The sequence below is a fragment of the Methylocaldum sp. MU1018 genome, assembly GCF_053646775.1.
This window is the reverse complement of the sequence record NZ_CM132195.1, coordinates 3596465-4054014: the sequence shown is the minus strand read 5'-3', so window position 1 is coordinate 4054014 and position 457550 is coordinate 3596465. Positions and strand designations below refer to the sequence as shown.

At 60.6% G+C, this 457550-nt stretch carries 431 protein-coding genes, 8 tRNA genes, 1 other RNA gene, 4 pseudogenes and 1 riboswitch (2 of these 445 running past the window's edge); of the genes and pseudogenes, 278 read left to right on the top strand and 166 right to left on the bottom strand.

The annotated features are described in order from the left end of the window. The 12 genes from mnmE to ACWJKU_RS18615 form a co-directional block, all read left to right on the top strand. A protein-coding gene (gene mnmE / locus ACWJKU_RS18670; RefSeq protein WP_454144810.1) for a tRNA uridine-5-carboxymethylaminomethyl(34) synthesis GTPase MnmE crosses the window boundary here: on the top strand, window positions 1–581 show its final stretch. It extends 766 nt beyond the left edge of the window; the window shows 581 of its 1347 coding nt (coding positions 767–1347); its start codon lies off the left edge, out of view; its stop codon occupies window positions 579–581. A 345-nt stretch (window positions 582–926) separates the two neighbouring features. After that, window positions 927–2255, top strand: a complete 1329-nt coding sequence (locus ACWJKU_RS18665; RefSeq protein ID WP_454144808.1) for a tyrosine-type recombinase/integrase — start codon at window positions 927–929, stop codon at window positions 2253–2255. A 401-nt stretch (window positions 2256–2656) separates the two neighbouring features. After that, entirely contained in the window at window positions 2657–3106 is a 450-nt protein-coding gene (locus ACWJKU_RS18660; protein WP_454144806.1) for a hypothetical protein, read from the top strand. 114 nt (window positions 3107–3220) lie between these two features. Continuing rightward, window positions 3221–3457, top strand: a complete 237-nt coding sequence (locus tag ACWJKU_RS18655) for a helix-turn-helix transcriptional regulator (RefSeq protein WP_454144804.1) — start codon at window positions 3221–3223, stop codon at window positions 3455–3457. Between the two features lie 333 nt (window positions 3458–3790). Beyond that, window positions 3791–4183 (top strand): hypothetical protein, encoded by a 393-nt coding sequence (locus tag ACWJKU_RS18650; protein WP_454144802.1) that lies wholly within the window; start codon window positions 3791–3793, stop codon window positions 4181–4183. Continuing rightward, the gene (locus ACWJKU_RS18645; protein WP_454144800.1) at window positions 4144–5826 is read left to right on the top strand and encodes an AAA family ATPase; all 1683 of its coding nucleotides are present in this window, start codon (window positions 4144–4146) and stop codon (window positions 5824–5826) included. The genes ACWJKU_RS18650 and ACWJKU_RS18645 overlap by 40 nt, the downstream gene beginning before the upstream one ends. Then, the gene (locus tag ACWJKU_RS18640; RefSeq protein ID WP_454144798.1) at window positions 5823–6383 is read left to right on the top strand and encodes a hypothetical protein; all 561 of its coding nucleotides are present in this window, start codon (window positions 5823–5825) and stop codon (window positions 6381–6383) included. The genes ACWJKU_RS18645 and ACWJKU_RS18640 overlap by 4 nt, the downstream gene beginning before the upstream one ends. Further along, window positions 6380–7198 carry a hypothetical protein gene (locus ACWJKU_RS18635; protein ID WP_454144796.1) on the top strand — a complete coding sequence of 273 codons (819 nt, stop codon included), beginning with the start codon at window positions 6380–6382 and terminating at the stop codon, window positions 7196–7198. Before ACWJKU_RS18640 ends, ACWJKU_RS18635 begins: the two co-directional genes overlap by 4 nt. Before the next feature lie 117 nt (window positions 7199–7315). Continuing rightward, window positions 7316–7963, top strand: coding sequence for a hypothetical protein (locus ACWJKU_RS18630; protein ID WP_454144794.1), 648 nt, complete (start codon window positions 7316–7318; stop codon window positions 7961–7963). A 1097-nt stretch (window positions 7964–9060) separates the two neighbouring features. Next, a complete protein-coding gene (gene zwf, locus ACWJKU_RS18625) occupies window positions 9061–10536 on the top strand; it encodes a glucose-6-phosphate dehydrogenase (RefSeq protein WP_454144792.1) in 1476 nt (491 codons plus the stop codon). A gap of 853 nt (window positions 10537–11389) precedes the next feature. Next, window positions 11390–12658, top strand: a complete 1269-nt coding sequence (locus ACWJKU_RS18620) for an MFS transporter (protein ID WP_454144790.1) — start codon at window positions 11390–11392, stop codon at window positions 12656–12658. Window positions 12659–12857: 199 nt separating this feature from the next. Then, window positions 12858–15773, top strand: coding sequence for a bifunctional diguanylate cyclase/phosphodiesterase (locus ACWJKU_RS18615; RefSeq protein WP_454144788.1), 2916 nt, complete (start codon window positions 12858–12860; stop codon window positions 15771–15773). Window positions 15774–15898: 125 nt separating this feature from the next. Here the strand turns inward: ACWJKU_RS18615 and ACWJKU_RS18610 are convergent, their stop codons facing one another. Continuing rightward, window positions 15899–16228 carry an exosortase system-associated protein, TIGR04073 family gene (locus tag ACWJKU_RS18610; RefSeq protein ID WP_454144786.1) on the bottom strand — a complete coding sequence of 110 codons (330 nt, stop codon included), beginning with the start codon at window positions 16226–16228 and terminating at the stop codon, window positions 15899–15901. 418 nt (window positions 16229–16646) lie between these two features. Between ACWJKU_RS18610 and ACWJKU_RS18605 the strand changes: the two genes are divergently transcribed. After that, window positions 16647–16958 (top strand): RNA recognition motif domain-containing protein, encoded by a 312-nt coding sequence (locus tag ACWJKU_RS18605; RefSeq protein WP_454144784.1) that lies wholly within the window; start codon window positions 16647–16649, stop codon window positions 16956–16958. A 728-nt stretch (window positions 16959–17686) separates the two neighbouring features. Here the strand turns inward: ACWJKU_RS18605 and ACWJKU_RS18600 are convergent. Further along, on the bottom strand, window positions 17687–18343 hold the full coding sequence (locus tag ACWJKU_RS18600) for a hypothetical protein (RefSeq protein WP_454144782.1): 657 nt from the start codon (window positions 18341–18343) through the stop codon (window positions 17687–17689). Window positions 18344–18521: 178 nt separating this feature from the next. Between ACWJKU_RS18600 and ACWJKU_RS18595 the strand changes: the two genes are divergently transcribed. Beyond that, window positions 18522–19976 carry an amidohydrolase family protein gene (locus ACWJKU_RS18595; RefSeq protein ID WP_454144780.1) on the top strand — a complete coding sequence of 485 codons (1455 nt, stop codon included), beginning with the start codon at window positions 18522–18524 and terminating at the stop codon, window positions 19974–19976. 14 nt (window positions 19977–19990) lie between these two features. Here ACWJKU_RS18595 and ACWJKU_RS18590 read toward each other — a convergent pair whose 3' ends face one another. The 3 genes from ACWJKU_RS18590 to ACWJKU_RS18580 all read right to left on the bottom strand — a co-directional run bounded on the left by ACWJKU_RS18590 (window position 19991) and on the right by ACWJKU_RS18580 (window position 21273). Continuing rightward, window positions 19991–20134, bottom strand: coding sequence for a DUF3309 family protein (locus ACWJKU_RS18590; protein ID WP_454144778.1), 144 nt, complete (start codon window positions 20132–20134; stop codon window positions 19991–19993). Window positions 20135–20229: 95 nt separating this feature from the next. Then, window positions 20230–20604, bottom strand: coding sequence for a 3D domain-containing protein (locus tag ACWJKU_RS18585; protein WP_454144776.1), 375 nt, complete (start codon window positions 20602–20604; stop codon window positions 20230–20232). A gap of 117 nt (window positions 20605–20721) precedes the next feature. After that, a complete protein-coding gene (locus ACWJKU_RS18580; RefSeq protein ID WP_454144774.1) occupies window positions 20722–21273 on the bottom strand; it encodes an rRNA large subunit pseudouridine synthase E in 552 nt (183 codons plus the stop codon). A 72-nt stretch (window positions 21274–21345) separates the two neighbouring features. Here ACWJKU_RS18580 and ACWJKU_RS18575 point away from each other — a divergent pair, with 72 nt between their 5' ends. Together ACWJKU_RS18575 and ACWJKU_RS18570 are read left to right on the top strand one after the other, a co-directional pair. Continuing rightward, window positions 21346–22272, top strand: coding sequence for a TrmH family RNA methyltransferase (locus ACWJKU_RS18575; protein WP_454144772.1), 927 nt, complete (start codon window positions 21346–21348; stop codon window positions 22270–22272). A 38-nt stretch (window positions 22273–22310) separates the two neighbouring features. After that, window positions 22311–22520 (top strand): annotated as a pseudogene (locus ACWJKU_RS18570) (GDCCVxC domain-containing (seleno)protein); the annotation flags it as partial. Between the two features lie 86 nt (window positions 22521–22606). Here ACWJKU_RS18570 and ACWJKU_RS18565 read toward each other — a convergent pair. The 9 genes from ACWJKU_RS18565 to ACWJKU_RS18525 form a co-directional block, all read right to left on the bottom strand. Beyond that, window positions 22607–23662, bottom strand: coding sequence for a cytochrome-c peroxidase (locus ACWJKU_RS18565; protein ID WP_454144770.1), 1056 nt, complete (start codon window positions 23660–23662; stop codon window positions 22607–22609). A 129-nt stretch (window positions 23663–23791) separates the two neighbouring features. Then, a complete protein-coding gene (locus ACWJKU_RS18560; RefSeq protein ID WP_454144768.1) occupies window positions 23792–24448 on the bottom strand; it encodes a c-type cytochrome in 657 nt (218 codons plus the stop codon). A 1-nt stretch (window position 24449) separates the two neighbouring features. Beyond that, window positions 24450–26078: a b(o/a)3-type cytochrome-c oxidase subunit 1 gene (locus ACWJKU_RS18555; protein ID WP_454144766.1), complete on the bottom strand. Its 1629-nt coding sequence runs from the start codon at window positions 26076–26078 to the stop codon at window positions 24450–24452. Between the two features lie 4 nt (window positions 26079–26082). Next, complete coding sequence (locus ACWJKU_RS18550) at window positions 26083–26604, bottom strand: cupredoxin domain-containing protein (protein WP_454144764.1); 522 nt, start codon at window positions 26602–26604, stop codon at window positions 26083–26085. A gap of 8 nt (window positions 26605–26612) precedes the next feature. After that, complete coding sequence (locus ACWJKU_RS18545) at window positions 26613–26765, bottom strand: hypothetical protein (RefSeq protein WP_454144762.1); 153 nt, start codon at window positions 26763–26765, stop codon at window positions 26613–26615. 184 nt (window positions 26766–26949) lie between these two features. Then, window positions 26950–27576 (bottom strand): FMN-binding negative transcriptional regulator, encoded by a 627-nt coding sequence (locus ACWJKU_RS18540; protein WP_454144760.1) that lies wholly within the window; start codon window positions 27574–27576, stop codon window positions 26950–26952. Window positions 27577–27799: 223 nt separating this feature from the next. Continuing rightward, a complete protein-coding gene (locus ACWJKU_RS18535) occupies window positions 27800–28267 on the bottom strand; it encodes a GNAT family N-acetyltransferase (RefSeq protein WP_454144758.1) in 468 nt (155 codons plus the stop codon). A gap of 77 nt (window positions 28268–28344) precedes the next feature. Next, the gene (locus tag ACWJKU_RS18530) at window positions 28345–28758 is read right to left on the bottom strand and encodes a hypothetical protein (protein WP_454144756.1); all 414 of its coding nucleotides are present in this window, start codon (window positions 28756–28758) and stop codon (window positions 28345–28347) included. 203 nt (window positions 28759–28961) lie between these two features. Further along, window positions 28962–29381, bottom strand: a complete 420-nt coding sequence (locus tag ACWJKU_RS18525; RefSeq protein ID WP_454144754.1) for a CBS domain-containing protein — start codon at window positions 29379–29381, stop codon at window positions 28962–28964. 838 nt (window positions 29382–30219) lie between these two features. Between ACWJKU_RS18525 and ACWJKU_RS18520 the strand changes: the two genes are divergently transcribed. After that, complete coding sequence (locus ACWJKU_RS18520; protein WP_454144752.1) at window positions 30220–30672, top strand: hypothetical protein; 453 nt, start codon at window positions 30220–30222, stop codon at window positions 30670–30672. A gap of 154 nt (window positions 30673–30826) precedes the next feature. On the opposite strand, the gene ACWJKU_RS18515 is transcribed toward ACWJKU_RS18520, so the two are convergent. Further along, the gene (locus tag ACWJKU_RS18515; RefSeq protein WP_454144750.1) at window positions 30827–31333 is read right to left on the bottom strand and encodes a DUF1269 domain-containing protein; all 507 of its coding nucleotides are present in this window, start codon (window positions 31331–31333) and stop codon (window positions 30827–30829) included. 512 nt (window positions 31334–31845) lie between these two features. Here ACWJKU_RS18515 and ACWJKU_RS18510 point away from each other — a divergent pair. From ACWJKU_RS18510 to ACWJKU_RS18445, 14 genes are all read left to right on the top strand, one after another. After that, window positions 31846–33291, top strand: coding sequence for a DUF3375 domain-containing protein (locus tag ACWJKU_RS18510; RefSeq protein WP_454144748.1), 1446 nt, complete (start codon window positions 31846–31848; stop codon window positions 33289–33291). Window positions 33292–33293: 2 nt separating this feature from the next. After that, a complete protein-coding gene (locus ACWJKU_RS18505; protein ID WP_454144746.1) occupies window positions 33294–33935 on the top strand; it encodes a DUF4194 domain-containing protein in 642 nt (213 codons plus the stop codon). Next, window positions 33928–34278, top strand: a complete 351-nt coding sequence (locus tag ACWJKU_RS18500; protein WP_454144744.1) for a hypothetical protein — start codon at window positions 33928–33930, stop codon at window positions 34276–34278. The genes ACWJKU_RS18505 and ACWJKU_RS18500 overlap by 8 nt, the downstream gene beginning before the upstream one ends. Beyond that, window positions 34268–34516 carry a hypothetical protein gene (locus tag ACWJKU_RS18495; RefSeq protein WP_454144743.1) on the top strand — a complete coding sequence of 83 codons (249 nt, stop codon included), beginning with the start codon at window positions 34268–34270 and terminating at the stop codon, window positions 34514–34516. The genes ACWJKU_RS18500 and ACWJKU_RS18495 overlap by 11 nt, the downstream gene beginning before the upstream one ends. A gap of 5 nt (window positions 34517–34521) precedes the next feature. After that, on the top strand, window positions 34522–37887 hold the full coding sequence (locus ACWJKU_RS18490) for an ATP-binding protein (RefSeq protein ID WP_454144742.1): 3366 nt from the start codon (window positions 34522–34524) through the stop codon (window positions 37885–37887). A 312-nt stretch (window positions 37888–38199) separates the two neighbouring features. Continuing rightward, the gene (locus ACWJKU_RS18485; protein ID WP_454144741.1) at window positions 38200–39408 is read left to right on the top strand and encodes a DUF3322 domain-containing protein; all 1209 of its coding nucleotides are present in this window, start codon (window positions 38200–38202) and stop codon (window positions 39406–39408) included. Between the two features lie 506 nt (window positions 39409–39914). Beyond that, the gene (locus tag ACWJKU_RS18480; protein ID WP_454144740.1) at window positions 39915–41543 is read left to right on the top strand and encodes a site-specific DNA-methyltransferase; all 1629 of its coding nucleotides are present in this window, start codon (window positions 39915–39917) and stop codon (window positions 41541–41543) included. A gap of 1 nt (window position 41544) precedes the next feature. Then, entirely contained in the window at window positions 41545–41802 is a 258-nt protein-coding gene (locus ACWJKU_RS18475; protein WP_454144738.1) for a DUF4160 domain-containing protein, read from the top strand. A gap of 5 nt (window positions 41803–41807) precedes the next feature. After that, entirely contained in the window at window positions 41808–42101 is a 294-nt protein-coding gene (locus ACWJKU_RS18470) for a DUF2442 domain-containing protein (RefSeq protein WP_454144736.1), read from the top strand. Window positions 42102–42106: 5 nt separating this feature from the next. Beyond that, window positions 42107–44797, top strand: a complete 2691-nt coding sequence (locus ACWJKU_RS18465; RefSeq protein ID WP_454144734.1) for a DEAD/DEAH box helicase — start codon at window positions 42107–42109, stop codon at window positions 44795–44797. A gap of 309 nt (window positions 44798–45106) precedes the next feature. Continuing rightward, a complete protein-coding gene (locus ACWJKU_RS18460; RefSeq protein ID WP_454144732.1) occupies window positions 45107–45571 on the top strand; it encodes a virulence RhuM family protein in 465 nt (154 codons plus the stop codon). A gap of 36 nt (window positions 45572–45607) precedes the next feature. Further along, window positions 45608–46015, top strand: coding sequence for an ACT domain-containing protein (locus tag ACWJKU_RS18455; RefSeq protein WP_454144730.1), 408 nt, complete (start codon window positions 45608–45610; stop codon window positions 46013–46015). A gap of 3 nt (window positions 46016–46018) precedes the next feature. Beyond that, window positions 46019–47203 (top strand): hypothetical protein, encoded by a 1185-nt coding sequence (locus ACWJKU_RS18450; protein ID WP_454144728.1) that lies wholly within the window; start codon window positions 46019–46021, stop codon window positions 47201–47203. A gap of 23 nt (window positions 47204–47226) precedes the next feature. Beyond that, entirely contained in the window at window positions 47227–48177 is a 951-nt protein-coding gene (locus tag ACWJKU_RS18445) for an acetylxylan esterase (RefSeq protein ID WP_454144726.1), read from the top strand. A 174-nt stretch (window positions 48178–48351) separates the two neighbouring features. Here the strand turns inward: ACWJKU_RS18445 and rpmG are convergent, their stop codons facing one another. Next, window positions 48352–48507 carry a 50S ribosomal protein L33 gene (rpmG, locus tag ACWJKU_RS18440; RefSeq protein ID WP_454144724.1) on the bottom strand — a complete coding sequence of 52 codons (156 nt, stop codon included), beginning with the start codon at window positions 48505–48507 and terminating at the stop codon, window positions 48352–48354. A 14-nt stretch (window positions 48508–48521) separates the two neighbouring features. Next, complete coding sequence (gene rpmB / locus ACWJKU_RS18435; RefSeq protein ID WP_454144722.1) at window positions 48522–48758, bottom strand: 50S ribosomal protein L28; 237 nt, start codon at window positions 48756–48758, stop codon at window positions 48522–48524. 102 nt (window positions 48759–48860) lie between these two features. On the opposite strand from rpmB, the gene gshB reads away from it, so the two are divergent. The 14 genes from gshB (at window position 48861) to ACWJKU_RS18365 (ending at window position 59668) form a co-directional block, all read left to right on the top strand. Continuing rightward, entirely contained in the window at window positions 48861–49811 is a 951-nt protein-coding gene (gene gshB, locus ACWJKU_RS18430; RefSeq protein WP_454144720.1) for a glutathione synthase, read from the top strand. 12 nt (window positions 49812–49823) lie between these two features. Then, the gene (locus ACWJKU_RS18425; RefSeq protein ID WP_454144718.1) at window positions 49824–50675 is read left to right on the top strand and encodes an energy transducer TonB; all 852 of its coding nucleotides are present in this window, start codon (window positions 49824–49826) and stop codon (window positions 50673–50675) included. A gap of 293 nt (window positions 50676–50968) precedes the next feature. Continuing rightward, entirely contained in the window at window positions 50969–51574 is a 606-nt protein-coding gene (locus tag ACWJKU_RS18420) for a type IV pilus assembly protein FimV (RefSeq protein WP_454144716.1), read from the top strand. Then, a complete protein-coding gene (locus ACWJKU_RS18415; protein WP_454144714.1) occupies window positions 51571–52761 on the top strand; it encodes a hypothetical protein in 1191 nt (396 codons plus the stop codon). The genes ACWJKU_RS18420 and ACWJKU_RS18415 overlap by 4 nt, the downstream gene beginning before the upstream one ends. Window positions 52762–52779: 18 nt before the next feature. Then, window positions 52780–53322, top strand: coding sequence for a GTP-binding protein (locus ACWJKU_RS18410; RefSeq protein ID WP_454144712.1), 543 nt, complete (start codon window positions 52780–52782; stop codon window positions 53320–53322). After that, window positions 53319–53963 (top strand): hypothetical protein, encoded by a 645-nt coding sequence (locus tag ACWJKU_RS18405; RefSeq protein WP_454144711.1) that lies wholly within the window; start codon window positions 53319–53321, stop codon window positions 53961–53963. Before ACWJKU_RS18410 ends, ACWJKU_RS18405 begins: the two co-directional genes overlap by 4 nt. A gap of 62 nt (window positions 53964–54025) precedes the next feature. Then, window positions 54026–54388, top strand: a complete 363-nt coding sequence (locus ACWJKU_RS18400) for a roadblock/LC7 domain-containing protein (protein ID WP_454144709.1) — start codon at window positions 54026–54028, stop codon at window positions 54386–54388. Between the two features lie 40 nt (window positions 54389–54428). Continuing rightward, window positions 54429–54902: a PAS domain-containing protein gene (locus tag ACWJKU_RS18395; RefSeq protein WP_454144707.1), complete on the top strand. Its 474-nt coding sequence runs from the start codon at window positions 54429–54431 to the stop codon at window positions 54900–54902. Between the two features lie 28 nt (window positions 54903–54930). Beyond that, a complete protein-coding gene (locus ACWJKU_RS18390; protein ID WP_454144705.1) occupies window positions 54931–55677 on the top strand; it encodes a phosphate/phosphite/phosphonate ABC transporter substrate-binding protein in 747 nt (248 codons plus the stop codon). Window positions 55678–55832: 155 nt separating this feature from the next. Further along, the gene (locus ACWJKU_RS18385) at window positions 55833–56399 is read left to right on the top strand and encodes a YqgE/AlgH family protein (RefSeq protein WP_454144703.1); all 567 of its coding nucleotides are present in this window, start codon (window positions 55833–55835) and stop codon (window positions 56397–56399) included. 3 nt (window positions 56400–56402) lie between these two features. Beyond that, window positions 56403–56873, top strand: coding sequence for a Holliday junction resolvase RuvX (gene ruvX, locus ACWJKU_RS18380; RefSeq protein ID WP_454144701.1), 471 nt, complete (start codon window positions 56403–56405; stop codon window positions 56871–56873). Next, window positions 56866–57384, top strand: a complete 519-nt coding sequence (pyrR, locus tag ACWJKU_RS18375; protein WP_454144699.1) for a bifunctional pyr operon transcriptional regulator/uracil phosphoribosyltransferase PyrR — start codon at window positions 56866–56868, stop codon at window positions 57382–57384. Before ruvX ends, pyrR begins: the two co-directional genes overlap by 8 nt. Beyond that, window positions 57381–58376 carry an aspartate carbamoyltransferase catalytic subunit gene (locus ACWJKU_RS18370; protein WP_454144697.1) on the top strand — a complete coding sequence of 332 codons (996 nt, stop codon included), beginning with the start codon at window positions 57381–57383 and terminating at the stop codon, window positions 58374–58376. The genes pyrR and ACWJKU_RS18370 overlap by 4 nt, the downstream gene beginning before the upstream one ends. Then, the gene (locus ACWJKU_RS18365) at window positions 58373–59668 is read left to right on the top strand and encodes a dihydroorotase (RefSeq protein ID WP_454144695.1); all 1296 of its coding nucleotides are present in this window, start codon (window positions 58373–58375) and stop codon (window positions 59666–59668) included. The genes ACWJKU_RS18370 and ACWJKU_RS18365 overlap by 4 nt, the downstream gene beginning before the upstream one ends. Before the next feature lie 175 nt (window positions 59669–59843). Here the strand turns inward: ACWJKU_RS18365 and ACWJKU_RS18360 are convergent, their stop codons facing one another. Continuing rightward, a complete protein-coding gene (locus ACWJKU_RS18360) occupies window positions 59844–60353 on the bottom strand; it encodes a superoxide dismutase family protein (RefSeq protein ID WP_454144693.1) in 510 nt (169 codons plus the stop codon). Between the two features lie 197 nt (window positions 60354–60550). Here ACWJKU_RS18360 and arsS point away from each other — a divergent pair, with 197 nt between their 5' ends. The 4 genes from arsS (at window position 60551) to rpoH (ending at window position 64184) form a co-directional block, all read left to right on the top strand. Beyond that, window positions 60551–61516 carry an arsenosugar biosynthesis radical SAM (seleno)protein ArsS gene (arsS, locus tag ACWJKU_RS18355; protein ID WP_454144691.1) on the top strand — a complete coding sequence of 322 codons (966 nt, stop codon included), beginning with the start codon at window positions 60551–60553 and terminating at the stop codon, window positions 61514–61516. 59 nt (window positions 61517–61575) lie between these two features. After that, window positions 61576–62235: a cell division ATP-binding protein FtsE gene (ftsE, locus tag ACWJKU_RS18350; protein WP_454144689.1), complete on the top strand. Its 660-nt coding sequence runs from the start codon at window positions 61576–61578 to the stop codon at window positions 62233–62235. A gap of 9 nt (window positions 62236–62244) precedes the next feature. Beyond that, window positions 62245–63246, top strand: a complete 1002-nt coding sequence (ftsX, locus tag ACWJKU_RS18345; protein WP_454144687.1) for a permease-like cell division protein FtsX — start codon at window positions 62245–62247, stop codon at window positions 63244–63246. Window positions 63247–63329: 83 nt separating this feature from the next. Continuing rightward, a complete protein-coding gene (gene rpoH, locus ACWJKU_RS18340; protein ID WP_454144685.1) occupies window positions 63330–64184 on the top strand; it encodes an RNA polymerase sigma factor RpoH in 855 nt (284 codons plus the stop codon). 104 nt (window positions 64185–64288) lie between these two features. Here the strand turns inward: rpoH and ACWJKU_RS18335 are convergent, their stop codons facing one another. After that, entirely contained in the window at window positions 64289–64924 is a 636-nt protein-coding gene (locus ACWJKU_RS18335) for a class I SAM-dependent methyltransferase (protein WP_454144681.1), read from the bottom strand. A 441-nt stretch (window positions 64925–65365) separates the two neighbouring features. Between ACWJKU_RS18335 and ACWJKU_RS18330 the strand changes: the two genes are divergently transcribed. Then, window positions 65366–65611, top strand: a complete 246-nt coding sequence (locus ACWJKU_RS18330; RefSeq protein ID WP_454144679.1) for a hypothetical protein — start codon at window positions 65366–65368, stop codon at window positions 65609–65611. Between the two features lie 61 nt (window positions 65612–65672). Here ACWJKU_RS18330 and ACWJKU_RS18325 read toward each other — a convergent pair whose 3' ends face one another. Next, a complete protein-coding gene (locus ACWJKU_RS18325) occupies window positions 65673–66755 on the bottom strand; it encodes a tryptophan 2,3-dioxygenase family protein (protein WP_454144677.1) in 1083 nt (360 codons plus the stop codon). A gap of 523 nt (window positions 66756–67278) precedes the next feature. Here ACWJKU_RS18325 and ubiD point away from each other — a divergent pair. After that, window positions 67279–68742, top strand: coding sequence for a 4-hydroxy-3-polyprenylbenzoate decarboxylase (ubiD, locus tag ACWJKU_RS18320; protein WP_454144675.1), 1464 nt, complete (start codon window positions 67279–67281; stop codon window positions 68740–68742). Window positions 68743–68809: 67 nt separating this feature from the next. Beyond that, window positions 68810–71233 carry a DUF3772 domain-containing protein gene (locus ACWJKU_RS18315; protein WP_454144673.1) on the top strand — a complete coding sequence of 808 codons (2424 nt, stop codon included), beginning with the start codon at window positions 68810–68812 and terminating at the stop codon, window positions 71231–71233. A gap of 7 nt (window positions 71234–71240) precedes the next feature. Here the strand turns inward: ACWJKU_RS18315 and ACWJKU_RS18310 are convergent, their stop codons facing one another. After that, complete coding sequence (locus tag ACWJKU_RS18310; protein WP_454144671.1) at window positions 71241–72074, bottom strand: inositol monophosphatase family protein; 834 nt, start codon at window positions 72072–72074, stop codon at window positions 71241–71243. An 88-nt stretch (window positions 72075–72162) separates the two neighbouring features. Here ACWJKU_RS18310 and ACWJKU_RS18305 point away from each other — a divergent pair, with 88 nt between their 5' ends. Further along, entirely contained in the window at window positions 72163–72888 is a 726-nt protein-coding gene (locus ACWJKU_RS18305) for an RNA methyltransferase (RefSeq protein ID WP_454144669.1), read from the top strand. Between the two features lie 5 nt (window positions 72889–72893). Further along, complete coding sequence (cysE, locus tag ACWJKU_RS18300) at window positions 72894–73652, top strand: serine O-acetyltransferase (protein WP_454148188.1); 759 nt, start codon at window positions 72894–72896, stop codon at window positions 73650–73652. 42 nt (window positions 73653–73694) lie between these two features. Here the strand turns inward: cysE and ACWJKU_RS18295 are convergent, their stop codons facing one another. Next, window positions 73695–74903, bottom strand: coding sequence for an EAL and HDOD domain-containing protein (locus ACWJKU_RS18295; RefSeq protein WP_454144667.1), 1209 nt, complete (start codon window positions 74901–74903; stop codon window positions 73695–73697). 275 nt (window positions 74904–75178) lie between these two features. On the opposite strand from ACWJKU_RS18295, the gene ACWJKU_RS18290 reads away from it, so the two are divergent. After that, window positions 75179–75994: a tetratricopeptide repeat protein gene (locus tag ACWJKU_RS18290; protein WP_454144665.1), complete on the top strand. Its 816-nt coding sequence runs from the start codon at window positions 75179–75181 to the stop codon at window positions 75992–75994. Between the two features lie 17 nt (window positions 75995–76011). On the opposite strand, the gene ACWJKU_RS18285 is transcribed toward ACWJKU_RS18290, so the two are convergent. After that, a complete protein-coding gene (locus ACWJKU_RS18285) occupies window positions 76012–76536 on the bottom strand; it encodes a hypothetical protein (RefSeq protein WP_454144663.1) in 525 nt (174 codons plus the stop codon). A gap of 807 nt (window positions 76537–77343) precedes the next feature. Between ACWJKU_RS18285 and ACWJKU_RS18280 the strand changes: the two genes are divergently transcribed. Together ACWJKU_RS18280 and ACWJKU_RS18275 are read left to right on the top strand one after the other, a co-directional pair. After that, window positions 77344–78267: an SPFH domain-containing protein gene (locus ACWJKU_RS18280; RefSeq protein WP_454144661.1), complete on the top strand. Its 924-nt coding sequence runs from the start codon at window positions 77344–77346 to the stop codon at window positions 78265–78267. Then, window positions 78267–78707: an NfeD family protein gene (locus ACWJKU_RS18275; RefSeq protein ID WP_454144659.1), complete on the top strand. Its 441-nt coding sequence runs from the start codon at window positions 78267–78269 to the stop codon at window positions 78705–78707. Before ACWJKU_RS18280 ends, ACWJKU_RS18275 begins: the two co-directional genes overlap by 1 nt. Before the next feature lie 13 nt (window positions 78708–78720). Here the strand turns inward: ACWJKU_RS18275 and ACWJKU_RS18270 are convergent, their stop codons facing one another. From ACWJKU_RS18270 to ACWJKU_RS18260, 3 genes are all read right to left on the bottom strand, one after another. Beyond that, window positions 78721–80703 carry a transglutaminase TgpA family protein gene (locus tag ACWJKU_RS18270; protein ID WP_454144657.1) on the bottom strand — a complete coding sequence of 661 codons (1983 nt, stop codon included), beginning with the start codon at window positions 80701–80703 and terminating at the stop codon, window positions 78721–78723. Window positions 80704–80801: 98 nt separating this feature from the next. Beyond that, window positions 80802–81833, bottom strand: a complete 1032-nt coding sequence (locus tag ACWJKU_RS18265) for a DUF58 domain-containing protein (RefSeq protein ID WP_454144655.1) — start codon at window positions 81831–81833, stop codon at window positions 80802–80804. Between the two features lies 1 nt (window position 81834). After that, a complete protein-coding gene (locus ACWJKU_RS18260) occupies window positions 81835–82749 on the bottom strand; it encodes an AAA family ATPase (RefSeq protein WP_454144653.1) in 915 nt (304 codons plus the stop codon). A gap of 164 nt (window positions 82750–82913) precedes the next feature. Between ACWJKU_RS18260 and mnmG the strand changes: the two genes are divergently transcribed. The 25 genes from mnmG to ACWJKU_RS18135 all read left to right on the top strand — a co-directional run bounded on the left by mnmG (window position 82914) and on the right by ACWJKU_RS18135 (window position 105900). Continuing rightward, the gene (gene mnmG, locus ACWJKU_RS18255; protein WP_454144651.1) at window positions 82914–84788 is read left to right on the top strand and encodes a tRNA uridine-5-carboxymethylaminomethyl(34) synthesis enzyme MnmG; all 1875 of its coding nucleotides are present in this window, start codon (window positions 82914–82916) and stop codon (window positions 84786–84788) included. A gap of 5 nt (window positions 84789–84793) precedes the next feature. Beyond that, the gene (gene rsmG / locus ACWJKU_RS18250; protein WP_454144649.1) at window positions 84794–85414 is read left to right on the top strand and encodes a 16S rRNA (guanine(527)-N(7))-methyltransferase RsmG; all 621 of its coding nucleotides are present in this window, start codon (window positions 84794–84796) and stop codon (window positions 85412–85414) included. A gap of 7 nt (window positions 85415–85421) precedes the next feature. Further along, on the top strand, window positions 85422–86204 hold the full coding sequence (locus ACWJKU_RS18245) for a ParA family protein (protein WP_454144647.1): 783 nt from the start codon (window positions 85422–85424) through the stop codon (window positions 86202–86204). A gap of 21 nt (window positions 86205–86225) precedes the next feature. Next, window positions 86226–87074, top strand: coding sequence for a ParB/RepB/Spo0J family partition protein (locus ACWJKU_RS18240; protein ID WP_454144645.1), 849 nt, complete (start codon window positions 86226–86228; stop codon window positions 87072–87074). Window positions 87075–87141: 67 nt separating this feature from the next. Further along, the gene (locus ACWJKU_RS18235; RefSeq protein WP_454144643.1) at window positions 87142–87519 is read left to right on the top strand and encodes an ATP synthase subunit I; all 378 of its coding nucleotides are present in this window, start codon (window positions 87142–87144) and stop codon (window positions 87517–87519) included. A gap of 11 nt (window positions 87520–87530) precedes the next feature. Next, on the top strand, window positions 87531–88310 hold the full coding sequence (atpB, locus tag ACWJKU_RS18230) for a F0F1 ATP synthase subunit A (RefSeq protein WP_454144641.1): 780 nt from the start codon (window positions 87531–87533) through the stop codon (window positions 88308–88310). 41 nt (window positions 88311–88351) lie between these two features. Next, window positions 88352–88615 (top strand): F0F1 ATP synthase subunit C, encoded by a 264-nt coding sequence (atpE, locus tag ACWJKU_RS18225; RefSeq protein WP_454144639.1) that lies wholly within the window; start codon window positions 88352–88354, stop codon window positions 88613–88615. A 54-nt stretch (window positions 88616–88669) separates the two neighbouring features. Further along, entirely contained in the window at window positions 88670–89149 is a 480-nt protein-coding gene (locus tag ACWJKU_RS18220) for a F0F1 ATP synthase subunit B (protein WP_454144637.1), read from the top strand. After that, window positions 89149–89685, top strand: a complete 537-nt coding sequence (locus ACWJKU_RS18215; protein WP_454144635.1) for a F0F1 ATP synthase subunit delta — start codon at window positions 89149–89151, stop codon at window positions 89683–89685. The genes ACWJKU_RS18220 and ACWJKU_RS18215 overlap by 1 nt, the downstream gene beginning before the upstream one ends. Window positions 89686–89698: 13 nt before the next feature. Next, window positions 89699–91240: a F0F1 ATP synthase subunit alpha gene (gene atpA, locus ACWJKU_RS18210; protein WP_454144633.1), complete on the top strand. Its 1542-nt coding sequence runs from the start codon at window positions 89699–89701 to the stop codon at window positions 91238–91240. 10 nt (window positions 91241–91250) lie between these two features. Further along, a complete protein-coding gene (atpG, locus tag ACWJKU_RS18205; protein WP_454144631.1) occupies window positions 91251–92114 on the top strand; it encodes a F0F1 ATP synthase subunit gamma in 864 nt (287 codons plus the stop codon). 45 nt (window positions 92115–92159) lie between these two features. Further along, window positions 92160–93542 carry a F0F1 ATP synthase subunit beta gene (gene atpD, locus ACWJKU_RS18200; protein WP_454144629.1) on the top strand — a complete coding sequence of 461 codons (1383 nt, stop codon included), beginning with the start codon at window positions 92160–92162 and terminating at the stop codon, window positions 93540–93542. Between the two features lie 18 nt (window positions 93543–93560). Next, window positions 93561–93983, top strand: a complete 423-nt coding sequence (locus ACWJKU_RS18195) for a F0F1 ATP synthase subunit epsilon (RefSeq protein ID WP_454144627.1) — start codon at window positions 93561–93563, stop codon at window positions 93981–93983. Between the two features lie 171 nt (window positions 93984–94154). Further along, complete coding sequence (glmU, locus tag ACWJKU_RS18190; protein WP_454144625.1) at window positions 94155–95525, top strand: bifunctional UDP-N-acetylglucosamine diphosphorylase/glucosamine-1-phosphate N-acetyltransferase GlmU; 1371 nt, start codon at window positions 94155–94157, stop codon at window positions 95523–95525. A gap of 4 nt (window positions 95526–95529) precedes the next feature. Then, window positions 95530–97362 (top strand): glutamine--fructose-6-phosphate transaminase (isomerizing), encoded by a 1833-nt coding sequence (gene glmS, locus ACWJKU_RS18185; protein ID WP_454144623.1) that lies wholly within the window; start codon window positions 95530–95532, stop codon window positions 97360–97362. A 192-nt stretch (window positions 97363–97554) separates the two neighbouring features. Next, window positions 97555–98133: a TerD family protein gene (locus ACWJKU_RS18180; protein ID WP_454144621.1), complete on the top strand. Its 579-nt coding sequence runs from the start codon at window positions 97555–97557 to the stop codon at window positions 98131–98133. 43 nt (window positions 98134–98176) lie between these two features. Next, the gene (locus ACWJKU_RS18175; protein WP_454144619.1) at window positions 98177–98875 is read left to right on the top strand and encodes a TIGR00266 family protein; all 699 of its coding nucleotides are present in this window, start codon (window positions 98177–98179) and stop codon (window positions 98873–98875) included. 28 nt (window positions 98876–98903) lie between these two features. Next, a complete protein-coding gene (locus ACWJKU_RS18170) occupies window positions 98904–99503 on the top strand; it encodes a TerD family protein (protein ID WP_454144617.1) in 600 nt (199 codons plus the stop codon). A gap of 140 nt (window positions 99504–99643) precedes the next feature. Next, a complete protein-coding gene (locus tag ACWJKU_RS18165) occupies window positions 99644–100801 on the top strand; it encodes a phosphoribosyltransferase domain-containing protein (RefSeq protein WP_454144615.1) in 1158 nt (385 codons plus the stop codon). Window positions 100802–100841: 40 nt separating this feature from the next. After that, window positions 100842–101420 carry a TerD family protein gene (locus tag ACWJKU_RS18160; protein WP_454144613.1) on the top strand — a complete coding sequence of 193 codons (579 nt, stop codon included), beginning with the start codon at window positions 100842–100844 and terminating at the stop codon, window positions 101418–101420. Window positions 101421–101459: 39 nt separating this feature from the next. Then, window positions 101460–101915: a tellurite resistance TerB family protein gene (locus tag ACWJKU_RS18155; protein ID WP_454144611.1), complete on the top strand. Its 456-nt coding sequence runs from the start codon at window positions 101460–101462 to the stop codon at window positions 101913–101915. Window positions 101916–101917: 2 nt separating this feature from the next. Next, the gene (locus tag ACWJKU_RS18150) at window positions 101918–102679 is read left to right on the top strand and encodes a hydrolase (RefSeq protein WP_454144609.1); all 762 of its coding nucleotides are present in this window, start codon (window positions 101918–101920) and stop codon (window positions 102677–102679) included. 23 nt (window positions 102680–102702) lie between these two features. Next, window positions 102703–103839, top strand: coding sequence for a cysteine protease StiP family protein (locus ACWJKU_RS18145; RefSeq protein ID WP_454144607.1), 1137 nt, complete (start codon window positions 102703–102705; stop codon window positions 103837–103839). Then, window positions 103832–104701 carry an HpcH/HpaI aldolase/citrate lyase family protein gene (locus ACWJKU_RS18140; RefSeq protein ID WP_454144605.1) on the top strand — a complete coding sequence of 290 codons (870 nt, stop codon included), beginning with the start codon at window positions 103832–103834 and terminating at the stop codon, window positions 104699–104701. Before ACWJKU_RS18145 ends, ACWJKU_RS18140 begins: the two co-directional genes overlap by 8 nt. 125 nt (window positions 104702–104826) lie before the next feature. Then, window positions 104827–105900: a DUF475 domain-containing protein gene (locus ACWJKU_RS18135; RefSeq protein ID WP_454144603.1), complete on the top strand. Its 1074-nt coding sequence runs from the start codon at window positions 104827–104829 to the stop codon at window positions 105898–105900. Here ACWJKU_RS18135 and ACWJKU_RS18130 read toward each other — a convergent pair. From ACWJKU_RS18130 to ACWJKU_RS18100, 7 genes are all read right to left on the bottom strand, one after another. Continuing rightward, window positions 105897–106355 carry a hypothetical protein gene (locus ACWJKU_RS18130; protein ID WP_454144601.1) on the bottom strand — a complete coding sequence of 153 codons (459 nt, stop codon included), beginning with the start codon at window positions 106353–106355 and terminating at the stop codon, window positions 105897–105899. The genes ACWJKU_RS18135 and ACWJKU_RS18130 overlap by 4 nt on opposite strands. Window positions 106356–106479: 124 nt before the next feature. Beyond that, window positions 106480–107595, bottom strand: a complete 1116-nt coding sequence (locus tag ACWJKU_RS18125) for a YkgJ family cysteine cluster protein (RefSeq protein WP_454144599.1) — start codon at window positions 107593–107595, stop codon at window positions 106480–106482. Window positions 107596–107929: 334 nt separating this feature from the next. Continuing rightward, the gene (locus tag ACWJKU_RS18120; protein ID WP_454144597.1) at window positions 107930–108742 is read right to left on the bottom strand and encodes a M48 family metallopeptidase; all 813 of its coding nucleotides are present in this window, start codon (window positions 108740–108742) and stop codon (window positions 107930–107932) included. Window positions 108743–108820: 78 nt separating this feature from the next. Then, window positions 108821–109528, bottom strand: a complete 708-nt coding sequence (locus ACWJKU_RS18115; RefSeq protein ID WP_454144595.1) for an HAD family hydrolase — start codon at window positions 109526–109528, stop codon at window positions 108821–108823. Continuing rightward, a complete protein-coding gene (locus ACWJKU_RS18110; protein ID WP_454144593.1) occupies window positions 109525–109803 on the bottom strand; it encodes a hypothetical protein in 279 nt (92 codons plus the stop codon). Before ACWJKU_RS18110 ends, ACWJKU_RS18115 begins: the two co-directional genes overlap by 4 nt. A gap of 81 nt (window positions 109804–109884) precedes the next feature. Beyond that, a complete protein-coding gene (locus tag ACWJKU_RS18105) occupies window positions 109885–110829 on the bottom strand; it encodes a nucleotidyltransferase domain-containing protein (RefSeq protein WP_454144591.1) in 945 nt (314 codons plus the stop codon). Window positions 110830–110891: 62 nt separating this feature from the next. Then, entirely contained in the window at window positions 110892–112151 is a 1260-nt protein-coding gene (locus ACWJKU_RS18100; RefSeq protein ID WP_454144589.1) for a multifunctional CCA addition/repair protein, read from the bottom strand. 68 nt (window positions 112152–112219) lie between these two features. On the opposite strand from ACWJKU_RS18100, the gene ACWJKU_RS18095 reads away from it, so the two are divergent. Further along, window positions 112220–113041 carry a sulfite exporter TauE/SafE family protein gene (locus tag ACWJKU_RS18095; protein ID WP_454144587.1) on the top strand — a complete coding sequence of 274 codons (822 nt, stop codon included), beginning with the start codon at window positions 112220–112222 and terminating at the stop codon, window positions 113039–113041. 92 nt (window positions 113042–113133) lie between these two features. On the opposite strand, the gene ACWJKU_RS18090 is transcribed toward ACWJKU_RS18095, so the two are convergent. The 7 genes from ACWJKU_RS18090 to ACWJKU_RS18060 form a co-directional block, all read right to left on the bottom strand. Next, window positions 113134–113610: a type IV pilin protein gene (locus ACWJKU_RS18090; RefSeq protein WP_454144585.1), complete on the bottom strand. Its 477-nt coding sequence runs from the start codon at window positions 113608–113610 to the stop codon at window positions 113134–113136. A gap of 11 nt (window positions 113611–113621) precedes the next feature. Further along, complete coding sequence (locus tag ACWJKU_RS18085; protein WP_454144583.1) at window positions 113622–117299, bottom strand: pilus assembly protein; 3678 nt, start codon at window positions 117297–117299, stop codon at window positions 113622–113624. A 10-nt stretch (window positions 117300–117309) separates the two neighbouring features. Further along, window positions 117310–117909 (bottom strand): pilus assembly PilX family protein, encoded by a 600-nt coding sequence (locus ACWJKU_RS18080; protein WP_454144581.1) that lies wholly within the window; start codon window positions 117907–117909, stop codon window positions 117310–117312. Window positions 117910–117911: 2 nt separating this feature from the next. After that, window positions 117912–118997, bottom strand: a complete 1086-nt coding sequence (locus tag ACWJKU_RS18075) for a PilW family protein (protein WP_454144579.1) — start codon at window positions 118995–118997, stop codon at window positions 117912–117914. Then, window positions 118994–119416 (bottom strand): type IV pilus modification protein PilV, encoded by a 423-nt coding sequence (pilV, locus tag ACWJKU_RS18070; protein WP_454144577.1) that lies wholly within the window; start codon window positions 119414–119416, stop codon window positions 118994–118996. The genes ACWJKU_RS18075 and pilV overlap by 4 nt, the downstream gene beginning before the upstream one ends. Then, on the bottom strand, window positions 119410–119949 hold the full coding sequence (locus ACWJKU_RS18065) for a GspH/FimT family pseudopilin (RefSeq protein WP_454144575.1): 540 nt from the start codon (window positions 119947–119949) through the stop codon (window positions 119410–119412). Before ACWJKU_RS18065 ends, pilV begins: the two co-directional genes overlap by 7 nt. A 209-nt stretch (window positions 119950–120158) precedes the next feature. Continuing rightward, window positions 120159–120494, bottom strand: a complete 336-nt coding sequence (locus ACWJKU_RS18060) for a hypothetical protein (RefSeq protein ID WP_454144573.1) — start codon at window positions 120492–120494, stop codon at window positions 120159–120161. Window positions 120495–120691: 197 nt separating this feature from the next. On the opposite strand from ACWJKU_RS18060, the gene ACWJKU_RS18055 reads away from it, so the two are divergent. Together ACWJKU_RS18055 and ACWJKU_RS18050 are read left to right on the top strand one after the other, a co-directional pair. Next, window positions 120692–120892 carry a hypothetical protein gene (locus tag ACWJKU_RS18055; protein WP_454144571.1) on the top strand — a complete coding sequence of 67 codons (201 nt, stop codon included), beginning with the start codon at window positions 120692–120694 and terminating at the stop codon, window positions 120890–120892. Window positions 120893–121005: 113 nt separating this feature from the next. Further along, on the top strand, window positions 121006–121236 hold the full coding sequence (locus ACWJKU_RS18050; protein ID WP_454144570.1) for an acetyltransferase: 231 nt from the start codon (window positions 121006–121008) through the stop codon (window positions 121234–121236). Window positions 121237–121367: 131 nt separating this feature from the next. Here the strand turns inward: ACWJKU_RS18050 and nfi are convergent, their stop codons facing one another. From nfi to ACWJKU_RS18010, 8 genes are all read right to left on the bottom strand, one after another. Continuing rightward, on the bottom strand, window positions 121368–122072 hold the full coding sequence (nfi, locus tag ACWJKU_RS18045) for a deoxyribonuclease V (RefSeq protein ID WP_454144568.1): 705 nt from the start codon (window positions 122070–122072) through the stop codon (window positions 121368–121370). 66 nt (window positions 122073–122138) lie between these two features. After that, window positions 122139–122933 carry a nucleoside triphosphate pyrophosphohydrolase gene (gene mazG / locus ACWJKU_RS18040; RefSeq protein WP_454148186.1) on the bottom strand — a complete coding sequence of 265 codons (795 nt, stop codon included), beginning with the start codon at window positions 122931–122933 and terminating at the stop codon, window positions 122139–122141. Between the two features lie 5 nt (window positions 122934–122938). Beyond that, window positions 122939–123871 (bottom strand): carbohydrate kinase family protein, encoded by a 933-nt coding sequence (locus tag ACWJKU_RS18035; RefSeq protein WP_454144566.1) that lies wholly within the window; start codon window positions 123869–123871, stop codon window positions 122939–122941. Between the two features lie 21 nt (window positions 123872–123892). Further along, the gene (locus ACWJKU_RS18030; RefSeq protein ID WP_454144564.1) at window positions 123893–124255 is read right to left on the bottom strand and encodes a diacylglycerol kinase; all 363 of its coding nucleotides are present in this window, start codon (window positions 124253–124255) and stop codon (window positions 123893–123895) included. 8 nt (window positions 124256–124263) lie between these two features. Continuing rightward, window positions 124264–125712, bottom strand: coding sequence for an aminomethyl-transferring glycine dehydrogenase subunit GcvPB (gene gcvPB, locus ACWJKU_RS18025; RefSeq protein WP_454144562.1), 1449 nt, complete (start codon window positions 125710–125712; stop codon window positions 124264–124266). 19 nt (window positions 125713–125731) lie between these two features. Beyond that, the gene (gene gcvPA, locus ACWJKU_RS18020; RefSeq protein WP_454144560.1) at window positions 125732–127093 is read right to left on the bottom strand and encodes an aminomethyl-transferring glycine dehydrogenase subunit GcvPA; all 1362 of its coding nucleotides are present in this window, start codon (window positions 127091–127093) and stop codon (window positions 125732–125734) included. Window positions 127094–127190: 97 nt separating this feature from the next. Further along, window positions 127191–127577 (bottom strand): glycine cleavage system protein GcvH, encoded by a 387-nt coding sequence (gene gcvH, locus ACWJKU_RS18015; protein ID WP_454144558.1) that lies wholly within the window; start codon window positions 127575–127577, stop codon window positions 127191–127193. A gap of 170 nt (window positions 127578–127747) precedes the next feature. After that, window positions 127748–128119, bottom strand: a complete 372-nt coding sequence (locus ACWJKU_RS18010; RefSeq protein ID WP_454144556.1) for a hypothetical protein — start codon at window positions 128117–128119, stop codon at window positions 127748–127750. Window positions 128120–128486: 367 nt separating this feature from the next. On the opposite strand from ACWJKU_RS18010, the gene ACWJKU_RS18005 reads away from it, so the two are divergent. From ACWJKU_RS18005 to ACWJKU_RS17990, 4 genes are all read left to right on the top strand, one after another. Beyond that, window positions 128487–129155 carry an MlaC/ttg2D family ABC transporter substrate-binding protein gene (locus ACWJKU_RS18005; RefSeq protein WP_454144554.1) on the top strand — a complete coding sequence of 223 codons (669 nt, stop codon included), beginning with the start codon at window positions 128487–128489 and terminating at the stop codon, window positions 129153–129155. A 393-nt stretch (window positions 129156–129548) separates the two neighbouring features. Continuing rightward, entirely contained in the window at window positions 129549–129737 is a 189-nt protein-coding gene (locus ACWJKU_RS18000) for a hypothetical protein (RefSeq protein WP_454144552.1), read from the top strand. A gap of 317 nt (window positions 129738–130054) precedes the next feature. Continuing rightward, window positions 130055–130627, top strand: coding sequence for a hypothetical protein (locus tag ACWJKU_RS17995; protein ID WP_454144551.1), 573 nt, complete (start codon window positions 130055–130057; stop codon window positions 130625–130627). 1009 nt (window positions 130628–131636) lie between these two features. Further along, window positions 131637–133484, top strand: a complete 1848-nt coding sequence (locus ACWJKU_RS17990) for a sulfatase-like hydrolase/transferase (RefSeq protein WP_454144549.1) — start codon at window positions 131637–131639, stop codon at window positions 133482–133484. Window positions 133485–133820: 336 nt separating this feature from the next. Here the strand turns inward: ACWJKU_RS17990 and ACWJKU_RS17985 are convergent. Then, window positions 133821–133896, bottom strand: a tRNA-Glu gene (locus ACWJKU_RS17985). 187 nt (window positions 133897–134083) lie between these two features. Beyond that, window positions 134084–135109 carry an isocitrate/isopropylmalate dehydrogenase family protein gene (locus tag ACWJKU_RS17980; RefSeq protein WP_454144547.1) on the bottom strand — a complete coding sequence of 342 codons (1026 nt, stop codon included), beginning with the start codon at window positions 135107–135109 and terminating at the stop codon, window positions 134084–134086. 228 nt (window positions 135110–135337) lie between these two features. Here ACWJKU_RS17980 and grxD point away from each other — a divergent pair, with 228 nt between their 5' ends. Further along, a complete protein-coding gene (gene grxD, locus ACWJKU_RS17975) occupies window positions 135338–135673 on the top strand; it encodes a Grx4 family monothiol glutaredoxin (RefSeq protein ID WP_454144545.1) in 336 nt (111 codons plus the stop codon). Here the strand turns inward: grxD and rnt are convergent. Next, window positions 135662–136312, bottom strand: a complete 651-nt coding sequence (rnt, locus tag ACWJKU_RS17970) for a ribonuclease T (protein ID WP_454144543.1) — start codon at window positions 136310–136312, stop codon at window positions 135662–135664. The two genes, grxD and rnt, sit on opposite strands and share 12 nt — an antisense overlap. Window positions 136313–136463: 151 nt before the next feature. Here rnt and ACWJKU_RS17965 point away from each other — a divergent pair, with 151 nt between their 5' ends. Further along, the gene (locus tag ACWJKU_RS17965) at window positions 136464–137270 is read left to right on the top strand and encodes an MlaA family lipoprotein (RefSeq protein ID WP_454144541.1); all 807 of its coding nucleotides are present in this window, start codon (window positions 136464–136466) and stop codon (window positions 137268–137270) included. A gap of 181 nt (window positions 137271–137451) precedes the next feature. Here the strand turns inward: ACWJKU_RS17965 and ACWJKU_RS17960 are convergent, their stop codons facing one another. The 3 genes from ACWJKU_RS17960 to ACWJKU_RS17950 all read right to left on the bottom strand — a co-directional run bounded on the left by ACWJKU_RS17960 (window position 137452) and on the right by ACWJKU_RS17950 (window position 139947). Continuing rightward, window positions 137452–138612: an alkaline phosphatase family protein gene (locus ACWJKU_RS17960; RefSeq protein ID WP_454144539.1), complete on the bottom strand. Its 1161-nt coding sequence runs from the start codon at window positions 138610–138612 to the stop codon at window positions 137452–137454. Between the two features lie 64 nt (window positions 138613–138676). Next, on the bottom strand, window positions 138677–139081 hold the full coding sequence (locus ACWJKU_RS17955) for an EamA family transporter (protein ID WP_454144537.1): 405 nt from the start codon (window positions 139079–139081) through the stop codon (window positions 138677–138679). Further along, entirely contained in the window at window positions 139078–139947 is an 870-nt protein-coding gene (locus tag ACWJKU_RS17950) for an aldo/keto reductase (RefSeq protein ID WP_454144535.1), read from the bottom strand. Before ACWJKU_RS17950 ends, ACWJKU_RS17955 begins: the two co-directional genes overlap by 4 nt. Before the next feature lie 311 nt (window positions 139948–140258). Here ACWJKU_RS17950 and minC point away from each other — a divergent pair, with 311 nt between their 5' ends. The 4 genes from minC to ACWJKU_RS17930 all read left to right on the top strand — a co-directional run bounded on the left by minC (window position 140259) and on the right by ACWJKU_RS17930 (window position 144185). Then, window positions 140259–140999 carry a septum site-determining protein MinC gene (minC, locus tag ACWJKU_RS17945; protein WP_454144533.1) on the top strand — a complete coding sequence of 247 codons (741 nt, stop codon included), beginning with the start codon at window positions 140259–140261 and terminating at the stop codon, window positions 140997–140999. Between the two features lie 25 nt (window positions 141000–141024). Beyond that, window positions 141025–141834: a septum site-determining protein MinD gene (gene minD / locus ACWJKU_RS17940; RefSeq protein WP_454144531.1), complete on the top strand. Its 810-nt coding sequence runs from the start codon at window positions 141025–141027 to the stop codon at window positions 141832–141834. A 2-nt stretch (window positions 141835–141836) separates the two neighbouring features. Then, a complete protein-coding gene (gene minE, locus ACWJKU_RS17935; RefSeq protein WP_454144529.1) occupies window positions 141837–142115 on the top strand; it encodes a cell division topological specificity factor MinE in 279 nt (92 codons plus the stop codon). Between the two features lie 381 nt (window positions 142116–142496). Then, window positions 142497–144185, top strand: a complete 1689-nt coding sequence (locus ACWJKU_RS17930; protein WP_454144527.1) for an ABC1 kinase family protein — start codon at window positions 142497–142499, stop codon at window positions 144183–144185. Window positions 144186–144278: 93 nt separating this feature from the next. Here ACWJKU_RS17930 and ACWJKU_RS17925 read toward each other — a convergent pair whose 3' ends face one another. From ACWJKU_RS17925 to thiC, 4 genes are all read right to left on the bottom strand, one after another. Further along, complete coding sequence (locus tag ACWJKU_RS17925) at window positions 144279–144668, bottom strand: hypothetical protein (RefSeq protein WP_454144525.1); 390 nt, start codon at window positions 144666–144668, stop codon at window positions 144279–144281. 116 nt (window positions 144669–144784) lie between these two features. Then, complete coding sequence (locus ACWJKU_RS17920; RefSeq protein WP_454144523.1) at window positions 144785–145384, bottom strand: plasmid pRiA4b ORF-3 family protein; 600 nt, start codon at window positions 145382–145384, stop codon at window positions 144785–144787. A 29-nt stretch (window positions 145385–145413) separates the two neighbouring features. After that, window positions 145414–146040, bottom strand: coding sequence for a hypothetical protein (locus ACWJKU_RS17915; protein ID WP_454144521.1), 627 nt, complete (start codon window positions 146038–146040; stop codon window positions 145414–145416). 311 nt (window positions 146041–146351) lie between these two features. Further along, window positions 146352–148226 (bottom strand): phosphomethylpyrimidine synthase ThiC, encoded by a 1875-nt coding sequence (gene thiC, locus ACWJKU_RS17910; protein WP_454144519.1) that lies wholly within the window; start codon window positions 148224–148226, stop codon window positions 146352–146354. Between the two features lie 55 nt (window positions 148227–148281). Next, window positions 148282–148427: riboswitch (TPP riboswitch) on the bottom strand. A gap of 141 nt (window positions 148428–148568) precedes the next feature. Here thiC and ACWJKU_RS17905 point away from each other — a divergent pair. Beyond that, window positions 148569–148748: a hypothetical protein gene (locus tag ACWJKU_RS17905; RefSeq protein ID WP_454144517.1), complete on the top strand. Its 180-nt coding sequence runs from the start codon at window positions 148569–148571 to the stop codon at window positions 148746–148748. A 24-nt stretch (window positions 148749–148772) separates the two neighbouring features. Here the strand turns inward: ACWJKU_RS17905 and ACWJKU_RS17900 are convergent, their stop codons facing one another. After that, window positions 148773–149198, bottom strand: coding sequence for a hypothetical protein (locus ACWJKU_RS17900; protein WP_454144515.1), 426 nt, complete (start codon window positions 149196–149198; stop codon window positions 148773–148775). A 287-nt stretch (window positions 149199–149485) separates the two neighbouring features. Between ACWJKU_RS17900 and ACWJKU_RS17895 the strand changes: the two genes are divergently transcribed. From ACWJKU_RS17895 to ACWJKU_RS17880, 4 genes are all read left to right on the top strand, one after another. Beyond that, window positions 149486–151732: a CHASE2 domain-containing protein gene (locus tag ACWJKU_RS17895; protein ID WP_454144513.1), complete on the top strand. Its 2247-nt coding sequence runs from the start codon at window positions 149486–149488 to the stop codon at window positions 151730–151732. A gap of 210 nt (window positions 151733–151942) precedes the next feature. Continuing rightward, entirely contained in the window at window positions 151943–155284 is a 3342-nt protein-coding gene (locus ACWJKU_RS17890) for a tetratricopeptide repeat protein (RefSeq protein WP_454144511.1), read from the top strand. A 584-nt stretch (window positions 155285–155868) separates the two neighbouring features. Then, window positions 155869–156120: a hypothetical protein gene (locus tag ACWJKU_RS17885; RefSeq protein WP_454144509.1), complete on the top strand. Its 252-nt coding sequence runs from the start codon at window positions 155869–155871 to the stop codon at window positions 156118–156120. Window positions 156121–156291: 171 nt separating this feature from the next. After that, entirely contained in the window at window positions 156292–156957 is a 666-nt protein-coding gene (locus ACWJKU_RS17880) for a Crp/Fnr family transcriptional regulator (RefSeq protein WP_454144507.1), read from the top strand. A 63-nt stretch (window positions 156958–157020) separates the two neighbouring features. Here ACWJKU_RS17880 and ACWJKU_RS17875 read toward each other — a convergent pair whose 3' ends face one another. From ACWJKU_RS17875 to nhaD (ACWJKU_RS17865), 3 genes are all read right to left on the bottom strand, one after another. Further along, entirely contained in the window at window positions 157021–158052 is a 1032-nt protein-coding gene (locus tag ACWJKU_RS17875) for a VCBS repeat-containing protein (RefSeq protein ID WP_454144505.1), read from the bottom strand. A gap of 241 nt (window positions 158053–158293) precedes the next feature. After that, a complete protein-coding gene (locus ACWJKU_RS17870; protein ID WP_454144503.1) occupies window positions 158294–158551 on the bottom strand; it encodes a hypothetical protein in 258 nt (85 codons plus the stop codon). A gap of 33 nt (window positions 158552–158584) precedes the next feature. Further along, on the bottom strand, window positions 158585–160024 hold the full coding sequence (gene nhaD / locus ACWJKU_RS17865; protein WP_454144501.1) for a sodium:proton antiporter NhaD: 1440 nt from the start codon (window positions 160022–160024) through the stop codon (window positions 158585–158587). 182 nt (window positions 160025–160206) lie between these two features. Between nhaD (ACWJKU_RS17865) and nhaD (ACWJKU_RS17860) the strand changes: the two genes are divergently transcribed. Further along, window positions 160207–161640 (top strand): sodium:proton antiporter NhaD, encoded by a 1434-nt coding sequence (gene nhaD / locus ACWJKU_RS17860; RefSeq protein ID WP_454144499.1) that lies wholly within the window; start codon window positions 160207–160209, stop codon window positions 161638–161640. Window positions 161641–161668: 28 nt separating this feature from the next. On the opposite strand, the gene ACWJKU_RS17855 is transcribed toward nhaD (ACWJKU_RS17860), so the two are convergent. Beyond that, on the bottom strand, window positions 161669–162037 hold the full coding sequence (locus ACWJKU_RS17855) for a hypothetical protein (protein WP_454144497.1): 369 nt from the start codon (window positions 162035–162037) through the stop codon (window positions 161669–161671). A gap of 325 nt (window positions 162038–162362) precedes the next feature. Next, window positions 162363–162671 (bottom strand): hypothetical protein, encoded by a 309-nt coding sequence (locus ACWJKU_RS17850; RefSeq protein WP_454144495.1) that lies wholly within the window; start codon window positions 162669–162671, stop codon window positions 162363–162365. Window positions 162672–163229: 558 nt separating this feature from the next. On the opposite strand from ACWJKU_RS17850, the gene ACWJKU_RS17845 reads away from it, so the two are divergent. From ACWJKU_RS17845 to ACWJKU_RS17800, 10 genes are all read left to right on the top strand, one after another. Further along, window positions 163230–163607 (top strand): cupin domain-containing protein, encoded by a 378-nt coding sequence (locus ACWJKU_RS17845; protein ID WP_454144493.1) that lies wholly within the window; start codon window positions 163230–163232, stop codon window positions 163605–163607. A gap of 17 nt (window positions 163608–163624) precedes the next feature. After that, window positions 163625–163900: a cupin domain-containing protein gene (locus tag ACWJKU_RS17840; RefSeq protein ID WP_454144491.1), complete on the top strand. Its 276-nt coding sequence runs from the start codon at window positions 163625–163627 to the stop codon at window positions 163898–163900. 84 nt (window positions 163901–163984) lie between these two features. After that, on the top strand, window positions 163985–164143 hold the full coding sequence (locus ACWJKU_RS17835) for a DUF7230 family protein (RefSeq protein ID WP_454144489.1): 159 nt from the start codon (window positions 163985–163987) through the stop codon (window positions 164141–164143). 532 nt (window positions 164144–164675) lie between these two features. Then, complete coding sequence (locus ACWJKU_RS17830) at window positions 164676–166091, top strand: L-serine ammonia-lyase (RefSeq protein WP_454144487.1); 1416 nt, start codon at window positions 164676–164678, stop codon at window positions 166089–166091. A gap of 163 nt (window positions 166092–166254) precedes the next feature. Continuing rightward, complete coding sequence (locus tag ACWJKU_RS17825; protein ID WP_454144485.1) at window positions 166255–167388, top strand: aminotransferase class V-fold PLP-dependent enzyme; 1134 nt, start codon at window positions 166255–166257, stop codon at window positions 167386–167388. A 794-nt stretch (window positions 167389–168182) separates the two neighbouring features. Continuing rightward, a complete protein-coding gene (locus ACWJKU_RS17820; RefSeq protein WP_454144483.1) occupies window positions 168183–170225 on the top strand; it encodes a multicopper oxidase family protein in 2043 nt (680 codons plus the stop codon). Window positions 170226–170302: 77 nt separating this feature from the next. After that, on the top strand, window positions 170303–172411 hold the full coding sequence (locus ACWJKU_RS17815) for a tyrosinase family protein (protein WP_454144481.1): 2109 nt from the start codon (window positions 170303–170305) through the stop codon (window positions 172409–172411). Between the two features lie 17 nt (window positions 172412–172428). Next, complete coding sequence (locus ACWJKU_RS17810) at window positions 172429–174834, top strand: LodA/GoxA family CTQ-dependent oxidase (RefSeq protein WP_454144479.1); 2406 nt, start codon at window positions 172429–172431, stop codon at window positions 174832–174834. 2 nt (window positions 174835–174836) lie between these two features. Then, complete coding sequence (locus ACWJKU_RS17805) at window positions 174837–175253, top strand: hypothetical protein (protein ID WP_454144477.1); 417 nt, start codon at window positions 174837–174839, stop codon at window positions 175251–175253. A gap of 5 nt (window positions 175254–175258) precedes the next feature. After that, a complete protein-coding gene (locus tag ACWJKU_RS17800; protein ID WP_454144475.1) occupies window positions 175259–176353 on the top strand; it encodes a tryptophan 7-halogenase in 1095 nt (364 codons plus the stop codon). 154 nt (window positions 176354–176507) lie between these two features. Here ACWJKU_RS17800 and ACWJKU_RS17795 read toward each other — a convergent pair. After that, window positions 176508–176582: transfer RNA gene (locus ACWJKU_RS17795), tRNA-Val, on the bottom strand. Window positions 176583–176724: 142 nt separating this feature from the next. On the opposite strand from ACWJKU_RS17795, the gene ACWJKU_RS17790 reads away from it, so the two are divergent. Continuing rightward, window positions 176725–177519 (top strand): DNA/RNA non-specific endonuclease, encoded by a 795-nt coding sequence (locus ACWJKU_RS17790; RefSeq protein ID WP_454144473.1) that lies wholly within the window; start codon window positions 176725–176727, stop codon window positions 177517–177519. On the opposite strand, the gene ACWJKU_RS17785 is transcribed toward ACWJKU_RS17790, so the two are convergent. Both ACWJKU_RS17785 and ACWJKU_RS17780 read right to left on the bottom strand, forming a co-directional pair. Continuing rightward, window positions 177520–178992, bottom strand: coding sequence for an acyl-CoA dehydrogenase family protein (locus ACWJKU_RS17785; protein ID WP_454144471.1), 1473 nt, complete (start codon window positions 178990–178992; stop codon window positions 177520–177522). It abuts the gene before it with no gap. Between the two features lie 152 nt (window positions 178993–179144). Continuing rightward, window positions 179145–179999: a cyclase family protein gene (locus ACWJKU_RS17780; RefSeq protein WP_454144469.1), complete on the bottom strand. Its 855-nt coding sequence runs from the start codon at window positions 179997–179999 to the stop codon at window positions 179145–179147. A 160-nt stretch (window positions 180000–180159) separates the two neighbouring features. Here ACWJKU_RS17780 and ACWJKU_RS17775 point away from each other — a divergent pair, with 160 nt between their 5' ends. Further along, window positions 180160–181212 carry a phytanoyl-CoA dioxygenase family protein gene (locus tag ACWJKU_RS17775; protein WP_454144468.1) on the top strand — a complete coding sequence of 351 codons (1053 nt, stop codon included), beginning with the start codon at window positions 180160–180162 and terminating at the stop codon, window positions 181210–181212. After that, window positions 181209–182495, top strand: a complete 1287-nt coding sequence (locus ACWJKU_RS17770; protein ID WP_454144466.1) for a GNAT family N-acetyltransferase — start codon at window positions 181209–181211, stop codon at window positions 182493–182495. Before ACWJKU_RS17775 ends, ACWJKU_RS17770 begins: the two co-directional genes overlap by 4 nt. Before the next feature lie 137 nt (window positions 182496–182632). On the opposite strand, the gene ACWJKU_RS17765 is transcribed toward ACWJKU_RS17770, so the two are convergent. From ACWJKU_RS17765 to ACWJKU_RS17735, 7 genes are all read right to left on the bottom strand, one after another. Beyond that, complete coding sequence (locus tag ACWJKU_RS17765) at window positions 182633–183070, bottom strand: nucleoside deaminase (protein WP_454144464.1); 438 nt, start codon at window positions 183068–183070, stop codon at window positions 182633–182635. Window positions 183071–183123: 53 nt separating this feature from the next. Beyond that, on the bottom strand, window positions 183124–184044 hold the full coding sequence (locus ACWJKU_RS17760) for a methane monooxygenase/ammonia monooxygenase subunit C (RefSeq protein ID WP_454144462.1): 921 nt from the start codon (window positions 184042–184044) through the stop codon (window positions 183124–183126). 37 nt (window positions 184045–184081) lie between these two features. Continuing rightward, the gene (locus tag ACWJKU_RS17755) at window positions 184082–186502 is read right to left on the bottom strand and encodes a PAS domain S-box protein (protein ID WP_454144460.1); all 2421 of its coding nucleotides are present in this window, start codon (window positions 186500–186502) and stop codon (window positions 184082–184084) included. Window positions 186503–186770: 268 nt separating this feature from the next. After that, window positions 186771–187172: an anti-sigma regulatory factor gene (locus tag ACWJKU_RS17750; RefSeq protein WP_454144459.1), complete on the bottom strand. Its 402-nt coding sequence runs from the start codon at window positions 187170–187172 to the stop codon at window positions 186771–186773. A gap of 160 nt (window positions 187173–187332) precedes the next feature. Beyond that, window positions 187333–187734, bottom strand: coding sequence for a hypothetical protein (locus ACWJKU_RS17745; RefSeq protein WP_454144457.1), 402 nt, complete (start codon window positions 187732–187734; stop codon window positions 187333–187335). Window positions 187735–188626: 892 nt separating this feature from the next. Continuing rightward, window positions 188627–191392, bottom strand: coding sequence for an XrtA/PEP-CTERM system TPR-repeat protein PrsT (prsT, locus tag ACWJKU_RS17740; protein WP_454144455.1), 2766 nt, complete (start codon window positions 191390–191392; stop codon window positions 188627–188629). A gap of 191 nt (window positions 191393–191583) precedes the next feature. Continuing rightward, window positions 191584–192333 carry a PEP-CTERM sorting domain-containing protein gene (locus ACWJKU_RS17735; RefSeq protein WP_454144453.1) on the bottom strand — a complete coding sequence of 250 codons (750 nt, stop codon included), beginning with the start codon at window positions 192331–192333 and terminating at the stop codon, window positions 191584–191586. A gap of 287 nt (window positions 192334–192620) precedes the next feature. Between ACWJKU_RS17735 and ACWJKU_RS17730 the strand changes: the two genes are divergently transcribed. Beyond that, window positions 192621–193295 carry a ribonuclease H family protein gene (locus tag ACWJKU_RS17730; protein WP_454144451.1) on the top strand — a complete coding sequence of 225 codons (675 nt, stop codon included), beginning with the start codon at window positions 192621–192623 and terminating at the stop codon, window positions 193293–193295. Window positions 193296–193397: 102 nt separating this feature from the next. Further along, entirely contained in the window at window positions 193398–193628 is a 231-nt protein-coding gene (locus ACWJKU_RS17725) for a hypothetical protein (protein WP_454144449.1), read from the top strand. A gap of 66 nt (window positions 193629–193694) precedes the next feature. Here the strand turns inward: ACWJKU_RS17725 and ACWJKU_RS17720 are convergent, their stop codons facing one another. The 6 genes from ACWJKU_RS17720 to ACWJKU_RS17695 form a co-directional block, all read right to left on the bottom strand. Then, window positions 193695–194678 carry a ribose-phosphate diphosphokinase gene (locus ACWJKU_RS17720; protein ID WP_454144447.1) on the bottom strand — a complete coding sequence of 328 codons (984 nt, stop codon included), beginning with the start codon at window positions 194676–194678 and terminating at the stop codon, window positions 193695–193697. After that, window positions 194675–195340, bottom strand: a complete 666-nt coding sequence (locus ACWJKU_RS17715) for a dienelactone hydrolase family protein (protein ID WP_454144445.1) — start codon at window positions 195338–195340, stop codon at window positions 194675–194677. The genes ACWJKU_RS17720 and ACWJKU_RS17715 overlap by 4 nt, the downstream gene beginning before the upstream one ends. 428 nt (window positions 195341–195768) lie before the next feature. Next, on the bottom strand, window positions 195769–196425 hold the full coding sequence (locus ACWJKU_RS17710) for a phosphoribosyltransferase (protein WP_454144443.1): 657 nt from the start codon (window positions 196423–196425) through the stop codon (window positions 195769–195771). A gap of 148 nt (window positions 196426–196573) precedes the next feature. Next, the gene (locus tag ACWJKU_RS17705) at window positions 196574–196768 is read right to left on the bottom strand and encodes a hypothetical protein (RefSeq protein ID WP_454144441.1); all 195 of its coding nucleotides are present in this window, start codon (window positions 196766–196768) and stop codon (window positions 196574–196576) included. 24 nt (window positions 196769–196792) lie between these two features. Then, a complete protein-coding gene (locus tag ACWJKU_RS17700; protein ID WP_454144439.1) occupies window positions 196793–197311 on the bottom strand; it encodes a type 1 glutamine amidotransferase domain-containing protein in 519 nt (172 codons plus the stop codon). Window positions 197312–197329: 18 nt separating this feature from the next. Further along, window positions 197330–198073, bottom strand: coding sequence for a BON domain-containing protein (locus ACWJKU_RS17695; protein ID WP_454144437.1), 744 nt, complete (start codon window positions 198071–198073; stop codon window positions 197330–197332). A 380-nt stretch (window positions 198074–198453) separates the two neighbouring features. Here ACWJKU_RS17695 and ACWJKU_RS17690 point away from each other — a divergent pair, with 380 nt between their 5' ends. Then, window positions 198454–199992, top strand: coding sequence for a cytochrome B6 (locus ACWJKU_RS17690; protein ID WP_454144435.1), 1539 nt, complete (start codon window positions 198454–198456; stop codon window positions 199990–199992). 49 nt (window positions 199993–200041) lie between these two features. Here ACWJKU_RS17690 and ACWJKU_RS17685 read toward each other — a convergent pair whose 3' ends face one another. Further along, on the bottom strand, window positions 200042–200773 hold the full coding sequence (locus tag ACWJKU_RS17685; protein ID WP_454144433.1) for a dihydrodipicolinate synthase family protein: 732 nt from the start codon (window positions 200771–200773) through the stop codon (window positions 200042–200044). Window positions 200774–200888: 115 nt separating this feature from the next. On the opposite strand from ACWJKU_RS17685, the gene ACWJKU_RS17680 reads away from it, so the two are divergent. Continuing rightward, window positions 200889–201260, top strand: coding sequence for a thiol-disulfide oxidoreductase DCC family protein (locus ACWJKU_RS17680; protein ID WP_454144431.1), 372 nt, complete (start codon window positions 200889–200891; stop codon window positions 201258–201260). Window positions 201261–201373: 113 nt separating this feature from the next. Here ACWJKU_RS17680 and ACWJKU_RS17675 read toward each other — a convergent pair whose 3' ends face one another. The 3 genes from ACWJKU_RS17675 to ACWJKU_RS17665 form a co-directional block, all read right to left on the bottom strand. Next, complete coding sequence (locus ACWJKU_RS17675; protein WP_454144429.1) at window positions 201374–201982, bottom strand: hypothetical protein; 609 nt, start codon at window positions 201980–201982, stop codon at window positions 201374–201376. A gap of 170 nt (window positions 201983–202152) precedes the next feature. Next, a complete protein-coding gene (locus ACWJKU_RS17670; protein ID WP_454144427.1) occupies window positions 202153–203706 on the bottom strand; it encodes a hypothetical protein in 1554 nt (517 codons plus the stop codon). Between the two features lie 256 nt (window positions 203707–203962). Next, complete coding sequence (locus tag ACWJKU_RS17665; protein ID WP_454144426.1) at window positions 203963–205924, bottom strand: heparinase II/III domain-containing protein; 1962 nt, start codon at window positions 205922–205924, stop codon at window positions 203963–203965. Between the two features lie 580 nt (window positions 205925–206504). Here ACWJKU_RS17665 and ampD point away from each other — a divergent pair. Further along, a complete protein-coding gene (gene ampD, locus ACWJKU_RS17660) occupies window positions 206505–207080 on the top strand; it encodes a 1,6-anhydro-N-acetylmuramyl-L-alanine amidase AmpD (protein ID WP_454144424.1) in 576 nt (191 codons plus the stop codon). Between the two features lie 1105 nt (window positions 207081–208185). Here ampD and lspA read toward each other — a convergent pair. Genes lspA through murJ form a run of 4 tightly spaced genes read right to left on the bottom strand, consistent with a single transcriptional unit; the run spans window position 208186 to window position 214002 of the window. Continuing rightward, complete coding sequence (gene lspA / locus ACWJKU_RS17655; protein ID WP_454144422.1) at window positions 208186–208665, bottom strand: signal peptidase II; 480 nt, start codon at window positions 208663–208665, stop codon at window positions 208186–208188. A gap of 5 nt (window positions 208666–208670) precedes the next feature. Next, entirely contained in the window at window positions 208671–211490 is a 2820-nt protein-coding gene (gene ileS, locus ACWJKU_RS17650) for an isoleucine--tRNA ligase (RefSeq protein WP_454144420.1), read from the bottom strand. After that, window positions 211487–212443: a bifunctional riboflavin kinase/FAD synthetase gene (gene ribF, locus ACWJKU_RS17645; protein ID WP_454144418.1), complete on the bottom strand. Its 957-nt coding sequence runs from the start codon at window positions 212441–212443 to the stop codon at window positions 211487–211489. The genes ileS and ribF overlap by 4 nt, the downstream gene beginning before the upstream one ends. A gap of 17 nt (window positions 212444–212460) precedes the next feature. Then, window positions 212461–214002 carry a murein biosynthesis integral membrane protein MurJ gene (gene murJ / locus ACWJKU_RS17640; RefSeq protein ID WP_454148184.1) on the bottom strand — a complete coding sequence of 514 codons (1542 nt, stop codon included), beginning with the start codon at window positions 214000–214002 and terminating at the stop codon, window positions 212461–212463. Window positions 214003–214239: 237 nt separating this feature from the next. Between murJ and rpsT the strand changes: the two genes are divergently transcribed. Then, complete coding sequence (gene rpsT / locus ACWJKU_RS17635) at window positions 214240–214518, top strand: 30S ribosomal protein S20 (RefSeq protein ID WP_454144416.1); 279 nt, start codon at window positions 214240–214242, stop codon at window positions 214516–214518. 42 nt (window positions 214519–214560) lie between these two features. Here rpsT and proB read toward each other — a convergent pair whose 3' ends face one another. The 8 genes from proB to ACWJKU_RS17595 all read right to left on the bottom strand — a co-directional run bounded on the left by proB (window position 214561) and on the right by ACWJKU_RS17595 (window position 222855). Continuing rightward, window positions 214561–215685, bottom strand: coding sequence for a glutamate 5-kinase (proB, locus tag ACWJKU_RS17630; protein WP_454144414.1), 1125 nt, complete (start codon window positions 215683–215685; stop codon window positions 214561–214563). Beyond that, window positions 215669–216703, bottom strand: a complete 1035-nt coding sequence (gene cgtA, locus ACWJKU_RS17625; protein WP_454144412.1) for an Obg family GTPase CgtA — start codon at window positions 216701–216703, stop codon at window positions 215669–215671. Before cgtA ends, proB begins: the two co-directional genes overlap by 17 nt. A gap of 81 nt (window positions 216704–216784) precedes the next feature. Continuing rightward, on the bottom strand, window positions 216785–217048 hold the full coding sequence (rpmA, locus tag ACWJKU_RS17620) for a 50S ribosomal protein L27 (RefSeq protein WP_454144410.1): 264 nt from the start codon (window positions 217046–217048) through the stop codon (window positions 216785–216787). A gap of 20 nt (window positions 217049–217068) precedes the next feature. Next, the gene (gene rplU / locus ACWJKU_RS17615; RefSeq protein WP_454144408.1) at window positions 217069–217380 is read right to left on the bottom strand and encodes a 50S ribosomal protein L21; all 312 of its coding nucleotides are present in this window, start codon (window positions 217378–217380) and stop codon (window positions 217069–217071) included. Between the two features lie 138 nt (window positions 217381–217518). Further along, the gene (locus tag ACWJKU_RS17610) at window positions 217519–218331 is read right to left on the bottom strand and encodes a formylmethanofuran dehydrogenase subunit C (protein ID WP_454144406.1); all 813 of its coding nucleotides are present in this window, start codon (window positions 218329–218331) and stop codon (window positions 217519–217521) included. After that, window positions 218328–219224 (bottom strand): formylmethanofuran--tetrahydromethanopterin N-formyltransferase, encoded by an 897-nt coding sequence (fhcD, locus tag ACWJKU_RS17605; protein WP_454144404.1) that lies wholly within the window; start codon window positions 219222–219224, stop codon window positions 218328–218330. Before fhcD ends, ACWJKU_RS17610 begins: the two co-directional genes overlap by 4 nt. Before the next feature lie 171 nt (window positions 219225–219395). Next, window positions 219396–221066, bottom strand: coding sequence for a formylmethanofuran dehydrogenase subunit A (locus ACWJKU_RS17600; protein ID WP_454144402.1), 1671 nt, complete (start codon window positions 221064–221066; stop codon window positions 219396–219398). Window positions 221067–221571: 505 nt separating this feature from the next. Further along, on the bottom strand, window positions 221572–222855 hold the full coding sequence (locus tag ACWJKU_RS17595; protein WP_454144400.1) for a formylmethanofuran dehydrogenase subunit B: 1284 nt from the start codon (window positions 222853–222855) through the stop codon (window positions 221572–221574). 579 nt (window positions 222856–223434) lie between these two features. On the opposite strand from ACWJKU_RS17595, the gene ACWJKU_RS17590 reads away from it, so the two are divergent. The 8 genes from ACWJKU_RS17590 to fae all read left to right on the top strand — a co-directional run bounded on the left by ACWJKU_RS17590 (window position 223435) and on the right by fae (window position 231493). Beyond that, window positions 223435–224643, top strand: coding sequence for an OmpA family protein (locus ACWJKU_RS17590; RefSeq protein WP_454144398.1), 1209 nt, complete (start codon window positions 223435–223437; stop codon window positions 224641–224643). Window positions 224644–225106: 463 nt separating this feature from the next. Beyond that, a complete protein-coding gene (locus ACWJKU_RS17585; RefSeq protein WP_454144396.1) occupies window positions 225107–225625 on the top strand; it encodes a hypothetical protein in 519 nt (172 codons plus the stop codon). Window positions 225626–225845: 220 nt separating this feature from the next. Beyond that, window positions 225846–226859 carry a beta-ribofuranosylaminobenzene 5'-phosphate synthase family protein gene (locus tag ACWJKU_RS17580; protein WP_454144394.1) on the top strand — a complete coding sequence of 338 codons (1014 nt, stop codon included), beginning with the start codon at window positions 225846–225848 and terminating at the stop codon, window positions 226857–226859. A gap of 24 nt (window positions 226860–226883) precedes the next feature. Beyond that, window positions 226884–228020, top strand: a complete 1137-nt coding sequence (locus ACWJKU_RS17575) for an ATP-grasp domain-containing protein (protein WP_454144392.1) — start codon at window positions 226884–226886, stop codon at window positions 228018–228020. 41 nt (window positions 228021–228061) lie between these two features. Beyond that, window positions 228062–229057 (top strand): methenyltetrahydromethanopterin cyclohydrolase, encoded by a 996-nt coding sequence (mch, locus tag ACWJKU_RS17570; protein ID WP_454144390.1) that lies wholly within the window; start codon window positions 228062–228064, stop codon window positions 229055–229057. Further along, entirely contained in the window at window positions 229047–229973 is a 927-nt protein-coding gene (locus ACWJKU_RS17565; protein ID WP_454144388.1) for an ATP-grasp domain-containing protein, read from the top strand. The genes mch and ACWJKU_RS17565 overlap by 11 nt, the downstream gene beginning before the upstream one ends. Before the next feature lie 5 nt (window positions 229974–229978). Continuing rightward, window positions 229979–230893 carry a triphosphoribosyl-dephospho-CoA synthase gene (locus tag ACWJKU_RS17560; protein WP_454144386.1) on the top strand — a complete coding sequence of 305 codons (915 nt, stop codon included), beginning with the start codon at window positions 229979–229981 and terminating at the stop codon, window positions 230891–230893. 87 nt (window positions 230894–230980) lie between these two features. Continuing rightward, window positions 230981–231493 (top strand): formaldehyde-activating enzyme, encoded by a 513-nt coding sequence (gene fae / locus ACWJKU_RS17555; RefSeq protein WP_077732049.1) that lies wholly within the window; start codon window positions 230981–230983, stop codon window positions 231491–231493. 79 nt (window positions 231494–231572) lie between these two features. Here fae and ACWJKU_RS17550 read toward each other — a convergent pair whose 3' ends face one another. Beyond that, window positions 231573–232280, bottom strand: a complete 708-nt coding sequence (locus ACWJKU_RS17550) for a HisA/HisF-related TIM barrel protein (protein ID WP_454144384.1) — start codon at window positions 232278–232280, stop codon at window positions 231573–231575. 11 nt (window positions 232281–232291) lie between these two features. On the opposite strand from ACWJKU_RS17550, the gene ACWJKU_RS17545 reads away from it, so the two are divergent. The 6 genes from ACWJKU_RS17545 (at window position 232292) to ACWJKU_RS17520 (ending at window position 237204) form a co-directional block, all read left to right on the top strand. After that, complete coding sequence (locus ACWJKU_RS17545) at window positions 232292–233302, top strand: ATP-grasp domain-containing protein (RefSeq protein WP_454144382.1); 1011 nt, start codon at window positions 232292–232294, stop codon at window positions 233300–233302. Continuing rightward, window positions 233292–234350 carry a hydantoinase/oxoprolinase family protein gene (locus tag ACWJKU_RS17540; protein WP_454144380.1) on the top strand — a complete coding sequence of 353 codons (1059 nt, stop codon included), beginning with the start codon at window positions 233292–233294 and terminating at the stop codon, window positions 234348–234350. The genes ACWJKU_RS17545 and ACWJKU_RS17540 overlap by 11 nt, the downstream gene beginning before the upstream one ends. Continuing rightward, complete coding sequence (pabB, locus tag ACWJKU_RS17535; protein WP_454144378.1) at window positions 234347–235753, top strand: aminodeoxychorismate synthase component I; 1407 nt, start codon at window positions 234347–234349, stop codon at window positions 235751–235753. Before ACWJKU_RS17540 ends, pabB begins: the two co-directional genes overlap by 4 nt. Continuing rightward, window positions 235731–236348, top strand: a complete 618-nt coding sequence (locus tag ACWJKU_RS17530) for an amino acid kinase family protein (RefSeq protein WP_454144376.1) — start codon at window positions 235731–235733, stop codon at window positions 236346–236348. The genes pabB and ACWJKU_RS17530 overlap by 23 nt, the downstream gene beginning before the upstream one ends. 180 nt (window positions 236349–236528) lie before the next feature. Beyond that, window positions 236529–236762 carry a MoaD/ThiS family protein gene (locus ACWJKU_RS17525; RefSeq protein WP_454144374.1) on the top strand — a complete coding sequence of 78 codons (234 nt, stop codon included), beginning with the start codon at window positions 236529–236531 and terminating at the stop codon, window positions 236760–236762. A gap of 4 nt (window positions 236763–236766) precedes the next feature. Next, window positions 236767–237204: a molybdenum cofactor biosynthesis protein MoaE gene (locus ACWJKU_RS17520; protein WP_454144372.1), complete on the top strand. Its 438-nt coding sequence runs from the start codon at window positions 236767–236769 to the stop codon at window positions 237202–237204. Between the two features lie 69 nt (window positions 237205–237273). Here the strand turns inward: ACWJKU_RS17520 and ACWJKU_RS17515 are convergent, their stop codons facing one another. After that, entirely contained in the window at window positions 237274–237798 is a 525-nt protein-coding gene (locus ACWJKU_RS17515) for a CAP domain-containing protein (protein ID WP_454144370.1), read from the bottom strand. 299 nt (window positions 237799–238097) lie between these two features. Between ACWJKU_RS17515 and ACWJKU_RS17510 the strand changes: the two genes are divergently transcribed. The 9 genes from ACWJKU_RS17510 (at window position 238098) to nadC (ending at window position 245938) form a co-directional block, all read left to right on the top strand. Further along, window positions 238098–238307: a dodecin gene (locus tag ACWJKU_RS17510; protein WP_454144368.1), complete on the top strand. Its 210-nt coding sequence runs from the start codon at window positions 238098–238100 to the stop codon at window positions 238305–238307. 73 nt (window positions 238308–238380) lie between these two features. Then, entirely contained in the window at window positions 238381–238923 is a 543-nt protein-coding gene (locus tag ACWJKU_RS17505) for a disulfide bond formation protein B (RefSeq protein WP_454144366.1), read from the top strand. A gap of 124 nt (window positions 238924–239047) precedes the next feature. Next, window positions 239048–239740 carry a phosphate regulon transcriptional regulator PhoB gene (gene phoB / locus ACWJKU_RS17500; protein ID WP_454144364.1) on the top strand — a complete coding sequence of 231 codons (693 nt, stop codon included), beginning with the start codon at window positions 239048–239050 and terminating at the stop codon, window positions 239738–239740. A gap of 121 nt (window positions 239741–239861) precedes the next feature. Further along, entirely contained in the window at window positions 239862–241187 is a 1326-nt protein-coding gene (gene phoR, locus ACWJKU_RS17495) for a phosphate regulon sensor histidine kinase PhoR (protein WP_454144362.1), read from the top strand. 16 nt (window positions 241188–241203) lie between these two features. Further along, entirely contained in the window at window positions 241204–242223 is a 1020-nt protein-coding gene (locus ACWJKU_RS17490) for a PstS family phosphate ABC transporter substrate-binding protein (protein ID WP_454144360.1), read from the top strand. A 133-nt stretch (window positions 242224–242356) separates the two neighbouring features. Next, window positions 242357–243385, top strand: a complete 1029-nt coding sequence (locus tag ACWJKU_RS17485) for an OmpA family protein (RefSeq protein WP_454144358.1) — start codon at window positions 242357–242359, stop codon at window positions 243383–243385. A gap of 121 nt (window positions 243386–243506) precedes the next feature. Then, the gene (locus ACWJKU_RS17480) at window positions 243507–244658 is read left to right on the top strand and encodes a substrate-binding domain-containing protein (protein WP_454144356.1); all 1152 of its coding nucleotides are present in this window, start codon (window positions 243507–243509) and stop codon (window positions 244656–244658) included. Beyond that, window positions 244600–245079: a DUF1499 domain-containing protein gene (locus tag ACWJKU_RS17475; protein WP_454144354.1), complete on the top strand. Its 480-nt coding sequence runs from the start codon at window positions 244600–244602 to the stop codon at window positions 245077–245079. The genes ACWJKU_RS17480 and ACWJKU_RS17475 overlap by 59 nt, the downstream gene beginning before the upstream one ends. Before the next feature lie 28 nt (window positions 245080–245107). Next, window positions 245108–245938, top strand: coding sequence for a carboxylating nicotinate-nucleotide diphosphorylase (nadC, locus tag ACWJKU_RS17470; protein ID WP_454144352.1), 831 nt, complete (start codon window positions 245108–245110; stop codon window positions 245936–245938). Window positions 245939–245948: 10 nt separating this feature from the next. On the opposite strand, the gene ACWJKU_RS17465 is transcribed toward nadC, so the two are convergent. The 4 genes from ACWJKU_RS17465 to ACWJKU_RS17450 form a co-directional block, all read right to left on the bottom strand. Continuing rightward, entirely contained in the window at window positions 245949–247337 is a 1389-nt protein-coding gene (locus ACWJKU_RS17465) for an FAD-binding oxidoreductase (RefSeq protein WP_454144350.1), read from the bottom strand. A gap of 4 nt (window positions 247338–247341) precedes the next feature. Continuing rightward, window positions 247342–247929 carry a phosphoheptose isomerase gene (locus ACWJKU_RS17460; RefSeq protein WP_454144348.1) on the bottom strand — a complete coding sequence of 196 codons (588 nt, stop codon included), beginning with the start codon at window positions 247927–247929 and terminating at the stop codon, window positions 247342–247344. A 265-nt stretch (window positions 247930–248194) separates the two neighbouring features. Continuing rightward, complete coding sequence (locus ACWJKU_RS17455; RefSeq protein WP_454144346.1) at window positions 248195–248557, bottom strand: YraN family protein; 363 nt, start codon at window positions 248555–248557, stop codon at window positions 248195–248197. After that, complete coding sequence (locus ACWJKU_RS17450; protein WP_454144344.1) at window positions 248554–250464, bottom strand: penicillin-binding protein activator; 1911 nt, start codon at window positions 250462–250464, stop codon at window positions 248554–248556. Before ACWJKU_RS17450 ends, ACWJKU_RS17455 begins: the two co-directional genes overlap by 4 nt. A 37-nt stretch (window positions 250465–250501) precedes the next feature. Here ACWJKU_RS17450 and rsmI point away from each other — a divergent pair, with 37 nt between their 5' ends. Then, entirely contained in the window at window positions 250502–251371 is an 870-nt protein-coding gene (gene rsmI, locus ACWJKU_RS17445) for a 16S rRNA (cytidine(1402)-2'-O)-methyltransferase (protein ID WP_454144342.1), read from the top strand. Between the two features lie 51 nt (window positions 251372–251422). Here the strand turns inward: rsmI and ACWJKU_RS17440 are convergent, their stop codons facing one another. Then, entirely contained in the window at window positions 251423–251866 is a 444-nt protein-coding gene (locus ACWJKU_RS17440; RefSeq protein WP_454144340.1) for a hypothetical protein, read from the bottom strand. A 142-nt stretch (window positions 251867–252008) separates the two neighbouring features. Here ACWJKU_RS17440 and ACWJKU_RS17435 point away from each other — a divergent pair, with 142 nt between their 5' ends. Next, window positions 252009–252410: a hypothetical protein gene (locus ACWJKU_RS17435; protein WP_454144338.1), complete on the top strand. Its 402-nt coding sequence runs from the start codon at window positions 252009–252011 to the stop codon at window positions 252408–252410. Between the two features lie 13 nt (window positions 252411–252423). Here ACWJKU_RS17435 and ubiH read toward each other — a convergent pair whose 3' ends face one another. Genes ubiH through ACWJKU_RS17420 form a run of 3 tightly spaced genes read right to left on the bottom strand, consistent with a single transcriptional unit; the run spans window position 252424 to window position 255477 of the window. Next, window positions 252424–253614, bottom strand: a complete 1191-nt coding sequence (gene ubiH / locus ACWJKU_RS17430; protein ID WP_454144336.1) for a 2-octaprenyl-6-methoxyphenyl hydroxylase — start codon at window positions 253612–253614, stop codon at window positions 252424–252426. Continuing rightward, window positions 253611–254927, bottom strand: a complete 1317-nt coding sequence (gene pepP / locus ACWJKU_RS17425) for a Xaa-Pro aminopeptidase (protein WP_454144334.1) — start codon at window positions 254925–254927, stop codon at window positions 253611–253613. Before pepP ends, ubiH begins: the two co-directional genes overlap by 4 nt. A 13-nt stretch (window positions 254928–254940) precedes the next feature. Next, complete coding sequence (locus tag ACWJKU_RS17420; protein ID WP_454144332.1) at window positions 254941–255477, bottom strand: UPF0149 family protein; 537 nt, start codon at window positions 255475–255477, stop codon at window positions 254941–254943. 327 nt (window positions 255478–255804) lie between these two features. On the opposite strand from ACWJKU_RS17420, the gene ACWJKU_RS17415 reads away from it, so the two are divergent. The 4 genes from ACWJKU_RS17415 to ACWJKU_RS17400 all read left to right on the top strand — a co-directional run bounded on the left by ACWJKU_RS17415 (window position 255805) and on the right by ACWJKU_RS17400 (window position 257492). Then, window positions 255805–256104 (top strand): cell division protein ZapA, encoded by a 300-nt coding sequence (locus tag ACWJKU_RS17415; RefSeq protein ID WP_454144330.1) that lies wholly within the window; start codon window positions 255805–255807, stop codon window positions 256102–256104. Window positions 256105–256165: 61 nt separating this feature from the next. Next, window positions 256166–256351, top strand: a non-coding RNA gene (ssrS, locus tag ACWJKU_RS17410) — 6S RNA. A 77-nt stretch (window positions 256352–256428) separates the two neighbouring features. After that, window positions 256429–257037, top strand: a complete 609-nt coding sequence (locus ACWJKU_RS17405) for a 5-formyltetrahydrofolate cyclo-ligase (protein WP_454144328.1) — start codon at window positions 256429–256431, stop codon at window positions 257035–257037. After that, window positions 257034–257492 (top strand): EVE domain-containing protein, encoded by a 459-nt coding sequence (locus ACWJKU_RS17400; protein ID WP_454144326.1) that lies wholly within the window; start codon window positions 257034–257036, stop codon window positions 257490–257492. Before ACWJKU_RS17405 ends, ACWJKU_RS17400 begins: the two co-directional genes overlap by 4 nt. 1 nt (window position 257493) lies before the next feature. On the opposite strand, the gene ilvA is transcribed toward ACWJKU_RS17400, so the two are convergent. Then, window positions 257494–259023, bottom strand: coding sequence for a threonine ammonia-lyase, biosynthetic (ilvA, locus tag ACWJKU_RS17395; protein ID WP_454144324.1), 1530 nt, complete (start codon window positions 259021–259023; stop codon window positions 257494–257496). A gap of 121 nt (window positions 259024–259144) precedes the next feature. On the opposite strand from ilvA, the gene rpiA reads away from it, so the two are divergent. Next, window positions 259145–259801, top strand: a complete 657-nt coding sequence (gene rpiA / locus ACWJKU_RS17390; protein ID WP_454144322.1) for a ribose-5-phosphate isomerase RpiA — start codon at window positions 259145–259147, stop codon at window positions 259799–259801. A 49-nt stretch (window positions 259802–259850) separates the two neighbouring features. Here the strand turns inward: rpiA and ACWJKU_RS17385 are convergent, their stop codons facing one another. The 15 genes from ACWJKU_RS17385 to ACWJKU_RS17315 all read right to left on the bottom strand — a co-directional run bounded on the left by ACWJKU_RS17385 (window position 259851) and on the right by ACWJKU_RS17315 (window position 274780). Next, on the bottom strand, window positions 259851–260846 hold the full coding sequence (locus ACWJKU_RS17385; protein ID WP_454144320.1) for a zinc-dependent alcohol dehydrogenase family protein: 996 nt from the start codon (window positions 260844–260846) through the stop codon (window positions 259851–259853). Between the two features lie 43 nt (window positions 260847–260889). Then, window positions 260890–261417 (bottom strand): C40 family peptidase, encoded by a 528-nt coding sequence (locus ACWJKU_RS17380; protein ID WP_454144318.1) that lies wholly within the window; start codon window positions 261415–261417, stop codon window positions 260890–260892. Window positions 261418–261515: 98 nt separating this feature from the next. After that, entirely contained in the window at window positions 261516–262730 is a 1215-nt protein-coding gene (locus ACWJKU_RS17375) for a carboxynorspermidine decarboxylase (protein WP_454144316.1), read from the bottom strand. Between the two features lie 13 nt (window positions 262731–262743). Next, window positions 262744–263727 (bottom strand): lipoyl synthase, encoded by a 984-nt coding sequence (gene lipA / locus ACWJKU_RS17370; protein WP_454148182.1) that lies wholly within the window; start codon window positions 263725–263727, stop codon window positions 262744–262746. Beyond that, on the bottom strand, window positions 263711–264361 hold the full coding sequence (lipB, locus tag ACWJKU_RS17365) for a lipoyl(octanoyl) transferase LipB (RefSeq protein ID WP_454144314.1): 651 nt from the start codon (window positions 264359–264361) through the stop codon (window positions 263711–263713). Before lipB ends, lipA begins: the two co-directional genes overlap by 17 nt. 11 nt (window positions 264362–264372) lie before the next feature. Next, window positions 264373–265815: a magnesium transporter gene (mgtE, locus tag ACWJKU_RS17360; protein WP_454144313.1), complete on the bottom strand. Its 1443-nt coding sequence runs from the start codon at window positions 265813–265815 to the stop codon at window positions 264373–264375. A 133-nt stretch (window positions 265816–265948) separates the two neighbouring features. Then, complete coding sequence (locus ACWJKU_RS17355) at window positions 265949–266212, bottom strand: YbeD family protein (protein ID WP_454144311.1); 264 nt, start codon at window positions 266210–266212, stop codon at window positions 265949–265951. Next, the gene (locus ACWJKU_RS17350; protein ID WP_454144309.1) at window positions 266209–267057 is read right to left on the bottom strand and encodes a D-amino acid aminotransferase; all 849 of its coding nucleotides are present in this window, start codon (window positions 267055–267057) and stop codon (window positions 266209–266211) included. The genes ACWJKU_RS17355 and ACWJKU_RS17350 overlap by 4 nt, the downstream gene beginning before the upstream one ends. An 18-nt stretch (window positions 267058–267075) precedes the next feature. Beyond that, a complete protein-coding gene (locus tag ACWJKU_RS17345; RefSeq protein ID WP_454144307.1) occupies window positions 267076–268221 on the bottom strand; it encodes a D-alanyl-D-alanine carboxypeptidase family protein in 1146 nt (381 codons plus the stop codon). A 99-nt stretch (window positions 268222–268320) separates the two neighbouring features. After that, on the bottom strand, window positions 268321–269319 hold the full coding sequence (gene mltB / locus ACWJKU_RS17340; RefSeq protein WP_454144305.1) for a lytic murein transglycosylase B: 999 nt from the start codon (window positions 269317–269319) through the stop codon (window positions 268321–268323). Between the two features lie 2 nt (window positions 269320–269321). Next, window positions 269322–270455, bottom strand: coding sequence for a rod shape-determining protein RodA (rodA, locus tag ACWJKU_RS17335; protein ID WP_454144303.1), 1134 nt, complete (start codon window positions 270453–270455; stop codon window positions 269322–269324). Then, window positions 270452–272296, bottom strand: coding sequence for a penicillin-binding protein 2 (gene mrdA, locus ACWJKU_RS17330; protein WP_454144301.1), 1845 nt, complete (start codon window positions 272294–272296; stop codon window positions 270452–270454). Before mrdA ends, rodA begins: the two co-directional genes overlap by 4 nt. Before the next feature lie 27 nt (window positions 272297–272323). Beyond that, window positions 272324–272818, bottom strand: coding sequence for a rod shape-determining protein MreD (gene mreD / locus ACWJKU_RS17325; protein ID WP_454144299.1), 495 nt, complete (start codon window positions 272816–272818; stop codon window positions 272324–272326). Beyond that, window positions 272805–273680 carry a rod shape-determining protein MreC gene (mreC, locus tag ACWJKU_RS17320; RefSeq protein WP_454148181.1) on the bottom strand — a complete coding sequence of 292 codons (876 nt, stop codon included), beginning with the start codon at window positions 273678–273680 and terminating at the stop codon, window positions 272805–272807. Before mreC ends, mreD begins: the two co-directional genes overlap by 14 nt. 53 nt (window positions 273681–273733) lie before the next feature. After that, on the bottom strand, window positions 273734–274780 hold the full coding sequence (locus tag ACWJKU_RS17315) for a rod shape-determining protein (RefSeq protein WP_454144297.1): 1047 nt from the start codon (window positions 274778–274780) through the stop codon (window positions 273734–273736). Window positions 274781–274885: 105 nt separating this feature from the next. Between ACWJKU_RS17315 and gatC the strand changes: the two genes are divergently transcribed. The 5 genes from gatC to ACWJKU_RS17290 all read left to right on the top strand — a co-directional run bounded on the left by gatC (window position 274886) and on the right by ACWJKU_RS17290 (window position 282431). After that, window positions 274886–275173, top strand: a complete 288-nt coding sequence (gene gatC, locus ACWJKU_RS17310; protein WP_454144295.1) for an Asp-tRNA(Asn)/Glu-tRNA(Gln) amidotransferase subunit GatC — start codon at window positions 274886–274888, stop codon at window positions 275171–275173. Between the two features lie 69 nt (window positions 275174–275242). Next, on the top strand, window positions 275243–276697 hold the full coding sequence (gatA, locus tag ACWJKU_RS17305) for an Asp-tRNA(Asn)/Glu-tRNA(Gln) amidotransferase subunit GatA (protein WP_454144293.1): 1455 nt from the start codon (window positions 275243–275245) through the stop codon (window positions 276695–276697). A 9-nt stretch (window positions 276698–276706) separates the two neighbouring features. After that, window positions 276707–278140, top strand: coding sequence for an Asp-tRNA(Asn)/Glu-tRNA(Gln) amidotransferase subunit GatB (gene gatB / locus ACWJKU_RS17300; protein ID WP_454144291.1), 1434 nt, complete (start codon window positions 276707–276709; stop codon window positions 278138–278140). 201 nt (window positions 278141–278341) lie between these two features. Continuing rightward, window positions 278342–281716, top strand: coding sequence for a PAQR family membrane homeostasis protein TrhA (trhA, locus tag ACWJKU_RS17295; protein ID WP_454144289.1), 3375 nt, complete (start codon window positions 278342–278344; stop codon window positions 281714–281716). Window positions 281717–281813: 97 nt separating this feature from the next. Then, window positions 281814–282431, top strand: coding sequence for a DUF502 domain-containing protein (locus tag ACWJKU_RS17290; protein ID WP_454144287.1), 618 nt, complete (start codon window positions 281814–281816; stop codon window positions 282429–282431). Window positions 282432–282448: 17 nt separating this feature from the next. Here ACWJKU_RS17290 and ACWJKU_RS17285 read toward each other — a convergent pair whose 3' ends face one another. From ACWJKU_RS17285 to hemA, 4 genes are read right to left on the bottom strand one after another with little or no spacing between them, the layout of a single operon-like run. Then, a complete protein-coding gene (locus ACWJKU_RS17285) occupies window positions 282449–282862 on the bottom strand; it encodes a M67 family metallopeptidase (RefSeq protein ID WP_454144285.1) in 414 nt (137 codons plus the stop codon). A 22-nt stretch (window positions 282863–282884) separates the two neighbouring features. After that, on the bottom strand, window positions 282885–283775 hold the full coding sequence (gene prmC / locus ACWJKU_RS17280) for a peptide chain release factor N(5)-glutamine methyltransferase (protein ID WP_454144283.1): 891 nt from the start codon (window positions 283773–283775) through the stop codon (window positions 282885–282887). 4 nt (window positions 283776–283779) lie between these two features. Continuing rightward, complete coding sequence (gene prfA / locus ACWJKU_RS17275; protein WP_454144281.1) at window positions 283780–284862, bottom strand: peptide chain release factor 1; 1083 nt, start codon at window positions 284860–284862, stop codon at window positions 283780–283782. 3 nt (window positions 284863–284865) lie between these two features. Then, complete coding sequence (gene hemA, locus ACWJKU_RS17270) at window positions 284866–286125, bottom strand: glutamyl-tRNA reductase (protein ID WP_454144279.1); 1260 nt, start codon at window positions 286123–286125, stop codon at window positions 284866–284868. A gap of 314 nt (window positions 286126–286439) precedes the next feature. Between hemA and ACWJKU_RS17265 the strand changes: the two genes are divergently transcribed. The 29 genes from ACWJKU_RS17265 (at window position 286440) to ACWJKU_RS17125 (ending at window position 316592) form a co-directional block, all read left to right on the top strand. Beyond that, window positions 286440–288101: a tetratricopeptide repeat protein gene (locus ACWJKU_RS17265; protein WP_454144277.1), complete on the top strand. Its 1662-nt coding sequence runs from the start codon at window positions 286440–286442 to the stop codon at window positions 288099–288101. A gap of 20 nt (window positions 288102–288121) precedes the next feature. Further along, window positions 288122–288700, top strand: coding sequence for a lipoprotein insertase outer membrane protein LolB (gene lolB / locus ACWJKU_RS17260; RefSeq protein WP_454144275.1), 579 nt, complete (start codon window positions 288122–288124; stop codon window positions 288698–288700). 3 nt (window positions 288701–288703) lie between these two features. Then, on the top strand, window positions 288704–289555 hold the full coding sequence (gene ispE, locus ACWJKU_RS17255; RefSeq protein ID WP_454144273.1) for a 4-(cytidine 5'-diphospho)-2-C-methyl-D-erythritol kinase: 852 nt from the start codon (window positions 288704–288706) through the stop codon (window positions 289553–289555). Between the two features lie 23 nt (window positions 289556–289578). Then, window positions 289579–289653, top strand: a tRNA-Gln gene (locus ACWJKU_RS17250). 41 nt (window positions 289654–289694) lie between these two features. After that, the gene (locus ACWJKU_RS17245) at window positions 289695–290648 is read left to right on the top strand and encodes a ribose-phosphate diphosphokinase (RefSeq protein WP_454144271.1); all 954 of its coding nucleotides are present in this window, start codon (window positions 289695–289697) and stop codon (window positions 290646–290648) included. A 45-nt stretch (window positions 290649–290693) separates the two neighbouring features. Beyond that, window positions 290694–291290, top strand: a complete 597-nt coding sequence (locus ACWJKU_RS17240) for a 50S ribosomal protein L25/general stress protein Ctc (protein ID WP_454148179.1) — start codon at window positions 290694–290696, stop codon at window positions 291288–291290. 35 nt (window positions 291291–291325) lie between these two features. Next, entirely contained in the window at window positions 291326–291922 is a 597-nt protein-coding gene (gene pth / locus ACWJKU_RS17235) for an aminoacyl-tRNA hydrolase (protein ID WP_454144269.1), read from the top strand. A 48-nt stretch (window positions 291923–291970) separates the two neighbouring features. Continuing rightward, a tRNA-Tyr gene (locus tag ACWJKU_RS17230) sits at window positions 291971–292055 on the top strand. Window positions 292056–292076: 21 nt separating this feature from the next. Beyond that, window positions 292077–292150, top strand: a tRNA-Gly gene (locus ACWJKU_RS17225). A 22-nt stretch (window positions 292151–292172) separates the two neighbouring features. Further along, a tRNA-Thr gene (locus ACWJKU_RS17220) sits at window positions 292173–292248 on the top strand. A gap of 42 nt (window positions 292249–292290) precedes the next feature. Continuing rightward, the gene (gene tuf, locus ACWJKU_RS17215; protein WP_454144267.1) at window positions 292291–293481 is read left to right on the top strand and encodes an elongation factor Tu; all 1191 of its coding nucleotides are present in this window, start codon (window positions 292291–292293) and stop codon (window positions 293479–293481) included. A 52-nt stretch (window positions 293482–293533) separates the two neighbouring features. Then, window positions 293534–293609: transfer RNA gene (locus tag ACWJKU_RS17210), tRNA-Trp, on the top strand. 42 nt (window positions 293610–293651) lie between these two features. Next, complete coding sequence (gene secE, locus ACWJKU_RS17205) at window positions 293652–294029, top strand: preprotein translocase subunit SecE (protein ID WP_454144265.1); 378 nt, start codon at window positions 293652–293654, stop codon at window positions 294027–294029. A gap of 2 nt (window positions 294030–294031) precedes the next feature. Continuing rightward, a complete protein-coding gene (gene nusG / locus ACWJKU_RS17200) occupies window positions 294032–294565 on the top strand; it encodes a transcription termination/antitermination protein NusG (RefSeq protein WP_454144263.1) in 534 nt (177 codons plus the stop codon). An 84-nt stretch (window positions 294566–294649) separates the two neighbouring features. Beyond that, window positions 294650–295081 carry a 50S ribosomal protein L11 gene (gene rplK, locus ACWJKU_RS17195; RefSeq protein ID WP_454144261.1) on the top strand — a complete coding sequence of 144 codons (432 nt, stop codon included), beginning with the start codon at window positions 294650–294652 and terminating at the stop codon, window positions 295079–295081. Further along, a complete protein-coding gene (rplA, locus tag ACWJKU_RS17190; protein ID WP_454144259.1) occupies window positions 295081–295776 on the top strand; it encodes a 50S ribosomal protein L1 in 696 nt (231 codons plus the stop codon). The genes rplK and rplA overlap by 1 nt, the downstream gene beginning before the upstream one ends. 205 nt (window positions 295777–295981) lie before the next feature. Next, the gene (rplJ, locus tag ACWJKU_RS17185) at window positions 295982–296509 is read left to right on the top strand and encodes a 50S ribosomal protein L10 (RefSeq protein WP_454144257.1); all 528 of its coding nucleotides are present in this window, start codon (window positions 295982–295984) and stop codon (window positions 296507–296509) included. 33 nt (window positions 296510–296542) lie between these two features. Beyond that, window positions 296543–296917 (top strand): 50S ribosomal protein L7/L12, encoded by a 375-nt coding sequence (gene rplL / locus ACWJKU_RS17180; RefSeq protein WP_454144255.1) that lies wholly within the window; start codon window positions 296543–296545, stop codon window positions 296915–296917. A gap of 261 nt (window positions 296918–297178) precedes the next feature. Further along, window positions 297179–301255 carry a DNA-directed RNA polymerase subunit beta gene (gene rpoB / locus ACWJKU_RS17175; RefSeq protein WP_454144253.1) on the top strand — a complete coding sequence of 1359 codons (4077 nt, stop codon included), beginning with the start codon at window positions 297179–297181 and terminating at the stop codon, window positions 301253–301255. Between the two features lie 80 nt (window positions 301256–301335). Next, a complete protein-coding gene (gene rpoC, locus ACWJKU_RS17170; RefSeq protein WP_454148177.1) occupies window positions 301336–305529 on the top strand; it encodes a DNA-directed RNA polymerase subunit beta' in 4194 nt (1397 codons plus the stop codon). 231 nt (window positions 305530–305760) lie between these two features. Then, window positions 305761–306375: a c-type cytochrome gene (locus ACWJKU_RS17165; RefSeq protein ID WP_454144251.1), complete on the top strand. Its 615-nt coding sequence runs from the start codon at window positions 305761–305763 to the stop codon at window positions 306373–306375. Between the two features lie 277 nt (window positions 306376–306652). Further along, complete coding sequence (locus tag ACWJKU_RS17160) at window positions 306653–307102, top strand: ATP-dependent zinc protease family protein (RefSeq protein WP_454144249.1); 450 nt, start codon at window positions 306653–306655, stop codon at window positions 307100–307102. Between the two features lie 50 nt (window positions 307103–307152). Further along, a complete protein-coding gene (locus tag ACWJKU_RS17155) occupies window positions 307153–308673 on the top strand; it encodes a UUP1 family membrane protein (RefSeq protein ID WP_454144247.1) in 1521 nt (506 codons plus the stop codon). Window positions 308674–308677: 4 nt separating this feature from the next. Beyond that, a complete protein-coding gene (locus ACWJKU_RS17150; protein WP_454144245.1) occupies window positions 308678–309640 on the top strand; it encodes an alpha-L-glutamate ligase-like protein in 963 nt (320 codons plus the stop codon). A gap of 180 nt (window positions 309641–309820) precedes the next feature. After that, window positions 309821–310876, top strand: coding sequence for a PstS family phosphate ABC transporter substrate-binding protein (locus ACWJKU_RS17145; protein WP_454144244.1), 1056 nt, complete (start codon window positions 309821–309823; stop codon window positions 310874–310876). A gap of 78 nt (window positions 310877–310954) precedes the next feature. Then, window positions 310955–312334: a phosphate ABC transporter permease subunit PstC gene (gene pstC / locus ACWJKU_RS17140; RefSeq protein WP_454144242.1), complete on the top strand. Its 1380-nt coding sequence runs from the start codon at window positions 310955–310957 to the stop codon at window positions 312332–312334. Then, window positions 312327–313637: a phosphate ABC transporter permease PstA gene (gene pstA, locus ACWJKU_RS17135; RefSeq protein ID WP_454144240.1), complete on the top strand. Its 1311-nt coding sequence runs from the start codon at window positions 312327–312329 to the stop codon at window positions 313635–313637. The genes pstC and pstA overlap by 8 nt, the downstream gene beginning before the upstream one ends. A gap of 95 nt (window positions 313638–313732) precedes the next feature. Then, the gene (pstB, locus tag ACWJKU_RS17130; RefSeq protein WP_454144238.1) at window positions 313733–314566 is read left to right on the top strand and encodes a phosphate ABC transporter ATP-binding protein PstB; all 834 of its coding nucleotides are present in this window, start codon (window positions 313733–313735) and stop codon (window positions 314564–314566) included. A gap of 313 nt (window positions 314567–314879) precedes the next feature. Continuing rightward, window positions 314880–316592: a hypothetical protein gene (locus tag ACWJKU_RS17125; protein WP_454144236.1), complete on the top strand. Its 1713-nt coding sequence runs from the start codon at window positions 314880–314882 to the stop codon at window positions 316590–316592. Window positions 316593–316784: 192 nt separating this feature from the next. Here ACWJKU_RS17125 and ACWJKU_RS17120 read toward each other — a convergent pair whose 3' ends face one another. The 3 genes from ACWJKU_RS17120 to ACWJKU_RS17110 form a co-directional block, all read right to left on the bottom strand. Further along, on the bottom strand, window positions 316785–317072 hold the full coding sequence (locus ACWJKU_RS17120) for an RNA recognition motif domain-containing protein (protein WP_454144234.1): 288 nt from the start codon (window positions 317070–317072) through the stop codon (window positions 316785–316787). Between the two features lie 214 nt (window positions 317073–317286). Beyond that, window positions 317287–318210: a carbohydrate kinase family protein gene (locus ACWJKU_RS17115; RefSeq protein ID WP_454144232.1), complete on the bottom strand. Its 924-nt coding sequence runs from the start codon at window positions 318208–318210 to the stop codon at window positions 317287–317289. A gap of 40 nt (window positions 318211–318250) precedes the next feature. After that, entirely contained in the window at window positions 318251–319096 is an 846-nt protein-coding gene (locus ACWJKU_RS17110) for an outer membrane protein assembly factor BamD (RefSeq protein ID WP_454144230.1), read from the bottom strand. Between the two features lie 57 nt (window positions 319097–319153). Between ACWJKU_RS17110 and rluD the strand changes: the two genes are divergently transcribed. The 3 genes from rluD to ACWJKU_RS17095 are packed head-to-tail and all read left to right on the top strand — an operon-like array spanning window position 319154 to window position 321669. Further along, on the top strand, window positions 319154–320101 hold the full coding sequence (gene rluD, locus ACWJKU_RS17105; protein WP_454144228.1) for a 23S rRNA pseudouridine(1911/1915/1917) synthase RluD: 948 nt from the start codon (window positions 319154–319156) through the stop codon (window positions 320099–320101). Beyond that, the gene (gene pgeF / locus ACWJKU_RS17100) at window positions 320038–320823 is read left to right on the top strand and encodes a peptidoglycan editing factor PgeF (protein WP_454144226.1); all 786 of its coding nucleotides are present in this window, start codon (window positions 320038–320040) and stop codon (window positions 320821–320823) included. Before rluD ends, pgeF begins: the two co-directional genes overlap by 64 nt. A gap of 12 nt (window positions 320824–320835) precedes the next feature. Further along, window positions 320836–321669, top strand: a complete 834-nt coding sequence (locus tag ACWJKU_RS17095) for a ZIP family metal transporter (RefSeq protein WP_454144224.1) — start codon at window positions 320836–320838, stop codon at window positions 321667–321669. Window positions 321670–321883: 214 nt separating this feature from the next. On the opposite strand, the gene rdgB is transcribed toward ACWJKU_RS17095, so the two are convergent. Further along, window positions 321884–322480 carry an RdgB/HAM1 family non-canonical purine NTP pyrophosphatase gene (gene rdgB / locus ACWJKU_RS17090; RefSeq protein ID WP_454144222.1) on the bottom strand — a complete coding sequence of 199 codons (597 nt, stop codon included), beginning with the start codon at window positions 322478–322480 and terminating at the stop codon, window positions 321884–321886. Window positions 322481–322582: 102 nt separating this feature from the next. Between rdgB and ACWJKU_RS17085 the strand changes: the two genes are divergently transcribed. Next, window positions 322583–323161 (top strand): beta-class carbonic anhydrase, encoded by a 579-nt coding sequence (locus ACWJKU_RS17085; RefSeq protein ID WP_454144220.1) that lies wholly within the window; start codon window positions 322583–322585, stop codon window positions 323159–323161. 34 nt (window positions 323162–323195) lie between these two features. On the opposite strand, the gene rph is transcribed toward ACWJKU_RS17085, so the two are convergent. Beyond that, window positions 323196–323924 (bottom strand): ribonuclease PH, encoded by a 729-nt coding sequence (gene rph, locus ACWJKU_RS17080; protein WP_454148175.1) that lies wholly within the window; start codon window positions 323922–323924, stop codon window positions 323196–323198. A gap of 97 nt (window positions 323925–324021) precedes the next feature. Between rph and ACWJKU_RS17075 the strand changes: the two genes are divergently transcribed. Together ACWJKU_RS17075 and ACWJKU_RS17070 are read left to right on the top strand one after the other, a co-directional pair. Then, a complete protein-coding gene (locus ACWJKU_RS17075) occupies window positions 324022–326391 on the top strand; it encodes a penicillin acylase family protein (protein ID WP_454144218.1) in 2370 nt (789 codons plus the stop codon). A gap of 21 nt (window positions 326392–326412) precedes the next feature. Beyond that, entirely contained in the window at window positions 326413–327105 is a 693-nt protein-coding gene (locus ACWJKU_RS17070) for an MgtC/SapB family protein (protein WP_454144216.1), read from the top strand. 184 nt (window positions 327106–327289) lie between these two features. Here ACWJKU_RS17070 and ACWJKU_RS17065 read toward each other — a convergent pair whose 3' ends face one another. The 3 genes from ACWJKU_RS17065 to corA all read right to left on the bottom strand — a co-directional run bounded on the left by ACWJKU_RS17065 (window position 327290) and on the right by corA (window position 332646). After that, window positions 327290–328675 carry a sigma-54-dependent transcriptional regulator gene (locus tag ACWJKU_RS17065; RefSeq protein WP_454144214.1) on the bottom strand — a complete coding sequence of 462 codons (1386 nt, stop codon included), beginning with the start codon at window positions 328673–328675 and terminating at the stop codon, window positions 327290–327292. Between the two features lie 275 nt (window positions 328676–328950). Further along, window positions 328951–331530, bottom strand: coding sequence for an ATP-dependent chaperone ClpB (clpB, locus tag ACWJKU_RS17060; protein ID WP_454144212.1), 2580 nt, complete (start codon window positions 331528–331530; stop codon window positions 328951–328953). Between the two features lie 150 nt (window positions 331531–331680). Further along, window positions 331681–332646 carry a magnesium/cobalt transporter CorA gene (gene corA, locus ACWJKU_RS17055; protein WP_454144210.1) on the bottom strand — a complete coding sequence of 322 codons (966 nt, stop codon included), beginning with the start codon at window positions 332644–332646 and terminating at the stop codon, window positions 331681–331683. 238 nt (window positions 332647–332884) lie between these two features. On the opposite strand from corA, the gene ACWJKU_RS17050 reads away from it, so the two are divergent. From ACWJKU_RS17050 to ACWJKU_RS17015, 8 genes are all read left to right on the top strand, one after another. Then, complete coding sequence (locus ACWJKU_RS17050; protein ID WP_454144208.1) at window positions 332885–333616, top strand: TVP38/TMEM64 family protein; 732 nt, start codon at window positions 332885–332887, stop codon at window positions 333614–333616. A gap of 172 nt (window positions 333617–333788) precedes the next feature. After that, window positions 333789–334907, top strand: a complete 1119-nt coding sequence (locus ACWJKU_RS17045; protein WP_454148173.1) for a glycosyltransferase — start codon at window positions 333789–333791, stop codon at window positions 334905–334907. Beyond that, a complete protein-coding gene (locus ACWJKU_RS17040; protein WP_454144206.1) occupies window positions 334904–336025 on the top strand; it encodes a glycosyltransferase in 1122 nt (373 codons plus the stop codon). The genes ACWJKU_RS17045 and ACWJKU_RS17040 overlap by 4 nt, the downstream gene beginning before the upstream one ends. Further along, window positions 336025–337137 (top strand): glycosyltransferase, encoded by a 1113-nt coding sequence (locus ACWJKU_RS17035; protein ID WP_454144204.1) that lies wholly within the window; start codon window positions 336025–336027, stop codon window positions 337135–337137. The genes ACWJKU_RS17040 and ACWJKU_RS17035 overlap by 1 nt, the downstream gene beginning before the upstream one ends. Window positions 337138–337227: 90 nt before the next feature. Next, on the top strand, window positions 337228–337911 hold the full coding sequence (locus ACWJKU_RS17030) for a sulfotransferase family 2 domain-containing protein (protein WP_454144202.1): 684 nt from the start codon (window positions 337228–337230) through the stop codon (window positions 337909–337911). Window position 337912: 1 nt separating this feature from the next. Then, a complete protein-coding gene (locus ACWJKU_RS17025; RefSeq protein WP_454144200.1) occupies window positions 337913–338995 on the top strand; it encodes a glycosyltransferase in 1083 nt (360 codons plus the stop codon). A 3-nt stretch (window positions 338996–338998) separates the two neighbouring features. Beyond that, window positions 338999–340069, top strand: coding sequence for a glycosyltransferase family 9 protein (locus ACWJKU_RS17020; protein ID WP_454144198.1), 1071 nt, complete (start codon window positions 338999–339001; stop codon window positions 340067–340069). A 134-nt stretch (window positions 340070–340203) separates the two neighbouring features. Next, window positions 340204–341301 carry a glycosyltransferase gene (locus tag ACWJKU_RS17015; RefSeq protein ID WP_454144196.1) on the top strand — a complete coding sequence of 366 codons (1098 nt, stop codon included), beginning with the start codon at window positions 340204–340206 and terminating at the stop codon, window positions 341299–341301. A gap of 6 nt (window positions 341302–341307) precedes the next feature. On the opposite strand, the gene ACWJKU_RS17010 is transcribed toward ACWJKU_RS17015, so the two are convergent. Together ACWJKU_RS17010 and ACWJKU_RS17005 are read right to left on the bottom strand one after the other, a co-directional pair. Next, window positions 341308–342390, bottom strand: coding sequence for a glycosyltransferase family 4 protein (locus tag ACWJKU_RS17010; protein WP_454144194.1), 1083 nt, complete (start codon window positions 342388–342390; stop codon window positions 341308–341310). Next, window positions 342383–343702 carry an O-antigen ligase family protein gene (locus ACWJKU_RS17005; protein ID WP_454144192.1) on the bottom strand — a complete coding sequence of 440 codons (1320 nt, stop codon included), beginning with the start codon at window positions 343700–343702 and terminating at the stop codon, window positions 342383–342385. Before ACWJKU_RS17005 ends, ACWJKU_RS17010 begins: the two co-directional genes overlap by 8 nt. Window positions 343703–343808: 106 nt before the next feature. Between ACWJKU_RS17005 and msbA the strand changes: the two genes are divergently transcribed. After that, the gene (msbA, locus tag ACWJKU_RS17000; protein WP_454144190.1) at window positions 343809–345608 is read left to right on the top strand and encodes a lipid A export permease/ATP-binding protein MsbA; all 1800 of its coding nucleotides are present in this window, start codon (window positions 343809–343811) and stop codon (window positions 345606–345608) included. Window positions 345609–345767: 159 nt separating this feature from the next. After that, window positions 345768–346163 (top strand): hypothetical protein, encoded by a 396-nt coding sequence (locus ACWJKU_RS16995; protein ID WP_454144188.1) that lies wholly within the window; start codon window positions 345768–345770, stop codon window positions 346161–346163. A 99-nt stretch (window positions 346164–346262) separates the two neighbouring features. Here ACWJKU_RS16995 and ACWJKU_RS16990 read toward each other — a convergent pair whose 3' ends face one another. Both ACWJKU_RS16990 and ACWJKU_RS16985 read right to left on the bottom strand, forming a co-directional pair. Continuing rightward, window positions 346263–347609, bottom strand: coding sequence for a sigma-54-dependent transcriptional regulator (locus tag ACWJKU_RS16990; protein ID WP_454144186.1), 1347 nt, complete (start codon window positions 347607–347609; stop codon window positions 346263–346265). Further along, complete coding sequence (locus ACWJKU_RS16985) at window positions 347606–349225, bottom strand: sensor histidine kinase (protein ID WP_454144184.1); 1620 nt, start codon at window positions 349223–349225, stop codon at window positions 347606–347608. The genes ACWJKU_RS16990 and ACWJKU_RS16985 overlap by 4 nt, the downstream gene beginning before the upstream one ends. A 249-nt stretch (window positions 349226–349474) precedes the next feature. Here ACWJKU_RS16985 and sucC point away from each other — a divergent pair, with 249 nt between their 5' ends. Both sucC and sucD read left to right on the top strand, forming a co-directional pair. After that, window positions 349475–350635 carry an ADP-forming succinate--CoA ligase subunit beta gene (gene sucC / locus ACWJKU_RS16980; RefSeq protein ID WP_454144182.1) on the top strand — a complete coding sequence of 387 codons (1161 nt, stop codon included), beginning with the start codon at window positions 349475–349477 and terminating at the stop codon, window positions 350633–350635. Beyond that, window positions 350632–351501, top strand: coding sequence for a succinate--CoA ligase subunit alpha (gene sucD, locus ACWJKU_RS16975; protein ID WP_454144180.1), 870 nt, complete (start codon window positions 350632–350634; stop codon window positions 351499–351501). The genes sucC and sucD overlap by 4 nt, the downstream gene beginning before the upstream one ends. 15 nt (window positions 351502–351516) lie before the next feature. On the opposite strand, the gene ACWJKU_RS16970 is transcribed toward sucD, so the two are convergent. From ACWJKU_RS16970 to ACWJKU_RS16960, 3 genes are all read right to left on the bottom strand, one after another. Continuing rightward, on the bottom strand, window positions 351517–352071 hold the full coding sequence (locus tag ACWJKU_RS16970) for an NUDIX hydrolase (RefSeq protein ID WP_454144178.1): 555 nt from the start codon (window positions 352069–352071) through the stop codon (window positions 351517–351519). A 56-nt stretch (window positions 352072–352127) separates the two neighbouring features. Beyond that, on the bottom strand, window positions 352128–352568 hold the full coding sequence (locus ACWJKU_RS16965; RefSeq protein WP_454144176.1) for a sigma D regulator: 441 nt from the start codon (window positions 352566–352568) through the stop codon (window positions 352128–352130). 146 nt (window positions 352569–352714) lie between these two features. Continuing rightward, complete coding sequence (locus ACWJKU_RS16960) at window positions 352715–353641, bottom strand: serine/threonine protein kinase (RefSeq protein WP_454144174.1); 927 nt, start codon at window positions 353639–353641, stop codon at window positions 352715–352717. A 64-nt stretch (window positions 353642–353705) separates the two neighbouring features. On the opposite strand from ACWJKU_RS16960, the gene ACWJKU_RS16955 reads away from it, so the two are divergent. After that, entirely contained in the window at window positions 353706–354575 is an 870-nt protein-coding gene (locus ACWJKU_RS16955; RefSeq protein WP_454144172.1) for a YicC/YloC family endoribonuclease, read from the top strand. Window positions 354576–355074: 499 nt separating this feature from the next. Here ACWJKU_RS16955 and ACWJKU_RS16950 read toward each other — a convergent pair whose 3' ends face one another. Beyond that, on the bottom strand, window positions 355075–355215 hold the full coding sequence (locus ACWJKU_RS16950) for a hypothetical protein (RefSeq protein ID WP_454144170.1): 141 nt from the start codon (window positions 355213–355215) through the stop codon (window positions 355075–355077). A 136-nt stretch (window positions 355216–355351) separates the two neighbouring features. Here ACWJKU_RS16950 and ACWJKU_RS16945 point away from each other — a divergent pair, with 136 nt between their 5' ends. The 6 genes from ACWJKU_RS16945 (at window position 355352) to gmk (ending at window position 361124) form a co-directional block, all read left to right on the top strand. Beyond that, a complete protein-coding gene (locus ACWJKU_RS16945; RefSeq protein ID WP_454144168.1) occupies window positions 355352–355567 on the top strand; it encodes a hypothetical protein in 216 nt (71 codons plus the stop codon). Between the two features lie 294 nt (window positions 355568–355861). Continuing rightward, window positions 355862–356272 (top strand): hypothetical protein, encoded by a 411-nt coding sequence (locus tag ACWJKU_RS16940; RefSeq protein WP_454144166.1) that lies wholly within the window; start codon window positions 355862–355864, stop codon window positions 356270–356272. A gap of 875 nt (window positions 356273–357147) precedes the next feature. After that, complete coding sequence (locus ACWJKU_RS16935) at window positions 357148–357372, top strand: hypothetical protein (RefSeq protein WP_454144165.1); 225 nt, start codon at window positions 357148–357150, stop codon at window positions 357370–357372. A gap of 162 nt (window positions 357373–357534) precedes the next feature. After that, window positions 357535–359391, top strand: a complete 1857-nt coding sequence (locus ACWJKU_RS16930; protein ID WP_454144163.1) for a methanol/ethanol family PQQ-dependent dehydrogenase — start codon at window positions 357535–357537, stop codon at window positions 359389–359391. Next, window positions 359372–360235 carry a substrate-binding domain-containing protein gene (locus tag ACWJKU_RS16925; protein WP_454144161.1) on the top strand — a complete coding sequence of 288 codons (864 nt, stop codon included), beginning with the start codon at window positions 359372–359374 and terminating at the stop codon, window positions 360233–360235. The genes ACWJKU_RS16930 and ACWJKU_RS16925 overlap by 20 nt, the downstream gene beginning before the upstream one ends. A gap of 274 nt (window positions 360236–360509) precedes the next feature. After that, window positions 360510–361124 carry a guanylate kinase gene (gmk, locus tag ACWJKU_RS16920; protein ID WP_454144160.1) on the top strand — a complete coding sequence of 205 codons (615 nt, stop codon included), beginning with the start codon at window positions 360510–360512 and terminating at the stop codon, window positions 361122–361124. A gap of 5 nt (window positions 361125–361129) precedes the next feature. Here the strand turns inward: gmk and ACWJKU_RS16915 are convergent, their stop codons facing one another. Beyond that, window positions 361130–362563: a dihydrolipoyl dehydrogenase family protein gene (locus ACWJKU_RS16915; RefSeq protein ID WP_454144158.1), complete on the bottom strand. Its 1434-nt coding sequence runs from the start codon at window positions 362561–362563 to the stop codon at window positions 361130–361132. Between the two features lie 279 nt (window positions 362564–362842). Between ACWJKU_RS16915 and iscR the strand changes: the two genes are divergently transcribed. The 3 genes from iscR to ACWJKU_RS16900 all read left to right on the top strand — a co-directional run bounded on the left by iscR (window position 362843) and on the right by ACWJKU_RS16900 (window position 364965). Further along, window positions 362843–363331 carry a Fe-S cluster assembly transcriptional regulator IscR gene (gene iscR, locus ACWJKU_RS16910; protein WP_454144156.1) on the top strand — a complete coding sequence of 163 codons (489 nt, stop codon included), beginning with the start codon at window positions 362843–362845 and terminating at the stop codon, window positions 363329–363331. Between the two features lie 10 nt (window positions 363332–363341). Beyond that, the gene (locus tag ACWJKU_RS16905) at window positions 363342–364499 is read left to right on the top strand and encodes a cysteine desulfurase family protein (RefSeq protein WP_454144154.1); all 1158 of its coding nucleotides are present in this window, start codon (window positions 363342–363344) and stop codon (window positions 364497–364499) included. A gap of 142 nt (window positions 364500–364641) precedes the next feature. Next, window positions 364642–364965: a HesB/IscA family protein gene (locus ACWJKU_RS16900; protein ID WP_454144152.1), complete on the top strand. Its 324-nt coding sequence runs from the start codon at window positions 364642–364644 to the stop codon at window positions 364963–364965. A 60-nt stretch (window positions 364966–365025) separates the two neighbouring features. Here ACWJKU_RS16900 and ACWJKU_RS16895 read toward each other — a convergent pair whose 3' ends face one another. Next, window positions 365026–365319: a GYD domain-containing protein gene (locus ACWJKU_RS16895; RefSeq protein ID WP_454144150.1), complete on the bottom strand. Its 294-nt coding sequence runs from the start codon at window positions 365317–365319 to the stop codon at window positions 365026–365028. Window positions 365320–365812: 493 nt separating this feature from the next. On the opposite strand from ACWJKU_RS16895, the gene ndk reads away from it, so the two are divergent. Genes ndk through der form a run of 7 tightly spaced genes read left to right on the top strand, consistent with a single transcriptional unit; the run spans window position 365813 to window position 372681 of the window. Next, window positions 365813–366244 (top strand): nucleoside-diphosphate kinase, encoded by a 432-nt coding sequence (ndk, locus tag ACWJKU_RS16890; protein ID WP_454144148.1) that lies wholly within the window; start codon window positions 365813–365815, stop codon window positions 366242–366244. After that, entirely contained in the window at window positions 366219–367319 is a 1101-nt protein-coding gene (gene rlmN, locus ACWJKU_RS16885) for a 23S rRNA (adenine(2503)-C(2))-methyltransferase RlmN (RefSeq protein ID WP_454144146.1), read from the top strand. Before ndk ends, rlmN begins: the two co-directional genes overlap by 26 nt. After that, window positions 367316–368086, top strand: a complete 771-nt coding sequence (gene pilW / locus ACWJKU_RS16880; RefSeq protein WP_454144144.1) for a type IV pilus biogenesis/stability protein PilW — start codon at window positions 367316–367318, stop codon at window positions 368084–368086. Before rlmN ends, pilW begins: the two co-directional genes overlap by 4 nt. A 36-nt stretch (window positions 368087–368122) precedes the next feature. After that, complete coding sequence (gene hisS, locus ACWJKU_RS16875; protein ID WP_454148171.1) at window positions 368123–369394, top strand: histidine--tRNA ligase; 1272 nt, start codon at window positions 368123–368125, stop codon at window positions 369392–369394. A gap of 15 nt (window positions 369395–369409) precedes the next feature. Beyond that, window positions 369410–370057, top strand: coding sequence for a YfgM family protein (locus ACWJKU_RS16870; RefSeq protein WP_454144142.1), 648 nt, complete (start codon window positions 369410–369412; stop codon window positions 370055–370057). Then, the gene (gene bamB, locus ACWJKU_RS16865) at window positions 370057–371274 is read left to right on the top strand and encodes an outer membrane protein assembly factor BamB (protein ID WP_454144140.1); all 1218 of its coding nucleotides are present in this window, start codon (window positions 370057–370059) and stop codon (window positions 371272–371274) included. The genes ACWJKU_RS16870 and bamB overlap by 1 nt, the downstream gene beginning before the upstream one ends. A gap of 15 nt (window positions 371275–371289) precedes the next feature. Beyond that, entirely contained in the window at window positions 371290–372681 is a 1392-nt protein-coding gene (gene der, locus ACWJKU_RS16860; RefSeq protein ID WP_454144138.1) for a ribosome biogenesis GTPase Der, read from the top strand. A 43-nt stretch (window positions 372682–372724) separates the two neighbouring features. Here the strand turns inward: der and ACWJKU_RS16855 are convergent, their stop codons facing one another. Next, window positions 372725–375163 (bottom strand): AMP-binding protein, encoded by a 2439-nt coding sequence (locus ACWJKU_RS16855; RefSeq protein ID WP_454144136.1) that lies wholly within the window; start codon window positions 375161–375163, stop codon window positions 372725–372727. A gap of 517 nt (window positions 375164–375680) precedes the next feature. On the opposite strand from ACWJKU_RS16855, the gene ACWJKU_RS16850 reads away from it, so the two are divergent. The 11 genes and pseudogenes from ACWJKU_RS16850 (at window position 375681) to ACWJKU_RS16800 (ending at window position 389323) form a co-directional block, all read left to right on the top strand. Beyond that, window positions 375681–376019, top strand: coding sequence for an MbcA/ParS/Xre antitoxin family protein (locus tag ACWJKU_RS16850; RefSeq protein WP_454144134.1), 339 nt, complete (start codon window positions 375681–375683; stop codon window positions 376017–376019). Continuing rightward, on the top strand, window positions 375979–376707 hold the full coding sequence (locus ACWJKU_RS16845; protein ID WP_454144132.1) for an RES family NAD+ phosphorylase: 729 nt from the start codon (window positions 375979–375981) through the stop codon (window positions 376705–376707). The genes ACWJKU_RS16850 and ACWJKU_RS16845 overlap by 41 nt, the downstream gene beginning before the upstream one ends. Window positions 376708–376835: 128 nt before the next feature. Further along, window positions 376836–379886 (top strand): annotated as a pseudogene (fdnG, locus tag ACWJKU_RS16840) (formate dehydrogenase-N subunit alpha); the annotation flags it as partial. 149 nt (window positions 379887–380035) lie between these two features. Then, the gene (gene fdxH / locus ACWJKU_RS16835) at window positions 380036–380920 is read left to right on the top strand and encodes a formate dehydrogenase subunit beta (RefSeq protein ID WP_454144130.1); all 885 of its coding nucleotides are present in this window, start codon (window positions 380036–380038) and stop codon (window positions 380918–380920) included. Beyond that, entirely contained in the window at window positions 380917–381558 is a 642-nt protein-coding gene (locus ACWJKU_RS16830; protein ID WP_454144128.1) for a formate dehydrogenase subunit gamma, read from the top strand. The genes fdxH and ACWJKU_RS16830 overlap by 4 nt, the downstream gene beginning before the upstream one ends. Beyond that, a complete protein-coding gene (gene fdhE / locus ACWJKU_RS16825) occupies window positions 381555–382463 on the top strand; it encodes a formate dehydrogenase accessory protein FdhE (RefSeq protein WP_454144126.1) in 909 nt (302 codons plus the stop codon). The genes ACWJKU_RS16830 and fdhE overlap by 4 nt, the downstream gene beginning before the upstream one ends. Before the next feature lie 386 nt (window positions 382464–382849). After that, complete coding sequence (gene selA / locus ACWJKU_RS16820) at window positions 382850–384250, top strand: L-seryl-tRNA(Sec) selenium transferase (protein ID WP_454144124.1); 1401 nt, start codon at window positions 382850–382852, stop codon at window positions 384248–384250. A 214-nt stretch (window positions 384251–384464) separates the two neighbouring features. Further along, complete coding sequence (gene selB / locus ACWJKU_RS16815; protein ID WP_454144122.1) at window positions 384465–386369, top strand: selenocysteine-specific translation elongation factor; 1905 nt, start codon at window positions 384465–384467, stop codon at window positions 386367–386369. A 394-nt stretch (window positions 386370–386763) separates the two neighbouring features. Further along, window positions 386764–386874 (top strand): hypothetical protein, encoded by a 111-nt coding sequence (locus ACWJKU_RS16810; protein ID WP_454144120.1) that lies wholly within the window; start codon window positions 386764–386766, stop codon window positions 386872–386874. Window positions 386875–387152: 278 nt separating this feature from the next. After that, complete coding sequence (locus ACWJKU_RS16805; RefSeq protein ID WP_454144118.1) at window positions 387153–388928, top strand: ABC transporter ATP-binding protein/permease; 1776 nt, start codon at window positions 387153–387155, stop codon at window positions 388926–388928. Beyond that, complete coding sequence (locus ACWJKU_RS16800) at window positions 388928–389323, top strand: chlororespiratory reduction 6 domain-containing protein (protein ID WP_454144116.1); 396 nt, start codon at window positions 388928–388930, stop codon at window positions 389321–389323. Before ACWJKU_RS16805 ends, ACWJKU_RS16800 begins: the two co-directional genes overlap by 1 nt. Before the next feature lie 38 nt (window positions 389324–389361). Here ACWJKU_RS16800 and ACWJKU_RS16795 read toward each other — a convergent pair whose 3' ends face one another. Then, on the bottom strand, window positions 389362–389940 hold the full coding sequence (locus tag ACWJKU_RS16795; protein ID WP_454144114.1) for a hypothetical protein: 579 nt from the start codon (window positions 389938–389940) through the stop codon (window positions 389362–389364). Between the two features lie 712 nt (window positions 389941–390652). Between ACWJKU_RS16795 and ACWJKU_RS16790 the strand changes: the two genes are divergently transcribed. The 5 genes from ACWJKU_RS16790 (at window position 390653) to selD (ending at window position 395547) form a co-directional block, all read left to right on the top strand. After that, window positions 390653–390748, top strand: a tRNA-Sec gene (locus ACWJKU_RS16790). A gap of 558 nt (window positions 390749–391306) precedes the next feature. Continuing rightward, entirely contained in the window at window positions 391307–392422 is a 1116-nt protein-coding gene (locus ACWJKU_RS16785) for an acyl-CoA dehydrogenase family protein (protein ID WP_454144112.1), read from the top strand. A 9-nt stretch (window positions 392423–392431) separates the two neighbouring features. Continuing rightward, window positions 392432–393289 (top strand): phosphate/phosphite/phosphonate ABC transporter substrate-binding protein, encoded by an 858-nt coding sequence (locus ACWJKU_RS16780; RefSeq protein ID WP_454144110.1) that lies wholly within the window; start codon window positions 392432–392434, stop codon window positions 393287–393289. Continuing rightward, window positions 393246–394463 carry a hypothetical protein gene (locus tag ACWJKU_RS16775; RefSeq protein ID WP_454144108.1) on the top strand — a complete coding sequence of 406 codons (1218 nt, stop codon included), beginning with the start codon at window positions 393246–393248 and terminating at the stop codon, window positions 394461–394463. The genes ACWJKU_RS16780 and ACWJKU_RS16775 overlap by 44 nt, the downstream gene beginning before the upstream one ends. 40 nt (window positions 394464–394503) lie before the next feature. Continuing rightward, window positions 394504–395547 (top strand): selenide, water dikinase SelD, encoded by a 1044-nt coding sequence (gene selD, locus ACWJKU_RS16770; protein WP_454144106.1) that lies wholly within the window; start codon window positions 394504–394506, stop codon window positions 395545–395547. Window positions 395548–395588: 41 nt separating this feature from the next. On the opposite strand, the gene fdxA is transcribed toward selD, so the two are convergent. Both fdxA and ACWJKU_RS16760 read right to left on the bottom strand, forming a co-directional pair. Beyond that, window positions 395589–395912 carry a ferredoxin FdxA gene (gene fdxA / locus ACWJKU_RS16765; protein ID WP_454144104.1) on the bottom strand — a complete coding sequence of 108 codons (324 nt, stop codon included), beginning with the start codon at window positions 395910–395912 and terminating at the stop codon, window positions 395589–395591. Between the two features lie 12 nt (window positions 395913–395924). Beyond that, on the bottom strand, window positions 395925–396260 hold the full coding sequence (locus tag ACWJKU_RS16760; RefSeq protein WP_454144102.1) for a carboxymuconolactone decarboxylase family protein: 336 nt from the start codon (window positions 396258–396260) through the stop codon (window positions 395925–395927). A 210-nt stretch (window positions 396261–396470) separates the two neighbouring features. On the opposite strand from ACWJKU_RS16760, the gene aceE reads away from it, so the two are divergent. Next, a complete protein-coding gene (gene aceE, locus ACWJKU_RS16755) occupies window positions 396471–399149 on the top strand; it encodes a pyruvate dehydrogenase (acetyl-transferring), homodimeric type (RefSeq protein ID WP_454144100.1) in 2679 nt (892 codons plus the stop codon). Window positions 399150–399209: 60 nt separating this feature from the next. Here aceE and ACWJKU_RS16750 read toward each other — a convergent pair whose 3' ends face one another. The 5 genes from ACWJKU_RS16750 to ACWJKU_RS16730 form a co-directional block, all read right to left on the bottom strand. Then, window positions 399210–399776, bottom strand: a complete 567-nt coding sequence (locus ACWJKU_RS16750) for a DUF488 domain-containing protein (protein ID WP_454144098.1) — start codon at window positions 399774–399776, stop codon at window positions 399210–399212. Continuing rightward, on the bottom strand, window positions 399764–400687 hold the full coding sequence (locus ACWJKU_RS16745) for a DNA-3-methyladenine glycosylase family protein (RefSeq protein ID WP_454144096.1): 924 nt from the start codon (window positions 400685–400687) through the stop codon (window positions 399764–399766). Before ACWJKU_RS16745 ends, ACWJKU_RS16750 begins: the two co-directional genes overlap by 13 nt. A gap of 51 nt (window positions 400688–400738) precedes the next feature. After that, the gene (gene purN, locus ACWJKU_RS16740; RefSeq protein ID WP_454144094.1) at window positions 400739–401383 is read right to left on the bottom strand and encodes a phosphoribosylglycinamide formyltransferase; all 645 of its coding nucleotides are present in this window, start codon (window positions 401381–401383) and stop codon (window positions 400739–400741) included. Window positions 401384–401761: 378 nt separating this feature from the next. After that, a complete protein-coding gene (locus tag ACWJKU_RS16735; RefSeq protein WP_454144093.1) occupies window positions 401762–403759 on the bottom strand; it encodes a CHAT domain-containing protein in 1998 nt (665 codons plus the stop codon). Between the two features lies 1 nt (window position 403760). After that, window positions 403761–405260, bottom strand: a complete 1500-nt coding sequence (locus ACWJKU_RS16730) for a metallophosphoesterase (protein ID WP_454144091.1) — start codon at window positions 405258–405260, stop codon at window positions 403761–403763. Window positions 405261–405521: 261 nt separating this feature from the next. Between ACWJKU_RS16730 and ACWJKU_RS16725 the strand changes: the two genes are divergently transcribed. Next, complete coding sequence (locus ACWJKU_RS16725; protein ID WP_454144089.1) at window positions 405522–406382, top strand: pirin family protein; 861 nt, start codon at window positions 405522–405524, stop codon at window positions 406380–406382. A 296-nt stretch (window positions 406383–406678) separates the two neighbouring features. Continuing rightward, window positions 406679–407098, top strand: coding sequence for a hypothetical protein (locus ACWJKU_RS16720; RefSeq protein ID WP_454144087.1), 420 nt, complete (start codon window positions 406679–406681; stop codon window positions 407096–407098). A gap of 84 nt (window positions 407099–407182) precedes the next feature. On the opposite strand, the gene ACWJKU_RS16715 is transcribed toward ACWJKU_RS16720, so the two are convergent. Together ACWJKU_RS16715 and ACWJKU_RS16710 are read right to left on the bottom strand one after the other, a co-directional pair. Next, on the bottom strand, window positions 407183–408442 hold the full coding sequence (locus ACWJKU_RS16715; RefSeq protein ID WP_454144085.1) for an HD-GYP domain-containing protein: 1260 nt from the start codon (window positions 408440–408442) through the stop codon (window positions 407183–407185). A gap of 344 nt (window positions 408443–408786) precedes the next feature. After that, window positions 408787–409800, bottom strand: coding sequence for a Gfo/Idh/MocA family protein (locus tag ACWJKU_RS16710; protein WP_454144083.1), 1014 nt, complete (start codon window positions 409798–409800; stop codon window positions 408787–408789). 270 nt (window positions 409801–410070) lie between these two features. Here ACWJKU_RS16710 and ACWJKU_RS16705 point away from each other — a divergent pair, with 270 nt between their 5' ends. From ACWJKU_RS16705 to rpiB, 4 genes are all read left to right on the top strand, one after another. Then, entirely contained in the window at window positions 410071–411120 is a 1050-nt protein-coding gene (locus ACWJKU_RS16705; protein WP_454144081.1) for a transaldolase family protein, read from the top strand. A 45-nt stretch (window positions 411121–411165) separates the two neighbouring features. Continuing rightward, window positions 411166–411672: a redoxin family protein gene (locus ACWJKU_RS16700; RefSeq protein ID WP_454144079.1), complete on the top strand. Its 507-nt coding sequence runs from the start codon at window positions 411166–411168 to the stop codon at window positions 411670–411672. A 108-nt stretch (window positions 411673–411780) separates the two neighbouring features. After that, the gene (locus ACWJKU_RS16695; protein ID WP_454144077.1) at window positions 411781–412620 is read left to right on the top strand and encodes an inositol monophosphatase family protein; all 840 of its coding nucleotides are present in this window, start codon (window positions 411781–411783) and stop codon (window positions 412618–412620) included. Window positions 412621–412709: 89 nt separating this feature from the next. Then, window positions 412710–413138 carry a ribose 5-phosphate isomerase B gene (rpiB, locus tag ACWJKU_RS16690; protein ID WP_454144075.1) on the top strand — a complete coding sequence of 143 codons (429 nt, stop codon included), beginning with the start codon at window positions 412710–412712 and terminating at the stop codon, window positions 413136–413138. Window positions 413139–413352: 214 nt separating this feature from the next. On the opposite strand, the gene ACWJKU_RS16685 is transcribed toward rpiB, so the two are convergent. Both ACWJKU_RS16685 and edd read right to left on the bottom strand, forming a co-directional pair. Next, window positions 413353–413976, bottom strand: coding sequence for a bifunctional 4-hydroxy-2-oxoglutarate aldolase/2-dehydro-3-deoxy-phosphogluconate aldolase (locus tag ACWJKU_RS16685; protein WP_454144073.1), 624 nt, complete (start codon window positions 413974–413976; stop codon window positions 413353–413355). 47 nt (window positions 413977–414023) lie between these two features. Beyond that, a complete protein-coding gene (gene edd, locus ACWJKU_RS16680) occupies window positions 414024–415844 on the bottom strand; it encodes a phosphogluconate dehydratase (protein WP_454144071.1) in 1821 nt (606 codons plus the stop codon). A gap of 271 nt (window positions 415845–416115) precedes the next feature. On the opposite strand from edd, the gene zwf (ACWJKU_RS16675) reads away from it, so the two are divergent. Both zwf (ACWJKU_RS16675) and pgl read left to right on the top strand, forming a co-directional pair. Further along, window positions 416116–417591: a glucose-6-phosphate dehydrogenase gene (gene zwf, locus ACWJKU_RS16675; protein ID WP_454144069.1), complete on the top strand. Its 1476-nt coding sequence runs from the start codon at window positions 416116–416118 to the stop codon at window positions 417589–417591. Between the two features lie 3 nt (window positions 417592–417594). After that, window positions 417595–418302, top strand: a complete 708-nt coding sequence (gene pgl, locus ACWJKU_RS16670; protein ID WP_454144067.1) for a 6-phosphogluconolactonase — start codon at window positions 417595–417597, stop codon at window positions 418300–418302. 67 nt (window positions 418303–418369) lie between these two features. Here the strand turns inward: pgl and ACWJKU_RS16665 are convergent, their stop codons facing one another. Continuing rightward, entirely contained in the window at window positions 418370–419152 is a 783-nt protein-coding gene (locus ACWJKU_RS16665; RefSeq protein ID WP_454144065.1) for a CHRD domain-containing protein, read from the bottom strand. A gap of 322 nt (window positions 419153–419474) precedes the next feature. Here ACWJKU_RS16665 and ACWJKU_RS16660 point away from each other — a divergent pair, with 322 nt between their 5' ends. The 4 genes from ACWJKU_RS16660 to purD all read left to right on the top strand — a co-directional run bounded on the left by ACWJKU_RS16660 (window position 419475) and on the right by purD (window position 422763). Further along, window positions 419475–419909 (top strand): glutaredoxin domain-containing protein, encoded by a 435-nt coding sequence (locus tag ACWJKU_RS16660; RefSeq protein ID WP_454144063.1) that lies wholly within the window; start codon window positions 419475–419477, stop codon window positions 419907–419909. A gap of 128 nt (window positions 419910–420037) precedes the next feature. Further along, entirely contained in the window at window positions 420038–420559 is a 522-nt protein-coding gene (locus tag ACWJKU_RS16655) for a hypothetical protein (RefSeq protein WP_454144061.1), read from the top strand. A gap of 129 nt (window positions 420560–420688) precedes the next feature. Beyond that, window positions 420689–421333 (top strand): MarC family protein, encoded by a 645-nt coding sequence (locus tag ACWJKU_RS16650; RefSeq protein ID WP_454144059.1) that lies wholly within the window; start codon window positions 420689–420691, stop codon window positions 421331–421333. A 152-nt stretch (window positions 421334–421485) separates the two neighbouring features. Further along, a complete protein-coding gene (gene purD / locus ACWJKU_RS16645; protein ID WP_454144057.1) occupies window positions 421486–422763 on the top strand; it encodes a phosphoribosylamine--glycine ligase in 1278 nt (425 codons plus the stop codon). Here purD and ACWJKU_RS16640 read toward each other — a convergent pair. Further along, window positions 422742–423530: a hypothetical protein gene (locus ACWJKU_RS16640; protein WP_454144055.1), complete on the bottom strand. Its 789-nt coding sequence runs from the start codon at window positions 423528–423530 to the stop codon at window positions 422742–422744. The genes purD and ACWJKU_RS16640 overlap by 22 nt on opposite strands. Window positions 423531–423647: 117 nt before the next feature. Here ACWJKU_RS16640 and ACWJKU_RS16635 point away from each other — a divergent pair, with 117 nt between their 5' ends. The 3 genes from ACWJKU_RS16635 (at window position 423648) to ACWJKU_RS16625 (ending at window position 426446) form a co-directional block, all read left to right on the top strand. Then, window positions 423648–424652: an AAA family ATPase gene (locus ACWJKU_RS16635; RefSeq protein ID WP_454144053.1), complete on the top strand. Its 1005-nt coding sequence runs from the start codon at window positions 423648–423650 to the stop codon at window positions 424650–424652. A 139-nt stretch (window positions 424653–424791) separates the two neighbouring features. Continuing rightward, a complete protein-coding gene (gene pyrE, locus ACWJKU_RS16630; protein ID WP_454144051.1) occupies window positions 424792–425433 on the top strand; it encodes an orotate phosphoribosyltransferase in 642 nt (213 codons plus the stop codon). Further along, complete coding sequence (locus tag ACWJKU_RS16625; protein ID WP_454144049.1) at window positions 425430–426446, top strand: DUF4124 domain-containing protein; 1017 nt, start codon at window positions 425430–425432, stop codon at window positions 426444–426446. The genes pyrE and ACWJKU_RS16625 overlap by 4 nt, the downstream gene beginning before the upstream one ends. Window positions 426447–426522: 76 nt before the next feature. Here the strand turns inward: ACWJKU_RS16625 and argB are convergent, their stop codons facing one another. The 3 genes from argB to coaBC are packed head-to-tail and all read right to left on the bottom strand — an operon-like array spanning window position 426523 to window position 429131. Next, window positions 426523–427431, bottom strand: coding sequence for an acetylglutamate kinase (gene argB / locus ACWJKU_RS16620; protein WP_454144047.1), 909 nt, complete (start codon window positions 427429–427431; stop codon window positions 426523–426525). A 55-nt stretch (window positions 427432–427486) separates the two neighbouring features. After that, window positions 427487–427942 (bottom strand): dUTP diphosphatase, encoded by a 456-nt coding sequence (dut, locus tag ACWJKU_RS16615; protein ID WP_454144045.1) that lies wholly within the window; start codon window positions 427940–427942, stop codon window positions 427487–427489. Then, a complete protein-coding gene (gene coaBC, locus ACWJKU_RS16610; protein ID WP_454144043.1) occupies window positions 427911–429131 on the bottom strand; it encodes a bifunctional phosphopantothenoylcysteine decarboxylase/phosphopantothenate--cysteine ligase CoaBC in 1221 nt (406 codons plus the stop codon). The genes dut and coaBC overlap by 32 nt, the downstream gene beginning before the upstream one ends. Before the next feature lie 112 nt (window positions 429132–429243). Between coaBC and radC the strand changes: the two genes are divergently transcribed. The 16 genes from radC (at window position 429244) to ACWJKU_RS16530 (ending at window position 442364) form a co-directional block, all read left to right on the top strand. Next, a complete protein-coding gene (gene radC, locus ACWJKU_RS16605) occupies window positions 429244–429813 on the top strand; it encodes a RadC family protein (RefSeq protein WP_454144041.1) in 570 nt (189 codons plus the stop codon). Between the two features lie 109 nt (window positions 429814–429922). Then, on the top strand, window positions 429923–431101 hold the full coding sequence (locus ACWJKU_RS16600; RefSeq protein ID WP_454144039.1) for a tyrosine-type recombinase/integrase: 1179 nt from the start codon (window positions 429923–429925) through the stop codon (window positions 431099–431101). A gap of 163 nt (window positions 431102–431264) precedes the next feature. Then, a complete protein-coding gene (locus ACWJKU_RS16595; RefSeq protein ID WP_454144037.1) occupies window positions 431265–431531 on the top strand; it encodes a helix-turn-helix transcriptional regulator in 267 nt (88 codons plus the stop codon). Between the two features lie 399 nt (window positions 431532–431930). Then, window positions 431931–432125, top strand: a complete 195-nt coding sequence (locus ACWJKU_RS16590; RefSeq protein ID WP_454142643.1) for a helix-turn-helix transcriptional regulator — start codon at window positions 431931–431933, stop codon at window positions 432123–432125. Window positions 432126–432176: 51 nt separating this feature from the next. Next, window positions 432177–435344: a DUF927 domain-containing protein gene (locus tag ACWJKU_RS16585; RefSeq protein WP_454144035.1), complete on the top strand. Its 3168-nt coding sequence runs from the start codon at window positions 432177–432179 to the stop codon at window positions 435342–435344. 442 nt (window positions 435345–435786) lie between these two features. Continuing rightward, window positions 435787–436089 carry a hypothetical protein gene (locus ACWJKU_RS16580; protein WP_454144033.1) on the top strand — a complete coding sequence of 101 codons (303 nt, stop codon included), beginning with the start codon at window positions 435787–435789 and terminating at the stop codon, window positions 436087–436089. Between the two features lie 598 nt (window positions 436090–436687). After that, the gene (locus ACWJKU_RS16575) at window positions 436688–437125 is read left to right on the top strand and encodes a hypothetical protein (protein ID WP_454144031.1); all 438 of its coding nucleotides are present in this window, start codon (window positions 436688–436690) and stop codon (window positions 437123–437125) included. 5 nt (window positions 437126–437130) lie between these two features. Further along, on the top strand, window positions 437131–437493 hold the full coding sequence (locus tag ACWJKU_RS16570; protein WP_454144029.1) for a hypothetical protein: 363 nt from the start codon (window positions 437131–437133) through the stop codon (window positions 437491–437493). Window positions 437494–437511: 18 nt separating this feature from the next. Then, the gene (locus ACWJKU_RS16565; RefSeq protein ID WP_454144027.1) at window positions 437512–437697 is read left to right on the top strand and encodes a hypothetical protein; all 186 of its coding nucleotides are present in this window, start codon (window positions 437512–437514) and stop codon (window positions 437695–437697) included. A gap of 75 nt (window positions 437698–437772) precedes the next feature. Next, on the top strand, window positions 437773–438048 hold the full coding sequence (locus tag ACWJKU_RS16560) for a hypothetical protein (protein ID WP_454144025.1): 276 nt from the start codon (window positions 437773–437775) through the stop codon (window positions 438046–438048). Window positions 438049–438050: 2 nt separating this feature from the next. Next, window positions 438051–438446: a hypothetical protein gene (locus ACWJKU_RS16555; RefSeq protein ID WP_454144023.1), complete on the top strand. Its 396-nt coding sequence runs from the start codon at window positions 438051–438053 to the stop codon at window positions 438444–438446. A 15-nt stretch (window positions 438447–438461) separates the two neighbouring features. After that, window positions 438462–438758 (top strand): hypothetical protein, encoded by a 297-nt coding sequence (locus ACWJKU_RS16550; RefSeq protein WP_454144021.1) that lies wholly within the window; start codon window positions 438462–438464, stop codon window positions 438756–438758. Window positions 438759–439037: 279 nt separating this feature from the next. Continuing rightward, window positions 439038–439364 carry a hypothetical protein gene (locus tag ACWJKU_RS16545; RefSeq protein ID WP_454144019.1) on the top strand — a complete coding sequence of 109 codons (327 nt, stop codon included), beginning with the start codon at window positions 439038–439040 and terminating at the stop codon, window positions 439362–439364. Next, window positions 439361–439579, top strand: a complete 219-nt coding sequence (locus ACWJKU_RS16540; protein ID WP_454144017.1) for a hypothetical protein — start codon at window positions 439361–439363, stop codon at window positions 439577–439579. Before ACWJKU_RS16545 ends, ACWJKU_RS16540 begins: the two co-directional genes overlap by 4 nt. 527 nt (window positions 439580–440106) lie before the next feature. Next, a complete protein-coding gene (locus tag ACWJKU_RS16535; protein WP_454144015.1) occupies window positions 440107–441633 on the top strand; it encodes a hypothetical protein in 1527 nt (508 codons plus the stop codon). Between the two features lie 62 nt (window positions 441634–441695). Beyond that, the gene (locus ACWJKU_RS16530; protein WP_454144013.1) at window positions 441696–442364 is read left to right on the top strand and encodes a hypothetical protein; all 669 of its coding nucleotides are present in this window, start codon (window positions 441696–441698) and stop codon (window positions 442362–442364) included. Between the two features lie 51 nt (window positions 442365–442415). Here the strand turns inward: ACWJKU_RS16530 and ACWJKU_RS16525 are convergent, their stop codons facing one another. Next, entirely contained in the window at window positions 442416–445091 is a 2676-nt protein-coding gene (locus tag ACWJKU_RS16525; RefSeq protein ID WP_454144011.1) for a lytic transglycosylase domain-containing protein, read from the bottom strand. Window positions 445092–445521: 430 nt separating this feature from the next. Here ACWJKU_RS16525 and ACWJKU_RS16520 point away from each other — a divergent pair, with 430 nt between their 5' ends. From ACWJKU_RS16520 to ACWJKU_RS16485, 8 genes and pseudogenes are all read left to right on the top strand, one after another. After that, window positions 445522–445950, top strand: a complete 429-nt coding sequence (locus ACWJKU_RS16520) for a hypothetical protein (RefSeq protein WP_454144009.1) — start codon at window positions 445522–445524, stop codon at window positions 445948–445950. A 20-nt stretch (window positions 445951–445970) separates the two neighbouring features. Then, on the top strand, window positions 445971–446510 hold the full coding sequence (locus tag ACWJKU_RS16515) for a hypothetical protein (protein WP_454144007.1): 540 nt from the start codon (window positions 445971–445973) through the stop codon (window positions 446508–446510). Then, window positions 446510–446953, top strand: coding sequence for a DUF5681 domain-containing protein (locus ACWJKU_RS16510; RefSeq protein WP_454144005.1), 444 nt, complete (start codon window positions 446510–446512; stop codon window positions 446951–446953). The genes ACWJKU_RS16515 and ACWJKU_RS16510 overlap by 1 nt, the downstream gene beginning before the upstream one ends. Next, complete coding sequence (locus ACWJKU_RS16505) at window positions 446946–447599, top strand: hypothetical protein (RefSeq protein ID WP_454144003.1); 654 nt, start codon at window positions 446946–446948, stop codon at window positions 447597–447599. Before ACWJKU_RS16510 ends, ACWJKU_RS16505 begins: the two co-directional genes overlap by 8 nt. 447 nt (window positions 447600–448046) lie before the next feature. Further along, window positions 448047–448217 (top strand): annotated as a pseudogene (locus tag ACWJKU_RS16500) (JAB domain-containing protein); the annotation flags it as partial. Between the two features lie 35 nt (window positions 448218–448252). Then, complete coding sequence (locus ACWJKU_RS16495) at window positions 448253–448921, top strand: class I SAM-dependent methyltransferase (protein ID WP_454144001.1); 669 nt, start codon at window positions 448253–448255, stop codon at window positions 448919–448921. A 580-nt stretch (window positions 448922–449501) separates the two neighbouring features. After that, window positions 449502–450032 carry a DUF6531 domain-containing protein gene (locus tag ACWJKU_RS16490; RefSeq protein ID WP_454148169.1) on the top strand — a complete coding sequence of 177 codons (531 nt, stop codon included), beginning with the start codon at window positions 449502–449504 and terminating at the stop codon, window positions 450030–450032. Beyond that, window positions 450025–450417: pseudogene (locus tag ACWJKU_RS16485) on the top strand (IS3 family transposase); the annotation flags it as partial. The gene ACWJKU_RS16490 and the pseudogene ACWJKU_RS16485, both read left to right, overlap by 8 nt. 201 nt (window positions 450418–450618) lie before the next feature. On the opposite strand, the gene ACWJKU_RS16480 reads toward ACWJKU_RS16485, so the two are convergent. The 3 genes from ACWJKU_RS16480 to ACWJKU_RS16470 are packed head-to-tail and all read right to left on the bottom strand — an operon-like array spanning window position 450619 to window position 453055. Further along, window positions 450619–452100 carry a cbb3-type cytochrome c oxidase subunit I gene (locus ACWJKU_RS16480; protein WP_454143999.1) on the bottom strand — a complete coding sequence of 494 codons (1482 nt, stop codon included), beginning with the start codon at window positions 452098–452100 and terminating at the stop codon, window positions 450619–450621. Further along, window positions 452097–452702 (bottom strand): c-type cytochrome, encoded by a 606-nt coding sequence (locus tag ACWJKU_RS16475; protein ID WP_454143998.1) that lies wholly within the window; start codon window positions 452700–452702, stop codon window positions 452097–452099. Before ACWJKU_RS16475 ends, ACWJKU_RS16480 begins: the two co-directional genes overlap by 4 nt. Further along, a complete protein-coding gene (locus tag ACWJKU_RS16470) occupies window positions 452699–453055 on the bottom strand; it encodes a hypothetical protein (protein WP_454143996.1) in 357 nt (118 codons plus the stop codon). The genes ACWJKU_RS16475 and ACWJKU_RS16470 overlap by 4 nt, the downstream gene beginning before the upstream one ends. A 367-nt stretch (window positions 453056–453422) precedes the next feature. Here ACWJKU_RS16470 and ACWJKU_RS16465 point away from each other — a divergent pair, with 367 nt between their 5' ends. The 3 genes from ACWJKU_RS16465 to ACWJKU_RS16455 all read left to right on the top strand — a co-directional run. After that, on the top strand, window positions 453423–454118 hold the full coding sequence (locus ACWJKU_RS16465) for an SDR family oxidoreductase (protein WP_454143994.1): 696 nt from the start codon (window positions 453423–453425) through the stop codon (window positions 454116–454118). Between the two features lie 281 nt (window positions 454119–454399). Beyond that, window positions 454400–454720, top strand: a complete 321-nt coding sequence (locus tag ACWJKU_RS16460; protein WP_454143992.1) for an exosortase system-associated protein, TIGR04073 family — start codon at window positions 454400–454402, stop codon at window positions 454718–454720. A gap of 417 nt (window positions 454721–455137) precedes the next feature. Further along, window positions 455138–457550: the 5' portion of a PAS domain S-box protein gene (locus ACWJKU_RS16455; RefSeq protein WP_454143990.1), read on the top strand. It continues 185 nt past the right edge of the window; only the first 2413 of its 2598 coding nucleotides appear in the window; the start codon lies at window positions 455138–455140; its stop codon lies off the right edge, out of view.

Here is a 457550-nt window from a genome sequence, read left to right as displayed (position 1 = left end):
TGCGCGAACACATTCAAATCGACGGCATGCCCCTGCATGTGGTGGACACCGCCGGCCTCCGCGAAAGCGAGGATGTGGTCGAACGCGAGGGCATACGCCGGGCGCAAACCGAGATCGGCAAGGCCGACCGCCTCCTGCTCCTGATCGACGACCGCACGCCGGAAGACGGGGAAGCCCTGCTTCGAACCCTGCCCGCCGATATCCCGGTCACCCGCGTCTACAACAAGATCGATCTTACCGGAAAACCGGCTGGCTTCATCGAAGACCGCGAAGGTGCCGCGGTGTATCTGTCCGCCAAAACCGGCGAAGGCCTGGACCATCTCCGGCAGCACCTCAAATCCGCCATAGGCTACGACAGCGAGGCGAGCGACGTTTTCATCGCCCGCCGGCGCCATCTCGACGCGCTAAGCCGCGCCCGGAATTTTGTCGAGAGCGCCGAGACGCAATGCCGGACCCGCGCCGCCGAACTCCTCGCCGAAGACCTCCGCGAAGCCCAGCACGCGCTATCGGAAATCACGGGCGAATTCACCTCCGAGGACCTTTTGGGCCGGATATTCTCCCGTTTTTGCATCGGAAAATAGCGAGCCTTCCGGCGTAGTCCGAAGCCTTCCGCAAAACACCCATAAGCCCGCGTAACTGCGGGCTTTTTGTTCCTTAATAGGCTTGCGTGTTCCGCACAAATCCGCTTAAATGTGTGCCCATATGTGTGCCCAAGATGAAAAGCGGTGTGCCCATGTGAATGTGCTGGTGTGCCCTAGACCCCTGTTTAGGGGGCGGAGAAATCACTTTTTCATGGGCACACAAGGCGGCAAACCCGGCTGAATTCCGCACCAGGCAAGGGTTTCAGGCGGTGTGCCCAAGGCGAAATGGTGTGCCCAAGATGATGCTGGTTTTCATGGGCACACGCACTGCGGAAGGGGTGAATCATGGTGCTGTCAGATACCAAGCTGCGAAGCCTGAAACCGGCTGGCAAGGCATATCAGGAAGCAGACGAGGGCGGACTATTCTTGGAAGTCATGCCCGGCGGTGCAAAGGTTTGGCGGATGCGCTACCGCATCGGCGGGCGTGGAGCCAAGCAAGAAAAAATCACGTTGGGCGAGTATCCGGCCTATTCACTGGCTGAAGCCCGGACGTGGCGGGACGATTGCAAGGCGCTGGCCGGGCGCGGCTTATCCCCGATGGCCTTGAAGCGTGGCGATCCGATCCCCGGCGATGCCGCCCCCGCCGTAAAGGAATTGGCACAAGCTTTCATTCGCAACTGGTGCATGAAGGCTGTCGAGAGGGTGAAAGCCAAGGAAGCCGAGGCTAAAGCCGCCGACACCGTGGAAGCCTTTTCCCGGCGCTGGTATGCCGAGATTGTGGAGCCTGCGAACAGTAGCCCCCGGAATATCAAGCGGGTATTGGATAAGGACGTGATCCCGGCGATTGGCAGCAAGCAAATTGCCGACGTGACCGTGACCGACATTCTGGCGATTACCGACAAGATCAAGAATCGCGGGGCCGATCAAATGGCACTGCAAACCCGCAACGTGATGAAGCGGCTGTTCGCTTATGCCATTGCGCGGGAGAAAACCCAATTCAACCCGGCGGCGGCAATCGAGGCGAAATTCATTGCCCAAGCCAAGAGCCGCGACGTAGCCCTAACCCCGGAGGAAATCGGGAAGCTGCTGCGGGCAATCTACCAATCCAGCATGAAGCGGGCGCACAAGCTGGCGCTGCATCTGCTGATTCTGTGCATGGTGCGGAAATCGGAACTGATCGAAGCCAAATGGGAAGAGCTTGACCTTGAGAAAGCGGAATGGGCGATCCCCGGCGAGCGCATGAAGAAAGACAAGCCGCACCTTGTTCCACTGTCCCGGCAAGCGGTGGCGATGTTCGAGGAATTGAAGGGGCTGGCGAGCGGCTCCGAGTGGGTATTCCCGAGCCGTGGGAGCCTGAAGCAACCCATAGCGAAAAGCACCCTGAATGTCGCGGTGCGGGCGCTGGAAATCGACGTGCGGGACTTCGTGATTCACGACTTCCGGCGGACGGCATCGACGCACCTGCATGAAGCGGGCTTCAATTCGGACTGGATCGAGAAATGCCTGGCCCACGAAACCAAGGGCGTCCGTGGCGTCTATAACCGGGCGCAGTATGCCGACCAGCGGCGGGAAATGTTGCAATGGTGGGCGGACTTCGTGGATAGCCAGATTCAGGACGGACGCGGCAAGGTCATCATCGGGCCGTTCGGGAAGGCTTATCAGGCTGCGTCATAACGAGTTTGCCGCACCTACTCCGACAGGAGGAAAACCGGGAAACCCTTGCCCGGCTGGTGCGGCACCCAATCAAGGGAAGCGTGAAAGGGCGCGATGATGGATGGATACAACGCAAAGAGCTGCAATGCACTGGAAAAGCCTTTTTATCGACCTGTTGAGGCGGCATTGCGCTGGTGCGGGTTGATAGCCCATGAATCAGCGATCCTCTCTTGCGTAGGCGATGGAATACCGAAAACCGGACAATTCCCCTATGGCCTTGCCTGCAAGCGAACACAGAAAAAATCCTCGATGCCATCAGGCACAACAATATTCCGTATGGCCGCGACGGGCGAACGGTGGCGGCTGGCGAACATGTGGCGCAGGGGCGTCTAACCGTGAGGCATACCGACTTGCGCGAATGGATGGCAAAGCACTACCCCGACCAAAAGCCCGCATTCCTGTTTGACGAAATCGAGCGCAATACCCATGCGGCAATCAATGCCGATACTTTCCTGGCCTTGCAAGCTGACCGGGATGCAATGCGGGCGGAACTGGAAAAGGTGAAGGCAAGGGAGGCGGACACTATCCGCGAAATGGACGCCATGCGCGGCGAACGCGATTCACTGCGGGCGGAACTGGAAAAGATGAAGGCTCCCGGCGAGCGAGAGGAGACAACCTATCTGAACATCATCGGGGCTATGCTGGCGCTGATGCTGAGCAAATCGCCAGCGGGCAACCGGCAATCCATTTTCGACAACCAAGCCGCGATCATTGACGCGCTACTCGGACACTATGAAGGCAAACCTGGTATATCGCAGCGAACACTGGAAAAAAAGTTTGCAGCGGCAAACCGAAGCCTGGGCGCGACCTGATCCATTACCGCAACTGCGGTAACGTCTTCCGCAACTGCGGTTACTTGGGAAGCCGCGATGTATTGAATGCGAGCCATGCCGGTATGTCCCGGCGAATGCTTAGGAGTGGCGAGCATGGCCGCACAAACCCAATCCCCGCTGACCATCCTTCGGCGCAAGCAAGTAGAAGCCCGCACCGGGCTTTCCCGTTCCAGTATCTATGCCCGCATGCGGCATAACCCAAAGAGGCCGGGCGACTATGACCCGACCTTCCCCAAGCCTATTTCCGTCGGCGCCAAAGCTGTAGGCTGGATCGAGGCGGAAATTGACGCATGGCTGGCTGCCCAAGTTGAAAAGAGCCGCAAGGCATAAGGGGGCGGCCATGACTACAAAAACAAAGGGCCGGAGCGGTGGCGACCGTCCGACCCAAAACATTCCCAGCACCATTGATTTTACCAAAGCGGCGGCAAATCCAGCGGGCAATGAAAAAGAAAGGAGGCTTGAAATGAGCCGCCCAATTGCCATGGTGGATCATTGCCGCGCTGATATATCGGAAGTGTATCAAGTCACATTCGATACGCTGGCCGACTGGTTCGCGAAACCGGAGATCGGCGGCAAAGATGGCCCTGCATGGTTGCCTGCCGATATTGGACACGGGCCGCGCAAAGGTGATCGCGTCAAGTCAGTATCGTTTCTGGTACTGACGTGGAAGCCGCTGCTGAGCCGGTCAAGGATGAAAACGGCGAACACGTCAAAGACAAGCACGGCGACATCGTCAAGCGCGTTACCGGGCCGGAACCGATAACACCCGATGAAATGCTGGCGGAGCTGTCTTTGCGTGGCTGGCGTGGGTTCGTGCATACCAGTTACAGCCACGGCGGGGCCATCTTGCCCGAAGGGGGAGCGCACCCGCGCTATCGGTTGGTGCTGGACATATCCCGCCCATTGCTGCCCGATGAGCTCAAACCCTTTGGCCTGCATGTTGCCGCGCTGCTGGGGATTGCCGATTGCTTCGATTCGGCTTGCCTTGAACCGGCGCGGCTGTTCTATACCCCAAGATGCAGGAGGAACGTGTTGGGTTATATCAGCGTGGGATAACAGTCGGCGAGCCGCTCGATGTCGATGCCCTGCTGTCTGAGGCGAGAAAGATCGAGGCCGCGCAAAAGGCGGCGCTGACAAGGCGGAGTGGCGAGCAGTCCGGCAGCGTGATCCGGGCATTCAACGATGCGAACGACATTGGAGCCATCCTCGAGCGAAACGGTTACATCGGCAAAGGCCGTAACCGCTGGCTTTATCCGGGTAGCACGTCGGGCCTGCCTGGGGTGCGGATGTTGCCTGATTCAATACCAAAGCGCGTCTATTCCAGTCATGACGGCGATCCGCTGAATGATGGGAATGCCCATGATGCCTTTGATTGCTGGCGCATCTTGGAACATGGCGGCGACATGACGCGAGCAGTCAAAGAAGCGGCGCGACTGATGGGCATGGATGGGCGCAAGGCGAGCGCAACGACACCGGCAAGGGGTGAGCATCAACCCGGCGACGATGACGCGCCAGCGGGCGAATATGCGCGGGACGTGAGTCTGATTCGAGCCAGTGACGTGACCCCCGAAGCGATTGCATGGCTTTGGAATGGCTGGCTGGCGGCGGGCAAGATGCACGTCTTTGGCGGCGCACCAGGCACCGGCAAGACGACAATCAGCATGGCATTGGCAGCGACCGTGACAACCGGTGGGCGCTGGCCGGATGGCACCCGATCCATTGCCGGGAACGTGGTGATCTGGAGCGGCGAGGATGATCCTGCCGACACACTGATTCCACGGCTGGCCCTATCGGGGGCCGATCTATCCCGCGTCTATTTCATTGCTGACATTCGGGAGGGCAACGAGCGGCGATCTTTCGACCCTGCCCGCGACATGGAACCGCTGCGGCGCAAGCTGGCAGAAATCGGCGGCGTGAAATTACTGATCGTTGATCCCGTGGTTTCCGCGATTGCCGGAGACAGTCACAAAAATGCGGAGGTGCGGCGCGGGCTGCAACCGCTGGTTGATCTGGCTGGCGCGATGCGCTGCGCCCTGTTGGGTATCACGCACTTTTCCAAGGGAACCGGCGGGCGTGATCCGGTAGAGCGATTGACCGGAAGCCTGGCCTTCGGTGCACTTGCCCGCGTGGTATTGGTGGCGGCGAAGCACCAGGAGGAAGGCGAGGACGGGCGCACCGTCCGGCTTTTCTGCCGGGCAAAGTCCAACATCGGGCCAGATGACGGCGGCTTTGAATACGACTTGCACCAGGCCGAATTGAAAACGCATCCGGGCATCTTCGCATCGTCCGTGCTGTGGGGTGATGCGGTGGAAGGCGCGGCGCGGGAATTGCTGGCGACGGCGGACGCGACCGGCGACGATGGCGGGGGCGGCACCCTGGCCGATGCCAAGCGCTTTCTTGCCGACCTGCTGGCGGATGGGCCGTTACCCGGGAAAACCATCAAGGCGGATGCCGATGGCGCGGGGTATTCCTGGGCGACGATCAGGAGGGCGCAAAAGGCACTTGGAATCGAGGCCGTGAAGGAAGGGATGAAAGGTGGATGGGTATGGCGAATGCCCGGACAGGAAGCGGCAAAAGCGATCCTAGAAAACGCGAAGATGCTCAAAAATGCCGAAGATGCCCAACAAAAAAAGGTGAGCACCTTCGGGGAAATTGAGCACCTTCGGGGTAATCCGGGCGCGGTGGAGGTGGAGATATGACCCCGGCGACCATCATCCGCGAGGCGCAAGCGGAAGGGGTGAGGCTGGCACTTTCCACGGCTGGAACCATCAAGGCAAGCGGCGACGGCGCGGCGGTGAATCGGTGGCTGGCCGTGATCCGCGAACACAAGACGGAAATTCTCGAAGTCCTGAAAGCCAGCACCAGCGACACGGCACCCCTGACCGACACCGAAGAAACGTCGATCCGGGCATGGCTGGCGCTGATCGAAAAAACCGACCCGGCGACCATTGCCGAAGTGATAGTGCAGTGCCAGCAGGATGCGGATGCAGGAGACTACTTCACCGGGCGGGCGGCGGCGGAACTGCCGAGGCCTGGCCCCTTCCCTGATGACCGGCGCACCTGCGACCAATGCGCGAACCTGATAGCCCGGCGATGCCAAGCGGCGAAGCGCGGCGAGATTGCGGCGAGCCGGAACTATGAGCCGATCCGCGACCTACCCCGGCGCTGCGAAGGCTATGCGCCTGGCGCGGCTGACACCGACCGGCGACCGGGCCGCGAACGCTGGCCGGGGCTGATTCAGAAAGAGGACGAATGATGACGACCATTGAAGCGGAAACGATCAACCAGGCGACCGTGATGACCCGCGACGATGCGGCACCCGTAGCGCGGGCGGGCAACTATGAGGCTGTGCGGTTCAATGCCTTGAAGCACGGCATTCTTTCCAAGCTGGCGGTATTGGCGCATGAAGATCATGCCGAGTTTAACGGCCTGCTGGCGGCGCTGATCGAGGAACACCGACCGGCGGGCATGACTGAGCGGCACCTGGTCGAAGAGCTTGCCACGATCATTTGGCGCAAGCGGCGGGTGTTGCTGGCCGAAGGCGCCAAGATCAACGAGGGATTGAAAGGTGCGGTGAGTAGCGCGGCATCGGTTATCAAGTCGGCGGCACCTTTCCAGCGTGGCATGGGTGTCGAGAATGCCGACCTGCGGGAATTCATGGATGCGACCCCGGAAGATACTGCCGAGCGCCAGCGGTATGCGGCGCTTGACCTGGCGGCAACGCAAAAGGCGGCGGCGATACTTCGCAAGGGCGGGCCGAATGCCTATGCCAAAGCACGCCGGGCACTGACGCAAGAGTCCCGCGACTGGTGGGATGAGCATATCGAGGATGAGGAACACCCGGCAACTGCCGAAGGTCTGGCCGAATTCATCCGCGACTCGCTGGAACCGCTCTGCTATCGCATGGCGAAGGAAGCCGAATACACCCCTGCAATCAAGGCGCAAACCTTGGGCGAAGGGCTGCAAGCGCACCGATTGAAAAATCTGAACAGCTACGAAACGCACCTTGACCGCAAATTTGAGCGGGCATTGGCTATGCTTTTGAAGCTGAAAGACCTTCGCGGCGCATGAAACCGGACATCATCAAAACCGGCGCAATGCCAGCAACGGCAAGGGATCCGGCAAGAATCGGAGGAAACGATACCGCCAACTTGCCAAATGATTTAGGCAAAATCGGAGCGTGAAGAAATGGGCGGCATCGGAAGCGGGCGGCGATACCAAAGAGGCAAAGACACGACAAGCAACATGCTATCGTTGGATATTCGCAAGCTGCAACGCGATGGCCTGCTGACACCGGGCCGGGCCTTCGGCCGGGAATGGACGGTCAACGGCGAAGAGGTGGCATCAATCCGGATGCGAACGGAAGTTGACCGCGTGATTCTCAGCTACCGAAGCCGGAGCAACGCCGGCGAGTGGCAACCGATGGAATACCCCGTCTATCTGGAATGGACGGGCCTGCATTTCGGCGGGCAGCGGGCGTGGTTCCTTTGCCCGGCGAGAGGATGCGGGCGGCGTGTGGCAATCCTCTTCGGCGGGTCAATCTTTGCCTGTCGGCACTGTCACAAGCTGGCCTATGAGTGCCAGCGGGAAACGGATGATGCTCGAGCGATGCGACGGGCAGACACGATCCGGCAGCGGCTTGGATGGGGAGCCGGGATAGCGAACCCGGAAGGCGGCAAGCCCAAGGGGATGCACTGGCGCACCTTTGAACGGCTGAAAGCCGAGTATGCCGCTTTCGCCAATGCGTCATGGGCAGGCATGGCCGAACGGCTTGGGCTGATGAATCGGCGGCTGGAAAGCTTGGGCCTTGAACCGCTTGATGACCTGGGCCGCTGAATCTGTTTCGCAAAATCGGGAAAAATGGGGGGTAACTTCCATTGGTGTGCCCAAATGTGTGCCCATGATGGCCGAGCGCAAAATACAAACCAAGTAACGGCGCGGCTTTTCTCGGGTTTGCTAGCTTCTGCATCGGCTCGAAATAGAAGGGAGCAGTTTATCCACTTAACCGACTGTTCAAATTTCTGAGGCCGCCTCTCTCTCGGGAATAGCAAGATTGTCGATCTGGAACCGCTCCGGAATGATTGACCGCGCCGGATTCGCCGCGAGCGGGCATTCGATCGGCAAAGCGCGGCTGACCGTAGTGGGGTCTTACTTTCGGTTCGACTCCGAAAAAGCGGTCATTTGTGAACGGCCGATATTAGTCAGGGTGAAGTGACCGGAATGGCCGAACTGCCAAAGCTCACTCCGCCGGCCTGCCCCTCTAATGGGCACCTCGAAAAACCGTGCACTTCGACCCACTCGGTGCGGACGGTTCCCATCGGATCGATCGGTTCCGCTCGTGCCGAGCCTGTCGAAGCCTGAACGGAGTCGGTTTTTCGAGATGCCCTAATGAGGACACTGGGCTCCCGATCGAGTTACGGCAGCCATCTAACCGATAGAAGAGTATTCCGGTCTTTTTTGTACTTGGCGAAATGTTTTGTTGGCGCAGGCAACCGCCCGGTTCGCCGAAGGGAGTGGGCATCATTGAGGGGACAACCTTCGCGTAACTCCGCTTCGCCACGGCCAGACCGGGATACCGTCGAAGGCAGAGCTAGAGGCGGTGTCTTCCCACCTCCTAAGATCGGACAAATTGTTGACAACAACTACCGACAATCGCATTGACATCCCTGGTAAGGCCCCCTTACCATCGGTCCGAACGCCACATTAAACGGCTGAGTTTCTTGGGATTTCTTGCCGGCGCTGTCCGCTAGGGAGCGGCTTTATATGCGGCAGACTCATTGCATCCGGCACAAGATCGCGAAAGCGCATTTTTGCCGTCGCTCGTAGGTTAAGTCGCATAAGGGACCCTGTTCCGGCGAAAACAGGGCGGCGTTTTATACGCTACTTTTCGTGACCCTCTTGCAACCCTAATCCGGCCTACGAGGATATAAACAATGAGTCAGCTCCCTTTTCCCTCATCCTTCAACTTGGTTTTTTTCGGCGGTACCGGCGATCTGGTGATGCGCAAGTTATTGCCGGCGATGTACCAGAGTCATAAAAACGGCCAACTGGGAGAGGCCGGCCACCTCTACTGTCTCGGGCGGCGCGATTACACTTTGGAAGAATATTGGGCCATTGCCGAGGAGAGGGCCCGCCAATTTCTGCCGAAGGCCGACTGGGACGATGAAATCTGGGCGGCTTTCCGCCAGCGTGTGATCTACGAAAAGATCGACGCCGAGAATCCGGAGCAATATGCCATTTTGAAGGCCCGGCTCGAAAAAACCCCGGCCGAGGTGAACGTCTTTTTCCTCTCGGTGGCGCCGTCCTTGTTCACCATGATCTGTGAAAGCCTGGCCCGGCAAGGCCTCACCGGGCCGAATTGTCGGGTGGTGCTGGAAAAACCCCTGGGACACGACCTCGCGTCCAGCAATGCCATCACCGAGGCAGTCGGCCGCCATTACCAGGAAAAGCAGATCTACCGCATCGACCATTACCTCGGCAAGGAATCGGTACAGAACCTGATGGCGCTGCGCTTCGGCAACGCCTTGTTCGAACCGTTGTGGCGCCGGCAATGGATCACCAATGTCCAGATCACGATTGCGGAGGAGGTCGGGATCGGCAGTCGCGCCGGCTTCTACGACGGCACCGGAGCATTGCGCGACATGGTGCAGAACCATCTGCTTCAACTGCTCTGCTTCGTGGCGATGGAACCGCCCTCCAGCCTCGATTCCGACGCGATCCGCAACGAAAAGCTCAAGGTGTTGGAATGTCTGGCCCCCTTCACTTCGGAGGGCGTTCATACCAATACGGTGCGCGGCCAATACCGCGCCGGAATCTGCGGCGGCAAACCGGTGCCCGGCTATCTCGAAGAAAGCGGCGTCCCTGCCGGCAGCAAGACTGAAACCTTCGTCGCCATTAAAGCGGAAATCGCCAACTGGCGCTGGGCCGGAGTGCCGTTTTACCTGTTCACCGGCAAACGCTTGCCGACGCGCCTCGCCGACATCGTGATCTATTTCCACGACGTGCCGCACCACATTTTCCCGCTGCCCAGCAACGGCTCCCGAGCCCCGGCGAAGCTGGTCATCCGCCTGCAGCCGGACGAATCGATCCGCCTTTATCTGAATGCGAAACGGCCGGGCCATTCCATGCAACTCCGGCCGGTCTCCCTGGACCTCGATTTCACCAGTAAATTCAGCGAGCGCCGGCAAGAGGCCTATGAACGTCTCTTACTGGACATCATCTGCGGCAACCAGTCGCTGTTCGTGCGCCAGGACGAACTGGAGATGGCCTGGCGCTGGGTCGAACCGATCCTCAACACCTGGGCCGCCGATCCCAAAGGCCCGGAATCCTACAAAGCCGGAACCTGGGGCCCCTCCGCCTCTGCCGAACTGTTGTCGCGCAGCGGCCATCGCTGGCACGAGGACGATTGAGCCCAAACGATTGCATCGCCAATTTTTGCGAACCCTTTTGGGACATCTCGCTCACCCAAAGGAGTAAATTGCGGCGACGAGCGATTGCCTTCGGCCCCCGACTGCCGCTCGTCTCGTCCGGACCCAAAAGCGGTCCGGACTCGCTTAAATCCAGAAACGGCAGTTGGGCGTGCTTGAGTGTGCGGCGGGCGGATCGGCTGGCAGGCCTGTCCTGAGCGAAGTCGAAGAGGCGCGACGACGCCGCGGGGTAGTCTCCGGCAAGAAGGAGCAACGCCGCCACGTAGCCCGCTCGCCGTGCAGTCGGGTGCCTAGCGGCTTCACCCAAAAGGTGAAATCGACGCAAGGCAGGACGTTTCGGACTCATCAGGCTTTTTCTAGGGCATCCAAGTGGTCAACCGCCGTTTCTAGGTTTATAGGTGCCTTTGAGCGGAGTGACTCTTTGGACGCGGGTTCCTCTATCCAAACGGAGGCCGGATTAAGCGTAGCGTTTCATGCAGCACATCCTTGGGCTGCGCTCTATGGGCGCTGGCGTGCGCCAGTTCGCCCGGAGCGAACTGGAACGTATGAAGCATGGCCCGAAGGGCGAGCCTCAGGGATGAGGCGAGTAAAAACGAATCCGGAATTTTTTCAAAGAATGATTCCGCTATTCCTGCCGAATCAATAAACTCTGCTTACACCTTCTTTATCTGCGCGGCTCCTGTACGCCATTGACCGGAACGATGAAGTCGAGCATTTCAAGCCTGACGCGGAATGGGGCTCGCGTTCCGAAGCTTTCGATGAAGGTTCCGCTACCGGGCAGGACAAGAATTCCATCCCGGTAATTCAGGCGCACTGACAAATACCCGCGAAATACATGTCTTTATCCACGACCAAAGCTTCCGCGCTTCGCCATCGCGACTTCACCCTTTACCTGTGCGCCCGCTTCCTCGGCACCGTTGCCGTGCAAATGCAAAGCGTCGCCATCGGCTGGCAAGTCTATGCGCTGACCGGCGATGCACTCGATCTCGGGCTGATCGGGCTTGCCCAATTCGCGCCCTTCGTACCGCTAGTGTTGATCGCCGGCCAGATGGCGGACCGCTTCGACCGCCGCCGCATCATCATGCTTTGTTTCGCGGTGGAAATGCTGTGCGGCCTGTTGCTCCTGGGATTTACCCTGACCGGCCTGAAAGTCGTGTGGCCGGTATTTGCCGTATTGGCGCTTTACGGATCGGCCCGCGCGTTCATGATGCCGTCCAGCCAGGCCATCGTGATCAATCTGGTGCCCGCCGAAAGCTTCGGCAATGCCGTCGCGCTCAGTTCATCGAGCTTTCAACTGGCAGTGATCGCGGGTCCCGCGCTCGGCGGCGCGCTCTACCTCGCCGGTCCCATGACGGTTTACACGACGGTATCCGTATTGCTCGCCCTCTCGGTGATCCTGATGCTGCCGATGCGCCGCCTTCCCTGGAAAAACGGCGACCGCGAACCGATGAGCTGGCATACCGTGCTGGAGGGATTGCGCTTCGTGCGCTCGCGGCCCGCCGTATTCGGCGCCATTTCGCTCGATCTGTTCGCCGTTCTGTTCGGCGGCGCCACGGCGCTGCTGCCGGCCTATGCCAGCGACATTCTCCACGTGGGCCCGACCGGGCTCGGCCTGTTGCGCACCGCGCCGGGAGCCGGCGCCGCGCTGACTGCGCTGATTCTCGCCTTCGCCCCCATCTCCCGCCACGTCGGACACTGGATGTTCGGCGGCGTCATCCTGTTCGGATCCGCCATCATCGCGGTCGGCCTGTCGACCAGCTTTCCGCTGTCCTTGGCAGCGCTCTTTTTATTGGGCGCCGGCGACATGGTCAGCGTTTACATCCGCCACATGCTGGTCCAACTCGAAACGCCCGATGCGATTCGCGGGCGGGTGAGCGCCGTCAACTCGGTGTTCATCGGCGCCTCGAACGAACTGGGCGAGTTCGAATCCGGCCTGACGGCCGCCTGGTTCGGCCTGGCCCCCGCGATCATCATAGGCGGAACGGTAACCCTGGCCGTCGCCTTGATCTGGATGTGCGGCTTTCCCGCCTTGCGTACGATGAACCGTTTTCCACAGCGCGCCTCCGAGTCGCCGCCTGCTGCAGGCAAACGGCGACGCCGCTGAAATCTCGCAGCGGACGCAGCCATCGCTTCAGGCAATACGAACTTCTACTTATCGTGCGTTATCCTTAGCGTTTTCCGCGATAACTTCGCCTCAGGCCCGTTCAGCACCACATCCATTCAAACGCGCAGCGATGGTATCCGTCTCTCAATCCACATTTAAGAGCGGGCGGCTTGCTTATCCGCTAGGTTTAGTCCTTTTCGTGGTCGCTTATTTCGCGGCGGCCAAACTCAGCCTGTTGCTGGCAACCGTCCACGTCAAGATTACGCCGATTTGGCCGCCGACCGGCCTCGCCCTGGCCGTTTGCCTCGCTTTCGGCCGGCGCTGGTGGCCCGGGGTTTTTCTCGGAGCCCTAGCGGCCAATCTCACGACCGGCCCGGTATCGCTCTCCGCCTTCGCTATCGCCGCCGGCAACACCCTCGAGGCCGTCGCCGGAGCGGCCTGGATGATCCGATTCATGAGCATCGACCGGATCTTTTGTACGGTCCGGAACGTCTTGCGGTTTTTGCTTCTGGGCGTACTGGCCGCTCCCCTGATCAGCGCCACCGTCGGAACTCTGAGCGTGATGCTGCTGGAGCCGAGCACATCCCTTTCGGTGTTCGATCTCTGGTGGACCTGGTGGCTCGGCGATGCGGGCGGCGCGCTGGTGGCGACCCCGCTTTTCCTGGCGCTGGCCGGCAAGCCGAAGATCGCCGGGCCGAGCGCGGAACAAGTACTCCACGCGCTGCTGACCACGCTGGTCTCGCTCTACGCCTTCGGCGGCTGGCTGCACCCGCACACGGATCATTATCCACTGGCCTTTCTCACCATCCCCGCATTGATCTGGGCGGCTTTCCGCTTCGACCCGCTCGGCATCGCGATTACCCTGGCCATCAACGTCTTGATCGCGACGGCAAGCACGGTCAACGGAATCGGACCCTTTTCCCGGTATCCGACAAACGCCTCTTTTCTGCTGCTCGATGCGCTCACCCTGATCGTCGGCGGCGCCACATACGTCATGTCGGCTCTCGTGGCCGAACAAAAAGCCGTTCAGGCGCTGCTGCGCGACCGGGTCGAAGCATCGGTGCGCCAGCTCGAAGAAGGCCGCGAGCGTTTCGAAAGCATCCTGACGAACATGCGCGACGCCGTTTGGAGCGTTTCCCCGGACACCGGCGAGGTGCTGTTCGTCAATAAGGTCGTCGAGGACATTTACGGCTATAAACCGGAAGAGTTCTACACCGGCCCGGAACTCCGGATGAACGCCGTTCACCCCGACGACCGCGCGCGGGTATATGAGGGGTTCGCCAATCTCCCGAAAGGAACCGGCTTCGACGCGGTGTACCGGATCGTCCGCCGCGACGGGGAAGTGCGCTGGATCCACGACATCGGTTATGCGGTCCACGACGCGGCCGGGCGCCACACCCGACTCGACGGCATCACCCGCGACGTGACCGCCGAAAAACTGATCGAAGCCGAGCTCCGGCTCGCGCAGGCGGCATTCGAGAACACTGCCGAAGGAATCGTCATTACCGATGCCGAAACCCGAATCATTGCGGTCAACAAGGCCTTCACCGCAATTACCGGCTATTCCGAATCCGATCTGCTCGGCAAGACGCCTCGCCTGTGGCAGTCCAAACGCCACAATGCCGCGATTTACAAAGAACTGTGGGCCGCGATCAGGACGACCGGCCAATGGCGAGGCGAGCTCTGGAACCGGCGCAAAAATGGCGAAATCTTCCCGGCGATCGAAAACGTCAGCGCGATTCGCGACCGGGACGGCCAAATTCTGAACTATGTCGCCATAGTGTCCGATATCAGCGGCGTCAAGCAATTCGAAAAACAGCTGTTCCAGCTCGCGCATCACGACGCGCTCACCCAATTGCCCAACCGACTGCTGTTCACGGATCGGCTGGATCATGCCGTGTCGCATGCGCATCGCGAGGGGCATCGGCTGGCCGTCCTGTTCATCGATCTCGATCGCTTCAAGAACATCAACGATAGCCTGGGCCATGCCGTGGGCGATCGATTGCTGTGCGAGGTCGCGTCTCGATTGACCGCCGCCGTGCGCGAGGACGATACGGTGGCCCGATTGGGCGGCGACGAATTCGTCGTCGCGCTGGAGCGTATCGACAGCCCCGAAGCCACGGCGGTATTCGCCGAAGCCTTGGTCGGCGCGCTCGGCGAACCGGTCCGGGTCGACGAGCACGAGCTGTTTATCACGCCCAGCATCGGCATCAGCCTTTATCCGGACGACGCGAAAAACACCGAGGATCTGATCCGGCACGCCGATGCCGCGATGTATCACGCCAAGCGGCTGGGGCGGAATCGGTTCCAGTTCTATAGCGAATCGCTAGCCCAGGAGATCCTGGAAAAAGTACATTTGGAAACCCGGTTGCGCCAGGCGCTCAAACGGAGCGAGCTCGAAGTCTATTATCAGCCCCAAATCGATCTGCTCGCGGGTTCGGTATCGGGAGCCGAGGCGCTGGTGCGCTGGCGCCATCCGGAAATCGGCCTGGTGTCGCCCACCAAATTCATCCCGCTTGCCGAAGAAAGCGGCATCATCTGCCAAATCGGCGAGTTCGTGCTTCGCCAGGCCTGCCGGCAGGCCAAAATCTGGCTCGATCGGAAACTTCCGCTCAAGCGCATCGCGGTCAACGTATCCGGTCAGCAAATGCTCGACACGGACCTGGTCGAGCTAGTGTCGAGCGCGCTGGCCGAAGCCGGTCTCGAACCGCGATACCTGGAAGTCGAAATAACCGAAACCATCGCCATGCAGCAGACCGAGAAAACCCTCAGCACGCTGCAAGGCTTGCGCGCGCTCGGCGTGAATCTCGCCGTCGACGACTTCGGCACCGGCTATTCGAGCCTCGGCTATCTGAAGCAATTACCCGTGCACCGGCTCAAGATCGACCGGTCTTTCGTCATGGATGTCCCGCACGATCACAATGACGCGATCATCCGGGCGATTGTCGCAATGGCCCGTTCGCTCCGTCTGGAGTTGATTGCGGAAGGCGTGGAAACGGCAGCGCAACAAGCTTTTCTCGCTGCCGAAGGATGCCAAATGGGCCAGGGATATCGTTTCGGCAAGCCTGTACCGCCCGCAGATTTCAGTTTCGAACCCCGCCAGGTGCCGAAGTAGCGTACGGACTGCCATGCACCGAGAACATGATCGGCCTACGCCCCGAATCGGCGAGACCTCGACCTTCCATCGTTTGCCTCAGACGCAGCAGAGGAGATCAAAGGCGCCGATCTCGCCGCCCCGGTCTATTCGAAATAGTCCCAGGGGTATTCCGGACGCAGAATCGGCCTAAAACCCGCGGGTATGGGGAAAGGCGCCGTCAAGAACTCGTAAACTCCCACCAGTTCGCGCGTCACGATCATGCCGACCCCGTAAGCCAAACCGATGGGAACGCCGATCGCGCCTTGTCTTCGCGTCTCCTTCACGATGTTGCCCGGCAGCTCCAGAAAGCCGGTAGTCATGCCGGCCAGACCCCGGCCGAATTTCTGCGCGGCGGTCTGCGCCTGGGCATCGGGAGCGGTCAGCGAGACCAGAGCGAGAGAAGCCGCCAGGATCAACGAGCGAGCTTTTTTCATTGTTTTTCTCCTGAGATTTTGGTCTCGGGGATAGAACATCCCCGCAGTCACGGTCGGGACGATTGTCATCTTTTGCCGGGTTTGCGGCAAGCGACGGCGGCCATCTCCACCGCCTTTCGTCCCTGAGCCGCTCCATGGAGGGGGAACTCTCGCGTCCGGTTCCTGGAAGGCGGAGCCGGCGCGGCATCCGTAGAAATACCCATAGGCAAAGCCATATCGTCATGCTAGAGTTCGATTGCCTGACATGTTCCTTCCGTGGCATTTGGTAACTCCTTCCCGGACCCGGCGTCGTTCTCGCTCCGCTCCCGAAGTCCTCGCCTCATACCTCAAGAAGTAACTCGCTAGGTTTGTCCTCGGCCTTGGAGGCCGGTTTGTTTGTTGACGTTCCGGCACGCGTCGGAACTGGAGTTATTTTCAAATGAAGAATATTTACGTAGGCAATTTGTCGTTCCAAACCACGGAAGAAGAGCTTCGCGGGCTGTTCGCCCAGTACGGCGAGGTTCAGTCGGTCAATCTGATCACCGATCGTTTTACCGGACAATCCAAAGGCTTCGGCTTTGTCGTGATGGATAGCCCCGGCGGACAGGAGGCCATCGACAAGTTGAATCAAACCCAGTTTGGCGGCCGCTCCATTACCGTCAACGAAGCGCGTCCCCGCGAAAACAACGATCGCGGCGGCTCTGCCCAGCGCCGCGGCGGCGGCTTCGGCGGTCAGCGTCGCGGTTACTGACCGGCAGCCGGAAAACGACTTGCGGAGCAGGCGGCCTCGAGCTTGCCTGCTCCTTAACGCCGGTGGGCCGGTTTTCAGTCGGCGATGGCGCCCGGATTGCGGGCGGAATGTTTTTGCGATTTGGCGCGATGAGATCCGCACGACTTTCGGCCGCTGCACGGGATCTGGCGGCGTGTCGTCGGTTTATTCCGGGGGAGACGGTCGCAGGAACTTGGCCGCGCCGGCAGTATCGAAAAGATAGACTTGTTTTTGAGCAATCGAGCCGTAGGCGAACATCCCTGTTCAAGGCCGACATCCGCTGTCACCGAGGCTTGAGCTTGGTCCGCTGAAGAATTCCGGATCAGAATGCCCCGACTCCCTTCGAGACACCCCGAATCCGTTCGGAAAATCCCTTTCCTGGTGCGATATCCCTTAGTCCGTTCGCGTTCCAAATCCTGCACGGAATATCCCTATTCCGTTCGGAACATCCTGTTCCTTGCGACGTCCCTAATTCCCTTCGCAATATCCTAATCCTTACCGGAACGTCCTGTTCCAGACCCGAAACCGGAATCTTGCGGCTCCCGGTTTCAGGTGGCTTCATTAAACGCGCATATCGGCCCGAGACAAATACGTACGCCTTCGTATGTACGCGGCGTTGACACGAACAAGGCCAAAAATCCGATTCGAAGGCCCGTCTTTCATTCTTTCTTTTTTCGGGAACGCCGTGAAAACCCGCGATTTTCCCGACCTCAAATCGTCTGAGGCCTGTTTCGCGGCTTCGTTTCGAGTGCCCGCAGTTTGTCCTCGAGTTCCTCAAGCTGCTGTTGCAGCTTCGGCAGCCAATCCTTTCTGACCGATTCTTCGGTGGCCGCCTGCGCTCTTTGTATTTCGTCCAATAACCGGGCCCATTCGTCCCGCAGTTTTTGCGCATCCTTCGATTCCGGCATCCGCCGCATGTCGGACCCGAAACGCTCCACCTGATCGCGGAGAATGCCCAGCCCCTGGCTAAAACCGCGTAAGATTTCGTCCAGCGGAAAAAGCGATGTCTGTTTTACCGAACCCCGGACCGTAGCGCCGTCCGTCAAAGGCCTATCGCCTGCCTTCCCCGGCAGAATCTCGACGCGGCGACGGTCGGGCCGGTCGGGATCTTCGTCGACCACGAAGCGGGCGCTCTGCGTGGCCTCCGAAGCAAACTCCGGCTCGATGGCGATTGCCGCGAGATAGCCGTTTTGCCCGGCCGACTCCATCGCGATAACCGTCCCCACCGGCCGATTCTCGAGTACCACGGCGTCGCCCGCCTGCAAACCGCCCGAAGCATCGAGCTGCAATTTCAGATTGAGCTGGTCGCGGACGCAGCCCAAGAGAAGCAGAATCAACGCGACGATAAAAATGTGCCTGATGGGCATGACGATATCTCCCGGAGGTGGTGGACATTCGGCCTGAAAAAGGTCTCGGCCGGGCCCCGCATGATAAAGCAAAGCTCGCAAGCCGGGCCGAAAATCGCCTATCGCCGAACAAAGCGTTTCGTCGCAAGTCTCATGGGTAGTGTCGGAATCGCGAACAGGTTCGCGCAAGGAGAACGTCATGGCTCATATCGATCCGGAAGGCAGGCGCCTGCCGATCAAACTGGATACCGCCACCAATGGCGAGTACCTGCCGATGCCGCTGACCGAGCCCGTCCACGTGGCGAAGCGGCTGGCTCACGAGGAAGTTTCGAAGGTTTCCCGACGGCTCGGCATGAGCCGGCGCGCTTTTCTGAAATCGGTATCCGGCGCCGCGACGACGCTGCTGGCCATGAATCAGGCTTTCGCGGTCTTTGGCCGGACCGGCGGCCGCTTCGAAATTCCTCCCGCAGCGGTTTACGAACCGGCGCTGGCCGAAGCCGCTCTGGGCGGAAAAGGATTCATCTTCGACGTGCAGGGCCACCACGTTAACCCCAACGGCCAATGGCGGCGGCCGACCAACCGCTGGACCTACAGTCTTCGCTTCTTTCCGCAGGCCGATTGCGGCGACGGCGCCATAGAATGCTTCTCGGCGGAGCATTTCATCCGTGAGGTATTCCTCGACAGCGATACCACTATGGCCGTGCTCTCCGCCGTTCCGGCGGCGCCCGGCGACGATCCCTTGTCCACCGAGGAAGCCGCCGCCACCCGCGCCACGGTAGAGGCCCTGCACGACTCGCATCGGCTGCTGATTCACGGGCTGGTCCGTCCCAACCTGCCGGGCGAGATCGATGCGATGTCGATGCAAAAGGAAAAATACGGCGTCGCCGCCTGGAAAACCTACACTCAGTGGGGCCCCTCGGGAAAAGGCTACTGGCTCGACGATCCCGACGTCGGCATTCCCTTCATCGAGAAAGCGCGGAGCCTTGGGGTGAAAGTCATCTGCATCCACAAAGGGCTGCCCCTGTTCGGGCTCGACCACGCCCATTCCACCTGCCGCGATATCGGCGTGGTGGCCAAACGCTTTCCGGACGTCGCCTTCATCGTCTATCACTCCGGCTACGAGCCCAAACGCAAGGAAGGCCCCTACGATCCCGCCAATGCCGCGGCCGGCGTGGATTCGCTCGTCAAAACCGTCCGAGACAACGGCATTCCGCCGAACGGCAATGTCTACGCCGAGCTCGGCAGCACCTGGAAGCTCCTGATGCGGGACCCCGACCAGGCCGCCCATGTGCTCGGCAAGCTCTTCAAATACGTGGGCGAAGACAATGTGCTGTGGGGCACCGATTCGATCTGGTACGGCAGCCCGCAAGACCAGATCCAGGCGTTCCGCGCGTTCCGGATCGCCGAACCTCTCCGGGAGCGCTACGGCTATCCGGAGATCACGCCCGAATTACGCGCCAAGGTGTTCGGCCTCAACGCCGCCAAACCCTACAACGTTTCACCGGAAGAAATACGCATGCGCACCCAGGCCGACCGCGTCGCCGGCATCCGCCAATCTTATCTGGAAGATCCCGAACCGAGCTTCGTCAGCTACGGCCCCAAGACGCGGCGGGAGTTTTTCGACCTGCTCCGGATGAAGGGCGGACCGCTGTAGCGCTTCCGGGAAAGCTACAACAGAATCGCCAGCAAAATAACGATCAAAACGATGGCCAAAGTTCCGCTCGGGTAATAACCCCATCCGCCGCTATAAGGCCACGCCGGCAGAAGGCCGACTATCAATAGGACCAGGACGATCAAAAGTATCGTTTCCATCGAAAAGGCTCCTCACAAAGCCCGTGCATCGAATTCCCGGCCGCAGCCCACGAGCGGGCCGGTTTCCGTCGCGAGGGAAAACGACGGCCTGCGGCCTACCACGAGATTCTGACTTTCCTCTCGCCCCACGCCAGAGCTTTTCCGACTTTTTTGCCCATATGAATATCGATGCGCTTTCTCCACCTGTCGTCCATCTTGTCCAGAACGACGAACACGCCCACGCCGTGGATTTTGACCTTCGTTCCGCAATCCAGCCCTATCTCGAACAGATCGCGGGAAACCGCGACGATTTTATTGCGGGATTCCATAGGCTCGTTGCAGGCGCCGATGTGCGGCGTGCTGTCGGTTTGCGCGACGATGGAATTGTAAGCGGTGGCGGTCACGGTCATCGACCTGGCTTGCAAGGGATCGGCCAGCCATAACGTCACGGCCAGCAGGAAAGCGCCAAACGAGGTACGCTTCGCATCCATACCCGTTACCTTCGGTTGGATCTTCCGGACCCGTTTTTCGGGTCATAATCCGATAGACACCGGCTCTCGCTCCGGGTTCGCCGCCCTCGACCGGTTCAACTCGGCGTACGGCCGCGCCTAGCGGGGCGGTTCGACGTCGCGCCATTCTCCCGGCTTCAGATCGCCGAGTGTCCAAGGCCCGATCGCCCAGCGAATCAGGCGCAAGGTCGGAAATCCCACCGCGGCGGTCATGCGCCGGACCTGGCGATTGCGGCCTTCCCGCAAAACCAGCTCGATCCACGCAGTCGGAATGGCGGCGCGATAGCGAATCGGCGGATGGCGCGGCCAAAGCCCCGTCGGCTCGTCGATGAGACGCGCCTTGGCCGGCCGGGTCGGACCGTCTTTCAACACGACCCCGCGCCGCAACCGTTCCAGGGCCGCCTCGTCGGGAAGGCCCTCCACTTGCGCCCAGTAGACCTTCGGCAACTTGTGGCGCGGATCGGCGATGCGCGCCTGCAAGCGGCCATCGTCGGTCAGCAAGAGCAGCCCTTCGCTGTCGCGATCCAGCCGACCGGCCGGATAGACGCCCTTGAGCGGTATGTAATCGGCCAGCGTCGCGCGGTCGTGGCCGCGATCGGTGAATTGCGACAACACGTCGAAGGGCTTGTTGAACAGTATCAGGCGGGACACGGTCTTGGTTCGCCTCGGGCGGCGCGGAATGGGTAGAATGGAAAACCGTAAAACTACTATGCGATGCCTTCCGTGTCCAAACCGAAAGCACCCCGAACGCCGGAGCGTCCGTCTCGGCAAGTACGAGCCCCGAAACGCCCACAGCCCCCCTCGGAGACATCGCCCGGCCACTCGCCCGAGCGCACCGTCAAAATCGCCGGGCTGCCCGCCGTCACGGCCTTGTTCAAGCGCGATCCCGATCGGGTTCTGCGGTTTTTTTATGAAGAACGCATGGTGCCGCTGGTGGGAGATTTCTGTGCGTGCATGGCTCGGCTCCGCCGCCCCTACCGCAGGGTGGACGCCGGCGAACTGGCGCGCATCGCCGGCACCGTGCTGCACGGCGGCATCGTCGCGGTCGCCGAGCCGCGGCCCATTCCGCCGCTCGATCTCGGCGAAGCCCATCGCTGGGCCCGAAGCGGGCAGCCCCTGTTCATCCTCGACGGCATCGGCAATTCCCACAACCTCGGCGCGATCGCCCGCACGCTGGCATTTTTCGGGTTTCGGAATCTGGTGATTTCCGATCATCCGGCCCAGGCCGGACTTTCCGAATCGGCCTATCGCGTGGCGGAAGGCGGACTCGAATACCTGCAAATCCACCGGGCGACGGCCTTGCCCGAAACATTGCGAAATCTGCGGCGAGACTACCGCGTCGTGGGCACGGCCTTGGGTCGCGGCGTTCCCTTGGAAATGCTGCCGTCGGATTCTCGCCCGGTGGCCTTGGTTCTCGGCAACGAGGAAGAGGGGCTTTCCGCCGCGACGCTTGCGGCCTGCGAGGCCGTCGTGAACCTGCCGGGTTCCGGTCAGGTACAGTCCCTCAACGTGTCGGCGACCGCGGCGATCCTGGCTTACGCCTTGCGATCGCGTCCGCATCCCGATACGACACGGCCTCCGCGCCGGACGAGTCCGCCTCGAGGAAAGCCGAGGGACGGCGGCATTCCGAAAAAACACCCAAGGAAATAGTTTCGGCTCAATGCCTTGATCGATTACCGCGAAGAGCTATGACAACATCGCCCAAGACTACATCGACGCTCATCTGTCCAGCATGCGGGTCCTCACGGGAGGAACGAATGCCTATCGATGCATGCGTGTGGTTCTACGAGTGCATAGGCTGCGGAGAGCTTCTCAAGCCCAAACCCGGACATTGCTGCGTCTTTTGCTCCTATGGCACCGTACCATGCCCGCCGGTACAGGTCACCGGTTCCGGTTGTTGCTCCACAATTTCTGACGAGAGCTTGCCGGAACCACTGCCGTCCCCCCGCTGTTGCAGCGGGGGGACGAGGCGGCACGATGCGGATTAATGCTTTACCGTCCCTTCGGGGGTAATCTCCACAATCGGCAAAGGCGTGTCCTTCGTGTGAGGCGGCAGCGCCGTCAACTCGATTTTCGGCTGATCGCCGGTCAGAGTCTTCAGAAAAGCGACGACCGAATCGATTTCCGGGTCGGTCAGCTTGGCGCCCAGTTGCGCCGAGCCCATGATCGCCACGGCCTGCCGTAGCTCCCATACCTGGCCGGAGTGGAAATAAGGCGGCGTCAACACGATATTCCGCAAGGAAGGCACTTTGAAGACGTACTCGTCGCTTGCGGTATGGGTGACGGTAAAGCGGCCCTTGTCTTTCAGCGGCAGGATTTCCGCGCCCGGCTTCTCGACGACGCCGAAGGGGAAATAGCCGTTGCCGCCGACATTGATTCCATTATGGCAATTCGAGCAGCCCTTGTTCATGAACAGCGCCAGGCCCTGTTTTTCGGCATCGTCAAGCGCTTTTTCGTCACCTTTGAGATAGCGATCGAACGGCGAATTCGGGGTGATCAGGGTGGCTTCGAAACTCTCGATGGCTTTCGCCAAATTATCGAAACCGACCGGATCGGACTCGTTCGGGAAGGCTTTCTTGAAGCGGTCGACGTATCCGGGAATGGTGGCCAGGGTTTTTTCGAGTCGCTCGGGCGTGTTGTTCATTTCCACGCTCGCCTGCAAAGGCCCCTTGGCTTGCGCCTGAAGGTCCGCCGCTCGCCCGTCCCAGAACTGGGCGATGTTGAACACGGAGTTCAGCACCGTCGGCGCGTTGCGGGGGCCTTTCTGCCATCCGTGACCGATCGAGGTCTGCTCCAGGTCGACGCCGCCCAAGGCGAGGTTGTGGCAGCTATTGCAACTGATCAGCCAGCTTCTCGAAAGGCGCGGATCGAAGAACAGCATCTTGCCGAGTTCGACCCTTTCCGGCGTTACGGCGGTGTTACGGATGGGAGGCGGCTCGGTCGGGATGGGCTTGAACAGAGCTTGCGCCTTTTGCATAAGCTCATCGGCCGCCCATGCGTTTCCTACCGTTAACAGCAGGCATAACAGTAATCTTTTCATTCTTGCTCTCCTTGCAAAATTCGAGTCGCCAGCGCAAAGCCCGGTGAAGCATTATCGGGTCGCCTTTCGCCGGCTCAAATGCGTTTTCTCAATCGGAACGCGAATGGCTCCGCGCCGCGGATTCGTTCGTCACCGACTCAAACCGCCGTAATACCGGGCCAATTGCCGGATCTCCTCGTCGCTGAGCTGCTGCGCGATCAAGCGCATGCGCTGGTAGATGTCGTTGTGCCGCGCGCCGGATTTGTATGCCAGCATCGTTTGTTCGAGATAGACGGCCTTTTGACCGGCGAGGGCCGGCATGTCCACGGCTTTGCCTTCTCCGGCGGAGCCGTGACAAACGGCACAGGGTGCGACGATGCGCTTCCCGTCGCCCCGGCTTACGATCTCGCGAACGGCGTCGGAAACTCCGCCCGTATCCCTTCCGGGAACCGCGGGCTGACGGCTATACCAGGCCGAGACGTCGGCCATGTCCTGGTCCGACAGGCCGGCGGTGATGCCGACCATGATTTCGTTCGAGCGGCTGCCGCTCTTGTAATCCTGAAGTTGCTTGTAGAGATAGGTCGCCGATTGTCCCTGAAGATACGGGAATTCGCTTTCGGCGTTTTCCGGCGTCGCGGCATGGCAGCCTTCGCAAGCCTGCGCGAGTTCCCGGCCCTTTCCGGGATCGCCGTTTTTGACGAAGTTCAGGACTTCCGGCGTCCAGGCCAGATGGGTCGAAGGCTCCGCGAAAATCCGGCCGTTGGCCGCCGCCAGCACGATCCAGGCGAGTACAAGCCGCTTTTTCATGTCAGTACCCCCACGGAACCGAGCCAAAGGTTTTGATCAGAAAAAATTGGACGATCGGGTAACCGAAGTTCGCCAGCATGAGCATGACTATCGCGATATTCCAGACGCGGAAGCCGTTCAACAGCGGATGCACCCGGATCACCGGATCCAGGGATTCGGCGTATTCGATCGTGTAAGTCTCCGCGGTTCCGGCCTCTTTCCGGCGATACGATTTTGCCAGAATGTAGACGAACAGCAGGGCCGAAGCCGTCAGTACGGTTCCCCCGACGACCATGATCAGCGCATAGGGATCCCACGCGAACGTGAGAGGGCTGTTGTAGACCACGGTCGAAATCCGGCGCGGCTCGCCGAGCAGCCCGAGAACATGCCAGGCCGTGGTCAGAATGACGAAGCCCCAAAACCACGACCACAGTTGCACGAGGACCATCTTGTGCGAATAAACCGGCTTGCCGGTCACGAAGGGCCAGAGGTAATAGGCGATGGCCATGTACATGATGATGGTGGTCCCGCCGAAGATGAGGTGGAAATGGCCGGCCACCCAGGCCGTGTTATGGACCATGGCGTTCAGTGCGTAACTGGCATTGACGATCCCGCCGAAACCGCCCAGCCCCAGCATCGCTCCTGCCAGAATGCCCGCCAGCACCATCGGGTTGCGCCAGGGCAGCGCCCCGATCCAGCCGAACAAGCCGGTGCCGCCCCTGATGCGGCCGGCCAGTTCCAGCGAGGCGATCACGGTGAATCCGGTCAGCAAGGTCGGCACGACCACAAGGAACGTGAGTATACCGTGAGACAGCTTGAAACCGGCGCTCTGTTCCGGATCCATGTAGAGATGATGGAAGCCGATCGGCAGGCTGAGCACCAACAGCATGACGAAAGCCGCGCGCCCCAGTTCATGGCTGAACAACTTGCCGCCCGCGGCCCTGGGGACGAAGCTGTAAAGCGCGATATAGGCCGGAATCAGCCAGAAATAGACGATCGGGTGCAGGGTCCAGGCGAACAGCGTTCGGGCGAGCCCGGGGTCGACCGTATCCGCCAGCCCCAGGGACCAGGGAATGAGTTGGAACACCACCTCCGCCGCCACGCCCGCGCTGGTCCAAAGCCACAGAATCGCATTGGCGGTGGTGGCGAACATCGGCAACGGGACCGGTTCGCCCGGATGGGCTTTTTTCCATTGCCCGTGCATGACGATCATGATCGCGCACCAAACCCACGATCCCGCCAGCAGCAGGGTCGCGCCGATGTAAAACAGCGCGTGGGCCTGCACCGGCGGATAAAAGGTGTACAGCACCGAGGCCCGACCCAGCAGCAAGGGAATCGCGGCCAAGCTGGTTCCGACCGTGCTGACCCAAAACCCGATCCAGGCCCATTTCAGATTCCATAACGGCATTTTCAGGCTGGACACGGCCGTGACATAGCCGAATCCCATGATGAAGAAGGTGGTCAACACATAAGCCATCAACACGCCATGCGTGCTGACGGAAGCGAAGTACACGCCGGGCGACTGAATCGCCGGAATCAGGCCGCTGCGCTCCAGCACCTGATAGAACCCCATGACCGCCGCCACACCGAAGGCGCCGAAAGCGACCGCGAAATGGCTCAGCGCGAGCTTTCTGATTTCGATATCCGCCATAAGCTTATCTCCCGATCGGTTGCGCATTGAGCGCGGTGGGCCAGCTTTCCTTGGCCACCACCGTCACCTTGCTCCACATATGATCGTGCCCGAGCCCGCAGTATTCGTTGCAGAGCATGGGATATTCGCCGGGCTTCGGAAAGGTCGTGGTGATCTCGGAAACGTAGCCGGGAACCACCATGGTGGCCATATTGGTCATCGGAATATGGATGCCGTGCAACACATCGGCGCTGGCGATGCGAAACGTGACCCGGGTTTCGGTGGGGATCTGAATATGGCGGGGATAGAATCCGTAGCGGGCGGCGACCAGGACGACTTTGATGGTCCCGTCCGGCTGGGTCCAGACGCCCAGCTTATCCTCGGCGAATTCGGCGCTGAGGTGAAGGCTGGCGGGATCGATGGTTTCGAGGTGACTGGGCGGGTGGATGTTTCGCGCGATCGCCGTGTAGAAAATGGCCGCCAGGAAGATGCCGATGACCGCCAGAACCAGATAAATCCATTTTCTCTCGAGCGGGTGGATGTGCATGGCTCACCTCACTGCACGCCGCCGCGCGGCAGAAACACGCCGAAATAAAGGAAAAGCCAGGCGACCGCCATGCCGGCGACGACCAGGCAGAGCAGCGTCCAAGTGCCGATCGGCGTGAACTTCGAGGGATCGAAACTTTCTTCATTATTTCTTGTGTCCATGTTTGTCCCCTTGACAAAATCGGCCGTGCGCAAACACTCGGGGAGTGTGCTCCGCCTGATTGTCAGACGCAAGCCTTATCCGGTTACGATTTGCCGCAAAACGACAGGTTCCGCCGGCTGTGCGATACAGGAGCTGACTGGAGGCGGGCGAAGCCTGCTGTAAGCCGCTCCGCCCGACCGCAACTCAGGACTCAGCATGAATCGACGCTGACATGAGCTTTGCAACCGCGGCCCCGGTTTGGTTGTTCGACTGTTTCAACGCCTCAATTACGCGCTGCCGGTCTTCGGTCGGGCGGTTCTGGCCGAGCTTGAATTTTCCCTGAACGTCCGCGATTTCGATTTCGAAGCCCACGATCATGTCGAGAAGTTTTGAACGCCGCTCGCCCGTAAGATTTGGTTTCCACGGATTTGGCATGTAGGACTCATGGATTTGGGTTAGCCGTCCAAGCAAGGCTTCAAGCTCGCACTCGTCTTCAATGAGCCGGGGCTTCCCGCGCAGGTGAACCACCGCGTAATTCCACGTTGGGACACCGGGCGATGAATACCATGAAGGGGATACATAAGCGTGCGGCCCTTGAAAAACAACCAAGACTCCACTGCTTGCCGCAAAGTGCCGCCACTGTGGATTTGCCCGTGCCATATGGCCGAGCAGCTTTCCTTGCGAATCGGCGGAGTGTTCAAAAAGGAAGGGCAGATGACTGACAAAAGGTACGCCCTCGGGAGCCGTGACCAACATCCCAAATGGATAATCTTCGATGAGTGCCAAAATACGCTCTGAATCTGTTTCCTTGAAATGTTCCGGGATGTACATGGCCGATGAGTTCTAAAGAGGCTGTAGAAAAACCTGTTTTTTCAGTCTCGCATACTCCGCACCGAGATTATTTCGTTCGGGATACCCGAGCCCGCATGCGGAATAGCGTACCTGCGATTCCAATCGCAAACGGTCATCCGGAGAAGGGGCTGGCCGGCACTTCCGCCGCATGGAAACGCTCCGTTCGGCGCATTACGCCGAAGCTGATGCGCCCGACGACGGGCTAAGAGGCGCGCCCTTCTTTAGGGGCGATGCGAAAACTAAAGCCGTGACGTTCGAAATCCAGCGACTCGTAAAAAGCGTGCGCGCGATTGCGTTTTAGGTTCGATGATAGCACAGCCTTATAGCAACCGCTCTTGGCGGCAAGCTGAATTGCATGGCGCATCATGTCCTTCCCGATGCCTTGCCCCTGAAGCGCGGGATCGACTGCGACATCTTCGATGATTGCCGACGGAGCGCCCAAGTGTCCCAAGTTGTCCATAATGAGAAGCGCGAATGTGCCTACGACGCGGTCGCCTTTGACTGCGATATAAATTTTATAGTCAGGGTAGCGCGCCATGCGCTCGAAGATGCGCTCCGCTTCCGATACAGTAAGTACTTTTCCATCGTCCAGATCAGGCTGAGCGTAGAGTTGCAGCAGATCGGGCAAATCTGACTTCAACGCTTCGCGAAAATGGAGCGCGCTATTCATTTCTTGTCTCCTGAGACGCCCAACGTGGAGTCGAGGGGTGCGCCGCCGAGAGGCGGAGCGTCCCCTTGAACGAAAGGTCAGGGTACATATGGCGCGTGAAATACGCCTTGATTTCGGAGGCTGGCGAGGACACCGGAAAAGTCTTTCTTGTAGTGCGGGCCAAGCCATACGACGTTGGACACGATGCCGTCCGTGACGTAATGCCCGACATATAGGACAACGCCAGTCTTGATGACGGCACCGGAACCTCCAATGATGTTTCTGACTCGATCAGTCAAGCCGAGTACGCCATAGGCGGCTTTACCCGTTGGGTGAATGAATATGGAATATGCCCTCGTATCTTTGATGTAAATCCATTTCTCGAATTCGAGGCTGCGTATGGCAGATACGACTTCGTCGGGCACCGACACCGATGTTGCTTTCAACACGGCCAGCGCTTTATCGAGCAACGAACGATCCGACATGTATTTTTCACGCGCAGCGGCCAGCACTTCCAGGAGCTTCGTTTTTGGTGCTTGGCAGGGAGCGCCGCATAAATCTCTACCATGAGCGGCGTGTACCCACGGATAAATGCTGAGGCGTCCTGCTCGGCTATGATCATTGGTAATGCACCCTTAATGTCAAAGCTTGGGGACGCGCCGCTTGCGGCGCGTCTCTAGAGGGCTCCGTGTTAGCCCTGCCCATCACACTTGGGTCACGGTGTGGGCGTGCCGCCTCCGCGGACGATCTCGATCAGCGCATTCAAGGCGTCGGTGACAGTGAAAATGCCCAGAAACCGGCCATCTTCATCCTCGACGATCACGCTGCCGATCTTTTTTTCGGACATGGCGTACGCCACTTCATCCAGGGGCGCGGTAGCGCTCACGGTCACGGGATCGGCCGTCATAATGTCGGCCGCTCGCGCTTGGAGTTTCTCCGCGAAACTCAAACCCGAGACGACGCGCACATCCCGGTCGCTGATCACCCCAACTACAGTATCGCCGCGGACGACGGGGAGGTGGCGGACGTCGTGTTCCTTCATCAGGCGCTGCAGATCGTCGATCGTCATATCTTCGTTCGCGGTAACGGGGTCGAGGGTGGTGAACTCATCCACCGGCACATTTATGGGCAACATGGCAGGTCTCCTGTAATCGTTCGTAGGAAGCGAATGTGACTAGCTGTGATGTTTCAATAGATTAACCGTCGTCAATAGAGTTGTTAACAGTTAACGGCTAACGTCTATGCATTTATCCGTCGTGCGTAGGCGAAATACCCTGGTGTGACTGGCTCTGGCATCGGTGCGCATGATGGATAAATGTCTCCGCGACAACGCCGAGGTCGCCGGGTATCAGAAGGAATTGACGGAAGCTGGAACACAGGAAAAGGCCGGGCTTGGATGTGCCGGTTGAACGCCCCAGGAGTTCTGTGGGGTTTTCGGAAGGAAGCTGTGGGCCGTTTTCGCGCGTATTGGACGTGATTCCGGCAACAGGGCGAGCACGTTCGCAGGCCGCCTCGGGCCTGTCGCAAATTCCTCTTTATGGATGCTGACGAGTGGGGCGGTTTCAGCCGTCAGCCTCCTTCAAAGCGACCGGGAACCAGGATGGCGATAACCCGCAGTCGTAGCACCGGGTCAGCATCATGCAATGTCCGGCAAGCGCCGCCCGGCAGGGAACGCTCGGTAGCCAGATACTCGAAATAACGGAATCATCGTTCGTCTCCTCGAAGAAGCCCTCATCGGGCTGATCCGAGTGTGAACGATGCGGCTACGAAGGCAGGCCTAAGAGAGGCCCCGCGGAGCGGCTTAGTTCAACGCCTGGCTTTGCGTCAACCTTGATGCCTAATCCGTAAGGCCAAATAATCCGAACTGAATTTTTTCTTGAGTTAGCTATGCGGCGCCCACACGGGCTACGAGATTCAAGCCACGGCTCCGACGAGCGGCATACAATTGGAGATACGTATAAAGGAGGCGTGCCATGCGCGGAATCGGCTCTATCGTAGCCTTCATGATCCTGGCCTTTGCTGCTCATGCGGACGTTTTCCGCTGCGAAACCGGCGGCAAGACGGAGTACACCGACCAGCCGTCCGACGGCTGTAGCCCCGTGGCCATCCGCCACGAAGCTCCGAATCCGGAAGCACTGGCCCGACTCCAGCAAAACCGGGAAGCGTATCAGCAAAGCATGGCTCAGTGGCGCGAGCAGCGGGCCGCGGCGCTACAGGCCGAGGCACAACGTCCGATCATCTTCTACACCCCGAAATCTGAGCCGACGTATCCGCTGCCTTATTCGGCCTATCCGCTCTATCCGTTTTACTCGGCTTATCCGTTTCTGCCGGTTTTGAATCCCGCTCCGATGCCGGAGCACGCACCGGTTCATCGGGGCCCGGCTCGTATCGAGCTGACCAATGGCATTCCGGGAAGAAAGCGCTGAAGAAGCACGGAACCACGCGGTATAGCTCGCGTCGAATGGAACATTGTTCCCATGCGGCCTGGCACGACGATGCGGCCGGCGGATCCGAGTCTCTATCGCCGGAATTCCGCCGATCCCGCCCCGACCGCCGCGGCGCGACAGACTCTCTCCGTACTCACGGGAACGGCGGGATGGTCGGTTCGGTGCCTTCGCATTCCGCTTCGGGATGATGCTTTTTGACCAGTTCCTCGACCTCTTCCACCCGCTCCTTCGGCACGTCGACCATGACCAGCAACTCGCCCCGCCCGATGGCATCCTCGTAATCCTTCAACTGCCGGTTGCCGGTACTCGCGCCGATCATGCTCGAAGCCCAGGCGCCGAATCCCGCGCCCAGCAGCGAAATCGCCAGGACCGCTCCGCCGCCGAGAACCAGTCCGGTCGGCAAGGCCACGGCGACCAGCCCGGCCAGCATGCCGGTCATTCCGCCGACGGCGATGCCCTGCTCCAGGGCGGGAATGAAATCGGTCTTTTGCAGAAACGTCGCCTCCGGCAAATCTTCGAGCGGCGTTCCGCGTTTTGCCAGAACATGAATATGCCGCTCCTCCACCCGAGCCAAAAGCAGGCCGTCCACGATTTTCCTGGTCGTTTCGATATCGGGCACCAAAAAATAAATTCTCTTCATGACCTTACTCCTGAGCGTCATCTCCAGGCCGTTTCCCGAAACTCCGCGGCCGACCGGCTCGCCAGCCCCGCTATCCGTTGGGTAGCGGCATGCCTCGCCTTCGAACATCGCCCTGCGCGGCCCCTTCGGAATCATTCATCGCGTTGCGCCAGCCCGCTGCCCGAGGGCGCAACGCCGGTTCCCGGAGGCGGGAGGTGTTGTCCGGGCGCTTGCGTCCGATCGGCCGTCCCGCCGAATCATCGAACACCGTTTGTTAGACAGCGCCGCTACCGACGGGGTTCTTGGTCGCATCGATGCTGCCGGCGGATGGTCCGTGCGCTTTTTTCTGCCCGGAAAGCGGCGAAACAGGCAAATAAAAAATCGACGACGTGCCGATATGACTCGTTTCTCTTTAAAATTAAAAACCTCTTCGCACCTGGATCGTTTCGCCGCCGGCAAGCGAAACGGGCGAAGACACCCGTAAACGGTTCGGTTTCAGAAGCAGACGAACAAGCACAGCGACCGCAAATCGCATGAACCTCGATTTCACCACCCTCGACCTCCTCCGCCAGAACCATCCGGCCTGGCGCTTGCTGCGCTCGGATCACGCGCCGCTGGTGGCGAGTTTTCTGCATCGCGTGTTCGTCGCGCCCAACGTGCGGACGATGGCGCAGTCGGATCTGGCGGAAGCGCTGGAGGACGAGCTGTTCGGACTGCGCGAGCGGCTGGGGGAGGAGGCATTCCCCAAGCCTGCGCTCGAATACCTGAACGACTGGGCCGGCAACGACAAGGCCTGGCTGCGGAAGTTCTACGTGCAAGGCTCGGACGAACCGCACTTCGATCTGACGCCTTCCACCGAAAAGGCGATCGCCTGGCTGGGCACGCTGACCGAACGGGCTTTCGTCGGCACCGAATCGCGGCTGCTCACCTTGTTCGAACTGCTCAAGCAGATGAGCGAAGGCTCCGAGACCGACCCCGAGGCGCGCATCGCAGAACTCCACAAGCGCCGCGACGAGATCGACGCCGAAATCGCGCGCATCCTGGGGGGCGACATCCCCCTGCTGGACGACACGGCGCTGAAGGACCGGTTCCAGCAGTTCATGGCCCTGGCCCGCGAACTCCTCACCGATTTCCGCGAAGTCGAGCACAATTTCCGCGCGCTGGACCGTCGGGTGCGGGAGCGCATCGCGCTGTGGGACGGCGGCAAGGGCGCGCTGCTGGAAGAGATCATGGGCGAGCGCGACGCCATCGCCGACTCGGATCAGGGCCGGAGCTTCCGCGCCTTCTGGGACTTCCTCATGTCCAGCCGCCGCCAGGAGGAACTGACGGAACTGCTGGATCGGGTGCTGAGCTTGCCGCCGGTGGCCGAACTCCGGCCGGACGCCCGCACTCGCCGCATTCACTACGACTGGCTGGAAGCGGGCGAGCACACCCAGCGCACGGTCGCCCAGCTTTCGCAGCAGTTGCGGCGCTTCCTGGACGACAAGGCCTGGCTCGAGAATCGCCGTATCATGGATATCCTTCGCAGCATCGAGACCAAGGCGCTGGAGCTGCGCGACGCGCCGCCCGCGGGCGAGATCATGAGCGTCGCCGACACCGCCGCGACCATCGAGCTGCCCATGGAAAGGCCTCTCTACGTCCCGCCGATCAAGCCGCGCATCGCCGACCTGGCACTGGAAACGGGCGACGCCGAGGTGGACGCCGCCGCGCTGTTCTCCCAGGTGGTCGTCGACAAAACGGCGCTGTCGCGCCACATCCGCCATGCCTTGCAGGAACGCTCGCAAATCACTCTGCGCGAACTGTGCGAGAAGCGCCCCTTGAAGCAGGGACTTGCCGAACTGGTCGCCTACTTGCAACTGGCGGGCGAAACCTTCAAGTCCGTGGTGGACGAAGAGATCACCGAGATCATTGTCTGGCGCTACGGCGACGACGGACGCCTGAAACAAGCCCGGTTGCCGCGGGTGATCTTCGTGAGATAACGATGGCGGAACAAGACATCGAAACGCCGAACAACGCCGCGCCCGAGTTGTCGGCCCTGGTGGTGCCGCTGCTGAAAGGCGTGATCTACCGGGAAAGCGATCCCGCGCTGTGGAACGCGCTGCTCACTCTCCAGGGCCGCGTGCGCGACTACGTGGCCGTGCTCGGGCTGGAGCTGATGCTGGACGAAGCCGAAGGCTACGCTTTCCTGCGCTCGCGCGCCGGCGACGAGGACGACGCCGCGGCCAAGGCTCCGCGTCTGGTGGCCCGGCGTCCGCTTTCGTTCCCGGTCAGCCTGCTGCTGGCGCTGCTGCGCAAGAAGCTGGCCGAATTCGACGCGAGCGGCGGCGACACCCGCCTGGTGCTCTCGCGCGGCGAGGCGGTCGAGTTGATCCGGGTGTTCCTGCCCGAGGGCAGCAACGAGGCCAGGCTGATCGACCAGGTCGACGCCCATCTCAACAAGATCGTGGAGCTCGGCTTTCTGCGCCGCCTGAAGCCGGCCGCCGGGCAAGAGGCCACGTTCGAGGTGCGGCGCATCCTCAAGGCCTTCATCGACGCGCAATGGCTGGCGGAATTCGATCAGCGGCTGGACGCCTACAAGTCGCTGTTGCTCGAAAACCGGCAGGATTATCAAGGCGATGAATGAAACCACATTTGGTGACGAAAAAGCGGCTACGGACACCGCCACCGTGGCCCTGGTGAACAAGTCTTATCAAGAAGCAAAAGCGGGAAAGAAGCACGCCGGCTTGCTGAAGCGCTACAGAAACGATCCCGATCATCTCATAGAGCGAGCGATTCGGACGTACAATAAACGCATCGAGGAGCACCGCGCCTGGATCATCGATCCAACGCTGAAGGTCAGCGACGAACTGAGCGATATCGAAATCGATTATCTCGTGAAGCGGAAGTGGCCGGCCGATATTCTCCGGCTGGAACAGGAGCGGGACATCATGATCGGAATCTTGGAGGAACGCAGACGTGGCAAATAGAATCGACTTGCAAGTGATACTCGAGGAAATCGTGAACGCCGCCAAAGAACACGGTGCCGAAGCTGCTCGCGGCGAGCGGGAGTTCGACAAAGGCTTGGCCATGGCGTACTACGATGTCTTAAACATCGCCAAGGAGCATGCCGAGTTGCTAGGAGTCGATCCGGCCGAAATCGGATTGGCGGATATCGACCTGGAAAAACAATTGCTGCGGCCTAGGCGGAAGGAAGCGACGGCCTGACGGTTTTGGAAACGCTGAGCCTGGATTTCACCGGGGACGACACGCTCACCGGCTATCGCCTGCACCGCCTGGAAGTGTTCAACTGGGGCACCTTCGACGGCCGGGTCTGGACGCTGCATCTCGACGGCAAGAACGCCTTGCTCACCGGCGACATCGGCTCCGGCAAATCCACCCTGGTCGACGCCGTGACCACGCTCCTGGTGCCGGCCCACCGCATCGCCTACAACAAGGCGGCCGGAGCCGACGCCAGGGAGCGCACCCTGCGCTCCTACGTGCTGGGCCATTACAAGTCCGAGCGCAGCGACGCCACCGGCTCCGCCAAGCCGGTCGCCCTGCGCGACCACAACAGCTACTCGGTGATCCTCGGCGTGTTCCACAACGCCGGCTACGATCAGACCGTGACCCTGGCCCAGGTGTTCTGGACGAAGGAACCGCAGGGGCAGCCCGCCCGTTTCTTCGTCGGCGCCGAACGCGCGTCGTCCATCGCCCAGGATTTCGCTCATTTCGGCTCGGACATCGGCGCCTTGCGCAAACGGCTGCGCAACTCGGGCGCCGAAATCTTCGACAGCTTCCCGCCTTACGGCGCCTGGTTCCGCCGCCGCTTCGGCATCGACAACGAACAGGCGCTGGAACTGTTTCACCAGACGGTCTCGATGAAATCGGTGGGCAACCTGACCGACTTCGTGCGCAGCCACATGCTGGAGCCTTTCGACGTCGCCCCGCGCATTACCGCCCTGATCGCCCACTTCGACGATCTCAACCGCGCCCATGAAGCGGTGCTCAAGGCCAAGCGCCAGGTGGAGCTGCTCACGCCGCTGGTGGCCGATTGCGACCGGCATACGGAAATCGGCGCCCGCTGCGACGAACTGCGGGCCTGCCGCGAGGCGCTCAAGCCTTATTTCGCGCGTCTGAAACTCGGCCTGCTGGAAAAGCGCATCGCTACGCTCGACGACGAACTGGCGCGGCTCGATACGCTGGTGGCGCGACTCGAAGAACGGAAGCAAGGGCAGCAGGCCGAGGAGCGGGAACTTCGGCGCAGCATCGCCGAAAACGGCGGCGACCGCATCGAGCGGATCGGCGAGGAAATCCGCCAGAAAGAGGAAGAACAAGCGCGGCGGCGCAAGAAAGCCGCGGACTACGCCGAATTGGTGCGATCCCTGGATCTCGCTCCGCCCGAAGACGACGACGCCTTTCTCGCCCAGCGGCGCGAATTCGCCGCCCTGCAGGAGCAGGCCGACGCCCGCGAAGCGGAGCTCCAGAACGAGCAAAACGAAGTGCGCTTCGCCTTCGCCCAGGGCCGGGAGGAACACAAGGCGCTGACGGACGAGATCGAGAGCCTGAAGGCCCGCCGCAGCAATATCGACGCCCAGCAGATCGCCATGCGCGCCGCCCTGTGCCGGGCGCTGAACCTGTCCGAGGACGACATGCCTTTCGCCGGCGAGTTGATCCAGGTGCGCGAGGACGAGCGCGAATGGGAAGGCGCGGCGGAACGCCTGCTGCGCAATTTCGGCCTGTCCATGCTGGTGCCGGATGTCCATTACGCCCGGGTCGCGGAGTGGGTGGACCGCACCCATCTCAAGGGGCGGCTAGTCTATTTCCGGGTGCGGGAAGGCCAGCGCGGCGAGCTGCCCAGCCTCGACCGCGACTCGCTGGCGCACAAGCTCGCCGTCAAGCCCGATTCGGCCTTTTACGACTGGCTGGAACGGGAGCTCGCCCACCGCTTCGACTACGCTTGCTGCGCCATGCAGGAGCAATTCCGCCGCGAACCCAAGGCCATCACCCGCGCCGGCCAGATCAAGGCGCTTGGCGAGCGCCACGAAAAGGACGACCGGCACCGCCTGGACGACCGCAGCCGCTACGTGCTCGGCTGGTCCAACGCCGCCAAGATCGCCACCCTCGAATCCCGGGCGCGGCAGCTCGAAACCCGGCTGGGCGAACTGGGCAGCCGCCTCGCCGCCCTCGACGCCGAACAAAAGGCGATCCGAGTCCGGCTCACGACGCTGTCCAAGCTCGACGTCTACCGCGACTTCCGCGAACTCGACTGGCGCCCGCTGGCGAGCGAAGCGGCTCGGCTGCACGAAGAAAAACGCCGGCTCGAAGCCGCCTCGGACGTGCTCAAGCAACTCGGCGAGCGGCTGAACGCCGTGGTGCTCGCCCTGGAAGAAACCGAACGCCGGCTCGTCGACCGCAGGGACGATCGATCGCGGGCCGTGCAGAGGAGAAATGATGCCGACGCCTTGCGCGTGCAAGCCCAGGCCGTGCTCGACGACCCGGCCAATGCCGTCCACGCGGCCCGCTTCGCCTCGCTGGACGCGATGCGGGCGGAAGCTTTGGGCGAACATCGCCTCGAAGTCGAAAACTGCGACCCGCGCGAACAGGACATGCGCAAGTGGCTGCAGGGGCGCATCGACGCGGAGGACGCCAAGCTCGGCCGTCTGCGCGACAAGATCATCAAAGCCATGGCCGAATACAAGGATACCTACAAGCTGGAAACCCAGGACGTGGACGTCAGCATCGAAGCCGCCCACGAATACCGCGAGATGCTCGCGAAACTGGAGGCCGACGACCTGCCCCGTTTCGAGGCGCGCTTCAAGGAACTGCTCAACGAAAACACCATCCGCGAGGTCGCCAATTTCCAGTCGCAACTGAACCGCGAGCGGGAGACCATCAAGGAGCGGATCGCCCAGATCAACGCTTCGCTCAATCAGATCGACTACAACCCCGGCCGCTACATCGTGCTGGAAGCGCAGCTCTCCCCGGACAACGACCTGCGCGACTTCCAGTCTGCCTTGCGCAAATGCACCGAAGGCGCGTTGACGGGTTCGGACGACGCCCAATACTCCGAAGAGAAATTCCTCCAAGTGAAGGACATCATCGAGCGTTTCCGCGGACGCGAAGGACAGGCCGACATGGATCGGCGCTGGACGGCGCGGGTCACCGACGTGCGCAACTGGTTCACCTTCGCCGCCTCCGAGCGCTGGCGCGCCGACGGAACCGAACACGAGCACTACTCCGACTCGGGCGGCAAATCGGGCGGACAAAAGGAAAAACTCGCCTACACCATCCTCGCGGCCAGCCTGGCCTACCAGTTCGGCCTGGAATGGGGCGCGGTGCGCTCCCGTTCCTTCCGCTTCGTGGTCATCGACGAAGCCTTCGGCCGCGGCTCGGACGAATCGGCCCAGTACGGATTGAAACTGTTTCAGCAGCTCAACCTGCAACTTCTCATCGTCACGCCGCTGCAGAAAATCCACATCATCGAACCCTTCGTCGCCAGCGTCGGCTTCGTCCACAACGAGGAAGGCCGCGCCTCCAAGCTGCGCAACCTCACCATCGAGGACTACCGCGCCGAAAAGGCGAGGGCCAGGGCGTGACGTCGTTCCATTGGATCGGGAAAGCCCCGAAAGCTCCTTACAATCGCAAACGCGCACTTGGTCTTGTAGGTCGGGAATCCTTTCCCGACGTTAACGGGTTGACGACCGGCGTTGTCGGCAAAGGATTGCCGACCTACAACTACAAAAGCCCTCTCCTTCCAGGAACGGTTGTAATAGGCCTTCTCCCGTTGAAGGGCGGCGCAAAAGCTCCCTCTCCCTCTGGGAGAGGGCTGGGGTGAGGGAGATGAAAAGGGCAAGTGCCTGTTTTATCAGCCATCATCATGTCCTTCTCCCAGAGAACGTAGTCGAGGCATGACCTGGACCACCCCCACCGACCTCCGCGCCCAGGTGCAAAAACTGTGGGACAAAGGCCTGATCCTGGCCAGCCTGGCCGGCGGCGAGACCGTGTTCCCGCGCCGACTGACGCTCAAGGGACCTTCCTCGTCCGAACTCGCGGATCGGTTCGATCAAGTGCGGACGTGGATCGCGAATCTCAGGCGGGGCGCACACTACCGGGTCGTGACGCGCGACGTGCGGCACCGCATCCTCGGCGCGAACCGGATTCCCGACGAAATCTGGATCGACACGCTCGACGACGCGCTGGCCCTGATCGGAAAACGCCGCGACGCCGAGCGCTTCGCCCAACTCGCGGCGACCACCCGGAACCGCCGGCCTTCGGCGCTCCCCTGGCTGGCCAGGTATCCGCTGAAAGCCCTGGAACTGGCCGATCGCTGGCCGCTGCTGCTCGACATCATCGACTGGATAGAGGCCCACCCGCGCCCCGGCGTCTATCTCCGGCAAATCGACATTCCGGGCGTCCATACCAAGTTCATCGAAACCCATCGCGCGGTGCTGTCGGAACTTTTGGACCTCAGCCTGCCGCCCGATGCGATCGATGCCGACGCCGTCGGCCTCGGCCAATTCTGCCGCCGCTACGGATTCCGCGACAAGCCGGTCCGAATCCGTTTCCGCATCCTCGATCCCGAACTAGCTTTGCTGCCGGGCGGCACCGACCAGGACATCACCCTGGACCACGACACCTTCGCCCTGCTGGACGCCAAAGTCGACCGGGTATTCGTCACCGAAAACGAAATCAACTTCCTCGCCTTCCCGAACCTGCCCCGCAGCATGGTCGTGTTCGGCGCCGGGTACGGATTTGACCGGCTGGCTCAAGCCTCATGGCTGCACCGCTGCGCCGTCCACTACTGGGGCGACATCGACACCCACGGCTTCGCCATCCTGGACCAACTGCGCGCCCATCTTCCCCATGCCGAATCCTTCCTGATGGACCGCGAAACCCTGATGGCCCATCCCTCTCAATGGATGACCGAACCCCAACCGGTCCGCCGCGACCTCCTCCGCCTCACCCCCGAGGAACGGGCGCTTTACGACGACCTCCGCGACAACCGCATCCGCCCGGCCCTCCGCCTCGAACAGGAACGGATCGGTTTCGGCTGGATCGGGGCAGCATTGGAGCGGCTGAGGCTCGGATATAACGCTCGAGCTTGCCGTTTGAGCTAAGCCTTGCGGATCAGCGGTTTAGCTGCATTCGCGGTTCGCGGGAACTTTCCTTTTTGTTTGTTTATTGCACCGTATACGTGACAATAATTAAGACTATGGCCGAAAACAACGTTCCGATTCATGTTTCTGGTGTAGGGCGGGTTAGGTGCGCATCGGACGGACCCTGCAACGTTCCTTCGGTGTCGCCGCGCGCCGTAACCCACCAGGCAAGCCGCGGAATCGGTGGGTTACGGCGCACTCGCAGCGCAGTGTTCAATGACTGGCCGGTGCTGGAGTGCGCCTAACCCACCCTACGGCTATATCGCTGCGCAAGGACAGCGAAATCGACGGCATCGCCGCCGAGACCGTCGATTTCAAACACTCCTTCGCCACTCGCGCCCGGACTCTACGTTTTCAACTGCTGGCATGGCAAGCAAGGCCGTGGCGTCGGTCTGATGGCCGAGATCGGTGCATCGTTAATCCCTTCGAATCAGCACTAACCAAAAGACTAAAGATCAGGATCGCGGATGCCCACTCTGAACTGGATCGGCAAAGAAGCCGTCGTCAAACATCATAAAGAAGTGCCGTTCCGGCTCTTGGAGCCGGTGCCGGATCTTTCCTGCCCGCCTCTCTCGTCGAAAGAGGAGCCGGGGGTGCAGGAAAGCGGCAACTTGATCGTCCAGGGCGACAATCTGCACGCGCTCAAGGCCCTGCTGCCGCGCTACGCCGGTCAGGTCAAGTGCATCTACATCGATCCGCCGTACAACACCGGCAACGAGAGCTGGGTTTACAACGACAACGTCAACAGTCCGGAAATCCGTCGCTGGCTGGGCGAGGTCGTCGGCAAGGAAGGCGAGACCCTGGACCGGCACGACCGTTGGCTGTGCATGATGTATCCGCGGCTAGTGTTGCTGAAGCAGTTTTTGCGGGAGGATGGGGCGATATTCGTGTCTATCGACGACAACGAAGTAGCGACGCTGCGATTGTTGATGGATGAAATTTTCGGAGCGAAAAACGTCATTGCAACGGTGCTGTGGCAAAAGATCTTTTCGCCGAAGAACTCCGCTCGTCATTTCTCCGAAGATCACGATTACATTGTGGTTTACGCACTCAACGCCGATGTATGGAACCCAAACCTTTTGCCACGCAACGAAGGTGTTGATGCACGTTATAAAGACACTGGTGATCCACGAGGGCCATGGACTTCCAGCGATCTTACCGCCCGTAACTACTACAGCTTGGGAACGTATTCGGTCATTTCACCGTCTGGCCGGATTATCGAGGGACCGCCACAAGGGCGTTACTGGACTATTTCCAAGGAATCTTTCGATGCACTGGATCGAGAAGGCCGCATTTGGTGGGGGGAAAAGGGGAATAACATGCCTCGTTTGAAACGCTATCTCAGCGACGTAAAGGAAGGCATCGTTCCTCAAACCATGTGGTTCTACAAAGATGTCGGCCACACTCAGGAAGCGAAAAAGGAACTGCTGGAACTGGTCGAGTTCGAAAGCTCAGACAACGTATTCATTACCCCCAAACCCACCCGCCTCATCCAGCGCATCCTACAAATCGCCACCGACAAGGATTCGCTCGTTCTCGACTCCTTCGCCGGGTCCGGCACTACCGGCCATGCCGTACTCAAGCAAAACGCGGCGGACGGCGGCAATCGCCGTTTCATCCTCGTGGAAATGGACGATGGCATCGCCCGGAACGTGACCGCGGAAAGGATCAAGCGCGTCGCATCCGGCTATACCAGCGCCAAAGGCAACAAGGCCGAGGGACTCCGCGGCGGATTCCAGTTCTGCCGCCTTTCCGCCGAACCCCTGTTCGCCGCCGACGGCCAGATCCGCTCCGACGTCGCGTTCGCCCAGCTCGCCGAATTCGTCTGGTTCGCCGAAACCGGCAGCGGCTACGCCGGCCAAGCCGATTCGCCCTTGCTGGGCGTGCACGAGGGCCGGGCAATCTATCTGCTCTACAACGGCATTCTCAAGGACAAATCGGCGACGGGCGGCAACGTGCTGACCGGCCCGGTGTTCGACCTCTTGCCCCGATTCGGCGGCCCCAAGGTAATCTATGCCGCCGCCAACCGGATGGGAGCGCGTACCATGCGCGAAGGCATCGTTTTCAAGCAAACTCCTTATGCGCTGGAGGTGTGAAATGCCGGTAATCAGCCGTTTTCTGGGCATTGTCATCACCATGTTGTGGAACGACCATGCTCTGCCGCATTTTCATGCCAAATACGGAGAATATGAAATCACGGTGGATATTCTTACCGGCGTCGTGCGCGGGGCGTTTCCAAAGCGCGCTTTGCGTCTGGTTTTGGAATGGTATGAGTTGCATCGTGATGAGTTACTGATTGATTGGGAATTGTGCCGTCGCGCGGAAATGCCCAATCCGATCGATCCGCTGGAGTAAATGCCATGTTCTTGCACGTAACGAAAGTCGAATATCTGCACGACTATGCCATTCGCGTCACCTTCAACGACGGACGCCGGGGAGAGGCCGACCTCGAGGACGCGCTTCGCGGACCGGTATTCGAGCCCTTGAAAGACAAGATCTTGTTTTCGCAAGTATCGGTCGATCCCGAGCTGGAAACCGTCGTTTGGCCCAACGGCGCGGACCTTGCGCCCGAATTTCTTTATTTCAAGGCTTTTCACGATGACCCCGCCTTGGCCAAGCAATTCGAGGAGTGGGGATATAGCGCGGGCGACTAAACGCAATGACGGCTTTTTCTTCCAAAACTTATCAGTCGCAGGTGCTCGAAAGCGTCGAGGCGTATTTCAGAGCCTGCCACGAACTCCCCAGCCCTTCGGTGGCGTTCAACGCCGTCACGGAAAGACTCTGGGGCCGAGGCCTGGCCTACAACCCGCTGTCGGGCTTTCCGCCGGACATGCCCTATTTCTGTCTGCGCGTGCCGACCGGCGGCGGCAAGACCTGGCTGGCGGCCAAAAGCGTGCAACGGGTCAATACCCATCTGCTGCGCGTCGAGCACAGCGTGATTCTGTGGCTGGTGCCGTCCAAGCCGATCCGCGAACAGACGTTGCGCGCCCTGAAGGCCCGCAAGCACCCCTACCATGCCGCGCTGAGGGAAGCCGGCCCAGTCACGGTGATGGACCTCGAGGAAGCCAAGAGCGTAACCCGCGCCACGCTGGATACCTCGACGGCGGTGATCGTCGCCACCCGCCAGGCCTTCCAGGTGGAGGCGGAAGAATGCCGCAAGGTGTATCAGTCCAGCGGAGCGCTGATGCATCACTTCGACAATCTTTCGCCGGTGCAGCGGGACGAGCTTCTGAGAGAGGGCCAGGGAACCGAGCAAACCGTGCCCTATTCGCTGGCCAACGTGCTGCGCCTGCGCCGTCCTTTCGTCATCGTCGACGAAGCCCACAACAGCCGCACCGAACTGGCTTTCGACATGCTGGCGCGGTTTCGGCCCAGCGGGGTGATGGAGCTGACGGCCACGCCCGATACCGAGCGGACGCCGTCCAACGTACTGCACAGCGTTTCCGCCGCCGAGCTGAAAGCGGAGGAAATGATCAAGCTGCCGGTAGTGCTGGAAACCGAGCCCAACTGGCAACAGTGCCTGGCGGACGCTATCGGCCGCCGCGACGCATTGCACAAACTGGCCGACGACGAGCGCCGAACCGGTGCCGATTACCTTCGACCGATCGTGCTGATTCAGGCCGAACCCCGCCGCAGCGGCGTGGAGACGCTGGACGTGGAGCGGGTGCGCCATGAACTGATCGCCAATCACCGGATTCCGGCCGACGAAATCGCGGTCGCCACCGGGGAGGAGAAAGGTCTGGAGAAGATCGAAGCGGAACATAAGCTCGGTATCGCCGATCCCGCTTGCCCGGTGAAGTTCGTCATCACCCAGAAGGCGCTGGCCGAAGGCTGGGATTGCCCGTTCGCCTATATTCTGGTGAGCATGGCTTCGCTCCATTCGGCTACAGCGGTAGAACAGTTGCTGGGGCGGGTGCTTCGCCAACCCGGAGCCAGCCATCGGCAGAATCGATTGCTCAACCAGTCCTATGCCTTCGTGGTATCGCGCAATTTCGCCGAGACGGCCGCCGCATTGCGGGACCGGCTGGTAACCGGGGCCGGCTTCGAGCGGCGCGAAGTCGCTGAGTTCGTCACCGCGGCGAAACCCGAACAGGCGCGGCTCGACCTGGATGGGCACTCCGGACGTATCGTAGTCCGGCCCGTCGCGATCACTTTGCCCGAAAAACCCGATCTCAAGAGCGTACCCAAGCCGGTGCGGGACAAGGTGAGTTGGGATGGCCGGCTCAACACTCTGACCATCAAGACCCCGCTGACCGAGGCAGAAACCGAAGACCTGAAAGCGGCAGTCACAACGGAAACCGCCGTGGCCGCCATCGAGCAGGCCGCCGAAACGAGCCGCACCACCGCCGTGGAATTTTTCCAGACTCCGGCCGAGCTGGGGGAGCGCTTTCGCGTGCCGCAACTGGCCTTATGGGTCCAAGGCGAGCTGCAACTGTTCGACGATCCCGAGGTGCTGGAGTATCCGTGGGACCTGGCGACTTACGATGCCGCGCCGACCGCCGAGGATATCGCTGCACTCGGGGCTGGCCTCCAGGTCTCGGAAGGCGGCGAGATCGATATCGATGAAACCTCGGGTCGGGTAGTCTCCCGCTTCTTGCCGGAATTACAGCGCGATCTGGGCCTGGTCTATCAGCCGGAACACTGGGATGAAGTGCGGTTGGCCACGTGGCTGTGCAATAACCTGCCCGAGCCGTCGCTGACGCATGCCAGCAAACAGGCTTTCGTCGCGGCTTGGATCACGAAGTTGCTGGAACGCGAAGGTTTTACGCTGGCTCGCGCCAACTTACAAAAGTATTTGATCCGAGACCTGATCGAAGCGCGCATTCGCCGTTTGCGTACCAAAGCTATCGGCAGCGCCTACCAACAAACTTTGTTCGGCGAAAACCAAGCCGAGCGCGTGGTCGTAAGCGATCAGTACGCCTTCGAATTTCACCCGCAAGCCTACACACCGAGCCGAGACTACGACGGACGTTTCGGCTACTTCGAATTCCGCAGGCACTTCTACGGCCGGATCGGCGATTTCGACAGCAAGGAAGAGTTCGAGTGCGCCTGCTGGCTCGACACTCAGGCGCAAAAAGAACGAATTCGGTACTGGGTGCGCAATCTGGTGAGACGAGAGGGATGTTCGTTCTTTCTGCAGAAGGCCGATGGCCGGTTTTATCCGGACTTTCTCTGCCGATTGCCGAACGACGTCGTGCTCGCGGTGGAATACAAAGGCGCAGACCGCTGGCCGAGTGCCGAGGACGACCGGCTGATCGGCGGGCTCTGGGCTTCGCTCTCGGATAGCCGGTGCCGTTTCGTGATGGTCAAAGACAAACGTTGGGATTGGATCGAAAACCGGCTGCAATGATTGCGCCTCGCATAATTTATTGCACGAATTCGCTTGCCGTACCCGTCGCACGCGCGGCTTCTTCAGTAGCGGGGTAGTGCCGGAACTAGTGTTTGAGCAGACCGGGCATGCTAGACAGCGTGCGATAGGCCGTGGCTCAAACTTTGGAGTGCACGAAGCGCATTAGGACGATATGCCGTTTCTGGCATCACAACACCGCGATTGCGGTGGGCGATGATGCCCCCAAGTCGTTGCAGCCCAAGACCAAGTGAAGAAGTAAAAGGGCTCGTGCTTTTTTCAAAACGACCCTCAACTCGCGAGATTGGTGCCATGACTCAGCCGGAGATATCTGTCGGCGAATTCCCCCTCTACGAAACCGAGGACGGCCGTACCCGCGTCGAATGCCGCTTCGCCGACGACACGCTGTGGCTGACTCAAGCTCTGATGGCGGAGTTGTTTCAGGTCAAGGCTCCAACGATCAACGAACATTTGAAGACGCTTTATGCCGAAGGGGAATTGTTGCCGGAGGCAACTATTAGGAAATTCCTAATAGTTCGCCAGGAAGGCAACCGCACGGTCAGCCGCAACCTCGACGCCATTCTTGCCGTGGGCTGCCGGGTGCGCTCGGTGCGCGGCACGCCGTTCCGCCGCTGGGCGACGGAACGGCTGCGGGAATATTTAGTGAAGGGCTTCACGCTGGATGACGAGCGGCTGAAGAATCTACCCGTCGCGGGTTGTGGCCGGTTCTTTCCGCTCCCGAAACTTCGACCCACGTGGAGTACTCCGGAAAGCTGATATGCTTCGTTTAACGCCTTTCCATCGGAACGAGTCATGGACTTCACCATTCAGCGTCAACTCTCCATAGCGATCGAGAACAAGCCCGGCCGCCTCGCCGCCGTCGGCCGCCTGATGGCGGGGCACGGGATCAACATCAAGGACATTTGCGTGGTGGACAACGTCGAGCAGGGCATGATCCGCCTGATCACCAGCGATCCTTCCGGCTGCAAGGCGCTGTTGTCGAGCGAAGGCCATGTCGCGGTGGAGGCCGATGTATTGGTGCTGATACTGAAGGATCGGCCGGGCCAGTTGGAAGCCGTTTGCAGCGCGCTGAACGAAGCCGGAATCAACATCGATTACGCCTACGGCAGCGACGATGCCCGCGAGGAGGAGATGCGGCTGATCATCAAGGTGTCCAATCTCAAGAAAGCAGCCGAAGTCATCTCGAATTTGGAGGGATGAGACATGGCGTCAGCAAAGGCCGGCCGCGCGGGCATTCTGCCGGCCGGCGCCCTCGGGGTGAGTTTTTTCTACCACCTCACGCAGCGAGCCCGGAAGATCGACGGCGACGTTTATTTTCTGGAACGCGCCGGCTCGGCCAGCGCGAAGGCGCTGAGGCAGCGCGGGGAGATTTCGATTGCCGACGAGGAAGGCCTGCACCGTGTTCCGACGGCCGGAATCCTGAAGCCCGATCTTCTGGCCTGCTATGAAGAAAACAGTCTGCCCGACGTTCTTCTGGTCTGCCTGAATCCCGATCAACTGACCGGCGTGATGGGCAATTTGGTGGAGCTTCTGGAGCACATTCACCAAAAACGACGGTTGGACACCGCGGCCTTGCCGTTTCCGCTGGTGATGCTCTGCTCGAACGGCATTTATTATCAGCGGCTGCGTTCGTGGTTCGTCGAAAAACTCGAGGAATCGGTTTTGTTCGGCCGGCTTCCCGAGCTTTGGCCCGATCTCATGGCCGTGATCGTGGGCCGCCTGCTCCGCGGAGTGACTTTGCAAACCGGCGTACGGGACGGGTCCGGCGCTACCACCGTGTATCGGCCCGGACCGCCCGCCGTCACTTATGTGAGCGGCGGGAACGAAGCGATCCGCCGGCGCTGCTGCCGGATTCTGCAGAAACATGGCGGCAGGTTCGAACAAACGGTCCACGGCTCGGCCACCCGGCTGGAATTCGACAAGGCCATGCTCAATCTCGCCACCAACTCGCTGGGCCAGCTCTATGCCATCGACGACCGCGGCCGCTTCGCGGCCTTGGCCATCGGGGACATGATCGGCCCGGAACGCCGGGCGGCGATTCGCGAGCTTTTTTGGCATGTATTCCAGACCGGCCTGGCGCTAAAGGTATATGGGGCGGAGGAGAGCTTCGAGGATATCTACGCACAGCGCATGGAAAATCTCCGCCTGCACGAGACGCACGTTCCCTCGAGCCTGCAATGGGTCGCGCTGAGATACCGGCAAGGCGCTTTGGAACCCAAGTTGTCGCCCACCGAAGCCTGGCTTCTGGATCCTCTCGTTCGCTTCGCCCGCGGCGCGGGTCTGGACGATGCGGCGCATTATTTCGAGGATCTCAAGAAGAGATTGCTGCGCAAGCTCGAACTCGCCGCGGACGCCTGCCGCAATCGGGACGGCCGGACCGCCCGCTGATTCGGGATTATTCTGGAGAACCGGTGATTTCCGCCAAACTTCCGTTCGACCCCGGCTACGGCTACACCCTGGAATCGCTGCTCCGCGTCGGCTGGCCGGAAGAGCCCGGCGATTTCGTCGAATTTTGGGAGTCCCGTTACCGGAACACGCTCGGAATCGACCCGAATCCCGAACTGAGCCGTTGCAAGGACAGTCATCCGGACTTCGATGTCCACGATGTCCGCTATCGATCGACCGACGATTTCATCATAGGAGGCTGGCTGCTGAGCCCCAGGCGCGGACCGGTTCGGCGCGCACTGGTGGTGGGCCACGGCTACGGCGGCCGGGACGCTCCGGATTTCGACCTTCCGGTCGACGAGGCCGCGGTTTTGTTTCCCTGCTTCCGCGGCCTTTCCTCGAGCCGCGATCCGCGCGTTCCGGACAATCCCGCCCGCCATGTGCTGCACGGCATCGACCGGCGCGATCGTTACATCCTAGGCGGTTGCGTCGAGGATTTGTGGCTGGCGGTCTCGACGCTGCTGAGCGTCTTTCCGCAAATCGAGGGCCATATCGGCTACTCAGGGATCAGCTTCGGCGGCGGCATCGGCGCTCTGGCCCTGTCGTGGGACCCGCGCATCCGCATCGCCCATCTGAACGTTCCGACCTTCGGCCATCATCCTCTGCGGCTTGCCCTGCCGACGCTGGGAAGCGGGGAAGCCGTCCGGCGATATGAACGCCGTCACGGATCCGTGCTGGAAACCTTGCGCTATTACGACGCCGCCTGTGCCGCGCGGCACATCCGGATTCCCGTCCACGTCGCGGCGGCCTTGTCCGACCCGTTCGTCGCGCCGCCCGGCCAGTTCGCCATCTACAACGCGCTGGCGGGACCGAAACGCTTGTTCGTGCTTCGAGCCGGGCATTCCGATTATCCGGAACGGCTCGAAGAAGAGCGGGCGTTGCTGATGGATCTGGAGGCTTTTTTCGAACCACTCTGAGCGAGAATGCCGCCCGGGGCGAAGCGTGGGCTCGGTTTATTCCGCCGAGCGGATGGAGGAGCTCGAGTTAAGCCGAATCGGGGGAGCGGGTCGGCGGCCTCGGCTTATCGGATGGCCGGGCGATGAGCCGGATCACGGATATCGTTCGGGTCCGCGACCCGGGCAAATCACGGATTATTTGATTTTCGCTTCCTTGTACAGAACATGCTTGCGGACGACGGGATCGTATTTTTTGATCTCCATCTTTTCCGGCATATTCCGCTTGTTCTTGGTGGTCGTATAGAAATGGCCGGTGCCGGCGCTCGATACCAATTTGATTTTGTCGCGCATGGTTCAGACCTCGATTAGACTTTTTCGCCGCGCTTGCGGATATCCGCCAAAACGGCATCGATACCTTTCTTGTCGATGATGCGCATTCCCTGGCTGGAAACGCGAAGGCTTACCCAACGGTTCTCGCTTTCGACCCAAAAACGATGGTCGTGCAAATTCGGATTGAACAGGCGCTTCGTCTTGTTATTAGCGTGCGAGACGTTATGGCCTACAATACGGCGCTTGCCCGTCACCTGGCATACTCTGGACATGGTTAACCTCTAACTCGCCTAGCTGGAACGGAAAACTACGCTTTATAAATGATTCGCGGTTTTTAAGTCAAGCCGCGCTTGTTCTATCACGGAAAAAACGCTATGAGTCTAAAGCTCGGGATCGTCATGGATCCCATCGGCAAAATCAAAATCCACAAGGACACCAGTTTCGCCATGTTGCTGGAGGCCCAGTCGCGAGGCTACGAACTCTTTTACATGGAGCTCAACGATCTTTACTTGCGGGACGGGCGCACCTACGCGCGGATGCGGCATTTGAGCGTGGAGCGCAACGAGTTGTCCTGGTTCGGCTTTCACGGCGAGACGGAAGCGCCGCTGGACTCCCTGGACGTGGTACTGATGCGCAAAGACCCGCCTTTCGACCAGGAATACATCTACGCCACCTATCTCCTGGAATGCGCGGAAAACCAGGGGCTTTACGTCGTCAACAAGCCGCGTTCCCTGCGCGACGCCAACGAAAAGCTCTTTACCGCCTGGTTTCCGCAATGCTGCCCGCCGACCCTGGTGGCCCGGGAAGGACATAAGATCCGTGAATTCCTGCGCGAACAGGGCGAAATCATCCTGAAACCCCTGGACGGCATGGGCGGCGCCTCGATCTTCCGCATCGCGGAAAACGATCCCAACCTGAGCGTCATCCTGGAAACCATGACCCGGCACGACTCGCGCTTCGTCATGGCGCAGCGCTATCTGCCAGAGATCGTCGACGGCGACAAGCGCATCCTGGTGGTCAACGGCGAGGCGGTTCCTTACGCTCTGGCCCGTATCCCGGCACTGGGCGAGAGCCGCGGGAATCTCGCCGCCGGAGGGCGCGCCGAGGGACGCGAACTGACGCAAAGGGACCGCTGGATCGCGGAGCAGGTGGGCCCGACGCTTCGGGAAAGAGGATTGGTCTTCGTGGGTCTGGACGTGATCGGTAACTATCTGACCGAAGTGAACGTGACCAGCCCGACCTGCGTGCAGGAACTGGATACGCTGTTCGGCTTGAACATCAGCGCGTTGCTGATGAATCATATCGAGTCCGTTGTTCGGGCCTAGTGAAGGCGACTCATGAGTACCGATAGGTTTTTTTCCGACCGTTTCCTGCTATCCCTGGTTCTCGCCGGCATCGCGCACGCCGTTCTCATTCTGGGCGTCAGTTTCCAAATGCCCAAACAGCCCGAAATCAAGAAATCCTTGACCATCGCCCTGGTGCGAAATCCTTCTCGGACAGCGCCGGAAAAAGCCGATTTTCTCGCTCCGGACAACCAGATCGGCAGCGGCACCCACACCGAAAAGGCGATTCCGAGGAGCGAACCCGCGCCGCAGGAAGGCCCGGGCCGGCAAACCGAACATGCGCCCAATCCCGCGCATGTCCGGGAAGCCAAGCTCAAACACGTGCTGACACAGCAAAAATCCGAAAAGAAGATCGTCGTCGACCAGGGCGCGGAGATACAGCCGGAACCGCAGCCGGTAAAGCTCACGGCCGCGGCGCTCAGCCAGCAGATTGCCGAATTGAGCGCCGAACTGAACAAATCCCGGGAAGAATACGCCCGCCGCCCCAAACTGGTTTACATCAACTCGGTGAACGCCCACAAATACAAGGCGGCCGCTTACGAGAAAGCCTGGCAGGAAAAGATCGAACGCATCGGCAACCTCAACTACCCCGACGAGGCCCGCCGCCGAAATCTGTCCGGCAGCCTGCTCCTGAGCGTCGGCATCAAGCCGGACGGGACCGTATACAGCGTGAAAGTCCGATACTCGTCCGGTCATCAGGTTTTGGACGACGCCGCGATGAACATCATACGGCTTGCGGCTCCGTTCGCGCCTTTCCCCCCGGAACTGAAACAAGAAGCGGACGTTTTGATCATTACGCGCACCTGGCGGTTCGAAAACAACCACCGTCTGGAAACGGGTCCCTGACTCCCGCTCGCACCTTCGCAACCTCCCCGGCCGCAGCCTGGCCTTCCTTGAAAAACCAACTATTCTTGATGAGGCATCCAGCCGGTTCGCCTGGGTCCGCCGGCTTTATCCAGTATCAGCCGTTTCATCAAAAAGCATTGATGGCCGATTATCTCTCCCAAGATCAGCGACCGGCTTCGCCGCATTGCGACGAGACGGCGCACGGCCTTGAGCCAAAACACTTTACCGAACCGACTTTTCTGATCGAGAACTCTCCGGCACTCGCCCCGCAATGCCCCGGCATGGAAAACGAAATGGCAGATTATTTAGCCCACGCCGTCGCAGCCGCACCCGGCAACTTGCTGCGCCACACTCAGCGGGTATTCCACCACTACGGTCAAAACGACCAGGACGGCTTGTACGCCGCGCTGCTGGATCTCTTCATCGCCCTGGGACACAAGGGCTCCGTCCTCCGCAGGCGACTACTGAACGGTGCGCGGAACCGGCTGCGGAAAGATTGCCATACCCGCCTGGGCCGGTGGCTCAATTCCGGATGCGCGCCCGCCTGGGCCGAATTGCCTCCGATCCGGCAATCGGTGCTCTCGCCCGGGATTACCGGTTCATTGAATCTGGTCCGGGTGTCGGTCAAGCCTCGGCTCGAAAGGCGAGACCCGCTTCTGGAAGCCAGGGAATACATCGAGTACAGCCAGCTCGACCAGGCACGAGCGGCGTTGGAAGAAGCCTTGTCCCGACAGCCGGAGCGGGCCGAGTTGCATGAGGAGCTCCTGCATCTGTACCGGGCGACGGAGGATCTCGACGGTTTCTTGAGCACTCGCGAAAAGCTTCAACAGGTCGTGGACTCCCTGCCGGCGATTTGGGACGACTGCGAACGATATCTGCGAAAGGAACGTACCCCATGACCGATTTAGCCATGGCGCCATTACGATTGGCGGTTCTAGGCATGGACGAGCGAACCGTGAAGCTGTTCAAAATGTTTTTGCACGGCCCCGGCCGGGAGCAGGCCGTTCTCGTCGATGACGAAGAAGAGGCGGAGGCCTGCGTCATCGATATGGATACGCAAAGAGCGGCCGAGCTGTTCGACAGGGAACGGCGAACCCGCCCGGACCGGGTGCTCATCCTCCTTTCCCTGGCCGATCGCTCCTCTTCATCCGAAACGATCCTGGTAAAAAAGCCCGTTCAGGGCCAAAGCCTGCTGCAGGCGATCCGGCACGCCCGGCAACTTCTGGAAAAGCGCCGATCCCGAGACACCGGAGAACGGAACGCGGAAGCCCCCCCGCCCCTAAAAACCGTGGCCGCGCCTGAAAAATCCGATGGCGCGGTGGCCAAGGTGGCCGCCTTGCTGGATGAACAGAGCTTCATGAGTTATCTGGGCGTCCGCGACGACATCGATCCGGCCGATCCCAAACAGGCCGAGACCGTCCGTTACAATCCCGGGGACTTTCTACAGGGCAGCTTCCAATCGGCGTGCGCGCTCGCGCTCTCGCGCCAGCAGGCCCTGCGGGTGGAAACGCCGTGGAAGCCGATCGTCGTGTTCCCGCAAACCCGGCGCATATGGATCGATGCCGACGAGGCGCAACTGCGCGCCGCTTGCGCGATTCCCATGAACCATCTGGCTCACATGGAAATCGGCGGATCGCGCGGGTCGGCGGCCGCCGATATGAAAGTAACGCCGATCGAGGTCCGGGAAGCCCGCCTCGATCCGGATCGGCTGATCCCGCTGGATGCGTTTCTCTGGAAAATGGCCATTTGGACGTCGAAAGGCAAGATTCCTGCCGACCTATCGCTCGAACACGAGGTGATTCTCAAATACTGGCCCAATCTGACCCGCTTCCTGCTGATCCCCCACGCGATGCGGATCGCCGCGCTGCTGCATCACGCCCCCCATACCGCATGCGGGGCGGCGCAAACCCTGGGCATACGGCAGCAGTACGTTTTCGCCTTCATCAGCGCCGCCCATGCCCTCGGACTGATCGAACAACGGCCGAAACGGCAGATTGCCCGAGCGGACGTTCAGCCGCCGGCCAAGCCGGAGCCGGAGCGTACATCCTTTCTCGGAAAAATTTTGAAACACTTGAAATTGTCTTGACGGGAGCTGGACCGAATCGTGATTCAGTACAACAAAATCATTTTCACCGGCCCCGTAGGCGCCGGGAAAACGACCGCCATAGCCTCGCTCAGCGACGTGCCGCCGGTCAAAACGGACGAACTGGCCCGCGACATGACCAAAAGCCGGAAACCCTCGACCACGGTCGCGCTCGACTACGGGATGATGACCCTGCCTGGCGGCGAGAAGATTCATTTGTACGGAACGCCGGGCCAGGAACGGTTCGACTTCATGTGGGACATCCTGACCACCGGCGGAATCGGCCTAGTGCTGTTGCTGGACAACACCCGCGCCGACCCGTTCCAGGATCTGCGCTTCTTCTTGAGCAAATTCGGCAACTTCATCGAATCCACGAGTCTGGTCATAGGCGTCACCCAGACCGATATCCGCGCGACGCCGCTCCTGTCGGACTACCACCGCCAACTGGAGGGAATCGGCCTGAATCCCCCGATCTTCGAGGTGGACGCCCGGCGCAAAAAGGATGTCTCCCTGCTGGTGCAGGCGCTGCTCTACTCCATCGATCCCGAACTGGAAGATCCATGAAGGAGTACGCGCTCGCGGAGCATCTCTATCTCCATCCCACCCCGGGCGGTGCCTACCATGCGGTCACGACCCGGGCGAACACCCCCGCCATGCAGATCATCAGAAACTTGCTGCAGATGGAGTCCAGCCCCGCGCTCACCCTCGCCGGCCTGATGGATTGGTCGAATCTCGACGATACCGAAAAGGCTTATGAGGCGCTCCATCACGCACAACAGGCGAAATGGCTGCAAGGCCTGGAAGCGCCGCTGAAATGCCCGAATCAGCCTCTTTCCGAAATTCTGCCCGAACTCCTCGGCCAGTTGAGCAGTCAGGCCAAGGTTCTGCTGGCCGACGGCCAAGGATTTTATCTCGCGACCCACGGTTTTCCCCACGAGGTCGCCGAGGAACTCTCGGCGCTCAGCGCCGATCTGGCCAATCTGCATGAGCGCCGCTCCGGACTGCTGCTCCACAATCTCGGACTCAATTCGAGCGCCTGGTCGGTGGTGGACTCGGCGGGCAACAGCAGGGTGGGATTTTGGCCGCTGTATCTGGGACACGAGCGGTTCGTGCTGGTCGCCGCCGGAATGCCGCGGTTCAACCACCCGGATTTCGTCAAGCTGATCTGGATGCTGTCCCGCCGCTACGCCGGCATGGGCGCCTGATGCAGGCAAATCAGAAATGTACTCGAATCAATCCAATCCGAAATCGCTAGCGAGGTTCAGTTATGCGCGCAAAAATGTTGACTACCATCCTCAGTGAGTTGAACGGCACATCGCCCGATATCGAGGCTTCCGGCGTCATTTCGACGGACGGCTTGATGATGGCGGCGGTATTGCCCCAAAACCTGGACGAAGATCGGGTCGGCGCCATGAGCGCGGCCATGCTGTCTCTGGGCGACCGGACCGCCCAGGAACTGTCTCGCGGCACTCTCGAACAGGTGCTCATCAAAGGCGACAGGGGATACGTGCTGATGACCTATGCCGGCAAGGAAGCGGTGCTGACCGTGATGGCCAAACCCAACGCCAAACTGGGCCTGATCTTTCTCGACGTAAAACGGGCCGCCGAAAGCGTGGCCGACCTGATCTGATCCGCGCCCGCCCGATCAACCGCTTTTTCAGGAGGCCGTCATGCAAGACATGAAGCCTGAAGACATCGTAGGAGCCTATCGCGAGCACACTCTCGTCCACTTCGACGGGACTCGCCGGAAAGTTCTGGTCACCGATATCGAATCGCCCTATCCGGACGGGCGTTTGATCGTTTCGCGCACCGATCCGGCCGGCATCATCACCCATGTCAACCAGTCCTTCGTCGAAATGGCGGGTTATCCCCGAGAAGAATTGGTCGGTGCGCCACACTGCATTCTGCGGCACCCCGACATGCCGCCGGCGGCTTTCAAGGATCTGTGGGAAACCGTACGACGCGGCGAAAAATGGCAGGGCTATGTCAAAAATCTGCGCAAGGACGGCGGTTTCTACTGGGTCAAGGCCACCGTCATCCCGAACATCCGGAACGCCCAGGTGATCGGGTACACCTCGGTCCGGCGCAAGCCGTCCCGACAGAAAATCGCCGAATGCATGCGACTCTATCCCACACTGTTTTAGCCGTCCCGGCTCCGCGAGGACCACCGCCATGCCCCATACCTTCACCGTAAGCCCGGATTTCACCCCCGAACACCTGTCCGGCTGGTTCATTTTCAATACCTGGCTGCAAAAAGCCCTGGACGAAGCGTTCCATTTGCAGCTTTACGACGATTTCCACAGTCAGCGCGAAGCGATCGAGTCCGACCGGATCGACCTGATCTACGCCAACCCTTACGACGCTGCGATGCTGGTGCGGGAAAAAGGCTTCAAGCCCCTGGTCAAACCCGAAGGCAAGGCGGACGAGACGATCATCGCGGTGAGCGCCGAACGGCCTTTTCATCGGGTGGAAGACCTGCCGGGTTCGATCAAGCTGGCGACCACCGAAGACCCCGACGTACACATGATGGGCATGATCATGCTGGAACCGGCCGACCTCGATGCATCGTCGATCGAGACCGAAATCTGCGACTCGTACGTCTTGGTCGCCAAGGAACTGCTCAAAGGCCACTGCGATGCCGGCATTTTTCTCGCGGAAGCGTTCAACGATCTGTCCTCGGTCATACGCAAACAGCTCAGAGCGCTGGTCAGCAGCCAGATTCAGGTCATCCATCACGCGCTGATGATAAGCCCGAGACTTGCGGACCGCCGCGAGCGGTTGCTCGATGCGCTGCTGGCCATGTCCGAAAACGACAAAGGCAAGAGCGTTCTCGCGGCGCTGAAAATATCCCGCTGGGAAAAAGTCGAGGACGAAGAAATGGAATTCATGATCGATCTGATGGACACTTTTGCGACCTGATCCCGGAGCCGTTGGCCGCGCCGCCGGCCCGGCCGGATTCCCGAACGGCGCCGCTCCGCCCGATCGCGCAAGCCTCTGATCCGCACACTGCAAGAAATTCGGGTTTTTCCGTGAACCGACTTGCAGCCCCGCCGGTCTACCCGGATACTATGATCATGATTGAAGCGATCGCGAACCTCACCAACAACTTTCTGATCGCCATGCCCGGGATGACGGACCCCTTTTTCGCCCGCACCGTCACCTACCTGTGCCAGCACAGCCCGGAAGGGGCATTGGGCATCATCATCAACCGCCCGTCCGAACTGACCCTGGGCGACGTGATGCAGCAAATGGACATCGACATCCGCGAGTCCTCCATAAGCCAAATTCCGGTCTACTTCGGCGGTCCGGTGCAAGCCGAGCGCGGCTTCGTTCTGCACGAAGCGGGCGGCAACTGGAATTCCACTCTGCGCGTGTCGAACTCCATCTCCCTCACCACATCCCGCGACATCCTGGAAGCCCTCAGCATCGGCGAGGGTCCGCAAAAAATCCTGGTGGCGCTCGGCTATGCCGGTTGGGGAAAGGGACAACTGGAACGGGAAATCGTCGAGAACTCCTGGCTGAACGCCCCGGCCGACGATTCCATCCTGTTCGATCATGCACCGGCCCATCGCTGGAAAGCCGCCGCCGAACTGATGGGCGTGGATATTTCACTTCTGACCTCCCAAGCGGGGCACGGCTAGTTCATGAATTTCGACCCGGTGCGGCAAGAGACGAACGAATCCACTTATCTCGGCTTCGATTTCGGAGAGAAAAACATCGGCGTAGCCATAGGACAACGCGTCACCGGCACCGCCACGGCTCTCGAAACGATCCGTGTGACCAGCCGGAAAGCCGTGTGGGACGCGGTGTCGCGCCTGGTTCAGACCTGGCGGCCGTCGGGCTTCGTGGTGGGTTTTCCTTACAACCCGGAGGGCGAAGAAAATCCAATCGTTCAGCCCATTTTGAATTTCTGCCGCCAATTGGAAAATCGTTATCATCTGCCGGTCCATACGATGGACGAAACCTTATCGACCCGGGAATCGCGCGAGATTTTTTACCGCAAGCGCCCCAAGCGATCGACGCACTTCGCCGACGTCAAGGACGAAATGGCCGCCCAGTTGATTCTCCAGACATGGCTGGCGCACACGACGGAACGGAACGTTGGGAATGCCTGATACCGTTGTGCCCGTGGACCCGCTGCTCGACCGTCTGGAAGCCGCCTTGCGCGAGGAAATGGCGCGGCGCGACTTCTCCGATCCCGCGATGATCGGCATTCACACCGGCGGGGCCTGGATCGCCGACCGCCTGCACGCCCGGCTCGGCCTGACCGATCCTTTGGGACTCCTGAACATCTCGTTTTATCGCGACGACTTTTCACAGACCGGCATGCATCCCCAGGTCAATCCGAGCATGCTGCCGTTCCGCGTCGAGGGCCGGAACATACTGCTGATCGACGACGTGTTCTACACCGGCCGAACCGTTCGCGCCGCACTCAACGAGATCTTCGACTACGGCCGGCCCGCCCAGGTCTTGCTGGGCGTCCTGATCGAGCGCGACGGGCGGCAAATTCCGATTCGGCCGGATTGCACGGGAAGCCGCATCACCCTTGCCGCCGATCAGCGCATCACGCTCAGCGGGCCGAGCCCGTTGGAGCTGCGTATCCATTCCCTTTCTCCACAACCATGAATCCGACTCGGGCCGACAATCTTCAACTGGACGCCGCCGGACGGCTGAAGCACTTTCTGACGATAGAGGGTTTGAGCCGCGACTTGCTGGTCAAGATCATGGACACGGCGGAATCCTTCGCCAGCGTGACCGAGCAAACCGTCAAGAAAGTGCCGCTGCTGCGCGGCAAGACCGTGGTCAATCTGTTCTTCGAAAACAGCACGCGCACGCGCACGACTTTCGAGCTGGCCGCCAAACGGCTGTCGGCCGACGTGCTCAATCTGAACATCGCCACGTCCGCCACATCCAAGGGCGAAAGCCTGCTGGACACGATCCGCAACTTGGAGGCCATGCACGTCGACATGTTCGTGGTGCGGCACGCGGAAAGCGGCGCGGCCCATTTCATCGCCCGCCACGTAGCACCCCACATCAGCGTCATCAACGGCGGAGACGGCCGGCACGCCCATCCGACCCAGGCCATGCTGGACGTATTCACCATCCGCAAGCACAAAAGCGATTTCGCCAACCTGAAAGTGGCGATCGTCGGCGACATCCTGCATTCCCGCGTCGCCCGCTCCGAGATTCGCGCGCTGAACACCCTGGGCGCCGCGGAAGTCCGCGTGATCGGCCCCAAGACCCTGCTGCCGGCGGCGGTCGAGACTTTGGGCGTCGCCACCTTCCATGATCTGGAAGAAGGACTGGAAGACGTCGACGTCGTCATCATGCTGCGCCTACAGAAGGAACGCATGAGCGGGGCGTTCATCCCGAGCGAACACGAATATTTCGCCCGCTTCGGACTCACCGAAAAACGGCTGGCGCGCGCCAAGCCGGACGTCATCGTGATGCATCCGGGTCCCATCAACCGGGGCGTGGAAATCGATTCGCAAGTGGCCGACGGGCCGCATTCCGTCATACTCCAACAAGTTGACCACGGGATTGCCGTTCGCATGGCGATTCTATCGATGGCGATGCGCCCCGATCTCGAAACTTCGCCCGGAGAAAGAACAGCATGACCGAGCGCATCGCCATCCGTGGCGGACATGTCATCGATCCGTCGAACGGCATCGACGGGAAACACGACCTTTACCTGGCCGAAGGGCGTGTGGCGTCGCTGGGCGCGGCGCCGGACGGATTCACGCCGGATCGGGTGATTTCTGCCGAAGGACGGATCGTATGTCCGGGATTGGTCGATCTTTGCGCGCGTTTACGAGAACCCGGCTACGAGCATAAAGCGACTATCGCCGGCGAAAGCGCCGCCGCTGCCGCCGCCGGCATCACCACCTTGTGCTGCCCGCCCGATACCGATCCGGTCATCGACACGCCCGCCGTGGCCAACCTGATCCGGGAAAAAGCCCACCGCATCGGCAAGGCTCGGGTTTTGCCCATAGGCGCCCTGACGCGCGGCCTGAAAGGAAAGGACTTGAGCGAAATGAGCGCATTGAAGCGCGCCGGCTGCGTCGCGGTCAGCAATGCCCATGCGCCGATGGCGAATACTCTGGTGTTGCGCCGCGCGCTCGAATACGCGGCGAGTCACGATCTCCTCGTCGTCATCCGCCCGGAAGATCCCTGGCTCGCCGACCGGGGCTGCGTCCATGAAGGGCCGACCGCTACCCGGCTCGGCCTGCCGGGCATACCGGACTCGGCCGAAACGGTGGCCATCGCGCAGGTTTTGGCGTTGATCGAACATACCGAGGCTCGAGTTCATTTCGCGCAGTTGAGCTGCGCCCGCGCCGCACGGATGATTGCCAGGGCTCGGGAAAAAGGCGCGCTCGTAAGCGCCGATGTCGCGGTTCACCAACTGCATCTGACCGAAACGGATATCGAGGGATTCGACGCGACGTGCCACGTTAGGCCTCCGCTACGCAGCTCCGCCGACCGGGACGCCTTGCGTGCGGCGCTCGAAAGCGGCGTGATCGCGGCGATTTGTTCGGATCACCAACCGCACGAACCCGATGCCAAGCTGAACGCCTTTCCGTCCACCGAACCCGGCATGGCTTCGTTGGAAATGCTGCTGCCCTTGACTCTGGATCTGGTCGATCAGGGCATCCTTTCCCTGCAACAGGCCATCGCTCTGCTGACCCGAGGCCCCGTGGCCGTCATGGGCATCGAAGCCGGCACCCTGAGCGTCGGCGCGCCGGCCGATATCTGCATCTTCGATCCGGCGTCGACCTGGACGGTCGACCGCTCGACCTGGCAAAGCAGCGGCCGGAATACCCCTTACTGGGGAAAAACCGTCAAAGGCCGCGTAACCCATACGCTTTTGGGCGGCCGGACGGTTTTCGAACTCCGCTCGACTGCACGTTGAGGCGCGGCGCCGGCTTCGTTGAGGAAGCTCTGGTTAAGTCCTTCGACAGGCTCAGGACGAACGGTAGCGTATCGATTCCGTTCATGGTGAGCCCTTCGACTCGGCTCAGAACAGGCCTGTCGAATCATGGGCGGAATCCATTTGTTCAGAGCTTCCTTAAACCGTAAAGAACCCTTTACTTCACCACGCCGCACGCTATGCGGGCGCCGCCCGGCTTATCGGCGTAGTTATCGTTCTCCGCGTGAATCATCAGCGAACGTCCCCGCAGATCGGCCACGCGCAAGCGGTCGGTAACGACGGCCTGCCCGGCCGTTCCGTCGGGAGCCACGTTCAAGACCGGCAAGTCTCCGGCATGGCCGTCGCCGGCCGGGCCCGCGTGCTTTCCGGTGCCGTTCGGATCGAAATGGTTGCCGGCGGCCAATCCCGCGACCGGTTTCCCGTCTTTCGCCTTGGTGCCGCAGTCGGGAAATTCGTGGACATGAAAGCCGTGCGGCCCGGGAGACAGGCCTTTCAGATCCGGCGCAAGCGTCAATCCGGCTGCCGCATCCGTTGCGACGATAACGCCGAGGGGCTCCGCGATTCCGGTCTGATCGATTTTATTGATCTCCACCTTGATCTCTTCGGCATGCGCCGAGACGCCAAACAACATCGCCGCGCCGGCGGCCAGCCATCCGAATCTGTGCATCGGGACCTCCCGTATTTTTTGCTTGAAATTTTATCGGCCGGCAGATTGTAAGCCGAAGTTCGCCGGCGCCGTAACCCGGCGTCATCATTTGACATAATTCAAAGCGATCTTTTCCGGCCTTTGCCAAGCCGCGGCCGAAAGCGGTACTCTCCCGAGGATCGACCGGCGTATGCCGATTACAGAACGCACTTTGAGCCATGCACGACACGTTATCCTTGCTGCTCGATACCGATTTTCCCCGCATCGTCCGGAAACGCCTGGAGACGCTCCAGGTCAATCTGGGCTATCGCTGCAACCAGCAATGCTTGCACTGCCATGTCAACGCCAGCCCGAAACGCACCGAGGCGATGGACGCCGAGACGGCGCGCCTGGTCGTCGAGTTCGTTCGGGCATCCGGCGTAACCGCGCTCGATCTGACCGGCGGAGCGCCCGAGATGAATTCGCACTTCCGGTATTTGGTGGAGTCCGCCGGCAAGCTGGGGATCAAGGTCATCGACCGCTGCAACCTGACGATCCTGGAAGAACCCGGCTATGAGGACCTGGCCGGATTTCTCGCCGAGCACCGTGTCGAAGTCGTTGCTTCTCTGCCGTGTTACCTCGAAGAGAATGTGGACGCCCAACGCGGCAAAGGCGTATTCGACGCGAGCCTCAGGGCTTTACGCGGACTGAATCGTCTCGGATATGGCCGGCCCGATTCGGGTCTGATTCTGAATCTGGTCTACAATCCTCAAGGGCCGACTTTGCCGCCGCCGCAAATCGAGTTGGAAAATGCCTATAAGCTCGAGCTGAAGAACCGCTACGGCATTCTTTTCAACCGACTGTATACCCTTGCCAACATGCCCGTCCGGCGTTTCGGCAGCACACTCATGACTCAGGGGAGGTTCGACGAGTATATGACTTTGTTGAGAAACGGCCACAATTCGAAGAACCTTGAAGAGGTCATGTGCCGGAGCCTGATCAGCGTCGATTGGCAAGGTTACGTGTACGATTGCGATTTCAACCAGATGCTCGGCCTGCCGCTGGGCGCCGGCGTGAAGCCGCGCCTCCACTTGCGCGAAGCCCTGTCCCTGCCCCTGGAGGGACGGCCGATCGCCGTGGCCGATCATTGCTATGGCTGTACCGCGGGGGCCGGCAGCAGTTGCGGCGGAGCGTTACGATCGTGAGCAGACGCCTTCGCCTGCCTTTCCGCGGGATCGCCCTGTCTTAATCCGCCCGTTCTCCCATGCTGCAATTCATCAACGTCAGCAAACGCTATTCGGATAGCGGAGAAGTCTTGTCGGACATCTGCTTTCGGCTGGAGAAGGGCGAGATGGCCTTCCTGACCGGACACTCGGGGGCCGGGAAGAGCACCTTGCTCAAGCTGGTCCCGGTTATCGAACGGCCGAACCGCGGGCAGATTCATTTCGACGGGAAGCCGATAAACCGGATTTCGAAGCGCGATGTGCCTTATCTGCGCCGCAAGCTTGGGTTGATTTTCCAGGATTACCGCTTGCTGCACGACCGCACCGTCTTCGACAACGTGGCCCTGCCCCTGCTCATTGCCGGCTACAGCCAGCAGGAAACCGCGCGTCGGGTTCGCGCGGCTCTCGACAAGGTCGGTCTGCTTCGCAAGGAAAAGCGATATCCTCTGGCATTGTCCGGGGGCGAACAGCAGCGGGTCGGCATCGCCCGAGCCATCGTGCACAAACCCGCCTTGATCCTGGCCGACGAACCCACCGGCAATTTGGACCCCGGCTTGTCGGCTGAGATCATGGATTTATTCAAGGAATTCAACCAGGTCGGCGTCACGCTCTTGATCGCGAGCCATAATCTCGACCTGATTTCGCAGTTCGGCTGCCGAACGCTCAAGCTACACCAAGGCCAATTGGTCGAAGGCGGCTGAAACGTGCCGATGACAAGAACCAGTCGGAAATCCCGGCGGAGACGCGGCACGAACGCGGTTCATGCCAGGCGCGCCGCCAGCGGGCCCGCAAACTGGCTGCGATCCTACGTCGACTTGCAAGTCGAAACCCTCAAATCCAGCTTCGTTCGCCTGCGCCGAACCCCTCTCGCCAGCATCATGACGGTGCTGGTGATCGCCATCGCCCTGACCATACCGGCAAGTTTTCACGTTTTCATCAAGAATGCCCGGCAGGCCAGCTCGACCCTTGAAGCGACGAACCAGATTTCCCTGTTCCTGAAACCGGATTTAACCAATGAAACCGGCGGCAAGGTTGCGGAAAAACTCAAAAAACATCCGCAGATCGCGGTAGCCGAACTGATTACCAAGGAAGCGGGATTACAGGAACTGAGAACCTACAGCGGATTCGGCGATGCGCTTCGGGCGCTGGATTTCAATCCCCTGCCGGCGGTCGTCGGCATCAAACCGAAGGACTCGCTGACCCGTCCCGAGGATGTGGAAAAACTGCTCGCCGAATTGCGATCGCTGCCGGAGACCGATTTCGTTCAGCTCGACACCGAATGGATGTACAAGCTGCACGCCATCCTGACGATCGCCCAACGTAGCGTGGCCGTGTTCAGCGTGCTGTTGAGCCTTGGCGTGTTGTTCATCGTCGGCAATACTATCCGCCTCGAACTGCAAAATCGCCGCGAGGAAATCGTGGTGGCCAAACTCATCGGCGCCACCGACCGCTTCATCCGCCGTCCTTTCCTGTATGCCGGCTTCTGGTACGGTTTCTTGGGCGGATCTCTCGCCTGGCTGCTGGTCGGCTTCTTCCTGCTCTTTCTCCGCGGCCCCTCCAGGCGCCTGGCGGAGCTCTACGGCAGCCCGTATACCCTCTCGTTTCTCAGTCTGTCGGAAACCGAACTCCTGATTGGAGCGTCAGTCTTATTGGGAATAGTCGGAGCCTGGATAGTCGTTTCCTATCATTTACGAGAACTCGATCCCACTTGATCGCGGCGTTTTTCCAGACATACTATTAGCACTCTCCATTATTGAGTGCTAACCTAGAACAGGTATTAAAACCGAGGACACTTATGAGCAACGCATTAACGCTGCCGGTTAATCTCTCGCTCGGCTCCATCGAAGAATATGTCTCTGCGGTAAACGTGATGCCGCGTTATAGCGCCGATGAAGAGCGCGCGCTGGCCGTACGCTTTCGGGAGCATAACGACCTGGAAGCGGCTCGACAGTTGGTGCTCGGCAATCTGCGTTTCGTCGTCCACATCGCCCGGGGATATCTGGGCTACGGTTTGCCGCTGCCCGATCTGATCCAGGAAGGAAACATCGGCCTCATGAAAGCCGTAAAGCGTTACGATCCCGCCGTGGGCGTCCGGCTGGTTTCCTTTGCGGTTTATTGGATCAGGGCGGAAATCCACGAATTCATCATTCAAAACTGGCGCATCGTTAAAATCGCCACCACCAAGGCACAGCGCAAATTATTCTTCAATCTGCGCAAATTCAAGAACCACCTGGGATGGCTGAGCCGCGATGAGGCGCATATTCTGGCCAACGAACTGGGCGTGGATGTCGCCGCCGTTTATGAAATGGAAAACCGTTTGAACAACCCGGATGTCGCGTTCGAACCCGCCGATAGCGACGGCGACGAAAAAGAAACGTCGGCGCCGATCCATTACCTCCGGCAAGAAAACGCCGACCCGGCGGATTTACTGGAAGACAACGACTGGGGACAGCACAAGCAGCAACGGCTGGTCGCCGCCATCGAGCAACTGGACGAGCGCAGCCGCGACATCGTCACGAGCCGCTGGCTGAGCGAAGAAAAGCTCACCTTGCACGATCTGGCCGCGCGCTATCAGGTATCTGCCGAGCGGATCCGCCAACTGGAAAATACCGCCATGAAAAAGCTGAGAAACTCTCTGGCCGAAACTTGAGCGTCGGCCGGTTTTCGAGCTTGCCGAAGCCACAAAAAAAGGTGACCCAAAGTCACCTTTTTTATATCGCCGCTCCGTTCGCCGGAGCAAACGGCTCCGGTGTCTCATTGCAGCATCTGATCGGGGTCTTTCCGAAGATGCAGCATGGTGAACATGCCGAGCGGCGGTAGCGTGTGCCGCTTGACCTCGCGCAGGGAGGTATTTCCTAGAATCTCCTGAACCGGCATGTCGGGACGCCAGCCCAATTTGTTGGACAGCGGCGCCAGGAACTTTTCGATATTCCGCCTGAAGCCCTTTTCCGCCGCAAAATGATTCACGATGATCACATCACCGCCGGGTTTGCAGACCCGCTCGATTTCCCGGATCACTTTTTCCGGATTGGGAACCACCGACATCACATAGGCCGCCACCACGGCATCGAAGGCATCGTCGGAAAATTCCAGCTCTCGGGCATCCATGATGCGAAGACTGGAAACGTGGGTAAGCTTCCCTCTCGCAACCCGTTGCTGGGCCCTCTCCAGCATGTCGGGAGAAATGTCGATACCATGCACTTCGTGCTCCTTGCGATAGTAGGAAAGGCTGATCCCCGTGCCGACGCCGACTTCCAGTATCTTGCCGGGCCGTTTGTTGGTGACGCCGGCCGCCATCGAACGGCCGCGGAAACTCAGCATCCAACCAAACGTCTGATCGTAAACCGGCGCATAGCGTGCGTATGATTTCAGGATATATTCCAACTGCATTGTGTTTCTTCTCCTCCCGTCCGATAGCGTTATTGACGAGACTTCTTATTGTCATTCCAGAAAGTTTTCGCCCGGCACCCCACAGTTGATGCAGGATTGAAACTTCAACATCACTCTCTGCGTCAATGTGATGATAAAGGTTAACCCGGAACATGGGAATCCGATCGATTTTGAGGTGGCTCCATCGATCGCCGCTTCGCGGCAAGGCTCGTGCCGGGCTCTGCGAGTTCATCAGAACACCTTGCTGGTCTTAACCTCCCTCTTCAGGGGGAATTGCCGAATCTGGACGACGATGGGGTGCATCGTTATCCTTCCGGTCGCCTCCGTTCACGGGGAGGTCGATCCGCCGGCGGATTCTCGTCCGACCGATGAGGCCGGCCGCGGATTGAAACATTTAATATCGCCTTCTGAAATTTCATTGCAGCGTGGAACGATCCAATCATGAGCAAACTCGTACAGGTCAAGTTAAACCAATCGGCAAACGAGATCGTTGCCAGGGCAAAAGAAGCGGCGCGCGACAACGGCGTTCATTTCATCGGCAATGAAGAGGAGGGACGCTTTGCCGGCAAGGGAATCGAGGGCCATTACCAGATCAGCGGCGACACATTGTGTATCCGGATTTCCAAAAAACCGTTCATCATGCCGTGGAACCTGATCGAAGCCGCCGTACGCAGCTACTTCGCTTAGCTTCGAATTTCTTTTAGGAAACGAACGAGAGCACTTCAGTCGGCGGCCGTCGCTATCCGATTTATCGGCGGTTCAAATGCGCATCGAGGCTTTGTTTAAGTTTTTGCGGCAATACCGGCAAAGACGAACGCGGCACCAGAAACGTCACGAGCGTGGACAAGTCCTTGAAAATTCTTTTCTCTTCCATCATTTCACAGACATGATCGGAGCCGATACGGCTTCCGGGCCCGACTTTGCTTCCCAACATGCGTTGTTCGAACAAGGCCTGTTCGATACGCCAAGCGATCAATTGCTCGTCGACATCCATCAACCGCTTGACGATGCGAAAAGGAACTTGCAGGACAGGTTCGTCCCGATAAAGCAGGAAGAACAGGGCCGCTAGCACGGCCGTCTGGCGGAACTGGAACAATCCCTCGTCCCGCAACAATTCATATTCTTCCGGCTTGAACAAAGCATCGAACCGGTAACGGGCATTCTCCAGCTTGGCGAGCCGGCCTTGACGTTCCCATCCGGACAGCCGACGGCTGCTCTGCACCCATCGATAGTCCTTTTGCAGCATGTCGTGAACGATGAGGCGATAGCTCGGCCAAAACTCGGAGGCCTCGGCGCTTCGGAAAGGCATGCCCGCAAGCCAGTCATCGACCGCCTCGAACAAACTTTTTTCTTCGGCTGCCTTGCGAAGAGCTTCGCCTTCTTCGGGGCGAAAGCGATTGAACGATTCCGGAGGAACCCGCGCAGCCAGACCAAGACGAAGCTCAATCTCGCGAAACTGGCGGCTCCTGAATAGCGAGCCGGAAAACAGATCGTCGCGGAAGTCGAGAAAATCGAGCGGCGAGATCGTTTCGAGCACCTCGGCCTGGCGATTGACGCTTTTCTGAATTGCGATCAGGCGGCCGAGACGGGTGGCGATCAGGCCGATTTTCTGCCCTTCCAGGGGAAGCGACGAGAACAACTCGAGCACAGATTTCAGCTCATGCAGGATTTCCTTGAACCACAGTTCGCGAACCTGATGCGCGATGATGAACAAAGTCTCGTCATGGACTTCTCGATCATTCCGCCTGCTTTCCGGAAATTGGGCATTAAGAAGCGCATCGAGCCGCAAATAATCGGAATAATGGAACTCGTCCGTAGGTTCTCGCATCATGAAACACCTTCCCTGGAATCTTGATTGGAACCAACTCGTCGCTCGCCAGTCGGCGACCCGTTTGTTTCAGCCGTCGATATCCGGACCTTCGGAGATGGCCGCGAGGCGTCTTCGAAGCCGCAAGCCAGTATTGATCCTAAAAAAATCTCCGGTCTATGCGTGAAATTACGGGCACCTGTCGTTTTCCGCGTTTCGCGAATTCCCCCGCGCTTACTGTAAACAGGTAAAAATTTTTCTTTGAATTAGTAACAAGCCGGGTGCATGTGTTGAAATACCGTTTTTTCCATTTATGAAACAATGGATTAAAGAATAATTCCCTGTGGATGAAAGTCAGCGCCGGACGTGGCGGAACCTGTGGATAAATCGGTGTTCCCCGATGTTCGATCGATTCGTTACAGTTTGCACACAGACTTTTTGATAGGTTCTGCACAACGGGTGCCGGCGAATGCGGCCGAAAAAAGTCCGGCCGAATCTTCGCACTCCGGTACAATACCCCGTCTTACCAGGTCCGAACCGCCGTTTCATGAAGTACCGCGATCTCCGCGAATTCATCGCCCATTTAGAGGCCATCGACGAGCTTAAACGCATAGCCGTCGAAATCGACCCGAATCTCGAAATGACCGAAGTCTGCGACCGGACCCTCAAGGCCGGCGGTCCCGCCTTGTTGTTCGAACGACCGACGGGATCGGATATCCGGGTGCTCGCCAATCTGTTCGGAACGCCCCGGCGCGTTGCCTTGGGGATGGGACAAGAGTCGGTCGAAGCGCTTCGCGAAGTCGGGAAGCTCTTGGCTTTTCTCAAAGAGCCGGAACCGCCCAAAGGCATGCGCGACATGTTCGACAAACTGCCGCTGTACAAGCAGGTCATGAACATGCCGGCCAAGGAGGTGAAAGATGCGCCGTGCCAGGACATCGTGTATGCCGGATCGGATATCGATCTCGGCCGTTATCCCATTCAAACCTGCTGGCCGGACGATGCGGGACCCTTGATCACCTGGGCGCTGGTCGTGACCCGGGGGCCGCACAAGGAACGGCAGAATCTGGGAATTTACCGCCAGCAGGTCATCGGCAAGAACAAGGTCATCATGCGCTGGCTGGCGCACCGGGGCGGCGCGCTGGATTTCAAGGACTGGCAGGAAACTCATCCGGGTCAGCCGTTTCCGGTCGCCGTCGCTTTAGGCGCGGATCCCGCCACCATTCTCGGCGCCGTGACGCCGGTTCCGGATTCGCTTTCGGAGTATGCCTTCGCAGGGCTCTTGCGCGGTGCCAAAACCGAGGTGGCCAATTGTCTTTTGAGCGATCTGCAAGTGCCGGCCAGCGCCGAAATCGTCCTCGAAGGTTTCATCTATCCCGGCGAAACCGCGCCGGAGGGCCCGTTCGGCGACCACACCGGCTATTACAACGAGGTCGAGGAATTTCCCGTGTTCACCATCGAGCGCATCACGCAGCGGGAAAATCCCATTTATCACAGCACGTACACGGGGCGGCCGCCGGACGAACCGGCCGTTCTGGGCGTCGCGCTGAACGAAGTCTTCGTGCCGATCCTGCAAAAGCAGTTTCCGGAAATCGTCGACTTTTATCTGCCGCCGGAAGGCTGCTCGTATCGCCTCGCCGTGGTGAGCATGAAGAAACAATATCCGGGCCATGCGAAAAGGGTCATGTTCGGAGTGTGGTCGTTCCTGCGGCAGTTCATGTACACCAAGTTTGTGATCGTGGTGGACGACGACGTCGATGCGCGCAATTGGCAGGACGTGATCTGGGCGATGACGACCCGCATGGACCCGGTGCGCGATATCGCGCTCATTGAAAATACGCCGATCGATTACCTGGATTTCGCCTCGCCGGTTTCGGGCCTGGGCTCGAAAGTCGGGTTCGACGCAACGAACAAATGGCCCGGCGAAACCGTCCGGGAATGGGGCCAACCCATCAGGATGACCGAAGCCGTTCGGCGCAAGATCGATCAACTCTGGAGTAGCCTGGGGATTTAAGCCAAGCCCCGGCGGACAGTAAACCGGCGACGCCGAAGGCGTCGCCGCCGGATCTCGACATTTCAAGATGACCAAGCATTCTTCCATACCGCGCTTCCTTTGGCCGGTGATGCTCTTCGTGGTGCTGACGCTCCAATTCGGCACCGCCCGGCCGGCCGATTCCGGGCAGGCACGCCCATTGAACGAATTGGTAAAGGATTGGCAAAAAACCCTGGACGCGACCGAAAAAGAGCTGACCAGGCCCGACATCGCGGACAGCCGGCTTGCGACTCTGCGCGACGAGCTGATGACCATTCAGCTCGATGCCCGCACGGTCTCGAACGAAGCTCTGCCCGAAGTGCAAGCGATTCGGGACGAACTCGCCGCACTGGGACCGCCGCCGGCCGAAGGCGCGCCGCCCGAAGCGCCGCCCGTGGCGGCCAAGCGCAAGACTATCAATGAACGGCTGGCCGCCGCGGAAGGCACGATAAAAGAAGCCGATCTCATCATCGCGCGTGCCGAACGCCTCGTGAGCGACGTCAAGACGCTGCGGCGCACCCGTTTCACCGAGCATATCTTGAAGCGGGGCGTGTCGCCGCTGTCGCCGCCGGCCTGGCGGAAAGCCTGGTCCGAGTTGAGTAACGGATTTACGGTCATCGGGCAAAATCTTCAAACGTGGCGATCCAGCGATACGTTCAGGCAAGGTGCCCGTACCGTGGGCTGGCGCCTGGCTTCGGGCATCGGCGCGGCGATTCTTCTGGCGTTTCCCTTGCGGAGGGCATTGATCCGAAGATTCGGCTACGTCGAGGTCGAGGTCGAGCCGACTCACGGCCAACGCCTGAGAACGGCATTGTTCACCGGATTTATCCGGGCGCTATTGCCCTCCGCCGCCGTTTTGGCGCTCTTCCTGAGCCTGACTTACGCCGAGCTGCTGACGGAACCCCTGCTTGCCGTCGCCCGAACCGCTTTGCTGTCGCTGGTCCTGCTGTTTTTCGTGGCCGGCTTTTGCCGGGCGGCGCTGGCCCCGTTCGAACCGGAATGGCGACTGGTGCGGATCCACGACGAAGGTGCGCGGGCCATCAGCCGCACCGTGAACGGCCTGGCCTTCGTGTTTGCCTTCGATCGGGTATTGAGCGAGATCGGAACCCAGTTCAACGCTTCGGTCGAATCGACGCTCCTGCAAAAATTCATATTCGGTCTGCTCATCGCGGCCCTGCTGCTGAACTTGCTCCGCCGCAAAATCTGGTTTTCCGCCGATGGATCGCCGCTCAGCCCGAGCTGGCAGCGCCTCCGCTTCGTGCTGACGGTCTTCGTTTATGCGATTCCGTTATCGGGGTTGCTCGGCTATGTCGTGTTGTCCCGTCTTCTGGCCACCCAATTGGTGTTGACCGTAGGGCTCTATGTGTCGGTCGGCCTGCTGCGCAAAATCAGCTCCGAGCTCATCGACGACAGCTTGAGCAAGACCTCCGCCCTCGGAGCGAAGATTCGCAGCAGCCTGGCCCTGAGCGACGACGGCGCCGAGATGCTCAAGTTCTGGCTCGGCGGAACCGCGGACCTGCTCATCCTGTCGGGCGGCCTGGTCGTGCTGCTGACATTGTGGGGCGCCGCGGGCAAAGACCTCACGGCATGGCTTCACAGCGTGTTTTTCGGCTTTAGGGTGGGCAACATAACCCTGTCCTTGGCCGATGCCCTGCTGGCCTTGGTGCTTTTCGCCGGACTGCTCGCGGTCACCCGGATGATTCAGAAGGCGCTGGATCACCGCATCTTCCCGAGGACGCGGCTGGACGTCGGCATCCGGCATTCGATCCGTTCGGCAACCGGCTATGTGGGATTTACCATCGCGGCCATGCTGGCCATTTCCACCTTGGGCATCGATCTGTCCAACCTGGCCATCATTGCGGGCGCATTGTCCGTGGGCATCGGCTTCGGCCTGCAGAACATCGTCAACAATTTCGTGTCCGGGCTGATTCTGCTGATCGAGCGCCCGATCAAAGCCGGCGATTGGGTCGTGGTGGGCGACCACCAAGGCTATGTCAAGAAAATCAGCGTACGCGCGACGGAAATCACGACCTTCGATCGCGCTTCGGTATTCATCCCGAATTCGACTCTGATTTCCGGCGCGCTGACGAACCGGACCTATGCCGACAAAGCGGTGGGACGCATCGTGCTGCCGATCGGCCTATCCCACGATACGGATGCCAAGCGAGTGCGGGACCTTCTGCTGAAAATCGCGCTTGATCATCCGGAAATCCGCCGCACACCGGCGCCGACCGTTCTGTTCAAAGGGTTTGCCGAAAATACCTTCAACTTCGAACTGATAGCGTCTCTCCACGATGCCGACAAAGTCGGCTCGGTCACCAGCGATCTCTGTTTTGAAATCGACGCGACATTCCGCAAGGAGGGGATTCCGATTCCGGTGCCGGCCCGAGACTTGAATCTGAATCTCAACGACGATCAATTGAGGCAGATCCTGGCGGCGGCGCGGGGGGAAAAAACGCCGCCGCAGTTCTGAGACACGTTTACTCGGACTGATCGCTCGCAGGATCGCCCGAATAGCGCAGCGCTTCGGTCAGGTGGGGCTCGATGACGCTCGCCATGATCTGGTGCAGCTTGGGATTCGCCGTCAGGACGTTGCCGGATTCGAAATATTTGTCCTTTCCTTCCAGATCGGTGACGATACCGCCCGCTTCTTGAATCATGAGCAGGCCCGCGGCCATATCCCATTTTTTCAGGCCGATTTCCCAAAAACCATCCAGCCGGCCCGCCGCCACGTAAGCGAGGTCGAGAGCCGCCGAGCCCGCCCGGCGGATCCCGGCCGTGTCTTTCATGAGATCGCGCAGCATGGCGAGATAGGCATCGACGTGGCGCAGATCCTTGAACGGAAATCCAGTGCCCAGTAAGGCCGCTCTCAGGCCGGTTTGTTTGCTTACCCGAATGCGCCGGTTGTTCAGCGATGCTCCGGCGCCCCGGGCGGCCGTGAACAATTCCTGGCGCAGCGGATCGTAGATCACGCCCTTTTCGATTCGTCCACGGTGGAGCAGCGCGATGGACACGCAGAACTGGGGAAAGCCGTGCAGAAAATTGGTGGTTCCGTCCAGAGGATCGATGACCCAGACGAAATCGGTCTTGGCCGGACCTTGCCGGCCGCTTTCCTCTCCCAGAAAAGCATGCGTGGGATAAGCCTTCTGCAAGGTATAAATGATTTCGCGTTCGGCTTGGCGATCCACTTCGCTGACGAAGTCGTTGCGTCCTTTGGGCGTAATGGTGAGAAGGTTCACCCGGTCCATGGAGCGAACGATGATATCGCCCGCCGTCCGAGCCGCGCGAACCGCGATAGTGAGCATGGGATCCATATTGAATCGGCGCTGGTTAAAAAGCGGTTAAGAGTATCAAATTTCTGATAGTATTTTATCCTTTTTGGTCGATGTCCCTCGCTGAAGCATGAATCGGTTGTCGCATGTCAGGATCGTGCTCGTCGGAACCACGCATCCGGGCAATATCGGCGCAGCGGCGCGCGCCATGAAGAACATGGGGCTGCGCGACCTAGCCCTGGTCGCGCCCAAGGTCTTCCCTAGCGGAGAAGCGACCGCGAGGGCGTCCGGCGCCGACGATATTCTGGCCGAGGCGCGGGTTTGCCGGGACTTGCAGGACGCCATCCACGATTGTGCCCTGGTCGTCGGCGCCAGCGCGCGGCTCCGCACGATTTCCTGGCCGCAGCTCGATCCCCGCGCATGCGCGGAACGAATCGCCGCGGGCGGCGCGAAGACCGCGATTCTATTCGGGCGCGAACATTCGGGTTTGACCAACGAGGAGCTGGAACGGTGCCATTACCTGCTGCACATTCCCTGCGATCCCGGATTCAGCTCGCTGAATGTCGCCGCCGCGGTTCAAGTCGTGGCCTACGAACTTTTCCTCGCCGCCCGGCAACGATCGCACGGCGGCGATAGCGAGCCGGCTTTGGCGACAGCCGCTGAAATGGAATCTTTCTACGGACACCTGGAACGCACTTTGTACGACCTGCGATTTCTCCACGAAACAAAGGCGGGGCCTTCGGTGATGCGCCGGCTCAGACGAATCTTCAACCGTTCCGTGCTGGAGAAAAAGGAAATCCATCTCTTGCGCGGCATACTGACGGCCGTCCAGCTCAGGACACGGCCCCAGGCATGATCGCTATGTGGCAACGACTGAAAGAAGAATTCGGCTGCATTTTCGAGCGTGACCCGGCGGCGCAGTCTTATTTCGAAATCCTGACCACCTACCCCGGCGTTCATGCCATATTGGCCCACCGGTTCAGCCATCGGTTGTGGAATCTTCGTCTGAAATGGCTGGCGCGCTTCATTTCGACCCTGGCCCGCTGGTGGACGGGCATCGAAATTCACCCGGGCGCACGGATTGGACGGCGTTTTTTCATCGATCACGGCATGGGCGTCGTCATCGGCGAAACGGCAGTGATCGGCGACGATTGCACCTTGTATCACGGCGTGACGCTCGGCGGAACATCGTGGAAAAAGGGAAAAAGGCACCCGACGCTGGGTAATGGCGTGGTCATCGGCGCCGGCGCGAAAATACTCGGTCCGATCACGATAGCCGACGGCGCCCGCATCGGTTCCAATTCGGTGGTGCTCAAGAACGTTCCGGCCGGGGCCACCGTGGTCGGAATTCCAGGCCATGTGGTGAGTACCGATCGCCAGGCCCAGGAAGCACGCCGCCAGGCCATCGCCAGCAAGCTGCGTTTCGACGCTTACGGCTTGACGCCCGATATGCCCGATCCGGTCGCTCATGCGGTCAACCACATGCTCGATCACATACAGGCGCTGGACGAACAGATCGAGGCGCTAAAGCGAGCGCTCAAACAGCAGGGCATCGACGTTTCGGAATCGCCGCTGCCGGAACTGGAGCATTGCGAGCTGAAACAGGGCGAGGAAAAATAAACGGATTCGACCCCGCCGCCGGTTCCGGGCCCGGCAAGACGGCTACTTTTCCAGCACCCGGCAAACCTTGTTTGCCCAACAGACGCTTTCGAGATGAATCTTGCCCACTTCGGGCAAATCGAGGTTCTCGAAGTGCACCGCGTTCAATTTCCAGCGTTCGTAATTGATGGCGCAGTCCAAGGCCTCCCCGGCCAATCCCGCATGGGACACCAGGGCGTTTTTCACTTCACGCGAGAGCGGCAAGCTGGCGACGGCGTCGTCCAAGGGAATTTCCAGCAACTGGTCGATGGTGGACATCAGGCCCACGAGGAAGAATTGCTCGGTACTCGGCAACTTGAGGGATGCGGCGAGGGATTCGCACATTCTCGCTCGAATCAATGCGGTTTTGACGACCTCTATCGATCGGCCGGAAAAACTCGCGAGGCTGATCAGGGACGCCCAACGCTGGATTTCGCGGATGCCCAGATAGGTAATGGCGAATTTCAGCGAATCGATTTTTCTCGGCAAAGCGAAGAACGCCGAGTTGATGTAGCGCAGAAGCTTGTAGCTGAGCCCCACGTCCATCGAAATCGTGTGCGCCAGCTCGGGTATCGAGACGTTCGGCCGGTTGACCTTCGCCATCAACTGCAAAACCGTATGCTGGCTGGTTTCCAGCCGTTTCCCCCGCACCACGCTCGGCCGGCTGAAAAAGAATCCTTGAAAATACTCGCAGCCCAGCGCCTGATATTCGAGATATTGCTCCTGCGTTTCCACCTTTTCCGCCAGAAAGCGCACGGGCAATGTCTTGAACCGCTTGATCATCGATCCGCTGGCGGCCGGCGTGATCTTTTGGATGTCGAGCTTGATGATGTGGGCGATCTCGACCAGCGGCAGCCAACCCTCTTCAAATACGAAATCGTCGAGCGCAATCCTGTAACCCTGTTGCACCAGGGTTTGCAGAGCCCGAATCAAAGCCTCGTCGACGCGGATATCCTCCAGTACCTCGATGACGACCTTGTCTTTGGGGAGCAGAAACGGGGTTTCGGAAAGCAGGTTTTCCCGGGTGAGATTAATGAAAGCCAACTGCTTCCCGACGATTTGATCCAATCCGTATTCGAGCAGGCTGTCCACGATGACTTGATTGCTGGCGGCGGTCGGCCCAAATGCGGCTGCCGTACTTCCGTTGATGTCGCGGAACAACAATTCATAGGCGAAAACACATAAATCGCGATCGAAGATTTGCTGTCGTCCGATGAGAAAATCGTTCCTCACGATGAGCGGGCCTTTATCTGGGGTTTGAGATGGCGGGATATTGCGTTTTATTGCATTACGAGTTTGCGCTCGACGTACCGGCGATGGCATCGAATGGGCAAAGGAGTCTTGAAAGTTTAGCCAAGGCTGAGAAAGATATTCGTCGAATCGGGCAACTCGCCCGGCGAAAAGGAGATTTGATACGCTTCCGTCGTTCGGCTCGATCCGGCCGAAGAATAGTTCGACTCAGCGAAAATCGAGATCGGCAAACGTCATTCATCCCAAGCGAAAAGATTATGTCCGACACGATTCCAGATTTTGATACCGACGTTCTTCATCGCAGTCACGCCATACCCGTTCTGGTCGATTTCTGGGCGCCCTGGTGCGCGCCTTGTCGCGCCTTGGGCCCGGTTCTGGAGCGGCTCGCTCGGAGCAACCCGGGACGTTTCGTGCTGGTCAAGATCAACACCGAGGAACTGCCGGACGTCGGCGCCCGCTATCAGGTGCGCAGCATCCCCAACGTGAAGCTTTTCGTCGACGGGCGGGTCGTCGATGAATTCACCGGCGCGTTGCCGGAAGCCGTGATCCGGGACTGGCTGAATCGCATCCTGCCGAGCCCGTTTCGGGACCGCATCAAGCAGGCGGAGGCCGAAGCTCTTGGCGGCCGTTCCGACAAGGCCGTTGCGATTCTGGAGGAAGTGCTGGCCGCGGAGCCTGATAACGACCACGCCGCCGTCATGCTGGCCCGCCTGCTGCTTTCCTCGGATCACCGGAAGGCGGCGGCGGCCGTAGAGCGGGTCGGCCCGGCTTCGGATGCTTATCCGCTGGCTGAAAGCATCCGTGCCTTTTCCCGTTTGTTCGAGCATGCCGAACGACCCGGCGGCTTGCCGGAAGCGCCCATGAAGCCGGCCTATTTATCGGCCATCGGGCACTTGAAAAACGCCGACTTCGAAAAAGCGTTATCGGCCTTTATCGAAGTGGTTCGGGGCGAGCGACATTACGACGACGACGGCGCCAGGAAAGCCTGTCTCGCCATTTTCAAATTTCTCGGCGACGATCACGCGCTTACCCGGGAGTATCGCGGACGTCTCGCCAGCGCCCTGTACGTTTGATCCGGCGGCTTGAACGCTCATTTATGAATTTTGATCCGGAAATATTCCGGATCGGCGTCGTCGGTCAACTCGACCTTCGACGAGAAAGAACGAACCTCGCCCCGCTCCAGCATGTCCAGATTCGGCGTGCCGTCCGGATGAAACCCTATCCTGGACAACCCGACTTGAATGCCCACGCGATCGAAGAACAGGATATCAACCTCCGGATGGATGAGCGACAAGCCTGGATTATGCATGACGATCTTATATTCGTAGCGCTTATCCGAATCCTTGCCGGCAACGGTGAAGACGATGTTCTTCACATAACCTAAATCGAGCGGGATCACCTGGTCGAATTCGAGCTTGGCCAGATTCGGCAGTCGCTCAACGGTCAGCGCGGCGATGTCGGCTCGCAGCTTTTCGACTTCGGGCTTCAATGCCTCGAGTTCCTGAGCCTGTTTTTTCTCCGCGACGGTCAAATCCAAGTTTTCCTGTTCGCTCAGAGTCAACTGGATAAACAAGACCAAGAGCAGCGCCGTTTCGATGACCAAACCAACGGACAATAAAAAAATGAGCCGCGTCCGAGACGAGCGGCGCTGCTTGCCCTGATGCGAATAATATTTGTATCCCGCGTTATCCCTTGCATCCGCTAAACCATTGTCTTGTAACCGGTACATTTTTTCCCCTTAGGCAACGGCCTTTTCGGTATTGGCTAACCTGTTCGCGCTTCACCTTTCCGACAGAACGCTCCGGTGTGGCATCGAAGATTCCGAATCCCCCGGCCCGGCTCCCCGATCTCGACAATGCTTCCGATGCCCGGTCATGCTCTCGCCGAGCAGAGGCTCAAAAAGGTGGCGAGGCGTTTTCTTATCATCAGCTCATGGACTTTGAACCGTGCTTTGAAATTCTTGTAAAGCCTGTGGATAGGAGGTGCTGGATCGATGCGACAAAATCCGAGGCAAAATTATCCACAACTCGGACACAGGCGTACACTATTTTCAACACAGCTTTACATATTTCGTAGGCCATTGTTTCTATTTGAGATTTAGTGGCAGTTAACAAGTTTTGAGGAGCGCTATAACTAAATTCAGAAAATTTCTTAACTTGTTTACATTTAGTGATGTGGCCAAAGAGGCCTGAATTTCGCTTTGACGACTACGGGCACCCTGAAAAACCGCGCACTTCGACCCGCGCGGTGCGAACGGTTCCCATCGGATCAACCGGTTCCATTCGTGCCGAGCCTGTCGAAGCCCGAACCGGGCAGGTTTTTCGAGGTGCCCTAAGCTTTAACCGGCGCGGAAATGAAAAATCCCGTGCCGCAACGTTCGGTTTTGCAAAGCAATGCATTCCATAAATCGATAGGGGGAAAAATGTCCGCATTCGGCGTGTTCGTATTGTTTCTCTTGGTGTTGTCCATCATTTTGGTGGTTTTGAGCGTCAAATTCGTTCCGCAAGGTTCCGAATTCACGGTGCAGCGGTTTGGAAAATACACCGCGACACTCAGACCCGGACTCAACGTCATCATGCCGGTCATCGACCAGATCGGCGCCCGGATCAACATGATGGAACAAGTCCTGGACGTTCCTTCTCAGGAGGTCATCACCAAGGACAATGCGATGGTCAAAGTGGACGGCGTCGTGTTCTTTCAAGTCGTGGACGCTGCCAAAGCGGCCTACGAGGTCAGCAATCTGCAACTTGCCATCATGCAGCTCACCATGACCAATATCCGCACCGTGATGGGTTCTATGGATCTCGACGAGCTCTTGTCGAAGCGGGATGAAATCAACGCCCGCCTGCTCGCGGTGGTGGACGACGCCACCACGCCCTGGGGCGTCAAGGTGACGCGCATCGAAATCAAGGACATCACGCCGCCGCAGGATCTGGTCGATTCCATGGCGCGTCAGATGAAGGCCGAACGGGACAAGCGCGCCGCCGTCCTCGAAGCCGAAGGCTTGAAACAGGCGGCGATCCTGCGCGCCGACGGCGAAAAGCAAGCGGCGATTCTGGAAGCCGAGGGCCGCAAGGAAGCCGCCTTCCGCGAGGCCGAAGCGCGGGAACGCCTGGCCCAGGCGGAGGCGCGAGCCACCCTGATGGTGTCCGAAGCCATCGGCAAAGGAGATGTTCAGGCGATCAACTACTTCGTCGCGCAAAAATACGTCGAAGCCTTGCAAAATCTGGCGGCGGCCGAAAACAACAAGATCATCCTCATGCCCTTGGAAGCCTCGAGCGTCATCGGCGCGCTGAGCGGCATCGGCGAAATCACCCAACAAGCGTTTTCCAAAAAGGCAGGCTGATGGCATTCGAGATCGTTTTTTGGCACTGGTGGGCGTTCGGCGTATTTCTCCTCATCGTCGAACTCCTCGCGCCGGGGATGTACTTTCTGTGGATGGCCGAGTCGGCGTTCGTCGTCGGCGTGATCAAGCTGATCGTGCCGACGCTCGATTGGGAGTATCAGCTGATATCGTTCTCGGTGCTGTCGATCGTCAGCATCGCGCTGTTTCGGCTGTTTCTCAAAAAACATCCCATCGAGACCGACCAGCCTCTACTGAACCAGCGGGCGGCGCAGTACGTGGGGCGGCTGTTTACCCTGGAACACCCGATCGTCGACGGCCAGGGACGGATTCGCGTGGACGATTCGATCTGGAAGGTGCAAGGGGAGGATTGCGAGACGGGAAGCAAAGTTCGGGTCGTGGCGGCCGAAGGCGTGATTCTCAAAGTGGAAAAAGCCGGGTGAAGGCCGGGTGCGGTCAGATTCTGAACGATTTCACCTGCCGCCGCAGCCGCTCGACATCGCGCGGATCCGCCTGCCGGCCGTAGCGAACCCGCAAGAACAGCGCGGTAATGGCGCCGATGGCTTCTTTGGCCTCCGGCCGTTCGGCCGCGGCGCGCAAAGCGAAATCTCGGGGCCCTTCGCCGGTCCGCCTGATCAGCCCCGCTCTCGCCAATTTTTTGAGAAAGCGATCGTACGCCGCCATCGCGGGGTCGGTGCGGAGCCGCCGGCGCGGCCGCAGCCAGAGTCCGACCAGGGCGCCGCAGAGGGTTAGCAGCGCGGTCAGCCAGGTGATCACCCCCGGCCAATCGACGATGCCCAAAGCTTCCAAGAAGCGTTTTTGGTTTCTCGGGTCGTAACTCAAGACCCATTGGTTCCAGCCGTGATCGATGCTGGCCCAGACCAGGCGGGCCTGGTGGTACCAATCGCGGAAATCGAAGGCGGCATCGGTCAGCGCCCGTTCCACCGGATTGAAATTGACCTCGCCGTCGGCCAGTTGCCGATCCAGATTGATCCCCTGCTCGATGCGGTGCGGCGCCACCGCAGCGGTCGGGTCGATTCGTGTCCAGCCTTTCTCGGGCAGCCACACTTCGGCCCAGGCATGGGCATCGGCCTGCCGGACTTCGAGAAATTTTCCGACCGGGTTCCATAGTCCTCCCTGGTAGCCCGTGACCACCCGCGCCGGAATCGCCGCTACGCGCATCAGATAAACGAAAGCCGTGGCGTAATGCTCGCAGAAACCCTTGCGGGTCTCGAAAAGAAAGGTGTCCACCAACTTATCGCGGATCGGCGGCGGATTGAGCGTGTAGACGAAAGGTTCCTCCCGGAAATGGAGCAACGCCTTGTTCACGATGTCTTGCGGGTCCGACGCCGACTGCCGCCAGCGCTCGACCAGCCGGAGCACGCGCGCCGACGGTCTTTCGGCCAGTTGCAGACCTTGCTCGCGCTCGATGGTGCCGAGTTCGCCGGTCCGGTAGTTCGGATAGGAGGTAATCGGGTATTGCCGGCGCTCGCTGATGTTTTGCGGCGCCAGCAACAGGTATTCCGGCGTTTGATCAAGGTCGCCCGGAAAAATCTTGGGCAGATCCAGAGCGAAAACCCATTCTTTTTGGTGCGGTTCCAAAGTTATCGTGTAACGATAAGCCGGTCCCGAAAATTGCGGCGGCCGAAGACCGTTCCGCCCTTGCTCCGGCGGCAGGGTCCAGCGTTTGCCGTCGGTGTGCCAGAACACGGGGCCCCGCCAATAACGCTCGGCGGGCGGCGGAGGCTCGCCTTCGAAATCGGCTCGAAAAGCCGGCTCCGGCGACAAGGCGAGACGGCTCACGCTGCCCGGCTCGATGGTGTCGCTGAGCCCTGTCTTCGCGCCGACCGGCTCGTCCGGGAGTTTCCACAAGGGTCCCGCGATGCGCGGGAAGAATAGAAACAGGACCAGCATGATCGGCAGGGCCTGCGCCACCAGCGACGCCGCCATCTTGAACTGGGTCCTGAGCGGCAGGATCGGGCCGGCGTTCAGCCTGATCAGTACGGAGACCAGCAAGCCGACGGCTACCAGCGTATAGGCGGCCAGCGGAATGCTTTGGGAGAACAGATACTGAGTCAGCGCCACGAAGAACGCGAGATAAACCACCAGGTATACATCGCGCCGGCTCCGCATCTCCATCAGCTTCAGCCCGAGGCCGACGAGAAAAAGGCTGGCTCCGGCTTCGCGTCCGTAAAAGCGATGATAATCGACATAAACCAGGGCCGCGCCGGAAAAAGTCAGAAGAAACAGCAGCAGGCGACCGGGTTGCAGGGCGGGGCGATAGCCCAGCGCGAATCGCCAGGCCGCCATCAGGGAAAAATAAAGAACGACGCCCAGACCTAAATTGAGAAAATGCGGCGCGGCGACAAAGAAAACGCTGAACAAGAGCAGGTTTTCCTGCATTCTGTCCGGCATGAATGAAGTAGTGGCGGGCTTCATCAGAACACCTTATTGGCCTTAAACCTCCCTCTTCAGGGGGAATTGCCGAATCTGGACGACGATGGGGTGCATCGTTATCCTTCCGGTCACCGCCCCGTTCACGGGGAGGGTCGATCCGCCGGCCTCCATCCGCGGGCGGGTTCTCGTCCGGCCGGTGAGGCCGGGCGCGGATTGAAACATGGGTCGAAAAGCGCTAACGCCTCGAGGCATTTTCGGCAATGCGAGGCTCCCCGGCCGGGGGCTATGGCCGTTCCGGGCAGGCCGAGCGAGTAACGCATTCCGGCCTGTTCGGCATCCAATACCCAGCGGCAAAGCCGACTCAGGCATTCTTCCGCGCTTCTTCCCTTCGTCTCCGTCCAGTTCAGGTGAAGCACCTCCGCTTCTCCGCCGGCATATTGCTTGACCAGCGGACCGCGCCCCTTGGCCAAACTTTTCCAATGAATGTGCTTGAACGGATCGCCGGGTCGATAAACCCGAAGTCCTTGGAACTCGTCGGAAGAATCCTGCGGCCGGGCCGCGGCGCGCTCTCCTGCGGAGAGCGGGAAAGGCAGCCGTTCCCGAGCCGGCCTTGGATAGACCAGAACCCGGTGTTTCAGGTTGATCGGCGACCAGGCGTAGAAGATTCCCAAAGGAAACGCAGTGCTGATGGTGACCGTGTCGAGTTCGAGCCAGCCGCGCCTTTCGGCTCGGACGCGAAGGATGGCCGGAACGCTTCTCTCGGCCGGTATATCCAGCCGTACCGGCTCGGCGCCTTTGAGCTTCAGATCGATGGCGTAGCGCGGCAAGGCCGCCGGGTTGCTCAGTCGCAACTCGAAACACGCCTGATCGCCGGCGAAGACGGGGCTCGTTTTTCCCACGCCGATGCTCAATCCGGAAAGATTGCGGTAGCTGTACAGCATCGAGGACATGGCCGCGGCGGCCAACAGGAAGGTGAGGATGAACGCCAGGTTGTTGCCGTAGTTGATGGCGGTCAGCCACTGGACCAGCAGCAGCAGCGCGAGGGCGAAGCCGGACCGGCTGGGCAGAATGAAAATCCGCCGATGGGACAAGGCGATCGGGCCGGCGGTCGCTTTTTCGCCGCGGAAGAAGCGCCGGAGATTCAGCCGTTCCCGGAGCGGGAGCGCAGCCATGTCAAACCGCTGCCACCTGTTCCAGCATCGGCGCCACGACGACGTCGGCGTTCGTGGCGCCGCTCGATGCGGGATGCAGCCGGTGCCCGCAAACCGGGGCCAATACGGCCTGCACATCCTCGGGCAGGACCGCATCGCGCCCTTCGACGAAGCTCCAGGCGCGGGCCGCGTTCAACAGGGCGAGCCCGGCGCGGGGCGACAATCCGCATTCGTAATGGCCCGATTCGCGGCTGAATCGGATCAGAGCTTGCAGATAATCCAGGAGCGCGTCGGAGACATGGATGTTCTTGACCGCCTTCTGTAAGGCTTGCAACTCGTCGGTGGGCAGGCAGACCGGGAGCTTTTCGAGCAGAGCGGAGCGTTCTTCGCCCTTGAGCAGAGCGCGCTCGGACCGGCTATCCGGATAACCCAGGGTAATTCGCATCAGGAAGCGGTCCAGTTGGGACTCGGGTAAGGGAAACGTCCCGATCTGGCATGCCGGATTTTGGGTGGCGATGACGAAAAACGGCTCCGGCAGCGCCCGGGTTTCTCCCTCGACCGTGACCTGGTGTTCCTCCATCGCTTCCAAAAGCGCGCTCTGGGCTCTGGGCGTGGCGCGGTTGATCTCGTCGGCGAGAATCATTTGGTGAAAGATCGGCCCCGGCTGGAAGTGAAAGCTGTGGGTTTTGCCGTCGAAGATAGAGGAACCCACGATATCGGCCGGCAAAAGATCGCTGGTGAACTGAATGCGCTGATATTTGAACCCCAGCAGATTGGCCAGGGTGTGCGCCAAAGTCGTTTTGCCGACGCCGGGCACGTCCTCGATCAGCAAATGCCCTCGCGCCAGCAGGCAGCAAATCGCGAGGCGGATCTGGCGCGGCTTGCCGAGTATCACGGTATTGGCCGTCCGGAGCAGGGCGTTTAGGGAGTTGCGCATGGAGAGCCTGGAAAGTTGCGATCGCATCAAGTATAGCCCCGGCGCAGTCCGCCGGCTGCGTCTAGGCGCAAACACTCCGCCAATTTTGGTCTTCGATGTAGTAAGCTATGGATTCGCTTCGATGAAGCGAAAAACCGATCTGACTCCCTGAATCTTCAATTCTCATGGATTTTTCCACCGAATTCGACGTCATCGTGGTCGGTGGCGGACACGCGGGCACCGAAGCGGCTTTGGCCGCCGCGCGGACCGGCTCGAAGACGCTGCTGTTGACCCAGAACATCGAAACCCTCGGCCAGATGAGCTGCAACCCCGCCATCGGAGGGATCGGCAAAGGCCATCTGGTTAAAGAGATCGATGCCTTGGGCGGCCTGATGGCGCACGCCGCGGACCGCGCCGGCATTCAGTTCCGCGTGCTCAATGCCAGCAAAGGCCCGGCGGTGCGGGCGACTCGGGTCCAGGCGGACCGCGCGCTTTACAAAATGGCCGTGCGTAGCGCGCTGGAAACTCAGCCGAATCTGACCCTGTTCCAGCAATCGGTTTCCGATCTGATCGTGGAAAACGGCCGCGCAGCCGGCGTGGTCACGCAGATGGGGCTCAAATTCAGGGCGCGTGCGGTCGTGCTCACGGTGGGCACCTTCCTGGCCGGCCGGATTCATATCGGTCTCGAAAATTACGAAGGCGGGAGAGCGGGCGACCCGCCCTCCAATGCCTTGGCGGCGCGCCTGCGCGAACTGCCGCTCCGGGTCGGCCGGCTCAAGACCGGCACGCCGCCCCGAATCGACGGGCGGAGCATCGATTATGCGGCCATGCTGGAGCAGCCGGGTGACGAACCGGTTCCGGTATTTTCCTTCCTCGGCAAGCGGGAGGAACACCCTCGCCAGGTGCCCTGCTTCATCACCCGCACCAACGACCGGACGCACGACATCATCCGCTCCGGCCTCGACCGTTCGCCGATGTATGCCGGCGTCATCGAAGGCATCGGACCGCGCTATTGTCCGTCCATCGAGGACAAGGTGGTGCGTTTTGCGGAACGGGACTCGCACCAGATCTTCGTCGAGCCGGAAGGTCTCGACACGCATGAAATTTATCCGAACGGCATTTCGACCAGCCTCCCTTTCGACGTGCAGTACGAACTGGTGAGATCGATACGCGGCTTCGAAAACGCCCATATCACGCGTCCGGGCTATGCCATCGAATACGATTTCTTCGACCCGCGCGACTTGAAATCCTCGCTCGAGACCAAGCACCTGGAAAACTTGTTCTTCGCGGGACAAATCAACGGCACGACGGGATACGAGGAAGCCGCGGCGCAAGGCTTGATCGCCGGGCTCAACGCCGCGCGCAAGGCGAACGATCTGGAACCCTGGTCGCCCACGCGCGACGAGGCTTACATCGGGGTTCTGATCGACGATCTGATCACCCGCGGCACCAGCGAGCCGTACCGCATGTTCACCAGCCGGGCGGAATATCGCTTGCTGCTTCGCGAGGACAACGCCGATCTTCGGCTGACCGGCAAAGGCCGCGAACTGGGCCTGGTGAGCGACGCGCGCTGGCGTGCGTTCGAAGCGAAACGGCGGGCGATCGCGGAAATCCAGACCGACCTCGCGAAACATTATGTCAAACCGAATACGCCGGAAGCCGAAGCCGTAAGCCGGTTCCTGAGCGCGCCGCTGTTGCGCGATTCGTCTTTGGTCGAACTGCTGCGGCGGCCGGAAATTCGCATCGAGCATCTGCGAGCAATATCCGCGAGGTTGGCCGAAGAAGAAAACGAGCAAGCCCTCGACCAGATCGAAATTCAGGCGAAGTACCAGGGCTATATCGATCGGCAACAGGCGGAGATCGAACGGTCGCGCCGTTACGATCACTGGCGCTTGCCGGAAAATCTCGATTATCGGAACGTCATCGGGCTGTCCAACGAAGTCCGTGAAAAGCTCAAGCAACAACGTCCCGAAACCATCGGGCAGGCGGCGCGAATTCCGGGCATCACGCCGGCGGCGATTTCATTGCTGTTGGTTCATCTCAAGAAGAAGAGCGCCTGATCCAAGTGGACGAACTCGGCAGACGGCTGGCGGACGGAATCACCGCGTTAAAGATACCTTTCACCCCGGAACAACATGAAAAACTTGTGGCCTTTCTGCGCTTGATCCAGAAATGGAACCGGGTATACAACCTGACGGCCATCCGCGACCTTCGGACCGGGGTGGACTTGCATCTGCTCGACAGCCTCACCGTCTGGCCGTATCTCCGGGGCGAAAGGATACTCGACGTCGGAACCGGCGCCGGTCTGCCCGGCATTCCCTTGGCCGTGATGAGCGAAGGCAGGCATTTCGTTCTGTTGGACAGCAACGCGAAAAAGACGCGGTTCGTTCAACAGGCCGTGATCGAATTGGGCTTATCGAACGTGGAGGTGGTCACGGCGCGGGTGGAAAATTACCGCCCGGAACCCGGCTTCGATACGGTGTTGGCGCGGGCCTATGCGAACCTCGGCGATCTGGTGGCCGCCGTACGGAGAATGTTGGCTCCACATGGCGTGATATTGGCCCAGAAGGGGCAGTTGCCCGAAAAAGAAATTCAAGCCCTGAAAGACTGTGCGGTTAAGACGCATATGTTGAATATCCCGGGGCTCGACGTTGAACGTCATTTGATCGAAATAGCTGTCGGTTGAGGAAACCATGGGCAAAATTATCGCAGTAGCCAATCAAAAGGGGGGCGTGGGCAAAACGACCACCAGCATCAACTTGGCGGCATCTCTGGCGGCGGCCAGGTATCGCGTTCTGCTTGCGGATCTGGATCCGCAAGGCAACGCGACCATGGGATGCGGCATCGACAAGAAAAATCTCAAAATCTCGTCTTACGACGTCCTGACCCGCCGAACTGCGGTGCGTGAGGCCGTTCAATCATTGCCGGAGATCGGCCTCGATCTTCTGCCGGGCAACGCCGACCTCACCGCCGTTCAGGTCGAACTGATGCGGCAGACGGGCAAAGAACGCGCGCTCGCCGAGGCGCTCAAGAGTTGCCGCGACGATTACCACTTCATCCTCATCGACTGTCCGCCGTCGCTCAACGTGCTGACGCTCAACGCCCTGGTCGCTGCGGACAGCGTCCTGATTCCCATGCAGTGCGAGTATTATGCCCTGGAAGGGCTTTCGGATTTGATGGATACGCTGGGAAATATCCGCGACTCGGTCAATCCCGATCTGCAAATCGAGGGCCTGCTGCGTACGATGTACGATACCCGCAGCCGGCTCGCGAACGACGTGTCAGCGCAATTGATCGATCATTTTGGCGATAAAGTCTTCCGCACCATCATCCCGCGCAATATTCGGCTGGCCGAAGCGCCGAGCCACGGGTTGCCTGTGATGAAGTACGACAAGTCCTCGCGGGGAGCCCTCGCCTATCTGGCCTTGGCCGGCGAAATCGTGCGACGCAATCAGAAATCGCTGAGAACCGCTTAACTTTCTTCAAACATTCGAACCATGACGGCAAAAAGACGAGGACTCGGCCGCGGCCTCGATGCCCTGCTGGGCGGCGCCAAGCTGGAACCCGAAAGCGAAAAAAAGCTGAGAACGCTTTCCATAGACCAACTCAGGCCGAGTCGTTTCCAGCCGCGCAAGGACATCGATCCGGCGCGGCTTCAGGAACTGGCCGATTCGATCAGCGCACAAGGCGTGGTTCAACCCGTGGTGGTCAGGCCGACGGGCGACGGCCCTTATGAAATCATCGCCGGCGAAAGACGCTGGCGGGCGGCTCAGTTGGCCGGATTGCACGATTTGCCGGTGGTCGTGCGCGAGGTTACCGATCAGGTCGCCCTGGCGATCGCCCTGATCGAAAATATCCAGCGGGAAGATTTGAATCCTCTGGAGGAGGCGGAAGCCCTCAAGCGCCTGCTCGAAGAGTTCGAAATGACCCACCAGCAGATCGCGGACGCCGTCGGCAAGTCCCGTGCCACCGTCAGCAATTTGCTGCGCCTAAACGAACTTCATCCGGAAGTCAAGCATCTGCTGCTCACCGGTGCCCTGGAGATGGGGCACGCGCGAGCGATACTCGCGCTGGAGTTTCAGCTACAGGCCGAGGTCGCGCGCAAGGTCGCCGCGGCAAAGTTGAGCGTTCGCGCCACGGAGCTGCTGATTCAAAATCTACGGGACGGAACGAAGGCGCGGAAACCGGAATCGAAAGATCCCGACATCCGTCGCCTGGAAGAGCGAATCGCCACGCGAATCGGTGCCCCGGTGCTGATCAAGCACGGCAAAAAAGGCGCCGGACAACTGGTCATCCATTACGACAGCCTCGATCAACTGGAGGGCGTTCTCGATCGGCTGAAATAAACAGGTAGCGTTGATCTTCGGCATTTTGGTTGTTATCATTCCGAGGCATTTTTTTGGGGGGCCCTCTGTGGGTGCGAAAAAACTGTTTTTCGCCGTCAAGCGGGTTCTGTTGATGCAACTTATTGCGATTGCGCTGATTGCCGGCTCCATGCTGGCCTTCTTCGGTTGGCCGGAAGCGAGATCGGCGCTGTTCGGCGGGCTGGCGGCTTTTCTGCCGAACGCCTATTTCGCCGCAAAGTTCGGATTTTCCGATAAAACAAGAGCGGCGAAGAATGTCGTAAGAGCGTTTTATATCGGCGAAACCATAAAAATAATCATAACCGCCGGTTTATTTATTTTAATTTTCCAACTGCCTAACATTTTATTCCTGCCGTTATTTGCCGGTTTCGCGTCGGCATTGATGGTGTTTTGGTTTGCGCTTTTGATGCGCGATATCGAACGGTAACGAGAGAGAATATGGCGACAGAAGAACATGGCTCCGGCGGGGCAACGGGATATATCGTTCACCACCTGACCCCTTTATCGACCGGCGAAGGATTCTGGACATTCCATCTGGATACCCTGTTTTTCTCCGTATTTCTGGGTGGGCTGTTCCTGATCATATTTCGCAAGGCCGCGGAAAAAGCGACTTCGGGCGTGCCGGGCCCGTTGCAGAATTTTGCGGAAATGCTCATCGAATTCGTGGACACCCAGGTGAAGGACAGCTTCCACGGGCGTAGCGCGCTGATCGCGCCCTTGGCGCTGAGCATCTTCGTCTGGGTGTTTTTGATGAACGCGATGGACCTGCTTCCGGTCGATCTGTTGCCGGACATCGCCAAGGCGATCGGCCTCGACTATCTCCGCGTCGTTCCCAGTACCGATCTGAACGCCACTTTCGCGATGTCGATTTCGGTGTTCTTTCTGATCCTGTTCTACAGCTTCAAGGTGAAAGGACCGATCGGCTTCGGAAAAGAAATGATTCTGACTCCTTTCCACAGCGTCTGGATGATTCCTTTCAATCTAATCCTGAAGCTCGTCGAGGAGTTGGCAAAGCCCGTATCGCTCGGTCTTCGTCTCTTCGGAAACATGTATGCCGGAGAGCTCATTTTCATCCTGATCGCGCTGCTGCCTTGGTATGTGCAGCCCGTGCTGAGCTTCCCCTGGGCGGTCTTTCACATTCTGATCATTACCTTGCAGGCTTTTATCTTCATGGTTCTGACCATCGTATACCTGAGTCTGGCCCACGAAGATCATTAAACCTTTCAACCAACCTTAACGTTCGATAATTCGGAGGAACAATGGAAATCGCATCTGTATCTGGCATGACCGCAATCGCCGTAGGCATCATCCTGGGTCTCGGCGCCATGGGAACCGCTATCGGTTTCGGCTTGTTGGGCGGCAAATTTCTGGAAGGCGCCGCGCGTCAGCCCGAGATGGTTCCGATGCTTCAGGTCAAAATGTTCATCGTGGCCGGTCTGCTCGACGCCGTAACCATGATCGGCGTTGGTCTTGCTTTGTTCTTCACCTTCGCCAATCCGTTCCTGTCGGCGATCAAGGGCTGATGAAGCCGCGATTGGCGACGCTGATAACGGCAAATAACCAAAGAGGAAAGCGCTGTGAGTATTAACGCCACTCTGATCGGCCAAATGATCACATTTGCGCTTCTGGTGTGGTTCACCATGAAGTACGTGTGGCCGCCTTTGATGCAAGCCCTCGAGGAGCGCAAGAAGAAGATTGCTGACGGTCTCGCTTCGGCTGAAAAAGGCAAGCACGAGATGGAGTTGGCTGAGAAGCGCGCGACTGCGCTGTTGCGGGAAGCGAAAGACCAGGCCGCGGAAATCGTGAATCTCGCGCAAAAGCGCGCAAACGAAGCGGTCGAAGAGTCCAAGCAAGCGGCGAAGGAGGAAGGCGAGCGGATCGTCGCGGCCGCCAAAGCCGAGATCGAGCGCGAGTTGCAACAGGCGAAAGAAGGTTTGCGCCAACAAGTAGCGGTGCTGGCGATTTCTGCGGCCGAGCAGATCCTGCAGAAAGAAGTGGACCAGAAAAAGCATCGGGAAATCATCGACAATCTCGGTAAGCAGTTGGGTCAAGCATAATGAGCGAGTTAACGACGTTGGCGAGACCTTATGCCGTTGCGGTTTACAAGAGGGCCAAGGAAACGGGAGCGGCTGATAAGTGGAGCGAGGCGCTCGCTTTCGTCACGATGCTCATGGAAGACGATCAGTTGGCGAGAGCCGCGGCTAACCCGAAGGCTGACCGCGAACAATTCTCGACGGCTTTTCTCGGCCTCTGCAAAGACTATCTGGATAGCGAAGCACAAAATTTCGTCCGGCTGTTGATTCAGAATCGCCGGCTTGATCTGGTTAAGTACATCGCCGCGCTTTTCAACCAGTATAAGGCCGAGGATGAGGGTTACGTCGAAGTCGATGTCAGCACGGCGTTTCCTTTGAAAAACGTCGAGGAAGCCCGGTTGGCTTCCGTGCTCGAGCGTATTTTGCAAAAGAAAGCACGCTTGCGCGTCAATGTCGAACCATCCCTGATCGGCGGCGTCTACGTCAAGGCGGGAGACCGGGTGATAGACGCATCCATCCGCGGCCAGGTTGAACGACTAGCAAAGACACTCAGGAATTAGAGCGAGAAGAATCATGCAGCTGAACCCATCTGAAATCAGTGAACTCATTAAGAAGCGGATCGAGCAGTTCGATATCGGTGCCGAGGCTCGTACCGAGGGAACGATCGTCAGCGTGACCGACGGCATCGTCCGCATCCACGGTTTGACCGATGTGATGCAGGGCGAAATGATCGAGTTCAAGGGAAATACCTTTGGTATGGCTCTGAACCTGGAGCGCGACTCGGTCGGCGCGGTGGTGCTTGGCGCCTATGAGCACCTGGCTGAAGGCGATACCGCGAAATGTACCGGACGCATTCTCGATGTGCCCGTGGGCGAAGCCCTGCTCGGGCGGGTCGTGGATTCCCTGGGCCGGCCGATAGACGGCAAAGGTCCCATCGAAACCCAGGAACGTTCGCCCATCGAAAAAATCGCGCCCGGGGTTATCGCCCGACAATCGGTCAGTCAACCGCTACAAACCGGCCTTAAATCCATCGACTCGATGATCCCGATCGGTCGCGGTCAGCGCGAATTGATCATCGGCGACCGCCAAACCGGGAAATCGGCCATCGCCATCGATACGATCATCAATCAGAAAGGCACCGGCGTTAAGTGTATTTACGTCGCGATAGGACAAAAACAGTCCTCGATCGCCAACGTGGTCCGCAAGCTCGAGGAGCACGGCGCGATGGCTCATACCATCATCGTGGCCGCCTCCGCTTCCGAATCCGCCGCCCTGCAGTTCATCGCGCCCTATGCCGGATGCGCCATGGGCGAATTCTTCCGGGATCGCGGCGAGGACGCCTTGATCATCTATGACGATTTGACCAAGCAGGCTTGGGCCTACCGCCAGATTTCCCTGCTGCTGCGCCGCCCGCCGGGACGCGAAGCTTATCCGGGCGATGTTTTCTATCTCCATTCGCGTCTTCTGGAGCGTGCCTCGCGAATCAATGCCGATGAAGTCGAAAAGCTGACCGGGGGCAAGGTCAAGGGCAAAACCGGCTCGCTGACTGCGTTGCCGATCATCGAGACCCAGGCGGGAGACGTATCGGCTTTCGTTCCCACCAACGTCATCTCGATCACCGACGGCCAGATTTATCTCGAGACCAACCTGTTCAACGCGGGTGTGCGTCCAGCCGTGAACGCCGGTCTTTCCGTGTCACGCGTCGGTGGTGCGGCTCAGACCAAGATCATTAGAAAGTTAGGTGGCGGTGTACGTCTCGACTTGGCTCAGTTCCGTGAACTGGCGGCCTTCGCGCAGTTCGCGTCGGATCTCGATGAAGCCACGCGGAAACAGATCGAGCGCGGTCAGCGTGTTACCGAAATTTTGAAACAGAGTCAGTACTCGCCGCTCAGCGTCGCGCAGATGGCCGTGTCCTTGTTCGCTGTCAACGAAGGCTTTTTGGACGACCTTCAGGTCAACAAGGTGAGGGATTTCGAAGACGGTCTGCAAAATTACATGAAATCGGAGCACGCCGATCTGATGGAAAGGATCAATGCGACCGGCGACTACAATGACGAGATTCAGTCGGCATTGCACGCGGCTGTTACGAAATACAAAGAAACCCACACTTGGTAGGGATTGATCGATGGCCGTCGGAAAAGAAATCCGTCTGAAGATCACGAGTATCAAGAATACTCAGAAGATCACGCGAGCCATGGAAATGGTGGCTGCCAGCAAGATGCGTAAGACTCAGGAGAGAATGCAGGCGACCCGCCCGTATTCTCGGAAAATTGCGCAAATCATCAAGCATTTGGCGCACGCCAACCCGGAATACAAACACCCGTTCACGGTCGAACGGCCGGTAAGCCGGGTCGGCGTCATACTGATCTCGTCCGACCGGGGACTGTGCGGCGGCCTGAACGCCAACCTGTTTCGATTGGCCTTGCGCAGAATGCGAGGATGGGACGAAGAAAACAAGGCTGTGACCCTCAGCACGATCGGCCAAAAGGGCACCGCGTTTTTCGGCGCGATCGGCGCGGACGTGGTTGCGCAGGTTACGAAACTCGGTGACCAGCCTCATTTGCAGGATATCATCGGCGTCATAAAGACGATGATCGATGAATATACCGAAGGCAAGATCGACGAGTTGTATGTTCTTTACAACGAGTTTCTTAACACGATGACGCAGAAGCCGCGGCTCGTCCAACTGCTTCCCGTCCGACCGGAAGACATCGGCGAGGAACGGAAAGGACATTGGGACTACATTTACGAACCCGATGCAAAGGAAGTGCTCGATCAATTGTTGGTCCGGTACGTGGAGTCGATCGTTTTCCAGGGCTTGGTCGAGAACAATGCCTGTGAACAGGCGGCGCGCATGGTCGCCATGAAAAGCGCTTCCGACAATGCCGGAAAGCTGATCAAAGAGCTACAGCTGATTTACAACAAGGCGCGGCAGGCGGCCATTACCCAAGAGATCGCGGAAATCGTCGGCGGTGCGGCTGCGGTCTAAGCGAATCGTTAGAGAATAAACTCAAGAGTTTTTACGAGGACAGTCATGAGTTCGGGCAAAATCGTTCAGATTATCGGCGCCGTGGTCGACGTGGAGTTCCCGCGGGAGACCCTTCCTAAAGTATACGATGCACTGAAAGTCGATGATAAAGACTTGGTGCTTGAAGTTCAGCAACAGCTCGGGGACGGCGTTGTCAGAACGATCGCCATGGGCAGCACCGACGGCTTGATGCGCGGTTTGAAGGTGACGAATACTGGAGCCCCGATTTCCGTACCCGTCGGCAAGGAAACTCTGGGCCGCATCATGAACGTCTTGGGCGATCCGATCGACGAGAAGGGCGCCATCGGCGAGAAGGAACGCTGGGCCATTCACCGGAAAGCTCCGAGCTTCCAGGATCAGGCGGCAGCCAACGAGCTGCTGGAAACCGGCATCAAGGTCATCGACTTGGTCTGTCCGTTCGCCAAAGGCGGCAAGGTCGGCCTCTTCGGTGGCGCCGGCGTCGGCAAGACCGTGAACATGATGGAACTGATCCGCAACATCGCGATCGAGCACAGCGGCTATTCGGTGTTCGCGGGCGTCGGCGAACGGACCCGCGAAGGGAACGACTTTTATCACGAAATGAGTGAAAGCAACGTTCTCGACAAAGTGTCGCTCGTATACGGCCAGATGAACGAACCGCCGGGCAACCGTCTGCGCGTGGCGCTGACCGGCCTGACCATGGCCGAGTATTTCCGTGACGAAGGTCGCGACGTATTGCTGTTCATCGACAATATCTACCGCTACACGCTGGCGGGCACCGAAGTATCGGCCTTGCTCGGTCGCATGCCTTCGGCAGTGGGTTACCAGCCCAACCTGGCGGAAGAAATGGGCGTGCTCCAGGAGCGGATCACCTCGACGAAGGTGGGGTCCATCACCTCGATTCAGGCCGTGTACGTTCCGGCCGACGACTTGACCGACCCGTCTCCGGCGACCACCTTCGCCCACTTGGACGCCACCGTGGTTCTGTCGCGGCAGATCGCCGAGCTGGGCATCTACCCGGCCGTAGACCCGCTCGATTCCACCAGCCGTCAGTTGGATCCGCTGGTCGTCGGCCAGGATCATTATCAGGTGGCCCGCAAGGTACAAAGTACTTTGCAGCGCTACAAGGAGCTACGCGACATCATCGCGATTCTCGGCATGGACGAGCTTTCGGAAGAGGACAAACTCACCGTTTCGAGGGCGCGCAAGGTACAGCGCTTCCTGTCGCAGCCTTTCTTCGTCGCCGAAGTGTTCACCGGTTCGCCGGGCAAATACGTCCCGCTGAAAGATACCATCGCAGGATTCAAGGGGATCGTCGAAGGAGAGTTCGACGACGTTCCCGAGCAGGCTTTCTACATGGTCGGCAGCATCGACGAAGCCTTGGAAAAAGCGAAGCGGCTCGCCGCGTAATTCAAAGAGAAAAGTAGTATGGCTATGACGATCCACGTTGATATCGTGAGTGCGGAAGCGGAGATTTATTCCGGACTCGCGGAATTGCTGGTGGCGCCGGCCGAAATGGGCGAAGTGGGTATCGCCGCACGGCACGCACCGTTCCTCACCCGGTTGAAGCCGGGCGAGGTTCGGGTAAAGGTCAACGACCAGGAAGTCCATCCGTTTTTCATTTCGGGCGGCATGCTCGAGGTTCAGCCTCACGTCGTGACCATACTCGCCGACACCGCCGTTCGCGCCAAGGACATCGACGAGGCGGCGGCGCTGGAAGCCAAGCAACGCGCGGAAGAAATGCTGTCGGACCGGTCCGGCAAAATCGATTACGCTCTGGCGCAGGCACAGCTCGCCGAGGCCGTCATGCAACTCCGGACTCTGGAGAAATACCGGAAAGGCCGCGCGTAGTCGTAGTCTCCGGAGTTCGCCTAACCCAGCAAAGCATCGGGCACCCGCTCTAGGTATTTTGCTGGGTTTTTGTGTTTTTCAGGCTAATATAAACGCGGAGGTCCGGCCGTCGATGACGACGGGACCGCGCGAATCTTTATTTTCCGCTTCTTCAATAAGGAAAAACGGAAGATGCCTTTGGAAATCGTCATTCTGGCCGCGGGCCAGGGAACGCGAATGCGTTCGTCCCTTCCCAAAATTCTCCACAAAATCGGCGATCGAACGTTACTCGAACATGTGCATGCCTCGGCCGCCCGGCTGCGCCCCGATAAAATCACCGTGGTTTATGGGCACGGAGGCGAAGAGGTTCTCAAGACTCTCGAACACCTGAACGTCATCTGGGTCGAGCAGCGGGAACGACTCGGTACCGGCCATGCGGTCATGCAAGTTGCGGACGAAATTGATGACGAGCGCACGGTTCTGATCCTTTACGGCGATGTGCCCCTGCTCGGCGACGAGACGGTGGAAAAGCTGATTCCGCTGGCTCAGGCCAACCAAATGGGGCTGCTCACCGTCGATCTTGCCGATCCCCGCGGCTATGGCCGCATCGTTCGGGACGGCGCGGGCCGGGTGGTCAAAATCGTGGAAGAAAAAGACGCCACGCCGGAGGAGCGCGACATCACGGAAGTCAATACCGGCATACTCGCGATCAAGGGCAGGCATCTGAAGGCATGGCTGGGCCGGTTGGAAAACAACAATGCTCAACGGGAGTATTACCTCACGGATGTCATCGCCCTAGCGGTCGCGGATGACGTTCGGGTGGAGACGGTTCAGCCGCACGATCCGGACGAAGTCCTCGGCGTTAACAATCGCGAGCAGCTCGCTCATCTGGAAAGGGTTTTCCAGAGAAAACTCGCGGAAGACCTGATGCGCAACGGAGTCACCTTGCGCGACCCGTCTCGTTTCGACGTGAGAGGACAAATCGAGTCGATCGGACGCGACGTCGAGATCGACATCAATGTCGTTCTGGAAGGCCGGATCAGATTGGGCGACAACGTCCGCATCGGCGCCAATTGCGTGATCAAGGACAGCGACATCGGCGACGATGTGGAAATTCTTCCGAACTGCATCGTCGAAGATGCCGCTATCGGCCAGGGCTGCCGCATCGGCCCCTTTGCCCGCATCCGCCCGGAGACGCGGATCGAAGACCAGGTCCACATCGGCAACTTCGTGGAAATCAAGAAATCCGCGATAGCCAGTCGTTCCAAGGTCAATCATCTCAGCTACATCGGCGACACGATCATCGGCCGGGATGTGAATGTCGGCGCCGGCACGATCACCTGCAACTATGACGGCGCCAACAAGCATCAAACCGTCATCGAAGACGGCGCGTTCATCGGTTCGGACACCCAGTTGGTCGCACCGGTCCGAGTCGGCAAGAACGCCACCATCGGCGCCGGGGCGACCGTCACGAGAGATGCGCCCGAAAACGCCTTGACCCTCAGCCGGGCGAAACAAGTTACCGTCGAGGGTTGGCAGCGACCCACCAAGAAAAGGAGTTGAAATCATGTGTGGCATTGTTGGCGCCATCGCACACAGAGTCATTACCCCGGTCCTGTTGGAGGGACTTCGCCGGTTGGAATATCGCGGTTACGATTCGGCCGGGCTTGCCGTGCTGGACGACGCCGCGCAGCTTCAGCGCGTGCGCAGGAAAGGAAAGATCAAGGAGCTGGAAAACGCATTACAAGTCTCTTTGGTCGAAGGCAAGATCGGCATTGCCCATACCCGCTGGGCGACTCACGGCGTTCCCTCGGAGCACAACGCCCATCCTCACGTCTGTCGCGAAACCGTCGCCGTGGTTCACAACGGCATCATCGAAAATCATGAAGATCTCAGAAGGCGGCTCCGGCAAAAGGGATACGACTTCGAGTCGGAAACGGATACCGAGGTCATCGTCCACCAGATCCATGAATTTTTGGAAGAAGGTCTGAGCCTCTTCGAAGCCGTCAAGGAAACCTGCAAGATTTTGGACGGCGCTTATGCCATCGGCGTCGTCAGCATCAACGAGCCGAAGCGGCTGATCGCCGCGCGCCACGGCAGCCCGTTGGTCGTGGGCCTGGGCGAGAGCGAAAACTTCATCGCGTCCGACGTGTTCGCGCTGGTCGGCGAAACGCAGCGTTTCATCTTCCTCGAAGACGGCGACATCGCCGATTTGTCCACCGAAGCGGTCAGCATCTACGACAAGCACGGAAACGCGGTACAGCGGCCGGTTCATGAAACGAAACTGGCGGCCGACGCCGTCGAGCGCGGCGAATACCGCCACTACATGCAAAAGGAAATTCACGAGCAGCCGGTGGCGATCGAAAAGACGCTGGATGGCCGGATACGGGCGGGAAAAGTGCTCGATGCGGCTTTCGGGCCGTATGCCGAAAAAGCGTTCGACCACATCAAATCCGTGCAGATCGTCGCCTGCGGCACCAGCTATCACGCCGGCATGGTGGCGCGCTACTGGATGGAATCGATCGCCGGAGTCCCGTGCAGCGTGGAAGTGGCGAGCGAATTCCGTTACCGCAAGAACGTCGTCCGTCCGGGCACCCTGTTCGTCAGCATTTCGCAATCCGGCGAAACGGCCGATACTCTGGCGGCCTTGAAGGAAGCCAAGACGCTCGGCTATGCGCATACGCTCGCGATCTGCAACGTGCCGGAAAGCTCGATCGTCCGGGAGTCGGAATCGAGCCTGATGACCCGGGCCGGCCCCGAAGTCGGCGTCGCTTCTACCAAGGCGTTTACGACCCAGTTGACCGCCCTGCTCCTTCTGGTCGTCGCCTTGGGCAAGCGCAACGGACTTCCGCCCGAGCAGGAGGCGCGAATCATCAAGGAGCTTGAAAGCCTGCCGGAGCAGATTTCCCGCGTATTGCTCCTGGAAGATGAAATCCAGCAATGGGCGGAGCGTTTCGGAGAAAAACGGCACGCGCTCTATTTGGGGCGCGGCGCCCACTATCCGGTGGCGATGGAAGGCGCGCTGAAATTGAAGGAAATTTCCTATATTCACGCCGAGGCCTATCCGTCCGGCGAGCTCAAACACGGCCCGCTTGCGCTCATCGACGCCGAGATGCCGGTCGTGGCCGTGGCTCCGAACAACGAACTTCTGGAAAAGCTCAAATCGAATCTGCAAGAAGTGCAGGCGCGGGGCGGCGAACTCTATGTCTTCGCTGACGTGCGCGTGCCCCTGGAGAGCGCGCCGAGCGTCAACTTGTTGCGCGTCGCGGAAACCGATGAAGCGGTCGCGCCCATCGTCTACACGATACCCTTGCAGATGCTCGCGTATCACGTTGCCCTGATCAAAGGCACCGACGTGGATCAGCCGCGTAACTTGGCCAAATCCGTCACCGTGGAGTGAAGCCGGGGCCAGAGGAATCCTGACCGAAAAAATTTTATCGATGACAGTTTCTTGCGGCAAAGGGCTTTCGCCGACACCACAAAGCGATAGAGCCGGCCGTCTTTTCTGCGGCCGGTCTTGAAATAATGAAGTTAATCGCCGACAGTAGTCCGTTCTGTCGTTTTTGACACTTTCATCTGTGGGGAAATTAAAATGGCCATTAGCTTGCAGAAGGGCGGCAACGTCAGTCTTACCAAAACCGATCCGGGTCTCGCCAACGCTTTGGTCGGGCTGGGATGGGACGCTCGTTCCACCGATGGCGCGGCATTCGATCTGGATGCCAGCGTGTTTCTGGTGGGGGAATTGGGCAAAGTGCTGTCCGATGCGCATTTCGTCTTCTACAACCAAAAAACCTCGCCCGACGGAGCGGTCGTTCATTCGGGAGACAATACCACCGGAGCCGGGGAAGGCGACGACGAGCAGATTTCCATCAACCTGCCGCAAGTCGACTCCAACATTCAGCGCATCGTATTTGCCGTGACCATTCACGAGGCCGAAAGCCGCAAGCAGAATTTCGGCATGGTGCGCAACGCCTTCATGCGCGTCCTCAATAAGGACAACAACAACGAGATTGCCCGTTTCGACCTGTCCGAAGACTATTCCACGGAAACCGCCATGATCTTCGGCGAGATTTACCGGCATGGCTCGGAATGGAAGTTCAAGGCCGTGGGACAAGGGTTTGCCGGCGGACTCAAAGCGTTGGCGACCGATCATGGGGTCAATGTCGGCTGACCGATGTCGGCCGTAACATCCATCGTTTCCTGATACGAAAAGCATGCCGCTCTTCACCGTTACCGGGGAGGTCGATCCCTTTTTGCACGTCAATCTCAGAAAGGGCGAAAAAATCTTCTGCGAATCCGACGCTCTGGTGATGATGGAGGATACGCTGCGGATCAAGGGCAAGATGCGGGGCGGATTGGGGCAGGCGCTGTTGCGCCGGTTCGCGAACGACGAATCGATCTTTCAGCAGGAAATCGAGGCGGTGGATGGCGACGGCGATTGTCTTCTGTCGCCCGCGCTGCCCGGTGGCATCGAAATTCTGGAGATTTCCGAAAGCGCGGCGTACACGCTGGCCGACGGCAGTTTCGTGGCGGCCGAATCTTCCGTGGACATCAGGTCGCGGTTGAACAATCTCGGAGGCGCGCTGTTCGGCGGCACCGGCGGCTTCATGGTCATGGAAGCGATGGGACGGGGCAAACTGGCGGTATCGGGCTTCGGGTCCATTTTCAGGCTCGAAGTCGCACCGGGACGGGACGTGGTCATCGACAACAATCACGCCGTGGCCTGGTCCTCGACGCTACAGTACGAAGTGGGTGTCGCGCGTTCCGGCGGCGGTTTATTCGGTGCGCTGGTCAATTCCGTCACTTCCGGCGAAGGCTTGGTGCTCAAATTTCGTGGCCGGGGCACGGTCGTGGTGTGTTCGCGCAACCGCGAGCTTTTCCGCGCCCAGGCGCAGAAAGCCGCTTCCGCTTAACAACAAGTCTGATAACGAGGTACTGAAGATGGGCGTCAATTTGCAAAAAGGGCAAAAAATCTCTTTGGAAAAAGAGGCCAACGGTAGTTTGAGCCGCATCGTCATGGGCTTGGGCTGGGACGCGGCCAAGACAAAGGGTGCGGGGCTTCTGGGCGGGATATTCGGCGGCGGCGCCGGCGGCGGAAACATCGATCTGGATGCTTCCTGCCTGTTGTTCGACGAACAGGGCAATCTCCTGGATTCGGTCTGGTTCCGCCAGTTGCGCAGCCGCGACGGCAGCATCCAGCACACCGGCGACAATCTGACCGGCGAGGGCGACGGCGACGACGAGCAGATCGTGGTCGATTTACCCAAGGTTCCGGCCGACGTGAAGAGCCTGGTTTTCACCGTGAACAACTACACCGGCCAGGATTTCTCCCGCGTCCAAAACGCCTTCTGCCGCATCGCCAACGGCGCAAACGGCAAAGAGATCGCGCGCTACGACCTGAGCTGCCAGGGCAGCCACACCGCCATGATCATGGCGAAGGTGTATCGCCACAACAATGAATGGAAAATGCACGCCATCGGCGAAACCGGCCAAGGCCGGACATTCGAACAGTTGCTGCCGCAAATTCGTCCCCATCTGTAATCCGCGGCGGTCATGGCCCGCGTTCGGTTCGATAAGACCTTTGCAAGGATTCGCGTCGCATCGGGATGGACCCGGTCGAGCGAGATGGCCGGCGAGTTTCGAACCGACATTCCTCGTGCCGGCAGTATGAAGGGGCCGGCATGAGAAACGTGCGGCGGGTCGAACTCGAAACCGGCGCGCTCACGGTGGAGGTGCGAGAAGCCGCTTTTCCGCTGGAGGAACTTTGCGGTTTCGCCGCGCGCAGCAACCGAAAGCGCGGCTTTCTGTTCTTGAGCAAGGTGCTGGGCAAGCACTGGCCGGTCGCTCCCTCGGCGATGCGGCGCATACACGAGCATCTGGCCTCGAAGCTCGACCTGGGGGCCGGTCCGTGGGTTTTCATTGCCCTGGCGGAAACCGCGACCGGCTTGGGGCAAGGCGTCTTCGAAGCGGTTCTGGATCCGCGAACCGGCGGCGAAGCCCTGTTCCTGCACTCCACCCGCTATCGGATACCGGGACGCCGGTTCCTGGCGTTCGAGGAAAGCCATTGCCATGCCCCCGACCAATACCTGTACGAACCGCTAAACGCGGAGCACCGGAATTTATTCCGAACGGCGCGCGAACTGATCATCGTGGACGATGAAATCAGTACCGGTTCCACCTTGTGTAACTTGGTCGAAGCATATCGCGTCCATAATCCGCGACTCGAGCGGGTGCATTTCGTTGCGATCACCAATTTCAGCGGAGAACGGTGCGCGGAACGGTTTTCCGCGCGGCTGGGCCTGCCGGTGCGTTGCCCGGCAGCCCTCTACGGCGGCTTTTCTTTTCAGCCAGCGCCGGCGCAGGCCGAGAGCGCTGCGCCGGCGGTCGGCGACAACCGGTGTAAACCGGGATTCGTGGCGGACCGGCTGGGCCGTTTCGGCATCGACCGGCGCCTTCGGGTTCCTGCTGCGGAGATCCGTACGCTCGGGGCCGGACTCGAAACCGGCGAGCGCGTGCTGGTCCTCGGAACCGGAGAATTCATGCACGCCGCTTTCCGGGTCGGCCTCGAACTGGAAGCCTCCGGATTCGACGTGGCGGTGCAAGCCACGACACGCTCGCCGATTCTGCCGGGCGCCGATATCGGCCGGCGTCTGATGTTTGGCGACAACTACGGCGAAGGTATCCCGAATTACCTGTACAACGTCGATCCCGACGATTACGCGCGCATCGTCGTATGCCATGAAACACCGCCGGACGGTTTGACCGACCTCGCCCGGCACCTCGGACCGGCTTGTCTACCTTACCGGTATTCGAAGCCGACAGGATTCCCTTTTCCATAGGGGAATATTCGTTTCGCTCACAACCTCAAGGGGAAACCGTATGGGCATCACTCTTCAAAAAGGCGGCAACGTAAACTTGAGCAAGGAAGCGCCCAACCTCGAAAACGTTCTGGTGGGACTCGGCTGGGACGCGCGTGCGACGGACGGACAGGCGTTCGATCTCGACGCAAGCGTCTTTCTGGTCAAAGAGGACGGCAAGGTGCCGAGCGATGCTTATTTCATTTTCTATAATCAAAAGACCTCGCCGGAAGGTTCGGTCGAGCATACCGGCGACAACCTGACCGGCGAAGGAGACGGCGACGACGAGTCCGTCAAAGTAACGCTCTCCAAGGTTCCGCCCGAGGTGCAAAGACTGGTCGTCGTCGTCACCATCCACGACGCCGAGGCGCGCCGGCAAAATTTCGGGCAGGTCCGCAACGCCTTCGTTCGCATCGTCAATCGCGACGGCAACCAGGAAGTGGTTCGTTTCGATCTGTCCGAAGACTATTCGACCGAAACCGCGATGATCTTCGGCGAAATTTACCGGCACGGCGGTGACTGGAAGTTCAAGGCCGTGGGGCAGGGCTATTCCGGAGGACTCAGAGCCTTGGCCTTGCAGCACGGTGTCAATGTCGGCTGAGCCGGCATCGATCTTCTACACAACGAGGAAACAACAAAAATGAGCTTCCAAGACTTCTTCAACACCCTGAAGCAGAAAGCCGGCGAACTCAAAACCGAGGCGCTGAAATTCAAGAACCGCGATTTTCTGACCGCGGCCGTCAGCGGCTCGGTGCTGGTTTCGATGGCGGATGGCGTGATTTCATCGGAAGAAAAGCAAAAAATGATGCGCTTCATCGAGAATTACGAAGCGTTGTCCGTATTCTCCAGCAAGGAACTGATCGATACCTTTCAGAATGCCGTAAGCCAGATCGAATTCGACAAGGATCTGGGCGAAGCCAAAGCTTACGAGGCCTTGCGGAAAATGAAGAACAATGACGCCGCCGCCCGCCTGATCATGCGCCTCATCATTTGCATCGCCGGTGCGGACGGCCATTTCGACGACAACGAAAAACGCATCGCCCGCAAGATCGCCATGGAACTGGGTCTCAATCCGGCCGATTTCGAACTGGCCTGATCGTGCAGTCGTTCGTTTTCCTCGATCTGGACGACACGCTGTTCCAAAGCCGGGCCAAATGCCCGGCCGGGGAAGCTCTACGCGCTGCCGCCTTCCTGCGCGACGGCAGCGCGCACTCGTTCATGACGGCGAAGCAGCAGGCACTTTGGCGGCTCCTGGCCACCAACACGACCGTGATTCCGACCACGGCGCGGGATTTGGAAGCGTACCGCCGGGTGGAACTGCCGTTTCGGAGTTGGAGCATTCTCGACTACGGCGGCGTCATCGCCGACGCATCCGGGAATCCCGACGAAGACTGGCTCGAACGGATGCGCCCGGCGGCGCGGGAAGCTCTCGACGGACTCGGCCATGTCCTCGAAGCGGCCCGGGCTTTCGCAACGGCGCGAGGACTCGCCGTCCATGTCCGGCTCATCGAAGATTTCGGCCTCCCGTTCTATCTGGTGGCTAAATATCGAAACGGCCGCGAATCGGACTTGGATCTTTTGCAGCGGGAATCGATAGAACCCTGGGTGGAAGCCCAGGCCGGAGCTTACCGCCTGCACCGCAACGGCAACAATCTGGCCGTGCTGCCGCGGACGCTCGGCAAGGAACACGCCGTGCGGCATCTGATCGGGCGCCTGCGCCGGGAGCATGACGACATCCTGACGTTCGGCTTCGGAGACAGCCAGATCGACAGCGCGTTCATGGCCGAATGCGATTACCTCCTGACGCCCCGAATGTCGCAGTTGTTCGAACGAGCGTTCGGCAGGGCCGCCGTTCCTTAACGATTGAAGGGTATTTCAAATCCATGTCGCACGGGAGTTTTCGCCGAACGGCCGCCGACACGGCGTCATCCGCTTTTTTTTCCGGCAGCTACCGCCTCGAAGACGTGAAAATTCTGCTGAAACCGATCAGCGTCGAGCCGATCGGCATCGCGGAAAAGGAACGTCTGATCCAGAGCGGGCGGCGTCACTACAGCGAAATGCTCAGCCCCGAGAATTTGCCGTCGCCGCGTTACATGGAAATTTTCCGGGAAGCGTTTGCCGTCAACCGGCGGCGCATGGCTCTGGACCTGCTCCACCTGGCAGCCATTATCGGGGCGCGCCGGAGCGGCGAGATCACCTTGGTTTCGCTGGCGCGGGCCGGCACCCCGATCGGCGTGGCGCTCAAGCACATCTTGCAGCGGTTTTTCGGCCGGGAGGCCGCGCATTATTCCATTTCCATCATCCGCGACCGCGGCCTGGACGCCAATGCGCTCCGCTTCATACTCGGTGACGAAGCGAGGTCCGAAACCGGCATCGTGTTCGTGGATGGCTGGACCGGCAAAGGGGTGATCGCCCGCGAACTGGACAAATGCGTGCGCGATTTCAATTCCATCCACCGCACGCGGCTGGATTCCGGCCTGTTCGTGCTGACCGACCTTGCCGGCGTGGGCATCGCTCCGACCGACGACGACTACCTGATTCCGTCGAGCATTCTGAATGCGACGATTTCGGGTTTGATCAGCCGGTCCGTTCTGAACCGGCGAATCGGTCCCGGCGACTTCCACGGCTGCGTCTATTACCGCGAATTCGAGCCGCACGATCTGTCGGCATGGTTCATCGAGGAAATCCTGAAGGAGGCTTGCGAATGGCTCGAAGAAGGTTGCGCGCCTTCCCCGATGCCGGTCGATCCTGCCCGGGCGCGCAGCCGCTCGCAGCGACTGCTCGAAGAAATGACGGCGGGTTTCGGCATCGCCGACGAAAACCTTATCAAGCCCGGTATCGGCGAGGCGACGCGGGTTCTCTTGCGGCGTGTTCCCGAGCGGGTCATCGTTCGCGACGGGCAGGATCCTGCGGTGGCTCATCTTCTCCAGCTCGCCCGTGAGAAAGGGGTCGTTTGGACGACGGAAACGGCCCTGCCCTACCGGGCCGTCTCTCTGATAAAAGGAATATCCGATGCCTAACGCACATCGATTGGGCGCTTCCTTGTACGTGCCCGCGAATCACCGGGATTTGCCGGATATCGCCGATGGCCGTAAATGGCCGGAACTGCGTTCCGTCATTTTCTGCACCGAGGATGCGATCGCTCCCGGAGCGCTCGAACACGCCCTTCGCAACCTGGGCGACTGCCTCCGGCAAATGTCGTCCGCCTGCCGGCTGTTGCGTTTCGTTCGGGTCCGCAATCCCGACATCCTCGAGCGCATCTTGTCCATGCCCGGCGTGGACAAACTTGACGGCTTCGTCTTTCCCAAGGTGGATCGGCGTACGGTGGACCGCTACATGGCGCCGGTGCAGGGCACGCCGTATCTGACCATGCCGACGCTCGAAACCAGGGATGCTTTCGACGCCCGAAAGATGGCCGCCTTTCGGGATCATCTGCTGGAGCAGGGCTTCGAGAAACGCATTCTGGCCTTGCGCATCGGCGGTAACGACCTGTTGTCGATCCTGGGCATTCGGCGTCCCCGCGACATGACGGTCTACCGGACGCCGCTCGGGCATACCATCGCCCAGATCGTCACGGTGTTCAAACCCTACGGTTTCGAGCTTACCGCGCCGGTATTCGAGCACATCGACTGCCCGGAAATCCTGCAAGCCGAGGTGCGCGAGGACATCGCCCACGGTCTGTGCGGAAAAACCGCGATTCATCCCAGCCAGATTCCGCTGATCGAGGCCGGCTATCGTATCTCCCCGGGCGATCTGGAAGCGGCCCGCCGCATCTTGCAGAGCGACCGGGCCGTGTTCAACTTCGGGGGCTCCATGTGCGAAGTGGCGACGCACAGCGCATGGGCGCGCCATGTCATCGAGCGATCCGATGCCTATTCTTGATGAACTCTCCGATCCAAGCCTATGACCGACATCGCTATTCGAACCGAAAGGCCCTCCCGGAGAGAGGGCTTTTTCAGAGTTTCCTTGAAATCTTCCGACGAAAACCACGCCTGAAAAAGACATTTATGAAAGATTTTCGCTATTCGATTTTAGTCACGATTTTCTGCCTGACCGGCGCCTTTTTCTGGGGCATGCGCCTTCCGGGAGCCGGTCCGATGGACGCCGGTTTATCGGCTGTTTTGCTGGCCCTTATCCTGGGAGTCATGGAAGTCAGCCTGTCGTTCGACAATGCGGTGGTCAATGCTTCCGTGCTGAAAGACATGGATGCCAAATGGCAGCGGCTTTTTCTGACCGTCGGCATTCTGATCGCGGTATTCGGGATGCGCTTGTTTTTTCCGATTCTCATCGTGTCGATAGCCAGCGGACAGGGAATCGGGGATGTTTCACTGATGGCGCTGAACCGCCCCGAAGAATACGCCAGGTATCTGGAGGCGAGTCACGCCGGCATTGCCGCATTCGGCGGCATGTTCCTGCTGCTGGTATTTTTCTCCTACATGATGGATGAAGCCAAGGAGGTGCACTGGATCGCCGTCGTCGAGGAAAAACTGGCCTCGTTCGGCAAGCTCGATTCGGTGGAGGTCATGTGCGCGCTGATCGTCCTGTTTCTATTGCAGCGTTATCTGCCGATCGACGAGAGTGTACGTTCGACCGTATTGGCCGCGGGCGTGGCGGGCGTGATCCTGTATGTCGCGGTCAGCAGTCTGGATCGCCTTTTCGAGAGCGAGGAAGAAGGCGAAGCCGCGGTAAAAAGCGCTAAACGCACCGGAATCGCAGGATTTCTGTACCTTGAAGTATTGGACGCTTCTTTTTCTTTCGACGGCGTCATCGGGGCTTTCGCCATTACCCGGGATATCGTGATCATCATGCTGGGCTTGACCATCGGCGCCATGTTCGTGCGCTCCCTGACCGTATTTCTGGTCAACAAGGGCACCCTCGACGAATACGTATTTTTGGAGCATGGCGCTCACTGGGCCATCGGCGCCTTGGCCGCAATCATGCTCGGCAGCATTTATTACCAAGTGTCGGAAATCGTTACCGGCCTGATCGGCGTCACTTTTATCGCATTGGCCGTGGTATCGTCGGTGCGATATCAAGGGTCTCATGCCGATGAATCCGCGAAACAGAGGGATAGGGTCTAAGTCTGCCGCCTTCGAGCGGACAGCCGCCTGAAGAACCAGGCGGTGCCGAGTCCCCAGGCGCCGTTGATCAGGACTGCCGTCGCGAGCAAAGAAGGGTGCCAGCCGCCGCCCAAGGGCCGGCCCTTGAGCGGAAGCACCACCAAAAGCGCCACCAGCGACGGCAGAACCGCGCCGAACAGAAACGCCGCCGTCCAGTAGCGGGGAGCCGGCGGAAACCGGTATTCGACCGAGGCAAACAAAATACCCCAGACCCCGCCCCAGAATGCCAGGGAGAACACGGCCGGGATGCCGAACGGAGAAGTCGGAGCCAGGGAAAACGGCGCGAACGGTGCCAGGCCGATGCCCCACAGTAGCGCCAGCGCGAGTTGATGAAAAATCAGCGTGGCTAAAAACCCGGCGAGAAAACCGAACAATCCCCGCGTCGCGGGTTCGATGGCCGTGTTGCGATCGTCCATAACCGAGTTCCTCCTGAATTCCGGTTGCTGCCGGGGCGCCGTGAACCGCGCCCGATTTCCTCATTCCGTGTGAATTGAGACCTCTACCGTTGCGGCGGGTTTCGGATCGGGCGCGGCCAATCGTCTATAGCGAAAGGCCGACCCGCCGGCGCGCGTCGAGGCAGTTGCCGCTGCCGCGGGCGAATTCGCGGCAGGTCCTTGGCCGGTCGTGGTAGATGGCGCAGGCATAGGTTTCGGTGGGCGTGCGGCCTCCGGACAGCGCGGCGCAGCGAGTGCCATCCCTGCGCAACTTGCGCCGGGTATCGTGGACGACGAGGGCCGGATGGCGCTTGATCACCGGTTCGCGTCCGGAAATTTCGACCGCGTCGTAAGCCTCGCGGCAACACGCGCCGCAGCTCAGGCAATCGAGCTCGTCGGCCGGTTCGAAGCGCGAGCACGCCGGCGCATCGCTCGGCAGCCGGACGCCGGGCGCGTGCCGGCAGCGCAGTCCGCGGCGCTCGATAAACGCCCAGGCGCAGCCGGCGCAGCCGCGGCCGGCATGGTACGCTGCGACCGGCGCATGCCCTGCCGGGTGCCGTGCGGGCGGCGCGGCCACCGTCGTCCACAGCGAAGGCAGCGCGCCGTGCTCGATCAGGCCGTTTTCGGCACCGCTTTCCGATTCGACTGCGCTCTTGCGATGCGCCCGGGGCACTAACGCCGCAATCGCCGCGCTAGTGGCGAGCGCCTGCTCGAGGTGCGGCGCCCAACGACGCTGCGATGCCCGCCAAGCGGCCAAGCGCGCGGCTACGCAACTGCGCTCGCGGCGGCCGCCCTCTTCCGGCGGCGCCGTGAACGGATCGGCGGGCAGCGAATTCCAAAAACTCACGCGAAAATCGGTGGTCGGCGCGAAAAAATCCCGCAGACCCACGCTGTCGGTCAGATAAGCTTGCAGGCGCAAACAGGCGTGCTCGCGCCACGGACTGGGGCCGCCGCTGGCGCCGAGGCCCCAGTCCGCCCGTCTTTCGCCGGTCTCGCCCTCGACCAGGGCGTGGCATAGCTCGTGAAGAACCATCTGCGCGAGCGAGTCGTCGGGATCGAGGATTTCGTCGGTGCCGATGAAGATCGTGCCGTGGCCGTCGGTGGAGGCATATGCGTGCGGCGTGCGTTCGATGCGAAAGCCGACGCGCTCGGCGCAGGCGATCCATACGAGCGCGAGCGGGTCGTCGTAACGGTGATTGGGGCGGCGGAGGAACTCGGTCATATTCGGTAGGGTTAGAATCCGGCCGCAGATGTTAGCAGGTGAAGCCTCGTCCGTCCCTATGGCGAGACCGTGCATCCGTTCGTGCGCCGCAGAAAGGTATCGTTCCCGGTGCGGTCCGGCATCGTCGGAATGGGAAACGGGGCGAAGGCCGGCCGTGCGCCGCAGGCCCTCATCCCAACCCCGCTCCCGGCCTTCAAAACGCCCGCTCCCTTTGGGAGAGGGTCTTGGGAGAAGGGCCGGGGATGAGGGCTTTTCAGGCCGTTTCCAACGGCCGGATTCAGGATTAATGGTTTGCGAGTCGGGGAACCGGCGCCGGAATCATCCGGCGATCGGTTCAGTGCGTGCGCCGATTGGCTTCATAAACGGGCATCAGTTGTTGTGCTCTTGCCCGCATGCTCTGTAGACGTTGTTCGGGATCGGGGTGGGTGCTGAGCCAGTCGGGGCCGCCGCTGCCGCCGACCTTGATCATTTTTTCCCAGAGCGAAATGGCGGCAAAGGGGTCATATCCGGCTTTGGCGGCGAGTTCGATGCCGACGCTGTCCGCTTCGTTTTCGGCCTTTCGGCTGTTGGGCAACTGCAAGCCGACGGTCGCCAGAGCATCGGCCAGGCCGGCCACGCCGCTCAAGTCGTAGCCGGCGACAGCCCCGGCCAGGACGCCCAGGCCCAAGCCGAGTTTTTGGGCTTCCATGCGCGACATTTTCTCGGCTTGATGCGAGAGCAGCGCGTGGGCGATTTCGTGGGCCAACACCTGAGCCAGTTCGTCATCCGTGGGGCGAATTTTCTGAAGCAATCCCGTGTACACGGCGATCTTGCCGCCGGCCATGCACCAGGCATTCACTTCGCCGCTCTTGAGAACGTGCACTTCCCACTGCCAGTTGCGGGTCTCGGGGCGCAGCGCCGTGGCTTGCGCAATCAAAGGCTGCGCGATCGATCGAACCCGGTCGAGTACGGCGGGGTCGTCATCCAGCACCCGTTGTTTTTCGGCGTTCGCAAGCACCTGGCTGTACGCCTGCTCCGAAGCCCGGGCGGCTTCGGCGTCGCTGACCAGCATGACCTGGCTTCGGCCGGTGATCGGATTGGTTGAACAGCCGCCGATTCCGACCGCGAACTGGATGGCCACAAGAATGGCGAGAAAATGGCGTACCAAGTGATTTTGCCTCGACGGAGCGCCGGATACTCTCGATTTGACGCCGAAACCGGCGAAAGATTCGGCCGAGATCCCGGCTCAGCGAACCGGCCGCAAAGCGCGTTTTCCGGCTTTCAGCAACTCGGCCAATTCCAGCAAATCCCCGAAGCTGGCCACCGCCCGTTCCGCCAGCCTGTTGCGCACGTCTTCGCGCCGCTGGATCAGCACCGGAACGGTTTCCGCGGCGCGGGCCGCTTCCAGGCCGGTTTCCGAATCCTCCAGCACCAGGCACAGGGCCGGCGGAACATTCAAACGCCGCGCCGCCTCGAGAAAAAGGTCCGGCGCCGGCTTTCCCCGCTCGACCTGGTTGCGGGTCACGACGACCCGGAAGGTCTCTTCCAAATCGGAGCGGCGCAGGCATTCCCCGGCGTAAGGGCCGTCGCTGTTGGTCGCCAGCGCGTAGGGAATCGCACGGTGTCGCAGAACCGCGAGCAGCTCTTTCAAGCCCGGCATCGGTTTTATGCCGTGCTCGTCGAGATAGCGCCGCCAGTGGCGTTCGGCGGATTCATGAAACGACCGGCGGTCGAACGCATCGCCCAGCGCCGTCTTCAGCGCCTGCTCGACATCGTCGGCATGGCGGCCGAACAAGCCGCGGCAGAATTCCTCGCTCAGATCGAAGCCCAAATCGGCCGCCGCCGACCGCCAGGCGTGGCAATAGGTCGACTCGGTGTCCAGGGCCAGGCCGTCCATGTCGAAGACGACCGCGCGGAAATCGGGAAGCGCCGAACGTGCGCGGGCAGAAGTCATCGAGCCTGCTTGAGCATGACCAGATTGCGGAACAGCGCGGCGCCCAAAGCGCCGAGCAGGGCGCCCGATATCTCCATCATGATGCCGGCGGTCGCGCTGTAATAGGTGAACGACCCGCCCAGCAAGGGCTTCAGGATGGCGTACATCCAGGTCGCCTTGATCCCGTAGTAGACGATCAGCGCGCCGACGATCCATTGCAGCACGTTGAGGTTGAGCCTGAGCGCAGTGCGATAAAACCACACGCAGATCAGCACCGAGACAACGCCACCGATCATAGTTATCTCCTCTGTCGAGATTGTTTTAAGGATTGCTGGGGCCGAAATGTAACAAACGCCACTACAATTGCCTATGCGAGTTCAGGCGCATTCATCCCCGGACACCACCTTGATGTATTCTCCCAAGGCTTCGCGGCTGGAGCCCACGACGATGCGCCGCCGTCCCGCCTGCGATTCCTCCAGCATCCCCGAAATCTCCACGGTTTCTCCGGCAAGGGCCTGGCCGGCATAGGTATGGGTAAAACTAACGGCTTCGGTGATCTCGGGATGCAGCAACCGGTACACGGCCGGATAGTCGAATGCGTAAGTCGCATCCGCGATTTGCGCTCGAATCCGAATCGGCCCGAGCTTATGGGCCGGGCCCGATTCTTCCGATAGCGGTTCGTCCACCAAGGTGATGTCGAATTTGGTTCCGTCGATCAGCGCCTTGTTCAACTTGCGCCGTTCGTGCCGGAGAAACTCCTCGAAGGCCAGCGCGCAGCCGCGCCGGTCGTAGGCATCGCGCCAGGCCGCATCGTCCAGGTCTTGCAGTTCTCCGGCCGCGATCAATCGCCCGACGGTCTCGCGCGCCTCGAAAAACGCTTCGCGTCCGTAAACGACGAAATCGAGATCGGACTTCGGCGTTTGCGCCCCGATCAACAGAGAGCCGGTCAAGCCGATTCGGCTCAGGTCCAGTCCCTGCACACCGAATTTTTGCAGCAAGCGAACCGCTTTCCGCTCGATCGCGTCCCGCGGCGCCGAGTTCAGCAAGCTGCGCACGCGCTCCCGCGGCCGATGATGGCGGCGTATGCTTCCGAGCGGTACGGCATGGAGTTTTGCGTCCAGCCGCTTCGAAGCGAACAGGTATCGGGGCGCCCGGGCTTGCAGATAAGCATTGGCCTCGGCCGTGCTCATCTTGGCGAGTTTCCCCGCGACCGGCGCGTATCGGAGAAAACAGAGCACGCGGCCATCTTCGGGCAGGCCGTCGACGACGGCGAAGATCAGTCCTTCAGAGGTTTCAATGAAATCGCGAGGCTGGTAAGTCACGGGCGTTTTATCGAAGTCTCAAACATAGGCCGAGGCAGGCCGGGCACCGCTTTTGGCGTTCGTTACGAGCACGCCGTTTCGCTGGAACCGCGGCTTTCCAAAAACCGCTGCCGACACGCCTTCACGGCCTCGATCCGCAACCGGCGCAGTTCGCGGCCCAGGCTTTCGCCCTTGAATCCTTGCTCCAACAGCGGTTGAACCGGCGTCGCCAAGGCCGCTTCCCGCGCCTGCCGCAGCCATTCGGCTTGCGGATAGGGCCGTTTCTCGAAACCGGGACGACCTTTGGCATCGGCCTCGCAGGCGAGCAGAAAGCCGTTCAGGGTGTCGTTCGCGCGCAGCGCATCGAGCCGCTGCAACAAATCCACCACGGTTGCGGGACGCAGCTCCAGCGCCCGATGGCAATGACCGTGGTAGCGCATCGTTTTTTCCGCCAGCTTGCGATAGACATTGGGCACTTTCAGCCGCAGGCAAAGGCTTTCCAATGCGCCAAGCCCGGCTTTTTCGTGGCCGTGATGCTTCGGCCACAATTCCTTGGGCGTCAGCCCCTTGCCGAGGTCATGGGTCAGCGCGGCGAAGCGCACTACCGGATCGGGGCTCAATCGGGCAGCCTGGTCGAGAACCAATAAGGTATGAAGCCCGGTGTCGACCTCCGGATGATGCTCGGGCGGCTGCGGGACGCCGAACAGCCGGTCGATTTCCGGACACAGTCTGGCCAAGGAGCCGCACTCCCGCAGCACCTCGAAGAAAGCCCGGGGAGTTGGTTCGGATAGCGCGCGGGCGAGTTCCGCCCAAACCCGCTCCGGCACCAGGGCATCGACTTCGCCGGCGGCCGCCATGCCCCGCATCAGGCCGAACGTTTCCGCCGCCACCCGAAAGCCGAGATGGGCGAATCGGGCGGCGAAGCGGGCGACGCGGAGGATACGCACCGGATCTTCGCCGAAGGCCGGCGAAACATGGCGCAGAACCCGGTCCTGGAGGTCCCGCGCGCCGCCGTAGGGATCGATGAGCCGCCCTTCCTCGTCCAGGGCCATGGCGTTGATGGTCAGGTCGCGGCGGAGCAAATCCTGCTCCAGCGTCACGTCCGGCTCGGCATGGACGACGAAACCCCGGTAACCCGGGGCGGTTTTCCGCTCGGTGCGGGCGAGCGCGTATTCCTCGCGGGTCTTGGGATGCAAAAACACGGGAAAATCCTTGCCGACCGGCTTGAAGCCTCGGGCGATCATGCTTTCCGGCGTTTCGCCCACGACCACCCAGTCACGCTCCTCCACTGGCCGTCCGAGCAGGCCATCCCTGACGGCGCCTCCGACGAGATAAGTTTTCATGGGTTTTTAGCCTGGGTTCCGGTTGCTGCTAGCATAAGGCCCTTATTTTAAACGCGGATGAGCAGCACATGTGGGAAGAACTGGGACTTTACCTGGCGTTCGGCAGCCTGGCCGGCGTATTGTCCGGCCTGTTCGGCATCGGCGGCGGCGTCGTGATCGTGCCGTTTCTGATCTGGTTTTTCTCGGAGCGGGGATTTCCGTCGGATGCCGTCATGATCATGGCGGTGGCGACTTCGCTCGCGACCATCGTCGTCACGTCCGTTTCCGCGGTTTACGCCCATCACCGCCTCGGCGCCGTGCGCTGGGATGCGGTCTTTCGGCTGGCGCCCGGGATACTGGCCGGCTCCGTCATCGGATCGATTATCGCCGATCGGTTGCCGGCGCATGGGTTCAAGCTGATTTTCGCGCTTTTCCTGCTCTACGTTGCGGGTCGAATCCTGATCGACGCGAAGCCGGAAAGCGGAGCAGGCCGTGCCGTGAACGGATGGCTTTATCCGAGCGCCGGACTGGGCATCGGCGCGGTTTCTTCGATTCTCGGGATAGGCGGCGGGACGCTGAGCGTTCCTTTTCTCGTCAAGTACCGATTTCCGATCCGAAACGCCGTCGCTGTCTCCAGCGCCTGCGGTTTTCCCATAGCGGTCGCCGGCTCCCTGACTGACATTGTCCTGGGCTGGGAAAAACCCGCGCTGCCGGCCTGGAGCCTCGGCTACGTTTACCTGCCTGCCTTTGCCGGCATCGTAGCGACCAGTATTCCGTTCGCGCCGGTCGGCGCCAAACTCGCGCATCGGCTGCCGACGCGGAGGCTCAGGCGGATGTTCGCCGCGGTGGTGTTCGCAGTGGGCGTCAAACTGTTTTGGCAGGCCATTCGGCCATGGATCGGAATTTATTAATCAGGCCCGCAAATATCCTCCCGGCATTTCGGGCCGACGCCAGGGCCGATACGCGCCCGGCCTTGGCATCGGTGACGGCGGCGCAGCCCTCCCTAACGCTGCCAGCATTCTTCCGCGGTTTTGGTCGACCCGGACGGCTTGTTCTTGATGCCCTTCGCACCCAGATGGTTCAGGGTGAAGGTGCCGCAGGCATCCCCGCTCATGGTCCCGGCGGGCGCCGCTTCCAAAATGAAGCTGTTGGGCGTCGGCTCCCCGGCCGCGAACCGGATAGCGTAACGGGGCTTCCCGGTTGAATCGTTGACTGCCGTCACCGGTAGGTTTATGGCGACACTGCCGTTCGCACAATCGCCGTCGGTCCGGTGATAGCAGTTATTGGCGGTAAAGTTCCGCTCCAAAAATTGGACGTTCTCCAGCAGTGCGCTTTTCGCTTCGCTGCGGCGGCTTTTCTGTACCTGGTCGCGATAACTCGGGTAGGCAATGGCCGATACGATGCCGACCACGGCCACCGCGATCATCAGTTCGATCAGCGTGAAACCCCGGGTTTCGGTACGGATTATCGGTATGATCATCGGACTCCCTCTTATTCTTGGAAAAGTTGTCGCCACGCGCCGCGCGGTTTGCCGATACCTCCCTTCTCCGGAGTGCTGAGCAAGCCCTCGGGAGCTCCGCCGAGATCGGTGCCGTTTTGGATCTTGTACTCCTTCTCACCGGCCGAAACCACCGCTGAAGTTTTGGTGATGCCCACCGTGCTCTTGAGGCCGGAAACGGGCGTGCTGCTGTTGCCGGCATTCGCGTAATCGGCCGTATTGAAAAGACCATCCTTGTTGAGATCGAACACGGAATAACCGAGGCGAGCGCCGGTTTGGGCATCGAGTTCCATCAGCCAACTGGTGCCGCCCGCGCTGCAAGGGTCGGCGAATGGAATGAGCGTGCTGAAGATCGCCCGCCCGAAGCGGAGCAGGGGCGCGCTGACCACCCGCTCACCCTGGTTGCTGCCGCCGGGCGGCACCAGGTCTAGATACCAACCCCGCTTGGCGCCATTCCCGGTCCAAATAACGGGATTGTCGCTCACCATCCGGATTTCGCGGCCGAATGCCGACGACTCATCGGTGATGGTCTGAGGCTGGAGCACGTCGTTGCGGTTCGCATAGGTAATCTTCGTGCCATCGTCCCAGATGCCGTAGAAGGTTTGCCGGGAGGTATCCGTGGTATCGGTAGTCGCGAAATAACGACCGGTGCCGAAAAATATCATCACGCCTTGACCTGCGACGGGCGGCTCGCCGATTTCCAAAGGCGCGGTGATGGGCTGGCGCTTGCCCGAGCCGTCCTTGGCGATGAACAGCGGGGCCGGATTCCCGCCGGATGAATAGGCTGCTTTCCAGTTATTGCCTTGGCGGGTGAACCGCCAGAGATTGCCTTGGAGATCGCCGACATAGATTCCATCGCCCAGCATGGTTCCCGAGTCGCTGTCATTCCCCAGCATTCGCCCGGAAACATCGTAGAGAGCCGGCGGACTGACGATGCCGTTCGGGTTGGCGGCATCGCCCGCTCCCGTGTCGATGGGAAAGCCGGGAATCAGCGCCCCGGTTTTCAGATTCACGGCAAACAGCTTGGCTTTGCAATTGCGGTTGGGGTTGGCGGTGACGTTGTTGAGCAAATCCTCGCAGTTCTTGCTGCGATAGCCATTGCCGAAGATTACCGCCCAGTCGCCGCTCGTCAGCTTGACTACCTGGGGCGAACCTGCCAGATAACCCAGATCGTCGTCGCTGAATTCCCACAGGGGGTTGCCGAAATTGGCGTCGGTCGGATTGGTGATATCGAGGGCATAGATGGTTTTACCGCCCGCTCCCGACGAACCTACCAGCACAGTGCGCCAGGCACAGGAGGTCGACACGGTAGTACCGGCGGAAGTCGTGAACGATCCGCCCGCGCCGATGCAGGCATCCCAAGCCAACGGACTGCCGTCCACAAAATAGCGATGGCTATAGGCGGGATCCGTCAGTTTGCTCAGATTCTCATAGACGCCCGCCGGAACGTAGGCGAATTGTTCCTCGCCCGTGTCGGCATTGAAGGCGTGCAGCATGCCGTCGTTGGCGCCTACATAGAGCATCTTTTTGCGAGTTCTTTTGTCGGCGAGAAATTGCAGGTAGACCTCGCCGCCGGCATCGCTTTCCGGCCATACGACATAGCCAAAATTCTCCGCCGCGACAAATACGGGATCCGAATTGATGATGTCGCCGAGAACCTTGCTGCGATTGCGGAACGGGCCGCCGTTGGCCTGCTCTTGGCCGTTGCCGCCCCGGAGCCAATCGAGACGGGCCTGGCCACAGGAATCTCCCGTCAGGGTTGCGCTGCAATTGGGCGTTTTCAGAGCGTTCTGCTGGTTCGCGGACAAATTGGCCCAGGTGAAATCCACGCCCGCCAGGCCGTTCCATGTCCATGTCTTGCGCGTGCCCGGGGCGACCGAGGCCAGGGTAGTGTCCGTGTCCCATTGTACGCTGCCCACGCTACCGTCGGCGTTCAGGTGGAAGGCAAGAATCCGACCGTCCCATTCCGCGCTGTTGAAGCGTGCCTGATAGACCATCGTATCGGTGTTGAGGCGGGTCGAGTTGGCGGCGACGGCGGCGGCGGAGGAGGTGGTCTTCTGGCTGATATTGGCCAGGATGTCGCTCATGGCGTGGGCAAAGCTTTCCGGGTCGGCCGCGCTGAAAAAACCGCCTCGGCCGTTGATTGAGGCATGAAGCAGGTCGTCGAGCCTGGCCGGGCACGTCAAGCCGCTGCAGTTTGTCTGGCTCGGGTTGGTGTCCGGCCAACTGATGGATGCGCCGCTGATAATCGCATTCCAGGCCGCGTCCGCATCGACCGAGCCGGAGACTCCCAAGCCGATACCGTAGGTCACCACGTGCTGCCAGAATGCCGGGTCGATCGTCGTGGTCGGCACCTTGTTGGGCAGGTCGGGACGAAGATCGTTTTTCCAATAATACATGGCGACGTCGGCCAGTGTATTGCTGTAATTGTCCGCGAAAGGCGACACCGCGTTGTATGTGAAGGAGCGGCCGCCCGGCCCGGTGATCGTGGGGCCGCTGGCCCCGTCGTTGTTGGCGCCGGCGGCAGAGGTCGTGGCCTGATTGGCATTACCTCCCGACCAGTAGCCGTCGGTCATGAGGATATGATAGTTCTGGCGGCATTCGAGTTGGGTGCCGCCGGTGCTTCCGGGATTCTCGCCCCAGGGGCCTTTGTCGTCGCTGCGCTTGAAATACTGGCCCACATCGTCCATGGCCTTCCGCAAAGGTGTGCCGGCAGCCGGAATCGGATGGCTATAGAGTGTGCTGAAGAAATTCGAGCGGCTGGCGCTTTCGAACTTTCTCACCCCTGAAATGATCGTCTGCGTGCTGACGCCGTCGACGTTTGCCCGGCCTTGGTTGATGGCGCCGAAGCCGACCCGCATCGAGGATCCCTGCTGGGAGAAGGCCCGCCCGATGCCGGCGCGCGCCGTCAGGATGCGCGAGCGGTAATAGGTGTACCAGTTGGCGAAGTTTTGGATTTCCTGAGCGTAAGTACAGACCCCGGCGCTGCAATCGGTGCGGGATTCTCGTCCATGTCCGCTGTACGTAGCCGTGGAGGGCGTTATTTCGACTTTTTGATAACTGGACCAGTTCCAGACACTGCCGCCGGTATGCCAGTAATAAGTAGCGGGCCAAAAGCTTTTGTTGGTATTGCTCGAGGAACAACTGCCGGACGATGTGCAGGTACGCCAACTGTTGGAGTTGTACCTGGCGTTGGTGGTCGTCAGATTCCGGCAATAGGCGGCGCCGCTACCCGGCCGCTCGGGGTTATGCAGGGCGCAACTTGGGTCCGCGGGCGGATAAAGCGTACCGTCCGCCTTCACCCAGGGCGTATAAGTGATCGAGGGGGTGTAATAAATGGTATTGACCTGGGGCGAACGGGTGAGCGCGGTGTAGGCCACGTTGGTATCTACAGTGGCGACTTGGTTGCCGTAATCGCTACCGCCGTACACGCCGTTGGCCCTCGGGAAAACAAAGCTTACCAAGCCGTTGGAAGACCCCATGAAAACATAATCGTCTGGCATGATTTCGAACTGCATCGAGCCTGAATCGTCCAGGGTGAACATCACGTTGGGCTCGACCGGAGAGCTCAGGAACAGCGGGGACGGAGCGATATCGGCCGCACCGCTTGCCGCTGCCGGCAGGCCGAATGCCAGGATCGAAAAAAGCCAAAACCGGCGGGTCGCGCGCATGACAGTTTCCTCAACGGTTGTAATAACTCTGCAGCAGCACTACCGCATCGGTCGTGCCGCCGACGCCGCGGGCCGTGATACGGAAGCGGCCGACGTCGGGAATCGGTCCGAACTTGACGCTCCCGCCCGGCGTTCTGGGGAGTGGGACATTGGTGCAGTTGCCGGAATTCGTGCACTTGGTGTAGGAGGACATGTCCTCGATGATGTAACGGGGCGGCTCGGCCAGGCCGGCCAGCGCTTGGGCGTGGGCCTGGGAGCCGGCCGCTGCCCAGATGTTAGGCTGTTGCCAGCGCTCCTTGCCGGGCGAAAGCGTGGGCTGATAAAGCCCGGCGGGGTTAAGGGCAAGGTTCGTCTCGCTCGTATCGGCCGCGAAAGGTCCGATGCTGACGCCCTGTAAATAGGCTTCACCCGACCGGAGGGCCGCTTCCGCCGCCTGGAAGGCCAGGTTTTCATTGCGCAGATTGCCGGCCATTTTTTCTTCCAGAGCGGTGGTCTGCATCGAGGTGACGCCGATCAGGGTCAGCAGCAGCAGGATGATCAGTACGGTGATCAAGGCCGCGCCTCTTTGCCGGCGTGGAGCGGGCCCTGTAAAAGCGATGTCGTTTGCCATGTTCAGTTGACTCGGTTACGCAAGGTGAAGGCGGTCTCGAAGGGCCGGTACAGTCTGAGATCGGTTGCCGTGACCGTATTGCCGTTGAAGCGATAGGTTTGCGGTTCGTTCACTACCCCGTTCTCGACGGACCGCAACAGCAGGGCGACCCTCACCGCCACCACGTTGTTCCACAGGCCATTGTCATTTACCCATTGCGCGGTTTGGTAGCAGTCGGCGGAAAAATCATCGGCCTGGCCCGCGCCGCAAGTCGCCGCGTCATCCACGCCATAAAGGATCTGCATGTCCTGGACGCCTTCGACCACTTCCTCGGCGTTGCCGGCGCCTTCCTTGCGATACAACGCGGGCTGGCCGGCCGGGTTGTTGCGTATGTAATAAATCTTGGTGGAGATGCGCTGGAGCTCGCCGCCTTCATAGCTTTTTCCCAGTTGCTTGGTCGCGTTTCCGGGAATCAGAGTACCGCCGGTGTTATGAACTACGTTGTCGAAACCGCCCGCGATATTTTGGTTCGTGACCTGAAATACGGCGGCCGCCAGGCAATCGGTCACCAGCACGATGTCGCCTATAGTGAGGCCGCTTCCCTGTGTCACTTTGATATCCGCCGAACCGGGCAGGCCGGGATCGTCCGTGTTACCCGGCTGCTGCAAGACCCGGGTTCCGTTGCCGAAGGTGCCGCGGGCTACCACGATGTCCCGTCCGCCGAGGGGATTGGTGATGGCATTGTCCGGCGACTGGTTCCACTGGGATGGGGAAACGGCTTCGTAGCCGTAAATGGGTTGGTCGAAATTCCACAAGAAATCCTTGGAGTCGTTCAGCGTATTGGTAACTGTCGCGGCCTCGCCGGCGCAGCCGCGGTAGCCGGCCATACGAAGGTCGCGACCGAGGATTTCGAAGGCATAGCGGGCATTCTCCTGAAGCCTGGCCATGGCGTCGTTGGCGCGATAGCTCTGGCGGCTGCCGAGATAGACCGTCAGCGCTCCTCCGGTAAGCAGCAAGCTCAAGGTAAGGGCCACCATGATTTCCACCAGCGAGATGCCGCGCTGGCCCGCGGCGGACGAAATCGGGTGTTTGATGATGACGGTTTTCATAACTGACTTTCGACCACGAACGCTTGCGGAGCTTCTACCCCGCGGCTGTCGTCCCATTGCACGGTGATGGTGACAAGGTCGTTCGCCACGTTGACCGCGCCGTCGCCCTGAGGCAAGTGATTGGCCAGTTCCGCGAGCCAGCGATTCAAATCCTGCGCGGAGCGGCTGCTGCCGGTCGGCGCATCGGCACCCAAAGCCAGGTTGTATACGCCGTCGCGGGCATCCTGCCGGTTGGCCCTGAGCAGGTCGAGGATGTCGTAAGCCAGTATGACAGCCTGGGAGCGGTGAAAGGCACTTTGGTCGTTCCGCAGTCCGGTGACCTGTAGCCCCGCGAGACCCAGCAGCCCGATGGCCATTATCAGGAAAGCGATGAGGACTTCCATCAGGGTGAACCCCCGCTGCTTGCGGCCATTCAGCATGTCGCATCCTCCACCCGGACTCGGCCCGTCCTGTTGATTACGATATTTTTGCCCTTGCTTTTCGCGCCGCCCGAGCACAATTTGAAGGTACTGTTGGGAAGGCTGGTTTCGCCTTCGCTGAAGCCGGTGGCGAGATAGGAAATCCAGTTGGAAAAATTGCCGCCCGCGCTGAGCGTCGTACCCTCCAATTTGCCGAAAACTCCGAGGATCGTATCCCTCGTGTCGACCGTCCCTTTCGTGCCTCCGTCGACGAATACCATCCAGCCCTGCTCCCACCCTCCCGATGTAGCGCAGGACGGGGGGGCGGCTGCGGGATCGGCGCTCTTGCATATCGTCACCCGCACGCTCCGCTTGACCGCCTCGCTGCGTGCGAGATTGAGGGACGTAACCAATTGGTTGGCCTGGGTGGCGAGGCGATTGTTTCGGACGATCTCCTGGAAGCTGGGTACCGCCGTGGTAAGCACGACGGCAGCGACCGCCACCGCGACCATCAGCTCGATTAAGGTAAAACCTTTTTCATGATCTGTTTTCATGCCGATAGGTATAGCAGCACTTTTTCGCTGCATCGGCGGAAACCGATAACCGGTAGGATTTGCCCGACGAACGGTCGTAGCTCGGCAGACGGGAACGGGCAAGGCGACTCCTTGCCCTGTTCAAAGCCGTTCGGCCGAGTGCCGAGCCTGGGCGAGAATCTTATGCGGAAAGGGTGTCCCGGAAGAACGGGAGAGATTTTGAGCGGAAATTATTTGGCGTGGAACGGCTTTCGAGACGCTTTGGAAGGAAACAACCGGCAAATGGCGCGCGATAGCCAATTGCGCCTGGCAAGGCGATTTTCGCGCGAGCGTTCGAACTCGGCATTGAAGAAGGCTTTGGTGAGCTGTCCCGGCGTCGGCGTGTAGCCGTGACGTGCCAGCCAGGCATCCCGGGCTTCCGCCAAAAGGCGATAAAAAGCGATGTCGTAGGCCGTGTTGGCTTCGTAGTTGAACGGCTCGTCGTCGAAGCGGATGCTCAGTTCGTCCAGCCGCTGGCGAAACCAGGCTGTCAACTCGCTCAGAATGTAATCGTCGGAAGCCCTCATTTTGATAAGCCCGTTTCATCGGTCGCTAGTTATTAAGATATTTTCATGGCCGATGAAGTTCAGCCGATCGGATACCCTGGTTATCGTCTTCGGGGATGCCGGACATCTTCGGTAAACTGGACGGGTAGTCGGGTTCGCTTTTCTCGGGGCGGCGCCGACGATCTCCTGCCTTACGTTTTACGAGTTGATATAACTATATGAGTACAGAAGAAATTTTTAGACGGTTACGGATTGGTTCGGCGCTGGTGGTCGGATTTTTTACCGGAAAGTTTCTGGCGGCCACCATGCAGCACCATGCCTCGGAATTTTTCGTCGGCGGTTTCGGGGCGGGCGTCGTTTTGACGCAGTTCGTTTATTGGAGCCTTGCATCCCTTTCCGGCGGCAAGCGTTCCGGCTGATATCGGGCTTCAACATAAAAACTCGACATGGCGCTGGAATCGGTCCGGGTGAGTGGTCTAATATGAGGTAGCGGACCTTTAACGAAGCGGTTCCATCAGAGGAGACACATGCCATGTTTCTGAAACTGAAAAAGAACGGACATTTGATTGAGGTCCTCAGCCTCAACGATCTGGTCAATCCGACGCACAAAAACGTGGTCGGACGCTTGCATTGGGGCGAGGAGATGCAAGACCCGGAAAAATTCCCCAAGACCGAATTGACATTCCCGTCCGGCGAAGAGCTTCCGGTCTGCTGGAAGGACGTTCATTATCGGGACAAGGAACTCCCCGCAAGCAAACCGTAATAATCCCGGAAACGGGCGGTGAAATCGGTAGAAGAGAGGATGGTCGGAATCCATGAGGCGTTTCTACCCCATCCAAGCGGTCAACTGCCGTTTCATAGAATGATACCGGAGCAGCCGCGGATTCCGGGCCGTCAGCCCGAAGCGAGGCGGTGCGCGTGCCGCGTCGTTTCGGGTAAGCGGTAACGCCCGGTACAGCGCATCACCCATTCGACGGCCGTCGGCAATGCGATACGGTGGCCGGGCGATACGTAAATCGGCTTGACGCCCTGCCGCGTTCTCAGCACGGCGCCGATCGTTTCTCCTTTGTCCATGAGGGGAACCCAGGCACCGCGCTGGTCCGGGACGTCCGCGTGAGCGCCCACGAGCCGGGTCTTGCCGACGCCTATCGTCGGGATAGCGGTGAGTACGCCCAAATGACAGGCTATGCCCAGACGGCGGGGATGCGCGTAACCTTGGCCATCGACCAAAATCAGGTCCGGCAGCTCCCGCAGAGCGTCGAGGGCATCCAAAATCGCCGGAATTTCCCGAAAAGACAAAAGACCGGGGATATAAGGAAAAGAAGTAGTCCGCCTTGCGACCGCGCTATCGATCGGCTCCAGCCCGGGGAAATTCAACTTCGCCACGGCTGCCCGCGTGACGGCTCCCCTTTCTTCGAAGCCAACGTCCACCCCGGCCACGCATCGGACGTTCTCCGGCAAATCGTCCCGCAAGCTGACCAGGTCCCGCAGCCGGTTCTGGATGGCGATGGCCTGTTGCGGCGTAACGTCCCAGGGATGTTCGTGTCGTAGCTTCAACTTCGATGTCCGTTTGGTGGAGAGGCCTTTCGACTTCGTCATCAGGTTGGCCGGCAAGGGATTGCCGACCTGCAAACCTGAGTTTATACCAATCCGGAATCTACACGCCTAATCGGACAAACTTCGTTTGGCCTCGTCCCATAAGGCGTCCAGCTCGGCCAGAGTGGATTCGGCCAGGGTCTTTCCTCGCGCCGCCAGTTGCTTTTCGATGTAGCGGAAACGGCGAACGAACTTCCGGTTGCCGTCCCGAAGCGCCGTCTCGGCGTCGACTTCGAGGTGCCGGGCCAGATTGACGATGACGAACAGCAAATCGCCGACTTCCTCGCGGATATGGCTTTGGTCGCCCGTTGCCCGGGCGGCTTGCAGTTCGTCCAACTCTTCCCTGACCTTGTCGAAAACCGGCTCTATTTCGGTCCAATCGAAGCCGTGCCGCGCGGCCCGCTTTTGCAATTTCTGCGCGGCCATGAGCGCCGGCAGATTCGCCGCGATTCCGCTCAACACGCCGTCATCGTTCGTCGTTTTGCCTTTTTCCCGGCGCTCGGCAACTTTGGACGATTCCCAATATTCATGCCTTTCGGCATCGGTCTCGAATACGGTTGCTCCGAAAACATGGGGATGGCGGCGTATCAGCTTTTGGCCGATGGCATCGGCGACGTCCTCGAACGTAAACAAGCCGCGCTCCTCGGCGATCCGCGAATGAAAAACGACCTGCAACAGCAGGTCGCCCAGCTCCTCGCGCAAATCCTCGACATCGCCGCGCTCCGCCGCATCGGCGACTTCGTAGGCCTCTTCCAGGGTATACGGCACGAGACTCGCGAAATCCTGCTGCAAGTCCCAGGGACACCCCGTTTCGGGATGGCGCAAGCGCGCCATGATGTCCAGCAGCCGTCGGGTATTCTTCATTTCCATCAGAACTCGGGGCCGAAATTTTCCCGATAGCGCTCCCTGAACGTTTGCATGGTGAAGCTGTGATTTTGGGTGCCTTTGGTTTCGACCTTCATTGCGCCCATCAGCGAAGCGATGCGGCCGATGGCGGGCCAGTCGAATTCTTGCAAAAGGCCGTAGATCAACCCGGCGCGGTAAGCGTCGCCGCAACCGGTCGGATCGAGCACCGCGTTCGGTTTTGCCGGCGGTATTTCGTGGCAGATGCCGTTGGTATAGATCAACGAGCCCTGCGCACCCTTGGTGACGATCAACGCTTCGACGCGTTGCGCGAGTTCTTCGGGCGCAAGGCCGGTGCGGTCCTGCATGAGTTGGGCTTCGTAATCGTTCAGGGTCACCCAGTTCGCCAGATCGACGAAATTCAGGAGTTCCTGTCCGTCGAACATCGGCATGCCCTGGCCGGGGTCGAAGATGAACGGGATGCCGGCTTCGGCGAACTGGGCGGCATGCTGAATCATGCCATCCTTGCCGTCCGGCGCCACGATGCCGATGCGGATGCCGCCGTTCGCGGGCACGCGGTTCAGGTGGGAAAACGACATCGCTCCCGGATGGAAAGCGGTGATCTGGTTGTCGTCCATGTCGGTGGTGATATACGCCTGGGCCGTATAGCTGTCGTCCAGAACCTTGATGAATTCGAGGCTGATGCCGCAATAGCCCAGCCATTGCGCGTAAGGCGTGAAATCTTTTCCCACCGTGGCCATGGGCAGCGGATCGGCGCCCAGAAGCTTGAGATTGTAAGCGATGTTGCCGGCGCAGCCGCCGTATTCGCGGCGGAGTTCCGGAACCAGGAACGAAACGTTCAGGATATGAACCTGCTCCGGCAGGATGTGGTGCTTGAATCGGTCCTGAAACACCATGATGGTGTCGTAAGCTACGGAGCCGCAAATTAACGCTGTCATTCTTTTTTTCTACCTTTTTTCCTATCGAATCAAAATCAGTAACCAGACCGCGCCGGCAAGAACCAGCGAGAAAAACACGGCCGCCGACCCGATGTCCTTGGCGCGACCGGACAATTCGTGCCGTTCGGGGCCGATGCGGTCGACGGTCGCTTCGACGGCGCTGTTCAATAATTCGACGATGAGGACATTCAGCAACACGCCGACCAGAAGCGCGCGTTCGATGCCGTCCCGCCCCATCCATAGTCCCAAAGGAACGCCGGCGAGAACCAGCAGGCATTCCTGCCGGAACGCCTCTTCGTTCAGCCAGGCCGCACGGAGGCCGGCTATCGAATTGGTGAATGCCGCATAAACGCGGGCCATGCCCGTGAGGGTTTGTCCAGCCATGAGGATCTTTATTCGGATGGGTAGGCGAGATCGGGACGCCGCGCCGCCCGGACTTCGTCCAGACGGCGCACCGGCAGCGAACGGGGCGCGCTCTTGAGCCGATCCGGTTCGGTTTCCGCTTCTTTCAGAATCGCGGTCATGGCCTCGATAAAAGCGTCCAAAGTTTCCTTGCTTTCCGTCTCGGTCGGCTCGATGAGAAGACACTCGGGGATCAAGAGCGGAAAGTACACCGTCGGCGCATGGAAGCCGTAATCCAGCAGGCGCTTGGCGAAATCCAGCGCCGTGACATGGCGCTCTTTGGCCAGCCGTTTCAGCGTGATGATGAATTCATGGGCGGCGCGGCGTTGCGGAAACGCGGGTTCGAAGCCGGCTTCGACCAGTTTTTTGAGCAGATAATTGGCGTTCAGCGTCGAGAATTCCGCTACCCGCTCGAGGCCCTCATATCCGAGCATTCGGATGTAAGCATAAGCGCGCAGCAGAACGCCGACGTTGCCCGTGAAAGTGACCAAATGACCGATGCTGTGCGGCCGCTCGGTTCCGGTCAGCATGCGATAGCGCGGCCCGTCCTTGGCGACGACGGGCAAGGGCAGGAACGGCAGCAGCCTGTCGTTCACGCCCACCGGGCCCGCGCCCGGCCCGCCGCCGCCGTGGGGCGTCGAGAACGTCTTGTGGAGATTGAGATGAATGACGTCGAAGCCCATGTCGCCGGGGCGCACTTTGCCGGCGATGGCGTTCAGATTGGCGCCGTCGTAATAGAGCAGCCCGCCGGCCCGGTGGACGATGTCGGCAATGGTTTGAATGTATTGGTCGAATACCCCGAGAGTCGAGGGGTTGGTGAGCATGATGCCGGCCGTCTGCGGACCCACGGCCTGTTCGAGGGTGGCGACGTCCACGTTGCCGTCGGGATCGGTGGCGACCTCCCGCACCCGGAAACCGCCCATGGCCGCGGAAGCGGGATTGGTGCCGTGCGCGGCGTCGGGCACCAGCATTTCGGTGCGTGCCGAATCGCCCCGCGAAGCGTGGTACGCGCGGATCATGGCGACGCCGGCGAATTCGCCCTGAGCGCCCGCCGCGCAAGCCAGCGAAACTCCGGCCATGCCGGTGATTTCCGCGAGCATCTCCTGGAGCTCGTACAAACAGGCCAGAGTTCCTTGCCCGGCCCGCTCCAGTCCGAGTGGATGGGCGTTCAAAAACCCGGCAAGACTCGCCAGCTCGTGGCAAATCTTGGGGTTGTACTTCATGGTGCAGGAGCCCAAGGGATAAAACTGGGTGTCGATGGAAAAATTTTGCTGGGACAGGCGGGTGTAATGGCGAACGGCGTCGAGTTCGGAGACCTCGGGCAAGGCCGGGGGCGTCTTGCGCAGCAGATGGTCGGGAATGACCGGAGATTCACCGGTTTCCGGAAGCAACTGGGCGCGGGCGGCGCGCCCCGGGCGCGAACGATCGAAAATCAGCATTCTGTCGGCTCCGATTTCTTCAGCCATGACTCACCAGCGACGCCGTTTCCCGCACGTACGATTCGATATCTTCCCGGGTGCGCATCTCCGTGACGCACACCAGAATGGCTTCGCCGAGTTCCGGATAATCCCCGGTAAGCGCGTAGCCGCCGAGAATACCCCGTTCCGCCAGGCCGTCCATGATCTCCCGGGCGGGCCTTGGCGTGCGGAAAACCGCTTCGTGGAAGAAAGGCCCCGAAAAAACCTGCTCGACGCCGTCGATAGCCGCCAAGCCATCCATCAGGCTCAGCGTATTTCGATGGGATTGCAGCGCCACCCGTCTCAGACCTTCCGGCCCCAGGAGCGCCATATAGATGGTTGCCGCCGTGACCATCAAGCCCTGGTTGGTGCAGATGTTGGAGGTCGCCCGGCCGCGCCGGATATGCTGCTCGCGCGCCTGGAGCGTGAGCGTGAAACCGGGCTTGCCGTCCGCATCGACGGTACGGCCCACCAGGCGCCCGGGCATTTGGTGCAGGTGTTCCTTGCGGCAGCACATGAATCCGAAATACGGTCCGCCGCCGGACAAGGGGATGCCCAAAGGCTGACCGTCGCCGCAAACGATGTCGGCGCCCTCTTGCCCCCATGCGCCCGGCGGCTTGAGCAGAGCCAGCGCCACGGGATTGACCAACGCGATGGCGACGGCGCCGTTGGCATTGGCCCAATCGGTCAGTTCGTCGGCGGCTTCGAGTATGCCGAAGAAATTGACCTGAGGAACGACCAAGGCGGCGATGTCCGTTCCCGCATGGATTTCCAGAGCGGCCGGATCGATACGTCCGGTCTCGGCGTCGTAGGGCAATTCGACCAATTCCAGCGCCTGGCTGCCGACGATGCTCTCCACCACTCGACGGTAAAAGGGGTGTACGGTTTTCGGCATCAGGATGCGGCGCGAGTGCGATTTCCGGTTCGTTCGCACCGCCATCAGCACGGCTTCCGCGAGGCTGGTCGCGCCGTCGTAGAGCGAAGCGTTCGATACATCCATGGCGGTGAGGCGCGCCATCATGCTCTGGTATTCATAGAGCACTTGCAGCGTGCCCTGGCTCGCTTCCGCCTGATAGGGCGTGTAGGCGCTGTAAAACTCGCCCCGGCCGGTCACCGCCCAGACCGCGGCCGGGATGTGGTGCTCGTAAGCTCCGGCGCCGGCGAAGCAGAGAAGCGGACGGTTCTGGCCGGCCCGCGCGCGCATCAGACACGCAATCTCCATCTCCCTCGAGGCGGGCGGGAGATCGAGCGCGCCGCAACGCAATTCCGCCGGTATCTCGTCGAAAAGCTCGTCTATCGACGCCGCGCCGAGCGCGGCGAGCATCTCGCGGACATCGTCTTCGGTGTGAGGAATGAATGGCATGGCAAGGGATCGCTTTTCGGTTATTCCTGCCTCGGCTGCAAGCCGGCGGCATCGCCGCCGGAAGGAAGGCTAAGGTCGGGGCAAAGTCCGCACCCCGCTAATCGGCCCCGGCGTCCGCCTTGTACGCTTCGGCATCCAGAAGGGCGTTTAGTTCGGAGAGATCGTCGGCCTTGACGCAGAATAGCCAGGCGGCATAAGAATCTTGGTTGATCGCTTCCGGAGCATCCGATAACGACGCGTTGACCTCGACGATTTCCCCGGATACCGGACTATAGATATCCGAAGCCGCTTTCACCGATTCGACCACGGCGCACGCTTCGCCGGCCTTGACCCGGCGGCCGACGTCCGGCAGTTCGACGTAAACCACGTCGCCCAGTTGTTCCTGGGCATAATCGGAAACGCCCACGCGCACATTCCCGCTCGCCTCCGGCTTCGCCCATTCATGGGTTTTTGCATATTTCAAATCGTCCGGCAGTCTGCTCATCGTCCTACCCTGCTCCTGTTCGCCAAAAATAACCGACAACTGCGGTCAAATTACGGGAAAACTCAGCGATGGTAAAGGGAGAGCAAACGGATCATCGATTTCCGGCGATGATTGCACGGAAAAGCCGATGGTTTACGCAAGCCCAAAGCACGGCCTTGCACGCCGCCCGGCTAACGCCGGTAACGATAATAATGAGGACGAGGACTACGAAACGGCTGACCGGAACCATAAGGCCGCTTGTCCCAATGGCGGTGCGGCTCATCGAAGCGATAGGGCCGCCTGTCCCAGTAAGGGCGATAATAAGGATCGAACCCATAAAAATGCCGGTCATAGCCATAGGGTCGTCCGTATCTGTAAGGGTGGGCGCCGAATCCATAAAAATAACCGTAAGGATAGTAATCGTACCGGTCGTAATAGCGCGGATATCCCGCACCGATACCTATGCGGTAATTGAAACCCGCGCCGCAGCCGCTCGTTAGCGCACCGACCAAGGCGAACAACAGGATCCGGAAAATTCGACGGGATTTCGGACGGAAATTCATAAATGACACCGCCGGCATATCATCGGCCGGCGTCACGGTTTCGATACTCTTTTAGACCCCGCCGTTACCAAAAGATCATTGATGCCAGGGTTATTTCCTTCGCGATTCGGTCGTACCGTTAAAGCCCGCAGCCGAAAAGAGTTGGCATGGTAAGTGCCTGTAAATCGCTGGTTTAAAAAGATTTTCAGCCATGACGAACCGGACAGGCATTATGGAAAAACAGGACCATTACCGCCGTATCGAGAAGGCGGTATCATTAATGCCCGTTTTGGACTTCGAACCCCGGAAAACGGCGTGCCGCCCGAAATCTTCGGAACGCCCGCCGAGCGTGCGCGTTTTCACATACCTTATCTTTAAGAGCTGACCGATGACTTTTCAATGTAAATCAAACAGTAAAGCCGCTTTGGCATTATGCTGGATTTTTCTTGGGTTCCTTCCGGTTCTCGCCCCTGCGGAAACTCTGCTCCCGCCTCAGCAAGTCATCCAGGAGACCTCCAATGCGGTGAAACAGGCTCTGCGGGAAAATGGCTATAAACTCGATATTCCCAAGGCGACGCGGATCGTCAAGGAGATTCTGGAGCCCCACGTCGATGTAGACCGCGCAGCGATGCTCATTCTCGGCAAGCACTGGCGAACCGCCACCCCCGAGCAGCGGGAACGCTTCAAGAACGAGTTCCGCATGCTGCTCATCCGCACCTACACGGCGGCATTTACCGAATATAAGGACTGGAACATCCGCTATTTGCCGCTCCAGACCCCGCTCGAGGACAAAAAGGCCGTGATCCGGACCGAGATCCTCCAGTCCGGCGCCAAGCCGGTCGCCGTGGACTACCGCATGATCGATGCCAACGGCGAGTGGAAGGTCTACGACGTGTTGATCGAAGGCATCAGCCTGGTGCAAAACTATCGCACGACCTTCAGCGACGATATCGCTCGGACCGGCTCGTTGGACAACGTCATCCAGGAACTGGCCAGGCACAACGCCGCCGGATCGAAAGCCTCGATCAACGGAGCGACTCGCTCGCCGGCCAGCTAGCGTCCGTTTACAAAATCCGAGTCCTCGCCGTGTCGCCAATGAGGGACATCTGACCCGGCGGCGACCGGTTGCCGGTTCATGGGCGGCGCACCGTCGCCGAACCGATCTCGCATGCTTGCGCCGCTTTTTGCGATGCTTTCGGGACTTTCGAAGTCCCGAAAGGCGGCAAAGATCGGCGTCCGGCCGAAATCCCCGACATCGCGCGTTCCGCAACGCGCGAGCGTATTCTTGGGTAATTTTTCACAGCATCAAATTTCGATTTTCTCTACCGTCTCGATCGGTGGGCAGAGAAGCGTCCGCTTTTTGTTTTCCGGCGTGATTCGCGGAAAAATCCTCGAGAAGAAAAAGCGGCTTCAAGTCCTTTTCCCAGGATTCATCCGCTTTTTCCGCATCATGAATATTTACGACGTTTACCTCTATCGCGACGGCTGCACCGAGATCATCAAAGTAGAAGCGGCAACCAGCCTTGAAGCCAAGGCGATAGCCGAATCACGCCTGGGCATTGCCGAGAGCGGGTTCGATCAGGACAGGCACGTATTCGCCGTCAGCGAGCGAACGGATCGGGATTCGTGGCGGAAATAGCCGTTCACGCCGACATATCCTCCGCAATTCCAGCGTTCCCGGTCTTTGTTGTTTCCGAACGAAAAGGCAATGTTTCACCGGCGCCGGACCGGCGGTTAGAGGATCATGCCCGGCATTCATGCTGTATTTACGATAACGCCCGATGATCCATAAAATTTTTCCAAATCAATGGCTTAATAAGCAATCCGTGGCGGATCACGGGCAGAAGCGTCGTAATGGGCGCTAGAAATATTATCGAGTCGATCTTATTATCCATGCGGGTGCACGAGACGTATTCGGCACCTAAAGTTCTAATCGTTGATAAAGGAGACCTCTCGATGAAAACTATAAAATCAATGGCCCTGCCCGGTATCTTGGCGTCGTGCATCCTCGCGCCCATCTCCGGTTGGGCCGAAACGCCCGGTTACCTGAATGTCAAAGAAGCGGAAGTCGAATGGGAAAGCAAAGGCAAGGGCAAAGTTCTCGACGTGGAAATAGAAACGTCGGAAGCGGTACCGATGGACGGCAAGGCCGGCGCGTTCGGCTATGGCATCTTGACCGACGGTACCAACAATGTCGCAGTCCTGGTGACCCATTTGCCGATACACGACAGCTCGCACGAAGATCCTAAAAGCGGCTTTCATACGCATGTGCTGGATCTGAAGCAACCCACCGCGGCTTGCCCCGGAGCCACGCTCGAAGTGGATCTGGAGAACTCCGGAAACAATACCGCCTTCGATGCCAATTATGCCTGGTCCATCAAAGGCACCAAAATCAAGATCGAAGGCATTCCGGTGGCCGATCTTGGCGATGCGGGCGTGGAGAATCTGGTGACCTTCACCATCAAGCCCGTATTGGATGCAAAGCAAAATCCGACCAACCTCTGCGTGACCGTGGCGCAACAGATTTAAGCGCTTCCCCCTGATCGATCGAGAAGGCTGCTGGCGGTGCTCGGCGCGCCGCCGGTTGCCGACGTCGACCGATCTGCGCGCCCGATCGTACATCGGCCTAAATCTGGAGTGCCTGTCGGCTCGATCCGGGAAACGTCCGATCAGGGTGAAAAAAAGCCCCGGTAAACCGAGGCTGCAAGTGAGGTTAAGAGGAGAGTAAACAACGTGCCGTAAAAATTTTAGGCGACAGCTTTTATTACAGGAAATATTAAAAATACTGATCGTTATTCCATTCTTAAATAAAAACCTGTCCTGCACCCCTATCGCTGCATTTATCCGACCGGACAAAGCCGGCTCCGGCACGATACCATCCCATGCTTTCTCCGCCCTAAGATGTTCCAGCGCATCGCTCACCCGGCTCATCGAAAATGCTCGACTTTCGGCAAAAATCCAGCAGGGCGTCGATCATGCCCCGCGAAGCGACACTCTTTTCGTCCTGAAATCAGACGCATCGCGAAATAACGGCTGGAAAGGCGGCCCGCAGTCCCAGAGTTCTCTGACGACCAATAGGTGCGCATGATTGTCATGATGAACTGGCGCAATCCAAATGCTTCGCCTTCCCTCGGCAGCCCGGCTGAGTTTCGCCTGGGTCGGTTTTTTGGGGATTGATCGCAACGTTGACGCAATCGCGTGCCGATACGGTCTAACAGTCAGAACGGGTCCGTGTCGCCGCTTTGACGAAAAAGGAAGACAGGCCCGGAGCGGGCGCCTATCAATGATCGAGGGGAAACCGCTCACGCAGGAGGTGATCCATGAAGCGGGTGGCGGAGTCTTGACGATCGACTGAAACTCAGCGGCGAGCAGACGGAAAAGATCACCCGCATTCACCACATGCAGGATCGCCGGAAGTTGTGCAATACGAGTCCTATGGATGTATTGGCCTACAAGGATCACACGCCGTTTGGCTACTGAAACTGTCGCTAAGGGAGTAGACGCATAATCCAACTGCCGGATGCGCAAGGAGGCATCTATGAAACGAAGAAAATTCATATCCTCATCCCTGGCCGCCGGCGCGCTCGCAGGCGTCAACCTGATCGGAAAGCGAAGCTCGGCCGCCACGCCGCCCAATGGTCCGCCCAATATCCTGTTCATCCACGTCGACGAAATGCGCTTTCCGACGGTATTTCCGTCCGGCATCAACAATGTCGGTGAGTTTCTGGCCAAATTTATGCCGAACACCCATAAGCTGTGGCGGAGAGGCGTCAAGTTTGCCAACTATTACACGGCATCCGCCGCCTGCAGCCCATCGCGCGGGGTTTTTACCACCGGCCTCTATTCCCAGCAGAACTGGGTGACCCAAACGATAAGGAATTTTCCGGGACTTCCGGGTGGGGCCTTGCAACCGGTGCTCGATCCCGGCTTCCCGACTTACGGTTCGTTGCTGAAGCGAGCCGGATATCGGACGCCGTATTTCGGGAAATGGCACATATCGGTGCCCAAAGCGCCGGAGGATGGAGGGGATGGGCTTGCGGCCTATGGTTTCGATGACATGATCTATCCCGATCCCACCGGCGCCAACCTCCAGGGTACCGTGGGATACGAGCCCGATTTCCATAGCGACCAATACATCGCGAACCAGGCGGCCAACTGGCTCAGCAAGCGGACTGCCGGGGAGAGCCCCTGGTGCCTGACGGTCGGTTTCGTCAACCCGCACGACAAGGCATGGTTCTGGGCCGGCACCGAGTATAAGACTTACGCCGCGCTCTTTCCGTCAGGCAAATTTCCGCCGCTCGTCAACTGGGCGGATGAGGATTTGGCGAAGGATATCTCCTGGGGCCAAAACCCGCTCAGAGACCCGCCCTCATTCGGATATCCCCCGATTCCTCCGAACTGGGAATCGGCGGATCAGGTTAAAGCGAACAAGCCATCGACCCAGACCTTCTGGCGCCTTTTCACGGCGGCCAACTGGGGAGGAATTAGCGACGACCCCAAGCAGAGGAAGTTCACGACCGCGCGCTATCCGGACGTGCCGGCAGGCAAATTTAGCATGGCATTCGCCCCTTACAGCTATTGGCAGCGGGGTCTCGACCTCTACACTCAAGTCATGAGTCAGGTCGACGTCCACATCGGAACGGTGCTCGACGCTCTGCCTTCTGCGGTCGCTGATAACACCATTATCGTGTTTACCGCCGACCACGGCGATTACGCCGGCGCCCACGGCTTTACCTCGGACAAGATGGGCACCTGCTATCAAGAGATCGTCAACGTGCCGCTGATCGTCGCCGATCCGACGGGCCAATTCGCCGGCGACATCGACACCGTCCGCGATCAGCTCGCCTCGTCGGTCGACCTGGTCCCGATGCTGGTGAGCCTGGCTCATAACGGCAGCCGACACTGGATCACCCGCGGCCTGCGGGGGCTGTACGGACGGCGTCACGATATGATTCCGCTCCTGAAGTCGGCCCATGCGCCGGGGCGCCCTTATGTGCTATTTACCTTCGATGAGCTCGCGCCGAGATACAACTTCAACGACTCGCCACCTCACGTCCTCGGGCTTATCACCAAGAACGCAAAACTCGGCGTCTACTCCCGCTGGCAACCCCAGACGACGACAATCGACCAGAGCTCGATCGAACTCGAATTTTACGATTACGCCACCGCGGGCGGTCGCGCGGAAACAGAGAACACTCCGGACGACCCCCGCGTCCAGAAGATGCTTAATCGGCTGCTGACCGACATCATCCCCAACGAATTGCAGGCCCCGCTGCCTTCGCCGTACGGCCGCGCGCAAACTCGGGCGCGCCTCAAATACCTCGTGTATGAGGGGATCGCGAACCAATTGGGGGTTCACGACACTGGTCTGGTCATCGGCCTATGAGCCACGCTCGAAAGTTGTGGATGAGGGGATGAAGGAGGCGGCGTATTCTTGATGATCCTCGGGGCCATCGATTTCTGTTGAAAAGAGCGAATGCGCCATACATGAAGACAAGAGCATTTCGCTGAAGAACCCAGGGGCATCGGCGATCGGAGTCGGTGCCCTGACGGAACTGTTGCGGGAAGGCGTACAGCGGATGCCGGCGGCAGCGACCACAGACACGGTGTTTTGAGCTTGGCTTGCTCGTCCGATGTGCTGCACGGAATCGCCGGATCATTCCCGAGCGCCGGCTTTGCCGTAATACGGGCCGAGATATTATCGGTAAATCACTGGCTTATATGGCGTCCCCAAGGGGGTTCGAACCCCTGTTGCCGCCGTGAGAGGGCGGAGTCCTAGGCCGCTAGACGATGGGGACGTAACGGGAAGACGGATACATTACCGCGAGATGACTATTTGAGCAATCCCAATTTAATTCTCTCTTCGTCTCAAGTAGCAGTCTCCGTTTGCTTTTGGCCCCATGCGCGCCGGGCATGGGGCCGGTCTTGCGACATCGATTTTACGGACTGCGGCGGAATGCCTCCTCAAGAAAGCAGTGCTTCCGATCAGTGACTCTCGATAACCTCGCGGATGATGGCATCGGCCATGTGCTGGGTGCCGTAAGGCGAATTCTTGTTCAGGTCGGGCGTCACGATCTTGCCCTCGCGGATCACCTTCCGAACGGCTTGTTCGATGTTCCGGGCCGCCTGCAATTCTCCGATATGTTCAAGCATCGTGGCGCCTGCCAGAATCATCGCGGTCGGGTTGGCGATGCCTTTGTCGGCAATGTCCGGAGCGCTGCCGTGCACGGCTTCGAACAAGGCGGCATCGGTACCGATGTTCGCGCCCGCAGTGAGCCCCAGGCCGCCGATGAGTCCTGCCGCCAAGTCAGAGAGAATGTCCCCGAACAAGTTGGTGGTGACGATCACATCGAAAACTTCGGGCTTCATGACCATTTGCATGGAGCATGCGTCGACGATTTTGTCTTCGAATTCGATTTCGGGATAGGCTTTGGCGATTTCCCGGCCGATTTCCAAAAACAATCCGGAGGTGCACTTGAGGATGTTGGCCTTGTGTACCAGAGTTACTTTCTTGCGCTTGGCTTTGCGGGCATATTGAAAGGCATAGTCGATGATCCTTTCGGAGCCTTTTTTGGTGATGACCGCGATACTTTCGGCCGCGATCTTTTCCGCATCGACCTTGATGAAATGCTCGATGCCGGCGTACAGACCCTCGGTATTCTCGCGTACGGTCACCAGATTAACGTTTTGAAACGGCGTGGCGGTGCCTTCGAAGGAAATGGCCGGACGGACGTTCGCATACAAGTTGAATGCCTGGCGCAGGGCTACGTTGACGCTTCGGTAGCCGCCGCCGACCGGCGTGGTGAGCGGGCCTTTAAAGCAAATACGATTTTTCCGAATCGACTCGATCGTCGCATCGGGCAGAGGATTGGCGCATTTCTCGACGGCCGCCATGCCGGCCGATTGCCGTTCCCAGTGGATTTTTACACCGGTTGCCTCGATCACGCCGACTGCCGCGTCAACGATGGATGGGCCGATACCGTCCCCGGGAATGAGGGTAATCTGATGCATGCAGAGAATTCCTTACTTTTGAGTCATGAAATGATTGGGCTAGGGCGGATTATCCAACAGTAAACGATAAAATTTAAGCGAAAGAAGGTCGGCGGGATCCGGCGACGAAGGCGAATCCGGAAAGATGTCCTTCGTCCTCGGACGGATCGGCGACCGGCCTTTCGAGCGGCGATAGTTTCTGATAAATTTACTAAGGTATTTGATCCACTTTTTAACGGGATAGTCGGTATGGACGTTACAGAACGCATCAAGAAACAACTCACCGAGAATCCGGTAATCCTTTACATGAAGGGCTCTCCCGACTTTCCGCAGTGCGGCTTTTCGGGGCGGGCGGTGCAAATCCTGGAGCACTGCGGAGTCGAGTATGCCTATGTGAACATCTTTGAAGACCCGGATCTGCGGGAAGGCCTGAAGATCTTTTCTCAATGGCCGACGTTTCCGCAGCTTTACATCAACGGCGAACTGATCGGCGGAAGCGACATCATGCTGGAACTGTTTGAAAGCGGCGAGTTGCAGAAACGGCTCCGCGAAGCGGCTTCGACACCGGCGGATTCATCGGAATAATTCGTCCGGGCTACCTTTCTCGATCGTCACCAGATCTTTCCAGCGGTTCACGATCGTGCAGAACAGACGTGCAGTCTGCTCGGCGTCGTAGATTGCGGAATGCGCCTCGTCGTTGTTCCACTCGAACCCTGCCGCTTGCACGGCCTTCGCCAGCACGGTCTGGCCGTAAACCAGACCGCCTAAAGTAGCGGTGTCGAAGGTGCTGAACGGATGAAACGGATTCCGTTTGATTCCGCACCGCGCCACCGCAGCGTTCAAAAAGCCGATATCGAATGCGGGATTGTGCCCGACCAAGATCGCACGGCTGCATTCGGTGCGTCTGATAGCGGCGCGAATAGGCTGAAAAATCTTCGAGAGCGCTTCTTTTTCATCCACCGCCAGCCGGAGCGGGTGGTAGGGATCGATTTTGTTGAAACTCAGGGCCGCAGGATCGATGCGTGCGCCTGGAAACGGCTTGATATGGCTGGAATGGGTCTCAAGGATGTGCAGATGGCCGTGGCTGTTCATTTCGGGAATGACCACGGCAATTTCCAGCAGTGCATGCTCCGACGGGCTTAAACCCGAGGTTTCGATGTCGACGATGACGGGCAAATAGCCGCGAAAGCGGCGCGCCATGCAGGGAAGGTCTTGATTAGGCATTATTTGAGTGCATTTTTTTCTCGACTACGCTTTGCAAGCCCATTATATTTTCCCGTTAGCTCGAATTTAAGTTCATGCCAGATCGAAGCTTGATTCCGGATATGCTAATTTTAGAAAAAGCCTGATCGACTTCGAGATAAGGAACACAAAAATGAAAACAACTCGCCAGTCACACCCTTTACTGCCGGTTCTCGGGATCGCGCTCATCGTGAGTCTCGCCGGCTGCGCGACCGCCACCAAGCATGATCCCCGCGACCCTTGGGAAGGGTGGAACCGCGGCGTTCAGAAATTTAACGATACCCTGGACGATTATGTCATGAAGCCCATAAGCGAGGGCTATCAATGGATAACGCCTTCGTTCGTCGATAAAGGCATCACCAACTTCTTCAGCAATGTCGACGACATCGGCGTAATTGCCAACGACCTCTTGCAATTCAAGCTCCTTCAAAGCGGACAAGACACCGGCCGATTCCTGGTCAATACGGTTCTGGGCGTGGGTGGGTTCATAGACGTCGCTTCCAAGCTCGACCTGCCGAAACACAACGAAGATACCGATCAGACGCTGGGCGCCTGGGGCATTCCGTCGGGCCCCTATTTAGTACTGCCGTTCATCGGACCGAGCACGCCTCGCGGCGCCATCGGCTTGGCGGGAGACACCGCCGCCAATCCCATCAACTGGATCAATCCGGTCCCCATTCCTTATGGAGCGGGTACTCTTAAAACGATCGACATGCGCGCCGATCTATTGAGCGCCACCAAAATCGTGGACGAAGCCTCGGTCGATCGTTACGAGTTCATTCGCAATGCTTACTTTCAGCAGCGCAACTACTTGATTCACGACGGCAATCCGCCCATGGACGATGAACTCGAGCAGGAAATGGATCTTGAATTGGAAGGCTTGAGTTCATCCAACGGAACCGCCGAAGGCCAGGAAAAGCAGGAAAGCGCTCAACCGTAGGCGTTGCGCCAGAGAAGGATAAGCCCGTGCCGGTTTATCCTTCTGCAGCGCGTTTACCGTGAAATCCGCTCGTACCGCGATGGCCAGAGCATGGCCGCTTCGGTTCGAAGCGACGGCTTTTTACAACGGAGTCCGGAACCCTGTCGCCCAAGCCCGAATTCGTCGGTGCAGGAACTCCCGCTCAGGCCGTCGCCACGATAAGCGGCACGAACATCTCCTCCGAGCTTGTCCCGCCGTGGACGCCGATTTGCAAATAGCGGCGTTCGCCGGGAAGCCAATCCTTAATCACATAGTTTTCCTTCATAATCAACGTGTAATCGCCGATGCGTTCGGCCAGTCGGGGATGGGGCGGGCCTAAGCCAAAGTAACCGGCGGCCAGTAAATCCCGGCTCGGATGCAATTCGAGGTAAGCGGCCAAATGATCCTGCACATAACGTTCGAAACGCCGCGCCTCGCCGGATTTCACGTAGCAATACGCGGCGCGCCGTTCGCCGCATAAAGGCAAGATCAGGCATTCGTTCAGTTCCGGATGGTCGTCCAGTTCGATGATCCGGGTCGCGTCGCTATCGATCTGACCGTGGTCTGCCGCGACCACCAGCAGGGTATCGGTTCCGGCAATCTGCTCGAAAAAAATGCTGAAGGCGCCGTCCAGTTCGGCCAGATGCCGTTCGGCTTCGGGGCCGCCCAATCCATTCTCGTGGCCGATATGGTCGAGATCCGGCCAGTAGGCATAAATGAATTTGCGGCGCTCGTCCTTCCGAAGGGTTCGCGCGATGATGCCGAAAAAGTCATCGAGTGAATCGAACGCCCGCAATTCGGCCCTGCCTCGATGCGCCAGGTTGAAATCGGAATAGGCTATGCGGCGCGGGGAAACGATATGGCAAGGCAGCGGGATGCGGTCGAAGACCGGCTCGTGACCGAGCAATTTTCCCATCTCGATGTCGCATTTCCCGACAGGCGCCCCGCCGTATCGGGGTGTGCCCGGCAATACGGAGAGTACAGCCCCCAGTTCCTTGAAATACATGTGCCATCCGGTCAGGCCGTGCTGCTGCGGCGCCAGTCCCGTCAAGAAGCTTGTTACGGCCGTCGCGGTGGTGGATGGGAAGACGGAAGTCAGGCGATCCCGAAGGTGCCGGCGTAAAAAGCTTTCCTGGCTCCTTCGGGTCAGAAATTCATAACCCATCCCATCGACGACGATCAAAACGAAGTTGCGGTATGCGCCGACTTCCGCCGGCGGCAGACTGGCGATGGGAGCGTAGCCGTTCGATACGCCGCCGAGCCCGGTTAGCAGCGAGCTCAGAAGGTTTACGATACCAGAGCCTTCGTAATCCGGTAACGGCATGCGAGTGTTGTCCTTTGACCGGCATCGCCGCCGCTTCGGGCGACGTTGCATTTTTTGACCGTCTTCAAGCGCTGATCAACACCATCGCGATCAGCCCCAACACGATTCCGATTCCTTGCCTGAGCGTAACCGACTCGTTCAGGAAAAAACAGGCCAGAACGATGGCCAGGATCGGATACAGCGCCGTAGCCGTCGAAACCGGGGCAACCGGGCCTTTGGCCACGGCATAAAGATAAGCGAAAGCCCCCGTCGCTCCGGAAATGCCGGTGCTCAGTGACAGCGCGATACCGCGCGGTTCCGTCGTCGGCTTGAAAAGGATCAGGACGGCCAGCGCCACGATGAGACCGCCTGCGGCCTCGTAAACGATGGCGCTTTTGGGATCGATGTAGCGCGTGGTGAGTTTCGGGAGGAATGCCCACACACCCCAGCAGATGAACGCCGCCGCCGCAGGCAAGAACCAGGGAGTCACCGAAGCTCGGGCAAGCCGTCGATGGCGCGGATATCGTCCGAGTCGAGGCGGATTTGCACGGCGTGCATGCTGTCCGCGATGCTGGCCGGCTTGCTGGCGCCCGGAATCGGAATGATGTGCTCGCCCTTGGCCAGCAGCCAGGCCAGGGCGATGCCGTAACGGGACGAGCGGTGCTTTTCGGCCAGACGTCCGAACAGTTCGCTGTGGTCGAGGCGCGCATGGCCATAGTGTCCGCCCACCGGACTGTGGGGAATATACGTGATGCCCCTGGAGCGGCAAAAATCGATCAATCCGTTGGCGAAATCCTGCTTTTCGAACGGATTGCAACGGTTCTGCACGGAAACGATGGGGGCGCGATCGAGAGCCGTCCTAAGAATGTCCACGCTGACGATATTGGACAGTCCGATATGCCTGATTTTGCCTTCGTCGCGCAGCCTGATCAGTTCATCCAGCGAAGGCAACAAGCCGATATTGGGATCCACGGCGTGGAGCTGGTAAAAATCGATACGGTCCGTTTTCAGGTCTCTGAGGCTTTGTTCGCAGGATTGCCGCAGAAACTTCGGGTTGCCGTCGATGATCCATTCGCCGCCCGGACGCCTGAGGCCGCCCTTGGTCGCGACGACCACCTGGTCCCGTTTGCCCAGCCGGTCCAGGATTTTGACGATAAGGCGTTCGTTGTGCCCGATGTCGGCATCGTCCAGGCAATAAACGTTAGCGGTATCGATGAAATTGCCGCCGGCCGCGAGAAAGGTTTCGATGACCTGAAACGCTTGTTCCTCGCTGGGCCTGCCCTGGATCGACAAAGGCATGGCGCCCAGGCCGATGGCCGTAACCCGAATTCCGGTAGCATCGATTTCTCTTTGCATGATGTTTTTCTCCCGGCTGCGCGCGGCGCAGCAATACACCGGCCGTAGCGGGAATCATAGCACCGTTGGCGCACGGCGCGCTCGTGCGGTCCGGGCTCATTCCTCAAAGCGCGTTATCGACAGCTTCGGGACGGGGGCCTGAAGCGAAGCCGGTCGCACCCGAAGCCGGTTAAAGCCGCCGCGTTCCGCTGCGGCCGTTGCCGCCTCGGCCGGGAAATTCGCTTTTCGCGGCTTGCGTTTACGCAATTTTTGCGGGAGTGATAGAATGCGCCGATCACACAAACGCCGCTCATGCGCCCCCCTGATCCAGGATGCCCGTCAAGTCCAACGAACAGTCGACCCGGTCCGTTTCGCTCGAAATCAAATCGGGCTCCATTACGCTACCGATCCTGAAGCTATTGAACGGCGATCCAGGCGTCGTCGCCCAACAGCTTCGAGACAAGATCCGGCAGGCGCCGGAATTCTTTCGCAACGCCCCGGTGGTGATCGATCTCAGCGAACTGCCGGATTATGCCGATGTCGATTTTTTGGATTTGATCGACATCCTGCACGAACATCGTTTGGTTCCGGTGGGCACTCGCGGCGGAAGCCAGAGGCTGCAGGCGGCGGCGCAGGATGCCAGGCTGGCCGTACTCCCGGAGCACAAGCACGAAACCGGCAGCGCCGCTCCGGTTCCGGCGCCTTCCGCACCGAAAATCTCGGCGCAGACGACGACCAGGATTCCGAGCGGCAGCAAATTGATCGAACAGCCGATTCGCTCCGGTCAGCGGATTTACGCCTCCGGCGCGGACCTGATCGTTCTATCCCAGGTCAGCCCCGGAGCCGAGGTCATGGCCGACGGAAACATCCACATTTACGGTTCGCTTCGCGGCCGCGCCCTGGCGGGGGTGCAGGGAAACCTGGAGGCGCGGATTTTCTGTGCGGATCTGCAAGCGGAACTGATCGCCATCGGCGGCCACTACAAAATCAGCGAAAACCTGGAAGAATCCGTGCGCGGCAAACCGGTACAAATTTATTTGCGCGACAATTCTTTGATTATTGAAAATCTATAAAGCTTTTTGAATCTGGAGAGCACGAGTGGCGAGAATTATCGTTGTGACTTCCGGAAAGGGCGGTGTCGGCAAAACGACCACCAGCGCCGCCATTTCCATGGGATTGGCGTTGAAAGGCCACCGCACCGCCGTCGTCGATTTCGACATCGGGCTGCGCAACCTGGATCTCATCATGGGCTGCGAAAGACGCGTGGTCTACGACTTCGTGAACGTCATCAATCAGGAAGCCACCTTGAATCAGGCCCTGATCCGCGACAAGCGCTGCGAGAATCTTTACATCCTGCCCGCCTCGCAGACCCGCGACAAGGAGGCGCTCAGCCAGGAAGGCGTCGAGCGCGTCCTGAACGAACTGTCCGAGACGTTCGAATACGTGATCTGCGACTCTCCCGCCGGCATCGAGCGCGGCGCCAATCTCGCCATGTATTTTGCCGACGACGCGATCGTCGTCACCAACCCCGAAGTCTCTTCGGTCCGCGACTCGGACCGCATGCTGGGCATTCTCGCCAGCAAGTCCCGCCGCGCCGAACTGGGGCAAGAACCGATCCAGGAATATCTCCTGCTGACCCGCTATTCTCCGCAGCGGGTCAAGTTGGGCGAAATGCTCAGCGTGGACGACGTACAGGAAATTCTGTCCTTGCATCTGCTCGGCGTGATACCGGAATCCAAAGCCGTGCTCAGTGCGTCCAATGCGGGCACGCCGGTCATTCTCGACGACAAGAGCGATGCCGGCCAGGCGTATTCCGATGTGATACGCCGGTACCTGGGCGAAGACGTCCCCCACCGGTTCCTCGAAGAGGAAAAGAAAGGCTTGTTCGGTCGATTGTTCAGGGGTTAATCATGGGACTCTTGGATTATTTTCGAAGTTCTCGGCCGTCGAGCGCGGCTATCGCCAAAGAGCGCCTGCAAATCTTGGTGGCGCACGAACGCTCGCAGCGCTCCCAGCCCGAGTATCTCGCCGCCATGCAAAAGGATTTGCTGGAAGTGATCCGCAAATACGTGAATATCGATCAAAACGCCATAACGGTTTCCATGGAACAGGATGAAAACCGCGAGATTCTGGAACTCAACATCGTTCTGCCCGAAGACGACGAACGCAAGCGAAGCCCGCGCCGCTGAGCAGGGCGCCGTCGGTGAAACCATCGCCGGCACGGGCGGCCGGGAAGATCGGGCAAGCGGGGCGAAGCCGACCGGGGTTGCCGGCTCGGGAGCTGCTGAGACAGGTTCTGAGCAATAAGCTTCGGGTTTGGGACAATCCTGAAAAAGTAAAGCCGCAAAAGCGCCCTCGCCCCGGAAAGGGTCGCGACTCAAGCGACCGTTTGCGATCGGGAGGGTTGGAAGGGCGATTCGACAGGGCTTACTTTCTTGACGCACGGTCATTCGAGATCGCTGCTTTTCCCCTCCACCGCACTCGTCGAATTCTGTGGTATCGGCAGCATTTTTTCATATCGGTGATCGATACGGATTTGAACGTTTTCTCCAATCGCGGATCATTCGACGATGATACTTGAAACTTTGAGCGCGATGCGCGACCTCGGGCGGCTGCACGACATCGCCTCCATTCTGATCCGCTACGGTTTCGGCGACATAGTCAAACGCCTGGGGCTGGAACGGCTGCTGCAAAAGGCGGGACGGGCGCTCAACTGGACCCGTTTCGAGGAACTGCTTCGCCTCGACCCTCCGCAGCGTGTGCGCAGGGCCCTGGAAGAAATGGGGCCGACCTTCATCAAGTTCGGTCAGATTCTCGCCACCCGCGTGGACTTGTTTCCCTCCGATTGGATCGCGGAATTCGAGAAACTGCACGACAGGGTGCCGCCGCTTCCCTTCGCGCAACTGAGAGCGCAAATCGAGGAAGATTTGAGCGGCTCGGTCGGCGAAGTGTTCGTCGAATTCGACGAAACTCCCCTGGCCGCCGCCTCCATCGCCCAGGTGCACCGCGCCCGGCTTCCCGACGGCCAGCAGGTCATCGTCAAGATTCGCCGCCCCGGCATCCGGCCGACCATTGAGGCGGATTTGCGCCTGCTTGAACGGCTCGTGGCCGTCGTCGAGCGCGAATTTCCCGACATCCGCCGGCTCCATCCTCAAGAAGTGCTTCGGCAATTCAAGATTTCGTTGCGGAACGAGCTGGATCTGCTCACCGAAGGGCGGAACACCGAACGAGCCGCCAATAATTTTGCCGGCGATCCGGTCATCGTGGTGCCCAAAGTCTATTGGGAATATTGCGGCGAGCGGATCAACGTTCAGGAATATATCCAGGGGATCGCCGGACGGGATTTCAAGGCGCTCGACGCTGCGGGACTCGACCGCAAAGTGCTGGCTCAACGCGGCGCGGACGCCGTATTGAAGATGGTCCTGATCGACGGTTTTTTCCATGCCGATCCGCATCCCGGCAATTTCATTTATCTTCCCGAAAACCGCCTGGCTTTCATCGATTTCGGCATGGTCGGTTCGCTGTCCGAATCGCGCCGGGACCAAGTGGTGGATATGCTCAATGCCATCGTGCTCCGGGATGCCGCCACGGTGGTGGACGTGCTGCTGGACTGGGCGGGAGAGGCCGCGCCCAGCACCGAGCGCCTGATCGCCGAAGTGGGCATGTTCATCGACAAGTACCACGGGGCCGCGCTCAAGCAGCTCCGCTTGGATGACATGCTCACGGAAATGACCAGCCTGATGCGGGACCACCGGCTCATTCTGCCGCCGGATCTGACCATGCTGTTCAAGGCGTTGATCACGCTCGAAGGCACCGGACGGCAGCTCGACCCCGATTTCGACATCGTCGCCCAGGCTTCTCCGCTATTGCAGCAGGCCACCTTGTTTCGCTATCAGCCCGAAGCTCTGCTCAGGAAAGGACAGCGCAACCTCGCCAGCCTGATGTCGGTATTGAGTAACTTGCCGCAGGATGTCCGCAGGCTGATGCGGCTGCTCAGGGGGGGCGCCATAAAAGTCCAGGTCGACATGGGCCAGCTGGACCGTTTCGGGATGCTGATGGACCGCGCCGCCAGCCGGCTGACCGTCGGGATGGTGACCGCCTCGCTCATCATCGGATCGTCCATCGTCATGACCGTCAGCGGCGGCCCTACCCTGTTCGGCCTGCCCGCCCTCGGCGTCCTCGGGTTTACGGCCGCGGGCATCGGCGGACTATGGGTATTGATTTCGATCTGGAAGACGTCCTACCGGGAGAAAAGATAGTCTCGAACCGGTTCTGACACGGGCCCTATCCCGTCGCCGGAGACCGCCCGCGGCGAAATCGCGTTCGCGCGGGCGGTCTTTCTTTCCCGGAGTTTATGGATGATGCCCCGGGTTCGGTGCGGCAGTCGCTACCGCGTCTTTCTCGATGACGGTGCGGTCGTCGATCTTCAGCAGCGTAATGCCCTGATCCATGATGTAACGGCACTCGGCGCGCTTCGCCGAGCCGACGTTGTTCCAGATCAGCGTGACATACTTCACGTGGTCGCTGTCGGACTCGGACGGGCTGTAAGGATGAGCGCCGACTTCGTTCTTGACCGCCTCGGTGCATTTGTCCAGGGCCAAACTGCTGAGCAGGTTCGACGTTTGCAGGAAGGCACCCTGCATTTTTTCTTGCGGCGTTTCCCGAGATGTGCCGATGATGATGAAACCGACGACCATGACCGCGCCAAACAAGAGCAAGCCTTTGACGACATTCGATTCCATAATTCCCCCTTTTCGAGTGTGGTTGGAAACGCAAGCGACTATAGCAAAAAACCGAGACGGAAAGATTTTTCTTTGCGGAATATCGATAGTCGGCGTGAGCGACCGGGCGCGCGGGGTCAGCCGGGTTTTGCCGTGCCCGACTTTTTTCGCCGCACGCTTTTCGCGACCGCTTCCGCGGCTACTTCGAGATCGAACCGCTCCGGGTCGAAATCTCCGGCCCATTCGCGCAATTCCGGGTATTCCGGATGATCGGGGTTTGCCAGAGTTTCCAGCAGGTCGGCGTAGCCCCACGGTCCCCCGGAGTCTTCCGGCGGACAGGCCCGTTCGCCGGCCAAAAGACGCGGACCCTGGCCATCGTTCGGCAGTCGCTTCTCGATAGCGATTTCGTGCCACCAGTCGTCGCCGAAATCGTACCAGTAACGAAACTTACGGCGATTTCCAAGGGCATTGCTCAACCGAGTCTTTTTTTCCGAAATCGGCCTCGGTTCGAACCCGAACCCAAATCCGAAAATGTCCGGAGCGGTATCCCCGATCCGCTGCTTTCCCACCTCGAACTCGTGCATGTGGTAATCCTCCCAGCCCATGGCGGCCTGTATGACCCTGTGCAATTGGGCAAAAGTCAGATCGTCCGTCACCAGCACCCGGCGCCAAATGGGCGGGGCTATGTTCGAGAGGGTGATGCGGAGCTGGAGCAATTTCGCCGATGTTTTATCCATAGGCTTTGGTCTGATGGGATAGGAATGGCTTATCTGCTGGGTGGCCTGACACCGCCCTTACGTTTGATACCGAAACCAACTCGGAAAATGTCTGGCATGTTGTAACGCCTGTCTTCCGTGCGGTAAAGCACCGCGAGTTCGATCAGGTCGTCTACCAAGGCTTCCGGCGTGCCTTTCCGCACCGCATCGCTGCTGTAGCGGCGCGGCGGCAGACGCTCGTTCCGCTTGGCCTCGGCCAGCGATTGACCGATAACCGCCTTGGTCCATCTTTCAGTCAGCTCCTCGAATTTCAGCGGAACCGTCGCACCTTTCAAGGCTGCCAGAAGCGGTCCGACCCACGGGTAATCCTCCTTGATTTCGCGGATTCTAATATTCGACGCCTCCGCAACCCCTTGATGTATGCCCTCATAATGAGGGCTGCCCGAGCGGGCCAAATACCACGCCCACATCGCGAAGGCCGTCGTTCGGCCGACGCCGCCCTTGATGCTGAAGGCTACCGCCGTTGGCAGCGGCGGACGTTCGACAAGAGGTTCCCGAAGCCAATCCTGATTGGTTTGCAGGCGATCGACCAGCCAAACGTTCGGTACATCCGGCAAACGAACACGGTCCGGCGACCCGGTGACGTCGGAAGCGTCTATCAGATCGCCGATCCACATGCCAGTCGGAAAATGGATTACGAGCTCTGAGGAGTGCGGGCAGTGTACGGGAAACCTTCTCAATGCTTTGATGCCCTGCTTTATTCCAAAGCACGTTGATGTGATGCTTGTATTCGTCAAGTAAACAGCTGCCATTCGAAAAGGCGGGCAACATATGCAAAACGGTTTTAATGGCACATTCGGCGGCTAAGCCATAGAGTTGATCCGCATTCTCCAAACGCTTTTCCCGATCTAACAGTAGTGCATCCCCCCAGTGCCGCAATGCGGCATGGGCGTAATTTTCTCCCATCGTCCCCCCGATAATTTAGAAATTACGCCTTACGATAAATCTCCGCCCCGCCTTTCACGAACTCCTCCGCCTTCTCCTCCATTCCCGCCGCCAAGGCTTCGTTTTCCTTGAGACCGTGGGTCTGGGCGTAATCGCGCACATCCTGGGTAATCTTCATGGAGCAGAAATGCGGACCGCACATGGAGCAGAAGTGGGCGAGCTTGGCGCCTTCCTGCGGCAGGGTTTCGTCGTGGAATTCCAAGGCCTTTTCCGGGTCCAGGCTGAGATTGAACTGGTCCGCCCAGCGGAATTCGAAACGTGCCTTGGACAAGGCATTGTCGCGAACCTGAGCGCCCGGATGGCCCTTGGCGAGATCGGCGGCGTGGGCCGCGATCTTGTAGGCGATGATGCCGTCGCGGACATCCTGCTTGTTGGGCAGCCCCAGATGCTCCTTGGGCGTGACGTAGCACAGCATGGCGGTTCCGAACCAGCCGATCATGGCGGCCCCGATGGCCGAGGTAATGTGGTCGTAACCCGGCGCAATGTCGGTGGTGAGCGGTCCCAGGGTGTAAAAGGGCGCTTCCCGGCAAAGTTCCAACTGCTTTTCGACGTTTTCCTTGATCATGTGCATGGGCACGTGGCCGGGGCCTTCGATCATCACCTGAACGTCGTGTTTCCAGGCGATTTCGGTCAGTTCGCCCAGAGTCTTGAGTTCGGCGAACTGGGCCTCGTCGTTGGCGTCGGCGATGGAGCCGGGCCGGAGGCCGTCGCCCAGGCTGAAGCTCACGTCGTACGCCTTCATGATCTCGCAGATGTCCTCGAAATGGGTGTAGAGGAAATTCTCCTTGTGATGAGCCAGGCACCACTTGGCCAGAATCGATCCGCCGCGCGATACGATGCCGGTCACCCGCTTCGCCGTCAGCGGAATGAAACCCAAGCGCACGCCGGCATGAATGGTGAAGTAATCCACGCCCTGCTCGGCCTGCTCGATCAGGGTATCGCGGAAAATCTCCCAGGTCAGTTCCTCGGCCTTGCCGTCCACCTTTTCCAGCGCCTGGTAAATCGGCACGGTGCCGATCGGCACCGGCGAATTGCGGATGATCCACTCCCGCGTTTCGTGGATGTTCTTGCCGGTGGACAGATCCATGACCGTATCCCCGCCCCAGCGGATCGACCACAGCATCTTTTCCACTTCTTCCTCGATGGAGGAGGTGACGGCCGAGTTGCCCAGGTTGCAGTTGATCTTCACCAGGAAATTGCGACCGATGATCATCGGCTCGGATTCCGGATGATTGATATTGGCCGGGATGATGGCGCGGCCGCGGGCGACCTCGTCGCGCACGAATTCCGGGGTGATGAGCTTGGGAATGGATGCGCCGAAGGATTCGCCCGGATGCTGGAGTTTGTACATCTCGCTGACGGCTTCGAGGCGCTGATTTTCGCGGATGGCGATGAACTCCATTTCCGGCGTGACGATGCCTTTCCTCGCATAATGCATCTGGGTGACGTTCGCGCCGGATTTGGCCCGGCGCGGCCGGCGGATATGCTCGAAGCGGAGATGGGCGAGCGCCGGGTCGGCCTGGCGCTTGCGCCCGTACTCGGAACTCGGCCCGGACAGTTCCTCGGTGTCGCCGCGCTCCCGGATCCAGGCGTCGCGCAAAGCGGGCAATCCCTGGCGCAGATTGATGCGCGCGTGCGGATCGGTATACGGTCCGGAAGTGTCATAGACATAAATCGGCGGATTCTTTTCGGCGCCGAAACTGCCCGGGGTATCCGACTGCGTCACCTGACGCATGGGCACGCGGACATCGGGACGGCTGCCTTGGACGTAGATCTTTTCCGAAGCGGCGAACGGTTGTATGGAGGCTCGTTTGGCGGTTACGGCTTCGTGCAGGAATTCTTCGGGAAATGCGCTCATCGCTTTCTCCTGGAAAAAAACGGAAAAAGGGGCGCAGGCAAGACCGATCCATCGCCGGGCTCAGGACAGGCTTTCCTACGCCGGTGTTAACCGGATCAGGTTCGAAGGGTGTTTCTCAGCCCTGCAGGAGACGTTCAATGAGCCGTTTCGCGAAAAATCGACCGCGCCGAGAACCGCAGCAGGGCACCCCCAGCCTTACGGATAAAGGGCTAAGCTAAAGCAGAAACGGGGATTTGGCAAGGCAGGGGAATTGCTGATTATGCGGCGATTCGAGTTTGCGGCTTAATGGGCGAACTAATCCGAAACACGATTGGAGTACGCTGATGACCCAGGAGGATTTCGATGGAAACGGTAATCGAACGGATCATTCTCGCCTTTAACGGACATTGTTATGCCGTCGCCGGCGTCGTGATGGGCTTTTTCGACGATCCCGCCCAAACGCAGGAATGCGCCCTCAGGATCGCAAATCTGACCCATCACGAGGTCGAGGTTTTCGGCAATCAACTGACCCTGGTGCTTTAAAGCCCGGCCCCATGCTCGCCTGCTCTACCAGCTCCGAATGGCCGTCCGCGCCGATTTCGCGCGTCTCGACGCGAACCGCCGGTAGATGAACCAGAACCGCCACAACGTTTCCGGAACTTCGGGCAGGAGATGGTATCGCAGCCCGGGATCGAACCGGGTCTGTGGCTCGAACGCGTCGTACGCCAGCAGATCCTCGGCCATGATCCGACTGGCGCGAAAGGCTTCGGCAGACATCGGGACGATCAGCAGGCGCCCGCGCTCGAGTTCCGGCGCCGTCAGGGCCAGCAGCAGTCTTCCGTTGATCGTGTCGCCGCCCTCGATCAGGCGTCCCCCCGCGTCGCACCAGTAGCCGCTGGTTTCGAGGGCGATGTCGGCGGCGCCCTCGAAGCGCAGGCGGAAGGTATGGATCTCCAGATCCGGTTCGGTTTGCTGGCACTTTAACTTTATCATCGGCCTAATCTCCCGCGCGTTTGCTACGCGCGATAGGCTAAGACGAAGCCGACGCCGATTCCGTGACATATTCCCTAATTTCACTCCGTATAATATGTAGCCGGCTTCGGAAAAACACGGGCCGACGGAACCTTTGGACTTCATGCACGGTTTCGAGGCCGCCGAATGCCCCACTCTGTAGTGACGGATTCTTGCGATCGGGATTCTCTCCGGGATTTGATCATCGTGACGTCAGTCAACAACCGTCCTGTTCTTCGGCTCGCAAGCACGAGCGTCCGAAACGCCTTATGAGCGTTCGCCGTCGCCCGATGCGCGAAGGTTTTCGGCTCGTCCGCGCGCCGCTTGCGCTTGCGTTCAGCGGTTTGCTGCTCAGTTTCCTGCCGATTCTGGCGCAACTCGAGGAAGCATTCGGTCTCGGCCTGCTTTACCGCTTGAGAGGCGCGGAAAAACCTCCCGAAGACATCGTGATCGTGGGGATCGACCACGAGTCCGCGCTGCGCTTGCAGACGCCGAACGAACCCCAGTCATGGCCGCGCCGGCTCAACGCGGACGTCATCCGCAATATTCAAGCATCCGGCGCCGAACTGCTCGCGTTCAATGTCTTTTTTTTCAGCCCGGCGTCCGATCCCGACGACGACCGGGATATGGCCGACGCCATGCGCCGCATGGGACGCGTCGTGCTGACCGATTACGTCAAGCCTCGCCAGGTTTCCGCGGGCGTTTATCTGGAATCGGTCGTGCATTCCACGGACAAGCTGGCCGATGCGGCCCTGGCGACCGCGCCGTTCCTGCTGCCCAAGAACGACAACGGCGCAAACCGCTTTCTCACCCTCTTCGGAGACGAAGCCCAGGCTACGCTGCCGACGCGATTGCTGTTGGCCCATGCCCTTAACGCCGCCCGCGATGATTTGATCGGCACACTCGCGAGCGCGGCGCCCGATGCCGCGGATTTCTTCGAAAATCAACCGACCAGGCGCGGGCAGTTCGACGCTCTGCAAAGGAAACTCACCGCGTGGCTGCAATCGCGGGCCGATCTCTTGCCGATCCTCGGTGCCGATTTGCGGCAAAGAGCGATGTCCGAAAAAAACCGCCGGATGCTGCGCTCTTTGTTTCGCGTTCATGGCAATGCCGGAGAGCGTTATTTCAACCATTACGGCCCGGCCCGCACCTTTCCGACGATTCCCTACCACGCGTTTGCGGTCGCGCCGACCGAAGATCTCAAGCGCTCGCTCCGGGGCAAGATCGTTCTGATCGGGTATCTCGAGGATTTTCAGCCCGAAAATACCGAAGGTCTCTTCGATTCGCCGTATTCCACGGTCAGTTCCGTGGAACTGGCGGCGACCGCGCTGGCCAACCTGCTCGAAGACAAAGCGGTGCTGCCGGCGCTCACGCCGCTGAAAGAGCTTGTCGGGTTGTTCCTGTGGGGACTGGCGCTCGGTTCGTGCGCCCGTCTGCTCTCCCTTCAAAAGGCGCTGACTCTGATCGCGGCGCTGAGCGGGGGGTATTTATTGACGGCATGGGCCCTGTTTCGCGCCGACGGGTTGTGGCTGCCGCTCTTCATCCCGCTGGTTTGGCAGGCGCCGGCGGCCGTGGCGGGCTGCGTGCTCATCAGCTATCTGCGGCGGGTCCGGCGTCAGGAAAAAATGCAGTCGGTGATCGAACGATTCATTCCCGTAGACGTTTTCAGCCATCTGACCCGCGATGACGGCATGAAGGCTTTGCCGTCATACGGCCGCCTGGCCCACGGCATTTGCCTCGCCACCGACGCGGGGCGTTACACGTCCCTGGCCGAGACCGTGGAGCCGATGGCGCTCGCCGATCTGATGAACGATTATTACCGGGTCATCTTTCAGCCCGTGGCGCGGCACGGGGGATGGATTTCCGACGTCGTCGGAGACGCCATGCTGGCGATTTGGACCGCCGAGGGAGACGATTCCGAAATGCGGCGCAACGTGCTGCAAGCCGCTTTGGAAATTCAGCAAGCGGTCCGTCGATTCGAGCAAAAGCATGGGCTCGATTTTCCGGTCCGGATCGGCATTCATTGCGGCGATCTCCGCATCGGTTACGTCGGTACCGACAGCCGCGGCGAAATCCGGGCAGTCGGCGATACGGTCAACATCGCCGCGCGCTTGGAAGCCCTGAACAAGATACTCGGAACCGAAATCCTGGTGTCGGAAGCGGTGCTGGCCGGCATCGGCGAAATCCCGGCCAGACGTCTGGGGCAGTTTCTCCTGGCCGGGAAAACGAAACCGGTATCGGTAGCCGAATTGATATCGCGGCCGGACTTGCGAAAAGCTCATTTTCAGGCGTTTAATGCACCGTTTCAGGCGGCTCTGGCCCTCTTCGAAGCCGAACGGTGGTCCGAGGCCCATGCCGCATTCAGTCGGCTTGTCCTACAATTACCCGACGACGGACCGGCCCGGTTTTATCTCGAAACGTGCGAGGCGTATCTCGGGGGAGCGCGCCCGGCAGGCGTTCGGGAGCGCGGGATTCGTATCGAAAAATCGGACTCGACGCATCCGCTGCCCAAATGACCCCGGACTTGCGCGAGAAGAATTTCCGGCCCGGCGCTCCGACGGGGGAAGGAGCAAAAGGCACCTCGAAAAACCTGGCCGGTTCAGGCTTCGACAGGCTCGACACGAACGGAACCGATCGCACCGAGCTCGTCGAAGTGCGCAGTTTTTCGAGGTGCCCAAAAGGCGTAAGCCCCATAACAATAACTCGAAAAATATCTTCGCAGTTCGATGCAAAAATCCGCTCAATGGTTTCCGGCGATCGCCGCCGCGTTCATCGCAAGCTGTTCCGGTATCGCCGCCGCATGCGACCAATGGACCGCCCGCCTGGTATCGGCTCAGGGCCAGGTCGACATACAGCCGTCCGGAAAGCTGTCATGGTCTCCGGTGGAGACCGAACAAATCTTCTGCCCCGGCGATAAGATCCGCACGCTGATCCGCAGCCGCGCATCGCTGCAACTGCCGAATCAAACCTATATCTCGCTCGATCAGGACACCACCGTGGTGTTTTCCAAGGTGAAGGCGGAAGAGCCGTCCTGGCTCGAGCTGCTTACCGGCGCCTTGTATGCCCGCAGCCGAACGCCCAAGCCCCTCGATATCCGCACGCCCTTCATCAACGCTGCCATCAAAGGCACCGAGTTCCTCATCAAGGCAGGACCGCAGGGCGGCCAGGTCACGGTCTTCGAAGGCGAGGTGGAAACCTCGAACGCCGAAGGACGCGTCGTGCTCAAGGACGGCCAGACCGCCGTCGCTGCGCGCGACGAGGCGCCGCGCCTGACCTTGCAGATACGCCCTGAAAATGCCGTCCAGTGGGCGCTCTATTTCCCGCCGCTGGCGGATTACGCCGCCTTGCAGGCTCAAGCCCGCGACCCGCAGATCGCCGAGGGCATCCGTCTTTACGACGACGGGAACATCGCCGGCGCCCTGGACGCGCTGGACCGCGTGCCGGAAGCCGGCCGCGACGCCGATTTCGCCGCTCTCTACGCCGGCATGCTGCTGAGCGTGGGACGGGTGGACGAAGCGGAACCGCTGCTGGTCATGTATATGGGCGAGAAAACGCCCGCGCCCATCGACGCCTTGCGCTCGGTCATCGCCCTGGCCCGCAACCGGAAGTCCGAAGCGCTTCGCCTCGCGAATGGGGCGGTCCAAACCGATCCCGCTTCGGCTTCGGGCTGGGTGGCGCAATCCTATGCGCGGCAGGCCGGTTTCGATCTCGAAGGCGCGCTCGAAAGCATCGACCGCGCGGCTCGCCTCGACAGCAACGATGCCCTGGTCCAGGCGCGCCGGGCCGAACTGCTGGCCGGTCTCGGCCGCTGGTCGGACGCGCGCAAGGCGGCCGAAAACGCGGTCCGGCTCAACCCGCGCAATCCCCGCGCCCACATCGTGCTCGGCTTCGTCGAACTCATGGACGGGGACACGTCCGAGGCTCTGGCGAGCTTCCGCAAGGGCTCCGAACTGGATTCGGCCGATCCCCTGGCCCGTTTCGGCTCGGGGCTGGCCCTGGTCCGGCGGGGCCAGTTGAAGGAGGGCACGGCGGCCATCGAGACCGCCGCCAGCCTCGACCCCGGCGACGCCCTGATCCGCAGCTATCTCGGCAAGGCTTATTACGAGCAGAAGCGCAACGCGGTCGCGGAAAAGCAGTTCGACCTCGCCAAGACCTTCGACCCGAAGGACCCCACGCCCTGGTTCTACGACGCCATCAAGAAGCAGACCGAGAACCGGCCAGTGGAAGCGTTCAAGGATCTGCAACACGCGATCGAGCTGAACGACAACCGCGCGGTCTACCGCTCCAAGCTGGCCCTGGACGACGATCTGGCCGCCCGCAGCGCGGCCCTCGGCCGCATTTACACCGATCTCGGCTTCGGCCAGCGCGCCGTGGTGGAAGGCTGGCGCTCGCTCGGCATCGAACCGGGCAATTATTCGGCGCACCGGCTGCTGGCCGATACCTACTCGTCGCTGCCGCGGCACGAAATCGCCCGCGCCAGCGAAGTGCTGCAATCGCAGTTGCTGCAACCCATCAACACCACCCCGGTGCAGCCGCATCTAGCCGAAGGCCGGCTGCTGATCCCGGACGGGGCGGGACCTTCGCGGCTCTCGTTCAACGAGTTCAATCCCATGTTCACCCGCGACCGCTTCAGCTTCCAGGCTTCCGGCATCACCGGGAGTAACGACACCCACGGGGAGGAACTGGTCCATTCAGGGCTTTGGGACAACTTCTCCTACAGCCTCGGCCAGTTCCATTACGAGACCAACGGTTTTCGCAAGAACAACGATTTGCGCCAGGACATCTACAACGTCTTCGCCCAGGGCATGATCAGTCCGGGCCTCAGCGTCCAGGCCGAATACCGCCACCGGCATCTGGAGCACGGCGATTTGTTTTTCAACGGCGACCTGGAGAATTTCGACGATACTTTTCATCGCGAGCTGACCACCGACAGCGTGCGGACCGGCCTCCGTTATTCGCCCACCGCGAATTCGGACCTGATTTTTTCGGCCACGTATCTGGATACTTTGTTGAACCAATTTCAACAGCATCCTTTTGCTCCTTCGATAGATATCTCGACGACTACAAGCCAGCGCGGCTTCATGGGGGAGGCCCAATACATCTACCGGCACGATCCGTTCGATTTGATCCTGGGCGGCGGCTCCCGCGATATTTCTTCCGATTTCTCGAACGATTTTGGCTTTTTCGCGCAGCGGATCGCCTACGACATCCGCCACAGCAACGCTTATCTCTATTCCCATATCCGCTTTCCGAGCAATATGACCTGGACGCTGGGCGTCAGCTACGATTCGTCCCGCAATCAATGGATCGGCGATTACGACCAGGTCAACCCGAAACTGGGGCTGATGTGGGAACTCACCCCGGACACGATCCTGCGCCTCGCCGCGTTCCGCGCCTTCGACCGCGGCATCGAGGACGACGCGACCATCGAACCGACCCAGATCGCCGGGTTCAATCAGTTCTTCGACGGTTTTGCGGCCACGGACGCGAGGCGCTACGGCGTGGGATTGGATCACAAGTTTTCGTCCCATCTCATGGCTGGCCTGGAAGCTTCGCTACGCGACGCCATCGTCCCTTTGCCGCTGGGCGTTTCTTTGGATGCGCCGAGCTTTGTCTCGAAACAAGAGGAAATGCTGTACCGCGCTTACGGCTACTGGACGATCAGCGATCAGTTCGCCGCCAGCCTGGAATATCAGTTCGATATTTACTCTGCAGACACCTTGACGCTTTATCAGAACCATATCGTCCCGCTCAGCCTGAGTTATTTCCATCCCTCGGGCCTATCGAGCACCGTCACGGTCACCTATGTCAATCAGCTCGCCTTCGAAGGCAACAATGAAGCCTTAAAAGGACACGACGACAACCAGTTCGCACTGCTCGATTTTTCCTTGAAATATCGTTTACCTTATCGCTACGGCACGGCAGGGTTCGTCGTCAAGAACCTGCTGGATCAGAAATTCGATTTCCTGGGGCAGAACGCCTTCGGTTTTCGAACCGGGCGCCTGGAGGAGACGCCCTTGTTTATTCCGGAAAGGACCATGTTTTTTCAACTCACGCTGGCATTCTGAGGACATCATGGCGATATCCCGGAATGCCTACCAAATTGGGAGGGACGTATGAGCAATCAGACTTCACAACAACCAAAAAGCAACGCGGCTTTTGGATTGATACGTCGATATAAGAAGCCACTAGCAGCGGCCGCTCTGGCAGGCAGCGGACTCCTTTATGCGTCGGCGCAATGCGGTAGCCCCACTTGCAAACCGAATTATTGGCAACTTCCTGGATTTGGAGTTTGCCTACCGTGCATATAATTTGACGGGCAGGGTGCGCCACGCGCACCCTGCCTCTCCCCGCAAACCGCCCGCTCCGGCTTTTCCCGCCCGCGCCCCAGCGCCGCCGATTTTCGTAGGCCGGAAATACTTCGTCCCTTCGATTCCCGAACTCACCGCACCGAAAAGGAAATATTTCACTGAATCCCGCTCTTCCGGCGCGTAAGTTGAACATGGCTCCCGCAAGGGACCCTAAAAACTCGGCTTATTCCGAAGGAGCAATATGTGCGATTCCGTTTCGCGTCGTCGGACCAGCGTTTCGAAAATGTCCGGCACGATCGGCTTGCGGCCGGCCCGGTCGATCAAGGCAAGCGAGTAGGCCCATGCTGTACACGGTTCAAAGAGATCTTGCCGGGTACTCCGCCAGGCTTTTATACATCGGCGTCTCGGTGATCCTCACGACCTTGGCCTTCATATTCGCCCTGGTGCTGTTCGTCTTTCTGCCGCAGAACGGTTTCGAAACGTCGGCCAGGGCCAAAGAACGCTCGGCCTCCGGAATAATCGTGAACGCCACCGGAATCGATAATCCGGCGAAAGCCACGCTCCCCGAAAAACCGGGGTCGAGAAACGATTGAATGCGCTCGGACCATGCGCGAGACCGACTCTCCGCATGGCCGATCTTTTTCGTTCGACGGATCGAAATAAGAACCAGCGTTCAGATACGCCGTGTTGCGCCTCGCGCGTCGACATTCGAGAATGGCGGAAAAAAAATCGATAGTTCTCGTTTCCTCCAACGGAATGCCATCGTGTCGAACGAAACGCTCCAGGGATTGAAAAATATCCCGTATTTTTTCGAAGTAGCCGATGCCGCCATTGCGGAGCTGGCTTCCTGCGCGGCTATAAAAAGCTATCCCAAGAATTCGGTCATCATTCGCGAGGGCGAAGAAGGCGGAGCGCTGTTCATCATCCTTTCCGGCAGAGTGCAAGCCTATCTGAGCAGCCCGAGCGGGCGCATGGTGATTCTTTCGACCCAGGGCGCGGGCTCTTTTTTCGGGGAACTGTCCTTGCTCGACGGCGAACCCCGTTCGGCCTCGATAGCGGCGCTGGAACCTACGGTATGCAGCCTGATTCCGCGACAGGCCTTGAAAGCCTGGCTGAGAAACCACCCGGACGCCGCATTCAGCATCATCCGAAGCCTGACTCAGCGGATTCGCTGCTTGACCGAGAATGTCCGGGGACTCGCGCTGTCGGATGTCTACGGGCGGTTGGCCAAAGCCTTGCTCGACAGGGCCGTCGAGAACGGGAAAGGATGGATCATCCCGGAAAAAACGACCCATCAGGAACTGGCCAATATCATCGGCTGTTCCCGAGAGATGGTCAGCCGGCTCATGAAGGATTTGGAGCGCGGCGGCTATCTCTCGATCGAGCGTAAATCCATACGCATCCACCGGAAACTGCCCGCATCCTGGTGATGGAACCGGGGTCGCGATCCGGACCCATGACGCTATCCGCCGCGCTCGCCGCGGGGCGACCGATCAAGGAGATCTACTGACGAAGAGCACGGTCTGGCCCGTCATCATGCCGTCCACGGTTTGCCTGGGCGCCCCTACCAGGGTGTCGGGACGACCGTCGCCGTCGACGTCCCCCGGCCCGGCCACGGTCACGCCGAAGCCGGCGCCGGCCTGGGGCACGGGATCGTCGAGAGTGTAGAGGAGGCTTCCGTCGGCTCCGCTGAAAACAAAAGCCTGGCCTTGGGAATCGTTACCGCCCACAGTCTGGTCGGCCGCCCCCACCAGGATATCGGGACGGCCGTCGCCGTCGACGTCCCCCGCCCCGGCCACGGCCCAGCCAAAGTCGGCGCTTCGCTGCGGCGTCGGGTCATCAAGGGTCAGAAGGAGGCTCCCATCGGCCCCGCTGAAGACAAAAGCCCGGCCCTGGTAAATGTGGTCCACGTCTTGGCCGGGCGCCCCCACCAGGATATCGGGGCGGCCGTCACCGTCGACGTCTCCCGCCCCGGCCACCGACTCGCCAAAGAGGGCGTTAGCCTGGGGGGTAGGGGCATTCAGGATATGGAGCAGGTTTCCATCGGCTCCGCTGAACACAAAGACCTGTCCCTGGAGAGTATTGCCGTTCGAATCTTGGTTGGGCGCCCCTACCAGGATGTCGGGGCGGCCGTCGCCGTCGACGTCCCCCGGCCCGGCCACGGTCACGCCGAAGCCGGCGCCGGCCTGGGGCACGGGATCGTCGAGAGTGTAGAGGAGGCTTCCGTCGGCTCCGCTGAAAACAAAAGCCTGGCCTTGGTGAGGAGAGCCGCCCACATCTTGCAAGTAAGCGCTCTTCAGGAGATCGGGGATGCCGTCGCCGTTCACGTCCCCCAGCGTGGCCTGACTCTGGTCCAAAAACGCGTTTGCCCGGAGTATGGGATCGTCGAGGATGCGGGGCGTATAGGGCAGGTCGGCGTGGGCCGAGGCCAGCCAAAATCCAGCCAGGAGGCCGGGGCCGTACATCAATGCCGTAAATCGGGCCTTGGCTTTGAAGTTCTCATCGCGAACCGTCTTCCGGCTCATCCTTTTTCCGTCGTCGCGTTCCATCTGACATTCTCCCTTCCATGTCGGCATGCGTGCATGCATGAGACCCGCGAATGTCGATCCCTTTCAATCCGGCCCATTGCCGGCATCCCCGTTTTCGCTCGAAGCGCTGGCCGCGCCTGCAAGCGATCCCGATGAACCGAGCGGATCGAACTCGGGTTCCTGCTCGGAGCGTTCATCCAAACGCCGCTTTAATCCTGCCAGTTTTCGTGCCATATCTCTAAGCATTTGTTTTTAAAAATGCTTTTGAAATGGTGCGGGATTCGTTTCTGCAAACTTCATGAAACATCCGGCTTTCCCGGATCTGCCGCGAACCCCGATTTTCGAATGGCGACGCCAGCCCGATCTTGCCCAAGACCGATGGGATCGGCTGTAGGTTACTGATCTGCCAAGCCTTGGAGAGGGTAGGAGCGGCACCGCCGTCCGGTTCACGGCATGTAAAATTTTCTGACACCGCCGCGGTGCCGCCATGATTCATCGCAAGCCGGCGCCGGCGGGATGCCGCGCTTCTTTAAAAATACCGGCCGTTGATCAGGAAATGCACGACGATGCTGCCGGCGTAGCCGAGGGCGATGACCGGCATCCATTTGAGATGGGCGCCGAAGGTATAGACGCCTTTCGCCTGTCCCAGCAGGCCCACGCCGGCCGCCGAGCCGATGGCGAGCAGGCTGCCGCCGACCCCGGCGGTCAAGGTCACCAACAGCCATTGTCCCGCCGAGATATCCGGATTCATGGTCAGCACGGCGTACATGATGGTGCCGTTGTCGATGAAAGCGGAGACGATACCGACCAAGACGTTGGCGATGGTGGGGTTCAGATCCGTGTAGAGAAATTCCGAGGCGTAGTCCAAATAGCCGATGAAGCTCAGTCCGCCGACACTGACCATGACCCCGTAAAAAAACAGCATGGTGTCCCACTCCAGCCGCGAGACGTTGTGAAATACGTCGAACGCCTGGCTTTCGTCGAGGTTATAGGGAATTTCCATCGCGTCGGTATCGCTGAACTCTTCCCGGCTGCCGCACGATGTCCCGGTTTTCTGGAGGTAATAGCTGAAGAATTTCAGATAGGTCAGTCCCGCCAGCATGCCGGCCGCGGGCGGCAGGTTGAGCAGGTTTTCGAAGCCGATGGCGGTGGCGATGGTCAACAAAAACATCACGATCACCGGAATTGCGCCTCTTTTCATCGCCTGCGCCTCGGCCGCCGCCGCGGGTTTTGCCTTCGGTATGAAGAAGTGCATGATCGCCGCGGGCAGCACGAAGTTCACGATGGACGGAATCAATAACGAATAGAAGTCGACGAACGGCACGACGCCTTTCTGCCAGACCAGCAGGGTCGTGATGTCGCCGAAGGGGCTGAACGAGCCGCCGGCATTGGTGGCGACCACCACATTGATGCAGGCCAGCGTGATGAAGCGGCGGTTGTCCTGTCCCATGGCCATGATCACCGCGCCCATCAGCAGCGCCGTGGTGAGATTGTTGCAGACGGACGAGAGCAGGAACGACAGAATCCCGGTGATCCAGAACAGTCGCCGGTAGCTGAACCCTTTGCTGAGCAGCCGGACGCGAAGATTCTCGAAGACCCCGCGGTCTTCCATGGCATTGAGGTAGGTCATCGAGACCAGGAGAAAGAGAAACAGTTCCGCGTACCCTTCCAGACTCGCCCGAAACGCTTGCTCGGCGACCTCGCCCAAATCCTGCCGGACGTACATGACCGCCACCAACACCCAAATCAGGCTGGCGGCGAATACCATCGGCTTGGATTTTCGGAGATCGGTGATTTCCTCGATCATGGCGAGGGCATAGGCCAGAAAGAAAATGACGACGGCCGAATAGCCGACGACATGGTGCGTAAGATCCAGCCGGTCTGCGGCAGTACCGCCGCCTTCTTGAGCCAGCGCCGCAGTGGATAGAAACAGCAGCAAGCCGCCGATCAGGGATTTCGGTAAATTCATTATCAACCTTGCTCGAATTGAACCCGTTTTTCGAAGTTTCCGGCGATCCGGGGCGGAAGCGTGCGCTCGGACTCGGTGCCCGCAAATGCTACCATTTCCTATTTAAACCGTAAGAATTATGTGACGTAGCGCTGCGTCTCGACAGGCTCGGCGCGATTTTCGCATCCGAAAAAGGTTTTCGAATGACCCCGAAATTTAAGATTTTATTGATTTTTTTAGCGGCCGTTCTGCCGCTCACCGCCTTGGCCGCCCCGATGGACGGTCAAGTTTTGGATCTGACCGGACACTTCGTCGGCTATCTGTCGATAGCCGCTTTCGTGCTGGCTTATCTCTTCGTCGTCCTCGAAGAAGTCACCGAGCTCAAGAAATCCAAGCCCATGATGCTGGCCGCGGCGATCATCTGGGCTGCGATTGCCGTCGTCTATGACTTGAAAGGCCAGCCGCAGCTCGCCGAGGACGCGGTGCGGACCCTGGTGCTGGATTACGGCGAGCTGTTTCTGTTCCTGATCGTGTCGATCACTTACGTCAATGCGCTCGAGGAGCGGCAGGTGTTCGAAGCGGTCAGGGCCTGGCTGGTCAGCAAGGGGCTCGGCTATCGCTCGCTGTTCTGGATCACCGGGATTCTGGCGTTCTTCATCTCGTCCATCTCCAACAACATGACCACGGCGATGCTGATGACCGCCGTCGTGATGGCTGTCGGCAAGGACAATCCGCGCTTCGTCGCACTATCCTGCGTCAACACCGTAGTGGCCGTGAACGCCGGCGGCGCGTTCTGTCCCTTCGGCGACATCACGACCCTGATGGTCTGGCAACAGCATAAAATCACGTTCTGGGGTTTCTTCGCCCTATTCGTTCCGGCGGTCGTCAACTTCGTGCTGCCCGCGGCGATCATGCATTTCGCGATACCGGACGAACGCCCGGCCGAAATCACGGATGCCATCAAAATGAAGCGCGGCGCGAGACGGATCGTCATCTTGTTCCTCCTGACCATCGCGACCGCCGTGGTGTTCTCGAACATCCTGCATTTGCCGGCCGCGGTGGGGATGATGGCCGGCCTGACTTATATTCAATTCTTCGGTTATTACCTGCACATAACCCATCGCGAAGAGCCCGAGATCCCGGCCAACCTGATGGATCGGCACGAGGAGGAAGAATTGCCCTCGGAGAAAGATGGGCCGTTCGATGTCTTCCAGAAACTGGCGCAGCTGGAATGGGATACGCTGCTGTTTTTCTACGGCGTGGTGCTGTGCGTGGGCGGGCTCGATTTTCTGGGCTACCTGGGCCACGCCTCGCAGTATCTCTATGGCGAACTGGGCGCGACGCCGGCGAACGTTCTGGTCGGCATCGCCTCGGCTTTCGTAGACAACATTCCGGTCATGTTCGCGATTCTGTCCATGAATCCGGATATCTCGGCGGGACAATGGCTGTTGGTGACCTTGACCGCCGGGGTCGGCGGCAGTCTGCTGTCGGTCGGCTCGGCGGCCGGCGTCGCGCTCATGGGCCAGACCCGGGGCGCCTACACGTTCATGAGCCATTTGAAGTGGATGCCGGTCATCGCCCTCGGCTACGCCGGCAGCATCGTCGCCCACTTCTGGCTCAACGCCGCGCTGTTCTGACCGTCGCCGCGCATCCCGGCAATCGGCGTTAGCAAGACTCCCTGCGGGTCAATAACAGATAGACGGCGATCGTCATCACGATCACCACAAAAGCCAATATTGCCAGGATGCCGGCTCCGCCGGCGAGCAGGACAAATGAGAATTTCCATGCGGCATGGGCGTTTCCCATGCTTTCGAAGGCGGCCAGCATGGCCGTGAACATCGCGAAAATGACTGTCCACCGGGCGGTATAACCCGGCAGGTAGCCGCGCTTGGATCGGTTGCGGCGATACGCCGCGGCGCGGTTGAAGAAAGACCCCGTGTTTACGTTTTCGAAGATCCGGAACGGCCACAGATACAGATAGAGGAGATGGGAGAGAGACCTGTCGTTCGGAACATTCGATGCGTTGATATTCATCCTGAGTCCTCCACAGTCGTTCAGACTGTTCGTCGCCCGATAGATTTCCGCGGAAGACCGAAAAAACCGAAACGGAAAACGTCGGGAGGGCAGGACGCAAGGGAACGACAGCGGGCCCGCGGAGCGAAAGTCGGCCATCGGCGCCGGCTCCGAGGACTCGCCCGCACGCACCGCAGACTCAGGAAGTCGCTTTGCCGCTGCGGTTCGGGCGCTCGGCAAGGTTGGAGCATTTTCGTCTCGCGTTGACGGCGTTCCGTGCTCGTGTCGTCGTAAGGGCGCCTGAAGCCGCTCCCTATGCCGTCCCTGCGTCCGTATTGAAAACGCGCTAGAAGGATGTTTCGAACGGCTTCCGGCCTTTTTTCATCATGACCCAATAACGGAACAGAATGGCGCAGATCGCTCCGGCCAGAATCGCCGTGACGTCCATGCCGATTCCCAGCCAGAAACCGTGCGTGTGGAAAGACTCGCCCAGAAGCGAGCGCAGCACCACCTGCATCCAAAGCAGGAAACCGCCGTAATACACGATGACCCCGCCGATGGCCCAAGCCAATGCGGGCAGACTCAACCGCTGAGCGGTCTGATAAAACCAAACCGCGATCGCCAAGATGACGACCATCGACAATGCCGCAGTCATAGATTCCTCCCGATCGATTTTTCCGGCACTCTATCAAACCGGATGGCGGGAGTGAAGAAACGGAAAATGCTGCGCGCTCTCGATCGCAGACGGCCGCTTGAGTCGCGACCCTTTCCGGGGCGAGGGCGCTTTGGCGGCGGGTCGTGCCGAAATCCTGCCCAACGATGCGCGCCCCGCGTATCATGCGGGCCGGAAGAGATTGTTCCCGGTTTTTGCAGAACCTTATCCACAGATTTTGTGAATAAAGGTTTCATCAGAACGCCTTGCCGGTCCGACTCGAAGAGCAGCGGAGCTGAAACCCTCCCCTTCAGGGGGACTGGTTCGAAGGGAACGAACCTGGACCGCCGGCAGGCGGGTCCCAAGGGACGGGCGCCAAGGAAGGAGTCCGCAAGGGCCGAATCTGGACGGCGATGCGGCGCATCGTTATCCTTCCGGCAATCTCCCTGTGCACGGGGAGGGGCGATCCGCGGTCTCCGTCCGCGGTCGGGCTCTCGTCCGGCGGATGAGGCCGAGCGCGGATTGAAACATCGAACGACGGCCATAAAGGATTTTCCCGGAATGCTCAAGTTGTCTGAAACATCGACGAGCGCGTTGCTGGCCGATCTGCCTGAGGATTTGCCCGAGGAAAGATTCGACGTTCTGCTGGAAACGCCGGCTTTCCGGCTGGAGCGCATTCTTTCCCGGGGACATGCCACGCCGGAAGGTCAATGGTACGATCAGGACCGGGACGAATGGGTGCTGCTGCTTCAAGGTCAGGCGCGCCTCGCGATCGAGGGGCAGGCCGGCGAGACGAGTTTGCGCCCCGGCGATGCCCTGTTGCTTCCGGCGCATTGCCGCCATCGCGTAAACTGGACGCCCGAAAATACGACCACCGTATGGCTGGCTTTGCACTACGGCGGAAGTGCCGCCTCGGAACCGTCGATCAAGCCACGATAACATCGGGAGAGAACGTCATGACCGATATCCGTATCGAAAAACAAGTCGGCGAGGATCGGCTCGAGTCTATGGGCGTCCGGCAATGGCCGGTGTGGAGCAAGGAGCCGTCCGAATTCCCGTGGACTTACGACGAGACCGAAACCTGCTATCTCCTGGAGGGCCGCGTGATCGTGACGCCCGAAGGCGGCGAGCCGGCGGAATTCGCCAAAGGCGATCTGGTGACCTTCCGGACCGGGCTGCAATGCACCTGGAAAATCCTCGAAACCGTGCGGAAGCACTACAACTTTTCGTGAAACGGGCTCGGGAACCGATTCTTATCGAAGCGGTCTGAGTTGCGAGCCGATCTTCGGCGGAGACATTTGAACGAGAACGAAACCATGAGCAAGAAAACCAAACGACCTTCGATTCCCTTGACCAACCCGGTCGCCAAGTACGCCGGGAAATTCAACCGTGCCGCCACGTTTCGCGACGGCCGCACCTACACCCGCAAGCTCAAGCACAAAGGCCAAGAGCCTTTTCCGATCCGCGCCGCCTGATCGGAAAAGGCTCTTGATCGGGACTGATCGACGCCGGCAGGGAAAACGAACGCATTCGGCACGCAATTGAACTTCGGCGGGAGATGGCCTTGAGTATCCTTGGCGCCCAGAGACCTGCAAATGAAGGTTTGGTCGAAATCCCGTGTCACGCTGCGTTCGGCCGCAGGATTGCCGCCCGTGTCCTGGCCGAGAGCCGCGGACGACATCCCGCCGGACATATAGTGAATTTCGCCTGCCCTTCTTGATCGGCGCCCCGGTTTTGCGCAGTCTTTGAGCCTGAATCCGGCCGTTGGAAACAACCTGAAAAGCCCTAAGCTCTCATCCCCCGCTCTTCTCCCAAGACCCTCACCCGACCTTCTCCCAAAGGGAGAGGGCGTTTTCAAGGTCGGGCGAAGGGCGTTTGGCCCCTTGCCCTCCGGGCGAGGGGGTGGAGTGAGGGCCGGCGTGGCATGGCGGTCATTTCGGAAATTCAACTGCAGTTTTTAGATTGAAGCGTTCTTCTCCTCCCTGTTTGCCGGCAGTAGCGGATGTCATGGATTCCATCAGTGCGTTCGAGATCATCAAAGTGGGTATCGGTCCTTCCAGCTCTCATACCATGGGGCCGTGGCGGGCGGCGGTCTTGTTTTTGAACGAGTTGGGCGATCCGGCGCGGGTCGAATCCCTGACCGTCCGATTGTATGGTTCTCTCGCCAAGACCGGGCGCGGGCACGGCACCGACGTGGCCGTGCTGATGGGGCTTTCGGGCGAGGATTACACCCGGATCGACACCGCCGCCATTCCGGATCGGGTCGCGGCGATCAAGGCCGGCGGCGTGCTGCCCCTGGGCGGAAAGCGGAACCTGCCCTTCGTCTATGAGCGGGACCTGGTGTTCGAGGACGCCATCACGCTGCCGCGTCACGCCAACGGGATGCGTTTCCGGGCCGTCCTCCAGGGCGGCGATATCGTCGAACGCACCTATTATTCCCTGGGCGGCGGATTCGTGGCCGCCGACGACGACACGGCCGCCGCCTCGGCGCCGCGCATCGTAACGCCTTATCCCTGCCACTCGGGGCGGGATTTGCTGCGGAACTGCCGGGCGCTGGGCTTGTCCGTGTCCGATCTGACCTATTTGAACGAACAGGCCTGGAGGCGCCGGGACGACATCGACGCCGAGGCGTTGCGGCTGTGGCGGGAAATCCGGCACTGCATCTTCCGCGGCGTGCACCGCGAGGGCTATCTGCCCGGCGGCTTGCGGGTCCGGCGCAGAGCCGCGGAAATTCATCGCAAATTGCTGAACGGCGCGACCTATACGACGATCGAGCAATGGTCCGATCTTCTCCGGCATCAATCCCGCGATTTCGCCAACGTCGACCGCTGGGTGGTGTGTTTCGCCCTGGCCGTCAGCGAGGAGAACGCCTGCTTCGGGCGGATCGTCACCGCGCCCACCAACGGCGCGGCCGGCGTGATTCCCGCGGTGCTGATGTATGCCTGGTGCTTCGTCGACGGCTTCGACGAGGACAAGATCATCCGCTTCCTCCTGACCGCCGGCGAGATCGGCACCTTGTTCAAAAAGAACGCCACCATCTCCGCCGCCATGGGCGGCTGTCAGGCCGAAATCGGCGTGTCGTCCGCGATGGCGGCGGCGGGGCTGGCGGAAGTTTCGGGCGGCACGCCGGAGCAGGTGTTGCAGGCGGCGGAAATCGCCATGGAGCACCATCTCGGGCTGACCTGCGATCCGGTCGGCGGGCTGGTGCAGATTCCGTGCATCGAGCGCAACACCATGGGCGCGGTCAAGGCCATCACCGCCGCCGCCATCGCCCTGGACAGCGATCCGGCGGACGCCAGGGTCAGCCTCGATGCGGTGATCCGGACCATGTGGGAAACCGCCAAGGACATGAACAGCCGCTACAAGGAAACCGCCGAGGGCGGCCTGGCGGTACACATTCCGGTGAACGTGCCGGAGTGCTGAGCGAAGAGGGAAGCTTCCGGCGCGCGCCAGGCCTTCGACCGGAAACGGAGCGGCATGTCATCGCACTCTCGCGCGTGCCGTATTCCCGACAATCCGCCGGTCGCCGCCGGCCTCGGCGCACAGATTGCGTTAATGCCAAAACCAACCACGAGGAGATGAAACCGTGCCTGGATTACTACCCGGCGTCGATCCCGATGGCCTGCTTGAATACTCGGTGGTCTACACCGACCGCGCGACCAACCACATGTCGAAAGTGTTTCAGGAAAGCATGCGCGACATCTCGCGCATCCTGAAAACCGTGTACGGCGGCCGCACAGCCGTCATCGTGCCCGGCTCCGGCACATTCGGTATGGAGGCCGTGGCGCGCCAGTTCGCCACGGGCAAGAAATGTCTGGTCATCCGCAATGGCTGGTTCAGCTATCGCTGGACCCAAATCTTCGAGATGGGCGGCATTCCGTCGGAATCCGTCGTCTTGGCGGCGCGCCCGGTCGAGTCCGGACCGCAGCCGGCCTACGCGCCGGCGCCGGTCGAAGAGGTCGTTGCCGCCATCGGCCGCGACAAGCCGGACCTGGTGTTCGCCCCGCACGTCGAAACCTCGGCCGGCATGATTCTGCCCGACGCCTACCTGCGCGCCGTGGCGGACGCGGTACACGCGGTTGGCGGCCTGTTCGTGCTCGATTGCATTGCATCCGGCACGGTTTGGGTCGATATGCGTCGGACCGGGGTGGATATCCTGATCAGCGCGCCGCAAAAAAGCTGGAGCGCCCCGCCCTGCTGCGGGCTGGTCGTGCTGAGCCCGGCCGCGCGCGAGCGCATCGAAAGCACCGCCAGCACCAGCTTTGCCGCCGACCTGAAGAAATGGCTGCAAATCATGGAAACCTACGAACAGGGCGGCCACGCGTATCACGCCACCCTGCCGACCGATGCCCTGCGCGCGTTGCGCGAGGTGATGCGCGAAACCGAAACTTACGGATTCGCCAGGGCGCGCGATGAACAGCTCGAGCTCGGCCGCCGCGTCCGTTCGGCATTGGCCGAGCGCGGTTTCAAATCGGTCGCAGCCGAAGGCTTCGGCGCGCCCGGCGTGGTGGTGTGCTATACCGACGACGACGCCGTCAAGAGCGGCAAGAAATTCGCCGACCTCGGCTTGCAGATCGCGGCCGGCGTCCCGCTGCAATGCGGCGAAGGCGCCGACTTCAAAACTTTCCGCCTGGGTTTGTTCGGCCTCGACAAGCTGCGCAACCTCGATCGGACGGTCGCGACCCTGACGCAGGTGCTGGATCGGATCGAAACATTCTGAGCGATGGCCGGATCGCCGCGCCCCGGCGATGCTCGCGGACGCTACAACAGATCGGAAAACACTCTAAACCTGGAAACGGCGGTCGCCCACCCGGATACGCCCGAAAAGTCCGACGAAGCCGGGCCGTCCCACGCGCCCGCCTATCTCGCCTTCGGGTGCGTCCAACCGCCGTTTCCGGATTAAGAGCCTATCCCAGTAGGCTCAAGAAACCCTTCGACAAGCTCAGGGCGAACGGCCTACTGGGATAGGCTCTAAATTGAAGGCGGACGCTCGGAGTTTCACGAGAGAGCGCCCGACAGCTTGCCGCAGAGCCACCCGTCCGCTTCGTCTTTCCCCGCTTACCCTTTTGCCCTCGTTCGGGCTATGCGCCTTGGATTCCCTGCGCCTATCGGATGTATCGCGCGCCATCAATTTTTGCGCCGCGTTCTTTGGCGCTCCGTCTTTCAATCGAATCGCATTCACAAAATTATTTTTCTTTCTGTGAACTACCGCACATTGGGCAAGTGACATATTACCTTGTTCGATCCTGGGAATTGTATCAATCTAGATACACTTTTCTGTTTTTCAGCTGATGCCCGCCTCGACCGATTGGATGGCCTCAATGCTCTGCCGCATTCGGTGCGTTTGAAAGATTAAAGAGACCGGCGTTCGGCTCCGGAATCGAAAAGGGCCTGCGCGATCCGTTTCATCCTCGGCCGTTAGGGTGAGTCCTGGACAGCGAACGGACAGGGAAGCGTCATTCAGAGAACGGTCACAGCCCGTATTAAAACAACATTCTTAAAGAGGATTATGCAATGACCCGAATTAAAAGAATTCGCCGATGTGTGGATGCGGCGGGAGGTGATCCCGCGTTCCGGGCCGGCTGCTCCGGTATCGCCGCCGCGCTTGCCGCGATGGTTCCCATCGCACTGTGGAGCGCGGCTCCCGCTCGAGCGGATGCCGCGGAACGCCGGGTGGAAAATCCGCCGCTGCTCGAACTCCGCAAGGAATCGCCGGCCCGGGCGACACTCATGGCGCGCCCGCAAACCGGACCCAAGGCCGGCCTCGAGCGGCAGTTCGACCTCGACATCGTCTATACCGACGGCCAGCTCTACAACCCGGCCACCGGGCAGTACGACAAGGTGCGGCTGCGCAGCTATGCCGGGACCGACATCGACCCGAAGCGGCCCTACGTCGCTCCCACCATCGAGGTGACGCCGGGCGATACGGTACGCATCACTCTCAACAACAAGCTGCCGGCCGATCCGTCCTGTACCGATCAAAAAGGCGATATCAACACTCCCCATTGCTTCAACGGAACCAACCTGCACTCGCACGGCTTGTGGGTCAGTCCGACCGGCAACAGCGACAATGTGCTGCTGTCGATCGATCCCGGCGTGAGCTTTCAGTACGAATACAACATTCCGCCCGACCATCCGGCCGGCACTTTCTGGTACCACACGCACCGGCACGGCTCGACTGCGCTCCAGGTCTCGAGCGGCATGGCCGGCGCTCTCATCGTGCGCGGTGACCGGCTGCCCGGCGAGAAGACCAACGGCGACATCGACACCCTGCTGAAAAACCGCGACGGCGGCGCCTTGCGGGAACGGATTCTGGTTTTGCAGCAGATCCAGTATTACTGCCCCAAACCTGGCGGAGACATCTGGAATTGCAGCGAAGGGGAGACGGGCGTTATCGAGTCTTACGACAATTTCGGCCCCGGCACCTGGAGCCAATCCGGCCGCTACACCAGCATCAACGGCAGCATTTTGCCGACCTTCCATACCAGGGCGGGCGAAATCGAGCGCTGGCGGATGATCCACGCGGGCGTGCGCGACACCATCAGCCTGGAATTTCGGCGGCTGAGGGCCGGCGCGCCCCGCATCGACACACTTAGAGCCGCCGATGCCGATCGCTACATCGGGGATAATTGCGTGGGCGATCCCATTCCCTACCATGTCATCGCCGACGACGGCCTGACCCGGGCGGCGGCGTGGCAGACCTCCCTGACGACCTTGCAGCCCGGCTACCGCAGCGATGCGCTGGTGGTGTTTCCGTTGGAGGGCAACTATTGCGTGATCGATGCGTCGGCCTCGCCCGCGGCCAGCGTCAGCCAATCGGCGGAGAGCCGGCAATTGCTGGGTGTGGTCGTGGCCGCTCGCGGAGCTGCGGTCGGCAACATTCACGACTATCTGAGCAAAGAGCTCGTGGCCGCCGCCGAGCGGACCATGCCGGTTCCGGTCCGGGCCGACATCGTGGCCGACCTGAAGAACGGACTGAAACTCACCCGCTTCACGCCGCATCCGGACATCGCCGACAGCGAGGTCACCGGCAAGCAGGAGTTGGCGTTTTTCATCGACACCTCGACGGAAAACACCAAATTCGAGGTCAGTAACGATCTGGGCTCGAGCCCCGATTTCAAGCCTTACGATCCCGCGCGCATCGACCGGACCCTGACCCTGGGCGGCGTGGATGAATGGACTTTGCAGTCGCGCTTCGTCAGCCACCCGTTCCACATCCATGTGAACCCTTTCCAAATCGTCAAGATTCTCGATCCGAACGGGAAGGATGTCAGCGTGCCCGGCGCGGTCGACGACGCCGGTGGAACGGCGGACCCGCAATATCCGGGCTTGAAAGGCGTGTGGAAGGACACGCTCTGGGTGAAAAGCCTGATTCCGTCCAGCACGGCGCCGAAAGGCATCTACACCCTCGTGGTGCGCACCCGCTACCAGCGCTACATCGGTGAATACGTGCTGCATTGCCACATCCTCGACCACGAGGATCAAGGCATGATGCAGAACGTCAGCATCGGACTTCCGAACGGCCAGGGCGGAACCTCCGTCGTCGGCCATCACTAAGCGACAGACGGCGCCGGGCCCCCACGATAATCAAGAATTCCGGTCCGGCGCATCCTTCCATTCAAGAGGGTATAGACATGTCATCGAATCAAACCCATCTCGCCGGCTACCGGCGTGTCCGGGAGATACTGAACGCCGCCGCCGGGGACAGCCCGGCGGATTACGGCGGCATCGGACGCTTCTGGGATCAGGGCGTGGAGGTTCTCAAATCCGCGATCATCCACGGCATACGGATGATCGCGCCGGAAACCCCGCCGGCGTGCTGCCATGCCGGCAGGCCCGATCAATACTGCCGGAGCGCGGTTTCGGGGCTCATCCAGGGCCTCAAAGGCGAGCCGCCTTTCGACGGCGGCCAGTTTCCGCGTCTGCCCTGGGGCGGCCGCCCGGTCGCGGCGGCGGACATCGAGATCATCGCCGACTGGATCGACGGCGGCTGTCCGGACGGCGGGCATGAAACGGCGCTTGAATCCGTCCCGCTGCGGCTCGAAGCCGGCGGCGCGGCGCATATCGCCGCACGGGAACTCGCCGAATTCGGCTTGGCGCCGGAAGGCGCGCGCCGCCCCGTCCGGCCCGGCGAACTGAAACAGCGCGCCAATCTGGATTGTCTGGGCGAAGCCGAACTCGAGCGGCTGCGGAAGGCTTTCCGGCATATCTATGACCTGAACGACTGGACCGAGGACCGGCGCAGCTACAACAACCAGGCGCTGATCCATCAAAACCATTGCCAGCACGGCTGGGAGCGTTTCCTGCCCTGGCATCGCGCCTATCTCTACGAGTTCGAGCAGAATCTCCAGGATTTCGACCCGGACATCACGCTGCCCTACTGGGACTGGACCATGCCCCAATACCGCCCGGACAGGCCGGAGCTCGGCTGGATCATTCCCAAATCCTTCCAGGCGTTCTTGACGGAGTCCGCCGTCGAGGAACTCTTGGGCGCACTCGACCCCACGCCGACCGAAGCGCAAAGAAAAGCGTTTCGCGCCCTGGCGGAACAACGGCGCAGCTTCGTTTCGCAAACGACTTTCTTCCGCCACGTATACAACGACATCGGCTATACCCATGTCACGCCGAGTCCCGGGGACCGCAATCGCCAACGCATGATCGACGCCCTGCTGGCCTCGAACCCGCTGTGGTATCCCTTGCGCTACCCCGCCGAATATCAGAACGGCGGCACCATCAACCAGGTCATCCATTACCACTACCCTTCCGCCGAGGACATCCGCCAGATCATGGCGCTGAACAATTTCCGCGACTTCGGCGGCGGCAGTATCTACGACGCGGCCTTCGGCTTCATCGATCAGAACCCGCACAATACCCTGCATATCTGGACCGGCGGCCAGAATCCGTACGGCGGCGGCCAAGGCTCGTACGAGAACGTCCCGCCGGCGGCCAGGACGCAGGCCGCGGTCTCCGTGAAAGACCTCGGCGAACGCCGCAACCTGATGGTGCGGGCCGGCGGGCGGCGCTTCCACTCGCGCTCGGACATGTACCAGCAGCCGCCGCTCGGCGACATGTTCAGCAATCTCACCGCGTCCTACGATCCGGTGTTCTGGCCGATCCACGTCAACGTGGACCGCCTTTGGTGGGAATGGCAGAGAATGAATCCCAACGCTAATCCGGTCGAACTGGACGCGATTCTCTCGCCCTGGAACTACACCCTGCGGGACACCCTGAACGTGGCCCGGTTCGGCTACGAATACGTGCGCGGCTCGCACTTCATTCCCGTCGGGCTGGAGGCGCCGGTGGGCCGCTTCCTGTCGCAACCCATTCGGGTCCCGGAGCGTACCAAGGGCTTCCGCAAGGCGGAAGTTCGGCTGCATTGGGTGCCGCAATTGGTCCGATCCTGCTTCATCCGCGTCTTCCTGAACCTGCCCGGCGCCGACGCCCGCACCGAGTGGCGCGGCAATCCGCACTTCGCGGGCTATCTCGCGATCTTCGGCCACGGCGCCTGTTACGGCGGCCCCGGCCATTGCGACATCCCTCCGCCCCGAGCGCGGGAATACGACCACCGGACCCGCAGCCACAACATGCCGCGCAATCACCGCATCGACGTGACGGAATGCGCGCGGCGGCTGCTGGAAAACGCCGATGAGCTGCAAATCACGCTGGTCGTCATCGGCGCCGATTACGAGGAGGAGATCGATCTCCTCAAGCTCGAAGGGGTATCCCTGAATTTCCTCGACTGATTGCGGGAGACAAGATCGTGACGACCTACAAAATACACCCCGGTATCGGCATTGCCCGGCTCGGCAACAGCGAGACCGAATTCTACATCGCCCCGGAGGTTCCGGCCGGCCTGCCCCAGGAATGCGATGCCCAGGGCAATCCCATTCTCGCTCCGGACGGCTCCGGCCCGGTGCTGGTGAAGACCTTCAAGGACAAGGACGGCCGCATCAAGCGCCAGGCCGCCCGTTTCCAGGTCTTCGTCTACGACGACGAGAGCCCCGAAGGCCGACCGCTGAAACTCGGCGATCCGGTCGCAGGGGGCGGCAACCACGGCACGCTGATCGACATCCAGTGGCGGGTATATCTCGCCAACAAGAAAGCCTCCTGGTACGAGTTCAGGCAACGGGCCGGCGAACACGGCTACGACCCGGCCACCCATCCGCGCCGCAACGCCGGGGTCGCGGATCGCGACCGCCTGATCATCGATCCCGGTCCCCGCAGCGTCGACATCCGCACCCGGCGGCGGGCCCGCTTCGACCGCTCCGGCAACGGCACCTACGCCGCCACCTTCCCGCCGCGCGGGCTGGAACCTCACGACATCGATACGCTGGGCGAAATCCTGACCGATGACGAAGGCCGATTGCTGGTGCTGGGGGGCTACGGCCGTTCCGGCAGCGAAAAATCTGGCCCCGGCGAACCGCATATCGCCGATTACGCCAACAACGACGGCTGGTACGACGACGTGTCCGACGGGCCGGTGATGGCCCGGCTGGTCATGTTTTCCGAACAGGTCGGCCAGACCCGCTATATCGACGTCGAATACCCGGCCTGGGTGCTGGTCGGCTATCCGCGTTTCGTGCCGCAGATCCTCGACATGATCACCCTGGACGAGGTGATGTACGATCTGTTTCTGCGCGAGTTCGCCTACGACACCGCCCTGTACGGACAACTCGGCAGCTTTGCCTGTCCCGAGACCATACCGCCCCGCGACCCGGTGGCGCTCAGCCAATGGAAAACCGGCCGGCTGACCTGGAACCGGGACTACAAGCCCTGGTTCTACCGCGATGTCTGGCCCATCCTGTTCCGCCCCAACGAGTTCATCTATCTGACCGATATTCTGGCCCAGTCGAATTTTCCTCACGACCAGGAACGGCGCGGCACGTTCAACCCTTGCCTGCTGGCGCAAACGCCCAAGCGCTTCCGGGACAAGGTCGACTACGAAGCGGCGGCCGCCGCCCCGAACCCCGTCACCCTAGCTTGTCTCCGCGCGGAAAGTCCCGCCGGCCGATCGGCCGCCGACGGCGTGAAGGCGGCCCGCGAAGCCCAGCAAGGCGAAGCCCGCGTCGAGACCCGGAGTTCGCCGCGGCAAGACAGCGACGGCCGCTGGGTGTTGGACCCCTATGGTCCCATGCGCCGTTTTCTGTTCGATCTCTTGAGGCGTAACGGCGAGGAGAATGAATTCAAGCTGGAAGACAAGATCGGCAGCCGGGTGCACAACCTGCCGCTGATGCCGCTGCTGTGCGGCGACAATCCCTTGTCCAACGAAGCTCCTTCGAAATTCTTACGGCTCACCGATTACCAGTTGTTCGTACTCCGGCAATGGGCCGAGGGATGTTTCATCAACGAAATGGAAGAGGGATGGCTCGATCCCGAGACCTATCCCGTGTTCATGCCCCATCCCACGACGCCTCCGAAAACCGGAAGAGAACTGGACCGGAGCGTCTTGAGCAATCTCCTGGGAGGGGCTTTTTGTCCCGGCGGCGAGGTCGGCTGGATCATGCGTAACCCGTCCGTTTACCGGGAGCCTTACCGCATCAAGGCCGACCGGCGATGGTCCGATTTCCTCCAGTCCGCCGCCCAGGCGAACGCCAACCACGGCAGCGACCTCGACGACGTCACCTTTGCCATCGATAGCCCGCTCAGCCAGGACAACGATTTCGACGTCGGCCTACAGCCCGGCGATTTGACCAAGTACATGGCCTTACCCTGGCAGGCCGACTTCAACGAGTGCACCACCAATATCGTCAACATCACCTACGCCGATTGGAACAACATCAATCCGGACAGCGAGCACGACCTGCGCCTGAAGCTGAACGAGAAAACCTGGGAGACCTTGTGGTGGCCGGCCCATCGGCCGTTGCAATCCATGGAACTCACCGGCTTCGACGATCAGGGACAGCCGCTGACGGCCTGGACCACCTGGAGCCGCGGCATTCAACAAACCCATGCCGGCGACTTCAAGATGGTGAACGAATGGTGGAAGCTGGGTTTCATCATTCGAAATCCCTATTTGCCGGCGGATAGCGCCCGGACGCCGAGCTCGGGGCCGGATAACCGCTATTACAGCGTGGAACGCGCCGGCACGGAGCGTGTCGCTGCCTCCGACGCACAAGCCAGCGTCATCGCCAATCCCCAACAACCATCCTCAAACTCAGGAGAATGATCATGAACGACAACCCATTCGTAGGCCGATGGAGCTATCGCAGCCTGCTCAACGATCCCGACTTGAACCGGGATTTCAACGACCTGGAATTCGGCCGGGGCACCATCGAGATTTATGAAAATGCCCCGCAGTTGCTCACGGGAGTCATCGGCGGCCCCGGCTGGTCGCTGCAACTCGAAGGTTCGCGCGAATACGGCACGCCGATGCGGGTGCGCTTTCAGGGCGTCGGCATCGTCGGCGGCGAGCAATGGATTTACGACTACGAGGGCTACCTGGTGAGCCACTGGCCTAACGGCGTGCAGCAGCGGCCCGCCATCGTCGGTTCGGTGATCCGTACGATTCCGCATTCCGGCGGTTCACCGGATACCGTGGCTCCAGCCGGCGTGGTGGCGTCATTTTACGCCGTCAAAGCCGAATAGGTTCGGTGTTCGACGTTTTCATTGCCGGCGCCGGGCCGGCCGGCGCGGCGACGGCAATCTCCCTGGCCGCCGCCGCGCCGGGGCTGCGCGTCTGTCTGGCCGACGCGGGGCGCACCCGCGCATTTCGCGTCGGCGAATCCGTGCCGCCGCTCATTCAGCGTTTTCTCCAGCATCTGGACGTATGGCCGGCGTTTACGGGCGACGGCCATTGCCCGTCCTTTCGCACCCTGAGCGCCTGGGGCGGCCCCGAACTGGTCGGCAACGAATTTTTCCTGCAGGTTCACGACACCGGCTGGCGCCTGGATCGCGCCCGTTTCGACCGCAGGCTGGCGATGGAAGCGGAAAATCGCGGCGCCCGGCCGCTGGCCGCCCGGATCCGTGCCATCGCTCCCGACGGCGACGGATGGACCATCGATTGCGGCGCGGCCGGAATTCATACGGCGCGATGCGTGGTGGACGCGACCGGTCGCGCCGCCCTGCCGTCGCGGTTGGCGGGATTGCGCCCGGTCAACCATGACCGCCTGATCGCCAGCGTCGTGTTTTTCCCGGATTCGCCGGACGCCGATCGACCCGGCGCCGACGCGGCGGTGATCGAAGCGTTCCGGGACGGCTGGTGGTATACGGCGGCAACGCCCGCCGGCCGCCGGATCGTGGCCTTGATGACCGATGGCGATCTGGCGCGCCGTCTACGGGCATCCCGACTGGACGCCTGGATGGAATCCCTGGCCGCAACCCGTCATGTGCGAACCCTGGTCGGCGCCAGCCGGCCGCTCGCGTCGCCCATACTCTGGCCGGCCGGTTCGCGCTGTCTCGAAGGCCGTGTTCCCGCCGGGCTGATCGCGGTGGGCGACGCCATTTCCAGCTTCGATCCCCTGTCCTCGCAAGGCATTGTCAAGGCGCTGCGATCCGGCATCTTCGCCTCCTACGCCATCGCCGACCGGCTGCTTCAGTCCGACGGCGGGCGCGGCTATGCCCGTTACGCGGCCCTGATGCGGCGCGAATTCGCCGCCTACCGGGAAACCCTCCGCGACTATTACCGCCAGGAACAGCGCTGGCCCGACGCTCCGTTCTGGCGGCGGCGCCATCTCGAAATCCGTTAAGTATCGCCAGGCTGAACGGAATTGGGCCTATCGGCAGGCACAAAAAAACCCGGAAATGACCGGGCGTTTTTGGGATCGTTCGGAATCATGCTTTCGCAGAGTTTCCGTTTAGGCTTTTCTGTTAGCGCAAGATAATCCGGAGATCGGATTCCGATGGTGGGCGGTGTAGGGTTCGAACCTACGACCCCTGCCGTGTGAAGGCAGTGCTCTCCCGCTGAGCTAACCGCCCGCCTGTTGCTTTCTCCGCGAGAAGATCGCTTTTTTCTCCGCGGCTGTCAATGGTCCAGTTCGGGCGGAACCGATGCCCGACGGGTTTCCCTTCAGTCATCGGGGGCAGCTTTGATAGACTTCGCGCTTTTTTGCTGCTCGTTATGCGACGTATTCCTTTACTGCCTCTGATCTTTTCCGCCGTGCTCGCTGCCTGTACCAGTTTCCTCCGGGGCGGCATCCCGGTCCATCACCCGCCGCGGGCCGGCAAGCCGGCGTTGCCGCCGACCGAGGTTCACCGCGAGGGCAATCTGCTCCGTCTCGACTACGAAGGCTTTACCGTGTGGCTCGATTGCGAGAAGCGCGGCGCCGTGAAGTGGCGCTACAACGCTCAGCACGACGACGGCAATCTGCCCCGCTCCGAGAACTTTAAGCTCGATTCCTATGTGCCGAAGGAGTGCCAGCAGACCAGCGCGAAGGGCTACGGCCGCGGCTACGACCGGGGGCATCAGGTACCGGCCAATCATCTCGACGCCTCGGCGGTGGCCATCGAGCAGTCGAACTACATGACCAACATCCTGCCGCAGGTTTCGCAGATGAACCGGGGCGCATGGAAACTGACGGAGGAAATCGTCGAGTGTTACCGGGATATCGACGAGTTGCTGGTGATCGGCGGGGTGATCTGGGGCAACAACGAGAAGGACGATTTTTTCGTGCAAAGCCACGGCGTGAAAACGCCCGATGCTTTCTGGAAGGTGGTGATTCGCGGCGACGGCCGGGTGATCGCCTGGATCGTGCCGAACGCGAAGGACGCGGTCGAGGCCAAGCTCGACCGCTACCTCGTGACGATCGAAGACATCGAAAAGAAAACGGGGGAGAAGCTGCCGGTCACGGGGGATGCCAGAACCGCGAAGCCCAAGAATAGCTGGGTGGTGCCGATCGGCTGCAATAAAGGCTGATTATCGGCCGGCCGGGGCTTCGGTCGGGCGTTTCCGCGATAGCGCCGTGGCCGTGAATGCGGCCAGTTCGCGAAACAGATCCTCGGCCAGGGCTTCCCGCTCAGCCGGCGGTCGCGCCAGCGACTCGCCGATGCGAGCGGCCATCGCCTCCAGTTCGCGCGGTTCGGCCAGCGGCGAGAGGTGCTGAAAGAGCAGGCGATGGGCGGCTTTGCGCTCCATCACTTCGATGCCGTCTAGAATCTGGCGATGCGAGGTGCCTTCCCAGATCAGCAGGATCATCGCTTCCCTCAGCCAGCGTTCCACGCGCTGTTCGGCCAAGGTGCCGATTCCGCCGTGAACTTCCATCGTCCAGCGGGCGGTTTGGACCGCCAGTTCGGCGGTCCGGTATTTGGCCAGATGGGCCATCAGGCGGAACAGGTGGTAACGTTCGGAGTAAGGCGGTGTTTCGCGCCAGACTTCGTTCAATCGTTCCACGGCCTCCCAGGCCAGGGCGAAGGCCGCTTGCAGGTCCGTCCAGCGCTGCTCGAACTGCCGGCGCAGCAGCGGGTGTTCGATGATGGGCTTGCCGAAGGCCCGCCGGTTTTCGGCGTAACGCAGCGCAGCGCACAGCGCGTGCTGGGCCAGCGCTACGCCGGCGATGCCGTTCGCCACCCGGGATAGATTGAGCACTTCCAGGATCAGGTAAATGCCCCACTCGGCTTTGCCGAGCAGATAGGCTTCGCTGTCCCGCAGTTCCACTTCGCCGGTCGGAACCGAGCGCGTGCCGATCTTGTCTTTGAGCCGCCGGACGAGGTAGTTGAGGTTGCCGTCCTCGCGGCGGCGGGGCAGCAGGAACAGCGCCAGGCCCCGGACACCGGGCGGAGCCGCCTCGATCCGCGCCGCCACGATCGCGAGCTCGGCCCCGACATTGCTCGCGAAATATTTGTCGCCGCTCAGCCGCCACCTATCTCCGGCGGGTTTCGCGACGGTGGCGACGGCCGTGCCCAAGTCGGAGCCGCCGCTGATTTCCGTCATCCAGGTCGCGCCTTGCCAGACCGCTTCGTCCTGCCGGAGGAGTGGCGGCAAAAAGTGCTCCTTCGAGGTCGCATCGCCGTACTTCTCGAGCATTGCCGCGGTCGACAGCGAGACGGTGTAAGGGCAATACAGTCCCGGATCGTGGAAAGCCGTTACGTAACCCAACTCGTAGGCCGGCCGCATCGAGCGCTCTTCAAACGCCCGCCAGACCGCGCCGGTCCGATAGCCGTGCTTGAGCATCCGCCAGTATTCGGGCGGGTAAAGAATCTCGTCGACGCGGCGGCCCGATCCGTCGAACATGCGCAGCCACGGGGTTCCGGTCCGATCGACGGCGTCCGAAATCGGCCGGCCTTCCGCTTCCCACCAGGATGCATAATCCCGCAGGAGCCGCTCCTGCGGCGAAAGGCCGAGCATCAGGTTCAAGAACTCTGCCGGCGAACAAAGCCGTTCGGAAATCATCGATCGCTTCCTCGGAGGCCGTGTGTCGTTCGAGCGGAGAAAATCTCTCCGTTACGCTTATAGACCGCCGAGATCTTTGTAGCGATCCTCGAAGAACCGTGCCGATGCGGGCGGAAACGGCAGAGAGGCGCCGTCGCGTCCGGTTTCGCCGGTTAACGGCCCGGTTCGGGCACCCAGGCGACGATCCGCAGGGGAGCGCCGCTGCCGCCTTCGATTTTCATCGGCAAGGCCACCACTATCACGCCCGTCGCTGGCAAATCGCCGAGCCGGGCGACGTTCTCGAAAATCGGAATGCGTTTCTGCGTGAGTATCCGATGGGTTTCGAAATGCGACGACTGCCCGTAATCGATGCTCGCCGTGTCCAGTCCGACGGCTTTGACGCGGCGCCGGTCGGCCAGCCAGCGCGCGGCTTCGGGGTCCAGGCCGGGAAAGTGGAGTTTCGCCACCGCCGCCTCGCCCCGTTCGGCGGTGCCCAGATATTTGGCCGGGTCCGGCCAAAATCGATCGTAACCCGTGCGCAGCAATACGATCGCCTGCTCGGGTATCGGTCCGTGGCTCTTTTCCCAGGCGGCGAGATCGGCCAGGCTGACCCGGTAATCGGGCTGTTCCGCCGCCCCGGACGCTACGTCGATCACTACGGCGGGACCGATCAGCCGCTCGACCGGAATCTGATCGACCGCAGGGCCGTTCGCGGAAAAATGATTCGGAGCGTCCAGATGGGTGCCGCCGTGCTCGGCCGCCTGGAACCGATAGGCTTCGTAGTGAAAGCCTTTTGCGGTCGTCCCGACGAACTCCGGCTCCAGGCGGAACGGCGTCGCGGTCGGCCAGTACACGGTCGCGGCGGAGAACGAATGGGTGAGATCCAGCCATCGCCCGGACAGCCACGGGCCCGGCTGGGCGGCGCAACCGGCGGCGGACGCCAGTAGAGCCGCCAGCGCGGTCCGGCGTATCCGCCGCTTCGTGGGATGGGAGTCGAGGTTGAATCGGAGTCGAGCGGTAAAGCGCATGGTTCAGCACCTCTGTGATCGTTTCGGAGATTCGAAGCGTTCGGGCTCCGGCATCGGTTTTCGCCTCTTGACGGCATTATGCCGAGATCCCATTATTGAGCACTTGGAGGCGCCCGAGCCTCAGGGACCGAAACTCTTACATTTTCTGGGAAGGGATTCCATGAACGAGTCATCCTGCCTTTCCGGCAGCGAGCCGGATCCGTTGCGCCTGGAGCAAGCCGCACGGAAGTCTCCCGCCAATGCCGCGGCCGCGCCCCTGTTCGATCCGATCACGCTACGGAAGCGCTTCCGGCGCGACGGGTATGTCATCGTCAGCGGCGCGGTGCCCCAGGAACTCTGCCGCGCGGCGGTTGCCGCCTTCGAGAGGACGGTGAAGCCCAGCCGGGATTTTTTCGTCCGCCACGAATCCGGGCGATACCAGCGGCATGTGTTCACCGAACACGGGTTCATGGCGCACCCGATCCTGAACATCCAGGATTTGTCGCCGCACAAGTTCGGCGAGTTCAGCCGGCTCGGCCTCGATATTCTGACGCAGAAATCCATACAGCGCATCGCGGCGACCTTGCTCCGCGAGAACGTTTGCATGATCCGCACCAAGTTCTTCGACGGCAGCCGGGAGACTTGGGTCCATCGGGATGGCCATGACGCCGATTTCGGGGCGATCGGATCGATGCTAGGCGTTTGGATCGCGGCGGAAGACGTTCATCCCGAGGCCGGCCGGTTCTACGTCTACGAGGGCAGCCATCGAGTACCGGCTGCGCCGCGGCTGCGGTTCGGTTCCCTGAATCCGGACGCTTCGCCGTACCGGAATGCGCTGGCGGCCTGGGCCGAGGAATCCGGATTCCGGCGCGTCGCTCCCGCCTTGCGGCAGGGCGATGCCGTCCTGTGGTCCTCGTTGACGATCCACGGCAGTTTCGCGGCGACGGACCCCGCCCGTTCGCGCCGGTGCTTCACCGCCCACTACATCCCGGAGTCGAGCCACGGCCTCTGGCTGCGCCGGGCGCGCGGCAGCGTCGGCGAGACCGTCGTCAACGGCGTGCGCGTCAGCCGCCACGGCGACCAGGGCCGCTGGGCGCAGCAAACCCGGGCGGCGTTCTCGGAATATCTCGCCGCGCGGCATCCCGATCTTTTCCGGTCTCTGAAACGGCTGCGCAAAGGCTTGTCCCGGGCCGGCGGCCCGATGCCGGGCGAGATGGCCGAGGGCAGACATTGAACCGGCGCTCCACGGAACAGGGGCCTTGGCTGAATCAGGCCGTCAGGCCCGTATCCGGCCTCGCGCGGCCGAATCTGCACTCGTTCAGAAACCCGCGCCACGGTTCGGTCACCGTCATCGACACCATCGAGGGCGTCGAGCGCCATCGGGAGGCCATCGAGGCGCTGGCGGCGGATGCGGCGCATCCCAACCCGTTCTACGAACCGTGGTATTTCCTGCCCCTGCTCAAGGCGTCGAGGCGGAAGCCGCGCCTGCGCTTCCTGCTCGTTTACGGGACTAACGACGATGGTTCGGGAACGCCCGACGCGCTGATCGGCTTCGTCCCGTTCGAGCAGAGATTTCTCCACCCGCTATGCCCGCTCCCCTGTCTGCGGCCGTGGCGGGACGCCTATGACTGGACCCTGCGGCGCACGCCGATTCTCCGCTCCGGCGCGATCGGCACCGGCCTGGCGGCGCTGGGACGATGGCTGGCGGCCGAGCCGCGCGCCCCGAAGATTCTCGTTCTGGAAGACCTGCCCGGAGGCAGCGAGATCGTCCATGCGGTGGAGTGCTGGCTCGGCGAAGACCGCCGGCTGTGCCATGCGCTCGAGATTCAGGAATCGCACCTGTACCGTCGCCAGGCGGACGCCGAAACGTATTTCGGCCGCGTTCTGTCGGGCAAGCGGCAGCGGCACCTGCGGCGTTTGCGGCGCCTGCTCGACGACCTCGGGCCGGTCCTGATCGCCGACATCGACGCATGCGGCGATATCGACCGCTTCCTCGACGAGTTCATCTCCCTGGAGTTCAGTCAATGGAAGGGCAGAACCGGCACTTGCATGGCATCCAAGCCCGGCGGCGCGGCGATGGCCAAGACCGTTCTCAAGGAGGCGCACCGCCGCAAGCGCCTCTCGCTGCTCGCCTTGCGGGTCGGCGACAGGCTGGTCGCCGCGCGCAGCGTTCTGCTCGCGCCGCCGGGGTGTTTCGGCTTGAGGATAGCCTACGATGAAAGCCCTCCGTATGCCCGCTGCGGCCCCGGATTTCTGCTGGACCTGGAGGGCATCCGGCGGCTCCACGACGACGCCGATCCGCTCGGTGCCGGCATCCGCTGGCTGGACAGTTGCGCGGTCGAGACCGCCACCCTGCCGCTCGGCATGCGGACGGAGCCCTTGCCACTCCATCGCTATATCGTGGCCGTCCGCGGCGGCATCGGCGAAGCGGCGACGCGCCGGTTTCCCGGCGCCGTGCGGGCGCTTTCCCGGATACGCGGACTGTTTTCGAGCCGGCCGCGGCTGGCGGGACGTTAGGGCGTTTTCACCGTTGATTTGCGGTTAAAGAGGAGCCGCACCGAGCGGCTCGAAGTGCGCGGTTTTTCGAGGCGCCCTAAAGAAAGCTTCCGAGTCGGCGTATCCGAGGGCGTCGTGTTCGAGGTGCGCCGTCCGCGTCAGACGCCGATATCTTCCCGCCACAAATCGGGGCGGGTCCGGATGAAGTCGGACATGAGTCGAATACAGGCAGGATCGTTGCGTACCTCGACCGAAACGCCGCGCGACCTAAGCAGATCCTCTTCGCCCAGAAACGTCTGGTGCTCGCCGATCACGACCCGGGGAATCCGGTACAGCAGGATCGCCCCGGCGCACATGGAGCAGGGCGACAGCGTCGTGTAAAGCGTGCTTTCCCGGTAGACCGACGCGGGCTGACGTCCGGCATTCGCCAGCGCGTCCATTTCCGCGTGCAGGATGGGGCTTCCCTGTTGCACGCGCCGGTTGTGGCCGCGGCCGATGATGCGGTCCCGGTGCACCAGGACCGATCCGATCGGGATTCCCCCGGCCTGCAACCCTTTCTCGGCCTCTTCGAAGGCCGCCTGCATGAAGGCATTCATGTTTCGTGCTCCGTCGGTAACGATGAACGTTGGGCGCAGGAGTCGTTCCGCGCCTATGGATTTTCGCGCTCCGGGCCGTTCGGCGCCGGGGGATGCCGCTCAGGCGATAAGTCCCGCTCGATCAAATATAAGATACTGGCGAAAACTTGCAGCAATACCCCGCCGATCGACAGTGCGAACCAGGCGAAGACGACGAAGCCGTAGTGCAGGGGAGCCGCGAACAGCTCTTCCATGAACCAGAAGGTGTGGCCCCATTCGTTGTAGCCGACGTTCGGCAAAAGCGTGAACGGGCCGACCACCGAAAAAAGGTAAGGCACGGACAATCCTTTGGCGAAATACGGCAGGCGCGTTCTCGCGTACAGAAAAGCGCCCCAGCCGGTAATGATGTAAACCGGGTAGCTCAGATAAAACACCACGATGTGATTGGGCGTGAAGTCGGTGTCGCGTACGACCGTCTGGTGCCAGGTCGCGTCCTGCTCGGTGAAGAAGCTGGTTCCCCAGTAGAAGGCCCAGGCATAGGCCGCCAGCCAGATCAGGTGGGTCAGGTTCCGGCGCAGTTCCTCGCGCGGCGGCAATGGCGCGACATCGCGGTCGCGGGTTTTCCACAACGGTTGCCGCAAGACTTCGCCTTTCGCTCGGGTCAGCGCCCTGTCGGTGTCGATGAAGTGCGCCCAATAGTTCTCCAGACGGCGGTCCCGGCTCCGCCACAGCCATCCCCACAAGAGAGCGGCGGTGATCGTTTCCAGCACGATTTCCGCGTAAAAGAGATTCATCCAATAGGTTTGGAATTCCGGCGCAAAGGCGTCGAGCCCGGTCGACCAGGCATAGGCGCCCTCATACCAGCGAACCGCCAGGTACAGCACCGCATAGCCCGCCAATACCAGCGCCAGGCGGTTCAAACTGAACAGCGGCGGTTCTTGCGCGGCGCTATCTGAAATTCCGGCTTGCATCGGCGCGGCCAATCGAAAGTCCATTCATTGGACTTCCGGCATTCGAGAAACGCTCCCGGGGCTAAAGAATTTTCAGCACCACGAGAGAAATATCGTCATCGAAGGAGCGGCTTTGGCAAAACGTTTCGAGTTCGTGGACGACGATCCGGATCAGTTCTTGCGGCGCGGCTTGAGCGTGCGCGACCAAAAGATCGCACAGGCGATGCTCGCCGAAGAATTCGCCCTGTTTGTTGCGCGCTTCGGTAATGCCGTCGGTGTAAAGAAGCACCAGATCGCCCTGGTCCAAAGAGAGCGTTCGCTCTTCGAACGCCACCTCTTTCTTGACGCCCAGGATGAGCCCCTCGGTATCCAGTTCGGTGCAGCTCCGCTCGCCTCTGCGCAGCAGCAGCGGGCGGTTGTGCCCCGCGTTGGCATAGCTGATCCGCCGGGTGTCCGCGTGGTATCTCAGATAGAACATCGAGATGAAAAAACCGGCCCGGTTCAAATCCTCGAACAGAAGATCGTTCAAGACCGACAGAATTCTTTGGGTCCCGTCGCCGCGCCTCGGCCGGCCTTGCGCCAGCCAGTCGGTTCCCAGCTTCAAGGTGCTGCGGGTTTCCGCCATGATCAGGGCCGCGCCCACCGAGTGTCCGGACACGTCGGCGATCACGATGTCGACGGCGTCTTCCGCGGCGAAATAATCGAAATAATCGCCGCCGACGTGGACCGCCGGCAGGCAGTAGCCGGCCACCAGCGCGCCGTCCGTCCGCAAAGGGGCGCTCGGCAAGAGCGACAACTGGATTTGCCTTGCGATTTCCATCTCGTGGCGTTCTTCCTCGATTCGCCGCAATGCGGTGACATCGGTCTGAGTGCCGATGAAATGCGTCAGCCGGCCGTGATCGTCCCTCACCGGGGAAATGAACAGTTCGTTCCAAAACGGCGTGCCGTCCTTCCGGTAATTTTTCAGCGTCAGATGGCAGTCGCGTCCTTCGCGCACGGCTTGCCGAATCGCTTCGACCGCCTTCGGGTCGGTCTCCGGGCCTTGCAGGAAGCGGGGATTCCACCCGATTACCTCGTCCCGGCTGCGTCCGGTCAGTTGGATGAACGCGGGATTGGCGTAGAGGATGGGGTTTCCTGGCCGATGGGCATCGGTGATGACGATGCCCACGCTGGATGCCTCGATGGCCCGGTCTCTGAGCCTCAGCGCGTCCTCGAAGCGTTTGCGTTCGGTCACGTCGTGATCCACCCCGCGCCACTTCAGCAAGCGGCCCCGGCCGTTGGGGAGCGGAATGCCGGTGGACTCGGTGAACACTTCGCGGCCGTCCTTGTGCCGATACCGGTTGATCAGGCGGAGGAAAGACTCCTCACGGGCGATCAGTTCGGGCGCGAGAGCCGCGCAGCGTTCTCTGTCGTCCGGGAAAAAGAACTCGTAGTAGTGTTTGCCGATGATTTCCTCGACCTCGTAACCGAGAATGTCCTTCACCGCGGCGCTGGAATAGGTATAGCGGCCTTCTTGATCCTGTTCCCAAATCCACTCGCTGGTCATGTCGACGATCTGGCGGAACCGGGCTTCGCTTTCCCGTAGCGATTCCTCGGCAACCTTGCTCTCGGTGATGTCTTCGATCATGTCGATGGCGAATTGCAGCTCGCCCTTGAATCCGTAGGTTCCGGAAACGATCTTGCGCACCCAGAGTTGCGAGCCGTTTCTTCGGATAAAGCGTTTGTCCAGCTTGTAATGTTTGTACTGCCCTTCGACCAAGCTTTCGAAGCGTCGGATGCTGATCTCGATATCGTCCGGGTGGCTCAGTTCGAAAATGATGCGGCCGTGCAGTTCCTCGGCGCCGAAGCCCAGCATCGAATGCAGGGCAGGATTGGATTCCCTGACCCTTCCGTTCTTGTCCAGCAGCGCGATGCCGATCCCGGCGCGCTCGAAAATCGCCCGGAACCGGGCTTCGCTTTCCCGCAAGGCGATTTCGGTGAGCTTGCGTTCGGCGATTTCGGCGCGCAGTTCCTCCTCGGCCGCGGTCAGCGCCGAGATTTGCGCCCGTACCCGTTTTTCCAATTCGCCGCAGCGCCCGCGCAGCGCGTCCATGCTCTGCCTCGATTCGGCGATGGCGCGGTCTTTTTCGCGCCCGATTTCGGCCAGGCGCCGGTTCGTCCGTTCCAGGCTTTCGTTGAGCAGGCGCACCCGGGTCATGGCGTCGCCATGATCGCGCGGTTCCCGGCCGAAAGGCGCCAGGATTTCCCGAAAGAACACCTCCGCCTGCAAGTCGATGTCGAAGTCTCGTGCCGGCGCGATGGCCTCGGCGGAAAGGTCCGCCAGGGCTTTGCGGTGAATCGCGGCCAGAGCCGGCAGGCTCACGTTCTCCGCGACCGCCCGGCGCCCCAGCCGATAGGCCCGCAGCAAAGGATTTCCCTCCGTTCCGGTCAGATAGTCCCGCAATGCCGCGGCATATCGCGCTTCCAGCTCGCGTTCGCCGCGTTCGAGCATTTTTTCGTTCATCAGAACACCTTGTTGGTTTGAAACCTTCCCCTTCAGGGGAATGGCCGAATCCGGGCGACGATGCGATGCACCGTTATCCCTCCGGCGATCCGCGGGCGGGTTCTCGTCCGGCGGATGAGGCCGGGCGCGGATTGAAACACCGTATGCCCCCGGGATGCAGCCGCGCGGTGCCGGCTCGGGAAAGCGCCGCATTCTTCCAGATGAAAAAGTTTGTCTGGCTAATTGGACTTGCGGGCGGTTTCCCGATTCAACCCGCCCCGCCGCACGCTCACCGCACCCATTTTTTCATCGTCACCGTCGTGCCTTTGCCGGCTTCGGAGACGATATCGAACTCGTCCATCAACCGCTTGGCGCCGGCCAGGCCCAGCCCGGCTCCTCCGCTCGTCGAATAGCCTTCGCGCATGGCCAGTTCGACGTCGGGAATGCCCGGTCCGGCGTCGACGGCTTCGATGAGAATGCCCGGAGTATCGCCCTTTTGGGCCTTGCTGAGAACGATTTCGCCTTTTCCGGCGTATTGAACGATGTTGAGCGCCACTTCCGAGATGGCCATGGCGATGAAGGTTTGTTCGACCGACCAGAAGCCCAGTTCGGCGGCCAATGACCGTCCCTGCTGCCGGGCGGCCAGAATTTGCAACTCCGAATCGATGGGAACCCGTATTCGGTCGGTCATGAAGGCGTCTGTCCGCTCGCCGAGTCAATAAAACGAAAGCGCGGTGTTTCGGTGGACCATTCGAATCTTTACGCCAGGCGCGGATTGGTTCCGGATGGCGCGCGAATCTCCCGTTCGCTCGCGCCCTGGGGCGAGCCGGTCGATGCCGAGGCGACCTCGGCTATCCGCGGGCGATCAGCGCCGCCAGTATAAATCCTGCGATGACGTTGCCGCAGATGCTCACGATAAGTTCTCGCGTGAAAAAAGCCTGGGGCCGCATCTTGCCGAGCCTGGGATTCTTGTGCTTGGCCGTGATTTCGACGGCTCCGGCGGCGATCTTCTGCGCTATGGTCCGTACCCGTTCGACCACCTCCGCTTCGGTGTGGAAGGCAGGGTGATATTTGATCAGAAAGGTTCCCGTGACGATGTTCGGCTCGGCATGATAGACCCCCTTGGACCGGGCATCTCCAAGCAGGCTTTGCTTGAGCAGTTCTGCCAGTGTCCGCTTGTTTTTGATCAGCGGCACCCGGATACGAATTCGTGCCGGCACTCGGTTGTGGACGATGGAGATTGTCTCGGGCATGTCGGGCCTCGTCGAGCCGGAGCGAAAGCAAGCGCGTTTTTCGAAACGCCTTGATCTCTCAGACACGAAAACGCATCAAGAATGCCGCAAGAAGCCCCGCGTCTTTCGGAAACGGTGCCCGAGACGGGCTTCAGGAATGCGGAGTGCCCGGATTCTGCCCGGCATAAAAAAGCCGGGGCTTGAAAGCCCCGGCTCTCTAGTACTTGCGAACGGCGGTTCATCGCGTTTCCTTGTCATTCATCCGGTTGTAGTTTTTCAGGCAGAATCCGATCGATCCTCCGGTGGTGCCGAAGAATACCAGTGCCAAAAAGAGTTCAACGCTCGTCATGATGGTCTCCTGTATTGATATACGTTTAGTTAGTATCAGTAACGATGCGATTGTTCCTTTTGTTTAATAAGGATTTCTTATCGATCCGATCAAATAGTTTAATAAACGTCATGAAATTAATTTGAATTGCGCATCTGTTTCTTATGGTGAAACAATCGGGGCGAGTGTATTTTGCCGCTGCCCGGCTCGAGCGGCCGGCGTGCCTCTGCGATGCCATCGCATCCGGTACGAGAACTTGGCGGCGGATTTCGAGGCCGAGACGCGAGCTTTGTGGACTTTCCGGAGGCCGGCCGGAACGATGCGGTTCCGCGGCATACGGAACGCGCGGGGCGATCGATACTCCGAGCTACCATCAGGTGACCCGACCGATAGACCAGCACGTCGAATTCCGGTGGAAACGCCAGGCAAAGGAATTCGAGCCGTTCATGGACGCGCTGAAGCCTTTTATCGATGACTTCGGCTACGAGGCGTGACCGGGAATCTCCCGATCGTTTTCGTCGAGGCGGTCGGCCTTGCGTCGTTCCGACATCCCTCTGCCGGAACGACGGCCGCGCCGAGCGGGCGCTACAACGTTTTCAGCAGCGCTTCCGCCTCCTCTTTGCCGGCAAAGTCCTTCTTGTCGCGCAACAATCGCTCGAGTTCGGTTTTGGCTTCGCCGTGCCGCCCGTTGGCGATCAGGGCTCGGGCGTAATGAATCTGGACGTGCGCCAGGTTGGGGCCCAGTACCGTGGCCTGCTTGAGTATCTGCAAGCCCTTTTCGGCTTTGCCGTTTTGGGTGAGCACCCAGCCGGCCGTGTCGAGCGCTTCCGGCACTTTTCCGGCCAGTTGCAATAATTTGTCGACCCGTTCCAAGGCTTGGGCCGCTTGCCCGGTTTCCTGATAGGCCCATGTCAGGTTGTTCAGGATTTCCAAATCGTCGGGCAGCAGCCGATGGGCGTTTTCGAACGCGAGTACGGCCTCGGCCAGCTTTCCCGCCTTTTGATAGGACAGTCCGAGCAGGCGCCACGATCCGGCGTCGTCTTTCTGTTTCTCCAGCCAGCGCTCGAGGCCGGCGAGGGCTTTTTTCTCCTGGCCGGAAGCGCTCAGGCTTCTGAACAGCATTTGCGCGATCTCCGGATTCGGCTTGATGGCGAAGGCTTTCTCATAAGCTTTCGTTGCGCCCGAAAAATCTTTCCTCGCAAAAGCGATATCGCCTTCGAGCCTCGAGCCCAGGTTAGCGTCGGGCTGTTTGGCTTGAAGTTCTTGCGCGAGCGCCAGCGCAGCGTCGTATTTTTGCTGTTTTACGAGCGTCTGGATCGAAGCCAGAGCCGCGGGCGCAAAACCCGGCGCGAGCTTTAACGCCTCTTTCCAGGCCGCGAGCGCGGCGGAACTGTCGCCGCTCCTTTCCAAAGCCTGTCCGTACCAGTATTGCGACTCCGGGTTGCCGCCGTTTCGCGCGATCAGTTGCCTGAAGGTCACCAGCGCGCTGGACGGATCGTTATTGGCCAACTGCGCCATTCCCAGGTATTGCGTCAGCAACGGATCGCTTTCCTTGGACGATGAGGCCGTCCGGGCCGTTTCGATGGCCTGTAGCGGCTTGTTTTGAGAAAGGTAGTAACGAATCAGCATCACGGCGGGTTCGGCGGCCGAAGGATTTTTGTCGATCGCCTGCTTCAGCCTGGACGCCATCTGTTCCATGTCGCCTTTCTTTTCGGCGACGCGCGCGAGTCCGATCAGGGCGGGCAGGTATCCGGGGCGCTTCTTCAGCAGCTTTTCGTATCGGGCGTTCGCGGAATCCGGCTGACCGAGATTCAAATCGAGCTGAGCCAGTTTGAGGGCGGCCATGTCGTAATCGGCTTTTGCGGCCAGCGCTTTTTCCCAGAGCTCCCTGGCCTTGTTCGTATCGCCTTTGGCCAGATGGGCGGTTGCCAGAAGATCCAGGGGGATGGGCTGGTCGGGCGCTTTGGCCAGTATCGATTCGGCGGCCTTGATTGCCGCCTCGGGCTTGTTTTGCCGGATCAAGGCCAATGGCAGCAGAATGTCCGCCTGCATGATGTCATGGCCCAGATCGACGGCTTGTTGCAGTTGCGTGACGGCTTCGTCGGTTTTTCCTGCCGCGAGTTGTCCCACGGCCAATTGAGTTTTGATGCCGGCCGCGTCGGGAGCCAGCCGGGAGGCGCGGCCGAGCGCTTCGAGGCCGTGCTCGTAATCTTTGCCGGCCAGGTAGGCGCCGCCCAACAGGCTGAAATATTGCGGATCGTCGGCCGATCGGTCCTGGATCCGCTTGAGCAGGTCCAGCGCTTCGGCGGGCTTGTTTTGCCTGAGCTTGACGGCGGCCAGCAGTTTTACGGCAGGCGCATGGGCGGGGTTGGCTGCGACCAGCTTGGCGAGCGGTTCGCTCGCCGATGCGAATTGTCCGGTCGCATAATGGGCCGCTCCCAGGAAGAACAGGGTTTCCGGATGGCCGGGCATCGCGTTGAGCGCCTTGTTCAGCAGCGGCAGGGCTTCTTGAGGCTGATTCCGCTTGAATGCGATGGCGCCTTTCATATAGAGGGCCAGCGCGCTGTCTTTGGATACGGCCAGAACCGGTTCGAGTTGTTTTTCGGCCTCGTCCAGGCGATTCCGGTCCAACAAGGTATTCGCCAGGCCCAGTCTCGCGCGGGTATCGGAGGGCTTGAGCTCGATGGCCTTGTCGAAGGCGGCGCCGGCTGCCGCGAAATCGCCGGTCATCCGCAAGGCTTCGCCCTTCAGGACCCAGGCGCGGAAATTGGCGGGATCTTTTGCGAGGACTTTTTCGCAGTATTCGACGGTCTTGAGGAAGTTGGCTCCGAGGGTTTCCACCGCGGCCAGCCCCAGCAGGGCGTCCGCGTTTTCCGGCTCCAGGCGGAGAGCTTCGCCGAAGTTGCCGGCGGCTTGTTCCTTGTCCTGGGTCGCCAGGTAAGCGCGGCCCCGCAATGCGTAAACCCGGGCCTTGAGCTTGTCCGAAGAAACCGAGCCGGCATCCAGCAAGCGCAGGGCATCTTGGCTCTTGCCTTGCAAAATATAGGCGCCCGACAGGGGAATCAGCCAGGCTTCCCGGTCCGCATTCAGGCTTTTCGCGCGTTCGAATTGAGCGACCGCAGCGTTGATATCGCCCAGGGCCAGGTAGGCGTCGCCCAGGAGCAATCGGGCTTCCAGGTTGTCGGGAGACTCCAGTATCAGGCTTTTGAGCTCGATGACGGCGGTTCGGGTTTCTCCTTTTCGGAGATTGGCGCGAATTCCGTCCAAGGTCGCGTTGGCGGCTTCCTCGGCGTGGGCGGCGCCCAGCAAAAAGCTCATGGCCAGTAAAAGGGCGTGCTTCTTAAAAGCCATTGCGTGGGTCTCCTGGTTAACCGATGGGCGATGAAAAGGCAGGCTGTAAAAAATAGTGACGGATGCAATTGTCGCGAAGGCCGCGATCACGGAAAACAAAAAGATAGCATGGCGTCGGGTTTGCGCGGGCTCGTAAAAACAAGGCGGCCCGTAGGCCGCCTTGGGTTACCGCTTCAGTGCAAGCGCCGGGTTCAGGCCGCGGCCGTATTCTTCAGCCTGCGCGAGCCGACGAGACCCGCCAAGCCGATGCCGAGCAGGGTCAGGGAGGCCGGCTCCGGAACGCGGCCGGGCGGAACGATGACGGGGGCGAAGCCGTCCAGGTAAACGTAGCCGGCATGGCCGCTGTAAGGACAGTCGGAAGCCAGCAGCGTGAGAGTGAAGTCGTTGCCTACCCGTCCCAGCGCGGCCAGGTCGATATGTTCGAGCTGCCAACCGCTGGTGTACCAGCCGTTACCCAGGTTGGTGAAGATGCCGACGGCGGACGCGGAGCTGTAAGAGCGGCTGACGAGTATGTCGCCGACAGTATCGTCGCGCAGGGTCAGCGAGAAGTAATCGGAATCGGTCAAGTCGTGAGAGCCTTGCAGAACGGCATTCCACTGGAAAAAGATGTCGTTGTCGGTGTAATTGGTCACGCTCTGGGTCAGCGTGGAGACGCTTCTGTTGGAGAATTGATCGTTCACCCGGACCGAGTAGTTGCCGTTGTAGACTACGTTGGCGCCGGTGATGGGATCGGTGCCGCCGCTCATGATGGTGTTGTTGGCGGAGCCGCCGGCATAGGTGGCAGGATCGACGGGGAAGCCGCCGCCGAACCAGGAGCCGCCGCCGCCGGTCCAGCCGCTCAGATCCCCCGTTTCGAAGCCGCCGTTGGTGAACTGTGCGGCGGAAGCCTGGCCTGCAGCCAGCATGATGGCGCCGGCAATCAATGTTTTGTTCATCTTCATGGTGGTTGCTCTTTGGTATTGCTTTTTGAAAGTTGTTTCAAGCGTGATATACGTAAATTTGCGTACGCAATCCGATTTAAGCACATGTCGTGCCAATAATTTATTTACAATTAAAATCAAATGCTTGATTGGATTTTATAATGAGCTTGTCCAGCTTTCGTGACGAGTTGTAAAAATTCCTGACTCATTCATCGCTTGCGGGTTGCGTGCGGCAGGCTTCCGCAAAGAGTCCGGTCTATTGCTTCTTCCCGGCGGCAAAACTCGGCGCCGAACTTCGACTCCAATCCATGATGAACGCCGGTCGCGACGAATCTCGACATCTCGCCCGGACGATCGACCGGCTGCTCGACGCCTGCGCCGATCCGTCCGAGCTGATCGCCGCGGCCAAATTGACCGACCCGGCCGCATTGGCCGAACGCATCCGGCGCCATGCCGCGCGAAAAGTGCGTGGCCAGCCGATTCGGGCGCAAATGATCCTACAGATCCGCGACCGCCTGATGCGGGCGGTTTATGCGAGCCGCCTTCCGGCGGACGGGTTTTCCGCCTGGTGCGACGGATCGAGCGTGAGTACGGCATCGGCCGCAGCGAACGGAATCGGCGCGATCGTGACCGATGCTCATGGAGAACTCGTCGCCGAACGCTCCGATCGGATACCGGCCGGCATCACGCCCTTCGATACCGAGATCGCCGCGCTGGAAGGGGCCTTGGCCTTGGCGTTGGAGCACGGCGCGACATATCTTCGGGCGCACACCGACTGTCCCGCCCTGGTTCGGCTTTGGCGGCGGCATCCGCACGATCGTCGCTTCGTCGCGATCCGCCGTTTGGTCCGCCGGCTCGACCGGTTCGAACTTCGCGCCGTGCCGAGGGAGCACAACCAACCCGCCCATCGTCTGGCGAAAACGGCCGCGCAATCGTCGACCGGACCGGCGGATGCCGGGGCAAGTTCGCGGCCGGCGCCGTAATCGTACTCATTTGATCGGCCAAACTCGCGACGCTCGCGCGGGTCTAAGCTCGTCGACGGTCCGGGTTGCTCCCAGTTCGACAGCCATGCGGAGGGCACGGTCATGGCCAGAGGCAGTAAAGACAAGTACACCGAAAAGCAGAAACGGCAGGCTCGGCACATCGAAGAAGGTTACGAGTCGCGCGGAGTTCCCGAGGAAGAGGCCGAGCGCCGCGCCTGGGCCACGGTGAACAAGATTCACGGCGGCGGGAAAAAATCGGGCGGACGCGGTCGCGGCAAGGACGAAAATCGCGAACCGATGCGCAAAGGCGGCCGCGAGAGCGACGAACGCTAAAATTCAGGGTCGAGGCGGCTTGATCCCGGGTCGGCATGAGGCGCCGGCCGTTCCCGGCCTGTCCGCTCAATCTTCCAGCAATCCGCTGACCGAACCGTCCGTATGGATTTGGCGGATGGCTTCAGCGAACAGCGGGGCGATCGGGATGATCGTCAGCTTGGCGCGAACCGTTTGCGGAGGAAGCCGGAAGGGCGGAACGCTGTCGGCGACGGCCAGGCTGTCCAGGACGGGATCGGCCACGATATCCGCGGCTTCGCCCGCGAACAGCCCGTGGGTCACGGCGACGTGGACGGCTGCGGCGCCCTGCTCGCGGCAGACGCGGGCGGCACGCGCCACGGTGCCGCCGGTGCTGATCAGATCGTCGACGATCAGGGCGGTTTTGCCGCGCACGTCTCCGACCAGGGTCGCGCCGCTCACCGTCTCGTCGCTGCGGTATTTCTCCATGAGCGCGCTGCCGACCGGCGCGCCGAGCCGCCGGGCCAGCCTGCGGCGGAAACTTTCCGCCCGCTTCAGCCCGCCCACGTCGGGCGAGATCACGTCCACTTCTCCGCGGAGTCGCGCGGCGAAGTGCTCGACCAAAAGCTTGCCGGCTTCGAGATGGTCGGTCCGGCAGCGGAAAGCGTTCTGGAAACCCGCCAGATCGTGCACATCGAGCGCGATGACCCGGTCCGTGCCGGCCGCCTCGAACATCTGGGCCACGTAGCGCAGCGTGACCGGCTCGCGCGGCCGGGTCTTCCGGTCGGCCCGCGCATAGGCCAGATACGGTACGACCGCGGTCACGCACGCGGCGGAGGCATCCTTCAGCGCGCCGATGAGGAACCACAGGCGGCACAGTTTGTCGTTGACGGTCCTGCCGGGCTCGGCGTACAGCGATTGCACCACGAACACGTCGCAGCCGCGCACGTTTTCCGCCGGATACGCCTTGTGCTCGCCGTCCGCGAAATCCTTTTCCTCGACCTCGGCCAGGACCGTGCCCAGGGCGCCGGCGATACTTTCTCCCAGTTGCCGGCTTTCGCTCAGCGCGAATAGGCGCAGCGGACCACGGTTCATCGGCGCAAATATTTCAGGAACCAGTCGCGGGCGAGCTCTTCCACCCGTTCCAGCGTGCCGGGTTCCTCGAACAGATGAGTCGCGCCGGGGACGATCTCCAGCCGGCGCACGGCGTTCATGTGCTCGGCCGCCCGCTGGTTGAGCTCGATCACCACATCGTCGTGGCCGCCGACGATCAGGAGCGTGGGTGCCAGAACTTCGGGCAGGCGCTCTTCCGCCAGATCCGGCCGCCCGCCCCGCGAAACCACGGCGGCCACCGACTCGGGGCGCTCGGCCGCGGCCCGGAGCGCCGCCGCCGCGCCGGTGCTGGCCCCGAACAGCCCGATGGACAGGTCGGTGGTCAGTTCGTACTGGCCGGCCCAGTCGACCGCGCCTACCAGCCGCTCGGTCAGGAGGCCGATGTCGAAGCGGAATTGACGGGTGTACTGGTCGGCCTCGTGTTCCTCGGCGGTGAGGAGATCGAACAGCAGCGTGGCGAGATCGGCGCGGTTGAGGAACTCGGCCACGGCACGGTTGCGCGGACTGAACCGGCTGCTCCCGCTGCCGTGGGCGAAAATCACGAGTCCGACCGGCCGGTCCGGAACGAGCAGCGAGCCGGCCAGCGTCACGCCCGCCGCGCCTGCCGGGAATTCGACGGTATCCAAGGGTGTGGCATGCTTCATGGCTTCATCCCTCTGCGAAAGAACTGCTCAAGGAAGCTCCGATTGAATTTCCAATTCGGAAGAGCGGCCCGGGCAACGGATCGATCCTAAATCCGGCCGTCGGAAACAACCTGAAAGGCCCTAAACCCTCTCCCCGGCCCTCTCCCAAAGGGAGCGGGTGTTTTGAAGGTCGGGCGAAGGGCGTTTGGCCCCTCGCCCTTTGGGAGAAGGGTTGGGGGTGAGGGGATGCGGCGGCTGACGCGGCTTTGCGGTCGTTTCGGCGACTCAACGGCGGCTTTTAGGTTGATCCAACAGACCCTCATCCAACCCTCTCCCATCGCAAACGGTCGTTCTGTGGAGAGGGACTGGCCGGCGCTCCCGGCCAGGCCGTTTGCGATGGGAGCGCCAGGGCGACCCTTCCAGAGGGAGAGGACTTCATCGGAGCTTCCTTAATCCGGTGTTTCGCCCCAGGCCCGGGCCAGAATCCGGCGAACCTCGTCATCGCCGGTCTGCGGAAAGTCCTGGTATCCCTGGCCGACGGCATAAAACGGCTCGGGCGTCGCCAGGCAGATCACCTCGTCGACTTCGGCGCGCAAGCGTTCCACCGTTTCCCGCGGCGCCAGCGGTACGGCGACCACGGTGCGGGCCGGGTTTCGTTGACGCAAGGCGGCAAGGCCGGCGCGCATGGTCGCGCCGGTGGCGATGCCGTCGTCGACCACGACGATGCAGCGGCCCTCGAATTCGGGATACGGACGGTCGCCGCGATACAGCCGCTCGCGGCGTTCCAGCTCCAGACGCTCTTTGGCGGCGACCTTCTCGATGGTTTCCGCACTGATCCGGTACGCCGACACCACATTCCGGTTCAGCACCGAGACGCCTCCGCTGGCGATCGCGCCCATGGCCAATTCCTCATAGCCCGGCATGCCCAGCTTGCGCACGATCAAGAGGTCCAGCGGCGCTTTCAGGGCGCGGGCCACCTCGTAACCGACCGGCAGTCCGCCGCGCGGCAGGGCGAGCACGATCAGGTCGGACCGGCCGGCATAGGCGCCCAGGGCCTGCGCCAATCGGCGTCCGGCATCGGTACGGTTTTCGAAAAGTGTGTCCATAATGCTTTCTTCGGCGGTTTTTCTTCCGGATCGGCGTCTTTCCGCTTCCGGCCTTTCGATTTCAAGGTTTCGATGTCCTCTTCCAGGGCGAGAGAAAAGACGGCGATTCGCCGGAAACGCTCCCGTCCGGCGCTCTGCCGGAGCGGCCTCAAGGCGCTTTCATGCGGCCGCCGCGCCACTCGCTCAGTTGCGCCATGCCCGCCCGCAGTTTTGCCCGCAATGTCTCGATCCGTTCTTTATATTCGATGCGGGTTGCGGGCCAGCTTTCCAATTCGTCGAGTTCCGCCTGCCATTGCTCCATTTGCGCCCGGAGTTCCTGCAAGCGGGCGTCTTCGTTATTCATGGTCGTTTCCGCTGGTTTTGCATTTCAACGGGAAACCCCGCTTTTCAGGAGTTTCATGAATTCCCGCACGAATGCCGGAAGATCGGCGGGTTGCCTCGACGTCACCAGGTTGTCGTCCACGACGACCTCCCGGTCTTCGTAATAATGGGCGCCGGCTAGCTTCATTTCTTCCGCGACGGCGCGGTAACAGGTCGCATGCCGGTTCTTTAGGACGCCGGCCGAAATCAGGATCTGCGGTCCGTGGCAAATCGCCGCCACCGGCCGGCGGCTCTGCATGAAGGCTCTGGCGATCGCCAGGACCGAAGGGTGCTCCCGCAACGCGGCCGGCGCTTTGCCGCCGGGAAGCAGGAGAAGGTCGTAATCCTCCGCGGCGATTTCCGGCAGCATCTTGTCGACCGTCACCTCGTAGCCGTGCTTGCCGATGATCTTGCCGCCTTTGTCGGAGCCGATCTCGACCGGAATTCCGTCCTCTTTCAGCCGGTAGTACGGCACGAGAAGCTCGATATCTTCAAAATAATCAGAACTGAGCAGAAGCGCTTTCATGGCCGTTACCGTCTTCGCCTAATGGAGCGCTTCCTCCCGTTCGGGGGGCGGCGGTGGGCTGATTTCGACCTCGGGACGGGGCGTCCGGGCCGCTTCGGGGGCGATGCCGGGTCCGCCCATGAGCGGTTTGTTCGTCATGGCCCGCAAGAGCAGGGTGGAGCCCGCCAGACCCAGGACGGCGGCGAGCGGACTGGTGTTCCGCAGGGCATTGATCGCCAGCGTGGTTCCCGTCGCGCCGGTGATCAGCCGGGTGGCCGGCGCCCAGTTTTCCTGCAAGATGTCGGGCCGTATCCGCCGGCGCGGAATTCCGCCCTGAAGCTCGGGGACCCGTTCCGCGGTCTCGTGTACCTCGAGCCGATCGTCCACGCTCCTGACGCCGCGAACCGATGCCGCACAGCGGCAGAGCGCTTTATGCTCGTGGGCCAGGATCGGGCCCGACAGCGTCACGAAACCGTCCTGAACTCTGACGTCGATAACCTTGGGATGGGAGACCACTCGCCCGAGGTTGGCGCGTATCCGGTCGACCAATATATCGTCGGGTACCGGGCCTGCCGTCAACCACGCATCGAGCTCCGCAACCGCGCCCGTCACGCGATTGCGAAGGTCGCGCAGGGACACCTCCAGGGCGTCGTCGAGTCGGCGCATGCGACTGCCCGCCTTGTCGCGGAGAACCGCGCGGCGATAGCGGCCGCGATCGGGATCGAACAGATACATCAACGCGGCGCCCGCGGCCGCGCCGTAAAGTACTGAGTTCCGTTTCATGGCGTCCTCCTCGGAAGCGAATCCGTGCTGCGCACGTTCATGAATAATGAGACTTGTCTCCGGGAAGGGAGTTGCACCGCTGCTGCCGCATAGGTGAAAAAGCGGCGGCGGACGGTGCAACGGCGCCGGATCGCGTCATTGACGGGAGGATGTAGGGGGGCTCGAGTCGATCCCACGACATCCGACACCGGCGTTCCGCGCGGAATGCCGTAGCCCGCCCGTGGGGCGTTCGTTTGCGAGAGATGAAAAATCAGGAACGAGCGGTAAAAACCCAAACCTTCGGTTTGTGTCGCATCGGTCGGAACCAACGGATCGATCGCGAATTCAAACAAAGACCCTGATCGATTCATCTCCGATGAACAGCCGGCAAGGAGGCAATCATGCGATTCCGGAACAAAACGATTTCAGGCAAGACCGCCTGCCTATGGTTGGGCGGCCTGGTTCTTCCGGTGGCTGCGGCCGCCGCTCAAACCGGCGGCAAACCGTTCGACGTCGTGGCCGAGGCGCAGACGCCGAGAGACGTTCCCTCGGACCGGCCGGAGTCGCGGAAATCCGAGCACGACCGCTCCGACCTGTTCCGCGCCGCCGACGCCCAGCCTTCCTCGAATGCTTTAGGCAGCCAGCCCGATCAGGGCAAGGTGCTGGGCTTCGAGTTTTACCGCGATCCTCTCAATGCCAAGAAGCCCATGCAGACTTTCGAGGAAATCATGCAGGCGGACAAGGCGGCGAAACCCAAGATCGCCGCCGAGCAGCGGAAACTGCTGGAAAGCCGCTACGACCTGACCCCGAAATTCCATCCCGAGGCGAAGATGTCGCGGGGCAAGCCGGTCCCGGTGGGTCCCACCGCGCGGCTGCGCAACGGCCTCACCTGGGACGCGCTGGCTGCGATGACGCCCGAGGAAATCCGCAAAAAAGGCGTCTTCCCATATCCCGCCCTGCCGCATCCCAAGCAGGCCACCGGCGGCCAGGTTTTCCCCAAGGCGCAAACCGACATGTTCCCGCGGCTGGAGCGCTTCGACGTGGAGTTCGACCTACCCGACGCCTTTTTGCCGGAATTTCCGCCCGCCATCTTCCTGCAAAACCGGCCGGAACTGGGCGATGTCTCACGCGGCGAAGTGGTCTCGATCAACAACTTCTACCGGCTGTTCAAGGACATCCTGACGCCGGTCCAGCTCAACGGCTTGCAGTTCCTGCTGACGCCGCTGCCGCAGGAGGAATTCAATCCGACCGACGATCGGAAAAGCGAGCAACCGAGCCTCGGCGTTACCTGCCTCGACTGCCATGTCAACGGCCACACCACCGGGCAATTCCACCTCAACCCGGACGACCGCCCGGAGGAGAGACGCTTCCGTCTCGACACGGTCAGCCTGCGCGGCATGTACAACCAGCAAATCCACGGCTCCAAGCGCAGCCTCCGCTCGGTCGAGGACTTCACCGAATTCGAATTCCGCACCGCTTATTTCAACAACGATCCCATCCATGCGATGAAAAAGGGTTTCCCGATACTCGACCGTATCCACGTCAGCCACATGGCGCAGATGCAGAACATGTTCGACTTTCCGCCGGCGCCCAAGCTGAATGTCGCCACCGCCCGGCTCGATCCCGCCAAGGCCACCGAAGCCGAGCGCCGCGGCGAGGACGTGTTCTTCGGCAAGGGTAAATGCGCCTCCTGCCATCAGCCCCCGGCCTATCTCGACCACCAGATGCACGACCTCCGCCTCGAACGCTTCGTCGACGAGGCGCCGCTAGGACCGATGAAGACCTTCACCTTGCGCGGCATCAAGGACAGCCCGCCCTATCTGCACGACGGACGCTGCCTGACTCTGGAGGACACGGTGGAGTTTTTCAATCTGGTGCTGGAGCTCAAGCTGAACGCACAGGAGAAATCGGACCTGGCGGCGTTCATGCGGGCGTTGTAAGTTTTCGCCCTTGAGCGTGACGGCGTTCGGGAACGGGAGCAAACCCGGATCATGGGCCCGATTCCGGAGCGATGCCGAAGCCGGCGCTGTGAAGAGCGGCGATAAGGCTTGCCCGCTCGACTTCCGTGAGAGGCGATAGCGGCGGTTTCGGCATAAGCCATCCGGGATCGCCCGTCTGCGCGGCGCGAACCGCCTTGAACGCGGGCACGAAGGGATAGCGCAGGACGATGTCCAGAAGCGAGCGGATTCGCGCCTCGTCGTCGGCGAGCGCGTCCGGCCTGAGTAGAGCGGCGGCCAAGTCCGGAAACAGATTCGCGACGCCGCAGACGGTTCCGGCTCCACCGGCGCGCATCAGCCGCGGCAGGTGCGGTTCGTGGCCGGCCAGAATCGAGAGCCGCGGCGCGCGGTTCAGCAGTTCGGCGGTATGCGCGAAATCGCCGCCGCTGTCCTTCACGCCCGCGACGATGCCGGGATAGGCGGCGGCCAGCCGGGCGACGACCTCCGGCCGGATCGGCACGCCCGAAAGCTGCGGAATGTGGTACAGATAGACGCGGAGGCGCGCATCGCCCGCCGCCAGCAGCGCATCAAGTCCCCCGCGGCGCTCGGCAACCGAGAAGGAAGGACCTTCGCCGGTGGTCCCGAACGGCACGACGCCGTCGACTCCGTTTGCGAGCAGCGCCCGCGCATGCGCGGCGAGCTTCGCGCGGTCGACGTCGCCGTCACGGCCGAGCGGCGTCAGGGCTGCGCACCAAAGTCCGCGTATGGGCAAGGGTTCCGTCATGGCGAAGTCCTCCTCCGAATCCTCAGGTTACTCAGGAGGCGGGCGGAATCCATGACCCGGCGGGAAGCGGATTCGGCGGCTGCGCCCCGGCGCCGCATTTTCGGAGGCAAGACCGATGAGCGAGAACGAAACAAAGATCACCGTCTATTACGACGGCGCCTGCCCGCGCTGCGTCCGCGACCGCCGCCATTACGAGCGGTTGGCCGGAAAAGGCCGCGAGCAGGTTTGCTGGTTCGACATCACGGGGCGCGAGGAGCGGCTCCGCGAGATCGGCATCGATCCCGGCAAGGCTCTGACCGAATTGCACGTCCGGGACGAACGCGGACACATCGTGTCCGAACTGGACGCCTACATCCTGCTGATGAAGCGGGTTCCGCTTCTGAAACCGCTGGCCTGGCTCATCGGGCTGCCGGCGATCCGCCCGCTATTGGCCCGCCTCTACCACGGCATGGTGATCCGGCGCCTTCGGAAAAGCGGACGGCTTTAAGACATTTTTCATCTCGCGTCAAGGGCATTCCGCGCGAAGTGCGCGCCGTGCAGGGGCGACTCGAGTCGCCTCTACATCCGATCGAAAATCGCTTTGGCCGCCCGTAAGCCGTTTCAATGGTGGCCGGGGGCTTCCGGTTCGATCGCCGCGTTGCCGACGGTGACGCGCTGCGCCTGGAAGTCGTCGCTGAATTCGAAGAACGGTTTGGCTTCGCCGGGGTTCAGCGGGTCTACGCCGGGGCTGAAAATCTTTCCTTCCGCGCGGCCCGTTATGGTTCGAAACGCGCTGTCGAAGCGCAAGTCGTAATGGGCGATCGTGGTGCCGAGGAACTCGCCCGTCGAGGGGTTGTATTCCAGATCGAGGACGCTGGCCTCGATCTCGCGCTCTCCGACGCGCGTCCAGGTCCCGTGCTGATTGCTGAACCCTTCGCGAGGGACCCCTCCGCCAAACTGGACGGACTGCATGCCCGTCAGGTTGCCGTCCGCAAAAAGGTTCAAAATCCGGGTCGGGCCGTCGACCGGCTGGCGTATCACGCGGTAGGTGCCGGCGATTCGTGCGCCGAAGCGCTCGCTGGCTATTAAATCCGATACGTCTTCGCCTCCCGAGACGATATGTTGCGTCGTTTCGGTCACAAACTCGGAGGTTGCGGAAAACCCTCGAGAAGAAAACAGCAAGACGCCCAGAACGATCAAGATACTGCGGGATAATGCTGGCATTTTCATTTGAGCCTCCATTTAGGCGCTGCCGACGACAGCGGGAGCGTCGCACGATACGCTGTCGAGTTTCCGAACGTTTGACCCGCGCCGCGGAAACGGAAAACGCACCAAGCCCCTCCCCCGATCGGGGGAGGGCGGGTTAGGCGGAAGGCGGCATAACCGGCCCTCCCGCGGCGTTACGGGTTGCAGTTTCTCACGGTGTCTCCCGGATCGGCCGCGCAGTTGTCGCCGTTGACGTGAGTGCCGCCGTCGACGGTGTCGCCGCCGGCGTTGTCCACGACGCTCAGCACATCGTCGCCGGCGCCGCCGTTGACGATGTCTTTGCCGATCCCGCCGCTGGCGCTGTCCTGGCCGGCACCGCCGTCGATCATGTCGTCGCCTGCGTTGCCGGCGACGATATCGTTACCGGCGCCGCCTCTGAGTCTGTCGTTGCCGGCGCCGCCCGAGATCGAGTCGTTGCCGGCGCCGCCGACGACGGTATCGTCGCCGGCTCCGGCCTGGATCGCATCGTTGCCGGGACCGCCGCAAATCAGATCGTCTCCGCCGCGGCCGTCGATCGCATCGTTGCCGCCCAGACCGAAGATGACATCGTTGCCCGGCGTGCCGGCCAGCACATCGGTGCCGTTGGTGCCCACGATCGCCCCGGCGGGCGGGGGGCCGGCACAGGGATCGGTGAGCGCGACGACGGTCACTCCGGTCGGAGTCATGATGTTCGAATGGGTGATGGTCTTGAGCAGGGCGCCGGTGTTTGCGTTGTATACCTTCAGCGCCTTGGGCTGCGACACGTACAATTTGGCCCGGATCGGGTGCAGCGCCATCTGGTCGATTCCGAAGAACGGGATGGTGTTGGAAATCGGAATCGACAACTGCCGCGCGGCGCTGAGCGTCGCGGTAATGGCGTTATAAGCGAAGACGTCCACGAAACCGCCGTTATCTCGGATCATGGCCCGGTTTCCGGTAGCGTTGACCAGGCCGGAAATCCCCAGATTCCCGGACAGCGGGCGTTTGTCGACCTGCTTCAATCCCGGAATCGTGAACGACGTCACTTCATCGGTATCGCGGGTGACGACGAGGCCCGACGTGCCGCCCGGCGCGCAGAAGACATTGTTGGGCTCGCTGCCGAGCGACAGCATTTCGCCGGTGTTCGTCAAAACGCCGGTGCCGCTGAGGGCGAGCCGGCGCACGGTTCCGCCAAGAACGCCCGACGTAAAGGACGAGGTGGCCAGCACCGAACCGTTGCTGCAAACATCGATCGAGTTGGTGTTGGTGCCCACGGATAACGTGCTGATCTCGGTCTGGCTGGCGACGTCGATGACCGAAATCGGTGCGGGGGCGCTGCCGTCGGACGCCACCAGGAATTTCCCGTCGGGGCTGATCGCGAGATCCTCGCCCGGATTGGAGATGGGAATCGGATTCGGTCCTCCGGCGAGGCCGGGCGGCGATGCGGTCAAGTCGATGACGAAGACTTCCCTGTTGAAGGTCGTTACGAAACCCCGCCGCTGATCCGGCGCGATCAGCACGTCGCCGATAGCCGAGCCCGCGGTCGTTATAGGCACCGACCCCAGCACCGTATCGGTGTCGGCGTCGAATACCGTAACCGAGCGCGTCGTTTGATCCGCCACCAGACCGAGGGTTCGCGCGGAGACCGAAGGCGCTTGTAAAACCAGGGCGATGACGGCGCCGTTGAGAATCGCCGACAGGCGCGTTCTTTTTCCATAATCGCTTTTCATACTACGTCCTCGCTGTAGACCCGATCGAATGGCGGCCGCGGTTCTCGACGCTCGTTAAGGCGTTCCGTGCTTGCCTGACTCATAAGACTCGTTCTCGGCAAGAGAGTTGCGCGAAGATGTCGCCAAAATGAGAACGGTGTTACCTAAATGAAAAAGCTTGCGCCGGCCCCGCGAGATCGAGCGATGTCGCCGCGACTCGCCGCCGGCCGGCCGCCGTGACGCGCATCAGCGGAACGCATCCCGCACCCGCCTGCGGCTATTCGAGCGGGCGGAACACCAGATAGAATTGCGCCGCCGACGCCGCGGCTTCGGCATAGATGCCCCGGCGGGTATAAGGCGCCGCGGAATCGGGGACGGTTCCCACATGTACCCGCTGCAGGGCGGCTCCGGATAGGCTCAGGGCGAACCGCCGGCCGGCACAGTGCAGAGTGGCGCGCCACTCGTCCTGAGCGAGGTAAGTGGTCTGGTCGCTCCAGTAGCGGAAGGCTGTCGTATCGGGCAGCGGCGCGCTCTCCGTCGAGGCTTCGGCGCGCGAAGTCACGGAACAGGGCGTGTTCATGACCATGCCGATCGCATGCGGGGTGTCCGAGTTTGTTTTCACCACTACCCTGTCGGTAAACGTCTGGCTTCCTATGGTGAGGCGCCTCGCCGCCGTCACACCGGTACGGTAGTTCGGATGAGAGACCGCCGCGAACGAGCCATCCGCCGCAAAGTCGTCGAGTTGCCCTTCGGACGGCCAGGGGGATTGTCCGTCGCCGTCGACCAAGGGCACGTTCTGCGCCGGCGCTCGGCGGTAATATTCCTGGTGCAGCGGAGAACCGTAGCCGACCGTGCCGGGGTCTTTGAGAATCCAGGTGTCGCCGTATTGCAGTTCGTAGGTGAGGGATTCCTGCTGGGCATGAAACCTGGCTTTCTGCCCATAGCGGAGCAAGGCGTGCCAGCCGTTCTTCACGATTTGCACGGCATCCAGGCCCGCGACCGGACCCGATGCCACTTCGGGAAGGTCGGGCGTCGAGTCGACCGCTTTGGGCGGATCGAGCAAGTTGTCCCAGCTCAGTTGGTCTTTCGCTTCGTCCAGCCCGATCCAGGTCGGCAATACCCGGCGGGAAGCCGCCCACAGCCCGCGGTTCGGCGCCTTGCGGTTGGGCGGCGAGTCGTTGAGAGTCGGCGCGTCTTCATTGGCGAAGCGAACCGTCACCGGAGCGATCATCAGGTTCTGCGCGATCCAGAGTTCTCGCGCGAACTCGGACAGCCGTCCGCGCAGCGATGCGCCGACCAGCATTTCCACCAGGGCCTGGACCACGTAATCCTGGTAGGACAGGGTGTTTTCGTACCAGAACCAGTCCGGCGATACGCCCGTATCGAGGAGCGCAGGGATGCCCATAGCCGAATTCTTGCCGAAGTCGATCAGGTCGGGCTGTTCGAATTCGAGCCCAATCAACGTCACGGCCGCGGCGTGCCAAACGGCAATGTTGTGGGCCTCGCGGGATGAGGCCGTCAAGTTGGCCGCCAACGGCAGGAGCAGCCCCTCGCGCCAATGGTCCGCGCGCTCCGCCGTAACGTGGGGCCGCAGCAGGCGGACCGCTTCGATCAATACCAGGCCGCGCGTCGCTTCGTCGAGACTCTGGTTCATCAACTGGGCCTGGCCGTTCCAGGTTTGCAGGGGAAAGCCGCGGTAAGCGTCGGCGTAGAAATCGAGCTGCGAAGCCGCCCAATCCAGATAGCGCACATCGCCGGTCAGGCGAAACAAGCGGGCCGCGTCCAGCATGCGGTCGATGTTGTAAATCCGGTTGTGGGCGATCCAGGCGGCGCGCATTTTTTCATAGCCGGGTTCGTCGGGCGGCATCGGCGAATCGGGCGTCCAGCGGAGGAGAACGCCCGTGTTCGGGTCGACGTAGTCGTGGATCCAGCCCGCGACCCAGTCCGCGCTATCGCGGGGCGTGGTCATCCAGTTGCCGACCCAGTCGGTTCGTTCCTGCAACCAGGTCGCCCAGCGCGGGTCCTGCGCCACGCGCCGGCGGGCCCCGTCCCAGTACTCGCGGGCCGTGCGGGCCGGCGCAAAGCCGCCTTCGCCCGCTTTCAGCTCGGCGAAGGCGGCTTTGATGTCCTCGTTACCGGGCAAGCCCGGCGACGGCTCGGTTTCGCCGGCGGTCATGGGTGCAAAAACCGCTCCCGCCAGTATCAAAGCCAGTCCGCTCGATAATTGCAGGTATCGCATCGTCGAAATCCTCCCTTCGTCGTCATGGATTAAAAAATGCTGCCGGCCGGGGGCGCGAAGAGTTCATGCGTGTCAGAACCGCAAATCGCCGACCGTCTGTTCGGCGAGCGCGGACGCCGGCGCTAACCGGTTTCCGAAGATCGCCTTATCGAATTGACGAGCCCCGGTCGAAGAACTTATATATCGGCAGTGTGACGTTAAATCCTGTTTTGCCGATCTTAGGGCGTTTTCATCTCGCGTTGACGGTATTCCGCGCGGAACGCTGGTGTCGGATGTCGTGGGGGCGACTCGAGCCGCCCCCACATCGCCCCTACGTCCAGATTGAAAACGCTTTGATGCGCCGGAAAATCGAATAAGAAAGCCCTGAACAAGTGGATTCCGTTCGGAGCTCGACAAGCCTGTCCCGAGCTTGCCGAAGGACGGAGCTTCCTTAATGTTCGGCTGTAGGGGCGGCTACTTTAACGGGCAGGCATTTTTAAGATCGTGACGCAACCCACAAAACTCGAAATGTATGGATGGTTTTGACGATGTATTCGGTGTGCCGGATAAATTCCCGGCGATTTCCGGTTCGGTTCGAAACATGAAAGTCATCGACAACTGGCTGGCGGGCGCCAGGCGGGTAGAGAGCTGCAACTGCGACGACAGGCCGGATGCGGGGGATATTTCCCTGGTGGTCATCCACGGCATCAGCTTGCCTCCGGGCGAGTTCGGCGGCGGCTGGATCGACGGCTTGTTCACCAACACCTTGGAGCCGACCGCCCACCCGTATTTCGAGAGCATATACGGCTTGCGAGTCTCGGCCCATGCGCTTATCCGCCGTGACGGCGAGATCGTTCAATACGTTCCGTTTCACCGCCGGGCTTGGCACGCCGGGCCGTCCAGCTATCGGGGGCGGGAGCGCTGCAATGATTTCTCGATCGGTATCGAACTGGAAGGGAGCGACGATATTCCCTACACTGGCGCGCAGTACGAGCGCCTGAGCGATGTGCTCGCGGTCTTGCTCGATTGTTATTCGAGCTTGTCGCCGGATCGGATCGTCGGTCATAGCGATATCGCTCCGGGGCGCAAGACCGACCCGGGCTCCAGCTTTGATTGGGGAAGGCTTTACCGCTTGCTGGCGGCGAAAGGGTTTCAAGCGGGGCAGACGAGAGTCTAGAGCGTTATCCGTTTCCATATAGCGGATTAAATATCCGAAAACTCGGCCAAGTGTTCATCTATGCATGGAGTCGTAGCTACGACGGCGGACATCATTTCGGCATCCGAAGACGATCGTTTTCCAGTGGTCGAGCGTGGGTGTCGCTAACCGCGGCGAGCGCTTGGCTGGATTGCCAGCCTGTTGCGGTCAGTCGCACTTGATAATCTCCGCAATTGTGTGCGATCGTGTTTCCTTGACTTAGCCATGATTTTTTGAGTCGGCGCTTGGCCAATACTTCGCGATCGTCTTCACACCGGCATCAATAAGGAGAGCTTCGATGAAATTACGGCAACGATGGGCGTTTTCACCGAGCGCAATCCTGATCAGCCTTTATCTGTCGATCGGCGCTGTATCGGACGCCCAAGCCATGTTGATTACCAGGCTACACTACGACGCGGACTTGTACTTCGTCGATGCTGCTGTTCCCGGTATCAGTCCGGGGATGCGGGTAATGGGAAGTTTCGTGTTCGACCGGGACGAGGCTACAAACGAGTACAGCCCCGTTACCAATTTCACCCTTTCGGTGGGGAATCTGGAATTTACCCAGAATGATGTGGTATCAAGCGAGGTACTGCTCTGGACCAGCACGGGGGGAATTACCGCGTACGTGGGCCTGTTGGGGCGGCCCGGACTTGGCGATTGGAGCGATGGTGTATCCCTGCACTTATTTCAGGAGTATGGGGACTCTAACTTATTCCTTTTCTCTTGGGCCACCTCGTCGTCTATGAGGGGCCACCTTGGAATAAATCTCGAACCTCTAGCGACACGGCCCTCAGATCCAATTCCCGAACCTTCAGTATTTTGGCTCTTGGTATCGGGACTTCCGCTGGTGCGGTCGATGCACGGAACTCGCCCTCTCCTCAGAGGGCGGGCTGGAGCGCACCTTCAAACGATGGAATCCTGAAATGGCGCGGATGCGATCCTAGCATTTTGTCATGCTTGAATTGACGAATAAGAGCCTATCCCAGTAGGCTCAAGAAACCCTTCGACAGGCTCAGGGCGAACGGCCTACTGGGATAGGCTCTAAATTGCATAATTTCGCTCGCCGGCGACGCCTGATGAAGCTCTAGCTCCGGCTATCCTCCGTCAGGCGTCGCGGTCTGACGGAATCTATCAGCAGCATCGCGACGCCCACGGTGATCGCCGAGTCGGCCACGTTGAAGGCCGGCCAGTGCCATTCCTCATAAAACACGTCGAAAAAATCGATGACGTATCCGTAAAGGATGCGGTCGATGAGGTTGCCCAGCGCGCCGCCCAGAATCAGCGCCCAGGCCGCGGCTTCCCAGCGCTGGTCCTTGCCGAGCCGTTTCAGCCAGTAGCAGATCGCGCCGCTGGCGATGACCGCCAGGCCGATGAAGAACCAGCGCTGCCATCCTCCGGCCTGGCTCAGGAAGCTGAACGCGGCGCCCTGATTGCGTAAGTAAGTGAGCTGGAAAAACGGCAGCAGGCCGATCGATTCGTACAGTTGCATCGAGCGATCGACCAGTTGCTTGGTGAGTTGGTCCAGGCCGACGACCAACGCGGAAAGCCAAAGCCACTTCAGCATGGGCATCAGGCGTAAAGGCGGATCTCGCCCGGCCCCGCGACGTTCTCGACGCAGCGGCCGCAAAGCTCGGGGTGATCGGCATGCGCGCCGACATCCTCGCGGTGATGCCAGCAGCGTATGCATTTCGGTTTGTCCGACGCCCTAACTTTCAATTCCAGTCCCTCGATGCCCGTCGGGAGCGCATCGCCGGCGCCATCCTGCCTCAGATTCGCGTACGACGTGATGAACAGGAATCGAAGATCGCTCCCGATAGTCGCAAGCCGTTCGAGAACCGGCTGGCTGCAATAAAGTTCGACTTCGGCATCCAGGGACGAGCCGATCTCGCCGCGCACGCGCAGCACCTCGAGCTCCTTGCTCACCGTCTCGCGGATCTTGAGCAGGAAATCCCAGAAATCGCGGTCGAACGGGGAAGATTCGTCCAGCGGGAACAAGCCTTCGTACCAGGTTTCCAGAAACACCGATTCGCTCCGTTTGCCGGGCAGATGGCGCCAGATCTCGTCCGCCGTGAAGCTCAGGATGGGCGCCAGCCAGCGGGTCAAGGCCTCGGCGATGTGGTACATCGCGGTTTGTGCGGATCGCCGCGGCAGGCTGTCTTCCCGGCAGGTGTACTGGCGGTCTTTCAGCACGTCGAGATAGAAGCTGCCGAGGTCGATGGAGCAGAAGTTGTGGACTTTCTGGTAGACCAGGTTGAATTGGTAACTTTCGTACGCCTCGACGATTTCCTGCTGGAGACGGAAAGCCCGGTCCACCGCCCAGCGGTCGAGCGCCAGCATCTTTTCGCGTTCGACCGAATGCTGCTTCGGCTCGAAGCCGTTCATGTTGGCGAGCAGATAGCGGGCGGTATTGCGCAGGCGCCGGTAGACGTCGGCCGTCCGCTTCAGAATCTCGTCGGAGACGCTCATCTCGGCCCGGTAGTCGGTGGCCGCGACCCAGAGTCTCAGGATATCCGCCCCGAGGTTCTGCATCACTTTCTGCGGAGCCACGACGTTGCCCCTGGACTTGGACATTTTCTTGCCTTCCGCGTCCACGGTGAAGCCGTGGGTCAGCACCTGCCGGTACGGCGCAGCGTCGCGGATCGCCACCGAGGCGAGCAGGGACGACTGGAACCAGCCGCGGTGCTGGTCCGAGCCTTCGAGGTACAGATCGGCCGGGGAGTGCAGGTCTTCCCGCCGATCCAGCACGCAAAAGTGGCTGACGCCGGAATCGAACCAGACATCCAGGGTGTCGTTGATCTTCTGGTACTGCACCGCTTCTTCGCCGAGCAATTCGGTAGGGTCGAGATCGAACCAGGCATCGATACCCCGCTCCTCGACTCTTTGCGCAACCGCTTCGATCAGCTCTTCGGTGCGGGGATGCAGAGTACCGGTCTCGCGGTGGACGAACAAGGCGATCGGCACGCCCCAGTTGCGCTGCCGGGAGACGCACCAGTCGGGCCGGTTGGCGACCATGCCTTCGATCCGCGCCTGTCCCCAATCGGGTATCCATTCCACTTTACGGATTTCTTCCAGGGCGCGGCGGCGAAGATCGTTCTTGTCCATGGCGATGAACCACTGCGGCGTCGCTCTGAAGATGACCGGCGTCTTGTGCCGCCAACAATGCGGATAGCTGTGCTCGATCCTCGCTTCGTGCAGCAGCGCGCCGCGTTCCTTGAGCACCTCGACCACATGGCCGTTGGCGTTCATCACGTGCTCGCCGGCGAACAGCGGCGTGCTCGGCAGGAATTTGCCGTCGTCCGCCACCGGATTGTCGACCGGCAGCCCGTAGCGCTGACCGACGACATAGTCTTCCTGGCCGTGACCGGGCGCCGTGTGCACCGCGCCGGTGCCGGCGTCGAGCGTCACGTGCTCGCCGAGAACGATCGGCGCTTTGCGCGGGTAGAACGGATGTTGCAGCATCAAGCCCTCGAGATCGGAGCCCTTGCCATACGCCACGACGCGGTAATCGTCGACGCCGCAACGCAGCATGACGTCTTTCATCAGGGCTTCGGCCACGATCAATCTTTCCGCCGGTTCCCGGCACTGCACCACGGCATAATCGAGATCCGGATTGAGCGCCACGCCCTGGTTGGCCGGCAGGGTCCAGGGGGTCGTCGTCCAGATGACGACCGACACCGGGCCTTCGCCCGGATGTCCCGGTACCGAATGACAGCGCTGGATCAGCGCAGTTTCGTCGAGAACCCTGAACCGCACGTCGATGGCGATCGAGCGCTTGTTCTCGTATTCGACCTCGGCTTCGGCGAGGGCCGAGCCGCAATCGATGCACCAGTGCACCGGCTTGGCTCCTTTCACCAGATGGCCGTGCGCGGAGATGCGGCCCAAGGCGCGCAGGATGCCGGCCTCGAAGCGGTAATTCATGGTCAGGTAAGGATCTTCCCAATCGCCGAAAACGCCGAGGCGGATGAACTCGCGGCGCTGGATGTCCACTTGCTCGGCCGCATAGGTTCGGCACGCCTTGCGGAAATCGGACGCGCTAACCTGCGCGCCGGCCTTGCCGATCTTTTTCTCCACCATCAATTCGATGGGCAGGCCGTGGCAATCCCAGCCCGGCACGTAGGGCGCATCGAAACCGCTGAACCCCTTGCTCTTGACGATGATGTCCTTCAACACTTTGTTTACGGCGTGGCCGATGTGGATTTCGCCGTTGGCGTAGGGCGGTCCGTCGTGAAGAATGAACTTCGGTCGTCCACGGAATGTCTCCCGAATCTTCCGGTAAAGATCCAGGCTGCGCCAACGCTCGAGCCGTTCGGGCTCGCGCTGCGGCAGGTTGGCCTTCATGGGAAAGTCGGTGCTGGGTAGATTCAGTGTCGATTTGTAATCCGTGCTCATGATGCAGAGGGTGATGTTGAATTTGAAACGGCGAAATAGCGTCTTGCCGCCATGACGTCCCGTTCGATTTGGGCCTGCAGTTCGGCTAAGCCGTTGAAGCGCTTTTCGTCCCGGAGCTTATGATGAAAAACGATTTCCACCTGTTTTTCGTAGAGGTCTCCGGAGAAATCCAGCAAGTAGGTTTCCAGGAGCACCGTACGCCCGCCCGCGACGGTCGGCCGTATGCCTAAGTTCGCAACCCCCGGCAGCGGATGTTCGCCGATTCCGGACATTGTAACGGCAAACACGCCCTGGACAGGAGCGTTTTTCCGGCGCATCAATATGTTGGCCGTGGGAAAGCCGAGCGTTCGGCCGCGCTTCGCGCCATGAACGACACGACCGCAGACCGAATACGGACGCCCCAGGAGCCGTTTCGCTTCGGCCAAATCGCCTTTCGCGAGCACTTCGCGGATCAGCGTGCTGCTGACGCGCCGTCCGTCCACCAATACCGACGGCGTGTCGACCACTTCGAAGCCGAATTCTCGCCCGGCCCGTTGCAGCAAGGCGAAGTTGCCGAGCCGGTTCCGGCCGAACCTGAAATCGTCTCCGACCACCAGATACTTGATGCGCAGTCCTTCGAGCAGGATGTTCCGGATGAAGCTTTCCGCCGGCAACATGGCGAGGTGCCGGTTGAAACGCAGCAGCAGCACCCGATCCACCGGCAGTTCCTCCAGGCGGGTCAGTTTTTCGCGGAGCCGGGTCAGCCGGGCCGGCGCTTCGTCCGGAAAAAAATATTCCCGCGGCTGCGGTTCGAACAGCACGACCACGACCGGCAAATCCAGTCTGCGTCCCGCTTCCGCCAGCCGCTCGATCACCTGGCGGTGGCCGATATGGACGCCGTCGAAGTTGCCGATGGTGGCGACGCAACCTCCTTCGGGAAGCTCGAGATCGGCAAAATTTTGAATCAAACGCATGCGACGGTCCTCGGTGCTCAGGTGCCTTCCGGAACCAGCATGTGCCTGGGGCGGAGGCCGGTCAGGGTGAGGCACGACACATAAGCCGCGAGGCCCAGCAGAATCCACAGCGCGAGATGCGAAATCCGGTCGGTCAGCGGCCAGGTCTGCCACGGATGAGCATTCGCCGCATAGATCAGGATCGGGGTCATGACGGCGCTGGCGAAGGCCACGCGCAGGAAAAAGATCGGCCAGCCCGGTTCCGGTACGTAAACCCGCTCTTTTAAAAGCTTGCCCAGGAGTAGCCCGGCATTGAAGAAGGCCGCGAGCGCGGTTGCCAGCGCGAGACCCGCATGGCCCCAGCCGATCGGGGCCAGTTGAAAAATCAGAGCCAGATTCAGCGCGAGGTTGGCGATGACGGCGTAAAAACCGTACCTGACCGGCGTGCGGAGATCCTGTCTCGAGCTGAAGCCCGGAACCAGCACCTTGATCGCGATGAAGCCTATCAATCCGATGGAGTAAGTCATCAGGCTCCGGCTGGCCATTTCGGCATCGTGCGAGGAAAACCGATCGTATTGAAACAGGGTGGAAATCATCGGTTCGGCGAGGAGCGCAAGTCCCAAGGTCGCCGGCAAACCGATCAGAACCACCCAGCGCAGGGCCCAGTCCAGCGAACGGGAGAATCCGTCCCGGTCACGGCTCGCATGATTTTTCGACAAGTGAGGCAGCATTACGGTGCCGATGGCGACGCCGAAAATGCCCAAAGGGAATTCCACCAGGCGATCGGAATAGTAAAGCCAGGATACGCTGCCGGAGACCAAGAACGAGGCGATCAGCGTGTCGACCAGGAGATTCACTTGGGTCACCGAAACTCCGAAAATCGCGGGCCCTATCAGTTTGATGATGCGGCGAACGCCGGGGTCGTGAAACCCGAGGCGGGGTCTCGGCAGCAAGCCCGCCCGAAAGAGCGCCGGCACTTGAAAGGCGAGCTGCACCAAGCCGGCGACCAGCACGCCCCAGGCCAGGGCGGTAATCGGGGCGGACAGGTGAGGGGCGAGCCAGATCGCCGCGGCGATCATCAAAAGATTCAGAAAGACCGGCGTGAAGGCCGGTATGGCGAAGCGTCCCCAGGTGTTCAGAATGCCCCCGGCGAATGCCGTGAGCGAAATGAAGAAAAGATACGGAAAGGTGATGCGCAGCATCGTTACGCTGAGTTCGAATTGCGCCGTGTTTCGATGGAAACCGGGCGCGAACAGCATGATCAAGACCGGTGCGGCGATAATCCCGACAAAGGTGATGAGCAACAGGGCCGCCGACAGGCTGCCGGCGGTGCGATCCAAAAACTGTCTGAGCCGCGTTCGATCGTGACGCTCTTTATAGTCCGACAGCACCGGCACGAAAGCCTGCGAGAAAGAGCCTTCGGCAAAGAGGCGGCGCAGGAAGTTGGGGATTCTGAAGGCGACGAAGAAAGCGTCGGTGCCGGGATCGGCACCGAAATAGCGGGCGATGACGACGTCTCGAGCGAACCCCATGAGGCGGGAGACGAAAGTCATTCCGCCGACGGCCGCCGTGGATTTCAGTAGATGCTTGCTCAGAGCCTAAAACCCGTGCTTTCGTGGAATAAAAGGCCGTAGTATAAGGAATTTAAGCAGTCAAGGCACTGCCGCTGAATTCCGCATGGATCCACGGAAAACGAACTTTATCCGGCAAAAACGCCTGCCCGATGATTGGAACTGAGGCCGGGCTATTGACTCTCGAGCTACTTGTGACGAAAATACCAAATTCGCTTCCAACGAATTGGACTAGAGGTTTTCACCTTGGCTAACATTGCTTCAGCAAAAAAACGCGCCAAACAATCGGAAAAGCATCGCGCCCACAACGCGGCTCAGCGCAGCCGTTTGCGGACCTTCATGAAGAAGGTCATTCTCGCGGTGGAGTCCGGCAACTTGGAGCAAGCTCAGGCTGCATTCCGCGCTGCGGTCCCCGTTATCGACTCTTCGGTCAACAAGGGCTTGATTCACAAGAACAAGGCCGCCCGCAGCAAGAGCCGTCTCAACGCCCGAGTCAAAGCGCTGGCTCTGAGCGCATCCGCTTAGGCTCCCGGCGGAAAGATGGGGCGGGCGGCCTGCCCGCCTCTCTCAAGCCAGTACCAGATTGTCGCGGTGAATCAGTTCGGGTTCGTCGACGTATCCGAGCAGGCTTTCGATCTTCGAGCTGGGCTGGCGCATGATGATCCGCGCCTCGTCGGCACCGTAATTCACCAATCCGCGCGCCACTTCGTTTCCCGCCATATCCACGCAAGTGACCAGGTCGCCTCTTCGGAAATCGCCGTCTACGGCGGTTATGCCGATGGGCAGAAGGCTTTTGCCGTCTTCTCTCAAGACGCGTGCGGCGCCTTCGTCCAAATACAGTCTGCCTTTCAGTTTCAGTTGTCCGGCCAGCCAGCGTTTGCGGGCGAGCATGGGTGACACGTCCGGAATCAGGAAAGTGCCCAGTTCTTCGCCTCGGACGACCCGCGCCAGGACGTTTTGCTCTCGACCGCAAGCGATGACCGTTGCCGTTCCGGAGCGGGATGCCAGTCGGGCCGCGCGCAGTTTCGTAATCATGCCGCCCCGCCCGAGTCCGCTGCGGCTTTCGCCCACCATCTCGCTGAGTCGCGCGTCGTTGATGCTGGCCTGGTGAACCAGTCGGGCGCTGGGGTCTAGCGTCGGATCCCGTTCGTAGAGTCCCTTTTGGTCGGTCAAAATGATCAAAAGGTCCGCTTCCAGGAGATTCGCCACCAAGGCGGCGAGCGTGTCGTTGTCTCCGAAGCGGATTTCCTCGTTCGCCACGGTATCGTTTTCGTTGATAACCGGCACCACGCCCAGTTCGAGCAGGGTGAGTAGGGTGCTTCGGGCGTTGAGGTAGCGCTGGCGGTCCGACAGGTCGTCGTGGGTCAGCAGAATCTGCGCGGTGTGCAGGTTGTGCTGCTGAAAGAGGGATTCGTAAGTCTGAATCAACCCCATCTGGCCTACGGAGGCGGCGGCCTGTAGTTCATGCAAGGCGTGCGGCCGGGTCTTCCAGCCCAGTCGGCACATGCCTTCGGCGACCGAGCCTGAAGAGACCAGAAGAATTTCGACGTTTCCGCGACGCAAGCCGGCGATCTGGGCGACCCAGTCGCGGATTGCGGGCATGTCCAGTCCGCGGCCGCCACCGGTCAGCAGGGCGCTGCCGATCTTGATGATGACGCGGCGGGCGCGAGTGAATTCAGTCCGATTCTGCATCTTCGGTTTGGTCCTGTTCCAGGAACTCCATGATTCGGTGGATCAAATCTTTGAGCCCGTCGCGGCGGATGGCGGAGATCTTGAAGACCGGGCCGGTCCATTCGAGTCCTTCGATGATTTCCAGGCAGCGCTGTTGAGCGGCATCGTCGGCAAGCCGGTCTATCTTGTTCAGAACCAGCCAGCGCGGCTTTTGGTCGATGCCTTGATTCCATTGTTGCAGCTCGGCAACGACTTTTCGGGCCGCCGTAACGGGATCTTCCAGGCTTTCGTAGGGTTCGACGTCCACCACGTGCAGCAGCAGCTTGGTGCGGGAGAGATGTTTCAAAAACTGCACACCGAGGCCCGCGCCGTGCGACGCGCCTTCGATGAGTCCGGGGATGTCGGCCATGACGAAGCTGCGTTGATCGTCGACGCGCACCACGCCCAGGTTCGGGTAAAGCGTCGTGAAGGGATAGTCCGCGACCTTGGGCCGCGCGGCGGACACGCTGCGGATCAGGCTGGATTTTCCGGCGTTGGGCATGCCCAGCAAGCCGACGTCCGCGATGAGCTTCAGTTCCAGGCGCAGCGTGCGCTGCTCGCCCGGCGTTCCGTGGGTGGCCTTGCGCGGCGCACGATTGACGCTGCTTTTGAAGCGGGTATTGCCGAGACCGTGAAAACCGCCTTGGGCCACCAATAATTTTTCCCCTTCCTCGACCAAGTCGCCCAGCTTTTCGCCGGTTTCGGCGTCGAACACTTCGGTGCCGGTAGGGACGTGGATGATACAGTCGGCGCCCGAATGACCGGTGCAGTTTCCGCCCGATCCGTTCTCGCCCCGCCCGGCGCGAAATCGCGAGTGAAAACGGAAATCGACCAGCGTGTTGAGATTGGCGGAGGCGACCAGATAAACGCTGCCGCCGTCGCCGCCGTCGCCGCCGTCGGGTCCGCCGAAAGGAACATATTTTTCGCGCCGGAAGCTGACGCAGCCGTTGCCGCCGTCGCCTGCTTCCGCTCGAATTTCCGCTTCGTCAACAAATTTCATGGTGATGACAAAAAAGCCCCGTCACGGACGAGGCTTCTTCCTGTTTTAAGTGGGTGGACGGCCGACCGGCCGTCCAGGTCCTTAGGCTTCGCTTTGAACGATGCTGACGTATTTGCGGTTGAGCGGGCCTTTCACTTTGAACTGAACCTGTCCGTCGGTCAATGCGAAAAGCGTATAGTCTCTTCCGCAACCTACGTTCTCGCCGGCGTGGAATTTGGTGCCGCGCTGCCGCACGATAATGCTGCCCGCCTGTACGAATTGACCGCCGAAGCGTTTCACGCCGAGTCGTTTGGATTCCGAATCGCGGCCGTTGCGCGAACTGCCGCCTGCTTTCTTGTGCGCCATCGTGATTCCTCTTTATTCGATTAGGCAGTAATGCCGGTGATCTGGATTTCCGTATAATTCTGCCGGTGGCCCGCCTGTTTCATGTAATGCTTGCGCCGGCGGAACTTGACGATTTTGATTTTCGGGTGCCGGCCATGAGCCTTGATGGTTGCGGTTACTTTGCCGCCATCGATGAAAGGTTTGCCTACTTTCAGGCCGGAATCCGTTTGAACCATCAATACCTTGTCGAACTCGATTTGCTGGCCGGCTTCGGCGCTCAGGGTTTCGACCTTGACGACGTCGCCCTGTTTCACCCGATATTGCTTGCCGCCTGTTTGTATAACCGCGTACATTTTTGTTGGCTCCAACGCAGAAAAATTCTTTTAAACGCGGAATGATAACCGTGTATGCCTGAATCCGTCAACCGACTGAATTTCCGGGCGGCGTATCCAAGACCCGTCGGCGGACGATGTGCGTGGCATGGCGCGCTCTCACAGGGCTATGAGTATTTCGCCCTTGCCGAGCCCGCACATGTCTCCGGCATAGCGTCGCACTCGCTTCAGCGTGTCGGACATCTCGGCAAAGCGGGTTTCCAGTCCTTGAAAGCCTTTCAATAGCAGCGGTATGAAGCCCAGCGTATGGGTGCCGCAATCGTTGAAGGTGGCAGGGATGGAGGCGGGCGCCCGGGCGAGCAGCACGGTGCCGCGGTTCATGGCATAGCCGAGGTGATCCCCGACTGTGCCGAGAACGGCAATGGTGCCGGCCGTCATGCGGGAGCCGAGATAACACCCGGCATCGCCCTCGATCAGAATGGCGCCGCGCCGCAAATGGTCGCCGACGCGGTCGCCGGCGTTTCCCTTGACGATGACGACGCCCCCGGCCATGCCTTTCTTGTTGCCGGGAAGACAGGCGCCGAGAAAATCGCCGGCGTTGCCGCGAATCAGGATTTCGCCGTTTTTCATCTCGCAGGCGGCGTAAGCGTCGACGCTGCCGTTTACGACGATGCGTCCGCCCTTGATGTGCATGCCGAGATAGCTGCCGGCATCGCCCTCGACGCGGATTTCGCCGCGGCTCATGCCCTTGCCGATAAAGTCGAGTTTCCGGCTGCCGCGGAACATCAGGCAGTCGGAATTCTGTCCTTCGATGAAAAACAGCTCATCGGCGCGGAGCTGCCGGTTGCCGCATTGCAATAATTCAGCGCCGATTTCGCTCAGTGGTCTGTCGGCGAGCCGATCCGGCGTCAGCGGGGACACGTCGATCCGCTGCTTGGGTTCGGCCTTCAGGGTGAAGGTAAGCGCCGTCATGCCATGATCTCCTGGAGATGGAAAAGGAAAGGACCCAGTTTGCCGCCGTAATTGCCCGCGCTGATGCGGCGAATGCCGTTTTCGGCGCCCAGGCTGCAAGCCGCCTCGATGCCGACCCGCATGGCCTTCTTGATGTCTTCGTCGGTCAATCCGTCGATGACGATTTCCATGACTGATTCGATTTCCGGGCTCAGATCCGTCCTGGTCTGGCCTTTGAGCGTGGGGCAGAACGCATCGTTGGTCGACGCGGACAAGGCTTTGTATTTGGAGCCGACCTTGGAGCCGGAGCGCACCACGCCGCCGGGGAAGGGCATGATCACGTTCGGAATCTTCTTCATCGCTTCGATGGCGGCCTCGCACGCCGCCAGGGCTTGAGGCTGGCTTTCCGCCAGGATCAGAAAGTTGCCGCCGCCCACCGCCTTGATGGTGCAGGTGGTGTCTTCGCAGAGGAATTCGCCGTCCATCACCGGAACGCGCCAATAGCGCTTGCCGCCGATGCGCTTGGCGATCTGGAATCCGTCGCCGAAGAAGCGGAGGTTCTTGCCCAGCGGAATTTTTTCGCCTTCGTGAATGCCGGCGAACAGTGCCGAGGTCGGGGAAGTCAGCACGCACTGGCCGGCGCGGGTTTCCACCTGCTTGGCCAGGGTTTTGCCGCCCATGGCGAAAATCAGTGCGGAAATGCCGGGCCGCCCGTCCGGCGTTTCGCCCGGATCGAGCTCGCGCTCGATGCCGGCTTCGCAGCCGCAGGCGATGACCGAGGTGGCGAAGCCCGTCATGGCCTGGGCCGCATGATAGGCCCATTTCAGATTTTGGGCGGTGATGATGACCCGCGTGGCCCTCATCGGAAAGGCTTCGGCGAAAGTCGCGTCGATCTGCACGCCGTTAATGTTCATGCAATTCCTCACGGCTTGTTTGTTTTATGTGTGGGATATGGGGTTCGATCCGGGGCATGGCGATAAAGGCGATGATGCTCCAGGCTTCTCGAATCGCGCACGGCGGCGCCTTCGCGCGCGATTCGGGCATTTCGTTCCTCGCTCGAGCGAAGAGTCCTGCGCCCTTTCTCGCTAAGCGCGTCCCTGGCAGGGATGAACGAGAATCTTGCTGCGTCCGTCGTTTTCGATCTCCCAGTCGCGGATGATGAAGTTGTCCATTTTCATGGTGTGGTAGCGGTCGAAATAGTCCCGCAGCCGTCCTTCGATGCCGGGACGGTCGAACTCCGGCTTGACCGTGTGCACGTTGCCCCACACCACTTTGACGACTTCGCCGTTGCGCACCACCAGTTCGCCGTCCTTGAATACGTAGTCCGGTCTGGCAAACATCGCCTCTTTGTCGTCCTGTTCGGTGTATACCGTAATGTCCGCGGCGGCGCCCGCCCCTAAATGGCCGCGGTCGCTTAGGCCCAGGAGCCGGGCGGCGCCGGCGCGGGTCATGATCGCGATCTCGTACAGGCTGTACTCGCGGTCGATGGCGCCGAGCGTGCTCAGCGCGGCGGCGTCGGGGTTGACGGTCGAGAGCATGTCGTTACGGAAGCTCTTGTCCATCAGCAGCCGGATCAAATGCGGATAAGTGGTGAACGGCGCACCATTGGGGTGGTCGGTGGTGAGGAAAATGCGCCAGGGATCTTCCGTCAGCAGGAAGATTTCGAGACCGATGCACCATTGCAAGGCGTTGACGAAGTTCTGGTCGCGATACTTGAACGGCACCACGCCGCAGCCGGCGTCGCACTCGATGTCCATGCACACCCATTTGTTCGGGTGGGCGTGATGGGTATTGGCGAACTGGCGCATGGAGTCGCCCGAGGCGGTGACGGTTTGGCCGAACAGGATTTGTCCCACATCCACCGTGATGTTGGGATGCTTGTTGACGGCCTCGGCGATCCGGGCCGCGCCCGAGGAAAACTTGCGGTCGCCCTCGGTGCCGTAGCTGTGGAACTGAATATGGGTCAGATGCATCGGCAAGCCTTCGATGCCGGTGATCGTGTTTAGCGTGGTCTCCAGGTTGCCCGGCACGCCCAGGTTGCAGCCGTGTACGTGCAGCGGATGGGGCACGCCGAGTTCGTGCACCGCCCGCGCGAGGCTTTGCAGAATCTGGCGAGGCGTGACGCCGTAATGGCTGTGCTGCTCGTCCAGGTCCAGCTTGCGCTGGTTGAATTTGAATGCGCTGATGCCGCCGGGATTGACCACTTTGATGCCGATGCACTGGCTCGAATGCAGGGTCCAGGCCACGTAGTCGTTGATGACTTCCGGGTCGGCACCGGACGAAAGAAGGCGCAGAAAGAAATCGTCGCTGCCGAGCATGGCGTAGCCGCCTACGTCGATCAGCGGCACGTCGGCCATTTCCATGTGGGCCTGGCGGGCGTTGATGGGCAGTACGGCCGGTTCGAATCCGGCGGTATAACCCATTTCCGCATAACGGTAGCCGGTGGTCAGCGTGGACGGAGCGGCACGGCCGCAGCCGGCGCGCTTCAACCCGGAGCGGGGCGACGGATCGCCGCGATGGTCTTCCGGCAGAAGATTGCGGGCGATCGTGACCTTCCCTCCGCCGATATGCGTGTGCATGTCGATGGCGCCGGCCATGATCACTTTGCCGCGACAATCGTATTCCTGATCGGGGGGCGTGCCGCGGACATCGGAGCCGGTCGCGATCCGTCCGTCGCGGATGTAAATGTCCAGCACCTGGCCGTTGATGTTGTGTGCGGGATCATAGACGGTGCCGCCCGTGAGTTTGATCAGCATGAAAGAAGCTCTCCTGTGGGTTAATGCCGCAAGCTGATGCCGCTGGCCCGGTTAGTGCCGGAATCCGACCCGATCCGGGCGGTCGCGCCTCGGCGGATCGGTTTTGCCGGCGCGGTCGTCAGGCGGCGACGCTGAAGATCGATGGGCGGGACGAAAAGACGGTACTGGCATTGAACTGATGTCATTGGTCTTTGTGGAGCCATCTCTGACCGCAGAAGGTCGATCGCGCTTTCGTCGTCATAAAAGCCATCCGCCACTTTTCGGTCGATGGGCGCACTTTCCCGCGTCGGTCGGCGAAAGCGCATGGTCTTCGGATTCCGGGATGGGGCGGAGAGCGTTGAGTTCATGCGATGCAAGGCCTCTTCCGCAGGCTCGGTATAGCCTGGAAGAATAAGCAACCCCGTTTAACTTTTCAACTCGACGGCATCGGAGCGCATGCAAAAGGCGGCGTCCGTCTGACCGGCCCGCCATATAGCGGTTGGCCGGGACGAAAATCGCCGGTCGGCTAGCCGCTTGCGCCGAGCGCTCGCTCGATTCCCCGCAATACCTCGGATGCCTCGAATAAACCGGATTCGCGGATTCGATACAGCGGCAGGGTGACGACATTGTCGCAACGGTACGCGTGGCCGGCAAAATCGATGCCTGGCACGCCCACCGGAATGAATACGTCCGGTTCCGAGTCGAAACGCATTCCCGAGCGGCCGATGACGACCGTGGGCGCAGGGCTCGCCGGCGGCGGCGTCAGGCTCAGGCTCGATACCCAGAACAGGGCGTCCGCTTCGCCGTTCGCTAGGAGCCGGGCCGCACCGTTGTGGTAAGGGTCGTATTCGGGGTAGCCGCGGGCATAGCTGACGCGCGTGGGATAACCGCTGATCCAGGCGCATACTTGGCTCGCGGTGCGGTCGCCGTCCTGGCCGCCCAGCGGCAAAACGGCGGTGCGGGTCTCTTGGTTCAGCGTGGCTACCATCTGGCACAACTGCTGCACGGTCAGCTCGGCGTCGGGAAACGCCAGTTGTCCCGCGGCCCAGGTCACTACGCTGTAATTGGCCTGGCGCAACCGGTCCACGACCGATTGCAGTTCCGCGACGGCAATGCCGGCGACTCGTTCCGCCTGTAATTTTGCGCCCTTGGCCAGGGCGGAAAGCGCCGCGGCCACGTCCGGCAGGCTCTCTTGAGCGCAGGGGATGACCTTCGGCGGACGGCCGTCGGGGGCGGTAGCCGCCCGACCGCTCGGCGCGCGGCCGATGAAGATGATTTCGCGCTTGCCGGTATCGCCGTTGAAAAGGGCATCCGGGTTCCAGATGAAACGTTCGAAGAAGCGCGGAAAATCGAGCTCGATATCGGTGCCGAACGAAACCAGAACCTCCGCCCGGTTCTTGAGCTCGCCCAGGGTCGTCGCCATCCAGCCGGAATCCGCCAGCACCAGAAGGTTGCGCAAACCGCCTTCGGCGCGCATTTGATCGAACACGCCCCGGCAACGGTCGATCAGGGACAGCGCCGCGCGAGTTTCGTTGACGTCGGAGCCGAAGCCGCTGAATACAGGAAGGCGCGCGTTTTTCAATATTTCTGCGGCGCGCGCGACGGCCTGATCCAGGGTGGCCGGGGTTCCGGCGATGCGCGGGGCGGTGTCGGCGATCGGTTGCTCGAAGCCGGGAATCGTTACGGCGTCTCCGTTTTCGAGGATGCTGACCCGCCGGGCATCGACTTCGATTTTCAGATCGTCCGAGGCGATGCCGCAAAATGGGCTGGGAACGTTTTCGAAAACGCGGGTTTGGGTGCTTTCGGTCATGCCATTTCCCTCAGGAGGTATAAACGTCTGGTGGCGAAGCCGCAAAAGAGGCGGAGGCCCGCATGCAAGAAGGCGCATGGGCGCCGCGGAATCGCGCAAGAATAGGGTTTTCGACCGCAACTTTCAACTTCGGGGCGGGTGTGCCGCCGACCAGTCTCGCATTTCCGGCGGCGGCTGCAACCGGGAGATGGGCAGCTTCGGAGCGTTTTCAATGCGGAGGGAGGGGCGACTCGAGTCGCCCCTACATACTCGGAACGAATGGCGGTGCGGAGCACGGGCTCCGGAGCCGCGCCGACCCTCCCGTGCTCGGCTCCGTCTTGCGCCGAGCCACAGAAGCCGGAAGTGCAAACCGCTTCTGGGGCATCGGGTAAAAAATCGAACATCGTCATCATCCCGGAAATGAGTGTGCCGGGCCTGTTTCAGGCCGGGCGTTTGGCCGAAACCCTTAATTAGGGAAATCGCTGCATCACTCGTAAGATATTGTCTTGCCGAAGCCATCGGCATCTTCTGGCTCCTATTCGGCGGACACGGCCGCCCGGATCTGAACAATAGCGAATAAAAATATAGAAGGACAAAGCCATGAACGACCCACAAAAAAGAACCCCGCTCAATTTTCCCGGAACGCTGGTCCCGCTGGTCCTGCTTGCCCTGTCGGGCTGTGCCGGCCAGCCGGTGTCCGGTTTTCAGCCATTCACGCCCGAAGATCTCAACGGCAAGATCAAGTCCGGCGAGTACACGCAGAAAATCGACAGCTTCCTCGTCATCACGGACGCTTCGTCTTCCATGGACGACACCTATCTTGGTCCAGGTTTTCCGGAGACGCCCTCGGCGGACAAGTTCAGCGTCGAGAAGGAGTTCCTCAGCCGGATGAACAAGACCATTCCGGACCTCAAGCTCAACTCCGGCCTTCGAACCTTCGGCTTCGGCCCTTGTTTGGAATGGGGTTTCACGGAATTGAACGCTCCGATGGCGCCCTATTCTCCATCGGCTTTCCAGGGCGCCCTGGACAGGCTCGAATGCGCTAGCGGAGGCTCGCCGATGGGACGTGGACTGGGTGCGGCCGCCGAAGATTTGCAAACCGCGCAGGGAAAGATCGCGGTCATTTTGCTGAGCGACGGCAAACAAGCCTCCGGCGGCCCCGGAAAAGCGGTCCGGCAGTTGAAACGACAGTTCGGCGATCGGCTTTGTCTGTATACGGTCTGGGTGGGCAATCCCGAAGAGCCGGGCCGGGCGCTGATGAGTTTTCTGCCGGATATTGCCGGCTGCGGGACCGCCGCGGAGGTCGGTGACGTCGTTTCCAGCGCCGGCGTTGCCGATTTTGTGACGAAAGTGTTCCTCCAACCTGCCGCCCGCGACGATTGCTCGATCCGGGATTCCGACGGCGACGGCGTCAACGACTGCGACGATCAGTGCCCGAACAGCCCCAAGGGCGCCAAGGTGAACGCAAAGGGCTGCTGGGTTCTCATCGATGTCCTGTTCGACACCGACAAAGCCGTCATCAAGCCGGTCAGTTATCCCGAACTCGACGATGCAGTCAGGGTGCTCCAAGAAAATCCTGGGTTGATCGTGGCCGTGGACGGTCATACCGACAACCGGGCTTCCGAGGCGCACAATCTGAGATTGTCGCAGCGCCGCGCCGACGCGGTTCGCGAGTATTTCGTCCGCCACGGGATCGCAGAGGGAGGGCTCACCGCGCGAGGCTTCGGCGAAAGCAACCCGATCGCCGACAACGACTCGGCCGAGGGCATGGCGCTGAATCGCCGCGTGGAGATCAGGGTGCTCAAGTAAAGGAAAACGGTTCTGGAGCGGCGGCTCCGCGCGCCCCGGCCGGTTTCGCGCCGATCGCGAGAGCTTCCGCTGCCGGGCTTGCAATGCCCGGAGGTGCCCGAACGAAGTCAAGAAGACGCGTAGCAGCCGCGGGCGCCACGCCACATCAGAAAATGCTCTTATCTCTCGATTCTTTGCTCAGAGCGAGACAGAATCCCCGGCTGGTCGCCGGGCGACGCCCGTTTCCGTTCTGTTTGAGCCGTGGCTCTGCACGGCGCCGGGCGCATTCGCGAGGCCAGGACGGCGGTCGAAGCCGCCGTGATGCGCGTGCCGAGCGACCCCGAACTCAACGAGCTCCGCGCACGATGGACAACGGATGAACGGTAGCTTCGATATGCGGAAAGCCGGTATGAACACCAGGACTTTACCGGGTGTCCGGGATAAGCGATGAAAATTTCACGACCACCTACGATAGGAATCATGCATGAAAAACAAACTGTTGCCATTCGCCTTCGCGGCTGTCGCGGTCAGTCTGCCGATGATGAGTGACGTGGTGCTGGGCGAAGAAACGGCTGCAGCCGCCGAAAATGTCGAGCAAGACAATCTCGACCTCGACCCGCTTCGCGCCAGCATCCGCATGGAGCGGCGGGATTTCATCAAGCAGTCGATGAATCTGAGCGAGGAACAAGGCAAAAAGTTTTGGAGTCTGTACCACCAATATGAAGCCGACTTGATGAAGCTGAACAACAAGCGCTTGGCCGTGATCGAGGATTATGCGGACAGCTTGGACGACATGAGCGAATCCAAGATCGACGGGCTCGTCAAACGTTCCCTCGACTATCGCAAGGCCCGGACCGCTCTGCTCGAGAAGTACTACGGCAAAATCGCAAAAGCGACATCGAAGACCATCGCCGCACGGTTTCTGCAGGTGGAAGGCGTCTTGCAGGGAGCCGGAGACGCAGAGATCGGTTCCTCTCTCCCCTTGGTGCCGACAGATCGCTAATGTTTCGTCAGCCGTCGTTGATTTTGAATCGTCTCGGCGCGCTTGCCGTTGCGGGAATCGAATGTATACGGCCATATCTCGGAATCCCGCATCGCCTAGGCCGATGGCCGGATTTCGCCGGTTCCACGGTCGACAAACCGGAAGCCATGCAATAGCATGTCCAGCTTTCGCATTGACCTATCGATTTATCACCCGCTGCCTTCCCGAAGTCCACTGAAGAATGTCCATATCCCCCCCCGTCGATCATAACGTTTGCGTTACCGTGGTCGCACCGGCGCGCCTGCACATGGGCTTTCTCGATCTGGGCGGTTCGCTGGGGCGCAAGTTCGGCAGTGTCGGGGTCGGCATCCACGAGATCGCCACTCGCCTGACGCTGGTCCGTTCCGACCGGCCGGCCGCCGAGGGACCCGACGCCCAGCGCGCCGTCGCTGTCGTAGAAAAACTGGCTCGCGCCGTCGGCCGGCCGTTTCCGGCGGCCATTCGTATCCACCAGGCCATACCGGGCCATGCGGGGTTGGGGTCCGGAACGCAGATGGATTTGGCCGTGGGCATGGGGCTCAGCCGTCTGTACGAGCTCGGGCTGGGGGTTCGGGATATCGCGCCGATCGTCGAGCGCGGAGCGAGATCCGGAATAGGGATCGCGGTGTTCGAGCGGGGCGGGGTGGTGGTCGACGGAGGGCGCGGCGCGCACACGGTGATTCCGCCGGTCATCGCCCGCTTGGAAATGCCTTCCGAATGGCGCTTCATTCTGATCCTGGACGAGCGCGGCCAAGGTTTGCACGGGGCGCACGAGGTCGAGGCGTTCCAGGCCCTGCCCGCGTTTCCCGCCGAGCAGGCGGCGCATCTGTGTCATCTGCTGGTCATGAAGGGGTTGCCGGCGCTGGCGGAGCGGGATATCGCGGGTTTCGGCGCGGTGATCGCCGAGTTGCAGAAGGTGGTGGGAGACCATTTCGCGCCGGCGCAGGGCGGTCGTTTCACCAGTCCCGACGTGGGCGCGGCACTGGCTTTTCTCGCCGAGCGCGGCGCGGTCGGCATCGGGCAAAGTTCATGGGGCCCGACCGGCTTTTGCCTGGTCGATGACGCCCGGCGGGCCGAGGCCCTGCTGCAAGAGGCGCGGCAGCGCTTCGGCGACCGGCCGGCTCTTCGTTTTCTGCTCGCCGCCGCCCGCAATCATGGCGCGGAGATCGCCGTAGGGCGCGCGGACGGCTTTGGGCGTTCGGGATCCGGCTCGTAGCGGGTGTCGCCGAAACTCGCTTCGTTGTCTTCGCGCCGCGCCGACCTCCCCGCGCGCATGCTGCTGGTGAGCCGTTCGGGGCGGATGTTGGCCCAGTCCGCGGCACGAGCCGGCATTCGCCCGCTGGTCTTGGATCTGTATGCCGACCAGGACACCCGCGACTGTTCGATCCGGTGCGAGCGGGTGGCGCCCGGCCGGATCGGATTCGATGCGGCCGGTCTCCTCGCGGCCGCCGAGCGGCTTGCTCCGGCGGGGAGCGGATACGCGCTCGTCTACGGCAGCGGCCTGGATGCCGATCCTGGGATTCTGGAAGAGCTCGCGCGAGGGCGGGCGCTCTATGGCAATCCGCCGGAAATTCTCCATTTATTGAAGACGCCCGATGCCTTTTTCGACCTGCTCCGGCGGCTCGACATCGCCTATCCGGAATCGCGCCGGACGCGGCCGCCGGATCCGGAAAACTGGCTGCTGAAGTCCGGTTGTAGCGAAGGCGGCAAGGGTGTACGCTTCTGCGCCCGAGCGGAGCTCGGTGCGACCGACTACTATCAGCGCAGGCTTCCCGGCGAGGCCATGTCGGCCTTGTTTCTGGCGAACGGCGAAGATGCGCGGATAGTCGGTTTCAACACGTTGTGGACGGCCGATCGTCACCTCGGCCAGCCGTTTTTGTTTGCCGGCGCCATCAATCGGGCCGACCTCGCTCCGGAGCAACGGCGGCAGGTGCAGGCGTACGTCGGCCGCCTGGCGCGAGCGATTCCGCTCAAAGGACTGAACAGCCTGGATTTCATGCCGGACGGCGAAGCGTGCCGGGTTCTGGAAATCAATCCGAGACCGAGCGCCACCATGACTTTATACGATCGGGATTTTGCCCGAGGATTGTTGGCCGAACACATTCGCGCATGCCGCGGGGAAGCTGCGGATATTGCCGAGTCCGGCGGTGTCGTCCGGGCCTTCAGGGCCTTTTTCGCATCGCAGGATCTTGAAGTGTCCGAGGCCGTAGCCTGGCCGGACTGGTGTACGGATCGGCCGGTGCCGGGCAGTTTTATCCGTGCAGGTCAACCCGTGTGCACCGTTCACGCCGAAGAGAACGACCGTCCGCGCGTCGAAGCTTTGATCGAATGGCGGCAAAGCGAATTGCGCAAACTGTTGCGGGCGGCTCGGAGCTAGGCTAAAAACACGTTTTTAATCCAACCGGGTGAGAGGTAATCATGCAACACACCGTCAGCGTTAATGCGCACGCGCTTCCCATCGTCAAATACATGATCGCCAACGCCGACAAGCTGCGGCTCAAGATCGACAGGCTGGGGAACGGCTGCACCGTCATCGATGCCGGCATCGATGCGGTGGGCGGCCTGGAGGCGGGACGCTTGATCGCGGAAATCTGCATGGGCGGATTGGGAACCGTCACCCTCACCCACACTTCGACCTTCAGCCGCTGGCCCCTCACGGTCAACGTCCATTCCACGAATCCGGTGATTGCCTGCCTGGGCAGCCAGTATGCCGGATGGAGTCTGTCCCACGGCGAGGGCAAGAGCGCCTTTTATGCGCTCGGTTCGGGCCCGGCGCGGGCAATGGCGACCAAACTCAAGGACGGCAAGGAAGAGCCGGTCGAAGAGCTTTACAAGGAGTTGGGCTATCGCGATAAAGGCAGCGAGACGGCTATCGTGATGGAGGTGGACAAGGTGCCGCCGGTCGAGGTCATCGAAAAGATCGCCAAAGCCTGCAAAATGGACGCGAGCGGCGTCAACGTCATCCTGACGCCCACGTCCAGCCTGGCAGGCGGCATGCAGGTCGTCGGCCGCGTGTTGGAGGTCGCCTTGCACAAGGCCCATTCGCTGCACTTTCCACTGGGCAACATCATCGACGGCACCGGAACCGCCCCGGTTCCGCCGCCGCACCCCAATTTCGTCAAAGCCATGGGGCGGACCAACGACGCCATCCTGTTCGGCGGCACCGTGCATCTGTTCGTGAAAGGCAGCGACGAGGCGGCGGAAATGCTGGCCAACGAACTGCCGAGCTCGGTGTCGCGCGATTACGGCAGGCCGTTCGCCGAGGTGTTCAAGGACTACAAGTACGATTTCTTCAAGGTCGATCCGATGCTGTTCAGTCCGGCCAGCGTGATCGTCACGGCCGTCGAATCCGGCCGCAGCTTCCATGCGGGCAAGCTCGACGAAGCGCTCCTGGAACGGTCCTTTGGAGAATAATTTGGGCCGCATCGCGATCGTCACCGACGACCCGGGCTGGCACGGCGCGCGGCTTCGCGAGGCTTTGGCGGCGAAGGGCTACGGCTACCGTTATGTGTCCCTGACCGCCTGCCGACTGAATCTCGAAGCCGGTGGCGTGCCGGTGGTCCTGCCGGGCTTCGAGGACGGTCTACCCGATGGCGTCTTCGTGCGCGGCGTGCCGGGCGGATCGCTGGATCAGGTGGTGTTCTACCTCGACGTGCTGCACGCCCTGAAGCGGCTCGGGATTCCGGTATACAACGACGGCCGGGCGGTCGAGCGCACCGTCGACAAGGCCATGACCAGCTTCCTATTGCAGTGCGCCGGCATACCGACGCCGCCCACCTGGGTGCTGGGCAACCGCGAAGAGGCGCTCGATCTGGCCGGGCGGGAACTGCGCGCGGGCCATCAGCTCGTGTCCAAACCCCTGTTCGGTTCCCAAGGGCAAGGCCTGCAGCGCTATGAAAAGCCGGAAGACCTCGCGGGGCTGATCGACAGCAACGGTGTTTTCTATCTTCAGCGTTTCGTCAGTTGCGGCGAGCCGCCCCACGACTTCCGCGTATTCGTGATCAGGGGCAAGGCGGTGGCCGCCATGCGCCGCTGCGGCGTCACCTGGCTGAACAACGTCGCCCAGGGCGCCCGCTGCGAGCCGGTCCGGCTCGACGATCTGCTACTGTGCCGGTTGGCGGAGGATGCAGTAAAGGTTCTGGACATGGGCTACGCCGGGGTGGACATCATCCGCGATCATCACGGCCGTTACAGCGTGCTCGAGGTCAACAGCATCCCGGCGTGGAAGGGCTTGCAGAGCGTCAGCAAGGTCTCGATTGCCGATTTATTGGTCGAAGACTTCCTGTCGCTTTGCCATCCCGAATCTCACGAGGAAATCCGGGTTCGGTGACGACGGTGCCGAAGCCTGTTCAGCGGGACGCTTTATTGTCCGCCTACCTCGACGCCTGCGAAACGGAGCTGCGCGCTTTCAAGCCGGGCAACGTCAGCGTTTATTCGGATGCCCACGACATGACCGTGGAGGATTTCCGGCTGAGCGCCGCGGCCAGCGGGCCTTTCCTGTGCGATCCCGGCCTGTCCCTGGGCGAGAAGATCTGCCATGCGACTCGCGCCACCCGCGAGGTCGTCCATTGCAATACCAATCTCGGCATCATCCTGCTGGCCGCGCCGCTGATTCAGGCGGCTCAGGAGATACGCCCAGACGAAACGCTCAGGTCCGCGCTCCGGAGAATTCTCGGCGGCACGACGCAAGCCGATGCGGACCGGACCTACAAGGCCATACGGCTGGCACAACCGGGCGGTCTCGGCGAAGCGCCGGAGCAGGACGTTCGCGACGCCCCGAAGGTGACATTGCTGGAAGCCATGCGCCTTGCGGAACATCGTGATCGCATTGCTTATCAATACACTAATTCTTTTGTAGATGTTTTTGATTTCGCGATTCCAAGTTATCATAGGAATTTGTCCCGTTGGGGCGATGAAGAGTGGTCGGCAGTGGCGGTGTTCGTCGGGTTGCTCAAGCGTATTCCCGACAGCCACATCGAGCGCAAGTTCGGCGCTCGTTTGACAGGGACAGTCGTTAGCCGAATGGCGCAGATCGACGAGGTGTTATCCGTTTCCGACAGGCCGGAACAGGCCATGCCGCTCCTGCGAGAGGCGGATGCGGAGTTCAAGTCTGGCGGAATCAATCCGGGCACCACCGCCGATCTCACGGTAGCGTGTCTGCTGGCCGTGCGCCTGGAAGCGCTGCTGGGCCGATGCGGATGGAAGACGGACGGTTTTCCAGAAGCCCGGGGCGCGTCGGCACGACAATAGGGATTTTTATGCTTTGTTGGGAAAGTGGGACATGGCAGTGTCGTTACTTCGGACGTTTTTTCTTTTTTGACCAAAGAGGAGTTAGTAATGGGGAAAATCAATAAGATGTTGGTGGGTGAAGCTTTGTGCGGCGGCGGCAACGAAATCGCCCACATCGACTTGATCATGGGGCCGCGCGGCAGCGCTGCCGAGACCGCTTTCGCCAACTGCATTACCAACAACAAAGACGGATTCAGCAGCTTGCTGGCCGTGGTTGCGCCGAACCTGATGGCTAAGCCGAACACCGTGATGTTCAACAAGGTCACCATCAAGAACGGCAAGCAGGCTACCCAGATGTTCGGGCCGGCGCAGCGCGGCGTGGCCATGGCCGTGGCCGACTGCGTCGAAGACGGCACCATTCCTGCCGACGAAGCCGACGACATCTTCGTCTGCGTAGGCGTGTTCATCCACTGGCTGGCGGAAGACGACGCGAAAATCCAGGACTACAACTACGAAGCCACCAAGCTGGCCATCAAGCGCGCCGTCGCCGGCGAGCCCAAGGCGGCCGAAGTCGTGGCTCAGAAGGGACAGATCGAGCATCCCTTCGCCGCTCACAAATAATCGCACTTCTCGAAAAACGTTGCCCCGATGCCGGGGCAACGTTTTTTTTCGTCCGTAAATCACGCGCTCAGGATTCCCGTTAGATCGCCGCCTCCTCTGAGCCTTCGATCAGCCGCGAGTCGATCGCGCCGGAATGCAGGGCGCTGGCGATCAGCGCGCCGGCCGCTCCCATGATTTTCAGCCGCCTCAAATCTTGTCCGTCCCGTACGCCGCCGGCTACGATGAAGCGCCGATCCGGATGCTTGCGTTTGAAAGACGCTAAACGGTCGAAATCCGGCCCCGCCGTACTGCCCACATGGGACAGGCTCATCAAGATCACGCTCTTTGGCCAAAGTTCCGGGCTGTCCAGCAATTGCTCCGTCCCTAGCAAGCGGTCGCCGAGAAAGTCGAGCGACAAGATGAAGTCTGGACCTGAGCGGGCCAGAAGGGGCAATGCGTTCTCGGAAAGCGATTCGCTGCCGACGACGGCGCGGGCGTTCGATTCGGATGGAAAAGAGAGCGTTTCCCCGGCGCTCGGCAGCCCCCGATCTATCCAGAATTCGATATTCGGAAAGCCGCGCTCCAGTTCGAGCGCCAAAGCGGTTTGAGGCCCTTTACCCATGAGCGCATCGAGATCGGCCATATAAATTCGTTTGAACGGATACAGACCGAGCAGGCCGCGTACGACGGCTTTCGGTTCGGCGGTCGGGCACAACACGCTTTGCAACGGGCGATAATGCTCGCGCCGGCCTTCCTTGGCGTGTACGGCGAGGCCGCCCATGATATCGATGACGGGGATGATTTCCATTGGGTGTGCGGATGAAGATACTGGTTTTCGAATATATTACCGGCGGCGGGATGCTGGGCGAAACGATTCCGCGCTCGCTGGCGCAAGAAGGCGAGTCGATGCTCGCCGCACTCCTTGGGGATTTGTCCGAACTGCCGGATATTCGGACGGTGGCGCTCAGGGATGCGCGGCTCCCCCTTTCGGACCGGCAGTTTTCCGGAGCCGCATGGGTCTTTGTAGATCGCAAAGACGATCTTGAAAATCACTTTAACGATCAGATCGGGCATTGCGACGCGGTATGGCCGATCGCTCCCGAAACCGGCGGCATTCTGGAGCGTCTTTGCCGCCGGGTCGAGATGGCCGGCAAGCCGCTGTTGATCAGTTCGGCCGACGCCGTCCGCGTGGCCGCGAGCAAGCGGGCGACCGTGGAACGCCTGGAAAATAAGGGCGTACCCGCCGTTCCGACGTACGCTTCAAGCGAGTCGCTTCCCCTGGCATTTCCTGTGGTCGTGAAGCCGGACGACGGCGTCGGCTGCGAAGGCGCCCGCATCCTCGAAACCGAGGATGCGTGGAAGACTTGGGCGGCCGAAACCGGCGATCTCGCCCGATATGCCGTTCAACCTTTGATCGAAGGCGAACCGCTGAGCCTGTCCGCGCTCTTTGCCCGTGGAAAGGCGCGGCTGTTGAGCTGCAACCGGCAGCGGATCGTCCGGTCGCGAGGCGGTTTTGTCCTGCGCGGCTGCGAGGTCGGCGCCATCCGGAGCGGGCTTGCCGCGTATCGGGCGCTGGCCGATCGGATCGCGGAGGCGATGCCGGAACTCTGGGGCTATGCCGGAGTCGATGTGATGCGTTGCGAACAGGAGCTCAGAGTGCTTGAGGTCAACCCTCGTCTGACCACGTCCTACGCCGGATTGCGGCGATCCTTGGGCATCAATCCGGCCGCGCTGGTTCTGGATTTGTGGCGGAGCGGAACCTTGCCCGAGTTCGATCCGGTGCCGCAAAACCCGATCGAGATCGGTTTGGAGTCGTGGGATGAATATTGAAACGATCGGCTGGGACATCGGCGGAGCCCATCTCAAGGCGGCGGCATTGAACAGTGCCGGCGAAATCGTCGCGGTGGTCCAGGAGCCCTGTCCGTTGTGGCAGGGCCTGGATCGATTGCACGACGCCATGAGCCGAATCCTGGGCGTTCTTTCGCCGGGGCGCGATTGCCGCCATGCGGTGACCATGACCGGCGAACTGGCGGATTTTTTCGAAAACCGGGAGCAAGGCGTTCTCGCCTTGGTCGAAGCGGTGATTCAGCGCTGCCCGCAGGGTACGGTGCGCGTGTTCGCCGGACGCGACGGATTTCTCGATCCGGCGGCCATCGCGCCGGAAAGCGTTCCTAAAATCGCTTCGGCCAATTGGCTGGCGAGCGCGCTCTGGGCGGCGGAAAATCTGCGCGACGCGGTGTTCGTGGATATCGGCAGCACGACCACCGATATCGCGCTGATTTGCGGCCGCGGGGTCAAAACCCGAGGCTATACCGATTATGAACGAATGCGCTACGGCGAACTGATTTATACCGGGATAGTCCGTACCCCGGCGATGGCGCTCGCCAATCGGGCGCCTTTCGAAGGCGAGTGGGTCGGTATCATGGCCGAGCATTTCGCAACCACGGCCGACGTCTATCGGCTGTGCGGAGAATTGCCCGAGCACGCCGACCAGATGCCGGCAGCCGATGGCGGCGAAAAGACCGTCTCGGGAAGCGCCCGGCGCCTGGCTCGCATGTTCGGGCGGGACGCGGAATCGGCATCGCTGAAGCAATGGCGGCAGGCGGCACGGTTCTTTCGGGAGCGGCAGCTTTCGCAGCTTCATTCGGCTTTGGAGCGCCAGCTTTCGCGCGGCTTGATCGGCGACGGCGCACCCTTGATCGGTGCTGGCGTGGGACGGTTTCTGGTGCGAGAATTGGCGGCGCGATCGGGTTTTCCTTATAAAGACTTCAGCGAACTGTTTTCCATGTTGACGTCGCAAAACGATTTTCACGCTTCGGATTGCGCTCCGGCCGCGGCCGTAGCTTGTCTGGCGGCGCGGGAGGTGGGGCCGACATGACGCCGAGAATTGAAGAGTTGCCTTATTTCGAGGACAGCGCCGCCTTGTTTCTGCCTTGGGCGGAGCGGCGCTGGGCGGTTTTTCTGGACAGCGGATTTCCGCATAGCCGGCAGGGGCGTTACGACATCATCGCGGCGGATCCGGTGGCGACCCTCGTCACGCGCGGGCCGCTCACCGAGATTCGATCGCGCGGGGCCATCGCGCTGTCGCCGGAAGATCCGTTTGCCTTAGTCAAGCAGCACCTCGGCGAAAAGGCTCCACAACTCCCGGACCTGCCTTTTTGCGGCGGCGCGATCGGGTACTTTGGCTACGATCTGGCGCGACGGCTGGAGAAACTGCCCGACAAGGCCCTGGATGCGGAGAACATCCCGGAGATGGTCGTCGGCATCTACGATTGGGCGGTCGTGGTGGATCATTGGGAGCGCCGCACCTGGCTGGTCGCGCAAGGGCGCGATCCCGGCCTCGCGGTGCGCTGGCCCCATTTGGTTCAGGCGTTCAGCCAGATCCAGACCATCGGCTGGCAGCAGGCCGACTTCTATCTGCTCGGCGATGTCGTCTCGAATATGAGCCGCGCCTATTATGCAAAGGTCTTCGGGCGCATTCAGCATTACATTCGCGACGGCGACTGCTATCAGGTCAACCTGGCGCAGCGCTTTTCGGCTTATTGCACCGGCAACCCCTGGGCGGCCTATCAACTCTTGCGGCCTTGCAATCCCGCACCGTTCAGCGCGTATCTCAATTTTCCGCAGGTTCAGGTGCTGAGTTCCTCGCCGGAGCGCTTTTTGAAAGTGACCGACGGCATCGTGGAAACCAAGCCGATCAAAGGTACTCGCCCCCGCTCGCAGGACCCGGCGGCGGACGCGGCCAAGGCGCAGGAGCTACGGGACAGCGTCAAGGACCGCGCCGAAAACCTGATGATCGTGGATCTGCTGCGCAACGACATCGGCAAGAACTGCGCGCCCGGCTCGGTTCACGTGCCCAGTCTGTTCGAGGTCGAGAGCTACGCCACCGTGCATCACTTGGTCAGCACCGTCCGCGGCCGATTGTCGGAAGGACATGGCCCCGTGGATCTCTTGCGCGGCTGTTTCCCGGGCGGTTCCATCACCGGGGCGCCCAAGATTCGCGCCATGGAAATCATCGAGGAACTCGAGCCGCATCGCCGGGGCGTGTATTGCGGCGCGATCGGTTACATCGGCTTCGACGGCAACATGGACAGCAATATCGCCATCCGCACTTTGGTGCACTCGGACGGCACGATCCGCTTCTGGGCCGGCGGCGGTATCGTGGCCGATTCTGTCCTGGACCAAGAGTACCAGGAGTGCTACGACAAGGCTTCGGCCCTCTTGCATCTGCTCGATCAATTTCAAGTCAAGGCGACTCGTGCCGATCACATGGGTCGTTAAGCTGGGCGGCAGTCTGGCCGGTTCCGACGATCTCCGGTTCTGGCTGGAGATTCTGGCGGATGCGAACGTCGTCGTCGTGCCGGGCGGCGGGCCTTTCGCCGATCAGGTCCGGTCGGCGCAGCAACGCTGGTCGTTCGACGATCGAACGGCTCACGCCATGGCGCTTTTGGCCATGAGCCAATACGGACTGATGCTGAGCGGACTGTGTCCAGGACTCGGAGTCGCGGGCGATGCGGCGGCGCTTTCGGCTTTCGTGGAATCCGGCCGCTCGGCGGTCTGGTTGCCTGATTTATCCTTGGCGAACGATTCGGAAATTCCGGCCTCCTGGGGCGTCACTTCGGACAGCCTCGCGGCCTGGCTGGCCGGCCGCTTGAATGCGCCGAATCTTCTTCTGGTCAAATCGGCGCCGGTCCCGGACGATGCTTCATATAGCGGACTGGCGGCGCAAGGGATGATCGATGCCGCTTTCGAGCGTTTTTCCGCCGATTCGCACTTCGCAACCTGGCTCTGTCACCGACAAGATCACCCGTGCGCGCGGGCGGGGCTGAGGGAGCCCTGCAACGTCTTTACGCGCGTCGGATCGATCGCAGGATAAATAAGCACCGCTTTTGATCGAAGTGGAAGAGAACGCCGCCCGGAGCGGGTATACATCCTGAGTATGCCGAACGCATCCCGGCAAGCCGGCGTATTCCGTCATGCCGCGGAGCAGGGCGTTTTCGCAGGACGGCGATTCTTGGTCGTTTTTGTTTTTCGTGAAAGTAAGAGATTGAATCGCATGTCGATTAGAGTGCGCTATTTCGGAAGTCTGCGGGAAAAAATGGGACGATTGGACGACAGTCTGGCCCCGGAGGACATCGACACCGTAAGCGATGTATGGAAGGTGGTGAGCGAAGGCCAATATCTGCCGGACCGCATCCTCTGTGCCGTGAACATGGACTATGCCGAGCCGGACGCGCCGGTCAAGGACGGCGACGAAGTGGCGTTTTTTCCGCCGGTCACCGGAGGCTGAGGCGTTGATCGAACTTCGCCCGACCGGATTCGATCCCTACGCCGAGCTGCTGCATTATCAAGCCGAAAAGCTGGGACGTGCCGGGAAATACGGCGCCACTTGCTCGTTTGTCGGCACCATGCGCGATTTCAACGAGAACGAAACGGTCCGGCGCATGTTTCTCGACCATTATCCCGGCATGACCGAGAGGCAGCTCGAGAAGATCGTCGAAGAATCCCGAAGCCGCTGGCGTTTTTGGGACGCTCTCGTCATTCACCGGGTGGGCGAAATTCTTCCCGATCAGCCCATCGTGCTGGTCGCCGTATGGTCTTCCCATCGCGGCGCAGCTTTCGATGCCTGCCGCTACATCATGGAGGAGCTGAAAAGCCGCGCGCCGTTCTGGAAGAAGGAAACCCTGGCGCAGGGCGAGCGCTGGGTGGAGAAGAATACCGGCGGATATTGATGAGACTTGCCGGAAGATCCTGTTTTGAGCGGATCGCAGGTCGGCCATCCTTTACCGACAAAGGTGTCTCTAGCGGCTGGAACTCGATAGCGGAGCGGCCAAGACCATCGCCCAGTAAGGCGAGCCTCCGCCGCCGCTGCTCGCACAGGCGACGCCGACTTCGTCGAAGTCGGCTTCCATGATGATGGAACAGTGTTCGGGGCTTTCCAGCCAGCTTCGCATGACTTCGCCGACCGTGCGTTGCCCCTGGGCGATATTTTCGCCGTAGATTTGCCAGGTATAGCCGGCCCCGGTAATTCGGTCTCCCGCCTTTCGACCGTCCGCGCTTTCATGCGAAAGCCGGTCGTTGCGGCTCATCTCCTTGGCGTGCTTTTCGGCAGTTTCGAACAATTTTCGATTCCACCGTAGCGGTTCGGCGGGTCCCGACCGCATGCGGCCGCAGTATCTCGGCGCCGCGCGTGCGGCTTTGAGTTCGTCGACGATTTCGCGGCGGATGGTCTCGGCGGACGGGCATCGGACTTTTGGGGCTTCCCGGGCGAATACGGGAAGCGCCGAGCCAGCGCTCAAAATCAGGCTAAGGACGAGTCTTGTCATCGTTTGTTTTTGGGCCTCGCTGTCTCCAGATATTGTTGCTCGTCATGCTCTTTCGCTTTCGGGAGTCAACGAGCCTGAACGGAAACCTTACCATCGTTTCTACGGGCCTGACAAAGACCGGTCTCGAATATTCAAGCCGGCCGCGCCGCTGATTTCGGTGCCGGGGCGTCGACAAGAGCCGGGCGATTCAGCATCATGACTCTTGGTGCGAGCAGTCCGCCGCGGCCGAGCCCCGATCTTCGATTTCCGGTAAGCCGCCGGTGCCGCTTCTTGGCAATTAAATGTAAGGGGTGATAACTATGACGGATCGTGTCTACAAACTCGTTGAAATCGTCGGTACCTCGCCGCGCGGCACGGATGAGGCGATTCGGAACGCCATAGAAAAGGCGTCGAAAACGATCAAGAACCTGGACTGGTTCCAGGTGGTCGAAACGCGGGGTCAGATTGCCGACGGTAAAATAGCCCACTATCAAGTGGTATTAAAGATCGGATTTCGGATCGAAGAGTGAGCCGCCGGGTCCGTTCGGTGGGAATGTTCGTGGTCGCCTTCGTGGCCAAAAACTTCTATTGTCAGGATTTCGCATGATCTTCAAACCCAGACTTTACTTTCTCGCCGGCTTCTTGTTTTGCGCCGGGCTGCTGGCGGCGGCTCTTTATTTCCAATTCTCCGGCGGATTGGAACCCTGCCCGCTGTGCGTCTCTCAACGCATCATGATATTTGCCGTCGGATTGGTGATGCTGATCGCCGCGCTGCATGATCCGAAAGGGACGGGCGTCAAGGTTTACGCGCTTTTGGGTTTCGTAACCGCCGTATTGGGCGGGAGTATTTCGGCCCGGCATGTCTGGCTGCAGCATTTGCCGCCGGAGGAAGTGCCGGCCTGCGGCCCCGGGCTCGAATACATGTTTCAGTATTTTCCCTTGAGCGAAACACTCAAGGCGATGTTGAACGGGACCGGCGACTGCGCCAAAGTGGATTGGACGCTGATTGGACTCAGCATGCCTGCGTGGGTGTTGGTTTGTTTCGCCATTTTGGCGCTGCTCAGCCTCGCGCAATTCTGGAACAGCTCGGGTAGGCGCGAAAACCGAAGCTATTTTTCGACGAAAGGCCCGTCGTCGTGGCGGTGAACTCGCTCGGACATGGGCAAGCGGGATGGATTCGGCCGTTATCGCCGTGCTCGTGCAAAACGTCACATAAAGGTCATATTCGCAACGTACATTGAGCGATTATCCGTAATATCGAGCATTGAAAATGTCTGCGATCAATGTACTTGTTGTCGAAGATGAAGACGCCATTCGCGAAATGCTCGGGATGGTGCTGGAGCAATCCGAGTTCGCCGTTCGAGCCGCTGCCGATACTCACCAGGCGCAATCGGCCTTGAACGAACGCTTGCCCGATCTGATTTTGTTGGACTGGATGTTGCCCGGTTTGAGCGGGATCGAATGGGCGCGCCGCCTCAAGAAGGACAAGCAATACGGCGAAATCCCCATCATCATGATTACCGCTCGCGGCGAGGAAGAAGATAAAATCAGAGGCTTGGACGTCGGTGCGGACGATTATGTCACCAAGCCGTTCTCGCCGCGCGAGTTGCTGGCGCGGATCAAGGCCGTACTCAGACGCAGCGGCAAATATGGCAAAGGCGGAAGAATCGAAGTCGGCGGAATCGCATTGGACATCGACGAGCACCGGGTTAGCATCGGCGGCAGCCATGTTGTCCTGAGTCCGACCGAATACCGGTTATTGGAGTTTTTTCTCACTCATCCCGACAAGGTTTACAGTCGCAGCCAGTTGCTCGATCAGGTCTGGGGGCGAAGTTCATTCATCGAGGAACGCACCGTCGATGTGCACATCCGCCGCTTGCGCAAGATTCTGGCCGAATACGACCGCGAGGAGATCATCCAGACGGTGCGCGGCTTCGGGTATCGTTTTTCCGAGAGCTTGTGAAAAACCTGCCGCGCGATACGAGTTCGCACTCGCGATGCCCGGCGTGCCCAATCTCACCTTGTCGGGGCGGACTCGAACCGCTCGCGACGGTTTTTTTACAATCCCTGAGCAAGCCTGATTCATGTCGAGCCCCTGGCGATCGGAATTCTCTTTCATTTTCTTAGCGTTCCTGGTCGGCGCTTTTCTCGGCAAGGTCCTCGACAGCTTCGCCGTCGCGCTTTGGTTCTGCCTGCTGGCTTATCTGTCGCGGCATCTTTTTTACGCAAACCGGCTGCTCGTTTGGCTGCGCAGCGGCAGAGCGGGGCAGCCTCCGCAAGGCGATGGCGTGTGGGAGGAAATCTATTACCTCATCTATCGACTGAGGCGGCGCAACAAACGGCGCAAGAAGCAGTTGATCCGGATGCTCGAGCGCTTCCGGACGGCTACGGCGGCATTGCCTGATGCAACCGTGGTGCTGGGGCCGCGGGATGAAATCGATTGGTTCAATGAGGCGGCCGGGCGCCTGCTGGGGTTGCGCCGCGGCGATATCGGACAGCAGATCGGCAATCTGTTGCGTTATCCCAAATTCAGCCAGTATATGCAAAATGCCGATTATCGCTCGACGGTCGGCATTCCTTCCCCGGTCGTCGACAGTATCCAACTCGAAATCCGCATCGTGCCCTATGGGGAAGACTTGCGCCTTTTAGTCGCGCAGGATGTGACGCAGCTGCGCTTCATGGAGCGCGTGCGCAGTGATTTCGTGGCGAACGTGTCCCACGAGCTTCGCACGCCGCTGACGGTTTTGAAAGGCTATCTCGAAACTCTAGGCCATGAGGACGGAGCGATGCCGGATTCGTATCCGAAAGTGTTCCGGCGCATGGAGGAGCAAACCTCCCGTATGGAAAGCCTGGTCGACGGTCTTCTTTCATTGACGCGACTGGAGTCGGCGGCGCACCCGACGGCGTCGAAGCGGGTTGACGTGCCGGCCATGCTGAAAAACATTTGTGACGAGGTCGGATTCTTGACCGACGAACATCCCGCCATCGAACTGATCCTCGAAACCGACGCCGACTTGCAGGGCGCCGAGCAGGAATTGCGCAGCGCATTTTCGAATCTGATCGCCAATGCGGTGAAATATACGCCGCCCGCGGGGCGGGTGACGGTGCGTTGGCGCGATGACGGCAAGGGGGCGCGACTGGATGTGGAGGATACCGGACCCGGAATCGCGCAACATCATCTTCCGAGGCTTACCGAGCGGTTTTACCGCATTCCGGTCGAAGGCGCCAAAAACAAAGGCGGGGCCGGGCTGGGACTGGCCATCGTCAAGCATGCTCTTTCCCGGCACGGCGCCGAAATCAAAATCGCGAGCGCTCTCGGACGAGGCAGTTGCTTCAGCTGCTGTTTCCCCGAAGAGCGGGTCGTGCGGGACGGTTCCCGGACCGATGCCAAGCGCGCGCAGAGATTCTGACAGCGGAGCGGCGGCGATGGACGACCGGGATGCCGGGGGCGCCCGCTTCGGGTTCGACAGGCGGCGATCTTTGATAAGACGAGGGCTGGTTCCTTTCATCATCGCCGCGCTTTTCGGCGGGAGCGCCGATGCCGCTCGCATATCTGCGGCATACGGCGGAACGGAGGCGATCCGCGATGTCGGCGACGAGATCGGATCGAGCGAGCTCGACACCTTGATTCGGCATTGGGCCGGCGCGTTTCGGCGGGATCATGCCGGGGCCGCCGTGCTCCTGCGCCCGGCGGCTTCGCTCGCTGCGCCGGGCGCATTCGACGAGGCGCACGAGCATGCGATGTACGTCGGCTATCGATTGAACCGTGCGGCAATCGACGGGTTTGCAAAAAAATACGGTTACAGGCCCGCGCCGGTTCGCGTCGCTCTCGATACCATAGCCATTTTCGTACACCGGGAAAATCCGATCCGGGGTCTGACTCTCGCTCAGGTCGCCTCCGTTTTCTCGTCATCGCCGAGATGTCACGGCGCGCTGCATTCGGCAACCTGGGGCGCGTTGGGGTTGGCGGGCGAGTGGCGAACCCGGCCGCTACAGTTGTTTGGCATCGGTCCCGCCGGCGATGTATACGACTATTTCAGGGAACAGGCCCTTTGCGGAGACGAGGCAAGCCGTCTCGTTCGAGCGCTGCCGGATTCCGCCGCCGTAATTCGTGCGGTGAGCGAATCATCGAACGCCATCGGTTACGGCCGTGGCGGTTTGTCATCGGACGCGGCAAAGACGGTACCGCTCGCCGTGCAGGCAAATATGCCGTTCGTCGCGCCGGCCGAGCGGCATGCCGTCGATGGCACTTATCCTCTGACGCGGTTTCTATACATTTACATCAACAAACATCCGGACAGGCCATTGCCGGAGCGGCAGGCCGCGTTCGTTCGATTCGTTCTGTCCGTCGACGGACAGGGCATAGCCCGCCGCAACGGGTATATTCCTGTACCCCGAGATGTTGCCGAAAAGGAACAAAATCGTCTCTTCGCGGATCGGCCTTGATACCAAAATCGGAATTATTGAATTGAATTTTCCCACAAATTCGGTTGCGTTGCGGGAAATCCGCGACTAAGATTGGAACTGTTGTAAGTTTTCAAAACTTGTTGGTATTCAAGCTACAGGGAGATCGACGGAGATGTTTAAAAAAATTCTAGTTGCCTTGAGTGTCGCTGGCGTCGCAGCCACGGCGGCGCAGGCTGACGAGCAGTTTATGGATGATCGGTGGTATATCGCCCCGTTCGGTACTTACTTCAATCCGGGCGGCGAGCGTAATGCGAAAGATGACTGGGGTGGCGGCCTGGGCATCGGTAAGATCATCAATGAATATTTCAACGTCGAGGTCAGAGGTTTTTGGCAACATCTGCACGGCAAGGGTTATAACGGCGACCTTACCGGCGGCACCGTCGACTTGCAGTACTACTTCATGCGCGATGTTTTCTCCCCGTATGCCGTCATTGGCGTCGGTGGTATGAATACCAGCGCGGGCGGCAGAAGCGGCGCGTCGGTCATCGGCGAGGCCGGTGTCGGTGCAACCTATGAGTTGCACGATAACTTCCTGCTCCGCGGCGACGTTCGCTATCGGTACGCCTACGAAGGGCATGGCGGCGTATATCCGAACGAAAACGATTTGCACGATATGGTCGTCAATCTGGGTTTCGTCATTCCGTTCGGCGAAAAACCGAGAGCCGTGGCTGAAACGGCACCGGCGGCTCCCGTGGAAGATTGCTCTACCCGCGACTCGGACCATGACGGCGTGAACGATTGCGACGACAAATGCCCCGGCACCATGACCGGCACGAAAGTCGACGATCAGGGCTGCCCGATCAGAATCGAACTCAAAGGCGTCAACTTCAAGTACAACTCGGCCGATCTCACCGAAAGCGCCAAGAGCATTCTGGACGGTGTCGTCGAGCAGCTCGTTGCCTCCAACGAATCGCGCGACATCGAGGTTCAGGGACACGCCAGCAGCGAAGGAAGTTCTCGGTACAACCTGAAGCTTTCCCAGCAGCGCGCCCAGGCGGTAGCCGATTACCTGAAGTTCGCGGGCTTGAAGAACCGGCTGTATCCGAAAGGTTACGGCGAAGACTATCCGATCGCCGATAACGACACGGAAGCCGGCCGGGCGAAAAACCGCCGCGTCCAGCTGGTCTTTATGGGCGAGTGATACGCCGACACTCCGAGCAACCCCGATTGCTTGGCAAACGCTGGCATTAACGAAAAAACCCGCTCTCGAGAGCGGGTTTTTTTACTCGTTTAAATAATAAAATGTTGCCAGGCCTGCAGCCATGCGGGCTCGTTTCTCGTACAACATTCGTGGGCAAGTTGTGAATAAATGTTTTACTTTCTTCGCTGCGCTGCTGACGGCGCCTATGCTGACGCAGCCTCTTTCCGCCGCGGAAGTACGCGGCTTCGTGCACGTCAATGGTTCGAATACCGTAAGGCCGTTTGCGGACGCAGTGGCCGACCAGGTCGGAAAATCCGGAAAAATCAAGCGGCCGTGGGTCGAGTCGAACAGCACCAGCGGTGGGATTCAATTGTTTTGCGAGCCTGAAAGCGGCGAATCTCCCGATATCGTCAATGCATCGAGACCGATGAAAAAATCGGAGTTCGAGGCTTGTCAGGCGTCGGGCGTGAAGAACATCGTCGAGGTGAAGATCGGCTACGGCGGCATCGTGCTTGCGCATTCAGCCAAGGGCCCGGCGCTGGATATTACCCGTAAAGAATTATTCCTGGCCTTGGGAAAAAAAGTGCCCGATCCCAAGTGCAAGAATTGCGACACGCTCGTGCCGAATCCTTATAAGACTTGGAAGGAGATCAATCCTTCGTTGCCCGATATCAAGATCGAGGTCATTGCCCCTCCGTTCAGTTCCGGTGTGCGAGAGCTGTTCGAGGAGGCCGTTTCCAGGGCGGGGTGCGAGAGTTTTCCCTTTATCGCGGCCTGGAAAGAAACGCACAAGCTCAAATACAAGGAAACCTGCTTTTCTGCGCGGACGGACGGAGTCTACGTCGAAGAAAGCGGAGATGCGGCCGTGGGCATGCTGGCAAGGCATCCGGGGATGTTGGGTTTTGTGACCTACAAACAATATGCGAGCAATATCGGCCGGTTGGCTGCAGTTCGTATCGACGGAGCCGCCCCGAGTCCGGAAAGCATCGCGGAAAATCGTTATCCTATCGCCAGACCTTTGTTCTTCTATCTCAAGGCGGATCGTGTCGGCAAGGTCAAGGGATTACAGCAATACCTCGCCGAATTTACCGGCGAAAAAGCCTGGGGCGAGAAAGGTTACCTTGCATCTTTGGGCCTTGTCCCGATGTCGGCCGTTGAACGCAAGCTCTATGCGGCGGATGTGAAGAACCTGAAGGCCATGTCGATGCCGAGCGATGCGGTCACCGCAAGCCGTAGCTGGCCGGATGAGCCGCAAAGCAAGGCGGGTCGGTAAGGCCGTTCTGATTGCCGGTACGGCCTTGGTGCTGAGTCGAGGAGTTTCTATGGCTTCGTCGAGGATTTCGGATTGCCCGTCGAGTCCTAATTGTGTATCCAGCCTCTCGCGGGATGACGCGCATTACGTAAGTCCGTTTCATATGGATATCGTGCCTGATGAAGCGTGGGAGGTGCTCAAGCGCGCATTGCGGTCGGAGCCCCGCATTCGGATCGTCGAGGAGAAGAGGGAATGCTGGTATCTCCGAGCCGAAGCGACGAGCCGGATTTTTCGGTTCGTGGACGATGTGGAATTTCAGTTCGTTCCGGAGGAACGTCTTTGGCATGTTCGCTCAGCGTCGCGCGTCGGCTATTGGGACTTGGGCGTCAACCGCCGGCGGGTCGAGCGTTTGCGCGAGAGGCTCGGGCGCGAGGGTTTGTGACGGTGACCGCGAAGCGGTGGGGTAGGCGATGCACCAGTTCGATTTAAGCGAAATCGACCGCTTTCTTGAAGAAGATGTCGGTCCGGGCGATTTGACGGCCTTGACTGTTCCCCGGAGCGCAACGGCGACAGCGAGAGTGATAACCCGCGAGCCCATGGTGGTGTGTGGGCAGGCTTGGTTCACCGCGGTTTTTGCTCGGCTCGACGGCTGGACCCAGGTCGACTGGTGGGTGGCGGAGGGTACGCCCGTCGAGGCGGGCGCCGAACTGTGCACGATGCGAGGCCCTGCCCGGGCGCTTTTGACCGGCGAGCGCACCGCGCTCAATCTCCTGCAAACGCTGTCGGGAACCGCGACTTTGGCGCGCGCCTATGCCGATGCCGTGGAGGGCACGGGGGCGAAGGTGCTGGATACCCGCAAGACCATTCCCGGCCTGCGCAAGGCCCAGAAATACGCCGTCCGCTGCGGCGGCTGCCATAACCATCGGCTAGGGCTTTACGACGGCATTCTGATCAAGGAAAACCATATCTTGGTTTCGGGTTCCATCGAAAAAGCCGTATGCGCCGCAAAAGCCCTGGGCGTAAACGTGCCGATCGAAGTGGAAGTGGAAAGTCTCGACGAACTGCGGCAAGCCTTGGCGGCCGGCGCCGAGCGGATTCTTCTGGATAACTTCGCGCTCGAGGCGATGCGGGAGGCGGTAACTCTGACCGCAGGCCGCGCCAAGCTCGAGGTATCGGGCAACGTGACCTTGGATACCATCCGGCAGATTGCGGAAACCGGGGTGGATTATATTTCGGTCGGCGCCCTGACCAAAAACGTTCGGGCGATCGATTTGTCGATGCGGATCGCGATTACCGGCTGAGGACTCGGGGTCAATCGGCCAGAGGCAGCGTTTTGTCGGGATTCAAAATGCCGTTCGGGTCGAACTGGCGTTTGACGGCGCGCATCAATTCCAGGGCACCGGTGTCGATTTCCCGATCCACGTAATCCCGCTTTTCCAGACCGACGCCGTGCTCGCCGGACAAGGTCCCGCGAAGCCGCAGCACGAGCGAAAACATTTCCTCCAGGCACTCATGGGCTTTTTCGGTCGCGCCGGGTTTGGCGGGGTCGAACAGCAGATTGACGTGAATATTCCCGTTTCCCGCATGGCCGAAATTGACGATCGCGAGTTCGTAACGCTGCGATAGATCGTTCAACCCGGCGATCAGCATTGGCAGCTCGGTGACGGGCACCACCACGTCTTCGTTGATCTTTTTCGGCGCGACTTTCCGCAGAGCCGGCGACAAGGCCTTGCGCGTTTGCCACAAGGCTTCGATTTCATCGGTGGTTTCCGCGACGCGAAACTCCAGAAGTCCCTCGTTTTGAGCGGCTCGCCGCACGCTCTCGACCTGAACGGCCATACCCTCGGCGAATCCGTCCACTTCGATCATCAGCAAGGCGCCGGCACGCTCCGCCAGGTCCGCGCGAGAGTAGCGGCGAATCAGATCGATCGCATTTCCGTCGATGAATTCCAGGGCGCATGGAACCGCGGGCTGAGCCATGATCCGGGTAATGGCTTCCGTGGCGTGGTTCACATCGGCATAGATCGCCCGCATGGTGCGTTTGGCTTCGGGCAATGGGGTCAGCTTGAGCGTCGCCTCGGTAATCAGCGCGAGCGTTCCCTCCGAGCCCAGCAGCAGCCGGGTCAGGTCGTACCCGACGACGCCCTTGGTGGTGAATACGCCGGTGCGGATCTCGGCTCCTTGGCCCGTCACCGCCCGCAAGGCGAGCGCGTTCTCGCGCGGCGTGCCATATTTCACCGCGCGCGGGCCGGCAGAATTGCAGGCCAGATTTCCGCCGATGCTGCAAAACGCGGCGCTGGTCGGATCGGGCGGCCAGAAAAAACCGTGCGGTTTGAGAAAGTCCTGTAGCGCCTGATTGGTCAAACCCGGTTCGACCACGATGTAGCGATTGCCCGGCGAGAATTCCACGATCCGGTTCATGCGTTCGAACGAAGCCACCACGCCGCCGCGCAAAGGCACCGTCGCGCCGGTCGTGCCGGTGCCGCGGCCGCGCGCCGTCAAAGGCACCCGATGTTCGTTGCACAAGCGGGCCAGCTCTACCGTTTGAGCATGAGCGGTGGGGAAGACGACGGCCTCCGGCAAGGCTTGGCGGCGGCTGTTGTCGTAGCCATAGGCCCAACAGTCGGCGGAATTGGTGTAGAGCGACCCGGCTGGAAAAATTTGCGCCAACCGGCTCAGAAAAGCGCTGGGTAAACTCAAGGCATCAGTCCCCGAACAATTGGTGATCGATCAAATCGCACAAGCAATGCGTGATCAGCAGATGGACTTCTTGTATTCGGGCGGTGGTCTCCGAGGGGACGCGGATTTCGATATCGGTTTCGAGCAGCAGGGGAGCTAGCGCTCCGCCGTCCCGGCCGGTGAGCGCCAGCACCGACATGTCCCTGTCATGGGCGGAGGTAACCGCGCTCAAAATGCTCGTGGAGTTGCCGCTGGTGGTATAGACGACGAGAAGATCGTTGCCATGGCCCAAAGCTCTAATCTGCTTGGCGAAAACGTCGTCGAACCGATAATCGTTGGCAATCGAGGTCAAGGTCGATGTGTCGCAGGTGAGCGCGACGGCGGGCAAGCCCGGGCGTTCCCGCTCGAAGCGGTTCAGCATTTCGGAGGAAAAATGCTGCGCTTGCGCGGCCGATCCGCCGTTGCCGCAACAAAGAATCTTGCCGTCGTTGAGCAGGCACTGGGCCAGCCTGACTCCGGCAACCTCGATGACTTCTCCGAGCCTGGCCAGCGATTCGCGGCCCGTTTCAACGCTGCTTTCGAATTGGCGAAAGACTCGTTCTTGTAAATTCATCAGAATACCTTGCTGGTCTGAAACTTTCCCCCTTCAGGGGAATGGCTGAATCCGGGCGACGATGCGATGCACCGTTATCCTTCCGGCAGCCTCCCCGTTCATGAGGAGGGCCGACCCGCCGGCCTCTATCCGCCGGCGGGTTCTCGTCCGGCGGTGAGGCCGGGCGCGGATTGAAACACTGTCAAAGTCGCGTAGCGGATATCTTGAAGCGCCCTCTCATTGGGAGAGGGATAGGGTGAGATGGCCGGTCATGAGTTCGGAAGGACTAAGCCGCCTGAAAAGCATCTTTTACCCATTTTACCGTAAGCTCGCCGTTTGCGGTGGCCAGCGCCGCCACGTCGAAGCGCGCCGGCCGATCCATCCTCTTTTCGCGAAGGAAGTGGACGGCGCTCGCCAGCAGTTTGGCTTGCTTGCGCCGGTCCACGCTTTCCAGGGCGCCGCCGAACTGAAGGCTCGCCCGATAGCGGACCTCCACGAAGACGATGATGCGTCCGTCTTCCATGACGAGATCGATTTCACCGTAGCGGCAGCGATAGTTGCGCTCGATCAGCCGCAAGCCGCGATTCTGCAAGAACGACAGCGCGTGATCTTCGGCGATGCGTCCCTTGGCTTGTCCGGCAGTGCTCATTCCGGCCGTCCTTGCCGGAGTTCCGGAGAGCCGCCGACCGGCTCCAGCAGCGGCGCGATGCCTCGCGGTCGCGGAACGCCGTCTTCGAACTGGGCGCAATAAAGCTGACGCCGGATACGGTTGCCGGATTCCAGCGAGAGCGTGCCGGTCGCGCCCGTGTACCGATAGCGGGGCTCGGTCTTGAATCGTTCGAGCTCCGGAAGCAAGCGATAAGCATCGATTCCCAGTGCGACGAGTCTCAGGTAATCGGACGGCGTCTGTTGAATCTGCCTGTCGAGCGCTTGATGGGACAGCGGTCCGCTTTCGGCCGGATCGACCAGCCACGGGATGTCGCAGAAAATCACGCCGTTCAGGTCTTGGTCGGCCTGCGGGTTGGCCCGGCCGGCGTAGATATAAGATGTCGCATAGACGGGAATGTCGCCGCGTTGATGAACGGCGATCTGCGGCAGAATCAGACGGGCATCGCGGGCGTCGCTGATGAGAAAAATGAAATCGGCGCCCTGTTTTTCGGCGCGCGCCGATGGAATCGTCGAGACGGAAAGCTGGGTGTGCGTGGCGGGAGATGCCGCGGAAATCAGTCCGTTCACCGGGGCGGTGAAATCCTCGCCGTGATACGGATAGGTCTTGATGGTGCGAATTTTTCCCCCGAGCCGATTCCAATAGGCCGCGAAGTGCTTGATCATGCGCTGGCCGAACGGGTTCGCCGGAGCGAGCACCAGCGCATCCTGGCGCCCGTCGAACCACGCGCTGCCGGCCGCTTGCTCGACCTCTTGTTCCGGGGCGAGACCAAACTGATACACCCGATCGTGACTGACCTCCGGAGTCTGATTCAGCCCCAGCACGGGGACGGGCAAATCTCCCGCTTGGGCCAGGGCGGTCACGTCTTCCTTGATCAGGGGGCCGACGATCGCTTTCGCCCCGTCGTCGGCCAATTTCCGATAGAGTTGACGGATGTCTCCCGACTGGGTGTCGACGAACCGCAGGGGCGGCTTGCCGGCATCGGTGTCCGCATAATACGCCGCAAGTATTCCGGTGCGCACGGCTTGGGCGGCCGGAGCGTAGGAACCGGACAAGGGCAGCATCACGCCGACGAAAGCGGCGGAGCCGGGCGTCGCTGCCGCCGGAGGCGGCGCTGCTCCGGCTTGAGGCTGACCTGGCGGAGGGCCTTGGAGTTGTCCTAAAAGCCCTTGCAGGAATGCCCCGTCCGCGGGATGTCCGGGAAAGCGGGTCCGCCATCGGGCCAATTCCGCATTCAAGCCGGCCGCGGGCGTCGTCTTGACGATCCGGGTCAGATTCATCCAGCCGCCCAGGACATCGGGCGGGGGAGGCTGCATACCGGCCAGGACTTTTTCGGGAATCCGGGCAAGCGCGTCGTAAATGGCTTCATTGTTTTTCTGCACGGCATCGGGGCGCGTGAGAAGCTGGCCGAGTTCGACCCGCTCCCGGGCGCTTTCCAGCATGTTGCCCAATTGGTTGTAAGCGGATGCGCGCAGTGTGTGATAATTTGCCTTTTGCGGCGGTTCCAGCCGGTTTGCGGGCAGGCTGTCGAGCTTGGTCAATGCTTCCCGCGCCCGGCCCACGTTGAGATCGAGCCGGCTTTGTAGGAGCGTATAATCGTGCCGGTCCCCGGTTTCCAGTTCGTCGGGATCGACGGCATCGGCCAGCCGCTTTGCCATCCCGCCATCGCCGGCCCGAAGCGCCGAATCGGCAGCTCGCAGCCGGTAGTAATCGGGATCGCCTGAAGTTTCCGCAAGTTGCTGAAACAGCCTCATCGCTTCCGAATAATCGCCGCTCCGGAGCAGGCTTTCGGCCTGCACGGCCGCAGCGTCGCGCTTGGCGAAATCGCGAGCGCACGCGGCTACCGTCAATAGGAGGAGGGCGATGCAAAGGCGGATAAGCAGAGGCATAGGCAGGATTCCGTTCGAGAACGCGAGGACTTAGAGAGTGACGCAAACCGAGCCCGGCATACTATACCTAGTCGCGACACCCCTCGGCAATCTAAGGGATTTTACGTTCCGCGCCGTCGAGGTCCTGCAAAACGTCGATCTGATTGCTTGCGAAGATACCCGCCACAGCCGGCCGCTTCTGGACCACTACGGTATTTCCACACCCACGTCGGCCTTCCACGAACATAACGAGGACGCCGTCTCGCCGCGGCTGATCGAGCGCTTGCGAGGGGGCGAATCCATCGCCCTCATCTCGGATGCCGGAACGCCGCTGATCAACGATCCGGGATTCCCCTTGGTGCGGTCGGCGCGGGCCAAGGGCATTCGAGTTGTTCCGGTGCCCGGCCCGTGCGCCCTCATCGCCGCCCTTTCGGCGTCCGGCCTGCCTGCCGATCGGTTTGCCTTCGAGGGCTTTTTGCCCCGCAAGTCGTCGGCGCGCAAGGCCAGCCTGGAGGCTCTGCAAGGCGACCCGAGAACGCTGATTTTTTATGAGTCCAGTCATCGCATCGTCGAGTCTTTGGAGGATATCGCGGCGGTCTTTCCGTCCGACCGGCGGCTGGTCATCGCCCGCGAGCTGACCAAGCTGTTCGAGACGATAGCCGACACCCGGGTGGGCGAGGCCCTTTCGCTGCTCGAAAGCGATCCGGACATGCGAAAAGGCGAGTTCGTCCTGGTGCTGGAAGGCGCGCCCGACGTCGTTAGGGGAGAGGGGCTCGCCCCGGATGAAGAGCGGGTGTTGCGGATTCTGCTTGAGGAATGTTCGGTCAAAACGGCGGTATCTTTGGCCGTGAAAATGACCGGAGCGCGTCGGGAAACGGTTTATCGGACGGCGCTCCGATTGACTGAAAAGCGGCGTGAAACCGATTGACTAGCCGTGTCTTGCAAAGCCGCCGGAGAGGATGTCGCTCCTTCAGCCGATTTATTGAGGACGATTCGGCCGCTCCGAGTTGCGCAGGGGCAGGGCGGATGACGCATCGGAATGCACGGGCGGTTTTCTGCCGCTATTGGTCAGTTTTTGGATCATGTCGTCCCAGGAACTGTATTGTTTGAAATCGGGGTGGCCGGTTGCGATCTTGATGTTGACCTCTTGTCTCGCCATGTCGATGATTTCGTCCGGCGATTTTCCGTCCACGGCATCGACGAAGGCGTCTTTTCCTTCTTCCGATTTGATTTTGTCTAAAATTCCCAAGGCGGTATCGAACAGAACGCGTTCGTCCGTGTTGAGATAGCGTTTGACCTTGATGGCCGACTTGTAAACCGCCTCCCGCGAGACGCCGTTGATCTCGTCGGTCCGCGACATGAATGCGGGCAAAAAGTAAATGACGGCAAGCAACGCCAAAAAAATAGCGGCTAGTATTTTCATTGCTTATCTCCAAAGATGCTGGGGGCAAGCAATTATATAATCTCGCCGCAAAATTGATGTCAAAAGCGCCCACAATTTCATGTCGGGATTCAAATCTTTGCCGAGCGCTTATTATTACCCCCCCTAATTACCGGACACCCCTATGATTCGAATTCGGATTTTCAAAGCCGTGAGCGGGCTTGCCTGCTGTCTCGCGCTCGCAGCGTGCGCCAATGATCTGGGATTGATGAAAATGGAGGAGACGCTGAACAACTACGGCTCGGCTATCCGATGGGGCCTGTTTCAGAAAGCCTGGGATTTTCAGGCTGACAAGCAGAAACCGGCACCTGATTTCGATGCCTTGAAAAACATAAAGGTCACCGCCTACGATTCGGTGTTCCGGAGCGAGCAGGATGAGGGAAAAGCCGTGCTGCAAACCGTCGAGATCCGCTACATCGATAATCAGGATCTCGTGGAACGAAGCCTGACCGACGAGCAAAAATGGCGTTTCGATGTCGAGAAAAAGCGATGGCTATTGGAAAGCCCCTTTCCGCAATTCAAATAGCCTGACGAAGCGTTCAGAATCTAACGCCGTAACCCATGGCGTGGCGCGCCAGCAAGCGCTTTCCCGGCGGGAAGCAATCCAAGGCGATCAGGGCGGCGTTCCGCGCCAGGGCGAGGGGCGGAAAATCGGTGCAGAACGCTCGTATCAGGCCATCGGTGAAATGGACGGTGCGGGTCAGATCTTTCTGTCGCGCCCGGACGTAACGATCGAGGAATGCCTTTTCGCCGATATCCTCGTTGAACGCCAGTTCGGCGGACAAGCGTTCCGCCAGGAGTGCCGCATCGCGGAGCCCCAGATTGAAGCCTTGGCCTGCAACCGGATGGAGTTGATGCATCGCGTTGCCGATCAACAGGACGCGCTCGTCCGCCATTTTCTCCGCGCGGATCAGCTTGAGCGGAAAACCCTGCCGGCGCGAGGCCAATTTGATTTTTCCCAGCCAATAGCCGAATGCCGCCTGTAGATTGGCGGTGAATTCCGGTTCGGACTCGCTCAGGAGTTCGGCGGCGTCTTCGTTCCCGAGCGTCCAGACCACCGAGCATTTGTTGCGCTCCAAAGGCAGGAAGGCCAACGGGCCCGAGGCGGTGAAGCGCTCGTATGCCGTGAAATTCACGTCCGCCTCCGTGGCGACTTCGGTCACGATAGCCGTTTGTCCGTAATCGCGAACATCTTGTTCTATCCCCAATAGCCTTCTCACGGTGGAATTGCCGCCATCGGCGGCAACGACCAGAGCGGCCGTGAGATTGATGCACTCGTCGCCTTTCTTGAGGGTGACGCACGCTCCGTCCCGCCCTGCTTTGAGTCCGATGACCCGTGCCGGGCACAAAAGCTCCGCATCGCGCTTGCAGAGTTCCTGAGCGATACGATCTTCCAGCGTCCGGGCGACGATCACCTGGCCCAGCGCGTCGACGCTTTTTTCGGCGGCGCGCAGCCGGGTTTTTCCGAAATGGCCGCGGTCGGAGACGTGTATGTGCCGGATGGGCATGGCTTTGACCGCGACGTCTTGCCATATCCCGAGCCGGTCGAGAATCTGGACCGTGCTGCGGGCCAAGGCCAGGGCGCGATCGCCGGCCGTCAACGCCTGTCTTTGGGATTCGGTCAGCGCTTCGACCACTCCGATGCGGAGCGGCGCGTCGCGCAAGGCCAGGGCGAGGCTGCCTCCGACCAGTCCGCCGCCGACGATCAACAGATCGAAATCGTGATTCATTCGGAACCCGCCATGAACGATTCAATTTCCGCTACCGTTTTAGGCAGCCCGGCCGTGAGGATTTCAGGGCCCTCTTTGGTCACCAAGACATCGTCTTCGATCCGGATGCCGATGCCGCGCCATCTGGGGTCCACGTCGTGGCAATCGGGCGCGACATAGAGCCCCGGTTCGACCGTCAATACCATGCCGGGTTCCAGCACGCGCCATTCGCCGTCGATCCGGTATTCCCCGACATCGTGCACGTCCATGCCCAGCCAGTGGCCGGTCCGATGCATGTAGAACCGCTTGTAGGCTTCGTCCTTGATCAGCTTCGACACTCGCCCCTCCAGCAATCCCAGCTTGACCAGCCCTTTGGTCAGGGTGTGAACGGCGGCGTCGTGGGGATCGTTCCAGCGATTGCCCGGACGTACCTGCTCGATGGCATCGAGCTGGGCCTCCAGGACCAATTCGTACAGGAGGCGCTGGCTTTCGCCGAAGGTTCCGCTGATGGGAAAGGTTCGGGTGATGTCGGCGGCATAGCTTTCATGCTCCGCCCCGGCATCGATCAACAGAAGGTCGCCGTCCTCGAGTTCGTCTTTATTTTCGGTGTAATGGAGCACGCATGCGTTATGCCCGCCGGCGACGATGCAAGGGTAGGCCGGCGCCCGCATGCCGTGCCGGGTGAATTCATGGAGCAGTTCGGCTTCGATTTCGTATTCGTGCTTTCCTGGCGCGCAGGCGCGCATCGCGCGTTTGTGAGCGAGCACGGAAACCTCGGCGGCCTTCCGTATCAAATGGATTTCGTGCGGCGATTTGATCAGCCGCTGCTCGTGCAGCAGATGTTCCAGCGACACGAACTCGAACGGGGCGCGGACGCCGGTGCGGACCCGCCCGCGCACGCTGTTGACCGCGGCCGATACCCGATGATCGAGCGCCGGATCGTGTCCGATGGGGAAGTAAACCCGCTCGCGATTTTCCAAAAGGCCGGGCAGAACTTTGTCGAGTTCGCCGATGGGGAAGGCTTCGTCGGCTCCGTACGTGTCCCGGGCGCCTTCGAGTCCGGCATGGTTTCCGGTCCAGATGGCCTTGTCCCGGTCGAATTCGCGGCAAAATAAGACGTACTCTCCCTGCTTTCGTCCGGGAGCGAAGACGGCCACCGCTTCCGGCTCGTCGAAACCGGTCAGGTAATGAAAATCGCTGTCTTGGCGATAGGGATATTCCACGTCGCGGTTGCGCACGCTCGCGGGCGCGCTGGCGATCAGGGCCACGCTCTTTTTCTTGATGCGGCGCATCAGTTGTTTGCGGCGTTGTTTGAATTCGCTCGGGTGAAGCATGGGGATGTCGATGTCAATGAAGTCGCGTGGGCGCTTGTTGTTGCAACTCGGCGCGAATCACCTGTATGCCTACTCGGACATATTCCGCGATCTCGGTGTAAGCCGCTTCGTCCGATTCTCCGACGGAATCCGGATTAAGGCGGGAAATCTCCAGGATGTCATGCAGGACTTCGGTGCTCTCTCCCGACCATTCGGCGCCGTCCGATCGGTAGCCGAGGCCGTACAGGAAACCCTGACACCATTCTCCCAGGGCATTGGCGCGCTCGCTCAAGGGAAGCTCATCGTCCGGCAGCAGCAGTTCGAACGAAAAGTCGAAATCGTCCAGTTGATGGCGAGTCGTCTCGCACAGCGCCGAAAGCACGGCGCGCTCGTCCGAGTCGAGGCGGCTCCTGCTTTCGCCGAAAATGGCCTCCAGCCATTGATCGCAATCGGCTTGACCGTTCAGGCACAGCAGGCCGGACAGCACGCCGTGCGCTTCGGCGGCGCTGGCCACCGAAGCGCTGTTCAGGACGATCTCCTGGACGTCCTGATAGGATAGATCTTGGTTCATTCCAGCCTTGTAGACCCTACTTTAATTCTTTATGCTAACACTTCGAATAGCCGGATCAAAAGCCAGTACCGACGTTTGACCTTATCTCTCAAGGCTCCAAAATCATGATAGCGGATATGCTTGATTTGGACGCCGAGCTTCAGACGATTGGAAAGCAAAATCGACTCGCAGCCCGCCGCGTACGAGCGGTTGCGCGACGAAGATCAGGTGCTGACGTCCACGTAAAACGAATGGATGCGAGAGCGGGCGCAACTATCCGATAAAAGAGATGGCGAAAAGCCGCGTCGAAGCGATGATTTCCCGCCTGAAATCCATGGGACACGAGTCATGAGCGAAATGAATCCGCCGATTAAAGTTCAGATTCTCGGCAAGGAATATCCGATTTCCTGCCCCGAAGACCAGCAGCACGATCTCCTGATTGCTGCGCGTTATTTGGATGAAAAAATGCGTCAGATACGGGGTACCGGTCGGGTGATCGGCGCCGAACGCATCGCCGTCATGGCCGCCCTGAATATCGCTCACGAGCTTTTGCAGGCTCAGCGGCAGAATAAAATATTGTCGCAGGATTTGCGGGGGCACTTTTCGCCGCTGCACGAGAATTTGGACGAAGCCTTGGATGCGGATTGAATCCGTTTCGGGACCGATACGTATTGCATCGATTCGTCGACCTAGTAAAATTTGATTTACGTATTCCCTGCGGCGTACGAAGGCAGCTGGGTTACTTCTTGAGCCTAATCTAAAACCCCGGGAGCCATCGAACGGGCGATGTGCGCAAGTCCGCTCCGAGCGGAAAGCCTGATTCGCCGTTCTTACGTTCCCACCTGAACCTTCCGGTTCAAGGGCGAAAGCGGTTTACGGCGCAGGCGGGGAATACTTCCACTCCGGTTCGTCTTTCCGAATAACGTCTTCTGGGCGAGCACCCGCTCGCCGGCATCAGACCGATCTACCCGAATGAATCTTCCGGCCGATATCCGGCGCCAGAGTCGAAATCGCCGGCAAAACCTGTCGCCAGCGCTGGCCCGGGAAAAAAGCCTCCGTATTGCGGAACGCTGCACGGCCATGCCGATCCTCGGACTCAGCCAGCGCATCGGGGCTTATCTCGGCAACGATGGCGAGGTCGAGACTCAAGCCATCATCGAAAGCTTGTGGGCGTGCGGTAAAGCGTGCTATCTGCCCATCCTCCGCTCATCGCCCGGGCGTTCGCTGTGGTTCGGGCGTTACGCGCCGGGAACGGTATTGATTCCGAACAGATTCCGCATTCCCGAGCCCTCGATCGGAGACGATACGGTCGATGAACCGTGGGCATTGGATCTGGTGCTCGTTCCTTTGGTGGCCTTCGATCTTTGCGGCAATCGCATCGGAATGGGCGGCGGTTATTACGATCGCACCTTCGCTTATCTCAAGGACGGCAGTAAGCCGCGCTCGCCGATTCTCATCGGGCTGGCCTTCGAATGCCAGAAATGGGACCGGATACCGGCGGAGGCTTGGGACGTGCCGCTGGACGGCGTGATCACCGAAGAGGCTTTTTACACGTTTACTCAGATTGCGGAATCTTTATGAACTTTTGGTTGATGAAATCCGAACCTTCGGAGTTCAGCATCGACGACCTGGAAAAACGGCCTCATCAGACCGAGCATTGGGATGGCGTGCGCAACTATCAGGCGCGAAACATGATGCGCGATCAGATGAAACTGGGGGATTTGGCGTTTTTTTACCATTCCAATTGCGATACGCCCGGCATCGTCGGCATTGCGAAGATCGTGCGCGAAGCCTATCCGGATTTCACCGCGTTCGACGTCGACAACAAGCATCACGATCCCGGCAGCACGCCGGCCGATCCCCGTTGGTTCATGGTGGATGTGCAGTTCCTCCGCAAGCTCAAGCGGACGATCGCCTTAAACGAGCTGAAGGAGCGGCCGGAGCTCGACGGGCTGGCGCTCGTTCGGCGCGGCAACCGGCTGTCCGTGATGCCGGTTACCGAAGCGCAATGGGCTTTTATCCTCTCTCTGGAGTAATTCAGGCCTTTGCGTTGCCGCCGGCGAACAGTTTATAGGCGGGATTGCTCGTCTCTTCTTGATACGCGAAGCCGATAACGTCCAGAAATTCGTGGAAGGCGCGGCGTTCCGCCTTCGGCACCTGGATTCCCATCAGCACCCGCCCGAATGCGGCGCCGTGGTTCCGGTAGTGGAACAGGCTGATGTTCCAGCGCCCGCCCATGAAGGACAGGAATTTCAAAAGCGCGCCGGGCCGTTCGGGGAATTCGAAACTGTACACGATTTCGTCCAGCAGGCGCGGTGCGTGGCCGCCCACCATGTAGCGGATGTGTTCCACCGCCAGCTCGTTGCCGGTCATGTCGGTGACCGCGAAGCCGTGCTCGCGCAGTTGCGCGGTTAGTTCCTTGCGGTCCCGGCTGCCGTCGGCGATCGCGACGCCCGCGAAGATATGCGCGGCATCGTCGTCGAAATAGCGGTAGTTGAATTCGGTAATGCTGCGCCGGCCCAGAACGCGGCAAAACTCGAGAAAGCTGCCGGGTTTTTCCGGGATCGTCACGGCCAGCAGCATTTCCTGGCGTTCGCCGACCTGGGCGCGTTCCGCCACGTGGCGCAACCGGTCGAAATTGATGTTGGCGCCGCTTTCGATGGCGATCAGGCACTGATCCCGCACGCTGGTCATCGACGCATATTTCTTCAAACCCGCCACGCCCAAAGCTCCCGCCGGTTCGGCGACCGAGCGGGTGTCGTCGAAGATGTCTTTGATGGCCGCGCAGATTTCATCCGTGTCGACGGTAACGACCTCGTCCACGTATTGATGCGCGACGTGGAACGGTTCCTTGCCGATTTGCCGGACGGCGACGCCGTCGGCGAACAGTCCGACCTGTTTCAGGATGACCCGGCGCCTCGACTTCAGCGCCCGGTTCAGGCAATCCGAATCGTCCGGCTCGACGCCGATGATCTTGGTTTCCGGCCGAACGAACTTCACGTAAGCCGCTATACCCGCGATCAATCCTCCACCGCCCACCGGGACGAAGATGGCATGAATGTCGCCCGTGTGCTGCCTCAGGATTTCCATGCCGATGGTGCCTTGGCCGGCGATGACCTCGGGGTCGTCGTAGGGGTGGACGAAGGTCAGTTTTTGCTCTTGGGCGAGGCCCAAAGCGTGCTCGTACGCTTCGTCGTACGAATCGCCGAACAGTACGGTTTCCCCGCCGAAGCTCTGTACCGCCCGCACCTTGATGGCCGGCGTGGTGCACGGCATCACGATGACCGCCCGGATGCCGAGCCGCCGCGCCGAGAGGGCGACGCCCTGGGCGTGGTTGCCGGCCGAGGCGGCGATCACGCCGGCCCGTTTCGCCGCTTCGTCCAATGAAACGATCTTGTTGTAAGCGCCGCGCAGCTTGAAGGAAAAGACCGGCTGAAGGTCCTCGCGCTTGATGTAGACCGAGTTGCCGAAGCGGCGCGTCAGGCCCGGTGCGAAGTCTAGCGGCGTTTCCGAAGCAACGTCGTAAACCCGGGCGCGCAAAATGCGCTCGATATACTTGTGAATCATTTTTTATCTAAAGAGATGCGAGTGGGAAATACGGCCGCCATCGCTGCGAAGCATGACAGCGCCGGCACGATCACGCTATTATCCCGCAAATTTCGAGTAGCCACATGATGGAGCGACGAAAATGACGCAAGACGAGCTTAAAAAGAAAGTGGCGGAAGCCGCTCTCGATTACGTGAAAGGCGTTTCGGTGCTGGGCATCGGCACCGGATCGACGGTCAACCATTTCATCGATTTGCTGGCCGATCTCAAACAGGGCATCGAGGGCGCGGTATCGAGTTCCGAGATGAGCACCGCCAAACTCAAGAAGCTGGGCATCCCGGTTTTGGATCTGAATGCCGTGGGATCGCTGGACGTTTACGTGGACGGTGCCGACGAGGTCAATGCTCACAAACAGATGCTCAAGGGCGGCGGCGGGGCGTTGACGCGCGAAAAAATCATCGCGGCGGCCAGCCGCAAGTTCGTCTGCATCGTCGACGAGACCAAATACGTGGACGTCCTCGGCAAGTTTCCGCTGCCCGTGGAAGTCATCCCGATGGCGCGGAGCTATGTGGCGCGCGAGCTCGTGAAGCTGGGCGGCCAGCCGCAATGGCGCGAGAACTATATCACCGACAACGGCAATCAGATTCTCGACGTGCACAATCTGAACATCCTGAATCCGGTAGAGATGGAGCAGGAGATCAACAACATTCCCGGTGTCGTGACCGTCGGCCTTTTTGCGCTGCGTGGCGCGGACATCGTTCTTCTCGGCAGCGAGAGCGGTGTCAGAAAGCTGGACTAGCGTTTCTGTTCGGCGGGTTACGGCTGGCGCCTAACCCGCCCCGCGGCATCTACGATATCTTCAAGACGATTTTCCCCGTAGCGTGTCCGGTTTCGATCAGGGCATGGGCGGCGGCGGCTTTCTCCAGCGGCAAAATCTGGCTGACGTGAATGTCCAGGACGCCTCGATCGATCCATTCGCCGCATTGCTGCAGAATTTCCACATGATGGTCGCGTGCCTCGTGCAGATTGCGCAGCATCGGGGTCAGCATCAGTTCGAAGCCGATGCGTAGATTGCGCATCCGCGCCTCCTGCAAAGAGATTTCGCCCGGGTCCAGCAGTGTGACCAGATCGCCGAAATGGGCGGTGCAGCCGATGCTGTGCTTGAACACGTCGGGGCCGACGGTGTCGATCACCAGGTCCGCGCCTTCTCCGTCGGTCAATTCGTTTACGCGCTGCGCGAAATCTTCCCGCCGGTAGTCGATCGTCGCATCCGCGCCCCATTTTCTGGCGAGTTCGGCTTTTTCCGCCGAGCCGACGGTGGCGAGCACCCGCGCATCGCGAAGCTTGGCCAATTGGACCGCCACATGGCCGACCCCGCCCGCCGCGGCATGAATCAGCACGGTCTGGCCGGCCTGCAGCCGTCCGCGGTCGTAAAGGGCACCCCAGGCGGTAATCAAGACCAGGGGAGCCGCGGCGGCGTGCTCGAAATCGAGCGATTGCGGCATGGCAGCGGCCCAGCGTTCGTCCAACACGGTGTATTCGGCATAATTGCCCTGGTCGCCGCCCAGTCCGCCGTTGCAGAACCAGACCCGGTCGCCGATGTTGAATCGGCTCACCGAGCCGCCGATTTCGACCACTTCCCCGGCACCGTCGCAACCGAGCACGGCCGGGAGAGCGTTTTCGTAGAAAAGGCCGCTTCGCCGTATCTTGGTGTCGACCGGGTTGACGCCGGCCGCCCTGAGTCGGACTTTGATTTGATCGGGCTCGGTAATGGCGGGTTCATCGATATTCCGCAGCTCAAGCAGATCCGGCAATCCCGGTTGCGTCATCAAGATGGCTTTCATGGCTTTTCTACCTTAGTGATGATGAAGTTCATGATCTTCGGCCTTAGCGGCGGCTAACAAAGCCGTCCGGGAGATTCGGTCTTCGGACGCCCAAAAAGCGTTCCAGCCAGTAAGGCCGTCCAAGGCTGGAGACGATCACTTTGCCCTTGACGCTGCTGGAATGCACGAACGTATCGTTACCGATGTAAATTCCGACGTGAGAGAACGGTTGTCCGGTCGTATTGAAAAAGACCAGGTCGCCGGGCTGTCTGTTCCGGCTGTTGACAGGGGGAGTCGCGCTAGCCATTTGATGGGCGGTCCGCGGCAGCCGGACGCCGTATCTTTCGTACACGTGCTTCACGAAACCGCTGCAATCGAATCCGTTCCGCGGCGATTCCGCGCCGTAGCGATAAGGCGCCCCTTGCAAGCTCAGGGCGTAACGCACCACCGCCGCATTCGAATCCTGATGATGGACCGTACGCTTGATTTCGCGCGTTCCGGCGCACCCGGCGAGCAAGGCCGAGACGGCGGCAAGCGCGAGCAGTTGCGACATGACGGGTTTGCGGAAGGCTCGATGAATAGCCGACCCCATGCGTTGGCTCCGGGTGTTTGACGGAATTTTCGATGCTCGCGATGGAGGCGGCGGTCGAGGCCCTTTTGGAAAGCGCCGCATCTTCGCTTTCTTTAAATTTAATCGCGGCGGTACTCGGCGGCAAGGTCGGATTCGGAGGCGGTCCATTGCTTCCGGTAATCCTCGTAGCCGAAATGCTTCATCGGTTTGATGCGGCCTTGCCGATCAGATACGAAAATCGCGGGCAAATCGTAGCCGTTGAAGCGGTTCGCCTTGATCAGGCTGTAAGCTCCGATTCCTGGAAATACCAGCCGGTCGCCGATGCTCAACGGTTCCAGGAAGCGATATTCGCCGAAGATGTCCCCGGCCAGGCAGGTGCTGCCGGCGAGCAGGCATTCGAACGCCCCCTCGGAGCGGTGTTCCGCAAGCGGCGGGACTTTCTGATATTCGAAAACCTCCGGGAGATGGTTTACGCCGGTATCCAGGACGGCGACGGTTTTGCCGTCCCGCTCGAATCGGTCGACGACGCTCGCGACGAGATAGCCCGCGCGCCCGACGATGGCCTTGCCCGGTTCGAAATAAACCTCGATGTCGTGCCGCCGTTTCAATACGCCGGCCAAGCCGGATAATCCTTCCAGGTCATCGGCGTTTTCGAAGAGATAGCCGCCGCCCAGATTGATCCATTCGAGCCTGGCCATCAGCCCGCCGAGCAGGCTTTCGATCCGGTCGAGGTTCGCTTGCAACGGCGCGAAGGAGCGCGATTCGAACGCCGTATGGAAATGGAGTCCGGCGATGCGGCCTTGCAGGGACGGATCCCGCTCCAGAGCTCGGGCCAATGTTTCGGCGGGAACGCCCAGTTTCGAGTGCGGCCGGCAAGGATCGTAGCGGCCGTCGCCGAGGAACGAAAGTTGGGGATTGATGCGAAGACCGGTACTCGCACGTCCCGCCGCGCGCGGTCCGAGCCGTTCGAGTTGTTCCAGAGAATTGAAGCTGATGAAGTCGCAGCGTGCGGCGATTTCTTCGATTTCGTTTGCTCTGAGGCCCGGAGTCGTGATGTGCAGCGAGCCCTTCCGGCGCGGACGATGGCCGCCCGTTTCGACGATTTCGGAAGCCAGGCGGGCTTCGAACAGCGAGCTGACCGAAAAACCGTCGGCCCGGGACAGAATCAGGCGCAGCGCCTCGGCGAACGGAAAGGCCTTGACCGAGTACAAGACGCGCAACCCGCAGGCGCGGCGCACTCGATCCAGCAAGTCGAGCGCGTGCACGATCCGCGCTTCGTCATAGACGAACGCCGGGGTCTCCGGCAGGAGATGCTTGAGTCGCTCGATATTCAAGATGCGGCTGCGGCTAGCGATCGTGCAGCAGCGTGGACGCTTGCAGATCGGCGTGATAGGACGAGCGCACCATCGGCGCGCTGGCGACCGCGGAGAAGCCGAGGTTCCGGCCGATCTCGGCGAGGTGTTCGAATTCCTCGGGCGTCGCGTAGCGGATCACCGGCAAATGGTCGCGGCTCGGTTGCAGATATTGGCCGATGGTCAGCATGTCGCAACCGTGTTCGCGCAAATCTGCCATGACGTCTTTCACTTCTTCGAGGGTTTCGCCGAGGCCCAGCATCAATCCCGACTTGGTCGGAACGTCAGGGTGAAGTTGCTTGAAGCGGGCCAGCAAATCGAGGGACGTGCGGTAATCCGCGCCGGGCCGTGCTTGCCGGTAGAGGCGCGGCACGGTTTCGAGATTGTGGTTGAACACGTCGGGTGGCGTTCGCGCCAGTTGTTCGAGCGCGGCATCGGTGCGGCCGCGGAAGTCCGGCACCAGGATTTCGATCTTGATGTCTTCGTTCTGGCGGCGGACGGCCTGGATGCAGGCGGCGAAATGGCCGGCGCCGCCGTCGCGGAGATCGTCCCGGTCCACCGAGGTGATGACGACGTAGCGGAGTTCTAGCTGCCGAACGACCTGGGCGAGATGTTCCGGCTCGTTCGGGTCGGGCTCCGAAGGGCGGCCGTGGGCGACGTCGCAGAACGGGCAGCGGCGGGTGCAGATGTCGCCCAGGATCATGAACGTGGCCGTGCCGTGGCCGAAGCATTCGGACAGATTCGGGCAAGCGGCCTCTTCGCAGACCGTATGGAGATTTTGTTCGCGCAGGATTCGCTTGATCCGGTCGATACTCTCGCCGCTCGCCGCCTTGACGCGTATCCAGGCGGGCTTGCGCAAAGGAGACTCGGTCGGAACCACTTTGATCGGGATGCGCTTCAGCTTGTCGGCCTTGCGCTGATGGGTGTCGGGGCTCAGCCTGGAGGGCGCCTGGTAGGCGTTTTTATCGGTCACGGGCAGGGATCACTCGTTCGTAGTTCAAGGTTTGCATGAGTTCGACGGTCAACGGCGCCGCCGCCTCGTGGGGCTGGACGGCGACGCCGAGCGCGGCGAGGCTGGTGACTTCAAGCCCTGCGTAGCCGCACGGATTGATGGCCGAAAACGGCGACAAATCCGGATTCACGTTAAGGCTGAGCCCATGATAACTGCACCCTTTGCGCACGCGAAGACCGAGCGAGGCGATTTTGCGCCCGTCCACGTAGACGCCGGGCGCATCCTGTCGCGCCTGGGCGGTGATTCCGTATTGCCTGAGCAGGCCGATCGCCGCGTTTTCCAAGGCGCTGACCAGTCGTCTGACGCCCAGATTTTTCCGCCGCAGATCGACCAATACATAAGCAATCAATTGGCCAGGGCCGTGATGGGTGATTTGCCCGCCGCGATCGGTTTTGACCACGGGAATCTCCGTCGCCCGAATCATGTGCCGGAGATCGCCGTTCAGTCCCAGGGTATAGACCGGATGATGCTCCAGCAGCCACAGCTCGTCGGGCGTGCGTTCGTCCCGCTGTTCGGTGAACCGTTGCATGGCGCGCCAGGTGGTTTCGTATCCGGTAAGGCCCAGATCGCGCAGGCACAGGGTTTTTGCGGTATCGCTCATGGCCGCGGCCGTCATAGAAGAACGAGGGTGGCTAATCCGAGAAAGATGAAAAAACCCATGCCGTCGGTCATGGCGGTCAGCAGCACGCTGGTGCCGACCGCGGGATCGAGCCCCAGCCTGTCGCGCACCAGGGGAACGGCGATGCCCATGATCGCCGCCACCAGCAGATTGAGCAAGGTGGCGCCCATCATGACCAGTCCCAGATCGATATCTCGATAAAGCAAATAGGCGATCAATCCCAGCACCGAGCCCCACACGGTCCCGTTGAGAAAGCCGATGGCCAGCTCCTTGACGATCAGCTGTTTCACGTTCGAGGAATTGATCAAGCCGAGCGCGATGGAGCGGACGATCATCATGCTGGTCTGATTGCCGGTGTTGCCGCCGATGCCGGCGACGATGGGCATGAGCGAGGCCAGTGCGACGACCTTGACGATAGTGTCCTCGAAAATGCCGATCACCCGGGTGCTGATGAACGCCGTTACCAGGTTGATCGCCAGCCAGAGCCAGCGGTTTCGGGCGCTTTTCCAGACGCCGGAGAAAATGTCTTCTTCTTCCAGCAAGCCGGCTTGAGACAGCATGTCTTCATCGGATTTCCGGCGAATGTAATCGACGATGGCGTCCACGCCGATACGGCCTTGCAGCCTGCCTTCGCGGTCCACTACCGGAGCGGACAGAAGATCGTAGCGTTCGAACGCCCGTGCCGCTTCCTCGGCATCGTCGTCGAGACGGAAGGAAACCACGTCCTTGCCCATGATCTCTGCGACCGGCTTGTCCGGGTTGGTGGTGAGCAACCGTTTCAGCGGCAGCACGCCCTTCAGCACGTTGCGCTCGTCGACGACGAACAGCTTGTCGGTGTGCTCGGGCAGGTCGCCGCGGCGCCTGAGGTAGCGCAGCACCACGCCCAGGCTGATGTCCTCCCGTATCGTGACCATGCCGAAGTCCATTAGAGCGGCCACGGTATCTTCCTCGTACGACAGCACCGATTGCAGACGCTTTCGATTCTGATCGTTGAGATTTTCCAGAAGTTCCTGCAAGACTTCTTCCGGCAAATCCGGCGCGAGATCGGCGATTTCGTCCGTTTCGAGCTGTCCCGTGGCCGACAGCAATTCTTCGGTGTCCATGTCCGAAATGAGCGTTTCGCGGACCGCATCGGACACGTCGAGCAAGATCTGCCCGTCGAGCTCGGATTTGACCAAATTCCAGACGATGAGCCGCTGTTCCAGAGGCAGCGCTTCCAGGATATAGGCGATATCCGCCGCATGGAGTTGATCGAGCTTGTGTTTCAGCGCTGCCTGATAGCGCTTGTGCAGCAGGGTTTCCACGAGTTCGTGGCGCGGCATCGGGCGCTGCTGGAGAATGGTCTCCTCGAGCTTCTGCTTGTTGAGGAGCGTGATGACCTCTTCCAGATGGTGCTTGAGTGTTTCTTCAGGTGGGGGGAGAGTCGGTTCGGCCATGAAACGCTCGGTCGGTGCTGCTCGGCGGGTTCGGAAGAATGATGCGGGATGCGTGGAATCGACCGGATCGGTTATCTCATAAGGCGGGTTCCTCTTGAATGTACGCTATCATTCGGAGCGGATTCTCGGACGTTCACAGCGCCATGATGATATCGCTGCAGCGGGTGAGATCCTGATAAATGGCGTCGAGCTGCGCCTTGCTCTCGGCCCGTATGGTCACCGTGACCGCCGTGAATTTGCCCCCTTGGCTGGGGCGAACGGTCACCGCGTCTTCAGCCAAGTCCGGAGCGTGGCGGCGCACGATGCCGGCGACCAGGCCGTCGAACTCCGGCCGGCTGTGACCGAACGCCTTGATCGGGAAGTCGCAGGGAAACTGGAGTAGCGTTTCGGTCGTCATGTCATGCGCAACCTGTGTTTGTAGGCTTGATAAACGGCTTGCATTTGCGGCCAAAGCGGTCCGGGTTCGCCCCTGCCGACCGCCACGCCGTCGAGTTCGATGACCGGGAGAATCTCCCGCGTCGAGCTGGTCAGCCAGATTTCCGGGGCACGCTTCAGATCATCCAGCTGGATGCGGCGTTCGACCGCGGGTACCCCGTTTTCACGAGCCAGTTCCAGAACCAGATCGCGGGTAATTCCCGGTAACAGATCGCTGCCCTTGGGCGGGGTAGTCAAGACGCCGTCGATCACCGCAAAAACATTGCTCGCAGCGCCTTCGGTGATCCAGCCGTCGCGGACCAAAATGGCTTCGGCGGCGCCCCGGTCCACCGCCTCTTGTCTCAGCAACACGTTGGCGAGCAGCGTGATGGCTTTGATGTGGCACCACTGCCAGCGGATATCGTCCAGGGTGACGGCGCGCACCCCGTCGACCGGGATGGGCGTGATGGCCGAGCACATGACGAATACCGTGGGTCGGACGTCCGCGGGAATGGCATGATCCCGTTTGGGTGCGGCTCCGCGCGTGACCTGTAGATAAATGTATTGGTCGTGCTCGCCGGTGATGAGCCGGTCGAAAATTTCCGCCCACCGGTCGTCGGACAGCGGGTTCGTCATGCGGATGCCGCGCAGGCTGCTATCCAGCCGGCGCAGGTGTTCATCCAGCCGGAACGGCCGTCCGCCATAGACGGGAACGACTTCATAAACGCCGTCGCCGAACAGAAAGCCGCGATCCAGGACGGATACCTTGGCCTCGTTCAACGGTAAGTAGTCCCCGTTCAAATAAACGAGGCCGTCATGTTGTGCCATCTAAGCCGTTTCCTCGGATTATTTGAAGAACAATTGGGCTTGGTCGATCGTTCGACGGAAAAATCCGCCCTGGTTCACGGTCTTCAGTGCCACCAGATCTTGTTGGCCGACGGTTTGGTCGTTGAACGTGACTTTCACCGTGCCGAGCTTGTCGCCTTGTTTGACCGGGGCGGTTACCGTGGGATTGATCTCTATGCCGGCTTTCAGATTTTGGTACTGGCCGCGCGGGAACGTGACATAGAAATCGCGATTGATGCCTAAACCCAATTCGGTGTCCTCGCCTTTCCACACGCGCGTTTCGGACAATTTTTCGTTGGCTTTGTAGATTTGCCGGGTTTCGAAGAAACGGTAGCCGTAATTGAGCAGCGCCTGATTGGCATTGGCCCGGTCGTTATCGCTCTTGGTGCCCAAAACCACGGAAATCAACCTCATGCCGTCGCGTACCGACGATGCCACCAGGCAGAATCCGGCGCCTTGGGTATGCCCCGTTTTCACGCCGTCCACGGTCGGATCGCGCCACAGCAGGCGGTTGCGGTTGTGCTGCTTGATGCCGTTGAATTCGAGTTCCTTGATGGCGTGCCATTTGTAGTACTCGGGGAACTCCTCGATCATGGCGCGGGTGAGAGTGACCAGATCGCGCGCCGTCGTGTAATGCTCGGGGTCCGGCAAGCCCATGCTGTTCTTGTAATGGGTGTTTTTCATGCCCAGCCGTTCGGCGTTCTGATTCATCATCTGGGCGAACACGGCCTCATCGCCGGCGACATGCTCGGCCAGGGCCACGCTGGCATCGTTTCCGGACTGAACGATCATACCCTTGAGCAGCATTTCGACCGGAATCTGGGCGCCGACCTGGGCGAACATGCGCGAACCCTCGGTACGCCAGGCTTTTTCGCTCACCGTGACCATGTCGTCCAGCTTCAGATGGCCCGCGGCCAATTCCCGGAACACCACGTAGGCGGTCATGATTTTGGTCAGACTGGCGGGTTCGAGGCGTTCATCCGCGTTGCTCCCGGCGAGCACGCGTCCGCTGTTGAAATCCTCCATGATGTACGCCTTCGCTCCGACTTCGGGCGGCGCCGGTATCAAGACCTGATCGGCCAGGCCGAGACGATAAAATCCGAGTAAGACAAAAAGAAAAAGCAAGCTGGATAATTTTGTTTTCACGGCTTTCTGCTTTCGGTCGGGTTGAAAAACGGCGTCGCATTGTAACATGCGGGCAGGGCGTGCCGGGGCACCGCGAGCGGCGGCGGGAGCGAGCCCGGCTCAGGAAGAGCCATTGGCGCTACGGCGAGCGATCAACTGGCGGCTCAGCTCGTGGGCGGCCATCGCGTACAGCGGACTATGGTTGTAGCGGGTGATGACGTAAAAGTTGTTGAGTCCCAGCCAGTAGGCGGGACCGGTTTCGTCATCGAGTTTCACCAATGCGGCTTTGGCGTTGTTCGGTAGGGATGCGTCGGCGTTCACGCCGAGCGACAGCCATTCCCGCAGGGTGCGGGTCGGTTTGAGGCTGGTGCTTGCCAGCCGCTCGTGCGCGGCGCCCCGCACCGTGGCGGGGAAGGCTACCGGCTCGCCCGACTGCCATCCGTGGACGGCGAAATAACGCGCGACGCTGGCAATGGCGTCGGCCGGATTGTTCCAAATATCGCGCCGCTGGTCGCCGTCTCCATCGGCCGCATATTTTCGATAGCTGCTCGGCATGAACTGCGGCATGCCCATGGCGCCCGCATAGGAGCCCGTCGGACGGGTGGGGTCCATGCTCTCTTCCCGGCATAACACCAGAAACTCCTCCAGTTCGCGCCGGAAAAAGTCGGCCCGCCTCGGATAGGCGAAGGCCAGGGTGGAGAGCGCGTCGATGACGCGGTACTTGCCGGGAGATTGGCCATATGCCGTTTCGATCCCGATGATGGCGACGATGATTTCGGCGGGGACGCCGTATTCTCGAGCGGTCGCGGCCAGAGCGTCGATGTTTTTACTCCAGAAGTCGACTCCGTTCCGAATCCGCGTTTCGGTGAGAAATAGCTTGCGGTAGGCGTGCCAGGGCTTGGCTTCGTACGGCTTGGCCATGGCTTCGAGAATTTTGTCCTGGATCGCGACGCCCCGGAAGACGTTGTTGAGGTCAGGGACGTTGAAGCGATGTTTGCGGCTCATGTCCCGGATGAACGTTTGCACGTCCGGGCGCTCCGTCAGATTTTCCGCGGCCTTTCCGGGTAAGGGAAAGCTGCAAAGAGAAACGGCAAACAGAACGAGGGGCAGGAATCTCATGATCATCCGTTCGGCAGGAGTTTGCGATGGGTCTGGACGGACATAAGCATACCGAAGCCGGTCAGCAGGGTCACCATGGACGTGCCGCCATAGCTGATCAAGGGCAGTGGCACTCCCACCACGGGAAGAATGCCGATGACCATGCCGATGTTGACGAACACGTATACGAAAAAAGTCAGCGTCAAAGCCCCGGCCAGAAGCCGGCTGTAATTGTCCTGAGCCTGGACCACGATGTAAAAACAACGCCCGAGCACGAAAAGATAGAGTCCCAACAGGCCCAGGCAGCCAACCAGCCCGAATTCTTCGGCGAGTACCGCAAAAATGAAATCGGTGGAGCGTTCCGGCAGAAATTCCAGATGGGCCTGAGTGCCGTGCAGCCATCCCTTGCCGTAAATGCCGCCGGAGCCGATGGCGATCTTGGATTGGATAATGTGGTAGCCGCGTCCCAAGGGGTCTCCTTCCGGGTTCAGGAAAGTCAAGACCCGGTCGCGCTGATAATCGCGCATGAAGTGCCAGGCTACCGGCAGCAAGCTTCCGCCCACAACGCCGAGGCCGAGCATATAACGCCACGGGATTCCGGCCAGAAACACCACCGCCGAGCCCGCGCTGGCGACCAATACGGCGGTGCCGAGGTCCGGTTGCTTGGCGATCAGCAGCGTGGGGATCAGCAGCAGCGGACCGGCAATGAGTAGGTGCTTCAGGCGGGGCGGCGTGTGCCCGGACAAATACCAGGCCATCATCATGGGGGTGGACAGCTTGGTCAATTCGGAAGGCTGGAAGCGTATAACCCCGAGGTCCAGCCAGCGTTGGGCGCCCATGCTGATTTTGCCGATCGCTAGAACGGCCGCCAGAAGCAGTATTCCGAGCAAGTACAGGGCCGGACTATAAAACTTGAGGTGGCGCGGGTGAATTTGAGCGATGGCGATCATTATGGTCATGGCTAGTCCCAGGCGCGCCGCCTGGCGCAGGAGCACGTTCAGATCTTGCCCGCCGGAGCTGTAAAGGATGATGAAGGCGAGCGCGCATAGCCCCCCCAGTCCGGCCAGCAGCGGCAAGTCGATATGGAGTTTTTGCAGCGGTGACGTGCGCTGCGGCGGGGTGATCCGAAGTTGAGCGAGTATGGGATCGATGTTCATGGATTTTCCAGCAGATACTGATCCATCACGGCGCGAGCGATAGGGGCGGCGACGGAGCCGCCGTGTCCGCCGTTTTCCGCGAGGACGGCGACGGCGATGCGGGGATTGTCCGCCGGTGCGAAGGCTATGAACCAGGCATGGTCGCGCATCGTTTTGCTGATCTTCAGGTTTTTGTATTCTTGGTCCTGCCGTACGGTGAACACCTGGGCGGTTCCGGTTTTGCCGGCGACCGTATAGGAAAGGCCGGGCGCTATTCCTTTGGCCGTTCCGCGCTGGCTGTGGACGACATCGACCATGGCGTCGATGACCGTTCGCCAATCTTCGGGCTTGAGATCGGCGACCGTTTCATCCCCGTTTCTGGGGTAGGGATTCTGGACTTCGTATGCGGCCTTCATGGTGTCCACTACGCGCGGTTCCACGTTTCGTCCGCGATTGGCGAGTATCGCCGTGGCCCGCGCCAGCTGAATCGGCGTCACTTGAACATAGCCCTGCCCGATGCCCGCAATGAGCGTCTCGCCGGGATACCAAACCTGTTTACGCTTTTTTTTCTTCCATTCCCGCGAGGGGAACAAGCCCGATTTTTCACCTTGCAGATCGATCCCGGTACGCTTGCCGAAACCGAATTGCTGCATGAACTCTTGCATCTGATCGATGCCGAGATGGTGCGCGAGATCATAGAAAAAAACATCGCACGATTGAATGATGGCCGATTTGAGATCCACGGATCCGTGCCCTTGCTTGCGCCAGTCCCGGTATTTGTGTTCTGCGTTTGGCAAGCGGTAATAGCCGGGGCAGAAAACTCGCCGCCCCGGAGCCGAATCCATGAGTTTCAAGCCGGCCAGGCCCATGAACGGCTTGACCGTGGAGCCGGGCGGGTACACGCCCCGCAAGGCTCGGTCGTACAGCGGGCGTTCCGGCGCGTTCTGAAGAACATCGTATTCTTCTTTGCGGATGCCGTGAATAAACGGGTTGGGATCGAACCCCGGCTTGCTGACCAACGCCAATACTTTGCCCGTAGAGGGATCCAGGGCTACGACCGAGCCGTTGAATTCTCCCAGGGCATCGAAGGCGGTTTTTTGCAATCGAATATCGAGAGAAAGGTAAAGATCGGCTCCGGCCACGGGATCGGTGGTGCTCAGTATCTGAATGGCGCGGCCCTGGACATTGGTTTCGTATTCCTCGTACCCGGTTTTGCCGTGCAATACGGATTCGTAGGCTTTTTCGACGCCGCTCTTCCCGATATGGTAAGTCCCGCGATATTGGGCGGGGTCCAGCGATCGAAGTTCGGCCTCGTTGATGCGCGCTACGTAGCCCACCACATGTGCGGTCAAATAGCCGTAAGGATAGCTGCGCATGAACCGGGTCCGGATTTCGACGCCGGGAAAATAGGGCATTTTGACGGCGAAGCGGGCGATTTCTTCCTCCGTCAACTCCAGGCGTAACGGCACGCTCTCGAAGCTTTTGCGCTGGCTTTTCTGTGTCTTGAAGCGGTTGACATCTTCGTCGCTCAGATTCAGCAGTTTTTTGAGTTCGGCCAAGGTGGCATTCAGATCCGCAACCTGTTCCGGAATGACTTCCAGGCTGTAGGTAGCCGTATTGTCCGCCAGGACCTCGCCGTTGCGGTCGAAGATCAGGCCGCGGGAAGGCGCCAAGGGAGATATCTTGACCTGGTTGTCTCGGGATAAGGTCGTGTAATGCTCGTGCCCCATCACCTGAAGATAAACCAGGCGAATTATGAGTCCCGCAGTGGCCGCCAGCATGAACAATACGCTGGCGGCGATGCGGTTGAGAAACAAGCGGTTCTCGTAAAACTTGTTTTTGAATTCGAAGGGGCGGCTCATGGCGATCGTTTACCGCATGGCCGGAAGTTAGAAGATGCTGAAGTGGCGTCTGATCCGCCGTAGCGCTATCAGTACCGCCGGCCAAAACAGCGCGCCGGTAAAGGATGGCAGCCAATAGGCCCAGTTTAAGGTATTCATGTTTTTGATGTTCTGCGTCCAGAGGACTATGAGCTGGCTTGTCAGCAGAAGCATGAGTATCCAAAGGGATTGCTGAGGCAGCGGGTAAAGGCGCAGACGACGATACAGCCGAAGGCCGACATAGGCGATGACCGAATAAGCCAGCGCGTGCTGGCCCAGCATGCGGCCGGTCAAGGCGTCGACGAAAAGCCCGGTGATCCAGGCCGTGCCTACGCCCGCGCGCTCCGGTATCGCCATGGTCCAGTAAATCAAAAACAAGGCGGTCCAGTCAGGATTGAAATTGAGCAGTTCGTGGGGCAAGGGAAGGATTCGCAAAGCCATGGCGAATACCAGGCTCAGCGGCACCACCAACAGTCCGGCCGAGGACGATTTAACGGTCGCCATTAGTGCGCGGAGCGTCCGAATTATAAGTTTGACCGGCAGGCGGGCGTGGGGTGGATTGAGAGTCGCTCCATACCAGCAGCAATTCCCGATTACGGTCCAGTTGGGCTACCGGCGCAGCGGATATTTTCGCAAAAGCCGTTTTTTGCGGTGCGACGGCGGTCACGGTGGCCACCGGATAGCCATGGGGAAAGACGCCGCCGAGTCCGGAAGTCACGAGGAGATCGCCGACCTGAATATCGGCGTTGCTGGAGAGATAAGGCAACGCCAGGCGGTCGGTTTGCCCGGTGCCCAGCGCTATGGTGCGAAGACCGTTCCGATTGACCTGCACCGGGATGGCGTGGTTCGGGTCGGTAATCAGCATCACTTCGGCGCTATAGGGCGAGACCCGCAGCACCTGTCCCACCACGCCATTCGCATCGAACACGGGTTGCCCGGCATGAACGCCGAACCGAGTCCCCTTGTTGACGAGGACGATATGTTCGTAGGGAACCAGATTGACGGACAGCAATTCGGCAATCGAGACGTGCTCGCCGACTTTGAAAGAGGTGTCCAAAAGTCCGCGCAGCCGGATGTTTTCTTGCTCCAAGGCGGCAAATTTGAGCAGTTTCGTCTTGAGTAGAAGCTGCTCTTCCCTGAGTTTCTGGTTTTCCGCAACCAGGCCGGCGTATGTGGATACGGATTCTATGACGTGTTGCCCGAAGCGTATGGGCGAGCTAACCATTTGCTGCAAAGGATAAACTGCTGAAGCGAAAGGCGCTCGCACGACTTGGAAGGCGTCGTGTTGCTCGGCGGCAAGCAGCACCAGAGCGGCCGCCGCGCACAGCAGCAGTCGGATATTGAGTGAATAGCCTCGCGAGAACAGCCGTTTGATGTCCTAATCCTCTCAAAATGACGCAAGCCGACTGCCTGTCGGCTTCATTCCAGTGAGAATGCAGCCGCGCCAATTTCGTCCAGCAGTTCCAATACTCGTCCACCGCCGCGGGCGACGCAGGTCATCGGATCTTCGGCGATGAATACGGGAAGTCCGGTTTCTTCGGCGATCAGACGGTCCATGTCTTTGAGCAATGCGCCCCCGCCGGTCAAAACGATGCCCCGGTCCGCAACGTCGGCGCCGAGTTCGGGCGGAGTTTGCTCCAGCGCCACCTTCACGGCGCCGATGATGCCCTGCAACGGCTCCTGAAGCGCTTCGAGGATTTCGTTGCTGTTCAGGACGAAGCTGCGAGGCACGCCTTCCGCGAGATTGCGGCCCTTGACCTCGATTTCCTTGATTTCGCTTCCCGGATACGCGGTTCCGATTTCATACTTGATCCGTTCGGCAGTGGCTTCTCCGATCAGTGTTCCATAATTGCGGCGTACATAATTCATGATGGCCTCATCCATGCGGTCGCCGCCGATGCGCACCGATGCGGAGTAGACGATGCCGTTCAGCGAGATCACCGCCACTTCGGACGTTCCGCCGCCAACGTCCAGGACCATCGAGCCGCGCGCCTCGTGCACGGGCAATCCGGCGCCGATGGCCGCCGCCATGGGTTCTTCGATGAGATAGACTTCCCGCGCCCCGGCCCCGGCCGCTGATTCCTTGATGGCGCGCCGCTCTACTTGGGTGGAGCCGCACGGCACGCAGATCAAAACCCTGGGGCTCGGCCGGAAAAGCTTGTTCTTGTGTACTTTGTGGATGAAGTACTGGAGCATTTTCTCGGTGACGGTAAAGTCGGCGATCACCCCGTCCTTGAGAGGACGGATAGCGGTGATGTTGCCGGGCGTCCGCCCCAGCATCGATTTTGCGGCCGAACCGACGGCCGCGATGGATTTTTGTCCTCGGGTACGATCCTCGCGGATAGCCACCACCGATGGTTCGTTCACCACGATGCCTTGGCCACGGATGTAGATCAAGGTGTTTGCGGTGCCAAGGTCGATGGACAGGTCGTTAGAGAAGAATCCTCGGAGGTGTCTGAAGAACATAGGCATGAAGTCCTTGTAAATGCCATAATTTTACAACGGGTCGGCCAAAGCGACAAAAGCGATATATTGGGTATTATATGACCGAAAGAAACATTGGATGCAATCATGTCCTTAAATATTGACCAAGTTTACAAGATCGCCTGGCTCGCTCGGCTTGCCATCGATGCGGAAAAAGCGGCCGCATATGCTCGAGATCTTACCGGCATATTGGATTTTGTCGAGGAAATGAGCGCCGTGGACACTTCGGGAGTCGCTCCGATGGCCCACCCCCTGGATCAGGCCCAGCGCTTGCGGCCGGACGCGGTGAGCGAGGCCGATCAGCGGGAATTGTTCCAGGCTCATGCGCCCTGGGTGGAGGCCGGACTGTATCTGGTGCCCAAGGTTATTGAATGATCGGTAGGAGCGGGCGAGGCCGGGGGCCGTCGCCCGTTTCACGCGTCTTCTGGATTTCGGAATCATCTCATGCACGACAAAACCATCGCCGAATTAGCCGACGGGCTCAAGAAAAAAGAATTCAGCAGCATTGAATTGACGCGGGCTTTTCTGGCCCGCATCCGGCAGTACGATCCGCAACTCAATTGCTTTATCACCGTTACCGAAGAGCAGGCGCTGGAACAGGCGAGGGCGGCCGATGCCTTGATCGCCCGGGGATCGGCCGGCGGCTTGACCGGCGTTCCCGTCGCCCAGAAGGATATTTTCTGCACCCAGGGCGTGAAGACGAGTTGCGGCTCGAAGATGCTCGACAATTTCGTTTCGCCCTACGATGCGACGGTCGTGGAACGCTTCAAGCAGGCGGGAACCGTCATGCTGGGCAAGCTCAACATGGACGAGTTCGCGATGGGTTCTTCCAACGAAACGAGCTATTACGGATCGGTCAAGAATCCGTGGGACACCGAGACCGTTCCGGGAGGCTCGTCCGGCGGTTCGGCGGCGTCGGTGGCGGCACGGCTGACGCCGGGAGCCACCGGAACCGATACCGGCGGATCGATTCGTCAGCCCGCGTCTTTTTGCGGCATCACCGGCTTGAAGCCTACCTACGGCCTGGTGTCCCGCTGGGGAATGATCGCTTTCGCGTCCAGTCTCGACCAGGGCGGCCCCATGGCCAGAACGGCCGAAGACTGCGCGCTCATGCTCCAAGTCATGGCCGGCTTCGACGACAAGGACTCCACCAGCCTCGATAGGCCGGTGCCGGATTATTCCGCGTCTCTCAACGACAGTCTGGACGGGCTCAGGATCGGCTTGCCCAAAGAGTTCTTCGACGAGGGCCTGGATGCGGACATCGCGCGCCTGATCGACGATGCCGTCGAGGCCTATCGGAAATTGGGCGCGACCGTAAAAGAGATTTCGCTGCCCAACATGAAGCTGTCGGTGCCGGTTTATTATGTCGTGGCGCCCGCCGAGTGCTCGTCCAACCTGGCCCGCTACGACGGCGTCCGTTTCGGCTATCGCTGCAAGGAGCCGAAGGACCTGCACGATCTGTACATGCGTTCTCGCGGCGAAGGTTTCGGTGCGGAAGTGAAGCGGCGCATTCTCATCGGCACTTATGCGCTATCCGCCGGCTATTACGATGCCTACTATCTCAAGGCGCAAAAGATCCGGCGCTTGATCAGCGACGATTTCAGGCGGGCCTTCGAGGCGGTCGACGTGATCATGGGACCCACTGCGCCCTCGGTCGCGTTTCGCTTCGGGGAGAAAACCGCCGACCCCGTTGCCATGTATCTGTCGGATATCTATACGATCGCCGTGAATCTGGCCGGTCTTCCCGGTATGTCGATCCCCGTCGGTTTTTCCAAGAATCTGCCGGTCGGCATGCAGATCATCGGCAATTATTTTTCCGAGGAGCGTTTGCTTAATGTGGCGCACCGGTATCAGTGTGTCACCGACTGGCACCGCCGGGTTCCGAAAGATTTCGCATAAGAGGTTTGTATGGAATGGGAAACGGTCATCGGGCTGGAAATTCACGCCCAGCTCGCTACTAAATCCAAGATTTTTTCGGGGGCGGCCACGGCTTATGGCGCCGAGCCCAATACCCAGGCCTGCGCGGTGGATTTGGGCTTGCCCGGCGTATTGCCCGTGCTGAACGGCGAGGCGGTGCGCATGGCGGTCAAATTCGGCCTCGCCATCGGCGCCCGCGTGGCTCCTTTTTCGGTGTTCGCGCGCAAGAATTATTTCTATCCCGATTTGCCGAAAGGCTATCAGATCAGCCAATACGATCTCCCGGTCGTCAGTGCGGGACATCTGAGCATCTCGGTGGACGGCGTCGAGAAAACCGTCGGAATCACCCGCGCCCATCTCGAAGAAGATGCCGGCAAGTCCTTGCACGAAGATTTTCACGGGTTTACCGGAATCGATTTGAACCGGGCCGGCACGCCGCTGCTGGAGATCGTATCCGAGCCGGACCTTCGTTCGGCCAAGGAGGCGGTGGCTTACATGAAGAAGCTGCACGCCCTGGTGCGATATCTGGAAATTTGCGACGGCAACATGCAGGAAGGATCGTTCCGCTGCGACGCCAACGTGTCGGTTCGTCCGAAAGGTCGGGAGAAGTTCGGCACCCGCGCCGAAATCAAGAATTTGAACTCGTTCCGCTTCGTCGAGCGCGCGATCAACTACGAGATCGAGCGGCAGATCGAAGTCCTCGAAAGCGGCGGGGAAGTCGTGCAGGAAACCCGTCTGTACGATGCCAACAAGGACGAGACCCGTTCCATGCGCAGCAAGGAAGAGGCGAACGACTACCGCTATTTCCCGGATCCCGACCTCTTGCCTTTGGAAATATCGAGCGATTTCATCGAGGACGTGCGCAAGAGCCTGCCCGAACTGCCGGACGAAAAACGCGACCGTTTCAAGTCCCAGTACGGTTTGAACGATTACGACGCGACTGTGCTGACGGCCACGCGGGAGCTTGCCGATTACTACGAAGCCGTGGTCGGGGAGTCGGCGAGCAGCGATCCCAAATTGTGCGCCAACTGGGTCATGGGCGATTTGTCGGGCGCGCTCAACAAGGCCGGTTTGGAGATCGAGAGGAGCCCGGTCGAGGCGTCGCGGCTCGCCGGCCTCATCAGGCGCATCGCCGATGAAACCATTTCCGGAAAACTGGCCAAGCAGGTTTTCGAGGCGCTTTGGGAATCGGGCGAGACCGCCGACGTCATCATCGAAAAACAGGGATTGAAACAAATCACCGATAGCGGCGCGATCGAGAAAATCATCGACGAAATCATCGCCGCCAATCCGGAGCAACTGGCGCAGTACAGGGCCGGCAAGGACAAGCTGTTCGGATTTTTCGTCGGCCAAGCCATGAAGGCGACCCAGGGCAAGGCTAATCCGCAGCAGCTGAACGATTTGCTCAAGAAGAAATTGCAGTAGCCTTGCGTCAGAGCAACGGCACTCAGCAAGCCGTTACGGTCCCATCGATCTCTATCCGAATCTGAGTATCGCCCGAGGAGATATTTCGTCGCGGCGATGGGACCGGTCCCGCGCCGGCCGATGCGAGCTTGACGCCTCCCTTGGCCGGCGCATGGATCTCGTCAGATCTTTTCACCAGCCGCTTCAAGGTCCGATTCCGCTATGGAGACTTATCCGATTCCAGGTTTTGCCGACCCCGTAAGCTCTCTCATGCATTTATTGGCCGCAGGCGTGTTTGCCGTTCTGGGATTCTTCCTGATTCGCCGGGCCAGGGGCGATCTCGGCCACGTACTGGCTGTCGGGGTGTTCGTCTTTACCTGCATCTTTCTCCTCTCCATGAGCGGAGTGTTCCATCTGCTGTCGGTCGGAGGAGCCGGCCGGGCGGTGTTGCAGCGGCTCGACCACGCCGCGATCTTTTTGTTGATCGCGGGAAGTTTCACCCCCGTGCATGTCATCCTTTTCTCGGGTATCTGGCGCTGGGGCGTTTTGCTTTTGGTGTGGGCGTTGGCCGTTACTGGGCTCACGCTCAAGGTCATCTTCTTTCAGAACGTTCCGGAATCGCTCGGTTTGGCCCTTTATCTGGGGCTCGGCTGGCTGGGGCTGGTGTCCGGAACCGTTATTTGGCGCCGGTTCGGTTTTTCGTTTTTCAGGCCGATGCTTTTCAGCGCGCTGGCTTATACCTCGGGTGCGGTTCTCGATTTTCTGCGCTGGCCGGTCATCGTCGGCGGGGTGTTGGGACCGCACGAATTGTTCCACATTGCCGTGTTGGCCGGCATCGGTTTCCATTGGCGATTCGTGTGGAACTGTCTGGGGCCGATCGAGCCGACAAAGCCGGAAGCGGCCGAGGCATTGGAGCAACAACCGGCCTGGCATTCCAGAACGATTGAGCAGACTTTCGAGACGTTCCGGTCCGGTCCGGGCGGATTGACCGAAGAGGAGTCCGAGCGCCGACTCGCCCGGCATGGATTCAACGAGATCGAGCAAGGTCGGGGAACATCGGCGTTCAGGCTTTTTCTGTCGCAGTTCAAGAGCGTCCTGGTCGTTATTCTGCTGGTCGCCATCGGCTTCTCGGCCTATCTGGGACACACCGTCGAATCCATCGTCATCGCGGTGATCGTTTTGTTCGCCGTATTGCTGGGATTCTTTCAGGAATACCGCGCCGAGCGCGCAATGGAAGCCTTGCAGCAGATGGCGGCGCCGACGGCGAACGTGATGCGCGACGGTAAACTCGTGGAGATACCCGCGCGCTATCTGGTTCCCGGCGATGTCGTCCGTTTGCTGACCGGCAACCGCATTCCCGCCGATCTGCGCCTGATCGAGGCCGTGAATCTTCAAATCGACGAGGCGGCCTTGACCGGCGAGTCGACGCCGGTGGAAAAACGCACCGCACCGCTGGATGATCCCGAGTTAGCCATCGGCGATCGCCAGAACATGGGGTTTGCCGGCACGTCGGTGACTTACGGGCGAGGCCGGGGCGTCGTCGTCGCCACCGGGATGAAAACCGAATTCGGGCGCATCGTCGGCCTCTTGCGCGGGGCGGAGCAACGTGAAACGCCGCTGCAGAAGAGCCTCGACAAGGTCGGGAACGTATTGGCCGTCGCCGCCGTTTTCATCGTTGCGGCCATCGTTTTCCTAGGCATTTTTCGCGGCGAACCCCTGGAGCAAATGCTGATCTTTGGCGTCGCCCTGGCCGTTGCCGTAGTGCCGGAGGCCTTGCCGGCCGTGGTGACGATTTCTCTGGCGATCGGCGCCCGCAGGATGGTCAGGCGTAACGCGCTCATTCGTCGACTGCCGGCTGTGGAGACCCTGGGCGGCACGTCCGTCATTTGTTCGGACAAGACCGGAACCTTGACCAAGGATGAGATGACCGTCCGCAAGATTTGGGCGGCCGGAGAATTGTTCAGCATCACGGGGGCCGGATACGAGCCGGTCGGCCGATTTCTCCACAAGGCGCGCGAAGTCGCCCCGGCTTCTTCCGTGGTCACGCTGCTTCAGGCCGCGGCGCTGGCGAGCGATGCGACGGTGCTGCGAGCCGAGGATGGGCGCTGGCAGGTTCAGGGCGACCCGACCGAAGGCGCTTTGGTGGTTGCCGCCGTCAAGGCCGGGTTGAAGCCCTCCGAGCTGAATGGTCGCTTCCCGCGAGTCGGCGAGATTCCTTTCACGTCCGAATCCAAGCGGATGACGACGCTCCACGAGAATGCCGAGGGCGGGCGGATAGCCTATGCCAAAGGTGCCTTGGAAGTCATCCTTAACGCATGCGATCGTTGGTTGAGCGCCGACGGCGTGATTCCGCTGGACGATGCGGCGCGCGATGCGATACAGGCCGAAGCCGAGCGTTTGGCGGGCGAGGCGCTTAGGGTTCTGGCGGTGGCGCAAAAGGACGCGGCATCCCTGGAATCGGCCGAGAAAGACATGTGTTTCCTGGGGCTGGCCGGGATGATCGACCCGCCGCGTCCCGAATCCAAATCCGCCATCGCCACCTGCGAAAAGGCCGGCATCAAGGTCATCATGATCACCGGAGATCATCCGGCAACCGCGCGCGCGGTTGCCCGGGAACTCGGCATTCTGAGGCGCGGACGAGTGGTTACCGGCGTCGAGCTGGACGCCATGAGCGATGAAGAATTCACGCAGGCGGTCGGATACATCGAGGTTTTCGCTCGCGTGTCTCCCGAGCACAAGATTCGTATCGTTCGGGCTTTGCAAGAACAAGGCCGCATCGTCGCCATGACCGGAGACGGCGTGAACGACGCGCCGGCCCTGAAACAGGCCGATATCGGCGTGGCCATGGGCATTACCGGCACCGACGTATCGAAAGAGGCTGCCGCGATGATGCTCACCGACGACAATTTCGCCTCCATCGTCGCCGCCGTGGAGGAAGGGCGGGGGATTTTCAGCAATATCAAGAAATACCTGATGTATCTGTTGTCGTCGAACATCGGCGAGATCGGGCTGATGGCGGGCGCTACGCTGGCCGGATTGCCGCTGCCTTTGAGTGCGGTGCAAATCCTTTATGTGAATCTGGCCACCGACGGCCTTCCGGCCTTGGCGCTGGCGGTCGATCCGATGGACGAGGCTTTGATGCGGCAGAAGCCGCGCGATCCCAAGCAGGGAATTTTCAGTCTCCCGGTCGTCGTGCTGATGTTGGTCGGAGGCATTTGGTCGACCGTGGTCAATCTCAGTGTTTTCGTGTGGGCGTTGCGAGCCGGAGTCGGACTTTCCGAGGCGATGACGATGACCTTTGCGACGCTGGTTTCGACCGAGTTTTTCAAGGCTTACAATTTTCGCTCCGACCGGTTTTCGGTATTTCGCCGGCCTTTCGCAAACAAGTGGCTGAATCTGGCGATCGTCTGGGAAGTGGTATTGCTCCTCGTAATCATCTATGTGCCGTTCTTCCATGACGTATTCGGCACCTTCGCCCTGTCCCGGATCGAGTGGGGCGTGGTGCTGGGGGCGTCGGCCACAATACTGCCGGTTCTGGAAACGACGAAATGGGTCATTCGCCGCGGCTGGTTCGATAGCCGGATCGGATCGGGGTAGTGAAAGCGCCGCCGTTTTCGGCACGATCGGTGCCGGTGATCGTAGTCGGGGAGATGTTGTCTAACAAGGGCATCTTGGACATTCAGGGAGAAGGCTCATGGCGCCCACTCATTTTGCAGAGGCCAAGCATCTCATCAAGGCCGCCTTGAACAATTTTTTGATCGGCACTCTGGCGGTGCTGCCGATCATCGTGGTGGCGCAGATCGTCATATTTCTCGCCCATTTGATTCTGAGCACGGTATTCGGCGTGCAAGAGGCAGTCGGCAATTACGGCATAACTTTTCTCGCGTTCGCAGGCGTTTTCGGGCTGCTTACCTATATCGGACACACCGTCAACAAGCGGCGTCATTCCCTGGTTCTTTCCCTGGTCGATCTCGCCATAGAGCGGGTTCCGTTTTTGAATACGGTTTATCGGGTTACCAAAAAGATCGTCGATATGTTTCGCAGCAAGCCCGATGAGCAAAAGCGGGAAATCGTTTATGTCGAGTATCCCAGGGAAGGGATGTGGCTGCCGGCTTACGTTACCAACCGCGAGGGCGATCGTTACGTTCTGTACGTGCCCACTTCGCCGAACCCGACCAACGGATTTACGGTGATCGTGCACGAATCGAAGGTGATCAAATCAGCCCTCGATATCTCGGAGGTGACGAGTTTCGTCATGAGCGTGGGATCCGACTTTCCGAAAGCGCATGAGGTTTTGGAACTGCCCCGTTAGCGGTCTGCACCTTGGTGCTACAGAAGCAAAGCGACTTCTTCGACCCGTTGCGCCTGATGGATGCGGAACCCCCGCATTTCAAGAACGCCCTTGGTGTTCAAAGAGATGATGATATAGAGCGCATCGAGATAGGCCGCTTGCTCGAGGTCGGTGGCCGAAGGTTCGGCGGGGGCGGCCGGATGCGAATGAAAGACGGCGAATAATTCTTCTCCCCGTTCCCGCATTCGGCGCATGGTTTCGATTTGTTCCCGTGGGTCCATCTCGAATCGGCGGTTGGGCGTTGCTGCTGCGTTTTTGACCGGATAGCAGCTGCTCGGAACGCCGTCTTTCGCGCCGATGAGACCGCAGACTTCGAGATCCGCCGAAACCTGGGCGTAGTGCAGCAACTGGTTGACCAAAGATCGCGGGATGCGGATTTCTTTATCGTTCATCGTTTTGTTCCGAAAAGACCGATTAGCCGTTTTTCCACCGTGCGGTGGTGACGCGGAAGTGACCTTGAAGATCGGGATGGTGGCCGATGTCGGTGTAGCCGAAATCGCTTAACAGATCGGCCAGGGAATGCGCCTGGTCGAATCCGTGTTCCAGCATCAGTTGACCGTGCGGTTTCAGGTGGTCGCGTGCTGCCCGGGCGATGATCCGGAAGGCGTCCAGCCCGCGTATGCCGCCTTTTAGAGCCAGGCCGGGCTCAAATCGCAGGTCGCCTTGCGCCAGATGCGGGTCTTCATCGGCGACATACGGCGGATTGCTGATGATCAAGTCGAATCGTCCGCCGTCCGGCACCGCATCGAACCAATCGCCCAGCCGGAAGCGAATGTTGCATACGCCATGCAGAACCGCATTGGCCTGCGCGACTTTCAAAGCCTCGGGACTCAGGTCCGTTGCGCTGACGCGGGCCAAAGGACGCTCCGCGGCGACGGTTACGGCGATCGCGCCGCTGCCGGTTCCCAGGTCCAGAATATCGGCCGTCTGCGTCGCCGTTATGAATTCCAGCGCCAGTTCGACCAGTAGTTCGGTTTCGGGGCGCGGGATGAGCACGTCGGGGCAAACTTTGAACGACCGGGACCAGAACTCTTTCTCCCCGGAAAGGTAGGCAACCGGAACTCCGGATCGCCGCCGCTCGATCAGTTCATGGAAACGGTCTCGTTCATCGGGCGAGAGTGCCCGTTCCGGCCATGCGCGAAGGTGCGATCGATCCCGCTTCAATGCGAGGGCGAGCAGAATTTCCGCGTCGAGCCGCGCCGTGTCGCTCGATCCGACGAGTCGGTCCGTAGCGGATCGGAGCGCGGTCGCAAGGGTCGGGCCGTGCGGGGTCGATGCTTCCAAGGCGGGACGAGGCGCGTTCATCGTGTTAATCCTGGGCCAGTTGCGCCAGCAATTCGGCTTGATGCTCGTTGATCAGGGGCTCGATCACCGGATCGAGATCGCCTTCCATGATGGCTTCGAGTCTATAGAGGGTCAGATTGATGCGGTGATCGGTGAGGCGTCCTTGGGGAAAGTTGTACGTGCGAATGCGTTCCGAGCGGTCGCCGCTGCCGACTTGCAGCTTACGCGAAGCGGCTATCTCGGCGCTCTGCTTTTCCTGTTCGGCGGACAGGATGCGCGATTTCAGCAAGGACATGGCGCGGGCGCGGTTCTTGTGTTGAGAGCGCTCGTCCTGGCACTCCACGACGATCCCGGTGGGAATGTGGGTGATGCGTACCGCTGAATCGGTCCGGTTGACGTGCTGGCCGCCGGCGCCCGATGCGCGGTAGGTGTCGACCCGCAAATCGGCCGGATTGATGTCGACATCGATTTCGTCGGCCTCAGCCAATACCGCGACCGTACAGGCCGAAGTGTGGATGCGTCCCTGTGCCTCCGTTTCGGGCACGCGCTGCACGCGATGGGTACCGGCCTCGAACTTCAGGCGCGAGTAAACATCCTGTCCGCTGATGCGGACGATGATTTCTTTGTAGCCGCCGTGCTCGCCTTCGCTTTCGCTGACCACCTCCGCTTTCCATCCCTTCTGCTCGGCGTAGCGGCTATACATGCGGTACAAATCGCCGGCGAACAGCGCTGCTTCGGCGCCGCCGGTGCCGGCGCGAACCTCCAGGAAGATATTGCGTTCATCGTTGGGGTCCTTCGGCAGCAAAAGAATTTGCAATTCCTGCTCCAGGGCGGCTTTTCTATCCTCGGCCTCGGCCAGTTCGTCCTTCGCCAGACTGCGCACCTGTGGATCTCTGTCGTCAAGCAGGCTCTGCGCGCACGAAAGATCTTCGATCGTACCGAGATACCGGTTGAAACAGCCGACCAGCGGATTGAGCTGAGCGTATTCGCGGCTCAGGGCGCGGAAGCGGTCCTGGTCGTTCTGAATCGACGGTTCGGCAAGGAGGGCGGTAATCTCTTCGAAGCGTTGAGCGAGGTGATCGAGTTTCTGGCGGATGGATGGTTTCACGTATCAAGAGCTGTCTTTGAGTTGAAAGAGTTCCCGGGCGGCGGCAATCAGGTCGTGCCGCTCATGGATGCCGGCTTGTTTAATTTGGACGCTGGGGATGTGAGTCAATTTATTGGTAAGCTGGTGCGCCAGAAGGTCCAGCGCCTCTTCGGGCGATTTGCCCCGGCGTAACGCGCGCTTGGCGCGATTCAGGGCCTCGCCGCGGATCGCTTGGGCCCGGCTGCGGAAGTCGCAGATGGTGGCCGTAGCGCCTTGAGCGCGGAGCCAGCCCAAAAAGTGCTCCACTTCGGTGTCGATGATTTCTTCGGCTTTCTTGGCCGCTTCCTGGCGGGATTTCAGGTTTTCCTCGATGGTGTTCCGCAGATCGTCGACGGTATAGAGGTAAACGTCTCTGAGCTGGGCAACCTCTGGCTCGATGTCGCGAGGCACGGCCAAATCCACCATGAATATCGGCTTATGCCGGCGCGCCTTGAGAGCGCTCTCGACCCCGCCTTTGCCCAAGATGGGCAACTGGCTGGCGGTGGACGAAACGACGATATCGGCTTTGGCCAAATGCTGCGGCAGTTCGGCCAAGGAAATGGCGAACCCGTTGAACTGCGCGGCCAGCGCGTGCGCTTTGTCATAGGTGCGATTGGCGATGATCACATGGCCGATTTTGTTTTCGGTCAGGTGACGGGCGGTCAACTCGATCGTTTCTCCCGCGCCGATCAAAATGGCAGTCTGCTGCGAGAGATTGTCGAAAATGCGCTGCGCCAGGCGCACGGCCGCGAAAGCCACCGAAACGGGACTGGAACCGATGGCCGTATCGGTTCGTACTTTTTTGGCGGCGGTGAAGGTGTGCTGAAACAGTTTGCCCAGGGTCTTGCCGAGCGTGCCGGCTTCGGCCGCGGTTTGATAAGCCGACTTCATCTGCCCGAGAATCTGCGGTTCCCCCAGTATCAGCGAATCCAGTCCGCAGGCGACGCGAAATATGTGGCGAATCGTCTCGGCGTCCGTATGAAAATAGAGGTACGGCTGAAAGTCTTCCCGCTGAAGGCGCTGCTCTTGAGCGATCCAGTCGATCAGGATGTTTTGGTCGTCGGCTTCGACGTCACAGTACAGTTCCGTTCGGTTGCACGTGGAAAGGATTGCCGCTTCGCCGATCTGGGGCAATTTAATGAGATCCAGCAAGGCGAATTTGAGTCGCTCGGCCGGGAAGACCAAGCGCTCTCTGATCAAAATCGGCGCGGTATTGTGATTCAACCCTAAGGTTAAAATGCCCATGAGCTCAAATTTCTGAGACTTTCCAAATATAATTCTAAGAAAAAACTTTGGGTGCGGCCAAATAGTGGAGATTTGGGGCTATTGTTGCATGTTACGGACAGCGTACAATCTCGCCGGTTTAGTAAATCCAGTTTACTCCGCTTTGCCGAAAGCTCGGAACATCTCTGCGATGCCGCTTCGGAGAACGGGAGAAAAGCGTTGTCGATACTATCCAAGGTTCTTTTATCAACTTCGACTTGGGAATTTTGTCAGTGTTGAAACGATTGGTCTGTTTGGCGTGCGTCGGGGGTGTCTGGCTGTCGGGATGCGCAGGTTTGAATCCATCGCAATCTCATCATGACGAATCCTCCGAAGAGATCCGTCAGGCAGGCGCCCGAGGGCTCAATCAAGACTCGGAAGTCGTCTATCTGCTGTTGACCGCTGAATTGGCCGGTCAGCGCGGGCAATATGAGACTGCTCTGAACAATTATTTGGAAGCCGCCAAGCTTACTAAGGATGCTCAGGTCGCGGAGCGGGCGGCTCAAATCGCACTCTATCTCAAAAATACCGAAAAAGCTTTAACGGCGGCTACATTATGGAGCGAACGCGATCCCGGAAACGTTTCGGCGCGCCGGATAACCGCTCTGCTGCTTCTTAAAACCGGCCAGACCGACAAGGCGCTCGATCAATTGCGCGTGCTCCTGAATCTGCCCGACGTGGACCTGGAAAATACATTGATCGAATTGGTCAAGTGGTTGGATTCGGAGGTCCCGAAGGAAGAGGGGGAGAAGGTGATGCAGCATCTGGTCGCCGAATTCCCGCGCATGGCCGAGCTTCACTTTGCATATGCGCTTTTGGCCAGCAATAAAGGCGAGTATCAATTAGCCCTGCAAGAAGCGGAGAAAGCGCTGGCTCTGCATCCCGATTGGAATCGGGCGCGCCTGTTGCAGGCGCAGGTCATGTCCCAGATGGGGGATTCCGAGGCGGCGAGGAGCACGCTTCAAAAAGCTCTGAGGAGCGATCCGGCTAATACCCGCTTGCGTTTGATTTACTCCCAGTTTTTGGCGAAAGCCGGGGATTTGCAAGGTGCGGAGAAAGAGCTGACGCGCATTTTGGAGAAGGAGCCGGATAATCACGATGCTCGTTTCGGCCTCGCGACGCTGCTGATGGAAACCGGACGGGATGGCAAGGCGAAAAAAGAGTTTTCCGATCTGACGTCTGTGGCCAAGTGGCGGGCGCAGGCCTATTTCTACTTGGGGCTGATCGAGGCGCGCCAGAATCATTTGCAAAATGCCTTGCAGTGGTTCGACAAGATCGGCTCGGGGCCGTTGGAGTTCGACGCCAAAGTCAATGCGATCACGGCATTGATTAATCTCGGCCGCATAGCCGATGCGCGGCAGCGTTTGGTTGAGGTGCGCAAACAGTTCCCGAATGAGGCGTTGCGGCTTTATTTGTTGGAGGCCGAACTGCTGTCGAAAACGAAGGATTATGAGGCGGCGTTCGAGTTGCTGACCGAGGCTCTGGAGGAAATGCCGGGGCAGACGGAATTGCTTTATTCCCGCGCGTTGGTTGCCGAACAGTTGGACCGCGTGGACATATTGGAGGAGGATCTGCGTGCCGTGCTGGAGAAGAATCCCGATGACGCCAACGCGCTGAATGCATTGGGTTATACCCTGGCCGACCGCGGCGACCGCCTGGAAGAGGCAAGGCGATATCTTGAGCGGGCGAACGAATTGAAGCCCGACGATCCCGCCATTTTGGACAGTTACGGTTGGCTGCAATATCGCCTGGGAAACTATGAAGTGGCGCTGGACTATTTGCGGCGCGCTTATGAGTCGATTCACGATCCCGAAATAGCGGCGCATTTGGGGGAGGTCTTGTGGGAGTCCGGGAAGCGCCAGGAGGCCAAGAAGGTATGGAGCGAGGCGCTCAGGAAAGATCCTCGGCAGGAGGACTTGAAAAAAATCAAGATGAAGTATCGAGACGCTTTCAAGTAGCGTGATGGGAAGTCCTGATTTTGGTTAAGATTTTTGTTGTTGCACTGATTGCGTCGCTAGCGGGCTGCGCCGTTCTCGAGAAAGGGCCCGTCCCTCTTTCGAGGCTCGAAGAAAAAAACTACGACTTAAAGTCTTGGCGGCTGGAAGGGCGCATCGGCGTGCAGACGGCGAACGATGCCTGGCAGGCCAATCTATTCTGGGAGCACGATACGAATCAGGATCGCTTGCGGGTGTCGGGGCCTTTTAGTCAGGGGATGGTGTCTATCGTCCTGCAAAAGGACCTGATTTATATTAACGAGGGCGGTGGAGTTACGGAGTCTTCCCGTGATCCCGACGCCATGCTGAAGGATCGCTTGGGATTTGTCGTGCCTTTGTCGAGCTTGCGGTATTGGATTACGGGGTTGCCCGATCCGAACCGGGATCATACACCGCTCTATGAGGAGGCGGGTTCGTTGCGGGGATTTCGGCAATCGGGCTGGACGCTTCGGTTTGAGCGTTACATGACTGTGGATGATCGGGTAATGCCGCAGAAAATGGCGATTCAAGGTCCCGAAGTAAAACTCAAATTAATAGCGGACAACTGGCGCATCAAGGGGTAATGGATGATGGACGCGGAAGTGCTTCGCCTGCCGGCGCCGGCCAAGCTCAATCTGATGTTGAGGATCGTGGGGCGCCGCGACGACGGCTATCATTTGCTTCAAACCGTATTTCAATTCATCGATCGTTGCGACTGGATTACGCTGCGCCGTCGCTCCGATGGCCAGGTCCGGTTGCTAACTCCGCTCCCCGGGGTGCCGGCAGAGCAGGATTTGACGATAAAGGCCGCGCAACTCCTGCGCCAAACCGCGGATGTTCGATACGGGGTCGACATCGAAATTGAAAAAAATCTGCCTATGGGAGGCGGATTGGGTGGCGGAAGTTCGGATGCCGCAACCTCGTTGCTGGGGTTGAACGTCTTGTGGCAAGCGGGTTTGTCCCTGCCGGACCTGATGGCATTGGGGCTGCGGCTGGGTGCTGACGTTCCGGTTTTCGTCAATGGTCGCTCCGCTTGGGCCGAGGGGGTTGGGGAGGTGCTGACCCCGCTGGAGCCGCTCGAACCCTGGTATGTTGTCGTGGTACCTCGCTGCCACGTGGCAACCGCACAAATTTTTTCGGCGCCCGGTTTGACACGAAATCATAAACCGATCAAAATAGCGGACTTTCTTGCGGGGCATCAGGAAAACCATTGTTTACCTGTGGTTTCAGAATTGTACCCGGAGGTCGAGGCTGCTTTGAGCGGTTTGGGGCGTTTCGCGTCCGCAAGACTTACGGGTACCGGGGCCTGTGTGTTTGCCGCATTTTCTGATGAAGTCGATGCTCGGGCGGCAGCCGGGGTATTGGCGAGCGAGTGGTCGGTATTTGTCGCGCGAGGACGGAATCGGTCGGCTCTTCATCAGGCGCTGAAACTGGCCTGAACAAGGCCGTCAACAACATTCATTGGGGCGTAGCCAAGCGGTAAGGCACCGGGTTTTGATCCCGGCATTCCCAGGTTCGAATCCTGGCGCCCCAGCCATAGTAATTCCGACTCGACGTCTCGACTTTGGAGTGTCTTGAATGACAGACGCCTCGTTCATGGTGTTTTCCGGGAATGCCAATCCTGCCTTGGCCGAAGGTATTGTGCGCAAGCTCAATATGCGGTTGGGGATGGCGACCATCGGGAGATTCATTGACGGCGAAATAGCGGTCGAGATCGAGGAAAACGTCCGCGGGCGGGAAGTGTTCGTGATTCAGCCCACCTGTGCGCCTATCAATGAAAACATCATGGAATTGCTCGTCATGATCGACGCTTTTCGTCGGTCGTCGGCGTCCGTGGTTACGGCGGTGATCCCGTATTACGGTTATGCGCGCCAAGACCGCCGAATCAGGTCGGCCCGAGTGCCCATTACGGCAAAGTTGGTCGCCAAGATGATTTGCGCGGCGGGGGCGGATCGGGTCTTGACTGTGGATCTGCACGCCGATCAGATTCAGGGATTTTTCGATGTTCCCGTGGATAATGTTTATGCCTCCCCGATTTTGTTGGGCGACGTGTGGAGGCAAAAGTATCAGAACCTGATCGTCGTTTCGCCCGATGTGGGCGGCGTTGTGAGGGCGCGGGCGTTGGCGAAGCGTCTCGACGATGCGGATTTGGCGATTATCGACAAGCGTCGTCCAAGGCCGAATGAAGCCAAGGTGATGAATATCATCGGCGACGTCGAGGGGCGCACCTGTATCATGGTCGATGATCTGGTAGACACGGCCGGAACCTTGTGTCGGGCGGCCGGCGCATTGAAGGAGCATGGCGCGCGGCGCGTGGTCGCGTACTGTACGCATCCTGTGTTGTCCGGACGGGCGATAGAGAATATTGAGAATTCGGTACTGGATGAGTTGGTTGTGACGGATACGATTCCGTTGCGTCACGATGCTCGGCAATGCGGAAAAATTCGACAGCTGAGTGTTGCCGAAATGCTGGCGGAAACGATACGTCGTATAGCAGTCGGCGAATCGGTTAGTTCCCTTTATGTGGATTGATGCGTTTTTTGTTAACTCGCTGCTAAGAGTATTTTGGAGAGAAAGATGGTAGGCAGTTTTGTATTTGAAGCGGTGTCGCGGGCGAATACCGGTAAGGGCGATGCGCGGCGGCTGCGTCGGGCGGGCAAGGTTCCTGCGGTTTTGTACGGTGGCGCCGCCGACCCTGTCGGGTTGGTGCTGGAGCACAATAAAGTTGTGAAAAGCCTGGAAAACGAAGCCGTTTATTCCCATGTTCTGACCGTTAAGGTCGATGGTCGAGAGGAGCGGGCTATCCTGAAGGGTTTGCAGAGGCATCCGAGTAGACCGGTCATTATGCACATGGATTTTCAGCGGGTGAGCGGGGCGGAGAAAATCCGCGTTCATGTGCCGCTGCATTTCATCAATCAGGATATCGCGATTGGCGTGAAGAAGGGCGGAGTAGTAACCCATAACTTGGTCGACGTGGAAGTCGCCTGTATGCCGGATCGCTTGCCCGAGTATATCGAGGTCGACTTGGCGCAGGTCGATGTCGGTCAGTCCGTTCATCTCTCGGATCTGAAGGTGCCCGAGGGGGTCGAGATCCTTGCCTTGGCCCACGGGGCGGAGCACGATCTGCCGGTAGCGGCGATGCAATCCGGCAAGGTTACCGAATCTTCTGAGTAGCTGTCCGTTACTGACGAAAAGGCCGGGAGAGGCGGTTGTCCGTTCGGTTCAAGTTAGTCGTCGGCTTGGGAAATCCGACGGCCAAATATGAAAAAACCCGGCATAATGCCGGGTTTTGGTTTGTGGATGAGATTGCGTCCTCTCGTGGCGTTGCATTGAGGGAGGATCGCCGGTTCCAGGGGGCGGTTGCGGCGCTGGAGTTCGGGAAAGACAGCGTGTTGCTCTTGAAGCCGATGACCTTCATGAATCGAAGCGGGCAGTCGGTGGCGGCCGTGGCTCGATATTACAAGATCGGTATCGAGGAGATATTGGTGGCTCACGATGAGCTGGATTTTGCTCCGGGTGTCGTGCGCTTGAAGTGCGGCGGAGGACATGGCGGCCACAACGGTTTGAGGGATTTGATCGACAAGCTGGGAGGGGCGGGCTTTTGTCGAATACGTATCGGCATCGGTCATCCCGGGCATCGCGACGATGTTGTGCCCTATGTGCTGGGTAGTCCTGATGATGATCAGCGCAGGTTGATCGCTCGTGCGATTTCGCGGGCGATCGAGTTGTTTCCCGGCATGGTGCATGGGGATTTGAGTGCCGTGACCAATGATCTTCATGCCGATTCAAGAAATCAAGCGCATTGAATATTGACACCGGCAAGTGAATATCCAATAATTCACACCTTAACCCTTGGAGGGGTTCCCGAGCGGTCAAAGGGATCAGACTGTAAATCTGACGGCTCTGCCTTCGAAGGTTCGAATCCTTCCCCCTCCACCATTAGATTTTAGGATTTTGCGCGCGGGTGTAGTTCAATGGTAGAACCTCAGCCTTCCAAGCTGATGGCGTGGGTTCGATTCCCATCACCCGCTCCAGCAAAAAGGGTGGCATATTTTTGCCCATATAGCTCAGTCGGTAGAGCACTTCCTTGGTAAGGAAGAGGTCACCGGTTCAAGTCCGGTTATGGGCTCCAGTTTGGGTGTGTCGGTAATCAGAATTTAAGGGGTATTGGCGGATGTCCAAAGAAAAGTTTACGCGCACAAAGCCGCATGTGAACGTCGGGACGATTGGTCATGTTGACCATGGCAAGACGACCCTGACGGCGGCCTTGACGAAGGTGGGTGCGGAGCGCTTTGGTGGTGAGTTCAGAGCGTACGATCAGATCGACGCGGCGCCGGAAGAGCGGGCGCGCGGCATCACGATCGCCACGGCGCACGTGGAGTACGAGTCCCCTACGCGTCACTATGCGCACGTCGATTGCCCCGGTCACGCCGACTACGTCAAGAACATGATCACCGGTGCAGCCCAGATGGACGGCGCGATCCTGGTCTGCTCGGCCGCGGACGGTCCGATGCCGCAGACGCGCGAGCACATCCTGTTGGCGCGCCAGGTCGGCGTTCCCTATATCGTCGTGTTCCTGAACAAGGCCGACATGGTGGATGATCCCGAGCTGCTCGAGCTGGTCGAGATGGAAGTGCGCGAGCTGCTGTCCAAATACGATTTCCCTGGGGACGATACTCCGATCGTGCGTGGTTCGGCCTTGAAGGCCTTGGAAGGGGATCAGAGCGAGATCGGCGTGCCGGCCATCCTGAAGCTGGTCGATGCGCTCGATGTCTATATCCCCGAGCCGAAGCGCGACATCGAAAAGCCGTTCCTGATGCCGATCGAGGACGTGTTCTCGATTTCTGGGCGCGGCACCGTGGTGACCGGGCGTATCGAGCGCGGCAAGATCCGGGTCGGCGAGGAAATCTCCATCGTCGGTATTCGCGACACCACTAAGACCACCTGTACCGGCGTCGAAATGTTCCGCAAGTTGCTGGATGAGGGCGTGGCGGGCGACAACGTCGGCGTGCTGCTGCGCGGCACCAAGCGGGAAGATGTGGAGCGCGGTCAGGTGTTGGCAGCGCCGAACACCATTACCCCGCACACCCATTTCGAGGCGGAGATTTACGTGTTGTCCAAGGAGGAGGGCGGTCGTCACACGCCGTTCTTCAATGGCTATCGTCCGCAGTTCTATTTCCGTACCACGGACGTGACTGGCGCGGTCGAATTGCCGGAAGGCGTGGAGATGGTGATGCCGGGCGACAACGTCAGAGTCACGGTCAAGTTGATCGCGCCGATCGCGATGGAAGAAGGCTTGCGCTTCGCCGTGCGCGAAGGCGGTCGTACCGTCGGGGCGGGCGTCGTGTCCAAAGTGTTGGAATAAGATGTGAGATCCCGTATATACGGGATCGGCTAGTCAAGTCGGCAAGGTACATAGGTCAGTAGCTCAATTGGCAGAGCAGCGGTCTCCAAAACCGCAGGTTGGGGGTTCGAGTCCCTCCTGGCCTGCCACCTTCGTTGTCAATAATTCTTTTAATTCTGGTTGGAATGTTCATGGCTGCTCGGGCAGAGTCAGGTTCCTCGGTCATCGATACGGCGAAGCTCGTGCTCGCAATCGGTTTGTTGATTGCTGGAGTGGTCGGTTTTTATTACTTCTCTCAGCAATTGTTGCTGTACCGGGTTCTTGGTGTCGTCGGCTTATCTATCGTCTCGGTAGCGACGATTCTAACGACCTCGCTCGGAAAAAGTTTTTGGGGCTTTTTGAAAGAGGCGAGGGTCGAGGTCAGGAAGGTGGTGTGGCCGACACGTCAGGAAACCGTGCAGGCAACGTTGATCGTCGTGGCTCTGGTTTTTCTGGTCGGTCTGATGTTGTGGCTGCTTGACATGTTCCTCTTCTGGATAATCAGTCAGTTGACCGGTCAGGGGGCGTAAGCATGGCGTTGCGCTGGTACGTGGTTCATGCGTACTCGAATTTTGAAAATCAGGTGAAGCGATCTCTGGAAGAAAGGATCAAGCGTTCTGGCCTGGAGCACTTCTTTGGGAAGATTCTCGTTCCGACCGAAGAGGTTGTTGAAATGCGGATGGGGCAACAAAGGAGGAGCGAGCGCAAGTTCTTTCCGGGGTATGTCTTGGTTCAGATGGAGTTGAATGACGAAACATGGCATCTGGTTAAGGAGGTTCCGCGCGTGCTTGGTTTTATCGGAGGGACCTCAGATCGGCCTGCGCCCATATCCGACCGCGAGGCTGAAGCTATCTTGAGCAGGGTCGAGGAGGGAGCGACGAAGCCGAAGCCCAAGGTTCTTTTCGAGGTTGGCGAGGTTGTCCGGGTAATTGAAGGGCCCTTTAAGGACTTCAATGGTGTGGTCGAGGAAGTCAATTACGAGAAAAACAAGCTGCGCGTATCAGTTTTGATTTTTGGTCGTTCGACGCCCGTCGAGCTTGATTTCGGTCAGGTCGAAAAGGCGTAGTCGTATTTTGGTTCGTAGCGGACCTTGGTGGTTTGCTGCGAATATGGGGAGCTCTAGAGCGTTATCACCCAATAGGAGTAAGCAATGGCAAAGAAAATAACCGCATACATCAAGCTTCAGGTCAAGGCCGGTGAAGCGAATCCCAGTCCTCCCGTCGGGCCGGCGCTCGGTCAGCGCGGCGTGAATATCATGGAGTTCTGTAAGGCGTTTAATGCGCATACGCAGGGGGTAGAGAAAGGATTGCCCCTTCCGGTCGTCATTACAGTATACAGCGACCGCAGTTTTACCTTTATCACCAAAACGCCTCCCGCTTCGGTTTTGCTGAAAAAGGCGATTGGTCTGGCGAAGGGTAGCAGCAACCCGAACACCAATAAGGTGGGAACCATTTCCCGAGAGCAGTTGGCGGAAATTGCGGCCATGAAGATGCCTGATCTGACTGCGGCCGATATGGATGCGGCGATCCGCACCATTGCGGGCAGTGCGCGCAGTATGGGTCTGAATGTGGAGGGGGTGTAATGGCTAGATTGACCAAGCGTGCGAAAGCGATTAACCAGAAGCTTCAGCCGGGAAAGCTGTATGCTGCGGAGGATGCCTTTGCGGTTTTGAAAGAGCTCTCGACCGTTAAGTTCGTCGAGTCGGTCGATGTGAGCGTTAATCTTGGGGTTGATCCCAGGAAATCCGATCAGGCTGTTCGCGGTGCGACCGTTTTGCCTCACGGCACCGGAAAATCCGTTCGTGTCGCTGTCTTCGCGCAGGGTGCCAATGCAGATGCCGCGAGAGAGGCTGGCGCAGATATCGTCGGTATGGACGATCTCGCCACTCAAGTAAAGGCTGGCGAGTTGAATTTCGACGTCGTCATTGCATCGCCCGATGCTATGCGCGTAGTGGGGCAGTTGGGGCAGATTCTTGGTCCCCGTGGCCTCATGCCGAATCCGAAGATCGGTACGGTAACGCCGGATGTCGCAACGGCGGTTAAAAACGCCAAGGCGGGTCAGGTTCGCTACAGAACTGACAAGAAAGGTATTATTCATTGCACTATCGGTAAAGTGAGCTTCGAACCGACGGCGCTGAAGGAAAATCTCGAAGCGCTGTTATCCGACCTGAAAAAAGCCAAACCTTCCACGTCGAAGGGCGTTTATCTGAAAAAAATTACCGTGTCTTCTACTATGGGGCCTGGGTTGCAGGTCGACCATAGCAGCCTGGCGGCATAGGTGAGATAGGCTTTGGGTTGCCGGCACCGCCGGTAACCGTCAAAGACCGCAGGCGCGCCAAGTGCGCTTAATCGATAAAGCCTGCGCAGACGGTGTACTGAATCCGTGATCGGTGAAAGGAGCCGTTTTAGGGGCATCCTAATTCGGGATGTTTTTTTGGGCTCTGAATGGTTCCCAACTGTTCAGATTAGTACTGGAGTTAAGGGTGGCGCTAAGGCTGGAAGACAAGAAAGCCGTCGTTGCAGAAGTCGCTGCTGTTGCCGCTAAAGCACATTCTGCGGTAGCCGCAGAGTATCGCGGGCTGAGCGTTTCCGAACTAACCGACCTCCGTAAAGTGGCTCGAGAATCCGGTGTGTACCTGAGGGTTATCAAGAACACCCTGGCGCGTCGGGCGGTCGAGGGTACCGAGTTCGCGTGCATGCAAGAAGGTTTGGTCGGACCGCTGATCCTGGCGTTTTCTATCGAGGATCCGGGTTCGGCAGCGCGCGTCGTCTACGACTTTTCAAAACAGCATGACAAGCTGGTCGTAAAACTAGTGGCTGTTGGTGGAAAGCAGTACGGTGCATCGGAGATCGAGCGCTTATCGAAGTTGCCGAACAAGGAGCAGGCTCTGGCTATGCTGATGGGCGTGATGAAGGCGCCGATCGAGAAGTTCGTTAGAACTTTGGCAGAGCCTCACGCGAAGCTGGCTCGGACTGTGGCGGCAATACGCGATCAAAAGCAAGCGGCTTAAGCAAGGTTACAAAGTTTAATTTGGAGTAATTTGATGGCTGTATCTAAAGAAGACATTTTGGAAACCATTGCCAATATGACGGTGATGGAAGTGGTGGATTTGATTTCTGCCATGGAAGAGAAGTTCGGCGTCTCTGCAGCGGCAGCAGTGGCCGCGGTTCCGGTTGCGGCAGCAGCAGCGCCCGCGGCTGAAGAAAAGACAGAGTTCGACGTCGTTATGACCGGTTTCGGCGATAACAAGGTTAACGTGATCAAAGTGATCCGCGCTATCACCGGATTGGGCCTGAAGGAGGCTAAAGACCTCGTGGAAGGTGTTCCGTCTACGGTCAAAGAAGCAGTCGGCAAGCAAGAAGCCGAAGACATCAAGAAACAATTGGTCGAAGCCGGCGCTGCGGTTGAAATTAAATAATTGTTGCTCCGTCTGACCTGAGTCGACCTTTTCAAGGCTGGCAGCTTATCGCTGCCGGCCTTTCGGCGCTTGCGCCGACTTCGTAAATCTGTGGCTCGCCTCCGCGGTGAGCATTTGAGGCATACAGTGTAACCCAGTGCCCGGCCGAATTACTTCTACCGTGCTATGTCTAATTCCAATCTGCAAGTGGTCATCCGAGTCTTCTAATCTCCTTTAGACATCGTGGTAATTTCGTTTGAACTTTTAAGGTAAGGAACCACTATGGCCTACTCTTTCACCGAGAAAAAACGCATCCGCAACAGTTTTGGCAAACGCCGTGACGTACTTGAAGTCCCTTATCTTTTAGCAACCCAAGTCGATTCATACAAGAGATTTCTCCAGGCCGATGTTTCTCCCAGCAAGCGCATCGACGAGGGACTGCATGCCGCATTAAGATCGGTTTTTCCGATCGAGAGCCATACTGGGCATGCCGTTCTGGAATACGTCAATTATTCCTTGGGCGAACCCACGTTCGATGTCAAAGAATGTCAGCAGCGCGGCGCCAATTACGCGGCGCCCCTGCGTGTGCTGGTGCGCCTGGTGATCTACGATCGCGAGGCGCCCGCCAGCGCCAAAGTCGTGAAGGATATCAAGGAGCAGGAAATCTACATGGGCGAAATCCCGCTCATGACGGACACGGGCACCTTCGTCGTCAATGGAACGGAACGCGTCATCGTTTCGCAATTGCACCGTTCGCCGGGCGTGTTCTTCGATCATGACCGCGGTAAAACCCACTCATCCGGAAAACTCTTGTTCAATGCCCGGATCATTCCTTACCGGGGATCCTGGCTGGACTTCGAGTTCGATCATAAAGACAGCGTTTATGTGCGAATAGACCGTCGGCGCAAACTGCCCGCGACCGTTCTTTTGCGGGCTCTCGGATACGATAACGAGCAAATCATCAATCTGTTCTTCGAAACCAATCGGTTTTCGTTTATAAAAGACGGTATTCTGCTCGACCTCATTCCCGAGCGTCTACGCGGCGATATCGCCAGTTTCGATATCAAAGTCGATGGGCAGATGATCGTAGAGAAGGGTCATCGCATTACGGCTCGGCACATTCGGCAGATGGACAAGGCGGGACTGAAGCAGTTGGAAGTGCCGAGAGACTATCTTTACGGCAAGATTCTCGCTCACAATGTCATCGTCCCGAGCACCGGCGAGCTGGTGGCCAAGGTGAACGACGAAATCACGGAGGATCTGTTGAGCCGCATCATCGCATCCGGTATCGATGCCATCGACACGCTGTACATCAACGATCTCGACCGCGGACCGTACATGGCCAACGCGATGCGGATCGATACTACCGAGACTCAGCTCGATGCGCTGGTGGAAATTTACCGCATGATGCGGCCCGGCGAGCCGCCCGCCAAAGAAGCCGCGCAGACGTTGTTCGACAATCTTTTCTTCTCGCCGGATCGCTATGATTTGTCGGCGGTCGGCCGCATGAAGTTCAATCGACGTCTCGGACGTTCCGAGATTACCGGCCCTGGCGTGCTGACCAAGGAAGACATCATCGATGTCCTCAAGGAGCTCATCAATATCCGTAACGGCATCGGGACGGTCGACGATATCGACCATCTGGGCAACCGGCGCGTACGTTCGGTGGGCGAAATGGTCGAGAATCAGTTCCGGCTGGGTCTGGTCCGCGTCGAGCGCGCCGTTAAGGAACGTCTGTCTCTGGCGGATGCCGAGAACCTGATGCCGCAGGAAATCATCAATGCGAAACCGGTCGCGGCATCGATCAAAGAGTTCTTCGGCTCCAGCCAGTTATCCCAGTTCATGGACCAGAACAACCCGTTGTCCGAGGTGACTCACAAGCGCCGCGTGTCGGCCTTGGGACCGGGCGGTCTCGCCCGGGAACGCGCCGGTTTCGAAGTGCGCGACGTTCATACGACCCATTACGGGCGCGTATGCCCCATCGAAACACCGGAAGGACCGAATATCGGTCTGATCAATTCATTGGCCGTGTATGCGCGGACCAATGAATACGGATTCCTCGAGACGCCCTACCGTAAGGTGGTCGACGGCGTCGTCACCGACGAGATCGAGTATCTTTCCGCGATCGAAGAAGGCAAATATTTCATCGCTCAGGCCAGCGCCAAGGTGGATGAAAACGGTCGACTGGTCGATGACCTGGTTTCCTGCCGGCACAAAGACGAGTTCACCCTCGCGTCGGCCGATCAAATCAACTACATGGACGTATCATCGCGCCAGATCGTTTCGGTCGCGGCATCGCTGATTCCGTTCCTGGAACATGACGACGCCAACCGGGCATTGATGGGATCCAACATGCAGCGCCAGGCCGTACCCACTCTGCGAACCGAGAAACCCTTGGTCGGCACGGGCATGGAACGGATCGTTGCCAGGGATTCGGGTGTGACGGTCATTGCCAAGCGCGGCGGGACGATCGAATTCGTCGACGCCGGACGTATCGTCGTGCGCGTGAACGACGACGAAACCGAAGCGGGCGTGCCGGGCGTGGATATCTACAACCTGACCAAGTACACGCGCTCGAACCAGAACACCTGCATCAACCAAAAGCCCCTGGTAAAGCTGGGCGACAGCGTGGCGAAAGGCGATATCCTCGCGGATGGGCCGTCCACCGACATGGGCGAACTGGCCTTGGGACAGAACCTTCTGGTGGCGTTCATGCCCTGGAACGGATGCAACTTCGAGGACTCCATTCTGATCTCGGAGCGGGTGGTGCAGGACGATCGCTTCACTACGATCCATATCGAGGAAAAAACCTGCGTCGCTCGGGATACCAAGCTCGGGCCGGAAGAAATCACCGCCGACATACCCAACGTGGGCGAGGCGGCGCTGGCCAAGCTGGACGAGTCGGGGATCGTCTACATCGGCGCCGAGGTCAAGGCGGGCGATATCCTGGTGGGCAAGGTAACGCCTAAAGGCGAAACCCAGCTCACCCCCGAAGAGAAGCTGCTCCGGGCGATTTTCGGTGAAAAGGCGTCGGATGTGAAAGACACGTCCCTGCGCGTGCCTTCCGGCATGGACGGAACCGTCATCGACGTTCAGGTGTTCACCCGCGACGGCGTCAAAAAGGACGACCGGGCGAAGCAGATCGAGCAGGCGGAAATCGATCGGGTCAAAAAGGACCTGAACGACCAGCTCCGGATCATCGAGAAGGACTTTTACCAGCGTGTGGAGCAGATGCTGCTGGGCAAGGCTGCCGAGTCGGGTCCGAACAGACTGCGTTCGGGCGATTTGGTCACCCGCGAATATCTCGAAGGGCTGAAGCAGTCCCAGTGGCTGGAAATTCGCCTGCAGGACGAAGATCTGAACGTTCAGCTCGAAGCCATTGCCGAGCAGATCGCTCAGCAGCGCGAAGAGATGAACAAGCGTCTGGAGGAAAAAAAGAAAAAGATCGCGATGGGCGACGATTTGCCGCCCGGAGTCTTGAAGATGGTCAAGGTCTATCTGGCCGTCAAGCGCCGCATTCAGCCGGGCGACAAGATGGCGGGACGGCACGGCAACAAGGGCGTGATCTCCCAGATCGTGCCGGTCGAGGACATGCCTTATCTTGCGGACGGAACCCCCGTGGACATCGTGCTCAATCCGCTCGGCGTACCTTCGCGCATGAACGTCGGACAGGTATTGGAAACCCATCTCGGCTGGGCCGCCAAGGGGCTGGGGCTTAAAATCGGCAAGATGCTGGAAGCCAAGACCAAGATCGAGGAAGTCCGCCAGTTCCTGAAGGAGGTTTATAACAGCAGCGGCAAGGAAGAGAACTTGGATCTGCTGTCCGATCACGAGATCCTCGAACTTGCCTTCAATCTCCGCGGAGGGGTGCCGATGGCTACGCCGGTCTTCGACGGCGCCACCGAGGACGATATCAAGACCATGCTGCGCCTGGCGGATTTGCCCGAAAGCGGCCAGACTCGGCTGACCGACGGCCGTACCGGCGAAGTCTTCGACCGGTCCGTCACCGTCGGTTATATGTACATGCTGAAGCTCAATCATTTGGTCGACGACAAGATGCACGCCCGTTCCACCGGTCCGTACAGCCTGGTCACGCAGCAGCCTTTGGGCGGCAAGGCCCAGTTCGGCGGTCAGCGCTTCGGGGAAATGGAAGTCTGGGCGCTGGAAGCTTACGGCGCGGCCTATACGCTCCAGGAAATGCTTACGGTCAAGTCGGACGACGTCACCGGGCGCACCAAGATCTACAAGAACATCGTCGATGGTGACCATCGCATGGAGGCGGCCATGCCCGAGTCGTTCAACGTGTTGATCAAAGAGATTCGCTCCCTCGGCATCAACATCGAGTTGGAACAGGACTAATACGCTAGACGCACGATCCGGACCGTCTGAAGGTCCGGATCGGCAGAACCGAATTTAGGAGAACGTCCGTGAAAGATCTCATTAATTTCTTAAAGCGTCAAAACCAGGCGGAAGAATTCGATAGCATCCGCATCAGTCTTGCTTCGCCCGATATGATTCGGTCCTGGTCTTACGGCGAAGTGAAGAAGCCCGAAACGATCAACTACCGTACTTTCAAGCCGGAGCGCGACGGTTTGTTCTGCGCGAAGATCTTCGGGCCGGTCAGCGACTACGAGTGCCTTTGCGGCAAATACAAACGGCTGAAGCACCGCGGCGTCATTTGCGAAAAATGCGGCGTCGAGGTCACGCTGTCCAAGGTCCGTCGCGAACGCATGGGCCATATCGAGCTAGCCAGCCCGGTCGCGCATATCTGGTTCCTCAAATCGCTGCCGTCCCGTATCGCACTGCTGCTCGACATGACCTTGCGCGAGATCGAGCGCGTACTCTACTTCGAATCCTATGTCGTCATCGATCATGGCATGACCCCGCTCAATCGCGGGCAGCTCTTGACGGAAGAGGAATATCAGCAAGCCGTACAGCAGCACGGCGACGAATTCGTCGCGAAGATGGGTGCCGAAGCCATCTACGAGATGCTGAAGACGATGGATCTCAATACCGAAGTGGCCACGCTGCGGGAAGAAATCGATTCGACGAATTCGGAAACGAAGATCAAGAAGCACACCAAGCGCCTCAAGGCGATCGAATCGCTGATCTCGTCCAACAATCGTCCGGAGTGGATGATTCTGACGGTGTTGCCGGTATTGCCGCCGGAGTTGCGCCCTCTGGTTCCGCTCGACGGCGGTCGTTTCGCTACCTCGGATTTGAACGATCTGTACCGTCGCGTGATCAACCGCAACAATCGCCTGAAGCGATTGCTCGATCTCAACGCGCCGGACATCATCGTGCGCAACGAAAAACGCATGCTCCAGGAAGCGGTCGACGCCCTGCTCGACAACGGCCGTCGCGGGCGCGCGATCACCGGCTCGAACAAGCGGCCGCTGAAGTCGCTGGCCGACATGATCAAAGGCAAGCAGGGGCGCTTCCGCCAGAACCTGCTCGGAAAGCGCGTGGACTATTCCGGCCGTTCGGTGATCGTGGTCGGACCGACCTTGAAATTGCACCAGTGCGGCTTGCCGAAAAAGATGGCACTCGAACTGTTCAAGCCGTTCATCTTCAGCAAGCTACAATTCCGCGGTCTGGCGACCACGATCAAGGCCGCCAAGAAAATGGTGGAAAAGGAAAGCCCGGAGGTCTGGGATATTCTCGACGAGGTGATTCGCGAGCATCCGGTCTTGCTGAACCGTGCGCCCACGCTGCACAGGCTCGGCATTCAGGCGTTCGAGCCGATCCTGATCGAGGGTAAGGCGATCCAGTTGCATCCTTTGGTCTGTACCGCTTTCAACGCCGACTTCGACGGCGACCAGATGGCGGTTCACGTGCCGCTTTCTCTGGAAGCGCAGCTGGAAGCCCGCACGCTGATGATGGCGACGAACAACATTTTGTCGCCGGCAAACGGCGAGCCGATCATCAATCCGACCCAGGATGTCGTATTGGGTCTCTACTACATGAGCCGCGAGAGAGTCGACGCCAAGGGAACCGGCATGTTCTTCGCGGATGTGGCCGAGGTTCATCGCGCGTTTCAAACCAAGTCGGTCGATCTCCACGCTCGTGTCCAGGTCCGGATCAAAGAAACCGTTCTGGGCGAAAACGGCGAGAAAACGACGGCGCACAGACGGGTCGAAACCATCGTCGGGCGCGCTCTGATTTGGAACATCGTGCCGGAAGGTATTCCGTTCGAGATGATCAACCAGGATATGACCAAAAAAGTGATATCGAAGTTGATCAATCATTGCTATCGCTCGTTGGGAATCAAGGCGACCGTCGTGTTTGCCGACCAGTTGATGTATCTGGGTTTTTCCCATGCGACGCGAGCCGGCATGTCTTTCGGGGTCGACGATATGGCTATCCCGACCCGGAAGGAAGAAATCATCCGCGCCGCGGAGCAGGAAGTTAAGGAGATCCAGAACCAATATGCTTCGGGCTTGGTGACCGACGGCGAACGTTACAACAAGGTCGTCGACATCTGGTCTCATGCGAACGATCAGGTCGCCAAGGTCATGATGGAAGGGCTCGGTACGGAAAAAGTCGAGATGCCGGACGGGCAAGTCGCAGAGCAGAAGTCCTTCAACTCGATCTTTATGATGGCCGATTCCGGCGCCCGCGGCTCCGCGGCGCAGATCCGGCAGTTGTCGGGCATGCGCGGACTCATGGCGAAGCCGGACGGATCGATCATCGAGACTCCGATCACCGCTAATTTCCGGGAAGGGTTGGACGTTCTGCAATACTTCATCTCCACGCACGGCGCCCGGAAAGGTCTCGCCGACACCGCGCTCAAAACCGCGAACTCGGGTTATCTCACGCGCCGGCTTGTGGACGTGGCTCAGGACCTGGTCATTACGGAAGACGATTGCGGCACCAACGACGGTTTGCTCATGGCCCCCTTGATCGAAGGCGGCGACGTGGTCGAACCCCTGGCCGAGCGGGTGCTCGGACGGGCATTGGCTGAGGATGTCAGGGATCCGTCCACAGACGAGCTGATCTTGACGGCCGGCTCGATTCTGGACGAGCACGCCGTGGGCGTATTGGAGGCCCATAGCGTCGACAACGTTCGCGTGCGATCGGTCATCAGTTGCCGGACCCGTTACGGCGTTTGCGCAACCTGCTATGGGCGCGACCTGGGGCGTGGCCATAAGGTCAATATCGGCGAGGCTATCGGGGTCATCGCGGCTCAGTCGATCGGCGAGCCGGGTACCCAGTTGACCATGCGAACCTTCCACATCGGCGGCGCGGCGTCCCGCTCGGCCGCCATCAGCAATGTGGAAGTGAAGTCCGCGGGCACGATCAAACTGACCAATCTGAAAACCGTGGTCAACAAGGACGGCAATCTGGTCGCCGTCTCGCGGTCGGGTGAAGTCAGCGTGATCGATGAGCACGGCCGCGAGCGCGAACGCTACAAGATTCCTTACGGTGCGGTCTTATCGGTACGCGAGGGTAGCCCGGTCAGGGCCGGCCAGGTCGTGGTGAACTGGGATCCCCATACCCATCCGGTGATTACCGAAGTCAAGGGGTATGCCAAACTGGTCGATTTCATCGAGGGCGTCACCGTTCGCGAGCAATCGGACGAAGTAACGGGCTTGAGCTCCATGGTGGTCATCGATCCCAAGCAGAGAGGCGGCGCGGGCAAGGATTTGCGGCCGATGGTCAAGCTGGTCGATGAGGCAGGAAACGACATTCGAATTCCCTCGACGGAAATCGCCGCTCAATACTTCCTGCCGGCCGGCGCCATCATCGGTATTCACGATGGCGGTTTGGTTCAGGTCGGCGACGTATTGGCGAGAATTCCCCAAGAGTCGAGCAAGACGCGCGACATCACGGGCGGTCTACCGAGGGTTGCCGATCTGTTTGAAGCACGGAAAACCAAGGATCCGGCGATTTTGGCGGAAGCTACCGGCACCGTCAGCTTCGGCAAGGAAACCAAGGGCAAGCGCCGAGTCATCATAACGGATGGTCACGGTCATCAGCATGAAGTGCTGATTCCGAAATGGCGTCACATCACGGTGTTCGAAGGCGAGCATGTGGAGCAGGGCGAGACGATAGCCGAAGGCGATCTGACGCCGTATGACATCTTGCGGCTTCGCGGAGTCGCCGACCTGGCGTCTTATCTGGTGAAGGAAATTCAGGATGTCTACAGACTGCAGGGCGTGAAGATCAACGACAAGCACATCGAGGTCATCATTCGCCAGATGTTGCGGAAAGTCGAAATCACGGATCCCGGCGACACCATTTTCCTCAAGGGTGAGCAAGTCGATCGAGCACGGGTGCTCGAGGAGAACGACAAGGCCGAGGCCGAAGGCAAGATTCCGGCGTACTTCGAACCGGTGCTCTTGGGCATCACGAAAGCTTCGCTGTCCACGGAATCGTTCATTTCCGCCGCTTCCTTCCAAGAGACTACCCGGGTGCTGACGGAAGCCGCTATCCGCGGTTTGAGCGACAAGCTGCTCGGATTGAAGGAAAACGTCATCGTCGGTCGCTTGATTCCCGCCGGAACGGGATTGGCCTACCATCTGGATCGCAAACGGAGGGCCAAACTGGCCGAGGGCGAGGAAGCCGAAGTCGCGGCCACCATCGATGCGGGCGACGTAGAAGAGGCCTTGAAGCAAGCGTTGAGTATGTAACATGGAATCCAAGCGGCGAGTCGATCTCGGGATCGGCTCGCCGTTTTGTGCCGAACGATTGTCAAATACCGCTCGATCAGTAATATAATCCTCTAATTTCGGGAAGTTTCCGTCGTCCTTATCGTTATATCGCCCGGTTTAATCCGGGTTTTTGCTGTTTGCGCGGGGAGAATCCACTGCTGCGCCTGTTTTGCTAGTTTGGTAAGTCCGTAGATTCTTGGAGCACATCGAATGAAAACAAAAAATTTGTGGAGCCTGATGATTGCAGGCCTGGCTGGCGTCCTGATCGTTCCCGCCGTCAATGCGGCCGGAGATGCCGAAGCAGGAAGAACGAAGTTTTACACCTGCGAGGGATGCCACGGCGTGACCGGTTACACGAACGTCTATCCCACTTATCAGGTACCCCGCTTGGGCGGACAGCATGCCGATTATATCGTCGCGGCTCTTAAAGCCTATCACTCCGGGCAGCGCAAGCACGGCAGCATGCTTGGAAATACGGCGGCCATGAGCGATCAGGATATGCAGGATATCGCCGCTTATGTGTCGCGATTCCGTTCCTTAAATGCCAGCTTGCCCATTACCGGTAACGTAACGGTGGGTCAAGGAAAAGCAGAAAGCTGCGGAGGATGTCATGGAGAAGACGGCAATACCACCGACCCCAATTTCCCGCGCCTCGCCGGGCAGTATGAAAGCTATCTTGTTAAAGCGTTGGAGGATTACAAATCCGGCGCCCGGAAGAATGCGATCATGAACGGCATTGCCGAGGGACTGTCGGAAGAAGATATGAAAGATATCGCAGCTTATTATGCGAGCCAGAAAAAAGGTCTGGCCGTCATTCAGGAGTAGCCCTGCCGACGGTCTTGGGCCGATGCAATAGTCTTGTTTTCTCATGCTTGCCGAAGAACTCTGCTTCGGCAAGCTTTTCCGCGTATGGCGAAGGTGACGAATAACTCCGGCGGTGGCATTTCGCGCATCAGTCCGCTATCAGATGCCGCCTTGCGTTCGATCGTGCCCTGCCGCATATAGCTCTATGATGCGATTCGGTTTCCTGGTTTTCTTGCTTACGCTTTCCACGGCGACTCCGAGCGCGGAGACGCGAACGGCCGCGCGGGAAAAAGCCATCATGGGATGGCTCGAATCGGTGTTTCTCAAGCCTTGGAACATCCGCATGACGGCAAAGCTGGATACCGGTGCCAAGACGTCGTCATTGCATGCCGATAACATCGAGCATTTTACGAAGAGCGGTCAGGAATGGGTGCGGTTTACGCTGACGGGAACCGACGACGATAAATCCGTCGTGGTAGATCGTCCGCTAGTGCGGACGGTTTATATAAAGGAACGTCGATCGCATGCGACCAAGCGCGACGTGGTCAATCTGGAGCTATGCAAGAACGGCAGAAATTATGAAACCGAGTTTACGCTGGTCGATCGGAGCAATTTCAATTATCCGGTACTTCTAGGCCGAAGCTTTCTCAAAGACGTGGCCTTGGTCGATTCGGAGAATACCTTTATGTATAAAGCGGACAGCGATCCTTGTGTATCTGACGCTTCGGGCCACAAGAAAAGCAAATAAGCCGCACGGCTCGGCTGTCACCGTTAGCGTGGGGTTAATTCTTGCGGAACTTGCACGTTAAGATACTGGCGTTGGTTTTGGTGAGCATCGGCGCTTCACTGTGTTGGTACAAGGTAACCCGGCTGGGTTTGCCTTTGCTGCCCACAGAGCAGGCCGAGGTGTGGACCGTGGAGGCGCGGATCGAGTTCAAGGCGAAGCGCGATACGCCGGTAAAGGTCCATTTCTTCATTCCCCGCACGCCCTCGGGTTACACGGTCGTCGATGAGAACTTCGTATCCAGCAACTACGGTCTCACGACGGAAGATGACGGAATACAGCGGTTTGCGGAATGGGCGGTGCGTCGGGTAAAGGGGTATCAGGTACTTTATTACCGCATTAACCTCGCTCGGGACCCGATGGCGGCGCCGTCTTCGACAACGTCCACCGCACCCGACGTGCAGATGCCCGAATTTCCGGAGCTGATGCATTCGGCGGTGCGTGCCTTGCTGGACGAGGTCCGCAGCAAATCGGCCGATGCCGCCACTTTCGCGCGAGAACTCTTGTTACGCCTCAATGTGTCGACTCCCGATGCCAACGTCGTTTTGCTCAGGCAGGATGTTCAGTCTTCGGAAGACTGGGTTCGCCGTGTAGTGAATTTGCTGGCCGCCGCGAATATTCCGGCGCGCATGACGAACATTCTGATTCTCCGGGACGGTATAAGTCACGGTTCCTTGACGCCTTGGCTGGAAGTGTTCGATGGCGCGAGTTGGCTGCCGTTCGATCCGGAAACGGGCGAAGCCGGGTTTCCCAAGGAAGCCATCGTCTGGCATTCGGGAGATTTGGCGGCGCTCGAGGTGACGGGCGGCAAGCACGCCAAGGTCGAATATTCGGTGAGAAAGCATACTCAGGATATGACGCTGGTAGCCGAGCAGCGGGCACGGAAGATGGGTTCGCGCATCATGGAGTTTTCTCTGTTCAGCCTCCCTGTGCAAGCTCAGAACGTCTACCGTGTGCTGCTTCTGGTGCCGGTGGGGGCATTTTTCATCGTGTTTTTGCGGAATGTCATCGGCATTAAAACGTTCGGCACGTTTATGCCCGTTTTGATCGCACTGGCTTTCCGCGAAACCGAACTGCTCTGGGGAGTGCTGCTTTTCTGCCTGCTCGTGGCATCGGGGCTCCTCATCCGTTTTTATCTGGAATATCTCAAACTCCTTCTGGTTCCGCGTCTGGCCTCGGTGCTGATCATCGTCATCTTGCTGATGGCGACGGTCAGTTTGTTGAGCCATAAATTAGGCATCGATCGCGGTCTTTCGATAGCTTTGTTCCCAATGGTGATACTGGCCATGACCATCGAGCGGATGTCCCTGGTTTGGGAGGAATCGGGGCCTGCCGAAGCTTTGAAGCAAAGTTTGGGAAGTTTGCTGGTTGCTTCGCTCGCTTATCTCATCATGAGCAGTAAAATCCTCGGTCACCTCGTGTTCGTGTTCCCGGAACTCCTGTTGATCGTGCTGGCGATGACCTTGCTGCTGGGGCGTTATACCGGCTATCGCCTGACCGAGCTATGGCGCTTCAGGTCGGCATTGAGGCCGTAGGCGTATGGGCAAGGCTAAATTTCGATTTCCTTGGACGCGGTTGCGCGATTTGGGCATCATGGGGATGAACGAACGCAATGCCGATTTCATCCTGCCGTACAATCCCCGCGGAAACTACCCCCTGGTCGACGACAAGTCGAAAACCAAAGCGCTGGCCCTGAGTGCCGGCATTGCCGTTCCGAAGTTGTACGGGATCGTCGAGATCGAGCACCAAATCGAGAAGCTGGGCGAAATGCTCGATCCGTATGAGGATTTCGTCATCAAACCGGCACACGGCAGCGGCGGCGAGGGAATTCTGATCATCATCGGCCGCCAAAATGGCCGCCACCGAAAGGCCAACGGCGTCTTGGCCGACGAGGACGAAGTCGGGCATCATATTTCCAACATCTTGAGCGGCATGTACAGTCTGGGCGGATTGCCCGACTCCGCACTGCTCGAATATCGGGTCAAGTTCGACCCGATATTCGAGCAGATCAGCTACCAGGGGGTTCCGGACATCCGGACGATCGTGTTCCGAGGGGTGCCGGTTTTGGCGATGATGCGGCTGCCGACGCGGTTGTCCGACGGCAAGGCGAATCTTCATCAAGGTGCCGTCGGGGTCGGGATAGACCTGGCGAGCGGCCGAACGTTTTCCGGTGTCTGGCGCGAAACTCCCGTCGATCTGCATCCGGACACGGGCGGGGATCTGGCCGGATTGGACATTCCGTACTGGAACGAAATTCTGGCGCTGACGGCGCGCTGCCATGATTTGGTCGACTTGGGATTCATCGGCGTGGATATCGTCTTGGATAAGAATTTTGGTCCGTTGATGCTGGAAATCAACGCCAGGCCGGGGTTGAGCATCCAGCTCGCCAATAAAATCGGCATTCTACCCCGCTTGCGGCGAATCGAGCGTATGTCCGAGATCCCGGCTTCCGTAGAGGATCGGGTTAAATTGGCACAGGACCTGGCTGCCGCAAATCGATAATTGCCCCGCTTCGATTCATCCTCGGCACGTACGAACCTCAATGCGGTTTAAGCCGGAAACGGCATTCGGTCCCACTGTAAAATGAAATATTACGGTAACAATTTTTTGTTAAAACTTCCTGTTGTGAGGTGATTTCAGGGATCAGGCCGTGTTTTATGTTCAATTTACAATGGGGGATCAATGAAAATTAAATTTTTGGGGTTCGGCGCAGTCCTTTCGATAGCGCTGTTAAGCGCCCAAGCTTCCGCCGAATCGGCCCGCGATTACATCAGCGTTGTAGGTTCTTCAACCGTTTATCCTTTCGCGACGGTTGTGGCGGAACAGTTCGGTAAGGGCGGCAAATTCAAGACTCCGAAAATCGAGTCGACCGGAACCGGCGGCGGCATCAAGCTTTTTTGCAGCGGTGTGGGCGTTCAATATCCCGATATTGCCAATGCGTCGCGGCGCATGAAAAAGGCCGAGTTTGCCGCCTGTCAGAAGGCCGGCGTAAAAGACATTACCGAAGTCAAAATCGGCTATGACGGAATCGTGTTTGCTCACGCCAAGGCAGCGGAGTCGCTGGAGTTGACGCGCCGCGAAATATTCTTGGCTCTCGCCAAGAAAGTGCCCGATCCATCTTGCGAAGAGTGCGACAAGCTGGTGGATAACCCGTACAAAACTTGGAACCAGATCAATCCGGCGTTGCCGAACATCAAGATCGAAGTCTTGGGGCCGCCGCCTACTTCCGGTACGCGGGATGCTTTTGCCGAGCTGGCAATGGAAGGCGGTTGCCAGACCTTCAAATGGATTAAGGCCTGGAAGGAAAAAGACGAGGCGCAGTTCAAAGCCATTTGCCAGACGGTCAGAGAGGACGGCGCTTACATCGAGGCGGGCGAAAACGACAATTTGATCGTTCAAAAACTGAGCGCCAATCCCAAAGCCCTGGGCATTTTCGGTTTCAGCTTCCTGGATCAGAACAGCGATAAAATTTCGGCCGTTCCGATCGATGGAATCGCACCGGATTACGATACGATTTCGGCACAGCAATATCCGATCTCCCGGCCGCTATTCTTTTATGTTAAAAAGGCGCATGTCGGCGTAATTCCGGGAATCGAGGCTTATGTCTCGGAGTTCACCAGCGAGAAGGCCATGGGCGATGAGGGCTATCTGACGGATAAGGGGCTGATTCCTTTGTCCGGTAACGAGCGCAAGGAGGTCGCACAAAACGCAAAGAATTTGAAGAACTACTCGATGTGACGAAAGTCATTCGAGAAGTGACGTCTCGGCGACCGGGCTTGCAGCCCGGTCGCTTGTTTTTCGAGGGCTTGCTTTAGAATGCAGAAATCCACACTTCTCTTCCTGCTTGTATTGTTGAGCGCGGCAGCCTATTACATAGGTCGCCGACGGTCTTTACAAGTGGCCGGCGGAGCAGTCAGGAGTCTTCACTCGCTACCGAGTTACTACGGCTACTACGTCGCGCTCTGGTGTGGAATTCCGGCATTATTGGTCTTGTTTTTGTGGACATCCCTTGAAAATCCGATCGTAACCCAGCTCGCTGTTTCGGCCCTCCCGGACGAGCTGAGATCGATTCCATCGGATCGGCTCAGTTTGTTAATCAACGATATCCGCAATGTCGCTGGCGGCGTCGTTGCCGGAGAGATCGACCCGGCTATTCGGGTTGCGGCCGACCGCTATCTCAAGCTGCAAGATACCAGCAACCTTTTGCTCAGCGTGTTGGCGGTTTCAGTAGCCGTCGCCGGGGCGGCCTACGCCCGCCAACGAATAAGCAAGGAGCATCGAGCCCGGAATCATGTGGAAAAGTCGGTGACGATTTTTCTGATCGTTTGCTCCGTCCTGGCGATATTTACGACGATCGGCATCGTTCTGTCGGTTCTTTTCGAGTCGATCCGTTTTTTTCAAAAGGTCCCCGTTACCGAATTTTTGTTCGGCCTGGACTGGAGCCCGCAGATGGCGATTCGGGAGGATCAGGTCGGCTCTTCCGGGGCCTTCGGAGCGGTGCCTCTGTTCGCCGGCACCCTGTTGATTTCTCTGATCGCGATGCTGGTGGCGGTTCCGATCGGCTTGTTGTCGGCCATCTATTTGTCGGAATACGCCGGCCCCGGACTTCGCGCCACGGCCAAGCCGCTTCTGGAGATTCTTGCCGGCATCCCCACCGTCGTTTACGGCTTCTTCGCGGCGCTGGTGGTCGCCCCGTTCATCCGCGATCTCGGGACGCGGTTCGGCCTGGATGTGTCATCGGAAAGCGCGCTGGCGGCGGGACTGGTCATGGGAATCATGATCATCCCGTTCGTATCGTCGCTCTCCGACGATTTCATCAATGCCGTGCCTCAATCGCTCCGCGATGGCGCGTACGCTTTGGGCGCGACCCAATCCGAGACCATCAGGCAGGTGATCATACCGGCGGCCCTGCCGGGCATCGTGGGCGGCGTTTTGCTGGCGGTATCCCGCGCCATCGGCGAAACCATGATCGTGGTGATGGCGGCGGGTTTGACGGCTAATCTCACGATGAATCCTCTGGCAGCCGTTACGACCGTAACGACCCAAATCGTAACCTTGCTGGTTGGCGACCAGGAATTCGACAGCCCGAAAACCCTGGCGGCTTTCGCTCTCGGACTGGTGCTGTTCTTGGTCACGCTGGCGCTGAACATCATCGCTCTGCATATCGTGCGCAAGTATCGGGAACAATATGAATGAGATCAGTGAAACCTCAGGGCGATCTCCCCGCCGGACTATCGATACCGTCCACGCGAGCCTCGTCAGGCGGAGGCAGGCTGAAAAGCGTTTCCAGCTGTATGGGCTCGCCTCCATCGTCCTGGGGTTGTGTTTTCTAGCCATCCTGTTCACCAGCATCATCGCCAATGGCTATACCGCTTTTCGGCAAACGTCCATAGGGCTGGACGTCTATTTCGATCCGCAAGTGATCGATCCGGAGGGCCGGCGCGATCCATCGGCCCTGAGGGACGCGGATTACAACGGGTTGTTGAAAAGCGCCATGAGCGCGCTATTTCCGGAGGTGAAGGATCGTCCGGCGAAGAGGACTCTCAACGGCCTCGTAAGTTCGGGCGCTCCCTATAGTCTCCGCGGTCTTGTCCTGGCAAGGCCGGAGCTTCTTGGCAAAACCGAGCGAGTATGGGTTTCCGCCGATGACGACGTCGACATGTTTGTGAAGGGGCAGTTGGGGCGGGACGGCGCGGAGGGCGACCGCCGGATCAAGGACAATCAAATAGCCTGGATCGACAAGCTTCAGGCCGAAGGGCGCATCAAGAAATCGTTCAACACGGCTTTTTTTACCGCCGGTGATTCGCGAGAGCCGGAATCGGCAGGCATATGGGGCGCCGTGATGGGGTCGCTGTTTACGCTTTTGGTCACGATCAGCCTTTCATTGCCGATCGGCATGGCCGCCGCAGTCTATTTGGAGGAATTCGCGCCGCGCAACCGCTGGACCGATCTCATCGAGGTCAACATCAACAATCTGGCGGCGGTTCCATCGATTGTATTCGGCCTGCTCGGGCTCGCGGTGTTCATCAACTTCTTCGGGCTGCCGCGCTCCTCGCCACTGGTGGGCGGCCTGGTGTTGGCCCTGATGACCCTACCCGTCATCATCATTGCCGGGCGCTCCGCATTGAAGGCGGTTCCGCCGTCGGTGCGCGAGGCCGCTCTTGGCGTGGGGGCATCGCCGATGCAGATGGTATTCCATCACGTCCTGCCGCTGGCCATCCCCGGGATGATGACGGGCGCCATCATCGGCATGGCGCGCGCGCTGGGTGAAAGCGCGCCGCTCCTCATGATCGGCATGGTGGCGTTCATCGTCGACATTCCTCGAAGCATCGTGGAGCCGTCGACGGTTCTTCCGGTACAAATCTATCTTTGGGCGGATAGTCCGGAGCGCGGATTTGTCGAGCGTACGTCGGCGGCCATCATGGTTTTGCTGGTGTTTTTGATTTTTATGAACGGGTTGGCGGTTTACATCCGCAAGCGCTTCGAGCGACGCTGGTAAGGCGCTTTCATCACTCAGTCGGAAAGATAATAGGTCGAAGTATGAGTTCGCGTATGGAATTTAAAACGTCGGTATCGCACAGAGAACCGCCACGGATGAAAAGCCGTGAAAGAATCTCGGAGGCCTCGTTCAATCGGGAATACCCGCAGACGGTGGGTGAAATTACTTCGCCGAACTCGCGTATCGTGTGCCGTAACGTCAATGTCTATTACGGCGACAAGCATGCGATTCAGGACATCGGGCTTGATATCGGCCGCAATGAAGTGATTGCGCTCATCGGGCCTTCCGGGTGCGGCAAATCGACCTTCATCCGCTGTCTCAACAGAATGAACGACACCATTCCCGGATGCCGGGTCACCGGCCAAATCGTTTTGGACGGCATGGACATCTACGACGGCTCGCTCGATGTCGTGCCGTTGCGCGCCCAGGTGGGCATGGTGTTTCAGAAGCCCAATCCGTTTCCCAAGACCATTTTCGAGAATGTGGCTTATGGTCCGCGCATTCACGGTTTGGTGTCCTCCAAGGCCGAGCTCGAAGAAGTCGTGGAGACATCCTTGAGGCGCGCCGGCCTTTGGGACGAAGTCAAGGATTATTTGCATCATCCGGGTACCAGTCTGTCGGGCGGGCAGCAGCAAAGGCTTTGTATCGCAAGAACGATAGCGGTTAACCCGGAAGTGATCTTGATGGACGAGCCGTGCTCGGCGCTGGATCCGATCGCCACCGCCAAAATCGAGCAGCTGATCGACGAGCTTCGCGCGCACTACACGATCGCCATCGTAACCCACTCCATGCAGCAGGCGGCGCGTGTATCCCAGCGTACCGCTTATTTTCACCTCGGTCGGCTGATCGAAGTGGGCGAAACGGCGCAGATTTTCACGAATCCCCGCCATCAATTGACGGAAGATTACATTACCGGGCGTTTCGGCTAGGGCGGGGGCATCCATAACCGCGCATCCCGGTCCGGCTCCGGTCGACGGCTGGATATGCCCGCAGCGACGCGCTATAGTTTCGTGTTCCTGCGCATGTTACTTACGCCTGCCAATCAGGATCGTTTCGGCGGAAGCTTTCGGGTGCCCGTTTCCGATCGGGGCCGGACCGTGCGCGTGTCTCCATCTCACGTCTATGGCAAATTTGACAATTTCGACACGTCTTGCTTCGGAGCGAAGCCCGTTCGCCTTGCGGCGCCTTGCGTTCCCCTGCTTTCTCGCCGTAGGAACGCTCATCCTTTCCGGGTGTGCCGGGATGCGGGAAGTCACTATCGATTATCCTGAAACGAAGCCGGCCGAACTGCGACCCTTGCCGGGCAAGTCGACGGTGCAAGGCGATGATTTCTATGTCCAGCTGATTTCCGAGTTCGAATTCACGGGCGATGCAAGCCGGGGAAAAGGATGCCAGGAATTCGGCAGAAGCTATAAAAAAGGCGGCGCTTCGGCCGCGCTCCTATTTCAGATCAGAAACGACACGCTCAAGCTTTACCGGGAGGTGCCTGCGCTCGTCTATCAAACCTCGGCCGGCGAATGCAGTTTTACGTTTAACGCCAAAAAAGTTTATTTGACGCCGTGGATGAAGCTTGACACGGCCGCAGACACCCAAGTCGACTTCAGTTTCGTCAACAGCTTGAACAGCGACATCGACTTTACCAAGCTGGCGAACGATGTCGGCACAGCAAGCGGCGTGTTGGCCATCACCGGCGCGGGTGCCGGCGTGGCGCTCATGGGGCAGCTCGCCTCGGGGTGGATGCTGAATAACGAAAGGCAAGCGGCGGAAAGGCCGCAGCAGATTCCCTCGATGGACCGAAACAGTCGCGAAACGCACTCGCTCCCCGCCGCTATCGCGCTCGATAATCAAGGAGGAAGCGTCAACCGAACCCGTTTCACCATCCGCGAAGTGTCGGACAGCCCGATAAATTTTCTGGGCTCCGGCGCGAAGGTTTTGGGTGAAGTCAAGGTCTACGGCACTCTGCGCCCGTCGCTCCTGCTCAAGATCAATGCCGACGGATTGCCCGATGCGCGAGATCTTTCCCTCGAGGAGCTTTGGCGATCCAAAATGCAGGGGGATGGAGCGGACCGGAACCTGTTGGCCTACATCACCGAGGCGGATCATCCCGACCGCCCGAATCTTCAACCGAATTGGGATAGCTACAAGGACGTCGAGGGCAGCTGTAGAAAGCTCAAGATCGTGATGAAGGACCTCGGCTTTAACCGATTCGATCGCAACGCCGTGCTTTATTATTTTTTGGACAAGAGCGCCGATTGGAAGAACTACAATATGCCGGGGCAGCAGGTCCTCGGCGGGGGCATCCCGTACGGTCAGTTGCAGCAGTATCGAACCAGGAACTTCGGTGGATGCTTGATCTCGGAAGACTATCAGACCATGAAGCACATGGGATTGCCGGTCAATTCCGAGGAGGATTGGCGAGGCATCTTGCAGCAGACTCAGGAGAAGGAAAGTTACTTTGCGGCAATTCGATCCCTGGAACGGCAGCTCGTCGCGGCGGTGACGAATTCCGACCCGGCGGTGGTCGAACGCCGGCTGTTTCCCTTGATTGCGGCCGATGAAAAGGGCGTGGGCACCGTTTTGTTGCAAAACCATCTCGCGAATTTCGGTCTCGAACAAATCGTGCAGGTTCCCGCTGTCCCGGGGGCCGGGCTTGTGATAAGCGCGCTTCAGTTGGCTGAGGTTTTCGCAGGGCTTCAGATCGAGGCCTTGAGCTGCGCCCGGCCGGCATTCGAGCAGGGCAGGCCGCTCAAAAACCTGGCGATCATGCTATTCGCGACAAAAACCGGCAGCCCCCTGGCCAAAGGCGGGGCCTTGGAGTTCGAGTTCGACGGTGGAAAGATCAGGCGCATTGCTTTCCAGCATCCAGCCTATCGCGATTATTTGCAAAATCTGCGCGACTATCCCGATTTGGGAGGTTGCAAAGTCGACGCAGGGCTCGTGGAGCGGCTTGACTGAGCGGCGAAATCGCGTCGCTCATGGATTAGACGATCGGATTGCATCGCCGGCGCATGTTTCGAGCGGCGGAGAAAGGCGCGCTTCAGTGCAGACCCGATCGACGATCTTCGTTTTCCGGCGGCAGGCTGCGGAGGGGTAAGTGCCGTCTCGTATCCAGAATGGTCGGAAAGCAGAGACGGCGGGTTTTAGTCATCAAATGTGCCGGGCACGCCGCGGCGGAAAAGTCGACTGGCTTTCGGTGCGGGGGCGCGCCTCGTTCACCCGGATATTGCGGCCCTTGAGGTCGGCGCCGTCCAGTTGCTTGATAGCCTCTTCGGCGCTGACCCGATCTGACATTTCCACAAAGCCGAAACCCTTCGATCGCCCTGTAAGTTTATCCATCACCACGTTAGCGCTGATGACCTCGCCGAACCGTTCGAAAGCTTGGCGCAATTCCTCGCTGGTGACTTGATAGGACAAATTGCCGACGTAGATATTCATCGAAAACACCTGTTCATGACTGCGTGCCATTGCCTTACTAACCACATCAGCTGCTCAACGAATGGCACTAAGATCAAGAACTGATGATCGACTCCAACCGCGGAGCCAAATTGCCGGCCTGTCTTCTCATCCATGCTCGGTGATGGAGAAAGGCTGAAAATATTCCGGTATTCCATAAGCTTCAAAGGGAAGTCGTCCGATGTCAATAACTCGGTCATCGTTCCTGAGATTTCAAAAACAAATGGAGTTTTTCCCGGTCGGGAATACCCGGCCTCGCGCCCGCTAGGGTGCAGCAGAGAGCCCCCGCGGCGCTGGCGTAGGTCAGGATGTCCGGCCAATTCCGGCGGCTCGCGAGCGCCGCGGCGAAGGCTCCGTGGAAAACGTCACCGGCCCCGGTGGTATCCACGGCCTTCACCGGAAAAGCGGGCAGTTTTCCCGACTCGATGCCTTTCTTCCAGATCAGCCCGCGCTCCCCCAGGGTAATGACCACGCTGGGCGAGCGTTCGGCCAGGCCGTTCAAGGCCCGCTCCGGATCGTCGTCATTCAGCCATTGCCGGGCGAACTTTTCCGAACAGACCAGGTGATCCACCGCGAACATCAGCGCCTCGGTTCCCTTGTGCAAAGAGCCAGCGTCCAGGACCGTGGGAACGTTTCCGGACCTGGCCCAGGCGCACAAAGGCTCGGAGACGGCGGATTCGTGCCCGTCGAACAGGATGACCTCGGGGGCGATAGACGAAAAATCGATACTGTTCGCCGGCAACGGTTTCGTGTCGCCTTTGTAGTTGACCAGCGCCCGCTTGCCGTCCGGTTTTATCAGGATTGCGGACAAGGGGGTGGGCGAGGAGCCGCGCACGATCAGATCCGTGGAGACTTGTTCTTGCCGCAGTTCCTCGAAATGCATGTGTCCGTAGAGGTCGTTTCCCAAATAACCCGCAAAAGCCGATGTGTAGCCCAGGCGCGCTGCGGTTACGGCGGCATTCGCGGCCGGGCCGCCGCCGCAGGAGATGAGAGCGTCGGCGAAGATTTTCTCGTCCGCTTCCGGATGGTGAGGCACGGAAAAAACCAGGTCGTAGGATGCGTGTCCGACGCACAACACCTGAATATTGCGGTTTTCGGTCATGGGGTGGGAAGCGTTCATCCTTGAGAAGGTCGTCCTGTTCATCGAATCGAGCGGAAAGCTATTTTTCCAGGCCGATGAAGTTCCACAACCGCTCCATGGCCGACGGCTCGTAAACCAGATCTTTGGCCTGACCTGGAACGCCGTTGGCATAGTTGAACGCGTAGACGCGCGCCGCGTCGTCGGCCAGATCCTTCATTTCCAGCTTGCGATAGGCTTGTTCCATGATCTGCAAAGCCACGGGCACGGCCGGGGTGCGTTGATAATTGCGGATGATTTCGGCACAGCGCCTGGCGGCCGCGAGGTAGGCGCCTCGCCGCATGTAGAAGTCGGCGACGTGCGCCTCGTACATGGCCAGATTGTTTCTTAGCGACACCATGCGTTGTTTGGCATCGTCCACATAGCGGCTGTTGGGGAACTTGACGATCAGTTCGTCGAATTCTTTATAGGCGTCCCGAGCCGATCCGGGGTCTCGCTGGGACGAATCCGTCGGCATAAAACGATCTACAAAGCTTATGCCTCGGTTATAATTCACCAAGCCTCTGAGGTAATAGGCGTAATCGACGTTGGGATGAGTCGGATTGAGCTTGATGAAGCGGTCGGTGGCGGCGAGAGCGGAATCGGGTTCGTCGTTCTTGTAATAAGCGTAAGCGATGTCGAGTTGCGCCTGAGTCGCGTATTTGCCGAACGGATAGCGCGCTTCCAATTTCTCGTATAATCGCACCGCCTTTTCGTAACGTTTCTCCGTCAGCGCTTTTTTTGCCTCAGTGTAAAACTGTTCCGCGCTCCAGTCGGCGTATTCGTCCGTTTCCTGGCGGGCGTTGGAGCAGCCGAACAGCAGCAAGGCCAAGGCCAAGTGCCAAAAAACGAGGCGCGCAGCCCGAAAAAGAGTAGAAAGAAACGGCATGATCCGAGCGACAGTCTTAACGCCCGCAGTATACCTTGAATCGTCGATCCCATAGAAGTGAATTCCACCCGCATTCTTACCGCTGAAATCCCCCCGTCGCTGGCCGGCCGCCGCCTCGATCAAGCCCTGAGCGAGCTGTTTCCGGATTTTTCCAGGAATCGCCTGCAAAGCTGGATCAAAAACGGATCGGCCCGGATCGATGGAGCGGTTTTATCCCCCAAACACCGCATTCTGGGCGGCGAGCAGGTTGTCTTGCATGCCGAGGTCGAGGAGGTCGCGACCGTCGAGAGTCAGGATATCCCTCTGGCCGTTCTCTACGAGGACGAAGCGGTCCTGGTCGTCGACAAGCCGGCGGGGCTGGTCGTGCACCCGGCGGCCGGTCATCGTGACGGAACCCTCCAGAATGCATTGCTGCACCATGCGCCTATATTGGCTGGAATTCCGCGCTGCGGCATCGTCCACAGACTGGACAAGGACACCAGCGGGTTATTGATCGCCGCCAAGACGTTATCCGCGCACAAATCGCTGGTGGAGCAGCTTCAGGCTCGGACCGTGCATCGCGAATATCTGGCTTTGGTGCAAGGCATCGTGACGGCCGGCGGCACGGTGGACGAACCGATCGGCCGGCACCGCACCGACCGGAAGCGTTTCGCCGTTCGCGACGAAGGCAAGCCTGCCGTCACCCATTACCGCATCGCCGAGCGTTTTCCCGGTCACACCTTGCTCCGGGTCAAGCTCGAAACCGGGCGCACCCATCAAATCCGCGTCCATATGGCTCATATCCGCCATCCGCTGGTGGGTGATCCGGTGTACGGAGGCCGGCTCCGAATACCGGCCGGGGCGAACGAGGCGCTGATCAGGGTTGTCCGGGATTTCAAAAGACAGGCCTTGCATGCGGAAAAGCTCGGGATCGTTCATCCGGCGGCCCACGAGTATATGGAATGGCAATCGCCGCTGCCGGCGGATTTCTCCGAGCTGCTCGCGGCATTGAGAGAGCATGCATGAGCGGAGTCTGGATCGAACCCGACTGGCCCGCGCCCCCCAACATCCGGGCAGCGAGTACTTTACGGCCGGGTGGAGTGAGCGTGGGCCCATACCGCGGCTTAAATTTGGGCGCTCACGTCGGGGACGAGCCGAGCCGGGTCGCGGAAAACCGGCGCCGGCTGCGGGATTTTCTGAATCTGCCCGCAGAGCCCGCCTGGTTGAATCAAGTACACGGGAACCGGGTCGTGCGGGCCGATGGGCCGTCGGGTCGAAGCGCGGATGCGGCCTTCGCGTGCGAAACCGGCGTCGTTTGCGCGGTCATGACGGCGGATTGCCTTCCGATTTTGCTGTGTTCGAAGGAGGGTGATCGCGTGGCGGCGGTGCACGCCGGATGGAAAGGGCTGGCGGCCGGCGTGATCGAGGCCGCCGTCGAAACGCTGGACGGCGGCAATCTGCTGGCGTGGCTCGGACCTGCCATCGGTCCGGATGCGTTCGAGGTGGGATGCGAGGTTCGAGAGGCCTTTGTCCGCAAGAGAGCGGCATTCGCCGCCGCGTTTCGTGAAACGGAGAACGCAAAATGGCTGGCGGATCTTTATTGCCTCGCGCGTATCGCGCTGAACGATGCCGGTGTTTCGGAAATCTACGGCGGCGGTTTCTGCACCTTCGGCGATGCCGAAGATTTTTTTTCCTATCGTCGCGACCGCATCACGGGCCGCATGGCCACATTGATCTGGCGCGAATAATACAAATAAGACATGAACCTGCTCCTTTGGATTGTCATTTTCACGTTGATCGGCGGCGTTTTGAGCGTTCTTGCGGCATCGCTGTTCCTGATGATTCCCGACCATCACCATCCCCGAGTGCTGCCGCACGGCATCAGTTTCGCTCTGGGGGCGTTATTGGGGGTGGCTTTTCTGGATCTTTTGCCCCACGCCGTCGAAACGGTGGGCGCGGAGCGCTCGGATACTGTCTTTGCCGCCGTGCTGGCCGGAATACTCGGGTTGTTCTTGCTGGAAAAGCTGCTGCTTTGGCGGCATTGCCATGCCGGCGATTGCGAGACGCATACCGACGAGCATTTTCACCAGCCGGCCGGCACTCTCATCGTGCTGGGCGACGGCATTCACAATTTCGTCGACGGAGTATTGATCGCCGCGGCTTTTCTCACCGATTTGCACTTGGGGATCGTTACCAGCCTGGCGGTGTTCGCCCACGAGATTCCGCAAGAGGTGGGCGATTTTGCGATTCTTCTGAAGAGCGGTTACAGCCGCGCCAAGGCCTTGTTCTACAATTTGCTGTCCAGCTTGGCGACCTTGCTGGGTGGCATTCTGGCGTACTACAGCTTGGAAAATCTTCGCGAGGCCCTGCCTTATTTTCTCGCCCTGGCGGCATCGAGCTTCGTTTACGTAGCCGTGGCCGACCTCATTCCCAGCCTGCACCGCCGCACCAATGCCGGCGCCGCCGTTCAACAAGTCGCCATGATCGGCGCCGGCGTGCTGTTGATTTTTTCGGCGCACGCCTATACCGAAGAATTCCATAAAGACCACTCACGGGGGGACGTTTCGTCGGAGCGCGCCGCCATCGTTCCGTAAAGGAAGCTTTGAATAAGCCGATTCCGTTCATGCCTTTCGGCGGTTCGCCGCGAACGGAATCCGGGTCTTACCGTTCGTCCCGAGCCTATCCAAGGATCCGGGCGGAGTTTCCTGGCGCTTTCAATGCGGACGTGGGGGGTAGGGGCGATTTCAGTCGCCTCTACAACGCCGCAAGCGCTCCGCGCGGAAAGCCGTCAACGCGAGATGAAACGCTCTAAAGGCATCGGAGTTGTGCCGCCAGTTCTCGCAGGGCTTTGCCGCGGTGGCTCAGGCGATTTTTTTCGCCGGCGGACAATTCGGCCGAAGCGCAGCCTTTTTCCGGCACGAAAAACAGCGGGTCGTAACCGAAGCCTCCGCCGCCGCGCGGTTCGCGCAGAATGGCGCCTTCCCATACGCCTTGCCCGATCAGGGGGCTCGGATCCAGCGCGTGGCGCATAAAAACCATGACGCAGCGAAACCGGGCCGTTCGCCCGGCGTCCGGGATGTCCTTCAGTTCCCGGAGCAGTTTCGCGTTGTTGTCGGCATCGTTCGCGCCGGGTCCGGCGTAGCGGGCCGAGAACACGCCAGGCGCGCCGCCCAGGGCATCGACTTCCAGTCCCGAATCGTCGGCGATGGCCGCCAGGCCGGAAAGCTTGCTGGCATGCCGGGCCTTCAGAATGGCATTCTCGACGAAGGTCAGCCCGATTTCGTCGATATCCGGGATTTGGAACGCGGATTGCGGTACGATTTCAATGTCGTCGCTTGCCAAGATGGCCTGGATTTCACGAACCTTTCCGGGATTGTTGCTGGCGAGCAGGATTTTTTTTGTCATCGGCCGGTCTCAAGGTGGCGGGCCGAATCTTTCCCGGAAAGGAGCGTTTCAGCCGGCGGCGTCATCAACAATAACAATCTCAATCTCAGAGGAGAAAAACACATGAGCCAAATCTTGAACGAAGTCCTCAGCGCCAATCAAGCGTATGCCGGGAGTTTCGATAAGGGCCATCTGCCCATGCCGCCGGGACGGCATTTCGCGATCCTGACTTGCATGGATGCCCGTCTGGATCCCGCCAAGTACGCCGGTCTTTCCGAGGGCGATGCTCACGTGGTCCGCAATGCGGGCGGGCGGGCCAGCGACGATGCGATCCGTTCCCTGGTGATCTCGTACAAGCTGCTCGGAACCCGCGAGTGGTTCGTGATCCATCACACCGATTGCGGAATGGAATTGTTCACCAACGAGATCATGAGCGATTTGCTGAGCAGCAGCCTGGAAACCGCCACCATCGACGCCGGCGGCTGGCACGATGTCGGCAAGGGGCCGGGTTCGACGGACGGCAAATACATCAACTGGCTGACCATCGAGAATCAGGAGCAAAGCGTCGCCGAGGACGTGAAACGGATCCGCAATCACACTCTGGTGCCGAAAAACATTCCGATCTACGGCTTCATCTATGACGTAAAATCGGGCAAGCTGGTGGAAGTGCCCGAAGCCATGACCATCGGTCGTCCGCTTTAAGGTCTTTCGAGATATCGGCGTTGCAAAGCCGGCTTCAGCCGGCTTTGCAGTTTTCGAGCGCGGCCCGCTGGTGGGCCAACAAATCGTTGACCCCTTTACCCGCCAGATCGAGCATGGCGTCGAGTTCCTCGCGCCGGAAGGCATGGCCTTCCGCCGTGCCTTGAACCTCCACATAGGCGCCGGCCTCGTTCATAACCACGTTCATGTCGGTTTCGGCTTCGCAGTCCTCGCGATAATCCAGGTCCAGCACCGGCACTCCTTTGTAGATGCCGACCGACACCGATGCGATTTGACCGTGGATGGGATTGACCCTGAGCTTTCGTTGCTTCATCAGATTGCGTATGGCCAGGGACAAGGCGACGTAGCCGCCGGTGACCGAAGCCGTCCGGGTGCCGCCGTCGGCCTGGATCACGTCGCAGTCGATGGTAATGGTGCGCTCGCCTAGGGCTTCCAGGTTCAGCGCCGCCCGCAGGGAACGCCCGATGAGCCGCTGGATTTCCATGGTGCGGCCGCCCTGTTTGCCCCGGGCCGCTTCCCGCCCCATCCGTTCGTGCGTGGAGCGCGGCAACATGCCGTATTCGGCCGTAATCCAGCCGCTGCCCTTGCCTTTCAAAAACGGCGGCACCTTTTCCTCGATGCTGGCCGTGCAGATCACGCGGGTATCGCCGAATTCGACGAGCACCGAGCCTTCCGCGTGTTTCGTGTAGTGGCAGGTCAATGCGATCTTCCGCAATTCGTCCGGCTGGCGTCCGCTCGGTCTCATGGTATTGCTCACTCTTCGAAAATCGGGGCAGTATACCCGAATTCGAATACCCTCGCTTTTCACCGGCGATCCAGGACAAAGGTAAAGACAAGCCTTCATGAACGCTAAACGGTTTTTGTATGTGGTCGGATTCGCGCTGCTGTTCGCGATTGCGCCCGCCGCTTATCAGGTCGACAGGATCGCTCGGTCGCTGCCGGTCATGGACGGCGAGGCGAGTCTGCCCGGACTTTCCGCCGGGGCCGAGGTGGAAGCGGATGACCTCGGAATTCCCTCGGTGCGGGCCGCGACGCGGGAGGATGCGTTCCGGGTGCTGGGCTATCTCCATGCGCGGGACCGGCTTTTTCAGATGGATCTGATGCGGCGCAAGACCGCCGGACGACTGGCGGAGATTTTCGGGCAAAAGGCTTTGGCCCTGGACAGGCGGCAGAGGGTTTATCGGTTTCCGGACGCGGCCGGGAATATCGCGAACCGGTTGCCGGCGGATCAGCGCGCGGTGCTGCAAGCCTACACCGAGGGCGTGAATGCGTTTATCTCGCGGGCCGAAGCCTTGCCGTTCGAGTTTCGTTTTCTGGCTTACCGTCCCGATCCCTGGCAGCCGGAAGACAGCCTGCTGGTCGCGCTGGGCATGTTTCAGACCCTGAACGGGCATGACAAGGATGAGCGTACTCTCACGCTGATGGACCGTTTTTTGCCGTCCGAGGTGACCGCTTTTTTGACGCCCGACACCGACTCGTACGCGACCGTGCTGCTGGGTGGCGAAGGTTCGCGCCGTCCGGCCCGCGAGGCTCCACTGAAATCGATCGCGGGTTTGATCGAAGAGGCCGGGGCGCGGACGTTCGGCAGCGCCGTCGAGCCGGACGCGCCGAGCATCGGTTCGAACAACTGGGCGGTGGGCGGCGCGAAAACCAAGGACGGGCGCGCCATCGTGGCCAACGATATGCATTTGGGGCTGGGCGTGCCGAATATCTGGTATCGGGCCCGGTTGCTCTACGAGGATGTGGACTTTTCCGGCGTCACTCTGCCCGGGGTGCCGCTGGTCGTGGTCGGCAGCAACCGCCATGTGGCTTGGGGATTCACTAATGTGGACGCCGACTTGCTGGATCTGGTGCGGCTCGAACTCGATCCCGCCGATCCCGGCCGTTACCGGACGCCGGAAGGCTGGCGGCGGTTCGAGACGCGAACCGAAACCGTCGCCGTGAAGGACGGCAACGCCGAGACCATCGAGCTGAAGAGCACGGTTTGGGGGCCGGTTTCACCCGACCCGCTGCTCGGCCAGCCCGTGGCGATCCGCTGGATCGCACTGGATTCGCGCGCCGTCAATCTGGGATTGCTCGGGATGGATCGGGCCAGGATCCTGGACGAGGCGATGGCCGTCGTGAACCGCGCCGGCGCGCCGCCCCAGAACGTCGTTCTGGCCGACGATGCCGGGCGCATCGCCTGGACTTACATGGGGTTTTTCCCGAAACGGGTGGGTTTCGACGGCAGCGTCAGCGTTTCCTGGGCGGACGGCAGCGCCCGCTGGGACGGATTCATTCCGCCCGACGAGCTGCCGCGGGTCGTCGATCCCGCCGAAGGTTTTCTCGCGACCGCCAACAATCGCACCCTGGGTACGGCTTATCCCTATGTGATCGGCCACAATTTCGCCCACAGCTACCGCGCCTACCGCATTACCGAGCGGCTCAAGGCGATGAGCCGGGTGTCGGAGCAGGACATGCTGGCCGTGCAGCTCGATACGGTCAGCGAGTTTTACGAGTTCTATCGCCGCTTGGCCTTGTCCGTACTGAACGGGGAGGTGCAAGATGCGGTTTTGGCCGATGCCAAACGCTCGATCGAAGGCTGGAACGGCCGGCTCGACGCCGACAGCGTCGGCATCGGACTGCTGGTCGCGTGGCGGCAGAATCTCGCAAAAGCGGTGTTCGCTCCTCTGGTGAGCCGGTGCGCGGCGGCCGATCCGAGCTTCGCCTATGCCTGGCGCGAGCAGGAAACGCCGCTCCGCACGCTGTTGACGGAGCAGGCTCCGGAAGCCCTGCCGGACCGGCAGTATGCCGATTGGCGCGGTTTCTTGACCGAGACGCTCCGCCGCAGCGCGGGCGAGGTCAGGCAGCAAAGCGGCGTCGATCGATTGGAGGAACTTGCCTGGGGACGGATCAACCGGGTTCATATGAGCCATCCGTTCAGCCATGCCTTCGCGTTCGCCGGATGGATTCTGAACATGCCTGAGGAGCCCGCGAGCGGCTGCAACAGTTTCTGTGTGCGCGTGCTGTTTGACGGGCACGGGGCCAGTGAGCGCATGGCGGTGTCGCCGAACCATCCGGAAGACGGGATTCTCCACATGCCGGGCGGCCAGTCGGGACATCCGTTCTCGGTACATTACCGCGATCAGCAGGACGCTTGGCTCAATGGCGCCGCTCTGCCGTTCTTGCCGGGCGAGGCTAGGCATCGATTGGTATTGGCTCCCGAACGATAGTTTTGCAAAAACGAGAACATCATGAGCGACGAATACCTCGAAATTGCGATTCGTTTGGGAAGCGCGTGGACGGCCGGCAGTCTCATCGGGCTCGAACGCACGTTTCATGGCCGTCCGGCCGGATTTCGCACGCATGCACTCGTTTGTCTGGCGTCGGCTCTCCTGATGTTGCTGACCGGCTATCAGGAACTGTGGTTAAAGGGGATTCCGCCGGATACGCTTCGGACTGATCCGACCCGCATGGCCCAAGGCATCATGACGGGCATCGGTTTTCTGGGGGCCGGGGTGATTTTCAAGGAGAAACTGACCATCCGCGGTCTGACTACGGCGGCATCCATCTGGACGACGGCCGCGCTCGGCATCCTGTACGGCATCGGATTCTATTATCCGGCGGTGCTGGTAACCGGCGCGGTCCTGGGTACGCTGGCCGTTTTCCGCTTGATCGAATATTGGCTGCCGAATCAGCTCTATGCCGAGTTGGTGTTGAGATATGCGAGGGATTCGGTGCCGGCCGAATCGGCCGTGCGCGACCTGATCGCCCGGCACAAGACGTATGTTGCCAGCATGAGCTATCGATTGGTCGAGGGCGGCAAGGCTTTCGAGTACTGCATGGTCATCCGGACTTACAACCAAGTCCAGTTCGGCCGGCTTGCCGATAGACTCCGGCAGCAAGCCGAGCTGATCGAGTTCAGCATTTTGCCGGCGGGGGATTAGTTTTCTTTTTCCCGATGGACCGGCCGAGCTAGAGCGTTTTCATCTCGCGTCGACGGTATTCCGTGCGGAACGCCCGGATTGAAAACGCTCTAGGCGGTAATCGCCGCGTCGCTCGCCCGGAAACCCTCGGATCGCCCGCTCGCGCCGCAGGCCGTCTCGGGCGATCGACCGGATGGCGGGCCGCTCATTCCTGCGCCGCTATCCCCAGATTGTCCCCAACCCAGTGGCTTCTGATTTGATGCTTGTAGATCAGGCGGTAAAGCGTCATGCGGGACACCGCCAACTGTCGCGCCGCGCGCGAGATGTTGTTTTCCGTGGCTTGCAGGGTAAGCTGGATGATTTCCTTTTCGGTCTGGTCTTTGGCTTCTTCCAAGGTCATCGGATGGTCGAACGCGTTGGCGAAGTTCGGGTGAAAGTCGCTCAAGCCCAAATCCGCCGGGCTTATCGAAGCGTTTTCGCACATGACCTTGGCCCGCTTGATCCGGCTGATCAGTTCGCGAATGTTGCCGGGCCAGTCGTAATGGCGCATCGCTTTCAATGCCTCCGGCTCGAAGCTTTGAGCGGAGTGGCCGCCGCCATCGGCGAACGAGCGGAGATAGTGTTTCGCCAGGAGTTCGATATCGTCCTGGCGCTCCCGGAGCGGAGGAACGGTAACCGTCAGAACCGCGAGCCGGCGATACAGCTCGTCCCGGAAACGGCCATCCGCTACGGCTTGTGCCAAATCGGCTTGAGCGGCGGCGATGATCCGGACGTCGAGCGGCATGTCCGGGGCGCCGCCATCCGACCGGATGGCTTTTTCCCGCAAGAAATTCAGCAGATCGGCCTGGAGATCGTCGGTCAGATTGTCGACGTCGTCCAGGAACACGGTGCCTCCGGCCGCGGCTTCCAAGCGTCCCCGGCCCGGTTTCCGGGATCGGGTATTCCGGTCTTCCGCAGGCCCGAACAGCTCCGACCGGATGACGTCCGGCGGTAACCCGTCGCAGCCGATCTTGACGAAGGGTTTGTCGCATCGGGCGGAAGCCCGGTGTATGGCGAGCGCCGCCGATTCTTTCCCGGCGCCGCTCTCGCCGACGATCAGTATCGGAGCGTCGATCGCGGCGGCTTTCTTGATGGTTCGGAACAGCTTGAGGCTCGCCGGGCTGCAACCGATCATTTCCTCGCCGTTCTTGTGGTCGGACGTGGCGGTGCGTTCCAGCATGCGGGCCATGCCGAAGGCGTGGCCGAGGGTCAGTTGCAATCGTTCGGGGTCCAGAGGCAGCGTGTGATAATCGTAAAAGTGGCGGGAAATCAGCTCGCAGATGTCGGGCCGCTTCAGGGCTTCCGAGTCCAGCAGGCCGATCCATTCCATGGGGCGGCGTGCGGCGAAAAGACTGCTGATCGAAGACAATCCGGCTTCCCGGTGAGCGTCCAAGAAAACCATTCCGACCTTGAAGCGGTGGCGGTCGATGAGGTTTTTGGCTTCGTCGAGATTGCCGGTGGAAAAGATCGTCCAGTCCAGCGACCGCAGGGCGTCGAGCGGTTCGTTCCGAACGGGCGAAAAATTGAAGCACAGTACCTTGCGCATATCCATGTGTCGTCCTTCCTGGTTCACGAGTCTTGGGACTGCCGAGGCGTTTGAAATCTCAGAATTCACGGGTCGGATACCTGTCACCGATATGGCATGGGCCTCGGTGATTGCGATGTCTCACGGGTACGCCGAGACCGGGGGCCTGAAGACCGGGCCGTCGGCGCCATATAATCTCAGGCTCTATGCGTCGGCGCAAGAAGTCAAGAGGCGAATCGGCAAATCGCGCGAGGGCGGGGTGGCGTTGCGGCACATCCTTGTGCCGAGTCGGCGAGTGATGCTCAGGCGGCTTTGCGGAACACGATCTCGCCGTTTTCCATGTCCGCGCTGACCGTGTCGCCGGGAGCGATCTTGCCGGCCAAGATCTCCTGCGCCAACGGATTTTCCAATTGCTGCTGGATAGCCCGTTTCAACGGCCGCGCGCCGTAGACCGGATCGAATCCGGCTTCGCCGAGCTTGTCCAGGGTGGCTTCGCTGACCGCGAGCGCCACGTTGCGGTCGGCCAGGCGTTTTTGCAGGTAGCCGATCTGGATTCGACTGATGGCGCGGATTTGCTCTTTGACCAGCGGATGGAAGACCACAACCTCATCGATACGGTTGATGAATTCCGGCCTGAAGTAGTGGGTGACCACCTCCATGACCGCCGCTTTCATCCGCTGATAATTCTCCTCGCCGGCCAATTCCTGGATGCGGTCGGAACCCAGGTTCGAGGTCATCACGATGACGGTGTTGCGGAAATCGACGGTGCGGCCGTGGCCGTCGGTGAGGCGGCCGTCGTCGAGCACTTGCAGCAGCACGTTGAACACGTCGGGATGGGCTTTTTCCACCTCGTCGAGCAGGATTACCGAGTAGGGCCGGCGGCGCACCGCCTCGGTCAGATAGCCGCCCTCCTCGTAGCCGATATAACCCGGCGGCGCTCCGATCAGGCGGGCCACCGAGTGTTTCTCCATGAATTCCGACATGTCGATCCGCACCATGGCTTCCTCGGTGTCGAACAGGAATTCGGCCAAGGCTTTGCACAACTCGGTCTTGCCGACGCCGGTCGGTCCCAGGAACAGGAAGGAGCCGTTGGGACGGCGCGGGTCGGCGAGACCGGCGCGGGAGCGGCGGATGGCGTCCGACACCGCCTTGATGGCTTCCTGCTGGCCCACCACCCGCCGGGCCAGATTTTCTTCCATGTGGAGTAGTTTTTCCCGTTCGCCTTCGAGCATTTTCGCCACCGGAATGCCGGTCCACTTGGAGACCACCTCGGCGATTTCCTCGTCGGTGACCTTGTTGCGCAGCAGCTTGGTTTCCTGCATCTCGGCCTGGGTGGCCAGGTCGAGTTCCCGCTGTAATTTCGGGATCTCGCCGTATTGCAATTCCGACATTCGCGTCAAATCGCCGGTGCGCCGAGCGGCTTCCAGTTCGAGGCGGGCGCGCTCCAACTGTTCCTTGATGGTGGTGGTGCCTTGCAAGGCGGCTTTTTCCGCCTTCCAGATCTCTTCCAGTTCGGCGTACTCCCTTTCCAATTCGGCGATATGGCCCTCCAAAGCTTCCAGGCGCCGGCGCGATGCTTCGTCGGTTTCCTTTTTCAAAGCCTCGCGCTCGATCTTGAGCTGAATCAGGCGGCGCTCGAGACGGTCCATTTCTTCCGGTTTGGAATCGATTTCCATGCGGATGCGGCTGGCGGCCTCGTCCACCAAGTCGATCGCCTTGTCCGGCAGGTTGCGATCGGTGATGTAGCGGTGCGACAGGGTCGCCGCCGCCACGATGGCCGGGTCGGTGATGGTGACGCCGTGGTGCACCTCGTATTTTTCCTTGAGCCCGCGCAGGATGGCGATGGTGTCCTCGACGTTGGGCTCGTCCACCAAAACTTTCTGAAAGCGCCGCTCCAGGGCCGCGTCCTTCTCGATGTATTGGCGGTATTCGTCCAGAGTGGTGGCGCCGATGCAGTGCAGCTCGCCGCGCGCCAGGGCGGGTTTGAGCATGTTGCCGGCGTCGATGGCGCCTTCCGCCCGGCCGGCGCCGACCAGCGTGTGCAGCTCGTCGATGAACAGGATGGTCTTGCCTTCCTGTTTGGCGATGTCGTTCAGGAGCGCCTTCATGCGCTCTTCGAATTCGCCGCGGAACTTGGTGCCGGCGATCAGGGCGGCCATGTCCAGGGCCAGCAGGCGCTTGCCCTTGACGCCTTCCGGCACCTCGCCGTTGACGATGCGCTGCGCCAGTCCTTCGACGATGGCGGTCTTGCCGACACCGGGCTCGCCGATCAACACCGGGTTGTTCTTGGTGCGCCGTTGCAGAACCTGGATGGTGCGGCGGATTTCGTCGTCGCGCCCGATCACCGGGTCGAGCTTGCCTTGCTCGGCGCGCGCGGTCAGGTCGATGGTGAATTTTTGGAGCGCCTGACGCTGCTCTTCCACGTTCGCGTCGTCCGCTTTCTGACCGCCCCGGATCTGTTCGATCGCTTGCTCCAGCCGGTTCCGGTCCAATCCCGCTTTCCGCAGCATGTCGCCGAGCTGCCCGCGGTCCTCGATGGCCGCCAGCACGAACATCTCGCTGGTGATGAACGTGTCGCCGCGTTTCTGGGCCAGCTTGTCGGTCAGGTTCAACAATCGGCCCAATTCGTTCGAGACCTGCACGTCGCCGCCGACGCCTTCGACCCGGGGCATGCGGTCGAGCGCCTCTTCCACGGAAGCGCGGAATTGATCGATGTTGACGCCGCATTGCGAGAGCAGGGGACGCACGGTGCCGCCTTCCTGGTCGAGCAGCGCCGCCATCACGTGAAGCGGCTCGATGAACTGATGATCGCGCCCCAAAGCCAGGCTCTGCGCTTCGGCCAAGGCCGCCTGAAATTTACTGGTCAATTTGTCCATTCGCATTGAAAAATGCCTTTTGTTGCGTGAAGGAGATGTCTCCATAGATTGGGGTGCGGCACCCGGTTTTCAAGCGCGACCGCCGCCGGCCGGCTTTCGTCGATCGCGCTTCAGGGAGAACGCAAGCCGGATCGAGCGATGCCCTGCGCGGCGCTTCTACAGCCATGCGGCGCGTTTCAGGCGGCGATACAACCAGACGCAGCCGATCAGGGTTCCCGCCAAGGCGGCGGGATAGCCGAATCGGGAGTCGAGTTCCGGCATGAATTTGAAATTCATGCCGTACATGCTGAATACCATGGTCGGCAAGGCCAAAATGGCGCCCCATCCGGCCAGGCGCTTGACGACTTCGTTCTGCCGGACTGTGATCAACGCCAGGTTCACCTGCATGGCATCGGACAAGGTTTCGCGCATGGTGTCGGTGGCGCGGATGATGCGAAGCACATGATCGTGTACGTCGCGAAAGTAGATGCGCAGATCCTTGGATACGATTTCCGGGTGAAGCCGCATCAGCGCATTGCAGATGTCCAGCAAGGGGGCGGCGGCGTTGCGGAGCCGGAGCAGGCAGCGTTTGAGGTCGTACAGGCGCTCCATCGCGTCACGATCCAGGCGGTTTCCGAAGATGTCTTCTTCCAGCGCCTCGAGGAGCGACTGATAATGCTCGACGACCGGCATGAAGTTGTCGACCACGAGATCGAGCAGCGCATAAAGCGCGAATCCGGAACCCCTGGCCAGGAGCTGCGGCATGGCCTCGCAGCGGATTCGAGCGCGTCCGTAGCCGAGCGACGATTGATGACGGATCGAGATCAGAAACTGTTTGCCGATGAACAGATGCGTTTCGCCGAAATGAACATCGCCGTCCCGAAGCTCCACGGGGTGCAGGACCATGAACAACGATCCCCCGTATTCTTCCAGTTTCGGCCGTTGGTGCGCGGAGCGGGCGTCTTCCACCGCCAGATCGTGCAAGCCGAACTCTTCCTGGATTTGCAGCAGCTCGTTCGTATCGGGCTCCATCAGCCCGACCCATACGAACGTGTGCGGTTCCGCCAGCAGCGTGCTGATGTTCTCGACGCCGATATCGCTGATTCGTTGACCGCCGCGATATGCGGCGCATCTGACATACATGACCGATCCTTTCTGTTGATCCCTTGCGGGAAATTCATCGTTAAATCTCATGCCGCGCAGTTCGCTCCCTCTTTCCGGGCGGGCAGAAAACGTGCGGCAACGCCGGGCGTTGCTATTCTTTCCGGCGATCTCCCGATTCACGGGAGGGCAATTCGCCGGGTGCGGCCGAGCGCGGATTGAAACATGGTTTTTGTTCCGATGAGTTACTTATAATACGGAGCATCGAATGGATTTCCCCTTGAATAGGCTTCTAATGGTCGATGCACAACGCTTGACGGGCGCCACGCGAACGGGCGGTATTCTCCACGGCGCTTCTTTTGCGGTCGTGCTCGCTTTGGGCGGTGCGTTTTATTTTACCCCGCTGAAAAACTGGTTGGCCCAGGGAATGATGCTCAAGGACGAACTGGCGGGTTACGGCTTGGCGGCGCCCTTGGTCTTTACCGCGGCAGGCGCCGTGCTCACGGCGGTCGGCGCACCGCGCTTGATTCTTTGCTCCCTCGGGGGCTTGGCCTTCGGTTTTGCCTGGGGGCTGTTTTGGAGTCAACTGGCGACCGTGCTGGGTTCGTTTGCGACGTTTCTGCTCATCCGCCGGTTCGGCGTGGGCGATAGGCTCAAGAGGCTGCGCCAGTTTGACCGGCTGACGGGGCCGATCGAGCGAAATGGAATATTGGCCGTCGTGCTGGTTCGACAGCTTCCGTTGAACGGCTTCTACAACAACGTGCTTTTGGGAATGACGCGAGTCGGCCATCTGGATTTTCTCGTGGGAAGCTTCATCGGTTTTCTGCCCATGGGGATAACCGCCTGTCTGATCGGCGCCGGTCTGTTCCAGGCCGATTTGTCCAAGTCCGTCGAATATGTCGCCTTGACGTTGGTATCGTCGATCACTCTGGGTTACGCATTGAAACGGCTCCACGGCTTTTTATCCGGCAGGGATTCCGAGCTTTCTCTTTTGGCCGACAAAGACCTGTGATCGGCATTGCAACCGGTCGCTCGAGTCGCGGCCCTTTTAAACGCAAACGCCGCTTTGATTGCGGCCTTCCGTCAACCCCGCGGCACGCCGACGGATCGGCATCGGCGGGCGAGGTCGGGCGCGGATCGAAACATAAGCCGTTGCGAGCGGCCGATTGAGGTTCTTGGATTTCGTGACGATTCCTCAAGTCTGTCTTTTCATTCCCAGCTTCGGCGACGGCGGTGTCGGGCGCACCTTCGTTCACCTGGCCAACGGTTTTTCCGCGCACGGCGTACGCACGGCTTTGGTCGTCAATCAGGCCGATACCGCTTTCGCCGACCGCTTGAACCCGGACGTCGAGCGGGTAGTCTTTCAAGGCCGGAACGATCCCGCCCTCGAAAAAGAGTTGCTCGCATACTTGCGGCTCAATAAGCCGTCCGTCGTCATGACCGGGCAGGGGCGCGACGACCGGATCGCGCTCGCGGTCAAGAAAAAGCTGCGCGATTCCGGCATAAAGTTTTTCCTGCGCGTCGGCACTTCGCTGGGTGCGCGGACCGAACTCCGGCACCGCTTTGGGTGGTCGCGCTGGCTGTTCCGGCGCCGGCAGCAGCGCCTGTTTTCGCAAAGCGACGGCATCATCGCCAACTCCCGCGATGCGGCGGCCGATTTGTCGGCTTTCCTGAACATGGCGCCCGAACGGATCAGCGTGCTCCCGAATCCCACCGTGGCGCCCGATATTTTGAGCCTGGCCGATCGGCCCGTCGATCATCCCTGGCTGGCGCCGGGCGGTCCGCCGGTCATCATGGGGGCGGGCCGGCTGGGGCGGGCCAAGGATTTCCCCACGCTCTTGAAAGCATTCGCCCGCTTGCGCCGGAACCGGGTTTGCCGGCTGATGATCCTGGGACAAGGGCGACAGGCGGAAAAGCTGAAAAGCCTGGCCGCCGAACTCGGCGTTCAGGACGATTTCGACCTGCCGGGATTCGTGGACAACCCTTACGCCTTTCTCGCCAGGGCTTCGCTGTTCGTGCTGTCGTCGCTGTGGGAAGGATGCCCGAACGTGCTGATCGAGGCGCTGGCGGTCGGCACGCCGGCAGTCGCCACCGATTGCCCGAGCGGTCCCAGGGAGATTCTGGCAGGAGGGCGTTACGGGCGGATCGTCCCGACGGGCGACGCGGAAGCCCTGGCGGAAGCCATGCGCGCGGCCCTGGACGACCCGCCGCCGTCCGGGTTTCTGCGCGAAGCGGTTCGGCCGTATACCCTCGAAAACAGCGCCAGCGCCTATTTGGACGCCTTCGGGTTGGTCCGGTCATGATGTCGGGCCGTACCGATCTGGCTTTGTTTCTGGCGACTTCCGGCCATAGCGGGGTCGACCGGATCATGCGCAATCTGGTTCCGGAGTTCGCCCGACATGGCCTCCGGATCGATCTCCTCGGGGTGAAAGGACACGGCCCTCATTGGAACGAACTGCCGGACGGCGTTCGATCGGTCGATTTGGGCGTGTCCCACGTCAATACCGCCTGGCCCGCCCTAGTCCGCTATTTGCGCCGCAACCGTCCCGAGGTCTTGTTGAGCGACAAGGACAAGGTGAACCGCACGGCCTTGACGGCGCGGGCGCTGGCCCGGGTCGATACCCGCGTGGCGGTACGGATAGGCACGACCGTTTCCAAGAATCTCGAACGCCGCGGCTGGTGGGCGCGTCACAGCCAATTGGCCTCGATTCGCCTGCTATACCGCCATGCCGACGCCATTCTGACGCCTTCCGCGGGTGCGGCGGAAGATCTGGCCGGAATAGCCGGGCTGCCGGCGGAGGCCGTGACCGTGGTGCCGAGTCCGGTGCTCACGGACCGGTTCGCGGCCATGGCCGAAGAAAACGTCGACCATCCCTGGTTCGCGCCGGGCGAGCCGCCGGTCATCCTCGGCGTGGGCGAATTGTGCGCGCGCAAGGACTTCATCACCCTGCTGAAGGCTTTCGCGGAGCTTCGGCGCGGCCGGCCTTGCCGGCTGGTCATCGGCGGCGAAGGCCGGCAGCGCGATAAGCTTCTGCAACTCGCCCGCGACCTGGGCGTGTCAGACGATGTCGACCTGCCTGGATTTCTGGCCAACCCTTATGCTTACATGCGCCGGGCCAAAGTCTTCGCTCTCGCGTCGATCTGCGAAGGTATGCCGGTGGTGCTGATCGAGGCGATGGCGTGCGGAACTCCGGTGGTGTCGACCGATTGTCCGAGCGGCCCTAGAGAGGTGCTCGGGGAGGGGCGCTACGGCCCGCTGGTTTCCGTCGGCGATTCATCGGCCCTCGCGGGAAAAATCGCCGAAATGCTGGATAATCCGGTTTCGCCCGAGACGTTGCGCGAGGCGACGGCGCCCTATGCCGTCGCGAATAGCGCCCGGCGATATTTGAAGGCTCTCGGTCTGCTCGGAGAGGGGGTTTAATGGATCGGACTCGGCGTCTGGCCGTACTGGTTTCGTTTTCCGGCCTCGGCGGCGTGGAGCGCATGGTGACGAATCTGCTGCCCGCGTTTTTGCAGGCGGGGCTGGCGGTGGACCTTCTGGCCATCTTGCGCAAGCCCGCGCCCGAACTCATTCGATTGAACGGTTCGGGGCTGCGGGTTCTGGATTTGGGCGTCACCCACACCGCCTTGGCCGTGCCGGGGCTGATCCGCTACCTCAAGGCCGAACGTCCGTTCGCCTTGTTGGCCGCCAAGGACCGGGCCATTCGCGCCGCGGTGCTCGCCAAGCGCCTGAGCCGGGCCGACACCCGACTGGTGGGGCGTCTCGGGACCCACCTTTCGGCCGCCATGGCGAACAAACCGGCGCTGATCCGCTGGGCGCGGCAATGGCCGATGCGCGAGACGTATTCGACGGTGGACCGTATCGTCGCCGTGTCCGAAGGCGTCGCGGAGGACACGCAACGGATCGCGGGATTGCCGCCGGAAAAAATCGCGGTGATCAGAAACCCGGTCATCACGCAGGAGATGCTGGAAAAGAGCCGCATGCCGGCGGACCATCCCTGGTTCGAGTCGCCGGACGTTCCCGTCATCCTGGGGGCCGGGCGCCTGACCCGGCAAAAGGATTTCGCGACCTTGATCCGCGCCTTCGCCCGCGTGCGGGCCGCGATCGATTCGCGGCTGGTGATCCTGGGCGAAGGCCGGTTGCGCCCCGGCTTGGAAAAGCTGGCCGCCGATCTGGGAGTCGCCGAAGCGGTTTCTCTGCTCGGCCATGTCGCCAATCCGTATGCCTACATGGCGCGGAGTTCGCTGTTCGTGCTGTCGTCCGCCTGGGAGGGGTCGCCCAATGTGTTGACCGAGGCCCTGGCCCTGGGCACGCCGGCGGTGTCCACCGACTGCCCCAGCGGTCCCAGGGAGATTCTGCAAGACGGCCGGTGCGGTCCTTTGGTGCCGGTGGGCGACGTGGCGCGCTTGGCCGACGCGATGCTGCGCACCTTGCAGTCGCCGCCGGATGGCCGGCTCCTTCGCGAAGCGGCGGCGGAGTATACGGTCGAGCGGAGCGCGGCGCGCTATCTGGAGGTGCTGGGCTTTAGATGAGCGATGAGTAACGAGTAAAAAGCTCGGTCCTCGTCGCTCGGCACTCGGTGCCCATCACTCGTTGCTCGGAATTCATCACTCAGAAACATCATGCTTCTTTCCCTCAAATACAACTTTCTGTTCGTCCACATCGCCAAAACCGGCGGCACCAGCGTCCGCGACGCCCTGTGGCGGCAAAAATGGACCGATCCGTACCGGATTCCCCAATTTCTGTGCAGCAAGCTGAGCGCGATGACCGGCCACAAGATCGGAGCCAAATTCCCGCGCCACGCCAAGATCATCGCGGCCAAGGAAATGCTGCCGCGGGAAGTCTTCGAGGGCTTGTTCAAGTTTGCCTTCGTGCGCAACCCTTGGGATTTGCAGGTGAGTTCCTATCATCACATCCGCCGCGAGCGGCCGCAGCTCATCACTCACATCGACAGCTTCGAGGCGTTTCTCCGCTGGAAACTCGATCCGGCGCGTCCGCCGCAGTACCACGCCGACATGTCGACGGAGCTGCAAAGCGATTACGTCATCGATTTGCACGGCAACACCGTCGTCGATTTTCTCGGACGCTACGAATTTCTGATCGAGGATTTCGATACGGCCTGCAAGCGGATCGGCATCAAGACCCCGAAACTGCCCCACAGCCGCAAGGCGGCCGACCGTCGGAAGGATTACCGCGAGTACTACGACGACGTGACGGCACAATTGGTGGCGGATCATTACCGGGCCGACATCGAGCGGTTCGGCTACCGCTTCGACGAGCCTCTGGCCTTCAAGCTGACCGGCTGAAATGTATCCGTCGCTGCACATCCTCGGCAGCCGCCAGTTCGGCGGGGCGGATCAGTTCTACGTGCGCTTGCTCGGCGCGCTGCACGCAGCGGGGCAGCGGGTGGTCGCCGTCAACCGGTCCGGCAGCCCGGTGGCTGAAGCCCTGAAGACGAGCGCCATCGAGCAGGTGCATCTGCCGCTCGCCAATCCGTGGGATCTGTGGTCGGTTTGGCGGATTCGCGAACTGGCGGCCCACCGGCAGCCGTGCATCGTCCAGACCTACATGGGCCGCGCGACCCGCCTGACCCGTCTGCCTGCCAAATCGAAGGCCGTGCACATCGCCCGCCTGGGCGGGTTCTACAAGATCGACGGCTATTACCGGCACGCCCATGCCTGGGTGGGCAATACCCAAGGCATCTGCGATTACCTGGTCAGATCCGGCCTTCCAGCGGAGCGGGTGTTTCACATCGGCAATTTCGCGCCTGACCCCGCCGTTTTTTCAAGCCGAGAGCTCGAAGCGTTGCGCGATGAGCACGCTATTCCCGGCGACGCCTTCGTGCTGTTCGCCCTGGGACGGCTGATCGGCAAGAAAGGTTTCGACGATTTGTTGCACGCTTTCGCCGAGTTTCCGGCCGAACTGAACGAACGTCCGCTGATGTTGCTCATTGCCGGCGACGGACCTTCGGCCGATCCGCTAAAAAAACTGAGCGAAAGCCTGGGACTGAGCTCTCGCGTCCGCTGGCTGGGCTGGCGGACGCCGGACCCGTTCTACGCCCTGGCCGATTTGTTCGTTTGTCCTTCGCGTCACGAGCCCCTGGGCAATGTCATCCTGGAGGCCTGGAATTACCGTTTGCCGGTGGTCAGCACGGCCACCGACGGCGCGCTGGAACTGATCGACGAAGGCCGAACCGGACTCCTGGCGCCGTGCGCCGATCCTGCGGGATTGGCGGCGCAAATCCGGGCGGCGCTGGTGCTTTCCGATACCGAACGAAGTGCGCTCGGCGAAGCCGGCCATGCCATCCTGCAAAGCCGGTACAGCCGCGAGGCGGTAACCGGTGCCTATCTGGAACTGTATGAACGCCTGATGGCGGAAAAGGGCGGCTGAGCGATGCCGGAAATCGAATCTCCGCCGAAAAGCATCCTGATCGTCCGGCTCAGCGCCATCGGCGACGTCATCATGGCCTCGGGGCTGATCCCCGCGTTGCGGAAGGCTTACCCGGACGCCCGCATCGCCTGGCTGACGGAATCCGCCAACGCCGATCTCCTGCGTCACAATCCGGGTTTGGATCGGGTTTACCTGTGGCCGCGGAGCCGCTGGCGGCAGTTGCGCCGGGAGTGGCGCTATCGCGAATTCGCCCGGGAAGCTTACGATTTGATCCGCGCGCTGCGAGCCGAACGCTTCGACTGGACGATCGATCTCCAGGGACTGCTGAAGAGCGGCATCTGGGCCTGGCTTGCGGGCGGACGGCGGCGGATCGGCCTCGGCTCGCGCGAGGGCAGCCGATTCCTGATGACGGAGGTCATCGACCGGCGCGCGGACGATCTCCGCATCGGCAAGGAGTACCGGAAGCTTGCGAAGGCCTTGACCGAACGGATCGATACGTTCGCGCTCGACATCGCCGTTTCGGACGGCGACCGGAAAGCGGCTTCCGAATTGCTGGCATCGGCGGGCGTGGCCGGGGCATATGCCGTCATCTGCCCGTTCACCACCCGCCCGCAAAAGCATTGGTTCGACGAACGCTGGATCGACCTGGTCCGGTGCCTCGCGGACCAGCGCGGATTGCCGGTGGTCCTGCTCGGCGGTCCTGGCGACCGGAGCCGGGCCGAGCCCATCGCGCGCGGCGTTGGCCGCGGACTCTTCGATTTGACCGGGCAAACCACGCTGGGGCAGTGCACCGCGCTGATCGAAAAAGCCAAGTTGCTGATCGGCGTCGATACCGGCCTGACCCATCTCGGCATCGCTCTGGACGTTCCGACCGTGGCGGTCTTCGGCTCCACCCGGCCCTATTTGGAAACGGGAAGCGCCGCGGCGAAAGTGCTTTACGAACCTCTCGAATGTTCGCCCTGCCGCCGTCGCCCGACCTGCGGAGGGACTTTCGATTGCATGAGAGCGCACACGGTCGAGTCGGTGCTGACGGCGATCGAAACGCTGGAGTATCGGAAGACAAAGGGCGAATAACGTGAATGGCGCTGTTTGCAATACCAGAAGGCATGCGATGGGCACGGCCTATCGGCCTTTGCCCATCCTACTGTGGATAGGTCAATCGTAGGATGGGCAAAGCGAAGCGTGCCCATCATTTCGGGACAAAGATCATGAAAGTGCTGCACGTGGAAATGGGGCGGCATCTCTACGGCGGTGCCCGGCAGGTGGCTTACCTCCTCAACGGTTTGAGCCGGTTTCCCGGCCGGCATGTGCTGGTGTGCAGCGAGGGTGCCGAGATCGTCGGGGCTGTCCAAAATCCTGCGGTCGAGATTCGACCGCTTCCGTTCCGGGGCGACGCGGATCTCGGTTTCATCGGCCGGTTGCGGCGGCTGATCCGAAGCGAAAAGCCGGACGTGCTGCATATTCACAGCCGCCGCGGCGATCTTCTCGCCGCGTTGGCCGGACGGCTGGAAAAAATCCCGATGGTTCACAGCCGGCGCGTGGACAATCCGCCGCGCCGGGTCGACACCCGCATCAAGTTCCCGCTGTTCGAAGCCATCGTCACCATCTCGGAAGGCATACGCGAGGTGCTCGTCGAAGCGGGCGTGCCGGCCGGCCGGGTGGTGTGCGTTCCGAGCGCGGTCGACACCGGGCGCTACCGGCCGGGAGGCGACGAAGCCTGGTTTCGTTCGGAATTCGGTTTCGCAGAGGGCGAAACGGCCATCGGCATGATCGCCCAACTGATTCCGCGCAAGGGGCACGAGGTGTTGTTCGATGCCTTGCCGACGGTCCTCCCGCGTCATCCTGAAACGCGGGTTTTGCTGTTCGGCCAGGGGCCCATGGAGGCCTCGCTTCGGGCATCGGTTCGGGCCCGCGGGCTCGAAGGCGCCGTGATTTTCGCCGGCTATCGAACCGACATGGCTCGGGTGATGCCTTGCCTCGATCTGGTGGTCCATCCCGCCTGGATGGAGGGGCTCGGCGTTTCGCTATTGGAGGCCGCGGCCGCCGGGGTTCCGATCGTGGCGACGCGGGCCGGCGGCATTCCCGAAATCGTGAAGGACGGCGTCAACGGCCGCCTGATCGTGCCCGGCGACGGCGCCGCGCTGGCTTCCGCCCTCGTCGAGCTTTTGGACGATTCGACGCGGCGCCGCGGACTCGGTCAGGCCGGACGCCGTTTGGTTCTCGAACGGTTTTCGGTCGAGGCGATGGTGGAGGGCAATTACCGGGTTTATCGGCAAGTTACGGGGCCGCTTGCCGAAAGTCGCTAGCTCAATCTATCGGAGCCAGCCGCAGGCTCCGGCAATCCGCTCGGCGCGCTTTTCCCAGCCGTACTCTCGGACTTTTTCCTTCGCAGCTTGCGCGAGACGGCAGGCAAGCCCTGGATCGTTCTGCAGCCGCCTGAGCGCCGCGATCCATCCCTTCGTGTCCGCCGGTTCGACCAGCAGTGCAGTTTTCTCATGGTCGACGATTTCCCGAATCGCGGGCAGATCGCTCACGACGATCGGACGTCCCGCCGCCATCGCCTCGAACAGCTTGATGGGGCTGATCGAGTCGGCATGGGGCAGGCTTCGCTGGTAGGGCAGCAGGACCGCATCGGAGCGCTCCCACCAGAGCGGCACGTCCCGGTGCGGCACGAAGGGCACGACCCGCAGCTTGTCCGAGGCTCCGACCGTATCTTCCTGCTCGCCCACCAAAGTGACCTCGGCGATTCCTCTGGCGGCGATCTGCTCGAAGACATCAAGGCCGCGGTCGCGGCTGAGGCGCCCGAGGTACACGATGCGCGGGGCGGAAAGACGATCGGGATCGAAGGGCGCAATGCGGTCGAAGGCGGAAAGTTGGGTTCCGCTCGGGCTGACCAGCACGCGCTCGGCGACGGCGCCGGCCCGGATCAGCACGTCCGCCGCGGCATGGCTGATGGGGAAGAGCCATTCGATGAGTCTTTGCCGATGGCGCTTCACGATGTCGGCCAGATAGCCTTTGCCGATCAGTTCGCGTTCCGCCTCGTGGATTTCCAGTTGGTGCGGTATTCCGGCGGAAGACAAGGCGGCGCTGATTTGCACGGACCGGGTGTAAACGCCCGCCGCTTGGCGGAGACGCCGCCGGTAGAGCTTGATAAACGGTTTGGCGTTCCAGCGCCGATTCAGCAGCCAACTGGAACGGATGTCCAAAGACGATTCAATGCCGAACTCGCGCAGCCTGTTTTCTAAGGCTAGCGAGCGCGGCCATGGCGGCAAATAGAGCGTGGCGTCAACACCGTTTTGATGAAACGCTTCCATCATTTGCAAGGTCTGGATCAGATTGGCGCGATTCCGTTGCAGCCGGCTTCGGCCGAGGTAAACGACCGACGGCTTAGTCATGGCGGGTGACCTCGGGGCGCCAGGCAAAGCTGTAGGCGATGCCGGCGAGCAGAATCCAATAAGCCCTACAGTCGCCGTGCAGAATCCGGAAGTCGAACAGGCTCCAAATCGCCAGGAGGCCCAAGCTCCCGATCAGAAAGGCGAAATGATCCTTTGGAAGAAGTCCGGTCCGGTAGGCTCGCCATAGGGTCTTGACGATCAAGAACGTCGTTGCGGCCAGCAATAGAGTACCGAAAATGCCGAAGCGGACCAGGATTTCCAGGTAAGTATTGTGAAAATGGTCCATCCAGGCCGCGCCTTTCGTCTGCGGGTGGATCAGCTCGGGCCGGCCGCTGGTCTCGATGAGGTGCTCGGTAGAGCCGGGTCCCCAGCCGAACCAGGGACGTTCCAAATATTTTTGCAGTCCGAATTTCTGGATATCGTGGCGAAAGCCGATCGACGTGCGCGGCAAATTCCGGGTCTCTCCCTGTAAAATCGAGGAAACGATCCCGTTCTCCTGATTCAGCCGAGTCAGGATTTCGCCTCGGTTCAGCACGAGCAGCGCCGCCAATACGGCCAGAGGGAGAAGGAGGAAAGGAAGCGACCGGCCATGCGGACGCTCGGCCTTTTCGGTATTCCAAAGGTAGCGGATGCCCAGCGCGCAGGGAATGGCGATCAGCGCGGCGAGCCAGGCGCCGCGGGATTTGGAGGCGATCAGCATATAGCTCGACAGATACAGGGCGACCAGCCAGAAGGCCAGGCGAACGGCGTGCCGCAAGGCGTCCGAACTGCCGTTCCGGACGCGCGGTGCATAGATCAAGAGCCCCATGACGACCGCGGCGGATACCAGGCCGCTGAAGATGATCTTCAGCTTGAATCCGGTTCTTTCGTTGACGGTCATGTGCAGCACGCTCGACCAATCGGCCCGCGAGAGCATGCCGATCAAGAGCCCGGTCGTGGCCAGGATCAGCGTCCAGTGGATGCGGCGCAGGTCGGCCCGCAGCCACCAGGCGAGCGGCAGGAAGGCGAACAATTTGAGCCAATTCGAGGCATCCCGGATCTGGAGCCTGTGAGTTTCCGGAAGTTCACGGCTTGCCCAATGGGCGCCGAGAACGAGGTAAATCCCGAAAGCGGCGAACAGCCAGAGCACGGGATCGCGGCGCAAGACCGGCCAGGCCGACCGGTTCAACAGGCATGCGGCCGAAAAAACCGCCAACGCGATATTCGCGCCGGCCGGGCTGAGCCAGGCGAAAAAGGCGAAAGCCAAGGCGGCCGTGACGCCGGTATAATCGACGTACTTGTGGATCGGGGGGGCGATGACTCCAGCGACCATTGAGCGACTTTAAACAGCGTTTCAAAAGAGACGATTCTAGCAAAAGCGAAGGAATCGCTTTGAACATCAGGAGAGCTTTACTCCTCCCCCAGCCTATTACGATCTCATGAGCGACAAACATCCCGACCGAAAGCCACTCACCGACGGAATGATCATCTATCGGCGGCTATTCAAATACGCTTTGCCCTACTGGAAGATGTTTCTGGCCTCGATAGCGGCCATGATCGCCTACGCCTCGCTGGGCCCCGCGTTCGCCAAGCTGATCCAGCCGCTCATCGACGGCAGTTTCATCGAGCATGATCCGGAGATTCTGCGGCAGGCGCCCTTCATCTTGCTGGGCTTGTCGATCGCCCGCGGCATTGCCGGATTCGCCTCGGATTATTGTTCGGGATGGGTCGGACGGCGGGTGATCGCCGATCTTCGCCGGGATTTGTTCGATCAGCTTCTGAATCTGCCTTGCGCCTATTACGATCACGCCTCCTCGGGACAATTGCTCGCCAAGCTGCTCTACAACACCGAGCAGGTGGCGAATTCGTTGACCAAGGGCGTGGTCGCGGTATTCAAGGACGGACTGACCATCGCCGGCCTGACCGTGCTGATGGTTTACGAGAACGTGCTGTTGTCCCTGGTTTTCATGGTGGTCGGTCCGGTGCTCGGCATCAGCATTCGCCAGGTCAGCAAGCGTTTCCGCAAGATCAGCATGCGCATCCAGGAATCGATGGGCAATGTCGGCCATGTGGCGCAGGAGGCCATCGACGCCCAGCGCATCGTCAAGGTGTTCAACGGGAAAGGCTACGAGACCGAAAAGTTCGCCAAGGAAAACGAACGCAACCAGCGGCGGCAAATGAAGCTGATCGTCACGGACGCGGTCAGCGGCGCGCTGGTGCAACTCATCTATGTCAGCGGGTTTGCGGCGATTTTGTACGTGGTTTCCCTGGAATCGGTGCGCCATACCGTTACGCCCGGCAGCCTGATCGCCTTCATTGCGGCGATGGCGATGATGCTGAGTCCGATCAAGCGTGCCACCCAGGTGCTCAATATCATGCAGAAGGGCATCGCCGCCGGGGACAGCATCTTCGAATTGCTGGACAAGGCGCGCGAGCACGATACCGGTACGCACGAGCTCGGCGCGGTGAAAGGGCACATCGAGTTCAGGGACGTGAGCCTCGCGTATCATGGCGGAGAATACGCGCTGAGGAACATCGATTTGGCGGTAAAGCCGGGCGAGACCATCGCGCTGGTCGGACAGTCGGGCAGCGGCAAGACCTCGCTGATCCGCTTGCTGCCGCGTCTTTACGAGCCCACGCGGGGCGCAATCCGCCTCGACGGGCGGGATATCCGGGAATTCACGCTGAGCAGCCTGCGCCGGCACATCGCTTACGTGGGACAGGAAGTCACCTTGTTCAACGACAGCGTCGCCAACAACATCGCTTACGGCTGCCGGGAGACGGCGAGCTTCGAGGAGATTCGGCTGGCGGCCAGAACCGCCCATGCCCTGGAGTTCATCGAAAGCCTGCCGCAAGGTTTCGATACGATCGTCGGCCAGCAAGGCATCGTGCTGTCGGGCGGGCAGCGGCAGCGTATCGCCATCGCGCGCGCCGTCCTCAAAAATGCCCCCATCCTCATACTCGATGAAGCGACTTCCGCGCTGGACGCGGAATCCGAGCGGCACGTGCAGGAGGCTCTGGAGGCGTTGATGAAAAACCGGACCACATTGGTGATCGCTCATCGTCTGTCCACCATCCATAACGCGGACCGGATCTATGTCATGCGGGACGGCCGCATCGTCGAAAGCGGCAGCCACGAGCAATTATTGCGCGGACAATCCTATTACGCGGAACTTCACCGATTGCAGTTCGAGCTCAAGGCGCCCAGGCTGGTCGCCCAAGCGCGGGCGATGTCTTAGGCCGCCGGCAGTGCCCGGAGTTTTGACCGAAGTCAATAGAAATGTTGCGGTTTTATCCGTTTCGGCCTATGTTGTGTCGGCTCGCGCGCGACTGTGGCGCCCGTAAACCCTGGCCGGAGGCCGGCGAGCCGTAAAAACTACAAAATAAGGAGAGAGATCATGATGCAATTGCTGGTCGGTTTGACGGTGATCTTTGTCGTATTTGTGATCTACGAGGTATTCAAGACGGTATCTCGGACGAGCGGCGCGCCCTCCGCCGCAACGGCGCCCGAACCGAAACCCGGGCAAGTCGCCGCGACGCCAGCCGTCGTCGAAACGGCCGGGAAGGATGCGGCGGAAACCGAGCGCGGCGGACAGTTGCGCAATCCGGCCACCGGCGAAGTTTCGCCGGCGCCGACGAATTACCGTTTCGCCAAAAAATGGGTCAAGGAAGCCTTGGTTGCGGAAGGGCTGCTGGATCGGGTTTACAAGCCGGCCGAGTTGAGCGAGGCGGCCGTCAAGAAGACCAAAGACGCATTGGACAAGCTCAAGACTTTGGATAAATACCGGGCATAGCGGCGTTTCGGCGGGCCGCGCAGGGAGCCCGGCGGATGCTCCGGGCGACGGCCGACCGGCCGCCTATCCTCGCCGGTTTTCCGGCATTCCTTCATTCGCTCAGTCCAGCCCCAGCTTTTTCAGCTTATAGCGCAACGCGCGGAAGGTGATGCCCAGTTGTTTTGCCGCCGCCGTCCGATTCCAGCGGGTTGTTTCCAGCGCTTTGATGATCGCCTGCTTCTCGATCTCGTCCATATAGCTTTCCAGCGACAAGCCTCGTTCCCCCCGCGGCCTCTCGTCCGGCATGGCCGGCAAGGCGGTTTCGATCATTTCCGGAAGGTTCAGGTCCTCGATCAGAATGCGATGTCCTTCGCAGAGCGCGACGGCACGCTCCAGGATGTTTTCGAGTTCCCGTACGTTGCCCGGAAACGGATAGCTCAGAAGCGCGGCCAAGGCTTCGGAACTCAGTTCGACCTTGGCATGCCCGGGCGAGGTCAGTTTTCCGAGCATATGATCGACCAGGGCCGGAATATCGCTGTGGCGCTCGCGCAGCGGCGGAACGTGCAGCTCGATCACGTTGATGCGGTAAAAAAGATCCTGTCGGAAATCGCCGTTCCGGACCATCTCCGCGAGATTCTTGTGGGTGGCGCTCACGATCCGCACGTCCACCGGAATTTCCCGGGGCTCGCCCAGCGGCCGGACCGATTTTTCCTGGATCGCGCGCAGCAATTTGACTTGTAGCGACAGCGGCAGATCGGCGACTTCGTCCAGAAACAGCGTGCCTCCGTGGGCGGCCTGGAACAGTCCCTGCTTGTCCCCGACCGCTCCGGTAAAGCTGCCTTTTCTGTGGCCGAAGAATTCGCTTTCCATCAGGTCGTGCGGTATTGCGCCGCAGTTCACGGCGACGAACGGTTTTTCGGAGCGGGGGCTCATGGCGTGGATGAGCCGCGCGACCAGTTCCTTGCCGGTGCCCGACTCGCCGCTGATGAAGATGGGCGCCTGATTGCGCGCCAGCTTGACGATTTTGGAGCGGATTTCCCGCATCGCCTGCGAATCGCCGAGCAAGATATGGCGGGAGCGGCGGTCCCGGCCTTCCTGTTGAGCGAGCTTGAGCGCGGTGTTGATGAGACTCCGCAGGATTTGCAGGTCCAGCGGCTTGGAGACGAAATCGAAGGCGCCGCTCTTCAGGGCGCGGATGGCCGATTCCATGTTGCCGTGGGCGGTGATGACCGCGACCGGCAGCGCCGGATGGTTGAGCTGGATGTACTCCACCAGGTCCAGACCGTCGCCGTCGGGCAGCTTCATGTCGGTCAGGCAAAGATCGAAATGCCGGTTTTGCAGGAACTCTCTGGCCTGCCGCAAGCCTCCGGCCGATCGCACGTCGATATCCATGCGCTCGAGCGTGATTTCCAGCAATTCGCGGATGGCGGGTTCGTCATCGACGACCAGGGCGGACGGTCTGTTCATAATTCGATCGTGGTTTTTTGAGCATCGGCCAAACGGAGCCGGAAGCAACCGCCGCCGGCGGCGGCTTCGTATTCCAGTTTAGCCTGGTTGAGTTCGGCCAGTTCGCGCGCGATATAAAGCCCGAGTCCCGTGCCGCTGGCGGCGGTGGTGAAAAACGGTTCGAACATGTGCTGAACCGTTTGACAGTCGATGGGGGAGGCGTGATCGATGATCTCGATGCACGGCTCGCCCCGCGCCCGTTTTACGCGCACCCGGATGGCCCCGCGCTGGGGCTCGCCGTATTTCAGTGCGTTCGAGCAAAGATTTTCAAGAATCTGCTTGAGATGGCTGGGATCGATCAGGGCCTGATCGTTGATGGCCTCGATCTCGAGCCGAAAGGTCTTTTCGTGCACTCTCTGCTGCATCCGAAAGTCGCGCAGAAATTTTTTCAAAGCGGACGCCAGCGCAACGACTTCCCGTTTCGATTGGCCGCGCCGCGAGATTTGCAGCACGTTCTCGACGATGACGTTAACCCGCGCGGCGTGGTCGAGGACGATCTGGGTCAGGCGCCGGTCCTGCGGCGGCAACGACGGACATTCGGCCAGCAGTTGCGTGGCGTGGCTGATGGCCGTCAGAGGGTTGCGGATTTCGTGGGCGATGCTGGCGGTAAGACGGCCCAGAGAGGCCAGCTTGCCTTGCTGCACGCGCTGATTGTACAGGGCGTTGTCTTCCAGAAACGCCATGTAAATCGGCGGCCAGGTCGGACCCAGGCGGGTGAAGCGAACGTGAACCGGCTGCCCGGCGCGGGAGCCGATCCCCGCGGTGCCGAGGGTCGGATCGTCCAGCCAGTCGCAAAACAGTTCGGCGAGTTCCGGGCATGCGGCCTCCAAAGACCCGGAGTGCGCGGGGATGCCGAGAAGCCGGGCGGCGGATTCGTTCATCATCCGGATGCGGTGCTGCTCGTCGATGACGAGAATGCCCGACTGCAGGTGGCGGATGATGAATTCGTTGAGCTGCTGGAGATTGGCCAGATCCAGGCCCCGCTGCGCCGCGATCGCTTCGCTCTGTTCGGCGCGTCTGGCCAGGACCAGGGCGAGAATGGCGATGCCGAAGAACGAGGCTCCGAGCATGCCCGCGTAGGTATAAGAGGCGTCGAAAGCGCCGGAGAGCGCGGCGTAAACTTCTTCTCCCAGCACCGCGACGCTGGCCAGCGCCGCCAGCAGCAAGGCGCAGCGCCCGCCGGTCATGATGCCGCCGGCCGCCACCGACAAGGCCAATAACACGCCGGCGCCGGATTCCACGCCGCCCGATGCGTGCATGATGACGGGGATCGCGACGATGTCGGTGAGCACGTGCATCTGGGCTTGAACGGGGAAAGCCGGGCGGCGCAGAAGCAGCGGAATCAGCGAGAAAAAAATGGATCCCAGATAAAGGGTGCTGACGGCGGCGTAAAGTTCGGGATCGTGTTTGCCGAGCGATGAAGGCAGCGCCCCGAGGAAAAACAGAAAGACCAAAACGCTCCCCAGCGTCAGACGGTACAAAAGATAAACCGTCAGCGACTGCCACGCTTGATGTTCAGGGATGCGGTAATGCTCGGAGAACGGACAGGGCGAAATTTGCTTGTTGTCGAAGTCCATCGTTCGTTGCAACCATAAGCGCCGCGCGGCTTTGGCCGAGACGCTCAGGCCGTGGCGCGGGCCCGCGCGTACTGCCGGCCCGACCGCTTCGTCGGCCGCGGACGGGGCCGTGGCCGCGAGAGAGGAAAATGGCGAATCGGCATGGCTTCGGTGCGGTTTGGGAGCAGGTCTATTAAAATAGCCGGACACGTTAAGAGTAGCATCGATTTGGCGATCGATGCCCGGCGCGAGCGCTACACGGAGTATCCGATGAACCTACACGAATATCAGGCGAAGCATTTGTTCTCGTCCTACGGGCTGCCGGTCCCCCGCGGCACGCCGGCTTTTTCCGGGCGGGAGGCGGCCCAAGCGGCGGCGGCTCTGGGCGGCGGGCGATGGGTGGTGAAGGCCCAAATTCATGCCGGCGGACGGGGCAAGGCGGGCGGCGTCAAGCTGGTCGACAGCGTCGATGCGGTCGAGACCGCGGCCGGTGAGTTGCTGGGGTCGCGCCTGGCGACGGCCCAGACGGGCAGCGCCGGATTGCCGGTCAATGCCGTACTGGTCGAGGAAGTCCGCCCGATCGCGCGGGAGCTTTATCTGAGCGCGCTGGTGGACAGGGCCAGCGCCCGGGTGTTGTTTCTGGCTTCCAGCGCCGGCGGAATGGATATCGAGGAAGTGGCCGCGCGGCATCCCGAAAAAATCCTGAGCCTCGCGGTCGATCCGGCGGCGGGGCTTCAGCCTTACCAGTGCCGCGAAATCGGCTTTTCGCTCGGGCTTCAGGGCGAGCAGATCGGCGCCTTGGCCAAGATCATGAACGGCATGTACCGGCTGTTCCTGGACAAGGATTTGAACCAGATCGAGATCAATCCCCTGGTGGTGACGGAAGACGGCGCGCTGCTGGTGCTCGACGCCAAAATCAACGTCGACGACAACGCCCTGTTCGCCCATGCCGATTTGGCGGAACTGCGCGACCCGACCCAGGAAGATCCCGCGGAGTCCGCCGCTCGCCGACACGGGCTGAGCTACGTCACGCTGGACGGCAACATCGGCTGCATGGTGAACGGCGCGGGACTCGCGATGGCGACGCTGGACGTCATCAAGCTTTACGGAGGCGAGCCGGCCAACTTCCTCGACGTGGGCGGCGGAACCACGGCGGAGAAAGTCGCCGAGGCGTTCAAGCTGATTCTGTCCGACGCGAAGGTGAAAGCCGTTCTGGTGAACATTTTCGGCGGCATCGTGCGCTGCAATCTGATCGCCGAAGGCATCATCTCGGCGGTCAAGGAAGTGCACGTTCAGGTGCCGGTGATCGTCCGGCTCGAAGGAACCAATGCCGAGGAGGGCCGGCGCTTGCTCGAGCAATCCGGCTTGGCGCTGATTACCGCTTCGGATTTGGACGACGCGGCGAAAAAGGCTGTGGAGGCTGCGCAATGAGCATACTCGTCGACAAGAACACCAAGGTCATTTGCCAGGGCTTCACCGGCAAGCAGGCCACCTTTCATTCTCAACAGTGCCTGGAATACGGCACCCGACTGGTCGGCGGCGTGACGCCGGGGCGCGGCGGGCAAACCCATTTGAACTTGCCGGTGTTCGACACCGTCAAGCAGGCAGTGCGCGAAACGGGCGCCACGGCCAGCATGATTTACGTGCCGCCGCCGTTCGCGGCGGATGCCATCCTGGAAGCGGCCGATGCCGGGATCGAAGTGATCGTCTGCATCACCGAGGGCATTCCCGTGCTGCACATGCTTGGGGTCAAGGCGGCCCTGGCCCATTACGACGCCGCTCTGATCGGTCCCAACTGCCCCGGCGTGATCACGCCCGGCGAGTGCAAGATTGGCATCATGCCGGGCTTCATTCATCAGAAGGGCTCGGTCGGCATCGTGTCCCGATCCGGTACCTTAACTTACGAAGCGGTACATCAAACCACCAGGGCCGGGCTCGGCCAGAGCACCTGCGTCGGCATCGGCGGCGACCCCATCAAGGGTCTCGATTTCATCGATCTTCTGGCCCTGTTCCAGGGCGACGATCAGACCAAGGGCATCATTCTGGTTGGCGAAATCGGCGGCAGCGCCGAGGAAGAAGCGGCCGAATATATCAAGGCGCACGTCACCAAGCCGGTGGTCGGCTATATCGCCGGTCTCACCGCGCCGCCCGGAAAACGCATGGGTCATGCCGGCGCCATCATCACCGGCGGCAAGGGGACGGGAAAGAGCAAGGTGGCGGCGCTGCGCGCGGCCGGCGTTGAGGTCGTCGATACTCCGACGGATATGGGGCAGCGGATGAGTGCGCTGTTGAGTTGACGAGCGGGGAAGCGGCTAGCTTCCCGGCATTTTGCGCTGATCCGGCGCGATGTTCTCCATTCTGAAGACGTAGCGGCCTTGTTTGCGATCGGCGAAAAACAGGCGCAGCGAGCGATAAACCGTCTCGAAGGAGATTTCGCCCCAGGGGATTTCGTCTTCCCTGAACAGGCGCGTTTCCAGAGTTTCCGAGCCGGCCGAGTAGCGTTCTTCCAGCATGCGGGCGCGGAAGAACACGTACACCTGCGAAATATGGGGAAGGCTGAAAATGGTGTATACCGGGTCGAGTTCCACTTCGATGTTCGCTTCCTCGCGCGCCTCTCGGCGGGCCGCGTCCGGCAGGGTTTCGCCGAGTTCCATGAAGCCCGCGGGCAGGGTCCAGTAGCCGAGGCGCGGTTCGATGGCCCGCTTGCACAGCAATACCCGATCCTGCCACACCGGAATGCATCCGGCGATCAGCTTGGGGTTTTGATAATGGATGGTCCCGCAGCCATCGCAGATGTGCCGCGGACGGTCGTCGCCTTCGGGGATGTCCCGTCTAAGCGGCGTCCCGCAATGGGTGCAATAGTTCATCGGGCGTATCGTGGGTGAGCGTGGGCGGAGGGCTTCCGCGGCCGAGAGGCCTTCGATCAGGCCATCATGGTTCCGATCAGTCGATCTTCGAGTTCGATGCGCATCGCCAATTCCTCGCCGAGCTTGGACAAGTCGGGCTCCAGCTCGGTTTCGAGCGCGCTGCCGGTCAGCTTTTCGTACTTGTCGTTGAATTCCACCGCTGCATCGGTGGTTTCGGCGATGCGAGGATAGATTTCCTCGGCGAGACTCAGTACTTTTCTCCGGCGCTCGCTGCCGTCGATGATGCGCTGATAAATTCCGAAATGTCCCAGCGAAATGTAATCGATCAGCAGCTGGCAGAATTCCTGGACTTTCGATTCAAGGGGCCGCGCCGCCGTGAAGGGTTTCATGCCGGCGATCGTACAGTACAGAGACCAAACTTGGTGCCGTTCCTCGAGGAGTTCCCTGATCATCTGATTGGTGTTTTGCCTGCGTTCGTTGGTGCTCGCGCTTATCATGGCCGTTCCTGATTTTTCTTTTCCAGAGAGGTTGGCATACATTATGCCATCTTGCGCGGAGGAACAATCCTCCCCGACGGCGTCGGATGCCTGCCGGCGTTGCGCCGAAAACGGCTCTTTTGCGGTGAAGGCAGGGGCGAAGCGGGTCAAGGATCGGCCGGTCGGTTTTCCGGGGAGATGAGGCGCGAAAACTCGTCGATCGATTGCGGGCGCTGCGCCGGATCGACGGTCATGGCCCAATCGATGGCTTGCAGCAAATCTTGCGGATAGCGGTGTTTGAACGCCTTGGCCGCCGGCATCAGGTTGTCGCGCTCGGCGCGAATCGGAGCCGCGGGAGGCGGGATGCCGTCCAGGCACATGCGCATGGTCGCGCCGATGGCGTAGATGTCGCTCCACGGACCAAGCGCGCCTTCGTCCTGATATTGTTCGATGGGAGAAAATCCGTTGGTCAGGACTTTGCCGATGCGGGCGTGCTCCCCGTACGGGTAAGGTTGCGAAGCTCCGAAATCCAGCAACAGAGGGTCGCCGCCCGAGCGGATCAGGATGTTCTGCGGCTTGATGTCGAGGTGCAGCAGCCCGTTTTGGTGAACCGTCCGCAGCCCATCGAGGAGCGCCGGGAACACCAGCCGCAGAAACTGGTCGCTCACGCCGCCTTTCTTTTCTTTCACCAGATAATCGCCGAGGATTTTTCCGTACTCGAACGTCATCACCAGATAAACCGTCGAGTTGGCCTGAAAGAAATTCAGGACCTCGACGATGTTGCGATGCTTGAACTGGGTGAGAACCTTGGCTTCCTTCAGAAACAGCCGCCGACCGCGCAGAAACATCGAGCGGGTTTCTTCGCTGTTCGGCACGACATGGTTTTCCGGCGTGCGGTGCGCCAGGCGGTGCGGCAGGTACTCCTTGATGGCCACCTGATGCTGGTCCGCCAGTTGGCGCGCCAGATAGACCGAACTGAATCCGCCGCCGGCCAAGGGGCGCTCGATCATATACTGATCGACGACCGTTCCCGATCTCAAAAAGTACAACGGCTTCGACGGTTTGCCGGGAGAATCTGGCCAGGGTTTCCGCATGCGGATGATTCGGCTTAATATGCACTTTCGATCATAATCCAACCAGTATAAAGCAAGATTTTCCATGATCCGAAGCATGACCGCCTTCGCCAGCGGCGAACGAGACATTCAAGGCTGGCTTTTTACCTGGGAACTCCGTTCGGTCAATCACCGATACCTCGATCTTTCCCTGCGCCTGCCGGACGCTTTCCGCTTTCTGGAGCCGGCCGCCCGCAGCCGTATCGGCACGCTCATCAATCGCGGCCGGCTGGAATGCACCTTGTCCTGCAAGAAAAGCACTGAAGGCGGCGCCGACATCCGCGTGCATCGCGACCTGGTGGCCAAACTGCTGGCCGCCGCCCGCGAGGTGGACGATCTGAGCGATCGGCCTTTGGCCTGTTTCAGCGCCCTGGATGTCCTGAAGTGGTCGGGCGCCCTGCACGAGCCGGAGGCCGACCGGGACCGGCTGGCCGCGGAAATTCTCGACCTTTTGACTGCCGTTCTGAAGCAAGCCGTCGCCGCGCGGGAAAACGAGGGACGTCAACTCGCGGTTTTGCTGGAAGAACGCTGCCTCAAGCTGAGAGAGCACGTGTCGGCGGTACGGACGCGGATGCCGGACGTCTTGCAATCGATCCGGCAGAAGATCGTCGCGCGACTGGCCGAGATCTCCGCCAATCCGGATTCCGACCGGCTGGAGCAGGAGATGGTCTATCTCGCCCAGAAACTGGACGTCGACGAGGAACTGGACCGACTCGACGCCCACGCCGACGAAGTGATGCGGGCCTTGCGCCAAAAACAGCCGGTGGGCCGGCGTCTCGATTTCCTACTCCAGGAAATGAACCGCGAAGCCAATACGCTGGGTTCGAAATCCGCCGATGCCGAAACCACCAAAGCATCGGTCGAAATGAAGGTGCTGATCGAGCAAATGCGAGAGCAGGCGCAGAATATCGAGTAGCGTTTCGCGCCAAATCACGAAATCCTGCGATCTCCCGAAAGCCGCTATCGATGCGGCTTTCTTTTCGACCGTAAAGCCGCGATGAAAACGCTCTGGCGCCGGAATCTCCATAACCAGAATAGCTGGCATCGAGCCGAGCCTTTGCCGGACGTCTGAGCCGACCACGACAAGACCAAGGACGGCTACGAAATTCCGCTGAACCGCCTGCGCCGCGGGCCGTCACCGGGCGCGCCGTGCGGCCCGGTTTTTGGTTGAGCGGCGCCCGCTACCGGTGCAAGATCGGCCGCCTTGTGGGGTGACTCCGGATTCAGACGATCGAGCGAAGCTTCGAGCCGTCTCGCCGGCCGGAGTTCAAGGCCGTGGAATGCGATTTTTTCACCGCTGCCTTCCACGGCCCTCGATAGGATCGAGGATTTCGAAGGATATCGGGAATAGGCGGCCGTCCCTTTCCGGCATACGTGTAAAAGCGCCGGCGATCCCGCTCAACGGGGTCGAGTTTTCACTCGTATTGCCGGGCGGTGTAAGTATTGGAGTTTTCCTTGGAATCGTCGTCCAGGCCTTGGGCGATGTCGACGTCGGTAATGACGACGGACAAAAACGCCAGCGCGATGCTGCAAATGAATTGATGAATAAATCGCATCGGAACCCTCCACGATAGATGTGAATGTTTGCGCCGAAAAATGAAACCAATAGGCGTCGTAACGATCTCGGCAACGGATTCCAAGCAGATATGGTGCCATTTACAAGTCATTGACGATGTTGCCAAATGAAAACCCATGAAGATTTTCTTCGGTGTAATTGCACCCGAAACCGGTGATTTTGAACCCGGCCGCACGACGATTTTCGGGGCAAGCGGGCCTTCCGTTTCGGCCCGGCTTGGTTTTCGCCGGTCGTTCGCGATGGGTGCGGTTCGTTCCGGACAATTCCTGCCCGGCACCCAGCCGATTCGCCGCGCCACAAGGCGCGCCAGAGCGCTTTCGATACGGACGTAGGGGCGACTTGAGTCGCCCCTCGCGACAACGACACCGGCGTTCCGCACGGAATACCGTCAGCACGAGATGAAAACGCTTCGGATCGAGAATCCATGCCTGCGGCGGGGAAAGAGCCTCGAACGGGAATGTTAAACTTGGCTGTGCCGTTGATTCGCCGGCGTGCTTGGGCGGATTCGGCCAAAGGGGACCCGCCGAAACGGCGGAACTGCACGCAGAAGCCGCAGGATGCCGAAGCGAGCGGGGAAACGATTTGCATATCCGCGATTGGTCGATTATCGATAGGGTAAACAAAAGATGAAATGCAAGAATGCTTGTTTGACGCTGTTGATCGGATTTTCCGCTTTGGCCGCCGACGAAGCTTGGGCGCGAAGAGAGGCCGGCAACGGATTGCAAGGCAATGGAGGGTCGGGAGAACAATATCAGGAGCAACATCAAGAGCTTCGACAGGAGCGAAAAGCTTTTCAGCAAGATTACCGCGACCAGACCCAGGAGCGCGCCCGGAATCGCGGCGTCGGACCTGAGGGGACGCGCCCGAGCGAACTGGAAGGGGGGCGCGGATCTCTGATGACGCCGGATGAGCGTGAGAATTACCAAAACCAGCACCGCGAGTTGCGCGAGAACAGGAAGGGCTTGCGGGGGACGGGGCATGGCGCTGGCAGGGGCGGGCGCGGCAAGGGCAGGGCAGGGGCAAATAGCGGCGGATAGTCGGCCCGGGCTTTGCCGCCGCGCCCGCCGATCATTCATCGCGACCCGCTCGGGAACGCCCCGCTTCGGCGGGGTTTCTTTTGCCCGGGCCGACGCCAAGGCAGGACGTGTACCGGCCCGAAATGCCGGGAGGTATTTATAGGCCGGATTAATCCGGGGCAGGGATGCCCCGACGCGGCGACAAGTCGCGTGAGCCCAGGCCGGGCGTGTACCGGCCTGGCGGCCCGTAAATACCTGGAGGGTATTTACGGGTCTGATTAATAATCCTAAAACCGCCGTTGAATCTCCGAAATGACCGCAAGGCCACATCAGCCGCCGCAGGCCCTCGCCCCAACCCCTCTCCCGGAGGGCGAGGGGCCAAACGGGTACAAACCGGTATGATCCTTTACAAAATGGACCGGGCACATGGTTTACATCCGTTAAGGTATTGGCGAGGAGGAAACGCCGATGCCTCCGACAAACCGGTTCCGCAATCGGCGTCAACTTGGGATGATTGCAGTATTGGGCCGGGATACTTATGCGCTTAGTATTATGACCCTTTGGGCACATCGAAAGCCTACCCCGTTCAGGCTTCGACCGGCTCGGCACGAACGGAGCCGGTCGATCCGATGGGAACCGTTCGCACCGAGCGGGTCGAAGTGTACGGTTTTTCGAGGTGCTTCTTTGCAGACCGGCCGAGCCGTCGATTTGAATCGGCGTATTCGGCGCCGAAATCCCGCGGAATCGCTTTGCGCGAATAACCTTTGAAAACCGGAGTCCTCGATTCGCGATCGAATCCATGCGGACTCGAGGCCGGGGCGAAATAGGCGAGTGGCAAAAAGGTTCCGGCTGCGGGATTGATACCGATGTCGTTTTAATCTGTTGGAGCAACGGACATGAACCGACTTGAACCATGCACTGCCGCCCAGGGCAGGCAAAACGATCACGCCGCGCCGATGCGGATTACCCGGCTGATATACGATAGCAGCGGGCTGCGCCGCATCATATCCCGTCAAGCGGGATGCTTTCCCGATCTGGACGTCAGAAGGGCCCAAGGCGAGAGCGAGGCGGCGTTTCGCCGGCGGGCGGGATTGATACGCGACGGTTCACGGCCGGATTGAAAGTCTTGGCGTTCAAATTCAATCGTCGGGTTTCTTTTCGTTCCCGGCGCGAGCGTTGTCGCGCGTTCCGTCCGCAGGAACTCCCCCGGTTTCAGGCGGGTCCTAAATTTAGACCTCGTTTCCGGGGATGAGCAAAGAGAAGCCGGCTCAGCAGGAGGCGCGATGCGAAAATCAGGGAGGACACGTTCTCCGCCGTTTCGTGGCCGGCCCGCCGGGCGGTTTTTTCTCCAGGTCGCCGTTCTTGCGCTTTCATGGCCACTGCCATCGAATGGAGCGGCCATCGTCCAAAAGGCCGAACCTCCCGCCACCGCTTTACAAAAAGCCTCCGATGAAGACGGCCAGTGGCTCATTTCGGCCAAGGATTACGCCAATACCCGTTTCAGCGCCCTCGATCAGATCAAGGCCGAAAACGTCCGCGATCTTCGGTTGAGTTTCACCTTTTCGACCGGCTTGGCCCGCGGCCACGAGGCCGCGCCCATCGTGGCCGACGATGCCCTGTACATCGTGACACCGTACCCGAACGTCCTTTACGCCCTGGATTTGATCCGGCCGGGCGCGCCCCTCAAATGGAAGTACGATCCGAAACCTTTGTCTGCGGCTCAAGGACTGGCGTGCTGCGATGTCGTGAATCGCGGGGCGGCGTATTCGAACGGCAGAATTTTCTTCAATACGCTGGACGGCCAGACCGTCGCGGTCGATACCGAGACCGGAAACGAGGTCTGGAAAACCCGGATCGGCAACATCAACCTGGGCGAATCCATCACGATGGCCCCGCTGATCGTGAAGGGCAAGGTACTGGTGGGAAACAGCGGCGGTGAATTCGGCGTGCGCGGCTGGCTGGCGGCGCTCGATGCGAACGATGGCCATGTCGTCTGGAAGGCGTATTCCACCGGTCCCGACAAGGACGTGCTGATCGGCTCCGGCTTCAAGCCGTTTTATCCGCAAGACCGCGGCAAGGATCTGGGCGTTTCCACCTGGCCGCCCGAGGCCTGGAGGATCGGCGGCGGCACCGTGTGGGGATTCATTTCCTACGATCCCGCGCTGAATCTGATCTATCACGGCACCGCCAATCCGGGGCCCTGGAACCCCGAGCAGCGTCCCGGCGACAACAAGTGGACGGCGGGGGTTTTCGCGCGCAATCCGGATACCGGCGAAGCCCGCTGGTTCTATCAGTGGAGCCCCCACGATCTTTACGATTACGACGGCATCAACGAGAACGTTCTGCTCGATCTGCCCATCGGCGGGCAGGTCCGGAAAGTTCTGGTCCATCCCGACCGGAGCGGTTACGTGTACGTTCTCGACCGCACCACCGGCGAGGTATTGTCGGCCACGCCTTTCGTGCACATCACGACGACCCAGGGAGTCGACCTGAAAACCGGGCGCCCGCGCGAAGTGCCCGAGAAAGCGCCGCGCTTCAACGCCGTCGCTCATGAGATATGTCCCGCAGCCCCAGGGGGCAAGGACTGGCAGCCTTCGGCCTATTCGCCGAAAACCGGCTGGCTTTACATTCCGCATCAGAATCTCTGCATGGACGAGGAAGGCGTCGAGGCCAACTACATCGCGGGCACGCCCTATGTCGGCGCCAATGTGCGGATGTACGCGGGCCCCGGCGGGCACCGGGGCGAATTCACCGCCTGGGATCCGGTTGCGGCCAGGCCGGTCTGGAAGATCAGGGAGAATTTTCCGGTCTGGAGCGGCGCGCTGGTCACGGCGGGCGACGTCGTGTTCTACGGGACGATGGAAGGCTGGTTCAAGGCCGTGAACGCGCACACCGGCGAGTTGCTGTGGCGGTTCAAGTGCGGCTCCGGAATCATCGGCCAGCCGGTCACGTATCGCGGTTCCGACGGCAAGCAGTATGTGGCGATCCTGTCCGGTGTCGGCGGCTGGTCGGGAGCCGTCGTGGCCGGCGGGCTCGACCCGCGCGACGGCGCGGGAGCCTTGGGATTCGCGAACGCCATGGCCGATTTGCCGGAGCACACCACGCGGGGCGGGATGCTCTATGTCTTCGCGTTGCCGTAAATGTGCGCTTGCCCTGCTGTGGATATTGTCGGCGGGAGCGGGAGCGGGAGCGGCATCGGCGGACGCGAGCGATGATCTTCCGAGGCGCGCCCTTCGCATCTGCGCGGACCCCAACAACCTGCCTTTCTCCAATCGGAGAGAGGAAGGCTTCGAAAACAAAATCGGCGAGCTGATCGCCCGCGAACTCAACGCCAGGGTCGAATACACCTGGTGGGCGCAGCGCCGCGGTTTCATCCGCAACACGCTTCAGTCCTACCGGTGCGACGTGGTTCTCGGCGTTCCGAGCGGTTTCGAGCCCGCCCTGACGACGACGCCGTACTATCGGTCCAGCTATGTGTTCGTCTATCGCCGGGATGCGGGGCCGAACATCCGTTCCTTCAACGATCCGGCGCTGCTCGACGTCAGAATCGGCGTGCAGATCGTCGGCGACGACTTCGCCAATACCCCGCCGGTCCATGCCCTGACCAGCCGGAAGATCGTCGACAACGTGGTGGGTTATACCGTTTACGGCGACTACTCGAAGGAAAATCCGCCGGCCCGAATCATCGATGCGGTGGCGACGGGCGAGATCGACGTCGCCATCGCCTGGGGGCCTTTGGCGGGGTACTTCGCCAGGCGGCAGACGGTTCCGCTCGCCGTCGTGCCGGTTTCGCCGCCGGCCGACCGGTCGCTTCCCTTCGTGTTCGACATCGCGATGGGGGTGCGGCGCGGCGATAAACGATTGCGGGCCGAACTGGAACGCGTCATCTGGCGCCGGCGAAAAGAGATCGACGCCATTCTGGACGATTATGGCGTGCCTCGGATCGGAACCCGCCTTTCCGGGCGAAACGGACGGTCGGGATGAACGCCGTTCGCTTGGCCTGTCCGGTTGCGGCCGTTCTTCTTTCGCGCCCCGAGAAACCGGGAGGCCGCCGTCCGGAGCGAGCGGTCATCCTGGCCGGCCGCGGGGGCTGCCTTGCCATTCCCGGCATCTCGCCGGCTTTCTTTATACGCCGCAGTAGACGGCCGATTCTCACGATCCCGACGGTATGACATGCTAAGCTAACGCTCCTTTGGGTCCATGCTGCGGCGGCGTGGATCGGAAGTCGTTAAATTACTTCGGATCATTCTTGAGGCACATGAGTATCGGCACGCTGTTCATCGTTTCGGCCCCGTCCGGGGCGGGAAAAACCAGTTTGGTCAGGGCACTGCGGGAAAATCTCGGCGGCTTCACGGTGTCGGTGTCGCATACCACGCGGGCGCAGCGTCCGGGCGAAGTTCACGGCCGGGATTATTTTTTCGTGGATCATGCCGAATTCGAAAGAATGGTCGCGGAAGGCGAGTTTCTGGAGCATGCCAGGGTGTTCGACAACTATTACGGCACGGCCCGGACGACCGTGGAAAAAGCCTTGTCCGAGGGACAGGACGTGGTGCTCGAAATCGACTGGCAGGGTGCGCGGCAAATGAGGAGCCTGATGCCCGGCTGCGTTTCCATCTTTATCCTGCCGCCGTCGCGGCGGACCCTGGAGGAACGGCTCCAAGCGCGCGGTCAGGACGATCCGGACACCATCGCCCGGCGCATGCGCGACGCCATCTCGGAGATGTCCCATTACGGCGAATACGACTACCTCGTCGTGAACGACGACTTCGACCAGGCTCTCGCGGAACTGCGCAGCGTCGTGGTCGCCAGCCGGCTTAAAACGGGGCGGCAGTCCGAGGCTTACAAGGATCTGATCGCCGGCCTGCTGGCCTGATTCTGCTATTGGCCGCCGCGCAGGCCGAACAGGCATTTCAGCCAGCGTTTCGCGGTCGGCGTCAGGCCGGCCTTGAGACGCTGTTCGGCCAGGCGGCGGTTGATTTGCGCCAGGGTCGGGTAGATGTGGATGGTCCCGGCGAGATCGGATACCTTCAAATGCTTGCGCATCGCCAGAACGTATTCGTGAATCAGCTCGCCCGCGCGGGCTCCGGCGATGGCCGCGCCCAGAATATGTCCGCGAGGCGTAGTGACGAGCTTGGCGCGGCCCGTCGCTTGGTCATCGGTCACTGCCCGGTCGAGGTCGGCGAAATCGAAGGTGTAGACCCGATGCGGAATACCGCGGCCCCGCGCTTCGCGTTCCGATAAACCGACACGCGCCAGCTCCGGATCGGTGAACGTGCACCACGGCACGGCTCGGGTTTCGGCTTTAGCCGGGATATGGAACAGAGCGTTTTTCAGCACCACGCCGGCCTGATGCTCGGCCGTGTGGGTGAAGAGAAAAGGCCCCGCCGCGTCGCCGCAGGCATGGATGCGCTGGTTGCTGGTACGAAGCCTGGCATCCAGCTTCAGGCGGCCTTGCTCCAATATCACGCCGGCCGCTTCCAGCCCCAAGTCTTCCAGGTTCGGTTTCCGGCCCACGGCGATGAGCAAATGACTGCACGCGATCCGGCTTTCTTCGCCCGCTCGGTTTCCGATCAGCAAGCGGATGTCGCCCGCCCGTCCCTCGGCGCGAATCAGCGAGTGTTCCAAATGAAAGCGAACGCCTTCCCGGCGTAGCCGTTCGTGGACGATTTCCGCCAGATCGCCGTCTTCTTTCGGGAGGATTTGCGGGGCTATGTCCACTACCGTCACTTCGCTGCCCAGCCGCCGGAACGCCTGCGCCATTTCGATGCCGATCGGGCCCGCGCCGAGGATCGCCAGATGCGGCACCGGCTCGCGCAGATCGAACAGGGTTTCGTTGGTGAGATAGGGAACCCGGTCCAGTCCTTCGATGGGCGGAATTGCGGGGCGGGAGCCGGTGGCGATGACGAAACGCTTCGCGGTCAGCGCTTTTCCGTCGATCTCGAAACGATCCGGGGCGACGAAGCGGCCGGCGCCGAACATAACGTCCACGCCCATATCGCGGAATCGCTCCGGACTGTCGTGCGGTTCGAGGGTTCGGATCACGCCGGCGACCCGTTCCATGACTTCGGCCAGAACGATGCCCGGCTCGCAGCCGCCGATCGCGGCTCGGCCGGCCGAACGCAGGGTCTCCGCGACCTTGGCCGAATGGAGCAGGGCCTTGCTCGGGACGCAGCCGTAGCGCAGGCAATCGCCGCCCAGCGCGCGCTTTTCCACCAGCGTCACTTTCGCGCCCAGGCTGGCGCCGCCCGCGGCGACCACCAGGCCCGCCGCGCCGCCGCCGATGACGCAAAGATCGAACTCGGGTCTATTCACCCCCGCCCTCCGCTGGGTCTATGGGTTCCCGCATCCGCCGCCCGTCGCGACCGTGTGGATATCGAGAATGGGCGCCCGCCGCCGTCCGACCGGCGCGCGGCGATGTCGGTGAAGGTGACGCCGCGATCTATCCGGAATTGTCGGGATAAGGCTTGCGAATGCATGATGCCGGCCGCCTTGACAGACGGAAACAAATGCCGACGTAATAATTGACTATTTTTCTAGGATATGTGAATCTGAATTCCCACGCATTTAGTGTGAAATTCCGGGAGTCATTCCGTGCGCTTAACGACGAAAGGCCGCTACGCCGTCACCGCCATGCTGGATCTGGCCTATCATAGCGAAAAAAGGCCGGTGACATTGACCGATATCGCCAAGCGACAGCACATCTCGTTGTCCTATCTGGAGCAATTGTTCGCGCGCTTGCGTCGGGCCGGAATGGTCGAAGGCGTGCGGGGACCGGGCGGCGGCTATCAGTTGAGCCGCGGCGCCGACCAGATCAATATCGCCGAAATCATCATCGCGGTCGACGAGACCATCGACTCGACCCGCTGCGGCGGCAAGGCCAACTGCCAGAACAGCCAACCCTGCCTGACCCATGAGCTGTGGATGGGGCTGAGCGAGCAGATTCGCGACTATCTGGCCTCGATCAGCTTGCAGGATATCCTGCAGCGCAAGAGCGTGCGCCTGATCGCCGAGCGCCAGGACAAGCAGGCGTCCGGGGTTCAGGGCATCGACATGCTGCTGCGCCGGGAAACGCTGCTGTAGCTCCGCCGAAATGGTTTACTTCGATCACAATGCGACCACGCCGCTGGATGAGCGCGTCCTGGACGCGATGGCGCCCTATCTGGGCACTTTTTTCGGCAACCCCTCCAGTCTTTACCGGATGGGGCGGATCTGCCGCGGCGCGATCGATACGGCGCGCGAGCAGATTGCCGCCCTGGTCGGCGCGCATCCGTCCGAGGTGGTGTTCACCAGCGGCGGGACCGAGGCGAACAACCTGGCGCTAAAAGGATTGGCTTTTTCCTGCGAGCCGGGATCGATCGCCGCGGGTGCCACCGAGCATCCTTCGGTCTCGGAGCCGCTGGATTTCCTGAAGGCGAGAGGTTGGCGCGTCACGACCGTTCCGGTGGACCGGAACGGCGTGGCCGATGCGTCTTTCGTCGAATCCTTGCTGGCCGGCGATCTCCGCTTCGCCACCCTCATGCTGGCCAACAACGAAACCGGCGCGATTCAGGATATCGCGCCGATCGCTGCCGTGTTTCGCGAGCGCGGCGCAGTCTTTCACTGCGACGCGGTGCAGGCGGCCGGCAAGATCCCGGTCGATTTCAAGGCCTTGGGCGCGCAGGCCATATCCCTTTCGGCGCATAAGATTTACGGTCCGAAAGGGGCGGGCGCGCTGATCCTCGACAAAACCGTCGCGCTCGAACCGCTGCTGCACGGCGGCGGACAGGAGCAGGGCTTTCGCGGCGGCACCGAGAACGTGGCGGCCATCGTCGGTTTCGGCAAGGCAGCGGAACTGGCCTTGTCCGAACTGGAAGAACGACGCGCCCGTCTGCTCGGTCTGCGTCGGCGGTTGGAGGACGGATTGGCCGCCGTGCCCGGCGCGATCTTGTTCGCCGCGCCTGCGGAGCGGTTGCCCAATACCTTGCAGTTCGGCGTGGCGGATTACGACGGCGAAGCTCTGGTCATGAACCTCGACCGGCAAGGCATCGCGGTGTCCAGCGGTTCCGCCTGCGCCAGCGGTGCGGGCGAGCCCAGCCCGGTGCTTTTGGCCATGGGGGTCGAGCCGGCGGTCGCCAAGAGCGCGATTCGGGTCAGCTTCGGCAAAGACAACACCGAGACGGAGGTCGATCGTTTTCTGGAAGTCTTGAAAAAACTCGTCGGCATGCCCACGTTCGAGGGGCGGGGAGCGGCGATCAAGAGTCTGCCCTAGGGAAGCTCCGAAAAAGCCCTCCCTCCAGGTGAGATCTATCAGATCGATCGTTTGCTCGGGCGGCTCCTCCGAATCGGAGATTCGACCGGAGCTTTCCCGGATGCCTGAAGCCTTTTTGAACCAGCGATTCGAGAGAGAATTTATGTCCATCACCTTGACCGAGAAGGCGGCGCAGCAGGTCGCCAAGCAATTGCAAAAACGCGGTGCGGGAGTAGGGCTCCGGCTCGGCGTGAAAAAATCCGGCTGCACGGGGTTCGCCTACGTGATCGAGTATGCCGATGCGGTGGAGTCGGGCGACGCCGTATTCGAGCAGCACGGCGTGCAAGTCATCGTCAGGGAGGGCGATTTGGCCTATCTGGACGGCGTCCGGGTGGATTATCGCCGGGAAGGCATCAATGAAGCGTTCCGGTTCGACAATCCCAATGTCAAGGCCACCTGCGGCTGCGGAGAAAGTTTCGCGGTCTGAGCGATAGCGCGGGGGGGAGGGCGCCGGGTACGCGCCCTCCCCGGACGGATAGCGGCCGACCTACCCCATCTTGGCGATGATCCCGTTCATTTCCGTTTCGGAAAAAGCCCGCAAGGTCAGGGTTCGCACGTTGCCGGCGGCGCCGATGCTCGCCACGAGCGCCGCCATGGAAGCATCGTCGGGCGCATCGAATATATTCACCACATCGTAATTCCCGAGCGTCCAGTAGAACTCCTTGGGCGTCACGCCCAGCTTCTTTGCCGTCTCTCTTATGGCATCCGCCCGCTTGGCCGTGTCCTTGAGCGCGTGAATCCCCTGCTCGGTGAATTTGTTGAGGACGATGTAGGTTGCCATGATGAACTCCTTCGCCGTATTCGAGACCAAACCGCAGGGTAATGCATATGGGAAATGAAATGCATAAGGGCTTCCTCTTATGGGCACCTCGAAAAACCGACCCCGTTCGGGCTTCGACAGGCTCGGCACGAACGGAACCGATTGATCCGACTGGTGGAATCTTTCGCACTGAGCTTGTCGAAGTGTACGGTTTTTCGATGTGCCCTTATGGGCCCGCGGGCGCCCGGTTCAGCCTGCCCGTTTTCCGATGTTTCTGCGGCGCGATTCGCCGCCGGTCTTGCAAAAGCTCCCCACCCGCTCGCCCGGTGCGAGCCACTCGCGCCGTTTGAAAACGGTTTCGAAGTCCGGTATTTCTTATCATCGGCCGAAATTTCCAGTAAAATCTTGATGTTTTATCTGCCCGTATCGGGGCGGCGAACGTTTTTCCGAAAGCCGAAAACACTCGGTTTTCATTCACCTCACAACACCGGCGAATTCGAATCAAGGAGATCTAATGGCGGTCGAACGCACCCTATCCATTATCAAACCCGACGCTGTAGCCAAGAACGTGATCGGCGAAATTTACAGCCGCTTCGAAAAGGCGGGGCTCAAAATTATCGCGGCCAAAATGCTGCACCTTTCCCGCGAGCAGGCGGAAGGATTTTATGCCGTCCACAAGGCAAGGCCGTTCTTCAACGATCTGGTCAACTTCATGATCACCGGACCCGTGATGGTGCAGGTGCTGGAAGGCGAAAGCGCGATTGCCAGGAACCGCGAGATCATGGGCGCCACCAACCCCAAGGAAGCCGCGCCCGGCACCATTCGCGCCGATTTTGCCGTCAGCATCGATGAAAACGCGGTGCACGGTTCCGACGGACCGGACACGGCGGCGCAAGAAATCGCATTTTTCTTCAAAGAGAATGAACTCTGCCCCCGTACCCGCTGATTCCGGCGGAAAGCTGAATCTTCTCGGCCTCGACCGGAAGGCGATGGAAGCCTTCTTCGTCGAGATCGGGGAAAAGCCTTTTCGTGCGACGCAGTTGCTGCAATGGATCCATCAGCGCGGCGTCGACGACTTTTCGGCGATGACCAACCTGAGCAAGTCGTTGCGGACGCGACTGGCCGAGCGTTGCGAAATCCGGGTGCCGGAGATCGCCTATGCACAGAAATCCTCGGACGGCACCCGCAAATGGCTGCTACAACTGGATGAGCAGAACCGCATCGAGACGGTTTTCATTCCCGAGGACGACCGCGGCACCTTGTGCGTTTCGTCGCAGGTAGGCTGCGCTCTCGAATGCTCGTTCTGTTCCACCGCGCGGCAGGGATTCAACCGCAACCTGAGCGCCGCCGAGATCGTCGGCCAGCTTTGGGTGGCCCGGCGCGAACTCGGCGAAGGCCGGGTGACCAACGTGGTTCTCATGGGCATGGGCGAGCCGCTGCTCAACTTCAACAACGTGGTCGCCGCCACCAGCCTGATGCTGGACGACTTCGCCTACGGGCTCTCCAAGCGCAGGGTGACGATCAGTACCTCAGGCATAGTGCCGGCCCTGGACCGGCTGGCCGAAGTGTCGGATATCGCCCTGGCGGTATCGCTGCACGCGCCGGACGACGAATTGCGCAACGAACTGGTGCCGATCAACCGGAAATATCCGATCAAGGCGCTTCTGGCGGCCTGCAAGCGCTACGTGGGGCGGGAAAACCGCCGCAAAGTGACGTTCGAATACGTGATGCTCGACGGCGTCAACGACACGCCGGCGCATGCCAGGGCGCTGATCCGGCTGCTGAGCCACGTGCCGTCCAAGGTCAACCTGATTCCGTTCAACCCGTTTCCGGGGGCCGATTATCGCTGCTCCAGCCCGGAAACCATACGCCGGTTCAGCGACATGCTGCACGCCGCCGGATTGATCGCGACCACCCGCAAGACGCGCGGCGACGACATCGACGCCGCCTGCGGCCAACTGGTGGGCCGGGTGAACGATCGCACGCGCCGGCATCACCGGCTACAGGCTGCCCGACCATGAAGCTTCGCGTTTTGATTTGTCCGGTATTGTGCGCGGCGCTCGCCGCCTGCGGCGCATCGAAGACTCGCACGATCCGCGCCAACGATCCTTACGGTGCGCTCAGCGAGTCCGAGATCTACGTCCAGAAGGGCGTCCAATACATGGAAGCGGGCAATTACGAGATCGCCTTGCAGGATCTGACGCGGGCCACCGAACTGGACGGGCGCAACAGCGAAGCCTTCAACGCGCTGGCGGTGCTGTATCAAAAGCTGGATCAGCCGGCCGATGCCGAGCGCCAGTTCAGGAAGGCGTTATCGGCGAATTCCGACAACTTCGGCGCCCGCAACAACTACGGCCGTTTTCTCTGCGCCCGGGGACAATATGAGGAGGCCATGAGCCAGTTCCGGGAAGTCATCGGCTCGAAGCTCTACGGTTCGCCCTGGATCGCGCTCACCAATGCCGGGCTTTGCGCCCGGTCGGCGGGCAAAGCGGCGGAAGCCGAGCAATATCTGCGGAAGGCGCTGGAGCACGACTCCCGTTTCGCGCCGGCCCTGATCGAGATGGCGGAACTCAGCCTCGAAACCGGCCAGCAGATGTCCGCGCGCGCCTTCTTGGAGCGCTATCATGTCTCGGCCGGGCAGAGCCCGAGATCGCTTTGGATCGGCGTGGAGACCGAGGCGGCGCTCGGCAACCTCCAGGGCGCCAGAGAATACGCCAGAACCCTGCGGGAGCGTTTTCCCGACACGAAGGAGGCCGCACAGGCCAGGCGCTACATCCTTCCGAATTGATCCTGTTTCCTAAACAACCCCACGACACACCTACCGATTATGGAAAAGATTCAGGCCATCCGCGGCATGCACGACATTCTGCCCGATCGCGCGCCGCGCTGGCAGCACGTCGAATCGGTCGTGCGCCGCGTCATGGCGAGCTACGGCTATCAGGAAATCCGTCTGCCGCTGGTGGAAAAGACCGAGCTGTTCAAACGCTCCATCGGCGAGGTCACGGATATCGTCGAAAAGGAAATGTATACCTTCGAGGACCGTAACGGCGATTCCTTGACCCTGCGTCCGGAAGGCACGGCGGGCTGCTTGCGGGCGTGCATGGAGCACGGTTTGCTGCACAATCAGGTGAGCCGGCTGTGGTATGCGGGGCCCATGTTCCGCCACGAGCGTCCGCAGAAGGGCCGCTATCGCCAGTTTCACCAGGTGGGCGTCGAAGCCTACGGCATGGCGAGTCCCGACATCGATGCCGAGCTGATTCTGCTGAGCGCCCGGCTGTGGCGGGAACTGGGCATCGAGCGCAAGCTCGAATTGCAGATCAACACCCTGGGAACGGCCGAAGAGCGGCACGTGTATCGCGCCAAGCTGGTGGATTTCTTCCGCGCGCATTACGGCAAGCTCGACGAAGACAGCCAGAGGCGCCTGGAATCCAATCCCTTGCGCATCCTGGACAGCAAGAATCCCGACATACGCGAGCTGATCCGGGCGGCGCCGGTTCTGGCGGACGAACTGGGCGAGGAATCCGGCGCTCACTTTCGACGGCTGAAGGAACTTCTCGGCGAGGCCGGCATCACATACACGGTGAATCCCACGCTGGTGCGCGGTCTCGATTATTACTCGAGAACGGTTTTCGAATGGGTCACCCACGAGCTGGGCGCCCAAGGCACGGTATGCGCCGGCGGGCGCTACGACGGGCTGATCGAACAATTGGGCGGCAGGGCCTCGTCCGCGATCGGATTCGCGCTCGGCATGGAGCGTTTGATCGAGCTTCTCGACGCCCCGGAAACGCTCGATGCCGCGGCGCTGCCCCACGCCTATCTGATTCGCGTGGGCGAGCACGCCGAACGCAAGGGCGCCGTGCTGGCCGAAACCTTGCGCGATGCCCTGCCGAATTTGCGGCTGGTGGTGAACTGCGGCGGCGGCAGTTTCAAAAGCCAGTTCAAGCGGGCGGACAAAAGCGGCGCCGCCCTGGCATTGATCATGGGTGAAGATGAAGCGCGAGATCAACTGATCGGCGTCAAGCACTTGCGTACGGAGGCCGATCAGAAAACCCTTGCGCAATCCGAATTGATCCCTTTTTTGCAAACGCTCATTTAACGCGGCGAGGTTCGAGTGGAAGTTTATTTGACGGAAGAGGAGCGGTTAGAAGCGCTCAAGCGGTGGTGGAAAGAGAATCGGCAATCGCTGATCGTCGGCGTTCTCCTGGGCATCGCGGTCATCGTCGGCTGGAACATGTGGCAGGGCAACGTGCGTAGCCAGAACGAGCAGGCATCCAGCCTCTATCAGCAGATGCTGAAGGCGGGCGAAACCAGGCAAACCGAGCCGGCGATCAAGCTGGGCGAGCGCGTGATCGCCACGTATCCGTCGACCGCCTATGCCGATTACGCCCGCTTGCTGCTGGCCAAGCTCAAGGTCGACGCCAACGATCTGGCCGGCGCGAAGGCGGCGCTGGAAGAGGCTCTCGGCAAGACCAAGGACGAAAACCTCAAACACATCGCAAGACTTCGTCTCGGCCGGGTCATGTTGGCCTCCGGCGAAACCGCCCCGGCCCTGAGTCTGGTGGAACCGCTGACTCGGGCGCAGATGGGGAAATTCGCGGGTCTTTACGAAGATCTCAAAGGCGATTTATACGCGGCCTCCAACCGGCCGGATCAGGCCCGCAAGGCTTACGAGGCGGCGCAAGAGCTCGGCGAACCCTCTCCGCTGCTGGAGCTGAAATTGAACGATCTGCCGACCGCGCCGAAACCTGCCGGAGCCTGATGCGTCATTTTCTTGTCCTGTTTTTGGGCGGCGTTCTGCTGACAGGCTGTAGCGGCCTGGGCGTCCTGAAAGACGCCGCTTCCGGCATAGGAGAGTATTTCGGCGGTTCGGACAATGCAGACCCCCCCGCGGAACTCCATGAGTTCGAGCCCGCGGCCGAGATGTCGATACTTTGGAATGCCTCTGTCGGCAAGGGCTATGCCAAGCAGTACGTCAATCTGGTTCCCGCCGTCACCGAAGATCGGATTTTCGCTGCCGACCGCAAGGGCCGGGTACAAGCGCGCAGCCGACTCGACGGCGACAAGCTGTGGTCGGCGGATACCGAACTGCCCGTTTCCGCGGGTCCGGTTATCGGCGAGAACAAGCTGATACTCGGCACCAGCAATGCCGAGGTCGTAGCGCTGAACGACGGCGACGGGTCGGTTCTCTGGAAGACCGCCGTGTCCAGCGAAATTCTCGCCCTGCCGCGGGTCGAGGGCGATACCGTAGTGGTGCGGAGCAGCGACGGGCGGATTACCGGGCTCGACGAAAAAACCGGCGCGACGCGCTGGTATTATGACCGCTCGATACCGGCGCTTTCGATTCGCAGCCGGGGTTCGCCGACGATCGCGGGCGATCTGGTGCTGGACGGCTATGGCAGCGGCAAGCTGATCGCCTTGGGGCTGGCGGACGGCAAACCCGTGTGGGAGGCGACGGTTGCATTGCCGCGCGGCCGCTCCGAGATAGAGCGTCTGGTCGATATGGATTCCGATCCGATCGTGAAAGGAGACACCATCTACGTGACGGGTTATCAAGGCGGCGTAGCCGCCGTATCGTTAAACAACGGCGAGGTGCAATGGCGCCAGACCGACCTTTCGTCTTACGCCGGCATGGCGGCGGCTCGCCGCTCGCTGTTCGTGACCGATGCCGCCAGCGATGTCTGGCAACTGGACATGCGCAACGGCGCCGATCTGTGGAAGCAGGATGAATTGCACCTCAGACGCCTGACGGCGCCGGCCGTGGTCGAGGACTACGTGGTGGTCGGCGATTTCGAAGGATATCTCCACCTGCTCTCCCAGGAAGACGGCAGCCTGGTAGGGCGGGTGAGAGTGGACAAGAATCCTATCGAGGCGACGCCCGTGGTGCTCGGCGACGTCATCTACGTTTATACCAGCGGCGGCACCGTCGCCGCCGTCTCGGTGAAAGGGTCGTCCGGGCGCTCCCCGGACGACCGTTAGCGATTGGAATAGTTTATGTTACCCGTAGTCGCTCTGGTGGGCCGCCCCAATGTCGGCAAGTCCACCTTATTCAATTATCTGACCAGGACCCGCGATGCGCTCGTGGCGGATTTTCCGGGTTTGACCCGCGACCGGCAGTACGGCCGGGTGAGGCGCGGCCAACGGGATTATTTCGTAGTCGACACCGGCGGCATCGTCGAGACCGAGCTCGGCATCGACGAGCAGGCCATGCGCCAGGTGAGTTACGCGCTGGAAGAAGCGGACCTGATCCTGCTGCTGGTCGACGCGCGCCACGGTCTCAATGCCGGCGACGAAGCCATTGCCGAACGCTTGCGCAAGACCGGAAAGCCGGTTTTCCTGGTGGCGAACAAGATCGACCGGGCCGATTTGGCGGTCGTGGCGGGCGAATTCTACGCGCTCGGCCTGGGCGAACCGCACCCCATTTCGGCGTCCCACGCCCTCGGCATCGACGCGCTGCTCGACGAACTGGAGGCGAAATTGCCGGCTTCGAAGGAGCTCGAACCCGCGGAAGAATCGCCCGGCATCCGCATCGCCGTGGTCGGACGCCCCAACGTGGGCAAATCGACCCTGGTGAACCGCATTCTGGGAGAGGAGCGGGTGGTCGTTTACGATCAGCCCGGAACCACGCGGGACAGCGTCTACATTCCCTTCGAGCGTCACGGCAAAACGTACACCCTGATCGATACCGCCGGCATCCGCCGCCGCGGGCGGGTTTCCGAGGCCATCGAAAAATTCAGCGTCATCAAAGCCTTGCAAGCCATCGAAAAGGCTCACGTGGTGATCTTCCTGATCGATGCCCGCGAGGGCGTGACCGACCAGGACGCCACGCTGCTGGGGATGGTGCTGGACATCGGCCGCGGGCTCATCATCGGCCTGAACAAATGGGACGGACTCAGCCCGGACCACAAGGATCAGGTGCGGCGCCAGATCGATTTGAAGCTGCCGTTTCTCGATTTCGCGGAAAAGCATTACATCTCCGCGCTGCACGGCACTGGCGTGGGCCATCTGCTCGACGCGGTGGAGTCCATTTACGAGGCCGCGATGCGGGACTTGTCTGCCTCGCGGCTCACCAAAATCCTTCAGGACGCCTTGGCCGCCCATCAGCCCCCCTTGGTCCGGGGACGGCGCATCAAGCTCAAATACGCCCATCAGGGCGGCCAGAACCCGCCGGTCATCGTGATCCACGGCAACCAGACGGAAGAAATTCCGGGCGCGTACAAGCGCTATCTGAACAACGCCTTTCGGGACGCCCTGGATATACAAGGCACGCCGATCAAGCTCGAATTCAAGAGCAGCGAGAATCCGTTCAAGGACAAGCGCAACGTGCTGACCGCCCGCCAAGTCCGAAAGCGCCGCCGCCTGATCCGGCACAGCAAAAAGACCTGACGGCTTTTCGGGCTGCCGGTATCGCTCGCAGCGGCGACGTCGGCTATTCGCAGCCTTCCCGATCTCCGAGCAGACGCCGCAGGTGCGATTCGATGTGAGCCGCGGCGTCGGCGTATCCCCGTCCGGTCAACCGCAGAGGCCGTCCGAATCGTACGGTCACGGCGCTCCGCCGCCGCGGGAGGAGCGCGTCAGGCGGCAGGATGGCGTCCGTGCCTCGTATCGCTAGCGGAACCACGGGAACGCCCATTTCGGCGGCGATCACCCCGGTACCGGCTTTCAAGTCCAGCAGCGGCTGCCCGGAACGGTTCAGTTGTCCCTCGGGGAAAATCAGAATGTTCCAGCCGTCGTCGAGCATGCGGCCGATATAGTCGAGCCCCGGCCGAATGTTCTCGCGGGTCCGGGTGGGAAACGGAAAGGCGTTGAAGGCGAGTTCCGCCAGCGGCGCAAACCAGGCGTACGCGCCGTAAAGAACATGAGTGGCGGCCGCGATGCCGAGGCGCGAACGAACGGGCGCAGGAATGGCCCAGGTTGCGACGATGGAATCGAGGAAGCTGCGGTGATTCGCCATGAAGATCGCCGGTTCCCTAAGGTTTGCCAGATGCTCCACGCCCTCTACGCGCAGCCGGCAGAAGATCGACAGCCACCAGCGGAAGAAAATCCGTTGCGCTAGAGGGCGCAAGCGGGCGGCCCAGACGGAATTCGACCAGCGCGGATAGCGGCCGAGCTCCGGCATTCGCCCCTTTTGGCCTTGCACCAGCGCCTCCAGATCGGCGACCGTCAGTTCCGGCGTGATTTGCATCTCTTCGACGCAGGCGCCGAATTCGTCCTCGATGCGCGAAACCAGTTCGATCCGCAGCAGAGAATCCAGATTCAGACCGGAGGCGAGGCGCGTCGAATCGCCGACGGCGCCGATATCGGTTTGCGTCACTTCGGCCAAGAGCCGCTTGAGCGGCGTGATTCGTCCGTCTTGGAGCGGCCGGCTCGGCGGCTCGCTGCCGAGCCGGCCGACGACCTCATCCTTTTTGACCTTGCGGGTGACGGAGCGCGGGAAATCGGCCTCGGGCCAAACCGACCAGCTCGCGATTTGCTGGTGCGGCGCCAGACGGCGATTGGCCTCGGCCACGGCGCCGGGGGCCCGGTCCGGCTCGCACAGGAGCGCGGCGTGAATCACGGTCCGGCCGTTCTTCGGCAAGCCCACCACGGCGCTGTCGGCGATCCCGGGGAGGCGGTTCAGCTCGGTTTCCAGATCCTCCGGAAAGACGTTTTCGCCGCTCGGTCCGAGGATCATATATTTCTTGCGCCCGAACACGTACAGAAAGCCGTCCCGGTCGAATCGCCCGGCATCGTCGGTCTTGAGCCAGCCGTCGGCCAGAACGTCCCCGGTGCGTCGGGCGTCCCGGTAATATCCCTGCATCACGATCGGACCGCGGACCAGAATCTCGCCGTCCGGCGCCAGCCTGACATCGACGCCGGCAAGCGGCTTTCCGACCGATCCCGCACGATGGGCGGCGGGCGTGTTCGTGCTGATGACCGGACTGGTTTCGGTGAGACCGTAACCCTGCAAGACCTCGAAGCCCAGGTTCCACCATTTGTCCTCGAGCGTCGGATCGAGCGGCGCGCCGCCGCACACGATGGTCCTGAGCGTGCCGGAGATGCGCGTGCGAATGCGGCCGCGCAGGGCGCGCCGGAGGAAGCCCGGCATTCGGCCCAGCCGGCTTTCGAGGCGGTCCATCATGGTTTTGAGCACTTCCGGCACGGCGACCAGGTGCGTCGCCGGGGTGTAGATCAGGGCTTCGCGGATGGCGCGGGTGGTCGGGGCGGCGAGATAGGTGACCGAGCATCCGCTGTGCAGCGGGCACAACAGGCCCGTCATCTGGCCGAATGCGTGAAACAGCGGAATCAGCGTGAGGATATGGTCGTCGGGCGCCAGCGGCACCGCTTTCATCACGGCCTCGAGATCGGCCAGGAGATTTCGGTGGGAGAGCATCACGCCCTTGGGGTCACCGGTCGTTCCCGAGGTATAGATGATTTCGGCGAGTTCGCCGGAGTTTTCGAACGGGGCTCGATCCCGAATCGTCCCGGCGGCGCCTGCGGCGTAAGCCGCGTCGACCGGCAGGCAAGGCAGCGACTCGTCGGGCCAGGCGAGCGAGGACGACAGCAGGGCCAGTTTGGGTTCGGCGGACCGGCCGATCCGGCCGAACTGGTCCGGCGTGCTTTTCGGATTCAGCGGAACCGCCACGCCGCCGCGGGCCAGGATGGCGCAAAAGGCCGCCGCCCAGTACGGCGAGTTTTCGGCGCAAAGAACCACGCGATCTCCCGATGCGATACCGTGCGCGGCCAGCGCTCGCGAGATTCCGAGCGCGTGTTCCCGGAGTTCGTCGTAACTCCAGCGAACGGTCCGGTATCGCGGCCGGTAGCGAACGGCCGGCCGAAGTCCGTGACGCCCGGTTTGCTGATCGAAGAAGGCGGCTAGCGAGTTCATGGGATTCCGGCCTTTTCGGGATGGGAGGATATTTTCGGCTGTGCGCAAAGAAAGCGAAGCCCTGTCCGAATCGCCCCGCCGGCGCAGTCGGGGCTTCGAAATTCACCGGACCCCTTTAGGAAGCTCTGATTAAGTCGATTCCGTATAAGCTCACCACGAACGGAATCAATGCGTTACCGTTCGTCCTGAGCCTGTCGAAGGACTTAACCAGAGCTTCCTTTAGTATGGTTTGACCGCGCCTTGCGACCGATTGCATGCTTGCCGTTCCGTCCGCTCGTCCGAATCGGAAACGGGGTGCGGATTGTCCGCCGATCGGAAAAGCGAAGGGAAGGGCTGCACAGACGCGAAGCGTTCCGATGATTCGCGGATAGTTTTTGCGGGCTCGCCCCTCCAATCGATATTCATGTAGTATATTTCGTGATAGTTTTATTCACGAGAATAAAAGTTATCGATTAAGCAAGCGGGCGACGACACCATGACACGTTCAGTTTCAGCCCCGGTTACGGAGCGTTCGCGCGTGCTCACTCGAGCGGTGGTCGAGGCCGCTCGCCGCCTGGGATTGGGCCCCAGCGACCTGAAAGGCATCATCGGCGCCAGCCAGCCGACCGCTTCCCGGCTGTTGAACGGCCGCTACGCCCTTCCCGAAGGCGGCAAGCCCTGGGAGCTGGCCACCCATTTCGTGCGTTTGTACCGTTCGCTGTCCTCGCTGGTGGGCGGCGACGACGAGCTGGCCCGAAGCTGGCTGAAATCGGCCAACCGCGCCTTCGACGGACAGCGGCCGCTGGATCTCATCAAGCGCGTCGACGGTCTCATTCATGCCTGCGAATATCTGGACGCCCACCGCGCTCGGGTCTGAGGCCCGCCCCTGGCGGGGCCGCGGCTGGCGGGCGGTGGAGGCGCAGCACCGGATTGCCACCATGCATCTGACGTCGGGCGATCTGGACGATCAGACGCTGCTGGAGGATATCCTCGACCGGGCCAAGCCGCGCCTGCCGGCTGAAGCGCAAGGCTTGCACTGGCTCCTGGCGACGCCGTTCCGCTATTGGCCGCTGCCGGGCGGGTCGCGATTTCGCCGACGCACCGATCCCGGCGTTTTGTACGGCGCCGAGGACCGCCGGACGGCCTGCGCCGAATGCGGCTACTGGCGCTTGCGCTTCTGGCTGGATAGCGAAGGTTTGTCGGGCCGCTCCGCGAGCGTGGAACTGACCCTGTTCGAATTTCATGCGGCCGCAGACAAAGCCGTCGACCTTTCGGAGCCGCCCCTGGTCTCCGATCGGGAAATCTGGACGCATCCTTCCGATTACACGGGCACGCAATGGCTGGCGCAACAAGCCCGGGAAGCCGGGATCGACCTGATTCGCTACGAATCGGTCCGCGCGCCCGGCGGTTTCTGCTTGGCCGTGCTGACGCCGCGGCCGTTCAAATCGGTCAGGGAGCCTTACCGGAACCACCAGCAAACCTGGACCTTATGGATTCAGCCGCCGCGCCGGATCGTCCTGCAGCGGCAACTGCACCGGGAAAGCTGGGCGTTTCACTTCGACTGAGCCGATATCCCGCGGTGCCGCCGCCGGGGGGGATCGAAAGTGTTGAGGGTGTAAACGATCCGTGCCAACATTAGACCTGAATTTCCTACCTTCCAACTTTGTTTTTGTTCGCCAGGAGGTACAAAACCATGCAAGTTACACGGCGTCAGTTTTTCAAACTGAGTGCCGCAACGCTCGGGGGTTCGACGCTGACGGCCTTGGGTTTTTCGCCCGGGGAAGCGCTGGCGGAAGTGCGCACGTTCAAGCTGACGCGCACCACGGAAACCCGCAATACCTGCCCGTATTGCTCGGTAGCCTGCGGCATCATCCTGTACAGCCTCGGCGACAAGGCGAAGAATGCCAAATCCGAAATCATTCACATCGAGGGCGATCCGGACCATCCGGTGAGCCGCGGCAGCCTGTGTCCGAAAGGCGCCGGCCTCTTGGGCTTCGTCCACAGCGAGACCCGCGTCACCTTTCCGGAATACCGCGCGCCGGGCGCCAAGGAATGGACGCGGGTCACCTGGGACTTCGCGCTGGACCGCATCGCGAAACTCATGAAGGAAGACCGCGACCGCCGGTTCGTCGCCAGAAACGACAAGGGGCAGACGGTCAACCGCTGGCCGACGGTCGGGTTTCTGGCCGCCTCGGCCGCCTCCAACGAAACCGGTTATCTCACCCACAAGGTTCTCCGCAGTTTAGGCATCGTAGCGCTCGACAACCAGGCTCGCGTCTGACACGCACCGACGGTGGCAAGTCTTGCTCCGACATTCGGTCGCGGCGCCATGACCAATACCTGGATGGACATCAAGAATGCGAACGCCATTCTGGTGATGGGCGGCAATGCCGCCGAGGCGCATCCGGTCGGCTTCAAATGGGTGATCGAGGCGAAGGCCCACAACAAGGCCAAACTCATCGTGGTCGATCCGCGCTTCAACCGCACGGCCTCGGTAGCCGATTTTTACGCGCCGATCCGCGCGGGAACCGACATCGCTTTCCTCAGCGGCGTGATCCGTTATTTGCTGGAGAAGGACGCCATTCAGCGCGAGTACGTCAAGGCGTATACCAATGCCGGCTTCATCGTGCGCGAGGATTTCGGCTTCGACGAGGGGCTGTTCACCGGTTACGACGAGAAGACGCAGAAATACGATAAAAGCACTTGGGCATACGAGCTAGACGCGCGGGGCTTCGCCAAGATCGACGAAACCTTGCAGCACCCCCGCTGTGTCCTGAATCTGCTGAAGCAGCACGTCTCCCGCTACACCGTGGACATGGTCAGCGACATCACCGGCACGCCCAAGGATCTGTACCTGAAAGTGTGCGAGACGATCGCCTCGACCGCCGCGCCGAACCGGACCCTGACGAGCCTCTACGCGCTCGGCTGGACCCAGCACAGCATCGGGTCCCAGAATATCCGGACGCTGGCGATCGTGCAGTTGCTGCTGGGCAACATCGGCATGCCGGGCGGCGGCGTCAACGCGCTGCGCGGCCATTCCAACATCCAGGGCCTGACCGATCTGGGGCTGCTCTCGGATCAGTTGCCGGGCTACATGGACCTCGCCCGCGACGAGGAAACGACCCGCGCCGCCTATCTGGAGAAGCGCACGCCCAAGCCGCTTAGGCCCGGACAGGTCAACTTCTGGTCCAATTACCCGAAATTCCACACCAGCCTGATGAAGGCCTGGTACGGCCGGGCGGCGACGCCGGACAACGATTTCGGCTACGACTGGCTGCCCAAGATCGATCAGCTCTACGACGGCCTGCGTGTCTTCGATCTGATGGAGCAGGGCAGGATGACGGGCTATTTCTGCCAGGGCTTCAATCCGCTGGCGTCCTTCCCGAACAAGGGCAAAATCGTTTCCGCCCTGTCCCGCTTGAAATTCCTGGTGGTCATGGACCCGCTGTCCACGGAAACCTCGGAGTTCTGGCAAAACCACGGCGAGTACAACGACGTGAAGCCGGAGGACATCCAGACCGAGGTGTTCCGCCTGCCGACGACCTGCTTCGCCGAGGAGGAAGGTTCGCTGGTCAACAGCTCGCGCTGGCTGCAATGGCACTGGAAAGGCGCCGAGCCGCCGGGCGAATGCCGCACCGACATCGACATCATGGCCGAGCTGTTCCTGAAGGTGCGCGAACTTTACCGGCAGGAGGGCGGCGCGTTCCCCGATCCGATCCTGAATCTGCACTGGCCCTATCGGATTCCCGAGGCGCCGGCGGCCGACGAACTGGCGAAGGAATTCAACGGCTACGCCCTGGCCGACATTCCCGACCCCAAGGAGCCGGGCCGGGTGCTGGTCAAGGCCGGCCGGCAACTGTCGAGCTTCGCCCAGCTTAGGGACGACGGCAGCACCGCCAGCGGCACCTGGATCTTCTGCGGTTCCTGGACCGAGGAAGGCAACCAGATGGCACGGCGAGACCCCTCCGATCCGAGCGGGCTGGGCATCGCGCCGGGATGGGCCTGGGCCTGGCCGCTGAACCGGCGGATTCTGTACAACCGCGCCTCCTGCGATCCCTCCGGCAAGCCCTGGGACGAAAGGCGCAAGTTGATCGAATGGGACGGGGCCAAATGGACCGGACCGGACGTGCCGGACTTCAAGGCCGATGCCGGACCGGACAGCGGCGTGTCGCCGTTCATCATGACCGACGAAGGCGTCGCCCGCCTGTTTGCGCGGCATCTGATGGCCGAGGGACCGTTCCCCGAGCATTACGAGCCCTTCGAAAGCCCGCTGGGCGGCAACCCGCTGCACGCCAAGGTGATCAGCAACCCGGCGGCCCGCGTGTTCGCGAACGACAAGGCCATGCTCGGCGACCGCGAGGCGTTTCCCTATGTGGCGACCACCTACCGTCTGACCGAGCATTTCCATTTCTGGACCAAGCACTCCAAGATCAACGCCCCGCTCCAGCCGGAGCAGTTCGTGGAGATCGGCGAGGAACTGGCCCAGGAACTCGGCATCGCCAACGGCGAGAAGGTGACGGTCCGCTCCAAGCGCGGCGCGATCAAAGCGGTGGCGCTGGTGACCAAGCGCATCAAGGCGCTGCAGGTGGCCGGGCAGACCGTGCATCAGATCGGCATCCCGATCCACTGGGGCTTTACCGGGGCGACCCGGAAAGGCTACATCGCCAACACCCTGACGCCGTTCCTGGGCGACGCCAACACCCAGACCCCGGAGTTCAAGGCTTTCCTGGTCAACGTGGAGAAGGATTTGAGCGAACTCATGCCGCACACCCACAAGCCGGGCGAAGGCCATGAAGAGCGCGGGCGTTCCGAGGTGATTCTGGAGGACGACAAGCCGGCCAGGCAGATCTCCTGGCTGGCGCGCATCCTCAAAGGCCGGACGGAGGTTTAGCTATGGCATTGCAATCCCTGGATATCGTCCGTCGATCCGCCACCACGACGCCGAGTCCGCAGCAGCGGCAGATGACGGAGGTGGCCAAGCTCATCGACGTGACCAAGTGCATCGGCTGCAAGGCCTGCCAGTCGGCCTGTATGGAATGGAACGACCTGCGCGAGGAAGTCGGGATCAACGAGGGCTCCTACACCAACCCGCACGATCTCACCGCCAACAGCTGGACGCTGATGCGCTTCGCCGAGACCGAGGAAAACGGCACGCTGGAGTGGCTGATCCGCAAGGACGGCTGCATGCACTGCGCCGACCCCGGCTGCCTCAAGGCCTGTCCGTCGCCGGGCGCGATCATCCAATACTCGAACGGCATCGTCGATTTTCACGAGGAAAACTGCATCGGCTGCGGCTATTGCATCGCCGGCTGCCCGTTCGACATTCCGCGCCTCTCCAAGAAGGACAGCAAGGTGTACAAATGCACTCTTTGCTCCGACCGGGTGGCGGTCGGCCTGGAACCCGCCTGCATCAAGGCCTGTCCGACCCAGGCCCTGGTTTTCGGCAGCAAGGAAGACATGATCGAGCACGCCAACGAGCGCATCGCCGACCTGAAGGAACGCGGCTTCGAGAACGCCGGACTGTACGATCCCGCCGGCGTCGGCGGCACGCACGTCATGTACGTGCTGCACCACGCCGACAAGCCCGGACTCTACAACGATCTGCCCAAGGACCCGGTCATCAGTCCCACGGTCGGGCTGTGGAAAGGCATCTTCAAGCCTCTCGCCACCGCCGCGATATTCTTCACCGCCCTGGCCGGGTTCTTCCATTACGTCACCGTCGGTCCCAACGAAACCGAAGAGGATGAAGGCGAGAAAGACAAGGAGAACAAGGCATGAGCACCCAGCACGGCCCGAAACTGATCGATCGCTACAGCCCGTCGGAACGGCTCAACCACTGGATCACGGCGATCACCTTCCTCATGCTCGCCTTTTCGGGGCTGGCGCTGTTCCATCCGTCGATGTTCTGGTTCACGCAAGTTTTCGGCGGTCCCACCTGGACGCGCATCCTGCATCCCTACATCGGCGTCGTGATGTTCGTCTCCTTTTCCTTGCTGGCCCTCAAGTTCTGGCATCACAACCTCCTGACCCGCAACGACATCGCCTGGCTCCGGCGCATCGGCGACGTCGTGCGGAACCGCGAGGACGGGCTGCCGGAAGTGGACCGCTACAACGCCGGCCAGAAGCTGCTGTTCTGGACCATGATCGGCACCATCTCGGTTCTGCTGCTGACCGGCATCGTCATCTGGCGGCCCTGGTTCGCCCACTACTTCCCCATTGACATCGTCCGCCTGGCGCTGCTGCTGCACGCGGTCTGTGCCTTCGTCATCATTTGCGGCATCATCGTCCACATCTATGCCGGCCTATGGATCAAGGGGACCCTCGGCGCGATGGTGCGCGGCACCGTCACGCGGGCCTGGGCGCGCAAACATCATCCCGGATGGTACAAGCGGGTGATGGGAGGAGAGAAACAGTGATCCGAACGGGAGGCGGTTCCGAGCGGGGAGGCACGCCGAAAGGCAGTCAGAGCTTAGGGGTTCCGCCTCCGTTGCGATTGCCGCCCCGGCAGTCGCCGTTCGCCAAGCGGGCGGCGCGCTTCCGGCGACTCGCCGAAGGCCGATCGACCCTGGCCGGCTACCTGGCGTTGATGGCCGATCTGACCGATGTTCAGCACAGTCTTTGGGAGCGCTTTCCCCACACGCCCCTGCCGGATTCGTACACGGGCAGACCGCCGCTGGATATTTCAAGCCGGCACCGCGACCCCGCCTGGCGTGAAGCGCTGCGTTTTATTGCCGGGGAACTGAACTCCGGAGCGGAACCGCTCGCCGCGCTGTGCGAGCGCATCCGATGGGCGGCGGACGAGGAACTCGAACACTGGGCGGCACGTCTCCTCGGCGCCGACTTCGAGGGCATCGATCCCGGACTCGCCCCTTTCGTGGCCGCCGCTCTGCAAGCGAATTGGACGTCGTCGGCGGCCCGCCTGGACCCGGACGAGTTCGGCGCGATGGAGTCCGGGCATCGCTGCCCGGTCTGCGGTTCATGGCCGGTGGCGAGCGTGCTGCAGACCGGCGGTTCCGTGCAAGGCCTCCGCTATCTCTGTTGCAGCCTGTGCTCCACCGAATGGAACCGGCCCCGCATCCACTGCATACACTGCGGCTCCGGCAAGGACGTGTCCTACTTCGGCCTCGAAGGGGCGGGCGAGGCCGTCAAGGCGGAAGCCTGCGCCGGCTGCAAGACCTACGTGAAGCTCATGAACCGGGAAAAGGAACCGTTCGTCGACCCCTTCGCCGACGACCTCGCCACCCTGGCCCTGGATATCCTGATGGCCGAGGAAGGATACGAACGCCTGGGATTCAATCCGCTGCTGATACCCGGTAGTTGAAGCGTGGGAGGGGGCTTTAGCCCGCGACTGCGTAAACCATCGCGGGCTGGAGGATTTTTCGTCTTCTTGTATCGGGTTGCTAGGTAAAGCTCCCTCTCCCTCTGGGAGAGGGCTGGGGTGAGGGAGGGTTAGTAGGCCGAGATAAGGCGAAGCCGTTCCCGGCGTTCGATGGACGAAATGCCGGATACGCAGAGCCTGTCCTGAGCTTGCCGAAGGGCTTAATCTGTCCTACGTTTGGCTCAAGGAACCCGCTTAGGGCACCTGCTAAGCGAGGTCCTCGCCCGTGGTACCGCCACGCTATAGAGGAAAACGCTCTAAAGCCCCACGAGCCGCTTCAATCTCGCTAAAATTCGGGGAATTTTCCGAAAGTCCGCCGAAAGAACGCCATGTCCCTCCCCGACAACCCGTATGCCCGCCTACCTTCCGTGGACAGCCTATTGGCACATCCCGACATCGCCGGCTTGAAAGATCGCTACGGACACACCGCCGTCGCCGCCGCCGTGCGGGCCGAATTGGCGGAGCGGCGCGAGGCGCTGAAAGCACAGCCCGCTCAGGACCTGGACACGGCGCGGCTCGTGGCCGATTGCCGAAAACGCCTGGAAGCCGGCTTCGTGCCCAGCCTGCGCCCCGTGTTCAATCTCACCGGCACGGTGCTGCACACCAACCTGGGGCGGGCGCTGCTGGCGGAATCGGCGGTCGAGGCCGTGCTGGCGGTGCTGGCCCGGCCCAGCAACCTGGAATACGACCTCGCCGGCGCCCGCCGGGGCGACCGCGACGACCATATCGACGGCCTGATTCGGGAACTGACCGGGGCCGAGGCCGCGACGGTCGTCAACAACAACGCGGCGGCGGTCTTTCTTCTGCTGAACACCTTAGGCGTGCGCAAGGAAGTGATCGTATCCCGCGGCGAGCTGATCGAGATCGGCGGCGCCTTCCGCATTCCCGACATCATGTCCCGGGCCGGCGCGAAGCTGCGCGAAGTGGGCACCACCAACCGCACTCACCTGAAGGACTACGCCGAAGCCCTGAGCCCGCGCACGGCTCTGATCATGAAGGTGCATCGCAGCAATTACGCCATCGAGGGCTTCACCGCCTCGGTGCCGGAGGAACAGTTGGCGGAACTCGCCCACGAAAAGGGCCTGCCCTTCGTCGAGGACCTGGGTAGCGGCACCCTGATCGATTTGAGCGCCCATGGCCTGCCCAGGGAGCCGACCCCGCAGCAGGCTCTGGCCCAAGGCACCGATCTGGTGTCCTTCAGCGGCGATAAGCTGCTGGGAGGACCGCAAGCCGGGATACTGGTCGGCCGCAAGGAGCTGATCGGCAAGATCAAGCGCAATCCGCTCAAACGCGCCCTGCGGGTGGACAAGATGACCCTCGCCGCGCTGGAAGCGACGCTCAAACTGTACCGGAGCCCGGAACTGTTGACCCGGCACCTGCCGACCCTGCGCCTGCTGACGCGGTCGGAGGAAGAAATACGGACACTGGCACAGCGTATTCTGCCGAAGGTGCGGGCCGCCCTGAACGCCCATGCCGAGGTGTCCATCGAACCCTGCCGCAGCCAGATCGGCAGCGGTTCCCTGCCCGTGGACCGCCTGCCCAGCGCCTGCCTCGTTCTCAAGCCGAAGGGTAGGGGCGGCGGACGTGCGTTGAACCGTCTGGCCCAAGCTTTCCGCGAGTTGCCCATTCCCGTCGTCGGCCGGCTGGAGGACGGCGCCCTGCGCTTCGATCTTCGCTGTCTCGAGGACGAGCCGGCCTTCCTCGGTCAGTTGGCCTTGCTGAAGCTTTGAGAGGGTGTATGAGAAGTGTAGCGAGCGGCCCGAGGGCAAGGAGCCCGGAGCGCAGAAACCGGAGTGTACTGAAGTACATGAGGATTGGACAAAACCCGTCCTGGGCTTTGCCTCGCCGAGGCGCTTCGCGCCCAAATCGGCTCCCGACCGATTTGTCGAGCACCGCGCGACACCACCGTCGGGTCGCGCAGCAGCTTCTCACATACGCTCTGACATGATCATCGGCACCGCCGGCCACATCGACCACGGCAAGACCGCCCTGGTCAAGGCACTCACCGGGGTAGACGCCGACCGTCTCGCGGAGGAGAAGGCGCGCGGCATGACCATCGACCTGGGCTATGCCTACACGCCTCTGGCGAACGGGGAAATCCTCGGCTTCGTGGATGTGCCGGGCCACGAAAAATTCGTCCACAACATGCTGGCGGGAGCGACCGGGATCGACTTCGCCCTGTTGGTCGTGGCGGCGGACGACGGTCCCATGCCCCAGACCCTGGAACATCTGCAAATCCTCGACCTGCTCGGCATCCGGAACGGCGCCGTCGCCTTGACCAAGACCGATCTCGTCGACCCGGACCGCATCGCCCAGGTCGCCGGGGAAATCCGCGCCCTGCTCGGCGGCACCGGACTCGAAGGCTGTCCCCTGTTTCCGCTCTCCGCCGTCACGGGAGCCGGCGTGGCCGAACTGCGCGTCCATCTGGAGACGTCCGCCGCAAGTCTCGGCGCAAGGACCATCCGAGGTGGCTTCCGGCTCGCGGTCGACCGCTGTTTCACCGTGGCGGGCGCGGGCACGGTGGTCACCGGCACGGTCTTCTCCGGTCGGGTCGCCGTGGGCGACAGGCTGCTGCTTTCGCCCTCGGGCCGTCCGGTTCGGGTGCGCGGCATCCATGCCCAGAACCGCGCCGCCGAAGCGGGTCTGGCCGGGCAGCGCTGCGCGCTCAATCTGGCCGACGTGGAAAAACGCGAGGTGCAGCGGGGCGATTGGGTGCTGGCGCCGGAACTCCATCTGCCGACGACCCGCCTCGACGTACGGCTCAGGCTGTTGGCCAGCGAAACCAGGCCGTTGAAGCATTGGACGCCCGTGCATGTCCATCTGGGCGCGTTCCACGCCACCGCGCGGGTCGCCTTGTTGCAGGACGCGCCTTTGGAGCCGGGCGGCAGCGCTCTCGCCCAATTGGTTCTGGACAAACCCACTTGCGCCGTCAACGGCGACCGTTGCATCCTCCGCGATGCGTCCGCGCGGCGCACGCTCGCCGGCGGACGGGCCCTGGATGCCCGGCCGCCCGCACGCGGCCGACGCACCGCGCAGCGCCTGGAAACCTTGTCCGCCTGGGAGCAGGCCGACCCACAGGCCATGTTGCGGGCGCTGCTCGCGGTGTCGCCCAACGGGGTGGACTTGCAGGGATTCGCCGCCAACGCCAACCTGACGTCGGGTGAACTAAACGATCTCTGCCAAAATCTGGAACTGCGGCGTGTCGCAGGAACGAAGCCGATTGCCTTCGCGCCGGAACACTGGCGCCGGCTCAAACGGGCCGTGATCGAGACGCTCGGGAAAGAGCACGAAGACGTGCCCGACTCGTTGGGGCTCAACGCCGAGCAACTGCGCCTGCGGACCGCCCCGCGGCTGGAACGGACGGTTTTCGCACAGCTATTGGCCGAACTGCTCGAACAAGGGCTGTGCGCGCGGGAGGGCTCGTGGTGGCATTTACCGGGGCACGAAATCACCCTTTCCGAAAAGGACGAACAGATCTGGCGGCGGATCGCGCCCCTGCTGCTGGAACACCCTTTCCAGCCGCCGCGGGTGCGCGATATCGCCCGCGCCGAATCCCTGGACGAAACGGCGGTGCGGAGGCTGCTGATGCAGGCGGCGCGCATGGGCCGCGTCTACCGCGTCGCCCACGATCACTACTTCGACCGGACGGCCGTCGTCGCGCTGGCCGACATCGTCCGCGACCTCGCCCGGGAAGCGCCCGACGGCACGGTAACGGCCGCCGCGTTCCGCGACCGCATCGGCACCGGCCGCAAGCTGGCCATCCACATTCTGGAATACTTCGACCGCGTCGGCCTGACCCGACGCCTGCGCGACGCGCACCTGCTGCGCAACGACGGGTTGCAATTCTGACCCCTTGGCCCCGCGCCAACATTGATTAGCCTGTTCCGGCTTCCACTGGGAAACAAAAAGGCCGGATACTCGTTAAACGGCGGCGCCTGTCACGGATTGCCGAAGAGGGATTTTGCCGGTCTCATGTCAGTGCTAAGTCCCTTATTCCATTCGGCATTCAAGTGAACATTACGTAGGGTGGGTTAGGCGCGTACCAAAAAACGTTTTCTGGCGGTCACTGGGCTATGAACGCGCCGTAACCCATCGATTCCGCGGCCTTGTCCGGTGGGTTACGGCGCGCGATACCACCGGGGAACATTGCGGGCTCAGTGCAATGCGCGCCTAACCCGCCCTACAGCAAGACCTGTGGGGCAGTTGGGTGTTGACCCAGATATGGGGTCGTCGTGGGTCACCTATGGGGCAGGTGAGGCGTGCCCCATTCGCGTCCTACGCCGAGGCCGTGAAACAACTCGCCACCGTGCGGAGCCAGCGGCAGCGGCGAGGGCATGAGCCGGTAAGAGTATAATGTCATTTCATATCATACTATGCCATATGATGCGAACCGCCATGCCGCACCGTATCAAGTACCCGCCTGTCCTCGGCCGGGCAGGAACGGCGGCGGAAACGAGAGGTCGGGATGGGCCTCATGAAGGCGAGGCGGTCCGCTTCCTGGATGAAGCCTATGGACCCAGTCGGATTTCGGCCCATCCAGCGATCTGCCGACCCCGTGACGTCCTTCATGCCTGAACAGTCAGGCCTCTCGCCGGCACTTTCTTTCCGCTGGGATCATCGAGAGAACACGCTATGTTGCACATTCCCATCAACGAGCAAGGCTGGGGGCTCTTGGTCCGGCTCATCCGGAGTTTTGCGGCTTCCGCAGTCGGCGGCAAGGCCGTAGGGCTGTTCGCACTGCTCATCGGACTGCTTTTGGGCATTAACGGCCTGAATATCGTGAACAGCTATGTGGGGCGGGACTTCATGACGGCGATCACCGATCGGAACCTCGATGCCTATAGCCGTCAGGCGCTGCTCTATGTCGCCGTGTTCGCCGCGTCCACCCTCGTCGCGGTGTGCCTGCGCTACGCGGAGGAGCGCCTGGGCCTACTGTGGCGGGATTGGATGACGCGGCGCTTGGTCGAGCTTTACCTCAAATATCCTACCTATCACCGCCTGAATGACGAATTGATCCGAAGCAGCGGGATCGAGCATCCCGACCAGCGTATCGCCGACGATGTGCGCGCCTTTACGATGACGACCTTGTCATTCACCCTCCTGCTGCTCAACGGACTCTTCACGATCGTAGCGTTCTCCGGCGTGCTGTGGACGATCAGCCCACTGCTGTTCGTCGCGGCGGTGCTCTACGCGCTTATCGGCTCGCTGCTCACGGTCCGCCTCGGGAGTGCTCTGATCGATTTCAACGATACCCAACTCGACCGGGAGGCCGCCTTCCGTTCCGGCCTCATCCATGTGCGCGAGCGGGCCGAATCGGTGGCGCTGCTGCATCAGGAAGATCGGCTCTTGCCCCGCCTTATGCGTCAGTTCGATGCCATCGTGGCGAATTTCCGAAAGATCATCACCGTAAACCGTAATCTGGGCTTTTTTACGACCGGCTACAATTATCTCATCCAGATCATTCCCATCCTGCTCGTGGCGCCGCTGTTCATGCAAGGGAAGGTCGAGTTCGGCGTCATTACGCAATCGGCGATGGCCTTCGCGATGCTGGTCGGGGCGTTCTCGCTCATCATCACCCAATTTCAATCGATCTCTTCCTTCGCCGCAGTGGTTCAGCGCCTCATCAACTTGTGGTACGCCATCGAACTGGCGCAAACGGAAACCGTCTCGGGGCTGGACGTCTGCGAGGGTGGCGATCAAGTGATCTATGAGCGGGTGACCCTGCGTTCGCCGACCGACGGGCAGGTGTTGGTCCGGGATCTTTCCCTCGTTATCCCCTATGGGACCCGGGTCCTGGTCACGGGTCCCAATGACACGGCCAAGGATGCGCTGTTCAAGGCCACGGCGGGCATTTGGGACACAGGCAGCGGGCGTGTCATTCGGCCGCCGCTCGACCGCATCCTCTTCCTGCCGGAGCGTCCTTATCTGCCGCCTGGTACCCTGCGCCAAGCCTTGACTCCGAGCCCGTCGGAGGAGGTTATCCGAGACGATCGGATCGTCGATACGCTCCGCACCTTGGGTCTAGAAGCTTTGCTGGCCCACGCTGGAGGTCTGGATGCCGAGCACGATTGGGACAGCCTGCTCTCCGTTCGTGAGCAACAGCTTGCCTCCTTCGCCCGAATCCTGCTGGCCTCGCCCCGTTTCGCCATGCTCTATCATCCGGGCACGGATCTCGATCCAGAGGGAGGCGGTCGAATGCTGAAGATTCTGGCGGACCACGGGATCACCTACTTGACACTCGGGCGACTGGGACGACGGGGCCGTGATGAGCGCCTTGAAAACTATGATGCGATCCTCACGCTTAACGGCGAGGAGGGCGGCTGGGAATGGCGGGAAATCCGGCGTGGTCGCCCGGAGGATGACGGCGGCGCTTCCACGTCCAAGAGACGCATTCTTCCCCTGACCTGATGGCTCACAGTATCAAGTACCCGCTCGCCCGGCTGTTTCCGGCCAAGCAAGAACTGCTGGTTATCGATTTCCCTCACGAGCAGGTTGCGAGCGGCAATATCGCTCCCATGCTCGAAGTGCTTTCGCCTCTGGCTGAATCGCGGGAGAACGCCGAACGGTTTGAGGGCCGATTGGCGTTCTACTTCTCCGGATGGGACGACGACCCGCGCGAGACGGCGGAGATTCCTGAAATACGGCAGTGGTTCGCCGATCTCACAGCCGACTTCCCGTATTGGCTGCACTTTATCGAGAAAGAGGGCGATACCTTCTTTCACGTGCTCCGCCTGTTGTGCAAGGGGCACATCGAGCGGATTTCTCAGGAAGTGACGCAGTTGATTGAGAACGCCTTGAGGTAGAAACGCCGTAGGAAATTAGACGTTTTGTCACGAACCGTCTAATGAAGTTGAGGATTACAAACCTCACGGTATTTTTTGCGCAATTCTTCTAATTGCCTGCTCAGAACTCCTATCTTATCTTGCAATCTTGCCTTCTCTGATTGTGCCATTGACTTCTCATCCGAGATGGATTTGTATTTTTTTTGTAATTCTGTTGCTTCCCGCCTAAGTTCCTCTGGATTTCCGCCAAGCAGTGCTGGTAAGTGGCCATTTAACAAAAGATTTTTAAGGTCATTGCGTGACACAATATTAAGATTATTCAACATATATTTAACTAATCCTAGCCTTGGCTCTACCACCCACTTTGGCTTTCCATTAACCGTTACAATTAAGTTTGATAGTGTGTAGCGGACAAAGTTTAAATAAAACGCTGTATTATCTTTGAATTCTCGTGAGGTGACTTTAAGGAAATTATTCTCGTCATCTAATAGAGGATCAAATATTGATAACCTGAGTATTTTGTATTGCCTCCCACCTTTTCTAAAAATCACAGAATAGTAATATTCTGGTTTAATTTGATTAAATACTTTTCGATAGTCCTTAACTAATTCCGTGTAATAGAACATGCTTGTTGACATGGCGGCCTCGATGATGGCATGAAGAGGGAAATCCCTCTTTATGGTGGAGCAGCCGCAGCTTCGCTGTCAAGCTTGTCGTCGGTAAAGCGAGGGATTACTGGACAAAGTGCTTTTATGGGCACTACATGACTAAGCATGTCGGAAGCATGGGGCGTGTATAGGGGCCTTTGACGGAACACCCACAAAATGTGCTATCGGCAAGGGTCCAGCGGTATTCCTGCCCGGACTCTTGCCCAGCGGCGCGCATCTTTTCTTCACTAACTCCACAAGGTGAGTGAGAAGATGATATCTATCCACTCCCTCGACGGAACACGTTAATTGTGGAGGATAGTAATGAGCTTATTTTTTGGCATTTTTAAGGCCTTGTATTAGCCATCATAGTTTTGGATGATGTGTGCGACCCATCGAGTATGGATCTTCAGCACCCATCAGGGCCGTAGGATGCGGTGACGATAGGAACCGCATCAATCGCGAACGATGCGGTTCGTTCCTCACCGCATCCTACAAAGCCGCTATACAGGGTTGGCGAACACCATCGAAGCTGCCGCGGAATTCACACAATACCTGACGGAAACCATGGGCACGCCACGGCCATTCAGGCCCAAGGCGCCAAAACGAATTCGAGCCGGCATCCGCTTCATTTCCCCGCCACGCAGGATTGTCCAGGCAGGCGCGATCTGCGAATACTTTCGGTAAAATGCGTGCCTTTGCCGGAAGAGCATCGTCCCCGGTGGGGCGGCCGGTCTTCAAAACCGGTTGAGGCCGTGAGACGGTCTCGGGCGGGTTCGACTCCCGTTCTCTTCCGCCATTTCGGTTGGCTCTCGGTAGCGAGGGACCGTGCCGGCGTACGTCCGCTAAATACCCCCGTTGGATGTGCCGGTCTTGAAGGCGGACCATAAGGAATTCACCAGTAATGATCCACCGGCAAAGCCGGTGGCTTTCGACGACTGGCCCCTCAAAGGGGCCTGACCGCCGTCGGGTAAAAGCCATCTCGTCACCCCGGCAGGGAAGGATGGCTTCGGTGCTCCCGAAGACACCGTTTGCGATTGGAGTCCCGGGGTCCAGTGACCACGGATGGTTTCGACCATTCACAATCCCTGTGAACTGGATTCTGCCGGGCGGTCCTGCCCGGCACCCTTCGGGCGCGATGCGCGCAAACCGGCTGTCCTGCCGGAATGACGGCCCAGCGAAATTGGGAGAATACCTGACTCCCGGAAATGTCAAACTTTGCGAATCCCCCCGGCAGAGCCGGGGGTTTTCCCGCCATAAATAATGTGCCCACGGATGGCCTGACTTGTCATCATGCTGCGGGAACGCATGTTTCGTGTGACAATGTGCGCCCCCGTTTCATGTAGCAGGTCTGCCCATGAAGACATTCGAATCCCTCGAAACTATCGTCGAATCCGTCGTCGAGCCCGCCGCCGAAGCGGTCGACCGCGAAGCCTTGTTCCCGCGCCCCGCGTTCGAAGCCTTGGGCAAAGCCGGGCTGCTCGGACTGATCAGCGCGCCGGAAGTCGGCGGTCTCGGTGGGACGCTCTCCGATGCCAGCCGTGTCGTGTCGCGCCTGGCAGAGGCTTGCGGTTCGACCGCAATGATCGTCACCATGCACTATTGCGCCACGGCGGTCATCGAGAAATACGGAAACGAAGCCTTGCGTCGCGAGATCGCTTCGGGCCGCCATCTTTCCACCTTGGCTTTTTCCGAACCCGGCTCGCGCAGCCATTTTTGGGCCCCGCTGAGCGAGGCGAAGGCCGATGGCGACGATGTTTTGCTGACCGGCGCCAAGACCATGGTCACCTCGGCGGCCGAGGCCGATTCCTACGTGTGGTCTTCCCGCCCAGTTGCCGCGGAAGGTGCCAGCACGATCTGGCTGGTGCCGTCTGACAGTCCCGGGTTGGCACAGACCAAGCCGTTCGACGGGCTGGGGCTGCGCGGCAATGCGTCGGCGCCGATGACGGCGGATAAAGCCAGGGTTTCGTCTTCCATGCGGCTCGGGAGCGACGGCGAGGGCTTCGCCATCATGATGGATACCGTCTTGCCCATTTTCTCGGTGCTGAGCGCATCCTGCTCGCTCGGGCTCATGGAATCGGCTCTGAGCCGCGCCTCCGCCCATGTCAGCCGTTCCCGCCTGGATCACCTCGGTTCCAGCCTCGCGGAATTGCCGACTCTGCGCGCCTATCTGGCACGGGCCCGTATTCGGGCCGATATGGTCCGGACGCTGCTGGACGATACTATCGACGCTTTGGCCGGGAAGCGACAGGATGCCCAGTTGCGGGTGCTTGAAATCAAGGCGGCCGCGGCGGAGGCGGCGCTGGAAGTGACCGATATCTCCATGCGCGTGTGCGGCGGCGCGGCGTTCCGCAAGGATCTCGCCGTCGAGCGCGTGTTTCGCGACGCCCGCGCGGCCTCGGTGATGGCGCCGACATCCGACCTGTTGTTCGACTTTATCGGCAAGGACGTGTGCGGCCTGCCGCTGTTCTGAGGGAATCCTATGCCTGAGACTTTGATCATGGGCGCGGTCGCCTACGCGCCCAAGGTGGTGACGATCTGGGAGGGCTTCAAGGCATATTTCGCCGCAAGCGGGCTGGCCTTCGATTACATTCTTTATTCCAACTACGAACGCCAGGTCGAGGCGCAATTCGAGGGCGCCATCCATCTGGCGTGGAACTCGCCGCTGGCCTGGGTGCGGGCCGAGCGCCTGGCCAGGGCGCGCGGCATCGCCGTTTCGGCCGTGGCTATGCGCGACACCGATCGAGACCTGACCTCGCTGATCGTGGTTCGTGCCGAAGCCGGCATCGAATCGCTCGCCGATCTCAGAGGCAAGACCGTCGGTTTCGGCGCCATCGACTCGCCCCAGGCGACGCTGATTCCTCTGGGACACCTGAGCCGTCACGGCTTGCAGGCCGGGCGGGATTTCACCGCTCGTCGCTTCGACCGGCTCGGCGGCAAACACGGCGATCATATCGGCGGGGAGCGGGATGCCGCCCTGGCGCTGATGCGCGGCGAAATCGATGCCGCCTGCATGATCGATAGCAATCATCTCGCGTTTACCACCGAGGGCACCCTTCCGGCCGGCGGCACCCGCATCCTGGCGCAGACCGACGCCTACGATCATTGCAACTTCACCGTCAGCCCTGGCGCGCCGACGGAACTGGTCGACCGCTTCGTGGAACTACTGCTAGCGATGTCCTGGGACGATCCGGCGGTGCGCCCCTTGCTGGAACTGGAAGGCCTCAGGCAATGGCTGCCGGGACGTACTACGGGTTACGCCCTGCTCGAGCGAGCGGTGGACGAACAAGGTTTTTATGCCGCCGATGGACGCATCCTCGCCGCCGACTATCGATATTGAAGCGCTGGGCTTCGACCGGGGCGCGCATCTGCTCGTGAAGCACGCCCTGGCGGGCCTTCCCGTCGGCGCAACCCTCCGCGTTCTCTCCGAGGCGCCGGAGTTTCGCGCCCACGCTGCTGCATGGTGCCGAAGTCAAGGCCATGGCGCGAGCTTCGATGAGGACGGGAGCGCGCTGATCGTGCGCGGCGGCTATCAGACCGGACGCTGGCGCGGCGCGGAGCGTTCCGGCCGGTCCGATCCCCGCTCGCCGGACGCCGTGGCCGAACACGCCAAGGCCGGCTGGGGCTTGGCCGCGCGCGGCTCGACGGTGGAGGCCGGCGGGCCGGAATGGGGTTTCGCGTTGGATCGCAAGCACGAAATCTGGGCGGACGAGGCGGCGGATCTCTACCGACAGGCACTCGCCTCGCAGTGGGATCCGGACACTGCGGTGGATTGGAGCGCGCCGTTCGAGTTGCCGGATGAAGTCGAGGACGCGGTCGTGCAAGTCATGACCTATCTGATCGAGAACGAAAACGCCGCGCTGCTGGTGCCCGCCCGGTTCCTCGGCCGGATTCATCCGCATTACCGCGAGATCGTGCAGTTGCTGGCCATACAAGTGGCGGACGAGGCGCGCCATGTGGAGGTGTTCACGCAACGTGCCCGGCTGAAAGGGCGGGAGCCGGCCTTGTCCACCGCAGGCGGCCAGCTCTCGCTGAAGACGTTGGTTGATGAACCCGATTTTTCAGTCGCCGCCTTCTTGCTGTCGGTGCTCGGAGAAGGAACGTTCGTCAACCTGCTCAATTTTCTCCATGTCCACGCGCCCGATCCGGTGACCCGGCGGATCGCCCGGCTTGCCGCGCGCGACGAAGCGCGCCACGTCGCCTTCGGAATGGGGCATCTGTTCCGCCGTCTGAACAGCGAGCCCGAGCTGCGCGCGCGGTTAGCCAACGCCGTCGAGTTACGGCACGATACGCTGTCCGCCGGTGCCGCCGGCCTGAACGAAGAGGTATTCGATGCCCTGGTGCTGCTGGCGGCGGGCGAGTGGTCCCCCGCGGCGATCGCGGCCGGCTTCGAAAGGGTGCAGGCGCTGAAATCCGAGATGGCCGAGGGCCGGCGCCTGCGCCTTTGCAGGCTCGGTTTCGACGAGGTTGAAGCCGAGCGATTGGCGAGTCTGCACACGCGAAATTTCATGTAGGACGGCGCTTGGTGTTTTTTCACGCTCCTAGGAGTGATCCATGACCGAAATTCGATTGACCACCCTTTCCCACGGCGGCGGTTGCGGCTGCAAGATCGCGCCTGCCGTACTCTCGCAGATGTTGGCGGAACTGCCCCTGCCGAGCCGGTTTCCCGACCTCTTGGTCGGCACCGACAGCAGCGACGACGCCGCGGTCTACCGGCTCAACGATCAGCAGGCTATCGTCGCGACCACCGACTTCTTCATGCCCATCGTCGACGACCCGCATGATTTCGGCCGCATCGCCGCGACCAATGCGCTTTCGGATGTTTATGCCATGGGCGGCAAGCCGATCTTGGCTTTGGCGGTGGTCGGCATGCCGGTGGATAAACTCCCGGTGTCGACCGTCCGCCGGATCCTGGCCGGGGGCGCCTCGGTGTGCGAAGCCGCGGGCATCCCTTTGGCCGGTGGCCATTCCATCGACGCGCCCGAGCCCATCTATGGGCTGGTCGCGCTCGGGTTGGTCCATCCGGACAAAGTGAAGCGCAACGACCGGGCTCAGTCGGGCGACGCGCTGATTCTCGGGAAACCGCTGGGTATCGGCATTTTGAGCGCGGCTTTGAAAAAAGGCGAATTGGACGATGCGGGCTATGCCCGGATGATCGAACACACCACTCGCCTGAACAGCGTGGGCGCGACGCTGGGGGAACTGGACGGCGTTCATGCCATGACCGATGTCACCGGCTTCGGTCTCCTGGGACATCTCCTGGAAATCTGTCGAGGATCGAACCTGGGCGCCGATATCGCGTTTCGCGATATTCCGCTCATCGATGTGGCCGCGGATTTGGCGAGCCGAGGCTATGCCACCGGCGCCGCGAATCGCAACTGGGACAGTTACGGGCTGTCGGTCGAGATCGGGGATGGCTTGCCCGAATGGCAACGCAAGCTGCTCTGCGATCCTCAGACCAGCGGCGGCTTGTTGGTCGCCTGCGAAAAGGGCTGCGCCGGCGAAGTCCTCGCTCTGTTCTGCCAACAGGGCTTCGGCCACGCTCGGCAAATCGGGCGAATGCGGGAAGGCGCCGGCGTGGTGAGAGTCACGGATTGAACATTTTCTCGAACGGCTGAAACGCCCCGGAATGCGCCCGTTCAACGCTCCAGCAAATGCAATTTGTTTTTGACCTTGCCCCAAGTCTCCGCATCGGGCAAGGGACCCTTTTTGTCGGTGATCGTCGGCCATGCCTTGGCCAGTTCGGCGTTCAGAGCGATGAAATGCATCTGATCTTCGGGGACGTCGTCGTCGGCGAAAATCGCCCCCACCGGGCATTCCCGGACGCACAAAGTGCAGTCTATGCATTCGTCCGGATCGATCGCGAGAAAATTGGGCCCCTCGCGGAAGCAATCCACGGGACAGACGAGCACGCAATCGCAGTATTTGCATTTGATGCAGCTTTCGGTCACGACATGCGTCATGACAGGTCTCCTTCATTCCGGCGCGGCGGATTTCCGGGCGTTCATCGTATCGATCGCCAGGGCGGAATGGGCATAGCTGCCGCCGGCCCGCATTTCGACGGCGACCCAGACGGCTTCCATGATTTCCTGTTCCGTGGCGCCTTTCTTCAAGGCCAGTTCGGTGTGGCCGCGAATGCAGTAAGGGCATTGAGTGACATGCGCGACGGCGACCGCGATCAATTGCTTGGTCTTTTCCGGAAGCGCGCCGTCGGCGAAGACGCGCGCGCTGAAAGCCTTGAAGGCGCTATGGATCTCGGGCGCGAGTTGCGCCCGCTTTCGGGCGGTCTCGGCGCTTGCAGGCGGGTACATGTGCTTTTCCATATCGGTTCCTCCGCGCCGGCTCGTTCCGCCGGTCCAAAGTTCGACAGAGGGGGCGGCCGATAAATTCCGTGCGGCTCGGCGCTTCGAATGTCCTGGCCTGCTGCGCGATGCGAAGTGGCGTTTCGGGTATGGCGGCGCTAGCATAGCGGTCGATGATTGCTCGTCTTTGGACAGCCGCTTTTTGAAGGAGATCTTGCGATGGTAAATCACTCTTCCCTTCCGCCCGGCGTTCCGGGGCGCGAAGACGCCGATCCGGACGAAACGCGCGAATGGCTGGACGCCCTGGAGGCGGTCATCGAGCGCGAAGGGGGCGAGCGCGCGCATTACCTGATCGAACGGCTGATGGACAAAGCCCGCCGCTCCGGCATCGATCTGCCCTACAAGGCGAACACGGCGTACATCAACACCATTCCGCCGCACTTGCAGCCCGTATACCCGGGCGATTCCGCGCTGGAGCACCGGCTGCGCTCCTACATGCGCTGGAACGCGATGGCGATGGTGGCGCGCGCCAACAAAGAATCCAGCGAATACGGCGGACACATTTCCGGCTTCGCCTCCTGCGCAACCCTGTTCGAAGTGGGGCTCAACCATTTTTTTCACGCGCCCGGCAAGGGGCACGGCGGCGACCTCGTGTTTTTCCAAGGGCACTCTTCTCCGGGAATTTATGCCCGCGCCTTTCTCGAAGGTCGCTTGAGCGAAGAGCAGCTGCGCCGGTTCCGCAGCGAAGCCGGCCGGCCCGGACTGTCGTCGTATCCGCATCCCTGGCTGATGCCGGATTTCTGGCAGTTCTCCACGGTGTCGATGGGACTCGGGCCCATCATGGCCATCTATCAGGCGCGCTTCATGAAATACCTCCAGGATCGCGGCATTCTCGATACCGCGGGCCGCAAAGTGTGGGTGTTCGCGGGCGACGGCGAAATGGACGAGCCGGAGTCCAGGGGCGCGATCGGCCTGGCCGGGCGCGAGAAGCTGGACAATCTGATTTTCGTCGTCAACTGCAATTTGCAGCGGCTGGACGGCCCGGTCAGGGGCAACGGCAAGATCATCCAGGAGCTGGAGGCGGAGTTTCGCGGCGCCGGCTGGAACGTCATCAAGGTGATCTGGGGCTCCAGGTGGGATGCGCTGCTGGCGAAGGATGCTCGCGGTCTGCTGAGAAAGCGCATGGAAGAAGCGGTGGACGGCGAATACCAGAGCTACAAGGCCAAGGGCGGCGCTTACACGCGCGAGCATTTCTTCGGCAAATATCCGGAGCTGAAGGAAATGGTGGCCAGCATGTCCGACGAGGACATTTGGCGCTTGAACCGCGGCGGGCACGATCCGCACAAGGTGTATGCCGCCTATGACGCGGCGGTGCGCCATACCGGGCAGCCCACGATGATCCTGGCCAAAACGGTCAAAGGCTACGGCATGGGCAGTGCGGGCGAGAGCCGGATGATCACCCATCAGAAAAAGAAGATGGACGCGGCGGCGCTGAAGGCGTTTCGGGACCGTTTCGACATTCCGATCCCGGACGACAGGATCGCCGAAGTCCCGTTCTACAAGCCGCCGGACGACAGCCCGGAGATCAGGTACTTGCACGAACGCCGGGAGGCTTTGGGCGGTTATCTGCCCAGCCGCCGAACCGAGGCGCCGCTCTTGCAGGTGCCGGATTTGGCGCTGTTCGAACCCTTGCTCGGGCAGAACGATCACGAAATCTCGACCACCATGGCCTTCGTGCGTCTCCTCACCGCCTTGCTGCGGGACAAGAAGACCGGCCGATACGTCATCCCGATCATCGCCGACGAAGCGCGCACTTTCGGCATGGACGGCCTGTTCCGCCAATACGCCATCTATTCCCCGGTCGGTCAACTGTACACGCCGGAAGACGCCGGCCAGATCATGTACTACCACGAGGAAAAAAACGGGCAGCTTCTGGAGGAAGGCATCTCCGAGGCCGGGGCGCTGTGCTCCTGGATCGCCGCCGGCACGGCCTACAGCAACCACGGCATGCTGATGATCCCGTTCTACATCTACTACTCGATGTTCGGCTACCAGCGCGTGGGCGACCTGATGTGGGCGGCCGCCGACATGAAGACGCGCGGATTTTTGATGGGCGGCACGGCGGGACGCACCACGCTGGCCGGCGAGGGTTTGCAGCACCAGGACGGCCACAGTCATCTGGCGATGTCGTTCATCCCCAATTGCGTCGCCTACGATCCGTGTTTTGCCTACGAACTGGCCGTCATCGTTCACGACGGGCTGCGCCGCATGTTCCAGGAAGGCGAGAGCGTCTTTTACTACATCACGGTGATGAATGAGAACTACGCCCATCCGGCTCTGTCGGAGGGCGTGCGCGACGACATCGTCAAGGGGTTGTACAAATTCAGGGGCGGCGGTCCCGAAGCTGTCGTCCAGCTTCTCGGCAGCGGCACGATCCTGCGCGAGACGGTCGCCGCCGCGGACCTGCTGAAAAGCGATTTCGGGATCGAGGCGAACGTGTGGAGCGTCACCAGCTTCAGCGAGTTGCGCCGCGACGGTCTGGAGAAAGAGCGCTGGAACCGCCTGCACCCCGGCGAACCCCGCCGCGTCAGCCATGTGGAGGCGTGTCTGGCGGGAACGCGCGGCCCGGTCGTCGCGGCGAGCGATTACATGAAGATCGTCGCCGACCAAATCCGGCCTTTCCTGGCCAAGCCTTACGTCGTTCTGGGCACCGACGGGTTCGGCCGCAGCGACCGGCGCGCGGAGCTGCGCCGTTTTTTCGAGGTCGACCGGTATTACATCGCTACCGCCGCGCTGGAGGCGCTGTCCGAAGAAGGGACGATTCCCGCGACGCAGGTCAGGGAGGCCATGAAACGCTACGGGATCGACCCGGAAAAGCCGAATCCGGCGACGGTTTGAGAGGGCAGAGCGTCGCCGGGGCGGATAGCCTCCGCGCCGCTCCCATTGAGGCATCTATGCTCATGATTCTATCTCCGCCGTCTCGGGCGGATAGGTGACGGCGGTGCCGTCGACCCTGGCCCAAGCGGTGAGTTCGTGGGGCGAGCGGCGGGTCTTGCCGAGAATGTGCTCGACCGGATATCCCCGCACCGTCAGCGCGTCCGCGATGAGCGAGCGATGGCAGCGCCAGGGTACGGCTTCGGCGCACATGAGCGCGATCCGGCCATCCCGCACCAGGCCGATCAACGCCTGCAAGTTGGCCTGAAATTCCGGGGTCTGCATGTAATCGGCGAAACCCCGGAACGAATCGTTGCGCCAGCCCGTGTTCGGCGAGTCGGCGCGCGGATGGCGCAATCCTCCGAGTCCCGGCATGTGGAGGTAATCGATGCCGGCCTCCCGGAGCGCGCCGGGCAGGGTTTCGCGGTTGTACTGCGGGTTGCGCCGCGACCGCGGCACGGTGCGCACGTCGATCACGCGGGACACTCCGTTCACCCGGAGGAGATCGATGAAGCTCGGCAACGGCCGCGTGGAATGGCCGATGGTCAGAATCAACGGCGAGGTTGCGTCATCACGCTTTACGTCAGACATCCCGATTCCGCCAGTCGCTCGAGCAGGAGGTGGAAGTAGACGAGCCCGGCGTAAGGCTGCCGGCTCGCCAGGATGCGGCGGACGCCGGCATAGTCCGGCGGCTCGGCGAGACCGAGCCAGCGCTTCAGATTGCCTTGGGCGCCGACGTCGTCGCCCGGAAACACGTGAAGGCGGCCGAGCCCGCGCAACAGCGCGTATTCCGCGGTCCAGCGCCCGATGCCCCGCAGCCGGCGCAAATGTTCCAGCGACGCCTCGTCGTCCAGCGTTTCGAGGCCGTCCAGGTCCAGCCGTCCGCCGGCGACGCCGTCCGCGAGCTCGACGATGGCCCGGGCCTTCTGCCGGCTGAATCCCAGCTTCCGCAGTTCCTCGAGATTCCGTCCCGCGAGATGTTCCGGCTCCGGAAAGGCGTGGACGAAGCCGTCGCGTCCTTCCGCGGCCGGGCCGAAATTCTCGGCCAGGCGGTTGAGCAGGATGATGCCGAGGGTCAGCGTGACCTGTTGGCAGGCGATGCCGTTGACCAGCGCCTCGAACAAGGTCGGGAAGCGCGGCGGCTTGAAGCCCTTGAAGCGCTGCGCCAGCGGCGCCAGTGCCGGATCGTCCGCTGCCGATCGGTAAAAGTCTTCCATGTCGATGCGGAGGCCGAGCAATCGTTCCAGGGACGGGGTCAGGGCGGACGCGGCGCGGGAGCCGTCGCGGCTTCCCGCGACGGTGACGCGAAGCCGCGGAGCGTGAACCGGGCCATCCTGCGTCACGGCGATCTCCCGGGGTTCGCCGTCCACCGTCAACATCCGGCGGTAAATTCGCCCGTCCCAGCGGTCCAGGCCGTTGTTCGAGCGGCGCCGGAGCGCCCAGACCGTCAGATCGAGCCGGAACGGCGGAACCGGCTCAACGAAAAAGCGCACGTCGTGCACGGCGAATGCTCCTCTTGGGTGATGGCGGCCGTGCGGAAAGGCGCGGCGCGCTCACAGGCGCACCGGTTCCCTGAGCGGCCGGCCGTCCAGCCATGCCTCGCCGTCGACCCAGCGCAACCGGCCTTCGGCGAACCAGCGAACCGCCTCCGGCAGAATCCGCCGTCCCTGTTCCCGCACCCGGGCGGATAGCGTGTCCACCGTGTCGCCGGGCAAAACGGGAACGCGCGCCTGCACGATGCGCGGGCCGCCGTCGACCTCCGGCGTGACGAAATGCACCGTCGCGCCATGCTCGGCCGCTCCCGCCGAAAGCGCCTGCTCGATCGGGTGGAAGCCGCGAAACGCCGGCAGCAGCGACGGATGGATATTCAGCAGCCGGCCGCGGTAGCGCTCGACGAATTCGGGCGTGAGAATCCGGTTGAACCAGGCCAGCACGATCAGGCCGGGAGCGTATGAATCGATCAATGTCGCGAGGGCGTGCTCGAATTCCGCACGAGAAGGGAAGGCGTGATGATCGAGCCGGTGGACCGGGATACCGGCGTCCGCGGCGTAAGCCAGGCCGCCGGCATCGGGGCAGTTGCCGATGACGGCGCGGATTCGCGCCGGCAGGCGGTCGTTGCGGATCGCGTCGATCAGCGCCCGGACGTGGCTTCCGGCGCGCGAGACGATCACGACGATGGGCAGGGGAGACGGCGGCATCGACATTTCGCCTGCGGCAAAAGCGTGGGGGCGCGGACCTGCGCTTTCGAGCCGCCCGGCGCGGCGAAGTCGCAGGAGGTTCCATGATCGATGCCGGGTTCGACGAGCGACCGGCTTTTTCTGTTTTGGCCTGACATGCCGTTGAAGATTTCGACGTTTGTTTTATCCAAAAAATCGCGGTTGAATCTCCGAAATGACCGCCAGGCCACGCCGGCCGCCGCAGGCCCTCACGCCAACCTCTTGCCCGACCTTCAAAAACACCCTCTCCCTTTGGGAGGGGCCGGGGCTTAGGGCTTTCCGGGTTGTTTCCGACGGCCGGATTTAGGATAAACGACCGCCGGAGCGCCCGGAAAGTTCGCGGGGCCGCGCCGCACATTTTCATGGCGGCGACTCGTCGCCCAATGCCAGCAAGGCCGTTCTGGCCAAATCGTCCCATTGTTCCCGCTGCCAGTATTCGAGATAACGCCTGAATTGACGCCGGGTCGACAGGATCGGGAACGCGCCAGGACCGAGCAAGCCGAGCATTTCTTCGCAGCACTGCTTGATGTCTTGTTCCGCCTGGCCGGATTTGAAGCCCGCTCCGCCGTAGGCGGCGCCCAGCAGCACGAGTTCGGCGAGCGTGGCCAAGGCATACGCGCGTTCTTCGCCGGCGATTTTGCGAAGCTTCCAGTCGACGATCTGCCGAGCGGCGTTCCACCACTGGCCGTAGTTCTTGGCCAGCGATTTCCAGGCTTCGGGGCTGTCGGCCAGGATCGGCGTCGCCAGCATGGAGAGATACTGGGTAATGGCCCAGGGGTTGAATGGTTCGATCTCCAGCGCTTCGCGATAAAGATCGCGAGCCGATTCATAGGCTTTGGCGCCTTTCTCCCGCTTCGTACGGGCGACTTCGGCATCGTCGGTTTCGCCCGCCGCGATCAGAAAATAGGCGATGCCGATGCGCTTTTCGCTGGCGGCGCTCATGCGCAGGCGTTCCGCCTTCTGCGCCGGCGATGTCGCCGTGACCGGCTCGGCGCACCACGCCTTGAGATCGGCGCGGATCGATTCGCACAGGGCTTCCAGTTCCGCATCCCGCGCGTCCGGATCGCGTGCCTCGGCGGCTTTCCGGCCGTCGGCGTTGGCGCCGACCAGTTCGTCGATCCGGTCGTATTTCACGTCGAATTTGCTGCGGAACCGGTTGTCGCGGAAGGCGTCCACTTGCCGCTCGAAGTTCCAGGGCACGGTCGCGTAGCAGACGATGCTCGCCCAGTCATGGGTGCCGGGGGAATCGGTGCGCAGCCGCTGGCGCAAGTCATGAAGCACCCAGCGGGGGTCGGCGCCGCTCAAGAGGCCGCTATAGAGCACCTCGGCGGCGATGGAGGAGGCTCGCATCCAGAGCGGGAATTGCGACGCGACGACCCAGGGAATGCCGGCCGCGTGCAGTTCGTGGGCAATGCTGCCGCCGGGTATCAGCACCGATTCGATGTTGCCGGAATCGCAGGTCGCGAGCGTCACCACGTTCGGGCGGTCCTTGGCGTTGCCCGAGGAATCCCGCGCCGTCAGCACGATCGCCAGGCGTTCGCCGTCGACCACGTCGCCTTTCGCGGGATCGGTCTCGCTGCACAGCATGATGCCGTAATGCCGGTCGCCCGAGTTATGGACCGGCGCGCCATGCGCCAGAATGTGGACGTGGGTGTACTGGGCGGTCGAGCAGGCTCTCCGAACCTGTTCGAGAGTGGCGTTGGGCAGCACTGTCAGAATCTGCTTGACCTCGCGGACCCGCTCCTCGGGCGTATCCTTGATCTTGACCCAGGGATCGATAGCGCGGCGGAGCGCCTGCAAATGCTCTTGCGCGGGCACCTGCGGGAGGCCGTCGGGCGACGCGAAAGCGAACAGGATGCGCGGCGCGCGGTTCCAGTCGATCGGCAGCGGCCGTCCGCGCCGGACTTCACGGGTCATCACGATCGGGGTGCGCGATTGCAGAAACAGGGGAGACCCCGAGCCGGGAAAACCGTCCGGCGCGATGGCCGCTTCGAAAGGCACCATGCCCAGCTCGAACGCGGATAGCGACAGCCGCAGATGCACCAGTTTGCCGCCGTCGCCGCGCGGGTCCGAGATCTCGGAGAGCAGCGCCGGCACCTGGCCCAGCACTCGCCCGACCGCTTCGCCCAGATCCCTCACCTCGGTTTCCCGCTGCGAGGCGGCGATGGGCGTCCCGTTGACGTCGTAGCGCAGCCGTTCGAGCCGGTTGAGCAGCTGCCGGTGCTCGAACGGCATTTGCACGGTTGCGGGGCCGTCGGCGCCGCACAGCGCGAGATACGGCGTCAGCGGCGACAAGAGTTGATTGTGCGCCGGCCCCGGCCGCAGCAGTTCGAGTTTGACGTTGCGAATCTCGCTCATCTCAGGCCCTCGCGAATTGTGCGATGACCCGCGGGTCGCCGCTGCCGTCGCCCTCGACGTGGGTCAGGCGGCCGACGACCCGGCCTCCTTCCAGCATGATCGAGACGGCGCTGGTTTGATCCATCACGAACGGCTCGCCGCCGAATTGCGCTTTGTCGATCGACGCCATCGCGCCGTTGGTCAGCACCTCGTAGACCGGCTTGAACGAGGCCGTGTCCTTGAGCATGGCGTCGGTAAAACGCAGCAGGCGAATCCAGGTGCCGGAGTTGAAATAGTAGCGCGAGCCGCCCATGTCGATGGCGCGTTCGAGATGGGTGTGGCCGGTGACGACGAAGTCCATGGCCTGTCCGACCGAAGCCGTCACCTGCTTGTAGGTGTCGTCCTTGTCGGCGATGTCGAAGGTCTTGTCGTCCGCGAGCCAGTCCTTGAGCGCGCGCCGCAGCGCTTCGTCCTTGCCGACGCCGGTGAGCCAGCCGGTGAGCCGGTCCCAGATCAATTGCGGAGTTCCCAGGGTTCCGCCCGCTTGCGGCGCGGGAGACGCGCTCCGCCGGTCGAAATTCTTCTCGGCGCTGAGCAGCATGTCGTCCGCATTCAGCGCGTCGAACGATTCGGCGCCCAACATGCCGGCCTTGACGTTGGGCCCCAGCAACTGATTGACCGAGAGCGCGGGCGCGCCGGTTTCCTCGCGCGGCTGAAAGCCTTCCGCCGACAGGCGCTGATCCGCCTGCCCGGCGCCCCGCTGGCGCTCGCCCAGGATCGACAGCAGGCTGTTGATCTTGGCCGCCTGCGACGGATCGAGAACCACCAGGGTGCCGACGGCGGCGGAGGTTTCGGGTTTCAGCAGATCGATCCACGCGTACTTGCGCTTCACCTCGTTCATGACCTCCTTGACCATGCGGGTTCCGGCGTTCGGATACCATTCGCTCGGGGCGAGCGAGCGGCCGGCGTTCAGGCGCCGCCCGACTTTCGCCAGATCCTCGTAGCGGTTGTAGTTCCAGGCGTCGACCTCGTTGCCGTGGGTGCAGAAAATCTGTGCATTGCCCACCGTACAGGTATAACCCGCGCCGGTGGTGGAGAATTCGATCCGCGCACGGGCGACAAGGTCTTCGCCCGCGAGCCGCGACAGAATCAGGCGCTGGACCGTGGGAAACGAAATCTCGATGTCGTGATTGCCGATGACGATCGCCAGCGTGCGTCCTTTCGCCTTCACGAAATCGGCCAGTGCTGTCCAAATGCCGGAGAACGATTCGTCGTCCATGATCCGCGTCACCGTGGCGACCGCTTCGTCGACGGCGACGTAGCCCCGGATGTCTTCGGCCAGCGTGTCGAACACGTCGCCGTTCAGAACCAGCGCGATGCGCCTTTCGGGACGCTGCGCCGTCAGCCGGCGAACGTAATTGGCAAGGCGTCCGGTTTCCCGCAGAATCTGGAAACCGGGCTTTCCGCCCATGTGGATATCGGAGATGACATGCACCTCGTCGTAAGTCGGGAATTCGTTCATGTTCTTATCTCCCTAAAAAGCCAGGATGTTCGTGTAATAACCGCCGCCATCGCGGATGATAAATCCGGTGTCATGGTTTCATAAACGATGCGCTTCGGATTATTGTAGGTCAACGTACCGCTTGTGCCGGGATAACGTGCCGGTGCGCGGAGAATAGCCCGGCGGGCCCGGTCCAAGGAAATCGGGCGTTCGCGCTCGCCGTCCGCGCGGCAGCGGCGGGGCGAATGCCGGTGTGTCGGTAATCGTCGAAGGAGAACGCTTATGGCCATTTCCCCGAATTTTGTTACCCGCGAGGTCGAGCGGCGGGTGGACGGCGCTTCGGTTTCGGACGGCGCGGGAGTCAAACTGTTGCGCGTGCTGTCCCCGGATTTACAGCGCCGGCTCGATCCCTTCCTGATGTTCGACGAGTTCCGTTCCGACAATCCCGACGACTATCTCGCCGGCTTCCCGGATCATCCCCATCGCGGCTTCGAGACGGTTACCTACATGCTCGCGGGGCGCATGCGGCACCGCGACAATGCCGGCCACGAGGGTGTGCTGACCGCCGGCGGCGTGCAATGGATGACGGCCGGCCGCGGTATCGTTCATTCCGAGCTTCCCGAACAGGAGCGGGGGCTGATGCACGGTTTTCAGCTTTGGATCAATCTGCCGGCGCGCGAGAAGATGATCGAGCCCGGCTACCGGGATATTCCGGCCGACGTCATTCCGCACCTTACCGCGGACGGGGGCGTGACGATCCGGATCATCGCCGGATCGGTGGCGGGCATTCGCGGCGCGGTCAGGCGTGAGGCGACCGAGCCGCTCTTCCTCGACCTCCAAGTGCCGGCCGGAACCGCCTACGCGGCGGCGATCCCGGCGGGACATAACGCCTTTCTCTACGTTTACGACGGCGAAGCCGAAATCGGCGCGCGCGGCGAGCCGGTGCGTGCCCGGCAGCTCGCGGTCCTGAGCAATCGCGCGGACGCCGACGGCGTGCGGCTGGCGACCTCGGCCGGCGCGCGGCTGTTGCTGGCCGCCGGCCGTCCTCTCAAGGAACCGGTCGTCCAGTGGGGACCCTTCGTCATGAACACACGCGAGGAGGTCGAGCAGGCCGTGCGCGATTTCCGCTCGGGCAAGTTTTAGAGCATTTTCATCTCGTGTTGACGGCGTTCCGTGCGGAACGCTCGTGTCGTATATAGCGGGGCGACTGAAGTCGCCCCTATGTCCGTATCGAAAACGCTCTGAAGCGTCAGAAAGCCGGGTTTTTGTCGGTTCCGGACAGGCACGGGACGGCATCGCGATTCGGCAAGCTTTCGGCCCGGTCGAGGGCGAACGGTCTCCGGCGGCGATCCTCATTTTTCCTTAATCTTTTTCCCGGCCGCGTTCTCATGTTCGTTTCGTACCCTGGCGCATACCAACGGGTCGTTTGTGGGTGATTCATGTCAGCGGATTTGTGGCTAGACGAGAGGACTGAGACGTTTTCATTCGCGGCGTCGTTTGAAGGCGTTTGCGGACTGTTGATCGACCTCGATCTCTATATCTTCAGCGGTGAGGGCGAATTGATCGACAGTCAGCCGCTGCGGAGAGGCCGTGCCGTGGCGGCGCTTTCCGAGGAGGAACTGCGCGGCGCGCGCATGATGATCGGGCCGCCGATACGCGATTCCATGCGCGGACCGGTGACGATGGACGCGATCAGGGATCGCCAGGGCTTCGAAGTCGGCTTCGGCGTGGCGCCGGAGCGCCGTTCGGCGGCGCTTTCCGCCGTGCCGGAAACGGTTTGGAGAACGTGGCAGCAGTCGGGCTCGTGGAACCGGCGGAGAGAAGATTCCAGCCACTTCGACGGCTTTCTGTTCTGGTGAGCCGAGGCCGCCGGGCGCCGGAAAGATCCGGCGGCTCAGCGAGGCGGCCGTCGGGTTCCGTTTTTCCGCTCGCCCGGACGCGCGTCAAGGAGCGGCGGCTTTTTGAATGAGCCCCTGTTCGTGATACTGCCGGATGTCCACGTCGTAGGTCCCGTTTTTCAGGATCGCCTTGATCCGGTAGGGTTGCCCGGAAGGGTCCAGGTCGAGCTTCGACAGATCGACGATGCGATGGGGCCGCGGATTCTTGTCCGGATCGAGCAGCAGAACCACTTTTGGTCTGAGTTTTTGCCGGGGATTGGCCTCGATGACCAGGGCCACTTCCTCGTTGCTCATTTCGACCAGGCTTCCGGCCGGATAAATGCCCAGGCATTCGATGAACTTTGCCGACAATTCGGCATCGAGGCGTTTTCCGCTTTCTTTGTTGAGAATGCCGATGGCGTCCATATGGGTGCGTCCCGGCTGGTATACCCGATCGCTGGTCACGGCATCGTAGGTGTCGGCAATGGCGACGATCCGGGTGAAAGGACTGATCTCCGCATCGCCGAGCCCGCGGGGATAACCGGTTCCGTCGAGATTTTCATGGTGCTCGTATGCGACCTCGACGGCGCCGGGATAGATGCCGCCGGAGGCCATCAGTATGTCTCGGCCGTGCGAGGTGTGCGCTTTCATCACGGCCATTTCCTGTTCGGTGAGCCGCCCCGGTTTGTTGAGAATGTCCAGAGGGACCTTCATCTTGCCCATATCGTGCATGAGTCCCGACAAGCCGAGGTTCCGGAGTTCGGGCAGGGGCAGACCTATATGGCGCCCCAGCACGATCGAGAAGATGCAGACGTTCATGGCATGCTGGGATGTGTATTCGTCCCGGTTTTTGAGCTGGGTCAAAAACAGCATCGCGTCGGGATTTTGGCAAATGCTGGCCACGCATTCGGAAACGACGTCTCTCGCGAGCCGGATATCGACGCCGCGGCCGAGGCGGATTTCGTCCATGAACCAGGTGACGAGCTTGCGGGCCTGCTCATGGATGTTTTGGGCGTTATCGATCTCCTGTTCGACGGACGCCCGCTTTTCGGGCGGGGCGGAGGTCCGGACCATCGGCGAGGGTCGCCGGATCTCGTCGGATTCCGGGTATCGGGTTCGATAGGCATCGACATAGACGTATTCGCAGACTTTCCGAACGGCTTCGATGTCCGCCTGCGTTGCGAGCGGGAATCCTTGGAACAGAAAGGGCGAGTCCAGCCAGGGGCGGTCCAGCTCGCAGACATACATACCGATCTTCAGATCGCCGACCGGCACCTTGACTTTGAGCAGGGTTTTCATGCCATGTGAATCGAGCGGTTTGTCCATCAGAACACCTTGCTAGTCTGACTCGAAAAGCAGCGGAGCCGAAACCTCCCTCTTCAGAGGGAATGGCCGAATCGGGACGACGATGCGGCGCATCGTCATCCTTCCGCTAGCCTCCCCGTTCACGGGGGCGATCCGCCGGCCTCCCCGCCGGCGGGTTCTCGTCCGGCGGATGAGGCCGGGCGCGGATTGAAACATGGTTTTTGCAAGACGATCCGAAACGGACGACGATAAGTATAGTTGGCGGGTTTTCCCGGATCGTGCTCGGCCTGTTTCGGGGTTTTATCGTCCGGCAAAGGCAGGGGCCTCGGGCGAGAGGTCCTTGCTTCCGGTCCGGTTGCCGGAGGTCACGGGGCCAGCTTTTCCGTCCGCCCGTGAGCCGCCGATCGCAATGCGGCGACGATGATCCGGCAATTGGCTTTGGCGTCGTCCAGCGAGAGTCGGGGCGCCTTGCCGGTCAGCGCGCATTCGCTGAAATGCTCGATCTCCAGGTTGAAATGATTGGCCGCGGGCAGGCGTTCCTCGCATTGCCGTCCGTCTTCCGTCCACCACGAAAGCACCGGGATATCGCCCGGAAGCTGCCAGACGGTATGGCATTTCAAGCCGCCTTTGGTGCCTATGATTTCGTATTCCGAGCGCCGCGCGCGTTCGAAGCTGAAATCGAAATGGGCATGCTTGCCGTCTCCGAAATCGATCACGCCGCTGGTGGCGATGTCCGCGCCGCTCTCGACGTATTTGGAGATGGCGGTCACGGCGACGGGCGGCGTATCGAAAAACATCCGCGCCGAATGGATCGCGTAACAGCCGATGTCCCACATGGCGCCGCCGCCGCGCTCGGTGTTTTCCGCGAGGCGGTACATGCGCGCCGGCCGCATCATGAACGAGTAGGTGGCGCGAACGGAGCGCACGTCGCCGACGATGCCGGAGTCGATCAGTTCCCGCACACGCGCGTGCTGCGGGTGGAAGCGGTACATGAAGCCTTCCATCACGGTCACGTTGCGTCGGCGCGCGGCGGCTTCGATCGCCTCGATGTCGGCGACGGTCAGCGCCATCGGTTTTTCGCACAGCACGTGCTTGCCGCGCTGGATGGCGCGCAGGGTCCATTCGGCGTGTTCGTGATTGGCGAGAGGCAGGTAAACCGCCTCGACTGCGGCATCGTCGAGCAGCGCGTCCAAATGGTCGTACGTCCGCACTCCCTGTTGTTGCGGGGCGTATTTCGCCAGCGTTTCCGCGGCGGCTCCGGGACGGCGGCTGGCGATGGCGACCAGTTCGGCGTTGGACGCCTCGACGATGGCGGGCATCAGGCGTTCGTTGACACGCGCCGCGCCGAGTATGCCCCAGCGGAGTTTTCGATCGGTCATGGATTTATCCTTTTTTAACGAATGAGCGTGCGCTTCATAGTGTCGCAGGAATCGGCGATCGTCTCCACCCGTAGAACCGCGACCGCGGCGGCGGACGTCCGCTTCCGCGCGAGGCTTGCGCTTGACACCGGCTCGACGCGGGCGCATCTTTCGATCGGATAGCACGGGAAAGTGCGTTGAATTTTCAACACGAATCGTTGCGCTCCGTTTCGGTCGAACGCTGACGGGCCAACGCATTTCACGGGTTTTAGCGCCCGCAAGGAGCATGTCATGTCACTGAAATCTTTGATTGCCACCGGCACCAAGCTCTGGCTCGATTCGATCGATCCCGAACTGGTCGAGAGAGACCGCGCTCTCGGCGCCACCGGCGCGACATCCAACCCCATCATCATCGCCGACATTCTCAATACCGGCCGTTTCGACGACCACATGCGCGCCTTGCTCGACGAAGGCATGGACAATTCGGCCATCGCCTGGGAAATGACCGACTACCTAGTGCGCCGCGCCCAGGAGGTCTTCCTGCCGGTTTGGGAGGAGACCCGCGGCAACGACGGTTACGTCAGCTTCGAGCTCGATCCGCTCCTCGAAGACCGCGAACTCGATTTGCCGCACGACAAGCGGGTCAGGGAATACATCGAGCTGGGCAAGCACTGGGGCCGCAGCCATGTCAATCGCCTGATCAAGGTTCCCGCCACACCGGCCGGCCTGGATGCGCTGGAGGAATTGGCCGCCGCCGGGATCAACCTCAACGTCACCCTCATCTTCTCCGAGCGCCAGTACAAGATCGCCCGCGAGAACGTCTGGCGCGGCGCGCAGCGGCGCGAGAGCCTGGCCCATTTCAAGAGCGTGTACAGCATTTTCGTCTCGCGCGTGGACGTCTATACCGAAAAGCATGTCCCGGAACTGAGTCCCGATGCCCAGGGACAGGTCGGCATCGTCAACGTCAAGCGCCTCTGGCAGCTCAACCAGATCTTTTGGAAAGACAAGAACCTGCCGCTTCAGCAGGAAATCGTCTTCGCCAGCACCGGCACCAAGAAGCCTGGCGACCCGCCCGACAAGTACGTGGAAGCCCTGGCCGGCAGCGATATCCAGACCAATCCGCCCGCAACCAACGACGCCGTCGAGAAGCTCGACAAGCAATACGCGCGCAAGGTCGATCAGCTTCCGCCTCAAGCCGTTCTCGACGAAATCGACGCCAAGGTGGACGTGGCGAAGATGGAACGGGTCCTGATGGACGAAGGAACGGCCAAGTTCGCCGACCCGCACAAGGCGCTTCTGAAACTCATCGTGCAAAAGCACGAGGCCCTGACCGGAAAATGATGTTTTCCGCCCATATCTTCCAATGACAACCGCTGAGGAGATACCATGACCATCAAAATCGGAGATCGCTTGCCCGAAGGCACGCTCTACGAATCAACTGAGTTCGAACCGGCCACCGGTTGTCCGATGAAGCCCCATACGCCGGCCGTCGGCGACCTCGTCAAGGGCAAGAAAATCGTGATTTTCGGTCTGCCCGGCGCATTCACGCCGACCTGTTCCGCGCAGCACCTGCCCGGTTACGTCGCGAATTTCGACGAACTGAAAGCGAAGGGCGTCGACGAAATCTGGTGCCTGGCGGTCAACGACGCTTTCGTGATGGCTGCATGGGGCCGGGAGCGGAAGGCCGACGGCAAGGTGCGGATGATGGCCGACGGCAGCGCCGAGTACGTCCGTAAGCTCGGGCTCGATCTCGATCTCACCGCGAAAGGCATGGGCGTGCGCAGCCAGCGCTTCGCGATGGTGGTCGACGACGGCGTCGTGACGCATCTGGCGGTCGAGGCTCCGGGCAAGTTCGAAGTTTCCGGCGCTGAGGCGATACTCGCACAGTTATAAGAACGTCTTTTTCATCGGCAGCCGCAGAGGAGGCGACCGTCGCTCTGCGGCTCTCCCGCCGTCTGATGTAGAATGGCCGGCCTGTATTCACGGTACGGAACACGCGCAATGCTACAAACCCACCCTTCGCTTACCGAGATTTTGGACGCCGCCGTCATCATCGCTCGCGGCGCGGGAGCCATTCTGCGAGAGGGGTTGACCGCCCTCGAAGCGCATCGCGGCACGGCGTTGCGGTTCAAGACGAGCGATATCGATCCGGTCACCGAATACGATGAGCGCAGCGAAAAGTTCATCGTCGGCGAACTGCGCCGGCTTTACCCCGCTCACCAGATCGTCGGCGAAGAGGGCGGGACGTATCGGGCCGAGGATTCCCGGCCGCCTGCCCGGAATTATCTCTGGCACATCGACCCGCTCGACGGCACCGTGAACTTCGCGCACGGTTTTCCCATGTTCTGCGTATCGATGGGCCTGCTGGTCGACGACGTGCCCTCGGTCGGCGTGGTGTACAACCCGGCCACCGACGAGATGTTCGCCGCCGCGCTCGGTTCGGGCGCCACCCGCAACGGCCGGCCGATTCATGTATCTGCGACGCCGGTCCTGAATCGCGCGCTGGTGATCACCGGCTTCGGATACGATACCCATGTCAGCGACAGCAACATGAAAAATTTCCTGGGCTTCCAGCGCAGCGCCCAAGCCACGCGGCGCATCGGCTCGGCCGCGCTCAACCTGTGCTACACGGCCACGGGGCAACTGGACGGGCATTGGGAGATGAAGGTCAAGCCGCACGACATCGCGGCCGGCATCGTGCTGGTGCGGGAAGCGGGCGGTACGGTCACGGATTTCGACGGCGGCGACGATATCTTGGATACCGGCCGCATCGTTTCCAGCAACGGCCTGATCCATCGCGAGATGCTGGACGTGTTGCAAGCCGCCGGCGACCGCGGCTGATCGCTGCCGGGAAAACCATCGTTCTTTCCGGTCTTTCTTGTCAACGGGCCGGGCATCCCGCCCGCCGCAATCGAAAATAAGGAGTCATCATGAAAATCGGCATCGCTTCTGATCACGCAGGATTCGCCTACAAGGAAGAGCTGCGTACGTGGCTAAGCTCGCTCGGCCACGAGGTCGTCGACTACGGTTGTTTCAGCGCCGAACGAACCGATTACCCCACCTGGATCCGTCCGTGCGCCGTGGCCGTCGCCGATGGGGAAGTCGAGCGCGGCATCGTGCTGGGCGGCAGCGGCAACGGCGAAGCCATCGTGGCCAACCGCGTGAAAGGTTGCCGCTGCGGCTATTGCTTCAACGAGGAAACCGCCTATCTCACCCGCCTGCACAACGACGCCAACTGCATCGCCATGGGGCAGCGGATCATCGGCCTCGACATGGCCAAGAAGATCGTCGAAACCTTTCTGTCCACCGAATTCGAGGGCGGCCGGCACGTGCCGAGGATCAAGGCGATCGACGAGTGATGCGGCGGCGCGGATCGGCAAGCCGCCCGGCCGTCGCCGCGCCGAAAAGCGCTCCGATTCAAGTGTCGTAGGATGGGCAAAGGCCAACAGGCCGTGCCCATTTTTTCAAGCTACAGGGCTGAAAGTTCTTCGCGAGGACGACTAAGCTAGAAATCCGTCCTCGGGAAGAGCGTGTGAAGGGAGTAAAAAAACGGCGGCGCAAGCTGCGGCGGGATTAGGGCTTGAGTGCCGTAGCCTCGCGGGCCAGGCGCGTGATTTCCGCCCAGTTGCCGCCGGCAACCAACTCCTTGGGGGTGAGCCAGGAACCGCCCACGGCGACGACGTTGGGGAGCTTGAAGAAATCCGGCGCGTTTTGCGCATTGATCCCGCCGGTCGGACAGAAGCGGACCTTGGGGAAAGGCCCCCTGAAGGAGTCGAGCATCTTGACCCCGCCGGCAGCTACGGCCGGGAAGAATTTCATGACGTCGAGTCCCGCCTCCATCACCCGCATCACTTCGGACATGGTGGCGACCCCGGGGAAGAAGGGCAGCTTGCTGTCGACGATGGCTTCGAGGAGTTTCGGGGTGGTGCCCGGGGAGACGCCGAACTGGGCGCCGGCCTCGATCGAGGCTTCGAGCTGGGCGGGGGTGGCGATGGTGCCGACACCGACGATGGCGTCCGGCACTTCCGCCTTGATCGCGCGCACCGCTTCCAGCCCGGCGGCGGTGCGCAGGGTGATCTCCAGGACGCGGATGCCGCCTGCCACCAAAGCGTGGGCCAGGGGAACCGCATGTTCCGGCCGCTCCACCACCATCACGGGCATCACGCTGGTTGCGCCAATGATCTGATCTATTTTCATACGTTCTTATCTCTCGAGTCGGTTGTGCGAGGTGAAGCGGGCTCGCCTCAGTCGTCAAAGTTGAAGGTGGTACCGCCGCGCTCGGCGGTGTCGGCCAACTGGCGGAATCCGCTGAACAGCTCGCGACCCATGGCGAACTGGTTGCCGGACAGGTCCGCCGTGGCGACTTCGCGACGTTCCCACTCCTCCTCCGGAACTTCGGCTTCCAGGCGGCCGTGGACGGCGTTGAACAGCAGCATGTCGCCGTCGCGCACCTTGACCAGGGGACCGCCCATGGCGCATTCGGGCGAGATATGGATCGCGGCCGGCACCTTGCCGGAAGCGCCCGACATGCGGCCGTCGGTGACCAGCGCCACACGGAAGCCGCGGTCCTGCAGGGAGGCAAGCACCGGGGTGAGCTGATGCAGTTCCGGCATGCCGTTGGCGCGCGGGCCCTGGAAGCGGACCACGGCGATGAAGTCCTTCTCCAGTTCGCCACGCTTGAAGGCGGCGATCAGATCTTCCTGGTCGTCGAAAACGACGGCGGGGGCGCGTACCACGTGATTCTCCGCCGCCACGGCGGAAACTTTGACCACGCCGCGGCCGAGGTTGCCGGTCACCAGGCGCAGGCCGCCGTCCTTGCTGAAGGGGTCGCTGGTCGGGGCCAGTACGGCGGGATCGAGGCTTGTCTTCGCGGCCGGGCGCCAAGCCAGTTCGCCGTTGTCGAGCCAGGGTTCCTGGGCCCACTGGTGCAGGCCGTTGCCGAGCACGGTTTCCACGTTCTCGTGGAGGAGCCCTGCGTCGAGGAGTTCGCGAATCAGATAGCCCATGCCGCCGGCGGCGTGGAAGTGGTTCACGTCGGCCTTGCCGTTGGGATAGACGCGGGCCAGCAGCGGCACCACAGCCGACAGCTCGTCGAAGTCGTCCCAGTTGATCTCGATGCCGGCGGCGCGGGCGATGGCCACCAAGTGAATGGTGTGGTTGGTCGAGCCGCCGGTTGCCAGCAGGCCGACAATGCCGTTGACCACCGTGCGCTCGTCGACGATGTCGCACAGGGCCGGGGAAGACTTGCTCTGGGCGAGCTGCACCGCCTGGCGGGTGGCGGCGCGGGTCAGCGCTTCGCGCAGCGGCGTGCCGGGATTGACGAAGGAGGAGCCCGGCAGTTGCAGGCCCATGATCTCCAGCAGCATCTGGTTGCTGTTGGCGGTGCCGTAGAAGGTGCAGGTGCCGGCGCTGTGGTAGGAGGCCATCTCCGATTCCAGCAGGGCTTCTCGGCCCACTTTGCCCTCGGCGTAGAGCTGGCGGATCTTCGCCTTCTCGGCGTTGGCCAGGCCCGACGCCATGGGGCCCGCGGGCACGAAGATGGCCGGCAGATGGCCGAAGCGGAGGGCGCCGATCAACAGGCCCGGCACGATCTTGTCGCAGACGCCGAGCAGCATGGTGGCGTCGAACACGTTGTGGGACAGCGCCACCGCGGTGGACATGGCGATCACGTCGCGGGAGAAGAGGGACAGCTCCATGCCGGGCTGGCCCTGGGTCACCCCGTCGCACATGGCCGGGGTGCCGCCCGCCACCTGGGCGGTCGCCCCCGCGGCGCGCGCTTCGGCCTTGATCAACTCCGGATAGGCGCCGTAGGGCTGGTGCGCTGACAGCATGTCGTTGTAGGAGGTGACGATGCCGATATTGGGTGCCACGTCGGCCTTGAAAATCAGCTTGTCCGATGTGGGCAGCGCGGCATAGGCGTGGGCCACGTTGGTGCAGCTGATGCGGTGGCGGGTGACGCCGCTCTGGTAGGCGGTCTGCATGCGTGCCAGGTAGGCCTTGCGGCGGGCTTGGCTGCGGGCGCGAATGCGGTCGGTAACGGCGAGCAATGTGGAATCTAGGGGCATACGATTTTATTGATATGACGGTCTTGTTGGAGCTGCGTCGGCGGGCCAGGGGTTGCCCCGCAACGGCGTGTAGCTAAGCCCGCCACATTTAATCCAAGCCGCAAAAGAGTGTCAAGAAAATGCAGCCGCCGGCCCGGAAATCGGCTGGACAGCGCGGGGCGCGGCGAGTAGTATTGCAAGGTTTTTCACCCGGGTTTCCGGGCGTGCCCGCGGTGCGACACGAGCTCCGCCGAGCGAAAATCGGCACGGTCTATAACAAGAGGATCTAGCGGTGAGTCAGCTCCCATTTCCCCAATCGTTCAACCTGGTTTTTTTTGGCGGCGCCGGCGATCTGGTCACGCGCAAATTGCTGCCGGCGATGTACCAGTGCCACAAAAACGGCCTGCTGGTGGAGTCGGGCCGCATCCTCTGTCTCGATTTGCAGGATTTCACGCAAGACACTTTCCTGGCCGCGGTGGACGACAAGGTCAGGCCGTTCGTGCCCGGGGCCGACTGGGATGACGCGGCCTGGGCGACATTCCGCTCGCGCCTGGTCTATCTGAGGCTCGACGCCACCCGACCGGAGCAATACGCGGGGTTGAGCACCCTGCTGAAGGAGTCTCCGGCCGAGGTCAACGTCTTCTATCTGTCCACCGCGCCGTTCCTGTTCGCGACGATTTGCAGCAATCTGGCTCGGCAGGGGCTCAACGATCCGAACAGCCGGGTGGTGCTGGAGAAGCCGCTGGGGCACGATCTGGCGTCCAGTAATGCGATCACGGCGGAGGTGGGCCAGCACTATCAGGAAAAGCAGATCTACCGGATCGACCATTATCTCGGCAAGGAGTCGGTGCAGAACCTGATGGCGCTGCGCTTCGGCAACTCGTTGTTCGAGCCGCTGTGGCGCCGGATGTGGATCAGCAACGTTCAGATCACGATTGCCGAGGACGTGGGAATCGGCAGCCGCGGCGGGTTCTACGACAAGACCGGCGCGTTGCGCGACATGGTGCAGAACCATTTGCTGCAGCTGTTGTGCTTCGTGGCGATGGAGCCGCCGGCCAGCCTCGACTCCGACGCCATCCGCAACGAAAAACTCAAGGTGCTCGAGTGTCTGGTGCCGTTCACCCAGGAAGATGTGCTGACCAAGACCGTACGCGGGCAATACCGCGCGGGCGTTTCGGATGGCCGTCAGGTGAAGGGATATTTGGAAGAGGACAATATCCCGGCCGGCAGCATGACGGAAACCTTCGTGGCGATCAAGGCGGAGATTGCGAATTGGCGCTGGGCCGGAGTGCCGTTTTATCTATTCACCGGCAAGCGCTTGCCGACGCGACTCGCCGAGATCGTGATCCATTTCCACGACGTGCCTCATCATATCTTCCCGCTGCCGAGCAGCGGTTCGCGCGCGCCGTCCAAGCTGGTCATCCGCCTGCAGCCGGACGAATATATTCGTTTATACCTCAACGCCAAGGCGCCGGGCGATTCTATGGAGCTTCAACCAGTGTCGCTCGATCTCGACTTCTCTGGAAAATTCAAGGGCCGCCGGGCCGAGGCATACGAACGCCTGCTGCTCGATACCATTCGCGGCAATCAGGCGCTGTTCGTGCGCCAGGACGAACTGGAACTGGCCTGGCGCTGGGTCGAGCCGATCCTGAACACCTGGGCGGCCGACCCGAGCGGTCCGAAGCCCTATGCGGCGGGCACCTGGGGGCCGTCGACTTCTTCCGAGTTGCTGTCGCGCGACGGTTTTGGCTGGCATGACGAGGGTTAAGGCATGGTAGACATTCAATGGTTCGACGATAACGCAAGCCTCGCGCCGGCGCTTGCCGCGGCCGTGGCGGCCGACGTGCGTGCGGTGTTGCAGACGGAACCTTTCGCCGCGCTGGCGGTGTCGGGCGGCCGGTCTCCGGTGCCGGTGTTCGAGGCGCTGCGCGACGAAGACCTGGACTGGGCGCGCGTGATCGTCACGCTGGTCGACGAGCGCTGGGTTCCGGAAACCGATCCCGCCAGCAACGCCGCCCTGGTCAAGACTCATTTACTGCAAGGCCGCGCGGCGGCGGCGCGTTTCGTCCCGCTCTATACCGGCGATGCCTCCGCCAAAGACGCCGAGGCGGCCTTGGCGGCCACTTTCAAAAGTTTGCCCCTACCGTTCGCGGCACTGATTCTCGGCATGGGAGACGACGGCCACACTGCCTCGCTATTCCCGGCCAGTCCCAACCTCGCCGCCGGGCTGGCGCTGGGCGCTTCGACGGCGGATACGCCGCCCTGCCTCGCTCAAGTCGGCGCGGTGGCGCCGACCGAGCGCATCAGCCTGACCTTGCCGTGGATTCTGCACGCGCGGCGGGTTTACCTGCAATTCGGCGGCGCCGGCAAGGCGGAAGTGTTTACGGCCGCGCTGGCCGAGCCGGACCGTCGCTATCCGGTGAGCTTCGTGCTCGCGCAAGATAAGACGCCCGTCGCGGTGTTCGCTGCCCGGAATTGAGGTCTGCCCGCTGCTTCAAGGGGCATGTGTAGCCCTCGGGCAAACGCAGGATTCGTTTCTGGCGGAGCTACGGAGGATTGAAGACGGGCGACGGCGTCGAACCCGTGAAGGGCGGATTGAAGCCCGCGGGCGGCAGTGGCGATATCTCTCTAAACGGGGGATTGAAGCTCGAGGACGGAGATTCTCTCAGGGGCGGGTTGAAGGTCGTGGGCAATGAGATGACTGTCTCGGGGGATTGGGTAACGATCCTGATGAAGGTGCCCGATTCGCCGCCGAAATCCAAAGGCACTCTGGCGGACGAACCGAATGTTCCGGGCGGCGGCAAGACGGTCGAAGCGATGGGCGTTATCTGTACCTGGCCCCGGATTTCGCCCGAGGGAAACGCGGCGGAGGCGACGTCGACAAAGATGTTTCCGTCGCGCATGGCGGCGGCCAGATCGGCGAGAGTGACGATGTTTCTTCCGATCGTGGAAAAACAATCCACGCCTTGAACGATGCCGGCTCCGGTCAGCGTGGCCTTTAGACCGACCGAGCCGTTCAAGCCCCCTTCGATAAATCTTACCAGCGAAACGACTGCGGGCCCCGCCGCGCCCCGCGGGCCGCAATGCAGTCGGGCTTCGGTGATATTCGCGCCGTTGGCGAGCGTCAAGGAGAACTGTGCCGCGGTTTCTTCCGGGTTGAACAGAAAATCCGTCCGGCCCGACATCAGGGTATCGACCGGCCCGGGCACTGCCTCGATCCCGCCGAGGGTGGCGTCGAAGCGAAGGGGCAAGACGCTTCCGTCGTCTCCGTGAGCCATGCCGGCAGCGAAGATCAAGGGAAACAATATCGATAAAGCGCAACGGTTCACGTCTAACCTCCGTGTCATTGCTGCCCGCCGGAAATCCAGGCCGGGCGCAAACATTCCGAGTCGCTGCGGTCGGCTGAATGCTTTCGGCTTTTTTGCGGGCGCGGCTGTGATTTCAGACCGGCCCCGTCCGGAGAGGTTCCGGGCGCCGTCGGCGCGCGGGCCGGCCGAGGCCGAACCGGTTCTTTTCCGACGTCTGGAATACGTTATATTTGTTCCTTCGACTGTCTTTAGAGAACGGCTTGAAGAATACGGAATACGGAACCCGGAGCGGTCCGGGCATGCCCGCCCATTTCACCGCCCGACTCGGACTGCTGGAGGATTTATGAAGAAAGGGGTGCTTCTCGCGTTTCTGGTCTTTGCCGTCGCTTTCGGTCCGACGGCCGGGGCCGGCGTCTACAAGGTAACGGGTCCGGACGGGAAGGTGACGTATACCGATAGTCATGCGAAGGGCGCCGATGCGAAAGTCGAGACCGTTGAGATCGACGCTTATTCCGGATCGGCCGAAAGTTCCGCCGCCTCGCGGAAAGTGACGATCTTCACCACGGAATGGTGCGGCGTATGCCGGAAGGCCAAATCGTACATGGCAAGCCACGGCATTGCCTACGACGAGTTCGATATCGAGAAATCGCCATCCGCAAAGAACCGGTTCGACCGGCTTGGCGGCCGGGTCGTGCCGGTCATCCTGATCGGCACGGAGAAGATGATGGGATTTTCCCCGGCTAGATTCGAGGCGATGCTGCGCGGCTCCGGGATGTAAGCTTGGGACCCGCCGCAATACGGCGGACCGGCGATCCGGATTTCGCGGTTGTCCATTGGATTTACCGCGGCGGCATTTATACAATCGATCGCCAGCGTTGATTTGATTTTTACCGCAAAGGACGAGACATGCAGCCGGAGAAGCAGAAAGTTCCGATCATACATTGGGCCCGGTGGGCGATGCTGATAGCCGTCGCGCTGGTGATCCTGATCGTCGCCGTTTTGTTTGTCGTGGGCAGAAAACCCGCTACCCGCGAACCCGCGCCTCAACAGGTTCCTCCGGCGCCCCTGCAGGAACCCGGCAAAGCGCCTGTCCCGGAACCCGGGGTACAGGCTCCGGAGGCGGAAGAAATCGCGGTTGCGGGCCAGGGCGGGCTGGGATGCGAAATCGAGAAGGATGTCCACGAGGTGACCGTGAAGGAAATGGGCGGGAAGGATATCTTCGATGCTTACGAAGAAGGCGTGCTACTGACCGACGAGCACGGCGTGACCAACAAGTACTACCTGGATATCGATGGGGTGCCGGAAGAACAGAAGTCCCGACTGCCGGCGCTGTTTGCAACGGGAAACCGTCTGAAAGTTCGCTACGTGATCTGCGGCAGCGGAGGGCTTCGGTTTCTGACTTCGATTCAGGCGCAGCCGCACGGCTGATCGCACGAAAGCCACGGTCACAGCGCGCCGCCGGCGATCGGCGTTCGAATCCGCCGATCCGCGGTTTCGTGTGGCCTTCCACTTTCCCTTTAATGCCGCCGTTACGCAAAGAACGTTCAGTGACGCTCGATGGATGAAGGCTTGTTGCAGTTTGCGTTGACGGCTTTTTTCACGCTGGCCGTCGTCGTCGACCCGCTCGGCGCCGCTCCGATCTTTATCGCCTTGACTCGAGGGCTGGGCAGGAGCCAGCGGCGCAAGACCCTGGGCCGCGCCTTGCTCATTGCGTTCGGCGTGACGATTTTTTTTCTGCTGGCCGGCAAATACCTGCTGTCGTATCTCGGCGTTACCGTGCATGCGTTCGCGATCAGCGGCGGCATCCTCCTTTTTGCGACCGCGACGCCCATGCTGTTCGGGCTGCGCGCCGGCCTTCAGGCGCCCAAAGGAGAAGAAAAGCGCACGGCGGGCGAAGACATCGCGATTTTTCCGCTCGCCATTCCCTTGCTTTCCGGACCCGGCACCATCACCGCCGTCTTGCTGCTCGCCAACAGAGCCGGGGCCGATATCGTTCACCTGGGCGTGCTGGCCGGCGTCATCGCCGCCATTTACCTGATCACCTGGTGGCTGTTGTACATCAGCGAAATCCTGACGGGATACCTCGGCGAAGGCAAGGTTCACATCATTACCCGGGTGCTGGGAATCGTGCTCGCGGCGCTCGCGGTGCAATTCGTACTCAATGGCATCCGGGGCTTTTACGATTCTTTGGTCGGGCCTTGACCCGGACGGTCGGCGCGGACGCCCCGACGATGCGAGCCCGACCACGGAAAGTATACCGCTCTCTTTCTTTCCTCCGGCGAAACGGAATCGCGGTATGGAATTGGTTAAAATGAAGCGATCGAGAATTCTTATACATCAACTGCAATAAAACCATGAAAGTACTGATAGTCGGCGGCGGTGGACGGGAACATGCATTGGCGTGGAAAGTGGCGCAGTCTCCCAAGGTAGAGCGGATTTTCGTCGCGCCGGGCAATGCCGGGACCATGACCGAGCCCAAAGTGGAGAACCGGCCGATCGCGGCCGAGGATATTCAAGGCTTGTTGGCCTTTGCGCGGGATCAGGCCATCGACCTGACGATCGTCGGTCCCGAGGCCCCGCTGGTCGCCGGTATCGTCGACGAATTCCAGGCGGCGGGACTCAAGTGCTTCGGTCCCACCCGGCTTGCCGCGCAACTCGAAGGCTCCAAGGCCTTCTGCAAGGACTTTCTGGCCCGCCACGGCATCCCGACCGCCGAATACCGGACGTTTACGACGGTCGACGAGGCGGTCGCCTATATCCGGCAAAAAGGCGCGCCCATCGTGATCAAGGCGGACGGCTTGGCCGCGGGCAAGGGCGTGGTCATCGCGCAGTCGGAAAATGAAGCGGTCGAAGCCGTGACCGACATGTTGTCGGGCAATGCGTTCGGTTCGGCCGGGCATCGGGTCGTGATCGAGGAGTTTCTGCAGGGCGAGGAAGCGAGCTTCATCGTCATGGCCGACGGACTGGACGCCTTGCCGATGGCGACTTCCCAGGATCACAAGGCGCGGGACGACGGAGACAAGGGGCCCAATACCGGCGGCATGGGCGCCTATTCGCCCGCGCCGGTGGTGACGCCAGAAATCCACCGGCGCATCATGAGCGAAATAATTTTACCCACGCTGAAGGGAATGGATGCGGACGGCCATCCTTACACGGGCTTTCTTTACGCCGGGGTGATGATCACGCCGGACGGCGCGCCCAAGGTGCTCGAGTTCAACTGCCGCTTCGGCGACCCCGAAACCCAGCCGATCATGATGCGGCTCAAGAGCGATTTGCTCGATTTGTGTCTCGGCGCGCTGGAAGGCCGCTTGAGCCGGATTCGAGCCGAATGGGACGAGCGCGCGGCGCTGGGCGTCGTACTGGCGGCGGGCGGATATCCCTTCGATTACATCAAGGGCGACGAAATCGAAGGGCTGCCGGAACGGGCGAGGGCGGACACCAAAGTCTTCCATGCCGGTACGGCGCAGTCGGACGGCAGAATCGTCACGGCCGGAGGTCGCGTGCTATGTGTGTGCGCCCTGGGCGATACCGTTTTAGAGGCCCGGCGGAAAGCGTACGAACAGGTGCGCGAAATCCGCTGGGAAGACATGTACTACCGCACCGATATCGGCTATCGGGCGATAGGGCGCTGATCGCTCTGGCGCGGCATCGGTCTCAGTGGCAGGTTTACGACCTGCGGATAGCCGTCCAGTTCGAGCCCGATGCGCAGGGTTTTGGCGCTTCGGGCTTCTTCTTTTCCGGGAAAAAACAGATAGCCGCAAGCCAGTTCCCCCGGTAGCAGCCGCTGGTTGCGGAGCGATTTTCCGATCAGCTCCCGGCGTATCCGGTCTTCTAGAAGCTGGGAATCCTGCCCGCCGCCGACGATCGCCCCGACACCGGCGCCCGCGGCCGCATGTTCGGGGAGATGATCGCCGAGCCCGCTGCCCAGGACCAGTCCGATGGCGAAGGAGGTCAGCGCACCGGCGCCGGCGCCCCATGCGGCGCCTTGCGCCGCGTTGCTGAGCAAAGTGCCGAATCGCACGGCGCCCGCCACCCGGTTATGGGCCTGCTCGCCGGTCAGCAGAGGCCAGGCCTGGCTTTGCTGATCGATCAGGAACGTTTGTTGCGGGTTGACCCTGACGACGCTCGCGCTTTGATTGTCGATGACGATGCGCACCGGCAGCAATCCGGCTCCGCGTATGTCGAATCCGAACGCTTGCTCGGCCTGTTCGGGATCGGCATAAGCCTCTGCCGCCACGCGCGCGCCGTCCACATCCGCGTGATCGTCGCTGGCCGAGGGCAGGGGCGCCGGGGGGATGCGATCCTCGTAGGTCGCGCACGAGACCAGCAAGGCGCATATCAGCCCGAGCGCGCACCGGCCTAACGGTATGAAATTCGGAATGGCTGGAGAATCGTTCATCTTCTGAGACCGGATCGAGTCGGGAGACTCCGCGCAGCGGGACGATGGGTTCAATTATAATGGGTCGCGCTGAAACGCCTACGCATCGATCCACTTCAAGAGGGCAATACGTTACTCATGCTTCAAGAGAACGACGCTTCCGAAAGGACTTTATCGCCTGCCCAGCAGGATGTGCAACGGCTCCGCCGGTTCGTGGAGGCTCAGGTGATCGGGCAGGATACCCTGATCGAGCGGATGCTGATCGCGCTGCTCGCGGACGGACACATCCTCGTCGAAGGGGCGCCGGGGCTTGCCAAGACCCGGGCGATCAATGTGTTGAGCCGCGCCGTCGAAGGCGATTTTCATCGCATTCAATTTACCCCGGATTTGCTGCCGGCCGATCTGACCGGCACCGAGATCTATCGCCCCCAGGACGGCTCCTTCCATTTTCAGCCCGGTCCCTTGTTCCATAACCTGGTGCTGGCGGACGAGATCAACCGCTCGCCGGCCAAGGTGCAGTCGTCCCTGCTCGAAGCGATGGCGGAACGCCAGATTACGGTCGGCCGCGCAACTTACAAGCTGCCGGAGCTGTTCATGGTGATGGCGACGCAAAATCCGATCGAGCAGGAAGGAACGTATCCGCTGCCCGAGGCGCAGTTGGACCGTTTCATGCTGTACATCCGGATCGGTTATCCCGAAGCCCGGTACGAGCGCGCGATTTTACGTCTGGTGCGGGACGAATCCCGGCGGGGTCATGCCGCGGCGGAGGAGGCGTTCAAGCCGGTCAGCCAGCAAACCTTGTTCGCGGCGCGGCACGAAGTGCTCGGTCTGCATATGGCGGATAGTCTGGAAGAATACCTGTTGCAACTGGTGCTGAGCACGCGGAATCCCGGCGTTTACGGCAAGGAACTCGAACGTTGGCTGCAATACGGCGCAAGTCCCCGCGCCAGCATCGCCCTGGACCGGTGCGCCCGGGCCCGCGCCTGGCTGGCCGGGCGCGATTACGTGACGCCCGAGGACATTCAATCCGTCGCTCCGGACGTGCTGCGCCATCGCTTGATATTGAGCTACGAGGCGGAAGCGGAAGGCGTGTCGGCGGATCGCGTGATCCAGGAGTTGCTGCGACGGGTGGCCGTGCCCTAGCCGCTTTGCGATGCGGTCGATGTGCTAAAGTTGAACGAAAACTTCGAGGTTTTTTCGACGATGCCGGCGAATCGATGCGGAATCGATTCTTTTCTTGCCCGCCGATCCTTAGAAAACGAGATGACAGAGATCACCTGACATGCAGCCATTCCAAGCGGAGTTTATCGAATACGCCCTCGAATGCGGCGTTTTGCGCTTCGGCGACTTCACGCTGAAGTCCGGCCGGCGGAGCCCTTATTTCTTCAATACCGGGCTTTTCGACACCGGCGCCCGCCTGGCCAGGCTCGGCGGATTTTATGCCCAGGCGATGTTGCACGAGGGCATCGAGGCCGATGTGTTGTACGGCCCCGCCTACAAAGGCATTCCCCTGGTCTGCGCCGCCGCCATGGCCTTGGCCCGGGAAACCGGCGAAGAGGTCCCGTTCGCCTTCAATCGCAAGGAAGCCAAGGATCACGGCGAGGGCGGCTCGCTGGTCGGAGCGCCGCTCAAAGGTTCGGTGCTGATCGTCGACGACGTGATCACGGCGGGCACCTCGGTGAGAGAGTCGGTCGACATCATCCGCGCCGCCGGGGCGGTTCCGAGCGGTGTCCTGATCACCTTGGACCGGCAGGAAAAGGGGCGGGGCGAGCTTTCCGCGGTGCAGGAAGTCGCCGATCAATTTCATCTGCCGGTTTATGCCATCGTCACGCTGAGCGATATCCTCGAATTTCTACAGAAGACGAATCGTCGCGCGGAGCTCGAGGCGATTCGCGAATATCAGGCCCGATTCGGCGCGCTATGACGCTTCGAACCGGGTTTCGCTTCGCCCTGGCTGCGCTTGCGCTTGCGGCTGTCGTATACGGGCCAGGCGGCCAGGCCGCGACATATCGCTGGGTCGACGAAAAAGGCGCGGTGCATTACTCCGACCGGGTTCCTCCCGAGGAGGCCAAACACCGCCGCGCCAAGCTCGATACCCAGGGACGCGAGGTGGAAGTGCTCGAAGGCGCCAAATCGCCCGGGCAAATCGAAAGCGAAAACCGGCTCAAACAGTTGCGCCTCGAACAGGAGCGGATTCTGGCCGAGCAGCGGGATCGGGACTCGGCCCTGCTCAGAACTTACCGCAACGAAGAGGAAATGAATCTGGCCTTGCAGGGAAAATTGGACATGTTGGATTCCTTGATCAAGGTCACCGAGGCCAACAGGCAGCGCCAGCAGGAGATGTTGAGCGGGCAGGAAAAGCGCGCCGCCGATCTGGAGACAAAGGGACAGGCGATTCCCAAGAATCTGCGCGATACGATAGAAACGGCGCGCCGGCAAATAGCCCGCTACGATGAGAAAATAAAGCGCATCGAGTCCGAAAAAGCCGTGATTTCCGGAAACTTTGCCAAGGACATCGCCCGCTTCAAAATGCTCAACGACCCGAAGCGGGATTCGGGATGGCAGCAAACCCGGCTCGAATCGTCGAATGCCGCGGACAAGTCCGAAAATGGAGAGCTTATCGTTAGCGCTGTCGCCTGTTCGTCGGACATGTGCGACAAGGCCTGGGATCGGGCGCGGGCTTATCTGCTCGAACACGCCGATGCCCCGCTATCCATCGACAACGACAAAGCCCTGCAAACGGCAACGTCCCGGGACGAGCGGGCGTTCGCGATCACCGTTACCCGCATCGCCCGCAAACCCGGGAACGTTCTTTTTCTCGATGTACGCTGCCGGCCGTCGACGGTCGGGGAAGCGGTTTGCGCAAGCCCCGGCGTTCGCCGGATTCGCGCGGGTTTCAAGCCTTACGTAGAGGCCGGCTTGGCCAACCCCGGGTGAGTTTCGATTCGATCGAACCGGGGCCTTGGGCATCGCAGGGGGAAGCGGGCCGTGCAGCAGGTTTTTCCACAACCTCTCAGTGCCGCATCAGGAGCGTGCCGATGCCCTGGTCGGTGAACAGTTCCAGCAGCACGGCGTGGTCGATCCGCCCGTCGATGATGTGAACGCTGGCGACGCCGCCGTTGAGCGCATCCGTGGCGCAGCGCACCTTCGGGATCATGCCGGCGGTGATGGTGCCGTCCGCGATCAGGTCTTCCACTTCGGACAGGGACAGCCCGGTCAGTAAACTTCCGTCCTTGTCCAGAATGCCCTTGGTGTTGGTCAGGAGTATCAGCTTTTCCGCTTTCAGAACCTCCGCCATCTTGCCCGCCACCAGATCGGCGTTGATGTTATAGGAAAAGCCGTCGGCCCCGACGCCGATCGGCGCGATGACCGGGATGAAATCCCCCTGCACCAGCATGTCCACCACGGACGGGTCGATGCTCTCGACCTCGCCGACATGGCCCAGATCGATGATCTCGGGTTCCTCGGTTTCGGGGGAGCGTTGCTTGACCACGATCTTGCGGGCGCGTACCAGATCGCCGTCCTTGCCGCTCAAGCCCACCGCCGAACCGCCGTGCCGGTTGATCAGGTTGACGATTTCCTTGTTGACCAGGCCGCCGAGCACCATTTCGACCACGTCCATGGTTTCGGCATCGGTCACCCGCATGCCTTGCACGAATTCGCTGGTCTTGCCCAAGCGCTGCAAGAGGTTGCCGATCTGGGGCCCGCCGCCGTGGACGACGACCGGATTGATGCCGACCAGCTTGAGCAACACGATGTCGCGGGCGAAGCTATTCTTGAGCCGTTCCTCTGTCATGGCGTTGCCGCCGTACTTGACGACGACGGTCTTGCCTTTGAAGCGCTTGATGTAAGGCAGCGCTTCGATCAGGACGTGGGCGATATGGGTGGCGGAGTTTGTTTCGATGGATTCTTGCTTTTTCACGGATGACTCCAGAAGAGTGGGGCGGCGCAGGGTACTTCCGCTCGATGTCCAAATTCTATCGATGCCCGGTATGTCCGAAGCCTCCCGCGCCTCTGCGGCTGGCTTCGAAGTCGTCGACCCGTTCGAACTCCACCTGCGCGACCGGTACGAACACCATCTGGGCGATGCGGTCGCCGACCTGGATGTCGAAGGGTTCGCTTCCGCGGTTCCAGCAGGAGACGAAAACCTGTCCCTGATAATCGGAATCGATCAGGCCGACCAGATTGCCGAGCACGATGCCGTGTTTGTGGCCGAGTCCCGAGCGCGGCAACAGCACGGCGGCGAGATTCGGATCGTCGATGTGGATCGCGAGCCCGGTCGGAATCAGCTTGGTTTCGCCGGGATCGAGCCGCAGCGGTTCGTCGAGGCAGGCCCGAAGATCCAGCCCGGCCGCGCCGGAGGTGGCGTAGTGGGGCAGGGGAATCTCGCCTCCGAGGCGTTTATCGAGGATTTTGAGCTGAATTTTGCGCATGATAGCGTTCGGCGATGAGTCGTATGAGCTGTTCGGCAAGGGTTTTCTTGGAGGCCAGCGGCAAATGGGTATGGCCGCCGTTCCAGCAGACGAAGAGCGCGTTGTCGTCGTTTTCGAACCCGCCCTGGTCGCGTCCGACCCAGTTGGCAGCCACCATGTCCAGCGATTTGGCGGCCAGCTTTTGCCGGGCGTAGTCTTCGAGTTTATCGGTCTCGGCGGCGAAGCCCACGGTGAACGGGCGTTCCGCCGAGCCGCTGACGGCGCTCAGGATGTCCCGGGTCTTGCGCAGGGTCAGAACCATTTCCGATTGATTCTTTTTGATTTTCCGGTTCGCGGCGGTTTCGGGGGCATAGTCCGCCACCGCCGCGGCGCCGATATAGATGTCGGCGGACGGGACCTTGCTCATGATGCAGCGGTACATATCTTCGGCGCTCTCCACCCATGAGACCTCGTTGACCTGCGGGGACTTCAAGGCCGTGGGCCCGGTCACCAGACTGACCTTCGCGCCGGCTCGTGCGGCGGCCTCCGCGAGCGCATAGCCCATCTTGCCCGAGCTTCGGTTGCTGATGTAACGCACCGGATCGATGGGCTCGCGGGTCGGCCCCGCGCTGATCAGGACCGAGAGCCCGGCCAGGACGCCGCCGGCGAAGAAGCTTTCCAGTTCCTCCAAAATCCGCTGTGGTTCCAAGAGCCGGCCCAGGCCGACTTCGCCGCAGGCCTGATCGCCTTCCGCCGGCCCGAGGATCCGAACGCCCCGGTCGGACAGGCCGCGGACGTTCTCTTGCGTCGCCGGATTCTCCCACATGGCGTGGTTCATGGCGGGGGCGACGGCGATCGGAGCGCGGGTCGCGAGACATAATGTCGACAAAAGATCGTCGCCGAGTCCTATTCTCAGCTTGGCGATGAAGTCGGCCGTGGCCGGCGCGATCAGCACCAGATCGGCCCAGCGGGCCAGGCTGATATGCCCCATGCCCGATTCCGCGCCGGTATCGAGCAGTTCGGTATGCACCGGGTTGGCTGAGAGCGCCTGAAACGTCAGAGGGGAAACGAAAGCCGTCGCCGCCCGGGTCATGGCGACTCGTACCGAGGCGCCGGCGTTTCGCAAAAGTCTGGTCAATTCGGCGGACTTATAGGCGGCGATACCGCCGGTGACGCCCAGAACGATGTGTTTGCCCGCGAGATTCGTCAATGCTGGTTGGTTTCGATAAGAGATTGAGGCGGCGCATTATGGCAAGTTTGCGTTGCGGCTTCTATGCTTTGCGGCGATTCGGTTTGAAACATTTTGTTTGGACGGGGGAGCTATGCCGATCACGGATTGGCCCGACGACGAAAGACCGCGGGAGAAACTGCTTCGGAAAGGACCTCTGGCATTGTCGGACGCGGAACTGCTGGCGATTTTCCTGCGTACGGGCGTCAAGGGCAAAACCGCAGTGGATCTGGCCCGCGAACTGTTGATCGAATTCGGCTCGCTGAGAGCCTTGCTGGAAAGCGACTTCGAACGGTTCAGCCGCAGCCAGGGGCTTGGCATGGCCAAATACGCGCAGCTCCAGGCCGTACTCGAAATGGCCCGGCGCCATCTCGAGGAGGCGCTCCGGCGCGGGAGCGCGCTGACCAGCCCGGATCTGACCCGGCGCTATCTCGCCGCGCAGTTGCGCGGTTATCCTCACGAGGTGTTCGCCGTGCTGTTTCTCGACAACCGGCACCGCATCATCGAGTTCGAAGAGCTGTTCCGGGGTACCATCGACGGCGCCAGCGTTTATCCCCGAGAAGTGGTGAAAAAGGCCCTGGCCTTCAACGCCGCGGCGGTGATTTTCGCGCAAAATCACTCCTTATGTCCGTCGTCGTCAAAGATGTCTACAAGAGCCGCGTAGATCAAGGTCGTTGGACGTTCTTGTGTCTTATCGGATTTAGTTGATGACGATATAAAAGTGAGTAGAATTGCGAGTACTCAATAACGTACTCACACCCGACTCTACTCACATGGCACTCACAGACTCACAAATCAAAGCATTGCGCCCGAAAGACAAGCTCTACCGGGTGGCAGATAGTAAAGGGCTCACCTTGGAGGTAACGCCCACAGGCGGGAAGCTTTGGCGCTATCGGTTCAGGCTGCATGGCAAGGCAAGCATGATCGGCCTGGGTGCCTATCCGTCTGTCACCCTGGCCGAAGCGCGCCGGAAACGCGACGAGGCCGCGGTACTCGTGGCGCATGGCGTTAACCCGACTCACCATCGAAAAACCGAAGAGGCGAACACGTTCAAGGCGATCGCCGGGGAATATCTTGCGGATCAGGCGAAGGTCTGGACCCCGCACACATTGAGGCAACGCCGGAACCTGCTAGAGTCGGACGTCTATCCGGCATTCGGTGATCGACCGATAACGGACATCAAACCGGCCGACGTCCTGCGCGTAGTCCAAAAAATCGAGGCACGAGCACCGACAATGGCCATTGTTGCGAAACAGGTTATTGGTGCCGTGTTTAGGACGGCGATCGTCACCCTACGCGCCGAGGTCGACCCGTCCGCGCCGATCACGGGTGCGTTGAAGCCTCGCAATACCGAGCATCACCCCATCATACCGGCCGGGGAGATTCCGGACTTCTTCGAGCGCCTGGACGCCTACCCAGGCTATCCGACCACGAAGATTGCGGCTGAATTGCTATGGTTGACCACCGTTCGCACGGTCGAGCTACTGGGCGCACGTTGGAATGAAGTCGACCTAGGCGCGGGCTTGTGGACCATTCCGGCCGCACGGATGAAAATGCGGCGCGATCACGTTGTTCCGCTGGTGCCGCAAACGGTCGATGTCTTGCGGACATTGGAGCCACTTACTCGGCGTACCGGCTGGCTGTTTCCGAACCGTGACGACGTTACCAAGCCGGCGAGCAAAGGGTTGCTGTGGAAACTATGGGATAGCATACTCACCGGCTACTCACCGCATGGGGTGCGCGGCACGTTCAGTACCTGGGCGCATGATTCCGGATACCAGACCGAGCACATTGAAGCGCAACTGAATCACGCGGATCGGAACGTCACGCGAAGCAGTTATAACCGGAGCGTCTACCTACAGCAACGGCGGTCAATGCTGGAAGCTTGGGCTGGATACCTGGATGGACTGAAATCGGGTGCGACGGTAATCCCGATCCGGCGTAAGGCGTAACGCCGCAATCAGGAAACAATTTATTTCCATTTTCCAGCACAAAACTTATCCACAGAGGAAACCGCACGTCATTGCGGTTTCATGAGTTATCCACAAGTGCGGCTACATGAAAACACAGGATATTGATTTGCGTAGAAAAATGCAGCCATCGTAACCTTGCGCCATGTTCAACGATGTGCAAGGGGATATTGAAATGTCTGGATTGAATAAAACCGCTGCTGCTTACGTGATTCTTCGACTCACCGAGGTCATGGCGCGTACGGGTCTCGGCCGCTCGACGCTTTATGACAAATGGAATGCGAAGTCGCCGCGACATGACCCGACTTTCCCGAAACCTATCCCGCTTGGTGGGCGCGCGGTCGGCGTTCTCGAATCGGAACTGAACGATTGGATTGCCGCTCAAGTCGAGCGGGCGCGCCGGGCAGCCTAACGCCCAAAAAAATTTTCACCCCACGAAACCCAACGTATATTTCCCGCAAGGAAGCGCAACCACAATATATTGTGTGTGAAGGCGACCTTAACGGGATGAGGCACAAGATATGGGGTTGCGCGTGGAAAAAAGGATGTGGTAACTTGAATTTAGCGGTCGCAGAACTGCACCGCTCACGAGAGTTCGTGGGCGCATACCAAACAGAACCCACCCGAAAGAACCGGCTGATCGAGAGAGAGGCCGGGGATACCTTGAAATCCTGAATTAGTTCAGGAATTTCAAAAGCTTAGAGCCTTATTGCGTCCGTAACTGTCCAGCACTGGGTAACTGTGTCTTGGTCGTGACGGCATCGTAAAGGGCGTCGAAAGACACATTCAACCAACCGTTATAGGAGGAGCTATGAATGCCAGAAACGACGAGATCGTGCGCATTAACAACGCAGCAAAAATGCTGGGGGTTTCCCGGTCGACCGTTTACGCCATCGCCAGCCGAGATAAGACGTTCCCGCGGCGGATCAAGCTTAGCGGTACCGCCAGCGGTTTTTTGCGATCGGAACTTATCCGCTGGATCGAGAGCCGCAAGACGTCGTTCTGAAACAAACGCCCGTGACCGGGGGGCAACCGAATCACGGGCTAGGAATCAGGTATGTACAACCATTTTCAAAATCAGGATACCACTATGTTAAATGACATCCAGACTTCGACACGGCAGGACAATGATAAGACGGTCTTAACGGATGTGCAAGGTCAATCATCGTCCATAGACAACAGTATACCGTCACAACAGAGCGAGGACGACGAGGCGTTTGCGGCATGGCGCGCCGAGTACGACGAGTATTGCGAGCGGAAACTCGAAGAGAACCTAAAAACCCCGATCGTCAATTTCACTATCTATACAAAGGCGACTGAAACGGACGAAAACGGCGTCGAGAAACCTGGCATCCTGACCAAAATTATCTATAAAGACGAGAGCGGGAAGGTGCAGAAGGACGCATCCGAGTGCCGCATGGTGCTGGGGCATGCCGAGACCATCGAAACGCATTTCGGCTTTTTCAGGCGATATCTCGAACTCGCATGGACTAATCAGGCGTTTGGGTATGGCATTTGCCAGGAGCACAAACAAATCCATGTCGCATCGCGTGGACTAATCGATCGTTACGGGGATACCGGAAAAGCAGTCACCCGGACGGGTGACAATTTCCGTTATACCGATGCGCCTGCAATCCTAATGATCGATCACGATCCAAGTAAATGGGCGCCGCGGCTACAGGATCGCGACGAGTTTCTTGCGGCGTTGGAGGAGATCTGTCCCGCGATGAAGAGTGCGGCTCGGATCATCACAACATCAACATCGAGCAGCATCAAAGACAAGGCCACGGGCGAGCTTGTGTCCGATTCCGGTGGTATGCACGTTTATTTCCCGGTACCGCGCGGATCGGACATTGAGCGATTCGGGGCTGCGCTTTTTAAGCGCCTATGGCTGGCCGATTGGGGATACATTGCGCTCGCCAAGAACGGCGCGAAGCTCGTGAGGGCCATCATCGATGGGGCGGTGTTCAGTCCTGAGCGTCTGGATTTCGTCGCTGGTGCCGTGGTCGGAGAGGGTCTCTATCAGGATCGTCCAGCGCCTGAGTACCGTCCTGGCGGGTATCTGGACACCACGACATTGCCCGACTTGACACCCGACGAGGAACGGGAATTTGCGGCTCTCGTCGATGAAAGGAAGGCCGCCATCGAGGGCAAATCGAAATCGGTTTTTGAGTCTTATGTCGAGGAACGCGCCGATGAACTGGTAAGTTCTCGGGGCATCGATCGCGAAACCGCGGTCCGCACCATCCGCGCGAGCGCCAGTCCGGAATCTGCGGACTTGTATGAGAGCTTTCTACTCGATTTCGATCGCGAGGGCGTCGTAACCGTCCGCGATGTCCTGGATGATCCGCAACGATACAACGGCAAAACACTGGCCGATCCGATCGAGGGGGCGGCATACGGCCGCGGCAAAGCCCAATTTTTTTGGAATGGCGGCAAGCCGGTCGTCAATTCGTTTGCCCATGGTGGGCGCGTGTACTACTTGCACCGCGATCTGATCCAGATTGATTTGGAGGCGCTTGAGCGGGAGTCGGTCGAATACTTTGCCGAATTCCCCCCTATCGAGGATCGCCCATGTTATCGAGTTTACGAGGCATGGTGTGGTCCGGAAGGAAAACGTCCGCCTGGAACCTATTACCACAGCGCGAAGAAGACAGGTGAAAAAATCGATTTAATCGACGAAAGGATTTGCGGTCCGCTGTATATCGATGCTCAATGTAGTGACCGGCGCGGTCGAAATTTCGGCCGGATGCTCCGCTTTCGCGACAGTTTGGGCAACTGGAAACAGTGGGCCATGCCGATGCACATGATGAGCGGTTCATGTGAAGAGATCAGGAGTGAGTTGTATAACCTTGGGTTGGATATCCCCCACAAGAACCGCGGCAAGATTTCCGAATACATAACGTCGGTGTATCCCAAAAAAACCATGCGCAGTGCTTTGCAAGTAGGGTGGTATGACGACAGTTTCGTCTTGCCAGATCGAGTGATAGGCAATTCGCAGGATGTGTTTTTTCAGTCGGAGCACGCATGGGATTCCCGCTACATACAGCACGGCGACATAGACGGCTGGCGCAACGGTGTATCTGCTATGTGTGTCGGTAATCCGATCATGATATTCAAGGTCTCGGCGGCATTTGCTGGTGCTTTGCTCAAACCGTGCAACCTCGAAGGCGGCGGGTTCCATTTCCATGGTCCGTCGTCACAGGGTAAATCTACTGGCGATAAAGCGGCGGCGTCGGTTTGGGGTGGGCCAGACTATATCAATAGCTGGAAATCCACGTCCAACGGGCTGGAAGCCGTGGCCACTCTCTTCAACGATGGCCTCTTGTGCCTAGATGAAATGGGTGACGGTGAACCGGCGGAGATAGCGAAATCGATATACGCGCTTGGTAACGGTACGGGCAAGCAGCGGGCTAACATTCACGGCAGCGCCAAGCCGGTGAATCGTTGGCGCGTTATGGTCCTATCCAATGGCGAGAAGCCGATCGAGAGTCACCTTGCCGAAAAAGGGTTGTCTGCAAAAGCCGGGCAAATGATGAGATTGCTACAGATTCCGATCTTCGGACGACATGGAGCATTCGACGAACTGCACGGTAAGAGCGGACAGGCGTTTTCCGATGGCGTGGCGAGGTGTGCCGCAACTCATTATGGTGTGGCTGGTCCGCAATTCCTCGATAGGCTGGTGCACGATTACCGCGACTTTGGTGGGCTGCTTGCTGAGCTATTGGGGCGATTCGGCGAAGGTTTGAGTAGCCAAGAGTCTCGGGCTGCGCGTAGGTTTGCCGTGGTTGCCCTTGCCGGCGAGATCGCCAGTGAGTACGGCATAACCGGGTGGGCGCCAGGTACCGCGACCGAAGCGGCTTTGAGGTGTTTTGCGGAGTGGCGCGAGAAATTTGGCGTATTGGGGGGCGGGAACAAAGAAACTCTCGATATCCTAAAGGCCGTGAGCGATTACGTGAGTCTATGGGGTGACGCTCGTTTCACTCGGGCTGGCGATGGAGTCAAGCTTCATGGACAACGATCCGGATGGTGGAAGGATGGAACAAACGGGCGCGAGTGGTTGTTTACTGAGGCTGGGTTTGCCGAAGCATTGAAGGGTTATGATCTGAATCAGGCTAAAAAAGTATTGGTTAGCGCGGGATGGATGAAAATGACCAGGCGGACGCCGGAATGGGTTGACGGCAAAAACGAGCGTTGCCACAAGGTAGCTATCATGGAGTCATAGTGACTTCGCCTAACTAAGAAAATGGGGGGCTTCTGCCTCCCATTTTTTTTTGCATCAAACTAACGCCTAACGAATTCCTAACACTCCTAACACGTCCTAACACTCATTGTTATGAGGCTCTAGCCTTAGAGCCATGCGGGGTCTAACACTTCTAACACTCCTAACACCCAAAAATATAACGAGCAATTTTTCATGGCGGACACGCCGTAGCTTTCATGGCCTGAATGCCTCTTCATGTGTTCGTTAGTAAAAAAAAATGTGTTAGGAGTGTTAGAAGTGTTAGAACCCACGGCTGGCGCGGCTTCCAGCGCCTAACACTATCCGTTAGGAAGTGTTAGGAGTGTTAGAACCCGCGCCATTGCTGGATTCTGCCCATCATCGGACTACTTAGCGTGGTCGCGACGGCACAATAAAGGCGTGGTCGGCCTTCAATATCACGAAAATGATTATCAACGTCTATCTTCCAAAAGAGATTTCAACTGGAGAACCGCGCGAAGCGTTTAACAAGCGATTTTTCAATGGGATTTGGTATATCGTTCGAACGCGCCGACAAGGAATGATGCGGACGATGTACCGGCCGAAGATGAACATCAAGAAATGCTGCGTGATGGTCATCGGATGTGACGATCCGTTCGAGCTTGATGGCATTTTTCGAGAGGTTCGTGATGCCGAGCGGTACGCATTCAACGTATTGCGTGGCACCGAATGGTATTACCCAAGGGAAGCGAGCGGCGACAGTCACTAGTTAGCGAACGCCCGCCTACGCGCCCATGGGCGTCTGGTGCGGTTTTGATGGGCATGAGAAAGGCGCTCGAGAGTGAGCGCCTTGTCGTGTTTGAGTGCTGGCGTTAATCCTTCTTCCCAGGCTCGATCGGCGGTCCGCCCGCTTCTTCGTAAAGCTTATCTATCAGAACCTCCAAAAAGCTCGTCATCGTCCGTTTATCCCTGCTGGCCAGCCATTCAAGTTTGGCCTTGGTCCCGACCGATGGCCGGATATGGATTACATCGTGATCCGCTCGTTTTTTTGTTGACACCATCAATCCTGTTGATCTATGATTGAAACTGTCAACATTATGACAACATCTTAATTTCGGGGCAAACTTCAGGAGGCAAGCACATGGCTACAGCATCGCAAATCATCAAGACGAGATTCTTTATCGACGCGTCGAGGGTAACGCATGGGCGCTAAGTGCGCGGTTCGCGCTGGTGTTCCTGGCCGGTTTGTATTTCGAGCGGGTCGTCGAGACTGTCGAGCGGGTCGTGCAAGTAATTTTTGGGTAACGATTAAACGATCCCCCCCGGTTGGCGATGCTGGCCGGGGGACACGGGGGCAACGATGGGCAATGCAACACGAAAAACAGGGTATTGAATTTCGCCGGGAATCGGATGGTCGGCTCATAGGCCGCATCGAGATCACGTACAAGCGCGTGACGGCCGATGTTGAATGGTGGGGTGCAAACCTTGTGGGGTACGAGGAACGTCTGTTTCGGGATCAGCTTAAGCTTTCGGGGTTAACCAATGAGCTTGGGCGAATATTCGAGGAATACAAGGAGCAGGGCGGCAGGCATCGCCATGCTTTTTCAACGCTGACCAGCGGATGGGCGCGCGGGGTATCCACGAACTTCGCCGAGCGGATGGCCGAGGTCGTGGCGCAGCATTTTTATCAAACATTGGATCTTCTTGATCCAACACCCAAAAACACCGGGAAACCGTTTAGGGACTATCTGGCTATCAAGTGGCGCATTGTTCGCGGTTACTGCGGCGCCGCAATCGATTGGTGACCGATATGGCAAAAACGATTCAACAAATCGAACTGCTGTCCCAGTTGTCATTGCTCGAGCGGGATGGTTTTGATCTGGCGTCAACGTGGAAAAGCACGGCGGCCGCCGCTGCTGACGGTGATGCTTCGAAGGCGAACGACGTTCTGGTGCTGGGCGCCTGCACGCATGACCTGATCCGGACCGTCAAAGCGCTGGTCGCGCGGATGGCGCGGTCTGGATTCGAAGCGGAAGACGCCGGTTTCGGCCGGTGCCTGGCGCTCTTGTGTGCCGTGGCTGAAATGAGTGTTCACTACGCGGAAACCGTTGAGGCGGCTCGGCGGGTGGCGGGACTCATGCGGGAAGTTCGGGCAGCTCGGGGATTTCATTGATTTCAAGCGGGGTGTGTGATGACAGAAAGCGAAGTATCCGAATTTTTTCAGCTAGGCGGAACGCCGCGGCAACTGGAACAGGCGATCCGTGAAGGCCGGGAGTCGGTTAAGCGGCTTGCCGAAAACTTGTCGATGACGGTGCGGAGCCTGAAGAGCTTGGCGAGCAGATGGGGAATTCTACGGGACGCCGATCTCGGCGAATGATGAAGCGCGGAACCGGGTGCAGCCACACCCGGAACCGCTGACCACAAACGCAAACCTACATGGGAGGTTGCAATCATGGCTATTGGTAATGGTAACACGGTGTTCCAAATGGCCTATACGCCACGGGATCACTTATTTGAAGGCGGGCGCCGGTTGGCGCGGGTGCTCATGATCTGGTGGAGCTTATACGTGCTGGTTCTATTCGCCGGCGATGCGGTGTTTGGTTTTTGGGATTTGGAGTTTTCGATCAAGGTCGCCTTGTGGCTGATCCTTGCCGGCGTGACTGGCATCCGGCTTGTGGCGGCGTCGATTGGCTACGTCGTGCGCGGGTTTCTCGGGATTCGGGGATAAGGGTGAAGGGATTTTTTGATTCGAGTACCGGATTTAACGACTACACTTTTTTGACTGGACTGGGGAATTTTATGGTTACCAACGAAGAGAAACTAAACAACGGCGTTATCGCACTCCTTTTCCTTAGGAACCGGATTTTGGATTTGGGGGCGGCGGGTGACTGGCCGAGAGTGGTAAAAACCTTGGCGGATCGCCTGAGGGTGCCCCCCGACCAGAATTTTGTGCATCGGCTGGTTTCCGAATTCTATTGGAACTTGCTGGAGTTAAGACCTGGCGCGCTTGCTTTTGACGACGAGGACGTAACCGGGTCCGATGCCAAGGTCGAGCGCAAGGCATTTAAACGGCTGTTCCCGCTGTTCGAGGGGTATCTGCTAGGACGGCTTCAAGGGGCGTTTTGATTTATAGGATTAACGATGACAGAACAAGAAGACGATTTTGACGGTGAAGTCGAACTCGGTTTCCCGGCCTTTGATACATCGGTGGCAACCGGGGAACCATACCAGATTAGCCTGGACGGTTTCGAAGGATTCGAGGAATGGAAAGCGGTCGAAGCCTGGGCAGAGCCGGGAGTATTCCCGAATGGACAAGAATGCGTGATGTTCTACCTATTCAACGAAAACGATATAGCGCCGAACGGTGAAAAGCTTGATCCGAAGGATTACCCATTCGACGACGACCACATTGCACAAATTCGATTTGTGACGGATTAGCCAGGGGGCTGCCCACAAAGAGCCCGGTCATGTACCGGGCTTTTTTGTGCCTGCGGAAAAGTAAAAACCCGGCAATAGGGTTTGGCCGGGTTGTCGCCAGCGCAACGCCGGGAGAGAATCCAACGGCTACCAAGGCATTGCGGGGTGACGACTCGAATACTGCCATCACGCCCGGAAGCGGCGAGATCATGCCAGCATCGACCCCTAACATGAATTTTCGTCGTGAGCGCACAATAATCGGCAAAACAGGCCGATTTTTTTTGTGCGGAGTGAATAAAAATGAACGATACGACTACAAAGCGCGGGCGCGGACGACCGCCTATCTTTGGCAAGCCGATGACGCGGCGCGAGATATTGTTGAGGCATGAGGCGAAGCGCAAGGCCGAGGGCAGGCCGTCTCGTTCGCAACTCCTGGCGGCATTGCGGACAGAGAATGCCGTGCTGCGGGAAGTGGCCGATGTTGGCCGGCAGTTGGTTGCCTGGTATGTCCGGCCGATCGGGGGCAGGTTTATCGGCGCCATGTCGCCGTCTGGCCTGTGCGATCCGAGCGAGATCTCGCGGCTTTGGGAACGGCTTCACGGGCTGGTGCACGGGTGCGACAAATGAGAGTTGAGTTCACATTGAACGGCAAAGCGTATGCCGTCCGTCGTGGTCGTCGTGGTGATCTGGTTGCCGAGGTTTTCATTCCGCCGCACATTGACGGCGGCCGGGGGCTGCACCTACGGAAACCAGAATGCTGGCGTCCATTGAATGCCAAGCGGTTCCCGCGCGCGGTCGGGCGGATCATTGCCGCCGCTATGGATCGCGGGCTTCTCGCCTAAAACCGGCGTGGTGTTCCTCGTGATTATTTCTGTTAAGCACGAGTCGGGCCATTTTGTTATGGGCAACAAAATGGTTTTTGCTTATGGTTCGCAGAGAAGCGCAATCCGTGGCCTACAGTCGATGGCTCGGCGCTTGCATGGGTGCCATCGCGAGGCGTTTTAGGCGCATTGCATTATTGAACAGGCGTTGACAATGGCGCGGGCGCCTTGCCCGTGAAACCGGCGTGACGCCACACTATCCATGTCAACGTCGTTGCTCATCCGGACGACCGGCCGGTTTCTCCAGGGCCGGCTGGTCGTCAAATCTCCTGATTGATCGATGCCCACATAGACGACCCGGCTCCGGCCGGGTTTTCTATGCCTGCATTCCTGAGAATATTGAACGATGTTTTTATTCTGAGGAATAAGTCCATTGTTCGCACACAGGTTCGCACAAAACTTCGCAGTGCCGGGTCCGCAGGAACCTTCGCAGTGCCGGCAGCGTGAGGCGAGAATGAACCCGTGGCAATCGAAATCTGGAGAAACTTGTGACAACGAAAATTTATCATCCAAAAATTGAGGTTCGCGCCTTTAAAGTGGGCACGGCATCGGTCGTGCTCACTGACCTGATGGCGCTGGGCGGCGGCCTGCCACCTGAGCGACAAGCGAACACCAGAGATAATGTCATCGATTTGACGCAGTACCTAAGTGAGGGGTCGAGCGTCCGGGTCGCGACCAGCACGCGGGAGCCTGCTGGCGCGTGGGGCATTACCTTGGTAGATGCCCCATACGAGAGCCAGAGTTTTCGGCGCGAGTCGCGCGTGGATTCGATCGCCGCGATGCTGGAGCCGATGGACTTGATCGAAATCCGGATGGCGCACGATCTTTCGGAGTACGCCAGGCCCGACAAAGGCTACAAGTTGCCGCTCGTCATGAGGGGCTTCGTCTCCGAAGTCCGGCGTCGACGTGGGGTCGATAGCCAGGGTAGGCCGCAACGGCAGGTCGTTATCTCAGGTCAAAGCTTGGTCGGTCGTGTGTGGCAACAGTTACGAATTTTCTATTTGAACAACTCGGTCATTGGCGATAACGTCTTGACCAGTTTTCGCCTGTTGCAAAAATACGACGCTGATCAGGTCACGGCGCGCAATCCGTTAATCTCGGAATTCATGGAATCCGTCGTGCTCGGCATGATCGGCGAGTTTCTTGGAAATTTAACCTGGTGGAATCGCCGGTCGATCGGCCTTGGCTTCTCGAGCATCGAGCTCGAATGCTCGGCACGTGGCAGGATTCAGGGTCACGTGGCGAACAGTTTTGAAGGCGGGTCGTTATACCAGTTCGCCGCGATGCTGACCGACGTGCACGCCGGTTTTAACGAGTTGTTTGCCGAAAGCCGCGAGGACTCCGAGGTCATTATTCTGCGGCCTGTTCCATGGTGCGATCCGGATGGGCGGTACATTCAGGAGGGAACGCCCCTGATCGATGTCGTTGTCGTCCACGAGGACGACATCATTTCGATCGAGTCGAGCAGGAGCGATCAGGGGGTGGCGAATTATTGCTATGTGCGGTCGACGCCTTGGGTTTTCGGCTCGGACAGGCTCGTTCAATTAGAGTCGAACGTTGCCTTTGACCGGACGCACGCCAGGAACAACCCCATCCTGTACGGCAATCGTGTCGTCGAGGTCGATAGCTCTCTTGGTGCGCCTACGTATGAGAAAGGAACGGACAGCATCAGCTCAGACGATCAGGAGACCTATGACGCCACTCAAATGAAATGGCTCCGTGAGCGCAGCAACGTCCTGCTGGCGGCACTGCGCGATGCCGCCGTGTTTGAGCGTGGCTCAATGACGGTTCGTGGGGATGAAAAACTCCGGGCCGGGGTTTTTGTCCGCGTGGTCGAGGGCAATCTCCAATATAGGTGTTATGCACATAGGGTAGAGCATCGTTTTGACCCGTTCCGGGGTTTTACCACGGTCGTTAATTTCGAGCGCTCGGATGCGTTTATCGAGCGGTCCCGAATGCGAACGTCGCCGTATCATGCCGAGATGATCCGGATCGTCAAGGGGGTAGACAAGTGATTACGCTAGCACGAGTTCTTGCGGTTCATCCACGATCGGGAGCCATTGATGTCGCGTGTGTGATGAGCGGTCGAAAATTTGCAGGCGTCCGCGTGGTGCAGCCGGGGGCGTCATCCAATACCGGCCGGATTGACCTGCCTGTACCGGAATTGGGCGCCGATTCGAGCCAGACTGACCCGGCTAAAAAACCGGCTGGTACCCGTGAGGGGCTGGCCGTGATCGCACTATTCGGCGGGCATCCGGTCTGTTTGGGTTTCCTGCCACCGAGGCGGTCTCAAATGTATCTCGAAGCCGGCCGGCGTATTGATCGGCACCAGTCCGACGTGTACAGCACCATCGATGCCGAAGGCAACACCGAATGGCGGCATCCATCCGGTACGATGGTAAGGATCTCGGAATCGGCGACTCCCGAGGATCTGACCGGGCAAGATACCGATGGCGCTTGGAAGATCGACAAGAACACGGCACGCGCGCCGCGGCTACATGTCCGTCTGGCGAACGGCGGTCAGACGAAATTCGAACTCGTGGCGACACCAGACGGTAACGTGACGATGACCGTGGCGGGTACTTTGACCGTGAACGCACCCACGACCAACTGGACCGGCGATATCAACGTGAGCGGCGATATCACGGTGACGGGGGGCGATGTCGTGGCCGATGGGATTAGCCTGAAGACGCACGTTCATGGTGGAGTCCAGTCGGGCGGATCGAATACGGGGCAGCCGGTTTAAGGGACCAAAAAGAAAGGGCGCTATCGGGCGCCCTTCTTCGTTGTACCTTTGCTAGGCGAGTCCTGTATGCGGTAGCTCGTACCGATGATTGACCGATACCGGATCGGCGATTTCCCGGCCTTGGGAGTCCCGTAGCGTGAATTCGCCGCGGAACGTGTGCATCGAGATTTTGTCGGCGCCAGTTCGCGCCCGGTGTTCGGCGGGCAGTGGGTCATGGATATCGATCCCTGCGCGCCCCAGGGTTTCCATCATTTCCTTTCGATACCGTTCGGCGGCCGGTCCCGAACCGTTGTAACGTTTCAGCGCCTCGGTATACCCGTATTTTTTGACCAGTCCGGCAAAAAACTTTGATCCGGTCATGATGTTGGTTCGCGGGTCCATCAATTGTTCCCGGCTCAACCCGGCACCGGCGCCTTGGGAGTTCAACTGCATGATGCCGTAATCGCCGCTGCCGTTTTGGTTGACGTTAGTGGCGTCCGGGTTCAGGTGGCTTTCGTGCACGGCGATGGCTTTCAAGATCGCCGGATCGATGCCGTACTTCTGCCCCGCTTCGGCAAAAATGGAATCGTACATGCTGGGCGAACGAATCAGGGCCGCGTCCCGATCGATTTTCGTGCGATTGATCACACCCCTATCTGCGGCATTGGCCTGTTCCAATTCCGAACGCTTTTGCAGCATGGCCGCGTATTCGTCCGTGCCGTACCCGTGCGCGGCGAGTTCCTTTGAAACCCGTATTTTCTCGTTCAACAGGCGCAACTGCCCTGACCGATCGGAAACCCTCTCTTGGGCGTCACTGATAACCCCGTCGAATGGTCCTGTGACGTTTTTGGTTTGCCACTTGGCAAACTCGCTGGGCGTTTTGCCGGCCGCAAACAGAACGGCATCGCGGATCGATTGATTGATCGGCAACAACTTGCTCGCGAATTCGGTTAAAACCGTTTCGACCTTGGCAATGCTATCACGGGTCCGCTCGCCATCGTCTTTGAGATCCTGGCTGCTGGCGATTTTCGTAATTTCCTGCCGTAATCTCTCGGTATCGCCACTGGCCTTGGCGGATTGAAGCTCGTCAGTGCCGACGCCTTCACGCTGAAACCGGGCGGCTTCACGCATCAGGCTATCGCGATCGGCACCGAGGTACTTTGCCAAGCTGATCGTTTGCACCGGGTCCGACGTATCGATACCCATCGCCCGTAATCGCGCCTGAATGCCCGCGGTCCCGCCGTGCTGCTTCATCGCAACGCGGAAGGCCGCGGCTTCGCGTACCGAGATCCCGAATGCGTTAGATAAGGCATCGTTCACTAGCGCCGCCGGCACGCTCGATTCGATCCCACGAATGAACGTGTCCAGCATTGGCGCGTCGGCCTTGCCGCCCGCTTCTTTGAGCATCGCCAAGTACCGCGCCTGGGTTGCGGCATCGGCCGATTTGTACATGACGCTACCGGGCCCAATGGCGTCCCGTAGGCTCGAAAACGGTCCCGCCTGCATGACACCCGCAACGTCGACAGCGTTGAACTGTCGGGAGTATTCGCTTTGCATGACGCCAAGAGAAAATGCTTGTCCGGCTGGACCTGCACCGGCAAAACCGCTTTGGAACCCGGCACTCATGCGAGCCATTAACGACGCACCACCGGCAACGTCGGCACCGTAGACCGAGCCTGGTCCGGTCAGTTTGGACAACATGCTCGAATACCCTTCGGCACCCGCTGCGGGTCCGACGATACTACGGGCTGATGTGCCCAAGAATCCGGCGATGGCTTGTAGAACTTCCGACGATTGCGAGAAACCGACCTTGGCAACGGCTTCACCGATGAGCATGGCGAACCGGCGTTGTCCCTGTTCATCCGATCCGGTTGCACGGAACCGTTGAGCCTGGCCGAAGAACGAAACGCCTTCGCCCGGCTCCAAGCCCATGGCGCGGGCGAGCTTGATCGCTTCGGCGGTCTCGCTGGTCAATGCGTTGACGCCACGGCCACCCGCGATCTTGGCGTACTGGCGTTCGAGTCCAAGCATTTCGTTGGATGTCACACCCAAACCGCCGTCGTAAATGATGTTCCTGGCGGCATCGCGTAGGGCGTTGAAGTCCGCGGTTAACCCGCCGATGGTATTGCGTAGCACGCTGGTGCCGATCGCTTCTTGCTCAGCGGCTGAAACTTGCTGGGCGGTTTTGATCGAACTATATGCCGCAGCGCCTACTACAGCGCCCAAAGCGCCACGGCCGATCATCGAACCAATGCCAGCACCGCCCGATGCAAACCGGCTTGCGGTTCCGGCGACGTTGCCGAATCCTGGCACGACCGATCCTACGATTGATCCACCAGCGCTAGCGACTTCGCGGCGGAGTAGGTCCGATAGTCTGTTTTGGTCGTGAATGATGCCGCTGATCGTTCGGTGATATTCGCGAGCTTCACGGGTTGCGCGGGAGTATGCCGATACGCCATCGCCATGAATCGCACGGGCTAACCCTTCGGCGGCTTCCCTTGCACGAACAAGTTGCTCGCTTGCCTCAGCAACGCCCAAGTCGATCTTGCTCGGTCTTTGGAGTTTCTGTTCGAGCCGATTGGCTTCTGCCCATAACCGTCTCAGTGCTTCCATGGCGCGGCTGGTATCGAAATTCACTCGATTATTACCGAGCGCGCGAGAAACCTTTTCCGCTTCACGGGTTAATGTTTCGAGGTCGCTTTTAAGCTGGCTTATATCCGCTCGAATTGGTACCTTAATTCCGCTCATCTATATATCTCCGAAGTAATTACGAATAACCCACGATCACATATTCCCATCACGCGGTATTACCCGGCACGAACCTGTTTAGATCAGGGATATATCAGGTTTCGAAACAATAAATTTCTTGTCGAATCTTGACATTTTTTTCGGTGGTGAGGGTGTAATTTGGGTGTGGTAAGAAATTAGTTGGGAGCAGGTTTATGAGTCATTTTGAGAGACTGATTGAGGACCTTCGGCGCGAGCAGTTAGCGCGTCGTCCGGTCCTGTTCATTAAATCATTGGGGCCGAACGTGGACGCCCTGAAACGCCGGGCTACCCGGATTTTGAGCAAGGCGTTTTGCCAGTATAAATCCGGCCAAATCACGGGTTTGGAATTGACCCAAATCGAAAACGCCGTGGGTAAACTCAAATGGCCGGAAGGTAAACGGGGGCGGGGATGAGCACGGGATTAGAAATTAAGGTTAATAAGGACGGCAGATTGACTATTAATGGTCAGTCTTATTCGTCGGCACGTAAAACACTGCTCGATCGAATTGCAAGCGATAAATGGAATATCGAGATATCGCGAAAGGAACTGAACCGGCTTAACGAGGACATTGCTAAATCCGTATTGGCCGGCAATGAAATGGCGTCTGACCTGCGCCGGGCACACCAAAAACGGCAGGATATTCTAGCCAGCGATCAGGCCGATTTAGCCGAAGCCATTGCCATGCTGGACGAGATAACCGCGGCGAAGATCGCGCACGAAACCGAGAAACTGGTTAATGCGGCAAAGGCGGACTTGGATCGCGCATTAACTCGGTACGACGAGCTTATTACCGAGAAAACCCGGCAGCTTCATCAATCACGAATCACCCACCAATAACCCGAGAGAGAGATACCATTATGAACAATACCCAATTGTCCGACGTATATGCTCAAGCCGTGGTCCGTGCGCAAATGGCCGCCGAGGAATTGGCCGAACGGCACATTGAAGCGGCTGAAAAACTCGAAACCATTCGTGATCGGATCGCCCGCATTGAAGCCGAGCGCGCGGAACTCATTGCGAGACGCAAGCCGGGCGAACCGGTCAGCGATGAAACGGCCGGCAGGGTGTTCTTGTTGACTCAGGATCTCGAAACCTTGAAACCGCTGCTGGTCGAGGCGAGCAATGAGGAATCGGCCATCAATGCCGATTTAGCGGCTGCACGTGGTCAACTTGCGGCTGCCGAGGGGAACTGGCGGAGGCATCAAGACGAAATTCTGTTGGCCAATCTCAAACAGCGTGCTGGCGAGGTTGAACAACTGTTGTTCGATATCCTGAACGATGTTCAAGCCGTGGGCGCCAGACTCGGCCGCCATAGCTTGGTTCAATCGTGGTCGGCATCGAACGACTTGCGGAATCTGGTGTCGTTTGGCGCACTGCCGGGTCGCGGGTGGCGCTGATGCCAAGGGGCGGCAAAACCAAATTCCAGCCGGGTCAAAGCGGAAATCCGAAAGGACGCCCTCCGGGGCGTCCCGATCGGCGAAACCTTTTCCATTGGGTGAGCGAGGACGACCGGGAGGCAGTTTTTTCGAAATGCCTGGAGTTGGCCAAATCTGGCGATCCGGCTGCGTTGCGACTTGTCCTTGAAAGAATCGCACCCGTTCGAAAATCGCAGTTAGCGCCGATCGAACTGCCGGACGGCTACGAATCCATGACGCCACTCGAACAGATTTCGGCCATCGATAAACAGGTTGCGGACGGCGCGATCAGTCCGGATGTTGGGGCGATTTTGGTCGGAATGATTAAGGACAGGCTGGTCGTGATCGAGCATGAGGAATACGAAAAGCGGCTTGAAAACCTGGAAACGCTCATGGCCGCAATAAACGGTGCCGCCAATGGATGACGTGATTCCCGCGGCACCTGGCGTTGCCTACACCGAAGTACACGGCCTGCGCATGTTTCGATGCACGGCGCTCGGGGCGACGATCACGGTCAAATCGTGCGCGGAAAACTACCGGGCGGCCAAATCCGCGCTCAGGGTGGCGTATCGGCCGCACCTGCAACATTGCCAGGGCTGTCCCATTGGAGCCTGCCATGCGGGCGAGAAGCCGCGGACGAGGCCGATTGCTCGTCAGCATGGCAAGGTATGCCCGCGTTGCAAGCGAAAAAGCGCGCGGTATGTGCCAAGTGCCGCCTTGTGCGTGAGTTGCTGGAATCGCTCGAAAGAGATCGAGAGGGGTAGGAACCGGCACGGTAATCCGCCGATTGAGCTTCTTCAACGGGCACCAGTCCCGCATTCGATCATGTTCACGCATAACGGCGAACCGGTGCGGTTTGAACGGCTGGCCGTGGATTCTCTCGAACCACTACTAGCGGCCGTGTTCATGGCGCGATCGCCGGAAACGCTACGTTTCGTGTTCGGGCGTCCTGATCTTGAGCCAGTCGACAATGAGCCGGCACCAGACTGGCAACGGTCGAGCACGGTTCGTGAACGTCGGGCATTGGACCGTGAGAAACAACTGGCTCGGGAGGCATCTTGTGCTGTATGAACTGACGAATCACCTATGCCGGCATTGCCGTGGAAGAATTTTGCACGATGGCGATACGTTATACCGTTGCGCCGAGTGCGGGGCGACGGCTGAAGGCGATATCGAGAGGCTGTGCTGCTGCGGTCTGGTCGTTGATGGCGAAAAGGATGCGCGATTCCGTTGCCGGGTGATCCCGCGGGAAGAGCGAACGGCGGCATCGCCGTTTGAGATTGGTGTTGTGCGGGTTTGAGGAAAAAGTGCGCAAACTGGTGCGCAGGTTAGTGCGCATTGCGGGGTGCGCGAAAAACTCGGTTCGCATCCCGCAGCCGGGTTTTTTGTTACCGTGACGAAATCAAAATGGTGGACATGTGGGCAGGGTAGCCAAGCGGAAAATGAGTAGATTTGTGAGTAGGCGCGTCGGCGCGAATCCATGAACGCCTTGAGGCACGCGGACTGCAGCCGCTCATAGTAATTTTCGCGCACAATCATCCTTCGGGCATCGCCGAACCCAGCGAAGCGGACAAACATATTACGCACAGGCTCAAGCAGGCCTTGTCGCTCATCGATATTCGCGTGCTCGATCATTTCATCGTCGGCGACGGTGAGGCGTATTCTTTCGCCGAACACGGATTGATATAGTGCGGCGATAACCGATCTGGCCAAAGGAGGTCGACATGCAGCGCGTGCCCGAGCCGGAGTTGATGGACGAGGAGGATCAGGCCCGCGCCTATGCGGAAGCGGATTTTTCCGAGCCGCACGATCACTTCGTTTCATTGTTCCGAACCGCGTTTCCAGATGACGCATGTGCGGGGTCGGTTCTGGATCTGGGCTGCGGTTCGGCCGACGTGACCGTTCGTTTCGCCCGCGCCTTTCCGAGTTGCCGGATCGATGGCGTAGACGGGGCGGAAGCCATGCTCGGATTCGGCCGCAAAGCCGTGCGCTCGGCGGGGTTGGAGCGCCGTGTCCGGCTGATCAGAGCTTATCTTCCCGATGCGGCGCTACCGCTGACGTCTTACGATGCGGTGATCTCGAATTCGCTGCTCCATCATCTGGCCGATCCCATGGTGCTGTGGACATCCGTGCAACGCTTCGGAAAGTCCGGCGCGCCGGTGTTCATCATGGATTTATTGCGGCCCGGGAGCGAAGAGCGGCTGAACGCATTGGTCCGGGCGTATGCGGCCGACGCGCCCGAGGTGCTGAAACGGGATTTCTCCAATTCCCTGCGCGCCGCCTACCGGCCGGACGAAATCCGCGCGCAATTGGAGGCCGCCGGCCTGGACGGTTTTGCTGTCACTGTCGTCAGCGACCGCCATCTCGTGGTATCAGGCCGGCTTTCTTCTTGAAATTTTTGCCTCTACCCGAGGGGTTGGCCGCCACGATTGAAATCCCCCATGCCCCCATCGGCACGCCAAGACGTTTTCCCCGTTTTGCGTGGTCGGTCACAGATCGATTGCCGACCTGCGGCTTAACTATACGTGCTGGATTTGCGTCTGCCACCTCGGCGGCGACGGTTAAACACGTTTTGGGGAGGTTTGAGGAAGGGGAAACGATGGGGGGACCTGGGCCCGGTCGGGGAGCAGCGTGAGGGCGTATCACGTCGCGGTTTGCGCGCTGCTGGTGTTGAACCTGCTGGCGACCGGCGCGGCTGACGCCTGTTCGCTCAGCTTCACGGCGCCGGTTCGCGGCAGTACGGTGGTGACCGCCCGGGTCGGCGTCGCCGGCACCGGCTCCGGGACCGCCAATCCGGGCGATGTCGGGCAAGTCACGGCCACCCTCAACGGAACTCCCTTTTTCCAGCAGCCCGGCACCTTCACCACGCTCATCAACTTCCTGGGGTCCGGTGCCGCCTCGGTGACGCTCCAGCCCGGTCCGAGCTTGTTCGAAGTCCAGGGCAGCGTCAACGGCTGCAGCGCCTCGGACAGCATGGTGGTCTATTACACGCCACCCCCGCCGTCGGCGCAAAAGAACGCGGGGCAACCCGAGGCCTGCAACGGCACCAATCCCGTCAACGGCGCGACCGGCAACAAATACCAGGCGGAACCCGACTATACCGGCACCGGCCGGCTGCCGCTGGAATTCTCGCGTCATTACAACAGCGCCTACCCGGAGCATCGGACCCTGGGCTTGCGCTGGCGGCACAGCTACGATCGCCAGTTGGCATTGACCGCGAACGACGCTTACGTGGCGCGTTCCGACGGCCGCGCCTATCGTTTCACTCTGACGGGCAGCGAGTGGCGGCCCGAGGCCGATGTCAGCGATCGGCTCGTCCCGATTACCGAGGCCGGCACGGTCACGGGCTGGCGCTATGTGCGGGGCGAGGACGACACGTCCGAATATTACGACGTCAACGGCCGATTGACCGCGATCGTCAGCCGCGAAGGGCTTGAGGTAAGCTGGAAAAAGTGGACACCAAAGTTTCCAATGATGAGACGGAGGTGTTGCATGCATGGGTGAACGCATGACGACGGCGCTGGTCAGCCAGTCTCTGTGGCGGGCGGTATCGATCCGGCGGCCCGCTCCGGGCCTGATCCACCATTCCGATCGGAGCCGCCAGTATGTCGCCTACGCCTATCGGGCGCTGCTGGAGCCGTTCGATTTTCAGGCCTTCATGAGCCGGAAAGCCAACGGTGGGGATAATGCCCCTATGGAGAGCTTCTGGGGCACGTTGAAGAACGAGTGGCTCCATCACCGACGGTACGCTACCCGCCAAGAGGCCATTGCGGAGATTACCGAATGGATCGAAATCTTTTACAACCGCCAACGGCGCCAGGCTCGATTAGGCTATCTGTCGCCCGCGGCCTACGCCCAACCGTTCTATCGGAATCAGCGGGCGGCTTGATCTTTGGCGTCCACGATTGCCAACCGACCTCACTACACCTGTCTACGGGATCATGGCTCAGCTCGAGCGGTGATGCCTAACTGTGGTGTAGCCGCCGATGAATTGCTCGGGATCATCCAGAGGCGAATTAGGGACCCAAATCGGCGGGTTAGCTCTGCTAACCCGCCCTATGATCGATGTTCATCCGAATGCCCGAGGGCATCACGCTGTCTGCACGACGGCGGCCTTGATTCCCGGCTCTTCGGGCCGCTCGATGACCAGCGCGGGCCGGGTTTCGCCGGCGCCGATGGTTAGCAAATCCCAGATCAGCAGACCCAAGCCGGCGGCGGTGACGAGCCCCATGATCAGCCGCCAGAACATGGCCTGCGTGAACCAGGGATGGGTTTGCGCGGCGAAATAGCCGCTCCAGGTCGAGCCCTCGACCGCGCGTTCGATGAACGATTGCTCGTAGCCGGCGATGAGCAGGGCCATCGTCATGCCCACCACGCCCAAGTTCAACAGGCCCATCGACCATTTCCATTTCCAGCCGTTGTCGGGAAGGTTGGCGCCCATCCACACGTTGCCGCGCCATTGCTGTACCGCGAGATAGAAGAAGGCGATATTGATCGTGGCGTAAGCTCCGAAGAACGACAAATGGCCGTGGGAAGCCGTCCACTGGGTGCCGTGGGTATAGAGATTGATCTGCGGCAGGGTGTGCATGAAGCCCCAGACGCCGGCCCCGAAAAAGTTGCCGAAGGTATGCGCGATCACCCAGCCCAGCGCCGGATGATTGGTGCTCTTGAACTTGTGGACGCCGGCGTCGTACACCGAGTGCACCACCATCGCGACCAGCGGAATCGGCTCCAGGGCGGAGAAGAAGCCGCCGATCGGGAACCAGTACTCCGGGGTGCCGATCCAGAAATAATGATGGCCCAGCCCCAGGATGCCCGAGCCGAACATCAGTCCCACCTCGATGTACAGCCAGGTCTGGACGATCTTGCGCCGCACGCCCAGGAGCTTCATCAGGCTCCAGGCCATGATGCAGCCGACCAGCACTTCCCAGGTCGCCTCCACCCAAAGGTGGATCACCCACCACCACCAGTACTGATCCACGGTCACGTTGGTCGTGTAGAACATGCCCGTCATGTAGAGGCCGGCCAGGGCAACCAGATCGAGCGCGAGCACACCGGAGACGCCGGACCAGCGGCCCTTGGCGAAAGTGCCCGCGACGTTGTAGAAGAACACCAGCATGACGGCGACGATGCCGAGATCGGCCCAGCGCGGCGCTTCGATGTATTCGCGGCCTTCGTTGATCAGCCAGCGGGTCGCGTCGTCGCCCGCGCCGGTCTGTATGAACAGGTACACCAGCACGACGATCGCGACCGCGGCCGTCAGCACCCAGAAGGCGGTTTCCCCGAGCTTGAGCCCGACGATCTCGACCCCGCTTTCCTCTTCGAGAAACCAGTAGACGGCGCCGATGAACCCGTACAGCATCCACACCACCATGGCGTTGATGTGAATCATCCGGTTCACGCTGAAATCCAGGGTTTCGAAGAGAAAGCCGGGAGCGACGAACTGAATGGCGGCGAGCAGGCCGAACAGGATTTGCGCCACGAAGAGAACCATCGCGACGATGAAATATTTCACCGCGAGCTTCTGGCCGCCGTTGAGATTGCGACTATCCAGCACGCCTGCGCTCATCATGGATTCTCCTGTGCGTAAAGAGTTTTGAAGTTGTTCGGGAAGCCGTTGGTGTCGATCGCCGAGGTCCACTTGAGAAAGGCGATCAGTCCCCTGGCCTCGTCCTCGGTGATGCCGAGATCGGGCATCTTGCGCCCGGTGCCGTAGGATCTGGCGTTGCCGGGCGGGTCCTGGAGGAAGGCCAGCATCAGCGTCTCGCGGTTGGTTTCGTCCACCCAGTTCGGGTCCAACCAGGCCTTGGTCAGATCGGGCGCGTAATAGGCGCCGTTGCCGAGGATCGTGTGGCAGTTGATGCAGTTCTTCGCCTGAAAGGTCTTCTTGCCGAGCGTGACGAGCCGTTCCGCCTCTGCGTCGTTCAAGGTCTTGCCGAACAGGGGCGCGTCGCCTTCGACGGCCGGCATGTAGCGGTTCTGCTTGGCGTCGAAGCGATAATCGATCTTTTTGTTGATGACGCTGTAGGCAGGCACTCGATTGCCGTTGCCGGCCGACACTTTGGCCATCGAGTCGAAGGTCAGGACGATCAGCAGCAGAAACGAAACCGCCGTCACCCAGATTGCGGTTTTCTTCCAAAACGTTTCGGATGCCCATAATGGCGTGGCGTTCACGATGGTTCCTCCTCCTTTCGTTGTTGATTCGTGATCGGACGATCGTGCTCGGAATGTTCGCCGGCGTGGGTGGCCGCGCAGAGCCGCCAGATCGCCCGCGGCGCCGCGAAGTAGCCGACCAGCATGAGGCCGGCGACGACTCGCCAGAAACCTTCGAAATGGGATGTTTCCGCCAGCAGCCAGACCGAGGCGGCCAGGAAGCCATATGAAGCATAGGCCGAAATCAGGAAGCCGGGACGGCGGGTCAGCTTGCCCCAGGCAAAAAGCGCGGCGTAGGCGGCGCCGGCGAGAATGACCGCGGCGGCCGAGAAGGCGTTGAGAAAGAAATCCTTGAGCTCGACCGGTTCTATCATCGGCGGCGAATCCTTCCCGTAAGCGGTAGAGGAAAACGGCCTCGTGATGCAAGGCCGTGTCGGCATTTTTTCATATGAGCGGGCTCCGAGAAAGAAATGTTTTCGGGCGCGCGACGCTCGGCTGAAATTCCGCGCGGATTTGGGCGGAACGGTGCTCACATCGGGGATTTATCGGTTATTTTATAGAGCGTTTTTTTCAATACGGACGCCGGGGCGACTCAAACTGCCCCGGCGGACGACACAAGCACGGAATGTCGTCAACGCGAGATGAAAATGCTCTAAGACCCGAGCTGCGCGATCCCTTCGGGAGAGCGGGCCTTTTGGCTGTTCCGATTCGTGAAAAACGTCGTTTTGAGGAGCGATCAGCATGGCTACTGTACTGATTACCGGCGCCAATCGCGGCATCGGTCTCGAATTTTGCAGACAATACGCCGAAGCGGGCTGGAAGGTTCTGGCGTGCTGCCGCCGTCCCGAGCAAGCTTCGGACTTGCAGGGGTTGGCCATTCGCCATCCGTCGGTTTCCATTCATCAGCTGGAGTTGGGCGATTTCGACCAGATCGACGCGCTGGCGCACGCCCTGGCGTCCGAGCCGATCGACCTGCTGATCAACAACGCGGGAATCTACGGCGATTCGAACCGGAATGCGCTGGGGACGCTCGATTACGATCTTTGGGCGCGGGTGTTCAGGATCAACGCCCAGGCGCCGGTTAAAATGACCGAGGCGTTTTTTCCCCAGATTGCGCGCAGCGAACGCAAGCTGGTCGTCGTCATAACCAGCCTGATGGGCAGCATCGGCGACAATACGAGCGGGGGCTCGATCATGTACCGGTCGAGCAAGGCCGCGCTGAATGCCACCATGAAAAGCCTGTCGATCGATCTCGCGAATCGCGGGGTCGGGGTGCTGATTCTGCATCCCGGCTGGGTCAAAACCGATATGGGCGGGCCGAACGCACCAACTCCGCCGGCCGAGAGCGTCGTCGGCCTGCGGCGGGTGATCGAGGGTTTTTCTTCCGGTGATTCGGGGCGCTTCTTCGATTTTCGCGGCCGCGAACTGCCCTGGTAAGAGAGCCCGGCAGGGCGGCGCATCCTCCGCCGCACCCTGCCGGTTTGAAACCGTTCCGAGACGGGAAAACGGGTGCCGCCGGGGCGGGAGCGCGATTTGAAAAAAGACGGACCTTTGCCTACGCTTGATGCAGCGCGGGGACGCCGGTGCGATGCAAGCTTCGAAATTGAAACGGTTTTCTCGCCGCCGTGTCCGCGGAAAATCAACACCCAGCCAGCAAGGGGCCACTCATGTCGAGATCAGCAAGAACCATTTTCCTTTCGGCGACGGCGGCATTGATCATGTCGTCCGCGTCAATGGCTTCGGACGACTACGGCCGCGACGTCGGCGTGAAACTGGGCTCGGGGCTGAGCAATCTGGCCTTGGGATGGATCGAGTTTCCCAAGAACATGATCAACACCACCAACGAAACCAACGTGATTTTCGGGCTCTCCGGCGGGTTTCTCAAAGGCGGATTGCACATGCTGGGCCGCACCGCATCCGGCTTGATCGATTTCATGACCTTTCCGCTGCCGACTCAACCGATTACGAAGCCGGTCTTCGTCTGGGAAAATTTCGATGTGGAAACGCAATACGGCCCGGTGTTCAAATTGAAAGACTAAAATGTTTTCAATGCGGAGGTGGGGGCGACTTCAGTCGCCCACCATATACGACAACATACGTTCCGCACGGAATGCCGTCGGCGGAGATGAAAATGCTCTAAACCGGCGCCCCGGAACCGATTCCCGATCGCGGGATGCCCGCGCGAGGCTTCGGTCCGAAATCATGCCGGCCGACGTTGGTCGAAGAAAATAAAGTACAGCGGAATCGGCGGCGCCGATCGGTCTAAAGCTCATTCCATCTGAAATGCGAGCGGTTTCCGCAACGGCCCGAGCCGGCATCGAAAACGGCGGGCCGGGGAAATCCCGTAAGGCGCCGCCGGATTTATTTCCGATCCGGGATGGACGGGTTTCTCCAGAACGAGTTGGTATATGCCAAAGGAAAAAAAGCGCAATCCAACAGCGATGTTCCCGAACAGGATGTCCGAATTCGAATCGATCGATCGCTTTACCCGGATCTTGCTGGACGGCTTCGGCGATGCGGCGTGCCTGCTCGACGACGCGGGCCGCCTCGTCTTCATGAACCGTGCGGCGGAAGAGTTGTTCGGTTATTCGGAAGACGAGTTCCGCGGCCGGCCGGTGCTTTCGGAGCCGGATGCGCGGGCGGAATCCGAACCTCCCGCAGCGACGCAGGAACATTTCCGCGAGGGCCACTTCCGCCGCAACGACGGAACCGTGTTCTCCGCCCGCTACCGGCTGATGCCGATGAAGGACGATCACGGCAGTCTGAGCCTTCTTCATCTGGCCGGCGCCGAGCCGCGCGACAGCGTTCTCGATCTGGAATCGAACCTCGGGGCGATCCTCGATACCATCACCGACGGCGTCATCGTCATCGACGAAATCGGGATCATCCAGTTGCTCAACCCGGCCGCCGAGCGATTGTTCGGATACAAACGGGAGGAATTGATCGGGGAGAACGTCAAGCGGCTCATGCCTTCGCCGTATCGCGAAGAGCATGACGGCTATCTCGCCCATTATCGCGAAACCGGCGTCAGAAAGATCATCGGCATCGGCCGGGAAGTCGCCGGCCAGCGCAAGGACGGCAGCGTTTTTCCGATGTATCTCTCGGTCGGCGAGCTCAGGCAAGGGAACCGCCGGTTGTTCGTCGGCATCACCCGTGATTTGACCCGGCGCAAACAGACCGAGGAATATCTGTCGATTCTCTCCGGAGCGGTGGAGCAAAGCCCGAACGCGATCATGATCGCCGACCTCGACGGGCGGATCACCTATGTGAACCAAGCTTTTTGCCGACTGACCGGCTACAGCGCCGACGAGCTCATCGACCAAAACCCGCGGCGGCTGCGATCGGGCCGGACGCCCCTGGGCATTTACCGGCGGTTGTGGGAAACGATCCAGTCGGGCGACGAATGGCAAGGCGAAGTCCAGGACCGGAAAAAATCGGGCGAACTGTATTGGGCCCTGGAAACGATCACGCCGACCCGCGACGCCACCGGCAAGATCACCCGCTACCTCGCGACGCAACGGGACATCACCGAGCAGAAGCGCGACAAGGAAGCCTTGCAGGAGAGCGAAGAGCGTTTTCGGCAAGTCGCCGAAATGATCGGCGAGTGGTTGTGGGAACAGGACCCCGAAGGCCGCTACGTCTACAGCAGCGGTTCGGTCTACGCCATTCTCGGCCTGAAGCCCGAAGAAATCATCGGCAAGCGCTATTTGGACCTCCTGACGCCCGAGGACCGGAGGCGCTGGAGCGGCGAACTCTTGCCGCCGACCGAGCGCGTTCACGAATCCTTCTACAAGCTGATCAATCATTACCGTCACCGCGACGGCCACGAGGTTTTCACCGAATCCACCGGGGCGCCGATACTCGACGACCAGGGCCGTATCGTCAAATGGCGCGGCATGGATCTGGACATCACCGCGCGCAAACGGTTCGAGGACGCGCTGCGGCAGCGCGAGCGGGCCATCGAAGCGGCGAGCGTCGGTATCGTGATCGCCGACGCCGGCCAGCCGCATTATCCGAACATCTACGTCAATCCGGCATTGAGCCGGATCACCGGCTACTCGCAGGAGGAACTGCTGGGACGGAGCCTTAAAATATTGCAAGGGCCGGAAACCGAGGAAGCCGCCAAAGAGAAGATTCGCAAGGCCCTGCGGGAAGGAACCGGTTGCGAGGTGGTGCTGCGGAATTACCGCAAGGACGGAACGCCGTTCTGGAACGAGCTGTTGCTGTCGCCGGTCCGGGATCAGCAAGGCGGCGTGACCCACTATATCGGCGTCCAGACCGACGTGACCGAGCGCAGGCGGGCGGAAGAAGAGCGGCACGAGCTGGAAATCGCCAAGCACATCCAGCTCTCGCTGCTCCCGAAAAAACCGTTGATTGTCGCGGGAGCCGAGATTGCCGGGATTTGCATGCCGGCGACCCACGTCGGCGGCGATTATTTCGATTACTTCCATTACGACGACAGCATCGACGTCGTCGTGGCCGACGTATCGGGCCACAGCGTGGGCGCCGCCCTGATCATGACCGAGATGCGCAGCACCTTGAAGGCCGAGACCCGCAAGACGCCGGGCAAGCCGCCGTCGCAAAGCGCCGGCGAGGTGCTGCGCGCGCTCAACCACCTGCTTTACGAAGATCTGAGTTCGGCCGAGCTTTTCATCACGATGTTCTATCTGAAATACGATCTCGGGAAGCGCCTGCTGCGCTATGCCAACGCCGGCCACAACCGCACGTTATTGCTGAGGCGAAGCGACTGGACGTGCAGCGAGCTGGATGCGGAAGGGTTGATTCTCGGCGTCAGGCGGGACGTGCTTTTCGAGGAGAAACACCTGATCCTGGAGCCGGGCGACCGGTTATTGCTTTACACCGACGGGA

Coding starts and splice junctions, on each gene's coding strand:
- ACWJKU_RS18665 (WP_454144808.1), top strand. CDS start 927: ATGGTGCTGTCAGATACCAAGCTGCGAAGCCTGAAACCGGCTGGCAAG.
- ACWJKU_RS18660 (WP_454144806.1), top strand. CDS start 2,657: ATGGCAAAGCACTACCCCGACCAAAAGCCCGCATTCCTGTTTGACGAA.
- ACWJKU_RS18655 (WP_454144804.1), top strand. CDS start 3,221: ATGGCCGCACAAACCCAATCCCCGCTGACCATCCTTCGGCGCAAGCAA.
- ACWJKU_RS18645 (WP_454144800.1), top strand. CDS start 4,144: ATGCAGGAGGAACGTGTTGGGTTATATCAGCGTGGGATAACAGTCGGC.
- ACWJKU_RS18640 (WP_454144798.1), top strand. CDS start 5,823: ATGACCCCGGCGACCATCATCCGCGAGGCGCAAGCGGAAGGGGTGAGG.
- ACWJKU_RS18635 (WP_454144796.1), top strand. CDS start 6,380: ATGATGACGACCATTGAAGCGGAAACGATCAACCAGGCGACCGTGATG.
- ACWJKU_RS18630 (WP_454144794.1), top strand. CDS start 7,316: ATGGGCGGCATCGGAAGCGGGCGGCGATACCAAAGAGGCAAAGACACG.
- zwf (WP_454144792.1), top strand. CDS start 9,061: ATGAGTCAGCTCCCTTTTCCCTCATCCTTCAACTTGGTTTTTTTCGGC.
- ACWJKU_RS18620 (WP_454144790.1), top strand. CDS start 11,390: ATGTCTTTATCCACGACCAAAGCTTCCGCGCTTCGCCATCGCGACTTC.
- ACWJKU_RS18610 (WP_454144786.1), bottom strand. CDS start 16,228: ATGAAAAAAGCTCGCTCGTTGATCCTGGCGGCTTCTCTCGCTCTGGTC.
- ACWJKU_RS18605 (WP_454144784.1), top strand. CDS start 16,647: ATGAAGAATATTTACGTAGGCAATTTGTCGTTCCAAACCACGGAAGAA.
- ACWJKU_RS18600 (WP_454144782.1), bottom strand. CDS start 18,343: ATGCCCATCAGGCACATTTTTATCGTCGCGTTGATTCTGCTTCTCTTG.
- ACWJKU_RS18595 (WP_454144780.1), top strand. CDS start 18,522: ATGGCTCATATCGATCCGGAAGGCAGGCGCCTGCCGATCAAACTGGAT.
- ACWJKU_RS18590 (WP_454144778.1), bottom strand. CDS start 20,134: ATGGAAACGATACTTTTGATCGTCCTGGTCCTATTGATAGTCGGCCTT.
- ACWJKU_RS18585 (WP_454144776.1), bottom strand. CDS start 20,604: ATGGATGCGAAGCGTACCTCGTTTGGCGCTTTCCTGCTGGCCGTGACG.
- ACWJKU_RS18565 (WP_454144770.1), bottom strand. CDS start 23,662: ATGAAAAGATTACTGTTATGCCTGCTGTTAACGGTAGGAAACGCATGG.
- ACWJKU_RS18560 (WP_454144768.1), bottom strand. CDS start 24,448: ATGAAAAAGCGGCTTGTACTCGCCTGGATCGTGCTGGCGGCGGCCAAC.
- ACWJKU_RS18555 (WP_454144766.1), bottom strand. CDS start 26,078: ATGGCGGATATCGAAATCAGAAAGCTCGCGCTGAGCCATTTCGCGGTC.
- ACWJKU_RS18550 (WP_454144764.1), bottom strand. CDS start 26,604: ATGCACATCCACCCGCTCGAGAGAAAATGGATTTATCTGGTTCTGGCG.
- ACWJKU_RS18545 (WP_454144762.1), bottom strand. CDS start 26,765: ATGGACACAAGAAATAATGAAGAAAGTTTCGATCCCTCGAAGTTCACG.
- ACWJKU_RS18540 (WP_454144760.1), bottom strand. CDS start 27,576: ATGTACATCCCGGAACATTTCAAGGAAACAGATTCAGAGCGTATTTTG.
- ACWJKU_RS18535 (WP_454144758.1), bottom strand. CDS start 28,267: ATGAATAGCGCGCTCCATTTTCGCGAAGCGTTGAAGTCAGATTTGCCC.
- ACWJKU_RS18525 (WP_454144754.1), bottom strand. CDS start 29,381: ATGTTGCCCATAAATGTGCCGGTGGATGAGTTCACCACCCTCGACCCC.
- ACWJKU_RS18520 (WP_454144752.1), top strand. CDS start 30,220: ATGCGCGGAATCGGCTCTATCGTAGCCTTCATGATCCTGGCCTTTGCT.
- ACWJKU_RS18515 (WP_454144750.1), bottom strand. CDS start 31,333: ATGAAGAGAATTTATTTTTTGGTGCCCGATATCGAAACGACCAGGAAA.
- ACWJKU_RS18510 (WP_454144748.1), top strand. CDS start 31,846: ATGAACCTCGATTTCACCACCCTCGACCTCCTCCGCCAGAACCATCCG.
- ACWJKU_RS18505 (WP_454144746.1), top strand. CDS start 33,294: ATGGCGGAACAAGACATCGAAACGCCGAACAACGCCGCGCCCGAGTTG.
- ACWJKU_RS18500 (WP_454144744.1), top strand. CDS start 33,928: ATGAATGAAACCACATTTGGTGACGAAAAAGCGGCTACGGACACCGCC.
- ACWJKU_RS18485 (WP_454144741.1), top strand. CDS start 38,200: ATGACCTGGACCACCCCCACCGACCTCCGCGCCCAGGTGCAAAAACTG.
- ACWJKU_RS18480 (WP_454144740.1), top strand. CDS start 39,915: ATGCCCACTCTGAACTGGATCGGCAAAGAAGCCGTCGTCAAACATCAT.
- ACWJKU_RS18475 (WP_454144738.1), top strand. CDS start 41,545: ATGCCGGTAATCAGCCGTTTTCTGGGCATTGTCATCACCATGTTGTGG.
- ACWJKU_RS18470 (WP_454144736.1), top strand. CDS start 41,808: ATGTTCTTGCACGTAACGAAAGTCGAATATCTGCACGACTATGCCATT.
- ACWJKU_RS18465 (WP_454144734.1), top strand. CDS start 42,107: ATGACGGCTTTTTCTTCCAAAACTTATCAGTCGCAGGTGCTCGAAAGC.
- ACWJKU_RS18460 (WP_454144732.1), top strand. CDS start 45,107: ATGACTCAGCCGGAGATATCTGTCGGCGAATTCCCCCTCTACGAAACC.
- ACWJKU_RS18455 (WP_454144730.1), top strand. CDS start 45,608: ATGGACTTCACCATTCAGCGTCAACTCTCCATAGCGATCGAGAACAAG.
- ACWJKU_RS18450 (WP_454144728.1), top strand. CDS start 46,019: ATGGCGTCAGCAAAGGCCGGCCGCGCGGGCATTCTGCCGGCCGGCGCC.
- rpmG (WP_454144724.1), bottom strand. CDS start 48,507: ATGCGCGACAAAATCAAATTGGTATCGAGCGCCGGCACCGGCCATTTC.
- rpmB (WP_454144722.1), bottom strand. CDS start 48,758: ATGTCCAGAGTATGCCAGGTGACGGGCAAGCGCCGTATTGTAGGCCAT.
- gshB (WP_454144720.1), top strand. CDS start 48,861: ATGAGTCTAAAGCTCGGGATCGTCATGGATCCCATCGGCAAAATCAAA.
- ACWJKU_RS18425 (WP_454144718.1), top strand. CDS start 49,824: ATGAGTACCGATAGGTTTTTTTCCGACCGTTTCCTGCTATCCCTGGTT.
- ACWJKU_RS18420 (WP_454144716.1), top strand. CDS start 50,969: ATGGCAGATTATTTAGCCCACGCCGTCGCAGCCGCACCCGGCAACTTG.
- ACWJKU_RS18415 (WP_454144714.1), top strand. CDS start 51,571: ATGACCGATTTAGCCATGGCGCCATTACGATTGGCGGTTCTAGGCATG.
- ACWJKU_RS18405 (WP_454144711.1), top strand. CDS start 53,319: ATGAAGGAGTACGCGCTCGCGGAGCATCTCTATCTCCATCCCACCCCG.
- ACWJKU_RS18400 (WP_454144709.1), top strand. CDS start 54,026: ATGCGCGCAAAAATGTTGACTACCATCCTCAGTGAGTTGAACGGCACA.
- ACWJKU_RS18395 (WP_454144707.1), top strand. CDS start 54,429: ATGCAAGACATGAAGCCTGAAGACATCGTAGGAGCCTATCGCGAGCAC.
- ACWJKU_RS18390 (WP_454144705.1), top strand. CDS start 54,931: ATGCCCCATACCTTCACCGTAAGCCCGGATTTCACCCCCGAACACCTG.
- ACWJKU_RS18385 (WP_454144703.1), top strand. CDS start 55,833: ATGATTGAAGCGATCGCGAACCTCACCAACAACTTTCTGATCGCCATG.
- ruvX (WP_454144701.1), top strand. CDS start 56,403: ATGAATTTCGACCCGGTGCGGCAAGAGACGAACGAATCCACTTATCTC.
- pyrR (WP_454144699.1), top strand. CDS start 56,866: ATGCCTGATACCGTTGTGCCCGTGGACCCGCTGCTCGACCGTCTGGAA.
- ACWJKU_RS18370 (WP_454144697.1), top strand. CDS start 57,381: ATGAATCCGACTCGGGCCGACAATCTTCAACTGGACGCCGCCGGACGG.
- ACWJKU_RS18365 (WP_454144695.1), top strand. CDS start 58,373: ATGACCGAGCGCATCGCCATCCGTGGCGGACATGTCATCGATCCGTCG.
- ACWJKU_RS18360 (WP_454144693.1), bottom strand. CDS start 60,353: ATGCACAGATTCGGATGGCTGGCCGCCGGCGCGGCGATGTTGTTTGGC.
- arsS (WP_454144691.1), top strand. CDS start 60,551: ATGCACGACACGTTATCCTTGCTGCTCGATACCGATTTTCCCCGCATC.
- ftsE (WP_454144689.1), top strand. CDS start 61,576: ATGCTGCAATTCATCAACGTCAGCAAACGCTATTCGGATAGCGGAGAA.
- ftsX (WP_454144687.1), top strand. CDS start 62,245: ATGACAAGAACCAGTCGGAAATCCCGGCGGAGACGCGGCACGAACGCG.
- rpoH (WP_454144685.1), top strand. CDS start 63,330: ATGAGCAACGCATTAACGCTGCCGGTTAATCTCTCGCTCGGCTCCATC.
- ACWJKU_RS18335 (WP_454144681.1), bottom strand. CDS start 64,924: ATGCAGTTGGAATATATCCTGAAATCATACGCACGCTATGCGCCGGTT.
- ACWJKU_RS18330 (WP_454144679.1), top strand. CDS start 65,366: ATGAGCAAACTCGTACAGGTCAAGTTAAACCAATCGGCAAACGAGATC.
- ACWJKU_RS18325 (WP_454144677.1), bottom strand. CDS start 66,755: ATGATGCGAGAACCTACGGACGAGTTCCATTATTCCGATTATTTGCGG.
- ubiD (WP_454144675.1), top strand. CDS start 67,279: ATGAAGTACCGCGATCTCCGCGAATTCATCGCCCATTTAGAGGCCATC.
- ACWJKU_RS18315 (WP_454144673.1), top strand. CDS start 68,810: ATGACCAAGCATTCTTCCATACCGCGCTTCCTTTGGCCGGTGATGCTC.
- ACWJKU_RS18310 (WP_454144671.1), bottom strand. CDS start 72,074: ATGGATCCCATGCTCACTATCGCGGTTCGCGCGGCTCGGACGGCGGGC.
- ACWJKU_RS18305 (WP_454144669.1), top strand. CDS start 72,163: ATGAATCGGTTGTCGCATGTCAGGATCGTGCTCGTCGGAACCACGCAT.
- cysE (WP_454148188.1), top strand. CDS start 72,894: ATGTGGCAACGACTGAAAGAAGAATTCGGCTGCATTTTCGAGCGTGAC.
- ACWJKU_RS18290 (WP_454144665.1), top strand. CDS start 75,179: ATGTCCGACACGATTCCAGATTTTGATACCGACGTTCTTCATCGCAGT.
- ACWJKU_RS18280 (WP_454144661.1), top strand. CDS start 77,344: ATGTCCGCATTCGGCGTGTTCGTATTGTTTCTCTTGGTGTTGTCCATC.
- ACWJKU_RS18275 (WP_454144659.1), top strand. CDS start 78,267: ATGGCATTCGAGATCGTTTTTTGGCACTGGTGGGCGTTCGGCGTATTT.
- ACWJKU_RS18270 (WP_454144657.1), bottom strand. CDS start 80,703: ATGAAGCCCGCCACTACTTCATTCATGCCGGACAGAATGCAGGAAAAC.
- ACWJKU_RS18265 (WP_454144655.1), bottom strand. CDS start 81,833: ATGGCTGCGCTCCCGCTCCGGGAACGGCTGAATCTCCGGCGCTTCTTC.
- ACWJKU_RS18260 (WP_454144653.1), bottom strand. CDS start 82,749: ATGCGCAACTCCCTAAACGCCCTGCTCCGGACGGCCAATACCGTGATA.
- mnmG (WP_454144651.1), top strand. CDS start 82,914: ATGGATTTTTCCACCGAATTCGACGTCATCGTGGTCGGTGGCGGACAC.
- ACWJKU_RS18245 (WP_454144647.1), top strand. CDS start 85,422: ATGGGCAAAATTATCGCAGTAGCCAATCAAAAGGGGGGCGTGGGCAAA.
- ACWJKU_RS18240 (WP_454144645.1), top strand. CDS start 86,226: ATGACGGCAAAAAGACGAGGACTCGGCCGCGGCCTCGATGCCCTGCTG.
- atpB (WP_454144641.1), top strand. CDS start 87,531: ATGGCGACAGAAGAACATGGCTCCGGCGGGGCAACGGGATATATCGTT.
- atpE (WP_454144639.1), top strand. CDS start 88,352: ATGGAAATCGCATCTGTATCTGGCATGACCGCAATCGCCGTAGGCATC.
- ACWJKU_RS18215 (WP_454144635.1), top strand. CDS start 89,149: ATGAGCGAGTTAACGACGTTGGCGAGACCTTATGCCGTTGCGGTTTAC.
- atpA (WP_454144633.1), top strand. CDS start 89,699: ATGCAGCTGAACCCATCTGAAATCAGTGAACTCATTAAGAAGCGGATC.
- atpG (WP_454144631.1), top strand. CDS start 91,251: ATGGCCGTCGGAAAAGAAATCCGTCTGAAGATCACGAGTATCAAGAAT.
- atpD (WP_454144629.1), top strand. CDS start 92,160: ATGAGTTCGGGCAAAATCGTTCAGATTATCGGCGCCGTGGTCGACGTG.
- ACWJKU_RS18195 (WP_454144627.1), top strand. CDS start 93,561: ATGGCTATGACGATCCACGTTGATATCGTGAGTGCGGAAGCGGAGATT.
- glmU (WP_454144625.1), top strand. CDS start 94,155: ATGCCTTTGGAAATCGTCATTCTGGCCGCGGGCCAGGGAACGCGAATG.
- glmS (WP_454144623.1), top strand. CDS start 95,530: ATGTGTGGCATTGTTGGCGCCATCGCACACAGAGTCATTACCCCGGTC.
- ACWJKU_RS18180 (WP_454144621.1), top strand. CDS start 97,555: ATGGCCATTAGCTTGCAGAAGGGCGGCAACGTCAGTCTTACCAAAACC.
- ACWJKU_RS18175 (WP_454144619.1), top strand. CDS start 98,177: ATGCCGCTCTTCACCGTTACCGGGGAGGTCGATCCCTTTTTGCACGTC.
- ACWJKU_RS18170 (WP_454144617.1), top strand. CDS start 98,904: ATGGGCGTCAATTTGCAAAAAGGGCAAAAAATCTCTTTGGAAAAAGAG.
- ACWJKU_RS18165 (WP_454144615.1), top strand. CDS start 99,644: ATGAGAAACGTGCGGCGGGTCGAACTCGAAACCGGCGCGCTCACGGTG.
- ACWJKU_RS18160 (WP_454144613.1), top strand. CDS start 100,842: ATGGGCATCACTCTTCAAAAAGGCGGCAACGTAAACTTGAGCAAGGAA.
- ACWJKU_RS18155 (WP_454144611.1), top strand. CDS start 101,460: ATGAGCTTCCAAGACTTCTTCAACACCCTGAAGCAGAAAGCCGGCGAA.
- ACWJKU_RS18145 (WP_454144607.1), top strand. CDS start 102,703: ATGTCGCACGGGAGTTTTCGCCGAACGGCCGCCGACACGGCGTCATCC.
- ACWJKU_RS18140 (WP_454144605.1), top strand. CDS start 103,832: ATGCCTAACGCACATCGATTGGGCGCTTCCTTGTACGTGCCCGCGAAT.
- ACWJKU_RS18135 (WP_454144603.1), top strand. CDS start 104,827: ATGAAAGATTTTCGCTATTCGATTTTAGTCACGATTTTCTGCCTGACC.
- ACWJKU_RS18130 (WP_454144601.1), bottom strand. CDS start 106,355: ATGGACGATCGCAACACGGCCATCGAACCCGCGACGCGGGGATTGTTC.
- ACWJKU_RS18125 (WP_454144599.1), bottom strand. CDS start 107,595: ATGACCGAGTTCCTCCGCCGCCCCAATCACCGTTACGACGACCCGCTC.
- ACWJKU_RS18115 (WP_454144595.1), bottom strand. CDS start 109,528: ATGACTTCTGCCCGCGCACGTTCGGCGCTTCCCGATTTCCGCGCGGTC.
- ACWJKU_RS18110 (WP_454144593.1), bottom strand. CDS start 109,803: ATGATCGGTGGCGTTGTCTCGGTGCTGATCTGCGTGTGGTTTTATCGC.
- ACWJKU_RS18100 (WP_454144589.1), bottom strand. CDS start 112,151: ATGAAAACTTATCTCGTCGGAGGCGCCGTCAGGGATGGCCTGCTCGGA.
- ACWJKU_RS18095 (WP_454144587.1), top strand. CDS start 112,220: ATGTGGGAAGAACTGGGACTTTACCTGGCGTTCGGCAGCCTGGCCGGC.
- ACWJKU_RS18090 (WP_454144585.1), bottom strand. CDS start 113,610: ATGATCATACCGATAATCCGTACCGAAACCCGGGGTTTCACGCTGATC.
- ACWJKU_RS18085 (WP_454144583.1), bottom strand. CDS start 117,299: ATGCGCGCGACCCGCCGGTTTTGGCTTTTTTCGATCCTGGCATTCGGC.
- ACWJKU_RS18080 (WP_454144581.1), bottom strand. CDS start 117,909: ATGGCAAACGACATCGCTTTTACAGGGCCCGCTCCACGCCGGCAAAGA.
- ACWJKU_RS18075 (WP_454144579.1), bottom strand. CDS start 118,997: ATGAAAACCGTCATCATCAAACACCCGATTTCGTCCGCCGCGGGCCAG.
- pilV (WP_454144577.1), bottom strand. CDS start 119,416: ATGCTGAATGGCCGCAAGCAGCGGGGGTTCACCCTGATGGAAGTCCTC.
- ACWJKU_RS18065 (WP_454144575.1), bottom strand. CDS start 119,949: ATGAAAACAGATCATGAAAAAGGTTTTACCTTAATCGAGCTGATGGTC.
- ACWJKU_RS18060 (WP_454144573.1), bottom strand. CDS start 120,494: ATGAGGGCTTCCGACGATTACATTCTGAGCGAGTTGACAGCCTGGTTT.
- ACWJKU_RS18055 (WP_454144571.1), top strand. CDS start 120,692: ATGAGTACAGAAGAAATTTTTAGACGGTTACGGATTGGTTCGGCGCTG.
- ACWJKU_RS18050 (WP_454144570.1), top strand. CDS start 121,006: ATGTTTCTGAAACTGAAAAAGAACGGACATTTGATTGAGGTCCTCAGC.
- nfi (WP_454144568.1), bottom strand. CDS start 122,072: ATGACGAAGTCGAAAGGCCTCTCCACCAAACGGACATCGAAGTTGAAG.
- mazG (WP_454148186.1), bottom strand. CDS start 122,933: ATGAAGAATACCCGACGGCTGCTGGACATCATGGCGCGCTTGCGCCAT.
- ACWJKU_RS18035 (WP_454144566.1), bottom strand. CDS start 123,871: ATGACAGCGTTAATTTGCGGCTCCGTAGCTTACGACACCATCATGGTG.
- ACWJKU_RS18030 (WP_454144564.1), bottom strand. CDS start 124,255: ATGGCTGGACAAACCCTCACGGGCATGGCCCGCGTTTATGCGGCATTC.
- gcvPB (WP_454144562.1), bottom strand. CDS start 125,712: ATGCTGATTTTCGATCGTTCGCGCCCGGGGCGCGCCGCCCGCGCCCAG.
- gcvPA (WP_454144560.1), bottom strand. CDS start 127,093: ATGCCATTCATTCCTCACACCGAAGACGATGTCCGCGAGATGCTCGCC.
- gcvH (WP_454144558.1), bottom strand. CDS start 127,577: ATGAGCAGACTGCCGGACGATTTGAAATATGCAAAAACCCATGAATGG.
- ACWJKU_RS18010 (WP_454144556.1), bottom strand. CDS start 128,119: ATGAATTTCCGTCCGAAATCCCGTCGAATTTTCCGGATCCTGTTGTTC.
- ACWJKU_RS18005 (WP_454144554.1), top strand. CDS start 128,487: ATGACTTTTCAATGTAAATCAAACAGTAAAGCCGCTTTGGCATTATGC.
- ACWJKU_RS18000 (WP_454144552.1), top strand. CDS start 129,549: ATGAATATTTACGACGTTTACCTCTATCGCGACGGCTGCACCGAGATC.
- ACWJKU_RS17995 (WP_454144551.1), top strand. CDS start 130,055: ATGAAAACTATAAAATCAATGGCCCTGCCCGGTATCTTGGCGTCGTGC.
- ACWJKU_RS17990 (WP_454144549.1), top strand. CDS start 131,637: ATGAAACGAAGAAAATTCATATCCTCATCCCTGGCCGCCGGCGCGCTC.
- ACWJKU_RS17980 (WP_454144547.1), bottom strand. CDS start 135,109: ATGCATCAGATTACCCTCATTCCCGGGGACGGTATCGGCCCATCCATC.
- grxD (WP_454144545.1), top strand. CDS start 135,338: ATGGACGTTACAGAACGCATCAAGAAACAACTCACCGAGAATCCGGTA.
- rnt (WP_454144543.1), bottom strand. CDS start 136,312: ATGCCTAATCAAGACCTTCCCTGCATGGCGCGCCGCTTTCGCGGCTAT.
- ACWJKU_RS17965 (WP_454144541.1), top strand. CDS start 136,464: ATGAAAACAACTCGCCAGTCACACCCTTTACTGCCGGTTCTCGGGATC.
- ACWJKU_RS17960 (WP_454144539.1), bottom strand. CDS start 138,612: ATGCCGTTACCGGATTACGAAGGCTCTGGTATCGTAAACCTTCTGAGC.
- ACWJKU_RS17950 (WP_454144535.1), bottom strand. CDS start 139,947: ATGCAAAGAGAAATCGATGCTACCGGAATTCGGGTTACGGCCATCGGC.
- minC (WP_454144533.1), top strand. CDS start 140,259: ATGCCCGTCAAGTCCAACGAACAGTCGACCCGGTCCGTTTCGCTCGAA.
- minE (WP_454144529.1), top strand. CDS start 141,837: ATGGGACTCTTGGATTATTTTCGAAGTTCTCGGCCGTCGAGCGCGGCT.
- ACWJKU_RS17930 (WP_454144527.1), top strand. CDS start 142,497: ATGATACTTGAAACTTTGAGCGCGATGCGCGACCTCGGGCGGCTGCAC.
- ACWJKU_RS17925 (WP_454144525.1), bottom strand. CDS start 144,668: ATGGAATCGAATGTCGTCAAAGGCTTGCTCTTGTTTGGCGCGGTCATG.
- ACWJKU_RS17920 (WP_454144523.1), bottom strand. CDS start 145,384: ATGGATAAAACATCGGCGAAATTGCTCCAGCTCCGCATCACCCTCTCG.
- ACWJKU_RS17915 (WP_454144521.1), bottom strand. CDS start 146,040: ATGTGGATCGGCGATCTGATAGACGCTTCCGACGTCACCGGGTCGCCG.
- thiC (WP_454144519.1), bottom strand. CDS start 148,226: ATGAGCGCATTTCCCGAAGAATTCCTGCACGAAGCCGTAACCGCCAAA.
- ACWJKU_RS17905 (WP_454144517.1), top strand. CDS start 148,569: ATGGAAACGGTAATCGAACGGATCATTCTCGCCTTTAACGGACATTGT.
- ACWJKU_RS17900 (WP_454144515.1), bottom strand. CDS start 149,198: ATGATAAAGTTAAAGTGCCAGCAAACCGAACCGGATCTGGAGATCCAT.
- ACWJKU_RS17895 (WP_454144513.1), top strand. CDS start 149,486: ATGAGCGTTCGCCGTCGCCCGATGCGCGAAGGTTTTCGGCTCGTCCGC.
- ACWJKU_RS17890 (WP_454144511.1), top strand. CDS start 151,943: ATGCAAAAATCCGCTCAATGGTTTCCGGCGATCGCCGCCGCGTTCATC.
- ACWJKU_RS17885 (WP_454144509.1), top strand. CDS start 155,869: ATGCTGTACACGGTTCAAAGAGATCTTGCCGGGTACTCCGCCAGGCTT.
- ACWJKU_RS17875 (WP_454144505.1), bottom strand. CDS start 158,052: ATGAGCCGGAAGACGGTTCGCGATGAGAACTTCAAAGCCAAGGCCCGA.
- ACWJKU_RS17870 (WP_454144503.1), bottom strand. CDS start 158,551: ATGAATCATGGCGGCACCGCGGCGGTGTCAGAAAATTTTACATGCCGT.
- nhaD (WP_454144501.1), bottom strand. CDS start 160,024: ATGAATTTACCGAAATCCCTGATCGGCGGCTTGCTGCTGTTTCTATCC.
- nhaD (WP_454144499.1), top strand. CDS start 160,207: ATGACCCCGAAATTTAAGATTTTATTGATTTTTTTAGCGGCCGTTCTG.
- ACWJKU_RS17855 (WP_454144497.1), bottom strand. CDS start 162,037: ATGAATATCAACGCATCGAATGTTCCGAACGACAGGTCTCTCTCCCAT.
- ACWJKU_RS17850 (WP_454144495.1), bottom strand. CDS start 162,671: ATGACTGCGGCATTGTCGATGGTCGTCATCTTGGCGATCGCGGTTTGG.
- ACWJKU_RS17845 (WP_454144493.1), top strand. CDS start 163,230: ATGCTCAAGTTGTCTGAAACATCGACGAGCGCGTTGCTGGCCGATCTG.
- ACWJKU_RS17840 (WP_454144491.1), top strand. CDS start 163,625: ATGACCGATATCCGTATCGAAAAACAAGTCGGCGAGGATCGGCTCGAG.
- ACWJKU_RS17835 (WP_454144489.1), top strand. CDS start 163,985: ATGAGCAAGAAAACCAAACGACCTTCGATTCCCTTGACCAACCCGGTC.
- ACWJKU_RS17830 (WP_454144487.1), top strand. CDS start 164,676: ATGGATTCCATCAGTGCGTTCGAGATCATCAAAGTGGGTATCGGTCCT.
- ACWJKU_RS17820 (WP_454144483.1), top strand. CDS start 168,183: ATGACCCGAATTAAAAGAATTCGCCGATGTGTGGATGCGGCGGGAGGT.
- ACWJKU_RS17815 (WP_454144481.1), top strand. CDS start 170,303: ATGTCATCGAATCAAACCCATCTCGCCGGCTACCGGCGTGTCCGGGAG.
- ACWJKU_RS17805 (WP_454144477.1), top strand. CDS start 174,837: ATGAACGACAACCCATTCGTAGGCCGATGGAGCTATCGCAGCCTGCTC.
- ACWJKU_RS17790 (WP_454144473.1), top strand. CDS start 176,725: ATGCGACGTATTCCTTTACTGCCTCTGATCTTTTCCGCCGTGCTCGCT.
- ACWJKU_RS17785 (WP_454144471.1), bottom strand. CDS start 178,992: ATGATTTCCGAACGGCTTTGTTCGCCGGCAGAGTTCTTGAACCTGATG.
- ACWJKU_RS17780 (WP_454144469.1), bottom strand. CDS start 179,999: ATGCGCTTTACCGCTCGACTCCGATTCAACCTCGACTCCCATCCCACG.
- ACWJKU_RS17775 (WP_454144468.1), top strand. CDS start 180,160: ATGAACGAGTCATCCTGCCTTTCCGGCAGCGAGCCGGATCCGTTGCGC.
- ACWJKU_RS17765 (WP_454144464.1), bottom strand. CDS start 183,070: ATGAATGCCTTCATGCAGGCGGCCTTCGAAGAGGCCGAGAAAGGGTTG.
- ACWJKU_RS17760 (WP_454144462.1), bottom strand. CDS start 184,044: ATGGACTTTCGATTGGCCGCGCCGATGCAAGCCGGAATTTCAGATAGC.
- ACWJKU_RS17755 (WP_454144460.1), bottom strand. CDS start 186,502: ATGAACGAAAAAATGCTCGAACGCGGCGAACGCGAGCTGGAAGCGCGA.
- ACWJKU_RS17750 (WP_454144459.1), bottom strand. CDS start 187,172: ATGACCGACCGAATACGGGTTCCCATCGATTCGGAGTTGCAAATTCTG.
- ACWJKU_RS17745 (WP_454144457.1), bottom strand. CDS start 187,734: ATGCCCGAGACAATCTCCATCGTCCACAACCGAGTGCCGGCACGAATT.
- prsT (WP_454144455.1), bottom strand. CDS start 191,392: ATGGCTTTTAAGAAGCACGCCCTTTTACTGGCCATGAGCTTTTTGCTG.
- ACWJKU_RS17735 (WP_454144453.1), bottom strand. CDS start 192,333: ATGAAGATGAACAAAACATTGATTGCCGGCGCCATCATGCTGGCTGCA.
- ACWJKU_RS17730 (WP_454144451.1), top strand. CDS start 192,621: ATGATGAACGCCGGTCGCGACGAATCTCGACATCTCGCCCGGACGATC.
- ACWJKU_RS17725 (WP_454144449.1), top strand. CDS start 193,398: ATGGCCAGAGGCAGTAAAGACAAGTACACCGAAAAGCAGAAACGGCAG.
- ACWJKU_RS17720 (WP_454144447.1), bottom strand. CDS start 194,678: ATGAACCGTGGTCCGCTGCGCCTATTCGCGCTGAGCGAAAGCCGGCAA.
- ACWJKU_RS17715 (WP_454144445.1), bottom strand. CDS start 195,340: ATGAAGCATGCCACACCCTTGGATACCGTCGAATTCCCGGCAGGCGCG.
- ACWJKU_RS17710 (WP_454144443.1), bottom strand. CDS start 196,425: ATGGACACACTTTTCGAAAACCGTACCGATGCCGGACGCCGATTGGCG.
- ACWJKU_RS17705 (WP_454144441.1), bottom strand. CDS start 196,768: ATGAATAACGAAGACGCCCGCTTGCAGGAACTCCGGGCGCAAATGGAG.
- ACWJKU_RS17700 (WP_454144439.1), bottom strand. CDS start 197,311: ATGAAAGCGCTTCTGCTCAGTTCTGATTATTTTGAAGATATCGAGCTT.
- ACWJKU_RS17695 (WP_454144437.1), bottom strand. CDS start 198,073: ATGAAACGGAACTCAGTACTTTACGGCGCGGCCGCGGGCGCCGCGTTG.
- ACWJKU_RS17690 (WP_454144435.1), top strand. CDS start 198,454: ATGCGATTCCGGAACAAAACGATTTCAGGCAAGACCGCCTGCCTATGG.
- ACWJKU_RS17685 (WP_454144433.1), bottom strand. CDS start 200,773: ATGACGGAACCCTTGCCCATACGCGGACTTTGGTGCGCAGCCCTGACG.
- ACWJKU_RS17680 (WP_454144431.1), top strand. CDS start 200,889: ATGAGCGAGAACGAAACAAAGATCACCGTCTATTACGACGGCGCCTGC.
- ACWJKU_RS17675 (WP_454144429.1), bottom strand. CDS start 201,982: ATGAAAATGCCAGCATTATCCCGCAGTATCTTGATCGTTCTGGGCGTC.
- ACWJKU_RS17670 (WP_454144427.1), bottom strand. CDS start 203,706: ATGAAAAGCGATTATGGAAAAAGAACGCGCCTGTCGGCGATTCTCAAC.
- ACWJKU_RS17665 (WP_454144426.1), bottom strand. CDS start 205,924: ATGCGATACCTGCAATTATCGAGCGGACTGGCTTTGATACTGGCGGGA.
- ampD (WP_454144424.1), top strand. CDS start 206,505: ATGAAAGTCATCGACAACTGGCTGGCGGGCGCCAGGCGGGTAGAGAGC.
- lspA (WP_454144422.1), bottom strand. CDS start 208,665: ATGCTGAAGTGGCTTTGGCTTTCCGCGTTGGTCGTCGGCCTGGACCAA.
- ileS (WP_454144420.1), bottom strand. CDS start 211,490: ATGAGCACGGATTACAAATCGACACTGAATCTACCCAGCACCGACTTT.
- ribF (WP_454144418.1), bottom strand. CDS start 212,443: ATGCGTTTGATTCAAAATTTTGCCGATCTCGAGCTTCCCGAAGGAGGT.
- proB (WP_454144414.1), bottom strand. CDS start 215,685: ATGCAGAATCGGACTGAATTCACTCGCGCCCGCCGCGTCATCATCAAG.
- cgtA (WP_454144412.1), bottom strand. CDS start 216,703: ATGAAATTTGTTGACGAAGCGGAAATTCGAGCGGAAGCAGGCGACGGC.
- rpmA (WP_454144410.1), bottom strand. CDS start 217,048: ATGGCGCACAAGAAAGCAGGCGGCAGTTCGCGCAACGGCCGCGATTCG.
- rplU (WP_454144408.1), bottom strand. CDS start 217,380: ATGTACGCGGTTATACAAACAGGCGGCAAGCAATATCGGGTGAAACAG.
- ACWJKU_RS17610 (WP_454144406.1), bottom strand. CDS start 218,331: ATGACGGCGCTTACCTTCACCCTGAAGGCCGAACCCAAGCAGCGGATC.
- fhcD (WP_454144404.1), bottom strand. CDS start 219,224: ATGAACATTAACGGCGTGCAGATCGACGCGACTTTCGCCGAAGCCTTT.
- ACWJKU_RS17600 (WP_454144402.1), bottom strand. CDS start 221,066: ATGCTGATCAAACTCACGGGCGGCACCGTCTATGATCCCGCACACAAC.
- ACWJKU_RS17595 (WP_454144400.1), bottom strand. CDS start 222,855: ATGACCGAAAGCACCCAAACCCGCGTTTTCGAAAACGTTCCCAGCCCA.
- ACWJKU_RS17590 (WP_454144398.1), top strand. CDS start 223,435: ATGAACGACCCACAAAAAAGAACCCCGCTCAATTTTCCCGGAACGCTG.
- ACWJKU_RS17585 (WP_454144396.1), top strand. CDS start 225,107: ATGAAAAACAAACTGTTGCCATTCGCCTTCGCGGCTGTCGCGGTCAGT.
- ACWJKU_RS17580 (WP_454144394.1), top strand. CDS start 225,846: ATGTCCATATCCCCCCCCGTCGATCATAACGTTTGCGTTACCGTGGTC.
- mch (WP_454144390.1), top strand. CDS start 228,062: ATGCAACACACCGTCAGCGTTAATGCGCACGCGCTTCCCATCGTCAAA.
- fae (WP_077732049.1), top strand. CDS start 230,981: ATGGGGAAAATCAATAAGATGTTGGTGGGTGAAGCTTTGTGCGGCGGC.
- ACWJKU_RS17550 (WP_454144384.1), bottom strand. CDS start 232,280: ATGGAAATCATCCCCGTCATCGATATCATGGGCGGCCTCGCCGTACAC.
- ACWJKU_RS17545 (WP_454144382.1), top strand. CDS start 232,292: ATGAAGATACTGGTTTTCGAATATATTACCGGCGGCGGGATGCTGGGC.
- ACWJKU_RS17540 (WP_454144380.1), top strand. CDS start 233,292: ATGAATATTGAAACGATCGGCTGGGACATCGGCGGAGCCCATCTCAAG.
- pabB (WP_454144378.1), top strand. CDS start 234,347: ATGACGCCGAGAATTGAAGAGTTGCCTTATTTCGAGGACAGCGCCGCC.
- ACWJKU_RS17525 (WP_454144374.1), top strand. CDS start 236,529: ATGTCGATTAGAGTGCGCTATTTCGGAAGTCTGCGGGAAAAAATGGGA.
- ACWJKU_RS17515 (WP_454144370.1), bottom strand. CDS start 237,798: ATGACAAGACTCGTCCTTAGCCTGATTTTGAGCGCTGGCTCGGCGCTT.
- ACWJKU_RS17510 (WP_454144368.1), top strand. CDS start 238,098: ATGACGGATCGTGTCTACAAACTCGTTGAAATCGTCGGTACCTCGCCG.
- ACWJKU_RS17505 (WP_454144366.1), top strand. CDS start 238,381: ATGATCTTCAAACCCAGACTTTACTTTCTCGCCGGCTTCTTGTTTTGC.
- phoB (WP_454144364.1), top strand. CDS start 239,048: ATGTCTGCGATCAATGTACTTGTTGTCGAAGATGAAGACGCCATTCGC.
- phoR (WP_454144362.1), top strand. CDS start 239,862: ATGTCGAGCCCCTGGCGATCGGAATTCTCTTTCATTTTCTTAGCGTTC.
- ACWJKU_RS17490 (WP_454144360.1), top strand. CDS start 241,204: ATGGACGACCGGGATGCCGGGGGCGCCCGCTTCGGGTTCGACAGGCGG.
- ACWJKU_RS17485 (WP_454144358.1), top strand. CDS start 242,357: ATGTTTAAAAAAATTCTAGTTGCCTTGAGTGTCGCTGGCGTCGCAGCC.
- ACWJKU_RS17480 (WP_454144356.1), top strand. CDS start 243,507: ATGCGGGCTCGTTTCTCGTACAACATTCGTGGGCAAGTTGTGAATAAA.
- ACWJKU_RS17475 (WP_454144354.1), top strand. CDS start 244,600: ATGCGGTCACCGCAAGCCGTAGCTGGCCGGATGAGCCGCAAAGCAAGG.
- nadC (WP_454144352.1), top strand. CDS start 245,108: ATGCACCAGTTCGATTTAAGCGAAATCGACCGCTTTCTTGAAGAAGAT.
- ACWJKU_RS17460 (WP_454144348.1), bottom strand. CDS start 247,929: ATGAATTTACAAGAACGAGTCTTTCGCCAATTCGAAAGCAGCGTTGAA.
- ACWJKU_RS17455 (WP_454144346.1), bottom strand. CDS start 248,557: ATGAGCACTGCCGGACAAGCCAAGGGACGCATCGCCGAAGATCACGCG.
- ACWJKU_RS17450 (WP_454144344.1), bottom strand. CDS start 250,464: ATGCCTCTGCTTATCCGCCTTTGCATCGCCCTCCTCCTATTGACGGTA.
- ACWJKU_RS17440 (WP_454144340.1), bottom strand. CDS start 251,866: ATGAAAATACTAGCCGCTATTTTTTTGGCGTTGCTTGCCGTCATTTAC.
- ACWJKU_RS17435 (WP_454144338.1), top strand. CDS start 252,009: ATGATTCGAATTCGGATTTTCAAAGCCGTGAGCGGGCTTGCCTGCTGT.
- ubiH (WP_454144336.1), bottom strand. CDS start 253,614: ATGAATCACGATTTCGATCTGTTGATCGTCGGCGGCGGACTGGTCGGA.
- pepP (WP_454144334.1), bottom strand. CDS start 254,927: ATGCTTCACCCGAGCGAATTCAAACAACGCCGCAAACAACTGATGCGC.
- ACWJKU_RS17420 (WP_454144332.1), bottom strand. CDS start 255,477: ATGAACCAAGATCTATCCTATCAGGACGTCCAGGAGATCGTCCTGAAC.
- ACWJKU_RS17415 (WP_454144330.1), top strand. CDS start 255,805: ATGAGCGAAATGAATCCGCCGATTAAAGTTCAGATTCTCGGCAAGGAA.
- ACWJKU_RS17405 (WP_454144328.1), top strand. CDS start 256,429: ATGAATCTTCCGGCCGATATCCGGCGCCAGAGTCGAAATCGCCGGCAA.
- ACWJKU_RS17400 (WP_454144326.1), top strand. CDS start 257,034: ATGAACTTTTGGTTGATGAAATCCGAACCTTCGGAGTTCAGCATCGAC.
- ilvA (WP_454144324.1), bottom strand. CDS start 259,023: ATGATTCACAAGTATATCGAGCGCATTTTGCGCGCCCGGGTTTACGAC.
- rpiA (WP_454144322.1), top strand. CDS start 259,145: ATGACGCAAGACGAGCTTAAAAAGAAAGTGGCGGAAGCCGCTCTCGAT.
- ACWJKU_RS17385 (WP_454144320.1), bottom strand. CDS start 260,846: ATGAAAGCCATCTTGATGACGCAACCGGGATTGCCGGATCTGCTTGAG.
- ACWJKU_RS17380 (WP_454144318.1), bottom strand. CDS start 261,417: ATGGGGTCGGCTATTCATCGAGCCTTCCGCAAACCCGTCATGTCGCAA.
- lipB (WP_454144314.1), bottom strand. CDS start 264,361: ATGAGCGATACCGCAAAAACCCTGTGCCTGCGCGATCTGGGCCTTACC.
- mgtE (WP_454144313.1), bottom strand. CDS start 265,815: ATGGCCGAACCGACTCTCCCCCCACCTGAAGAAACACTCAAGCACCAT.
- ACWJKU_RS17355 (WP_454144311.1), bottom strand. CDS start 266,212: ATGACGACCGAAACGCTACTCCAGTTTCCCTGCGACTTCCCGATCAAG.
- ACWJKU_RS17350 (WP_454144309.1), bottom strand. CDS start 267,057: ATGGCACAACATGACGGCCTCGTTTATTTGAACGGGGACTACTTACCG.
- mltB (WP_454144305.1), bottom strand. CDS start 269,319: ATGAGATTCCTGCCCCTCGTTCTGTTTGCCGTTTCTCTTTGCAGCTTT.
- rodA (WP_454144303.1), bottom strand. CDS start 270,455: ATGAACATCGATCCCATACTCGCTCAACTTCGGATCACCCCGCCGCAG.
- mrdA (WP_454144301.1), bottom strand. CDS start 272,296: ATGAGCCGCCCCTTCGAATTCAAAAACAAGTTTTACGAGAACCGCTTG.
- mreD (WP_454144299.1), bottom strand. CDS start 272,818: ATGGCGACCGTTAAATCGTCCTCGGCCGGACTGTTGGTGGTGCCGCTG.
- ACWJKU_RS17315 (WP_454144297.1), bottom strand. CDS start 274,780: ATGTTCTTCAGACACCTCCGAGGATTCTTCTCTAACGACCTGTCCATC.
- gatC (WP_454144295.1), top strand. CDS start 274,886: ATGTCCTTAAATATTGACCAAGTTTACAAGATCGCCTGGCTCGCTCGG.
- gatA (WP_454144293.1), top strand. CDS start 275,243: ATGCACGACAAAACCATCGCCGAATTAGCCGACGGGCTCAAGAAAAAA.
- gatB (WP_454144291.1), top strand. CDS start 276,707: ATGGAATGGGAAACGGTCATCGGGCTGGAAATTCACGCCCAGCTCGCT.
- trhA (WP_454144289.1), top strand. CDS start 278,342: ATGGAGACTTATCCGATTCCAGGTTTTGCCGACCCCGTAAGCTCTCTC.
- ACWJKU_RS17290 (WP_454144287.1), top strand. CDS start 281,814: ATGGCGCCCACTCATTTTGCAGAGGCCAAGCATCTCATCAAGGCCGCC.
- ACWJKU_RS17285 (WP_454144285.1), bottom strand. CDS start 282,862: ATGAACGATAAAGAAATCCGCATCCCGCGATCTTTGGTCAACCAGTTG.
- prmC (WP_454144283.1), bottom strand. CDS start 283,775: ATGAACGCGCCTCGTCCCGCCTTGGAAGCATCGACCCCGCACGGCCCG.
- hemA (WP_454144279.1), bottom strand. CDS start 286,125: ATGGGCATTTTAACCTTAGGGTTGAATCACAATACCGCGCCGATTTTG.
- ispE (WP_454144273.1), top strand. CDS start 288,704: ATGATGGACGCGGAAGTGCTTCGCCTGCCGGCGCCGGCCAAGCTCAAT.
- ACWJKU_RS17245 (WP_454144271.1), top strand. CDS start 289,695: ATGACAGACGCCTCGTTCATGGTGTTTTCCGGGAATGCCAATCCTGCC.
- ACWJKU_RS17240 (WP_454148179.1), top strand. CDS start 290,694: ATGGTAGGCAGTTTTGTATTTGAAGCGGTGTCGCGGGCGAATACCGGT.
- tuf (WP_454144267.1), top strand. CDS start 292,291: ATGTCCAAAGAAAAGTTTACGCGCACAAAGCCGCATGTGAACGTCGGG.
- secE (WP_454144265.1), top strand. CDS start 293,652: ATGGCTGCTCGGGCAGAGTCAGGTTCCTCGGTCATCGATACGGCGAAG.
- nusG (WP_454144263.1), top strand. CDS start 294,032: ATGGCGTTGCGCTGGTACGTGGTTCATGCGTACTCGAATTTTGAAAAT.
- rplK (WP_454144261.1), top strand. CDS start 294,650: ATGGCAAAGAAAATAACCGCATACATCAAGCTTCAGGTCAAGGCCGGT.
- rplA (WP_454144259.1), top strand. CDS start 295,081: ATGGCTAGATTGACCAAGCGTGCGAAAGCGATTAACCAGAAGCTTCAG.
- rplL (WP_454144255.1), top strand. CDS start 296,543: ATGGCTGTATCTAAAGAAGACATTTTGGAAACCATTGCCAATATGACG.
- rpoB (WP_454144253.1), top strand. CDS start 297,179: ATGGCCTACTCTTTCACCGAGAAAAAACGCATCCGCAACAGTTTTGGC.
- ACWJKU_RS17165 (WP_454144251.1), top strand. CDS start 305,761: ATGAAAACAAAAAATTTGTGGAGCCTGATGATTGCAGGCCTGGCTGGC.
- ACWJKU_RS17160 (WP_454144249.1), top strand. CDS start 306,653: ATGGGATGGCTCGAATCGGTGTTTCTCAAGCCTTGGAACATCCGCATG.
- ACWJKU_RS17150 (WP_454144245.1), top strand. CDS start 308,678: ATGGGCAAGGCTAAATTTCGATTTCCTTGGACGCGGTTGCGCGATTTG.
- ACWJKU_RS17145 (WP_454144244.1), top strand. CDS start 309,821: ATGAAAATTAAATTTTTGGGGTTCGGCGCAGTCCTTTCGATAGCGCTG.
- pstC (WP_454144242.1), top strand. CDS start 310,955: ATGCAGAAATCCACACTTCTCTTCCTGCTTGTATTGTTGAGCGCGGCA.
- pstA (WP_454144240.1), top strand. CDS start 312,327: ATGAATGAGATCAGTGAAACCTCAGGGCGATCTCCCCGCCGGACTATC.
- pstB (WP_454144238.1), top strand. CDS start 313,733: ATGAAAAGCCGTGAAAGAATCTCGGAGGCCTCGTTCAATCGGGAATAC.
- ACWJKU_RS17125 (WP_454144236.1), top strand. CDS start 314,880: ATGCGGGAAGTCACTATCGATTATCCTGAAACGAAGCCGGCCGAACTG.
- ACWJKU_RS17120 (WP_454144234.1), bottom strand. CDS start 317,072: ATGAATATCTACGTCGGCAATTTGTCCTATCAAGTCACCAGCGAGGAA.
- ACWJKU_RS17115 (WP_454144232.1), bottom strand. CDS start 318,210: ATGAACGCTTCCCACCCCATGACCGAAAACCGCAATATTCAGGTGTTG.
- ACWJKU_RS17110 (WP_454144230.1), bottom strand. CDS start 319,096: ATGCCGTTTCTTTCTACTCTTTTTCGGGCTGCGCGCCTCGTTTTTTGG.
- pgeF (WP_454144226.1), top strand. CDS start 320,038: ATGGCAATCGCCGCTGCCGGCGGATTTCTCCGAGCTGCTCGCGGCATT.
- ACWJKU_RS17095 (WP_454144224.1), top strand. CDS start 320,836: ATGAACCTGCTCCTTTGGATTGTCATTTTCACGTTGATCGGCGGCGTT.
- rdgB (WP_454144222.1), bottom strand. CDS start 322,480: ATGACAAAAAAAATCCTGCTCGCCAGCAACAATCCCGGAAAGGTTCGT.
- ACWJKU_RS17085 (WP_454144220.1), top strand. CDS start 322,583: ATGAGCCAAATCTTGAACGAAGTCCTCAGCGCCAATCAAGCGTATGCC.
- rph (WP_454148175.1), bottom strand. CDS start 323,924: ATGAGACCGAGCGGACGCCAGCCGGACGAATTGCGGAAGATCGCATTG.
- ACWJKU_RS17075 (WP_454144218.1), top strand. CDS start 324,022: ATGAACGCTAAACGGTTTTTGTATGTGGTCGGATTCGCGCTGCTGTTC.
- ACWJKU_RS17070 (WP_454144216.1), top strand. CDS start 326,413: ATGAGCGACGAATACCTCGAAATTGCGATTCGTTTGGGAAGCGCGTGG.
- ACWJKU_RS17065 (WP_454144214.1), bottom strand. CDS start 328,675: ATGGATATGCGCAAGGTACTGTGCTTCAATTTTTCGCCCGTTCGGAAC.
- clpB (WP_454144212.1), bottom strand. CDS start 331,530: ATGCGAATGGACAAATTGACCAGTAAATTTCAGGCGGCCTTGGCCGAA.
- corA (WP_454144210.1), bottom strand. CDS start 332,646: ATGTATGTCAGATGCGCCGCATATCGCGGCGGTCAACGAATCAGCGAT.
- ACWJKU_RS17040 (WP_454144206.1), top strand. CDS start 334,904: ATGATGTCGGGCCGTACCGATCTGGCTTTGTTTCTGGCGACTTCCGGC.
- ACWJKU_RS17035 (WP_454144204.1), top strand. CDS start 336,025: ATGGATCGGACTCGGCGTCTGGCCGTACTGGTTTCGTTTTCCGGCCTC.
- ACWJKU_RS17030 (WP_454144202.1), top strand. CDS start 337,228: ATGCTTCTTTCCCTCAAATACAACTTTCTGTTCGTCCACATCGCCAAA.
- ACWJKU_RS17025 (WP_454144200.1), top strand. CDS start 337,913: ATGTATCCGTCGCTGCACATCCTCGGCAGCCGCCAGTTCGGCGGGGCG.
- ACWJKU_RS17020 (WP_454144198.1), top strand. CDS start 338,999: ATGCCGGAAATCGAATCTCCGCCGAAAAGCATCCTGATCGTCCGGCTC.
- ACWJKU_RS17015 (WP_454144196.1), top strand. CDS start 340,204: ATGAAAGTGCTGCACGTGGAAATGGGGCGGCATCTCTACGGCGGTGCC.
- ACWJKU_RS17010 (WP_454144194.1), bottom strand. CDS start 342,390: ATGACTAAGCCGTCGGTCGTTTACCTCGGCCGAAGCCGGCTGCAACGG.
- ACWJKU_RS17005 (WP_454144192.1), bottom strand. CDS start 343,702: ATGGTCGCTGGAGTCATCGCCCCCCCGATCCACAAGTACGTCGATTAT.
- msbA (WP_454144190.1), top strand. CDS start 343,809: ATGAGCGACAAACATCCCGACCGAAAGCCACTCACCGACGGAATGATC.
- ACWJKU_RS16995 (WP_454144188.1), top strand. CDS start 345,768: ATGATGCAATTGCTGGTCGGTTTGACGGTGATCTTTGTCGTATTTGTG.
- ACWJKU_RS16990 (WP_454144186.1), bottom strand. CDS start 347,609: ATGAACAGACCGTCCGCCCTGGTCGTCGATGACGAACCCGCCATCCGC.
- ACWJKU_RS16985 (WP_454144184.1), bottom strand. CDS start 349,225: ATGGACTTCGACAACAAGCAAATTTCGCCCTGTCCGTTCTCCGAGCAT.
- sucC (WP_454144182.1), top strand. CDS start 349,475: ATGAACCTACACGAATATCAGGCGAAGCATTTGTTCTCGTCCTACGGG.
- sucD (WP_454144180.1), top strand. CDS start 350,632: ATGAGCATACTCGTCGACAAGAACACCAAGGTCATTTGCCAGGGCTTC.
- ACWJKU_RS16970 (WP_454144178.1), bottom strand. CDS start 352,071: ATGAACTATTGCACCCATTGCGGGACGCCGCTTAGACGGGACATCCCC.
- ACWJKU_RS16965 (WP_454144176.1), bottom strand. CDS start 352,568: ATGATAAGCGCGAGCACCAACGAACGCAGGCAAAACACCAATCAGATG.
- ACWJKU_RS16960 (WP_454144174.1), bottom strand. CDS start 353,641: ATGCGGAAACCCTGGCCAGATTCTCCCGGCAAACCGTCGAAGCCGTTG.
- ACWJKU_RS16955 (WP_454144172.1), top strand. CDS start 353,706: ATGATCCGAAGCATGACCGCCTTCGCCAGCGGCGAACGAGACATTCAA.
- ACWJKU_RS16950 (WP_454144170.1), bottom strand. CDS start 355,215: ATGCGATTTATTCATCAATTCATTTGCAGCATCGCGCTGGCGTTTTTG.
- ACWJKU_RS16945 (WP_454144168.1), top strand. CDS start 355,352: ATGAAGATTTTCTTCGGTGTAATTGCACCCGAAACCGGTGATTTTGAA.
- ACWJKU_RS16940 (WP_454144166.1), top strand. CDS start 355,862: ATGAAATGCAAGAATGCTTGTTTGACGCTGTTGATCGGATTTTCCGCT.
- ACWJKU_RS16935 (WP_454144165.1), top strand. CDS start 357,148: ATGAACCGACTTGAACCATGCACTGCCGCCCAGGGCAGGCAAAACGAT.
- ACWJKU_RS16930 (WP_454144163.1), top strand. CDS start 357,535: ATGCGAAAATCAGGGAGGACACGTTCTCCGCCGTTTCGTGGCCGGCCC.
- ACWJKU_RS16925 (WP_454144161.1), top strand. CDS start 359,372: ATGTCTTCGCGTTGCCGTAAATGTGCGCTTGCCCTGCTGTGGATATTG.
- gmk (WP_454144160.1), top strand. CDS start 360,510: ATGAGTATCGGCACGCTGTTCATCGTTTCGGCCCCGTCCGGGGCGGGA.
- ACWJKU_RS16905 (WP_454144154.1), top strand. CDS start 363,342: ATGGTTTACTTCGATCACAATGCGACCACGCCGCTGGATGAGCGCGTC.
- ACWJKU_RS16900 (WP_454144152.1), top strand. CDS start 364,642: ATGTCCATCACCTTGACCGAGAAGGCGGCGCAGCAGGTCGCCAAGCAA.
- ACWJKU_RS16895 (WP_454144150.1), bottom strand. CDS start 365,319: ATGGCAACCTACATCGTCCTCAACAAATTCACCGAGCAGGGGATTCAC.
- ndk (WP_454144148.1), top strand. CDS start 365,813: ATGGCGGTCGAACGCACCCTATCCATTATCAAACCCGACGCTGTAGCC.
- rlmN (WP_454144146.1), top strand. CDS start 366,219: ATGAACTCTGCCCCCGTACCCGCTGATTCCGGCGGAAAGCTGAATCTT.
- pilW (WP_454144144.1), top strand. CDS start 367,316: ATGAAGCTTCGCGTTTTGATTTGTCCGGTATTGTGCGCGGCGCTCGCC.
- bamB (WP_454144140.1), top strand. CDS start 370,057: ATGCGTCATTTTCTTGTCCTGTTTTTGGGCGGCGTTCTGCTGACAGGC.
- der (WP_454144138.1), top strand. CDS start 371,290: ATGTTACCCGTAGTCGCTCTGGTGGGCCGCCCCAATGTCGGCAAGTCC.
- ACWJKU_RS16855 (WP_454144136.1), bottom strand. CDS start 375,163: ATGAACTCGCTAGCCGCCTTCTTCGATCAGCAAACCGGGCGTCACGGA.
- ACWJKU_RS16845 (WP_454144132.1), top strand. CDS start 375,979: ATGCCTGCGAATATCTGGACGCCCACCGCGCTCGGGTCTGAGGCCCGC.
- fdxH (WP_454144130.1), top strand. CDS start 380,036: ATGGCATTGCAATCCCTGGATATCGTCCGTCGATCCGCCACCACGACG.
- ACWJKU_RS16830 (WP_454144128.1), top strand. CDS start 380,917: ATGAGCACCCAGCACGGCCCGAAACTGATCGATCGCTACAGCCCGTCG.
- selA (WP_454144124.1), top strand. CDS start 382,850: ATGTCCCTCCCCGACAACCCGTATGCCCGCCTACCTTCCGTGGACAGC.
- selB (WP_454144122.1), top strand. CDS start 384,465: ATGATCATCGGCACCGCCGGCCACATCGACCACGGCAAGACCGCCCTG.
- ACWJKU_RS16810 (WP_454144120.1), top strand. CDS start 386,764: ATGGGGCAGGTGAGGCGTGCCCCATTCGCGTCCTACGCCGAGGCCGTG.
- ACWJKU_RS16805 (WP_454144118.1), top strand. CDS start 387,153: ATGTTGCACATTCCCATCAACGAGCAAGGCTGGGGGCTCTTGGTCCGG.
- ACWJKU_RS16800 (WP_454144116.1), top strand. CDS start 388,928: ATGGCTCACAGTATCAAGTACCCGCTCGCCCGGCTGTTTCCGGCCAAG.
- ACWJKU_RS16795 (WP_454144114.1), bottom strand. CDS start 389,940: ATGTCAACAAGCATGTTCTATTACACGGAATTAGTTAAGGACTATCGA.
- ACWJKU_RS16785 (WP_454144112.1), top strand. CDS start 391,307: ATGAAGACATTCGAATCCCTCGAAACTATCGTCGAATCCGTCGTCGAG.
- ACWJKU_RS16780 (WP_454144110.1), top strand. CDS start 392,432: ATGCCTGAGACTTTGATCATGGGCGCGGTCGCCTACGCGCCCAAGGTG.
- ACWJKU_RS16775 (WP_454144108.1), top strand. CDS start 393,246: ATGCCGCCGATGGACGCATCCTCGCCGCCGACTATCGATATTGAAGCG.
- selD (WP_454144106.1), top strand. CDS start 394,504: ATGACCGAAATTCGATTGACCACCCTTTCCCACGGCGGCGGTTGCGGC.
- fdxA (WP_454144104.1), bottom strand. CDS start 395,912: ATGACGCATGTCGTGACCGAAAGCTGCATCAAATGCAAATACTGCGAT.
- ACWJKU_RS16760 (WP_454144102.1), bottom strand. CDS start 396,260: ATGTACCCGCCTGCAAGCGCCGAGACCGCCCGAAAGCGGGCGCAACTC.
- aceE (WP_454144100.1), top strand. CDS start 396,471: ATGGTAAATCACTCTTCCCTTCCGCCCGGCGTTCCGGGGCGCGAAGAC.
- ACWJKU_RS16750 (WP_454144098.1), bottom strand. CDS start 399,776: ATGTCTGACGTAAAGCGTGATGACGCAACCTCGCCGTTGATTCTGACC.
- purN (WP_454144094.1), bottom strand. CDS start 401,383: ATGCCGCCGTCTCCCCTGCCCATCGTCGTGATCGTCTCGCGCGCCGGA.
- ACWJKU_RS16735 (WP_454144093.1), bottom strand. CDS start 403,759: ATGAGCGAGATTCGCAACGTCAAACTCGAACTGCTGCGGCCGGGGCCG.
- ACWJKU_RS16730 (WP_454144091.1), bottom strand. CDS start 405,260: ATGAACGAATTCCCGACTTACGACGAGGTGCATGTCATCTCCGATATC.
- ACWJKU_RS16725 (WP_454144089.1), top strand. CDS start 405,522: ATGGCCATTTCCCCGAATTTTGTTACCCGCGAGGTCGAGCGGCGGGTG.
- ACWJKU_RS16720 (WP_454144087.1), top strand. CDS start 406,679: ATGTCAGCGGATTTGTGGCTAGACGAGAGGACTGAGACGTTTTCATTC.
- ACWJKU_RS16715 (WP_454144085.1), bottom strand. CDS start 408,442: ATGGACAAACCGCTCGATTCACATGGCATGAAAACCCTGCTCAAAGTC.
- ACWJKU_RS16710 (WP_454144083.1), bottom strand. CDS start 409,800: ATGACCGATCGAAAACTCCGCTGGGGCATACTCGGCGCGGCGCGTGTC.
- ACWJKU_RS16705 (WP_454144081.1), top strand. CDS start 410,071: ATGTCACTGAAATCTTTGATTGCCACCGGCACCAAGCTCTGGCTCGAT.
- ACWJKU_RS16700 (WP_454144079.1), top strand. CDS start 411,166: ATGACCATCAAAATCGGAGATCGCTTGCCCGAAGGCACGCTCTACGAA.
- ACWJKU_RS16695 (WP_454144077.1), top strand. CDS start 411,781: ATGCTACAAACCCACCCTTCGCTTACCGAGATTTTGGACGCCGCCGTC.
- rpiB (WP_454144075.1), top strand. CDS start 412,710: ATGAAAATCGGCATCGCTTCTGATCACGCAGGATTCGCCTACAAGGAA.
- ACWJKU_RS16685 (WP_454144073.1), bottom strand. CDS start 413,976: ATGAAAATAGATCAGATCATTGGCGCAACCAGCGTGATGCCCGTGATG.
- edd (WP_454144071.1), bottom strand. CDS start 415,844: ATGCCCCTAGATTCCACATTGCTCGCCGTTACCGACCGCATTCGCGCC.
- pgl (WP_454144067.1), top strand. CDS start 417,595: ATGGTAGACATTCAATGGTTCGACGATAACGCAAGCCTCGCGCCGGCG.
- ACWJKU_RS16660 (WP_454144063.1), top strand. CDS start 419,475: ATGAAGAAAGGGGTGCTTCTCGCGTTTCTGGTCTTTGCCGTCGCTTTC.
- ACWJKU_RS16655 (WP_454144061.1), top strand. CDS start 420,038: ATGCAGCCGGAGAAGCAGAAAGTTCCGATCATACATTGGGCCCGGTGG.
- ACWJKU_RS16650 (WP_454144059.1), top strand. CDS start 420,689: ATGGATGAAGGCTTGTTGCAGTTTGCGTTGACGGCTTTTTTCACGCTG.
- purD (WP_454144057.1), top strand. CDS start 421,486: ATGAAAGTACTGATAGTCGGCGGCGGTGGACGGGAACATGCATTGGCG.
- ACWJKU_RS16640 (WP_454144055.1), bottom strand. CDS start 423,530: ATGAACGATTCTCCAGCCATTCCGAATTTCATACCGTTAGGCCGGTGC.
- ACWJKU_RS16635 (WP_454144053.1), top strand. CDS start 423,648: ATGCTTCAAGAGAACGACGCTTCCGAAAGGACTTTATCGCCTGCCCAG.
- pyrE (WP_454144051.1), top strand. CDS start 424,792: ATGCAGCCATTCCAAGCGGAGTTTATCGAATACGCCCTCGAATGCGGC.
- ACWJKU_RS16625 (WP_454144049.1), top strand. CDS start 425,430: ATGACGCTTCGAACCGGGTTTCGCTTCGCCCTGGCTGCGCTTGCGCTT.
- dut (WP_454144045.1), bottom strand. CDS start 427,942: ATGCGCAAAATTCAGCTCAAAATCCTCGATAAACGCCTCGGAGGCGAG.
- radC (WP_454144041.1), top strand. CDS start 429,244: ATGCCGATCACGGATTGGCCCGACGACGAAAGACCGCGGGAGAAACTG.
- ACWJKU_RS16600 (WP_454144039.1), top strand. CDS start 429,923: ATGGCACTCACAGACTCACAAATCAAAGCATTGCGCCCGAAAGACAAG.
- ACWJKU_RS16595 (WP_454144037.1), top strand. CDS start 431,265: ATGTTCAACGATGTGCAAGGGGATATTGAAATGTCTGGATTGAATAAA.
- ACWJKU_RS16590 (WP_454142643.1), top strand. CDS start 431,931: ATGAATGCCAGAAACGACGAGATCGTGCGCATTAACAACGCAGCAAAA.
- ACWJKU_RS16585 (WP_454144035.1), top strand. CDS start 432,177: ATGTACAACCATTTTCAAAATCAGGATACCACTATGTTAAATGACATC.
- ACWJKU_RS16580 (WP_454144033.1), top strand. CDS start 435,787: ATGATTATCAACGTCTATCTTCCAAAAGAGATTTCAACTGGAGAACCG.
- ACWJKU_RS16575 (WP_454144031.1), top strand. CDS start 436,688: ATGCAACACGAAAAACAGGGTATTGAATTTCGCCGGGAATCGGATGGT.
- ACWJKU_RS16570 (WP_454144029.1), top strand. CDS start 437,131: ATGGCAAAAACGATTCAACAAATCGAACTGCTGTCCCAGTTGTCATTG.
- ACWJKU_RS16565 (WP_454144027.1), top strand. CDS start 437,512: ATGACAGAAAGCGAAGTATCCGAATTTTTTCAGCTAGGCGGAACGCCG.
- ACWJKU_RS16560 (WP_454144025.1), top strand. CDS start 437,773: ATGGCTATTGGTAATGGTAACACGGTGTTCCAAATGGCCTATACGCCA.
- ACWJKU_RS16550 (WP_454144021.1), top strand. CDS start 438,462: ATGACAGAACAAGAAGACGATTTTGACGGTGAAGTCGAACTCGGTTTC.
- ACWJKU_RS16545 (WP_454144019.1), top strand. CDS start 439,038: ATGAACGATACGACTACAAAGCGCGGGCGCGGACGACCGCCTATCTTT.
- ACWJKU_RS16540 (WP_454144017.1), top strand. CDS start 439,361: ATGAGAGTTGAGTTCACATTGAACGGCAAAGCGTATGCCGTCCGTCGT.
- ACWJKU_RS16530 (WP_454144013.1), top strand. CDS start 441,696: ATGAGCGGTCGAAAATTTGCAGGCGTCCGCGTGGTGCAGCCGGGGGCG.
- ACWJKU_RS16525 (WP_454144011.1), bottom strand. CDS start 445,091: ATGAGCGGAATTAAGGTACCAATTCGAGCGGATATAAGCCAGCTTAAA.
- ACWJKU_RS16520 (WP_454144009.1), top strand. CDS start 445,522: ATGAGCACGGGATTAGAAATTAAGGTTAATAAGGACGGCAGATTGACT.
- ACWJKU_RS16515 (WP_454144007.1), top strand. CDS start 445,971: ATGAACAATACCCAATTGTCCGACGTATATGCTCAAGCCGTGGTCCGT.
- ACWJKU_RS16510 (WP_454144005.1), top strand. CDS start 446,510: ATGCCAAGGGGCGGCAAAACCAAATTCCAGCCGGGTCAAAGCGGAAAT.
- ACWJKU_RS16505 (WP_454144003.1), top strand. CDS start 446,946: ATGGATGACGTGATTCCCGCGGCACCTGGCGTTGCCTACACCGAAGTA.
- ACWJKU_RS16495 (WP_454144001.1), top strand. CDS start 448,253: ATGCAGCGCGTGCCCGAGCCGGAGTTGATGGACGAGGAGGATCAGGCC.
- ACWJKU_RS16490 (WP_454148169.1), top strand. CDS start 449,502: ATGGTGGTCTATTACACGCCACCCCCGCCGTCGGCGCAAAAGAACGCG.
- ACWJKU_RS16480 (WP_454143999.1), bottom strand. CDS start 452,100: ATGATGAGCGCAGGCGTGCTGGATAGTCGCAATCTCAACGGCGGCCAG.
- ACWJKU_RS16470 (WP_454143996.1), bottom strand. CDS start 453,055: ATGATAGAACCGGTCGAGCTCAAGGATTTCTTTCTCAACGCCTTCTCG.
- ACWJKU_RS16465 (WP_454143994.1), top strand. CDS start 453,423: ATGGCTACTGTACTGATTACCGGCGCCAATCGCGGCATCGGTCTCGAA.
- ACWJKU_RS16460 (WP_454143992.1), top strand. CDS start 454,400: ATGTCGTCCGCGTCAATGGCTTCGGACGACTACGGCCGCGACGTCGGC.